Below are 461,373 nucleotides of genomic sequence, written 5' to 3' on the forward strand. Positions count from 1 at the left end.
TCGTTCTGCGCGTGCGGCAGCCACTTCAGCCAGTCCCAGTCCCGCTCGCGGCCGGGCGCGGCGAGACAGGCGATGAGCAGGTCACCGGGCGCGTGCGCGACGGCTAGTTGGGCGAGCATCGCGCGGGTGAGGCCGTGCACGGCAGCCGCGTCGCCGGTGAGCTGGAAGCGGGCGAACCCCCGGAGGTAGACCGCGACCGGCGCCTCGCGCAGGGTGGAGTAGGCACGGATGAACCGGCGCAGCGCGTGCGCGGCCATCGGTTCCAGCTCCTCGACGGGTTTGCTCTGCGGCGCGGTCAGGGTGGTCGTCGACCGGCGCGCTCCGATGCCGACCCGGACCTCGCCGAAGTCCTCGTGCGCGGTGCGGCGCTCCCACAGCCGCCGGCTCAGCGCGTGGGACCAGAGCGCCCGTGGATCGGGGTGCAGCCAGCGTGCGGCGTGGTACTGGTCGACGAGACTGGTGCGGGCGCTGCGGCGGATCTGGGTGAGGTAGCGCTGGTAGTCGCGCCGGTCCCCGTGCATGCGTTCCTTGTGCTCGCTGGCCGCCCGGAAGAACGGCACCACGACGCCGGCCAGCACCGACACGGCCATCAGACCCATGCCGATGTACGCGAGCACGCCCGCGTCCCGGCGTACGAAGACGAGCATCATCGCCATCGACGCGAGGCCCATCGGGATGTAGAGCCAGATCTGTCCCATGCCGCCCGCTGCCGGTTCGGGCACCGGCGGTGGCGGCTGGAGCTCGATCTCCCCGGGTGGCGCGACCGGGCCGGCGACGCGCGGACGGCGGACGAAGGGAACGGTGCCCACGTGCACTCCTGTCGTTCGTGGAGGTTTTCCCCCTACCTGCGACCGACCGTGCGACGGCGACGGCTGCGCACCGCTGTCGCCGCTAGCGTGACGGCCCTGATCTGGCGAGATCTGGTCGGCGTGGCAGCGGCAGGAGGGAACCGGGTCCGAACGATGGATGAGCTGATTCAGCATCGCACGGTAGCGCCGGTAAGGCTACGTTTTGTCCTGAAAGAACATGTCGTGGATCTGGCGATGCCGGTCGATACGCCGCTGGTCGACGTGCTGCCCGTCGTCCTTGCCGAACTCGATCCGCAGGCCGGCGACCACGGCGCCAGCCACGACGGCTGGGTCCTGCAACGGATCGGCGGTCCGCCGCTGGACGAGGAGCGCACCCCGGCCGCCCTCGACCTGCTCGACGGCGACACGGTCCACCTGCTGCCCCGTGCCGCCGCACTACCCCCGATCGGCTACGACGACCTCGTCGACGGGCTCGCCGAGCAGGTCGGGCGGCACCGTGGCACGTGGACGCCGGCCCGGCTGCGGGCACTGCTGCTGTCGTACGGCGGTCTCGCCGTCCTGACCGGGCTACCGGTGCTGGCGCTCGGCGGGCCGTCGGCGTACCAGGGAATCATCGCGGCGGTGGCGGCGATCGTGCTGGTCGGCGCGGCGGGCCTGGTGAGCCGGGCCGCCGCCGATCCGGTGGCCGGCACACTCCTGGCCGGCTGCGCCGCCGCGTACGCCGCCGAGGCCGGCTGGGCGGTGGCCCGGTGGGCCGCGCCGGACGCCGCGTGGACGGTCACCGTCGCCGCCGTGTGCCTCTGCGCGCTGGCGGCGGTCTGTGCCGGCTTCGCCGCCGTCGCGGACGGCGCGGTGCTGTTCACCGGCGCGATCACCGCCCTGCTGCTGACCGGCGTGCCGGCGGTGGTCGCCGCCGCCGGTGGGTTCGACACCCAACGGACCGCCGGTACCGCCCTGGTCACCACGCTGGCGGTGATGATGGTGCTGCCGCTGCTGGCGTTCCGCCTCGGCGGGTTGACGCTGCCGATGATGCCGCGCCGGCCGGAGCAGCTCTCCGACGACATCGACCCCGTTCCGTACCGGCTGGTGGTGGAGCGCGGCAACGCGGTGGTCGGCCACCAGTCCGCGCTGCTGATCGGTGTCGGCGCCGCGCAGCTCGCGCTGGCCGTGTTCCTCGCGCTGCCCGGCGGCCCGTGGCCCCGCACGCTGGCCCTGATCACGGCGGCCCTGCTCCTGCTGCGTGCCCGACACCTGAGCACCACCGTCCAGCGGTGGACGGTGGTGGTCCCGGCGACGGTCCTCATCGTCCTGGTGCTGCTCGGCTTCGGTGGCGAGCAGCCGTTCTATCTGCGCGTCGCGGCGCTGCCGGTGCTCGCCGCGGCCGGACTGGCCTTCCTCGCCGCGAGCACCGCCCTGCCGGGGCGGCGGCTGCGGCCGTACTGGGCGCGGGCCGCCGACATCCTGGAGCTGGTCGTCGCTCTCGCCGTCCTGCCGGTGCTCGGCGCCGTGCTCGGCGTGTACGCCGCCATCCGAGCCTGGGCGGGCTGACGTGCGCTCGCGCAGGGACCAGGTCCAGGCCTACCTCTTCGAGGCCGGCCGGTTGATCGGCGCGCTCATGAAGGGCCGCCCGGAGGGCGACGACCCACCACACCGACGGTTCACCATCGGAGTGGCCGTGGGGCTGCTGCTCAGCGTCCTCATCGCCGCTGGCTTCGGCATCTACGGACTGCTGCGCCCCGGCGGCAGCGACAGGTGGCGACAGCCCGGTTCGATCATCCTGGTCAAGGAGACCGGAGCGCGGTACCTGCTGCTCGGCGGTGAGCTCCGGCCGGTGCTCAACTACACGTCCGCGGCGCTGATCATGCAGAGCACCGCCCCGGTGCGATCGGTCTCCCGCAACTCGCTGACCGGGGTGCCCGTCGGCGCGCCGGTGGGGATCCCGGACGCGCCGGACGCCGTACCGACCGGCAAGCAGCTCTACCGGGGCGCGTGGACCGTCTGCGCCCGACGCCCGCTGGACCGCACCAGGACCGAACGCACCACCCTGGTGCTCGACGACGTCGAGGGCCGCGATCCGGGCGCGCTGCTGGTGTCCACGCCGGACAACGCGCTGCACCTGGTGTGGCAGGGTCGCCGCTACCGCCTCGCCGGCGACCAGGCGCGGTTCGCGCTGGGGTACGGCGGCGTCCCTCCGGTCCGGGTGACCGCCGCCTGGCTCAACCCACTCGACTCCGGGCGGGACCTGGTCGTGCCGGCGATCGCCGGGCGGGGCCGGCCGGGGCCGTCCGTCGCCGGCGGACCCTCGGTGGTCGGGCAGATCTTCGAGGTGGCGAATCCGGCGCTCGCCACCCGTGAGCTCTATATCGCACGCGCGGACGGGCTCGCGCCGATCAGCCGTACGGTCGGCGCGTTGCTGCTGGGCGACCCCGCCACCCGCCGCTCGTACCCCGGCTCGACACCACGACCGATCGCGATCGACGCGGACGCGCTGCACGGGACGCCCGTGCTCGACGGCGGTGAGTACCTCACCGGGTTCCCCGCCGAACCGCCGTCCACGGTCAACGACCTGCGAGGGGCGGTCGCGTGCGTACGGCACACGATCACCAGCGGCAGCGTACGGTCCGAGGCGCTCGCCGTCCCCGACGCGGCACTGGAGCGGGCCGTCAGCGCGTCCACCGAGGCGGACGCGGCCGGGCTGGCCGACGAGGTGGTGATGCGGACCGGCAGCGGGATGCTGCTGCGCGATCGACCGGCCCCCGCGGCGGTGCCCACGGGCGTCTACCTGGTGTCGGAGTTCGGGGTGAAGTTCCCGCTGCCCGACGACCAGGCCGTGGCGTCGCTCGGCTACTCCGGCGTGTCCCCCGTGGACGTGCCACGTGAGTTCCTCGCGCTGCTGCCGACCGGGCCGGTGCTCGGCCGCGACGCCGCGCTCGTCGGCCGCACCTGGGGTCGGTGAGCGCGCTCGGGCACACCGCCGCCCCCGAGCAACTCGTCGACCTCGACCGGCGCGAACGTCGTCCGCGCCCACTGCTGCGGGGTGAGCCGGGCGACGAGACCCGACAGCAGCGTCCGGACGCCGGGCGGCGGCGGTTGACCCGGAAGACCGACCAGGATGGTGAGCCGCGTGCCGTCGGTCGGACGCTGGCGCACGTCGTCGTGGTCCTTCCCGACGGACGGCGGGCGCACCCACAGGCCCCACGCCGTCGGCTCCACGACCCACCCGTCGCCGAGCCGGAAGGCGTCGCCGTCGGGGACCAGCCCGGCGACCACCGGTCCCGGGTCGATCGGCACCGGCGGCTGGCCGGGCGCACACCGCAGCCGCGACGTCGGCGGAATCCACCAACCCTGGCCGTCGGGGTCCACCGCCGCCGACACCAGGGCCCGGTCGTCCACGCTGGGCAGGCCGGTCGCGACCTCCACCGGGCGGCCCCACCGCCCGGCGAGCTCGCTCGCGAGATCCACGACCAGCGACAGCGGTACGCCGTACGGCGTCAACAGCAGCGAGGGATCGAGCGCGTCGAGGACGGTGCGGACCGCGCGCGGATCCGGCGGCGCGAGCCCGGGCCGGCCGACCACCACGACGGGGCGGCCGTCGTCCACCGGGATCGCGTACACCGGGTCGTCGTACGAGGCCGACGCCGACCGGGTGGTCTGCCGGTGCAGCCAGAGACCGGCCGGAATGGAACGTGCGCGCAGTGGACCCGAGGTGTGCCGGGCGACCGTGTCGACCTCGCGTTCCCAGTCCGGGCGCGGATGGCGCAGGACGGTGGGATCCGGTGGCCCGGGCTCACCGAACCGCCGCCAGCCATCCGGCGCGTACAGCGTCCCGCCGGGCACCAGCAGGACCGGGCCGTCCGGGGCGTACACATCGGTCGGTAACAGCCGGGAGAGGGCGGCGGCGGGCGAGACGTCGGACTCCGGCGTGGCGCCCGGCCCGAGGGCGGTGCCGGCGCCGGAGAGACCCAGCCGCACGGCCATGCCCGGCCGGACCAGCGCCGGGAGCGCCTCCGTGACGGCCTGCCAATCCTGGTGCCCGGCCACCTCGCCCACGACGGTCACCACACCGGGCTCCGCCGGAAGCTGGGCGGCGGCCACGGCGATGACGCCATCCGGATCCGGTCCGACGACGGCGAGGCCGTCGGCCAGCCAGCGTAGGGAGCCGGAGAGACGTCGACGCGGGCCGGTGGAGGAGGCTGCGGACGGTGGCATCAGGGGCGGGCCGCCGACCGGCTCGGCCATCGGGGCTGGTCGGGCATCATGCCGGCGGCGACGGTGGACGGGCGTGGCGCGCGCCGCCGGGGGTGGGCATTAGGCGATGGTAGGCGCTGGTTGTTTCCGGTGGGCAACTATCAACTGAGAGTTTGTTGAACCGCTATCCGGGCGGGGACGGCGCGTCGGTGTCCCGACGTACCACGGCCGCCACGACCAGCGCTCCGTCGGGGGCCGTCACGCTGAACCGGTCCACCCGGTCCATCGGGACCGGGCACGCCGTGGTGAGGTCCTGGGCCTGTTCCGTACCGGTCACCCCGGCCATGTCGTAGCTGTTGCCGTCCACGTCCGTGACGTAGAAGCGGTAGCTGCGGTTCGGCTCCAGACCGGACACGGTGGCCCGTACGGCGCTGTCGCCGCCGCCCGCCGACACCGTCACCGACAGGACGGCGCCGCTGGCACTGCCTCCCGAGTCGGCCACCAGCGCCGTCGGCGCGGGCGACGGCGGCCCGAACAGCGCGGCCTGACCGAGCACCCCGCCGACCGCGAGGAGGACCACCAGGACCAGCCCACCCGCGACCATGACGGGCCCGCGACGCAGCGGGCGACGCGGGCGCGAACCCGGCCGGGTCGTCCCGGGCGCCCGGGGGCGGGCCGCCGGTCCGCGTCGACCCGCGCCGGCGGCCCGGACGTCGTGGCCGTGCGCGCCGCCACGGGGGCGGTCGCCACACCGGCCGGTACGCCGAACTCGGCGATCAGCTCCTGCCGATCCGCGTCGCCGAGGAGCGTCAGGGCCAGCACGGCGTCGCCGAGGATCCGGCTCTCGTCCAGGCACTCGGGACAGCGGGCAAGGTGCTCCTCGACCGTCCACCGCTCGCTGCCCGAAATCTGGCCGACGACGTAGAGCGCGACCTTGCCGCGCACCTCCGGTTCGTCACATCCGTTGTCGCCCACTGGGCATCAAGTCCTCATGATCCTGGTCGCCCGCTCCGCACGTTCCGCTGCACCACCTGGAGAACGAATGTCGCCAGGTGGAGGTTCAGTCGTGGGGCGACTCATCGTCCGCCGCCCGACGTCGACGGCTCCGCGTCCGCGTTCCGTACCGGTTCGTCGCCGGCCGGCGGATCGTCGCGCTCGCCGCCGGCGGTACGACGTGTCGAGCGGCGCAGTCGGACGACCAGCAGGGCGCCGGCCACCAGCGCGGCCAGCAGGACCAGCAGGATGGCGACCTGCGTGATCGTGCTGGCGCCTCCGACCCCGCCGGCCGTGCCGGTCGACTCCGGTGGCAACGACTCGGTCTCGTCCGGCAGGTCCTCGACGACCGCGGCCTCGGGGTCGATCATGCCGTGGCCGTACGGACTCCCGGCCGGGGATCCGCCCATCTCGTCCGCGGTCACCACGATCCGGCGGGCGACCTGGACGGCCGACAGGCGCGGGTGGGCGGCCCGGACCAGCGCCGCCTCGCCGGCGACCAGTGCCACGGCGTACCGCGTACCGCTACCGACGAACCCCTTGGTGCCGGTGATGCCGAGGCTGGAGATGTTGACGCCCGGGGCCACGACGTCGACGGTGTCGGTCGCGTACTCCTCGGCCGCCTTGCCGTCGGCGCTGACCCCACCGACCGAGAGCAGGTACTCCGGCAGCAGCGCCGCCGCGCCGGCGTTCTCGGCGCCGGCCGGAGCGCCCGCGACGACCACGATGTCACGTGAGAGCGCCTGGTCGATCGCCTGTCGTACCTTCTCGTCGGTGACCGTGACGTGGTCGCCGAGGGCGATCACGGTGGCACCGGCGGAGGCGGCGACCTCGATCGCCGCGGCCTGGTCGGCCGGTCCCACCGGTCTGCCGTCGGTGGCGATCCGGACCGGCAGCACGACCGCCTCCGGCGCGACGCCGGCGAAACCGCCACCGGCCGGCGCGGCCGCGGCGATCAGACCCGCCATCGCGGTGCCGGTGCCCAGGCAGTCGGCATCACCGCGCCCGCGACCGGTGACCAGGTCGGCTCCCTGCGCGACCCGACCGGCCAACTGCGGCAGGCGGCCGTCCACTCCGGAGTCCACGACCGCGACCAGCTGTCCGGCACCCCTCGTGCGGGGCCAGACCCGGCTCGCCGCCAACCGGGTCAGGGCCCAGTTGGACGGGTCGCTGGCGACAGCCGCGGCCACGCACTTGCCGCCCGGACGCGACGTCGGCGCCGGCCCGGCCGCGCCGGGACCCACCGGTGGGCTCTCCGGACCGCCGGGGACGGACGACGACGTGGGAGCGGGAGACGCGGCCGGCGGCCGGGTCGGCAGGACGCCGTACTGGACACCGGGCCCGACGGCGTCCCAGGGCAGCACGATGTACCACCCGGCGGTGAGCCGGTCCGGGTCGGTCAGCGCGGCGCCGTCCGGCTGCTGGCGGCCACTGTTGATGTTGAACAACTCCTGCGCCCGCCCGCCGTCGCCCAGGTAACGCTCGGCGATGTCGGTCAGGGTGGGCGCCTTGGTCGCGCCGCCCGCCGTGACCGTGGCGTAGAGGACGTACTCGTCGGCCGCCGCCGCCGAGCCCGGCGTCAGCACGACGAGCAGCGCGGCCACCAGTCCGGCCGCCGCCCAGCGCCGGATCGATCGGACCGTCACCGGAACACGCCCCGGAGGTCGTTCCACAAGGGCGGCCGAACAGGCCCTAAAGCGTGAAGTCACGTTTCACCAGTTCCTCGTGCAGCGCCCGCAGCGCGTAGAAGGTCCGGGACTTGACCGTTCCCTCGGGAACGGACAGGTTACGGGCCGCCTCGGCGACCGAACTCTCCCGGAAGTAGATCTCGACGAGCGTTCCGCGCAGCCGCTCCGGCAGCGACGCCACCGCCTCCCGCACGGTCCGCGCGTTCAACAGCCGATCGAAGTCGTCGTCGGCCACCTGACGTTCCGCCACGCGCTCGTCGAGGACCTCGGTCGACCGGCCCTGCACCGACCGCATGTGGTCGATGGCGATGCGCCGGGCGACGGTCAGCAGCCAGCCTCGGCTCCACTGCCCGTCGGCCGTACGCGCCTGCGGATGGTTCCAGGCGCGGACCAGTGTCTCCTGGAGGATGTCCTCGGCCAGGGCACGGTTGCCCATGGTCATGCGCGACAGGTAGTTGAGCAGGATCGGACCATGGGTCCGATACGCAACCCGTAACGCCTCGTCATCCGCCGGAGGCTGTGACAACTCACCGGACGCCGCCTGCGCGGTGGCCTGATCCACGGAAACCATAACGATGCCACCGAATGCCGGGTTCACGGACGAGGGGACCCTACCGACACCTGTGGTGTCCATTGGGGATCGGGACCTGTGCAAACAGCGTTCAAACCCGCGTTGTGTCGTACGTCACACCGCCTTCTCCGGGTCCTCCACGACGTTCGCCGCCGCGACGACCGAACCCCCCACCTCCCACACGCTGAGGTACGCGAGGTCGTCGACCGGCACCGTCGCCGCGCCCGACCAGTCGGTGGACCCGCCGTCCCCGGGCAGCTCGCCGAGCAGCTCCAGGTCACCGTGCACCGTGCCGACGTACACCTGGTAGGTGGTGCCCGGGGCGAGCCCGACGACGGTCAGCTCCACGCGCACGCTGTCACCACCGCCGCGCAGCACGGCACGTAGGTCGACCTGCGCCGCGTCGCCGGAGGCGGCGGTCACCACGACCGGGGCCCGCCCGTCGGCCGACGGCCAGGGGCGAGGACCGCGCCGGCGGTGAGGGTCACGGTGAGCAGGACCAACGAGACGGGGAAACGGACCGACCTGCGGCGCGGCCGCCGGTGCGAGTGCGGGCCCCGGGAGAGGGGGCCGGTGGCGGGGCGAGGTGGCAGGTAACCGTCGGGACGGGACGCGAGGGCGGCGACGGGCGCGTACGGCAGGGCCGGTCGGTACGACAGGGCCGGTCGGTACGGCACGGCCGCGCGGTACGGCGGCGCGGGAACGCGGGACACCGGGCTGGCGGCCTCGACGGGTCGCGGCACCAGGCGCTCGGAGGCCCCCGGCGGGGACACCGGACGCCGCTGTGGCTCGAACCACGGTGGCGTCGCCACCACGGGCGCGGGACGGCCGGCCGGTTCGAGAGCCGGCCTCGACGGACCGCCGGGCGGGAGCGCCGTCCGCTCCGGGGCGCTGGGGGGCGGTGTGCCGGGGGCGCCGAAGAGTTGGGCCGGAGGGCGGGGTCGCGCCACGGCGGGGGACGCGAACGAGTCGTACGAAGAGACACCGGGAGCGGAACGCAGCACCTCGAGCAGCCCGACGACCCGGGCGATGTCGTCGCGCTCGGACCGGCACGACGAACATTCGGTCAGGTGGCGCGCCACCTCCGAGCGTTCCGCGTCGTCGACCCGACCGATGGTGAGAAGACCGACCTGCGCGCGCATGATGGCGTCCTCGCAGTACATCTCACTCACCCCGTCCCGCCACGTGGCCGGTGTCCCAGCCGGCGTCGCCGCCGACCGACCAGCCCGCGTCCAGCGCGCCGCCGATGAGGCTGAGAATGCCGGTACGCCCCAGCAGCCCGTCCACGGCTATCGCGCACTCGTGCGCCGGCGGCAACGCGACCAGGCCGGAAACCGGGGCGGCCGCGGTGGCGGGCTCCACGAGCTGCCGCAGCAGGGCCAACCGGTTGACGAGATCCGCCGCCAGCTCACCGATGGCGGAGCCCGGGTCGACCTCGTACGGTGTGCCGGTCATCGGTTCTCACCCGCGACCATCTCGAGGTCGCGACGCGCGGGCGCGGCGGGCGGCCTCAGCTCGGCGACGATGTCGTTCAGCGCGTCGTCGAGCATCCGAGCGTAGATGTCGAATCCGACGAGCAGTGCCTGGAACCGTAGGGGGGACATGCGCAGCCGCTCGGGGTCGAGCCGACCAAGATGGACACGCAGCCGATCGACCTGTTCACCGATTTCCAGGACGGCGGCACGGCATCGGTCAGCGACATTGCCCTCGCCGGACGAATACGGTGTAATTCCGCTCATAATGCCTCCACACTCAGGAGTTCACCATGGAAACGAAGGGCGGGGCTCCGCTGTTCACGATCCGCGCCACGGATCGCGGCAAAGTGCCCGCGGTCCTGGCCGCCGTGGTGATCGGGCTGCTCCTGACGTGGGGGCCGACCCGGGACGCGCAGGCCGCGCCGGCTCCCTCGGCCACGGCCACGGCCGACAAGTTCTATGTGGTCGGCGATCCGGTCGACGGCCGGCGTGAGTTCCTCTTCGCGATCGCCGCACAGACCCTCGGGGACGGCAAGCGCTACCGCGAGATCTTCGAGCTCAACCGCGGACGAGCGCAGCCGGACGGCCGCGTCATGGACGACCCGACGGTCCTCGAACCCGGCTGGATCCTGCTGCTGCCGGCCGACGCGCGCGGCCCCGGTGTGCGAACCGGACCACTGCCGTCCGTCGCGCCGGCGTCCACCCCGCCGTCGCCCGGGGCCCCGGACTCATCCGCCGACGCCGGGCCGCGCACCGACGAGGGCGGCACGTCCCCCACCCTGCTGGTCACCCTGACCGCTCTACTCCTGGCCGCGCTGGCCGTACCCCTGCTGGTCCTGCGCTCCCGCCGTGCCCCGACGCCGACCGGCCCGTCCCGCCGGGCCATTAGCGGACGCCGCGACCGCACCACGCGGACGCCTGCCGACACGACCACCGCCGTCGGCGTCGTCGCCGTGCCCATCCCCTCCATCGTGGACGCGCCGCCGGTAACCACCCGCCCCTCCGCCGCGCCAGTGGCGTCCACACCGCCGCCGCCCGAGGATGCCCGGCCGCCCGCCGCCACCCGGCTCGCGCCCGCCGCCACCCGGCTCGCGCCCGCCGACAACCCCGACGCGCCACTCGTCCCGAGGCTGTCCGACCCGACCCCTGGCGTGCCCTCGGGCACCATTGCGACCTCCGCCACGCCGGCGGCCTCCACGGCCGAACCCCACCGGCCGCCGCTGTCCGCCGCACCACCGGCACCGGCACCGGCAGCTCCTGCCCCGGCCCCGGCCCCGGCCCCAGCTCCAGCTCCGGCTCCGGCTCCGGCTCCACAGAGCATCGCCCGGCACTCCCCCGCATCCGATCCGGCCGGGCCTTCGCCGGTATTGCCACCCCGCACCTCGGCACCGACCGCCGGGCCATCGACCGCCCCGCCGCGAACCGTCGACCCGTCGACGACGGAGTCGACCTCGACCGGGCCGCGTACCACCGGGCCGCGTGCCACCGGTCCACGCGACGTCGAGCCATCGACGGTAAAACCGGAGGCCGCCGGATCAGGTGAGGCCGAGCCGAAGCCCAGCGCGCCGCCGCCCGCCGACTCGGCGCCCACCACGCCGCCACCCGCCGACTCGGCACCCACCGCGCCGAAGCCCGCCGCGCCGCCGCCCGCCGAGTCGGGGCCCACCGCGCCGGAGCCCATCGCGCCCCTGCCCGCCGAGCCGATGCCCACCGCGCCGCTGCCCGCCGAGTCGGAGCAGGCCGAGCCGCAGCCGGTCGTGCCGCCGGGCCCGAAGCCCGTGGCGTCACCGGCCGCCGCGACCCGGGTCGTCGCGCCGCGACCGCTCAGCCCGGCCCCGACCGCCGCGCCGCAGCCGGTCACACCACTGACGCCCGCCACGCCACCGACCCGCGTGTCGCCCCCGATCGCCGCGGCCCGCCCGACGCCCGTACCCGGGCCCCGGCAGCCGCCGGACGACGCCCCGCTCGTTGCGGCCGAGCCGTCCACAACGCCTGACGGACTCCCGTCGGTCGCCGACGAGGCGGCCACGGATCCGGCGACGCAGACGCCCGCGCCGGTGGTCGACGGACTGCGCCGTGCCATCGTGCTGCCGGCCGGTGACCTGCAACGTGTGGCGGGCATCGGATCGCTCGCGGCGACCATGCCCGGCTGGTTCCCACCCCTGGTCGCAGACCTGACCACCGGCACGGCCACCACGACCGTCCGGCTGGTCGGCGCACGGCCGGCACGCTGGGGCTCGGCCTACGGATGGCTCGAGGACGGCTGGAGCCCGCCGCCGTCGAGCATCCCCGTCGTGCTCGGCGCGCGCGACGGACGTCGCCTCTGGGTCGACCTGGCGGCCGCCCCGGACGTCCTCACCCTCGGCGGCGACCCGGACGCGAGCCGGGGGCTGGGCGTGCGACTGCTCACCCAGCTCGCGCCGGCCGTCGACGTCGTGGTGATCGGTGACGCGCTCGGCGCGGAGCCACTGCCGGAGCGGACCCGCCGGCTCGCGTCCCTGGCGGAGCTGGCGCGGCTGGACCCGGCACCGCTGCGGGTGGTGTTCTGCCCGGCGACGTCCGTGGGAACTCTGTGGCGGGAGCGCCGCTCGCTGACGCCGGTCGGGCACCGTACCGTGCCGGTGGTGATCGGTGCGGCCCCGGCGGCCCGATGGTCCGTGCGCGCGATGGCTGAAGGGCTCACGACATGATGCGACAGGCCGCGGAACCGGTGGTCGACGTGGTGACGCGGGGCCCGGACGATCGCCCCTCGCCCGTTCCCGGCCTCGCCGACCTGGCGCTGGTCCGCTGCGACGAGGGCGGGCTGGCCGCGCCGGAGGATCCGGTGACCGCGCTGTCCGTCGACGCCCTGGCCGATCTCGCCCGCGAGGCCGGCGCCGGGGAGCGGGACCTACGGGTGCTGATGGACGACGGCGCGCGGCAGGCGGCGGTGTTCGCCCGGCTGGCGGACGCCCTGGGCAGTGATGTGCTGGTGACCCCGACCGGGGCGACGGTCCAGCCGGTGGCCGCGGCCGGAGGCCGGACCGAGGCGGTACCGGTGAACCGGGCCAGCGGCGAGGTGGTCGACTGGGTGCTGGTGCAGCCGGCGTCGCTGCGTACGTCGCTGCCGGGCTGGTACGACCTGGCGGGCGGTCTCGTCCTGCAACGTGGCGGGCTCGTCACCCTGCCCCTGCCGAACGGCCTCGAATTCGCCGACCGGGAGAGCTACGTCGTACGACGGGCGGCGGCGGCCCGCCTGGGAGCGGCGCACCCGGATCTGGCGACGGTGGCCCTCGCCACCCGGGGCGGCGGGTTCGTGCTGTCCACCTATCGGGGACGCAGCGCGGTGCACGGTGCCGACGAGGTCGCCGCCGCGCTGTCGTCGATCCCGCTGCACGGTGGTGACCTGCGGCTGTGGCTGCGCTGGCCGGTGGACGAGGCGGAGCAGCGGCTGCTCGACGCCCAGGTGCACGCGCTGGCCGAGGCGACCGGCGCGACGGTGTGGACCCCTCCGGTGGGCGCGGAGGCGGTGCTGCTCAAGGGCTGCCGGGACCTGGCCGCGCGCGACCGGTCCGGGCAGCCGGTGCCGTGGCGGGCGGCCCGTCCCCCGTACGCCACGGGTGAGCCGGTGTTCGACACCGACCTGGACGGGCGGCTCACCCCGGCGGACGGCGTCACGACGGCCTCGGCCGGCGCGGTGGCGCTGATGAGCACGTCGCGGCAGCGCGAGGCGGCGACGCGCGACCGGTACCGGGGGTTGGGCACCGAGCCGGGTCTGACGTTCGTCGACCTGACGATCCTGGAGGACGGCCGGCTGGGGCTGCGGCACGGGGACGGCGGTGTCCTGGCCACCGGCACCGCCCAGTTGCGACGGTTGTTGGAGATGGCCGGCTGGGACGGCGGCGACCTGCTGGTGCTCACCCCGGTGCCGCCGGAGCGGGCGGACGGTCTGCACGAGCACCTGCGGGTGCTGGAGGAGGAGTTGGGCGTCGAGGTGTGGTCGCTCGCGCCGGGCGCCGTGGTGTCCGTACAGGAGGGACTGCCGCGGGCCGTCGACGAGCGGCGGCTTCCCGCGCGCTGGCAGCGCGCGGCCTCCGCCGGCCCGGACCCGGACGACAGCCGGTGGCGCAACGACGACGGCTGGTTGGTCTCCCTGCGGCGGCAGGTCCCGGAGCTGGCGCCCGCTGGCGGCGGCACGGTGGCGCCGGCCGCGACGGCCCCGGCGACGGCCGGTCCGCTGCCGCCGCCGAGTCCCCGGCCGTCGCTGACGGTGTCCGCCCGGGGCCGGCGGCCGCACGGCGTCCGCTGGCTGCCGGAGCGGCCCGAGGTCAACGCGACGCCGGTACGACTGTGGCTGTCGTCGCCGTGGCCGGCACAGCGCGTCGCGGTCGAGGGGGTGCCGTCGGCGAACCTCCATCTGGTCGGTCACCTTGCCGGCGACGGGCTGGCCCGGTCCGGTCCACACCAGCATCTGCTGGCGCTCCGGGTCGAGGCGGGTGGGGCGGTGCACCTGGGCGGGCCCGGTGTCGACCTGCCCGCCGACCTGCGCCACCAGGCGACCGACGGGACGTTCCTGCTGCCGGCGGGCTGGTTGGACCTGGCCCGTCTCGAACAGGGCTACCGGGTGGACGAGGCCGGGCAGCCGCGCGATCCGGTCGAGCTGCCCGCCAACCCGCTGACGCTGCGCTGCGCCGGTGCCCGGCACGGCGCGGACGGCCTGCCCAACGAGGTCGTCTTCGCGCCGCGCGGCGGACGGATGTGGGCGGTGGTGCCGGACCGACCGGACCCCTCGGGTACGGACGACGACCTCCTGGTGCTGCTGGCGCGGCGTCCCGAAGTCCGCGCCGGGCACCGGCTGGTCCGGTTGCGGGTCGCGCCGAACCGGGCGGTGGACGTACTGGCCAGCGCCGCCCTGTTGGCCGGCCTGACCTCGGTGCGGTCCCGGCTGCCGGAGCTGGTGGCGGACGGGGTGACGATGCTGCTGCCCAGCCGGTACTACGAGCGGACGACGGTGGACCAGGTGCTGCACGCGGAGAACGACCGCTGGCGGCCCCGGGCCAAGGGCATCGAGCTGCCGCTGTCCAGCCTCATCGCCCCGGAACGGCGCTGACGATGTCGACCTGCCCCGGAAACGTTCCGGCCAGCACGGCGGTGGCCAGCTCGACGCGGGAGCGATAGCCCGTCCGGGCGAACAGGCGGCTCAGCCGGCCCTCGACGCTCTTCTCGCTGCTCTGCGTCGCCGCGGCCAGCTCCCGGTTGGACAGTCCCTCGGCGACCAGGACGGCGAGCAGGAGATCACCCTCGGCGACGGTCTCGGCGCGGCCGGCGACCGGGGCGCCCCGGTGCCGGGCGAACTGCCGCAGGCGGGACCGGTGCAGCAGCGCCCCGAGCGCGCCGAGGATGTCGTACGCCTCGGCGAGCAGGCCCGGGTCCGCGCCCGCCCAGCGCACCGCGCGTTCCAGGGTGCGGGCCACCTCGTACGGTCGTTCCTGACGTCGCGTCCACTCCACGGCCTCGGCGGCCGCGCCGGCGTCCCCGTCGACGATCAGACGGACCACGGCCGCCGGGTACGCGGGCAGCGTCGCCGCTCGCGCCGCCCGGGCGGTGGCGGGGTCGCCGTGTTCGGTCGCCAGTTCGGCGGCGAGCACCCACAGTTCGCCGCCGGTCGACGGCTCCAGCGCGTCCCGTACCACCCCGGCGGCCGCCGCCGCATCACCGAGGGCCCGGTGCAGGTCGGCGCGGACCGGTGCCAGCAGGTGCGGCGGCTGGTCGGCGGCGGCGTCCAGCAGGGCTCGGGCCCGGGCCGGCCGGCCCTGGGCGAGCAGCACCTCGGCGGCCACGCGGGCGACCGGCACGTCCGTTCCGGGCTGTCCGGCCGCCTCGGCGAGCAGCGCCCCGTCGAGGGCGGCGGTCCAGCGACCCGCCCGGAAGTCCAGGAGGCACCGGTCGGCCAGCGAGAGCCGGGCGGGCCGATGACCGGCGCGTACGCGGGCGAGGGCCGCGACGGGCCGCCCGGGGTCGACCCACGTGCCGGCCTCGACGAGACGGTCGGGCAGGTCGTGTGGATCGGGTACGGCGAAGCTGTCGCCCCCGAGCGCCTCGGCCGCGACCTGGGCGGTGCGGTGTCGCTCGTAGGGACCGAGGTCGGCGGCGAGGGCGAGCGCCAGGGCCGGCGGGGTGACCGTCCAACCGCCCGGCCGGGCCCGGGTGACTCCTCGGTACGCGCGACGGCGAGTTGCCGGTCCACCTCGTCCGGGGTCAGTCCGAGGGCCTGTCCGATGAGGGCGGGCGCGGCCGAGCCGAACGGTTGCAGCACGGCGAGGGCACGCGCCACCGCGCGCGCCGACCGGTCGAGCCGACGTACCGGCCGCAGCAGTTGGTGTCCGGTCGGGATGACCGGGACCGCGCCGGGATCGCGGAGGCCCGCGCGACCGTCGGCCACGACGAGTTGCCCGGTGTCGCGGTAGCCGGCGATGACCGCGTCGATCGCGGCGGGCACGCCGGCGCCGTAGCGGCGCAGCGCGGCGGCCAGGTCCTCGTGCGGGGTGGCGCGCAGCAGCCGGGCGGCGAACGCCTCGGCCTCGGCCGCGCGTCGTGGGCGCAGCGCCACGACGCGGGCGCGCAGGCCGGGCCGGGGGCGCGGGACGGCCGGCCCACCGCCGGTACGGAGGGCCGCCACGCACCGCACCGCCGAGCCCGCCGGGTCGTCCAGCACGTCGCCGATCGCCTCCGCCGACTCCGGGTCGGCCCACTGGGCGTCGTCGAGGACGAGGAGCAGGCCGGGTCGTCGGCGCAGGGTGCCGGTGAGGGCGGCCGCCGGTGGCTCGGCCACCCGGCCGGATCCACGGGCCGGGCTGAGCGCGGCAAGGATGCGTCCGGCCAGGTACCACGGCTCGTGGCGGTCCTCCGGCGCCAGGCGCAGCGCCAGCACCCGCGCGCCGTCCCGGGCGGCGGCGTCGGCGGTGGCCCGCAGCGCATGGGTACGGCCGACGCCGGGCGGCCCGGTGACCAGGGTGAGCGCCGGCCCGCCGCGCAGGTCCACGGCCGTCACGCGTCACCGGCGAAGTCGGCGGCGGTGAGCAGGCGCATGTCGGCGTCGGTGAGCCGGTCGGAGGTGGCGAGCCGGGACGCCTGCCGGTCGGCCATCCGTTCGAACACCTTGCGGGCGGTGCGGCCGTTGCCGAACGTCCCGGTCCTGGGGATCGCCTCGAAGTGCGTCAGGAGCAGCTCGGCCGCCTCGGCGTCCAGGTGGTAGTCGTGCCGGCGGCACTGCTCCTCGACGATTGTCACCAGCTCGGCGGCGCTGTAGCTGAGGAACTCGATGGTCCGGCTGAACCGCGATTCGAGGCCCGGGTTGGTGTCGAGGAAACGCTGCATCTCGGCGGAGTAGCCGGCGGCGATCACCACGATGTCCTCGCGGTGGTCCTCCATGAGCTTCACCAGCGTGTCGATCGCCTCGCGACCGAAGTCGGGGCCGGTGCCGCCCCGGCCGGTGCTGAGCGTGTACGCCTCGTCGATGAACAGGACCCCGCCGAGGGCACGGTTGAACGCCTCGGTGGTCTTGATCGCGGTACCGCCGATGATCTGGGCGACCAGGTCGGCGCGGGCCACCTCGACGAGGTGACCGGAGCGCAGGACCCGCAGGTCGGCGAGGATCGCGCCGTAGAGCCGGGCGACGGTCGTCTTGCCGGTGCCGGGCGGCCCCGCGAAGACGAGGTGCCGGGCCATGGGCGGGGCGCTGAGCCCGGCCTCCTTGCGGCGTTGCGACATCTTGTTGAGGTTGACCAGCGACGACACCTCGTGCTTGACGCTCTGCAGGCCGACCAGGTCGTGCAGTTCGGCCAGCGGGTCACCGGCGCGGCGGATCTCGGCGCGGTCCGCCGGGGCCGTCGCGGCGTACGCGGTGGCGGTGGCGGCAGCGGTGGTGCCGTACGCGTCCGGCGCGCCGTTGCGGGCGCTGCTGAACCCGTCCACGGTCAGTTCACCCGGCACCAGCTGGCGCAGCCCGGATCCGCGGTTGTCGTGCGCCGCGCAGCCGGTCAGCCGCACCGGCTCGGCGGTGGCGACGGTGACCCCGTTGCCCGCGTTGCCGTGGAACTCCGACTCCGCGACGACGCCGGACGCGTCGGCGGCCACCGCGCACCCGTCGGCCCGGCCGTCGTGCACCCGGCAACGGGTCAGGGACAGCTCGGCCCCGGCGGCGGCCTCCACGCCGGGGCCGCCGGACCCGGCGATGTCCGCGTCGGTGCAGGTGAGTGTCGCCCCGGCGACCCGCAGGCCGACGGCCGTGGCACCGCGCAGGCTGAGCCCGCTGACCGTGGTACGCGCCCCGTCCTCGACGACCAGACCGTGGCCGCCCGGTGAGTCCACGGTGACGTTCTCCAGGGTGCCGCGCGCGGCGCCGGTGACCACGATGGCCGTACCGGGGCAGCCGGACACCTGGAGGCGGCGGAAGAACGGGTCGGCGCCGCCGTCGATGCGTACCGCCGAGTCGCCGCCGCCGTCGACCTCCAGTTCGGCGAACTCGGGTGTGGAGCGTTCGTCGACGCTGACCGCCGTGGCGCCGGCCCCGACGACCGCGCACCGCTCGACGACGCCCGCGGCCTGCCCGACGAAGCGGAGGCCGTGCCGACCGGGGGAACGCACCGCCAACCGCGTCATCCGTGGCGCACACCGGCCGCTGACGAACACGCCGTCGTGCGCGTTGCCGCTGATCACGCTGTCCTCGATGGACACCGCGCCGGTGGTCGCCAGGTACGCGCCGATGCTGTCGCCGCCGGTGACGGTCAGCCGACGGATCACCGCCGCGGCCTGCTGCTCCACGGCGAGGGCCGGTTTACCGGCGGCGATGATCTCGCAGTCCTCCAGGTCGAGGGACGCGCGCCCGTTGAGACACACCCCGTTGCCGCCCGCGCCCTGCACGGTGCTGGCCCGCATCCGCAGCACGCCGCTCTCGCCGACGACCACACCGGAGGTGCCCAGTTGGACGAGACGGCAGTCGTCGAGGACGGTGCCGGTCGCGGCGGTGACCACCACCCCCGCGCCGGTCTGGTTGGTGACGCGGCTGCCGCGCATGGTGAGCGAGGCCCGGCCGAGGACGAAGACGGTCGCCCAGGAGCCGGCGGACAGCTCGCACTCGGTGACGCCGAGCTGACCGGCCTCGAAGGCCACGGCGGGGCTGTCCGCGTCGAGCGCCTCGATGGTCAGCGCGTTGAGTGCCGCCGACTCGGCGGTCAGCACGACGGCCGGGCCGCTGGCAGCGGTGATCTTGACGGTGCCCGGCCCCTCCTCGGCGGTCACCGTGACCACCTTGTCCAGCAGCAGGTTCTCCGGGTAGTGGCCCGGCGCCACCATGATGAGCGCGCCCGGCTCCGCCTTCTGCAACGCCTCGCGGATGCTGCGGCTGGCCGCTGGGGCGGTCCGGGAGACGAGGATCCTCTTGCTTCTCACGCCGGGTGGTACCTCCGCGTCGACCGGTCAGGACACCGCACCGAGAACGTCCCTGTCCAGGCTCGCCGCGGCCAACTCCACGCGCGAACGCAGGCCGGTACGGGCGAACAGTCGGGTCAGGTGGTTCTCGACGGTCTTCTCGCTGAGGCGCAGGCGAGCGGCGATCTGCCGATTCGTACGCCCGCCGCGCAGCAGCTCGATGATCTGCAGCTCGATCGCGCTGAGCGCGGGCCGGGCGCCCCGGGTCTGCGGCGGCGGTACGCCCCGGCGGCGCATCGCCGTGGCGACCACCGTCCGGGTCGCCGCCGCGTCCAGCGTCCGGGCCACCTCGTACGCCTGGCGCAACCACGGTCCGGCATCCTCGGCGGTGTGGCCGAGGGCCAGGGTGGCGTGCCACAGGTCGAGGCGGTGACCACGCGCGCGGGTCTGCTCGACGCTCCGCTCGGCGGCCGCAGCGTCCCGCTCGACGAGGGCGTGGATCAACGACTCCGCCTCGGTGGTGAGCCGTGGACCACCCGTGCCGTCCGGCACCCGGAGGCTTGGCGTGCCGGGGGCGTACCGGGCACCCAGCTCGGCGAGCCGGACGAGCAACTGCTCCACGCCGAGCACGCTGCCGTACGACAGGTGCGCCTCGTAGGCCCGCCAGCCGGCGGCGAGCCGCTCCCGGACGTCCGCCGCGTCGCCTGGCTCCCACCCGGGGCCGTTGGAGACCCACCAGCGCAGGGCCGCGTACGGCGGATCGGCCGGCACCGAGCGCAGCCACTCGGCGGCGGCCTCGCGCTGCCCGCGCAGCGCCAACGCCTCGGCGGCCCACAGTCGGGCCAGCCGGGGCACGAGCCGGTCCGGCAGGTCGGTGAGGTTCGCCTCCCGGGCGGCGGAGAGCACGCCGGCGAGGTCGCCTCGTGCGCGGTGCTCGTGCAACCGGTGGTAGGCGGCGACCGCACCGTCGACGGGTACGCCGTACCGGCTGTCGCCGAGCACCAGGCGCAGCACCAGGGCCAGGTCGCCGAGGCTGCCGGCACGTACCAGCGGGTCGTCCCCCGCCCCGCCGGTGAGCGCCCGCCGGACCGTGGCGAACTCGTGCGCCGTCAGCAGCGACGCGTCCGCGACCGGCGGGTCGGTGACCGGGATCGGCGTACCGGCCGGCCAGGCGTCGCCGAACGCCACCATGGGGTCCGGCCCGGCCAGCGCCGCCCGTACGCGCGGTGACAGCGGCCGACCGGTGTGCAGGGTGGCGAGCAGGGCGGCGGCGGCCAGGTCGGCGTGGCCCGCGGTGGGGACGCCGCGGGCGGCGATCCGGTCGACCTCGGCGGTGAGCCGGGTGAACTGGCCGGTCCGCACCAGGAGCCGCAGCAGTCGCGCCTGGATGTCGCCGGCCGTGTCGTCGCCGTCGCAGTGCCGCAGCGCGGCGCTGAGCCAGTGCGCGGCGCGGTCCGGTTCCCGTTCGGTGGCCCGGGCGGCGGTGGACAGCAGCGTACGGGCGGTACGCCGATCGGGTGGCACCGCGGCGCCGGCCGAGGTGACGTGGTCGGCGAGCGTGGCCCGGTCCGCCCGGTCACCCGCGCCCGTACGGCGGAACAGCGCGGCGGCGCACGCCCGGTGCAGTCGGGCCACCGCCTGCGGTCCGGCGTCGTGGACGAGACGGGCGGCCAGCGCGCGGCTCTGCGGGCGGATGCCGCCGAGCCGGTCGGCGACCAGCACCCCGGCCTCCACCAGATCGTCGAGGATCGCGCCGTGACCGTCGGGGTCGCCGAGCGTGGCCGTGGCGAACAGTGGCAGGTCGGCGAGGCCGAACCGGGCCACCGACGCCATCGTGGCCAGACGTACGGCGTCGACGCCGTACGCGTGCAGCCGCACGGTCAGCGGATGACCCGACGGCAGGAGGATCGGCGCGGACGGGTCGCGCAGGCACAGGTGCCCACCGGCCTCGGTGAGCCGGCCGTCCCGGCGTAACGCGTCGACGGTCGCCACGACGGTCGCCGGATGCCCGGCCAGCGGGCCGAGCGCGTCACCCAGCGCCGAGGCGAACGCGTCGTCGACGGGGTGCGGTAGCGGCGACCGAGCAGCTCGCGTACCGCCGGGGCGGGCAGCGGCGGAAGGTCGACGACCACGTCGGCCAGCGCGTCGAGGCGACCGGCGGCGGGCGCGTCCGGCTCGGTGGCGGCGACGACCAGGACTCCCGGGCGGACGGCCGCGCCGAGCGCGAGGACCCCGGCCGGCTGGTCGCCGGCGTCGTCGGCCAGCAGGACGGTCGGGCCCCGACGGCCGATCAGGGCGAAGAGCGCGCCGGCCTCCGGGCCAGCACGGCGCTGCGGCCCGGCGACGGGTCGGCGGACGGCGGGCACAGCGCGCCGAGGGCGGCCACGGGTGCCGCCAGGGTCGGCTCGCCCAGCGACTCGTAGTGCTCCCGGACCGCGTCGAGCAGCCCTTCGAAGCCACTCGTGCCGCTTCGCGCCGGACCGGCCGGCGGCAACCGCAGCACCGCGACGCCCGTGGACTGCCAGGCGTCGGCGGCGGCGTCCAGCAGGGCCGTCCGCCCGCTACCCGCGACGCCACGGACCAGCGCGAAGCGGCCGCCGTCCCCGGCGTCGCGTCCGGCCGTGGCGAGGGCGTCGAGTTCCGCCTGCCGTCCCACCGCCGTACGCCGTCTCCGCATGCCCGGTTCCTATCAGCGCACGCGGACGGTCGGGTCGTCGTCACCGCTCGCCCCCGCGAAGTCGGGGGACATCCCTCGCGAATGCCCCTCCCCCACGGTCAGGAAGATCTCCCCGGCGGCGGCCAGCGAGCGCAGATAGCGCTCGTCGTCATCGGTGTCCAACCAGATCGTGGCGTCGTCGCGGTGCTGCCCGTCGCGGCGCACGTCGACGAGGACCGTCGGCGGTACGGCATCCGGGCCGAACCCGGCGAGCAACCGCTGCCGGATCCGAGTCAGTGAGCGCTCCGCGTGGGCGACCCGTGCGGCGCGGCGGTGCCGCGACGGCAACCGGGCGTACCCGTCGATCAGCTCGGCGAGCAGATCCGCGGGATGCTCCGCCATCACGTGGCGGCCACCGTCGGCCGCGATCATGCGGATCGTCATGACTGACCAACGGGGACCGCCGGCCCGTGGTTCACGTCGTCGGCGAGCAGGGCGAGGGCGACCAGGTCGGAGGGGTCCTCAGGCAGGACGGCGGCGACGGCGTCGAGGAGGCGGCGTGCCTCGTGCGACACGACCGCCGGCTCGTCGTCGTGCCACCAGTAGTGGTGGTTGCCCAGCCACACCGGCGCGGCCGCCCCACCGGCGTTTCGCAGCGCGTGCACCAGTCGGATCTGGGCCTGCAGGACACCGAGGTTGAGATTCGTCCAGTTGATCGAGGCGCGCAGCGCGTCGACGGTGGCCTCGGTGACACCGACCATTCGGGCGAGGGCCGCGTGGTGGGTGGACACGAACGCGGCGAGCGAGGTGTGCTCGTCGGGCCCGAGCACGGCGTCGACCGTGGCCGACCGGATCCGCGCACCGGATGCCCGGACGTGCCGGGCCACGGCCCGCAGGTCCGCCCAGGTGTCCCGGGTGTCGGACAGGCGCAGGGTCACGCCGTGGCCGTCCGGCCCGGTGGTCACCGCGCTCGGGTCGGCCAGCCGCCCGGAGAGTTCGGCGAGGTCCACCGGGCCGGCCGTGCGCAGGGTCAGGCTCAGGCCGGCGGCGTCCGCGCCGGTCAGGACCGGACCCGTCCGGTACGGGATCGGGTCGTCGCCGGCGGCCACTCTGTCGCGCAGGGTGGCGCGTACGGCCTGGACGTCGACCGCCACCCGCGCGGGCGGCTCGGCGTCGACGACGGGCGCTGGCCGCGCCACCGGCGTCTCACCGATCGACGGTGGCGCGGGGGCGGCCGGGGGCCGCGCGGTGGCCCGGGTGGGGACGCCACCGCGCACGTCGTGGCCGAGCGGCGCGTCCACCAGGGCGCGCGCGGTCGAGGCGGATTCCGGGCTGGCCCGGCCGGGCGCGACGGTCGCGTCCGCGCCGATGACGAGGGCTCGGGCGGCCACGGCCGACTCGAATCGGGCGTCCGCGAAGGGCCCGGGATTCGCGAAGACCCGTTCGCCGGACGGACGGCCCGGGTCGGCCCAGAGCACACGACCGTCCGCGAGGGTGTGTGCGAGGAACATGTGGTGCACGGTCTGGTTCGGTCGTTGCAGCAGTACGACGGCGGTCGTGCCGGGCCGGTCCCGCAGGTCCGCCTCGACCGTCTGCCAACCCGTCACGGGCGTCCAGTCGGTCTGATCGCTCAGCCAGGACGTCGCGGCGTCGGCCTCCCGGGTGCGGCTCGGGCGCAGGGCGTGCAGCTCCGGCGTGGCGGACGGGTAGAGCCGGGTGACCATCCGCTCGGCCAGCGCGAGGCACTCGGCGAGCGACAGCAGACCGGTGCGGACGAACGCCGCGTTACCGGCGTCGGCCACCTCGTCGACCGTCCGCCGGAACGCCGGCTCGTCCATCCTGGCCGGGGACGGCGCTGCCAGGCGGCTGGCGGGCGCGGTGTCGATGCGGCTGCCCAGCTCCATGCCCTGCACGGGGTCGACGACTGTCGGCGCGAACCGGGCCGGCGGCTGGTACGTGGTGTCCGGTCGCACGGTCGTCACCGCGAACAGCCCGCCATCCCGGTCGATCAGCAGCCGGTGGCCCGGATCACCCGGCGGATAGATCACCAGGGTCGCGTCGTAGCGCATGAGGTGGTACTGGGCCCGTCGTTCGCTGTTGCGTTCGCCGACGTTGCTGGTCTCGCCCTCGTATCCCCGACCGCCGCCGAAGCCGCCGTATCCGGAGCCGCCCGGGCCGGTGCGGATGTTGCCGGTGGTCCCCCGCAGCGTCGCTCCGCCGCCCACCGACGAGCTGGTGCTCTGAGAGACCTCGTAGCTGGGTCTGGTGTCCCGCTGCCGGTAGTTGCGGCCCTTGTGGGCGAAACCGCGGGGCCGCACGGTGCCGTCCGGGGCGCGGTCCACGTTGAACGACGAGCCTCGGAGGTCCAGACCGAGCCGGATGCCGGTGTCGCCCACCTGGTAGCGGTGTTCGAGCAGTTCCTCGAAGCGACGGTTGAGCTGGCGGTCCGAGGTGTGGTGGGCCACCGTGCGCTCCAGGGAGCTGAGGTGGCCCTTGCGGGCGATCTCGGGCGGGTTGTCCTCGTCGAAGACATCCGGCCAGGTCCGCAGCGGTTCGGTGACCAGCTTCGCCCACGCGTGGGCGGCCTGCGCGACGGCTCTCATCGACTGCGGGGTGAAGGTGGGGTCGGCCAGCACCGTCGCGTTGAGAGCAGGTGGCGCCGGGCGCGGACCCCGCTCGATCCGGACCGCCGGCAGCGCCGCCGGCCGGGACGGACCGGCCGGGGCCCAACTGCCGTTCACCGGGCCGGTGGAGCCCGACGGCGTGTCCTCGATCGTCAGGTACGCGGGAACGACGAGCCGCCCGCTGCCGGCGATGTCGGTGATCGTGGTGGTCCGCTCCCACCAGCCGGCCCGGCCCACCACGGGCGCGTCGGCCGACCAGCGGCTCCACGAGCCGGTGTCGCGCCGCACCAGCCCCTCGAGGGCGCGGTAGAGGTTCGCGCTGGTGGTGCTGAGGAACCGCAGGAGTTCCGGCAGTTCGGTGGTGAGGCCGATGTCGACACGGAAGGTGATGGGCTGGGTGAACTCGTGCGACTGCTTGATGCCGAGCCGCATGATGTCCTTGGTCTCGTCGGCCAGGCCGCTGCCCACGCCGGTGGTGCGCTGCCACTCGGCCCGGAACTCGCCGGCCAGGTCCGCCTTCGAGGCGATCTCGCCGCGGGCCCGGGTCCGGCCCCCCACGTGCAGGGTGCCCGAGTGCGCGGTGTCGGTCGAGTGTGCCGTCACCGCCTCGCTGCGTTCGGTCAGGGCGACGTCGTCGCGGGGCAGGTCCTCGGTCGGCGCCTGGAGGTCGCCGGTCACCTGCACCAGCAGGAACCGCATCTTCCCGCCGGTGACGACCGGCTGCCACACCCGTAGGCCCGCTCCGGTCAGGGTGGCGAACTGCCCTTCGAGGGCGGCGGGCCGCAACCGGGCGATGAGGGCGCGGACGAGGAGCGTGGGCGGCAGGTCGATCGGGTTGGCGCGGCGCGGCAGCAGCTTCCATACCGACAGCGCACGGGTGACGGCGGGCAGCACGGCACGGGCGGCGAGCCGCTCCGGGTGCGACCACGCGCGGACCGGCTCCGGATCGACCGGGCGGCGCGTCGGTGGGCTGGCTGGCGTGACGGTGGTGGCGCCGGGCAGCCCGAGGGCCGCCGCGAGCCGGTCCGGCGCAATGAACTCCTTGCCGAGGTTGACCCGCAGGTAGCGGACGGCTTGCGTGACCTCGCCCTGCTCACCGTCCCACCGCTCCGCACTGATCTTGAAGACGAGGTCGCTGCGGTAGTGCTGGGTGAGCCCGCCGTAGGTGGCCCGGGTGATGTCGATGTAGCCGGACTCGTCGGACACCCCGTCCTCGCGGGACCACCGGTAGCCACCGGACGGACCGAAGGCGAGGCGACCGAGACCACCCTCGCCCGCGGTGTCACCGCCGGGCAACGGTCCGCCGCCGCCGACGCCGCCGACCTGCCGACGGGTCGGGTCGGACGGGGCGACCCGGTCGGTCGGATCGTCGACCGTGCCGGAACCGCCGAGTGGAAGGACCGGACCGGTGGAAATGCTGATCCCGGCGCTTGTGCCGGTGTCGTGCGACCACTTGTGGCCGGCGCTGAACTGCTGGTAGTGCTCGATCTCGACGTCCGAGGGCGGCCGGGTCTGCTCGGGGTTGAACGCCCGCACCTGCACCCGTACCGCCTGGTGGTGTCCGCCCTCGTCGGGCAGATCGATGAGCCAGCCATAGCCGTCGGTCATCTCGGCGAGGCGCCCGGCGACCTGGCTGGCGATGCCCACGCTCCACAGCGGACGCGGCCAGTTCAGCGGTTCCGTGAACCACCGGCGATCCAGGTTGTTGATCTGCGCGTACGTGCGAGCGGCCTGAGCGGCGACCTCGGGCAGCCCGGGCAGGAAGGGAAACACCCCGGCCGCGGACTCGTCTTCGTACGGGATGGGGTCGGCCTGGTCCCACGCGCGGAAGGTCACCTCGGTGACCCGGCCGGCCTGATCCTGCTCGGCTGGCGTGACAGTCCGGTCCAACCGGTGCTCGTCGGGCAGCACGGTCCGCAGGGCGGTGACGTCCGGTTCATCGGGGTTGTTCGGATCGTTCGGGTCTCTCGGGTCGTCGCCGATGAGGTAGGTGACCCGTGGCTGCGTCCCCTGACGCAACACGACCTCGTAGATCACCCGATAGCGGAATTCGGTCACGCCCTGCGTCGTCTCGGTACGCCGGTAGTGCTTGACCGCGCCGTCGTACGCGTCGGAGCGGGACCACTCCCACTCGCCCTGCACCTCGGCCCGCCCGAGCTGAAGTTTCCACTCCTCGAGCGGCAGCGGGACGAGCAGACCACCGCCGAAGCCACCGCCCATGCCGTGGGAGGTGCCGACCGAGCCCTCCACCGAGCTGCCCTGCAGAGCGCGCAGGTTGACGTCCATCGGATAGGCGACCGTATCGCGCAACTCCTCCAGGTAGGCGATGACGAGCACGTCGTACGGAACGCCCTCGATGGTCACCTGGAACGGGTCTCCGGTCTGGAACCGGCTCGGGTCCGCCTCCATTGCGTCGCGCCCGATGTGGATTTCCAGGTCCTCGATGACGTCGACGGGCAGCTCCTCGCGGTGCGACAGGGCGAGCAGCCCGGCGGTGGCGGTGTCGAGCACCACCTCGGCGCCGGGCAGCGACAGGGGTGCGCTCGGGCCCAGGCCGCGCCGGGTGGCCAGGGCAAGGGGCTCGCCGGGCACCGCCGTTGCCGGATAACGGCCCCGCAGCTGCGGCGTCTCGACCCTCGGCATCAGCCGTCGGGTCTTCGGGTCGACGACCCGACCACCGGTGAGAACCTCGACGGCGCGGGGCCCGAGGCGGTCGCGGATCTCCTCTTCGTCGACCAGTCGGCCGATACGCCGAGGCGCCGGCGGCACCGCCACGATCGGACCGTCCATGGGGGCACCGAGCAACGCCTGCTCGTACTCGCCGCGCTGGTCCTGCCAGACGGCCACCTCCCCGGGCATGCCGAGCAGCACCACCGGCCGGACCTCGCCGGAACTCAGCTGGGTCACCAGCACCGTCTCGAACTGCTGGCGGTACCGGGTCTGCGCCCCGGTGCGCTTGAACACGGTGTGGTTGAGCACGCTCTCGCCGAGTTCGACGCCGGCATCGCGACCGACGCTGCCGCCCAGCTCGCCGCTGACGGTGCCCTGCAACCTGTTGTCCTTGGGCAGCTTCCCGCCCGGCGTGGGCAGCGCACGGGCGATGTGACTGATGCCGTACGACGCGACCTCGCCGGCGACGGCGACGCTCCGGCTGCCGTCGGCGCTGGTACCGGCCTCCGCGATGACGCCGAGGTCGTCGCGGACCGCGACGTCCGGCGTGTCACCGAGGTGTTGCAGGCTCATCGGCCGGAGCATGAGGTGCAGCGACATGGTCGTGCTGCCGTGGTGCAGGCCGGTGGCACGGTCCGAACCGTGCAGCAGGCGTCGGTTGCGGTTCAGCGCGGTCCGCTCGTTGAGCAGTTGCGCCACGCCCTGCCGGGCGAAGTCGGCGGCCGCGTCCGCGTCGAGGCTCTCCCGCAGGGCCCGGTGCCAGCCGGTGATGAGTTGTTCGGTGGCCAGGGCGTTGAACACCCGGTCGGCGTTCGAGGTGCGCGCCGGTGACGCGCCGGGCCGGGCCCCGGCGCGCGCCGGGTTCAACTGCCCGTTCGCGGGGTCGGTGTACGGCGTGGGGAACTGGATGAGCAGCAGGTTCTCGCGGGGGTCCAGGGTTCGCGTGGTGGCCCAGAGCCGGCCGTCGACGTACACCTTGAAGGCCAGTCCGGCCTGGAACGTGGTGGAGTCGGCGACGAACATCTGCCGGCCGGCGAGCACCTTGCGCCCCTCGGAGCTGCCGTGCTCGCGGTTGCTTCCGAAGGTGATGTCCGGCAGTTGAAAGATCACCCGGGTCACGTACTGGCTGATGCCGCCGAGCGCGGTGTCCGGGCTGAAGATGCCGCCGGTCGGCCGCTCGCTGTCCCTGGTCCAACCCCGGGACGTCGAGCCGAAGCTGACCTTGTAGACCTTGGCGTCCTGCTCGGGTGCGGGCGGCGCGGGACGGGCCGCCCGGGGCACCGGCAGGATCCACACCAGACGGTTGCCGACACTGAGGTGGATGCCGCTGGTGAGCCGCTCGTCCCAGTGTTCGAGGTACTGCTCGTAGGCGGCGTCGGCCGGGCCGGTGCCGCGCTCGGGCGCGGTCAGCGCCCGGGCGATCTCGCGCCGTACCTGTACGCGGATCGCCTCCGCGTGGTGGGTCGGCACGCCGGCAAGGACGGGCAGGCCGGCCGCGAGACCCTCGCGAGCTGCGCGGCGGAGCCGGCGCGGGTGGTGGCCGGTCGCCCGGCGGCCAGCACGGTGAACTGGCCGAGCGCGCCGTCCTCGAGATACCACGGCACGGTGGTCCCCTCAGCCGGCGCGGCGGGCGGCAGAGCGCCGGCCGGGCCCTGGCCGCCGGGCTGGCCGTCCGCGTCCAGCCCCAGGACGGTGACGCCGGGTGTGCGCAGCATCCGCTCCAGGACGCCGGGCGCGGGCCGGTCCAACAGCCCGGGATGGGTGGGATCGACGACCCGCAGGACCGGGGCGTCGCCGGTGTCGTCCGACCACAGCCAGAAGACGCGGTCGCGGTCGGGCACGTGCACCAGGGCCATCGCGCCGGGCGCGTCGCGCAGCGCGGTGAGCATGCCCGGTACGTCGCCCAGGGGCGCGCGGTGCCGCCGAGGAGTCGCTGGAGTTCGGGCAGGGTGAGCCGGACGACGTCCGGGGACCAGCGGCTGTCCACCACGTTCGCCGCCCGGCCGTGCAGCGCGACGAACGCCCCGTACGCGCGGGCCACGTCGTGCTGCAACACCAGCTGGGGGCGTTGCGCCTCGACCGTACGCACCCAGTCACGCAACCGGTCCGGGTCGCGGCCGGTGGCCCGACCGGGCAGGGTCAGGGCGGCGGCGACGGCGTCCGAGCCGGTGCCGTGGCGCGTACCCGACAGGCCCAGCACACCCGGCTCGGCGGGCGAGCGCGACGCCAGGGTGATGGCGTCCAGGTCGGACCGGTCCGGCACCGGCTGCGGCGACGGCAAACCGTCGGGCGTCGACTGCGTCGGTGGCCGGCCGGCACCGTCCGGCGTGGGCAGCGGCCGGGGCCGGCCGTCCGCGTCGAGCAACAGGGCGCGGACGCCGTACCCGGTCAGCGCCCGCTCCCACCGGGTACTCGGCGCGCCGGTGAACGCCTCGTCGGCGAGCAGGCCGGCGCGTTGCGTGTCGATCACCCGCAGCGTCGGTGTCCCGGTCCGGTCGTCGGACCACAGCCAGAAGACGTGGCCCCGGGCCGGACCGGCGTCCGGCGCGAGCACCAGGTCGTTCGCGGGCAGGTGGATGAGCGCCAGCGCTCCCGGGGCGCCGCGCAGCCCGGCCAGCAGGGCGGGCAAGTCCGTCAACCGGTTCAGCGACCCGTCCAGCAGATCCTGGAGGTCCCGGACGGTCATCGACTGCGGCGCGGCGGCGGCCCGGTTGTCGACCACGTTCGCGCTGCGGCCGTGCAGGGCGACGAACGCCGCGTACGCCCGTACGACACAGTCGGTCTCGCTCAGTGTCACCTCGTCGCCGGGCCGGTCCGGCTCCACCGCGGCCACCCACTGTCGCAGCCGCTCCGGGTCCCGGCCGCCGGCACGGCCCAGACCGGGCAGCGCTCGCCCGACGATCTCGCCGGCCGGCAGCCGGGGGCGTCCGGGGTGTCCGCGCCCCCGACCGATCCCGGTTCGGTGGGAGACCGGCGCGCGGGGGTCTGCGCATCGACGGTGCTGTCGGCGTCGGCGTCGGCGTCGGTCTCGGTGTCGGTATCGGACGAGTCGTCGGCGCGTTCGGTGGCCGTCTGCCCGTGCGCCGCCGCCTCCGCCTGCGCGGCGTCGGCGAAGTCGGTGACCTCGACGCCCGGGATGGCCCGCAGGAAATCCAGCAGACCGGGCGGGTCCGGGATCACGGTGCGCCGGACGCCGGCGTCCGCGGCGTTGAGGACCTCGTCGAGGTCGAGCGAGTTCGCCGGTGTGGTGATCGCCGAACGTCCCTGCCGGGCCGCGCGTTCCGCCCGCCACTGCGCCAGCAGGCCCGCCACCTGGGCGGCCGACCCGTCGTCGAGCACGGTGAGGGTGTGCCCCTCACCCCGGAGGAAGTGGAACAGCGAGGCGATCTCGTCCTCGGCCACCGACCAGCGCCGCTGGAGCCGGTCCGCCCACTCCACCGCCACGTCGCGTACCTGGGCGGCCCGGTCCACACGCGGCACGCGAGGCCCGGTCGAGGCCGCGTCGCGCTGCGGGCCCTCCGGCAGGGACTGCACCAGCGCCGACACCGTGCGCGGGTCCATCCTCAGGTCGGCGGCCAGGTCGGCGAGCACCGCCGGGTGCAGGTACGCGCTGTCGGCCAGCCGGAAGAGATCGCTGGGTACCCGACCGGTCATCCGGTAGATCTGCCACAGCGACTCGATCAGCGGCCGGGGCGGTCGGTCGCCGCCCGGCACCAAGCTGACCCGGGCACCGGGGCGGGTCCACGCCGTGGCGAGTCGCGGGCCGGTCACCGGGTCCGCCAGCAGGGCGTGCACCGGCGCGTAGCGGTCGTGCGGGGGTGCCGGGTCGTTGAGCGCCCGTAGCCCGTCGGCCGAGGTGAACACGGCGGGGTCGACGCCGAGTTCGGCGACCAGCGCGAAGAGCAGCAGCGGGTCCACCACCCCGAGTCGCGCCGCGTGCGCCGCGACATCCAGCGGTACCCGGCCGACCCGTGTGCCGACCATGGCCGCCCACATCGCCGGCACGCCGAGTTCGGCGCCCAGCCGGATGGACGGCTCCTGGACGTCCATCAGGCCGATCAGCGACACCTGGAGCTCGCCGAACTCGATCAGTGTCTCGGGTGGGACCGGGTCGCCGGTGCCCCAGGCGCGGGGCAGACCCATACTCAGCACCACGGCCGTCGGATCGTCGAACAGCAGGGTGTCCGCCGGCGGACCGGCGAACCGGCCCTGCGTCGCGCGGGCCAGCACGAACTGCCGGACGGCGCTGCCCCGGGCGTCCAGGTGCTCCTCGAGCTGTGTGGCGTACTCCGCGTGCCGGTCGTCGTCGGCCAGCGCCGCCCGGTCGAGCAGCCCGAAGACGGCCGGGTCGAGAAACCAGCGAGCGACGTAGTCCACCAGACGGCCGAGGGGGATGCCGTGCCGGTTGGCCGGGTCCAGCAGCTCGACCGGGGTCCGCTCGAGGTCGTCGGCCACCAGCTCGTAGATGGTCCAGGGCGGTTGACCGGCGGCCCGGGCGAGCGCCAGGACCGCCCGGTGGTCGAGCCACGGCCGCGCCTCGTGGTCGAGCAGAAAGTTGAGCGGATCGAACCGAGGATCGGCGAACCGCCGCGTCCAGTACGTCCCCAACCACGCCTCACCGGAGCGCTGCCCGGTCACGGCGCTGCCGTGCGTGTCCGGCAACGCGTTGGCGAGGCGATCGCCGAATTCCAGCGCGCTCAGGTCGTCCGGCCGTTGGAAGAACGGCTGGTCGTGCAGGACTTCCTCGAACGCCCTCGCCATCGCCTCCATCGCGCCGGCGAGCTCGGCGGCGGCCGGGTGCGGTGTGCCGTCCGGCTCCCGCAGCTCGGGGCGCTGCCGCAGGTTCGCCGCCACCGCCGCGGCCAGCAGCCGGGCGTACCGGGCGTCGGCGGTGAGCACCGCGAGATAGAGCCCGGGCAGGGTACGGGCGATCCGGTCCTGCGGCTCCAGGGTGAGGCTCCGCACCGCCTGGTCCCGGTCCGCCCACGCCGCGCGCAGCTCAGGCCCGGGCCACGTCGAGTCGTCCAGGAGTTGGATGATCGCGCGTTCCACCTGGTCGCGCGCCACCACGGCGTTGCGCAGCCGATCCCGGCTGCTGATGGCCGCCGCCGCGACGGCCGGATGCAAGCCGGTGAGCTGCCGCAACCCTCCCACCCAGCCGCCCAGCAGGTCACCCAGGTCACCGAGCCCGCCGATCCGGTCGGCGGGCAGGTCCGTGACGAAGCGCTGCATCGCCCCGCGCAGCCGGTTACCCCGGTCGCGCAACACGTCGGTGTCGGACCCGGGCACCTCCGCGTGCCTTAACCGACCCAGAGCCGTGGTCAGGACCGCCGGGGTCACCACCGCACCCCACGCGCCGACGGCGCCCCGCGCCGCCTGCCGGAACATCCACGGCACGCGCAACGCCTCGTCCTGCACCAGCGAGCGACGGGCCGCGAACGTCCGCAGCAGCGCGGCGACCTCCACCACGTTCTGGTAGTCCGGGTCGGACAGGGGCAGCTCACTGCGCAGCAGCGGCGCGGTGAACGGGTGCAGGTATCGCGGGTCGGTACCGATGACGCCGGCCGCGACCAGCACCGTGTCCGCCGACAGGTTCATCCGGTGCGCGATGCGGAGCAGGTCGATCGGCAGCCGGCCGCTGGCCACCGCGACCCGGGCGACGTCGACGAAGCGGTTCAGCGCCGACGATCCGACCCGGTAACCCAGCGCGGTCGCCCCGCGCAGATCCCCCCACGGCAGGTCGAGCAGCGCTCGGGCGGCAGTCCGCAGTTCCTGGGCGACGGCATCCAGGCCGGTCAGCGAACCCGCCCACGCGGTCAGCTCCGCGTCGCTGACCTCGGTGGTGCGCGGCAGACCGGTCAGCAGTGCCTCGGACGGACCGGTCAGGTCCTCGGCGAGCAGGCGCAGGGTGAGTTCGACCCGCTGCAACGGCACGTCGGCGAGGAACTCGTGGGCCAGCAGCACGATGTACGGCGACGGCAGCAGGAAGGAGAGCTGACCGGGGTGGAAGCCGAGCCGACCGGCAAGCATCAGTTGGCCAGTGAGGCCGGCGGCGTTGTCGTGCGGCAGGTAGCCGCTGCGGCGCAGATTCGCGCGAACGGCCTCGGCCCTCGCGGCCACGGGCGCCCGGCTCGAACCGGGCACGTCCAGGTCCGGCACGACGGCGTCGCGGACCTCCGGCGCGATCACCGCCAGGTGGCCGGGCAGCACACCCAACTCCATCGCCAGGTCCTCGACCTGGTCACGGTCGTCGAGCCCGAGCGCGTCGGCGACCCGGTCGGGCCGGGTGTCGATGTCGTGCCGCAGCCGGGCCACCGCCACCGCCTCGGCGAGCAGGGTGTCCGGCAGCGCGGTGAGCAGGTCGAGCGGCACCGCGTAGTGGACGAAATCGAGGAGCGCCGGCAGGGCGTCGGCGGCGAGGCCCAGCCGACCGGCGATGTCCGCGATCGCCACCACGTCGTCGTCGGTGATCCGGGCGTACGGGTCGAGACTGCGGCGCAGCTCCCGCACGGTGACCCCGTCGAGCCGCGCGAGGCGGCTGCCGAACACGGCCAACGCCCGCGGGTCGACGCCGAGGTCGACGGCGAGCGTCAGCAACGACCGGGGCGCGACGCCCATCCGGTCGGCGAGGGCGGTGAGGTCACCGGGCGCGCGACCGATCGCCCCGATCCAGCTGAGCAGGCGCACGGCGGACACGTCCGGGGCGAGCGCCGTGAGCGCGTCCCACCGGGGCCGGTCGAGGTCGACGGACGGATCGTCGCTCAGCGCGGCCCACCTGGCCGAGTCGACCCCCTCCGGCGTCGGACCGAGGCTGCGCGTCGGCTCCGTGTACCCCGGTGGACGCTCGTACGACGCGAGAGCGTCCAGACCCGGTCCGGCGAAGTGGTCCCGCAGCTCGGCGACGGCGGTGACGTCGAGCAGCAGCTCCACCGGACCCGCGCCGCCGACGGCCCGGGCCACCAGGCGGTACTGGTCGCCGAGTCGCACGAACCCCAGCGGTACGGCGTCGGTGAAGCCGCCCGTCCGGGCCCGGTCGGACGGGTTACGGGTCGCGCCGACCGTCACCGCGCCGCTGCGAAGCTGGTCGGGCGTGACCGGGAACGGGACACCCGTCGGCTCCGGCATCCCGGACGGCGGCAGCGGCAGCAGCGGGACGGTCCGCGTGAACTCCTGCGTGAGCGCTACCGTCCGCGGCCACTCGCGGGTGGTGCTGCCGCGTACCTGGCCGATGCGGCGCAGGGTCACGGTGACGTCGACCCGGCTGGTGAGGTGGTCGACGCCGAGGTCGTAACCGTCCCCGCGACGACCGGTCAGCCACAGCTCGTAGCGGTGCGCCCGGGGGCCGGTCCGGTCCGACCGCACCACCACGGGCCCGTCGTCGAGCAGCCGGGGCAGGTGACGGTGCACCGACGGCAGCGTCAGCAGCGCGTTCAGGTTCACCTGGTGACCGTCGAACGTCCAGCGGTACCGGTCGAGCCCGCCGTCGTGGGCGTCGAGCAGCTCGGACGCCACCGCCCGTACCGGCTCCGGGCCGTCCCGGCCGGTCAGGCCCCGTGGCTGTCCGATCGCCTCCACATCCTCGTCACCCGGCAACTCGGGCTCGCGGCCAGCGGTCGGAGTCAGCGCCAGGTAGCCGCCGCCGCTGCGCGCCACGAAGGCCTCGGGCCTCCCCGGATCGCCGTACGCCCGGAGCGCGCCGTCCTCGCCCACCACGACGAGCCGGAGCCGGAGGCCGTCGGCGAGGCGGCCGGGATCGGTCGTACCCCAGCGCTGCGCCACCGTCGCCGGATCCTGGTCGCGGCCCGCCGCCGCGAGCACGGCGGCGACGAGGTCGCGGGGCCGGCCGCCGACCGGTTGCAGGCCGAACAGCGCGGCATGGTCCGATCCGGCGAGGTCCGGCTCCGTCGCCGGTGCCGGATCCGCTGGTACGGCAGGTGTCGGCACGTCCGCCGTGGTGGCGACGAAGCGGACCCGCGACGGCACCGGCGGCACGGTCGCGGGCCCGTTCGTCTGGCCGTCCAGGAAGAACACCCCGTGCTCGTCACGAACCACGTTCACGGAGTGCGCCACCGAACCCGTCGCGTCGTTGACGACCAGGACGCCGCGCGAGCCCACTGGTGCGGCCCGCATCGCGTCGATGACCGCCTGGTAGCCGTCGACCTCCTGCAGGGGCCGTCCCGCGTAGAAGCCCAGCACCCCCACCTCGGTGACGACCGACGCGGGCGCCTCGAACCGGTCCCGCCCACCGACGCGCAACAGCAGATCGGTGACGATCGACGCGAACACGCAGTTCAGCAGCGACCGGAGCGGGTTGACCCGGTCCAGGTACGGATAGCGTTCCCGCATCTGGTCCACGGTGATCGGGTCGCCGACCGGGATCCAGCCGCTGCGATCGACCGGCACCGCGCCCGCCACGTCGGCGGCGGCCGGTGCGACGCTGCTCGACTCGTCGGACGTTGCTGGCGACGTCGGGGCCGGCTCGCCGTCGGCGCGGGGACGCTCGGCCGGACGCGGCACCGCGTACCCGAACACGACACCGCCCACGTCACCACCGCCGCTGTCCCGCCCGGGCGTCGTCGGGACGGGCCCGGTGACGTGCGGAGTCACGCTCAGACCCGTGGTGGCGGTGTGCGGGTGCTGACGGGAACCCGTCGCCGGATCAGCGTTCGAGACGACCGACACGGGCTTGCCCGCCGAGCCGTCCCCCACGACGGACGACGACGTGACCGCCGGGGACGGGGTCGCGGTGGGAGTCGGGGTGGAGACCGGCGTCGACGTTGACGTGGGGTTCGGCGTCACGGACGGGTTCGGCGACACGGACGGGTTCGGCGTCGTGGTCGACGTGGGGGGCGGCGGGGCGGTCGACGCGGGGGGCGGCGGCGCGGATGCGACGGGCGGAGCGGCCGAGGTTGCGGGCGGCGGGGCGGCCGAGGTTGCGGGCGCGCTCGGTGTCGCAGTGCCGGCCGTGGGCGACGGCGGCACGGTTCCGGGCGCGGACGTTGTCGTGGACGCGGTCGGTGGTGTGGGGGTGGGAGAAGTCCCCGTGGTGGGCGACGTGGGGGCGGAGGTCGCGGTGGAGGGCGACGTCGGGGCCGGCGCTGGAGTAGTCGGCGACGGCGAGCCGGCGGTCGACGTCGAGGTGGCGGCCTGTGCCGTCGGCGGGCTCGACGTGGTTGCCGGCGCGGATGCCGACGTCGACGGTGCAGCGACCGACACCGGTGGCGACTGTGGACTGGCCGACGTCGGCGTCGAGGCGGTGCTTGACGTCGGCGTCGACGCGGCGGCCGACGTACCGGAGGCGGATGTCGACGGCGAGCTGGCCGACGAGACTGGCGTGGGAGTCGCGGTGGCGGCCGACGAGGCCGGGGGCGAGGCGGTAGTCGAGCCGGATGTCGTCGTGGTAGCCGTCGGGCTGCCGCCGGTCGCCGGTGTGGAGTTGCCGGCGCCCGCCGACCCGCCCGCCGCGGCGGACGTACCGGTGGGTGACGACGAGGTGCTCATCGGCGTCGAACCGGTGGGTGTGGCAGCGCCGCCGGTCTGCCCGCCCGACGGTCCGCCGACGGTGACTACCGGTGTGGTGCCGGCGGTCGTCCCGGACGTGGGAGTCCCCGCCGCGCCGCTACCGGAGGTGCCGGCCACCTGAGCGGTACCCGCCGACGGTCCCACCGCAGCCCCCGCCCCGGAACTCCCGGTCGAGGAAGCTCCCGGCGCGGAGGCCGACGTCGAAGCGGACGTCGAGGCAGACGTGGCGGTGGAGCCGGTGCCGACGCCGACGGACGGGGTCGAACCGGCCGAGGCCGAGGCAGACGTCGCCGGAGCCGACACAGTCGCAGGACCCGACGCAGACGCTGGACCAAACGCAGACGCAGACGCAGGACCAGACGCAGAGGACGCGGAGGACGTAGACGCAGGATTCGACGCCGAAGACGGAGCCGAGGAGGGCGAAGCCGGAGCCGACGCTGAAGATGGCGGCGCGGAGGACGACGGGGTAGCCGGGGCCGGGGCGGCTCCGGTGGATGTGGCAGCCGAGTTGATCGAGGCCGTCCCGCCAGCACGGGCGGGGGTCGTCGGAGCGGCGGTGGACGTGCCCAGCGACCCCGCTCCGGCAACGGAGCCGGACTCATCCGCCTGGGGCGCGGCGTCCGAGGTGGACCGGTCGGCAGCAGGCTCTCCCGCCTTCTCCCCGCCGGTTCCGGCCGACGGGGCGTTCGCGTCGGGCTTCTCGTCGAAACCGGGCTTGTCCTCGACGCCGGGCTTGTCGTCGGCGTCGCCGACCACCTCGGCGTACGTGGGCAGGCCGTCCACGTCCGGTACGGCCACCTCGCCCACGCCGCCGCCGTGACTGCCGTTGGACGCTCCGCCCTCGGACGCGCCGCCGATCGTCGCGGCGGTCACCGAGCCCCAGTTGAACGCCTGCCCGAAGATCGCGCCGGTGCTGGCGTCCGCGATGGCCCCGCCGGCACCCTGGGCGGTCGCGGAGATGGCGGCGTACGCGCCCTTGAACTGGATGTCCCTGATCTCGCGCATCCCGTTCCCGGTGATGCTCTGGGTGGTGCTCGTCCACGCGTTGGCCAGGTGTCGGGCGGCCTCGCCGGCGACGAGGCGGCCCGCTCCGGCGGCGACGCCGCCGATCACGCTGCCGACGCCGGACACCAGCAACGACTGGGTGTCCAGGCCGCCGATGCGCAGGCCGCGGGCGATCTGGGCGAGCTGGGTGGCGAGGTCCACGCCGAAGCCGAGGGCGACCTCGGCGGCCAGTTCCGTGACCAGCGTACGCAGGATCGCGTAGAGGATGCCGCGCGCGGTGGCAACCACCACCGGGATGAAGAGCGCGCCGAAGAGGGTGGCCAGCAGCCAGGCGATCGACGCCGCCAGCACGATCAGCTGCACGATGATCGTGACCTTGGTCTTCTGGATGTCCGCGGCGGCGTTCATCGAGGTCTTGGCCAGTTCGTCGGTCACGCTGGCGAGGGCGTCGAGGACTCCGGGGAGGTCGGAGCGGACCAGATCGGTGTACGTGGTGGCGGCCGACCCCGTCATCGAGTCGCCGAGGGAACGGGCCAACCCGGGCATGTCCTCGCGCAGTGCGCGCAGGACGTCACCGTGGTCGCTCCACAGCCCGTGCATCCGCCGCAGCATCGCCTCGTTGCCCTCGGGCCACTCCATGCCGACCACGACCTTCAGCAGCCGTTGAAGGTCGGGGGGCAGGTCGACGACCCCGGGCCCGGAATCCTCCGCCATCGAATCCTCCGTGCCCTCTGCTACTCGCTGGTCAGCTCCAGCGAGCCGCCGCCCTGCGCGTCGAGTTGCTGGAACGCGTCGGCGATCACGTGCAGGTTGTCGGCGACCCCACCGAGGGTCGTGACCGTCGTGGCGATGTCGGCGAGCTGCTGTTCGGCGGTCCCGACGTAGTTGTTGGCGAACGACTTGCCCGCGTCGTCGTCGCCCCAGCACCCGTACACGGCATCGAGGTCCCGCTGCAACGCCCTGAGTGCCTCGCCGAGTCGGTCGCCGGTGGTTCCGAGCCGGTCGGCCACGCCGTGCACACCGGGAATGTCCGCGGAGGTGATCTCGGACATCAGTTGTCCCCCCGCAGCCGTGCCTGGTCGGCCGCGGACACCGCGCCGGGCGGCAGGACGTCCAGCGAGGCGCTGAGGAAGCTGCTCACCATGCGCTCCAGGTCGACCCGGCCGCCGGCCAGATCCTGAAACGAGATGCCGGGCAGCACCTCGTCGCCGGCGACGTCGGTGAGCTGGGTCAGGGACTCGGCGCGGGCCGCCGCGATCGTCTCGGTGACGAGCGCGGCCAGCTCGGCGGGGGCCATCTGGCGGTACCGGGTGTTGTGGAACGTCAGCTTGAGGATCTCGCCGCGGGCGTTCACGGCGACCGACAGCATCCGGTCCTTGGAGGTGGTCGTCGTGCCCTGGGCCATCCGCTCGTGCATGCGTCCCAGGCGTTCCCGTTCCTCGGCGAGGGTCTGCAGGGCGGCCTCGAAACCGGCGGTCGCGTCGCTTGGTGGTCGCTGGTCGGTCATGACGGGCTCCTCTCGGGACGTACGGGTGGCGAAGGCCGACCGCGTCCGGGGGTTCCCCAACCCTCAGACGATTCGGCCCAGGGGCCGGGGTCGACCGGTGCGGGAACGACCACCCGCCGCTCGCGCTGTTGCGCGCCGACCGCGCCCATGCCCATGCCCATTCCGCCCATCGGCATCATCGGCATCATGGGGGAGCCCGCGCCGGGGGACGCGGCACCGGGCGGGCTGGGCGGGACGTCCCGGTCGGGGTCGAGGTCGCCGGCGAACAACTCGACGCCGAGCGGCGCCGATCCGGCCAGCTCCCGCCCGGTAGCGGTGACCGGAGGCGGCGGCGGCAGGTCCAGCCCGGCCCGCAGGAGCGCCGCCCCGGTGGACGAGAGGACGACCTGGCCCTGCACGTCGTACCCGTCGGGTCGCGTCTGTGGATCCGCGGCCTGGCGGGCGACCAGCTCGGCCAGCCGGTCGCGGGCGTCGGCCAGCGAGTCGCCGGCCCGGCGCAGCGCGCTCGCGAAGTCGGTCGCGGCGAGCTGGTCGAGCACGGCCGCGACGTGGGCGGATGACGACGGCACCGAGGACGACGAGCCGGTGGTCCGGAAGGCCTCGTCGGCGTCGCGCAGGGCCCGACGGTACCGGTCGGCGAGTTCCGCGAAGGTCTGCCGACGCTCCTCGAAGCGGTCCGCGGCGGCGTAGAGCGTCGCGGGCGGCGTACGGCTCAGCCGGGCCGCCGCCTCCTGGAGCACCGCGACGGTCACGACGGCCGCCCGATCGCCTCGGCGGAAGCCCCGTCGCTGTTCTCCTGCCAGGCCTCGTCGTCGCCCTCCAGCCAGATGCTGCGTTCCCGGTCGCGGGGCGGTTGCTGCCCGTGGCCCTGACCCATCGGCGGCATCATCGGCATGCCCTGCCCGGCGGACGGGTCGACCACCCCCGGGCCCGCCGGGCCGGCCTGCGCCACCGGAACGGCGGGTCGGAGGTCGGTGAGCGGGCCACCGGCGGTACCGACACCGCCCGCGCTGCCCGCCGAGCCACCGCCACCGCCACCGCCACCGGCGGAGCCGATCCCGCCCGTCGAGCCCGTGCCGCCGCCCGAACCGGTCCCCCGCAGGAAGTCGGCGAGGCTGGTCGGCCGGCCGTCCCCGGTGTGGACGCCGTTCTCCTCGATCAGGTCGTCGAGAGCCTCGGTCGCGCTCTCGCGGGCGTCCTGGAGCGCCTCGATCCGGGTCTTCTCCTCGGCGCTCTCCCCCGGCTGCGCCTCGGCGTCCGCGACCAGGTCGTCGATCGCGGCGTCGACCGCCTCCCGGGCCTCGCGGACGGCGTCGTCGTGCAGGGCGTCCTGGGGATCCGTGGTGTCCGCCGACCGGGCCATCTCCTCGATGGAGTCGTCGAGCGCGTCCCGGGCGTCCTCGAGCGCCTCGCGACGCTGCTCCTTGGACTCGGGATCGGCGTCACTGGCCTCGTTCTCCTCCAACAGATCGTCGATGGCGTCGGTGGCCGCGTCCCGGGCATCCTGCAGGGCCTCACCGGGAGTGCTGGCATCGCCCTTGCCCAGCAGGTCCTCGATGGCCTTGTCCGCGGCCTGCCGGGCGTCGTCGAGCGCCTGCTGACGCTCGGCGCCACCCGCGCCGGACTTGCCCGACAGGTCCGCGATGGCGTCGTCGGCGGCCTTCTTGGCGTCGTTCAGTGCCTGCTGCCGGGCCGCCTCGGACGGCTGTCCACCGCCCGCGCCGGGCCCGGTGCCGCCGCCGGAGCCGCTGGACGGGCCGGACGACTCGGTCGGCAGGCCGCCTCCCGAGGAGCCGCCGCCCGGCATGCCACCGCCGGCCGACTGCAAACCCTCGATTGCGTCGTTTGCCGCCTTCTGCGCGTCGTCCAACGCCTTCTGCCGTGCCTGCTCGCCGCCGCCGGTGCTGCCCTTGCCGCCACCCGGACTGCTCGACCCGCCGCCAGGCATGCCGCCGCCGGGACTACCACCGCCACTGCCGGGGCTGCTGCCGCTGCTCGGACCCCCGCCACTACCGCTGCCCTTGCCGCCACCCGAGCTGCCGGACCCGGGGCTGCCACCGCTACCCATGCCCGGCATGCCACCGCCCGCACCCGCGCCGGAGGTCTCCCCGCTCGGCGCCCCACCGCTGCCGGAGGTACCGCCAGCCGGGTTCGAGAGGCTGTCGATGGCGTCGTTGGCCGCGTTCTGCGCGTCCTGCAGGGCGGCCTGCCGCTCGGCGGCACCGTCGCCGCCACCGGACCCGGAGCCGGAGCCGTCGCTGCCGCCGGCCCCGGAGCCGTCGCTGTTCAGCGTGCCGTCGCCGAGGCCCCCGCCGGACGCGCCGCCGGTCGACCCGCCCGTGCTGCCGTCCGGTGCGGCGTCCTGGAGGTTGTCGATCGCGTCGTTCGCCCGGTCCTCGGCCACGTCCCGGTCCGACGAGGAATCCAAGTCGGAGTCGTCCGACACCGAGGAGTCGTCATCATCCTGGTTGAACGCGGAGTCATCATCCTGGTTGGACGGGGAGTCGTCGTCCTGGTTCGACGAGGAGTCGTCGTCCCCGTTCGACGAGGACGGGTCGTTCGCCGCGCTGGTGAACACGTTGGGCGGGGTGATCTCCAGCGGGTCCAGCGCCTCGCCCTTGATGACGTACTTGTCGCTGAGCGTCATCAGCAGCTGCCGCATGTGCGGCATCATGATGTTCTGCTCGACCATCTGGTACGCCGCGTCGCGGGCCTTCTGCAACATGTCCGCCGGTGGGGACATCTCGACCTCGTTGTACGCGTTGTACACGGCCTGCTCGAACAGCTCCTCCTGCTGGTCGGTGAGCTGGTGGAACGTCTCGACCGCCTCCCAGAAGGCGGTGGCGAACACCTTGATGTCGTGCCCGACGTCGCCGACGAGTTGCCCGTACCCGTCCAACCGGTCGTGCACGGCCCTGCTGTGGTTGAGCAGTTCCGTCGTCCGTTCCTGGAACGCGTCGCCGGCCTGGCCGACGAAGCCCGGGTCGAGCGCCTTCTTGATCCGGTCGAACTCGTCGTTGATGCGGGCGAGTTCGGCCGCGGCCTTGTCGAAGGCGGCCCCGGCGTCGTGCCAGGCGTTGCCGGTCTCCGCCGTGTTGTCCACCAGTTCGCTGACGTACGGCTGGAGGTCCGTCCACACGTGCAGTGCGGCGAACGTCTGCCCACGGGGGGCGGGCGTCTGGAGTGAGCCGACGGAGTCCTCGGGCATGGCCTGCTACTCGTCGTCCTCGGGCGTGACGGTCGTGGTGAAGCTGGTGCTCTGCGGCACGGACTGGCTGTTCGCGCCGTCGGTGAAGAACCCGCCCTCGTAGTCGTAGTCGAGCACGTCGGTGTCGGTGAAGAGCACCTGCGGGGTGATGGAGGTGTCCGGGAAGACGGTGACGTTCAGGTCCTCCGGCGCCGGCAGGGTGACCTCGATGCTGCCGTCGTCGGCCTTCCTCGCCTCGCCCGTCATCGGGTCGACCTCGAAGCCGAGGCGCGCGCCGTCGCGGTTGACGTTGTCGCCGGTGTCGTACGTCTCCTCGCCGTCGGCGGGCGGGATGGTGAGGCCGCCAACCGAGCTGGTCCAGGTCTCGATCTCGTCGACGGCCTTGCCCTGGAGCGAGTCGCCGTTGGCCTGGTCCTGCTGCTCGAAGATGTCCGCGATGGTGCGCAGCCTGGTGCCGAGTGCCTCGAAGGACGCCTGGAGGTCGAGGGCGTGCTGGCGCAGGCCGGCCCCGCGGTCGGCGACCATGGCCTCGAGCCACTGGGCGGCGTCGAGCTTGCCGGCCTCCAGGGCGCTGGTGTCCGCCGCCGTCTCGAAGATCGTCATGCTGCCGTCGGTCATCAGGTCCTCGATCTGTCTCGCCGCGTCGCGCAACGCCGCGAGGTCGATCTCGGTGCTGTCCGAGCTGGCCATTGCTCACTGCTCCTTTCCGGGCCGAGGTGCGCGTCGCGCGGTGCGGGCGGCGGCGGAGGAACTCCCCGCCGCCCCTGCGGTCTACCGGGAGCCGAGCTTCTTGTCGGTCTGCTGGTAGTCGGCGAACTTCTCGGCCAGATCCTTGCTTCGCAGGAGGGTGGCGTCGTTCAACTCGGTGATCCCGTCCCTGACCTTCTGGGCCTTCAGGTCGTAGGCGTCGACGTAGTCACCGTTGAAGGCGAGAACCCTCTTCGCCTCCTGCTCGAGGACGTCCAACTGCGCGATCACGTTGTCGCTGATGCGCTTCATCTCGTCGTAGGCGACGTCCATGGAGGCGTAGTCGTACTTGATGTAATCCGAATCCGTCACGGAGGATGCTCCTTATTGGAATTGGCAGGGGGCAGCGATCAGGAGAGAGAGCCGCCCTGCTCCTGGTTCAGCCGTTCCAGTTCCGTCTTGCACTCACGCAGGAACTGCTCGCAGGCGTCGAGATCCTTGAGAATGGCGATCATGTCCGTACTCCAGGCGTCCTGGACTTCGTTCAGCTTCTGCATGAGAAAGCCGGCGTTGGTCGTGACGAGGACGTTGACCGTGTCGTCGAGACCCCTGCGCTGACTGTCGAGGTCCTCCTCGGCGGCTTGGTGGTTGTCGGCCGCCGTCTCGACGTCCTCCGGTCTGATATCGGTGATCGCCATAATGGCTGCCTCCTGTGGGCCGGTGATCGCTGGCACCGGTAGACAACCAGCCGGCGGGTCGGCACAGGGCCGACCGGAAGCGTCGCGGGCCGATCTCCGGGGATTTCCCTCACCCGGATCCAGAGGGCCGGATCAGGTGACCGGCCGCCAGGTCTGGTCCGGGTCGTAGTTGCAGGTCCAGATGGCCGTGGTCGCCAGGTCCCAGCCGATGTCCACGCACATACCGCCGTTGACCGGGCTGATCAGGGCGTCGTCGCGGAGGGTCCAGCGCTGGGTGGCGGCACCGTCGCAGGTGGCGGTCTGCACGAGGGTGCCGTCGGTGACGCCGCTGTCGTTGACCTCGAGGCAGAGACCGCTGCGAGCGGACCGGATCGTGCCGTCCGACCGCACGTTCCACCGCTGCGACACCTTGTCCGGGTCACACGGCTGGATCCGGGAGGCGAGCAGGTTGGTGGCGGCACCCGCGTCCAGGCACTGGCCGGACCGCTCGTGCGCGAACATCGTCCCCGAGGGCTTTCGGCTCGGACTGGGCTTGGGTGTCCCCGGCTTCGGCGACGCGGGAGGCGGCGCGCTCGCCCGCCTCGACGGGGTGGCCGCCGGGGACTTCGACGGGGCTACCGGGGCGGACGGCGACGGCGCGGCCACCGGCACGACGCCGAGCCGGGTGTCGAGGCGGTAGTAGTCGGTGTACCGGCGGACCTGGTCCAGGAAGGACAGTGTCATCGCGTCCGGTACGCCCCCGGCGCGTCGGACGGTGTCCTCGCCGGCCCGCCACGCGGCGAGCGCGAGCAGGTACGGGTCGCCCGGTAGTCCGGCCAGTTCCTTCGCCAGTCGGCACATCCCGAGAGCGAGCACGCCGACCGCGTCCTCGGCCTTCGACGGCGAGGCGTCGGCGGGCGCGTACCGCTGCCACAGCTCCGGTGGCACCCCGGCGACGCCGCCCGGCCCGTCCGCCCGGAACCCGGACACGGCCATCATCTGACCGGCGAGCGCGGCGGCGGGGACCTGCGGGCAACGCCGGCCGGCGGCGGCGATGACCGGCGCGAGCGCTTCGGGCAGGGGTACGGCGTCCGGGGCGGTCCCGGCCGTGAGGGTCAGCTCGCCGGCGTCCGCGAAGTGCGGCAGGCCCTGGTAGTAGGTGGCGTAGCCGGCGGCCCGGTCGACGTACTCGCTTGCCGAGTCGGGGACCCGGCCGGCCCTGGTCACCGCCGGGACGCCGGCTCGGAAGCCGGCCAGCGACAGCCGCCACGGGTCGCCCTTGACGCCGGCCTGCCGGAGCTCACCGCCGAGCTGGCACATGAGGTGCGACAGGGCGGCCACGGCGGCGGACGGGTCGGTGCGCCGCGCGCTCGGCCAGGGCACCCAGCGTCGCCACTGCTCGTCGTCGAGGCCGGTCAGGCCACTGCCGCCGGAGACCGTGCGGGTCGCGTTCGCGTCCACGCCGGACTCGGCCATGAGCTGCCCGGCGATCCGGGCCGAGGACAGCATCGGGCAGGCGTGCCCCGCCGACAGCACGGCGGACATCTGCTCGTCTGATAGCGACCGTCCGACCATCTCGTCCTGCCGCGCGTACGCGGTCACCCCGATGCCGATGGCGGCGGCGACACCGACCGCGACCAGGCCGGCGACCCAGCCACGACCGCGCAGAGACGTCCCACGAGCCCGCACGTTCCGTCCTCCCGACGACGACGCCACGCACCTGCAACGAGATCCGCGGACGCCAGGTTCACGCCGACGACCACCGCCTTCGCAGGGTAGCCAGGCCGGCGGGGGTGATCTCACCCAGGACACGCAGCCGGGCCATTCCACCGTCCGGGTACGCGTCGAGGCGTACCCAGGTGACGGCGTCCGCGTCGGCGACCAGGAAGCGGTGCCGGGTGTCGGGTTGCAGGCGGGTCACCGGCAGCAGGTCGAACCAGCCGTCCGGGTCGTCCGGGTCGGTGGCGCACCCGCGGACTGCCGCCGCCCCGGGCGCGTTGCCCTTGAAGTGGCTGGTGTCCAGCTCGACGAGGCGCACGACGCCGGTCGCGGCGAGGCGCAGCAGGACCCAGTCGTTGCCGTCGTCGCGTCGGCGGGCCGTCTCCCAGCCCTCCCCCATTGTGCGTGCCCGGCCGGGGGCGATCAGGTTGTGGGGCGTGCCGTAGAACATGTCGCTGCATCCCACGACGAGACCCCCGTGTTCCAGGGCCGCCAGGTCGACCAGGCCGCCGGTGAGGAACCGGGGGTCGGGGGTGGCCTCGCCGTGCACGCGCAACCGGGCGACACCGCCGTCCGGAAAGATCGACAGGCGTACGTGGGTGACCCGGTGACCCGGTTCGACGGAGAAGACGTTGCGGGTGTCACCGGCGAGCGCCACCCGGGGCACCAGGGGCGTCCAGGTCGCGTCGACGAGTTCCCCGGGTGCCGGATGCCCGTCCAGGCGGCAGGCGTCGACCGCCGCGTACGGCGGATAGTTGCCGGTGAAGTGGCTGGTGTCCACGACGACGGTGTGCACGATCCCGGGCACGCCGAGCCGCACGATGGCGTGATCGTGCCCGGGGGTACGCCGACGGCGGGTCTCCCACCCCTCGTACACCTGGCCCTTGGCCCCGAACGTGGCGGGGGTGAACGTCGGCGGCTTCGGGTCGACGAGGTGATCGGCGGGGGCGAAGAACTCGTCGTTGGCGTGGACGACGCCACCGGACAGCGCCCGGGAGGCGAGGTCGGGAAGTGTGCTCATCGGCTGCTCCGGGAGATGAGGCGTCCCCGTGGCGGTCCGTCCGGCGAGACCGGCTGGCCACGCAGCCACACGTCGCGTACGACGCCGTGCAGCGTCCGCCCGGCGTACGGGGTGACGGGGTGGCGGTGCCGCAGCGCGGTCGGGTCGACCACGAACCGCTCGTCCGGCGCGAAGGCGACGAGATCGGCGTCGGAACCGGCAGCGATGCGCCCCTTGGCGCCCAGTCCGGCGATCTCGGCGGGTCGCTGCGCCATCCAGCGGACGACGTCCACCAACCGGTACCCGCGCCGCCGGGCAGCGCTCCACACCGCCGGCAGCCCGATCTGCAACGACGAGATGCCACCCCACGCGGCGGCGAAGTCACCGCTCGGCGGTCTCTTCAGCGTCGGCGTGCTGGGCGAGTGGTCCGAGACCACACAGTCGATGACGCCGGCGACGAGGCCCGCCCAGAGCCGGTCCTGGTTGGCGCGGTCGCGGATCGGCGGGCAGCACTTGTACTCGGTGGCGCCGTCGGGCACCTCCTCGGCGGTCAGGCAGAGGTAGTGGGGGCAGGTCTCGACGGTCACGCTGACACCGGCGCCTCGCGCGGCGGCGATCAGCGGCAGGGCGTCGGCCGACGACAGGTGCAGGATGTGGACGCGCGCGGCGGCGCGACCGGCGGCGTCCAGCACCTGGGCGATGGCCTCCGTCTCGGCGGTCGGTGGTCGGGACGCCACGAAGTCGGCGTAGCGGCGCGACGGCGGTGCGGCGCGCACGGCGTCCGGGTCCTCGGCGTGCACGATGAACAGGGCGTCGACCGCGCGCAGGGCCTCGTCGAGCGCCGGCGGGTCCAGCGGTGGGAACTCCGGCACGCCCGAGTCGACGAGGAAGCACTTGAACCCGAGGACGCCCGCGCGGTGCAGCGCCGCGAGGTCTCCGGCGTTGCCGGGCACGGCCCCACCCCAGAATCCGACGTCCGCGTGCACCCTGCCGTCGGCGGCGCGGCGCTTCACGTCGAGGGCCGGCACCGACACGGTCGGCGGGAGGGAGTTGAGCGGCATGTCGACGATCGTCGTCACGCCGCCGGCTATCGCGGCGCGGGTGGCCGAGGCGAAGCCCTCCCATTCGGTACGCCCGGGTTCGTTCACGTGCACATGTGTGTCGACGAGGCCGGGCAGCAGGGCCAGGTCGCCGAGGTCGGTGACCGGCCCGTCGGGTACGGCGGAGTGGTCGGTCACCGCCTCGATGCGTCCGTCGGTGACGCAGACCGTCGCCGGCCGCTCACCCTGCGGGGTGACGACCCGCGTCGAGCGCAGGACGAGGTCGTAGCTCACAGCGCCTCCAGGGTGGCTCGGTCGACGACGACCTCGTCCGGGTCGAGCGCGCCGCAGTCGAGCCCACGGCGCAGGAACCCCGCGAGCGCGTGTGCGGTCGCCGGTTCGTCCAGCACGCCCCCGGCCCGGCGGTCCAGATACGCCGTGAGGCGTTCCACGGTGGCCGCGCGGCTCTCGCGGAAGAAGGCGTAGGTGGCGGCGTACCGGGTGGGCAACTGCGCGGGATGCAGGTCCCAGCCCTGGTAGAAACCCCGCGCGAGGGACCGCCGGACCAGGTTCGTGTGCAGCCGCCAGGCCCGGTGTACGGCCGTCGCGTCGCCGACCGGGAGCACGTTCGACGAGCCGTCGCTGAGGCGTACGCCGGTGCCGGCAGCCGCCGCCTGCATGACGGCCTTGGCGTGGTCGGCGACGGGATGGTCGAGCGACTGGTGGGCGGCCGCGACGCCGCAGGCGGCGCTGTAGTCGTAGGTGCCGTAGTGCAGCCCGACGCACCGGCCCTGGGCGGCGGTGATCATGCGGGCGACGGTGGCGGTGCCGTCCGCGCCCAGCACCGCCTCCGGGGTCTCGATCTGCAACTCGAAGCGCAGGCTCGCGGCAGGCAGCGCGTACGCGGCCTCCAGCGCCGCGCACAGCAGGGACATCGCCGCGACCTGCTCGACGGCCCGGACCTTCGGCAGGGTGACGACGAAACCGGGTGGGGGTGGACCGAGCGCGTCGAGGAACACGTCGAGGGTGCGGATCGCCCGGTCCCGGCTGTCGGCGTCGAGGCTCTTGCAGCGCAACCCGACGAACGCGGGGAGCGGGCCGTCCCGCAGCGCCGTCGCGGCGACGCGGGCGGTCTCGTCCTCCTCGTCGTCGTCGCGTACGCCGTAGCCGTCCTCGAAGTCGAGACGGAGATCTTCGATGGGCTCGGTGGACAGCTTCGCCAGCACGCGGTCGCGCAGCTCCACCGGGAACGGCAGGGGTGGGCACCCGTTCAACGTGTCGAGCGCCTGCTCGCCCCACCGCCGGCACAGGTCCGGGGTGTACCGGTCCGCCGGCACGTACACGGTGTGCACCGGCTGCCGGCCGGGGGCCGCACCCGGGTAGCGCCGCCGCAGCGCCTCGTCCACCGGCGCGAGCCGGCGGTCCAGTTCGAGGCCGGTCCGCTCGTGCAGTCGGCGGCCCATCAGTCGACGACCTCGTACGCGGGCACCGTGAGGAAGTCGACGAACTCGTCGTCCAGCGCGCCCCGCTCGACGAGGGCACGTGCGTCCGGCCACCGTCCGGCCGCGTAGGCGGTCTCCCCCACGGCGTGCCGGATTCCGGCCAGCTCCTCCCCCACGACGCGTCGGACGAGGTCCGCGGAGACCGTCTCGCCGGTGTCGGCCAGCGGGACACCCTGGTGCGCCCACTGCCAGACCTGGGCGCGGGAGATCTCGGCGGTGGCCGCGTCCTCCATGAGGTTGTTGATGGCGACGGCCCCGACGCCCCGGAGCCAGGCCTCCAGGTAGCGCAGCGCGACCGAGACGTTGGTCCGCAGTCCGGCCGAGGTGACCTCGCCGCCCGCGACCGTGAAGTCGAGCAGCCGGTCGGCGGGCACGCGCACGTCGTCGCGCGTGCGGTCCAGTTGGTTGTCCCGCTGCCCGAGGACGCCGTCGAAGACCTCGCGGCAGACCGGCACCAGCGCGGGGTGGGCCACCCAGGAGCCGTCGAAGCCGTCGCCCGCCTCGCGCTCCTTGTCCGCCCGGACCTGTGCGAACGCCGCCGCGTTCCGCTGCGCGTCACCGCCGGGCACGAAGGCCGACATGCCGCCGATCGCGACCGCGCCACGGCGGTGACAGGTCGCGACGAGCAGATCGGTGTACGCGCGCAGGAACGGCGCGGTCATCGTGATCGCGGCACGGTCGGGCAGGACGGTCCGCTCGCGGAAGTTCTTGATGATGGAGAACAGGTAGTCCCAGCGCCCCGCGTTGAGCCCGGCGGCGTGCGGTCCCAGCGCGTGCAGGATCTCGTCCATCTCGAATGCCGCCGTGATGGTCTCGATCAGCACGGTCGCGCGGATCGCGCCGCGTCCGATGCCGAGCGTGTCCTCGGCGTACGCGAACACGTCGTGCCAGAGCCGCGCCTCCCGGTGGCTCTCCAGCTTCGGCAGGTAGTAGTACGGGCCGACGCCCCGCGCGATCGACTCCCGCGCGTTGTGGAAGGCGTGCAGGCCGAAGTCGACGAGCGCGCCGGCGGCCGGCACCCCGTCGACCAGGACGTGACGCTCGTCGAGATGCCAGCCCCGTGGTCGTACGACGATGGTGGCGAGCGGCCCGTCGGCGCGCAGGGCGTAGTGCCGCCCGTCCGGCGCGTCGTAAGTGATCGTGGCGCGTACGGCGTCGTACAGGTTGATCTGCCCCGCCATGACGTTCGCCCAGTGGGGCGTGTTGGCGTCCTCCAGGTCGGCGAGCCAGACCTGCGCGCCGGAGTTGAGCGCGTTGATGGCCATCTTGCGGTCGGTGGGTCCGGTGATCTCCACGCGCCGGTCGACGAGACCGGGTGGCGGCGGAGGCACCCGCCACTCGGATTCGCGGATGTCCTTCGTCTCGCTCAGGAAGTCGAGTCGGCCGGTCCGGGCAATCTCCGCGCGTCGCCGGGCGCGACGGGCCAGCAGTTCCGCACGACGGGCGTCGAAGCGCCGGTGCAGCTCGCTGACGAACTCCAGCGCCTCGGGACTGAGGATTTCCCGTTCGGTCATCGTCGGCACGTGCACTCCTGTCCTCGCTGTCGGGTGGGCCGTCACCGGGTCGCGTCGCGCAGCCGACCCGCTGCCCGTCGGGCCCGCAGGAGCAGGTCCTGTTCGTCGACGGTGGTCAGCCGTCCGCCCTCGACGACGGGTCGCCCGCCGACGAGCAGCAGCTCCACCGGTGGCGGCGCGCCGAGGACGAGGGCCGCGACCGGATCGGCGATGTCGGCGTGGCCGAGCCCGTCGAGACGCCAGAGCGCGACGTCGGCCAGCTTGCCCACCTCCAGTGAGCCGATCTCGCCCGCGCGGCCGAGGCAGCGGGCGCCGCCCCGGGTGGCGAGGGTGAGCGCCTCGCGCGCGGTCAGGGCGGTCGGCCCACCCCGCAGACGGGCCACCAGCAGCGCCTGGCGTAGCTCCGCGACCAGCTGTCCGGCCTCCTGGGAGGCGGCGCCGTCGACGCCGAGTCCGACGGACGCGCCGGCGTCGAGCAGGTCCCGCACGGGAGCGATGCCCGCGCCGAGCCGGGCGTTCGAGCTGGGACAGTGCGCCAACGACGTGCCGCTCGCCGCGATCCGCCCGATGGCGTCGGCGTCCAGGTGCACGCCGTGCGCGAGCCAGACGTCGTCGCCGAGCCAGCCGAGCCGCTCGGCGTACTCGGCGGGCGCGCAGCCGTGCGTGGCCCGGCAGTAGTCCTCCTCGTCCACGGTCTCGGCCAGGTGGGTGTGCAGTCGGACGCCCCGGTCCCGCGCCAACGCGGCGGCGTCCCGCATCAGCCGTTCACTCGCGGAGAACGGGGAGCAGGGGCCGACCGCGACCCGGACCATCGCGTCCGGCGCCGGGTCGGAGAGGCGGTCGATCGCGTCGGCCGTCGCGGCCAGCGCGGCGTCGGTGTCCTCCACGAGGTGGTCCGGAGGCAGACCACCGGCGGACGCCCCGAGGTCCATGGAGCCGCGGACGGGGTGAAAGCGCAGCCCCACCCGGCCCGCCTCGGCCACCTCGGCGGCGAACAGGTCGCCGGCCCCCGCCGGGAAGACGTAGTGGTGGTCGGTGGTCGTGGTGCAGCCGGACAGCGCGAGCCAGCCCAGCCCCGCGCCAACGGCCGCCGAGACGTCCTCCTCGCCGATGCGCGCCCACACCGGATACAACTCGGTCAGCCAGCCGAACAGGTCGGCCTGCTGCGCGAGGCCACGGGTGACCCACTGGTACAGGTGGTGGTGGGTGTTGACCAGCCCCGGCGTGGCGAGGCAGCCGGTGCCGTCGACGCGCCGGACGGGCCCCGCCTCGTCCGTAACGGCCGCCGGACCGGGCCCGACGGCGACGATCCGTCCACCCTCGACGACCAGGTGACCCCGGTCGTACTCGCGGCCCGTGCCGTCGACGGTCGCGACCGCGCAGCCCTCGATGACGATGCGCTCCGGCCGGGGCGAGGTCACACGTCCCACCACGACTCGACCCACCGTGGCGCGTCGTCGCGACGCACGGCGCCCTCGATCAGCCCGTACGGGCGGTCGGGGGCGTGGAAGACCTCGTTGGGGTTGTCGAGCCCGAACGGCGCGAGGTCGACGAGGAAGTGGTGCTTGTTGGGCAGCGACATCCGTACCTCGGTGATCTCCGGCCGGTGTTCCAGCACCCGCTGCCCCATCGCGTGCAGGGTCTGTTGCAGGGACAGGCTGTGCGTGTCGACGAACGCCTCGACGAGGTGCCGCCGTACCTCATCGAACGAGACCGCCCAGTCGTCGCTCCCGCTCGTCGCGTGTCGCCAGCGGGCGTCCACCGCCGTGGCCAGGATCCGGTCGTGCGCCTCGGGCAACGTCGTGTACGCGTCCCGCACGAAGCCGAAGAACTCCGAGTCGGTCGTGTTCATCAGCACCATCCCGGTCAGCCCGGAGACGACGACGGCGTCCGACCCGTCGACGGTGACCGTCGCCGTCCGCGTCTCCGCCCCCGCGCGGGCGAACGAGTGCGGGCCCAGGCGTCCCCAGGCGTGCTCGTGGATGTCGACGGTCGCCCGGGTGACGGCGGGCTGCGACTCGACGAAGTGCCGTGCCAGGCGCAGCCCGAAGTCCTCGATCGCGCCGACGCCGTGTTGGCGGGCGAAGGCGTACACCGTGTTCTTCTGGCTGTCGGTCGGCAGGACCTTGCTGTTGTCGCCGGTCAGGTGGGTGTCGGCCAGGTCGCCGGCGAGCGCGACGCCGACCGTCAGGTCGGTCAGGTCGTGCCGTTCGCCGTGGCGGACGACGTGGACCAGCCGCACTTCGGCCTTGCCGTACTGGTGGGGGCCGAGAACAACGTCCAACGGGTCAACTCCCTCGATACGTCGAATAGCCGTACGGGCTCAGCAGCAGGGGCACGTGCACGTGCCGCCAGACATCCGTGACCACGAACACCACCGACACCTCCGGGAAGAACGCCCCGAGGCCGAGATAGCCAGCGGTGTCGAAGCAGAGTCGGTACGTCCCCCGGGCCCAGCGCCGCTTGGGCACCCAGTCGCGCAGCCGCCCGTCGGGGTCCGTACGCCCCGTGGCGACGTCGATCCACCGGTCGCCGGCCCAGCGGTACAGGTGCACGGCCACTCCCTGGGCCGGTTCCCCCCGGGCGGTGTCGAGGACGTGCGTGGAGAGGCTCACTCGTCCATCAGCCTCGTCAGTCGCAGCGCCGTGATCCGGGTCAGCTCGGCCCGGACCACCTCCCGCTCCGCCGCCGCGCCGTTGGCGAGCCGGGCGGTGGCGGCGGCGACGATCTCCGCGGGCGACCGTCCGTTCGCGAAGATCAGGAAGAGGTGTCCGAAGCGGGCCTCGTAGGCGCGGTTGACCTCGTGCAGGGCGCGTCGGGTCCCCTCGTCGCCGTCCGCGACGCCGGCCTGCTCGCGGCGGGACCAGGTCGCGTCGCGCCCGTCGCCGTCGGCCCGTTGCCCGATCCGGGGATGCGCCGCCAACGCCTCGGCGATGTCGGGCCAGGGCAGGGCGGCGAGCGTCGCGGATCCCGTGGTGACGAGCGCCGCCGGGGTGGCGTAGGGACGGGCGGCGGCCACGGCCCGCGCCCACGGCGGCGACGCGCAGCACGCCGACAGCTCCCGCTCGGCGTCGGCCGCCGGCAGCGCGTTGAACCACGTCAGACGCTCGTGCACCGGACCTCCCCTCCACCCTGCGGTGGCGGTAGTCAAACAGCGCCATCGACCCGGGTGCATTGGGCGAGCGAACCGAACTTGAAACATTGCCGCCCTACGGTCTCTGGAGCTTCCTCCAAGGCAAGGAGTTGTCGATGCGCCTCAACGACCTCCTGGGCCAGGCCGGCCTCAAACTGACGTTGCTCAGCGGCCACAGCCAGGGCGAGCGGGTGATCCAGCAGTTCTTCACCACCGACCTGCTCGACCCGAGCCGTTACCTGTCCGGCGGCGAGGTGGTGCTCACCGGTCTCATGTGGAGGCGCGGTCCGACGGACTCCGAGGTGTTCGCGGCGGCCGTCGCGCGGGCGGGCGTCAGCGCGGTCGGGGCCGGGGCGGCGGCGTTCGGCACCGTCCCGGCCGATGTCGTCGAGGCGTGCGCACGTCACGACGTCCCCGTCTTCGAGGTACCCGTCGAGGTGTCCTTCACCGTCGTCAGCGATGCCATCGGCACTGCCCTGCGGGCCGAGAGAGCCACCGGCCTGGCCGCGACCGTGCACCGGCACCAGGGTCTGATCGCGGCGCTCACCGAGGACGCGCACCTCGCCGACCTGCTGCCGTCGGCCGCCGCCGAGATCCCCTGCTGGGTCCTGTCGCCCACCGGCCGGCTCGTCGCGGGCACCGCCCCGATCGACGGCGACCTGTGCGCCCGTCTGGCGCGTACGTTCCTGACCGCCCCTCGGCTGCCCCACGTCCTCGGCGTCGGCCGGGACCGGCGCGTCTCGCTCTTCGGCGCGAGCGCCCACCCGGGCCGGCGGGTCGGCACGTGGTTCCTGGCCTGCGCGGGCGATGTGACCACCTGGCAGCCCGAGCGCCGCCAGGCCGTCGAAGGGCTGGTCACCCTGCTCACCCTCGAACGCGCCCACCTCGACCGGCACCTGCACGTCGAGCGTCGCCTCGGCGCGCTCCTGCTGCGACCGCTGGTCGGCGGAGCCGCGCCCGCCGAGATCGCGGCGCGTCTCGAAGCGTGTCGCCTGGACCCGGACGCCACCTTCCTCGCCCTCACCGCCGGCACCGCGACGGCGACGCCCGGCGACCTGCCGCTCAGCGTCGTCGAGGAGGTCGTGCGGCCGCTGGCGCCCACGTCGGCCATCGCGACCGTCGGCGACGAGGTCCACGCGCTCATCCCCGTCGACTCCCCCAGCGACGTCAGCCCGGCCGACCTCGTGCAGGGGATCCGCCAGGCGACGCGGGCACTGACACCGGCTCTGGGCGCAGCGCGGTTCGCCATCGGGATCAGCGCCGCGGCATCGGGGGTCGACGCGCTGGACACGGCGGTCGAGGAGGCCCGCCACGCCTACCGGTACGCCGTCACCGGGCAGGAGCGGGTGGCGGTGGTGTCCAGCGGAGACCTGTCCTCGCACGCGCTGCTGCTGGCCGGCGTCCCGACCGAGGCCCGACGGGCGTTCCACCGCCGGCTGTTGCGCCCCCTCGCCGAGTACGACCGCGCGCACGACGCCCGCCTCGTGCACACCCTCGACATGTTCCTGCGCTGCGACGGCTCGTGGACCCGCACGGCGAAGGAACTGCACGTGCACGTCAACACCCTGCGCTACCGCATCCAGCGCATCGAGCAGCTCACCGGCCGCAAGCTGCACCGCTTCGACGACCGCGTCGACCTGTACCTCGCGCTGCAACTGCAACGCCACTAGGCCGTGGTCCGGCCGGGTCGGAGCCGTCCGCTCCATTGAGAGTGATGCCTGTGGGTCATCAAGATGACTCACAGGCATCACTCTCAATGTGGTGTCCGCCGTCCGCCGTCCGCCCCTCGGCTCGACCTGTGCGAAAGCCCAACTCGCGGCGGCGACCACCCGGCAGCCTTCGTGCCCTGAGCCAATGGGCTGCGGCCTCCCGCACTGCTGAGATGGCTGTCAGGTGAGCCGACCGGGTTCGCGGGACGGGGTGTGCGGGGTGGATCTGAACTCGGTACGGACCGTGGTGCCGGCGGCGGCGGCCGGTCGCTGGCAGCCGGGCGACGCCTGGCTCGCCGGTGGCACGTACCTGTTCTCCGAACCTCAGCGGCACCTCCGCCGGCTCCGCGACCTGACCGGCGAGGACTGGCCGCCGGTGACCGCCACACCGCGCGGCCTGGACATCGCCGCGACGTGCACGATCGCGGAGCTGGCCCGGTCCACGACGGTGCGGCCGACGGCACTGCGGGACCTGGTCCGGCGCTGCTGCGAGGCGTTCCTCGCCTCGTTCAAGATCTGGAACACGGCGACCGTCGGCGGGAACCTGTGCACGGCGCTGCCGGCCGGCCCGATGATCTCGCTGGGCGCGGCCCTGGACGGCAACTGCCTGCTGCTGACCGCCGAGGGCGGCCGGCGTGAGCTGGCGGTCGCCGACTTCGTGACGGGCGAGGGCACGACCGCCCTCGTACCCGGGGAGTTCCTGCGGTCGATGACCCTGCCCGCCGCCACCCTGCGCAGCCCGACCGCGTTGCGCCGGGGATCCCTGTTCGTCGGCGGCCGGTCCGCCGCGCTGCTGGTCGGCCGCACCGACCCGGACGGGTCGTTCGTGCTCACCGTGACCGCGTCCACGGTACGACCGGTGCAGCTCCGGTTCGACGCCCTGCCCACGGCCGGGACCCTGCGGCAGGCCGTCACCGACGGCATCCCCGCCGAGCGGTACGTCGACGACGTGCACGGTCTGCCACGGTGGCGACGCCACCTCACCGTGCTGTTCGCCGAGCAGATCCGCGTCGAACTCGCCGAAAGGAGCACGCGGTGACCACCGACGGAATCGTGGTCGACGGGACGGCGTGCGCCCAGGCCCCCCGGCCCGGCCAGTGCCTGCGCACCTACCTGCGCGAACGCGGTCGCTTCGGGGTCAAGAAGGGCTGCGACACGGGCGACTGCGGCGCCTGCACGGTGCACGTCGACGGCCAACCCGTGCACAGCTGCGTCTACCCGGCGGTCCGGGCCCGGGGTCGTCAGGTCACCACCATCGGCGGCCTGGCCACGCCCGACGGCCTGCACCCCGTGCAGCAGCGCTTCCTGGACGCGCAGGGCTTCCAGTGCGGTTTCTGCACGGCCGGGTTCATCATGACGGCCGCCGCCCTCGACGAGCGCCAACTCGACGCGCTCCCGCAGGCGTTGAAGGGCAACCTGTGCCGCTGCACCGGCTACCGGGCGATCGAGGACGCCATTCGCGGTGACCGCCACGTCCACGAGCCGGCCTCGGGCGCGGCGGTCGGGGCGAACGTGCCGGCGCCGGCCGGCCGGGAGGTGGTCACCGGCGCGGCCCGGTACACGTTCGACGTCGACGTACCCGGCCTGCTGCACCTGAAGGTGCTGCGCTCGCCCCACCCGCACGCGCGGATCCTGGCCGTCGACACCAGCGCGGCGCTCGCCCTGCCGGGCGTGCACGCGGTGCTCACCCACGCGGACGCCCCCGACCGTCGCTACTCGACCGCGCAGCACGAGCACCCGAGCGACGACCCGGCCGACACCCGGCTCCTGGACGACGTGGTGCGCCACGTGGGCCAGCGGGTCGCCGCCGTCGTCGCGGACACCGAGGCCGCCGCCGAGGAGGGTTGCCGACGCGTCGTCGTGCGCTACGAGCTGCTACCGGCGGTCGTCGACCCCGAGGAGGCCATGGCGCCGGGAGCGCCGGTCCTGCACGGCGACCGGGGCGCCGAGGCCGGCATCGCCCGACCGGCCGACAACGTGGTCGGCGAGATCCACGCCGAGGTCGGGGACGTGGACGCCGGGCTCGCGGCCGCCGACCTCGTTCATCGGCAGACGTTCCGCACCCAACGTGTGCAGCACGCCAGCCTGGAGACGCACGGGGCCGTGGCCTGGGTCGACGCCGACGGACGGGTGACCGTACGCTCCAGCACCCAGACGCCGTTCCTCACCCGCCGCGCGCTGTGCCGGCTGTTCGACCTGCCGCTGGACCGGGTGCGGGTGCTCACCGGCCGGGTCGGTGGCGGGTTCGGCGGCAAGCAGGAGATGCTCGTCGAGGACCTCGTCGTCCTCGCCGCGCTGCGGACCGGCCGCCCGGTGAAACTCGAACACACCCGCGCGGAGCAGTTCACCGCCACCACCACCCGGCACCCCTTCACCGTCGAGGTGACCGCCGGCGCCCGTCGGGACGGCACCCTGACCGGCATCCGCCTGCGGGTTGTCTCCAACACCGGCGCGTACGGCAACCACGGGCCCGGTGTGCTGTTCCACGGCTGCCACGAATCCCTGTCGGTGTACCGGTGCCCGAACAAGAGGGTCGACGGGTACGCGGTCTACACCAACACCGTCCCCGCCGGCGCGTTCCGCGGCTACGGCCTCGGGCAGGTCAGCTTCGCCGTCGAGTCGGTCCTCGACGAGTTGGCGCGACGCCTCGACATCGATCCGGTCGCCCTGCGCGCCCGCAACGTCGTACGCCCCGGTGAACGACTCGTTCCTCCGGCCGGCCACGACGACGACCTGACCGTCGGCAGCTACGGGCTCGACCAGTGCCTGGACGTCGTCGCCGCCGCCGCGCGGGACGCGGCACCGCCCGCACCGCCCGGTTGGCTCACCGGGCACGGCATGGCCCTGTCGATGATCGCCACCGCGCCACCCGGTGGGCACCACGCGGACGCCCGGGTGACGCTGCTGCCCGACGGGTGTTTCGAGGTCGCCGTCGGCACCGCCGAGTTCGGCAACGGCAGCACCACCGTGCACCAGCAGCTCGCCGCCGAGACGCTGGGCACCACGCCCGACCTGATCGTCATCCGCCAGTCCGACACGGACCTGGTCGGGCACGACACCGGGGCGTTCGGCTCGACCGGCACGATCGTCGCGGGCACCGCCGTCCTGCGCGCCTGCCGGGCGCTGCGCGACCGCCTGCTCGCGTTCGCGTCCGCGCACACCGGCGTACCGGTCGCGCACTGCCGGCTCGACGCCGACGCCCTGGACTGTGCCGGCGACCGGCTGTCCCTGCCGGACCTGTGGGAACTCGCCCAGTCGGCCGGCGAGCAGACGACCGCCGACGGGCACTGCGCGGGCACGCCACGGTCGGTGGCCTTCAACACGCAGTGGTTCCGGGTCGCGGTCGACCCGGACACGGGCGAGATCCGCATCCTGCGCAGCGTCCACGCCGCCGACGCCGGCACGGTCGTGAACCCCATGCAGTGCCGGGGCCAGGTCGAGGGCGGGGTCGCGCAGGCCATCGGGGCCGCCCTGTGCGAGGAGGTACGCGTCGATGCGGGCGGTACCGTCACCACTGCCGCGTTCCGGCAGTACCACCTGCCGACCTTCGCCGACATTCCGCGCACGGAGGTCCACTTCGCCCGGACGCGCGACGCCGTCGGGCCGCTGGGCGCGAAGTCGATGAGTGAGAGCCCGTTCAATCCGGTCGCGGCGGCGCTGGCGAACGCCCTGCGCGACGCGACCGGCATCCGCTTCACCGATCTGCCTCTCACCGCCGACCGGGTCTGGCTCGCTCTGCACGAACATCGTTCAGCACCGAGAATTACCTGATGGTCACGTGAACGGGTACGTTACTCGCCATTCACACAGATGATTGACCATGAGCGCGAAGATCAAGCAATCTCCTTCGAGGGCGCCCGAACGGCGCTTCCACCGATGGTTCGATGAGGAGTATCCCTTGCGTTCCCTTCCTATGCGCGCGGCTCTGGCCACGGCCGCGGCGACACTCGTCGTGCTGGGCACCGCGCCGGCCCCGGCGCAGGCCGCGCCGACCGAGGTGCAGATCCTCGGCTTCAACGACTTCCACGGCCGCCTGGAGGCGCCCACGGCGGGGGTCGGTGGCGCCGCGCAGATGGCCGGCATGATCAAGCAGTTGCGCGCGGCCAACGACAACACGGTGGTCCTGTCCGCCGGTGACAGCATCGGCGCGTCCCCGTTCATCTCGCTCGTGCAGAAGGACGAGCCCACGATCGACTTCCTCAAGATGATCGGGGTCGACGCGTCGAGCATCGGCAACCACGAACTCGACCGCGGATTCGACGACCTCAACGACCGGGTCATCCCGCGCGCCGGCTTCCCGTACCTCGCCGCGAACGTGTACCGGGGCACCGAGGCCGCTCCCGGCCGCCTGGCGGAGTCCACCGTGCTGACGGTCGGTGGCGTCCGCATCGGCGTCGTCGGCGCGGTCACCCTGGAGACTCCGTCGCTGGTGTCACCGGCCGGAATCCCGGGTCTGACCTTCAAGGACCCGACCGCCGAGGCGAACCGCGTCGCGGCCAAGCTGAAGGCCGACGACGACGTGGACGCCGTCGTGCTCCTCGTGCACGAGGGCTCGGAGGCGAGCGGCACGGACGCCGCCGCCTGCGCCGCCGTGGCGGACCCGACCACTGCCTTCGGCAAGATCGTGACCGGCGCCAGCGCCGACATCAACGTCATCATCTCGGGTCACACCCACGTCCCGTACAACTGCTCGTACGACGTGCCGAATCTGGGGCACAAGCGGCCCGTCGTGCAGACCGGCCGGTACGGGGACGCGTTGGACCAGATTAAGCTCACCGTCGCGGACGGTAAGGTGACCGCCGCCCAAGGCGCCGTCCTCCCGATCAAGGGCTACCCGGCGGACCCGGCGGTCGCGCAGTTCGTCGCCGACACCAAGGCCGAGGCCGACGTGCAGGGCAAGGTGAAGATCGGCGAGATCACCGCCGACATCAAGCGCGCCGTCACCGCCGAGGGCGTCGAGGACCGTGGCAGCGAGTCGACCCTCGGCAACTTCATCGCGGACGTCCAGTTGGAGGGCACCCGCGCGGGCAACCGGGGCGGCGCGCAGATCGCTCTCATGAACCCGGGCGGCCTGCGCGCCGACTTCGTCAAGAGTCCCGACGGCACGGTCACCTTCGCCGACGCCGCCACCGTCCAGCCGTTCGCCAACGACGTGATCACCAAGACCTACACCGGTGCGGAGATCAAGGAGACGCTGGAGCAGCAGTGGCAACCGGCGGGCGCGTCGCGGCCCTTCCTGCATCTGGGCGTCTCGAAGGGCTTCAGCTACGTCTACGACCCCAACGGTCCGGCCGGCAACCGGGTCATCGCCGACCGTATCTTCCTCAACGGCACGGTCATCGACCCGAAGGGCACCTACCGGGTGACGGTCAACTCGTTCCTGGCCTCCGGCGGCGACAACTTCAAGGCGCTCGCCGGCGGCGTCGACCCGCTCGCGACCGGCGACAACGACCTCACCGTGCTCGTCGACTACTTCCGGGCGAAGTCCCCGGTCACCGCCGACACGGTGGAGCGCGCGTACACCGTGGACCAGCCGGGCGCCCCGGTCGGCGGCGGCCCCAGCGGTGAGCCCACCGGCAGCCCCACTGCCAGCCCCAGCGGCGGCACCGGCAACGGCGGCGGGGCCGGCGAACCCGGTCTGCCGATCACCGGCGTCAAGGCCCTCACGATCGCCGGCGCCGGCATCATCCTGCTGCTGGCCGGCGCCGTCGCGCTCGTCGCGGCCCGGCGGCGGCGCATCCGCCTGACCGTCGAGTGACACGGAGCTGAGACGGAACGGTCGTCTCCGGAAAGCCCGCGCGGCTTCCGGAGACGACCGTCGGCCTCTCAGACCGCCCGGGTCAACCGCAGCAACCGCCAGACGGTACGCAGTGACACGCTCGGGTAGAAGCCGACGTACTCGGGCGTCACCCGCGGCTGCCACTTCTCCTTGAACTCGGCCTGGCTGCGGGCCGGGTAGATCCAGTCCCCGTGCTCGGCGATGAACCCGACCAGCCGGTCCGTGCCCCGGTGGCTGCCACCGGCCGGCTGGTGCCCGGGCGACAGCTCCCGGAACGGCGTGAGGCCCAGGTGCAGCCACCGCGCGCCCTCGGCCTGGAAACGCTGCGACGCGACCACGAACGCCAGGTCGACCGCCCCGGGTGGCGCGTCGGGCTCACGGCGCGTGATGTCGTACAGCCAGCCGCTCTCCCGGCCGAACGCCGGGGAGTACGACACGTACGCCACCGGCTCCCCGTCGGACAACGCGAGGAACAGCCGGCGTACGGGATCGTCCTGGCGGGCACGTTCACCGACCAGGAACTCGATCTGCTTGACGTGCCGGCCCTTGTCCGCGAGCCAACGGGCGTCCAGGGCGTCCAGCCGCGCGGCGAGCGCCGCGTCGTACGGCACGTCCCGGCCGGCCTCGACCACGGTGACCCCGGCCCGCCGGGAGCGCGCCAACTTGTTGCGGACCTTCTCGAACTTGCGGCCGCGCAGGCTGAAGCTGTCCAGGTCGATCGAGTACGCCGCGCCGAGCTGACTGAGCTGGTAACCGAACTCGGCGTACAGGTCGAGGTCGTCCGGGGTGAGCTGGACCGCGCACAGCCGCCGGCCCTCCTGCTGCGCCCAGCCGTGGAACGCCCCGAGCAGCCGCTTGCGATCCTCCGGGTCGGCGTAGACGCTGCCCAGTTGCACGGCGTGCCGCCGCCCGGCCGGCCGGTAGGCGATGAACCCGTCGAGACCGGTCACGGTGAAGTGCCGCGTCTCCCTGTTCAGCGCCAGCGCGGCGCTGGAGTGCTGCGCGTGCCGGCGCAGGACGGCCAGGGCGGTCATCGTTTCCATGGCGGCGGCCTCCACCTGTCAGGGAGCGGACGGGTCGTGGCGGGTCGCCGCGCGCCGGCGTGCCCACGCGAGCTGGACAAGATCCACGGCCTCACGCCCGACGGCCGAGGCGGGTTCGCCGCCGGTCACCCGGTGGGCGACGGCACCCACCAGCCGGGGCAGGGTGAGCAGCCGGTCGGCGTCGAGCCGGTCACCCATCACGTCGTCGAGCCGGCCCACGGCCCGGGGGTTGCGCTGGAGGCCGGCGAGGAACGCGTGCTCCATCGCGGTGACCGTGCCGCCCCGGCCGATGTCCTGGCCGTACCAGTAGTTCGGCAACTCGGCCCGGTCCCGGTCCCGGGCCCACCGGGCCAGCCCGGACGACAGCGCCGCCGGCCGCTCCCAGTGCGCCGTGAGCACCGCCGCGAGTGCGCGGGCGTTGCGCAGCGCGTCGTTGATCCCGTGTCCCAGGGTGGCGTCCTTGGCGTGCCCGGCGTCGCCCACCAGGGCCCAGCCCGGCCCGAACGGCTGCCGGAAGAAGGACGGGTACCGCACCACCCGGTGCAGGTCCCCCACCGGCTCGCCGGCGGCGGCGAGGTGGCCCACCTCCGGGCTGACCGACTCGACGTGCCGCAGGAACCCGGCCACCTTCCGACCGGCCAGCTCGCCCTGTAGGCGTTCCGGAGGTTGCGCGATGACCACGAAATCCTCGGGACCGGTGGGCAGGATCGAGACGATGTGCACCCCGATGCGGTGCCACAGCAGCGCCGGCGGGATCCGTACGCCGGTGAAGTACCGCCAGAGCAGGGCCCGTTCGCTGCGCGCCGTCAGGTACTGTCGGGCACCCACCCACCGGGCCACCGACGAGTTACGGCCGTCCGCTCCCACCACCAGCCGCGCCGACACGTCCCGGACCGAACCGTCGGCACGCTGCACGGTCACACCAGTGGCCGCGCCGTCCGCTCCGCGCCGCAGACCGACGACGGCGGTGCCGGTGGAGGTCTTGGCGCCGGCGGCGACCGCCCGGTCCAGCAGGACCTGGTCGAGGACGTCCCGAGGCGGACACAGCCCCGGGTCGTCCGGGTGGCGGAAGTGCAGCTTCACGTCGTCCAGCCGGACCCACACGTCGTGCAGCGGCGGCACGCCCTGCGCGACGACGGTGTCGTACACGCCCTCGATCCGCAGGTCCTCGGTGCCGTGCAGAATGTGCGTGGACAGGGTCGGCGCGGGCAGGTCACCGCGGTCGAACACGGCCACCGACAGACCGGCCGCCGCGAGCCGGGCCGCCAGCGCCGAACCGGCCACCCGGGCTCCCACGATCACGACGTCGACCTGCTGCTCCAGCGCCCGACTCCCGGCCACGACCGAGCCGCCCGTCGCCGCCACCGGCAATTCGGTGGCCGGGCCCGTTGGTTGCGCGGCCGCACCGACCGGCGGCACCGTCGCGGTGGCCGCTGGCTCTGGGGCCGCGGCGGCCGGCAGGTCCGGCGTTGTGGCCGGCCCGGACGCCGCGGAGACCGGCTGCTCCGTTGCCACCGCGACCGGGGGCTGAGTTGGCTCGACGGCCGACGTCGGGTCGGTCGGCGCGACAGGGGTCACGAGGGCGGGTGGGGTTGGCGAGCGGCGGGCGGAGGTGAGCTTGTCGGCCGTGTCCAGCCCGCGCAGGTAGCCGGCCAGCAGCAGATTGCCGATCCGGCCGGTCGGCATCAGGCCCGCGGTGCCGCGCAGCCAGGGCAGCTCCGGCAGCGGCGCGGTCGGGTCGGCCGCCGTCGGATCCGAGCGGTCGGCCAGCCGGGGGGCGAGCAGCTCGGCCGTCAGCGCGGAGAGGGCCAGGCCGTGTCCACACCACGCCCCCGCGAACCACACACCCGGCCGGCCCGGAACCGGACCGACGATCGGCAGCCGGTCGAACGTGGACGCCGTGACGCCGGACCAGAAGTCGGTCACCGGCACGTCCGCCAGCGCCGGAAAGGTCGCGGCGAGTTCGCGGACCAGCCGCTCCCTAACGGCGGCGACACCGCGCTCGTCGACGCGCGGCTCCAGCAGGGCGGGTCCACCGCCGAACAGCAGCCGGCCGCGGGCGGTCATCCGCAGGTAGTTGAAGAACGACCGGCTGTCGATGGCCGCGCCGCGGCCGTCCCAACCGGTCCGCGCCAGCAGGTCGGCGGGTACGGGGCCGGTGCGCAGGACATGGGTACGGATCACCGCGACGTTCCGGGTGAACAGTCCCAGCCCGGTGGTGAAGCCGTCCGTGGTCAGGACCACCCGTCTGGCGCGTACCCGATGTCCCCCGGCCGTCACCGTGACCGGGTCGCCGCCGGTGATCGCGGTGACCGGCGTGTTCTCGGCGATGCGCACCCCGGCGGTGAGCAGCGCCGCCCGGAGGGCCTGGACCAGCAGCCACGGGTTGACCAGCGCCACGTCGGGGTAGCACAACGCGCCGTGGTAGCGGCCGCTGCCCAGGCGCTCGGTGGTGCCGTCGCGGTCCAGGTACGAGGCGTCGAAGCCGAGATCGCGCAGGGTCTGTGCCTGACGTCGGAGCGATCCGGCGTGTGCGGGCGCGGACGCGGCCACGAGTTGGAAACCGTCCGTCAGCTCACAGCCGTCGGGCAGGGCCCCGGCCAACCGCCGCAGCGCGGCGATCCCGTCGAGCGTGGCGGCGAACATGCTCCGGGCGCGGTCCCGCCCGTACCGTTTGACGAGAGTCGTGATCGGACCGCCGACCCCGGGGCCGACGATGCCCGTGCTGTGTCCGCTGGCGCCGGCGCCGACCTCGGTGGCCTCCAGGACCAGGATGTCGCGGGCGGGCAGGTGGTTCGTCAGCTGGTACGCCAGCGCGAGCCCGGCCAGCCCACCTCCGACGATGACGACGGACGCCTCCTCGTCGCCGGCGAGGGCGGGCAGTCGCGCGGCCCGTGGGTCGTCGCGTTGCCAACCGCTCGCCGCGGAGCCCGGCCGGCTCATCAGGCCACCGAGGTGGGTCTCGACGTGGCCGTCGGGACCGGTGCGTCGGCTCGCCCGGCAGGGGCCGACGACGGACGGCCGGTCACCTCGCGCAGCAGCGCGTCGAAGGCGGGCAGACGCTTCGGCTCGAACGGCACGCCGAAGGGCTTGAGCTGGTTGCCGAAGAGCGAGCGGTCACCGAAGAGGTGGATCGGAACCGCCAGCAGCGCCCATTCCGGCCCGATCAGCCAGGCCCAGAGCGCCACCACCAGTCCGGCGCTGAGCAGGCTGTGCATGCTGTTGTAGAGGACGTAGTACGCCTTCGGAATCCGCCCGTCCGGGCTGCGATGGTAGGCGATCGCCCCGGGGATGTAGCCGATCAGGTCGATGTAGAGGAACAGCCCGATCGCCGGCAGCCACCGGATCTCGTCCCAGTGCGCGATGAACAGGCCACTCGCCAGCGCGAGCCCGGCGAACCACTCGGCGCGATGCAGGCGGGCGGTGGTCGGCGTGTCGAACGTGTTCAGCTGGTCCATCGTCAGGCCTTCCCGCTGACGCCGGCCGACGCGGTCGCCAGGACGCCGTCCGGGATGGTCACCGCCGGGAAGAGTCCCCGGAGGACGTGGTGGATCGTCTCGGTGAGGACCCGCTCCGCGACCGGGTCGATGATGCTGGCGAGACTGGGCACACCGAAGTCGAAGCTCGCCACGAACGTCATCGCCACCCCGTCCGGGTCCTGGCGCAGCGTCCACGCGCCGGAGAACTCGTCGAAGTCGCCGTCGATCTGGTCGAACTCGATCGTGAGACGATCGCGGTCCAGGTCGTCGGCCTCGGTCCAGGCCAGGATCCCGTTGCGGAACAGGACCTCCCACGAGCTGACGACCCGTCGTGCGTCGGCCGGCGACTGTACGGTCACCGCCTGGACCACGTCGACCAGGTGCGGGTAGCGCTCGAAATCGACCAGTTGGTCGAACACCGTGCCGCCGTCCCCACCGGGAAGGAATGCCTGAATCTCGACCCGTCGCATGTCAGTGGACCCCCAGCCGGTCTGCTGTCGGATAGCGGTGGCCGAGCGTGCGCAGCGCGCCGTCGAACGCGTCGACCAGGAGGGCGACCTCGTCGCCGGAGAGCACCGCGGGTGGAGTGAGGCGCAGCACGGCGCTGGCGTTCAGCGAGTGGTTCACGATCACCCGGGCGTTGAGGAGTTCGAGGATCGCCTCGCCGGCCAGCCCCGGACCGGCGAACTCCACGCCGATCAGCAGCCCGACCCCGCGTACCTCACGAACCAGGTGCGGGTAGCCGGCGGCCACCGCCCGCAGGCGGGCCAACAACTCGTCGCCGAGCGTCGCCGCGCGCTCGATCAGCCCGTCCTCGGTGGCGGCCGTGATCGCCGCGCGGGTGGCGGCCATCGCGATCGGCGCGCCGGAGAACGTGGACGTGTGCAGGAACGGGTCCTTGTCGAAGGCCTGGAACGCCTCGGCGGTGGCGACTACGGCGGAGACCGGCACGATGCCGCCGGACAGGCTCTTGCCGGCCAGCAGAACGTCCGGTGTCACGCCCTCGCGGAGTGCGCCCCACCAGTGACCGAGGCGGCCGACTCCGGTGAGGATCTCGTCGAGCACCAGGAACGCGCCGTGCTCCCGGCACAGTCGGGACACCTCGCGCAGGTAGCCGGGCGGTGGGATGACCACCCCACCCTCGCCCTGCACCGGTTCCATGATCACGCAGGCCGGCGGCCCGGCGGCCAGCACGGCGCCCAGCGCCTCGGCATCTCCGTACGGAACGTGCGTGGTGTCCGGCAACAGCGGGCGGAACGGGCGCTGGTAGAGGTCCTGCCCGGTGACGGAGAGCGCGCCCATGGTCTTGCCGTGGTAGCCGTTGACGGTCGAGACGAGCCTGCGCCGGCCCTGGACACGGGCCATCTTGATGGCCGCCTCCACGGCCTCCGCGCCGGAGCCCGCGAAGTGCACCCTGGTCAGCCCGGGCGGCGCCACCGCGACGAGCGCGGCCGCGGCCTCGGCCACCGACGGCTCCAGCATCAGTCGGGTGGCTATCGGATGGCTCTGGATCTGCGCGACGACCGCGGCGACCACGGCCGGGTGCCGGGCGCCGTGCAGGAACACGCCGTAGCCGCCCACGTTGAGGAATCGGTCGCCGTCCGAGGTGTACACCCACGCGCCCTCGGAACCGACCTCGACGTGCCCGCCGAACATGTCGCCGAGCTTGGCGCGACCCCGGGACAGGAACCGACGGTAGTTGTTCCGGACCTGCTCCCGTACCTGGTGATCGGTCTCTACGCTGCTGGCTGTCACCACTCCTCCTAGCTGACCACGAGCGGCTGGCCGCCGAACCAGGCCGTCAGTTCCGCGGCGGTGCTCACGCGCGACGGTGGGTGGAAGGCGACCGCGTGCGACGTGGCGGCGAGATAGGCCACCTCGGGCGAGGAGATGAACGCCATCCCACCGAGCAGATCCACCGACCCGCGCACCGCCGTGGCGATCGCGTTCGCGGCGGCGAAGCGCACCACGAGCGCCCGGCCGAGGGCGTCGTTGCCGCCGTCGCCGTCGTCGAGGCTCCGTGCCGCGCCGTCCAACATGATCGCCGCGCCCTGCACGGCGGTCGCCACGTCCGCCCGCTCGGTGACCGGTCCCCGGCCGCTGGTGATGGCGCGCTCGACCAGCGCCGACGCCACCCCCAGGTAACACGCGGTCACCAGGAGCTGGAACCAGACGAACCCGATGGTCTGCAGGTCGTCGAGCTGGCCGTCGAGCGCGACCTCCGGGTAGACGAACAGGTCCGGATGCACCTCGACGTCGTTGAGCAGCACGGCGTCGGACTCGGCGCCGGTGAGCACCGGCGACGCCCAGAAGGGCTCGATCGTGATGCCCGGCGACTCCGCCGGGATGAGCGCCACACCCAGGCGGGTGCCGCCGTCCTCGGTGGGCACCGCGACGCTGGCGGTCAGCAGGTCCATCGAGGCGGAGAGGCTGCACGGGCGCTTCGCTCCGGTGACCCGCCAGTTCTTGCCGTCCCGCCGGGCGGTCATGGTGGGCGTCAGGATGCCGCGACCGGCGTGCCCCTCGGCGAAGCCGGACGCGACCAGCCGCCGATCGGTGGCCACCGCCTCCAGCAGCATCCACTCGAACCCGACGTTCGCCCCGGCCAGGGCCACCAGGCCGGCGACCGAGAACTGGTGCATCGTGGTGGCGACCGCCAGCGACGGCGCCTGGGCGGCCAGGGCGCGGGTGACCCGCACGGTCTGGAGGGCGGACGCGCCGAGCCCTTGGTAGGTCTTGGGCACCACCAGACCCGCGCCCCCCGCCTCCCGGAAGAGGGCGATGCCCGGCCCGCCCGGGCGTTCCAGTTCCATCAGGGGAACCTCGCCGAGCCTCTTGAGCAGGCCCGGAAGCAGCATCTCGCAGGTGTCCCGCTCGGTGTCGAGAAAACTCATGCGGCCAGGCCCTCCCGCTCGGCACGCAGCGGGGAGGCGAGGGCCGCCCGCCGGGGTTGGACGTCGCGGCCGATGCTGATGCCCTGCAGGTGCGACGTACGCAGCATGGGATAGTTGCTCTCGCCCCCCGGGCCGCCGGTCAGGCCGGCGCCACCGTGGGTGGACAGGTACGGGACGAACCCGATGTGCGAGTCGTTGATCTTGAGTAGGCCCCCGTTGTGCACCCGGGCCACGAACTGCTCGACCGTGGACTCGTCGCCGGTCCAGACCGAGTTGCGCAGGGCGTAATCATTGGCGTTGAGGAAGTCGATGACGTCGTCGAGCAGGCCGTCGCCGTGGTCCGGGTCGGGCACCACCACCGGCAGCAGCGGGAAGAAGGTCTCCCGGGCCACCGCCCACACCGCCCGGGCGTCGGCCAGGCCGTTGACCCGCAGAACGGTCGGCTCGACGAACACCCCGGTGGACGAGATCGAGCCGTCCAGCTCCATCCGGTTCCCACCGGCGAGCACCTCGGCGCCGCACTCGGTGGCCTGCTCGACGTACCGGGCGAACTGGTCACTCTTGAGCACCGGTGACAGCAGCACGTCCGGGTCCTCGGGATGACCGGGCCGGATCTTGCGGGCGTGGCTGATCAGGCGGGCCAGCAGACGGTCCGCGATCGCCGGGTGGGCCACCACGTAGTTGGGAACCATGCAGATCTGCCCGGACCCGAAGAAGCTCTCGGTGAGCGCCTCGGCGGCACGGTCGAGATCGGCGTCGTGCCACACCACGCAACCGTCGTTGCCGGCCAACTCCAGGATCGGCTTCTTGCCGCGACGTACCGCCTCCGCGCCGAGCGGGATGCCGAGTTCGCTGCTGCCGAAGTAGAAGATGTCGTCGACGAGCGGGCTGGCCAGGAACTGGTCGAGGATCCGCTTGGGCGGGCCGCAGACCACGTTCAGGGTGCCGGGTGGGGCACCCACCTCGTCGAGGATCGGCGCCACGATCTCGCGCAGCACGAACATCACGCCGTAGGGGCTCCCGCGCGGCGCCTTCACGACGAGCGCGTTGCCGGCGGCGAGCGCGGGCACGCCGAGCAGCGAGTTGACCGCCGCCGCGTTCTGCGGTGGGCTCAGCGCGACCACGCCGTCGGGCTTGCGTACCACCAGTAGACGCCGGTTCGCGTCGTCGTACTCCCGGTGCATCTGCTCCGCGCACAGCCCGATCGTCTCGGGGCTGGTGCCGTGCAGGCACCCGGCCAGCTCCCACTCGGCGAGCGCGCGGGGGTGCCCCTCCTGGACGAGGACCTCCACCACCTCGTCGTGCCGCCGGCGCAGCTCCTCGTGGAGTCGGTGCGCCACCTGGAGGCGTACCCGAAGGGGCATCGCGCCCCAGACGGGCGCCGCCGCCGCGGCGGCCTGGATGGCCTGCTCGACGACGGCATCGTCGGCCACCGCGCAGCGGGCCAGGACGCTGGCGTGGTCGTCGCCGTCGTGGCGACGGCCGCGGTCCAGGTCACGCTTCAGGGAGAGCTGGGGCAGCATGTCGTCGAGCACCGCCGAGGCGCGCAGGCAATGTACCCACTTGTCCGCTGGAACGTCCTGACCTGCGATGTAGGACCCGTACGATCGCAACGTCGCAGCCCCCTCCCATAAGCGAGTCTGTGCTACTAATTCATTAGTCGAGGAACGGTCGAACCATAGATGCCCTCGTTGAAGGGTGTCAACGAACCTTTGAGCAGAGGCAAGATGCCGACACACGACGCGCAAGCGCCCAGGAAGAACCCCATGCGGTGGATTCGGATCGGCTCGGCACTACTGGCGGCGCAGATGCTCGCCCTCGGCGTGCCGGCGTCCGTCGTGCCACGGTGGTTCTTCGACTGGTTCCCGTTCGGCGCGGGTTGGGTGGCCGCCGGTGGCCCGTACAACGAGCACCTGCTGTCCGATCTGGGCTACGCCTACCTGGCGTTTGCGGTCGTCCTCGGGTGGGCGGCCGCGCGGCCGGTGCGGGAGCTGTGTCTCGCCGCAGCGGCCGCGTCGGTTGTCGCGAACACGCCCCACCTGCTGTTCCACCTGGCCCACGCGGGGGCGCTGCCAACCGTCGACAGCGTCGCGGAGAACGCGCTGCTGGCGCTCACCGTCGTGGTGGGACTGGCGGTCTTCTTCGCCGGTTACCGTCTCCCGGCCGGCAACGCCGCCGGGCAGACAATCGCCGATCTCCCGCGCGAGCGGCCGTAGCCCCCACACCGACCGCCCGGACGGGAGTCGTCCGACGGTCAGGATCGGCTGGTCGGCCAGATGCGGCGGGCCGGCCGGCCGTCGGCCGCGGGAAGCGGACGCGTCGACTCCCACAACCGCCGCCACTCGGCGGCCTGCGGCCCGGTGGTGGACGCGATCGCGGCGGCCGGCGCGGTCCGCAGTGAGCGGTACCAGCCGACCTCCTCCTCCACCCACAACCGGCCGATCGCGGCGGACATCCGCTCGTGGAACGCCCGCGCGCCCTCGCCCTCGCGGGGCCACAGTGGTCGGCCGTAGCGCACCACGACCGTGCGCCGGCCGGGCACCGGCCAGTTCCGGCCGCGCGGCATGGCGCCGAACGTGCCCCGCAGCGCGACCGGCACCGCCGGCACGTTGTGCGTGCAGCACAGGTGCGCGGCGCCCAACCGCATGCCGCTCATCCAGCCGTCGGTAGACCTGCTGCTCTCCGGAAAGAGCAGCAGGCTCCAACCGTCGCCGAGCAGCTTGGTGGCGAGGCTGCGTAGCCGCCGGTCACCCTGCCGCTCGATCGGGAAGGCGTTGAACACCAGCGACGTCACGACGGCGCGCCAGCGCGCGTCGAAGAAGTAGTCGGCGGCGGCCCCGACCGCCAGCCGCCGCGCGAACCGACGGGGCACCGAGCCGAGAATCAACGGCGTGTCCAGATGACTCGCGTGGTTGGAGACGAAGACGGCGGGCCCCTGCAAACCGTCGAGGTACTCCGTGCCCCGGACGACCGGATGGGTCTGGGTCCAGGCCACCGACTTGAGCACGCCCCGCTGCAGGCCGAAACGGACCGCCCCCGCCGCCCGGGTGCGGGCCCAGGCGGTGGGGAACTCGGAGCGTTCACGGCGGATCTCGTACGGCTCGGCGGAGCGAGGGGTCGTCGCCCGGCCACGCCAATCGCGGCGGCCGCGCAGCAGCCTCACCTCGTCGATCAGGCGCACGTCGCCTCCCGGGTCATCGGACGTCCGCCAGCGTCACGGGCGGGGCGTGCAGGTAGGTGATGCTCGGGCTCGACCCGACGGTGTCGCGCGCCATCTCCAGCGCGTCGGCGAGCGAGGACGCCGCCCGGAAGCCCATCACCGCCGCCGTCTTCCGGTCGGCGCCCACGAAGATCACGTCGCCGAGGTGCTCCATCGCGTGCGCCCCCCAGTACCACATGTAGAACGGGTGCACGCCGTGGTACGCGTAGCTGGTCCGGTACAGGTGCCGGTACCAGGGGTCCTGCGCGTACTGCTGCTCGTACTTCGCCTCGATCGCCGCCGGGTCGGTGGTCTGCGGCAGGACCTCCTCGAAGAAGTCGATGTAGCTGGGGTGGTGCACGGGGTGGAATTCCTTGGGCATCGGGTGGTAGAAGATGCCGACCCCGCCGCGCCGCACGATGGGCTGGTTGCGGTAGAGGTTGAAGAAGTACCCCAGGCCCAACGACATCACCAGGATCGGGTTCATGATCGAGTTGACGTTGTACGGGCAGATGAAGGGCAGGCCCCACACGCCGATGTCACTCTGACCCTGTACCTCGGTGAGCTGCTGACGGTGCACGTTGGCGAGCGTGAGCGGGTGGACCGAGTCCGGACGGCCCGCGTTGACCCCGGTCACCCCGTACGGCGCGTCGTTGTTCTGCCAGACGCGTCGGCGCAGCTTGGGCGGCGTCAGGTCGTTGGCCCGCTTGGCGGCCAGGTAGGAGAGCTGGTCGCCGATCCCCCACTCCCATTCGCGCTTGTTGAGGAAGCCGACCTGGTTGGGGAACGAGTCGAGGTTGAGGGTGGTCTCGACCGTGAAGACCTTGACCGCCTCGCCCAGCACCTCGGCCATCCGGTCGTACGAGTGGTGCATGGCCGAGTTCGGCGGATCGTTGAAGGAGCGCGAGTGGCGCAGCGTGTGGACGTTGTGGTGGTGGCGCAGACTCCGGTAGGAGCCGAGCCCCACGGTCACCGACTTGCTGCCGCCGCTCATCGCGGTGAGGTTGATGTTGGCGTACACGATGAGATCGCTCTCGGCCGCCCGCCGGTTGATCTCCACGTCCTCGCCGTGCGGGGTGGTGCCGAGGTGCACCAGACCGTCCGGATCCTCGGCGTCATGATTCTTCAGGTGCTTGGGGAAGAACGCCCGGAAGACCCGCTCGCCGACGATCCGCTTCAGCTCGGCCGGCGTCATCCGCCGGTGCAGCGAGTTCGCCGCGATCAGCTCGACGTCGTCCACACCGGCCTCGGCGGCGAGCTCCAGCACGTTCTCGATCACCCGCTGCCGGATGTCCGGTGGGCGCATCTGCGGCAACGGGAGCGACAGGTCGTCGAAGACGATCGTCAGTCGCATCCCGGGGCGGAGCAGGTCGGGCAGCGGCGGCGAGTCCACCGGGTGCAGCAGCGCGCGCTGGATGGCGGCGTCGACGTTGGCGATGGGCGGAAGCGAGTCCGGCGGGTACACCACCCGCGTGCCGAGCGGGAACCGCTCGAGGAGGAAACCCTCCCCCTGGTGGACGAGCAGCGGCGGCGTACGCTCGTCGACCTCGAGCACGAAGCCAGGTCTGCTCATGAATTGTCCTTTCGTCGTTCCGGCTCGTGCGTGTGCGTCGGGCTGCTGGGTCAGTTGCGGCTGGGGTCGAAGGCGACCTTGACGGCGCCCAACTGCCCAGCCTTGGCGGCGTGGCCGAGCGCCTCGCGCCACCGCGACAGCGGGTAGATCGCGTCGACGTAGCCGTCCAGGGGCGCCTCGGCGGCCAGCGCCATGGCCTCGGCGAACGTGCCGCCGACGGGCTCGTCGGCCTCCTGCGCGTCGCCGTCGGGCTCGGCGTTCGGGCTCGCCGCCGCGCTGCCGCTGGAGGCGTACGACCCGACGAGGTTCAGCTCCCGGAACCAGACGGGTGTCAGGTCCACCCCGCCGGAAGGCATCCCGGACAGCAGCACCGTGCCACCGGCCCGGACCAGCCGCAGCGCCATGTCCAGGCCGGCACCGGCCCCGGTGCACTCGAAGGCCACGTCCGCCCCGCCGAGGAGGAAGTCGCCGCCGATCATGGGTTGTTCCAGCGTGCCGCCACAGGCCCGCCGTACCGCGCGGGCCGCACGGGACGGCTGGAACACCTCGGTGGCCCCGAGCTCGCGGGCCCGGGCGTGCTGGTGCGCGTGCTTGGCCACCACGTAGATGGGGCCGGCCTTGGTCAGGGCACGCAGCGCCAGCAGGGTCAGCAGGCCGACCGTGCCGGCACCGACGATCAGCACGGCCGCCCCGGCCGGCACCTGCGCCCGATGGACCGAGTGCACCGCGCAGGCCAGCGGCTCCACGAGCACCGCCCGGCGGTCGTCCATCGTGTCGGGTACGGGATGCAACTGGGCCGCGTGCGCGACCATCTGCCGACCCCAGCCTCCGCCGGTGTCCGTGCAGTAGCCGGTCTGCAGGCCAGCGGAGACACGACCGGCGGTGACCCGGTCGCACCGGCTGTGCTGCCCCGCGACACACCACCGGCAGGGCTCCCCGCCGCGTACGGCGCAGGACAGCACCGGGTCGACCACGACGCGGCTGCCCTTGGGCAGGTTGGGTAGGTCGTCCAGGGTCTCCGCGACCACCTCGTGCCCGGGCACGAAGGGCATCGACACGACCGCTCCGAAGTACGGCGACGAGCGGCCCGTCAGCAGGCTGACGTCCGAGCCGCAGATGCCGGAGAGCAGCGGTCGCAGCCGGGCCCAGTCGCCCGACGGCAGGCTGGGCTCGGCCCGGTGCACCAGGCGCAGGGGCGCCACGTTGCTGGCGAGCACGCCGGACATCCGGCCACCGAGTTTGGTGGAGCTGGCGCCCCGGGCGGCGAGGAAGCGGGGAGTCGACTGGCGGTATTCCAGGGCCGGCATCATCGGGCCGCTCCCCGCGCGCCGGGGCCGGCGGCCGAGGTGGTCAGCTCGACCATGTTCTCGACCGCGCCGACCGTGTGCCCGCCCCACTCCTCGATGCGCCAGTTCTGGCGCTTCGCGTGGCGGTACAGCTTGGGATCGGGGTTGACGGCCACCGGGTTGCCCACCCCCTCGAGAAGTGATCGGTCGGAGAAGCTGTCGCCGTACGCGTACGAGCTGCGCAGGTCCGCGCCGATGTCGTCGGCGTGGTGGCGGAGCCAGGCCAGGCGGGCCTCGCCCACCAACGGCGGTGAGGCCAGGAAGCCGGTCAGGACGCCGTCGCGCACGTGCAACCGGCTCGCGACCACGTCGTCGAAGAGCGGTCGCAGCGATTCGATGAGGATGTCCGCGGTGCCGGTGATCAGGATGGTGCGGTGGCCGGCCGCACGGTGGGCGCGGATCTGCCGGATCGCCTCCGGCAGCGCCCGCCGCAGCAGCGCGTCACCCATCCGCTCACGGATCAGCTCGCGCAGCGCCTCCTCGGAGGCGCCCGCGTACCGCCGCATGAAGGTCCGGATGAATTCGCCCCGGCTGCGCTGCTCGGCGCGCAGGTAGCGCGGCGCGGCGCCGGCGAGCGCGGCGAACTCCTTGGCCCAGCCGCCCCTCGGCCGGTCGGACAGGCGGGCCCACAGGAAGGTCTCGATGAGGTTGGACGCCACCACCGTGCCCTCCAGGTCGAATACCGCCACCGTGTCGCGCCCCTCGGGCAGCGGCCCGCGCCCGCCGGAGCGGGGACGCCGGGTCACCGACTGCCGCAGCAGCGCGGTGATGGCCGGGCAGTGCACCTCCTGGAGGTAGTGCGGCCAGTCCACCTCGGCCACGTCGAAGCTGCCCCGGCTGACCATCTCCTCGGGCACCTGGCGGTGCAGCGCCAGCACGTTGCCGTCGGTGTAGATGGCCTCGACTTCGGTGTAGACCCCGTAGAGGTCGGACAGTCGGCGCAGCGACTCGATCCGCTTGGTCTCCTTGTGCACCTTCGTCATCCAGTCGCGGGTGCGCGGCGAGGCCGGCAGCCGCAGCAGCGCCCGTTCGGCGAGCGAGACGGCACGCTCGCCGGCGCGCAGCCGGCGCTCGATCTGGCTCGCGCCCGGAAAGCGCCAGGTCGGCACCGCGATGTGACCCCGACCTGCCTCCGGCAACGGATGACGACGGAAGTAGTTGCGAATGTTCTCGTCGAGCTGGCGTTGGGTGAGCGGGTTCCGCGCGCCGGTGCCGACGTGGTAGTAGACCGGCGCGGCGGGCTCCGGCTCGACGGCCGCGACCGCCAGCAGGGCGTTGGTGACCAGGTCGATGGGGATGATGTCCACCACCGCGTCGGGCAGGCCGGGAAAGTCCGGAAGCGTGCCGCGCCCGTACGACAGGATGATCGGGTCCACCATCTTGAAGGAGTCGAACCACCCGGGGAACGGATGACGCAGCGCGCTCTGCACGATCGCCGGGCGCACCACGGACAGGCGCAGCCCCTCGTCGCGCGCGTACTGCTCGGCGACCCGCTCCCCCAACGCCTTGGTGAACGTGTAGACGTCCGGCCAGCCGACGCTGTGCGCGCGCAGCCGGCCGTAGTCGACAAGTCGCTCGGTCACCTTGCGGCGCCGCGCCTCCTCAGCGGCCCGCGCCGTCGCCTGCGGGCCGGCCTTGCCGTGCTCGGCGCGGGCCTCGGCCAACAACGCGCGCAGCGCCTCGGGGCGACGGGAAGCGCGCTCCACCTCGGCGCGGGCGGCCCGCGCGGCGGTCAGCTCGGCCTGCCAGTCGACGTCGTGGTCCAGCGGAGCCTCCGGTACCACGCCCTTGCGGGCGCCGGCCACGTACGCCGTGGAGACGTGGACCACGTGCGGACGTCGCGGCAGCGCGACGACCGCGTCGTAGAGGTTGACCAGACCGCCGACGTTGACCTCGAACGCCTCGTCGATCGGCGGATCGAAGGACACGGTGGACGCGCAGTGCAGGACGGCGGTCAGGTCGTCCGGCAGCGCCGGGACCGAGCCGGTGAGATCGCCCTCGAGAACGCTGACCCGCTCGGCCAGCAGCTGCGTGAGCGCCGGCCCGCCGATCCGGCGGCGCAGCGTGCGGAACACCGGCTTGCGCCCCAGCCCGGCGACGCGGTCGGCGCCCGACGTCGCGCCGCGCCCACGCACCAGCACCGTCACCCGGGTGTTGGGGTGGTCGGCGAGCAGCCGCTCCAGCGCTGCCTGCCCGAGGAACCCGGTCACCCCGGTGAGCAGGACGTGGGCACCATCGAGAGACCAGTTCGGCGTGGCGGGTCGGTCACCCGGGTTGTAATTCACCAGATGAGGATAGCGTCAAACGGGCCGCGCGTCAGCCCACCGATTCGCGGAAAAAACGACGCCGCCGGTCAGCGCCAGCGGTCCGGATCGTCGAGCAGCTCGTTCATCGATCCGGACCGGAACGCCTCGACGGTGAGCGGCACGTCGGGGAATCCCGCCGCGCGGATGGCCGCCGCGAGCCCCTTGTCGGCGCGGGCCCGCTCCACGATGGGCGCGTCGACCTCGAGGCGGACGCCGTCGCCCAGGTCACGGACCCGCAGGTCGACCACCCCGTGCGGGTCCAACAGGCGACGGGCGGCCAGCTCGGCCAGTTCCACCCGGGCCAGCCGGGCCGGCGAGATGGGCACCCCGAACGCGATCCGACTGGCCAGGCACGCGGCGGCCGGCTTGGCGGCCGTGTCGAGCCCCAGAGCCCCGCTATCGCGCGTACCGCCGGCTTGTCGAGCCCGAGGTCCGCGAGCGGCGTGCGGGCCGCGCGCTCGGCCGCGGCGGCGATCCCGGGCCGGAAGCCGGCGGCCAGGTCCGAGGCGTTGGTACCCGTCACCACTGTCGTGAATCCGAGCCGGTCGGCCAGCTCGCGCACGGTGTCGATGAGCGTGCTCTTGCAGAAGTAGCACCGGCGCGGGCCGTTCTCGCGGTAGCCCTCGACCTCCAACTCGCGGGTGCCGAGCACGTGGTGCGCCACGCCGAGCCGGGCGCAGAAGTCGCGGGCGGCGGCGACCTCGGCCGCGGGGACAGCGGCCGAAACCGCCGTCACCGCAGCGACATCGGCCGGTTCCAGAGCCCGCGCCGCCGCCGCCACGGCGACGCTGGAGTCCACGCCACCGGAGAATGCGACGAGCGTTTTGCCGTATCGTGTGAATTCCGCGACGAGCTGATCCGCGGCCCCCCAGGCCCATCCATCAGGTCTCACAGCTCGACAGTACTGGAAGGAGCGTGAGGTGTCCGCACCGGAATTCATCGACCTAGGATTCGCACGGATGGACGTGGACCGTCTGTCGCGCACCGGCGACCCCGAAGTGGTGTACGGCGCGGGCAAAACTCCTGAACAGGTGACGGGAGCGATGCGCGCGTTACGCGTCGCCCACCCGGACACCCCGATCCTCGCCACCCGGCTCACCGACGCCGCCATGGCCCGGTGCGCCGACGAGTTCGGCGCCGACGTGGTGGATCCGGTGTCCCGGACCGCGGTGGTGGGCCCCGAGCGCACGCCCGTGGGCACGGTCGCCATCGCCTGCGGCGGCACGAGTGACCTGCCGGTCGCCCGCGAGTGCGCGGCCACCGTGGCCGTCTTCGGGTCCCGGGCGGACCTCGTGGTGGACGTCGGGGTGGCCGGCCTGCACCGGTTGCTCGCCGAGCGGGACCGGATCGCCCGCGCCGACGTGGTGGTGGCCATCGCCGGGATGGAGGCCGCGCTGCCGTCCGTCCTCGGTGGACTGGTCGGCAGCCCGCTGATCGCGGTGCCCACCAGCGTCGGGTACGGCTGGCACCTGGACGGCCTGACGGCCTGGCTCGGCATGCTCAACTCGTGCGCCCCGGGCGTGCTCACCGTCAACGTGGACAACGGCTTCGGCGCGGGCGTCGCCGCCGCCAGGATCGCCCGCCGCACCCCGAGCTGCGCAGACGCGAATGGCTGAGCCGCAGGCGGTTCAGGCAGCACGGACCGCTCTCTGGGTCGACCCCAGCAACGGCGCCGCCGGCGACATGCTGCTGGCGGCGTTGCTCGACGCGGGCGCGAGCCTGTCCGTCGTCGAGCAGGGCGTGGCGCGACTCGCCGTGGAGCCGGTGACACTGAAACTGGAGAGCGTACGCCGACACGGCCTGCGCGCCGCCCATCTGGTCGTCACGGCACCCGACAGCGGCACCCACCGCGACCTGGCCGCGGTGACCGCGATCATCGCCCGGGCGGCACTCCCGTCGGCGGTGCACGACTTCGCGGTCGCCGCCTTCAGCATCCTCGCGCGGGCCGAGGCGCGGGTGCACGGCGTACCCCTGTCGGACATCCACTTCCACGAGGTCGGCGCCCTGGACGCGGTGGTCGACCTGGTCGGATGCGCGCTCGCGCTCGCCGACCTGGGGCTGCTCGATGCTCCGATCCGGATGGTCGGCCCGGTCGCGGTCGGCTCCGGCGTGGTCCGCACCGAGCACGGCCCGATGCCGGTACCCGTGCCCGCCGTCCTGGAGATCCTCTCCGGCGCGGGGGCACCGATCGCCGCCCATCCGGCCGCGATGGAGCTGTGCACGCCGTCGGGCGCCGCCCTGCTCGCCACGCTGGCCACCGGCTGGGGGCCGCCACCGGCGTTGGTGCCCCACGCGGTCGGGGTCGGCGCCGGCACCCGGGACCCGGCCGGCCACCCGAACATCCTGCGGGTGCTGGTGGGCGCCTCGGCGGCCCCGGACTCCGACGCCACGCCCTGGGAGGGCGAACCGCTGCACCGGGTCGACACCACCATCGACGACGTGGACCCGCGGATCTGGCCGGATCTGCTGGAACAGTTGCGGGCCGTGGGCGCGGCGGACGCCTGGTGCACGCCGGTGTTGATGCGCAAGGGCCGACCCGGGCAACTGCTCAGCGTGCTGGCCGCACCGGCGCAGCTCGACCTGGTCTGCCGGCTGGTCTTCACCTACACGGGCACGCTCGGCGTACGGGTGTCCACCGTGCAGCGCCGCCGGCTGCGCCGCGACCAGATCGCCATGCCGTACGGCGACACCGCCGTACGGGTCAAACGCGGCTACCTTGGTGACCGTCTGGTCAGCGTGCAACCCGAGTACGACGACGCCCTGGCGGTCGCCCAGCGCGCCGACGTGCCGGTCGCCCGGGTGCTGGACGAGGTACGCGCGGTGGCCCGCGGCGTCGGCCCGTCGCCGGAGCCCGGTCCGCTCTCGGAGGGCGGTCCGCTCCCGGAGGCCGACCCGCTCCCGAAGGCGACGACCGCGTGATCTGTCTGATGCCGCACTGCGGCTTCCTCTCCGCCACCTCGCGCATGCTGGAGATCTACCGCGCGCTGCGCCAGCGCGGGGTGGCCGCCCGCATCGCCACGCACGGCGGCACCTACGAGCACGTGCTTCGCGACGTCGGCGTCCCGTACGACATCGTCGGTGAGCGGATGACGCCGCAGCGGTGCGAGCGGTTCATCCGCGACGAGATCGGCATGGGATACGTCGGTCAGAGCATGTACACCGACCGGGAGATGCGCGACTACGTCACCGCCGAGACCGAGTACTTCCGCCAACACGACATCCGTACGGTCGTCACCGGCTTCACGCTGACCACCCTGCTGTCGACCCGGCTGGCCGGCGCCCGGCTGGTCACCGAGCACGCCGGCAGTTGGGTACCGCCGCTGTTCGAGCGCGGGATGCTGCCGGCGCCGAGCCAGGCGCACTTCGGCCTGCTGCCGTCGCCGCTGCTGCGGTGGTTGTCCAACTCCCTGCCGTCCCGGGTCGGCTTCTACTGCGGCGGGTTCAACCGGCTGGCGGCCGACCTGGGCGTACCGCGCGTACCCAGCCTCGCCGCGCTCGTCCTCGGCGACCTGGCGCTCATCCCGGAGGTGCCGGAGGTGCTGGGCGTGTCCGCCACGGAGGTGGCCGACTGGCGGCCGGACGGTCGGTCCGGCTATCGGGCGGGCACCCGGCTGCGCTGCGTCGGGCCGCTCTACGCCCGGCTCGACCTGCCGTTGCCGGAGCGGGTCGCCCGTTTCCTCGCCGAGCCGGGGCCGGTCGTCTACGTGGCGGTCAACTCGGCCGAGGTCGGCTTCGTGCGGCGGGTGGTGACGACCATCGCCGCCCTCCCGGTGCGCGTGCTGGTCGCCGGCACCCACCACGACCTGCACGACATGGCCGGCGACCGGGTCATGGTCGGCGGCGTGCTGCCGAGCCACCTGATCATGCCGGAGGTGGACCTGGCGATCACCGCGGGCGGGCAGGGCAGCGTGCAGACCGCGATGGCCGGCGGCACGCCGGTGCTTGGTTTTCCGCTCCAACCGGAGCAGGACCTGAACCTCGCGCTGCTGGAACGGATCGGCGCGGCACGCCTGCTGGCGCCGAGGCACGTGGGCGCGAGGCTGGCGACGCTCGCCGCGGAGATGCTGGCCGACCCGTCCTATCGCGAGGCGGCCAAGCGGGTCCAGCGCTGGTACGCGGCCACCGACGGGCCCGCGAACGCGGCCGAGGCCATCCTCGCCCTGCACGATGCCGGCGAGGCCGACCCCATCGGCCCCGCCGGCGTCCTCGGTTGATCCGTAGGGCCTGTTTCATAAGAACTGGCCGGCCTGCGGCGGGCCCGGACGACGACCGGCGGCGTTGCGGTTTCGTCCGGATACAACACCGGTATCCGGACGAAACCGCGCCTTGCCGGATCGCCGCCCGGACTCCGCCTCGGCTCGACCGCCCTTATGAAACAGGCCCTAGGCGGCCGGTGGGGCGCCCGTGCCCGCCGGTCGAACGGCCGGTCCGGTCGACCACTGCTCCTCGTGGTCGGCCTTGCGCAGGAGTTCGTCGGCGCTGTGCGCGACCCGGGACATCGCCAGGCGCAGCAGCGGGGGCGCCATCATCGACGTGACGATGGCGACGAGGGCGATGATCGTGAAGGTGGCGATGTCCAGGACGCCGAGGCGCAGCCCCACCATGGCGACGACGATCTCGACGACTCCCCGGGCGTTCATGCCGGCGCCGACGGCCAGGGACTCCCAGTGGCCGAGCCGGCTGGATCGCGCACCGAGGTACGCGCCCGTGAACTTGCCGAGGATCGCCGCCGCGAGGACCACGAAGGCGGCGATCGCCACGTCGCGGTCGAGCAGCACGCCGAGGTCCATCCGCAGGCCGGCGGAGGCCAGGAAGATCGGTGCCAGCACGGTGAGCACGACGGTCCGCAGGGGGGCCAGCACCGCCCGCCGATCCCGGATCGCCTGCCCGACGAGGATGCCGGCGACGAACGCGCCGAACACCGCCTCCATGTGCAGTGACTGGGTGATCGCCGCGCCGGCGAGGACGATGATCACGGCCGTGACGATTGTCGGCCCGCTTTCGGTGGACCGGCCGGCGAGCCGCAACGCTCCACTCACCAGCGGCCGGCCGACGACGATCGCGGCGACCACGAACGCCACCAGCAGCAGCAGGGACAGCGCGACCTGACCCGCGCGCACGCCGACGGTCGCCATGGCCGACACGACCGACAACAGGAACCAGCCCACGGCGTCGTCGACCATGCCGGAGGTCATGATCAGCTGCCCGACGTCGCGGTGGATGAGCTTCATGTCCGCCAGCGTCTTGGCGATGACGGGGATCGCCGTCACGCACATGGCGACGGCGAGGAACAGCGCGAACACCGGGCGTTCGGTGGTGTCCGGCACGAGGACGGCCGGTGCCAGGTAACCGATCAGGATGCCGAAGCCGATCGGGATGAGCAGACCGCCCAGGCTGATCCGGAGAGCCGAGGTGCCACGGCGGCGCACGATCCGGGTGTCCAACTCGATGCCGGCCACCCCCACCAGCAGCAGGACGCCGATCTGGGCGACCGCGTCCAGCAGGTGCATCTGCGCCGGGTCGGCGGGGAACAGCCAGTCGTGCACCGCCGGAGCGGCGTGGCCGAGCAGTGACGGCCCGAGCACCACGCCGGCCATCAGCTCGCCGACGATCGGGGGCAGGCCGAACCGCGCCACCAGCCGGCCCAGACCGAGGCCGAGCAGGAGCAGGGACGCGATCTGGACGAGCAGGATCACGACCTGTCCGCCAGCCAGCGGCATGATGGGTGCGTTCATACCGGCCTCATCTCCGTGATCAGGGCCGCCAGTCGATCGAGCCCCTGCTCGATCTGCGGTGGCTCCAGCAGGCTGACCGACAGACGGAGCTGGTGACGTCCACCTCCGTCGGCGTAGAAGTGGTGCATCGGCGTCCACAACACACCGAAGTCGCGGGCGGAGCGCTCCAGCATCGCGTCGTCCACCGCGAACGGCACCGTCACCACGAGGAAGAAGCCCCCACCGGGGGTGTTCCAGGAAACGCCGGCACCCGGCCCGAAGCGCGCGGCCAGGCCGTCCAGCACGTGCCGCAGATTGCGCCGGTACGCGCCAGCCTCGCGCTCGTTCGCGCGGACGAGACTGCAGTCGTGCTCCAGCAACTTGCCGGCGATGATCGCCTGCGCCAGCGGTGAGGTGTTGACGGTCACCATGCTTTTGATCTTGGAAAGCTCGTCGGCCAGCAGGCCCGTTCCCCCGGGGCCGACCACCGGCTGGTCGGCGACCACGTAACCCACCCGGGCGCCGGGCATCCCGGTCTTGGCGAACGAGCCGAGATAGACGACCCGCCGCTCGTCGTCCATGGCCTTGAGCGTGGCCGGGCGGTCGCCACCGGCGTGGAACAGCCCGTACGGGTTGTCCTCGATGATCAGCAGGTCGTGTTCGGCGGCCGCGCGCAGCACCGCCACCCGGGTCTCGGTGTCCAGGCTTGCCCCGGCCGGGTTGGCGAAGTCGGGCACGAGGTACAGCGCGCGGGGGCGCTGCCCCGCCGCCCGGGCGTCGCGCACGACCCGGGCGAGGTCGGCCAGGTCGATGCCGCGCGAGCCGTCCCGCACCGGCAGCGTGGTCATGTCGACGAGCGACGCGGCCCCGCGAATGCCCACGTAGTTCGGCGAGACGGCCAGCAGCACGTCGCGGGGGTCGGTCCGCAACGCCCGCAACACGAGGAACATGCCCTCCTGCGCGCCCACCGTCACCACGACGGACTCCGGGTCGACATCCATCCCCTCGTCGACGGACAGGTTGCGGGCCACCAGGTCGTGCACGATGCCCTTGGTCCGCCCGTACTGCAACAGCGTGCGGTTCACCTGACGTTCGCTCAACCCGTGCTCGTCACGCAGGTGGTCGCAGTAGCGGCGTAGGTACCGATGCACCGCCTCGATCTCGAAGAACTCCTCGTAGGGCCGGCCGGCCGCGAACGACACCGCGTCCGGGAAGCGACCGGCGATCTCGTTGAGGAAGGTCATCGAGTCGAGCACCGGGTCGGCCAGCGAACCGTGCAGGTCGGCCAGCGCGATCGGCGCTCGGGCGCCCACCGTGGTCGTCCCCGACCGGCCGGTCACGGGGACCATCCCGCGAGGGCGTCACCGGACGCCCGGCCCCGCCTCGCCGACACCGGCCCGCCACCGGCCACGGTGGTGCCGTTGCCCAGCGCCCGCAGGTCGGCGCAGCCCATCATCGCCATCGCATCCTCCAACTCGGCCCGCAGCAACGAGAGCACCCGGCGGGCCCCGGCCCGGCCACCCACCGCCAACCCCCAGAGAGCGGGCCGGCCCACCAGCACCGCGGACGCGCCGAGGGCCAGCGCCCGCGCCACGTCCACGCCGCTGCGGACGCCGCTGTCCAGGAGCACCGCGCACCGGTCGGCCACGGCCGCGACCACCGGCTCCAGCGCCGCGATGCTGGGCACCGCGCCGTCGAGCTGGCGGCCGCCGTGGTTGGACACCACGACCGCGTCCGCTCCGAGGTCCGTCGCGCGCACCGCGTCGTCCGGGTGCAGGACGCCCTTCACGACGATCGGCAGACGCGTCCGTCGCCGCAGCCAGTCCAGATCCCGCCAGGACAGCCTCGGGTCGAACGCGAGACCGGTGTGCACCATCAGCGCCGAACTGTGCAGACCGCCGGAGTGCGCGGGCGCGCCGACCTCCGGCGGCAGGTTGGCGGCCACCACGTCGTCGGGCAGCGTGAACCCGGACCGCATGTCCCGCAGCCGACGACCCATTCGGGGCACGTCGACCGTCAACATGAGAGCCCGGCAGCCAGCGGCCTCGGCGCGGGCCACCAGATCGGCGACCAGCCCTCGGTCGCGCAGCCAGTAGAGCTGCATCCAGACCTCCGCCTGCGTGGCGGCGATCCGCTCGACCGGCTCGCTGCTGAGCATGCTGGCGACGAAGACCGCGCCCTCGTCCCGAGCCGCCTCGGCGAGCGCCACCTCACCGTCCGGATGCAGGAGCCGCTGGTAGGCCATCGGCGCCACCCCGACGGGCAGACCCATCGGCGTGCCCAGCAACTCCGTGCCGAGGTCGCAGGTCTCCGTACCCACCAGCACCCGTGGGACCAGGTGCACCCGGTCGAACGCGTCCCGGTTGTCGCGCAGCGTCGACTCGGTGCCGCTGCCCCCGGCCACGTAGTCCCAGACGGGCTCGGTCAGCACCCGCCGCGCCGCCGACGCCACGTCGTCGAGGCAGAGCAGGCCGGCGAGGTCGGTTCCCTGGGCCGCGATGGTGGTCACAGGACGTCGTGGGTCTTGGTCCGCTCCGCCTCGACCGCCTCGTACAGCGCCCGGATGTTCCCGCTGCCGAAGGTGCGCGCACCCAGCCGCTCGATGACCTCGAAGAAGAACGTCCGGCGCGGATGGGTGGACCTGGCGAAGATCTGGAACAGCTGGCCGTCGTGGTCCTCGTCGACGAGGATGTTGCGGGACCGCAGCTGGTCCACGTCGTAGCGGGCGAGGTCGAGTCGCTGGCCGAGCAGGTCGTAGTAGGTCTCCGGCGTGCGCAGGAACTCCACGCCCCGATCGGTCAACGCCGAGATCGCCGACACGATGTCCGGCGAGCACAGCGCCACGTGCTGCACACCGGGGCCACCGTGCCCCTTGAGGAAGTCGTCAATCTGCCCGGCGGCGGCCGAGGAGTCGGGCTCGATGAGCGTGAGCGTGACCAACCGCGACGGGCTCTGCACCACCTTGGAGAACATCGCCTGGCTGCCGACGAGGATGTGCTCCTCGAACGTCATGTCGAAATCCAGCACCGTGCGGTAGAAGTCGACGGTCGGATCGAGCGTGCCCGCCTCGAGACAGACGGCGAGGTGGTCGACCACACCCAGCCCCAGAGCCGGCCCCGCCTCCGGCAGGTGCCCGTCCGGAAGACCGGGCGTCAGGCCGGGCAGCACCGGGCCGGCCGACCCCTCGGGTGGCTGGACGAACGTGTGCGTCACGTCGCCGAAGCCGCCGACCGTGGCCGTGACGAACCCGTCGCGGACGGTGGGTTCCACCACCGCCCGCGCGCCGCGGGACACCGCGACCTCGAACGCCGCCGTCGCGTCCGCGGTACGCATCGCCAGGTCGGCCACGCCGTCGCCGTGCTGCTGCACGTACAGGCTGGCCGGGTGCTCGTCGGTGAGCCCTTCGGTGACCACGAGAACTGTCGAGCCCTGCCGCAGTGCCACCGACACGTGGTCCTCGTCGCGGCGCGAACCGACGACGGCGAAGCCGTACTGGGCGGCGAGCTCGCGTGCGGCCCAGACCGCGTCGGTCACGTGGAATTCGACGTGGTGCACAGCCAGGTCGCTGAACACACTGCTGCCCACGCTCACTGATGTCCCCCCTACCGGGGCCGCACGGCCCCCTTGTGGTCAGAAGATGGGAGCCGCCGTCGGAGCGGACAGCTCACCGAGATACGGATGCCAGAGGTGTTCGGGGTCCTGCTCAACGGCCCGGATGACGTTCCGCATCTCGACGAGCGCCTTGGGCTCGGCCTCGTCGTACATGTTGCCCTGCAACATCTTCAGCACGTCGAGGCGATACCGCGGGTCCTGGACGAACGCGGTGAACAGGATGTTGAGCCGGTAGTAGGCCGAGATGAACTCGTACCAGTTGCGGACGCCGCGCCGCAGCAGCATCTCGTAGGTGGCGAACCGCTCGCGCTTGAAGTCGCCCGCCTCGGCGGCGGCGATGATGTCGTTACAGGCCAGCCGGGCGCTGTTGAGCGCGATGCTGACGCCGGTGGAGAAGATGGGATCCACGAAGCGGGCGGCGTCCCCGATCATGACGAAGTTGTCGCCGCAGATCTGCTTCATCGCGTAGCTGTAGTCGCCCTCGGCCTTGAACGGCCGCACCTGCTTCGAGCTGCGCAGGGCAGCCTCCAGCTCGGGCCGGCTGCCCACGCACTCCCAGAAGAACCCTTCGAGATCCTCCCGGGCCGCCTCGGCGAACCGGCTCTTCTGGGTGACGACGCCGATCGACGTGACCGTCTCGGTGATGGGGATCTGCCACACCCAACTGTCGGTTAGCGGCAGGAAGTGGATGAAGATGAAGTCCGACTTCGCCTGCTCGGCCGAGAGCGCCTGTCGATCGAAGCCGTCGAACCAGGTGTGGATCGCGTACTGGTTGAAGACCGAGTCGGCCACCTTCACCTTGAGCTGGCTGCCCAACGTGGTGTTCCGGCCACTGGCGTCGATCACCATGCGCACCGGCACCTCGCGTTGCCCGTCCGCGGACCGGGTGTGCAGCACGGGGTGTTCACCCTCGAAGTCGACGCGGTTGACCCGCACGCCGTGGTGGACCTCCGCGCCGAGACTCGCCGCGTTCTCCAGCAGGATCTGGTCGAATTTGCCCCGGTCGACGTGGAACGTGTAATCGCGGTCGACGCCGGCCTGATCCCGCTCGTTGAACATGACCTCGGCGAGCCGGAAGTCGTGGGTGAGGTTGGAGAAGCCCATGTGGCTCACCGGTCGCGACTCGGCCGACGTCCACGCCGCGCCGAACTTGCGCGGGAAGCCGGCCGCCTCGACGGCTTCCATCGCCCCGGTCTCCAACAGCACCGGTGTGGTGGCCGGGACCAACGACTCGCCCACGTGCTCGCGGGGGAAGTGCGCGCTCTCGAAGACCACGACGGACAGCCCCGCCTTGGCCAGGTAGGCGGCGGCCGTGGACCCGGCGGGCCCGCCTCCGATGATGCCGATGTCCCACTCTGCTGGCTTGGTGTTCATGGCGCCTCCTCGGCGGGCCTGTCAGGCGCGCGGCAACGACAGGATCAGGTCGGTGATGGTGTCGAGACTGCGGAAGTGCCGGCCCGTGATGTGCGAGGGCGGCACGTCGACGTCGAGCTCCGCCCGGACGAACGCGATGAGCCGAGCCGTGTTCAACGAGTTCAGAACGCCCCACTCCAGCAGTGGCGAGTCGGGCCGCAGGTCGACTCCGGTGACCGCCTCGTCCTGGTCGCCAATCAGCTCGTGGCGCACGTACACCATCAGTTGGCCGAGTATCTCGTCGCGTTGGTCTGTCGGCACAAACCCCTCCCAGGTCGCCGGACGTGGTCTCCCCCGTGGGGCGTCACCCGGGAGGCCGGGAAACTCACCGGCTCTTCCCCCTCTGATGACATCCCTGTTCGATGAATTCTAGAAGCCCACGCGGGTTCGTCAAGGGGATGCCGTGCAGGGATCGACGTCGGCCACTGGCGCGACGACGGTGGAGCCCGCCCGCCGAGGGCGGACCGATCAGGCCAGGACGCCCGTGAGGTAGGTCTGGATGGCCTTGCCCGTGCCCGCGGCCAGAGCGGCGGCGCTGAGCTCGGCGATCGCCGGGACGCGGAAGACGTACCGGGTGGTGGCGAGACCGATCAGGTGCGAGCCGACCATGGCGGCGCGCAGCTCCGGCTGGGAGTGGCCCAGGGCCCGGGTCAGCGGGAGGATCACCTGGTCGCCGAGGAAGTTCCGGACGGCGTCCGCCGCCATGTCGTTGGCCGTCATCGACCGGAGGATGCCGCCGAGCCGCGCCGCCGTGTCGGGCTCGTCCCAGTGACTGAAGAACAGTTCGACAGCACGTCGGCCGACCTGGCCACGCGGGCCCTTCATCGCCCGCTCCACCAGATCCGGCGGCTGCAGGGCGCCACGCACCGCCGCCTCGAACAGGCCTTCCTTGGTGAGGAAGAAGTGATGCACCAGCGCGCTGTCGACGCCCGCCTCCTGGGCGATGGTGCGCACCGTGGTGCCCTCGTAGCCCCGCTCGGCGAACTGGCCACGAGCGATCTCGAGGATGAGCTGATGGCTCACCGTCGGCCCGACACGTCGCCCCGTCCGTCGTCGTGGAGCACCGTTCGGGGAGCCCTCCGCGCCCACAGATTCACCTTTCCCAGTTCATCGCATGCCCTATTCATCGTATGGGGGCAAACGCCATAGTATCGCCTTCCTACGTGCGGAAATACGGAGGTTCCACAGGCAGGCAACGACAACAGTACGTAACGATGCCTTGACATGGTGCCCCGCACGCGCCGTAGCATGGCGCAGTGCTACGAACACGGGCCGTCGTCGGAAGTCTCGTCTTCTTTTGCGCCGCGCCGGGCGTGGTTGCCGGTCTCGGTCCATGGTGGATTTCCGACTGGGAGGTCGAAACGCCGTTCGCCTACTACCAGCCGGTTCGAGTCCTCGGCGCGCTGATGCTGGTCGCCGCGGTTGCGTTTCTCCTACAGTCGTTCGTGCGCTTCGTCGTGGAGGGTCTGGGCACTCCGGCCCCGGTGGCGCCGACCGAACACCTGGTGATCGGCGGGCCCTACCGGTACGTTCGCAACCCGATGTACGTCGCGGTGGTGACGGCCATCCTCGGCCAGGCACTGATCTTCGGCCAGGCCGCGCTCCTGTGGTACGGGTTGGCCATCGCCCTCATCCAGGCCGCGTTCGTGCGCTTCTACGAGGAACCCGGCCTGCGCCGACGATACGGCGCCGCGTACGACGCCTACCGCGCCGCGGTTCCGGCGTGGATTCCCCGCCTACGGCCGTGGCAGCAGGGGGCCAGCTCACCGCAGGCGTGACCCGATAACCCGCCTCACCAGCCGTGCGGCCGATCGAACGAGCCGCTGACCCGCGAAGGGGCTGCCATGTCGCCTACCCCCGAGGGCTGGCTGCCCTCCGCCCACGACGGAGGGCAGCCAGCCGTCTAGGCGACCCGCTGCCGGGTGGGCAGTTCCGCCTGCGTCACCGATGCCTGGCAACTGGCCGTCAACACCGGCAGCCGCCCGGAGACCTCGGCGATCAACTCCCCGCGCAACAGGTCCTCGCCGGCGGGTTCCCCCCAGATGATGAGCCGGCAGTTCACCTGCTCCGCGCGCACCGATGCCGAGGCCGTCCAGATAATGGGCATACGGTGTCGTGCCGCTCCCAGCAATTCCACCGTGACGAACTCGGGAGCCGTCTTGTCGGTGCCGTCGCACTGTTGGAAGCCGACGTGCGCCGTAATCTCACCACTGCCTAGGTAACTCAATTGAAACATTACGCGGAACTCGTGCCCACCTACATCCGCCGGCAATAGTCCCGCTGTCAATAACAGCCCTTCCGGCTCGTAGAAGAGTACCTGGACATCCGTAACCGCCAGTGCTGATGACTTCATATCCCTGGTGGCCCCATCCCCCATTAGCGTACCGCCAGTTCATCGATGGATGTTATCCTGCCGACGGCCGCGCTGTCCCCCCCTAAATGGGTGGGCGATCACGCGGCACCGGTCGGGTTGCGGACCGTTACGGCCCGAATAGGTCTCATCGGGCATCAGGCGCCGGGCAGAGATGTCGCACACGAATGCGAGCACGGCAATCGGCCGCCACCGGCCAACCCGGTTGACGTGCGCCAATGCCGATGTAGCCCTCCACGACCCTGCGGTCCGCGCCGTGACGTCCCGGACCGGGCACGTCGAGCCGGCGCCCGCCGCCTCCGCGACGCAACCAGCTCCCACCATCGCGCCTGCCGGCATTGCGACACGAGCTACCGGTGGTCAGCCACCTCACCATCGATGGATTCGATCGCGCCAAGCCCCCCTGGCGCGATCGAGGCCCCGACCGCAGGGCCGGGGCCTCGATTCCCGTGGACCTCTCAGGTCGGGGCGCCCGCCGTGAGGACCTCCTCCTCCTCTTCCTCGACCGCGTGGCCGTGACCCTGTGTGCGCAGGTGCGGAATGAACAGGGCGATGACCGCGCCCGCGGCGAGCGCGCAGGCGGCCACCAGGTGGGCCTCCTCCAGGCCGTTGACGAACGTGGCCACGGACTCGTAGCCGCCGTTCGCGCCGAGGATCGCGCCGCCCACCGACACGCCCATCACCGTGCCGGTCTGCCGGATCGCGTTGGACACACCGGACGCCACACCCTCCAACTCGGCGGGTGCGAACCCGAAGGCCAGGCGGCCGATCGGCGCGAGGAAGATGCCCAGGCCGAGCCCGGTGATCACGAACGGCACCACCAGCTTCGAGTACGTCAGGTCGCCGACCACCGAGCCGATCCAGAACACGCCGATCGCCTGCATCGTCAGGCCCAGGATCACCAGCGGCTTGCCACCGATCTTGTCGGTCAGGATGCCCGAGATCGGTGCCGCGATCATCGGCATGGCCGTCCACGGCAGCGTGCGAACGCCAGCCTCCAGTGGGGAGTAGCCGAGAACGCTCTGCAGGTACTGGGTGCCGAGGAAGACGGCGCCGAAGACGCCGAACGGCATGATGATGGTCGCCACCATGGTGAGACTGAAGCCCCGGCTGCGGAACAACGACAGCGGCACCATCGGCGTGCGTGCCCGCGACTGCCAGAAGATGAACACGAGGACGAGGAGACCGCCGACGATGAACCCCGCCAGGATGGAGGGGCTGTCCCAGCCGGCGCTGTTGCCCCGCACCAGGCTGGACACGATGCCGAGCATGCCGGCGGTGACCAGGACGACGCCCACCGGGTCCAGGCGACCGTAGCCGCCACGGCTCTCGCGGACCCGCGTCATCACCGGCAGCAGCAGCAGACCGATGGGCACGTTGACCCAGAAGATCCACTGCCAGGACCAGGTTTCGGTCACCGCGCCGCCGATGACCGGTCCGAGGGCGATACCGAGACCCACCATCGCGCCCCACAATCCGAACGCGTGGCCGCGCTGACGTGCCGGCACCACACTGGCCAACAGCGTGAGGGTCAGCGGGAGGACGACCGCGGCACCCAGGCCCTGCACCGCGCGTGCGGCGATCAGGAATTCGATGTTGTCGGCGAGGCCCGCCAGCCCGGACGCAATGGTGAAGACCAGCAGCGCGATGGTGAAGACCTTGCGCCGGCCGAAGCGGTCACCGAGCGCCGCGCCGGTCAACAGAAAGACGGCGAAGGTGAGCGTGTACGCGTTGACGATCCATTCAAGATCTTCAAGGCTCGCGCCGAGCTCGGTACGGATGACCGGTAGCGTCGTCGTGACGACGAGGGTGTCGATTGCGACCATGAACACCGCGACCAGGGCCGCGACCCAGGTCCATGCGGCGCTGTGGGTCGCTGGTTGGTTCTTGTCCACTCTGTTTCCCTACTCGAGATGGATTGACTGGGAAGGATCGCTGGGACGCTGCCCGTTGCGCTCCTCTCGTCGGTAATGGGGGCGAGAGACCCGGACATATGTCCCGCGCCAATACCCCAGCGGGAATCGGTCCGGCGCCGTCGCCCCGCCGACGAGACGGCCGAGCACGATGGCGTGATCACCAGCGGTGATCACGTCATGCAGCGCGCACTCGGTGAAGGCGACGGTCGGTTCCAGCCGTGGCATGCCGGCCACGTCGCCGGGACGCCAGGCCACATTGGCGAACTTGTCGCTGCTGTAGCTGGCGAACAGTTCGGAGACCTCGTGGCCGTCGGCGTCGAGGAAGTTGACGGCGAATCCGCCGGTCTCCCGGATGGCGTCCAGGGTCGAACTCACCTGCCGCACGCAGAACAGCAGCAGTGGCGGGTCCTTGGAGACGCTGCAGACCGACGACGAGGTCAGGCCGTGCGGCCGACCGGACGCGTCGATCGCGGTCACCACGCTGACGCCGCTGGCCAGCGAGCCCATGATCGCCAGGAACGTACTCGGTTCCACGTTGACTAGTTCGGTGCCAGTAATGGTCCACCTCCTTCGATCGCCGCCAGCAGCGCGGCTCGATCGGTCTTTCCGTTCGGGGTGAGCGGTAGGCTCGTGGCCGCCTGGACGGAGTCGACGATCATGTAGGTCGGCAGCTGCCCGGCGCACCAGCGCTTGATCTCCAGCAGGCCGGGCCGGCGATCGCCCGCCGGCACCACGACCGCGTGCAGCCGCGCGGCGAGCCCAACGCCGGCGACGACCACCGCGGCCGCCGCTACGTCCGGATGCGCGGCGAGGACGGCCTCGATCTCGCCGGGCTCCACCCGGTTGCCGCGCACCTTGGCCATGTCGTCGCGGCGGCCCAGGTATTCCAGCGTGCCCTCGGGCGACATCCGCCCGAGATCACCCGTTCGGTACGGTCCACGCTGCGGCTCCCGCCCCCAGTAGCCGAGCATCACCGTGGGCCCGTCCGCCACGATCTCGCCCTCCGGGCAGTCGCCACCACCAGCGGCACCTGCCCCGTCGAGGCTCGGCGGGGCCAGGGTCAGCACCGCGCCGCTGGCCGGTCGGCCGATCGGCAACGGGCGGTCGCGCCCCTCGTCGGCGTCGGTCACCTCGTACGACGCGCAGACGTTGGTCTCGGTGGGCCCGTACCAGTTGAGCAGCCGTACGCCCGGCCAGGCGGTACGGAGTTCGTGCACGTACCGGATCGGCATCACCTCACCGGCGAAGACGCAGGCCCGCAGGGCCGGCGGCGGCGGGCCGTCCAGCAACCCGCCGTCCCGGATCATCAGGGTCAGCGCGGACGGCACGGAGTACCAGATGGTGATGCCCTCGTCGCGCACGAACCGCGCCAGCTGCACCGGCGCGTAGGCCAGCTCGGCCGGGACCAGGTGCACCGACGCGCCCGCGCGGAAAGCCGCGTAGAGGTCGAAGACCGACAGGTCGAAGTTGAACGGCGCGTGGTTGGCCAGCCGGTCCCGTGGCGACACGCCGAGCAGGTCACCGGCCCACTCGACGAACGCCGCCGCGTTGCGGTGGCTCAGGCAGACACCCTTCGGGGCTCCCGTCGACCCGGAGGTGTAGAGGATGTACGCGGGTTCGTCCGGGGCCGGTCGGTGCACCGGCGGTAGGTCACCCTCGGCTCCCAACCGCTGCAACTCGTCCAACGACACGAGCGGTGGCCCGTCCGGAACGCCGCCCTCGCGGGCGACCCGGTCCGCGGACGGACCGTCCGCCACGACGACGGTCGCCGCGCAGTCGGCCGCGATGCGCCACACCCGGGCGGGTGGGTTCGCCGCGGACACCGGAACGTACGGCGCCCCCAACGACAGCGCCGCCTGCATGACGGCCACCGCGTCGGCCCGCTTGTCGGACCAGAGCACCACCCGGTCGCCCGGGGACACCCCCGCGCGCGCCAGCCCCGCCGCCAGGCGCCGCGCTGCCGTCGCCAGCTCCGCGTACGAGAGCTGACCGTCGTCCGCGATCACCGCCGGCGCGTCCGGTGTACGCCGGGCCCACTCGGCCACGTAGCCGTGGATTCCCGCGCCACCCGGCACGTCGGACTGGTCCACGTCCCGCACGGTCGACACCTCCCTGGTCAAGCCGCGGCCCTCACAGGCCCAGTTCGCGGGCGATGAGCAGCCGTTGGACGTCCGACGTGCCGGAGAAGATCGTGCTGGGGACGGCGTCGCGCAGCATGGTCTCGATCCCGGTGTCGCGCAGGTATCCGAGTCCACCGAACAGGCGCACCGCGTCGAGCGCCCCGGCGACCGCCGCCTCCGAGACGGCCAGCTTCGACAACGCCACGTTGAGTTCCGAGCCGCCGCCGTTGTCCATCTCCCAGCAGCAGCGATAGAGCAACAGCCGCGCCGACTCGGTCCGCAGCTTCATCTCGACGATCCGGTTCGCGACCGCCTGGAAGTCGCTGATGCGCCGGCCGAACTGACGGCGCGTCCTCGCGTGCTCGACGCAGCGTTCCACCAGGCGGTCCAGCAGGCCGACGTATCCGGCGAACAGGCAGGCCCGCTCCCAGCGCATCGAGTGCTGGAAGATCGCGGCGCCCTGGCCCGGCTCGCCGAGCACCCGCTGCGCCGGCACGAGGCAGTCCTGAAAGGACACCCGACCGGCCGGCGCCGACACGAGGCCCATCTTGTCGAACGGCTCGCTGACCGTCAGGCCGGGAGTGTCCCGGTCCAGCACGAACGCGGTGACACCGAGATGGGCGGCCGCCGGATCGGTGGTCGCGTAGGTCACCAGCACGTCGGCCACCGGTCCGTTGGTCACGAACGTCTTCTCACCGTTGAGCAGGTAGCCGTCCGCCGTCTCCGTCGCGCTGACGGCGAGCCGCGAGACGTCGGACCCCGCGCCCGCCTCGGTCATCGCGTTGCCGGCCACCACCTCGCCCGAGCAGATTCGCGGTAGGAGGCCCTTCTTCACCTCCGGTGTGCCGAACCCGGCGATCGGCACCGCGCACGCGAACTGGTGCGCACTGGCCGCGAACACCAGACCCGTGTCCACGCACCCCCGACCGAACGCCTCGACACGCAGCGCGGTGTCCAGGGCGCCCAGCCCGCCGCCGCCGTACTCCGTGGGAATGCACAGGCCGAGCAGCCCGAGCCGACCGAGACGCCGCCAGGCCTCGCGGTCGTGCAGCCGGCTGGCGTCGGCGGTGGGCGGGAACGCCCGCTCGGCGCTCGCGCGCACCTCGTCGTAAGCGTCCCGCTGTTCAGGCGTCCAGGCGAAGTCCACGGTGCCCCCTCGGCCGCGCCGTGAACCGGCGTGACGGAATGACCGGCTTGCAGGAGCAACCCGGACCGGACTGACATATCATCAAAGGTCTAGACTCAGGCATTTGATCGGGCCGTGCGCTCGGGCGTACGGGAACTCGTAAGAGGTTGCCTTGACGACGCAGCAGGGATTCGACGGTGGCAGCGGCATCCGGCAGGCGATCCTCGACGTCACCCGGCGGGAGATCTCCGAGTGCGGCCTGACCGGGGTGAGCATCCGCAGCGTCGCTCGACGCGTGGGTGTCGACCCGCGGCTGGTGCGGCACTACTACGGCTCCAAGGAGCAGCTCCTGCGGCACGCGGTGCAGGTCGACGGCAACCCCGTCGAGCTGGCCGAACAGCTGCTGGCCGGCAGCCGTCGCCGGCTGGGTCGGGCCACCGCGACCGCCCTGCTCACCCACTGGGACAGCCCTCGTACGACGATCTCCTACCGGGCCCGGCTGTCGGCCTCGCTGACCAGCGACGAGATCGCCGAGCTGATGCGCGACGAGTTCGTCCGGGCCTTCTTCGGCACGTTGGCCGAGGGCGTCAGCCCCGACCGACACGAGCTGCGGGCGGCGCTCGCCGCGTCCCAGGTGATCGGCCTGGCCCTGTGCCGCTACCTGATCGACGGCACCGAGCTGTCCCGGCACGACCGCGACGATCTGGCCCGGATGATGGGTCGCACGATCCAGCACTACCTCACCGCCGACCTGGCTGAGTGACGCCGGGCGCGTCGGCGGCCGAGCCGTCCGCGCGTTCGACGTCGTGGGCCGCCAGCCGTCCGTCGTCGACCGACGCCCGCCCCCGGGTCGGCGGCGGCGCGTCATCCCGCCGGCCGGTCACGTTGTCCTTGGTGAGCAGCCGCTTGAAGTCCGCGGGCGCCACCGTCATGACCCAGGCCACCATGAGGAGCCGACGGGGCATCGTGAAGTGGTAGTACCGCGCGTTCGGGTCGCCGAACCGGTACAGCGGCGGCACGAACCGCGCCCGGCGCAGCTCGCGGAAGATCATGTCCGCCGCCTCGGCCGGCCGCAGCCCACCGGCCCGGACCCGGGCGAACACCTCGAAGAACCAGTCCAACATCTGGCGCAGACCGTCCGGGGTGCGGAACCACAGTCCGCCGTCGGCGAACCGCTCGACCGGATCCCACGTCCCGGCGGCCAGGGCATCGTTGGTGGCCCGCTTCAACGACAGGTGGCCCAGGATCTGCCAGAGCAGCCAGACCCGGCTGTACGCGTTCCACAACGCGAAGCTCCCGGCGGCCGTGCGGGCAGCGGCCAGGATCTGGTCGTTGAACTCGATCAGGGCGTCCTGGAAGGCCGCCGCCTCGGCCAGCACGACGCCCGTCGCCGGATCGTCGCGCAGCGCTCGCGGCAGCGCGGCCCCGAGCGCGTGGACCATCTCCGCCGTCATCGTCACGTCCCGGGACAGGAACTCGTCGGTACGGCAGGCCGACCGCTCCATCGCGAACCACCGTGGCCCGTGGGTCACCGCCGCACGGCGCTGCCAGTGGGGCGAGGTGGTCCAGCCGCCCTCTGCCGTGGCGGACGCGAACTGCTCCGCCAGGCTCGGGAAGGGCGCGACCAGGGCCCGGAACGCGGCGTCCGGGTCCGCCGGCAGGTCGTCGAACCGGTCGTGGTCCAGCCCCACCGTCACGCTGCACAGGTCGCTGGCCGCGTCGTCGTGGTTGCGGAAGTCCACCACCTGGATCCAGCCGCCGTCGAAGAGGTGGTGCACGGTCCCCCGCGACCAGGTCGTCGCCCGGTGGTAGTCGGCGAGCCGGGTGCACTCCTCGAACGGCCGGACGCCGCGCAGGTGGGCGTGCATCATCTTCGACCGCAGCAACAGCGGCTTCGGATCACCCTCGGCGGTCGCCGCCCGCAGTGGTGTCTCCTGGTCGCGGGCGTCCACCACGAACCGCGCGGTCACCGTCCGTCCGGAGCCGAAGGTCAGGTGTACGGCCTCCGGGGCCAGCCGGACCTCGGTGGTGGACGCCCGTTCCGGCAGCACCGTCGCGCCGTACCGCACGGCCAGCTCCCGGGCGTACCCGTCGACGACCGGCCGGTAGAGGTGCCACTCGCTGTGCTCGCCCGGCACGTGGAACTGCACGGCGTGCGCCGGGTCGTGCCGGCGGCCCGCCGTGTGGTGCAGGAAGGCGAGGCTCTTCTTGATCCCGCTGGTCTTGCGCACCGCGTCCGGCAGGTCCTCGAAGTGCGCGAAGGAGGCGATCTCCGGCACGTCGAACCGCTCGGCCAGCAGGTGCAGCACAGCGGTCGTGTACGGCACGGTGCTGTCGCCCGACGGCAGCACCGTGTCGTCGGGCGAGCCGACGAGCAGGACCCGCAGGTCCTGCCTGGCCAGTACCGTGGCGAGCAGGCCGGTCGCCAGATGGCTGCCCAGGATCACGACGTCGTACGACACCGGGGCGTCGGGTTCGATGGTGGTCATCCGGTCTCCTAGAAGATCTTCCGGCCCATGAGCTGCTCCTTGCCGGCCTCGCGCAGGAAGCCGAGCATCAGCCGCCGCACGTCCGGCGGCGCCTTGGTCGCGGCCCAGAGCATCGTCCGGCCGATCTTGAGCGGGGTCGGGTTGATGAACCGCAGGTGGCGGTCCTTCCAGCCCCAGTGGTCCGGCACGAAGGGCGCCCGGTTGAGGTGGTCGTAGAGGGCGTCCGCCGCCTCGTCGCCGGTGATCTTGCCGGCCTCGAAGTCACCGCACTGCTTGACCATGTCCTCGAACAGCTCGCCGTAGCCCTCGTGGTCGGACCAGTGCAGACCCGGGTTCTTCACCTCTTCCAGCTCGTTCAGATGCCGCTCGTCGCCGGTGGAGCGCCACCGGCGGTACGCCTCGTGGGCGCGGAAGGTGCCGGCGTTCGAGCCCCACGCCCAGATCCGGAACACGGCCGTCCACAGCGAGTAGTGCTCGAACGAGGCGTACGCGGCGTTGACCAGCTTGTCGTTGCCGTCGAACAGCGCCTGCTGGCGGGTGTTCACCCCCTCGAACCGGTCGGCCGAGAAGTCGTCGTCCCCCACCGCCCGCAGGATCCGCCAGGCCAGCACGTTGACCGCCTCGCAGGTGTTGGACAGACCGCGGGAGAACAGCGGGTCGATGAACGCCGCGGCGTGGGCAAGCAGCACCCAGCGGTCACCGACGGTGGTCTTGGACGAGTACTGCACCCGGTCCGTGCCCACCCACTCCCGCATCGGTCGGGCGCCCTCGAACTGCGCCGCCATGCCGGGGAACCGCTGCATGTGCTTCCAGAAGTCCTCCTCCGGCGACATGCCGGGCGTCTTCGGGTACATCCGCGGGTCCATCGTGAGGCCCACGCTGCACAGCGGGTTCTTCGAGTCCTTGTGGTTGTTGAACGCGATCACCCACGACCAGCCGCGCGGGAACAGGTGGTGGACGGTGCCCTCGTAGAACGGCACCGGCGGCTTGTCCGCGCCGGTGCGCTGGAACACCTCGTCCGTGGTCTTGAGGTCGATCATGTGGTTCCAGACGGCCCGCGAGTGGTGCTTGTACCGGCACGGGTCCTCGCGCAGCCCGAACTTCTCGGCCAGCGGCGACCGGTAACCGCTGGCGTCCACCACGTACCGGCTGCGGAACTGCTCGCCCCGGGTCGAGCTGACCGTGACGCCGGAGTCGTCGAAGTCGACGTCGGCGATCGTGAAGTTCACCCGCGCCGTGCAGCCGTACTTGATCGCCGCGTGGAACAGGTACGCGTCGGTGTCCTGCCGGTACATGTGCGGCGTCTCGTGCAGCAGGCTCGGGAAGTTGAACATCGTGACCTGCTTCGGGTCCTGCGGCTTGCCCTCCTGGTGGTTGAGGAAGGCGAAGTGGTCCTTCTTGCCGTGCCAGGGCGAAATGATCTTCTGGCAGGCGGTAAGCGTCGCCAGGGTCATCAACTCCGGCACCTTGTACCGCTCGGACATGGTCCGCAGCGACACCAGCATGTTGGGGATGGTCGACTCCCCGATGGCGAACTTCGGGTGCGCCTTGGCATCGACCAGCAGCACCTTCGCCCCGTTGCGGGCCAGGATCGCGCCGAGCATCGAGCCGGCGAAACCCGCGCCGAGGATGGCGACGTCATAGGTGGCCTTCTCGGCCTCGATCAATTCACTCACCGTGTACTCCAATTTCCTCGGGTTACTTCGGCTCGGGGACGCGCAGCCGGGAGCCGAGCACCGGCCAGCCAGCGAGTTTCTGCTTGATCTCCTCGACCGGCTCGAACTCGCCCCGGGCGAAGCGCTTGCGCATGAAGAGGGTCAGACCCTCGTAGGTGAGCTCACCGATCGCCGGCGGCGCGTCCCGCTTCGCCCAGCGCAGGGTGCCGAGCACCTTGGCCGCGGACGCGCCGGTGATCCGGATCGCCGGGTCGGCCAGCCCGAACGCCGGCGGCACGAACCGCGCGCTGGCGAGCTGGTCGCGGATCTGCTTGGCGACGTCCTTCGGCTCCGCCTCCCCCGCGTCGACGGCACGCATCATCCGGCTGACGCCGGCCAGGAACTCGAGCACCTCGGCGTGGTCCGGGTCGTCGACCTTCGACCGGTCGAACTCGCGCAGCTCCACCCGCCACCACGGCCGTTCCATCCGCCGCAGCACGGCGGGATCACGGGTCTTGGAGTAGAGCGCGTAACCGCGGTTGATCTCGAAGGTGGAGAGGATCTGGGTCAGCGCCCACACCCGGAACCAGGCATCCCACAGGTCCCAGTCCCGGAACGCGATGTACGCGTTGTTGACCAGATCGTCGTTGAAGTCGAGCTGGCCCTGCTCGAGCTCCTGCACGTACTCGAACCGCTCGACGGCGAAGTCGTCGTCCTTGAGCGCGTCCAGCAGCCGCTGGGTCAGCGCGTTGATGATCTCCATGGTGTTCGACAGGCCACGCGAGAACAGCGCGTCGACGAAGCCCGCCGCGTGCGACATGAGGCACCAGCGGTAGCCGACCGTCTTCTTCGGCGAGTACTGCAGGCGGCCCGTGCGCACCCACTCGCGCACCGGGGTGGCGTTGGTGAACTGCTGCGCGATGCCCGGGTACCGGTCAAGGAACTGGCGGAACTCCTCCTCCGGCGAACAGTCCGGCACCGGGTACCGGCGCGGGTCGAACTGCACGCCGACGCTGCACAGGTCATTGGTCGACCGGGGGTGGTTGTCGAACGGGATCACCCACATCCAGCCGCCCTCGAAGATGTGGTGCAGCGTCCCCTCGTGCCAGCGGGTCGGGTTGCCGTACGTGCCGCGCGGGGCGAAGTCGTCGAACGGCCGCACACCGACCATGTGCGTGAACAGCGAGCGGGAGTGGTGTTCCAGCCGGGTCGGCTCCTCCCGCAGGTCGAACTGCTCGGCCAGCGCCGAACGGAATCCGCTGGCGTCCACCAGGTAGCGGGCCCGCACGGGCGCGCCGGGGCCGACGTCGAGCGTCACGCCGTCCTCGTCGACCTGCACGCCCGCGATGCGCGTCTGCTGCCGGATCACGGCGCCGTACTTCGCCGCGACCGTGAGCATGAAGTTGTCGATGTCCTGCCGGAAGAAGTGGTTCTCGGTGTTCAGGATCTTCGGGATCTGGAACATGTTCGCTTCTTCGGGCCGCTGCTGCTCGCCCGGGCGCTGGTAGACGAAGCCGAAGTTCCTCTTCACCCCACCGGTGGTGTTGATGTGCGCGTACACCGACTCGAAGGTGCTCAGGTACTTGATCTCCGGCACGCCGTACCGCTCGCTGATCAGCCGCATCGCCATCGACGTGTACGGGATCGTCGACTCGCCGACGGCGAAGCGGGGGTGCGTGCCGGCGTCGATCACCAGCGTGTACGCGCCGTTGGCGGCCAGGCACGCCGCCAGGGTGGAGCCCGCCAGCCCGGAGCCGATCACCACCACGTCGAACATCCCGTTGTGCGCGGCCGCACCTTCCATCATGGACTCCTTATCCATTGGATTCACTTCGGCGTCGGGACGCGGAGTCGCTTGCCGACCACGGGCCAGCGCGCGATGAGGTGCTTGAGTTCCTCGCCGACGGCGAACTCGCCGGGCGAGAAGCGCTTCTTCATGAAGAGCGTCAGGCCGTCGTAGGTGAGGTCGCCGACGGCCTTCGGCGCCTTCTTGCGGGCCCAGCGCAGGGTCTTGCCGATCTCGAAGAAGTTGGCGTCGGTCCACTGGTTGTCCGGGTCGGCCAGGCCCCACGCGGGCGGCACGAAGTCCGCCTCACGCAGCAGCCGCAGCAGTTCGGCGGCCGTCTCCCCGGAGTCCGCCCGCCCCTCCTGCACGGCCCGGGTCATGTCGTTGACCTGCTGCAACAGGACCATGACCGCCCCGTACGGCGAGTCCTGCGGGATGACCCGACCCCGCCACCACGGCCGCTCCAAGGGGGCCAGCACCGCCGGGTCGCGGGTGTCCAGGAAGCGGGCGTACGCCCGGTTCACCTCGAAGGTGGCGATGAACTGCCCGAGGGACCAGATGCGGAACCAGGCGTCCCACAGCCGCCAGTCACCGAACGAGGTGTACGCGTTGGCGACCAGGTCGTCGTTGAAGTCGAGCAGACCCTGCTCGAACTCCTGCATGTACTCGAACCGCTCGACCGAGAAGTCGTCGTCCTCGATCGCGGAGAGCAGCCGGTGCACCAACGCGTGCATCGTCTCCAGCGAGTTCGACAGCCCCCGGGAGAACAGCGGGTCCAGGAAGCCGGCGGCGTGCGAGGTGAGGCACCAGCGGTAGCCGACCGTCTGCCGCGACGAGTACTGCAGCCGGCCGGTGCGCGTCCAGTCCCGCACCGAGCGGGCGTCGGCGAACTGCGGTTCGATGTCCGGGTACTGCGCGATGAACCGGCGGAACTCCTCCTCCGGCGAGCAGTCCGGCACCGGGTGGATCCGCGGGTCGAGCTGGAGGCCGACGCTGCACAGGTCGTTGGTGCCGCGCAGGTGGTTGTCGAACGGGATCACCCACATCCAGCCGCCCCGGAACAGGTGGTGCAGCGTGCCGTCGTGCCACGGGCTCGGGTGCCCGTAGCGGGACTTGGGGGCCAGCTCGTCGTACGGCCGGATGCCGACCATGTGGGTGAACAGCGACCGCGACTGGTGTCGGAACCGGGTCGGATCCTCCCGCAGGCCGAACTGCTCGGCCAGAACCGAGCGGAAGCCGCTGGCGTCGACCACGAACTTGGCCCGGAAGTGGCCGCCGGTGTGCTTCAGCGTCGCGCCGTCGTCGTCGATCTCCACGCCGGTGATCCGCACCTGCTGGCGGACCGTGGTGCCGTACTTGGCGGCGACCGTGAGCATCCAGTTGTCGATGTCCTGGCGGTAGAAGTGGCTCTCGGTGTGGGTGACCTTGGGGATCGGGAACATGTGGGTCTCGCGCGGGTCCTGGCGCTCCCCCGGCCGGTGGTAGACGAACCCGAAGTTGCGCTTGACCCCCGACGTCGTGTTGATCTTGGACTGGACGCCCTCGAAGGTGGACAGCCACTTGATCTCGGGAACCCCGTACCGCTCGCTGACCAGCCGCATCATCATCGACGTCGCTGGAATGGTCGACTCGCCGATGGCGAACCGCGGATGGGTCGTACCGTCGACGATCAGCACCTTCGCGCCGTTGCGGGCCAGGCACGCGGCCAGCATGGTCCCGGACAGGCCGGACCCGATGATCGCAACGTCGTACTCCGGCGTGCTGCGCGGATGATCAGTCATGTCGCTCAAGCTCCTTCATCGGCCGCTGTGGGAGCGGGCAGGTAGCCGGTCCGCACCATCCAGCGCAGGTAGGTGTCGAGTAGGTGGTCGTCCAGCGGCGGGCACCGGACGTCGGTGCCCCGCAGTTGTTCCTCGGTGTTGCCGACGGCGTAGTGGACGGCCTCCTCGCCGCCGACCACGAACTCCTGGACCACCGGCATGACCGGGTGCAGTTCGTTCGTGCCGACGGCGTAGGTCGCCTTGAGCGCCTGCCACCACTCCTCGACGGGTACGACCTCGACCGCGAAGCCGTGCCGACGCAGCGCGCGCACCACGTCCGCGAAGAGCGCCTTGTACGGGCTGACCAGGTGGTACGTGCCACCCAGGGCCGGGCCGTACCGGGAGATGTGCACCAGCGCGCCTGCCACGTAGTCGACGGGCGTCATCTCCACCTTGATGTCGATGTCCGGCGCCAACCCGAGCTGCACGCAGCCCTTCATGACCCGGGTGGTGAAGTGGGTGGTCAGGCTCGCTCCGGTGCGGGAGTCGCCCAGCACCCGGCCCGGCCGGTAGATGTCGGCCGGCACGCCGCGCGCGCGGGCCAGCTCGACCAGCCGCTCCGCGGCCCACTTGGTCTGCACGTAACCGGTCACCAACCGACCGGCCGAGGTGATGTCGTCGTCCTCGCCGACCACGTCGCGGCCGGGGGCCGGCAGGCCCCAGATGCCGTACGTCGAGACGTGGTGGACCGCGGTCGGCCGCCCACGCGCGGCCAGCCGCAGGATTTCCTCGGTGCCCGTGACGTTGTCCGGCCGGAGCTGCTGGTAGTTGTAGCCGAAGTGCACCCGGGCGCCACAGTGGAAGATGCCGTCCAGCAGGTGGGCGAGTTCGTCGAACCGTTCGGCGGACAGGCCCAACCCGGGTCGGGCCAGGTCACCCGGCAGCACCGTGATCCGGTCGACGGCGGTGGCCGGCAGAGGAAGGTAACGCTCCATGTTGTCCAGCAGCCGCCGCAGGCCGGTCTCCTCGTCGGCGCACCGCACCAGGCACCACACCCGGGCCGTGGTCGATTCGAGCAGGGTGTGCAGCAGGTAGCCGCCCACGAAGCCGGTCGCACCGGTCAGCAGGACGTGCCGGGGATCGCGCACCCGGGCCGGCGGATCACCGACCACCCGGATGTCCGGCGCGAGGGTCACGTCGCGCGCGATCCACGCCGGATCACTGGCCGGGTCATCCGCCAGGTCGCCGCCGTTCCGGTCTCCGGCGGGCTGGCCGTCGGCGGTGGTGGACGCGTCGCCGGACCGCTCGGTCAGCAGCCCGGCGAACAGGTCGGCCCACTGTGCCGGGGTGGCGAGGGTGAGCAGGTCACCGGCGCGCACAGTGAGGCCGAGATCCCGCCGGCAACGCCGGACGGCGTCCATGACCATGAGCGAGTCCATGCCGCTGGCCAGCACGTCGCTCTCCTCGTCGAGAGCCCCCGAACCGGCGCCCAGGACGTCCGTCGCCAACTCGACCGCGTACGCCCCGAGCATCGCCCGCACCCGACGCGGGTCGCGCTCGGCGCGCAGGCCGGCCAGCAGTGGCGCCTCCGCGACGTCGTCCTCGGCCGGTTCGTCGGCGGTGATGCCGCGCAGCATCGGCCGCTCCGTGCGGGCCTGCATGACCGGCTTGAACACCGACCAGTCGACCGCGCACACCACCCGCTGCGTGGCGTCGCCGGCCGCGAGCGCCGTGAGCAACCGGATGCTCTGCTCGGCCGGTAATGGCCGCAACCCGGTGGCCTTCAGGAACGCCATCACCTCCTCGCCGAAGAGAGCGGAGGGCAGGTCCCACGGGCCCCACGCGACGGACAGGGCCGGCAGGCCGGCGGCGTCGCGGTGCCCCGCCAGCGCGTCGAGGAACGCGTTGCCGGCCGCGTAACTGGCCAGGTGCTGCGAGCCCCAGGTCGCGGCGATCGACGAGAAGCCGACGAAGAAGTCCAGCTCCGCGTCGCGCGTGAGCTGGTGCAGCAGCCAGCCACCGATCACCTTCGGTCGCCACACCCGCCGGTACGCCGCGTCGGTGGCCGAACGGGCGAACTCGGGCTCGGACACGCCGGCCGCGTGGACGACACCACGCAGCGGCCGGGGATCGCCCGCCAACGCGGCGAACACGTCGGTCATCGCCGCCTCGTCGACCACGTCGGCGGCGACCACGTCGACGGTGGTCCCCAACCGCTCCAGCCGCCGCACCGCGTCGATCCGCCGCGCGGCCTCCCCGGTCGAGTCGGCCCAACCGTCCCGCTCGGGCAGCGGGGTGCGGGCGAGCAGCACCAGGCGGCCGGCGCCGGCGCGGGCCAGCCATTCGGCGACGGTCAGGCCGATTCCGCCGAACGCCCCGGTGATCAGGTACGTGGCCTCGCCGTGCACCGGCGGCCGACGGCGCAGCGCCTCGGGTGGCAGTGGTGGCGCGGGGGTCAGGCGCAGCGCGTACCGACGGTCGGCGCGAAGCGCCTGCTGGTCGTCGTAGCCGTCCTGCGCGTCGGCCGGGCCGACGCCGGACGGGTCGGCGGGGATCAGCCCGCCCGTGGTCAACGCGGCCAGCAGCAGTCGGTCCTCGTCGGGTCGGCGCTGCGGGTCCAGGTCGATCGCGCCGCCCCACCGGTCCGGGTGCTCCAGCGCCAGCACCCGGCCCAGGCCCCACAGCGTGCCGGCGACCGGGGCGACCGCATCCGGGACGGCGGTCTCCGTGCTCACCCGCAGGGCGGCGCGGGTGACGAGGCTGAGCCGGGCGTCGGCGCACGCCGGGTCGTCGAGCATCGCGCGCAGGAGGGCGAGGGTCGTCAGGTCCGCGCGCCCGGCGTACTCCTGCAGGCTCGCGGCGTCGCAGTCCTTGGACACGGGCGCGTCGAGCCCGGTCAGGACCACCGCGAGCCGGGGACGACCCGGGCCGGCGGACCAGGTGGCGACCAGCTCCCGGACGGCGTCGGGGTCCGGCCGGCAGTCCGGCCCCTGGCCCACCACCGGCGGCGCCGCCACCGTCACGGCGGCGTCACGCTCCCGCAGCAGCGCGGCCAGCCCGGTCACCAGGGCGGCATCCGAACCCGTCGGGTCGGCCACCAGCAGGTAGCTCTGTCCGGCCAGGTCGGCCGGCGGCTGCGGGGACGGCCCGGGCAGGGGCACCCAGGTCTGCTCGTAGAGCAGGTCGGCCGGGTCCTCCCAGTGGGCCGGCGCGGGCACCGGCGCGACGGTCACGTCCTGCGCGGACCCGATCGGGACGCGGCCGGCGTCGAGCAGGTCGACGGTCCCGGTCAGCGCGTCGCCGACCGCCCGCAGGGACCCGACGCGGACCCGGACCGCTCGTACGCCGCCCGGCGGCACGACGTCACTCGACGTCGCGGGCGTGCCAGCGAGCGCGCCGCAGCCGGCCAGCGTCGACCCGACGTCCGGATCGACCGCGCCCGCCGCCGTCACCGCGACCCGCGCGGCGTCGAGCACCTCGTGCCAGCCCGCGCCGTCCGGCACCGGGATCTCCGGCGCGGTCTCGACGTCGGTGTCCTCGTCGGGGTACGGGCGGTCGGCCGGCCACCGGCGCCGCAGCACCCCGCTGGCGTGGCGGATCCACGGCGCGGCCAGCGCCTCGCGGGCCGCGGTGGCCCCGACCAGCTCCCAGTCGGCCGAGCCGTCGTCCCGCGCCGTGACGGTGAGCCGCAGCTGACCCCGGTCGCCGGTCGGGACCATCGCGTGGACGCGCAGATCCTCGGCGCACCGCCACGCGCCACTGAGGCAGTCGGTGGCGGCCCGGACCGCCACGTCCAGCACCGCGCCGAGACCCGGCGACTCGCCGGACAGCGCCTCGGGCGTCACCTCGTACGCCGGCACGGGTCCGGGCAGGCGGCGGCCGACACCCGGGATGTCGCCGGCCACGACGGCGGCCCCGGTCTCCTCGGCGGCGGTCGCGACCGGCGCGGCGACCGGCCCGACCTCGCGGAACCAGTAGTGCGCGCCGCGCCACGGTGTCGACGGCAGCGGTACCGCGCGCACGTCCTCGCCCTCGTGGAAGGCCCGCCAGTCGGGGCGCGCACCCCGCAGGCTCACGCTGCCGACCGCGCCGAGCACCTCACGCAGGTCCTCACCGCCCCGCCGCAGAGTGGGCACGAACGCGCAATCCGGCTCGTCGGCGAGCGAGCGGGCCGCGAGGGCGGTCAGCACGGGCGCGGGCCCGAGTTCCACGAAGGTGCGTACGCCCGCGTCGTGCAGCGCGCGCACCCCGTCGCGGAAGCGGACCGCGCCGGCCGCGTGCCGCAGCCAGTAGTCCGGACCGAGGTCGTCCTCGCCGAGCAGTCGACCGGTGACGTTCGACGCCAACGGAATGCGCGGCGGGCGGAACGACAGCCCGGCCAGCACCGACCGGAACGGCTCCAGCATGGGTCGGATCAGCGGCGAGTGGAACGCGTGCGACACGGCCAGCCGCCGGGTGCGGACGCCGTCGGTCGCCAGCCGTTCCAGGACGGTGGCCAGATGCGCGGCGTGACCCGAGATCGTGACGTCGCCCGGCCCGTTGACCGCGGCGACGGCGACCGTGTCCGCGTACCCGTCGATCGCCGCGACGGCGACCTCCTCCGCGCAGCCCGCGGCGGCCATCGCGCCGCCCGCCGGCAGCTCGGACATCAACCGCGCCCGCGCGGCCACCAGCGTCGCGGCGGCGGGCAGGTCCAGCACACCGGCGACGCAGGCGGCGACCAGCTCGCCGACGCTGTGGCCGGCCACCGCGGACGGTCGCAGGCCCCAGGAGAGCCACATCTGGGCCAGGGCGTACTCGACGGCGAACAGCGCCGGCTGTGTGTACCGGGTGTCGTCGAGCGGCGTCGGACCGTCGGCCCACAGCACGTCCGCCAACCGGCGGGGCAGCTCGGTGTCGAAGAGCGCCGCGGCCTCCTCGAAGGCGGCGCGGAAGGCGGCGTTCCCCAGCAGGCCCCGGGCCATGCCCGGGTACTGGGCGCCCTGGCCGGTGAACAGCCAGGCGACCTTGCGATCGCGGCGGCGGGGCAGCGCGGCGACCGTCAGCCCGCGCGGGTGGCGGCCCTGCGCGTACGCCGACAGGACGTCCGCCAGCTCGTCGGTGTCGGCGGCGGTGACCGCGAGGCCGTGCGTCTGGACCGCGCGGCCGACGTGCATGGTGTAGCAGGCGTCGCCGAGGGACACCGCGTGCGGACCGCGGAGCCACCGCGCGTGCCGGTCGGCCATCTCGCGCAGCGCCTCCTCGGTACGCGCGGAGGCCAGGAACAACCCGTACGGCGGTTGGGCACCGGCCCGAACGGCACCGGCCGGCGGCGCCGCCAGCACGACGTGCGCGTTCGTCCCGCTCGCCCCGAAGCTGCTCACCCCGCCGGTGCGCGGGTGGCCCCGATCCGGCCACGGCGTGCAGGTCACGGGCACCCGCACGTGCAGGCCGGACCAGTCCAGGTTCGGGTTGGGCTCGCTCAGGTGCAGGTGCGGTGGGATCTCGCCGTTCGACATGGCGAGCACGACCTTGAACAGGCCGGCCATGCCGGCGGCCGGCTCCAGGTGCCCGATGTTCGTCTTCACCGAGCCCACCAGCAGCGGATCGTCGGGTCGGCGGTGCCGACCGATCACGGCTTCCAGCGAACGCAACTCGATGGGATCGCCAAGCGAGGTGCCCGTCCCGTGCGCCTCGACGTAGTCCACGCCGTCCGGCCCGACACCGGCCTGGCTCATGGCCGCGCCGACCACATCCTGCTGCGCGAGCGGGTTCGGCACGGTGAGGCCGCTGGAGCGACCGTCGTGGTTGACCGCCGAGCCACGGACGACCGCGACGATGGGGTCGTTGTCGGCCAGCGCGGCGGAGAGCCGCTTGAGCACCACGACACCGGCGCCCTCCCCGCGGGCGTAGCCGTCGGCCGACGCGTCGAAGGTCTTGCACCGCCCGTCGGCGGACAGCCCGCGGAACTTGCTCATCATCACGAAGCCGTACGGGGACAGCAGCAGGTTCACCCCGCCCGCCAGCGCCATGTCGCACTCCCGCAGCCGCAGCGCCTGGCACGCCTCGTGGAGCGCGACCAGTGACGACGAGCAGGAGGTGTCGACGACCTTGCTCGGCCCCCGCAGTCCGAGCAGGTACGAGATGCGGCCGGCCAGGAAGCTGGGCTCGCCGGTGAGCTGGTAGAAGTCCACGTCGTCGATGTCGCCGACGCTCTGCCGGGCGCGTACGTAGTCGGTCGTGCTCAGTCCGAAGTAGACGCCCGTGCGTGAGCCGTCGAGCCGGTCGGGCGCGTAGCCGGCGCGCTCCAGCCCCTCCCAGCAGATCTCCAGCGCGATGCGGTGCTGCGGGTCCATGCCCAGCGCCTCGCGCGGGGAGATCCCGAACGCCTCCGGCTCGAACCGGTCGACCTGGTCGAGGAAGGCCCCCCGGATCGTGTACGCCTTACCCGGCGCCTCCGGGTCCGGGTCGTGGTACGCGCGGGCGTCGGCGCGCTCCGCCGGGAACTCCGAGGTCGTGTCCACCCCGTTGCGCAGCAGGGTCCAGAACTCCTCCGGCGAGTGCGCGCCGCCGGGGAACCGGCAGGCCATCCCGACGATGGCGATCGGTTCGTCCAACCAACCATCACGGCTGTCGGCGAGGCGGCGGCGCAGGTCCTCGATGGTGCGCAGCGCGTCGGCCATGAGCCGGCGGCTGTCCGGTGTACGCGAAGCAGTCGTCGACATCTCAGCCCCCCTCCGCGAGCGCGGCCGACAGCCGCGCGATCAGTTCGTCCTCGGACATCGCCGCCAGGTCATCGTCGGCGTCGTCGGGCACGCCGGTCGCCGTGGTGGCGGGCGTGGTGGCCGGCGTGCTCGACCGGGCCGGGTCGGCGGCCGGATCGAGCAGCGTCAGCAGGTGGTCGGTGAGCGCCGCCGCATTGGGAAACTCGAACGTCAGCGTCGCCGGCAGGTCCACTCCCAGCGCGCGTTCCAACCAGCCGCGCAGGCTCAGCGACATCACCGAGTCCATGCCGAGGTCGAAGAATCCCTGGTGGGCCAGCACGTCCACTCCGGACGCCTCGCCCAGCACCTCGGCCACCGCGTCGAGCACCGCCTCCAACAGGCGCTCGGCCCGCTGCTCGGCCGGCAGCGCCAGCACGACGGCGGCCAGCGGCGCGACCGGCGGCCCCGCCTCCTGGGATCTGCCGTCGCGCGCCACGGACTCGACGCCCACCTCGGCCAGGAACGCGCGGTCGGCCCGCTCCCGGCACACCCGCGCGTACCGGGGCGCGTCCACGTCCGCCACCGTGACCTGGGTCAGGCCCGCCCGGAGCGCCACCTCGAAGGCCTCGCCCACCTCCGCGCCGGCCAGCGGCCGCAGACCGCTGTCGACCATCACCATCCGATCCCGGCGGGACAGCTCGGCCGGGTCGTCGACGGGCATGAACCGCACCACCTGGACGGGTAGACCGGCCTGCTCCCGCGCCGTGGTCACCGCGTCGACCGCGCCCTCGGCGGCGGCCCGCGCGGCCATCCCGGTGGCCCCCAGACCGCGGCCGCCGCGCCGGTCACGCAGAACAGCGGCGGCGCGAGGTCACGGGTCGCCAGGTCCAGCCGGTGTACGACCTCAGCCCAGCGCACGCCCGACGCCACCGCGCCCTCGTCGAGGGTGTCGAGCGGGGCGGCCGGCGCGGGCATCCCGACGAGCAGCACGCCACCGAGCGGGGCGCCCAACGCGTCCGGCGTCAGGTCGGCCGCGAGATCGGCCGCGCGGTCCGCCGCCGATCGTTCGTCCGCCCTACGGTCCGCCGCAGCGAGGTCGATCCGTCGCACCTCCACGCCGGCCGCTGCCAGCTCGGTGAGCCGTACGTTCCCCGGGGACGCGCCGTCGGACGGCGTGGCGTCGAGCGGGGTCGCGTCGAGCGGAGTGGCTTCCCCGACGATCAGCCGACGCAGGCCACGGCGTACCAGCACGTCCACGAACGGTCGGCTGGCCGGGTGCAGCGCGTCGGTCACCAGGTACCAGGCGTCCGGATCACAGTCGAACTCGGGCAGCGCGGTCGGCAGCGGGTCTGCCGTCGACAACCGTCCGGCGTACCAGGCTCCTTCGCGCAGGAGCAGCTCGTCCTCGGCCGGGTCGGTCGCGGGCCGACGCGGCGCCGTCAGCGCACCGGCGAGTCCGGCAGCGTCGCCGGGAGTCCAGCCGGCGTCCCGCTGGCCCGGCTCGTCGTCTGCCTGGTCCGCCTCGTCGTCCGCCGGAGGCGGCGCGGTGCCGAGCAGGCGCGGGTCGACGTCGACCAGACCGCCCCACCCGGGCGCGGCCTCCATGGCGAGCACCCGCCCGGCCGCCCACACCGCCGCCTGCGCCGGGTCCGCCTCGCCGGCACCGGTCGGCTGGTACGCCCCGGCGGTGACGACGCGCAACCGCCCGGGCGGCACGTCGAGTCCGGAGCGAAGCTGACGGGCTGCCCGCACGACATCCGCTACCAGGACCTCGACCGGCACGCTGCCGGGTGCGGCCGCCGCGACCAGCACGATCCCGTGGTCCGGCGGAACATCGGCCCACGGCGGCAGGTCGCCCTGCCCCACGCCGGCGGTCGGACTACCGGCCCGGTCGTCGTCGGGGCCCGAGCCGGCGGACGGTGGCCGCCAGGTCACCTCGACGCCGGCCAGCCGCAGGCCGTCGGCCACCCGCTGACCCGCCTCGACGGACGCGGCCGTAAGCGGGACGACGAGCCACCGCCCGGCCGCCGCCTCCGGGGCGGGCGGCAGGACGCGACGCCAGCGGACGGTGAACGTGCGCGCGGCGCAGCGTTCCCGGACATCGGCGGGCAGGGTGGCGGCGGGGAGAGCCGGAGTGGTCGGGACGGCCGGCGTCGTGGTCGCGGAGGCCGACCGCTGGGCGACGGCCGCCGAACCGGTCGCCGGGTCCGACGTGTCCGCCCAGTGCCGGCGTCGCTGCCACGGGTAGCGCGGCAGCACCGCCCGGTACGGTCGACGGCCGAACAGCCTCTCCCAGTGGATGCCGACGCCGACCACGTGGAGCTGGGCGACGACGTCGAGGAATCCCTCCGGACGGCCCAGATCCGCTCCGACCGCCAGGAGGCTCGCCTCCCCGCCCGCGGCGACGGCCGCGGCGTCCGGCCCGCCGTCGACCGCGAGCCACACCCGCTCCCCGCCGCCGCGAGCGACGCGGCCAGCGCGTCCCAGCCCGACGCCGGTGACCGCGCGGGCACCGGGTGCGGCCCGGACACCGGCCCGCCCGCCGAGGCCAGCCACAGCACGGGCGCCGAGGAGTTGTCGGTGGGTGCCGCCACGGTGACGGTCGTGCCGTCGAGCGCCGCGCCGATCGCCCGCGCCCGGTCGAGCGCACCCGCCGCGCACGCCGCCGCCAACTCACCGACGCCACGTCCGACGACCGCGTCGGGCCGTACCCCGTATGCCTCCCAGACGGCGGTGAGCGCGAGTTGGACGGCCAGCACGGCGGCCGGCTCGCCGCGATCCGCGTCGCCGGCGGTCAGCGCCGTACGCAGCGCGCCGCTGTCGTCGAGCGCGTCCAACGTGGCCCGGAAGGCGGGCTCGTCGCGATCGAGGGCACGCCAGTCGACCGGCGCGCGGTCCCCGTAGACGAGGACCAGGCGCTCGGCCTCGTCAGACGCCGCGCCCTGGTGCGCGCCGTCGCCACCGGACAGCCCGGCGGCGAGGTCGGCGATCCCGCGACCGACCACCGCCAGCCGGTGCTCCAGGTGAGCGCGGCGGGTCGCCGCGGTGTGGCAGATGTCGGCGATGTCCCCGCCGGCCCGCGCGGACAGCACGTCGGCGAAGCTCTCCCGCGCGGCGGCCAGGGCGCCGTCTCCGGCGGCCGACAGGACCAGGAGGTGAGCCCGGCCGGAGATGATCGCGCCGGCCCCGGACGACGCGGCGACGCCCGGTGTCCGGTGCCCGTTCTGCGACGCCGGGCTCGCTGGCCCGCTGAGCACCACGTGGGCGTTGGTCCCGGTGAATCCGAACGCGCTCACCCCGGCGACCCGAGGCCGCCCGCCGGTGGCCGGCCACGCCGTCGTGGACGTGGTGATCCGGACCGGCAGCCGCGCCCAGTCCACCTGCGGAGTGGGACGGGTGACGTGCAGGTGTGCGGGCAGTTCGCCGTGTCGCAGCGCCAGCGCGGTCTTGATCAGCCCGGCGATACCGGCGGCCGCCTCCAGGTGGCCGATGTTGGTCTTGACGGACCCGACCAGCAGCGGCCGGTCCGGCTGCCGCCCGCCGCCGAGCGCACGCGCCATCGCCCGCAGCTCCACGGCGTCGCCGAGCACCGTGCCGGTGCCGTGCGCCTCCAGGTAGTCCACGTCCGACGCGGCGACGCCACCGGCGGCGAGCGCCGTGCGGATCAGCTCCTCCTGTGCCTCGCCGCCGGGCACGGTCAGGCCGCCACTCGCGCCGTTGTGGTTGACCGCGCTGCCCCTGATCACGGCGTAGACCCGGTCACCGTCGCGCTCGGCCTGCGCGAGTGTCTTGAGCACCACCACGCCGGCGCCCTCACCGCGCCCGTAGCCGTCGGCGCTGGCGTCGAACGTCTTGCAGCGACCGTCGGTGGACAGCGCGCCCGCGGCCGACATGGCCAGGTGCACGGTGGGCCGGACCATCACGTTCACCCCGCCGGCGAGCGCGACGTCGGCCTCCCCGGCGCGCAGGCTCTGCACGGCCAGGTGCACCGCGACCAGCGACGACGAGCAGGCCGTGTCGATCGCCAGGCTGGGGCCGCGAACGTCCAGGAAGTACGACAACCGGCCGGCCGTGCCGCTGAAGGAGTTACCCGTGCCGTAGTAGAGGTCGACGTCGCGGGCTCGCCGGGTGAGCAGTTGCTGGTAGTCGGTGGTGTTCATGCCGACGAAGACGCCGACCCGGGCGGATCGCCGGTGCTCCCGCGTGACCCCGGCGTCCTCGAGCGCTTCCCAGGCCACCTCCAGGAAGAGGCGCTGCTGCGGGTCCATGGCCCGGGCCTCCCGGGCCGAGATCCGGAAGAACGCGTTGTCGAACAGGTCGACCCGGTCCAGGAAGCCGCCACGGCGGGTGACCACGGTGCCGGGGGCGCCGGGCCCGGCACCGAGCAGCGCCTCGGCGTCCCACCGGTCCGCCGGCACGTCGCCGGTGGCGTCGACCCCGTCGGACAGCAGCCGCCAGAACTGCTCGGGACCGTCGGCCCGCGGCAGCCGGCAACCGATGCCCACGATGGCCACCGGCTCGGCCGGCCCGCGTACGACCGGCGCGACCGGAACAGCCACCGCCGGGGCGGTCGGCGGTGGCGCAGCCGGGCGGGGCGGCTCCGTTGGTTCGGCGGGAGGTGGCGGCCCTGCCGGGAGCGCCTCGGCGACGAGGTGGTCGGTGAGGGCGTCGATGGTCGGGTGCTCGATGCCGACGGCAGCCCCGAGGGCGGTGCCCAGCTCGCGTTCGAGCCGGCTGACGAGCGCGACCAGGGCGAGCGAGTCCATGCCCAGCTCGAAGAAGCCACGCCCGCGTGCCAGACGGCGGCCGGGTTCGTACCCGAGGGCCTCGGCGACGGCATCGTTGACCAGGGCGGCCATCCGCTCCCGCTCCCCGGGAATGCGAGCGCGGGCGCCGGCCCCGTTGGTGGCTGCGCGGCCGCCGATGCCGCTCCCGCCACCGCCGGCACCCGCGCCCGCGGCATCCGTACCGCCGACGGTCGCGCCGTTGGCCGCCGCACCGCCGACCGCCTCGCCACCCTGGCCACCGCCGCCGTTGGGCGCGGTGGTCGTCGGCACGCCGACCCCGGCCAGCGTCTGCACGACGGTGCCGTCCGGCGCGATGAGGCGTACCTCGGCCCGCAGCTCGCCCAGCGCCACGCCCGCGACGCCAGGGGCACCCTGCGCCGAGCCGACGGAGCCTCCCCGCACCGCCGGCGGCGACGCCGGGGCCACGGACTCGGGGGTCGGCAGCCAGTACCGCTCCTCGGAGAGCCGGACCGGCGGCAGCGGCAGGTACCGCCGCCCCTCGCCGTGCACCGCCGCCCAGTCCACCGCGACGCCGGCGGTGTACGCCTCGGCGAGGGCCCGGGTCAGGGTCTCCACCGGCGGACGGCCCCGCACCAGGCTGCCGATCGCCGCCCCCCGACGGGAGCGGGCCACGAGTGACGCCGCCAGCGGCCCGGTCAGGACCGGATGCGGACCCAGCTCCACGAAGACCGCCGGCCGCCGGGACAGCAGCCGGTCGATCGCCGGCCAGAACAGCACGGGTTCGCGCACGTTACGGCCCCAGTAGGCCGGCCCGAACTCCGGTACGACGCCGGTCGGGTCGACGCTGGACAGCATCGGCACGCGCGGCTCGGCGAAGGTCAGCCCGTCGAGTCGGCGCTCCAACTCGTCGCCGTACGCCGAGACCGCCGGGCTGTGGAACGCGTAGTCGCCGGCCAGCGGCACGCACCGCACCCCGGCGGCGGTCAGGTCGGCCAGCAGCCGGTCCACGGCGGCCGCCGGGCCGGCGACCACGACCGAGCGAGGCCCGTTGACCGCGGCGATCACCACCTCGGCGTACCTCTCGATGGCGGCGGTGACCTCGTCGGCGGACAGCGCGATGGCGGCCATCCGTCCGCTGCCGGACGCCGGCTGCAACAGCTCTCCCCGCAGCACGATGACCCGCAGCGCGTCCTCCAGCGACAGCGCGCCGGCCGCGCAGGCCGCGGCGACCTCCCCCATGCTGTGGCCGACCACCGAGTCCGGCGGAACACCCCACCGGGCCCAGAGCCGGGAGAGCCCGATCTGGATGGCGAAGATCGCCGGTTGGGCGAACCGGGTCTCGGACAACCGGCTGCCGGTGCGGCGACCCAGCTCCTCCAGCAGCGACCACCCGGCGATCCGCCGGGTCAACGCGTCGCACTCGTCGAGCGTGTCGCGCATCGTCGGGTCGGCGCGGTAGAGGTCGAGACCCATGCCGGGGTACTGCGAGCCCTGGCCGGAGAACACCTGCACCACGTACGCCGGACCGTCGTGCAGCAGTTCGCCGCTGACCGCGCTGGCGGACCTCTCGCCGGCCTGGTGAGCGGCCAACGCGCCGCGCAGGTCGGCGGCGCTCGCGCCGGTCACGGCGAGCCGGTGCGTGTGGTGACTGCGCCGGGCGCCGGTGCTGAACAACAGGTCGCCGAGCTGATCGGGCTCCGCCGTCGTGAGGTCGTCGAGCAGTGCCGCGTGCCGGGTGACCTGGTCGGCCAGGGCCGACTCGGAGGGGCCGGACAGCACCAGCACCGGCCACGACACGGGCGGCGACGGCTGCGCGGCGCGCTCCTTCGCGGGCGCGGCGAGCACGACGTGCACGTTGCTGCCGGACAGACCGAACGCGCTGACGCCGGTGAGGCGGTGGGGTGCGTGGGGCAACGCCGTGCGGGTGGTGGGGACCGCCAACCCGGAACCGGACCAGCCGAACCGTGGCGTCGGCTGCGCCAGCTTGATCTGCGGCGGCACCACCCCGGTACGCGCGACGAGCAGGCCCTTGAGCAGGCCGAGGATGCCAGCGGCGGAGTCGAGGTGGCCGAAGTTGGCCTTGTGCGAGCCGACGAGCAGCGGGCGCTCCGGAGCACGTTCGGGACCGAAGACCGCCGCCAAAGCGCTGAGCTCGATCGGGTCACCCAGCGGTGTGCCGGTGCTGTGGGCCTCGACGTACCCGATGTCGGCGGGCGAGACGTCGGCGTCGCGGAGCGCGTCGCGCAGCAACTGCTCCTGGGCCAGGGCGTTGGGCGCGGTCAGGCCGGCGCTGCGGCCGTCGTGGTTCGTCGCGCTTCCCTTGATCACGCCCCAGATCCGGTCGCCGTCGGCGACCGCGTCCGCGTACCTCTTGAGGACGACGACCGCGCCGCCCTCGCCGCGCACCACGCCGTCGGCGTCCGCGTCGAACGGGCGGCACAGCCCCTGCGGTGACAGCGCCTGGATGCGTCGCATGTAGAGGGTCAGCTCCGGACCGACCATCAGGTTGACCCCACCGGCCAGCGCGGTGTCGCAGTCGCCCGCCGCCAGGGCACGCGCGGCGAGGTGCACCGCCAGCAGCGACGACGCGCAGGCGGCGGTCAGGGTCATGCACGGCCCGTTCAGACCGAACGTGTACGCCACCCGGCCGGACCCGAAGCTGAACTCCTTGCCGCTGGCGTAGTGCGCGCCCACGTGGTCGACGCCGAGGGTGCGGGCGTGCAGGACGGCGTAGTCCATCGCCAGGATGCCGAAGTAGACCCCGGTGTTGCTGCCCTCCCAGGCGGACAGCGGCACGCCGCTGTGCTCCATGGCACGCCAGGCGAGCGTCAGCAGAAGCCGCTGCTGCGGGTCCATCTCGCGTGCCTCGTGGGGCGAGACACCGAAGAACTCGGCGTCGAACAGGTCGATGTCGGGCAGGAACCCGCCGGTGCCGACCGCTTCGAGCGAGGCGGCGCCGGGCCGCCCGGCCGGTACGCGGCCGGTGACGTCGCGCCCCTCGTCCAGGACGCGCCACAGCGAGTCGAGGTCGTCCACTCCACCGGGGAACCGGCAACCGACGCCTACCACCGCGATGTCGGTGGCACCTGCCCTGGCGGCTGAGCGACGGTCGCGGCGCATCCCCACGGCACCCCCCACGCGCATCCGTTCGGTGAACTGTAGCGGCCATTCCCCGCCTGATGATTTCCCTGTACGTTGAAGTACATCGGACGAGAAGCGAGATGTCAATGCTGATAGATCACGTCCTGGTCGCCGAAGAAACACGGGAGAACGGCCGTTCGGGCCCGCCGTCATTGACGGTGTTCGGCTTCCCGGCCGCGGGCGGCTCGGCGTCGCATTTCACCAGGTGGAGCCGGTGGCTGCCGACCGGGGTGGTCGTCGAGCCGGTGGAGCTGCCCGGCCACGGCACCCGCCGACAGGAGCCGGCCATCGACGACTGGCCCCGGCTGGTGACCGCCGCGTGCGACGCGGTGCGCGACCGCCTGTCGGGTCCGTACGCCCTGGCCGGGCAGAGCTTCGGCGCGCTGCTGGCGTACGAGGTGGCGGCGACGCTGCCGCGCACCGGCCCGGGCCCCGAACTGGTGATCGTCGCGGGACGCAACGGACCCGCCGCCGGTCTCGCCCACCGCCCCCTGCACGCGTTGGACGACGACCGGCTGATCGAGTCGCTGGGACGTCTCGGCGGCACCCCGGCCGAGGTCCTCGCCGAACCGGCGCTGATGCGGCTCGCCCTGCCGGTGCTGCGGACCGACCTGCGGCTGGCGGAGACCTACGCCCGCCCACCCCGGGCGGCGTTGGGGTGTCCGATCGCCGCCCTGGTGGGCCGCCACGATCGGATGGCCGACGCGGCGGGGGCGCTGGCCTGGCAGCAGGAGACGACGCAACGCTTCGACCTGACCGTCGTGGACGGCGGGCACTTCATCCTCGACCATCCGCAGGTCGTCGACGTGGTCACGGGGCGAATCACCGAGCTGGTTCGGCGGGTGGATCGATCCGGGGCCGGTACCACCAGCGGTTGACCCGCCCGGCCACCACCACGGCCAGCACCGCGAGAGCTGTCCCGGCCAGCAGATCGACGGCGTAGTGCTTGCGCAGGTACAGCGTGGACAGCACCAGACCCAGGCCGATCGGCAGGTACCACCAGAACAGCCGCCGGGCGTCGCGCCACAGGTACACCATCAGCACCACCGTCATGGCGGTGTGCAGGCTGGGAAAGAGATCCCGCGCCGGACCCTGGACGGCGGTGATGGCGTCCAGCGCGCCGCCGATCGATCCCTCGTGGCCGGGGAGCGGGTCGGCGTAGACGTCGGTCTGGTAGATGTGCGGACCCACCCCCGGCACCAGCACGTAGCCGGCGTAGCCGACCACCGCGGTGATCGAGATCGCGAGCGCGAAGTCGTGGTACTCGCGCGCATGACCCCGCACGTACGAGGAGATGGCGTACGCCGCCTGGGACAGGCCGTAGCTCAGGTAGCAGATCGCCATGAACAGCGTCAACGCGGGTGAGCCGAGGGTGTCGTTGAGCCAACGGCTGACGTCGCCGCCGAAGACCGCGCGGTCGAACTCGATCAACGCGGGGTCGACGAGGGGGAAGTCGAGTTCCGGGGTGATGTCGCGCAGACTCGAGTAGATCACCAGGCAGGACAGGAACGGCACCGCCGTCCTGGCCACCCCGCCGGCGAGCCGGGCCAGCCTCGCCGGACCGCCCGCCGGTACCGCCGCGCCGGACGCGGCGGTACGCCTGCGCCGCGACAGCGCGAACCCGGCGATCGACGCGCCGACCAGCACGGCCGACGCGGCGATCAGCGCCCAGGAGACCGCGCCGGTGACGAGGGCGAGCCCGGCGACGAGCGTGAGGGCCACCGCGAAGAGGCACTCCTCGGGCCACAGCAGCGGATCGCGCCGGCTGTCGCCCCGGTCCCGTGCGACTGCCACGGGCCGGGGCGTGCCAACGGTCATGCCGTCTCGCTCTGGGGGGTCGAGGAGCGCCACAGAACCGGACAGAACTGCGGGTCGCTGTAGTCGGGCAGACCCGCCTCGTCACGGCGTACCAGGGAATCGTGGTTGTAGACGACGAGGTCGCCGTCGGAGCGGTGGAACCGCCGGTAGCGGTTGTCGCCGTCCTGCAGGTGCAGGGAGATGGCGCGCCGGGGGCGCGGACTCCGGTTGGCCCCACTGCCGTGGTACGTACGGCAGTGGTGGAAGCTCATGTGGCCCTTGGGGATGTGCATCGGGATCTTGTTGACCTGCGCGCCGTTGTACTCGGCGTTGTTGACGAGCAGATCCTCCAGCTCGGAACGGTCGCGCTCGGCGAAGTGCCTCGTGGTCTTGTCGTCGCCGCCGACCTCCTTCCAGGTGTGGCTGCCGTCGACCATCGTGATCGTGCCCATCTCCTCGGTGCACTCGTGCATCGGGATGAAGGCGGTCAGCATCCGCTCGGAGGTGCAGGTCTGCCAGTAGTGACGGTCGAAGTGCCAGGGCACGATGTTGGTCGGCTCGCCGGGGCTCGGCGGCTTGAGGATCAGGGTGCTCTGGAACACCCGGATCTCGGCCGCCTCCGCCAGCCGCGCCGCGACCGCGCCGATGATCGGCTTGCGCAGGATCGCGGCGACCTCGTCGCTCTCGTAGTGCACGTAGTCGTTGTGTCGCTGCACGTCGCCGTGTTCCGGCTCCCAGTAGGCCAGCTTTGCCGGCCGCCGGGGCAACCGCCGGTCGCGGTGACCCGCGTAGAACCGCTCGCTGGCCTCGACGAGCGTGTCCACCTCGTCGTCGGTGAGCAGCTTCTGGCTGAGGTACCAGCCCCGCTCGGCGTACGACCGGACGTCCTCGTCGGTGGGCAGCGCGGCCCGCTCCTCGTCGGTCAGCGTGAATTCCGTCGTTGTCATCGCGCTCCTCTCATCGTTGATCCGTGGTGGTGACCGCCGCCGCCGGGTCCGCCTCCCGGACCCGCGCCGTGGAGGGCGGGCCGAACATCAGGCTGACGTTGTGTCCGCCGAACGCGAAGGAGTTGGACAGGACCGCGCGGGGCCGGACCGGACGCGCCTGACCCCGCACGTGGTCGAGGTCGCAGGCCGGGTCCGGATCGTCCAGGTTGTTGGTCGGCGGCAACATCCCGTAGGTGACCGCCAGGGCCGTCGCCGCCGCCTCGACGGCTCCGGCGCTGCCCAGCAGGTGCCCGGTCACACCCTTGGTGGAGCTGACCGCCGGGGCGTGCGTACCGAATGCGCTGTGGACGGCGCGGGTCTCGGCCAGGTCGCCCCGCTTGGTGCTCGTGCCGTGGGCGTTGATGTAGTCGACGTCGGTGGGCGCGACGCCGGCGTCGGCGACCGCCCGGCGCATGCTCTGCGCGGCGCCGGCGCCGTCCGCCCGCGGCGACGTGGGGTGGAAGGCGTCGGTGGTGGCGCCCCATCCGATGATGTCGGCGTAGCCGGCAACCCCGCGCGCGTCCGCGTGTTCGGCGCGCTCGACGACCAGGATCCCGGCGCCCTCGCCGAGCACGAAGCCGTTGCGTCGCCGGTCGAACGGACGGCTCGCCTGCGTCGGGTCGGACCAACCGGTGGCGAGTGCCCGCGCGTTGGCGAAACCGGCGGTGCCGGTCGGCCCGAGCGGCGACTCCGCCCCGCCGCACACGACCACGTCCGCGTCGCCGGCCCGGATGAGTCGCAGCGCCTCCGCCACGGCGTGCGCGCTGGCCGCGCAGGCGGTCGCGATGCACGAGCTGTAGCCCTGGATGCCGTACCTGATGGCGATGCGGGCGGCGGCCATGTTGGGAAGGAAACCCGGATAGAGGTACGCGCTCACGGCGGTGCGGCCGCGTTCCTCGCGGGCCTTGGCCTGCGCCTCGTACGTGGTGAGACCACCCGCGCCGCTGGAGACGACCACGGCGATTCGCAGTGGGTCGACGTCGCGGCCGACCTCCAGGCCGGCATCGCGCATGGCGTCGTCGGCGGCGGCCAGACCCATGATCAGGAACCGGTCGGCGGCCAGCACCTCGTTGGGCGGCAGCACGGTGGTGGGGTCGATGTCCGGGGCGATCCCGACCACCTCCGTCGCGGCGGCCGCGCCGTGCCCCTCGGGCGGGCGCACCAGCCCGGAACGCCCGTTGCAGATCGCCGCGAAGAAGTCCGTCACCCCCCGCCCGACGGGCGTCACCAGCCCCATACCGGTGATGGTGGCCGAGGGTCGGGTCGATCCGGTCATGTCAACCGCCTTGTCCGCCGCCGGTCGGCGGCCTGGTCATCTCGTGGTCCGGCGCGAGCAGCAGGGCCGTCGCGCCGGAGGGCTGGGCCGGGTCGGTGTCGTGCTCGACGACGATCACCAGCGCCTCCGCCGCGTCCCCGTCGGCGAACAGGCCCTCCGCCACCGCGCGGCCCTCGCTGAAGGGATCGCCGCTCGGGCTGAGCGACACGACCGGTCCGGTCAGGGCCCACTCGGTGGCGACGTGGCCGAGGACCGAGTTCGGCACCGATTGGAAGAAGTACATCGGCGACACCCGCCGGCCCCCGTCCACCTCGCCGGCGATGGCCGCCGCGGTGGCCTGGTCGGCGTACGCGCTGACCAGGACGACGGCGGTCGGCCCGACGGCACCAGCGCCGGCACGCCGTCGCAGGCAGCGGCCGGCGACGGCCACGACGAGCAGGGGGAACGGCGAGGCGACGAACCCCCGGACCGCGGGTGGCCGGCCGGCGTCGCCGGGCTCGGGCCACGCCGCGCGGGCCAGCTCACGGACCGCGCCTCCGGCGGTGTCGAGGCCCGTCACACCGCCCCCAGCACCAGAGCGGTATTGGCGCCACCGAAGGCGAAGTTGCAGCTCAGGGCGTACCGGCCCACCATCGGGCCGGGCTCGCGCACCACCCGTACCGGGCACTGCGGGTCCGCCTCGGTGAAGCCGGCGTTGACCGGCAGCCGGCCGGCGTCGAGAGCCAGCGCGGTGACCGCGAACTCCAGCAGGCCGGACGCCTCCAGGGCGTGCCCGTGCACGGACTTGGTCGAGCTCACCGCCACCGACTCGGCCGCCGCGCCGAGGCCGACGCGCAACGCGCTGCTCTCGGACGCATCGGCACGTGTCGTGCCGGTGCCGTTGGCGTTGACGTACGCCAACTCCTGCGGCGTCACGCCGGCCCGGGCCAGGCCGGCACGGATGGCCGACGTCATCCCGGCGCCACCCGGATCGGGCTGGCAGACGTGGTAGGCGTCGCCGGCTCGGGCCCAGCCGGCCAGCCGGGACCGCACCCGACCGCCCCGCCCCTGGGCGGCGGCCGCCGACTCCAGCACCACGGCGACGACCGCGTCACCCAGCAGCATGCCGCGCCGGCCATTGCTGAACGGGCGGACGGCGCCGTCGTCGGACAGGGCCCGACCGGCGTCGAAGAGGGCCTGGTGGTCGGCGTCGACGAGGAAGCCCCGGCGACCACGGCCCGCTCGCACCGACCCCGGGCGATCATCGAGGCGGCCTCGGCCAGCGCGGTGCTGCCCGCCACACACGCCGACGTGTAGACCCGCGCGACGCCGCCGAGCCCGCTTCGCCGAGCCACGGTGGCGGCCAGCGCGGCCGGCCCGTTGCCCGATCCTCCGGCGCGGACGACGCTGGTGCCCGTGCCGGTGGCGAAGTACAGCGGGCACTCGCCGCGCCGGTGAGCCAACCCGGCGTCGTCGCAGGCGTCCGCCACGACGGCGACCACCTCGGCGGCCAGGTCGCCGGTGTCGGCGAGGGTGGCCGCCGCTCGTACCCGGCTACGGCCCGGGTCGAAGCGACGGACCTCGCCGAACGCGGGCTTCCCGGCCAGCACCGCTGCCAGCAGCGGCGCGGGGCCGCGGCCGTGGGCCGTCAGGAGGCCCAGTCCGGTGACCACGACAGTCGAGCGGGTCACTCCGACTCCGCCGCCGACAGGGTAAGACGACTGAGGATCTCCGCCGCACCGGTCACCGTGGACATGGCCGCCAGCTCGTCGTCGTCCAGGTCGAGGTCGAGGCCGTAGCGCCGCTCTATCTCGTAGACCAGCCGGGCGAGCTCCAGCGAGTCGATGCGCTCACGCGAGGCGTCGACGCTCCGGTAGCCCACGTCGGCGAGGATCGACAGGATCTCGTCGCGGCGATCGCTGTCGCCCACCGTCACTCCGCCGAGGTGGCCGGTGCGCCGGGGGCGCTCCGCGCCGGTTCCGCGCGCCCGGCCACCTCGGCGGCGAACCGGTCGAGCGAGTAGTCGGCCAGCTTCTCCAACTCCTCGTCGGTGAACTTGACACCGAAGGTGTCCTCGACGCGGACGGCGAGTTCGGCGACGGCCAGCGACTCCAGGTCGAGCCCGGCGGGACCGAGCACCGTGTCGCCGGTGACGTCATCGACGTCGTAGTTCATCTGGGCCAGGGCATCGACGATGGACTGGCGAACCTCATCTGACATTGCTTGACTCCTCCCATGGAATGGGTCGTGGTGCGGATTGCGACGATCACCGGCGACCCCAGGGGCCGGGCGTCGGAGCATCTGGTCAGCACCGCTGCCGACCTGCTCGGCGTGCCGGCCGCCGACGTTGGCGTGGCACGGGACCAGACCGGCCGGCCGAGGCTCACCGGCGCGGCGCGCGGGCTGCACGCGAGCATCAGCCACGGGCGCGGCGTGGTGGCGGTGGCCGTCTCCGCGGTGACTCCGGTCGGTGTGGACGTCGAGCGCGAACGCGCGCTACCCGGCGCGGCGTTGGCCCGGCGCTGGATGGCGCCGGCCGACGCCGACTGGCTGACCGACCAGCCGGGGTCGCTGCACACCAGCGCGTTCCTCTGGCTGTGGACCCAGAAGGAGGCCATCGGCAAGGCCCGCGGCACCGGCCTGCGCGGCGGCGGCCTGCGGCAGCCGCTGGTGCTGCCGACCGTCTGGCCGGACCCGCCGGGGTCGCTGCCGTTGCGCCCCGTGCCCGGCAGCCGGGCGGGTGTGGCCTGCGGCACCCTCCCGGGGGCCTGGTGCTGGCCGTCGCCGGGCAGGACCGACCGGGCCACTGCGACACCGGCGGCGGCATCCGGCTGCTCATCGGCCCACCGGAGGCGTCCGTGTCATGACGGCCGGTCGGCGTCCGCGCCACCCACGTCCCGTCCCGGGGCATCATGACGACGTCGGCTCGGCCGACGCGCGGCGCAGCACGGCCACGTCGCGCACCAGCTTGCCGCTGGACGTACGCGGCAGCCGTTCCAGGATCTGCCACCGCAACGGCCGCTTGTACGGGGCCAGGACGTCCTCCAACGCGGCGTCCAGCTCACGGCCGGTCAACGGCTGGTCGACGGCCGTGTACGCCTCGATGGCGCCGCCGTCGAACGTCACGACCGCCTCGGTGACGCCGGGCAGGTCGAGAATGGCCTGTTCGACTTCGGTGAGGTCGACCTTGAGACCCCCGATGGACACTTGCGAGTCGAGGCGACCGCGGATGGTGACGAGCCCCGTGGCGGGGTCGAGTGTGGCGGCGTCACGGGTGCGCAGCCAGCCGTCGGACCAGCGGCTCTCGTCGACGAGCCCCACGTACGGCGTGACGGGCCGACGGACCTGGAGCTCACCGTCGACGACCCGGACGTCGATTCCGGGCGCCGGGCGCACCCCGGGCCGGTGCGCGCCGAACAGGTCGGTGGCGATGACGCCGACCTCGGTCATCCCGTACATGTTGCCCAACACGGTGTCGTAGCACTCCGCGAAGCGCTCGGGAACGCCGGGCCGGACCAGCTCGCCCGCCGTGGTCATCCGTACGAACTGCGGCAACGGCCCGGCGGGACGGCCGGCCATCAGCATCTCGAGGTGGACGGGCACGCCGATCACCGTGGTCGGCGTGGAGTCACCCGCGATGACGCCCAGCACGCCGCCCACCGTCATCCGCTCGGGCAGCGTGAGCGTGACGCGGGCGTGCAGGGCGTAGAGCAGGCCGCCGACCAGGCCGAGCACGTGCGCCATCGACGCGAGCAGCACGAGCCGCTCGCCAGGCTGGGGCACGCCGTCGGTAAGCGTGTAGCGCTCGATCTCGGCGACGAGGTCGTCGACGGTGCGGCCGATGACCTTCGACGGGCCGGTGGACCCGGAGCTCAGCTGGATGAGGGCGTGCGGCGTCGATGCCGGCCGGCCGGCCGGGCGCGCGATGACCGTCTCGTCGACGGTCACGAAGCCGCGCAGGGGCGGGAGCACGGCGTCGGCGGGTTGGACGAGGAACTGCGCGCCGACGCGTTCGAGCGCCCGCTCGACCTCGCCGCGCGACAGTCGGTGGTCGAGCAGCGTCACCTGGGCCCCGATCCGCCAGGCGGCGAGCAGGTTGGCCACGTACGCCAGCGAGGAGGGCAGTCGCAGCGCTATCGCGCCGCCCGGACGCAGCCCGGCGTCGGTGAGCCGGGCCTGCCGGGAGGCCACCTCGGCGCGCAGCTGCGCCCGCGTGATCGGCATGCCGAGGACGAGGCAGATCTCGTTGCCCGGCCCGGCGAGCAGGACGTCGTCGACCCAGCCCGTGCCGTGCGCGGGCAGATCGTGCCGGACAGCCGCCAGCGGCGAATCTATAGTGGACACAAGGCCTCCACGCTGCTCGAACGGCGGGCCGGCTCGACTCGACGGGTATGTACGCGCCGAACGGAGGAGTTTCCTCATCTGATGACATCCCGGTTCGATGAATTATATCGGCGCGGTCTCCACCGTCAAGCGCCCGCCGGACGGTGGCCCCGACGGTGACGCCCGAGGTGTCGCCGTCCCGGGCCTGGGCCGTCCTCGTCACGCTCTCCCTGGCCGCGTTCGCGTTCGTCACGACCGAGCTGCTGCCGGTCGGCCTGCTCACCCACATCGCGGTCGATCTCGACCGGTCCCGTTCGCGGGTGGGTCTGCTGGTCAGCGGGTACGCCGTCGTGGTCGTGCTGGCGTCCGTCCCGCTGGCCCGGCTGACCCGACGGATCCCCCGCCGTCACCTGCTCGGCGTCACGATGTTCCTGTTCGCCGCCGCGAACGGCACCGCCGCGCTCGCGCACACGTACGCCATGCTGGCCGGCGCCCGGCTCGTGACCGGTGTCGCCCAGGCGCTGTTCTGGTCCATCGCCACGGCGACGGCGATCGGGCCCTTCCCTCTCGCGGTGCGGGGCCGGGTGGTGGCGCTGTTCGGGGCCGGAGTGACGCTCGCACCGGTGCTCGGCGTACCCCTGGGCACCTGGATCGGTCAGCAGGCAGGTTGGCGCGCGTCGTTCGCGGCGCTGGCCGGGATCGGCCTGGTGATCGCCACCGCGGTGCTCGTCCTGGTGCCCACCTATCCCCCGGAGGCTGGCGGCGCGGCCCGGGGCACCGCACCGGACGGGCGGCGCTTCGCCGTGCTGCTGACCGCCACCGCCCTGGGCGTCGGCGGCTTCCTGACCCTGCAGACCTACATCGCACCGTTCCTGCTGGACGTCAGCGGCTTCACCGACGCGACCCTGACGCCGCTGCTGTTCACCGCCGGTGTCGCGGCCGTCGTCGGCACCCTGCTCTCGGCCCGGACCCTGGATGCCCGGCCGATCGCCTCGCTGCTGACGCCGCTGAGCATCGGTACGGCCGCGCTGTTCGGCATGTACGGACTCGGCGTGTTCCGACCCGGCGCGGTCGCGTTCCTCGCCGGGCTCGGCCTCGCCTACGCGGCGTTCGCCTCCGCCGTGCAGAACCGGATGCTGCACCTGGCCCCCGGCAGCACCGACATCGCGTCGGCCGGCGTCAGCACCGCCTTCAACGTCGGCATCGCCGGCGGTTCGCTGCTCGGCGGCGCCCTCCTGCCCACGTCGGGGGCGCGCCTGCTCGCGCTCGTCGGTGGACTGCTGACGCTGGCCGCGCTCCTGCTGCTCACCCGGGACGCGAGAACGGCCGCCCGGTCCGACAAACTTCAGAAGGTGTCAACTGGCTGACGCCAGGATGTCCGCGCACGGCATTCCACCGCGAGGACAAGGCTCCATGACCACGTCAGACAACAGCACCCGGCTCCAGTCGGCGCATCCCGCCGTCCACGGCGGTCCGGACGAAACCCAGCAGAACGCTCCAACGCTGCGGGCTGCCGCCGCTCGGCCCGGTCCCCGCCCGGCACTGACCCTCCTCGCGCTGGCGCTGGGCACCTTCGCCATCGGCACGGGCGAGTTCGGCAGCAACGGGATCCTGCAACTCTTCGCCGCCGACCTGGGCGCGTCCATCCCGGTCGCGACGTACGCGATCAGCGCCTACGCCTTCGGCGTCATGATCGGCTCACCGGCGATCACGCTTCTCGCGGCGCGCGCCAACCGCCGTACCCTCCTGCTGGGTCTGATCGTGTTGTTCCTGGTCGGCAACGTCCTGTCCGGTCTGGCCCCGAACATCGCGACCCTCGTCGTCTTCCGCTTCATCACGGGAAGCGTGCAGGGCGCGTTCTTCGGCGCGGGGGCGGTCGTCGCCGCGTACGTGTACGGTCCCGGCAAGGGTGGCCGGGCCTTCGCCACCGTGATGGGCGGCCTGACGGTGGCCACCATCCTTGGGTCGCCGCTCGGCACCCTCGTCGGCCAGCAGGCCGGGTGGCGGGCGACCTACTGGAGCGTGGTCGGACTGGGTCTGCTGGCCGGCGCGGCGCTCCTGGTGTGTCTGCCGCGCACCGACGACCTGCACGGCAGTTCGGTGGCGCACGAACTCGCCGCCCTCCGGCGACGCGAGGTCTGGCTCATGGTCGCGGTCGCGGCGCTCGGCATCTCCAGCATCTTCGCCGTCTACACCTTCATCGGTCCGTTCGTCACCGACGCGGCGCGGGAGAGCGCGTCGCTCATTCCGGTCGCCCTGGCCGTCTTCGGCCTCGGCATGGCGTTCGGCAACTACTTCGGTGGCCGCGCCGCCGACCAGGACGGCAGCCGGCCGCTGATCTACGGCTTCAGCTACGTCCTGGTGCTGCTCGTGGCCATCGCATTCGCCGGCCGGGAGATCCTGATCCTCATGCCGGCGCTGTTCGGCGTCGGGGCGACCATGATGTTCGCCATTCCGGCCATCCAGGTACGGCTGACCCAGTTCGCACCCGACGCGCCGACCCTCATGGGCGCGCTCAACCTGGCCGCCCTCAACCTCGCCAACTCGCTCGGCGCGATCGGCGGCGCCGTCGCCCTCGGCGTCGGCTGGGGAACCCTCTCCACGGTGTGGGCGGGATTCGTCCTCACCAGCGCCGGCCTGGTCCTCTACCTCACCACCGTCGGTCGACCCCGGCGAACCGTCGCGTCCGCGACGCCCCGGCCATGAACACGGCCCGATGTGAGTGACACGACGCGGCGAACTCAGCGCCGATCCACTCCTCGTCAACTCGGGGCACCTACCGTTCGACTGTGAGCACCGGAGACGCCGACGGTCCTGTCCTCGACGCGGAGCAGTTCGACCGCCTCGCCAGCTACGGCACCGAGGAGGAGGTCCGCCAGGGCCAACACCTGTACGCCGCCGGCGACAGCACCTATGACTTCTTCCTGCTGCGGACGGCGACTGCCGAGGCGGTCCGCAACGCGACGGCGCTGGAGCCCGAACGGCTGATCTACCGGCGTGGACCGGGCGAGTTCCTCGGCGAACTGAGCCTGCTGACCGGGCAGCAGGTGTTCCTCACGGTCCGCGTCGTGACGGCCGGGACGGTCGTCCGGATCACCGCCCCCGAGCTGCGCCGCGTGCTCGCCGACCAGGTCGACATCGCCGACGTGCTGATCGAGACCTTCCGGGCCCGGCGCGAGCTCATGCGCGGCGCGGCCGGCAACGCCCTGGAGATCGTCGGCCGGCCGCACGTGGCCGAGTCGCTGGAGCTGCGGACGTACGTGAACCAGATGCTCCTCCCGCACACCTGGCTCGACGCGGCGTCGCTGCCCGGGCGGGCGCTCCTGCGGGCCGAGGATGTCGGCGAGGACGACCTTCCGGTCGCGGTCACCAGCAACCGCGTACTGCGTCGCGCCACTCCCGGCACGGTCGCGGAGGCCCTCGGTCTGACCTACGTCGCCACGGCGCGCGACCCCGACCTGGTCGTGGTCGGCGCCGGGCCGGCCGGCCTGGCCGCGGCGGTGTACGGCGCGTCCGAGGGGCTCATCACGGTACTGCTGGACGGTACCGGCCTGGGCGGTCAGGCGGCCAAGAGCGCGCGCATCGAGAACTACCTCGGCTTCCCCGAGGGCGTCAGCGGTGAACAGTTGGCCCGGCTGGCGATGCTCCAGGCGCTGAAGTTCGGCGTCCAGATCTACGCGCCGTGCGCGGTGGTCGGCCTCGACGTCTCCGACCAGAGGCGTCCTGTCGTGGAGTTGGCGGACGGCACCCGGATCGGGACGTCCGCGGTCATCGCGGCCACCGGAGCGCGGTACCGCCGCCTCGACATCGAGCGGTGGGCGGAGTTCGAGCAGAGCGGCTGCGTCCGGTACGCGGCCACCGAGCTGGACGTGCGTGGGTACGAGTCCCAGCCGGTCGCCGTGCTGGGCGGCGCCAACTCGGCCGGGCAGGCCGCGCTCTCCCTGGCCGCGCGCGGCTGCTCCGTACACCTGGTGGTGCGCGCGGCCGACCTCGGGGCCAAGATGTCGGCGTACCTGACCGATCGGATCCGGGCCGATCCCAGGATCACCGTCCATACCGGCAGCACCCTTCGGGAGCTGCACGGAGAAGACAGCCTGACGGCGATCGTCGTGGCGAAGGAGGGTGATCCCACGCGGTTGGACTGTCGGGGGCTGTTCTGCTTCATCGGCGCCGAACCGGAGTCCGGGTGGATGAAGGGCATCGCGACGGACGACAGCGGTTTCGTGCTGACCGACGGCCGACTGCCTCCCGGCACGCACGACGCGCCGCTGCCGTTCCAGACCAGCGCCGCACGCGTCTTCGCGGTGGGCGACATCCGCTCCGGCTCCACCAAGCGGGTCGCGACCGCCGTCGGCGAGGGGGCCGGCGCGGTCTCCGCGGTGCACACCGTGCGGTCCCGCTGAGGCCGCCGGACGGCGTCGCCACCTGACGGTGCCGTCCGGCGGGTGATCACACCCGCCGGACGGAGGTCACGGCCGCTACCCGTCGCTACGGCCCACCAGGGACATCAACCGATCCGCAGCCGGCCCTGAGGACGCCGGGTTCTGGCCCGTGACGAGCAACCCGTCGCTCACCACGTACGGCTCGAAGTTGCCCGCCTTGGAGAAGTCGGCGCCCTTCGCGACCAGCTCGTCCTCGACGAGGAAGGGCACGACCTTCGTCAGGCCCATGTACTCCTCCTCGCTGTCGGTGAAGCCGGTGACCCGCCGGCCGGCCACCAGCGGCTCTCCGTCGGGCGTCACGCAGTGCCGCAACACCCCCGGGGCGTGGCACACCAGCGCGATCGGCTTGCCCGCCGCGACGACCTGCTCGATCAGCCTGATCGACGTCTCGTCCTCGGCGAGGTCCCACAGGGGCCCGTGGCCGCCCGGGTAGAAGACGGTGTCGTAGTCCGCGACGGCGACCGAGTCGAGCCGTACCGTCGTCGCGAGCTGGCGTTCCGCCTCGGCGTCCGCCGTGAAGCGGCGGGTCTGGTCGGTCTGGAAGTCCGGCTCGTCGCTCTTCGGGTCCAGGGGCGCCCGTCCGCCCTGCGGCGAGGCGAGCGTCACCTGCCATCCGGCGTCCCGGAAGCGGTAGTAGGGCGTGGCCAGTTCCTCCAGCCAGAACCCGGTCTTGCGGCCGGTGTCACCCAGCTGGTCGTGCGAGGTCAACACCATCAGAACCTTGGTCATGTCCCACTCCTTGAATCATCGGGCCGGCACCGCCGTCCGTCGCGTCGGCGGTCATACCCACGGTCCGGCGGCTCAGACGCCGAAGGCGACGACTTCGAGCTGGATGTTGTCGATGTCCCGGAAGACGACGGTCGAGTAGAGGAACGGCTCCCGCGCGGTCTGGATACCGGAGTGCGCGACACCCAGGCTGTCGAGCCAGGCGGACCAGGCCTCGAGCCCCGCACGCGTCTCGACGTTGAGGGAGAAGTGGTCGAGGCCGGTACGGACCTCGTTGAACTCCTCGCCCTGGTTGCCCTCGTTGTGGTGCAGACCGATGGAGAAGCCGGTACGCGGATCGATGACCAGCTCGGCGTACCCGGTCCACTCCCGCCCGTAGTGCGGAAGCCTGCCGTCCGCGAGCGTGGCCTGGAAGACCTTCTGGTACCAGGCCACGCTGGCTTCGAGGTTGCGAACGGTGAAGGCGACGTGGTGCACGGCGGTGCGGTGACCTCGGCCATGACAACTCCTTCGTGCTAGGTGATGACCCCGTGCACCTGGAGTTGTAGGCAACGCGAGTTGAGGAGCACTGGACAGGAGATGCATTGACAGTGAGCGATTGACTGAGCGTCCAGGATGCCTCTATAACCGATGTCCACCGCCCGCGCGCTGCGGGCTCAGCTGCACGGCCCGCGGCGACCCGCCCCTCGGAGACGGCATGACACGTCAGGCCCCCGCCCGCCCCGCCCTGCCCCTACTGCTGATCCTCACCCTCGTCGTCGGCGTGTTCGCCGCACCGGCCCGACCGACGCAGGCCGCCCCGGCCAGGACGCCGCCACTGACCACCCCGTGGACCAGCCAGGCGCTGGTCGGAACGCCCCTGCCGGAGTACCCGCGACCACAGATGACGCGTCCGGACTGGCTCAACCTCAACGGGGAATGGCAGCTACGGCAGTCCGGCACCGACGATGCCCCGCAGTTCAACACCGACCTGCCCGAGCGGGTCAACGTGCCGTTTCCCGTGGAGAGCGCCCTCTCCGGTGTCCAGCGGGCCGCCAACGACAACCGCAACTACCTGTTCTACCGACGCACCGTCACCGTCCCACCGAACTGGTCGGGCCGGCGGACCCTGCTGCACTTCGGCGCCGTGGACTGGCAGAGCACGGTCTGGGTCAACGGCGTACGGGTCGGCGCGCACACCGGCGGCTACGACGCCTTCACCTTCGACGTGACCGCGCAGCTCAACGGCGGCGCGAACGAGATCGTGGTGAAGGTGTGGGATCCGACCGACACCCGGCAGAACGGCAGCCTGCCCCCGATCGGCAAGCAGACCAAGCAGCCCGGCGGGATCTTCTACACGCCCAGCTCGGGCATCTGGCAGACGGTGTGGATGGAGCCGGTGCCCGCGGCGTCGATCAGCAGCGTGGACGTCTATCCGAACCTGAGCGCCAACACCCTGCGGGTCCGGGTCTTCACCCGGGGCGACGTGAGCGGGCACAGCGTGCTCGCCGAGGCGTTGAACGGAAGCACCGTCGTCGGCTCGGCCACCGGCGGCTTCACCGACTTCAGCGTCCCGGTGCCCAACGCCCGCCGCTGGTCGCCCGACGACCCGTTCCTCTACAACCTGCGAATTCGCCTGCGCAACGCCAGCGGCGCGACGGTCGACCAGACCACCCACTACTTCGGGATGCGGGAGATCACCACCGGCGTGGTCAACGGGGTACTACGACCCAAGCTCAACGGCCAGTTCGTCTTCCAGGTCGGCACCCTCGACCAGGGCTTCTGGCCGGACGGCCTGTACACCGCGCCGACCGACGCCGCCCTCGCCTTCGACCTGCAGAAGCACAAGGACCTGGGCTTCAACATGGTGCGCAAGCACATCAAGGTCGAACCGCAGCGCTGGTTCTACCACGCCGACCGGCTCGGCCTGCTTGTCTGGCAGGACATCCCGTCGCTCACCGCGCAGAACATCGACCCCACCGACGCCCAACAGGCGCAGTTCGAGACCGAGGCTCGCGAGATCGTCGACGAACACCGCAGCTCCCCCGCGGTCGTCGCCTACACCCCCTACAACGAGGGCTGGGGCGAGCGCTCCCTGACCGACACCCGCCGCGTGGCGCAGAACATCAAGAATCAGGACCCGACCCGGCTGGTCAACCCGCACAGCGGCTACAACTGCTGTCAGTCCCTCGGCAACCCCGGCAACGGCGACATCGACGACTGGCACGTCTACCTCGGTCCGGACTCACCCTCGCCGTCGAGCAGCCGGATCGCGGTGCTCGGCGAGTTCGGCGGCCTGGGCCTGCGGGCACCCGGCCACGAGTACAGCCCGAACGGGCAGTTCTTCGCGTACGAGTGGCAGCCGACCTCCGGTGCGCTCACCGACCGGTACGTGGGGCTGGTCGAGGGCGCGCGGAACCTGATGCTCGGCAAGGGTCTCAGCGCCTCGATCTACACCGAGATCGCTGACCAGGAGGGGGAGTTGAACGGCTTCCTCACCTACGACCGACAGATGGTCAAGATGGACCAGTCCCGGGTCCGCGCGGCCAACACCGCCCTCGTCGACGCGTCCAGGGCGATCGGCAGTTCCTCCCCCGTCGCCCTGCCGGTCGACACCCGACGGTCGTTGCAGGTGACCACCCCCGGCTACACGAACCGGTACCTGCGCCACCAGAACAGCCTGGCGTACACCGAGGTCGTCGACGCGGGCAGTTCGGCGCTGCTCAAGAACGACGCGACGTACACGATCCGGCCCGGCCTGGCCGACGGCGCCTGCTACTCCTTCGAGTCGGTCAACTATCCCGGTCAGTACCTGCGGCACCAGGATTCCCGGGTCCGCAACTCGCCGAACGACGGGTCGGCGCTCCTGCGGGCCGACGCCACCTGGTGCGCCCGCGTGGGGCTGACCGGAAGTGGCGTGTCGCTGGAGTCGTACAACTTCCGCGGAAAGTACCTCCGGCACTACAACTCGGAGGTCTGGCTCAGCAACGGCACGGGCGGTGAGGCCTACAACAGCCCCACCCTCTGGGCAGCCGACAGCACCTGGAACATCGCCGCCCCCTGGGCCCCCTGACCGCGACGGACCGCGCTCCGATGATCGGTGCGGGCCGGCGCTCAGCCGCCGGCCCGCACCGGGTCACTTGTCGGCCTGCGCGTCGCACAGCACGTCGATGTGCACGATCCGCGACCTACCCTCCCGCACCGCCCGCTGCTGGCTGCCGTTCAGGTCGTCGTCGAGGTAGTCCACCGCCTTGGCCCGGTCCCGGATCTCGTACACGGTCACCTGGCAGGCGCCCGTATCCGGGTCCGTGCCCTGGCCGGTGGCCAGATGGTCGTAGAACAGGTAGGACGTGTCCGTGCCGCCCGAGGTCAGGGTGAGCCCGGGGGCGGTGACCGTGGGCACCCCTTCGCCGGCCGGCCCGAGGTAGGACCGACCTTCGCCGTTCGAGTACGCCGCCTTGACCAACGTGAATCCCTCCACCCGTACGCGGTCGGCGTACCGCTGGGTCTCGTTGCCGTCACCGCAGCCGGCCATGATGGCGGCCAGCAGCGTGGCCGTCACCGTGAGCAGGGTCGTGCGGGGCACCGAGGTCAGGAACACGTGGACACTCCGGAGTAACAGAAGGGCCGATCGCCGGACGTTATCCGATCTTGCGTCTGACGCGGCTCACGCCCTGACGTCCTGTCTCGCAACAGCCCCGAAACTACCGGTTGATAAAGCCGGAATTTTCTGCGAGCCTGAGACATCGATCAGTGTGATCGTTAACATGATCATTTTCCGCACCGGAGGCGCCTCACCCGATCCGCCAGGCCCAGTCACGAGCCATCCGACCGCGTCCACCACCGCCCCCACCGCCATCCTTCCGCCGCAGGTCAGGCGGACCACAGTCGCCCGGACAACGCGCGCGACCGTCGGCCCGCCCGAGCGACCCCAGCATCGCGACCACGGCGAGCACAGCGGAGCCACCCACCCGAACAGCGACCGAGTTCTCGCTACCCACCACCGGAGGATCAGTATGGTTTCCCGGCCCCGTCCCCCCGGGCGTATCCGACTACGCGCGTTCACTCTTTCCGGAACTGCCGCGATAATTGCGGCCCTGGTCGTATCGATGCTGCCCAACCTGGCGCAGGCCGCCGAGACGACTCTCGGCGCGGCAGCGGCCCAGTCCGGCCGGTACTTCGGTGCCGCCGTGGCCGCCAACAAGCTCGGCGACAGCGCGTACACGACGATCCTGAACCGCGAGTTCAACGCCGTCACACCCGAGAACGAGATGAAGATCGACGCGACCGAACCGCAGCAGAACAACTTCACGTTCGGCAACGCGGACCGCATCGTCAACCACGCCCTCTCCCGGGGCTGGAAGGTGCGCGGTCACACCCTGGCCTGGTACTCGCAGCAGCCCGGCTGGATGCAGGGCATGGAGGGCAGCGCGCTGCGTAGCGCCATGCTCAACCACATCAACCGGGTGGCCGGCTACTACAAGGGCAAGATCTACTCCTGGGACGTGGTGAACGAGGCGTTCGAGGACGGCAACAGCGGCGCCCGCCGCAACTCGAACCTCCAGCGCACCGGCAACGACTGGATCGAGGCGGCGTTCCGCGCCGCCGACTCGGCCGACCCGGACGCGAAGCTCTGCTACAACGACTACAACACCGACAACTGGACCTGGGCCAAGACCCAGGCCGTGTACAACATGGTGCGCGACTTCAAGTCCCGTGGAGTGCCGATCGACTGCGTCGGGTTCCAGTCGCACTTCAACGCCAACTCGCCGTACAACAGCAACTACCGCACGACGCTGTCCAGCTTCGCCGCCCTCGGGGTGGACGTGCAGATCACCGAGCTGGACATCGAGGGCTCCGGCACGACGCAGGCCAACACCTACCGCAGCGTGGTCAACGACTGCCTCGCCGTGGCGCGCTGCAACGGGCTCACCGTGTGGGGAGTGCGGGACTGCGACTCGTGGCGCTCCGGCGGCACCCCGCTGCTCTTCGACTGCAGCGGCAACAAGAAGGCCGCGTACACGGCCACCCTGGAGGCGCTGAACAGCGCCGGCCCCGGCACCACCCCCACGCCCACGACGCCGGGTCCGACCCCCACCGTCACGCCCACCGCCCCACCCGGCTCGGCCGGTGCGATCGTCGGCACGCAGTCCGGCCGGTGCGTCGACGTGCCCAACGCCTCGACCACCAACGGCACCCGGGTACAGCTCTACGACTGCAACCGGCAGGCCAACCAGTCGTGGACGTACACGTCGGGCAAGCAACTCCAGGTGTACGGCACCATGTGCCTCGACGCGGCCGGCTCCGGCAACGGCGCGGCGGTCCAGATCTACAGCTGCCACGGTCAGACCAACCAGCAGTGGAACATCAACTCCAACGGCACCATCAGCAGCGTCCAGTCCGGACGTTGCCTGGACGTCTGGAGCACCGCCAACGGCGCGCAGATCCAGCTCTACGACTGCCACGGCCAGACCAACCAGCAGTTCCGGCTCTCGTCCTGACGATCCGCCGGGGCGGGCGGGCTCACCGCAGGACGAGTCCGCCCGCCCCGTCTTTCCACCACCACCCCCAGGAGGTACCCACAGTGCGAGGACCCGCAGACCACCCACCGCCCCCGGCGGACACCCCGGTCGACCGCAGGTCGTCGGGCATCCGGGGACGGCTGCTCACGATTGCCGCCGCCGGGATGGCCGCCGCGGTCGGGCTGCTCACCATCACCCTGGCGACCGGGTCGGCGTCCGCGGCCGACAACCCGTACCAGCGGGGCCCGGACCCCACCCGGACCAGCGTCACCGCCGTGAACGGCCCCTTCGCCAACACGTCGGTCGCCGTCCCGACCGGGTACGGCTTCAACGGCGGCCGGATCTACTACCCGACCGACACCAGCCAGGGCACCTTCGGGGCCATCGCGATCTCACCGGGTTACACGGCGTTGTTCTCCGCCGAACTGGCCTGGATGGGACCGTGGCTGGCCTCGCACGGCTTCGTCGTGATCGGCATCGAGACCAACAGTCGCAACGACTTCGACACGGCGCGCGGCACCCAACTTCTCGCCGCGCTGGACTACCTGACGCAGCAGAGCCCGGTACGCGACCGCGTCGACCCGAACCGGTTGGCCGTCGCGGGCCACTCCATGGGCGGCGGTGGGGCGCTGAGCGCCGCCATGCGGCGTCCGTCGCTGAAGGCCGTGGTCGGCATCGCGCCGTACTCGCCGTCGTCGAACCTGGCCAACGACCGGGTGCCCACCATGATCTTCGCTGGCCAGGCGGACACGGTGGTCACCCCGTCCTACGCCACCGGTCTCTACAACAGCATCCCGAGCACGACCGAGAGCGTCTACCTGGAGGTCGCCGGCGCGGACCACGGCTTCATGGTGGGACGGTCGAACCCGGTGATGGTCCGGACCATGTTGCCGTTCGTCAAGATGTTCATCGACAACGACGCCCGGTACAGCCAGTTCCTCTGCCCGCTGCTGGACAACAGCGGTGTGGTGACCTACCGCAGCACCTGTCCGCTACTGCCGTCGACGCCGACCACCCCGACGCCGACCACCACCCCGACGAGCAGCCCGACACCCACCCCGACCACCTCGCCCACCACTGGGCCGCCGAGCTCGGCGAGCCAGATCATCGGCGCGCAGTCGGGCCGGTGCGTCGACGTACCGAACGCGTCGCGCACCAACGGCACCCGGGTCACCCTCTACGACTGCAACCGGCAGATCAACCAGTCCTGGACCTACACCTCGGGCAAACAACTACAGGTGTACGGCAACATGTGTCTCGACGCCGCAGGCAGCGGCAACGGCGCGGCCGTGCAGATCTACAGCTGCCACGGTCAGACCAACCAGCAGTGGAACATCAACTCCAACGGCACCATCAGCAGCGTCCAGTCCGGACGCTGCCTGGACGTCTGGAGCACCGCCAACGGCGCCCAGATCCAGCTCTACGACTGCCACGGCCAGACCAACCAACAGTTCCGGCTCGCGGCCCTGACGTAGGCGCACCGGGCGGGCTCGGCATCACGCCGGGCCCGCCCCGCCGTGCGGCGGCGCCGTGCTCTCGCGCACCACGAGCGAGGGTACGACCAACGGCAGGGGCTGCGGCACCGTGTCGTCGATGGCCTGGGTGACCGCCGTGATGGCCCGTCGACCGACCGCCCCGAAATCCTGCTGGATCGTGGTCAACGGCGGAATCAGGTACGCCGCCTCGGGCACATCGTCGAACCCGATGACCGAGACGTCCTGCGGCACGCGCCGACCACGCTCGTGCAGCGCGCGCAGCACGCCGATGGCCATCTGGTCGTTGGCGGCGAAGACCGCGGTGGTGCCGCGCATCTCGCAGATCCGCAGCCCGGCGAGGTAGCCGCTGTGGGCCATCCAGTCACCCTCGACGGGCTCAGGTGGGCGTACGCCCGCGGCCACCATCGCCGTACGCCAGCCGTCGCGGCGGGCGCGGGCCTCGGCCCAGTTGAGCGGACCGGACACGTGCACGATCTCGGTGTGTCCGAGGCCGAGCAGGTGTTCGGTCGCCATCCGGGCGCCGAGCACCTGGTCGACGCCGACGGTGACGCTCGCCCTGGACAGGTCGCCCTCCACCACCACGAAGGGCACCCCGGACCGGGTCATCCGCACCACCTCGAGCGCCTCGTCGTTGCCGGCGATCATCACGACGCCCTCCACGCCGACGCGCATGAGATGTTCGGTGGCGTCGCTGAGCGCCCGTACCGTCACCTCCTCCAGGCTCACCGAGGTGGCGAAGTAGCCGGCGGCCCGGGCCGCGTCCTCGACGCTGCGGTGGATACTCGTCGGACCGAACAGCGTCCGGGCCGTCCCGATGATGCCGATCATCCCCGAGCGTCCCCGGACCAGCGCCCGGGCGGCGGTGTTGGGGCGGTAGTCGAGTCGCCGGATCGCCTCGAGGACCCGCTCCCGCGTCTCGCGCCGGATCGCGGGCGCTCCGTTGATGACCCGGGACACCGTCTGGTGGGACACGCCCGCCAGGCGGGCGACGTCCGCCATGACCGGCGGCCGGTGCGCGGTCGTCACCGCTTTCTCCGCGTGAACTCGCACTGGCGGGCCGTCCGTTCTTCCATGAGTCGTTTCCTCGTCCGTCAGTGTGAGTGACGGGGCACGTCACTGCCGCTGCCACCGACCAGGAAGTCGAGGTCGGCCCCACTGTCGGCCTGGAGGACGTGCTCGCTGTACAGCCGTACCCAACCCCGGTCGGCCACCGGCGGCGGCGGCTTCCAGGCGGAGCGACGCTCGGCGAGTTCCGCCTCGTCGACCAGGAGGCCGAGGCGGCGGGTGGCGACGTCGAGCTGGACCAGGTCGCCGGTGCGCACCAGCGCGAGGGGACCGCCCACGGACGCCTCCGGCGCCACATGCAGGACGCACGTGCCGTAGCCGGTGCCGCTCATGCGCGCGTCCGAGATCCGCACCATGTCGGTGATGCCCTCGGTGAGCAGCCGGCGGGGCATGGGCACGTTGCCCACCTCCGGGAAGCCGGGGTAGCCACGCGGGCCGGCGTTGCGAACGACGATCACCGTGTCCGGTGTGACGTCGAGGTCCGGGTCGTCGGCGGCGACGACGTACTCCTCGATCCGGTCGAAGACGAGCGCCGGACCGGTGTGCGTGAGGAGGTGGGGGGTGGCGGCGGAGACCTTCAGCACCGCTCCGGACGGCGCCAGCGACCCGCGCAGCACCACGGTGCCCGAGCCGGCGGCCTGGAACGGCTCCTTCATGGTGGCGATGACCTCGGAGTTCCAGCACTGCGCGCCGTCGACGTTCTCGGCCACGCTCCTGCCACTGACCGTGACGTGCTCGGTGTGCAGCAGCGGCGCGAGCTCCTTCATCACCACCGGAAGGCCGCCCGCGTAGGCGAAGTCCTCCATCAGGTACGCCCCGGACGGCATGAGGTTGACCAGCAGCGGAACGTCGGCGGTGAGGGTGTCGAAGTCCTCCAGCGACAGGGGCACGCCGAGGCGTCCGGCGATCGCGAGCAGGTGCACGACGGCGTTCGTGGAGCCACCGATCGCGGCGTTGACCCGGATGGCGTTCTCGAACGCCTCACGGGTGAGCACCGAGGACAGCCGCTGGTCCTCGCCCACCATGGCGACGATCCGCCGCCCGGCGGCCTGCGCGAGCGCGTACCGCCGGGAGTCGACGGCGGGTACGGCGGCGGCCCCCGGTAGCTGCACGCCCAGCGCCTCGGTCACGCAGGCCATGGTGGAGGCGGTCCCCATGGTCATGCAGTGGCCCCGGCTGCGGGACATGCCGACCTCCGCCTCGGCGCAGTCGGCGGCGCTCATCCGGCCGGCCCGCATCTCCTCGGTGAAACGCCAGACGACCGTGCCCGAGCCGATGTCCTGGCCCCGGAACTTGCCGTTGAGCATCGGCCCGCCGGTCAGCATGAGCGTCGGCAGGTCGACGCTCGCCGCCCCCATCAGTAGGCCCGGAGTGGTCTTGTCACAGCCGGAGAGCAGGACCACCCCGTCGAGGGGGTTGGCGCGGACGGACTCCTCCAGCTCCATCGCGAGCAGGTTGCGGTAGAGCATGGTCGTGGGACGCATGAGGGGCTCGCCCAGGCTCATGGCCGGGAACTCCAGCGGCAGGCCGCCGCTCTCCCACACGCCGCGCTTCACCGACTCGGCCAGGTCGCGCAGGTGGGCGTTGCAGGGGGTCAGCTCCGACCAGGTGGTGGCGATGCCGATCACCGGGCGACCGTCGAAGACGTCGTCCGCGAATCCCTGGTTGCGCATCCAGGACCGGTGGATGAACCCGTTGCGGCCCTCGGCGCCGAACCACTGCGCGCTGCGCAGCGGTCGATCTGTCGTCGACATCAGCACACCTTTCTGTCATGCCTCAAGATCGCTCGGCGCGATCTAGCGAAGGCCCCCGACGGAGAGGCCGCCGCGCCAGTGCCGTTGGAGGCTGAAGAACGCGATGACCAGTGGGATCACGGACACCAGTGAGCCCAGGATGATGAGGCTCCACAGCGAGGTGCCGCCCGAGTTGTTCGCCGAGGCGATCCCCTGCCAGAGGCCGAGACCGACGGTCACCGGGAACAGCCGGTTGTCCGAGAGCATGGCCAGCGGCAGGAAGTAGTTGTTCCAGGACGCCACGGCGGACAGGAGCAGCACGGTGACCACCGCGGGACGCATCAGCGGAAGCGCGATCTGTAGGAACGTGCGTACCTCCCCCGCGCCGTCGACCCGCGCCGCGTCGAGCAGCTCGTCCGGTACCGCGTCGCGCGCGTACACGTGCATCAGGTAGACGCCGAACGGGTTGAGCAGCGACGGCAGGATCACCGCCCAGACCGTGTTCGTCAGGCCGAGCCGGGAGAACATGATGAAGGTCGGGATGACCAGGGCCGTGGCCGGCACCATGAGCGCGCCCAGCACGACGGCGAAGCTGAAACGCCGCGCGGCGAACCGGTACTTGGCGAATCCGTAGCCGGCCATCACCGCCAGGACCGTCGCGCCGACTCCGCCGGCGATGGCGTACAGCGTGGAGTTGAGGATCCACCGCAGATAGATGCCACCGTCGTAGGTGAAGAGCTGCCGGAGGTTGCCGACGTAGTCGATCTGGTCGGAGAACCACAGGGTGTTGCCGCCCCCGAACAGGCCCGGCGCGTCCTTGGAGCTGTTGACGACGACCCACCAGAACGGGATCAGGAAGTAGATCACCATGAAGCCGAGGAGGATCTGCAGGGGAAGGTAGCGCTGCGGCCGGCGGACGCCGGCGCGGACGCTGGTGTGGTCGGCCATCTAGAGGAAGCTCCTCCGCTTGCGGGTGAAGAACAGGAAGGCGTACACGCAGATGAAGACGATGCCGCCGAGCGCGAACGAGATCGCCGACCCGTAGTTGAAGTTGGCGAGCGAGAACGCCTGCTGGTATGCGTACATGTTGGGGGTGAAGTCGGCCCCGATCGTGCCCGCGGCGAGGTAACGCAGGATCTGCGGCTCGTTGAAGAACTGCAGGGTGCCGATGAGCGAGAAGACCAGGATCAGGATCAGCGCGGGCGCGATCAGCGGGATCTTGATACGCGTCGCGGTCTGCCACCGTCCGGCGCCGTCCATCCGGGCGGCCTCGTAGAGCGTCGGGTCGATGCCCTGCAACGCCGCGTACAGGATGATCATGTAGTAGCCGGCCCACTGCCAGGTGACGACGTTGAGCAGGCCGTAGAAGATCAGGTCGCTGCCCAGGAAGTCGGGCGCGGTGGCACCGAACAGCCCGAAGATGTCGGTGAGCGGGCCGAAGCCCTTGCTGTAGAGGAACCCCCACATCACGGCCCCGATGACGGTGGGGATCGCGTACGGAAGAAAGATCATGAGGCGGGAGAAACGCGCGAACAGCGTCGTCACGGCGTCCAGGATGAGAGCCATCACGAGCGCCAGGACGATCTGCAACGGGATGGAGACGAGCGAGAAGCGGATGACGAACCAGGCTCCGGACAGGAAGCTCGGGTCGGTGAACGCCTTCACGTAGTTGTCGAAGAGGACGAAGCTGGTGCCGCCGATCAGCTTCTTCTGAAAAAGGCTGAGGTACAGCGCGTACACCAGGGGCGCGATGAGGAACGCCAGGAAGACGATCGCGAAGGGCCCGACGAAGAGCCACCCCATCAGGTGCTCGCGGAGGTGCACCTTGCCACGGATCTTGCGCGTCTCGCTCGGCGGACGCGGTGTGCGCTTCTCGGTCAGTACTGTCATCTGTGGTCTCCGAAGGGCGTGGACGCGGTAGGTCGTGGGTGGGCCGGCCGGCCACCGCCGGCACGACCCACCCGGAGCGGTCACTGAACGGTGAAGCCCTGCTCCTTGGCGTACTTCGCCACGTCGTCCTGGAGCTTGTCGGCCGCCTGCGAGCCGCTGATCGAGCCCTTGATGACCTCGCTGATCTGCTTCGTCATGGCGTCCAGGTAGTACTGGCCGAAGGGCGCGTAGGACATACCCTTGTAGGCCTCGGCGGCGGGCAGGTAGACCTCCTTGTTCGCCTGCTGCCCGCTGAAGAACGCCACCTTCAGGTCGACGAACGCGGGATCCTTGAGCGCCGTGAGGTTCAGCGGGAAGATGATCTGGTTGGTCCAGCCGTCGGTGAGCGACTCCTTGTCGGCGTAAAGCCCGTAGGCGGCCTTCGCCGCCAGCTCCGGCTTCTTCGCCTGCTTGGTCACCGAGAAGGCCGACCCACCCCAGTTCACCTGCACCGGGTTGGTCGGATCCCACTGCGGCAGTGGAGCGACCGCGAACTTGCCGGTGTCCTGGCCCTTACCGACGCCCGCCCCGGTGAGGTAACCCGGTGCCCACGCCGCCGAGATGTACGTCGCGTAGTTCCCGTTGATCACACCGGAGATGTACTCCGGGGTGAACTGGTCCTGCGTACCGACCAGGCCCTTCTTGGCGAGGCCACCCCAGTAGTCCAGCACGTCCTTGGACGCCTGGTCGTTGAGCTTCACGCCGATCGACTTCGGCTGGGCCGGATCGAAGGTGAAGGGCGACGCGCCCTTCTGGATCTGGAGCGACATCATCACGGCCGGGACGTTCGCGCCGAGGTCCCCGAACAACGGGCCGCCCGCGTCCTTCACCTTCTGCGCGGCCTGCTCGTACTCGGCCCACGTCTTCGGCGGGGTGATCTTGTACTTGTCGAAGATGTCCTTGCGGTAGATCATGCCCATCGGGCCGCCGTCGACCGGGACGCCGTAGACCGCGTCGCCCACCGACACGTCCTTCCAGGCGCCCTCGCCGTAGTTGGCCTTGACCGCGTCGTAGCCGTACTGCTTGATGTCGACGAGCGCGCCCTGGATCTGGAAGGTCGGGATCCGGTCCGCCTCGACCATGATCACGTCGGGAGCCCCGGTGCCCGCCGAGATGGCCGTCTGGAACTTGTCGTACTCGTCGCCGCCCTGACCGACGTTGGTCCAGCAGACCTGCACGTCGTCGTGCAGCTTGTTGAAGTTGTCGACGACGAGCTGGGTGTTGGGGTACCAGCCCCACATCGTCACGACCGGCACGTTCTGCTTGGTGATGGTGTTCGTGCAGTTGCTCGCGTCGCTGCCGCCGTCATCCGAGGAGCAGGCGACCAGGCCGCTCCCGGCCGCGAGCATGGCCACCGTGGCGAGTATGCGTCTTCTCTTCATTGAGATGGTTCCCTTCGGATGGTGGCGGTGCACGGACATCCATGCGCCGGCGGCGCCACCGGAGGCGGCGGGACCCCGCTCCCGGTGGCGTCGCCTGGGCAGGCTCCTAGCGCTTGAACAGACGGGGCGCCAGGTCGATGAGGTTCTTCTGCCACACGTCCCAGCCGTGTGGTCCGGGGGTGACCCCGTCGAACTCGTAGCGAATACCGAGGGCGTCCATCGTGGTCAGCGAGGCCATGAAGCTCGGGTACACGAAGTCGGTCTGGTCACCGACGTACAGCCGGAGCATCTTGGTGCCGCTGTTGACGGCCGCGACGTCGACGCCGGTGCCGCTGCCGAAGCCGGCCGAGAAGGCCGCGACGTAGGCGAACTGGCCCGGGTAGGCCTTCAGCACACCGAACGCCTGCCCACCGCCCATCGACAACCCCGCGAGGGCCTGCTGGGAGGGGTCGCTGGAGACGTGGTACCGGGACCGGGCCGTCGGCACGATGTTCTCCAACAGCTCCCGGTTGAAGTTCGACGAGTTGCCGTTGCCCATCACGACGACCATGGGCGTGAGGTCACCGTCGAGGAACTGGTGGTCGAGGATCTGCTTGGCCCGGCCCATCTCGACCCAGTCCGTGTAGTTCTGCCCGCCACCGTGTTGGAGGTACAGGACGGGATAGGGCTGAGCCCGCTGCGGGTCGTACCCGGGCGGGGTCCAGACCAGCGCGGTGCGGTCCTGGCCGGCCACCGTGCTGGTGTAGGTCATGCTCTCGACCTTGCCGCCCTGGCCGGCCGGCACGTCGGTCAGCAGTCGGGCCGCAGGGCCCGGGACGAGGAAGGTGCTCCACATCGGCTCCGTGGTCACCTTCGTCGGGTTCGAGACGTCCTTGAACGGCACCCGGTCGACGATCAGCCGGTAGTAGTAGAACCAGGGCTTCAGCGGCCCCACGGTCGCCCGCCACCGGTCGCCGTCCCGCGTCAGCGGCACGCGCAACCAACTGCCGCCCGGCGCGATGTTGGCCCACACCGTGACGTGCTGGGCATCCGCGAAGTCGGTGGTGGTCTCGAAGGTGACGAACCCGTCCCCGGTGACGAAGGGCGTCGGGGTGGTGCCGGCCGGCGGAGGCGTGAACTCGCCCGTGAACCGGCCGTGGCCCGGGCTCGGCCCGTGGTCCGCCACGTGCCCGAACAGGCGTGGCACGAAGTCGACGAGGTTCTCCTGCCAGGTGGTCCAGTTCCCGCCGCCGTCCGGGTTGACCCCGTCGAACTCGTACCGGACGCCGGCCCGGTCCAACGCCTTCGTCAGCCGGTAGGTGGTGTTGTACGCCGGGTCGGTCACGTTCCCCGTGTAGAGGCGCAGCAGCTTGAGGTGGTTGAGCGCCGTGGCGTCCCGGCGGTCGAGCGTCGGGGCCGATGTGCCCGAGAACCAGCCGACGGAGCCGAACTGACCGGGCGTGGCGACGGCCGCGCGGACCGCCCGGGCCGCGCCGTCGGCGACACCGGCGATCCCCTGGTGCGACGGATCGCGGAGAACCCGGTAGTTGTCGGCGACCGCCTTGCGGAGATCCTTCAACTCCCGGTCGTCCGTGCCGTCGGCGATCACCACGACCATCGGCTGCATCGCGCCCGCCGCCGAGAGGTTGTCGAGGATCTGCTTCGTGCGACCGAGGTCGAGCCAGTCGGTGGTGGCCACGCCGCCCCCCGACTCCAGGAACAGCGTGGGGTAGCCCTTCGGCTTTCTGGCCGCGTACCCGGGTGGCGTCCAGACCAGGGCCGAGCGCTGCTCGGCGCGGACCCGGTAGGTCAACGTCCCGACCGTGCCGCCGCTGCCGGCGGGCGCGTCGGCCAGCCAGCGCGCCGACTCGCCGGCGACCAGGAAGGTGCTCAGGAGCGGGTCGGACGCCACTCCCGCGTTGTTGGTCGGGTCCTTGATGGTCTTGGTGTCGTCGGCGGTCACCTGGTAGCGGTACAGCCCGGGCGTCAGCGCGCCGAGCACACCGGACCACACGTCGCCGCGGCGGGTCAGACCGAATTCCGCCCAGGTGGCGGACGGGCCGAAGTTGCCCTCGACGACCACCTGCGAGACGGTGCCGAGGTGCTCCTGGACGTACGCGGCCGGGACGGTGAACGAGGCGTACCGGTCCGGGGAGACGTCCAGCCAGGGCGCGTCCGCCGCCACTGCCGGTTGCGGCGCGATCAGGGCCGCCGCCATGGCGACGACTCCGGCGCTGAACACCGCCGAGAGCCGGCGTACGCCGAGCCGGCGTAGGCGCCCGTGATAATGTTCGGTTGTCACGCTCCACTCCTTTCCTGTGCCGGCAGCGGATGCGACCCGCTGACCAGCTCAACCCATCGGTGGATCTCGCCGTGCGGTGTCTTCACCTCCTTCAGTCCCTCGCCGGTGCTGCGGTCGAGCCACGGACCACGAGGTTGGTCGGCAGGACTATCTGGTGCGGCTCGTCCCACTCGCCGGTCACCAGTGACTTGAGCATCCGCGCGGCTTCGTACCCGAGCTGGTACATCGACTGGTCCACCGTCGTCAGACCCGGATCGGTCGACGCCGACTCGGGAATGTTGTCGAAGCCGACGACGGACAGGTCCCGTGGGACGGAGAGCCCCAGCTCCCTGGCGACCTCCAGGACCTTGAGGGCCATCCCGTCGCTCGCCGCGAAGATCGCCGACGGGCGGTCCGCCCGTTGCAACAGGGCGCGCGCCAACGGAACGGCCGACTCGGGATTGAAGTCCCCCCGGCCGATCAACGTCGGGTCGACCGCGACACCGGCGGCGGCGAGAGCCGCCCGGTAGCCCTCCTCCCGGGACCACGCCGAGGCGAGGCTGTCCCGCCCGGCGATGAACCCGACGCGTCGGTGGCCCAGGTCGAGCAGATGCGCGACCGCGGTGGTGGCGCCGGCGAGGTTGTCGGCCATGACCGAGGGCCCCGTCGAGCCCCGCACCGGGTCGATGGCCACGATCGGCGTACGGCTGCGCATCTCACCCCAGGGCGTGACGACGATGCATCCGTCGGTGAGGGTGCCCGACAGGCGGGTCAGGTGCCGCTGCTCCCAGCCCTCCGAGTAGGACCCGTAGAGGTCGCTGTTGGCGTAGATGATGAGGTCGAAGCCGGAGCGGCTGAGCGCCTTCATGACCCCCTTGAGCACCTCTGCCGTGTACGACTGGAAGCTGTGCGCCACGAGGCCGAGGACGTTGGTGCGGCTGCGCCGCAGGCTCGAGGCCACCAGGCTCGACTCGTAGCCGAGCTGTTCGATCGCGGTGCGGACCTGAGCGATCGTGCGGGCGCTGACGCCGTAGTGCCCGTTGACGACGCGCGAAACGGTGGCGGTGGAAACGCCGGCGATCCGGGCGACATCACTCATTGTTACCGGCGCATTCGCTTCGATCATGCCGCTCTCTCTGGACTGCAATCGTTATCGGTTACGTTTCCAGGATGTTGCCAACGTAACCGACCGAGATTGCGAACACAAGACCCATTCATTCCCGCGCGAGCACCGGGAAGCGGGTCCTGACGGGATTGTGCAAGGTGGACTTCCCGGGGTGCAAAGCCGCGCCAATTCGCGCACGGGATCTACCCGTTGACAACGGGACGGCACTCTCCGTCAGGCGCCATTCCGGAACGCGGTGTTCCCTCCGGGGAGCATGATCGGTAACGTTTACATCGATCGCGAACGTAATCGATGATCATGGCGATGTCCAGAGCTCGCACCGACCCACCACCCCCCGGGTCCCCGGCGCCGCGACACGGATCCCGACGTCGGAGGCCTCCTCCGAGAGGAGCCCGCCCTGAACACCCACCTCGACGCAGCGCCGCCCCCACTCCCCCACCGCGCCGCCTCGCCCGTCCGGCCTCGTCCGATCCAGCCGGGAGGGCAGTCGTGAACACCGCACGCCTGCTCCTGGACCCGCGGCGACGTGTCGCACCGGTGCCGCGCCGGATCTTCGGCTCGTTCGTGGAGCACCTGGGCCGCTGTGTCTACGGCGGAATCTACGAGCCCGACCACCCGAGCGCCGACGCGGACGGCTTCCGGGGCGACGTCCTCGCGCTCGTCCGCGAGCTGGGCGTCACGACGGTCCGCTACCCGGGCGGCAACTTCGTGTCCTCCTACCGCTGGGAGGACGGCGTCGGCCCGGTCGAGAAACGACCGGCCCGTCTCGACCTCGCCTGGCACAGCCTGGAGACCAACGCCTTCGGGCTGGACGAGTTCATGCGCTGGGTCGGCAAGGCGGACGTCGATCCCATCATGGCGGTGAACCTCGGCACCCGCGGCACCGCCGAGGCCGTCGACCTGCTGGAATACGCCAACCACCGCGCGGGGAGCCACCTCGCCGACCAGCGCCGCGACAACGGCGCCGCCGACCCCTACGGGATCCGGCTGTGGTGCCTGGGCAACGAGATGGACGGCCCCTGGCAGGTGGGCCAGCGGAGCGCGACCGAGTACGGGCGACTCGCGGCGCAGACCGCGAAGGCGATGCGACGCTTCGATCCCGACCTCGAACTGGTCGCCTGCGGCTCGTCCCATCTCGGCATGCCGACCTTCGGGAGCTGGGAGCGCGACGTGCTGACCGAGGCGTACGACGACGTCGACCTGATCTCGCTGCACGCCTACTACCAGCCGGTCGACGACGACCTGCCCAGCTTCCTCGCCTCGGCCGAGGACATGGACAGGTACATCGACGCCGTCACGGCCATCGCGGACTCGGTGGGCGCGATCCGCCGGTCCACCCGGAAGATCATGATCGCGTTCGACGAGTGGAACGTGTGGTACCAGTCGGCGGCGCCGTCCACGCCGCCCAGCGGCGAGGACTGGCCGGTCGCGCCGCCGCTGCTGGAGGACCACTACAGCGTGGCCGACGCCGTCGTCGTCGGTGGCCTGCTCATCAGCCTGCTGCGGCACAGCGACCGGGTGACCGCGGCGTGCCAGGCCCAACTGGTAAACGTCATCGCGCCGATCATGACCGAGCCGGGAGGCCCGGCCTGGCGGCAGACCATCTTCCACCCGTTCGCCCGCACGGCCCGGCACGCCCGGGGCGTCGTGCTTGACGTACTGCGGGACGGCAGCACCACGACCACCGACCGCTACGGCGTCATCGACGCGGTCGACGCGGTCTCCACCTGGGACGACAGCGCCGCGGAGATGACCGTGTTCCTCGTCAACCGGGTCGTCGACACCCCGGCCGAGGTGACCGTCGACCTCGCCGGCGCCCAGGTGGGCGAGATCGTCGAGTGCGTCACCGTGGGTGGCGTCGACCTCGATGCCAAGAACACCGCCGACGGCCCGGACCACGCCGAACCGCGCCCCAACGACACGGTCCAGGCGAGCGACCTCGGCGTCCGCCTGACTCTCGCGCCCGCGTCGTGGACCATGCTGCGGCTGCGCGTCACCGACGTGACCCCGTAGGACACCCCGGCCGCGCACCCCCGGCTTCACCCCGGGGGCGCGCGGCCGGGGATTCCCCACCACAGGGAGTACGGAGAATCGCGTCGACGGTCCGGCCAGGACCGACACAATTGCGCCCGAGGAAAACGCGGTGATCGCCGGTCGAATTGGCGCGCGGGTTCCCGGTCCGCTCATTTCCGCAAAAGAATCCACGCGTCAGCAGCGGGTGCCGCCAGAATGCACCCGAGAGACCGTCGACGCAATTATTCGACCGCTGCCGTCAACCTCCCGTCGATGCGCCGCACAATCGCGGTGTACTCGTCGCGCAACTCCTCGGGAAGCACCCAGACCGGCGCGTCCTGCCATGCCAGCGGCCGGAGAAACCGTCGGATCGACGTCGCGCCCACCGACGTGTGCACGGCGTTCGTCGACGGCCAGGGCCCACCGTGGTGCTGGGCCCAGGACACCCGGACACCGGTGGGATAGCCGTCGAAGACGATGCGACCCGCGCGGGCGGAGAGCACGTCGACCAACCCACGGACCACGTCGGCGTCGTCCTGCGGGCCACGGTGGACGGAGCCGGTCAGCGACGGTGGGACGGCGTGCAGCGCGGCGTCGAGGTCGGCGGTGTCGTCGTACCGGACCACGATCATGAGCGGCCCGAAACACTCGTCGGCGATCTCGGCGGTCAGCTTCGGCAGGTCGACCTCCAGGAGCCTCGGCGCGACGGCGAAGCCCGCGCCGGGCTGGACCCGCGGCTGCGCCGAGACCCGGGCCCCGGCCCGCTCGAACTCGGCCGCCCGGATCTCGTACGCGTCCCGGATGCGCTCGTTGAGCAGGATCGCGCCGCCCGAGCCGGCGACCCTCTCGCGCAGACCGTCGACGAGCTGGTCACCGCCCCGACCGGCGGGCACGAACGCGAGGCCCGGCTTGGTGCAGAGCTGGCCACCGGAGGCGGTGAAGGAGGCGAACAGGCCCTCGGCGATCCCCTCGGCCCGGTCGGCGGCCGCGCCAGGCAGCACGACGATCGGGTTCACGCTGCTCAGTTCGGCGTACAGGGGAATGGGATCGGGTCGCTCGTCGATGGCCGCCTGGATGGCACGGGCGGCGTTGACCGAGCCCGTGAGGGCGGCCGCACGGATCGCGGTGTGCCGCACCAGCCAGCGGCCAGCCTGCTCCCCGTACACGACCCCGATGACGCCATCGGGCCCGCCGAGGTCGCGGACGGCCGCCTCGATCGCGGCGGCGGACGCGTGCGAGGTCAGCGGATGGGACGGGTGGGCCTTCAGGACGGTGGGGCAGCCGGCGGCGAGCGCGGCGGCCGTGTCACCGCCCGCGACCGAGAAGGCGAACGGGAAGTTGCTGGCACCGAAGACGGCGACCGGCCCGAGGGGTACGAGCATCCGCCGCACGTCCGGGCCGGGCCCGAGCGGCGTGTCGGCGGCGTGGTCGATGGCGGCCTCGACGTACGCCCCGTCGCGGAGCACGTCGCCGAACATCTGGAATTGAACCGCGGCCCGGGTGAGTTCCGAGTCCAGCCGCGCGTGGGCCAGCCCGGTCTCCGCCTCGGCGGCCGCGACCAGGTCGGCCCGGCGGGCCTGGAGGGAGGCGGCGATCGCGTCCAGCAGTTCCGCCCGGCCGCGCCTCCCCAGGTCGGCCAACCAGCGCGCCGCCCGGGACGCCTGGCCGGCGATCACGTCCACCCTCGACTCGTCGGTCTCGGTGAGATCCGTCGCGCGGCGCTGGCCGTCGCGCGGATCGACCGTGCTGACCATGTTCACAGCAGTCCTCTCCTTGCCAGGTTGCCCATGAGGTCACGGATGCCGAAGTTCCAGGGCTCGCACTCCTGGGCGTGCCGCACCCGGTTGACCAGGGTGCCGAGTGCCGGGCAGCTGATCCGTACCACGTCGTCGACCTTGTGGGTGAAGCCCTCACCGGGGCTGCCCCGGTCCTGGATGGGCGCGAACATGGTGCCGAGCATCAGGGCGGCACCGTCGGGGTAGTGGTGGTGCGGGCCGATGAGCTGCCGCACCAGGTCCTCCGGGTCGCGCGACATGTGCGTCATCTCCGACACCGCCTCCAGCCCGAAGCCATCCACGCCGCGGACTTCCAGGCGGACCGCGAGTTCGCGCACCCGTTCCATGCCGAACCGGTCGTCGAAGAGCCGGATCAGGGGGCCGAGGGCGCAGGAGGCGTTGTTGTCCTTCGCCAGGGGAAGCAACAGCGCGGACCGGCCCTCGATGTCGCGCAGGTTCACGTCGTTGCCCAGGGTCGCGCCGACGATCCGGCCGCTGGACTGGACGATGAGCGTGATCTCGGGTTCCGGGTTGTTCCAGGTGGACGCGGCGAGCACGCCGACGTCGACGGCGGTGCCGACGGCGGAGAGGATCTGCCCCTTGGTGAAGATCTCGGCGTCCGGACCGATCCCCACCTCCAGGTACTGGCTCCACATGCCCTCGGCGACCAGCAGGTCCTTGAGCCGGTCCGCCTCGGCCGAGCCGGGTTCCAGGTGGTGCAGGTCGACGCCGATGTCGGCGAACATCCGTTGCCGGATGTCCGCCGCGAGCGCCAGGTCGCCGCGGGCCCGCTCCTCGATGACCCGTTCGATCATCGAGATGGGGAAGGTCACCCCGGCGGCCTTGAGCGCGTGGAGGTCGACCGGGGCCAGCAGCCAGGGCCGGTCGCGGTCGCGGGTCGTGACCGCCGTGTTGGCCAGGATCTCCCCGAAGTCCCCCACCCGCGCGCCGTCGAGCCCGACCACGGTCGCGGCGGGGTCGGGCAGCTCGCAGATGTCCCGGACGGTCGCGAACCGGTGGCTCAGGTCGATGACCTCACCGTCGCGGACGACCACGGGTGTGGGGCCGCCGACGGACGGATCCCAGATCCGGCCGATCAGGACGCTGCCCGCGTCGTCGGGCAACGCCTCGGCGGCGGTGCCGACCCAGTCCTCGCGTCGGGGTTCGCCGGTCATCCCGGAACGCGAGGGCACGTCGGTCGCCGTCAATTCGTCGCCCCGGCGAGGCCGATCCGAGCGCACCGCTTACCCATCGTCGCTCCACCGTTACAAGTCGGAGTCAAGCTCATAAATTGCAACGATCGTAGCGACATGTGCAACGTTGTCAAGTGGCGATTGCGCATCGCGTCATCTACATTGCACATGATGCAACGCGGCGATGCCGCGCCGTGCGAGGGGAGACAGAGCCGTGGCGCAATCGATCCGCCGCGCGATCGACCTCATCCGTCGATCGGCCGAACGTCCACTGTCCCTGACGGAGGCCGCGGACGTGCTCGGCGTGCACAAGTCGACCGCCCTACGGATACTGCACACCCTGGAGTCCGCGCGCTTCGTCCGCCGTACCGGCGCGGGCGCCTACGTGCTCGGCAGCGGGCTGATCGAGCTGGCGGACCTCGCGCTCGGCTCGATGGACCTGCGCCAGCCGGCCGCCGCGCACCTGCGTGCGCTGCAACGCGAGACCGGCCACACCGTGCACCTCGCGCAGCTGACCGGTGACGAGATCATCTATATCGACAAGGTGGACAGCCCGGCGTTCGACGCCGTCAAGCTCCCGTCCCGGGTCGGGCGCGCGGTGTCGATCTACGCGAGCGCCGTGGGCAAGACGATCCTGGCGTACCTGCCCCTCGATGATCGCGAGCGGCTGCTGTCGCACGTCGTCTTCGAGAGGTTCACCGACACCACCTTCGCCGACCGCGGCGCGCTCGACGCCGAACTCGCCGACATCCAGGAACGCGGCTGGGCCGTGGACAACGGTGAGCACGACACCTACGTGATGTGCGTGGCCGCACCGATCAGGGATTCCCGAGGGCAGGTCATCGCCGCCGCCTCGATCACGGCGATCGAGGTCATCGCGAGCCTCGACGAGCTGAAGGGCAATCTGCCGCTGCTCCTGGAGACCGCCAACCAGATCTCGTACGAGATCGGCTACCCACGGCCCTCCGCGACCTGACCGCGCCCCCGCCGTCCGGTGTCGCCCCTGCGGAGGCGGCGGCCCACCTCAGGGTAGGTCGCCGAGGGTGGACCGGACCTCCGCGGCGAAGAGGCCCGCCGGGTCGAACGGCATGCCGGTGAAGTGTCCGGCGACCTCCAGGCTGATCACCCCGTGCACGCGGGTCCAGAAGGTCAGCGATCGGTGCATCGACTGATCGTCGCCCCCGTGCGAGAAGGCATCTCGGACGGGGGCGAAGATGCGGCGGGCGAGTTCGGTGGCCTCGGCCGGAGCGGCGTAGCCCGGCACCGGCGTCCCGTACAGCAGCAGGTAGCGGTGCGGATCGCGCCGGGCCCAGTCACGGATCACCGTCGCGATCGCGGTCAGCCGGTCGCGTGGGGCCCCGCCGGTGCCGGCGGCGACCTCGACCACCTGTGCCAGGTCGCGGTAGGCGGCAAGGATCAGCTCGGTGAGCAGGTCGTCGCGACTGGCGAAGTACCGGTAGAGAGCCGGTGCGGTGATCCCCATCTGCTTGGCGATGGCCTTGAGCGACAGCCCTGCCGCGCCAGCCTCGGCGAGCTGCTTCCACGCGTGTGCGCGTACCTCGTCCTGGACCTGCCGCCGATAGCGCTCGCGCGGCCCGACGAGCGACTCCGCCGACTGCCCACCGGCCGTACGGGCCTGGTCCGCCATGCCATACCTCCCCTTCGCGTTGACATCAGATTACTTCAGTTATATGGTGTAACGGAAGCGAACGAGTGTTACCCACCTGAGGAGTCATCGTGAAGCATCTCCGCGCAGCCACCATCGCCACCCTTCTGATCGGCGGTTCCGCGCTCGCCAGCGCCGTACCCGCTTCGGCTGGCGGCAAGGCCTTCGCCCACCAGCAGCCCGACCAGCACGGCAGCGCCGGTCAGGCGCAGCAGGTAACCCGCGCCTGGGTTCAGCTCTGGAACGGCGACTACACGCTGGCCGAGCGCATCATCTCCCCGGACGTCCGGGTCCGGGCCGCGCTGCTCGACGGCGGCGACGGCAGCGCCGTCAAGGGTCCGCGCGGCATGGCCGACCTGGTCGGCCAGATCCGGTCCGCCTTCCCCGACCTGCACTTCACCGTCGAGGTCGGCCCGATCATCGACGGTGACCACGTGGTCGTGCGATGGGTCGCCAACGGCACGTACGGCGGAGGCTTCCCGGGCGCGACCGCCGCGCCCGGCACCCCGGTCCGCTTCACCGGCACGGACACGCTGCGCATCAGGCGTGGCCTCATCACCGACTACTGGCTCAACGCCGACACTCTGCTGCTCGTCACGCAACTCAAGGTCACGGCGTCCACCGAGCAGTAGGCCACCGGTGCTCATGCGTTCGGCGGAACGGGCACGGTGCGCGCTGCGATCAACCGCAGCGCGCACCGTGGCGTCAGGGCAGGCGGCGGAGGTGGTCCAACTCGGCGAGGTACATCGCCTGCATCCGGTCGTAGTGCCGGACCAGCAGCGTGACCTCCTCGACGCTGTAGCCCTCGACGAGCCGTTCGGCCCCCTCGGCGAACCGCTCGTACGGCCGCGTCAGCTCGGCCATCCGCTCCGGGCGCAGGGTGACGATCACCCGCCGTCGATCCGCCGGGTCACGCTCGGCCGTCACGTAACCCGCCTGCTGGAGCCGGCGCAGCATGCTGGTCACCGCCCCGGTGGTGAGGTTGGTCCGCTCGGCGACCTGCCCCGCGGTAGCCGACCCGACGTCCGCCAGGTGGTCCAGACACTCCAGGTCACTCACGGTCAGGCCCAGCCGATCCGCGATGGCGTATCGGAACACCATGGAGAGTCGGGACATCTCCCGCCCGGCGCGCATGAGGTCGGCGATCGCGGACGCACGGGCCGGCACCTGGGACATGCCCGCAATCATGCCTCCGGCACGGTCACCCGGTGCAGCCGAGGTAACAGGCGGGTCAACACCCAGTGTGGTGCGGTCGCGCCCCCGGTGAGACGGCGCATCAGCCGGCCGGCGCTGTCGACGGCGCGGAAGGCGTAGGGCACCATCTCGTCCTGATAGGCGGCGATCGCCTCCTCCACCGCCCGACCGGTCGCCCGGGCCTCGAGCAGCCTGCGGCCGAGCAGGGCCGCGTCGCGGAGCGCGGTGTTGCCGCCGTGGGCGCCGAACGGCGGCATGACGTGTACGGCGTCGCCCATCATCGTCGCCCGGGGCACCGCCCACCGCTGCGGGCGTCGGCCGGTGGCGAAGAGGTTGAGCACAGTGGCATCCAACTCGGCCGTGGCGACCAGCCGTCGGATGAGCGGGTGGAAGCCCGTGCTCATTCCGGCGGCCAGTCGCCAGAGCGCCAGCAGGTCGCCGCGGACGCCGACGGGCACCTCCTCCCGGGGTAGCAGCAGTCCCCACATCACGTAGTCGTCGCCGGTGGGCGCGTAGCTGCCCGGGGCCAGCCGCGCGAACGCCTCCCGTGGCCGCTCGCCGAACCGCATGGAGGTGAAGAAGAAGGCGAGGCCGGGTCGATCGGCGATGGCCAGGACGCCGCTGTCGCGCAGCGCGTCCGGGATCATGCTCTCCCCGTTGCGGCGCAGGGGTGACCGGCCGTAGATGCCCGCCATCGGCGCGCTCGCCGGGGCCGCGTCGGGCATGAGCTGCGCCCGCAGCGCCGAGCCCACGCCGTCCGCGCCCACGACGACCGTCGCCGCGACGGCCCCGCCGTCGGAGAACCGCAGGCGCAGCCCAGCCGGGCCGCCGCTGTCCACCGCGACGGCCTCCTTGCCGTAGTGGATCCGCCCGTCGAGCCCGGTCTGCAGGATCGAGCGCAGCGTCAACCGATCGACCTGGCGGGTCGCGTACGGCTCGTCCTTGAAGGCGATGGCGAACGCGTCCCGGAGTCGGCTGTCGGTGAAGCGGAGGTGTCCGCCGGGCTCGTCGCCGGTGGCCAGCGCCAGGTTGTACAGCGGACGGGGCAGGCTCTCGCGCAACGCCGCCAACCCATACCGGTCGAGGATGATCCGGTAGCCCTGTCGCCGGACGAAGGGGCCGGGGTCCCGCTCGTAGACGTGCGCGTCGATGCCCGCTCGCGTCAGGTACTGGGCGAGGCAGAGACCGGAGAGGCCGCCGCCGGCGATAGCTACCGAGAAGTCCGTCGATATGCCCATGCGGTTATCTTAATGACTAAGATGATTTCCGCAAGGTCGCCCGGGACCACCGGCGGTGACGGTCTTGTGTCCACGCACCGAAAAGCGAGATCATCACGCATGCTCGACCCCGCAAACGAGGACGACGGGACCGCACCAACCGTCTCCACCCCGCGCTTCGTGGGTCGTGACCGGGAGCTGGCGGCACTCCGGGGCGCCCTGGCCCGGCCACCGGCGATCGTGCTGGTGGAGGGCGAGGCGGGCATCGGCAAGAGCCGGCTGCTACGCGAGTGGCACTCCGCCCCGGCCCGGCGCACCGCGCTGGTGTCGGTGTGCCCACCGCTGCGCGAGTCGCTCACGTTGGGGCCGATCGTCGACGCGTTCCGGGGGATCGACAGTCCGGTGTCGCAACTGCGGCTCACCGCGCTCGCGGGCGCGCTCCGGCCCCTGTTCCCCGAATGGTCCGCGAGCCTGCCGCCCGCGCTGCCGCCCCTGGAGGACGCGAAGGCGGCCCGGCATCGACTGTTCCGTGCCCTGGACGAGCTGCTGCGGGCGCTGCGGGTCGACGTCCTCGTCCTCGAGGACGCGCACTGGGCCGACGAGGTGACGCTGGAGTTCCTGCTCTTCGTCATCTCCCGACAGCACTCGGACGGTCCGAGCCTCGTCATCTCCTACCGGCCCGAGGAGGTCGGCGACGGATCGCTGCTGCTGCGGCTGACGTCCCGCCTGCCCGCTGGCGTGACGCAGCTGAGGATCGCCCTCGCGCCCATGCGACCCGACGACACGGCGGCGCTGGTGTCCTCCATGCTGGACGGCAATCCGATCTCGCAGGAGTTCGCGACGTTCATGCACGAACGGACCGGCGGCGTCCCGCTGGCGCTGGAAGAGTCGGTACGTCTCATGTGCGATCGGGCCGATCTCGTCTTCCGTGACGGCCAGTGGGTCCGGCTGAAGTTGCGCGAGCTACAGGTGCCACCGACGGTGCGCGACTCCACCCGGGAGCGGGTGAGCCGCCTGTCGCCCACGGCGCAGCAGGCGTTGCGCGCCGCGGCGACGTTGGCGGAACGTTCCTCCGCCGCGACGATCGCGATGACCGCGGGCCTGTCGCCGATCGAGTGCCGGGCCGCCATCGCGGAGGCGGCCAGCGCCGGTGTCCTGGACGGAGACGACCGCGGCAGATGGCGCTTCCGGCACGTGCTGGCCGCCACCGCGGTCTACGAGTCGATCCCGCTGACCGACCGCAGACACGTCCACCTGCTGGCCGGGCGCGCCCTGGAGCACCTCCACCCGCCGCCCGTGGCGCGCCTCGCCCACCACTTCCGAGAGGCCGGCGAGACCTCCTCCTGGGCGCGGTACGCCGAACAGGGCGCCGAGTTGGCGATCGCCTCCGGCGACCACACCAAGGCGGTCGACATGCTTGTCGACCTGCTGTCGTGGGCCGTGCTGCCGCCGGTGGACCGGGCGCGGGTCGCCCGCATCGCCGGAGTCGCCGCCCTGGGCCGCCGGGAAGAGGTCGACCAGGTCCACCACCGGGTGATCCGTACCCTGCGCTCGGTGCTGGAGACCCCCGGCCTCTCCGCACGGCAACAGGCCGAGATCCGTAACCCCCTGGGTCGCCTTCTCATCACCGGGGGTGAGGCGCAGGCGGCCCTTCGCGAGCTGGAGCAGGCGGTCGCCAACCTCGACCACGACCCGGTCGAGGCGGCCCGGGCGATGACCTATCTCGGCTGGGCCTACGCGGGACCGTGGCCGGCGTCCACCCACCGGCGATGGCTCGATCGCGCCGCCGACCTCACCGCCCAGATCGACTCCCCCGCCGAGAGGCTGAACCTGGCCGGGAACCGCGCCGCGGCGTTGCTCATGCTGGGCGAGGAGGAGGCCTGGGAGGTCGTCGCCGACCTGCCCCTCGGTGGCACGACCTCGGCAGAGCGTCTCGACGTGGCCCGCATCCACACGAATGTCGGCACCGGCGCGCTGATCTGGGGTCGGTACGCCGACGCCGAGGAACACCTCGACGTGGCCATGAGCCTCGCCGAGGTCGAGCAGGCGTCCCGGTTGCAGCACAACGTCCGACTCGAACAGGCCAACCTGGCGTGGCTCACCGGTCGGTGGGACGGCCTCACGGAGGCGAGCGCGGCACTCGCCGACGCCGACCGGGACCGGCCGGCACACTACCTGGGCAGCATTCGCCTCGCCGCCCGCCTGGCGGCCGCAGCCGGACGGCGGCGGGTCGCGGAGGAGCAGTTCCGGCTCGTCCTCGAGGAGTCGGCCCGTCTCGGCGCGGCCGACGACACGATGGAGGCCGCCGCGGCGTTGGCCAGGCTGTGGCTGACGGACGGCAACAGCGGCCGGGCCCTGCGGATCACGAACGAGCCGATGGAGACCGTCCGGCGAAAGGGCGTCTGGGTCTGGGCGACGGACCTCGTCCCCGCCCGGATCGAGGCGCACCTCGCCGCCGGTGACCTGACGGCCGCGACACGCCTGGCCGACCAGTTCGCCAGAGGACTGCGGGGCCGTACGGCGCCCGCGCCGCGCGCCGCGCTCGCCGTGTGTCGTGCCCTGCTGCTCGCCGCGACCGGGGACCACGCCCGCGCGGCGACGGCGTACGACCGCGCGGCGCGTGCCTGGAGCGCGTTGCCACGCCCCTACGACGCGATGCGCGCCCGCGAGCGCCAAGCCGAGGCGATCATCGCGCAGGGCCGGACCGAGCAGGGCGGCGAGCTGCTGGCGGCACAGTACGAGCGGCTGTTCCGGCTCGGCGCCCGCGGCGACGCGGACCGTGTCGCGCAGCGGCTTCGCGAACACGGCGCCGAGGTCCCGCGACTGTGGCGCGGCGGCCGACGCGGGTACGGGGACCAGCTCTCCCCCCGCGAGCTCGACGTGGTCCAACTGGTCGTCGCCGGCAAGACGAACCGGGAGATCAGCCGGATCCTGGCCAAGTCGCCGGCCACGGTGGACCAGCAGCTACGCGCGGCGATGCGCAAGCTGAAGGTGAGCAGCCGGACCGCGCTCGCGGTCAAGGCGGTGGAGGCCGGTGTGTTCGCCGAGGACGAATCCCTCGACAACGCATCGTGAATTTTGACGTATCCGCCGGATAGCTAAGGCCACCCGGCTCACCGAGCATGAGTCCATGATCCATAGCCCATGGGCGATGAATGCCTGAGCGTCCCGTCGTGCCTGACGACTCCGCCCTCGAACACCAGCCGCCACCCGAGCGGCCCGGCGAATCGCGCGTCACCCCGCGCGACGCCTCCGACGTACGCGACGCCGACGGTGCCGTCGACCACGAGAGCCACGACCCCTACCAACCCCTGTAGGTGGAGGACCCCGATGAGATTCAAAGCCCTCGCGGCAACGCTTGCCGCAGCGGTCGGCCTGAGCATGCTCCAGCCGATACCGGCGTCCGCCGCCGAGCCGGATCCCGGCACGGCGGCCAGGAAGATCGCGCCAACCCTGAAGGACCGCTTCCGCACGCAGCCGGCATCGGACTTCTGGATCACGTTCGACACGAAGCCCGACCTCGGGCCGGCGAAGAAGATCGCCGACTGGACGGCCCGTGGCCAGTTCGTCTACGACGCGCTGACCGCGGCGTCGAAGAACTCCCTGGCCTCCGTCTCCACCGAACTCGACCGGGCCGGGGTCAAGTACACCCCCTACCCGATCGCCAACGCCGTGCTCGTCAAGGGCGGCACCGAGAAGCTCGCCCTCGACGTGGCGGCGCGGGCGCAGGTCGCCGAGATCCACGCCACGCCGCAGGTCGCCCTGGTACAGCCGGTGGAGAAGAAGCTCCCCGCTGACCAGGCGGCCCGACCCGCTGCCCCGAAGGCCGGCGCGGACGACGTCGTCACGTGGGGTCTCGAGGCCATCCACGCCCCGCAGGCGTGGGCCATGGGCGCCACCGGCGCGGGTATCACCGTCTCCAACCTCGACTCGGGCGTCCAGTTCGACCACCCCGCCCTGTCGCGTCAGTACCGCGGCGCGAAGCCGGACGGCACCGTCGACCACAACTACAACTGGATGGCCACCCGGGGGTCGTGCTCGGCCGCGCCGTGCGACGACAACGGACACGGCACGCACACCATGGGCACCATGGTCGGCGTCGACGGCACCGACCACGTCGGCGTCGCCCCGGACGCGCAGTGGATCGCGACGAACGGCTGCTGCGAGAGCACCGGTGTCGAGTCGCTGTTGCGCTCCGGCTGGTGGCTGCTCGCCCCGACCGACCTCCAGGGCAACAACCCCGACCCGTCCAAGCGCCCACACGTCGTCAACAACTCGTGGGGCCAGACCGTCGAACACGACTTCGACGACTTCTTCCAGGCCGTCGACGAGGCCTGGACCGCCGCGGGCATCTTCAGCACCTGGTCGTCGGGAAACACCTCGCCGTACGCGGCCTGTGACACGGTCTCCTCGCCGGGCTCCGCGGCGAGCGCCTACTCCGTCGGCGCCTACTCGGAGGACGGCACGATCGCGTCGTTCTCCCGCAAGGGCGAGGGTGAGGGCGATCGGATCAAGCCCGAGATCTCCGCGCCGGGCGTCAACGTCCGCTCGTCCTACCCGAACGACAACTACGTCGAGATGGCCGGTACGTCGATGGCGGCACCGCACGTCGCCGGCGCGGTCGCGGCGCTCTGGAGCTACGACCCGACCCTGATCGGACAGGTCGACGAGACCCGTCGCCTGCTCGCCGAGTCGGCCACCGACGTCGACGACACCGAGTGCGGCGGCACCGCCGAGCTCAACAACAAGTACGGCGAGGGCCGGCTCGACCTCGTGCGCCTGCTCGAGCTCGCGCCCCGCAAGGGCGGCACCCTCACCGGTGTCGTGACCGCCAACGGCGCCCCGGTCCCCGCCGCGGAGGTGACGATCAGCGGTCCGTTCAGCCGGTCGATCGGCACCGACAAGGACGGCCGCTTCACGACGAACCTGCCGGTCGGCGACTACCAGCTCACCACCAAGGTGTTCGGCTACCTGACCGCGACCGCCAAGGCCACGATCACCCTCGGCCAGGACACCCCCGTCACGCTGCCACTCACGGCCGCCGCGAGGCCCGACATCAGCGGCCGGGTCGTCGACGACAAGAAGCGGCCCGTGCCGAACGCGGACGTCGCGGTCCAGGACACGCCGCTGAAGCCGGTACGCACGGACGCCAACGGCGCGTTCGCGATCGCCGCTGTCCCCGAGGGCGCGTACAAGCTGACCGTCACGCCCAACTCCTGCTTCTCACCGAAGACGCTCCCGCTGACCGTGGGAGCACAGAACGAGTCGCCGGAGATCCCGGTCGGGCTCGTCGTCGACAAGGGCGGCTACAGCTGCGCCGTCACCGAGGGCGAGTACCTGCGCGGCACCGAGCAGGTCACGTTCGGCAGCGGTGTGTGGGCGACGGTGAAGCTGCCGTTCCCGATCGCGCTCTACAACGGCAGCCACGACATCCTCGGCGTCGGCCTGCGTGGCGTGATCGCCCCGGACGGCAGCACCGGTCCCGGCTACGGCGGCGCGGGCGCCTTCCCGTTCTACATGGAGAGCCCCGCCGAGTTCGCCCCCGGCGGCGGTGTCTTCACGGCCGCCACCAAGGTCAACGGTGAGGACGCGTTCGTCGTCGAGTACCGCAACACCAGAATCTGGGCCTACCCGACCCGGTCGGAGTACACCGAACCGGTCAACTTCTCGGCCACCTTCACCCGCTCGGGCACGATGATCTTCGGGTACGGCGACGGGGTCGGAACCGACGACCCGGTGACCGCCGGCGCGAACGCCGTCACCGGCATCCAGGGCTGGGCCGGCGTCGACGGCATCCGGTTCTCCGATCACGCCCCGGTGCTGCGCGACGGGATGGTCGTCACCTACGACATGCCGGACTTCGGGTACCTCGACGCGACCGTCGTGGACAAGAACGACGGGTTGCCGGTGGCCGGCGCCAAGGTCTCCTTCAGCACCAGGGACGGGCTCGTCGAGGCCGTCACGACCAACGGGACCGGCCTCGTGCACCGCCAGCTTCCGACGGGCGACTACACCATGACGGTCGAGGCGCCGAACTACACGACCGGGTCGTACCCGTTCTCGCTCGACAAGCTCTACGCGCAGGCGAAGATCGACGCGCGTCTGACCACGGGTGTCGCCGGCCTGAAGGCCGACGGCCTCGAGACGCTGCTGGGCACCGACCAGAACGGCGTGGGTTCGCTGACGCTGACCAACACCGGCTCCGCCCCACTCACGTACGACCTGGGCGAAGCCGCGCGGCACCCCGAGCTCGACGCCACCGGCGCGACCGCGCGTACCGGCACGGGTGCGGCCAGCACGATCGACCTGGCCGGCTGGAAGGCCAGCACGAGCGGCATGACGCCGTCCAGCAGCGACAGCAAGGCCGCCATGTCGAGCACCGCGGAGGCCCAGGCGGCAGCGAAGGTCGGCGCGACCTCCGGCGGAGACGTCATCACCCGGATCAAGATCCCCGGCAAGGTCGGGGAGAAGGTGCCCACCGGCGTCGGCTACGACGGCGACGTCTGGGTCCACGACTACGAGGCGCGCACCAACACCGCCTACACGGTGACCGGCAAGAAGACCGGCAAGGTCTTCGACGCGGCGTGGAACCCCGCTTACCGGGCGTTCGACATGGCGCTGGACACCAAGACCGGTGACATGTGCCAGATGGAGGACAGCCCGGCCAGCTTCATCCACTGCTTCAACCGGGACACCGGCAAGGAGACGAGGCAGATCAAGGGCGACTTCGTCACGTCGCAGCTGACCGGTCTCGCCTACAACCCGGCCAAGGACGTCTTCTACGTCGGTGGCCGGCGGAACGGCAAGATCGGAACCGTGGCCGGTACGTCGCACGACAACCCGGGCGCGCTCCTGTCCTTCTGCACCCCGCCGCTGCCCGAGATCATCGGCCTGGCCTACAACCAGGCGTCGGACACCATCTGGTACACCGACCTCACCTCGAACCGGCCCACCCGCCTGCTGCAGGTCGACCCCGACGACTGCTCGCTGGTGAACGCGTGGTGGTTCCCGGGCCAGAAGGCGAACCAGGGTGGCGGCCTCGAGACCGACTCGTCCGGAGCGCTGTGGGCGGTCGATCAGATCGCCGACGACGTCGTCCTCGTCGACGTTGAGGACGATCTGCTCACCGACCTGCCGTGGCTGTCGCTCTCCTCGACCGGCGGCACCCTCGCCCCCGGCCAGTCGACGACCGTCCAGGTCTCGATCTCCTCGAAGGGCGCCAAGCCCGGCGTCCAGGGCGCGAACATCGTGGTCCGGTCCGACTCCGGACGCCAGTCCAAGACGTACGTGCCGGTGACGCTCACGACCACGAAGTACCAGGTCGGCGTCAACGCCGGCGGCGCGAAGCTCACCGACGGCACCGGCTACACCTGGTCCGCCGACCAGCCGGCGAGCAAGAAGTCGTGGGGCTACGAGGGCAAGACGAAGGTCACCTCCACGAAGACCGGGATCGCCGGTACGACGGACGACCTGCTGTTCCAGTCGCAGCGCAGCACGCCGGAGAAGCAGTTGTTCTACCGCTTCCCGGACGCGCCCAAGGGCACCTACGCGATCGACTTCGGGTTCGCCGAGATCGAGAAGGCGCCGAAGGGCAAGCGGGTGTTCGACGTCCTCGTGGACGGGACGCTGCGGGACTACGCGTACGACCCGGCCGCAGCCGTGGGGCCGAACGCCGCCGACTGGCGTAGGGCGGTCGTGCAGCACGAGGGCGGTCCACTGACCGTGGAGCTGCGGGGCTCGAAGGGCCTCAAGGCCCCGAGCATCGCCGCGCTGCGGGTGACGCTCGACCCGCGGGCGGACGCGGTGGAGCCGGATCCGGAGCCCGAGCAGCCGGACCCGGGGCCGGTGCCGGTGGCCCCCGCCGGTCGCTCGTACTCGATGAAGGTGACCGAGGGGCTCTACCGTCAGGGCACCCAGGAGTCCGGGTGGCTGGGCGACGAGCTGTGCGGGCCGCTGTTCTTCGACGCCAACTACCTCCAGCCGTTCTACGACACGGCCTGGGACGGCGTGTGCGTCACGACGAACGGCTCGCTCTCCTTCGACCGCGCCGCCGTGTGGTCCACCAACACGGAGCTGCCGTCGTCGGACAACCCGGTCGACGCGATCTACCCGTTCTGGGATGACCTCGTCGTCGACGACGAGGCGGGCATCTACCTCGGCACGACCGAGGTGGACGGGGTGCCGGCGCAGGTCATCGAGTGGCGCAACGTCACCTTCTACAGCGACCAGACGGCCCGGGTGAGCTTCTCGGTCACCCTGATCGCCGACGGTCGGATCCAGATCGGCTACGGCGACGGCGTCGGCGGCGACAACCCCCTCACCAAGGGTTCGTCGGCGACGGTCGGCGTGGAGAGCCTGAACCGCAACCCCGCGAGCCAGTACTCCTTCGACCAGCCCGTCCTGAAGGCCGGCCTGGGTCTGGAGTACACCCTCCCGTCGGCGGGCACGATCGAGGGCACGGTCACCGACAAGAACGACGGCAAGCCGATCGAGGGCGCGGCCGTCACCCTCAAGGGGCCGAACGGGGAGCGGGTCATCACGACCGATGTCAAGGGCCGGTGGAAGGCCCAGGCGCTGATCGGCGGGACCACCGTGCAGGTCGACGCGCCGAACTACGTCACCGCCAGCCACCCGGTGACCATCGCCCGCAAGGATCAGGCCGAGGTGGTTGACACCGCGCTGGCCACGGGCGTCGCCACCGTGACCGGAGAGGACATCGACTGGCTGCTCGACAAGGGTCAGAAGGCGACGGCCGCCGTGACCGTCACCAACACCGGTTCCGCACCGCTTCAGGTGCGGGTCAGCGAGCAGAAGCGCACCGACGACGGTGGGCACGAGGCCGCCGACCTGCCGTGGCTGGCCCTCACGGGCCCGGCCGCGACCGGACCGGTCACGCTCGCGGTCGGCACGTCGACCACGGTCACGGTGACGGCCGACAACGCCGGCATCAAGCCCGGCGTACTCGTCGGGGACGTGCTCGTGGCGTCCACCACCGGTAAGGGTGAGAGCCAGCTCAAGCCGGTCCGCCTGGCGACGTCGGCCTACTGGAAGGGCGTCGACGCGGGCGGGTCCGGGTACGTCGACGCCTCGGGCTTCTTCTGGGCGCCCGACCAGGCGCTCGGCTCGCGGCAGTGGGGCTACGTGAGCGGTAAGGCGCTCACCACCAAGGCCGACATCGCCGGTACGACGGACGACGCGCTGTTCCGCACCCAGCGGACCGGCGACACGTTCAGCTACGTGTTCAAGAACGCCCCGGCCGGCACGTACCGGATCGGCCTCGACTTCGCCGAGCTCGAAAAGGTCAAGGCCGGCAAGCGCGCCTTCGACGTGCTCGCCGACGGCAAGGTCGTGCTGTACGACCATGACGTGCAGGCGAAGGTGGGCGCGTTGACCGTCGACACGAACACGGTCACGGTCGAGCACACCGGTGGCGATCTGACGATCCAGTTCACCCGGGAGAAGGGCGAGGGCGATCCGATCCTCAACGCCCTGAAGGTGCAGGAGGACCCGCGCCTGAAGAGATAGCCGCTCACTGGTCAGAGCCTCCCCGGCGACGTCGCCGGGGAGGCTCTGGCGTTTCCCGCACGCGCTGCGCCGATCCCTACGCCCTTGACGGGAAGCCGACCTTCTGCTGAAGTTTTATCTATGCAGATAACACCGGAGGTCGATCGAAAGACGCAGATTCTGGAGGCGTTCGTCGAGTTGCTGGCCGAACACGGCTACGCCGGGGCGACGTTCGCGCGGATCGTCGAGGCGGCGCGACTCAGCAGCACGCGGCTAATCACGTACCACTACGACACCAAGCAGGAGTTGGTCGCCGCGGCGTTGCGCCACATCGTCGACCGGGCGCAACAGGTCATGGTCCCGGCGATCGAGGCTGAGTCGACGGCACGCGGCAAGCTCGCCGCGTACCTACGCTCGAACTTCCGCTTCCTGGGCGAACGACCGGCGTACGCCCGCGCGGCCGTCGAGATCGTCCGCAACCTGCCCCGGGACACGGCGGATGCGGATGTTCGCGAGGACGTACCGGTGATGCTGCTGGCGCACCTGTTCGTCGCCGGCCAGGAGTCCGGGGAACTGCGCACGTTCGACCCGGTGGTGATGGCGGTGACGGTCCGTGCCGCCGTCGACGCCGCCGTCGAGCGGTTCGCCAGCGGTGGAGGGTTGGACCTGGCCGCCTACGCGGAGGAGTTGTGCGCGCTCTTCGACCGAGCGATCGCCGCCGAGCCGGCCACGAGGGATCGTGGGGAGGTGCTTCGGTGAGGCCGGTCAGGAACGACACCCAGCCGACGCCGACTGCCGCCGGGCGTCCGGGACAGGACGCGCGCCGCGCTCTGGTCGGACGAATCCTCGTCGACGTGGTCCTGCCCCTGCTGGTCTACTACGCGCTTCGCGCCCTGGGCGCCGACGTGCTGGCCGCCACCCTCGCCGCCGGGGCGGTCCCCGCGGCCAACGCCGCCCTGGTCGCCGCCCGCAGCCGGCGGATCGACGTCGCGGGCCTCGTCGTCGTCAGCCTCTTCCTGGCGGGCGGCGCGCTGAGCGTGGTCACCGGGGACGCGCGGTTGCTGTACGTCAAGGACGGCTGGCTCACCGGTCTGCTCGGCGCGTGGGTGCTGCTGTCGCTGGCCATGAAGCGTCCGTTCATGCTCCACCTCGGCACGGCCATCGCCACGGCGAAGGTCGGTGATGCTGGCGCTGCGGCGTGGCAGCGGCGCTGGACCGACGATCCCGTCTTCCGGCGCCGACTGCGCCTGGTGAGTGTGGTGGTCGGCGTCGTGCTGATGCTGGACGCCGTGGTCCGCGTCGCCATCGCGTCAGTGATCGACCTGGACGCGGTCGCGACGGTCACCAACGTGCAGTACGTCGTCATGCTCGCCGGCCTGCTGTCCTGGTTCTTCTGGTACACCGCCCGGCACGGGCTGCGCGCATGAGCACGAAGGCCGGTGCGCACGTCGCCGTCCTCGCCGTCGGTGCCACTGGTCACCTGTTGCCCGTCCTCGACGTCATCGAGGAGTTGCGGGCCCGCGGGCACCGGGTCACCTGTCTCGCCCCGGACGTCGCGGCACCCGCCGCGCGACGTGCCGGCGCGGACGTCGTCACGTACGAGTCCACGCTTGTCACGCGCCCGTCGTCGGCGGTGCCGCCGACCGATTTCGCGGTGTGGCTCCCGTTCGTGCTCGTGGCGGAAGCAGCCGCCGTCGTCCCCCAGATCATCACCGTCCTGCGCGGCGACGTCCCCGACGTCCTGCTCTACGATCGGGCCGCGCATCCGGCCGGCCGTGCGCTGGCGCAGTTGCTGAATCGGCCGGCGGTGGCGATGTTTCCGTCCTTCGCGCAGGGGCCGGCGTGGTCGTTGGCTGCCGCCACCGGGCAGACGAGCGTCCTCGACCCCGCACATCCCGCCTTCACCCCTTTGCAGGACCAGCTCGACCAGTTCTCCGCGCGCTGGGGACTGGAGCGCGGCACCGTACGCGACCTGGCCGAGGCACGCGAGCTGCGATCGATCGCGTTCCTTCCACGGTGGTTTCAGTGGAACGGAGACGAATTCGGCTCGGACCACCACTTCGTCGGGCCGTGCCTGCGCTCGCGGCTCGGCACCGGCCCGGCAGCGTACGAGCGCCTCGTGTACGTGAGCGCGGGCACCGCGGCGGCCGAGCCCGAGGCGCTACGGCCACTGATCCGAGCGGCGGCCGCCGCGGCGCCCAACCGCCGGGTGCTCGTGTCCACCGGCGGGCTCCCGATCGCCGCTCTCGGGACGCTGCCCGACCGGGTCGAAGCCCACGAGCACGTCGACCAGCTTGCCGCGTTGGCGCAGGCCGACCTGTTCGTCACGCACGCCGGGATGGGCAGCGTCATGGAGTCCCTCTGGTTCGGCGTTCCGATGGTGTGCGCGCCGCGTACCAGCGAACAGCACGTCGTCGCGGCACGGGTCGAGGCTCTCGGTCTCGGGGTGAACCTGTCGAACGGTGCTGGTCCGAGCAGCGACATCGCGACCGGCATCCGCGACCTCACATACGATCCGACGATCCGCGAGCGTCTGCGTACCGCATCCGCGACGGTGCGGGCGGCGGGCGGGCGTCGAGCGGCAGCGGACGCGGTGCAGGGGGCCATCGCCTCCGACGGGAATCAGGCCAGCGCGTGACCGGAGACGGCTCCTACGTTGAGCTTGCTCCGCTGCCAGGGCTGGTCGACCACCTTCGGACCGTGTGGGTGCAGACCACCGGGACGACGCCCTACCTGCAGCGGCACCTGCCCACCGGTGGCGCGGAGCTGCACTGGCCGCTCGGCGGAGAGCCGCGCCTGCTCGGCCCGTTGACCGGACCCCGGGTCGAGGTGATCCCCGCGTCGACGACCCTGCTGGGCGTCCGATTCCAGCCGGGGGCACCCGTTCCGATACCTGGTGGCGTCGGGGACCTGCTGGACCGGCAGGTCGCGCTGGACGACCTCGGTCACCGGTGGGTGGACCGGCTCGGCGAGGCCATCGCCACCGCCGTCACACCTCGGGCGGGGCTGCTCGTCTTGCAGGAATTCCTGCTGCGCCGCACGTGGACCGCCGGCAGGGATCCCCTCGTTCGCGCGGCGGTGCGCATGCTCATGCCCTGGGCGCCGCGCGAGGTCGGCGTCGTCGCCGACCACCTCGGACTGTCGGTCAGCCAGTTCCGTCGCCGCTGCGTGTGGGCGGTGGGAACGGGTCCGAAGTCGTTGCAGCGGACGCTGCGGTTCCAGGGTTTCCTGGCGTTGGCGCAGTCGGGCACCACGGCGGCCGGACGGCGCGGGGCCGACGGGATGGTGGGACTCGCCGTCGATGCGGGGTACGCGGATCAGGCCCACCTGAGTCGGGAGGTACGGCGTCTCAGCGGACTGACGCCGACCGGACTGCTCGGCGCAGAGGTCGGCCGGTGCTCGTGCGGGCACGACCACACCGCGTCGTACGCGCCGTTCCTCGCGGCCCGATCGCCCGAGAGAGTGCATGTCGGTGGACACGCAGACCACGTGACGGTGCGCGATTCGTTCAAGACCGGCAAGCGCGTCGCTCGATAACGTCCCCCGTGGCAGGCCGGCACCTACCTGGTCCCGCGACGAGTGAGAGGCAATACATGAGCAAGGTCCTCGCAGCCCTGTCGGTCTCGGTCGACGGATACATCACCGGCCGGGACCCGGGACCCCGACGAGGCCTCGGCGACGGCGGCATGCTGTTCGACTGGTATTTCGACGGCGACACACCGAGCGCGGTGTTCGACGGTTTCCGGCTGAGCGCTCCCAGCGCTCGCGTCTTCGACACGGCCGCGGCCCGGGTGGGAGCGAGCCTGGCCGGGCGCAACACCTACGACGACTCCGGCTGGGACAGCGGCGGCACCCCTCACCCCGACGCGCCGCTCGTGGTGCTCAGCCACCGATCGCTGCCCGCCGAGCATCCCCGCCAGACTCTGGTGACCAGTGGCATCGAGGAGGCCGTCGACACGGCCCGCCGCCTGGCCGGCGACATGGACGTGGCCCTCATGGGGGGCGGAGTGACCACCGCCGCGCTGGCCGCGGGTCTGGTCGACGAGCTGATCCTGCACCAGCGGCCGGTGCTGCTGGGCGCCGGCCGGCCGTACTTCCAGACCCTGTCCGCACCCGTCGAACTCCGCCTGATCGAGGCCGTCGCCGCGCCGGGCGTGACCCACCTGCACTACGAGGTGGTCCGGTGATCCTCGTGACGGGCGGCCTCGGCATGATCGGCGCCCAGACCGCGCGCGCCCTGACCGACCTCGGGCAGACCGTCGTCGCGACCGCCCACCGGCGAACCGAGCGCCCGTCGTTCCTGCCCCACGACGTCATCGTCGAACAACTCGACGTCACCGACGCCGCCGCGGTGTCCGCCCTCGGCGACCGGTACCGGATCACCGACATCATCCACCTGGCCGGGAGCATCCCCGGCGAGGATCGAGTGGCGTACTTCCGGGCCGACACCGCCGGGCTGCTCACCATGCTCGACGCCGCACTCAGCTGGCGCGTGCGCCGTTTCGCCGTCGCCGGCAGTCTCGGCTCCTACCTGGGCAGCAGTGAGATCACCTGGCACGAAGGCCTGCCCCTACCTGCGGTGGCCGCGCCGCACCCGATCATCGCCTTCAAGAAGGCTGTCGAACCGCTCACCACGAATGCGCTGCGGGACACCGGGATTCAGGCGCTCGTGCTCCGCATCGGCAGCACCTGGGGACCGCTCATGGACCCGGCCACTCCCTTCAACGCGGTCCCGCCCTACCTCAGCTCCGTGCTACGCGGGGAACGCCCCAGCGCCCTGCACGCCCACGACGGGGGCGACTTCTGCTACGCCCCTGACGCCGGACGCGCGATCGCCCTGCTCGTCACGGCCGACGCCCTCGGCCACGACGTCTACAACATCTCAAGCGGACAGCCCTTCACCAACGGGCAGCTGATCGACGCCGTGCGCGCGGCCATTCCGGACGCGCAGCTCGACGTGCTCGACGGTCGCAGTGGCGGACCGGGGCGCGATCCCCACCTCGACATCTCCCGCCTCACCACCGACACCGGCTTCGCGCCGGCGTTCGACCTCACGGCCGCCGTCGCCGACTACGTCACGTGGCGTGCCTACCACGCCCGATGACCACCACCGGAAGGACCACCGTGCTGCGTCCCGACGTCCGCCGCGTGCTGGACGGATCACCGATCGCCCACCTCGCCACCGTCCTGCCGGACGGCGCACCACACGCCACCCCCGTGTACGTCGGAACCCACGGCGAACACGTCGTCATATTCACCGGGCCCGGCAAGCGCAAAGCGCGCAACCTGCGCCGCGACCCGCGCCTGGCGTTGTCCATCGCGCCGGCCGACGATCCGTTCACTCCGATCGTCGTACGCGGCCGGGTGGTCAACTGGCTCGACGGCGACGCCGCGTGGTCGATCGTCGACCGCATCGTCGCCAAGTACACCGACGGGACGTACCCGCGCGACGAGGAACGCGTCGTCGCCGTCATCGAACCCGAGTACCAGAGCATCGGCATCCGCTGACGCGACGCCCGTCCCCGCACGTTGGTAGCGGTCGCCGAGTCTCGGTCGTCGCCGCCCATGACATTGACACCCCTGATTGCGTGATCTAGCGTCGAGTCGAATCGGTTCGACCTCGGATCTGGTGCTCCGGCATCTTCCGACGGTCGGTCGCGTGGTGTTCGGGCGAACGTTGTGGGCCACCGACGATTCGACGACCATCGGTGTCTCGCACGGGCCGCAGGACCGGTGGCGTTGAGCCGGCCCTTGTCACGGCACACCCCGCGCCGCGCATGGATCCCGTGCCCAGCAGCCGGGGTGTCGCACGGCAGACGGATGTTCATCCACCCGAACAAGGAGATCCAGCTGTGCCACTTCGCAGACTGTCCGCCCCCTGGATCGGGGCAGCCATGGCGGTCCTGGTTCTGATCGCCATCGGAGCCTACGTCGTCACGACTGTCACTCCGGCAGCCGCGGCCAGCACCGCCGGTTGCGGTAAGGCGCCGGGGTTGACCAGCGGCACCCACACCATCCAGAGCGGCGGGAAGAGCCGGAGCTTCATCCTTCGGCTACCCGACAGCTACAACAACACCTACGCCCACCGGCTGGCCTTCGGCTTCCACTGGTTGGGCGGCACTGCCAGCCAGGTCGCGTCGGGCGGAACCGACGGCGCGCCGTGGGCCTACTACGGCATGCTCTCCCAGGCGAACAACACCACGATCTTCGTCGCCCCGCAGGGCCTCAACAACGGCTGGGGCAACGCCAACGGCGAGGACGTCACCTTCACCGACGACATGGTCCGCGTGATCGAGAACGCCCTCTGCGTCGACACGACGCAACTCTTCTCCGTCGGGTTCAGCTACGGCGGAGCGATGAGCTACTCGCTGGCGTGTTCCCGGCCGACGGTGTTCCGCGCGGTCGCGGCCATCGCGGCCCCGGGACCGATCAGCGGATGCAGCGGCGGCACCCAGCCCGTGGCGTACCTGGGGATCCACGGCATCAACGACAACATCGCGAACGGGCGGGCACTACGCGACCGGTTCGTCCGGAACAACGGATGCGCCGCGCAGAACCCACCCGAGCCCGCGGCCGGCAGCCGGACCCACATCACCACCGCCTACTCCTGCCAGCCCGGATATCCGGTGCTCTGGGCCGCGTTCGACGGCGGCCACCAGCAGGGCCCGGTGGACGGGTGCGCGGGCTGTGAGAGCGGCGCGCGGAGCTGGGTCAAGCAGGAGGTGTGGAACTTCTTCGCGCAGTTCGGGGGCGGCGCGCCGCCCACCACTCCCCCGCCGTCGACGCCCCCGCCGTCGACCCCGCCGCCCAGCCAGCAGAGCGTGCTGATCGTGGGCAGCCAGTCGGGCCGATGCGTCGACATTCCCAACTCGAGCACGACCAACGGCGCCCGCGCACAGCTGTACGACTGCCACGGTGGCGCCAACCAGCGTTGGACCCGGACCGCCAACCGCACCCTGACCGTCTACGGCAACAAGTGCCTGGACGCCAGCGGAGGCGGCAGCAGCAACGGCACCGCGGTCATCATCTGGGACTGCAACGGTCAGTCGAACCAGCAGTGGAACGTCAACTCCAACGGCACCATCACCTCCGCGCAGTCGGGGCTCTGCCTCGACGCCGTCAGCTCCGGCACGGCCAACGGGACGCAGCTGCACCTCTGGGCCTGCCACGGCGGCGCCAACCAGCAGTGGAGCACGCGTACCTAGGGCATCACCCACCACCTTTCGGAGACGCGCCGCCTCGGATTCTGTCCCGGGCGGCGCGTGTCGTTCGGGGTCCGATCGCGCGGCCGAACGAAGGGCCGCCGGATGCTCGTACACCGGGTTCCGCGCTTGTGACGCCCGTTGCAGAATGCGCTGCATGGCGGACACCGACCCACGACGGCGCTGGCGCGAGCAGCGGCGGGCGGAGCTGCACCGACGGTTCCATCCGGATCTCGCCCAGGGTGACCTCGAGGGATTCGCGTTGGTGCGCCCGGACGGCACGCTGACGGCCGAGGTCGTCCACGTGCAATGGCTGGACGACCACCCGGCCGGGCCCGACACCCACGTCACGGTCTCCTTCGCGGACGGGACCAACGTGCGGTTCACCTTCGACCTTCCGGTGGTGAAGGTCCGAACGGCCGACCTGCGGACGACAAGCCGGGACGACGTAGGTGAGGCAGCGCCGCCCGGGTGGGGAGCGGACGCCGGACGCTGGGACGTCGGCTGACCCGAACGCGCACCCGGAACTTTCCTGCTGCGGCGACCGACCAACGAGCAGCAGCAACCATCGGAGGACGAATCCATGCGCACCACCAGCCCTTTCGGCTCACATCGACACTCGGCCGTCGCTCTCGCCGTCGCCGCCGCGCTCCTGGCGACCGGTGCCACCGGATGCGGATCGTCCGACTCCTCATCGGCCGCGCCGCCGAGCCCGTCGATGTCCGCCAACGCCCCCGCAGGCGTGGTCACGGTCCGTGACCCGTGGGTGAAGGCGGCCGACAAGGGCATGACGGCGGCCTTCGGGACCCTCGTCAACGACGGGGACACCGAAGTCACGCTGACCGGCGTCGCGACCTCCGCCTCCCCCATGGAACTGCACGAGATGACCATGAAGGACGGCAAGATGGTCATGCAGCAGAAGCAGGGCGGCATCGTCATCAAGGCCAAGGGCAGCCATGCGTTGGAACCCGGCGGCGACCACCTGATGCTCATGAACCTCGCCCGACCCGTCCGGGCTGGGGATCAACTGACCGTCACCCTCACCTTCGCGGACGGCAGGACCCAGGAGTTCACCGCCGTGGCCAAGCCCTTCACCGGCGCTCAGGAGAGCTACGCGCCGGGGCACGGCGAGCCCATGCCGGGCATGAGCGCCACGCCGGAGATGAGCATGAGCCCGGCATCGTGACCGGCACGTCGCCGGTCCGCCCGGTGAGCAGGCGCGGTCTGCTCACCGGTGGGACACTGGCCGCCGGAGGAGCACTCACGGGGGCCGCCGCCTTCGCCACGACCCGTACCGGACGAGGTGGGCGGCAGGCGGCCGACGCGACGCCGGTGGCGAGCGTCGGAAGCCTGGTCGAGCCCTTCTACGGGCCCCGACAGGCCGGGGTGGCGACCGAACCGCAGGCCCACGCGTCGTTCGTGGCCCTCACCCTGCAAGCCGGCGTCGACCGGGCCGCGTTGGGCCGGATGCTGCGGCTGCTCACCGACGACGCGGCCCGACTCACCCAGGGGCAACCGGCCCTGGCCGACACCGAGGCCGAACTCGGACTCCTTCCCGCCCGCCTCACCGTGACGTTCGGCTTCGGACCGGGCCTCTACCGCGCCGCAGGTGTCGACGACCGGCGACCGGCCTCGGTCACCGACCTGCCCGCGTTCCGCGTCGACCGGCTCCAACCGGCCTGGTCCGGCGGCGACCTGCTCCTCCAGCTCTGCGCCGACGACGCGATCACGGTCGCGCACGCCCAGCGGGTGCTGCTCAAGGACAGCCGGCCGTTCGCCACCGTCCGATGGGTCCAGCAGGGCTTTCGCCGTAGTCCGGGAGTCGAGCCGAGCGGCCACACCCAACGCAACCTCTTCGGCCAACTCGACGGCACCGCCAACCCCCGCCCCGGCACGCCGATGGACTCGGCGGTCTTCGTACCCGACGGCCCGGCTTGGCTGCGCGACAGCACCACCCTCGTCGTCCGACGCATCAGCATGAACCTGGAGACCTGGGACCTGCTGGGCCGCGCCGACCGCGAACTCGCCGTCGGTCGACGCCTCGACACCGGCGCCCCGCTCACCGGCAGCGCCGAACACGACGAACCCGACTTCGCGGCGACCGGCCCCGACGGGCTCACCGTCATCCCCGACTTCTCCCATGTGACCCGCGCGCACGTCACGGACGACCGGCTCAAGATCCTGCGCAGGCCCTACAACTACGACGGCCTCCCCAACGCCGACGGCCACGCCGACGCCGGGCTGATCTTCACCTCGTACCAGGCCGACATCGCCCGGCAGTTCCTGCCGATCCAACGCCGGCTGGCGGACCGGGACCTGCTCAACGAATGGACCACGCCGATCGGATCCGCCGTCTTCGCCGTCCCCCCGGGCTGCCCGCCGGGCGGCTGGATCGGCGAGCAGGTGCTGGGATGAGCCGCGTCGACCGGAGTCCTGCCATCACCGCAGCGCGATCGGGGCCCATCGCCGTACGGCTCGTCGCGGCGGTGCTCGCCGTCGTCGTGGCAACGCTCGTCCCGGCCACCCCGGCATGGGCGCACAACACCCTGCGGTCGGCGGCACCGGTGCAGGAGTCGACCCTGTCCAGCGCGCCCACCGAGATCGTGCTCGAATTCGGCCAGCGGCTCGACCCCGCGTTCGCCACCATCGTGCTGACCGACGCCGCCCGGCGGAAGGTCCCCACCGGCGACGCGGTGGTCAGCGGGGCGAAGGGATCGATCCAGGTCACCGAGGCGCTGCCCAACGGGACGTACACCGTCGCCTACCGGGTCGTCTCCACCGACGGGCACCCGGCGCAGGGTTCGTACCCGTTCACGGTCGCCGACCCCGACTCCAGCGCCGCGCCGATCGTCAGCGCGGTGACCGACGCCGCGTCCGCGCAGGACGAGCGCGGACCCGACGCCGCCGTCCTCGGGGCCGGGGCGGCGCTCGCCGTCCTCGTCGTGGTGGGCGCCGGGCTGCTGTGGCGACGGAGGAGGCATCGCTGATTCGGACCGCTCCCACCTGCTCGCGTCAGAGACGAGGGCGATCGGCCAGTTCTCGGCGTGAGGTGATGTCGAGCTTCCGGAAGATCTTGCGGAGGTGATAGTCCACCGTGCTCGGGCTGATGAACAGTTGTGCCGCCACCTCCCGGTTGGACGCGCCGTCCGAGACCCGTCGTGCGATGTCGCGCTCCTGAGTGGTCAGGCGACGGCTCTGGGCGAAGCGATCGGTCGTGCGGCGGTGGCTCAGCCGGTTGCGCAGTTCGCGGCGGGACGCGACGTTCAGCCGGTGGAACACTCCGCGCAGATGGTGTTTGACGGTGTGGGGGCTGATGACCAGGTGTCTCGCGATCTCGATGTTGGTGGACCCGGCCGCCACCAGCAGGGCGATCTGTGCCTGTCGGGGGGTCAGTGCCGGTCGGGGGGCCAGTGCCGCATCTGGAAGAACGCGGGCAGATTCGGCTACGGGGCAGTGCATCGTGCTCCTCGGGCGCGGGGTTCGGGGTCTCGACGACCATCCGAACGCACCGCTGTGCGCGACGAGTGCAGACTGAGTGCTCGCGCCCTACCCGCTCACGACGCGTCGCTCATCAGACTCAGCCGGGCCCGGACGTACGCGACCATGGTTCGGTACGTCTCGGCGTCCTCGATGCCGGCGAACTCGATGAGTTCCCGGAAGCCGTTGTCGGCGATCAGGCCCTCGAACCGCTGGCAGCCCTGTTCCGCGCGGGCCCGGTCGTCGAGGTCGAACGCGGCACGCGCGAGGATCGCCGCGACGGCGCAGCGGGGGCCGTTCGACTCACTGACGCCTTCGGCCAATCCCCACTCCGAGATCGTCACCGCCCGCTCAAGCTGGCCGAGTTTCCAGGACGATTCGGCGAGGAGCTGCGCGTAGCGGACGTTCAGGTGATCGAGGTGCTGCACCATCGCGATGGCCAACCCCTCGTCCGCGATCCGTAGGCCCTCGTCGAACCGACCCGAACCGAGGCGCGCTCGCGCGAGTGTCAGCAGCGAGACGGCGAGCAGTTCCTGACGCTCCGTCCGCCGGGCGAGAGCCACCGAGCGTTCGCCGTACGCGTTTGCGGCGTCGTGGTCGCCACGCGACGACGAGAGCACGGCCAGGTTTCGCAGGACGTCGGCCTGACCGGCGAGGTCTCCGGCGCCTTCGAAGATGGCCAGGGCTCGACGGAGGTATTCGTCGGCCGGTGGCAGCGGGGCGAAGACCTCACCGACGGTACGAAGAAGCTCGGCCTCCATCAGCGGCTCGCCGAGTGCACCGGCCAGTTCGAGGATCGCGAGTACGGTCGGTGTCCGGCCGGCGGGGATGGAGTTGCTGCCCGGCGCCGAGGCCGCGAGGACCATTGCCGCCGCGTCGCTCGCCAGACCGTGCGCGAGGGCCAGATCGATCGTCGCCCACAGCGCTGGCCGTTCGCGGGCGTACCAGGCGGCAGCCTGGGACACGCTGTCGAACGACTCGGGCGTCACGTCCGGTGGCGTCCCGGTGGCGGCGCCGACCGGCTGCCGGTGGTGCCTCGCGTAGGCGGCCCGGGCCGAGTGCAGGTAGTGCATGACGAGACGTCGCTCGTACTCTCCTCGCTCCCGATCCTCGTCGAGAAGCTCACCCGCGTAGGCCCGCAGCAGGTCGTGCAGGAAATACCGCCCGGACTGCGCCTCGTCGAGCAGGTTCGCGGTCACCAGTTCAGTGAGCAGCGTGCGGGCCCTGGCCCGACTGACCCCGGCGACGCTCGCCATCGACTCCAGCGAGACGCCCGGACCCGGATGGACGGCGAGAGCACGGAACACCTGCGCTGCCGATGGATCGAGAGCGCGGTACGACCACGAGAACACCGACCGGACGTCGTCTGACGGGTCCGCGCTGGACAACGCGTCGAGTCTGGCTGACGGGGCCGACACGGCGTTGACGACAGCGCTCATGGGCAGGGTCGGGTTGAGCGCCACGCGGGCGGCGACGATCGCCAGTGCGAGCGGCAGCCCGGCACAGAGGCTGATGACCTTGTCGAGCGAAGCCGGGTCCATGGTGGCGCGGCGGGTGCCGAGACGATTGATCAGAAGCTGCCGGGACTCGGCCCCGGTCAGCCGGTCGACCTGCAGGTAACGTGCCCCCTCCCGGGTGACCAGGCTCGTCATCCGGTGGCGGCTGGTCACGATGACCAGACAGCCTCGGGAGGCCGGCAGCAGGGGACGGACCTGATCGGAGTCGCGGGCGTTGTCGAGGAGGATCAGAACGCGACGACCGGCGAGGCTACTGCGATAACGAGCGGCCTGAGCGTCGACGTTCTCCTGCGGTGACGAGACCGCCGGCTCGCCCAGTGACGCGAGCAGCGTGGCGAGCGCCTCCTGCGATGACATGACCCGTCCGTCCGGGTCCAGGCCCCGCAGGTCGAGGAACAACTGGCCATCGGGAAACTCGTTGGCGATCTGGTGGGCCCAGTGCACGGCGAGGGCGGTCTTGCCGATGCCACCCATGCCGCCGAGCACGGTGATCACGATCGTCGCGTCGCTGAACGCGTCGGAGAGCAGGGCGTCGAGCACTGCGGCCAGGTCGTTCCGTCGGACGAAGCCCGCCACCGGCGGCGGCAGCTGCGCGGGTCGGGGAGCCTCCAGCGGACGCAGCTCGTCCGGCGAGCCCCCGCCGCTGGCGAGCAGTTCCCGATACGCCTCCCGCAGTTCGGGCCCCGCATCCACCCCCAGTTCGTCGGCGAGACGTTGACGGGTCCGCTCGAAGACCTGCACCGCCTCCGCCCGGTGGCCGGTGGCCACGTACGCGCGCATCAGGCACGCCTGCAGCGCCTCGTCCAGCGGCGCCGCGGCGGCCACGCTCACCAGCGGGGTCAGCGCGGCGTCGGCCATGCCATGGGCCATCGCGGCGTCGCTGGCCGCGAGCGCCACCGCGACGCGCTCCCGTTCGAGGGCCACGAACTCCGGCGAACGCAACGCCCCGGTCGGAAGGTCGGTGAACGCGGGGCTGCGGCCGAGTTCCAGGGCGGTCAGGTAAGCCCGCACGCCGGATACGGCATCCCCGTTCGCCAGCGCCTCGCGGGCCCGCCGGACCAGCTCGCGATACATGGCCAGATCGGATGCCTCGGTCGCGAGGATCAGCCGGTAGCCCGTACCGGCCGGTAGGAGGTAACGACCGGTCTCGCGGACGTCCAGGTCCGGTTCCAGAATCCGGCGGAGGTTCCCGACGTGCCGGTGGATCTGGTTGGCGGCGCTGGCCGGAGGTCGGTCGTCCCAGACGCTGTCGACGATGCTGTCGAGGCTGACCGCGTCACCGCCGGCCGCGAGGAGCTTGGCGAGGACGACCCGCTGGCGGACCGGGCCGAGATCGACGTCCGAGCCATCCCGCCGGCAGCCCATACCGCCGAAGACCTTGAACTCGCAGTGGGACGGCGGCCCGTCCGAGAGCCTGCGGTCGGGCATGGTCACGATTGTCATCCTAGAGACGAAAGGGTGGCGGCTTCGCTTTTCGGCCCAAGCCTGCGACCCCTCCCGGGCCCGCCGCATCGCCCATCGCTCGTTGTCTTTTGGGCGGCCGACGACGCCGGAGACTACGTGATTCGGGTGATTCCGGAACGCCGCCACATCCGTACCTTCGGCAGGGTTCCCAGCGCGGAACGCAAGCCCAAGGAGTGTGCATGCCCCATGTCAGCGTTGGCTCAGAGGGAGCCGACTCGATCGACATCCATTACGAGGACCACGGCGCCGGCACGCCGGTCGTGCTCAGCCACGGCTACCCGCTCAGCGGGCAGGCCTGGGAGAAGCAGGTCGCCGCACTGCTCGCCGCCGGGTACCGCGTCATCACGTACGACCGGCGCGGTTGGGGCGACTCCAGCCAGCCCGCCGGTGGATACGACTACGACACGTTCGCCAGCGACCTGAACGTGCTCCTCACGACACTGGACGTCCGCGACGCCATTCTCGTGGGTCACTCGATGGGGACCGGTGACGTCGCGCGGTACCTGGGTCGCTACGGCGCCGAACGCGTCGCGAAGGCCGTGCTGATGTCGCCGATTCCGCCGTTCCTTCTGAAGACGGACGACAATCCCGAGGGCGCGCCGCAGGCGTTGTTCGATGGGTTCATCGAGGCCGCGCGGGCGGACCGGAACGGGTGGCTCAAGCAGTTCCTGCAGAACTTCTACAACTTCGACGTGTACGGCGGATCACTGGTCAGCGACGAGGCGTTCCAGGCCAGTCTGGCCGTGGCCGAGGCCGGGTCCCCGGTCGCCGCGGTGGCGTGTATCCCCACCTGGCTCACCGACTTCCGCGACGACCTGGCCAAGGTCGCCGTGCCGGTACTCGTGATCCAGGGCGACCAGGACCGCGTGCTGCCCATCGGGGTGACCGGCCAGCGGGTCCCCGCCTTCGTCGGGGATGCCCGGTTGCTCGTCATCGAGGGCGGGCCGCACGCCATTGCCTGGACCCACGCCGACCAGGTCAACGCCGCCCTGCTCGATTTCGTTCAGTAGTAAGGAGAAACCATGAAATTGTCATTCCGGCGCCGCCTCGTCGCCGTAGGCGTGGCCATCGGCGCCCTCACCCTGACCGGTGTCGGTGTCGGCACCGCGCAGGCCTCGGCGACTCACGTCACGCAGTCGCGCCCCGCAGCGGCCAAGCCGACGGTCGTGCTCGTGCACGGCGCGTGGGCGGACGGGTCGAGCTGGGACAAGGTGACCACCAAGCTCCAGCGCGACGGCTACCGGGTGGTCGTACCGCCGAATCCGCTCACGGGTGTGGCGAGCGACGCCGCGAGCCTCCGCGCGTACCTGGACACCATCACCGGGCCGATCGTCCTCGTCGGGCACTCGTACGGCGGCATGGTGATCACGAACGCCGCCCTGGGCAACGAGCGGGTCAAGGCCCTGGTGTACGTCGACGCGTACATCCCGGACCAGCACGACACCGTCTTTTCGCTGACCTCGGCCGTGCCGGGCTCGGTCTTCGGGGGCGACACGTCCGCCGTCTTCGACCAGGTCGCGATCCCCGGTGAGCCCGGCAACGTCAACCTGTACGTGAAGCCGTCGGTCTTCGGTACGGCGTTCGCCGGCAAGAGCATTCCCGCCAAGGACGTGGCGGTGCTGGCCGCCCGGCAGCGTCCGCTGGCCTTCAGCGCTCTGGTCGAGGAGTCCGGCGAGCCGGCGTGGAAGACGATCCCCTCGTGGTCGGTGATCGGCAAGCAGGACGCCGTCCTCCCCGCCGCCGAGCAGGTCTTCATGTCCGAGCGGGCCAAGGCGCACAGCATCCAGATCAACGCCCCCCACCTGTCCATGGTCACCGACCCGGGTGCGGTCACCAACCAGATCGAGGCGGCCGCCAAGGCGACCAACTGACCCGCCGGCCGGCCGTGGCACCGCACCGCGCGATGCCACGGCCGGTCGGGAAGTGGCCGCGTGGGCCGGTCCGGCCCACGCGGCCACTGCTGCTGCCGATGTCACGAGACCTCGTCAGGCGGTCGTCCGGGCCGCCTCCAGAATGACCCTGGTGACCTGGTCGGGATGCGAGATCAGGCCCAGGTGACCGGCGTCGATCCGGGTGATGTCGGCCCCCGCCCGCTTCATCATCTCCTCCTGGCGGGCCGGCGGAATGACCAGATCCTCGGTGCCGACCACCGCCCAGGCCGGGATCGTCTTCCACGCCGGCTCCGTGGCCGGCTCGCCCAGGGCGTTGGTGGCCAGGGCGGTCTGGGTCACGGCGAGCACCTCCGCCTGCCGCCGGGGCAGACCGTTGGCGAAGCCCTTGATGAACACCTTCGGCAGGACGTACGCGTCGGCCGCGCCCTCCGGGGCACCGGGGAACGGCACGAGCCGGAAGACGCTCGTGGGGTCGGTCAGGGCCGGCTCGAGGATCGAGCCGGACCCCGCGGTGAGTTCCTCCACGGTCTCCCCCTTGTCCGGCGCGAAGGCGTCCACGAACACGAGGGCCTTGACGTTCCTGTTGCCGGTGGCGGCATCGCTGATCACGAAGCCACCGTACGAGTGGCCGGCGAGCACGATGGGACCTTCGATGGTGGACAGGAAGTCCTTCAGGTAGCCGCTGTCGACCGACGGCCCTCGGCCGGGTTGCGGCGCGACCTGGACGTCGAAACCGCGCGCCTGGAGTCTGCGGATCTCCCCATTCCAGCTTGAGCCGTCGGCCCAGGCACCGTGCACGAGGACGATCGTCGGTCTGGTGCGGTGCCCCTCGTCGGGGGTTGGTTGCACGCCGCCGTCCGCGAACACGCTTGGGGTGCTCGATCCGAGCACCGTCACCAGAGTTGCGGCGGCGAGCGCTGCGGCGATGACCTTCGGCCGACGTAGCGAGATTCTGAGCATGTCTGTTCTCCCTCGTTGGTCAGTGGATGCCGAACGCGGGCAGATGTGCGTGGCTGCCGACGCGACCCAGCCGAGGCCGCAACCCGTCGGGAGCACCGCCGAGCGGCACGTGACTGATGACGGCCCGCCTCGACCGCTGCGGCATGCTGCATGATCGCCCGACCTCACCGTACTCACAGTGAGGCGGATTCCTGGGCAAAACAGGAGAGTCGCTCAGATTTAGCAATCAAGACGGAGACGGCATCAAAAGGGCAGCCTTTCCCACCCCTCGGGTGGTCGGTCGAGATTCCACGGCGCGAGATTCGGGCCTTCGGTAGCGAAGGGACCGTCCATAGCCCTATTCTGCTAGGCAACTAGTGGAATGGGGTGGCGAGGTGATCGAGTTTCACCTGGACTCGCGGTCCGGGGTTGCGCCGTACATGCAGCTCATCCGACAGGTGCGGCACGCGCTCCGGCTCGGGGTCCTGAACGAGGGCGACAAGTTGCCCACCGTCAAGGAGGTGGTGGCCCGGGTCGCGATCAACCCGAACACGGTGTCCAAGGCGTACCGCGAGTTGGAGTACGAGGGCCTGGTCGTGGCCCGACCCGGGCTGGGCACGTTCGTCACCCGCACGCTGGGCGCCGACTCGCTGGACAAGCACGAGCCGCTGCGGCAGGACCTGACGCGCTGGCTGAACGAGGCCCGGGATGCGGGCCTGGACGACGAGAGCATCGAGGCGCTCTTCCTCAGCAGCTTTCGGGTCTTTTCGGAGGCCCGAGCATGACTAGTGCGCTGATCGCGGAAGGTCTGAGCAAGCGGTACGGCCGGCGTTTCGCGTTGAAGGACTGCACTCTGGACATTCCGTCCGGTCACGTCGTGGGTCTGGTCGGACCCAACGGCGCAGGCAAGTCCACTCTGCTGCAACTGGCCTGTGGGTTGCTTGGTCCGACCACGGGCCGGATCGAGGTGCTCGGTACGCGGCCGGTCAGCGGGTCGGCGCAGGTCGGGTTCGTCGCCCAGGACACCCCGGTCTATGCCAACCTGTCCGTCGCGGATCACCTCCGGATGGGCGCCCATCTCAACCCGTCCTGGGACGGTGGGCTCGCCGGGCGGCGGATCGCCCAGATCGGCCTGGACCCGGCGCAGAAGGCGGGCAAACTGTCCGGCGGCCAGCGCGCCCAGTTGGCCCTGACCATCGCCGCGGCGAAGCGGCCCCGTCTGCTGCTGCTCGACGAGCCGGTGGCGGCACTCGATCCGCTCGCCCGGCGCACTTTCCTGCGGGGGTTGATGGAGTTGGCCGCCGACGAGGACATGAGCATCGTGATGTCCTCGCATCTGGTCGCCGACCTGGAGCGGGTCTGCGACCACCTGATCGTGCTGGTCGCCTCGCGGGTCCAGGTGGCGGGCGACGTGGACGACCTGCTCGCCACCCACCACCGCCTGGTCGGGCAACGGCGTGCGACCACCGACCTGGGCGCGGGGCACGCCTTGATCGAGCAGAGCCACACCGAGGCGCAGTCGACCCTGGTGGTACGCAGCACCGCGCCGATCGTTGATCCGTCGTGGCAGGTCGATCGGCTGGACCTGGAGGACATCGTGCTGGCGTACCTGAGCGGAGCCACCGGCAGCCGGCCCGATCGGGTCCTGGAGGGACAGCGATGATCTGGATGACGTGGCGGCAGTTCCGGACGCCGGCCCTGGCCACCGGCACCCTGTTGCTGGTGCTCCTGGGCACTCTGGCGCTGACCTGGGCGGAGGTGCGAGAGCTGGCCACGCAGACCGGGTACACCGGCTGCCAGGGTGACGGCTGCCTGGCCGCCGGCGAAGCCTTCCTCCGGGCGCTACAACCGGGATGGGCGAGCGAGTTCCACATCGCCGCCATCGGGGCGCTCTACCTGCTACCCGCCCTGGTGGGCATCTTCTGGGGCGCGCCGCTGGTGGCCCGGGAGCTGGAGTCCGGCACGTACCGCATGGTGTTCAGCCAGTCCGTCAGCCGGGGTCGCTGGTTGCTGGTCAAGCTTGCGGTCGGCGGTGGCGCCGCCGCTCTCGGAGCCGGCCTGCTCAGCCTGACGCTGACCGAGTGGGCGCAGCCGATCGACGGGGCCTCGGCCGACCGGATGAATCCGCTGGTGTTCGCGGCCCGGGGAATCGTGCCGATCGGCTACGCGACGCTGGCCTTCGTGATCGGTGTCGCCGCCGGGCTGCTGCTACGGCGAACCCTCGGCGCGATGGCGGTGACCCTGCTGCTGGTGGTCGGCCTCCAGGTCGCCGCGCCGTTCGTGGTACGCCCCTGGCTGGCTCAGCCGGTCACCACGGTCAGCCCTCTGGAGGTGGACGGTGAGTACGGAATCTCGATGAGCCCCGACACGGGGCGGATGACGCTCCACGTCGAGCCCGATCGCAGGGGCGACTGGATCGTGTCGAGCACCACGATCACCTCGACCGGGGCGGAGTTCAGTGGTCCGGCCGACACGACCCAGTGCGGCCCGAAGGCCCCCCACGACCGCGAGACGTGCCCGAGGTGGCTGGAGAGACAGAACCTCAGCCTGAGGGTGAGCTACGTGCCCGGGTCGAAGTTCTGGAACCTGCAATGGCGGGAGTTCGGCCTCCTGATCGCGTTGACCGTCGCGCTGTCCCTGCTGTCGCTCTGGTGGGTGCGTCGCCGACTGGTGTGACGGCGCGGCGAGGCGTCCCTTAGGTTTCGGCAATGCAGATCATCGAAGGGGCGGGCCGGTGGACCACAGCCGGCGGAGCCGTCAACGACTGGGTCGAACACCTGAGGGTTCCGGACCTGTCGGTGGGAACGTACTGCATCCCGGCGGGCGGTCTCGACGATCAGAGCCCGCACACCGAGGACGAGATCTATGTGGTCACCGCCGGGCGGGCCCGGATCGTGACCCCGGACGGCGCGGCCGAGGTGGCCCCGGGTTCGGTGATCTTCGTGCCGGCCGGCGAGGAGCACCATTTCGACGAGGTGACCGAGGACCTGGCGCTGCTGGTGGTGTTCGGTCCGGCGTACGGCTCGCGCGCTCCAGATCGGCGAGCCGACTAGTTCAGCCGGGGTGCGGCAGCAGAGCCGCACCCCGGCCGGGACGTCGATCGCGACTGTCATCACGACCACCGGCGTCGAGAGCCCCCGCGCACCTGCGGGGGCGTCAGCTCAGCAGCCGAGCCGCTTGGTCGACAGGGCGATGTCGTCGATCCAGAGGTCGAACTCACCCGGCGTCGTGCCGCCCTGGTAGAGCTGCCAGCCGATCTTCACCGTGTCGACGGTCGGCAGCACGAAGGGAACGTCGTTACCGCCGTGGTCGTTCGTGGAGGCGGTCAGCTCCGGGTTCGCCAAGCCGTCGATCCACACGGCGACGCGGTTGTCCGCCGCGTCGATCTGCCATTCGAAACACTGCCAGGTGTCCTCGACGACTGGGGCGGACTCCCGCCAGTTGGTCCAGTCGCCGGTGGGACCGCCGTCGGCGCCGATGCCCCAGAACGTTCCGGGCACGGTGGGCGCGTACTGGCCACCGACCGGACGCACGACCTCCGCGCTACCGCTACCGGTCGCCTCGACCAGCGTGAAGTGCGCCCAGTCCGGGGCGGTGGGGAAGGCGTCGACGCGCAGGCGCATCCGGCCGTAGAAGCGGTTGCCCGGCGCGGCGAAGTCGTCGACGCGCAGGAAGGCACGTCCGTTGTCGACCGTGTGGACGTGCAGCACCTGGTTGCCCCGGCGAGCACGTTCGACGGTGAGCGTGCCGTGGCGGGTGTCGACGCCCCAGTTCACCGTGCTGGCCCCGCCGGTCGGCAGTCGCTCGAAGTCCTCACAGAAGAGCAGGCCACGGGGGCACGAGGGCCGGGACGCACCCGATGCCCCGGCCGGAGCGCTGCCGACTGTGGTGCCGAGGATCAGGGCGGCGCTGAACACCGCGAGAAGTCTGCGCATGGTCGTTCTCCCTATCGACGAGGTGCGGTACGCGAGGACTGTCACTTCGGTCGCGTACCGGTCCGACCACGACGGCGCCCGGGCCCGGAGCGGGTGGCTCCGGGCCCGGTCAGCGTCCCGACGCGGAGGGACCGGTACGCGTCGTGGGTCATCAACTGGCGCAGGAGAGACCGCTGGGTGCGGTGTTGCTGCTGCCGTTGACCAGGAAACCGAAGGTGGTCGAGGCGTTCGCGCCGAGAGACCCGTTGTAGTCGGCGTTACGGACGCTGACCGTTCCGCTGGTGCCGGTGTTGATGCCATTCCAGACATTGGCGATGCTCTGCCCGCCGGCCAGCGTCAGCCGTACGGTCCAGCCGCTGAGGGTGGCGGAGCCGTTGTTGGCCACCGTGACCTCGCCCTGGAAGCCACCGTTCCAGCTGTTGACCATCCGGTACGTCGCGCTACAGGCACCCGGCGGCGGCGTGGTCGGCGGAGCAGTCGTCGGCGGAGCAGTCGTCGGCGGAGCAGTGGTCGGCGGAGCGGTCGTCGGCGGAGCGGTCGTCGGCGGCGTGCCCGGCACGGTGGTGGAGGCGGCGTTGAGCGCGTTGAGGACGGCGGTGTACGCCGCCTTGGGGTTGCTGTTGCGGTCGAAGAGCAGCGGGTTCTCGCTGCCGCGCCACGAGTCGCTGTCCCGGATGCCCCACGTCGTGATGCCGACGCAACGGGGGACGTTCATGCAGGCCTGGGTGAGGCCCTGGTACTGGCTGGTCGAGGCGTTGGTGACGTCGGCCTCGGTCAACGCCACGTCGACCCCGAGGGCGGCGAAGCTGGACAGGGTCTGCTGGAAGTTGCCGGGCAGCGAACTGCCGCCGGTGAAGTGGGTCTGCAGGCCCACGCAGTCGACCGGCACGCCCCGGGACTTGAAGTCCCTGATCATGTTGTAGACGCCCTGCGTCTTGGCGTACGTCCAGTTCTCGATGTTGTAGTCGTTGTAGCACAGCTTCACGCTCGGGTCGGCGGCGCGTGCGGTCCGGAACGCGACCTCGATCCAGTCGTTCCCGGTGGACTGCAGGTTCGACGACCGCCGACTGCCGTTCTCGGCGAACGCCTCGTTCACCACGTCCCAGTACGCGAACTTGCCCTTGTAGTGGGCCATGACCCCGTTGATGTGGCTGATCATCGCGTTCCGCAGGGCGCTGCCGCTCAGGCTCCCCCAGAACCTCGGCTGCTGGGCGTGCCACGCCAGGGTGTGACCACGGAACCGCATGCCGCGCTGGGTGGCCCAGTTGTAGATCGCGTCACCGCGATCGAAGTTGAACTGGCCCGGGTTGGGCTCGGTCGCGTCGGGCTTCATCTCGTTGACGGCCGTCATCATGTCGAACTCACGGCTCGCGATGGTCAGGAAGCCCGAGTCGTTGAGACGGTCCGCCCCCATGGCGGCGCCGAAGTACCGGCCGCTGCGCTCGGCGGCGGCCTTCAGGGTGGTCCCGGGCGATCCGGGGAGGTCGGCGCGGGCGAAGGTCGCCACGGCCATTGAGGACACGGTGATCGCCAGGGCGCAGGCACCACCCAGGAGCAGCCTCGTGGCGCCTCTGGTCCGGTGCTTCGGTCGAGCGGGTACGTCGTTCATCTGTGCACTTCTCCTCGGTGTTTCGGCTGGTCCGTTGCCGACTCGAGGCACGGGACCGAGGAGGACCGCACGGCCGACGACCGGAGCACCGCGCTCGCCACTGGACCAGCACGCCGCAGGTGACGCCGAGCCGGCGTCAACCCCGCCGCGCCCGAAATCGGTGGCCACCGCCGGCTGCCCGGCCCGCCCGGTGGATGGCGAAAAACTCCGCGCCGCACGCCCCTGCGGAGTAACACTGCCCTGCCGCGATGCTATATCGAATCGGCTCGATCTGGACAGCCGGCGACCGACGACGGTGGCGCGCAGGACAGACGACCAGCGGGTTTGGCATCGACCTAGGTCGATGTAGTGTGGAAACGCTCCCACACCACCTCCACCCACCTGATCGAGGAGCCGAACATGCAGCGACGGCGACATCGTCCGGCCACCATGCTGGCCGGCCTGCTCATCCTGGCCCTGTCCGTGCTTCTGTCACCACCCGCGTCGGTGGCCGGCAGCGCGGCCACCGGCGCGTCCCATGCCCGCGCGACGCCACTCACCGAGCTGACCGTGGTGTCCGAGCGGGTGGCGTTCGGACTGCAGCGCCCGATCGCGATCACCGGCCTGCCGGACGGTCGAATGCTGATCGCGGAGAAGAACGGCACCGTCCGCGCGTACCACCCCGCCACCGGCCTGGCGGCCGATCCGGTGCTCGACCTGACCGCCCGGATCGACACGTCGGACAACGAGCGCGGCCTTCTCGGCATCACGCCGGCACCGAACTTCGCGCGCACCGGGATCCTCTACGTGGCCTACACGAGCCTGCCGGCCGGCGCGCTGACCCTGGCGCGGGTGCCGCTCGGCGCTCCCGACCGGCTACAGGTGCTGCTCACCCAGGAGCACGCCGAGTTCGGCAACCACAACGGCGGACAGGTGGCCTTCGGCCGCGACGGCTACCTGTACTGGTCCACCGGCGACGGCGGAAACGCGAACGACCCGTTCAAGAGCGGCCAGAACCTCGGCACCCTGCTCGGCAAGATCGTACGGATCGACGTCAACCGCAGCTGCGGGGGCAAGCCCTACTGCGTACCCGTGGACAACCCCTTCGTCCGCACGGCGGGCGCGCGGCCGGAGATCTGGGTCTACGGGCTGCGTAACCCGTGGAAGTTCTCCATCGACCCGGTCGACAACTCGCTCTGGATCGGCGACGTCGGCCAGGGCCTGATCGAGGAGATCAACCACATCCGCCCGTCGCAGCGTGGCGCGAACCTCGGCTGGTCCTGCAAGGAGGGCACGCCGGTCTTCGACCAGACGCAGTGCCGGCCGGGCGTACGGCTCACCGACCCGGTCGTCGAGTACGAGCACTACCTGACGGAGAACTGCTCCATCATCGGCGGCCTGGTGTACCGGGGGTCCGTCACCCCGGAGGCACGGGGGACCTACATCGCGAGCGACTACTGCTCGACCCGAGCGTTCGCCGTGCGTCCCAACCCGACGGGTGGCTACGAGTCCGCCGAGATCGGCACCTTCCCCACCCAGCCGACGGCGTTCGGCGCGGACGTGAACGGCGAACTGTACGTGCTCAGCGACCTCCCGGGCTGGCTGAGCAAGGTGCGGTTCGAGCGGGTCCAGCCCACCCCGACCGCCGGGGTGGCCAACCGCTGAGCCTCGGCGGAAACCGGCACCGGTGACACCGCGGTGGACTGCCACGCACCCGTGGCGGTCCACCGCGGCACGGGGAGAACCGCGTCGTCGGTCCTGGTTGGCCGCCGCCGGCTCACGGGCCGGGGAGGACGACGCGTTCCCGGCCGGGGAGCCCGTGCAGTCGGGTACGCACCACCAGGTCGTGCAGGGCCTCCACGGCCGCCGGGTCCGCGCGCTCGGGCAGCATCGAGGCCTCCCGGGCCGTCTCCAGTTCGGCGCGCAGTCGCGGCACGTCGACGGCGAGCCGCGCGGCGGCGTCCGCGGGGAGCGGGCCGTGCTCGGCCTCCCGTTTGGCGGCGATGAGATCCGGTACGTACGCCAGTTCCGTGCCGAGCACCCCGAGGTCCGTCTCCACCCGGCCGGTGCGCATGAGGTGGATCCCGGTGAGCAGGACCCGCAGCGTGTACAACGCCGGCTTGAGCTGCCCGGTCCTGGCGTACAACCTCTCCTGGGTGGCCGCGAACCCGAGATAGTGGTGCGCGTGGTGACGGGTGACCAGGCGCGGCGCCAGAGCGACGAGCTCGGCGTGCACCGCCGTGGTCACGACCACCAGCGGCGACAGCAGTTGCTCCAGAACATAGCCGTTGCGGCCGGTCAACAGCTTGGCGAACTTCAACAGATCGTGGCTGACCACGTCCAACTCGACACCGTCGCGCACGCCCATCTGCTGCAGCGTCTGCGGGCCGGTACGCAACCCGACGACCTCCTCGGACGCGAGCAGGTGCACGGCCCGCAGATCCAGATCGGAGTCGACCGACGCGAATCCGTACAGATGCGCACCGCTGACGGTGGCGAACACCAGCGGACGGGGCAGAGCGCGGGCTGTGTCGGCGGCCCACGGCGGCACCTCGATGGTCACGACAGGTTTCCTTCCCGTACCGCGGTGAGAAGCCGGTCCACCTCGACCCGGTCGGGCTGATCGGGCAGCGCGGTACTGGCCGCCGCTTCGCCGAGCTCCCGAAACAGGTCCGCCGCCCAGGCGTCGATCTCCTCCCACGGCACCTCGCCGCGCCGCACCGCGAGCAGCCGGTCGCGCAGGTGCCGAACGTCGACCAGCACCTCCCCGGTACGCAGCACGTGGACGCCGGCGACCAGCAGACGGATCATGTGCATGGCCTGCTTGTGGTTCGTCTCGCCGGTGCGCTCGCGGCGGGCCGCCACCCGGTTGAGTTGATCCCGCGCGTAGTTGCCGTAGGTCTCGGCCACCCGCCTCGACAGGAACGCCTGCCGGACCGCCAGCAGGCGTTTCCCGTCGTCGGTGATCCGCTCCACCAGCGGGGACCAGAGCACCTCCAGAACCGTCGGGTTGCCCTGTAGGGCCAGGACGCAGAAGCGTTCGAACTCCCAGGAGAACTGCTCCGCAGCCGGACCGTCGAGGTGGGTGGGCGGCTTGTCGAGGTGCCAGAACGCCCGCGTGGGCGCCACGTACACCCCACGCCGGTCGCGGTCGGAACCCGGGCCGTGTAGCCCGTACGCCCGCGACCCGACCACGACGGCCAGAACCGTGTGCCGCTCGACAAACTCGATCATGCCCTGGGACGCTACCCAACCACCGACCCGCACGCGCCACCGTTTCCCGGCGGACCGGTCCGAGGGCCGTCCCGACCAGCGGCTGCCGTGCCCGCCTCGGCACGGCAGCCACGCCACCCGTCAGCCGTTCTGCTTCGCCTGGCAGGACACGCAGAACTGGGCGTGCGGAAGGATTTCGAGCCGCTCGGCCGGGATGTTCTGGCGGCACTTCGCGCAGGTCCCGTAGGTGCCGGCGTTGATGCGGCTCAGCGCACCGGTGATCTGCTCGATGTTGCGCCGGGTGGCCACCAGCAGCGCGGCCCGGTTGTGGGCCTCGCTCGGGTCGCCGGTGTCCGCGTTGAGCTCGGTCAGTTCCCGCAGCCGAGCCGTCTGCGTGGCGAAGTCTTCCGCCAGCGAGGCTCGCAGATCAGCCAGCCAACGCTGGTCGACAGCTCGTTGATCGACGCTCATGGTCCTACCTCTGCCTTCGAAGGGTAAAAAGAAAAGGGCCGAAGCTGGATAGCTTCGCCCTGGCGGTCGTTCCGTGATGCAACGGTTCCGCGGGGGGCCTCGGCCGGTTCGCGCCGGGCTCGTCAGCCACGACATGGGCGCGATGCGCGGCACGCGGACAACCGGCACCCGCATATCGACCGTCCGGCACGCCGCCATCGCCACGTGGGCAGCCCCGATCGCCGCCACACCGGTGACGGCAGGAGAGCGGAACGTAACCGAGGACATGTCTCCACCATAGGCGGCGTCCGCGGCGATGCCAACGCCGGACGAACGGCCGTCCTCACGCACGGTGTGGGTGACGGGTCACTCCTCCGGCGCGATCAGCCGGTCGTCCGTGACGTCCCGGACGATGATCGCCTCCACCGGGCACGAGTTGGCCGCGTCGAGGACGACCTCGGCCGGGGAGACGACGTCGGCCAGCGGCGCGGACACGCCGTCGACAAGGCGAAAGTGCTCGGGCGCGGTGCCGGCGCAGATGCTCGTGCCGATGCAACGACCCGGGTCCACCCCGACCCGCCAGGCGCTGCTCACCAGGCCACCGGCATGCTGAGCAGGCCCCGTACCAACATGCCGCGCTTCCACTTCAGCTCCGCCTCCGGTACGGCGAGCCGCAGGCCGGGCAGACGGGTGACGAAGGTGCTGACGGCTACCTGCAACTCCATGCGGGCCAACTGCGCGCCGACGCAGTGGTGTACCCCGTGCCCGAAGCCCAGGTGCGGTTTCTGCTCGCGATCGAAGTCCAGCCGGTCCGGGTCGGCGAAGACCGTACCGTCCCGATTCGCCGACGACAGTGACCCGAGAACCGGTTCCCCGGCCCGGACCAGCACCCCGCCGACCTCGACGTCCTCCTTGGCGTACCGGGCGAAGGAGGAACCGACGCCGAGCGGCACGTACCGCAGAAGTTCCTCGACCGCGGCCGGCACCAGCGACGGATCGGACCGCAGCCGCGCGAGCTGGTCCGGATTGTGCAGCAGGACGTAGACGAAGTTGGGGATCTGGGTCACCGTCGTCTCGTGACCGGCCGCGAGCAGCCCTGCGGCCAGCTCCACCAGTTCGGTCTCGCTGAGCCGGTCCTGGTTCTCGTCGCGGGCCCGCACCAGCGCGCCGAGCAGGTCGTCGATCCCCGGGTCGCGGCGGCGCTCGGCAACCAGGCCACCGATGTAGCCCCAGAGATTGTTCAGGTACTCCTGGATCGTCTCCAGAGGCAGTGAGGTGGTCGAGACGATCGCCTCGGACCAGACGTGGAAACGGTCGCGGTCGGCGTACGGGACGCCGAGCAGCTCACAGATCACCTGGATCGGCAGCGGCGTGGCGACGTGCTCCACCAGGTCGGCCGGCGGACCGAGCCGGAGCATGTCGTCGACCAGCGTGTCGGCGATCTCCTGGGTGCGAGGTCGCAGCGCTTCCACCCGACGTGCCGTGAACGCCTTGGCCACCAGCCGACGCAGCCGGGTGTGATCGGGCGGATCCATGGTCAGCATGCCGCTGTACTGCTGGCGCGGGGTGAGCCGGGGCTCGTCACGGTCGACGGCTGGCGCGCGGCCGAACCGCACGTCGCCGAGGACCGTGCGGACGTCCTCGTAACGGGTGGCGAGCCACGCCTCCTCCCCGTACGGGAGCTGCACCCGGGTCATCGGCTCGTGCTCGCGCAGCTCCCCGTAGGTCGGATCGACGACGAGGCGGTCGGGCACGCTGAACGGGTACGACCGCGCGGGCGGAACGGTTCGGCTCTCGGTGCTCTGCGCGCTCTCGGTCATCCGGCTTCCCTTCGTCGAGACGGCGTGATCCGCATGTCGGCGCCACATTCACAGCGGCTTCAGATCGCCTACGTCCAGGGCGTGGATCAGCACACCCCTACGCATCGTGACGTTTCAATGTCGGATCGTAGCGAGGGACGTCGATGATCGCCATGGAGACCAATCCGCGTCCGTACACGACAGCCGTACTCGCAGCGGATCGCTCGCGGCAGGATTGGGCTTCCTGCGCGGACTGCGGACGGTAGCGGTGACCGGGGCGTGGGTCAGTGACCTCGGTCCTGGCCGAGAAAGCACGACAGCAGTCGCCGGAACTCGTGCGGGTGTTCGACCGCCGGCACGTGCCCGCATCGGCCGAACACGTGCAGACGCACGTCGGCCAGATGTTCGAGCAGGGGGCGGGTGGCTGCCTCGATCGGGGTGACGCGGTCCTGGGCGCCGTGCACGAGCAGCACGGGCGCGTGGATCGCTGCCAGCGTCTGCGTGGTGAGGGTGAGGTCGTCGACCCATCGTGCCCTCGGTGGAGGGAACAACGACGCGTACGCGGACGCCCCGTCCCGCATCGCCGCCGCCCGGGCCTCGACGGCCGCGTCGGTCACGAGAGCCTGGTCGAGGAGGAGGCGGCCCAGCATGTCCCGTGCCCCGAGCGGGCCGGCGGGGGCGGCCCAGACCGCGTCGAGATCGGCGGACAGCGGCGCCCCCGGAGCGCCCATCGTGGAGACCGCCACGACCCGGGTCACCCGCTCAGGGTGTGCCGCCGCCAGTGCCAGCGCCACCGCGCCGCCCATGGAGTGGCCCACCACGGCGTAGGACTCGACACCGAGAGCATCCATCAGGCCCGCGGCCTGCTCGGTCCAGAGCCGGAGTCCGCTCGGCGAGCCGGCCGGCACGGGCGTACGGCCGAACCCCGCCTGGTCGGGAGCCACCAGGTGCCAGGACGTGCTCAGCGCCTGCGCCGTCGATGCCCAGGCGCCGGACCCGGTCGTGCCGGGTCCGGAGCCGTGCAGCATCAACACCGCGGGCCCGGCGCCGCTCTCCAGAACGTGGACCGGTGAACCGTCGACCGTGACGGTCCGAAGTGCGGTCACCGGGGCAGGCCAGGTGTGCTCACGCCGAGGCGGAGCTGACGGACTTCGAGAAGACCTCCATCATCGCCCTGCCGAACTGCGGCATGTCGGGCCATCCCCGGCAGGAGACGAGGTTGCCGTCCACGACGTCGGGTGCGTCGATGACCGTCGCGCCCGCGTTCTCCATGTCACCGGTGATGGGCGGGAAGCACGCCGTCTTCCGGCCCTTCAGGAGCCCGTACACCGCTGGCACCTGCGCGCCGTGGCACACCAGAGCGATGGGGAGGTTGCGCGCGAAGAAGTGCTCGGTGATGCGCCTGACGTCGGCGTCAACCCGGATCCACTCGGGGGCGCGTCCGCCGGGGATGATGAGGGCGTCGTAGCGCTCGACGTCGACCTCGGCCCAGGGCACGTCGACCGGCAGCTTCCGACCGTTCTTCTCCACATAGGCGTCGGAGTTGGGGTCGAACTCGTGGATGACCAACTGCACGTCACGCAGCGTTCGTGACGAGACGTCGACGTCCCAGCCGCCCTCCTGCACGCGGTAGTAGGGATACATGGTGTCGAGTTCCTCGGCGGCGTCGCCGGTCAGGAGCAGCGCTCTGGGCACCTGCTTCTCCTCGCGTCTGGTGGCGGGTGGTGGAGATCCAATCCGATCCGATCCGGTGGCGATAGCATTCCTCGACCCAGCCCACCCGTCAAGCCTCTACCGCCATCGATTCCGCGTCCGTGACCTCGTCGAACAATCGTCGGAAACGGTCGCCGGAGCGCAGGATGTGCCGACGCATCGCGTAGGCGGCGGCGTCGGGGTCACGCGCGGCGATCGCGGCCACGACGTCCTCGTGCTCGGCCATGGCCAGGTGGGTGACCTGGGCGTCGTGGTGCAGCCGGAAGAGGTGCACGTGACTGTGCAGACGGGCGAGCGCCTCCCGGATCACCTGGTTCTCCGCGCTGAGGGCGACCAGGTCGTGGAACGCGGCGTCGCGGAGCCCGAAGGCGCCGTACGCCGCAGGCCCCTTGCCCCCCTCCAGCTCGGCCATCTCCTCCAGCATCCGTCGCAGGCCGGCCACCTGTTCCACCGAGGCGCGTTCGGCGGACCTGCGCGCCGCCGCGGGCTCGAGCAGCAGGCGGACCTCGATCATGTCCTCGAATCGGTGGCGGGTGATCTGGGGAGGGATGCGGTAGCCGGCGTGCGGCACCCGCACGACCAGCCCCTCGGCCTCCATGCGGTTCAGGGCGTCCCGGATCGGTGTCTGGGAGACTCCCAGCTCTCGCGCCAGAACGTCGATCGTGACGCGGGAGCCGGGCTCGATCCGTAGCGACATCAGCTGCCCGAGCAGCGTGTCGTACACCTCGTCGGCGAGCCGGCCGCCCGATCTTCCCACCGGCATTCCTCCCGTCACGGCCTTGCGGCCCCGCGCGATCATCGCTCCGTCGTCCATCGTGACGTGAGGTCCCTTCTTGCGCCGTTGCGACCTGTTGACATCAGTCACAGCGCTGCGGCATGCTGACGCCCCCACCAGATCGTATAGGAAAAGTGGCGGATGATCTTCATTCTCCACCCCGCGGCGCAGTTCTGACGCCGGCCCTCACGACGGCCCGGCGCCACGCCCAGAAAACCCAGCAACCGCTTGGCGAAGCACATAGCGAGGCCCTAGAAGTCCCCATCCAGAAAGCAGGCATAACATGCGCGCTCAGAAGCGAATAGGACGAATGCCCGCTCCCGGTCGCAAGGCACGGCTGGCGACGGCGGCCATGCTGCTGGTGGCCACGACCCTGGCGGCGTGCGGCGGCGACAAGGACGACGACGCGAAGGCGAGCGCCCCCAAGGCGCCGGCGGCCGTCCCGGAGCTCAGCAAGGACCCGCTGACCCTCAGCTTCATCTGGTTCGACTGGCCGCCCGCCCAAGCGCTGGAAGCCTTCGCCAACGCGGAGTACAAGAAAGAGCGGCCGAACGCGACCATCAAGGTCAACACCGTGCCGAACGCGAACTGGCACGACGCGATGTTCACCCAGTTCGCCGCGCGCAAGACCGACTTCGACATCGCGATCCTGGACTCGCAGCACATCGGCGAGGCCGTGACGAACGGCAACATCCTCGACCTCACGGACTTCGTCAAGAACAACATCGAGGTGCAGGCCTACGACCCGTACCTCCTGGCGGCCTACGGTCAGTTCCCGCAGGCGGAGACCGGCAAACGCGACGAGAACGCCAGCCTGTACGGGCTGCCGCTGCTCGGCGACACCTGGACGATGATCTACCGCAAGGACCTGATCGGCGACAAGCCGCCGCAGACCTGGGACGAGATGATCTCGGTCGCCGGGAAGTGCCAGGCGGAGCACCCCGGTGTGAGCGGACTGGCCTTCCACCAGGCCAACGGCTCCGACGCCGCGGCCGTCACCTACAACACCGTCAACGGCGTCTACGGCGGCAACCTCTGGGACCCGAAGGCACGCAAGATCCAGGGCGTCCTCAACGACGCGGCGGGCCAGGAGGCGATGGACGTCCTGGTCAACAAGATGAAGCCGCTGACCGCCAAGGGCTCCGGCAACTGGTTCATCGACGAGACGAACGCGGCCGTCGCCCAGGGCAAGGCGTGCATCGCGTTCAACTGGATCGCGGCGAGCGGCGGCCTGCTCGATCCGAAGCAGTCGACGCTCGGCAGCACGCGGGAGCAGATCCTCGACAAGTTGGGCTTCGCCACCCTGCCGACCCAGAAGACGAACCTCGTCCCGCTCGGCGGCATGGGCATGCACGTCTCGGCCTACTCCGGCGCGGCGAACCAGGCGGAAGCCCTGAACTTCATGAAGTGGTTCGAGCGGGCTGACATCCAGAAGAAGTGGGCCGCCGCCGGTGGCGTGCCATCACGTACCGACGCGATCCAGTCACCCGAGTTCCTCAACGCCGGGCCGTTCAACAAGGTGTACGCCGACTCGGTCCCCCGCATGCGGGACATGTGGAACGTGCCCGAGTACGCGCGCCTCGTCGACATCGAGAACACCAACGTGAACGCGGCCCTCAACGGCGCGAAGAGCCCGAAGGACGCGCTCGACGACATCGCCAAGGAGCAGCAGAGCGTGCTCGACTCGAGCAACCGCAAGGGCGGCGGCGGGCTGTGAGCGACGCCCCTCTGACGACCGAACACCCCGGGCAGGTGGCGTCCGCGACGCCACCTGCGCCGGGTCGGTCCCGCCGGCTGAGCGACCGAGGGCTCGCCGTGGCCTTCATCTCCCCCTCGCTCCTGCTGTTGCTCGCCATGTCGGTCTTCCCGTTGCTGTGGTCGTTGTACCTGTCCTTCACCGACTACTCGGCCACGCGCGGAGGTCCCGCCGAGTTCGTCGGGTTCGGGAACTACACCGCCATCCTGACGTCGGCCCAGGTCCACACGAGGGCCCTGACGACTCTGGTCTACGTGATCGGCGCGGTCTCCCTGCAGACCGTGCTCGGTTTCGGCATCGCCTACCTGATCTCTCGGCGCACCCGCGGGCGCGGAGCGCTGACCACCCTGTTCCTGGTCCCGATGATGCTGTCGCCGGTCGTGGTCGGGTTGTTCTGGCGCTTCATGCTCGACGCGCAGTTCGGCGTGGTCAACAGCATGCTCGGCTCGGTCGGCCTCGGGCAGGTGGAGTGGCTCACCCGGCAGCGGACGGCCCTGATCTCGCTGATCGTGGTCGACACCTGGCAGTGGACGCCGTTCATCATGCTCATCGCGCTCGCGGGCCTCAGCGCGGTGCCCAAGTACCTCTACGAGGCCGCCTCGATCGACCGCGCGTCCGAGTGGTTCAAGTTCCGCACCATCACTCTTCCGCTGGTGTGGCCACTGCTGCTCATCGCCGTGATGTTCCGGGCCATCGAGGCGTTCCGGCTGTTCGACCTCGTCTACATCCTCACCAACGGAGGCCCGGGGGTCTCCACGGAGACGTTGTCGTTCCACATCTACAAGGTCGCGTTCCTGGGCTTCAACACCGGAACCGCGTCGGCGTACGGAATCCTCATGGTCCTCGTCGTCATCGTCCTCACGCAGCTCTACCTGCGTTATCTGAACAAGCTCAAGGAGGACTGATGGCCGTCTCCGTCGACGAGGCCGTGTCCACCGGTCCGGCCGGGGACCACACACCTCCCGCGCGCCGCCCCGGCGGCCGGGGCCGCTCCGCGGTGGAGGTCGTGCTGCTGACCGTGCTGGCCGCCGTGATGCTCTTTCCGGTGCTGTGGATGATCGAGACGTCGATCAAGGAGAACCGGGACGTCTACGCCATCCCGGCCAAGTTCTTCGACTTCGCCGTCACGTTGCAGCATTACAAGGACGTGTTCGTCGCCCAGGGCGACGGCCGCACGCCCGTGTCCGTCAGCTTCCTCAACTCCTTCGTGGTCGCCGGCGCCTCCACGGTGCTGGCCACCGTGCTGGGAGTCCCGGCGGCCTGGGCCTACTCACGCTTCGCCGTGAAGGCCAAGAAGGACCAACTGTTCTTCATCCTGTCCACCCGCTTCATGCCGCCCGTGGTGGTGGTGATCCCGATCTTCCTCATGTACCGCCAGGTCGGACTCATCGACAACAAGATCGGCCTGATCCTCATCTACGCCGCGTTCAACGTGCCGTTCACGATCTGGATGATGAAGGGGTTCGTCGACGAGGTGCCCGCGGAGTACGAGGACGCCGCCATGCTCGACGGTTACACCCGGCTACAGGCGTTCTGGCGATACACGCTTCCCCAGCTCCTACCCGGCATCGCCGCGACGGCGGTCTTCGCGCTCATCTTCTCGTGGAACGAGTTCGTGTTCGCCATCTTCCTCACGTCCAGCGACAGCGTCCGGACGGCCCCACCCGCCATCGCCGGCCTGATCGGCGGAACCACCACCGACTGGGGTCTCGTGGCAGCGGCCTCCGTGGTGTTCGCCCTGCCGGTGCTCATCTTCGCCTACCTGGTGCGCAGGCACCTCATCGCCGGCGTGACGCTCGGGGCGGTGCGACGCTGATGGCGGGTATCGAGGTAACCGCGCTGCACAAGCGCTACCCGGACGGCACGGTCGCGGTCGAACAGGTGGACCTGTCCATCGGCCACGGCGAGCTGTTCGTGATGCTCGGCCCCTCGGGCTGCGGCAAGACGACCACGCTGCGGGCCATCGCCGGCCTGGAGCGGCAGACGTCCGGCGACATCCGCATCGGTGACACGCTGGTCAACGACCTTCCGCCCGCCGAGCGCGACATCGCCATGGTGTTCCAGTTCTACGCCCTCTACCCGCATCTGCGCACCCGCGACAACCTGGCGTTCCCCCTGCGGGCCGAGGGACTGCCCAAGCAGGAGGTGCACGCCCGGGTCGAGGAGGCCGCCCGGCTGATGCGGCTCGGTCCCCTGCTGGACCGGCGACCGCGCCAACTGTCCGGTGGGGAGCAGCAGCGCGTCGCGCTCGCGCGCGCCCTGGTGCGACGACCGCGCGCATTCCTCATGGACGAGCCTCTCACCAATCTGGACGCCGAGCTGAGGGCGGACATGCGCACGGAGATCAAGCACCTGCAGGGGGAGCTGGGGGCGACGATGGTCTACGTCACCCACGACCAGGTCGAGGCGATGTCACTCGGTCACCGGATCGCCATCCTCAACAAGGGCCGCGTGGAGCAGATCGGCACGCCGCTGGAGGTCTACGACCGCCCGGCGAGTCTCTTCTGCGCCGCGTTCATCGGCTCCCCGCCGATGAACCTGATCGACGTGGAGGTGGTCGACGGCATGCTGCACGGTCAGGGCGGTCTGGTCCTCACACCACCGTCCGGCCTGCCGCGCGACCGTCGCCTGGTCGCCGGCGTCCGGCCGGAGGCGCTGGAAGTCACCGCGCCAGGGACGGAAGGCACGATCCCGGCCCGAGTGGTCTCGGCGGAGTGGCTGGGCGACGAGATCATCTACGTGGTCGACCACGGCGGCGAGCGCGACGTACGGGTTCGGATGCCACCGACCATCCGTTTCGCCCCGGACGCGAAGGTCGGGCTGCGGCACACCGGCGGAACCCCGGCGGTCTACGACGTGCGCACGGAAGAGCTGGTGGCCTGATGGGAACCGTGGCAGCGCACGGGCTGCGCAAGTCCTTCGGCAAGGTCCAGGCCCTGGACGGGGTGACGCTCGACGTGCCGGACGGCTCGTTCTTCGTCGTGCTCGGGCCCTCCGGGGCGGGTAAGACGACGACCCTGCGGGCGATCGCCGGCCTCGAGAAGCTCGACGCGGGGTCGGTGCACCTGGACGGTAGAGACGCGACCGGTGACGCGCCGGCCGAGCGGGACCTGGCCATGGTCTTCCAGAACTACGCCCTCTACCCGCGACACACGGCGTACGAGAACATCGCCTCACCGCTGCGGGCACGCCGCCGTTCGTCGAGCGAGATCGCCGCCGCCGTCGAGCAGATGTCGAAGCTGCTGCACATCGAACGTCTGCTGAAGCGTCGTCCCGCCCAGTTGTCCGGCGGTGAGATGCAGCGGGTCGCGCTGGCTCGGGCGCTGGTCCGCAGCCCCCGGGCGTTCCTCATGGACGAGCCGCTGACGAACCTCGACCTCAAGCTCCGCGTCGAGATGCGCACCGAGCTCACACGTATCCACCGGAGCCTCGGCGCGACCTTCGTCTACGTGACCAACGACCAGGTCGAGGCCCTGTCCATGGCCGATGCGGTCGCGGTCCTCAAGGAGGGGAAGGTGCAGCAGGTCGGGACACCGACCGAGGTGTACGAGCGTCCCGCCAACCAGTGGGTGGCGGGGTTCGTCGGGAGCCCGCCGATCAGTCTGCTCGCCTGCCGCGCCGAGGGGGATCGTCTGGTCGGCGCGGACGGCTGGACGCTGCCGCGCCCCCGCTGGACCACTGCGGAGGACGGTCGTGCGCTGCTGCTGGGCGTACGCGCGGAGGACCTGTCCGTCGAGCAGCGCGGGGACGCGTCGTTGTCGGGAGAGCTCTACGGGCTCGAGCCGCTCGGCGACCGCACGGTGGTCGACGTCCGGGTGGGGACCGAGATCCTCAAGGTCAAGGCACGACCCACCATCACCGGTACGCCGGGCGAACGACTGTCGGTCACGGTCGACCTGGACCGTGCGCACCTGTTCGACGCGGACACCGGGCTGTCGCTGTCCGAGGCGGGGCGGTAACGCGCCGAACAGACCGAGACACCTTCGCCCCCGCCCCGACGAGGGCGGGTGACCCGTCCGTCCACACGAACGGGCGATCACTGGGGCACTCCGCACAGCACCACGAAGATCACAGGAGGCGACGCAATGAGTGACCCGATGACCGTCCTGGCCCCCGAGCACCGGCGGCTCCGGATCGGCGACGCCTGGCGCGACGCCACGAACGGGGCCACCTTCGCCGTCGAGGACCCCGCCACCGGCAAGACCATCGCCGAGGTGGCGGACGCCGACGTCGTCGACGGGCTCGCCGCCCTGGAGGCGGCGAGCACGGCGATGCCGGGGTGGGCGGCGACCCCACCACGGAAACGGTCGGAGTTGTTGACCGCGACGTACCGGGCACTGGTCGAGCGGTCCGAGGAGGTCGCCCGGCTGATCACGCTGGAGATGGGTAAGCCACTCGCCGAGGCTCGGGCCGAGGTGTCCTACGGCGCGGAGTTCTTCCGGTGGTTCGCCGAGGAGGCGGTCCGCGTCGAGGGTCGCTACAGCGCCGCCCCCGCCGGCGGATACCGCATCCTCACCGTGCCGAAGCCGGTCGGACCGTGTGTCTTCGTGACGCCCTGGAACTTCCCGCTGGCCATGGGCGCCCGCAAGATCGCTCCTGCGCTGGCCGCCGGCTGTACGACGATCACCAAGCCCGCGGGCCAGACGCCGCTCACCATGCTGTTCCTGGCCCGCCTCATGGAAGAGGTGGGCGTACCGCCGGGCGTCGTCAACGTGGTGACCACCAAGCGTTCCGGCGCGGTGGTCTCGGCGCTGCTGGCCGACAACCGGACCCGCAAGCTGTCGTTCACCGGGTCGACCGAGGTCGGACGCGTGCTGCTCCGGCAGGCTGCGGACAACGTGCTGCGTACCTCGATGGAACTTGGCGGCAACGCGGCGCTGATCGTGTGTGCGGACGCCGACCTGGACGTCGCCGTCGGCGGCGCCATGGTGGCCAAGATGCGCAACATCGGGGAGTCCTGCATCGCGGCCAACCGGATCTACGTCGAGGAGCCGGTGCGCGAGGAGTTCACGGCGCGCTTCGTCGAGCGGATGGGCGCGCTGTCGGTGGGTCATGGCCTGGACGACGGCGTGGATGTCGGGGCGTTGATCGACGAGGCCTCGGTCACCGCGATCGACGAGCTCGTCGTCGACGCGGTGGATCGGGGCGCCCGGGTGCTGGTGGGCGGCAAGCGTCCGGATGGGCCGGGCCACTTCTACCCGCCCACCGTCGTCGTCGACGTGCCCGACGACGCGCGGATGCTGAAGGCGGAGATCTTCGGTCCGGTTGCGCCGATCATCTCGTTCACGTCCGACGACGAGGTGCTGGCGAAGGCCAACGACACCGAGCACGGCCTGGTCGGGTACGTCTTCACCCGTGACCTGCGGCGGGCGCTGCGGTTCACCGAGGGGCTGGAGACGGGAATGGTCGGCATCAACCGTGGTCTGATCTCGGACCCGTCAGCTCCGTTCGGGGGCGTGAAGCAGTCCGGCATCGGCAAGGAGGGGTCGCACGAGGGCATCCTCGAGTACCTCGACCTCACCTACGCGGCGATCGACCTGCCGTGACCGGCGCGCCGCCCCGAGCTTGCGCCCCGCACATCAGCGACGTTCTGGAGAGGCACCGACATGCTTGAGACCGTCCGCGGACCACGCCAGCTCATCGTGGGCGAAGGGGTCGCGCAGAACATCCCCCGGGTGGTGGCCGAGAGTGGATCGCGGGTCCTCGTGGTGACCGACCAGGTTCTCCTGGGCCAGCCGGGCGTCGCCGAGATCGTGGCCGCCGTGCGGGAGCGGGTCGACGTCGTCGAGGTGTTCTCGGACGCGACGTCGGACGTGCCACTCGCCGACGTCGCCGTGGCCGTCGCGGTCGCCAACGAGGTGGAGGCCGACGTGATCCTCGCCATCGGGGGTGGCACGGTGATCGACCTCGCCAAGATCGTCGGCGTCATCCGACGCCACGGTGGGACGCCGCGCGACTTCTACGGCGAGTCGCGGGTACCGGGGCCGACCCTCCCTCTCATCGCGGTCCCGACCACGTCCGGGACCGGCTCCGAGCTCACCCCCGTCTCGGTGTTGACCGACCCGGACCGCGAGCTGAAGGTGGGGGTCTCCAGCGTCCACATCGTGCCCGACTTCGCCATCGTGGACCCCGAGCTCACCTACTCCTGCCCGGCGACCGTCACCGCCCACTCCGGCATCGACGCGTTCTGCCACGCCGTGGAGAGCTACACCGCGCGACCCCGGCCCCACGGACCACGCGACCCGGTGGAGCAGGTGTTCCTCGGCCGCAACCCGATCACCGACCACTACGCGCTGCTGGCCGCGGAGCGGATCGCCCGGAGCCTGCGTCGTGCCGTCCGCAACGGCGGCGACCGGGACGCGCGCGCGGACATGTCGTACGGGTCGATGCTCGCCGGGCTCGCCTTCTCCCACGCGGGCAACGCGGCCCCGCACGCCCTCCAGTACCCCATCGGCGCGGCCACGCACACCCCGCACGGCCTGGGCGTCGGACTGCTCCTGCCCTACGCGTTGGACGCGGCCCGGGATGCCGTCGAAGACCGGTTGGCCATCCTCGCCGGGGTGTGCGGGCTCGACGTGGCCGACGCCTCCGATGCCGAGGCCGCGGACGCGTTCCTCACCTGGCTCGACGGTCTCCTCGCCGACATCGGCATCCCACGCACCCTGGCGGACATCGGCGTGGCCCGCGCCGACCTGCCACGCTTCGCGGAGATGGCCAGTGGCGTCACCCGCCTCATCCAGAACCACCCGGGCCCGACCGACACCGCCAGCCTGACCGCGATCCTCGAAGCGGCCTGGACCGGGGACCGGACCCGACACGTCCTGACTCCGAGCGGAGATGGTGCCGGTAACGGGTAGCCGACGACGCTCGCCGCCGGCTTCCGCGCGTCGAGGACGAAGGCCGGTGCGACCACTACCATGCGAGCGTGGCTCACGTTGCCCCGGCCCGCAGGCCGTACCCGCTGCTCATCGCCGTGGCGATCGTGCTGGCGCTCGGAGCGGCCACGGCCTGGGCGGTCGGTGACACGCTGGGGCTGAGCCACTCCCCCGCCGCCGTGCCGCGCGAGGAGGCTGTCGCGGCACCGGCGCGGACGCCCGCGCCGGTGCCGCCGTTGGCGTCCCTCGTCGTACCCGACGATCCCCGGCTCACCAAGGCCGCGACCGCCGTCGCCGACGCGGTCGTCTTCCGCGGCCGGCCCCGGCCGGTGCTCGCCCCGGGCGGGTCCGCGACCACCGCCTCGGGCACCGGTACGGCGGGCGGCGGGCCGCCCGACCTGTCGGCGGTACGCACGCTGCGGGCGGGCGTGCTGGCCACTCTCCGTGGGACGCCCGAGTCGTACCGGCTCGACGTGCGCGGCACCGAGTTGGCCGTCCAGGGTGGTGACGTGGCGGGCGTGGCAGCCGGGATGTACCAGCTGGCCGACCGGATCCGCTCCGGCGTCGAGGCGCTCTCCCCGGGGGACACGGGTCGGGTGGTCGCACCCCGGCTCGGCCTGCGACTGACCGATGCCGGTTCGGTGGGCCGCGAGCCCGACCCGGCCGCCTTCGCCGCCGGCGACGACTACGGCCTGAACACCGACGTGGTCGCCTCGGCGGTGCTGCCCCGCGCGCCGTGGGTGGACGCCGCCGCGGTGGCCCGCATCGACGCGCAGTTTCGGCAGCTCGTCGACCACTCGGTGGCGCAGGGATACAACGGGATCGTCGTGCCCGGCTTCCTGGAGTACGTCACGTTCGCCACGGTCGGCGACGGACGCGCGGTCTATCCGCCCGGCGACCCGCACGTCGACCGGGCGCGGGCGATGGTCACGGCGTTCGGGCCCGTCTTCCGGTACGCCGAGGACATGGGGATGAAGGTCTTCCTGCTGACCGACATGCTCGCGGTGTCGCCCCCGTTGGAGGCGTACCTGACGCGGACCGTGGGCGGCCTCGACGTGGCCGACCCCCGGCTGTGGGCGGTCTACCAGGCCGGCCTGGCCGAACTGTTCGAGGGCATGCCGTTCGTCGACGGCCTGATGGTCCGCATCGGCGAGGGCGGCGAGGTGTACGCCGGAACCGGGTGGGACTTCTCGTCCCGGCTCGCGGTCACCACGGAGGCGTCCGTACGCGCGATGCTGCGGGCGCTGCTGGACACGGCGGGCCCGGCCGGGAAGGAGATCATCTTCCGCAGCTGGACGGTGGGCGTCGGCGCGGTCGGCGACCTGCACACCAACCCGGAGTCGTACGCGCAGGTCCTCGGCGGGCTCGACGACCCGCACCTGATCGTGTCCACGAAGTACACCCTCGGCGACTTCTACAGCCACCTGCCGCTGAACACCACCCTGCTGGGCGGCGGGCACCGCCGCATCGTGGAGTTCCAGGCCCGGCGCGAGTTCGAGGCGTTCGGTTCGCTGCCCAACGACCTCGGCCCGCTGCACCGCGAGGCGCTGCGCGCGTTCCTCGCCGCCAACGCAAACGTCGAGGGCGTCTGGAACTGGACCCAGGACGGCGGACCGCTGCGCGCCGGGCCCATGTCGCTGTACCTGCGCGCCGGCTTCTGGCAGCTCTACGACCTCAACACGTACGCCGTCGGCCGCCTGGCCTGGGACCCGCAGGTCGACCCGGCGCAGGTGACGGCGGACTGGGCGTACCGCACGTTCTCCGCCGACCCGGGCACCGTCGCCGCGATCGGGCAGGCCATGGCGCTGTCCCGGCAGGCGGTCACCAAGGGCCTCTACATCGGTCCGTACGCCGACCGCTCGGTACGGGCGCTCGGGCTCGAACCGCCGCCCATGATGTGGATTTTCGAGTGGGACATCCCGACCGGCGACTCCGCAGCTCTGGACAGCATCTACGCGGTGACCGGCGGCCGCGTCGACGAGGCGATCCAAGAGGGTACGCAGGCCGTCGCGCTGGCCCGGCGCATGCGCGACCTGGTGGCCGCGACCGACCCGGCGACCTGGCGGGACGCCGAACTGCGCGGACGCTTCACCGCGACGCTCGACTACCAGGTCGACCTGTTCGAGACGCTTGGCGCGTACCGGACCATGGTGCTGCGGCACGCGCAGTGGCTGGACACGGGCGCACCGGCCGCCCTCCGCGAGTGGCGGCGGGCAGCGGCGGCGTACCAGCATGCGCGCGACGCACACCGGCAGCGCTACGACGCCGACCTGGACCTGCCGGCGTACAACTTCACCGCCGCCGACCTCGGGGCGCGGCGTGCCGACCGGGACCCGGCGATGGCCTGGGCGGCCCGGGCGCTGCTCGCGTCGATCCTGCTGGTCCTGCTGCTCGGCCTGCGCGGTCGCGGGTTCGGCGCGGCCGCCTCGCGCGGACTGCTGCTCGGCGCGCTCCGGCCGTGGCGGATCGCCGCGCTGCCGACACCCCGCACCCGGGCGGACCGGCTGATGGTGTGGCTGGTCCCGGCCGTGGTCCTGGTGGCCAGCCGGCTCGTGTCGACCTGGTTCGCCGCGCCGGCACACCTGCTGGTCACCCTCGGTGGATGGGCGCTGTTCGCCCTCGTCGTACGCCTCGTCGTCGGCCGCCGGGATCCGTTCCACCTGTGGGCCGCGCTCGGCGGCGTCGCGCTGCTACGCAGCGTACTTCTCCTGGCGGCGCTCGCCCTGCGCGGACCCGGCGGCTACTGGTTCGCCTTCTGGACCGCGCCGGGCCTGCGCGCGGCGTACGTCACCGTCGCGTTCGCGGCGTTCTGCTGGCTGTTCGTGGTCACGGCGGTGGTCCTGCGGGACCGCTACGGCCTGCGTCGCGCAAGTGCGGTCGGGCTGACCCTGACCGCCGTGGGCGTGCCGCTGGGCGCACTGTCCACCCTGGTCTGGGCGGTGGGTCTGGAACGCGCGCTGACGGTGTGGAACGACCAACTCGCGCTGCTGCCCTGGGGCCTGTCCCGCATCCTCGGCATCACCGTCTATCTCGGCATCCCCACCCAGCTCCCGGCATACGCCGCCACCGCCGGGATCGCCCTGGCCGTCGCCGGTCTGCTCCTGTCCCTCGGCCGCGAGTGACCCTCGGATGAGCCTGGTGTCGGCGTTCGTACCGATCTGGATCCTCACCGCGGTCGGCTACGGGGCCTGTCGCCGGGGCCTGCTGGGCGAGGCGGTGGCGACGGTGCTCGGCCGGTTCGTGTTCCACCTCGCGATGCCGTCCGCCCTGTTCCTGGCCCTGTCCCGAATGCCACTCTCCGGGTTCGCCGGCCGCTCGCTGCTCGCCTTCGGGATGAGCACTGCCGCGGTCGTCGGGTTCGGCTGGGTCGGCGCGAGTCGGCTGTTCGGTCGCACGCCCGGCGAACGGCCGATCTGGGGCATGGCCGCCGGTTACGTGAACTCGGCGAACCTCGGCATTCCGATCGCGACACAGGTGCTCGGCAACGTGTCGTTCCTGGCGGAGGTGGTACTGCTACAGGTGCTGGTGGTGACGCCCGTGGTCCTGATCGCCCTGGACCGGCACAGCGACCCGGCCGGGCGGGTACGGGTCCGCCGTATCGCCTCCCTACCGGTCCGCAACCCGGTGATCCTGGCATCGCTGCTCGGCGTGGCGTGCTCGGCTGCCGACCTGCGCCTGCCGTCGACAGCCGACGCGTCGCTCACCCTGCTGGCGGGCGCCGCGGTTCCGGCCGCCCTGGTCGCGCTCGGCGCGTCGCTGCACCGCCCGGCGGGGGCGCGGGCAGAGCCGGCCGACCTGGCCGAACTGGCCGTGCTCGCCACGCTGAAGCTCGTCGCGCAGCCGGTCATCGCGTACGTGGCCGGGCTGGCCCTGCACCTGTCCGCGCCGCAGTTGCTCGCCGTGGTGGTGTGCGCGGGCCTGCCGACAGCGCAGAACACGTTCATCTTCGGCCAGGAGTACGGCGTCGGCGAGACCATCGCCAACCGGGCGGTGGTCGTGACCACGACGCTGTCGCTGGGCACCCTGGCCGCGACGGCGGCGCTGCTCGGATAGGCCTGGGGGGGGTACGTGTACCCAGGAGGGGCTGAGTATGCGTGCCGATCCATCGCTCGCCGACGATGCGCAGGATGGTTCGCATGCGAAGGACACTGATGGTGATGACGGCCATGATCCTAGGGCTGGTCTCGGTGAGCGGGCCGGCGGCGGCGCAGCAGCGGCCACGGGGAATCCCTGACCGGGTCATGTTGCAACCGGACGATCTCGGCGGAGCCGTGCCGGGGCCGGTGGAGGACGGGCTGGTGTGGTCGCTGCTACCGCAGCCGTGCGCGGATACGCCCGTGCCCGGGCCCGTCGTGAGCCGCACCCAGGCGGCCGATCTGGGTACCCGCTTCCGGATCTACGAGAACGTCGCCCGGTACCGCGGCGATGGGGCACACGCGTACCTCACCGAACTGAAGGCGCAGCTCGCCCGGTGCGGGGTGGGTGGCGACGAGGAGGGCTTCGACCCGGTCGCCGAGGACCACCTCGGGCCGGACTCGGTGCTGTTCCTCGGCACCTGCGACGAAGGCGACCGCTACGTCGGCTATGTCGCCGCCGCGGTTGGCCACTACGTGGTGGTGGTCATGATGTCGGACTCGTACCTGGGTGCGGCTGACCTGACCACGTTGAACGGCCTGGCGAACGCCGCGCGGAACCGGGTGGCCGCGGCTTGACGCGATCGGAGGCCGGCTCTCTTGGGAAGGGTCGGCCTCCGGTCGGTACACAGGTCGCGGCGGCGACCATGTCAGCAGTCGGTCCAGCGCGCCGGGAGCAGTCGGGTGCCGCCGTTGACGTACCCGACGACGAGGCCGTCGTCGGCGATTCCCCCGCTGATGACGATTTGGACGTCCGGGATGGCGCCGGGCAGGGTGACGAGCCGGTCGCCGTGGTCGACAACTCGGGTGCCGAGCACTACGCCCTGACTGTTGACGGCCTGCGGAAACCCCAGCGCCGGGTGCAGGGCGGTGGCCACGCCGGTGCGCAGATCCCAGCGCACCGGGGTGCTGTCCTCGTCCTCGCTGCCGATGCCGAAGCGGCCGACCGCCCAGTTCCCCCGGGCACCGTAGACGTACACCCACCGGGCACCGGGGACGGTGAACCGGTCGGTCGTCCCGTCGGGATGGCGTACCCAGCCGGATACGCCGGTGCCGCCGACGATGGTGCCGTCGTCGAAGATCTCCACCGCGCCATAGTGGGGCGGGATGTCGATCACCTCGACGGTGCCCGGCCGGTCGGCGGGCCAGAGCAGCGGCAGAGCCGTCTCGGTCTCCTCGACGGCGCCGCTGCCGACGATGTCACCGCGAGCGTTGATGCTGTGCACCGAGACGTTGGCGACCACCGGCGGGACGGGCAGCCACTCCAGCCGCCCCTGCGTGTAGCGCCAGGGACGGTGGACGTCACCGACATAGGCAGTGCCGATGGCGACGCCATACCTGTTGATGCTGTCGACCTGCGGCTCCGTTTGAAATTCGACGACGGTGAGGCGGGGTTGGTTCCACACCCCGGGCCGGGTGGCCCAGAGCAGCAGCAGCGGCTGCCGATCCTCGCCATCGACCCGGTAGCCGGGACCAGCGATGAACCGACCGGTCGGGTCGACCGCCCGAGCTTGACCATTGAGGTCCGCGGGCAGAGGCAGTGGTCGTAGTGTGCAGGCCGAGCCGGTTCGCGCCTGCGGCACAGCCGTGGCGACTCCGGGCAGGCCCAGCGTCACGACGAGGACGCCGGCGGTCAGACCGGCCAGGAAAGTGTTCCGAGAGATCCGGGTCATCTCTGCCTCCAGTGACGCGCCGTGGTGATGTGCTCACCCAAGCATGTCGGCCCCGCCACCGGAAGTGCTCTGCGGTCGTTCGTTGAGGTTGCTGTGCCGCTGACGTCCACGGTGGAACGCCGCGCGGGCCAGGTCGCGGCCCGGTCCGGATCGACCGGGCCGCGACGCTGATTCCGGCTGTTGCACCAGTCTCGCGGTCAGGGCAGCGCCTTGAGGAACGGGCCGTGGTTCAGCCGGAATTCCCAGGAGTAGTAGCGGTCCCAGTTGATCGACCAGGTCATGAGCCCTCGGAAGTTGGGATTGGTTCCGCTGCGCGGGGTGTACGTGCCGCAGTTCTGGCCTCGGACCAGGCAGGTCACCGCCTGCTGCACGCCCGCTGGGGCGAGGTAGCCGTTGCCGGCGCTGGTGGAGGAGGGCGCGCCGAACGCGACCTGGTCCTCGCGCAGTGCGGGGAAGACCGCGTTGGCGTTCCCGGCCACGGGGAAGCCGGCCAGCAGCATGTCGGTCATCGCGATGTGGAAGTCGGCGCTGCCCATGGTGTGGTACTGACCATCGAGCCCGACGATGGGGCCGGAGTTGTAGTCCTGGACGTGCAGGACGGTGAGGATGTCCCGCAGCGCGTAGATCACCGGCAGGTACGACCCGGCCCTGGGATCCTGGCCACCCCAGGGGCCGGAGCCGTAGAACTGGTAGCCGAGCTGCACGAAGAACGTCTCCGGGGCCATCGTGAGCACGAAGCCGCTTCCGTAGCGCTGTTTGAGCTCGCGGATCGCCGAGATCAGGTTCACCACGACCGGGGTGGTCGGGTTGCGGAAGTCGGTGTCGCCGGTGTTGAGGTAGAGGGAGTGGCCCTCGAAGTCGATGTCCAGGCCGTTGAGGCCGTACCGGTCGATGATCGCCGACACCGAGCGGACGAACGTGTCACGGGCTGCGGTCGTGGTGAGCTGCACCTGCCCGTTCTGACCGCCGATGGACAGCAGCACCTTCTTGCCCTGCTGCTGCTTGGCGCGGATCGCCGCCGTGAACTGGGCCTCGGTCTCCACAGTGGGGCACTCGGCCACCGGGCAGAGTTGGAAGCGGATGTCGCCGGAGGTGACGGAGGTGGGTTCGCCGAAGGCGAGGTTGACGATGTCCCAGTCGTCGGGCACGTCGGCCATGCGCAGGTATCCGGCGCCGTTGGCGAAGCTGGCGTGCAGGTAGCCGATCAGCGCGTGCTTCGGCAACCCCGTGTTCGGCGGCGGGCTCGTGGGCGGTGTGGTGGTCGGCGGCGGTGTCGTGGGAGGCGCGGTGGTCGGTGGTGTCGTGGTGGGTGGCGCGGTGGTCGGTGGCGTCGTGGTGGGGGGTGCGCCGCCACCACCGCACGCCGCGCCGTTGAGTGTGCAGTCGACGGGCGAGCCGGAGCCGGTGGCCAGGAAGCCGAACGACGCCGACGCGCCGGGGGCCAGGGTGCCGTTCCACGAGCGGTTGGTGAAGGTGTGCCGCTGCCCGGCGCTGCTGACGGTGGCGTCCCAGTACGAGCCGAGGGTGGTGCCGCTCGGCAGGGTGAAGGCCACCTGCCAGCCGGTCATCGTGCTCGACCCGCCGTTGGTGATGGTGTAGCGACCCTCCCAGCCGGTACCCCAGTCGGACGTCTTGGTGAAGACCGCCGTCGGGCCGGCGGCCAGGGCCGGGTAAGCGAAGGTCAGGGTCGCCGCGGCGGCGGAGACCAGGGCTGCCAGGGCAGCCAGCAACGGTGTTCGTAATCTGCGCGCCATCCGGTCCTCCCGAGGGGTGCCCGGCCGAGGGATATCGACGGGAGGCTAATTATTAGGTTTGTTAACTGAAGATGTCCAGAGCGTCGGTCACCCACTCCCCCCGCTGACGGCCGCCGTCATGATCAGGGTGCGCCGCCGCCGTCGACTCATCAGTGCGAAACACGCGGTGAGCACCACCAGCTCCACCTCGGCCCACTCACCCGTGACGTCGACGCGGATCGGCCCGCCCAGTGGGCCGGGGAGGCGCACCACGACGCGGTTGCCGTCGCGGACCAGCTCCCCTCCGCCATGACCGGCCTTCCAGCGGGTCACCCCGCCGGGCCCCGGCACGTGCGACCGGCCCGGGTCGAGCCGCACCGCCACACCGTGCTGACCCTGGGCCGTGAAACCGATGCGTCGGCGGCCGGTCGGTTCGACCGTCCAGCGGCCGGCGCCGGTGCGGATCTCGCCGCACCGCCAGGTCCAGCCGGTACGCAGCGAGGCCTGCGGCCCGGTCGCACCGGAGTCGAGGACGAAGTGCCCGCCCTGTTTGCGTACGGTCAACGCGGTCATCGCGTCGCCCCTTGCGGACGCGGCCGGGACAGGCCGAGGATGAGGATGAGGCCGACGCTCAGGTGCAGCAGCGCGAGGGTCGCCTTCGCTCCCCCGCCGACACCACTGGGTGGGCCGACCACGAGCGAGAGCAGCAGGACCACGACCGCGACCGAGGTCCACCAGACGTGGGCGCGGTCGGTGAAGCGGTGCAGCGCCGCGAGCAGCGCCCAGCCCGCCAGTGCCGCGACCGTGGTCGCCCCGATGACCGCGCCCATCGTGACCGGCCGGGTAGAGCCTCCGGAGCGGACCGCCAGGTCGACGCCGGCCACCGAGCGCAGGAGCGCGAACTCGGCAACCGCCACTACGACCGCACCGGCCGCCACCGCGGCTCGTCGAAGGAGAGGGTTGTTCGTCATGGCCTGAGTCTGCGGACCGGGCCGGGCCGGACACGTCGGTCCAGACGCCACGACGGGTACGTCCTCCGGTGACCCGGGGTACTACCAAAGGAGGTGGTCCGGCGCGTGGCGAGCCCAGTAGCCTGCGCGATGTGGATGCCGCGGCGTGCGAGGTCGGGCGGCCGAGGACGTGGCGTTCCGTCCCGGCCGGCGTGACGACCCTGGCGGTCGGCGTCCTCGTCGCGACCATGCTCTGGTCCGCATCCCGATCCAGCTCGGACGGTCTGGCCGTCCTCGACGTCGCGCTGGCGGTGACCGCCCTGGCCCTCGTTCCGGTGGTCCTGCGCCACCCGCGGGTCGGTGGCGTGCTGGCCGGTCTGCTCGTCGCGCTGTCTGCGGTAGCCACGCCGGTGGCCAGCTTCGCGGTGCTCTTCACCGCCCGCAACCGACCGTTTCGGCAGGCGGCGGTGGTGGCGGCGGTCGGCGTGGCGGGCGAGGCGGTGCAGGCGTTCTGGCGGCCGGCGCCCAGCCTGCCGTACGGCTGGCGGCTGGTGCTGATGTCGGTCGCGTACGCCGCCCTGCTCGGCTGGGGCACCTGGGCGCAGGCCCGGCACGCGTTGCTGGCGGCGCTGCGGGAGCGGGCCCGGCGGGCCGAGCAGGAGCAGGAACGGCGGGTTGGCGAGGCACGCGCGGCGGAGCGCAGCCGAATCGCGCGGGAGATGCACGATGTGCTGGCCCACCGGTTGTCCCTGCTGGCGGCTGCCGCCGGTGCGATGGAGTACCGGCCGGACGCGCCGCCCGAGCGGCTCAGCGCCGCCGCGGGGGTGATCCGAGCGAGCGCGCACCACGCCCTCGACGAGCTACGCGAGGTCATCACCCTGCTGCGCAACGACGACACCGAGGCGCCGACCGACGCGCCACCCGGACAGACCCTCGCCGACCTGCCCCGCCTGGTCGACGAGGCGCGGGCCGCCGGGCAACAGATCGAGGTCCACGACCCGCTCGGCCCACCGGCCGAGATTCCGCCGCCGGTGGGCCGCACCGCCTACCGCATCGCGCAGGAGGCACTGACGAACGCCCGCAAGCACGCCGCCGGGCAGCCGGTCCGGCTGGTGCTCGGTGGGGCGCCCGGCTCCGGGCTGAGCATCGCCGTGAGCAACCCGACCACTCCGGACTGCGGTGCCACCGACAGTGCCGGCACCGGCCTGATCGGCCTCGCCGAACGGGCCGCGCTCACCGGCGGTCGCGTCGCCCACCACGTCGACGCCGCAGGCCGGTTCCACCTCACCGCGTGGCTGCCATGGCCGACGTGACCCCGCCGATCCGGGTCGTCATCGTCGACGACGACCCTCTCGTACGGGGAATGCTCACGCTGATGCTCGACGGCGCCGACGGGATCGCCGTCGTGGGCGAGGCCTCCGACGGCGCCACGGCGATCACCGCGGTGGACCGGCACCTGCCCGACGTGGTGCTGATGGACATCAGGATGCCCGGCGTCAACGGCATCACCGCCACCGAGCGCCTGCGCCGCCGTCACCGACCACCAGAGATCATCGTGCTCACCACGTTCGACACCGACGAGCACGTGCTACGAGCCCTGCGCGCGGGCGCGAGCGGCTTCCTCCTCAAGGACACCCCGCCCGAGCAGATCAGCCAAGCGGTACGCGCGGTGGCCGCCGGCAACCCGATGCTGTCTCCGGGCGTGACGCGCCGTCTCATGCAGCGGGTTGCCTCCGACGCCGAGTCGTACGATCGGGCGAACAACCGATTGGCCCTGCTCACACCCCGGGAACGCGACGTGGTGCTGGCCATCGCGCGAGGCCGCTCCAACGCCGAGATCGCCGGCGAGCTGCTGATGAGCGTGACGACGGTGAAGGCCCACGTCTCGCACATCCTGACCAAGCTGGATCTTGAGAGCCGTACCCAGATCGCCCTGCTCGCCCACGACGGCCGGCTCCTGTGACCCACCTCGTCGGCGGAGGCAGGGTGGCGGCCGGCTTCGGGACGACTCAACCCAGCGAATCCGCTGCACCCTTCGGCATGGTCTTCTAGGCTGCGTGGGCGGGCCGTCCGGTTCGAGCAGGCGTCGCGTCGGCGCGGTACGAATCGTCGGGGCGCCGCCCTCGGCGGCCTGGCTCCACCACCATGTCAGTCGGCAAGGGATCTGCCGTGACGACGCCTCAACGCCCCCGGTACTCGCCGTCGGCGCCGAGCCCGACCACCGGTGAGGAGCAGCGGTGACCCAGAGCGAACGACAGGGCCCGGAGATCGTCGTGGGACTGGTAGCAACCCCACCGGATCACCCCGCCCGGGTCGCCGCGCGGCTCACTTCGGAGCTGGCCAGAGGGCTCACCGAGCGGGTGAGCGCGGACGTGCGGTGGACCGTCCGGGAGGGTTGGGGGGAGGTGGTGCCGCGCCGCGACGGCGGCGCCGAAGCGTTGCTCGATGATCTTGCTAGGCGGCGCGCGGACGACCAGTGGGACGTCGCCATCTGCCTGACCGACCTGCCACTGCATGCCGAGCGGGCGCCCCTGGTCGCGCAGACGTCCGGCCAACGTCACATCGGGGTCATCTCCCTGCCCGCGCTGGGACTGCGTCAGATGCACTCGGTCCGCGCAGCCGTTCCGGATCTCGTGGGCCGGCTGCTGGCCGACGCCTCCGACCACCGGATACCGCCGGCCGAGCGGGCACCGGCAGAGACGAAACGGCGTGTTCCCGCCGTCCATCGAGTGATCGGCGGGGCCGACTCCGGCGAGCGGCGTTACCTCGCCTCGGGGCTGATCGGCCGAGTTCGCCTGTTGACCGGCATGGTCCGAGCCAACCGACCTGGACGTGCACTGCTGGGCCTGTCCAAATTGCTGGTCGGCGCGTTCGGCACGGCTGCGTTCGCGCTCACCACGGACACCATCTGGCAGATGGGCGATGCCCTCGGCGGACTCCGGCTCACAGTGATCATGGTGCTCGGGTTGACCGCGTTGGTCGCCTGGTTGATCGTTGCGCACGACCTGTGGGAGAAACCGAGCCGCGAGACGCCGGTTGAGCTGGCACGGCTCTTCAACCTGGGTACGGTCCTCACTCTCACTCTGGCCACCACGGTGTCCTACGTGGTGCTGTTCGTGGGTACGGTGCTCGTCGGGGCGCTGTTGATCGACACATCCGTGCTGGAACAGGTTCTGCAGCGCCCGGTGAATGCCGGTGATTATCTGGCGCTCGCCTGGATCACCAGCTCACTGGCCACTGTCGGCGGCGCCATCGGCTCGGGGCTGGAGAACGAGCAGACAGTACGAGCTGCCGCCTACGGCTATCACCCCCAACCCGGCGGCTGGCGGGACGAGAAGGTCGGGGAGCGGTCCCACACCGGAAGATAGTCGCGCCGGCAGAATCAGCCGACCGGCCCTACAACATCTCCAACGGCTGCGGGCCAGCAGGTGGCGGGAACGCCACGTCGAGTGCCCTGATGTCTTCCTCGGTCAGGTGCAGGTCGCGCGCTTCCGCATTCTCCCGGGTGTGTTCCGAGTTGGACGATCGGGGAATGGCCGCGACCATCTCCTGCCTCAGCACCCAGGCCAACGCGACCTGGGCGGGCGTCGCCCCGTGCCGGGCGGCGACCTCCGCGACCTGGTCGTGGCCGAGTACCCGCCCCTGCTCGATCGGGGAGTACGCCATCACCGGGATCCGGTGTTCACGTAGCCACGGCAGCAGGTCGTACTCAGGACCTCGCCGGGTCAGGTTGTAGAGGATCTGGTTGGTCGCGCAGTCGTTCCCACCCGCGTCGAGTAGCTCGGTCATGTCGGAGAGGTCGAAGTTACTCACGCCCCACTGCCCGATGTCGCCGGCTTCGACGAGTTCGGCGAACGCTTCGATCGTCTCGGTGAGTGGATGGCTGCCGCGCCAGTGCAGCAGATAGAGGTCGATGTGGTCGACGCCGAGTCGCTGCAGGCTGCGGCGGCAGGCCTGCACGGTCCCCTGCCGGCTCGCGTTCGACGGCAGCACCTTGTCGACCAGGAACACGTCATCGCGTCGTCCGACAACGGCCTCGCCGACAAGCTCCTCGGAAGCACCGTCGCCGTACATCTCCGCGGTGTCGATCAAGGTCATGCCCAGGTCCAGGCCAGTGCGCAGTGCGGATATCTCCGCCCCGCGTCGCTCCGGGCGTTCACCCAGGTACCACGTGCCCTGGCCGAGCACGGGCATGGTCTGGCCCGACGGCAGTGGGAGGGAGGCGGTAGGGAGAGTCATGTCGGCCTTTCCGGGTCCTCGGCGCCAGTGGTTCAGTCCGTTACCCGCATCGGCAGGAAGCAGTCCCGCCCTTCGTCCGCGCTCTGTGCGTCCGCTCTCGATCGGCGATCGGCGCTGTTTCCCGGTTCCCACACCGGGAAGGCGACCGCGAGCGCAACGATGCGCCGCCGACGGGGCGGCGCCACGAGGGAGAGGCCACCCAAGATGGCGCAGAGCCAGCAGCCACTGACCGGCAAACGAGTCGCTTGCCTCGCCGCCGACGGGGTGGAGGACGTGGAGTACACCCAGTCCCGGGCCGCCGCCGAGCAGGCGGGTGCCGAGGTCCACCTGATCTCCTTGAACTCCGGCGAGATCCAGTCGATGAACCAGGACATCGACCCGGCCAACCGCTATCGGGTGGACCGGACCGTCAACGACGCCAATGCGGCCGACTACGACGCCCTGCTGCTGCCGGGCGGGACGGTCAACCCCGACCGGCTCCGGATGAACCCGCAGGCCATGGACTTCGTCCGGGCGTTCTTCCAGCAACAGAAGCCGGTGGCGGCGATCTGCCACGGCCCCTGGTCGTTGGTCGAGACCGGCATGGTCAACGGTCGGACCGTCACCTCCTTCCCCAGTCTGCGAACCGACATCCGCAACGCGGGCGGAAACTGGGTCGACCAACAGGTACAGGTCGACAACGGCCTGGTCACCAGCCGCAACCCCAATGACCTGCCGGCCTTCTGCGCCAAGATGGTCGAGGTGTTCGCCCAGGGCGAGAACGTCCGCAAGATGGCGACGGCCTGACCCGGCGAGCTCGGAGTCCGGAGGATCAGGACCCGACCTGAGCCCGCACCGCGGCGGCGCTTCGCCGGTCGAAGCGCCGCCGCGGTGAAGGGACCCCCATCCGGATACGGGCGCTTGACAGGGGTCGACGACGTGGCCGTACCGCTGCTGGCGGTCGCGGCCTGCACGCCGTCCTGAGCAGCGGGACAGGGATCACCTCCGTTCCGCGACCGATGCACGGATTGAGGTGGTTTCCGAGGGGTATTCGGGCCTCTACGGGTCTCGTCCCGGACTTGCATGAGCCGGAATGGCTCGGCCGGGCTGCGACCGGATACGGAGGCTACCCGTGACTCAACTAGCAACCCGAGAGGCTGCGCAGGCCAGGCAGGAAGACGTGCGACGGCGAGGACGCCGGCTCGGCTGGATGAGTCTCGGTCTGGGTGTGGCACAGCTCGCGGCACCGGACACGGTGCGCCGGATCAGCGGGGTGGACGACTCCTCGACATCCCGGGCGGTGGTGCCGCTTGTCGGGGCGCGGGAGTTGGTCCACGCGGCCGGCCTCCTGGCGAGCCGGCGCAAGGGCATCTGGGCGTGGACCCGGGTCGCGGGCGACGCGATGGACCTGGCGTCTCTCGGGGTGGCCATCGCCCACCGCAGCGGGCACCGCCGGCGTCGCCTCGTCGGTGTCACTGGCGCCATCGTCGGGATCACTGTGGTGGACCTGCTGACCGCAGTGCAGGCCACCCGTGCCAGGAAGACCGGTTCGGCGCCAGCGGTACGAGGCTCACGCGAAGGAGGATCCATGGAGCTGACAGCCACGACAACCATCCGCAAACCTGCGCCCACGGTCTACGCGTTCTGGCGTGACCTGGACAACCTCCCGACGTTCATGGCACACCTCGAGAAGATCCAGGCCACCGGCGACCGTACGAGCCACTGGTCCGCCAGCGCTCCCTTCGGCAAGAACGTCGAGTGGGACGCGGAGATCACCGACGAGACGCCCGGTGAGAAGATCGCGTGGCGTTCCACCGGCAACGCCGACGTGCCGAACGCCGGCACGGTCCGGTTCGTGCCCGCCCCGGATGGTTCCAGCACCGAGGTGCACGTCGTCATGTCGTACGACGTCCCGGGCGGCGCGGTCGGCAAGGCGGTCGCCAGGTACTTCGGTGAGGAACCGCACCAGCAGCTCGACGACGACCTGCGCCGGCTCAAGCAGGTGCTGGAGACCGGGCAGGTGGTCCGGTCCGAGGGTGCCCCGTGGGGCAAGCGGGCCCGCAAGGAGTTCCCGCAGCGTCCGGCGCAGCCGCTGTCGGATTCCGAGTTCGCGAAGGGGGCAGGCGAGTGAGGGCGAACACCTGGGCCGGCCGCAACAAGGTCAAGGTCCGTGACGTGCCAGACCCGAAGATCCTGAACGACCGGGACGCCATCGTACGGATCACCTCCACCGCCATCTGCGGCTCGGACCTGCACCTGCTCGATGGGTACGTGCCCACGATGCAGGACGGCGACGTCATGGGTCACGAGTTCATGGGCGAGGTGATCGAGGTCGGCCGGGGCGTCGACCCAGGTCGGCTGCGCGTCGGCGATCGGGTCGTGGTGCCGTTCCCGATCGCGTGCGGCGCGTGCGGCGCCTGCGCCGCCGAGCTGTACTCCTGCTGCGAGAACTCCAACCCCAACGCCGGGATCGCCGAGAAGATGTTCGGCCACCCGGTCGCCGGGATCTTCGGCTACTCCCATTTGACCGGCGGGTTCGCCGGCGGTCAGGCGCAGTACGCGAGGGTGCCGTTCGCCGACGTCGGCCCCCTGAAGATCGAGTCCGACCTCACCGACGAACAGGTGCTGTTCCTGTCCGACATCCTGCCCACCGGCTACATGGGCGCCGACATGTGCGACATTCAGCCCACCGACGTCGTCGCCGTGTGGGGCGCCGGCCCGGTCGGGCAGTTCGCGATGGACAGCGCCCGTGCGCTCGGCGCCGCGAAGGTCATCGCCATCGACAAGGAGCCGTACCGGCTGCAGATGGCCGAGCGGGCAGGCCACACGCCGGTGAACTTCGAGGAGGTGGACGTGCGGTCCCGGCTGTTGGAGCTGACCGGCGGACGTGGGCCGGACAAGTGCATCGACGCGGTCGGCATGGAATCCACCCACGGTGCCACGCACGTGAACGCGTACGACCGGGTGAAGCAGGCGGTCCGGTCGGAGACCGAACGCCCGCACGCGCTGCGCCAGGCGATCCTGTCCTGCCGCAGCGGCGGCATCGTGTCGGTCATCGGCGTGTACGGCGGCTTCCTCGACAAGTTCCCGGCTGGGGCGTGGATGAATCGGGCGCTGACCCTGCGTACCGGTCAATGCCACGTGCAGCGCTACATGAAACCGCTGCTGCAGCGCATCGAACGGGGGGAGATCGACCCCACCCGGGTCATCACCCACACCCTGCCGCTCGACCAGGCAGAACGCGGCTTCGAGATCTTCAAGAACAAGCAGGACAACTGCGAGAAGGTCGTCCTCAAACCCTGACGACCACCCGCATCCGGCCACCGCGACGCGCCCGGTGGCCGGATGCGACGTCCGGATGTCCGGCCGTTTGCCCCCAAGGACCGCGGGTAGCCGCAGTTGGTGAGTGGGCCAGACGCAGACCTAGGCACCCGGTCAGACACCAGCCGCGCGGTGGCGTTCAGCGACGCCATATTCGCCATCATCATCACGTTGTTGGTCCTGGACCTTCGGGTACCGGACGTTCCCCCTGGCCGCCTCCTGCGTGGCCTGCTCGACCAGTGGCCCTCGTACGTCGCGTACCTGGCGTCCTACTCCTATGTGGCCGTTGTCTGGCTCAACCACAAGGCGGCGTTCAACCGCATTCAACAGGCCGATCGCGGCCTGCACTTCGTGAACCTGTTCGTGCTGTTCAGCACGGCGCTGCTGCCATTCCCGACCATCGTCGTGTCAGATGCGCTGCAGGAACACAACAACGCCGACCAGCGCGTGGCTGTCGCCTTCTACGCGCTGATCGGCGCGTTGCTGTGCGCGACGTGGCTGGCGTTCTACCACTACCTGGCCCGGAACCCCGACCTGCTGAAGGATCAGGTCAAGGACGACTTCTTTCGCGTCGAGCGAGTCCGTGCCCTCACCGGGGTCGTCCTGTACGTCCTCGCGGGACTGGTCGGCTACCTGGTCGCTCCCCTGATCGGCCTGGCCGTCTTTGTCCTTCTGCCCGTCTTCTACGCCATCACCAGCGCCGGCCTGTACCAGTCGCGCCTGACCCGGGGTATGACCCGCCGTCCTCGGCCACCGACCTGAGGGCGGACGGACGAGCCGCCGTTTCACCCCGACAGCGGCGGGTACTCGCCGAGGACCTACGCGGCCTGGTGTCCGGGCCCACAAGACCGCAACGCCGCCGGTCGTCACAGCCCGAGGAGTGCGGCAGCCCGGGGATGGGTACGACGAGCGAAGGTGAGGAGGCCGGCCACCTGGGCAGGCAGCGGCGTCATGCCCTCCGCCGCCTCAGGGACTCTCGCCGAAACGTTCCCGCGTGAGCCGGTTGGCTGTCTCCGGATCGAGACCGCTGGCGCGGAGCAGGTCACTCGCCACGACCCGCGTCTGGGTGACCAGGGTCTGACTGAACCGGCCGGTGGCACCATCGACGGCCCGGCGGGCGCTGTGCATGGCCGCCAGGGCCGTCGCTCGCGCCAGCCGCGGCTCACGTCCCGACACGCGTTCGGCCCGCAGGCGCTCGTTGGCGTCGGCGAGTTGCCTGAGTGTCGTGGTCAGCTCGGACGGAACCGCCTCGTCGTACTGCAAGACGGTCGCCGAGGTACGCGCCAGATCCTGCGCGTCGCCGATCACCCGCTGGGCATGCTCGGCGAAGTGGGCAAACTGTTCCACGTCGTCTCGCCGGTGCCATCTCACCGGTGCCAGACTCACCACCTCCCTCGCCCCGTCGAGCGCCTGTGACAAGCGCGCGAGATCCGGTCCCGAGGCCCGCAGGCGCTGCAGGGACGCGATGGCCTGCTCAGCGTCACGTTCGTTCAACGCGGTCGCGATGGTCCGTAGTTCCGCGCTGGTCAGCTGGACGATCGGCGTGGCCGCCCGGTCGAGAACGCGCATCGGGTTGACGGGGAACAGCAGTGTGACCACCAGCAGCCCCACCGCCCCACCGATGAGGGCATCCAGGATTCTGGGCCACTCGAGATTGGGATCCACCGGAGACAGGGTCGTGACCACGACGGCGGAAGCACCGGCCTGCGCCACGGTCGCACCGCTGCCACCGGAGAGCACCAGCGCGATCGCGATCGCGATACCCACCGCTAAACCGATCTGCACCGGTCCCGGACCGACGGTATAGAGCAGACCGTCCCCGATGAGGATTCCGAGTAGCACGCCGACCAGCGACTGGACGGTTCGTCGGACCCGCTGGCCGATCGCCGCGACGATCGTTCCGACCGCCGCGGACGGAGCGAACACCGGCGCAGGAATACCCAACAGGTCGTGTCCGATGAACCAGGACAACGCTGCGGCCAACGCCGCCTGGACCGTGATCACCAGGATGACGTGCGTCAGGTGCAGCCGCACCCGCCACCCCCGACGCCCACGCTGGCGAGCCTGCTCTGCCGCCTGCCGCACCTCGCTCGCCACGGCGTCGACACCGGAGTGCGGATCGGGCGAACGCTCCTGGGCACCACTCATGCGGGTAACTACCCGAAGCAGCGACAAACAAGTCAGCGACAAGTGCCAGCTGGCTCGCTCGTGTCCCGTACCGCAGCTCCAGTCGACCGAACGGGCCACGGGCCCAGTGCGGAGTTAGACACCACCTGTAAAGCATCCTAGGAGGATGTGTCGGGCCCCTCCAACCACATGCCGTTCGCCAAGGGTTTCGGTGCGGGATCACCAACGAGACTGTGGCCTCTGCTCGTACTCGACGCTGACCGCGATGACGACCCGTTCTGCGTCGACGCCGAGTACGACCAGATCAGCACCGCCGAGCAGCACGACAGCGACGCGTTCCTCGCCGAGTGCTGGCGGGCGGGTGACCGCCGAACACTTCGCCTTCTGCCCGGACAACATCTGGCAGAGCAACACCGACACCTTCCGCACGTACGCCGAATCAGTCATGGGCGTGAACTGCTGGAGTTTCTGGTGGGACTGATGGCGAAGGCTGCTGCCCGCACGTGCCGGCCTTCATCGCGCGGCCGGCATGGCACCGGACCACCGTCCTGTCGTCGTCACTTCGGGCGGACGGCGGGCTTCCTGCACTTGTGAGCGCGCACCACCATCGATACATAATGGGCTGTGTACTGAGCGCCGCTTCAACGACCAATGTGATCCGCCGACCCGATGGAGGCCCGTCCATGGCGTTGACCCCGGCGACTGGGGGCGGTTGCGGCGAGTCGACGCCACGTTCACCGATTCAGTCGCCGAGGCCGGTCAATTCCGACGTCGAGTGGGACAGCTTCGACCCGCAGGCGTATGTCCGGCACAACTACGCGGATCTGCGGCCTGACGATCGGGAGATCCTGTGCCGCATCCGAGACTTCTTCGGCGAGGCGAAGCTCTCCGACGCGCGGTGCGTCGACGTGGGGTCGGGGGCGAACCTGTACCCGGCGCTGTCGCTCCTCCCGTTCGCGAAGGCCGTCGACCTGTGTGAATGGTCGACGGCGAACGTGAACTGGCTGCGTACGCAGGTCGACAGCTACGACGAGCTCTGGGACCCGTACTGGCAGGTGTGCACGGAGCACCCGGCGTACGCGGCCCTGACGGATCCGCGTCGACGACTGGCACAGGTTGGCCGGGTGGTGCGGGCCAGCGTCTTCACCCTGCCGAGGCACGCCTGGAGCGCCGGGACGATGTTCTTCGTGGCCTGCTCCATCTCGGCGGACCAGGCCGAGGCCGAGCACGCGATCGGTCGGTTTCTGGACGCGCTGCGACCCAGGTCGCCCTTCGCCGTGACGGTCATGCTCGGATCGGTCGGATACGACGTCGGTCGGCGGAGGTTCCCGGCCGTGGCCCTGCAGCGCGCCGACGTGGTTGCCACCATCGCGGCCGGCGCGGACGACCTGGACGTCCACGAGGTACGGCCCAAGCCGCCGCTGCGGGACGGATATGTGGGCATGCTGCTGGCCACCGGCCGGACCCGCGGATAGCGCCCATGCGTACCGGCGGAATGCGCCGACCTCGTGCTGTCGGCGCAGCGGGGCGGCGGGGCATTCCCTCCGCGTCCGATTGGCCGGATTGCCGACACGCGGCCATCGAAGCCTTTCAAGTGCCACTCGACTGGCCCGCTACCATGACGTTGTACGGCACCGTGGATCATCGTGGGCACGGCTATAGCAGCGGTTTCAAGTCGACGACTACAACAGACGGCGGTGGATCATGCGGATGCAGCCTCGCCAGGAGATCCTCGACATCTGGCGGGCTACGGTTCGCAGTTGCTGGGCGAACGGTGAATGGCACTGGGGCGGCCGAAGTGGTACCAACTCGATCAGCGACGCGGAGCAACTACTGACCCTGTTGCTCCCCGCGGCCAAGGTCCCCGTGCTGTCACTTGACGACCCGGACCGCGCCGACGAAGAGGTGATCGAGGCGCTCAGCCCGCTCGGCGGCGCGATCGAGATTCCCCGCCGGCTGGTCAGCGTGATGATCGACTATTTCCGGCGGTACACCGACGACGCCGGCACTCCGATCTTCGGCGGCGGCAGTTACCTCACCCCGCTGGAGGGTGGTCCGGAGCTCACCGAGGAGCAGCGTTCCCAGGACATCGTCGACTCGTTCGCGGTGTCGGTCACCCTCACGTTGGCGACGATCGGTTTCGTCAAGGTCTACCGGGGGTCCACCCAGCGGCGCGACCTGTTGGCGCAACTGGACGAACTGGAGGCCATGGCGAGCGCGCGCCTCACGGCGGCGATGGTCGGCCTGCTCCGCAGCTTCAGCACCTTCGTCTTCACCTCCACCGACGAGTACGGCATTCGCCTGTGCGACATGGTCAATCAGGACGAGCTACCTCGCCGCGAACTGGTGGCCGCGCTGCGCGAGCAGTTGCGGGACACCATGGCGAGCCTGCGTAGCGTGGTCATCGGTTCGGGTCGGGTGACGGAGGACCTGGACAACAGCGAGATGCTGTTCGAGTGCGGCTGGTCGTGGGGGCTCATCTCCGGGACCGAGGAGGTCCCGACCACCGAGCCGATCGGCCGACAGCGTGCGGGCTCCGCGGAGAACGCCCCCTACCTCTACTTCACCGTGATCGCGATGGACGCCATCGAGGACCTGAACTCCGAACGCACCCGGCTGCTCGGATTGCTCAACGAGGAGCAACAGCGGCTGTCCCGGGCGCTGCAACTTCGCTGGGAGCTCACCCGGACGTACTGGGCGACGGTGGCGACCTTCGGCAACCGACGACGGTGGCCCATCGAGGACATTCCCTGGCGGACGACCGATGGTGACCGGACCGACTATTACACGCTCCAGACGACGTCGCTCGCCGTGAAGGGTCTGCTCGCCGTCGGGCGCGGCGGTGACGAGGAGCTCGGGCGGATCGCCTCGGTACTGGTGGAGCTGGCGCAGCGCGCGCGGATCACCCGGCGGGCGTCACCCGGCGAGCCGGCGCTGTTCGTGCACGCGCCCGGCAAGCAGGTGACCCTGAACGACGACACGTCGAAGCCGATCATGACGTGGAACGTCAACGAGTTCTCCGTGGTGCTGCTACAGCGGGCGGCCGCCGTCGCAGGTCTGCTGAGCAACGCCCGTCAGCGCAGTGAACTACTCGAGCTGGCCGACGAGGTGTGGGATCACCTGCTGCTGCGGCGCATCCCGGACGGCCGGCACCAGGGGCTGTGGGACCACGCCAGTGGCGCCTTCCCCGGCCTGGCGCCGAAGCCGGAGGCACCCTCCTGGTATCTGACCGTGCGGGTGGCGCAGGCGCTGGTCACCTCCGGTCAGCTGCTGTGGGAGCGACCGTTCCCACGAGCCGGCCGGCTGGCCGACTACGCACAGGATCTCATCGACGAGGCCGAATACCTGTTCGACCGGGAGTTGATGCGCGGCACCTTCGACGGTGAGGCGATGCAGCGCAGCATGCGCAGCATCCGAGCCAGCCTCGGCCGGGCACAGTTGCTGGTCGACGAGCGGCCCGGCACGGCGGCGGCGCTGGTGAACACGCTTCTGCTGCTCCTCAACGACGTCGCCACCGGGCAGCAGAAGGCCAGCGAGGGGATCTGAATGCTGGTCTTCGTCACGTCGCACAAGGGCGGCACCGGCCGGTCGGTGACCGCGGCGAACATCGCCTATCGCAGCGCGTTGTCCGGTCACCCCACCTGCTACCTGGATTACGACTTCGGCTCGCCGACCGCCGGCATCACGTTCCAGATACCCCAGGCCGTCAACGGTGTGGAGGGCGCCGGGCCCAACGGTGGCGGCCTGCACCGATATCTGCGCGGGGAGATCCCGTCTCCGGAGCAGTTGGACGTGTGGGGCACCTCCGAACGTGCCAGCCTGCGTCAGCGGCCCATCGGGTCCGGTCCGCTGGTGCTCCTGCCGGGGCAACGCAACGGTAGCGAGTTCGGTTTCACCAACGACATCGCCAAGCGCTGCGCCGAGCTCTTCCTCCGACTGGAGGAGGAGTTCGACCTGACCCTGGTGGACCTCAGCGCCGGCCGGTCGTACGCCAGTCAGATCGCGCTGGCCGCGACCGCGACCTCGACCCTGCGCAAGGTCGCCGTACGCTGGCTGGTCTTCCACCGGTGGACTCCCCAGCACGTCACCGCGGCGGCGGACCTGGCCTTCGAGGCGGGTGGGATCGTGGCCATGGGCAAGGAGTACGGCCACGAGCCGGAGAGGCTACGGGAGTCGCTGCGCTTCATCCGGACGGCGGTGATCGACTCACGTGGCCCCGAAGTCGGCCATCTCGGCCTCGCCCAGCAGGCCTTCCTGCGCAAGTGCGACGCGGAGCTGTCGGAGCTGGCCCGCCGACGGGGTGTCGGACGTACGACACTTCTCGGCGTGGTGCCGCTGGATCCTCTGCTGCAGTGGCGGGAGCAGCTGATCTCCGACCACGACGTGCAATCCAAAATTGCCAACGTCAAGACGGTGGACGCCTTCGTTGACCTGACTGAGAAGCTTTTCGACGAGACGGCATGGGACACCGCGTGATCGGCATGGATGTCAGGTTCCAGGAGGCAGCTGCGGTGCGTCGTACAGAGAGCGTGGCGTACTCGCATCTGTCCGTGGAGCTGGGGCATTTCTACGCGGAGGACTTCGGCGACGGGTGTGAGGAGCTGAGGCGCAAGTTCGAGCGGATCGCGGACTGGTCGGCCGCGATCCCGGCGCTGGCCCGACGCGGGCTACCCGCATCCCGGGAGCCGCGGATCAGCACCTGCTTCATGTTGGACGACTACTTCCACCGCTTCGGCACCCCCCGCGAGGTGATTCCGCAGGTGCAGAGCGCCGCGGCGGAGCATGGCCTGACCTTGGACTACGTGGCCCGGGAGTCCAGTTTCGCCCGGCACGACGGCGCCGAGCTGGCCCGGTTGGTGGTCGACACACTGGTGGTGGAACCCCCTCGGGGCACCACCGGGAGTCGCCCCCCGTTGAGCGAGTCGGGCTGGCTGTCCAACGGTAAGCGGTCCCCCGGGCACGTCGACGCGCCGGCGATGACCCTGCCGCGTCCGTGGTCTCCGCCGTTGCAGTCCGGCGATCCCCGGCACTCCATCTTCGTCGACATCGAACTCTGGTCCGACGAGCCGGACGCCCGGGTGTGGGCCTGCGCCCTGCTCGCCTCGGTCTGGCAGATGACCCGGCTCGGTGTGCTACGGCATCGAGGCGAGACGATGACCCAGCCGCGCCAGCTCGTCGGCGAGCTACCGACGGACTGGGACCAGCTGCCGGCGATCGTCCAGCTCAACCCGGCGGCCGCGCCGTTCTGCGCGTATCGCACGCTGACCCTCATGGGCACCGAGTACCTGCCGGTGGAGCTGGCCGTACGGACCATCCTCGGCCAGGTGGCGGTGCCGCCGACGGTCGCGCAGCAGGTCGCCAAACGGGCCGGCGGCGAGGGCCTGCAGCTACCCAGTGAGCTGGTCGACCGGCTGAGCTACGTGTTCATCAGCGACTGAGTGTGCTCAGCGCCCGCACGGCTCGTCGACGGCCATCCGGCCGGCCAGGTCGCGAAGCAGAGCCATGTTGCTCACGCTGATCTGGTCCCGGATCCAGTTGACCGAAGAGTTCCACTGACGGCTGAAGCCGGGTACCTGCTCCAACTGGTCCCAGATCGGCCGCAGTCGCGGGTGCACCCGCGCGCCCGGCAGCCACAGGTGCAGCAGGTGCTCCAGCACCGGCCGCAGCCGCTCGACATGCTCCTGCCCGGAGGCCGATCGGGTGACCGCGGACTCCACCAGCGAGGACAGGATGGTCAGCAGCCAGTCGTGCAACGCGAGGTCTTCGCAGAGCCCCGCCACGGCCGCCGGCACGTCCTGCGGGGCGAGCACGAGTTCGACCGTACGCAGGGTGGGTGAGTCCACGGTGACCACCGCCGAGACGTCCCGGTTGGGACGCTCGTCCGTCTGCGCGGTCCAGCGCAACCGTGTGCGGGCGGTGCGCAGGGGCGGGCGCCGGTCCAGCAGGTCGGACATCTGCACACCGTCGAGCACCCTGCCGGTGATCGCCTCCAGGTTCAGCACGTCGGCGTTGTTGCCGTGCAGGAAGCCCGCGCTCAGGTCGGCGACGTCCAGCTTGCCGACCGTCTCGAGGACGCCGGGGTTGGCCAGGTAGTGCGACCACGGCCGACGGCGTTGCCCGGCGACGACGTGGATGACCGAGGAGGCCTGCACGATCCGGCCGCCGGTGATGATGGCCCGGGTGAGAACCGCGCCCACCCCACGTAACTGGCGCTTTCTGGCGCTCGGGAGCCAGCAGTCGACACCGGTGCGAACATCGGGTGACACCGCGTACAGCGATGGACGCCGGGAGGTCAGCACGGCCTCGCCCTCGATCAGGCTGAGCACGTCGGCGCTCTGCTCCTGGGCCAACGCCGTGCTGTGCTGCAGAAGACTGGTGTGCACCTCACCGACCGTGAGCATGGCTTCCTCCGCGACGCTGCCACCGACCCGCGTTCGTCCCGCGTACGCGGCTCATGCTGATTGACGTACACCCCTCGCGACCGGCACTGACCCGGATCCGCATCGGACAACCGCAACTCCACGAGTACGCGATTCGACCGCCGGATCCGTTTCCGTTGGTGGCCATCATAGGCCCGGGGTCGGCGGGAATCCCATGCACGGCGGGCGTTCGGAGTGTTCGCGGGTCGGACGGACGTGACAACGACTGATATTTTCGATGATGCGGTCGCCAGCCACCCCCTGGAGTTTGCCGTTCATGAAGGTCTACATTTCGGCCACCCAAAAGGACTTGCTGGAATACCGCGCTGCCGTGCACGCCGTGGCTCGCCGTCTGGAGATCGACGACGTGGCCATGGAGGCGTACGGCGCCGACATCCGGCCGCCGCTGGAACGCTGCCTCGCCGACGTGCGCCGGTGCGACCTCTACGTGGGGCTGTTCGCCTGGCGGTACGGGTTCCGACCGCCGGGCCAGGAGTCCTCCATCACCGAGTTGGAGTACCGGGAGGCGCTCGCGGCGGGAAAGCCGTGCCTGGTCTTCCTGCTCGCGGAGGACACACCCTGGCCGGTCGACATGATCGACCGCGATGCCGACTGGCAGCAGATCGTCGCGTTGCGCCGTGAGCTCAAGGAGCGCCACCTCTGCGCCTTCTTCTCCGGCGTGGACGACCTCACCGCCAAGGTGACCGCCGCACTGGCCGACGTACGCAGTGGGAGATCCCCGGCGCGCGAGCCGGCCGACCCGGACACTCATCTGCCGACGGTGGTGCGCAACCAGTACTACAAGCAGTTGTCGCTGCGATACCACGCCGTCTCGGTGGACGCCGTCTCACCGCGTCCCACCATCGGCTACCTCACCGTCGGGCTACCCAACGTGTTCGTGGAGCCCCGCGTCCACGAGGACGCGCGACCCGAGATGCCGCTGGCGTGGTGGCGTTGGGCCGGGTCCACGCCGGGCGGCGACGTCGGCGGGCTGCCCGGGGTGGTGAACCCGGAGGAGGTGGAGCGGCTCTGGGAGGAGTACGCGGCGAAGGACGAGCTGTCGTTGTTCGACGTGGTGTCCGACCCGGGGCGGCGCACGATCGTGCTGCTGGGCGATCCCGGCTCCGGCAAGTCCGCGGCCGCGCGGTACCTGGCGCTGACGCTGGCCGGGGTCTGCGTCGAACCTCGACTGAGTGCGCTGGACCGGTACCTACCCGTCCTGGTCGAGTTGCGCTCCTACGCCACGCATCACGGGGACGGCCGGTGCGACGGTTTGCTCGACTACGTCGGCCACCGCCACCAGCAGGGGCTGGCCGGTATCGACCAGGACGTGCTGGAGGCGTACCTGCGCCAGGGCGGCCAGGCGCTGTTCCTCTTCGACGGCCTGGACGAGGTCTTCGACCCGGCGCAGCGGGAAGAGGTGGCTGCGCAGATCGCCACGTTCGCCAACGAATACCCCGGGGTGCTGACCGTGGTCACGTCGCGGGCGGCCGGCTACCAGCGGCACACGTTCGCCAACGCGGGCTTCGACCACTTCACTCTGGAGGATCTCGACGACGAGCAGATCGCGAGGTTTCTGGACAACTGGTACCGCTACGTGATGCCCACGTCGGCTGCGGAGGCGGAGCGGCAGCGGCGGCAGATCCTCGACGTGGTGAGCAGTTCCCGGGCGATGCGCGAGATCGCCGGTAACCCCCTGCTGCTGATGCTCATGGCGATCGTCGGGCGGGGTCACCCGCTGCCGCGCAACCGACGCCGGCTCTACGCGCACGTGACCGACGTACTGATCTCGGAATGGGATGTGACCAAGCAACTGCGCGAGAGCCACGGCGACGTGCCGTCGCTCGACCTACAGGCGAAGCGTCGGCTGCTGCGTCGCCTGGCGTACTGGATGCAGTTCCGCGAGTCCGGCCCCGCCGGCAACTACATTGAGTCCGACGAATTGGCGCGCATCTTCCGCGACAACCTCGTCGAGTTATACGGTTTCGAGAATGAGCGGGCGCTCGCCATGGCCTACTCGATGATCGAAAAATTGCGGCAGCGAAGCTTCATCCTGGAGCGTTACGGCCTACGACTGTTCGGGTTCGTGCACCGCGCGTTCCTGGAGTTCTTCTGTGCCGAAGAGATCGTGGACAGATACGAGCGCGATCCGTCCGCCGCGGGCCTCGATCATCTGCGTTCGTTGTTTCGCGGGCGCTGGGCCGAGCCGTCGTGGCGGGAGGTGCTTCGACTGGTCGCCGGCGCCCTGCCCGCCCGGGTCGCCAACGAGCTGGTCACCCTACTCGCCACCGAGGCCACCCAACTGTGGCCGCCGCTGAACCTGACCGGGCCGCCGTGGAACCTGGTGCTGGCGGCGCAGTGCGTGGCCGAGGCGCCGCAGCCCGCCGAACTGGCCGGTGCGGGCGACGCCCTGCTGCGCCAGGTCGTGCGTCTCATCGAGCATGGCATCTCCGCCGACGACCCGAACCTGGTGGATCTCACCGAGCAGGATCTGCTGTCCTCCATCCGGACTCTCGGCCCGGGTTGGCCCGGCCGGGAGGTCTTCCTGCACTGGTACCGCCGCCGCGGGGTCCGGACCAGTTGGCGATCCGGCTCTCCCTTCGCCACCAGGATCGCGGCGGTGCTGTCCACCGCCGACGAGCAGATGGAGGACCTGCTCGTCCGGGAGCTGGGGCAGGGCCGCGAACGGCAGGCGCGCCTCACGTTGGTCGCCGGGCTGGCCGAGGCCGCCGGCCGCATCGAGGCCACCGGCGGTAACAGTGGCCGATGCCGGGACATCCTGCTCGCCCAGGCGCAGGCCGAGGTCTCCACCGCGGTACGGCAGGCCGCCGTACGCGCACTGGTCGCCCACCTCGGCGCCGGCCCCGATTTCGTGGACGTGCTGGGCGACCTCGCCAACTCTCCCGATCTCGCGGTGCGGGCGCTGGCCGTGCAGTCGCTCGGCACCCGGTCCGAACTCTCCGACGACGTGCGTCAGGTGTTGGCCAGGGCCACCGGGGACCCGGCCGTCGCGGTACGGCGAGCCGCCGCGGGCGTGCTCAGCACGCGCTGCGCCGACCTGCCGGACGCACCCGAGACGATGCAGCACCTGCTGGCGACCGACACCGATCCCGGCGTGGTGCAGCGCGTGCTGAAGCGTCTGCTGGCTCTGCCGGAGTACGCCGAGACCGCACGAGCCACGGCGTTGCGGCGGATCACCGGCGACTCCCCGGACGAGGTCCGACGCTGCATGCTGACCGGGCTGCTGCCGGAGCGACCCGGTCCAGAGGACACCGAGCTGTTGCTGAAGCTGGCCTGCTCGGACGCGTCCGCCCGGGTCCGCGCGGTCGCCGTACAGCGGTTGGCGCTCGTACCCGATCCGGAGGGGCGCTGCCGGGCCCGGCTGATCGACCAGATCGAGCAGGACGAGGAGTCCTCCGTACGGGCCGCCGCGGTCTCCGCTCTGATCGACCGGGACCGCGCCGACGACACCGGGTGGACGGTGGTGGCCCGCTCGGCTCACGTCGACGAGGACGCGACGGTACGCCTCGCCGCGGTGCGCGCACTGGCCGAGGCCTTCCCCGACCACCGCACCGGGGAGCTGCTGCTGGAGAGCGCTCGACGCGATCCGACCGCGAGCGTCCGGCTCGCCGCGGTCGAACTGCTCACCGGGCGACCGCTGTTCGGCCACGCGACCCGGGATCTGCTCATCAGCCGCGCCTCCCAGGAGCGGGACCCGATCGTCCGGCTACGGGTCACCCGTAGCCTGGCCCGCCTCGCCGACCCACCCGACCTCGAGGTGCGGGAGTGCCTTGCCGAGCAGGTCAGTCGGGACCCCGACCCGAACGTGCTGTGCGCCGCCGCCCAGGCGCTCGCCCGCCACGGCGACGCCCCGGGTCTCATCGAGACACTGTGCCGGCGGGCCCGCCGAGACAGCTACGTCGGCATCCGGTTGGCCGCCGTACAAACCCTCTGTGCGTACGGAAGCCCGGAACTGGTGACCGACGTGCTGCTGGAATGCGTCGAATCCGACACCGACCCGACCGTGTTCGACGCGGCCGTACGCTGTCTGACCCAGCAGGGCTCGGCATCCATGGCGGTGACGCTGCGGCTCATGCGCCGCCTGTCGGACCAGGACCCGGCGATCCGCGCCCGCATCGCCGCCGCCCTCGGCGAGCACTTCGGCACCGACCCGGAGGTCCAGGTGCTGCTGGTCGGGCTGGTCCGCGACGATCCGGCCCTGGAGGTTCGCCGCCGCGCCGTGGAGCAGTTGGGTGCCAGCCTCGCCGGCCGCACGGGGGTACGGGACCTGTTGCTGCGGCTGGCCGACGACGATGACTGGGAGATCCGCCGGACCGCGCTGCTCGCGTTGACCCGTCACTACGACGGGGACACCCGGACCCGGGAGGTGCTCGTTCGGCTCGCGCATCAGGAGGATGACGGCGCGGTGCGGCGGCTGGCCGGGCAGCTGCTGGCCACGCTGCCCGACACCCGACCCGACGACTTTCCGTAACCGCACCGGAGCCATCGGCGCACACCCTCGTGCGCGTCGAGCGACAGCCCGATCGACCTCGTCAAATACCATGAGCTCATGACGGATCCGGTCGCCGGCTCGTCCCGCCCGACCGGCTGGAGTCTGCGAGTCCTCTTCGGCCTGATCGGGCTGGCTGCCCTCGTCCTCGGCTACGTCGGCTTCGAGCGCCTGCTCCAGGCCCGCCCGGACGTCGCCCACGATCCGTACGACGTGCTCTACTACGACCTGCAACTCTTCGTCTTCGGCGCCGAACCCTTCCAGAACGCCGGCCCCTACCCGTGGCAGCTGCAGGTCGCCCGGTTCGCCGCCCCGCTGTTCACGCTCCTCGCCGTGGCCGAGGCCAGCCGGCTGCTGTTGGCCGCCGAGAGTCGCCGCCTGCGCGCCCGGCGGGCACGTGGTCACGTCCTGGTCTGCGGCGACTCCCAGTTCGCCCACATGCTCGCCGACCGGCTCTTCGCCGACGGTGAACGTGTGGTGGTGGTGCGCTCCGAGCCGTTCGGGCCGCTGGAGTACCGGCGGCGCCGGTACCTCGGCGTGGTCGGTGACCCGACCAGACCCGAGGTGCTGCGCGGCGCCGGGCTGCCCCGAGCCCACACCATCTACGCCTGCAGCGAGGACGACGACCGCAATCACGCGATCGCCAACACCGCCAATCGCCTCATCCAGGACCGACGGCAACCACCGCGGGTCTACATCCTGGTTCACGACTCGGAGATGTGTCTGTCCCTGCAGGCCCGACGGCTCGGCGCCGCCGGGTCCAGCCGACTGCGGCTGGACTACTTCCACGTCGACGACGTCGCCGCACGCGCGCTGCACCGGCACCACCCGCTGCCCGGAGCGGGAGTCCGACCAACGAGGATCCTCATCGCGGGCACCGGCAGCTTCCGCCGGGCTCTCCTGCTGGAGACCGCCCGGCACTGGCGTGCGTTCCGCGCCGACACCCCCGGGGGCCACGCAGTGCCACCCCTGCGGGTGGACGTCGTGGCACCGGACGCCGGTGCCGAGATCGCGCTGGCGTCCTCGCGTTACCCGTTCCTGGCCACCGTCTGCCAGTTGACCGCGTACGACCTGGACCTCGACGGCGTCGTCGATCTCGGCCACGACCGCTACGACCGCATCTACGTGTGTGCGCCGGACGAGATCAACGGCCTGCGGTTCGTGCTGGACACGCCCGCCCTGTGGCAGGGCGCCGAGAGTGCCGTGTTCGTGCCGGTCTACCGACAGGCGGCGCTCGCCGCGGCCTTTCACGGCGACTCCCGCCACGACCTGCTCGACGAGGTGCACGGCAAGCTCCGCCTCTATCCGGTGCTCGCCCACGCCTGCGACGCCCGGCTGATCGCCGAGGATCTCACCGAGCGGCTGGCCCGGCTGATCCACGAACGGTATGTCCAGGCCCAACAGCGCGCCGGGGTACGACTCGGCGACGCCCCGGCGATGGTGGACTGGGCGCGACTACCCGAGTCGTTGCGGCGGGCCAACCGGGCCCACGTCCAGGACATCGCTGCCAAGCTGTTGGATCTCGGTTGTGTCGTGGCGCCCCGGCACGGTGACACCGTTGACGCCTCGGCCGCCGGGCAGGCCATCGACGACGGGATCGAGGAACTCGCCCGCCTGGAGCACGAGCGGTGGTGCCGGGAACGGCGCGGGGACGGCTGGACGTACGGCGACCCGCGCGATGACGCCCAGCGGCGGCACCCCGCCCTACGACCGTGGGAGGAGCTGCCGTCCAAGGTGCGGGAGCAGAACCGCGAGGGGGTCCGGGCACTGCCCGACGTGCTGTCCGACAGCGGGTTCGAGCTGATCCGTCTGGCACCCCCGGTGCCCGCGCAGCGGACGGGCCCGACGGATGCCGCCTGACCTCGGTCCGGTCCGCGTCGGCGTGACCGGGCACATCAACCTGACCCGCGACACCGAACTGCTCGTCGCCGACGCGCTCCGCGTCGAACTGGGCCGGATCAGCGACCGTCCCGTACACGGCGTCACCTGCCTGGCGGCCGGCGCGGACCAGGTCTTCGCGCGCACGATCCTCGATCTGGGGGGCACCTACGAGGTGATCCTGCCGGCCCTGGACTACCGGGTCGCGGTCATCAGGCCGGAGAATCGGCTGACCTTCGACGAGCTGCTCGACCGGGCGGTGGCGGTCGTCCACACCGGATACGACCGCTCGGACACCGACGCGTACGTGGTCGCCAACCGGGAGCTGGTCCGACGGGTCCAACGACTCGTGGCGGTGTGGGACGGCAATCCTGGCCTGCACCCCGCGTCGACGGACCGGACCATCGACTGGGCGCGGCGCCACGGCGTCCCGACCACGATTCTCTGGCCCCTCGGTGCCCGTCGAACGCCCACCGAGGGTTGACGAACCGCTCCTGCTGTCGATCGACGAAACCGCCGTTGGCCCGATAACTGGTCCCACCCGATCGACTGCCACTGGTAGCGTGCGCCGAACATGAAGATCACGGGGGAAACATCGATGAACCGAACTCGACTCGTCCTGACCGGCCTGGCCGTCGCGGCGGCGATCGCGATGTCGGGCTGCGATCCGCAGCCCGAATCCGAGAGCACCGCGACCGCGCCATCCCCGGCGGCCGCAAGTGCCGCCCCGACCGGCAGTCCGGCCACCACCGCAGCCAGCGCTCCGGCCAACGACGCGGCCACGGTGAAGGCCTGCGCCGACATCAAGAAGGACATCAAGGACAACGCCACCAAGATCGCCAAGGCCGAGAAGATCGGCCCGCCGGCCGGGCATTTCGCGGTCAGTGCACAGTGGGCCGCCGGCTCGGTCGCGATCCTGGCGCACACGATAGGCGCCAACGACGCGGTCACCACCGCCTCCGAGAAGATCCAGAACGAGATGATGAGCCTGAGCGACGCGTACAACAAGTCCGCCGACGCCAAGCCCAGCAAGAAGGCCCTGGAAGCAGCCACCAAGGAGTTGGACACCGCCTGCTCCGCCGCCTGACCGTTTCGAGCACCAATCGGCGGTGACCCCCACCCGGACGGTCACCGCCGATTCGCATGTCAGGCGGTCGTCGGCACCCGCGTCAGCGGCCTCTGAACAACCCACGGACACACCCGCGACGAGTAGCGGGCCCCAACCGACTGCCCTCGCAGTGCCGGGTCTGTCTCCGAACAGCGGTCGAGGCGGCACGGATTCCGGCCAGTCGTTCGGGATTTCCCGCAGTGCTATGGCGGGACCGTGGATCGGAACGGCAGTTGGGGGGTAAGTCCCAGCAGATGGCGCAGCGGGAGGAGCGACGGTGACCCGAGGGGAGATGACGCTCACCGATGCCGGCGCGGACCAGCGCGACGCCGACGGCGAGCGCAGGAATCTGGTCCGATATTCGGTGCTCGCCTCACTTGCCCGGCTGGCCGACGAGGGTGCCCGCGTGGGGCTCGTCCTGCTCGCGGTCGAGACCACGCGGAGTGCCGGGTTCGGCGGCCTGCTGGTCGCCGCGATCATGGTCCCGCACGTGGTCGCGGCGCCGCTCGTCGGCACGGTGGCCGACGCCACCTCCCGGCGCAAGGTGTTCTACAGCGGCGCGCTTCTGATGTACGCCACAGCGCTCGCACTGACCGCGGTGGCCACCGGCTCGTCTCCGCGATGGGTGGCCGTCGCCGCCGCACTGGCTGCCGGTTGCGTCGGCCCGTTACTCAGCGGCGGGCTCACCAGCCTGCTCAACGAGCTCGTCCCCGGGCGCCTGCGCAGCGCGTACGGCATCGATTCGACCCTGTACGGCCTGGCGGGCATCATCGGACCGTCGGCGGCGGCCCTGTTGGCCGGCGCGTTCGGCGGCCGGGTCGCGGTGTTCTGCCTCGCCGGCTCGGCCGCCGCCGCCTCGTTGCTGCTGTGGTCGCTTCCGTTGGCGCGACGCGAGCGCTCGGAGAGGTATCACCTGCGCGGCGCCGACTTCCTCGGTGCCGCCAAGGTCATCATCAAACGGCCGGCCCTCGGCTCGGTCACGCTGGGCAGCTGCCTCGGGCAGTTGGGCGCCGGCGCGCTGCCGGTGACCGCCGCGCTGATGGCGCAGCGGATCCACAGCACCTCGCTGACCGGTGTCATCCTGTCCCTCATCGCGCTGGGCGCGCTGGCCGGATCGCTGCTGTATGTGTATTTCCCACTGCGCTCGTGGCTACCCGAGAACGTCATCCTCGTCTGTCTGCTCGCGACTGCCGTCCCGTTCGCCGCAGCCGCCGCGTTCCACACCACCCCTGCCGTCTACCTGCCTGCCTTCGCGGTCGGCGGCCTGATCAACGGCCTGATGTTCTGTTCCCTGTTGGTGGTTCGTGGCCGCGAGGCGCCGCCCGAGCTGCACACCCAGGTGTTCACCGTCGGCGCCGGCCTGAAGAGCGCGTCCGGCGCCATCGGATCCGCGTTGGCCGGTGGGGCGGCCGGTGCCGGCGTGGCTGTCCTGCTGGGCGGGGTGGGCCTCTGCCACGCGCTCGGCGGGCTCCTGGGCGCCGCGGTACTCCGCGCGCCGCGTCGACGCCCGATGGACCCGGAAAGCCAGTGATGGAACGCCAGCGTCGTTGGGAGCACCCTTGCTCGGCTCGCTGCCCTGAAGCGGAACGGCTTCGCATCGCCACCCAATTGGTGGCCACAGCGCACGACGGGCCTTCGAACTGACGCGGGCGAGAAGCGGCGGTACGGGCAGCCAGCAAATTTCTACACGTCTATCGTGAGATGCACGCGCCCGACCGTCTAAGTGTCGGGTCTGGATGGCCGCGAGATGAGACTGAGGCCGTGGGCGTTGCTGACGAAGCGGAGAACCGCAGGGTCGCGCTGATCCGGGAGCTGGTCGCGGGCGGGCTCGGTGTCGTAGTGACATCGTTCCTCGCGGTGGTGCTCTTTCCCGCCGAGGAGCCGGTCGGGCGGGTGCTCGTGATGGCAACGGCCTGCGGTCTGCTGGCCGCGTCGCTGAGCAATTGGCGCGCAACGCTGGCCACGGCGGCGATCGCCGAGGGCGTGTTCGTCACTGTGCTCGCTGATGGCGCTCCACCGACTCCCGCCCCAGTGGGTTTCACGCCAGTTTTTGTCGTGGCCGTGGTGTTGGGTGTGGGGAACAGGCGCCTACGACTGCTCATGCGCAGTGATGAGGTGCGCGGCCGGCGGTAGTCAGCGCCGTCCGTCCGCGCTCTGGAGTGCCGGTAGAATGACTATCGGTGCGCCGGGAAGTCTGGTCGGCAGATGGATCCAACCCGTCTCCCGAAAGCTGGCCGCCTGTGACGTCGAACCCTCAACCGCCCCCTCGTGTCCTCGGCCGCGCTTCCTGGGCCGAAGCACGCCGCATCGCCGACGTGCTCCGTAAGGAGACGATCGGCGGCGCCCTGCTGCTGATCGGTGCCGTCGTTGCGCTGATCTGGGCGAACTCGCCATGGGCACATCGCTATCAGGCAATGACGGATCTTGTCATCGGGCCTCACGCGCTGCACCTTGATCTGTCGCTGGCGACGTGGGCCTCCGACGGGCTGCTGGCGATCTTCTTCTTCGTCGCTGGTCTCGAACTCAAGCGCGAGTTCGTCGCCGGTGATCTGCGTGATCCCCGCCGGGCTGCGGTTCCTGTCGCCGCGGCGCTCGGCGGCGTACTCGTGCCCGCCTTGCTCTATGTGGTGGTGAACTCAGGTGGCGCGGTGGACGGTTGGGCGGTTCCGACCGCCACCGACATCGCCTTCGCTCTCGCCGTGCTGGCAGTGATCGGCCGGCACCTGCCGAGCGCGCTGCGCACCTTCCTGCTGACCCTGGCGGTGGTGGACGACCTGCTGGCGATCGTCATCATCGCGGTCTTCTACACGACCCATCTGTCGGTGCTGCCGCTGTTCGTCGCCGCAGTGCCGCTGGGCCTGTTCATGCTGCTGGTGCAGCGTCGGGTGCGATCGTGGTGGCTGTTACTGCCGTTGGCGTTCGCAACCTGGGCGCTGGTGCACGCCTCCGGCGTACACGCCACCGTCGCCGGGGTGTTGCTCGCCTTCGCCGTTCCGGTGCTGCGCTCCGAGGGCGGCGGCACCGGGCTCGGCTTGGCCGAGCACTTCGAGCACCGATTCCGCCCTATTTCCGCAGGTTTCGCGGTGCCGGTGTTCGCGCTGATGTCCGCCGGGGTGGCTGTCGGCGGGCTCGCTGGTCTGGCCCAGGCGGTCAGCGACCCCATCGCCATCGGCATCATGCTCGGCCTGGTAGTCGGCAAGCCGCTGGGCATCCTGCTGGCGACCTGGCTCGTCGCCCGGTTCACCCGGGCCGAGCTGGACACCGGGTTGGCCTGGATCGACGTGGCCGGCCTGGCCGTGCTGTCCGGCATCGGATTCACCGTCTCGCTGCTCATCGGCGAACTCGCCTTCGGTATCGGCAGCGACGCCGACGGCCGGGTCAAAATCGCCGTGCTGGCAGGCTCCCTGATCGCTGCGGCGCTCGCCACGATCATCCTGCGGATGCGCAATCGCGTGTACCGGCAGATTTCCGAGACCGAGCAGATCGACCGTGACCGTAACGACGTGCCCGACGTCTACGAGCAGCACGACACCTACCAGAAGTAGACCGGTCGCGGACGGGGCTACCGGCGGCATCAACCAGATCGACGTGGCCCGCCGGGCGTATCGTCGGGGCATGCGCGCGAGCGATGTGGCGACCTCCATCGAGACCGTTACCGAGGATATGCCGGCCCGGGAGGCCGCGCGGATCCTGGCCGCGCAGGATCTACCCGGCCTCATCGTGGTGGATTCTGCGGGCCGCCCGTCAACGGTGCTGGCCGGTACGCAGGTGCTGCGGATGGCGCTGCCGTCCTACTGCCAGGATGATCCGGCGTTGGCTCGGGTGATCGACGAGGCCGCCGCCGACGTGATCTTGAAGGGTATCGGCAACCGTACCGTCGCGGACCTGCTGCCCCGCAACCGGCTGGACCTCCCGGCGGTCAGCGCCGATGCCACCCTGCTCGAGGTCGCTTCGGTGATGGCTCGATCGAACGTGCCGCTGGTCGCGGTCGTCAACCGCGACCGGGTGATGACCGGCGCGATCACCCTGGACGGGTTGCTCGACCGGATGCTCGGCACCTGAGCGTCAGAAGAACCGCAGCCACAGATACGGAACCGCGATCGCTACCGAGATCACGGTGACGATCAGACCATACTTGGTGAATCCCCAAAATGTGATCTTGTGCCCGGCACGTTCGGCGATTCCGAGCACCACCACGTTCGCCGACGCGCCGACGGCAGTGGCGTTCCCGCCGAAGTCAGCACCGATGGCGAGCGCCCACCACAGCACCTGAGCCTTGTCGAGGCCGCCTTCGGCGTTCACCAACTCGCTCACGATCGGACTCATCGTCGCCACGTACGGGATGTTGTCCACGATCGCCGACAACCCCGCCGACGCCCACAACAACAACATGGTGGCCGGCCACAGCTTGCCCTCGACAGCCCCGGTGGCCGACCGGGCGATGCTGTCGATCACGCCGGTGGCGACCAGGGCGCCGACCATGATGAACAGGCCGGCGAAGAACACGAGCGTCGGCCACTCGACATCCTTGGCAACGTCCTGCGCGTCCAGCCGGGACAGCGCCAACAGCAGCAGGCCGCCGAGGATGGCCACCACCGACGGTTCCAGGTGCAGCACCGTGTGCAGGCTGAACGCGAGCAGCACCGCGCCCAGCACCACCAGGCTGATCACGACGAGCCGGCGGTCGCGAATCGCGTCCGCCTCCCGAAGCGCCATCACCCGGGCGGCACGCTCGGCGTCGTAGCGGAACGCCTTGCGGAACATGATCCGGCACAGAGCGATGAACACGACGATCACGATCAGTACCAGCGGGGCCATCACGTTCAGGAAGTCGGTGAAACTCAACCCCGAACGACTGGCAATGATGATGTTCGGGGGGTCGCCGACCAGGGTGGCCGCACCGCCGATGTTGGACGCGAGGACCTCGGCGATCAGAAAGGGGATCGGCGGCACGTCGAGCCGCTCACAGACCAGCAACGTCACCGGCGCCACCAGCAGAACCGTGGTGACGTTGTCCAATGCCGCCGACACCACGGCGGTCACCACGACCAGGATGACCATGATCGGAAACGGGCGGCCCCGGGCCTTCTTGGCGCTCCAGATCGCCAGGTACTCGAACAGGCCGGTGCGCTTCAACACGCCGACGATCAACATCATCCCCAGCAGCAGGAAGATGACGTTCCAGTCGATGCCGGCCTCTTCGGAGAAGAACGCGTGCTCGGCGTCGGTCGCTCCGACCGCCAGCATGATCGACGCACCGCCCAGGGCCACCGTCACCCGGTTGATCTTTTCGGTGGCGATCAGGATGTAGGCGGCGACGAACACGACCACCGCGATCCAGGCCAGGGTGCTCATGAGGCGGTTCTCCTGTTCTGGTCAGCCGTCGTCGCAACGCCGACCAGGCTTCCCGGCACACCTGAGATCAACCTATCAGCCTCGAAGGTCGACAGGCCGAGCCAAGTCACTCGCCGCATCCGCTGGCACAGATCCTTCCCGCCGATCCTCAGAGTGGGCGGTCGCCGCAGCGATGACCGCCGCATGAGGGACGGCAGGGAACGGTTGTCGCACGGAACCCGACTCCCGTTGCCGTCGGGCTCTGCCTAGGTGTTCTGTCCATGGACAGAACACCTAGTCGTCGTCGGCGGCGTCACCCCGCGTTTGTCCGACCGTCCCGGCCTCGCCGTCGCCCTTGTGGGTGGCAGCCGCGGTGGGCTCGCCGCCGGACCGACCCCGGACCGCTGGCCGTCGACGCATCCGACGCAACGCGTTGTGCCAGTTGGGCGTGTCGGCGGTGTCGTCGAAGGCCCGCGCGATCACGACGTCGGTCGACGAGTGCGCCAGAATCGAGATGACGATCGTCAACGCGACCAGATGGAAGATCTCGTCTGCCGCGGTAATGCCAGACTCGATCACCAGCAGGCCGTAGACGACCGAGGCGAAGCCCTTGGGTCCGAACCACATCGCCGCTGCCTGCTCCCGCAGGGCCAGCCCAGAGCGCAGGAACGAGATCCACAGCGCGATCGGCCGGGCGACCACGATGGCCAGAACGGCGAAGACCCAACCGGCCAACGAGATGTCGCTGAGGAAGTCGACCGAGATCAGGGCTCCGAAGACCAGCAGTGCGGCCAGCTTGAGCAATTCGGCGACATTCTCTCCGAAGTGCTCGAACGCCGCGCGCTCCCGGGGACCGAAGGTTGCCACGGTGATGCCGGCGGCGAACGCGGCGAGGAACAGATTGCCGTGGGTGGCCTTGCCGAGCGCCAGCACCAACAGCCCGATCGCCACTCCGTTCAGTGGCGCGTACGCCGCCGACGCGGCGAAGAAACGAGTACGCTCCAAAGCGAGCGCCGCCAGCGGCACCAGCACCCCGATCGCCAGGCCGACGGCCAATTCAGTGGTCAGATCACCGAGGTGCAGGTCATCGGAGCCGGCCGCGACCGCGAGCAGTACCACCACGAACGGCAACGCGAGTCCGTCGTTCACCCCGGACTCGACATTGAGAAGATGCCGCAACCGCGCAGGCACCTTGTCGTTGCCGACCAACGCGGCCGCGAAAACCGGATCCGTGGGCGCCAGAATCGCCCCTATCAGGAGGGCCTCCGCCCAGCCCAGCCCGGCCACATAGTGGCCCAGCGTCGCCGTCACCAGCAACGTCAGGGGCAGACCCCAGCCCAACGCTCTGCCGGGCAGTCTCCACGCGCTGCGCAGGTCAGCCCAGCCCACGCGCATCCCATCGGTGAACAGCACCGCGAACAGGGCCAGCTCGGCCAGCTGCGCCACGATCGGCGAGTCGGCCTGTAGGTGCAACACACCGGTGGTGCCATCACCAAGGACGAAGCCGGCGACCAGGAACAGCGCCGCCGTGGACAGGATCGTGCGGTGCGCGAGCGCCGACACGAGCACGGCGGCGAGCAGGACAGCCGCGAAGCAGAGGAGCAGCACGGAAACCTCCGGGGCGCAGGGTTCAACACGGTGCCGACCAGACTTCCCGGCGCTCCAGAAACCTCGCAGATCATAACGGCCCCACCGACCACGCCGCTCCTGTCCTGGGGAGCCACCCATGGCACGCAGCGCGCCGCGCCGACCGTGGCAGGGCTCCCAACCGGTGCGGACGGGGAGTACGGTGAGCCACAGGTGTGCCGGGAAGCCTGGTCGGCGGTCATTGATCCATGCCGACCGAAGGGCTTCCTGCGATGACCGATTTCGCGCTGCGCGCTGTCGACCTCACGAAACGGTACGGCCACCTGACCGCTCTCGACACCTTGAACCTGGACATCATCCCCGGTGAGGTGTTCGGCTTCCTCGGTCCCAATGGTGCCGGCAAGTCGACCACCATCCGCCTCCTGCTCGGCCTCGCCCGGCCCACCGCCGGCCGGGCCGAGGTGTTCGGCGTCGACGCCGCCGATGTCGCCCACGCGCACCGGCACCTTGCCTACGTGCCGGCTGATGTGGCGTTGTGGCCGCAACTGACCGGTGCCGAGATCCTGCACCTGCAAGCCCGAACCGGTCCCGGCACTGACCTGGCCTACCGCGATGAGCTCGTCGAACGCTTCGCTCTCGACCCGTCGAGAAGGGCCCGCACCTACTCGACGGGTAACCGGCAGAAGGTCGCCTTGATCGCCGCCTTCGCCACCCGGGCCCGGCTGCTGGTGCTCGACGAGCCGACCAGCGGCCTGGACCCGTTGATGGAACGTGAGTTCCGCACCGCGGTCCGGCAGGCCCGCGACCGCGGGCAGACCGTCTTCCTGAGCTCCCACCAACTCGGCGAGGTAGAAGCGGTCTGCGATCGGGTGGCCATCCTGCGCGCCGGCCGGCTCGCCGAGGTCTCCAGAATCAGTGACCTGCGGGATCTGCATCGCGCCGAAGTGACGATCGCCTACACCGGCACGGCACCTGACCTGAGCGTGATCCCCGGCGTCGAGGCGGTGGAACCGGCCGGCGAGCGACGACTGCGGTTCACCCTCAGTGGCGAGCCCGGCCCCGCTCTGCGAGCGCTCGCCGCGGCGGAGGTCACCGCTCTGAACATGCGGGAGCCGAGTCTGGAGGAGATCTTCCTCGACTACTACGGAGCGGAGGCCGCCCGATGAGCCTCGACACCATTTCCGCCCCGGCCAACCGGCAACAGACAGCGGATCCCGCGCCGGGCCGGGCTGTCGCGTGGCTGGCCATCCGTCAGGTTCGACGCGCTGCACTCATCCTTGTCGGACTGGCCGCCGGGATGACCACGCTGGTCGCCGCCACGTACGCGCAGGTGATGGCCGACCCGGCGGCGGCCGGCAGCCTACGGGCCCTAGCCGGCAACCCGGCGATCCGGACGCTGTTCGGTGCCCCGGTCGGCCTCGACACCGCCGGTGGGTTCACCGTGTGGAGGGTCGGCACCGTCATCGCGGTCCTGCTCGGCGCCTGGTCGGTCCTGGCGACCACCCGGATCACCCGCGGTGAGGAGGATGCCGGTCGCTGGGACCTGCTGCTGTCCGGCCGTCTTCCGGCACCAGCCGTTCTCCTGCGCCATCTAGGACCCGTGATGGCGGTCAACGCGGCCACCGCCACCGCCATCACGGCTGCCCTGCTACTGTCCGGCACCGAACCGGCCGGCGCCCTCCTCCACGGTGCCGGCACCGGCCTGCTCGGGATGTTCTTCACCGCGGTCGCCGGACTTGCCGCCCAGATCTTTTCCGCCCGACCGGCGGCCACCGGCGCGGCCGTGGCGGTACTGGCCTGCGGCCTGCTGATTCGGATGATCGGCGACGGCGTCACGGCACTCGGCTGGCTGCACTGGCTCTCACCGTTCGGGCTGCTGTCCCTCAGCGGCCCGTACGTCCACAACCGTGTGCTGCCGCTGCTCCTGCTCGCCGCCGCCACCGCCCTGATCATCGCGCTGGCCCTGACCGCAGTCCGCCGCCGCGACGTGCGTGACGGTCTGATTCCCGCAGCGCCCGGACGGCGCCCACGAACCCTGCTACTGGCCAGCACGGAGACGTTCGCGGCACGCCGAGTGTTGCGACCGCTGACCGGCTGGCTGATCGGTGTCGGCGCCTACTACCTGCTGATCGGGATGACCGCGGTCTCAATCACCGACTTCCTGCGCGACAACCCGGCCTTGGCCGACGAGGCCACCCAGGCAGGCTTCGAAGGGTTGGGCAGCATCACCGGATTCACCGCGACCCTGTTCGCTATCCTGTCCATGCCCGTCGGTGGATTCGTCGCCGTCCGGATGACCGCGTTCGTGACCGCCGAGACCGACCGGCGGCTGACCCTGCTCACGAGTCAACCGATCACCCGGACCCGGCTGATCGGCACCGAACTAGCGGTCACCGCCGTGGCGGCGGCGGTCCTGGCCACCTGCGCCGGTCTGGCGACCTGGCTCGGGGTGACGGCCATCGACGGTGAGCTGGCCGCAGGCGCCGCACTGCGCGGCGCCTGGAACATTCTGCCGCTCGTGCTGCTCAGCCTCGGCGCAGCGGCGTTCGCGGTCGGCTGGATCCCACGCTGGACGATGCTCCTCGGCGGCCTTCCTACCACCGGCGGGTTCCTGCTGCTCGTCATCGCCGAGAGCGTCGCGGCGCCGGATTGGGTACGCGACATCTCGCCGTTCGCTCACCTGGCGCCCGTACCGCTCACCAAGGCCAGCATGACGGCCGTAACAGTCATGCTGGCCATTGCGACGCTCCTGGCCGTGCTCGGCGTCGCCGGCTACCGTCGCCGGGATCTGCGTTCCTGAACGAGCTCCCGCGCGCCGGCACCCTGCCCCGCAGATGGATCTTGCTCACGGCGTCGGCGCGCGGGAGTTCGGGTCGCCCCCCGCAGCCTCGACGCCTGCCGGTCAGCCTGCGGGTGCGCTACCCGCCAGCGCCCTCTTTCGCGCCGTCAGGGGTGATGGCGCCACCGCCCTCCAGGCCGGACGCAGCCCAACCTTGCCATTCGATGCCAGTCGATACCCAGCGTGGGTTGCGCGTCGGTGCCCGCGACACGGCACCGGCCGAGGAGACCGGCGGCCCGGCAACACGGCTTCCCGGCGGCGACGATGACGCCGGTCAGGCTATCCGGACCCAGCGGAGGCAACCACGTCCTGGCCGTCAAGAGATGGACGGTACGTGTGGAGCGCGGCGATCCGTAGCAGGTACGCGAGCCCGGGATCCACCGGCTCGGGCTGCGGGTCCCACGGGGGTGGGGCCAGATGGCCCGCCAGCCGGAACAGATGGGCCTTCTCGGTCTCGGTCAGCCGCAGCGCCGCCGCGATTCCGGTCAGCACGCCCACCGACGGCCGAGGTCCTCTCGCCTGCTCGAGCCGCTCATAGTAGGCAGCCGAAACGTTCGCCAGCGCCGCCACCTCTTCACGCCGCAGCCCCGGTGTCCGCCGCCGGCGCAGCGAGGGCAACCCCGCTTCCATCGGTGAGAGGGCCTCGCGCCGGCGGCGTAGGAATTCACCCAGCCAGTCGCGGTTTTCCACCGCGCCATAGTACGTACGCTGCGCTCCTGCGACCCATGCGCTGTTCGTCACCCGGGCGCCGGGCGGCCGTGATTAACCTCGCAGCATTTGCCTCTGACGTCAGCGTGAGGTTCTAGCGTGTTGGTATGCGAATCAACGGCTCAACAGCTCTCGTGACCGGCGCCAACCGGGGCCTCGGCAAGGCCTTCGCCGAGGCACTCCTCGCCCGCGGCGCCACCGTCTATGCGACCGCACGACGCGTGGATAGCATCGACATCCCCGGTGCCATCGCCCTTCAGATGGACATCACGGATCCCACGTCCATCGAGGCCGCGGCGGCCCAGGTTGGTGACCTCAACATCCTCATCAACAACGCCGGCACCTCCACGGACGCCCCGCTGCTCGGCCCTTCCACGGAGAACATCCGCAAAGACCTCGACACCAACTTCTGGGGAACCCTCAACGTCACCCGTGCGTTCGCGCCCAGGCTGGCCGGTGGCGCCATCCTCAACGTCATCTCGGCGTTGAGCTGGTACACCTTCTCCCCCGGCAGCAACGGGTACGCCGCCTCGAAGGCCGCCGAGTGGTCCCTGACAAACGGCATCCGACTCGAGTTGGCCGATCAGAAGACTCTGGTCACCGCCCTGGCGCTGGCGATCGCCGACACGGACATGATGGCCGGCGTCGACATCCCCAAGCTCGCGCCCCACGAGGTGGTCAGCCAGGCCCTCGACGGACTGGAGGCGGGCAAGATCGAAGTCATCGCGGACAAGCCCACCGCCAACGTCAAGGCCTCTCTCTCCCGTGACCCCGCCCTCTTCTACGCCGACCTCGCCGGCAACCTCTTCGCGTGACTCTGCCAGCGTTGGGTCGTCCGGAGTGGACGACCTGGTCAAGGGCGTACGCCCGACGCGGGGCCGGCTTCCGGTGGAGCCGGCCCCGGCTGCGTCCGCAGCCTCGCAACGGCCCACGCCTTCGGCCGGATCGTCCGGCGTCGTAAGCAATCGGTAATCCGGCCCCGCCTGGCCAGGATGAGATCCGGCGGCTTGACTTGAACCGTGACTCGCCGTCTTCTTCGCACTCCGGTCACCTGGATCGTCGCCGCCGCGCTCGGCGTCGGTGCCGCAGGAGCGCTCTACTGGTTCCAGCCTTGGCGGTTGTTCACCGACACGGTCGTGGCGGAGCCCCTCTCCACCACCGTCCCGCAGCCGTCTCAATCCTCATCCGAAGCTGCGGATGTTCCGGTCTCGGCGATCGTCCTCGCGGAGGGCACCTTCGTCACACACGAGCACGACACCAGCGGCACGGTCCGAATGGTCCGCAACCCGGACGGCAGTCACCAGCTGGAGATCGACGGGCTGGACACCAGCGACGGCCCCGACCTACGGGTGTGGTTGTCCGATCAACGGGTTCGCACCGGCACCGCCGGCTGGCGGGTGTTCGACGACGGCCGGTACGCGGAACTGGGCAAGCTCAAAGGCAACCACGGTGATCAGGTGTACCGGCTGGCTGCGGGAGTCGACCCGGCGGCGTTCCGCAGCGTCAGCATCTGGTGCAAACGATTCGCTGTCTCGTTCGGCGCCGCGGAACTCGCCGCCGTCCCCTCGTAGTCGGCGCGTTCGTCCGCTTCGGCAGTCCAGGCGAGACGGGTCGGTTATCCCCGTACAAGCAGTACGAGGTTGCCGGCGGAAACGGTTCGTATCGTCGACGCCATGCGAACTGTTGTCCTTGTACACGGCCTCTGGCACGGCAGCTGGTGCTGGAGCCCGGTGGCCATGCGGCTGGCCACCCGCGGCATTCCGTCCGTCGCTGTCGATCTCGACGGTCACGGGCTGAAGAGTGCCGCGACGGCGGGCGTCACCGCGACGTCGGCGGCGGCGACCCTCATCGAACAGATCCGCCGGATCGGGGGCGGCGAGCCCTGCCTCGTGGTGGCGCACAGCATGGGTGGCGCGGTCGTCACCGCGGCCGCCGAGCAGGCTCCGGAGCTGTTCGACCGGGTGTTCATGGTCGCCGCGCACGCACCGGTGAGCGGCCGTCCTGCGGTCTTCTACCTCAGCGAGCCGGAGAGCGCGGGCGACCAGGTCCTTCCCCTGCTGGTCGGCGATCCGGCACGGACCGGGGTGCTGCAACTCGGGCTCACCGATCGGGCAGCCGTACGGGAGGCGTTCTACGGCGACGTCGACGCGACCACCGCCGACTCCGCCATCAACCTGCTCACCTCGGCCGCGCCGGTCGGTATCGCGGCCGACGTCCCGGGCGTGACCCGCGAGCGCTACGGCTCGGTGCCCAAGACGTACGTGGTCTGCACCAAGGACAACGCCGTTCCGCCGGCGCTGCAGCGACGGCTGATCGGCGAGATCGACGCCGTCTCGGCGTCACCGACCCAGGTGATCGAGCTGGGCTCGTCGCATTCGCCGATGCTCGCGCACCCGGACGACCTCACCGCCGCCATCGAATCGGCCTGGCTGGGCTGATGACGGTCTGACCCCACCTCAGGCCGCGGTGAGCTCCCGGATCGACGGAGAACCACCGCGGCCTGCGGTGGGAAGGCGTCGGGAGCACGCGAGGCTCGAATCGCGGCCAGACGGCGTCCAAGGAGTGACGCCATGTCCAGCATATATCGGGCCCGGACTGATGTCAGTCGGGCGAAAAGGCCTGTTGAGCTGTGGTTTCGCGGCTATAGCCTCACTCGTCGTGATCAACGACAGCTGTTGGACGACACTCCGGACGGCCACCGATTCCGCTATGGCCGACGACCACCTTGGTACCTCCAGGGTTGCCTACATCCGCGGCGACCTCTGGTTGGACGGTCCGGCCGGAGACCCGGTCGCACGGGGCCTTGCGGGTAATCCGGCGGCGCCGGTCGACGTGCTCCTGCGGCTGCTCGACAACCACGCCGAGGCCGTCCCGGCAGCATTCCGGCGACGAGCGGACCTACCGCCCGCGGTCGTCGCAGCGGCGATCCGGCACCCCGTTGCCCGAGTACGCGGCGCGCTCGCGGCCAACCCCCACGTCGACCCGGTGATCCGGCTCCGACTCCTGGACGACCCCGAGCGTCGCGTCTTCGAACTCGTTCGTGAGGATCCGGACCTGGCGTTGCCGGATCGCGCCTTCCTGCGGTCCCTGGACCGGCTCGTGGAACAGTTCCGACAGGGCATCATGACGTCGGACGAACTGCGCGGCGAGGCATTCGAGTTCGGGATTCGCGACCGGCGTGCGGTGCCGGTCGTCGCCACCCACCCGGAACCCCTTGTCCGTGCCGCCGCGGTCGACCTGCTCGGCAACGTGCCCGAGACGTCCCGGGAGCAGTTGCGCGAAACCCTGCTGCACGACGACGTGCCGGAGATCCGGGCGGCGACCGCCCACTTCTACGCCGAGCGGGAACGGGTACAGGAGCCTGCGGACCTGCCCGGCAACGGGTACGCGTACCGGGACATGCTGAGCAGCCTGCGGCTGTCGCCCACGCTGATCGAGCACGTACTGTCCGGTCGGGACCGCGGGCGGGGCGTCGACGCGATGGCGGCCAACCCGAACCTGCCGCCGGAGGTGGTCGAGGCGTTGTTCGACCACCCGTCGGCAGACGTCCGGTGCGGCCTCGCCCAGCGCGACGATCTGACGAGAGCGCAGCTGGCGCGGCTCGCCGCCGATCCGGACGTGTCGGTACGCACCGCCATCTCCGTCCATCCGGCGCTCAGCGAGATGGACCGTGCGGCGATCGACATCGACGTGACCACGGCACCGTACGACCGCCGGACCGCCCTGTTCTGGCACAACCGGGCGGAGTTGCCGTCTCCGCCACTGCCACCACTGGCGGAATCGGTGCGCCTCGCCGTGTCGGTCAACCCGCTGCTGCGCCGGCGGGCCGCCGTCGATCCACGGCTGCCCGCCGACGTCGCCGCCGTGCTATCGGACGACCCCGATTCCGGCGTACGCACCCTCCTCGCCCACCACCATCCGTCCGCACCACCCGACCTGCTGTTGCGGGTGTACCGCGAGTACGAGCACTGCCAGTGTCGTGGCAGTCGACTGCTGGCCCTGCCGAACTTCCCGACGGCAGCGCTGGCCCGGTTCGCCGAGGACCAGGCGCCAGCGGTCCGACGGCTCGTCGCCCGCGACCCACAGGCGGATCCGACGCTCGTCGACCGACTCACCCACGACCCCGACGCCGCAGTACGCGAGGCGATGGCGGCATGCCCCCAACTACCGGCAGACCGGATCATCGAGCTGCTCGACCACGCCGAGCTGGCCGAGTCGGCGGCGGCGAACCCGTCCCTGCCCGTGCAGGTGATGCGAGAGCGAGTCGCCTCGTCCGCCCCCTGACGGTGCTGACGGGTAGCCGACCGTCGGCGGCAGGGGCGGATGTCGCGGCATCTGGTGGTGATGCCGGTAGCGGGCAACAATGACCCGATCGGTTCAGGCACTGCGGACAGGAGCAACCGGTGGAGCACTTCGCGGTCGTGGTCGGCGCCGGCTCGTTCAGATCAGATGACGGCGGCGCGATCCGGTTCCCCCACCGCTGGACATCCGAGGGCGTGACGGTCGAGGCGGACTTCACCGGGGCGCACCTGTTGCACCTCGCTACGGCTGGCTGCGTCCTGAACGACATATATCGGGAGGCAGGCGAACTCGGCATCCGGATCGACGGGGTACGTGTATCGGCCGAGGGAGGTTTCGACACGCAGGCGTGGATATCGAGCGGCATCACCTACCAGGTCGAGTTGAGCTCACCCGCGTCCGGCGAGGAACTTGCCATGTTGTTGGATCGTGTCGACGATGTCGCCGAGATACCGCGGGCGATTCGCGCCGGGGCCACGGTACGAAGAAGCTGACTCGCCTCCGCCCCCGCGAACAACTCGTGCTGGACCTGCGCGGCGACCCCGCCCCGGTACTCCTGGCCGACATCACCAGCAGTGGCTGGGACAGCGCGGTCCGGCAGGCCGACGATGTCCGCCAGCTCATCTCCCGCATCGAGGCCGGCACGTTCGGGTTCCACTGGGAGGACCAGGTGGCGTCGCTGAGGCGTACCTCTGGGGTCAGATCAGGCCATGGTGCAGCGCCGTGGTGACGGCGGCCGTGCGGTCGGCGACGTCCAGCTTGCCGAAGACGCGTAGTAGGTAGGTCTTCACGGTGGCCTCGCTGAGGTAGAGCTCCCGCCCGATGTCGGCGTTCGTGAGCCCTCGCGCGACCAGGCGCAGAACCTCGGTCTCGCGGGCCGAGAGGGCGGGCGGCGCGGGGTGCCGCACCTGCCGCACGAGCGTGGAGGCGACGCTCGGCGCGAGCACGGTCTCGCCCCGGGCCGCGGCCCGGACCGCCTCCGCCAGCTCCGCCGGTGTGGCGTCCTTGAGGAGATAACCGCTGGCGCCGGCCTCGATCGCCCGCAGGATGTCCCGGTCCGATTCGTACGTCGTGAGCACCACCACGCGGACGCCCGGAACGCGCGTCCGGATCCGCCCGGTCGCCTCGACACCGTCACCGCCCGGCATGCGCAGGTCCATGAGCACGATGTCGGGGTGCTGCTCAGCGGTGAGCTGCACGCCCTCCGGCCCCGACGACGCCTCGCCGACCACCGTCAGGTCATCCTCGGCGTCGAGCATTCCGCGCAACCCCATCCGTACGACCGGGTGATCGTCCACGAGCACGATGCGGATCACGCGGGCACCTCCAGCTCGACGACCGTGCCGCCCGCAGGTCCACCGTGGATGGTGAGTGTGCCGCGCACCTGCTCGGCGCGCGAGCGCATGCCGGCGAGCCCGAACCCATCGAGGCCGTCGGACGCGAACCCGCGTCCGTCATCCCGCACGACCAGGCGTACGCCCCGGTCGTCGTACGCCAGCACGACCTGCGCCTCGGTGGCGTGCGCGTGCCGGCGTACGTTGGTCAGTGCCTCCTGGGCGGCCCGCAGGAGTACCACCTCGACCGGTGTGGGCAGCTCCCGGGGCGCCCCGATCACCTGGACGGTGGCGGTCACCCCGGTTTCTTCGCTGAAATAGGCGGCCCGACGGCGTACTGCGTCGGGCAGCGACCCCGACGCGAGCGCGACGGGCGAGAGCGCCGCCACCAGGGCTCTCGCCTCGGCCAGGTTCTCCTTCGCGGTACGCACCGCCAACGCCAGACGCTCGTCGCGCAACTCCGGGTCATACGCCTGAAGCAGCGTGACGATGCTCGTGAAGCCCTGCGCGAGCGTGTCGTGGATCTCGCTGGCGAGACGAGCCCGCTCGGCGGAGATCCCCGCGTCGTGCGAGAGGCGGGCCACTTCGGCGCGACTCGCCTCGAGCTCACCGATGAGGAGCCCGCGTTCCACGTTCTGCCGGATCACGCGCATGATCCAGAAGCTGACCCAGATGCTCGCCGTCCCCGTGATGACCGCGATCAGCAGGTCGGCGGGCACCGCGTGCGGCTCCTCGACGAGGTTGACCGCCGGGGTGACCAGGTTCGCGATGACCTCAATGGCTGTCATACGTCGACGGTGCCGCTCGCGGCCCTTTCCGCGGAACGACCGCTCGACCGTCAGCGACTGTCCATCGAACGGTGGACAGCGCGGGGACCGGGACCTCGTCGGTGTGCGCTCGTGCCGATGGGCGTGGGGATGAGTCGTTGCCCCAGGTCCGCCGTCGCCTGGGCTGAGATGCGCCTCGCCATGGTCACGGTCCCCGCGTCGCCGCGAGAGCGCACCACTGTGGTGGACGACCAGCCGGCGTCGAGCTGCTGATTCACCCGGCCAGCTTGCGCGTCACTCCCTTGAACCCGCGGCGCGGACCGGCGGGGTCCGCAGCAACCGCCGAACCGGCAGGATCGTGGTTACCAGGGCCAGCGCGGTCGCGCCGCCCAGCACCGCGGCCCAGCCCAGCGGTGGGACGTACGGGATCAGCGTGCCGGTGAGCGCATGGACGACCGCGATCAGCGTCATCCCGGCGATCGCCACACCGAGCGTCAGCGCCGTCCCGAGCAGGCCCACCTGTTCGGCTTCGACCATCCGCCGCACCTGCCGCCGGGTCACCCCGGCCAGGCGGAGCACCGCGAGTTCCCGGCTGCGGGCCAGCGCGGCCATGACCATGGTGTTGCCGGCGGCCAGGGCCGAATAGCCGACCAGCACGGTGATGAGCAGCTTGTTGAGCCAGGCCGAGATGGCCAGGTCGCGGTTCAACTGCCCGGTCACGGTGCCGGCGTCGGTCACCGTACCGAAGGCGGCCAGCCGTTGGTCGACGTCGCCGGTGGTACGCACGAGCATCTCGTCGTAGACACCGCGTTCCTGGGGCAGCAGTACGTCGCCGAAGCCGAGCCCACGGTCGTAGGTCGCCACGACGCGGGGATGGACCGGTGTGCCGTCGGCCAGCCAGATCTCGGCCGTCTCGCCGACCTTCCAGCCGGAGGACGAGGCCTGCAGGGTCGAGGCGGCAATGGTTCCGTCGGTGAGCTCGGCCAAGCTGCCCTCGCGCACCTTCACGTCGATCGTCGACGTGAGCCCGTTCGGGTCGACCGCCCGGGCGACGACCGGCTCAGCGATATCGAGGACCCGGACCACCACCGACGTGTTCCGGACGCCGGTCGCCGCCTCGACTCCCGGGACCTGGCGTACCTTGGCCACGTCCGTCGACGAGATGCCCTGCGGCGTGGTCAGCACCCGGTCGGCCAGCATGCCGTCGCGGCTCTGCGTGACGGTCTGCCGCTGGAGGTTGTCCTGAAGGAACCAGATCGAACCGCCGAAGCCGATCGCCAGCACGAGCGCGCTCAGCACGACCGACATCCCGCGTGCGTTGACCCGCAGGTTGGCCGCCGCCAGTTCCCCCGGCGCCCGCCACACCGCTCGCAGCACCGGCGACATGAGCCGGGCGGCGAACCCGTTGATCCAGGGCGCGAGCAGCGCGACCGCGAGCACGAGAAGGTAGAGCATGCCGGCCGCCGTGGCCAGCGCGGCCGTGCCGGACAGCCCGGCTGCGAAGAACAGTGAGGCCACGCCGCCGGCCATCGTGACCAGGCCGAAGACGAGCCGGATCCGGCCACCGCGAGCCGGTTCGACCGCGGCCTCGCCGAGCGCCTCGGCCGGGCGGATGCGGGCGATGCGGCGCGACGCGATCCAGGCCCCGGAGGCCGCCACCAGGACGGTTATCGCGACGGCGGCCGCAGCGGCGACCCCGGCGTTGACGATCGGAAAGTCAGCGGGCAGGAAGCCGCGGGTGACCAGCTGGTGGTGCACCCACCGGGTGGACCAGAGACCGGCGGGCACACCGAGCACGGCGGACGCCAGAGCCACGACGACCCCCTCGGCCACGACCAGCAGACGCGCCTGGCGCGGGGTGGCGGCTACCGCCCGCAGCAGCGCCAGATCCCGGCGACGATGCCGGACCGACAGGCCGATCGTGCCGGCCGCCACCACGACGATCAGCAGGACCACGTAGCCGCCGAACGCCGAACCGGCCTCAAGCAGGAACGAGCGAGCCTCGATCGAGTCCGACTGCTCGGCCCAGCCGCGGTCCATCCCGGTGTACGACTCCACGCCGGCCTGCCGGGCGAGCCGGTCGATAGCCCCATACGCGTCCGTGGGGGCCTGAACCTCGACAGCCGACGCGACGCCACCCTCGGCCCCCACCAACCGGACGTCGGTGACGCCGGGGACCGCGCGGATCTCATCGGCCAGCCCGACCGGGACGGTGCCCTCGGGCAGCGGCACCCGCGTGGTGGTCGTGTCGCCGAACTCCTTGGTGATCACGGTCAGCTCCCGATGGGCGACCACCACGTCGGCCGCCGCGAACTGCACCGGTGAGGGCCGGAACACCAGCGCGGACTGTACGAAGACCGCCAGGGTCATCAGGATCATCACCCCACCGGCCAGGGCCACCAGGGTGGCGATGGCGGAGGCGGGACGCTGCCGGAGCAGACGCAACGCGAGACCGGTCATCGGGTGGCTCCCGTCATGCGCGTCGTGGCCAGCACCTCGGCGATCTTCTCAGCGCCCAGGGGCGGCAGGTCCCGGACGATGCGACCGTCGGCCAGCACGAGCACGCGGTCGGCGTAGGCGGCGGCGACCGGGTCGTGGGTCACCATCACCACGGTCTGGTGGAAGTCGTCGACCGCCGAGCGCAGCAGGGCCAGAACGTCGGCGGCCGACTCGGTGTCGAGGGCCCCCGTCGGCTCGTCGGCGAAGATCACGTCGGGCCGGACCGACAGTGCCCGGGCGATCGCGACCCGCTGCTGCTGGCCACCGGAGAGCTGCGACGGCCGGCGCGACCGACGATCCGCCAGCCCGACGCGTTCGATGACCTCCGCCAACCATCGCGGATCGGGCCGCCTGCCCGAGAGCTTCGAGGGCAACTGGATGTTCTCATCGACGGTGAGCGCGCCGATCAGGTTGAAGGCCTGGAAGACGAAGCCGATGCGATCCCGCCGCAGTTCGGTCAGCTTGGTCTCGGAGAGCGTGGACAGCTCGGTGTCGCCGATCCAGACGTGGCCCGACGTCGGTCGGTCGAGGCCGGCGGCGGTCTGCAGCAGCGTGCTCTTGCCGGAGCCGGACGGACCCATGACCGCCGTGAACGTGCCGCGGGCGAAGCTCGCGTCAACGCCGGCGAGCGCCACGACCGGCTCCCCGTCGGTGGCGTAGGTTCGGCTGACTCCGTCGACCCGGACCGCGACCATGTCGATCATCACTAGGCCTCTCGGTGTGCGCTTTTCGCTGACACCCGAACGCTAGGTCGCCCGGCGGCCAAGATCGCTGAAGCCAGCGGGCGTCTTTCCGGTAGCGCAGGCTGTACCTCCAGCGGCGTCCGCCCCGAGCGGTGCAGCCACCCGGGGGCAGGGCGACGGCCGCGAGGTGGGGAATGCCGCGCTGAGCGCCCGCAGTGGGAGCGAGGTCGGAAATTGCCCGCCCGGTCGCCACCAGAGCCGGCCGGACGCCGGGCCGGCTCTGGTGCTTCTTCGCGGGCGTGGCGATCGCCAAGCCGGTTGCCGCCGTGCCGCCCTGGACTGCGGAGGGCCCGGACAGCGGGGCGGCGTCAGGCGGTGGGCGGAAGGATGATCGTCTTACCCGGCAGCTCCCCCGCACCGGCCTGGGCATGCAGGGCGGGCAGGTCGGCCAGCGCCACTCGCTGCGCGACCTGGATCCGCAGCTCGCCGGTGCTGACACGTGCGGCCAGGTCAGCGAGCTGGTCGGCATCGCTGCGGACGAACAGGTCGATGCCGCGTACCCCGCGCTTCTCGTCGGAAGGGGCGGGCATCCAGACGGTGGTGTTGACCAGGACGCCGCCGTCCCGGATCAGTGGCACGAGTTCCTCCCGCCGCAGCCCTTGCACCCGCCGACGTCCGACCGGCAGCCCGACCGCGGTCGGCGCCGTAAGCTCCCGTAGCTGGCGCACCGCGGCGCCGAACTCGTCCCGTTCCACGACCCCAGTCTGCCCGTCCGATCCAGCGCACCCTTTCGCCCTCGCCTCCCGTGCAACCTTTCCGGCCCGGCCGCGCCGGCATCAGCGGCCTCACCGCCCAGCTCTGCGTGCCGATCCGGGTCAGCGGCGGGGCACCCGATCGTCACCGGGTCGCCGACCCCCCGGCCGGCATGCGACGCTCAAGCTCCGCAACCAACGGGCCACGCCGGGGGGCCGCCGACACTACCGCCACAGCCACACAGTCCCTGGCATGACAGCACTGCACCCCCAACCCCACACCCCTTGTGCCCGGAGGAACGCAGACCATGGACCACGCATCCCCGCTCATCCAGGAGCGGAGTGCCCCGCCGGCCACGCTGGTGATCTTCGGTGCCTCCGGTGACCTGACCCGGCGCAAGCTGCTGCCCGCGGTAGAGAGCCTGGCCCGGCACGAGCGGCTCCCGGACCAGTTCGCGCTCGTCGGTGTCGCGCGCACGTCGATGACCGACGAGCAGTTCGCCGAGAGCGCACTCGGCGAACACACCGTCGCCAGCAAACGCCAACTCCAGGGCGGCGTGCGGTACGTGGCCGGCGGCTACGACGACCCGGATACCTACAAGCGGCTCGTGGAGACCCTCGACGAGCTCGACGCACAGCGGGGCACGTCCGGCAACCGGCTCTTCTACCTGTCCACCCCGGCCGGAGCCTTCGAGCCGGTGATCAACGGGCTGGCCCGAGTCGGGCTCAACCAGCCACGCGAGGGCTCATTCTCCCGCCTGGTTATCGAGAAGCCGTACGGGCGAGACCTGGTCACGGCCCGCGAACTCGATGGCGTCGTGCACAGCGCATTCGACGAACACCAGGTCTTCCGTATCGATCACTACCTGGGCAAGGACACCGTCCAGAACGTCCTGGCGCTGCGCTTCGCGAACTCGATCTTCCAGCCCATCTGGGATCGCTCCTGGGTCGACCACGTGCAGATCACCGTCGCCGAGACCCTCGGCGTCGGCAGCCGCGGCGGCTTCTACGAGGACGCCGGCGCGATGCGGGACATCGTGCAGAACCACGTGCTCCAGGTCCTCGCGCTGGCACTGATGGAGCCGCCGGCCTCATTCGAGGCTGAGGGCCTGCGCAACGAGAAGGTCAAGCTGCTGCAGGCGATCCGCCTCCCCACCGACCGGGACATCGCCGACGCCGCGGTCCGGGGTCAGTACACCCGGGGCGGCACCCGCGAGGAGCTGATGGCCGGCTACCGCGAGGAGGCCGGCGTCGATCCCCTGTCGCGGACCGAGACCTACGCCGCCATGCGGCTCAACGTGGACAACTGGCGCTGGGCCGGGGTGCCGTTCTACGTACGCACCGGCAAGCGGCTGCCGGCCCGGCTCACCGAGGTGGCACTGCAGTTTCAACGGCCGCCGCACCTGCCGATCCCCACCGATCAGCTCACCGGCCTCGATGCTGACGCGCTGATCCTGCGGATCCAGCCGAACGAGGGCATCTCGTTGCGCTTCGGTGCCAAAGTGCCGGGCCACTCCTTCCGGGTCCGCACCGCCACCATGGAGTTCTCGTACGACCAGACGTTCGTCGAGGAGTCCCCGGAGGCGTACGAGCGGCTACTCCTGGACGCGCTGATCGGTGACGCGTCGCTGTTCATCCGCAGCGACGAGGTGCAGCAGTGCTGGAGGATCGTCGACCCGATCATCGACAACTGGGCAAAGGACAAGTCGCCGATACCCACCTACGAGGCCGCCTCCTGGGGCCCGACCGACGCCGACCGGCTCATCGGCCGAAATGGTCGCAAGTGGCGCAACTCCGCGTGATCCTGCCACGAGAGGATGGACGGATCGGTCGGTCGCGGCGTGCCCGGACTCCGCCGGAGGCCCGTTCGTCCTCGGCACGACGCGAAGCGCCGGTCGCGCCCGGAGGGCGACGACCGGCGGCGTCGATCAGGGGTGGCGGGCTCCTCAGGGGATGAGTACGACCTTGCCGAGCTGCGTACGGGCCTCCATCAGCTCGTGCGCCTTGACCACCTCGTCGAGGGGCAGTCGCGTGTGCACGATCGGACGGACCCGGCCGGAGGTGACCAGGTCGAGCAGTTCCCGCTGGCCGGCGGCGATCGTCTCAGGCCGGTTGTAGATCATCGCGTAGAGCGCGAAACCGGCGACCGTCTTCATCCGGCTCAGCGTCAGCGGGTGGATCGGCTGGACGTTGCCGCTCGCCGAGCCGTAGAAGACCAGCCGGCCGAACTGGGCGGTGAGCTGGACGCTCTTGGTCAGGATGTCACCGCCGACCGTCTCCAGGACGACGTCCGCGCCGCGGCCGTCGGTGGCCGCGAGAACCTGCTGGTCCCAGTCATCGTCGGTGTAGTTGATGGTGACGTCGGCGCCGAGGTCGCGGACGAAGTCGAGCTTCGCCTGGGTGCTGGCGGTGGCGATGACCTTGCCCGCGCCCATCGCCTTGGCGATCTGCACGGCGAGGTGTCCGACACCGCCGGACGCCGCGTCGATCAGGATCGTCTCACCGGGCTTGAGCTGCCCCGACTCCTTGATCGCGTGGTACGCGGTCTGCGCCGGACTGGGCAGCAGGGTGGCCTCGGCGGCGTCCAGTTCCGCCGGGATCCGAATCAGCCAGGACGCGTCCGCGACGACGTGGTCCGCGTACGCCCCGCGATGGACGTCGACCACGACCCGGTCGCCGGTCCGGGCGTTGGTGACACCCTCGCCGAGCGCCTCGACGACGCCGGCGACGTCACCGCCCGGACTGCCCGGAAGGTCGGCGTGACCGCCGATGCGGATGCCCTGCCGCCGCTGGACCTCCGCGAACGTGACACCGATGGCCTCGGCCCGGATCAGCACCTCACCGGGCCCGGGCCGGGGCGTGTCCGTCTCTTCGATCCGAAGCACCGAGGGCGCCCCGTGCTCGTGGTGGCGGACGATGCGCATGATTTCTCCCCTACTGGAGGCGATGGGCGCACGCCGGACGGCGTCACCAGCTCTGGACTGAGATCCAACATATGCATGTAGTCATGCATTTAATTGACAGCTTACACACGTCATCGGGCGATGCGGTACGGTCGGATCCGATCTTTCCGTCGTCGCTCACCGAGGAATCGCGCATGGGAACTGGCCCGCAGCAGGATGAGACACAGGCGTCCGGCCTGCTCGATGCGGTGGGGCCAGCCTTCTCCCGGCTCCGCAGGGGAGCCGCGCTCAACGCCGAGAAGCCGATCGCCCGCAAGGACCTCAGCCGCAGCCTCGTGCTGGGCGTCACCGAGGAGGGTTCGACCCGGGAGGGCGAAGAGGTCACGGTCGGCGTGATCGCGGAGCGCCTGAGCATCGACCCGTCCGCCGCCAGCCGGCTGGTGTCGGACTGCATCATTGAGGGATACCTGCTCCGAACCGCCTCCCAGGTCGACGGGCGGCGAACCATCCTCCAGCTCACCGCCGCCGGCCGGCAGATGCTGACCGACTTCCGGCGCCACCAGCGATCGGCCTACGAGCACATCACGCGGGACTGGCCGGACCACGAGCGTCTGGAGTTCGCCCGGCTGCTCATCAAGTACGTGGACAGCCTGGCCCGACTACAGACCCGCCCGGACGAGCACTGACCCGTCCAGCGCCGGCACACCCAGCACAAATATCCGCCTGGCGATTCAGCTCCAGCCATGATCGAGGGCCAGCGCCAGCCGCCTGGCCCACTGGTCGGCGGTGCCCGTGATGCCGGGACACCCGTCGGTGAAGTTGGTCCAGTCGACCTGCCAGGACAAGGCGGTTTCGGCAGTGAAGTTGTCCGCCTCGGCACCGAGTTCGGGGTGCATGAGCTGGCGGACGAGGGCTCGGTCGACGGTGGTGTGTTCGGCGAGTAGGACCGCGTCGTAGAGGTCCTTGCCTTGCGGGTACCTGTCGGTGGCCAGCCACAACAGCTTCCACGCCAGCGCCAGCGAGGCGGGCGCGGCCAGTACCGGCTGATCGAGGTCCGGCAGTGTCAGCGCCTCCGGTGGGAGGGGAAGCTCTTCACCGAAGACGACGTCGACCTGTACGTGGCCGTCCGGCGCCCCCGGGGCGCTGAACGGGATCACGAGGCGGCGTCCGTCAGCTCGTTCGTACGTCCAGATGGCGGCCTCGGTTGTCCGGTCTGGTTGCAGGCCGGCGCCGGGCACGGTTCGCACGGCGGTCTTGATGTCATCGAGCAGCGCGCGGGCGTCGGTGCTGTCGCTGGCGATGGTGTGCGGAGTGACGACGAAGTCGAGGTCGCCCGGCTCGCGGGCGGCGTCGCCGACCCAGGTCGCCATGGTGACGCTGCCCCGCAGGACCAGGTGCCGAGCCCAGGTTGTGGTGGCGATGGCCGCCAGGACGTGATTCATGGCGGCACGCCGGGCGGTGGTCCACAGCTGGCCGGTGGCCTCCACGACGAAGTCGGGCTCTCCGGCGTGGTAGGCGTTCGGGTACTGCCGGAGAGCGGGGTCGAACGCCGCCTTCTGACGCACGGCCGGGCTGACGGGTAGCGGCCGGTAGGTCGGGGGGTAGTCCGGCGAGCCAGCCGGCGCCGACCTCATCCGGTTCTCACGCTCCCGCGCCCAACCGCTCGCCCTCGGCGTGGGCGAGTCCAGCCAACCGTGGTCGTGGTGCAGGTCGCTGTCGGAGACGACGTACTCCTGCTCTACGGCCATAGGCTCGTGGCCGGCGGCCCGGAGGGTCGCGACGAGCTCGTCCAGCCGCCGCCCGGCCGTGGCGAGCCCGACACCGTGACATCGCTGGTTGACGAACCGTTCCTGCGCGCCGTCCACCAGCTCCCGGCGAGCGTTACGTGACAACCGTGCCCCGTGCGGAGCGACCAGGTCGGTGAGAGCCATCAGATCCGCCACCGTCGTACTGGGGAGCAGCAGTTTGACGTGGTGCTCGAAGTACCGGTCAGTGGGTTCGGCTGCCGCCTGCTCATCCGACTGCGGTACGCCGACGCACCACGGCGCCGCCTCGATCTTCGAACGGCACGGGTGGATCCCTGCCTCGCGCAGTTCGCGTCGCCAGTGCCGCACCGCGGCAACCTGATCGGTCAGGGTGCCTCGGCCGGTCAGGGTGAGCATCGGTTGAGAGACGTTGGCACCACGATCGAGCACGATATGGACGAACTTCAAGCCGTGTTTGGCGGCGAACGTCGACAGCTTCTCGGCGTGATGAGCGAACGCCGTGATGTGGATCTCGAAGTCCCCCGACACCGCAAGCACCGGCGGAGTCTATGGCACGGCCAGCAGGCCGGGAAACGCGTTTCCCGCGCGGCGCGGGTGGGGCGTCGAGAACTTTTCGCATCCCCTACCGTCCGTACCTATGACCCACCCGTACCAGATGCCCCAACCGCCGAAGCGGCGGACGTTGCGAACCGTGTTGATCGTCGTTGGCGTGGTCGTCGTGCTGTGCTGCGGTGGCGCCGGCATCGGCGGCTTCTTCCTCTACAAGGGGGTCAAGGGGGCAACGGATCCGGCGCGGCAGACCGCCGAGTCGTTCGTCAGCGATCTGGAGGCGGACGATGCGGACGCGGCGTACGGACTGTTGTGCGGCGACACGCGCGTCAGGTACACGAGAGAGGCCTTCGTCCAGGGCGTCGCCAAGCAGCCGAAAATCCGCGGCCACAAGGTCAACGGCGTGAATGTGTCGAGCATCAACGGCCGTACGTCCGCGACGGTGAGCATGGCCCTGACCCTGGACAGCGGCTTCACCGACCGGCATCTGTTCGCGTTGGTGAAGGAGGATGGCGCCTGGGAGGTGTGCGGCCAGCCATATTGAGCCCGCGCGGACGTAGGTTCCGCGGCGAAAACCCGTTGTCGCACACCGTGGGGTCGCCGAGCATGGGCGACGTGAGTCGAAGTCTGCGTACAGATCCCCGGGCGCGCCAGGCGCTCCGTCGCGCTCCGGGGTTGGACCGGATCCGGATCCACGTACACGCAGCTCGACCGGGATACGCGCATCCGGCAAGCGGACGTGACGTTCGTGAGGTGCTGGAGGTCGTCGGGCCCGCCGCCTGGTACGGGCTACGCGTCATCGAGTTGCGGCAGACCGAGGACTTCGACCGCCGATCAGTCCTCTACGGCAGGACCAGAGCACCGGGCGAGATCCTTCTCTACGAACAACCGGCACGCGAAGCGGTTCGGCTGCGGGACTTCATGCGATTTGACGTACTGCTGCACGAACTTGGCCATCATCTGCTTCAACACCGTGCTCGGAAGCTGAGCAACGTCCAGCGACGTTCGGACCACGAGCGATTCGCGGACACCTTTGCTGCCCGGTGCAAACCCACTGTCCAGGCTGCACTGAACGTCTCACGAGAGCAGCTCTACCCGCCCGGCTCCACCACCACAATCACCGCCGGCCCCACACCCCTACCGCCGGCAAACCGCCCATCACCAGGTTGACCAACGTCCCTGGGCAGAAAGTACACCTAGCCGGTGGTCGCCTCGCGCTGGATCTGGTCGAATTCGGCAGCCATCGCGGCGGCCAGGGCCTGCGCGGCGGACAGCGGACGAACCATGACCGTGAACTCGTCGACCAGGCCGCTCGCATCCAGGTGCAGGAAGTCACAGCCCTCGACAGCGACGTCACCCATCCGCGCCTCGAACACCAGCGCGTGATCCCGACCGCCCTCGCCGCTCAACTCGCGGACATACCGGAAGTCCTCGAACACCCGCAACACACCCCGCAGGATTGCGCCAGTAATCGCCCTGCCCTCATACGGCTTGAACGCGACCGGGCTGCGGAACACGACGTTGTCGGCCAGCGCCGCCTCAATGGCGTCGAGATCGCCCGCTTCGACCGCCGCACGAAAGTCGATCACCCCTCCAGCGTACGGGCTCTGCCACTGTCGCTCTGCTCGGCGCTTGATTGACGCTGTCCCGACCCGGGTCCGAAGACTGCCGGGCCGGGACAGGAGGGGTTCGCGGGCAAGCTGTCCAGCGGTGTGCGGCGTCGATCTCAGGCGGCGCTGCGGGCCACCGCTTCCCGCACGGCATTCAGTCCGTCCGCCTGCGTGACGATCGGGCGGTATCCGAGTTCGGCAACGGCCTTGTCCGTACGTAGCGTGCAGGTCTGCTCCAGGAACCAGCGCGCGGGTACGGGGATCACCTTGGCCGCGGTGGCGGCGTCGATGTCCGGGATCGTGGCGTCCACGCCATAGATCGCGAAGGTGCTCTCAAGGAAGTCGCGGAGGGTCACGCGGTGCTGATCGGTGATGAAATAGGCGTGACCCGGACGGCCGCTCAGCCAACCTCGGACCAGGCCCTCGACCGCGTTGTCGACGAACGTGACGTCGGTGCTCTGGCGGCCGCCCTCGATCCAGGCGAATTCGCCGTTGCGGGCCGACCGCACGAGACCTTCGACGAGAGAGCTGTCGGGCCCCCAGACGAACCGCGGCCGGATCGACACAGTTGCAAAGCTCGGCGCGTTCGCACCCAGAACCAGTGCCTCGGCTTCCGCTTTCGTCGCGCTGTACGCGGCTTCCGAGTCCGGTCGCAGTGGCGCGCTCTCGTCGATGTCGACGAGCGGCTGACCGGCCATGAGTGCGGCTTCGCTCCCGGCGTGCACGAAGCGGGCGACCCCGGCCTGCTGAGCCGCTTGCAGGGCGGCCCGAGTGCCGCCCACCGTCACCAGTTCCTGACGCTCCCGAGCAGCGGTGATGTCCGTCTCCGCCGCCAGGTGGAACAGCACCTCGCTGCCGTCGACGCCGGCGCGCCAGGTGTCGGGACCGGTCAGCTCGCCGCGCACCGGCTCGGCGCCCAGCGCGGCCACCACGTTGGCAGCCGTCGCACTGCGGACCAGGGCTTTGACCGCCTGTCCGTCGGCCACGAGCCGCCTGATCAGACTCCGGCCGATGAAACCGGAACCGCCTGTCACGAAGGTCTGTGCCATGTCGTTCTCCTTGGAGGTCGTGGTCCTTGCTCGATTCAGCAACCGGCAACTCGCCCCGCTTCCCTCAGCGTCATTTATCTTTCGACGGTCTGCGATAAGATTTCCGAATGGCAACGCTGCGTGCCCTGGAGTGTCTGGTCGCGGTCGCGGACACCGGGTCGATCACCGAGGCGGCCCGGTTGCTGCACTCCTCGCAGCCCGCGGTGTCCCAGCAGATCACCGTGCTGGAGCGCGAGACCCGTACGCCTCTGCTGCAACGGGGGGCACGTGGCACCTCGCTCACGCCGGCCGGGCGCGCCGCCGTCGCGGACGCCCGGCGAGCGATTGACGCGGCCGCGTCGGCGATCCGTTCGGCCCGGGCCAGGGGCGAGGCGAAGGGAGGGTCGCTGCGCCTGGTCTGTGCCCAGAGCTTGACCGTGCCGCTGCTCGCGCCGGTGATCCGCGCCTGGCACCGGCACCATGCCCAGGTGGCGATCGACCTCCGGGAGGCGGTCGTGTCGGACGGCCTGTTCGACGCCATCAGCGGCGGGGATGTCGACGTACTGGTGCTGGCCGGCCCGGTGGACGGCCGTTTCGCGTCCACGGTTCTCGGCGCGGAGGAGATCGTACTGACGGCCCCTCGTCATCATCCGCTGGGAGAGCGGGGATCAGTGCGGCTTTCCGACCTCGACGGTGAGGAGTTGGTGCACTTCGCGCCGGAGAACGGCTTGAGCGGCTGGCTCGACCGGTCACTCGCCGCAGCCGGGATCCGCCTGAAGCCGGCACTGAGAACGGCCGTCACCTCTGCGGCACCCCAGCTGGCGGCGGCCGGACTGGGCATCGCGATAACCCCCGTCAGCGCCGTCAGCGCGGGCTTTCCGGGCGTGGTCCGCTCATTTTCGCCCCGGTGGACCCGGGAGTTGGTCGCGGTGACGCCGGGAGAGCCCGACCCACTCGCGGCCCGCTTCATCGCCGATCTGCGTGCTCGCGGGGTGCGGGTGCCCCGCGACGTAAAGAGTCAACTCGAACCTTCACCGCAACGCGCCGGGACCATCGAGTGAGAGCCTGACGAATACAACGACGAAACATGAGCACCATCGGGGCAGTTCTCACTGGGCATCGGGCAGATGCGAGGGTAGCCACGACGCGCAGCCGCCGCGCCACCTGCCGGCCCGGATCGCCGATGTTACCCGGCTACGCCGTCCACAAGGACCCTTCTCAAACGCGCTCTCACGGGACCTCACCAGTTACGCGCCCGGAACCTACCTGGTCGCGGTAGCTTGACCTCAGGCGCGCCAGGACTGGTCGATCATGGCCGATATGGCGGATCGTGGCGGCGACAGCTCTGCGCCGTCCGGAAACAACCCGGGGAGGAGCTATTGAAAAGTGGCTCACAACAGGCTGCTTGAGCGGCTTCGGTCAGCGGCCCGCGCTCGCTGAGGCACAGCGAGATCAGCCCATCGCGCCGGCCCGCGAGGTCAGGCCGATCGAGGACATGGCCGCGCCTTTCGATAGCCGCACGATCACCTTGCCGCTGGACGTGAGCGATGCGGCGGCAGCCAAGGCAGCGGGCGCAGCGGCGGTCGAGACCTTCGGTGGATTTGACGTGGCAGTCGACGCCGACGACGCCCTGCTTCGCTCGGCCCGATCACGGACTTGATCGCTGAACGAAGGCCGACTGCCTTTCGCAGCGTAATCCACGCCTGGCGGAACACACGATCGCCATCGATCTCGACCAGCCCTGAGCGCTGGCCGCGGGCCCTGTCTGAACGTCGATCTCTGACTGGAGGGCGCTCATGATCGCAACTTTGAAGGGGTTCACCCAGCAACTGGTGCCGGTGAATGGCATCAAGATCAACGCTGTCACGGGAGGTTCGGGTCCGCCGATCCTTCTGCTTCACGGGTGGCCGGAGACCTGGTGGGGATGGCACAGTGCGATGCCGCTGCTGGCCGAGCACTTCAGCGTGGTGGCCATCGATCTGCGCGGCGCGGGCTTCTCCGACTGCCCGCTCGACGGCTACGACAAGGCGACGATGGCACGCGACGCGCACGAAGTCATGGTTGCCCTTGGGCACGAACACTACGCAGTGTGCGGACATGACATCGGCGGGATGGTCGCCCTGCCGCAGGCCACCACCTATCGGGAGGCGGTCACCCACCTGGCCGTCCTCGACGTTCCGCTTCCCGGCTGGACCGATTGGGAGGCGTCGACCGCGAAGCTCTGGCACTTCAGCTTCCACATGAACCGGGACCTACCCGAGCGCCTGATCCACGGCCGTGAGTATGAGTACATTTCGACCTTCATGGCTGAGCGGTTCTACGATCACAGCACCTTCAATCCCTCGGACATCGACATCTACGCAAAGGCGATGGCGCTTCCCGGTCGCACTCGCGCCGGCATGGAGTGGTATCGGACCCTCCCCGTCGACCATACGGCCGCACTCGAGTACAAGAAGCAACCGATCGAGATACCGGTGCTGGGTCTCGGCGGGGATCAGCGCTTCGGTGGGCAGATGGTGCCGATGCTCAAGGAGTTCGCCAGCAATGTGACGGGCGGCCCGATCGCGCGGTCCAGCCACTATCTCGCGGAGGAACGGCCGGATGAGGTCGCGGCCGCTCTGATCGAGTTCCTCAGGGCCACGTGAAATTCTGCGAGCGTGCCATCGCGGGCTGGGCGGATCGCGACACTGCCGGCAGGTTGCGCCCACACCCATGCCGGTCGATCGGTTGAACAAGGAAGGGAAACCGTCATGACCCCACCTGTCATTCGCGGCGTCAATCATATCGGCATCACGGTGCCCGACATCGAAGCCGCGAAAACGTTCTTCGTGGAAGCTTTCGGCGCCCAGGTGATCTACCAGTCCTTCGGACCGGAGGATCCTCCCCGACAGGGACCCGAATTCGAGCGGGCCGTTGGCGCTCACCCCGGGACGGCCGTGCGCGCGCAGGCGATGGTCAAGATCGGAACCGGACCCGATTTCGAGCTCTTCGAAATGCACGGCCCCGAACAGGCCCAGCCGGTCCGACCGAGTGACTTCGGCATCACCCACTTCGGCCTCTACACCGACGACATCGACGCATCGGTCGAGCGCCTCAGAAGGGCCGGAGGCACCCCCCTCACGGAGCCTCGCGCAATTCCCTATACAACCGAACAAGGGCCTGGGAACAAGGTCTGCTACTGCCGCACGCCCTGGGGCACGACGATGGAATTCATCACCACGCCGGACCGCATGCCCTATCACGACCAGACGGATCTGCGCAGATGGCAGGACGAGGACTGAGCGATGTCTCGTCACCCGGTGACAGTCCGCTCGGACGTGCCCGACTCCCCGCACCCCCGTCCGTTCGCCGCCACCTCACGCGGTGGCGGACGGGCGTTCGCTGACCCTCTCGGCGATCGCCCGGCCCAGCTCCGCCGTCGTGCCGGTGCCGTGCAGGTCGGGGGTCAGTGGCGCCTGTCCGGGCCCGTACGCCAGGACGTCCTCGACCGCGCCGAGCAGGTGGGCGGCGGCCTCGGGGTGGCCGAGGTGCTCCAGCATCATCGAGCCGCACCAGATCTGGCCGATCGGGTTGGCGATGCCTTTGCCGGCGATGTCGGGTGCGGAGCCGTGCACGGGCTCGAACAGACTCGGGTGCTCACGCTCAGGGTTGATGTTGGCGCTCGGGGCGATGCCGAGGGTGCCGGTGCAGGCCGGGCCGAGGTCGGAGAGGATGTCGCCGAACAGGTTGCTGGCCACGACCACGTCGAACCACTCCGGATGGAGCACGAACTGCGCCGCGAGCGCGTCGATGTGGAACTTGTCGAGGTGAACGTCGGGGAACCGCTCGCCCATCGCGGCCACCCGCTCGTCCCAGTACGGCATGGAGATGGAGATGCCGTTGCTCTTGGTGGCGGACGTCAGGTGCCGCTTCGGGCGACGGTCGGCCTGCTCGAAGGCGAAGCGCAGGACGCGGTCGACGCCGACGCGCGTCATGATCGTCTCCTGTAGGACGGTTTCCCGGTCGGTGCCCTCGAAGATCCGCCCACCGACGCTGGAGTACTCGCCCTCGGTGTTCTCCCGGACGACGACGAAGTCGATGTCGCCCGGGAGCCGGCCGGCCAGGGGGCTGCGGACGCCGGGCATGAGCCGGCAGGGGCGCAGGTTCACGTACTGGTCGAAGACCCGCCGGAACTGCAGGAGGCTGCCCCAGAGCGAGACATGGTCGGGTACGGCCTCCGGCCAGCCCACCGCGCCGAAGTAGATGGCGTCGTAGCCCCGCAGCGTCTGTTCCCAGTCGGGCGGCAGCATTGCGCCGTGCCGCTGCCAGTAGTCGGCGCTGGCGAAATCGAAACTGTCGAAGGTGAGCGTCAGGTCGAAACGACGTGCGGTGGCGTGCAGCGCGTCGAGGCCGGCCGGGACGACCTCCTTGCCGATGCCGTCACCGGGGATGACGGCGATCCGGTGGGTGGTCACGGCGCCTCCCGAAGCGCGGCGAGGCCGCCCTGCGAGTCCTCGAGCGCGATGCGCTCCGCGGCGGCGGAGTCACCCGCACGCAGCGCCCGGACCAAAGCACGGTGGCTGCTGTATCGCTCCAGGCCGAACGTGTCGTCCTCCGCCACCCGTTGCAGAAGCAGCTCCCGGCGCTGCGGGCGGGAGAACACGCGGCTCTGCTCGAGCATCCGGACCAGCACCGGGTTGTGCGCGCAGGCGCTGACCGTGTCGTTGAACTGCTGCATGGTGTCGAGCAGCTCGGTGAGGTGCCGCTCGACCGGCGCGCCCTGGGCGGACCGCTCCTTGAGAAGGATCAGCAGGTCGTCGGCGCGGTCGAGGATGCCTTCCAGCGCGTCGAGCTGCTCGGCGGTGGCGTGTCGGGCGGCGAAGCGGGCGACGAGGCCACGCAGGCCGACCTCCACCTCCGCGAGGTCGTCGATGGCGGCGTCGCGGATGGCGGCGACCAGCACGGTACGCGGCCCGATCCGCTCGATCAGACCATCGAGCTCCAGCCGGCGCAGGGCCTCACGCACCGGTGTCGGGCTGACCGCGAGCCGCTCGGCCATGCCGCGCTCGGTGACCTTCTCCCCCGGCGCGAGTTCGCCGGTGGCGATCGCGGTGCGAACTTGTCGGTACGCCTGATCGGCGAGCGTGCCGGCTGTCGTCATGACCGCACTCTAGCGCATGACATAGCAAGTTTGTTTGCAACTGTTGACGAGTTTGCTACAGCAACTTACCGTGACCCGGGACACAAGGAGGTGGACGTGTGTCCAACCGGCGGATCACGTTCTTCATAGCCCTCGCACTCTTCGCTCAGGAATCAACCTGGAACTTCTACGACAACCAGGTGCCCGTGCTGCTGCGCGAGCACGTGACGAGCGCGGCGCTCGTGGGCGCGCTGATGGGGATGGACAACCTGCTGGGAATCTTCATCCAGCCCTGGATCGGCAACCGGTCCGACAACACCCGGACCCGGTGGGGGCGGCGGATTCCGTACCTCGCGGTGGGCATGCCCCTGGCCGCGCTGGTCTTCGTACTGCTGCCGTGGACCACGTCGCTGGCCACGCTGGTCGTGGTGATGTTCTGCTACGCGCTGATCGCCAACACCACACGACCGCTGGCGGAGTCGTTGGTGCCGGACTTCCTACCCCCGCAACGGCGCAGCCGGGCGAACGCCGTCGTGAAGATCGCGACCGCGCTGACCATCATCGTCGCGTCACTGATCAGCCTGCTCGTGGTGGACGAGCATCCGAGGGCAGCCTTCGTCATCCCGTCGGTGATCATGCTGGCCGCCACGTTCGTACTGCTGGCCAACGTGCGCGACAGCCAGTCTGCGGCCTACCAGGCCGCAGTGGCCGAGGAGGCCTCCGCCGGCCCCGCCCCGGTCGGCCAACCGCTGCGGCAGATCGTCTCCGGCCTCTTCACCGACCAGGATCGCCGCCGACTCCTGCTGCTGCTGACCGTCCTGCTCTTCGGCGGGGCATGGTTCGCCTCCCGGTCGCTGATCACCCCGTACGGCATGGAGGCACTGGGCCTGAGCCGCGGCGACGCGGGCGGGCTCACCCTGCCCAGCGGCATCGTCTACGTGGCTGCCGCCTATCCGGCCGCGCTGCTGGCCGAGCGCTTCGGACGGCTACGGATCATCGCCGTGGGCATCACCGTCTTCGCCGTCGCGCTGGCGGCGGGCGCCATCGTGCAGACTGCCACCGGTACGGTCGTCGCGTTCTGCGTGGCCTCGGCCGGCGCGGCCGCCTTCACGATCAACGCGGCGGTGGCGCTGTGGAACCTGGCGCCGTCCAGCCGGGTGTTCGGCGCCTACACCGGCCTGTACGCGGTCACCTGGTACCTGGGCGGCTTCGGCGGACCCGCCCTGATCGGCGCGGTGATCGACCTGGTCGGCTGGGACGGGATGCTGCTCTACATCGCCGTGCTCGCCGTACTCGCCATGCTCGTCGTCGTACGCCTCGAACGCCTGCAGCGTGTGCACCGGGCCAACCGGGCCGACACCCTCATGGGAAGCGAATGATGTCGACCATCCTCATCACCACCGACTATCTCGCCCCCGGTGACGAGGTGGACACCTACCTGACCGGGCTCGGCTTCACGACGCGGCACGACCCGATGCGGGGACCACGCCGGCCGGAGCAGTTGATCGCGGCCCTGGCCGGCGTCGAGGGGGCGCTGATCGCCAACGAGCCGATGACCGCGGAGGTGCTGCGCCAGGCAGCCGACCTGCGCGCCGTCGTGCGTACCGGAGTCGGGTACGACTCCGTCGACGTGGCCGCCGCCGGCCGGCTCGGGATCAGCGTGAGCAACCTGCCCGGGATCAACGCCAACGCGGTGGCCGAGTACACCATGGGGTTGCTGCTCGCCCAGGCCCGGTGCCTGGTGCCGATGGCCGCCGGGGTGGCCGCCGGGGCTGGCCCCGCGCCGACGGCCACGAGCTGCGCGGCCGGACGCTCGGCCTGATCGGGCGGGGCGCGGTGGCCCAGCGGGTGGCGCCGCTGGCCGCCGCCTTCGGCATGACCGTGCTGTGCACCGGCAGCCTTCCCGCGCCGGTCACCCGGGTCACGCTCGACGAGTTGCTGCGCGACGCCGACTTCGTGTCGGTCCACACCGCACTGACCCCGCTCACGCGCCACCTCATCGACAGCGCGGCGTTCGCTCGGATGAAGCCGGGCGCGCACCTGATCAACACCGCACGTGGGCCGCTCGTCGACGAGGTTGCCCTGGTCGAGGCGGTCCGGTCCGGCCGGCTGGCGGGCGCAGCCCTGGACGTGGTGGACGTGGAGCCGCTGCCCGCCGACAGCATCCTGCGCGGCGTGGCCGGCATCACTGTCTTCTCGCACATGGCCGGGCAGACTGCCGAGGCCCGGCTGGCCGCGGGGATGGAGGGTGCCAAGGAACTCGTCGCCGCCCTCGACGGCCGGCCCGCCCACTCGCTCACCGAACCGAAGGAGCCGGCATGACCACCAAGACAGCGGACGCGGACGTGATGGTGATCGGCGCGGGCCTGGCCGGACTGGTGGCCACCGCCGAACTCGTCGCCGCCGGCCGATCGGTCCTGCTGCTCGACCAGGAGCCCGAGCAGAGCCTCGGCGGCCAGGCGTTCTGGTCGTTCGGCGGGCTGTTCCTGGTCGATTCGCCCGAGCAGCGCCGGATGGGCATCCGCGACTCGACCGAACTCGCCTGGCAGGACTGGCAGGGCAGCGCCGGTTTCGACCGCCCCGAGGACGCCTGGCCACGGCGCTGGGCCGAGGCGTACGTCGACTTCGCCGCCGGCGAGAAACGCGCGTGGCTGCGGGGCCTCGGCGTCAAGATGTTCCCCATCGTCGGCTGGGCCGAACGCGGGGGCTACGACGCCACGGGACACGGCAACTCGGTACCCCGGTTCCACGTCACCTGGGGTACCGGACCGGGCCTGCTCGAACCCTTCATCGCGATCGTGCGGGAGGCGGCCCGACGCGGCCTCGTCCGGTTCGCCTTCCGGCACCGGGTCGACGCGCTGACCGTCAGCGACGGCGCGGTGGTGGGTGCCACCGGCCGGGTCCTGGAGCCCAGCGAGGCCGCCCGCGGCAGCGCCAGCTCGCGGGAGGAGATCGGCGACTTCGCCTACACGGCGCAGGCCGTCATCGTCACTTCCGGCGGTATCGGCGGCAACCACGACCTGGTCCGCCGCAACTGGCCGGCACGGCTCGGTACGCCGCCCACCCACATGATCAGCGGCGTTCCCGCCCATGTGGACGGCCGCATGCTGACCATCACGCAGGACGCTGGCGGCGCCGTGATCAACCCGGATCGGATGTGGCACTACGTCGAGGGCATCCAGAACTGGAACCCGATCTGGGACAAGCACGGCATCCGGATCCTGCCCGGGCCGTCCTCCGTCTGGCTCGACGCGCGCGGACGACGGCTGCCGGTGCCGCTCTACCCCGGATTCGACACCCTCGGCACGCTCGCCCACCTGCGCACCACCGGCCACGACCACAGCTGGTTCATTCTCACCCAGAAGATCATCGAGAAGGAGTTCGCGCTCTCCGGCTCCGAGCAGAACCCGGACCTGACCGGTCGCAGCGTCAAACAGGTACTCGGCCGCCTCCGTGCCGGCGCGCCGGCGCCGGTGGAGGCATTCAAACAGCGGGGCGCCGACTTCGTCGTGGCCGACCGGCTGGACGAGCTGGTGAAGGGCATGAACGCGCTCACCGACGAGCCTCTGCTGGACCCGCTCGACATCCAGCGCACGATCGAGGCACGCGACCGGGAGCTGGCCAACAGCTTCACCAAGGACATGCAGATCGCCGCCATCCGCAACTTCCGAAACTACCGGGGCGACCGGCTCATGCGGACCGCGGCGCCGCACCGACTCCTCGACCCGAAGGCCGGGCCGCTGATCGCCGTACGCCTGCATGTGCTCACCCGCAAGACCCTGGGCGGCCTGCACACCGACCTCGATGGTCGGGTGCTGGACGGCGCCGGCCAGCCGGTGCCCGGGCTCTACGCCGCCGGCGAGGCCAGTGGGTTCGGTGGTGGCGGCATGCACGGCTACCGCGCGCTGGAAGGCACCTTCCTGGGCGGCTGTCTCTTCTCCGGCCGCCAGGCCGGCCGCGCCGTGGCCGCCACCGTCGGATGACCGGCTCGTACCCGCGAAATGAGGAAACCGTGACCCGCGACCGCGTACGCATTCTCGTGCCCTCCGGCATGCTCGGCTCGGGATTCCCGCCCGAGATCGTCGATCGTGGGCTGGAACTCGGTGCCGACGTCATCGCCGTGGACGGAGGGTCGACCGACTCCGGCCCGTACTATCTGGGCACCGGCACGGCCAAGACCACCGCGGCGGCCGTGGCCCGCGACCTGCGCCTGCTGCTCCGGGCGGCGGCGAAGGCGCGTATTCCGCTGATCGTCGGCTCGTGCGGTACCAGCGGGACCGACTCCGGCGTGGACTGGGTCGCCGGCATCGCGCGCGGCATCCTGGCTGCGGAAGGGCTGGACCTGCGGGTCGCCACCATCTACAGCGAGCAGCGGGCCACCGACCTCAAGGACCATCTCGACCGGGGACGGATCCACCCGCTCCCGCCGGCCGGCGACCTCGATCCGGCGATGTTGGACAGCTGCCAGCACATCGTCGCGATGATGGGCCATGAGCCGATCGCCGAGGCGCTGGCGGGCGGAGCCGACGTGGTACTGGCCGGGCGTGCCACCGACACCGCCGTGGCCGCCGCCTTCCCGCTGATGGCCGGCATGCCGGCCGGCCCGACCTGGCACGCCGCCAAGATCATCGAGTGCGGCGCGCAGTGCACCACGAACCCGCGCTCCAGCGGGGTCTTCGCCACCATCGACGCCACCGGCTTCACCATCGAGCCACTCGACCCGGCCGTCGCCTGCACGCCCACCTCGGTCGCGGCGCACATGCTCTACGAGACCGCCGACCCGTTCTCGATGCGGGAACCGGCCGGCACGCTGATGGTCGCCGACGCCACCTACCGGGCCCTGGACGAGCGGCGGGTACGGGTGGAGGGCTCCCGGTTCGAGCCGGCCCCCTACACCAACAAGCTTGAAGGGGCCCGGATCACCGGGTACGAGACAATGTCGTTCACCGCCATCCGCGACCCGCACATCCTCGGCCAGATCACCACCTGGGCGCAGCTGCTGCGCCGGGTCACCACGGATCGGGTCGCCCAGACGCTCGGGCTCAGTGCCGACGACTACGCCTTCGACGTCCGCATGTACGGCTACGACGCCGTGCTGGAGGCGAAGGACCCGGACACCCGGACACCCCGCGAGGTCGGCGTGATGCTCCTGGTCCGCGCCGTGGATCAGCAGACGGCCACCGCCGTCGCGAAGATCGCCAATCCGCTCATGCTGCACCTGCCCACGCCCGACATGGACTACCTGCCCAGCCTCGCGTTCCCCTACTCCCCCGCGGAGACCGAGCGCGGCGCAGCGTACGAGTTCGTCCTCAACCACGTCGTGGACGTGGACTCGCCCACCAGCCTCTTCCGCATCCACCTCCCGGAGGACAGCGTTGTCCGATAACGCCCACCCCCACACCGTCGCCGACCTCGCGCTGGAGGTTCGGTCGAAGAACGCCGGCCCGTTCTGGGTGACGATGGAGCTGTTCATGCGCGACACTGCCGGGTACGCCCTGGTAGCCGACCCGGGCTTCCTGGACGCGCCGCTGGTCGCCCGCCTCTACGGCGTACCGGCCGAGGCCATCCGCATCTTCCGGATACCGGCGCTGAACGTCGTCAAGATTTCGTTCCCGCGCCCGGTGGCGCAGGGCAGCCTGCGCGACCGCGACATCCACGCCGGGCAGCACCATGTGCCCCTGGCCATGCTCTCGCTGCCGGAGCCGCACTGACGTCGAGAAGCTCTCTCTGATCCCGCTTCACGGGCTGGGCTCAGGCACCGGACGGACTCTGCGAGCGCTGGCCGTGAGCCGGTCGGCGAGCGCGGTGACGAGCCCGCGGAGTTCGTCCGGCCGCTCGATGACGAACGGCCGGTCGAGCGACGCGAGCACCGGGGGCAGCCAGTCGAGCCGCTCCGCCCGCAGTTCAACGCGAAGCCAGCCCTCATTGTTGAGATCTGCGTCTGCCGGCGACGGCAACTCCTCCACGATCGCGACGCTGGCGGGAAGTCGGGTACGGAGCTGCTCCACCGTCGCCTGGATCCGCAGGGTCACCTCATACCGGTACGGCGCCGTGGCGAGCGCCGAAAGAACGCGCTGCGCCGGATCGAGTCCGGCCGGTGGCTCGAAAGAGCCGGGAAGGGTCCGCGCGTCACTGATCCGATCAAGCCGCAACGTCCGGTCCTCGGCGATCTCCGGGTCCACACCGGTGACGTACCACCGGCCCGAATGGGCGACGAGCCCGTACGGGTGCAGCGTCCGTGCACTGCGCCGGCCGTCGGCAGTGGTGTATCTGATCGACAACGGCTGGTGATGGCGCACCGCATCGGCGACAGCGAGAAGAACCCCCGTCTGCGGGGCGCGGAATTCGCCGGGCGGAGCCGTGAAGGCGAGGGCCTCGAGCACGGTGCCAAGTCGGCGGGCGAGGCGCTCGGGCAGTACGCGCCGGATCTTGGCCGCTGCCGTCTCGATCGCCGTGTCGGACGTCGTCGCCAACCCTGTTCGGGGACCGGCGACCAGGCCGAGCAGCACGGCCAGAGCTTCGTCGTCGCTGAGCATGAGCGGCGGCATGCGGTACCCCGGAGCGAGTCGGTACCCGCCGTGACGACCGCGTACCGACTCGACGGGCACGTCGAGGTCAATCAGGTGACCCACGTACCGCCGCACGGTGCGCCCTTCGACGCCCAGGCGGTGGGCGAGTTCGGCCACCGTCCGGATGCCGCCCGACTGCAGGAGCTCCAACAGGGTAAGGACCTGAGCGGTAGGTCGAGCCACCTGCCGAATTTACCGCGAATACTGGACCGATTCTGTCCGGTATTGGTTCTAGCGTGGCCGTGCCACCTGGCTCCACCCGATCTAGGAGATCACCATGAACCTCGTCTCAGTCCGGATCATCACTGGTGATGTCGCACGCCTCGTCAACTTCTACGAACGGGTCACGGGAGTGCGGGCGGACTGGGCCACCGAGGACTTCGCTGAGCTGCGGACCACGTCCGGAACTCTCGCGATCGGCAGCACTCGCACCGTCTCACTGTTCGCGCCCGGGTCCGCTCAACCGGCGGACAACCGCAGCCTGATCATCGAGTTCCTCGTCGACGACGTGGACAGCGTGCATCAGAACCTGACCGGCGTCGTCGAAGACTTCGTCAACGAGCCCACGACGCTGCCCTGGGGCAACCGGTCGCTGCTGTTCCGTGACCCCGACGGCAACCTCGTCAACTTCTTCACTCCGGTCACCCCGGCCGCCATCGAGAAATTCGCGAGCTGAGGCCTCGCCCCACTCCTGCCACGCGCAGCACACCGACAACGGCTCAGATGTTCACGACCTGGTAGGAGCCGGAGCGCACGTCCTCCGGCAGGGCAGGACCGCTGGTGCTCCAGCCGAACGTGTCGCGTGCCTTGTGGGAGGTGATGCGCGCCGAGGATCGGAGCAACGCGGCCATCGGCCCCATGGCGCTCTCAGCCTGTTCGGCGGTGATCGAGGTCGCGGTGGCTCCGGTCAGGTCCGCGATCGCCTCGGCAAGTTCGCGGAAGGTGAACTGTCGCGGTCCGGCCGCGTTGTAGGTGCCCGCTACCGGGCGCTCCAGGGCCGTCAGGTACAGGCGGGCGAGATCGTCCACATGCACCGGGGTCCACTCGTTGTCGCCGGCGTCGATGTAGGTGGCCGCGCCCGAGCGGGTCGCGGCGTCGATCAGACTGGTCAACAGCAGCGAGCCGCCCCGACCGTAGACCAGACCCGCGCGGATGATGATGCTGTTCAGGCCCGCCGCCTCGCGCACCAGTCGCTCGCCGACGAGCTTGAAGGGCTGCGGGCCCGGCTCCGGCAGTTCCGCGTCCTCGTCGCGGGGATGGTCGGGGTCGAGCCCGTAGACCAGGTTCGTGCTGGTGTAGAGGAACGGCTTGCCAGTGCCCGCCTTGCCCGCCCCACGGGTCAGCGCCTCCACGGCGGTGGCCTCCACCCTGATCGCGTCCTCGCCACCGAAATAGTCGACCGCGGTGTGCACCACCGCATCGGCTTCCGCGGAAGCCCTCTCAAGGAGCGCGGTGTCGGTCAGATCGCCGAGCAGCGGAGACGCGCCCGCCTCTGCCGCCTTGGCTGCTGATTCCGGGGACCGGGTCAGCGCTACTACCTCGTGGCCCGCCGCGACGAAGTGTTCGACGAGCACCGAGCCCAGGTAGCCGGTGCCGCCGGTGATGAGGATCTGCGTGTTCTCTCCAGAGCCGAGCGAACGATGAAACGGATGGATCATCCGTTTGCCAACTGTAGCACGAACCGGATGGACCATCCGTTTCACCGGCCTGAGCCGCCTGTTCAGGGCCATGGCTCCAAGTGGGAGCAAGTGGAGCTGTTATCCGCTTATGCTGGAGGAGTGACCGCTCCGCCGCCTCGTAAGGACGCAGTACGCAACCGCCAGCGGATCATCGAGATTGGCCGGACGATGGTCGCGGACGGCACCCCGATTCAGCTGAACGAGGTGGCCCGCGTGGCCGGCGTTGGCGTCGCCACGGTGTACCGGCACTTCCCGACGCCTCAGGCGCTGATCGAGGCGGTGTCGGTGGACGGACTTGAGACGCTGATCCAGGCCGGCGAACGGGCCGTGCAGCAGGACGACCCCTGGACGGCTTTCCGTGATCTCCTGGTCCGGGTCGTGGACGCGCAACTACTCGACGCTGCCCTGTCCTCGGTCCTGTCCACGCCCATGGCCACGCTGCCGGGCACCGCGCACCTGCTCGATCAGTTGTCCTCGCTGTTCAACAAACTGTTCGTACGGGTCAGGGACGCAGGGCTGCTGGCGCCGGGCGTCACGCTCGCCGACATGACGCCACTGATGTGTGGAGTCGCCTTCTCTGCCCGGATGCATGCAGCCACCGACGCGCAGGAGCAAGCCGCCGCCGGCCGCCACTACCTCGACATCGTGCTGAACGGGATCCGGGCCCGCTGAGCGCCGCAGGGACCGAAACGCAACCCCGTCGCCTCTACTCCGGCGGCCCCTGGTCGACGGAGAGACCGAGATGCGTCCCACCGGAGGCGTCGATCACCTGGCCGGTCACCCATCGCCCGCCCGGTGAGGCAAGGAAAGCGACCACGTCCGCGATATCCGCCGGCTCTCCGACCCGACGGAGAGCCGAGAGCCCGGTCACGACCTCCCGTAGCGCCGGTTGGGCGTCGAACCAGGCCACGTTGTTCTCGGTGGCGGTGGTCCCGGGCATCACCGCGTTCACCGTGATTCCCCGACCGCCCAGTTCCTGTGCCAGCGTGACGCTCAACGTGTTGATCGCGCCCTTCGTCATGGCGTACGCGAGAGTGCCGGGTATCGCGACCCGGGTGGCGACGGACGAGACATTGACGATCCGGCCACCGTCGCGGAGCAGGTCCAGGCCACGCTGGATCACGAAGAACGGCGCTTTCACGTTGATCGCGAACAACTCGTCGAAGTCATCCGGCCGTGCGGTGGCCAGCGTCGGCGTGGCCCCGCCGATCGCCGCGTTGTTCACCAGCACGTCGATGCCGCGCGGCGCGCCGCGTTCGGCCAACCCGGCCTCCACCCCGGCCCAGAGCCGATCGGCATCACCCGCCACGCCGAGCTGCGCGCCGACCGCGAACGCGGCGCCACCCGCCTCGGTGATCTGCGCGACGGTCTCCTGCGCGGCTGACTCGCTCGTGCCGTAGTGCACCACCACCAGTGACCCAGCCGCAGCGAGCCGCTTGGCAATCGCGCGGCCGATGCCCCGGCTCGCGCCGGTGACGAGGCTTGTCGTGCCGTCCATCGTTTCCATGGTCTCCCCTTCGTGTCGCGTATCGAAGCAGGTCCCACGGTCCGACCCTCGTCGTACGCCCGGCAACGGACTGAGGTGTCGCGGCGTACGGATGTTGCACTTCCTCATGCGGAGAAACGTCCGCGCGTACGCTCGTTTGATGCGCTGGGACGCCGAGGAGAAGCGACGCCGAATCCTGGCCGCGGCACGGCGCGCCTTCGCCGAGAAGGGCGAGGACGTCACGGTGGCTCGGATCGCTCGCAGCGCCGGCGTGTCCGTCGCCACCGTCTACCGGCGCTTTCCCACCCGGGACAGCCTTATCACGGACGCCTACGGCGATCAGTGGAACGATTGCGCGGCCATGCACGCCGAAGCCCTCCGCGACCCGGACCCGGCGCGGGCGCTGCGGGAACTGATTCGCACGCTCTGCGCATACCAGTTACACGACAGAGGTTTCACCAGGGCCTACGTCGAGGCGGTGGTCACCGGACGCGGGCTCGACCACGAGCGGCAGGAGACCGAACGGGTCATCGCCCGGCTGCTGCGGCAGGCACAGGCGATGGGCACCGTCCGCGCCGACCTGACCGTCGCCGATTTCCGGCTGCTGATCGCCGCCCATCACGGCGTCGTCGTGGCCGCTGGGCCCGACGCCGCCACGGCTTCCCAGCGCTATCTCGCACTGATGCTGCGCACGCTCCAACCCTGAAATATCGCCGCCCGAAGCTCGAGGTCGACCAGGTGTTTCGTCGGCCGCGGCGGAAGCGGTCCCCGAGACCGCCGCAGCGCACGAACCGGGCGCAGGCGTCCTTTCCGCCTACGCCCGGGAAGCGCTGATCGTCAAGCCTGTTCGATGTCCGAGAACAGGCCCTTGAACGGGACCTGCGTCCCCGCGAGGGTGCCGAAGACATCAGCGGCAACGGTTGTCGCGACTGCGGCGGAGGCGTCTTCGTAGCTGTCGAAGTAGAGGTCGAGCGTCCGGTACGCGGGGGTAGCGGTGCCATCCTCCTTCGGCCACACCTTCGCGGACTCGAGTCGCCGCAGCTTCGGGAACTTCGCCGCGGCAGCCTTGACGTCCGCGTAGGCCCGCTCGAAGTCGTCGGGGCTCGCCGGGTTGTCGATGATAATCGTGATCTTGGTGGGCACGGGACTCTCCTCGAAGTGGAAGAATGATTGTTCTATTTCGGACAAAACTAACGACGCAGACCTGAACTCAGCGGCCGTAGGTCTCCAACAGCCGCAGCCACACCTCACTGACGGTCGGGTAGGCCGGAACCGCGTGCCACAGCCGGTCCAGCGGGACCTCGCCGACGATGGCGATGGTCGCGGCGTGGATCAGTTCCGCGACGTCCGGGCCGGCGAGAGTGAGGCCGACGATCACCTTGCGGTCCTCGTCGACGACCATCCGGGCGTGTCCCCGGTAGCCGTCGGCGTGCAGGGAAGCTCCGGCGACGGCGCCAAGGTCGTAGTCCACGACCCGGATCCGCAGCCCAGCCGCCTCGGCCGCAGCCGCGGTCAAGCCCACCGACGCGATCTCCGGGTCGGTGAAGACCACCTGCGGCACCGCACGCTCGTCAGCCGTCGCCACGTGCCGGCCCCACCGGCCGTCCTCGACCTTCGCACCCTTCGCCCGGGCCACGATCACGTCGCCCACCGCCCGCGCCTGGTACTTGCCCTGATGGGTCAGCAGCACCCGCCGGTTCACATCGCCCGCCGCATAGAGCCACTCGCCGCCGCCGACGACACGCAAGGTGTCGTCGACCGCCAGCCAGGCGCCCGGCGCCAGCCCGACCCGGTCGAGGCCGATGTCCTGGGTGTTCGGCGTACGACCGACCGCCACCAGCACCTCGTCAGCCTCGATCCGCTCGCCGGAGGCGGTCTCAATGTGGACGACTCCACTGTCGTCGCGGTCGACGGCGACGGCCTCCGCGCCGGGGCGTACGGACACGCCGGCCTCGCGCAACGACTCGGTGACCAGCTCACTGGCGAACGGCTCCGCCGACGGCAACAGTCCGTCGCGGGCCAGCACCGTCACCGCGGACCCCAGGGCGGCGAAGGCGGTCGCCATCTCGGCTGCCACGACGCCGCCACCGATGATGGCGAGCCGACGGGGAACCGAACTGGCCGAAGCGGCCTCGCGGCTGGACCACGGCGTCGCCTCGCGCAGCCCCGGGATGTCCGGCAACAGGGCGCTGCTGCCGGTCGCGACGACCACGGCGTGCCGCGCGGTCAGCGTCGTCGTGACACCGTCGACGCCGGTCACCTCGACAACGCGGGCGGAGCTGATCCGCCCCTGACCGCGGTGCAGCGCGATGCCCGCCGACGCCAGCCAGGAGACCTGACCGTCGTCCTGCCAATGCGATGCGAAGGAGTCCCGCCGGCTCAGCACCGCAGCCGCGTCCAGGTCTCCCGTCACCGCCTCCCGCGCGCCCGGCAGTTGGCGGGCCGCGCGCAAAGCGGACGCGCTGCGCAGCAACGCCTTGGTCGGCATGCAGGCCCAGTACGAGCACTCACCCCCGACCAACTCCCGCTCGACGATCGCGGCGGTCAGCCCGCCCTGCACGACCCGATCGGCCACGTTCTCCCCGACCGGACCGGCACCGATCACAATGACGTCGTACTCGATGGTGGTCATGTCAGTTGCCCTTCGCGGCGCGGCCGAGACGGATGGCCGCGATGAGGAAGAAGATGGCACCGGGAATGGCGTAGCCGGCGGCGTTGGTCAGCGACGGGTTGTCCGCGGCGGCGCCGGCGATGAAGGACCCACCGGCCAGGACCGAGATGCCGCCGCTGATGATCATCGGCCACTGGCCGCCCATCTTGCGACGGGTGACACCGACGATCAACTGCACCAGACCGGCGACGATCGCCCAGGCGCCCCACACCCGCAGAACGGCGGGGATACCGGACGCGCCTGCGACCCCCAGACCGACGGCCGTGATCAGGCTTACCGCGATGTTCACGTACAGCAGGGTCGGCGAGCCGGTGGTCCGCGACGAACGGAGGTCGTAGATGGCGGCGCCCACGTCGAACAGCGGGTAGATCACGAAGAGCGTCACCGCGAGCGGACCGATCTCCTTGGCGGTGGCGATCGTCACGAGGGCCCACACGATGGCGAACGCGAAGCGGACGAAGTACAGCCGCCGCAACGCGGAAGCCGTCTGGGAAATGCCGGGCGAAGCAGCAATGGTGGTCACGGGTGACCCTTTCAGCGGAGGGGTTTGGGAGACCGATCGTTCTGTCTCGTCCAGCATGACAGGCTCAAGCCACATCGTCAAGACCGAACGTTCTATCCACTCCTCTGACCCTGCGCTACCCACCGCCAGCTAGCACTGTCGAGACCCTTAGACCGAACGTTCTATCCGCTATCATGGCGCTATGACGCCCACCGCATCCGGTGCCCGGCCCTCCGAGGCGCGCCAACGGCTCCTTGCCACGGCCACCAGGATCTTCTACTCGGAGGGCATCCATTCCGTCGGCGTAGATCGGATCATCGCCGAGGCGAAGGTGACCCGGGCCACCTTCTACCGGCACTTCCCCAGCAAGGACGATCTCATCCTCGCCTACCTGCGCGAGATCCATGAGATGGATCGCGGCGGGGTCGACACGGTCATCACCGCCGACGCACGACCGGTCGCACCACTCCTGGCCATCGCCAACTCGATCGCCGAGAGCATCCAGTCCCCGGGGTTCCGTGGATGCGCGTTTCTGAACGCCGCGGCGGAGTATCCGGACACGGAACATCCCGTACGCCAGGAGATCATCGCCCACCGGCAATGGTTCCTGGACACGCTCACCGCGCTGATGGCGCAGGTCCAGGAGGAGACGGCAGAGTCCGCCGCGCGTCATTTCGTCATGCTCCGCGACGGTGCCATGGCAGCCGGATGCCTCTTCGACCCCGCGTTGGTGTCCGAGACCTTCCTTCGCGGCATCGAAGGACTCCTCCGGATCACCGCCGAGCGCCAGTCGACCGAATCCGCCGGCTAGTCCGCCGGCAGGGCGGCTGCTCTGGTTCGTAGCGACCGGCGCTCCCGGCGGTGGGCGACCAGACCAGCCACCGGGCACAACGAGCGGCAGGGTACGACCAACCCAACGACGATCGCCCAGCCGGTGCCGTCGCCCAACTCGGCGAATCGTTGCGAGGGCTCATCCTCGGGTGCGCCCACGATCCCTGAACCGCTCCTGGCACTCCCCGTTGCGCTGACGCGCAGACGACCAGGCGGAACGTTGCCCTCAGTTGCAACCTCACGACCGATTTGCCTATAGGTATTAGGCAGGAGCACAATAGTTGTAGGCAGATAGGGGAGGCGTGATGGACAGACCAGGACTGACGCCGGAGCGGCTGACCCGAGCAGGGGCGGAACTGGCCGACGAGGTCGGCTTCGACCAGGTCACCGTCTCGGCGCTCGCTCGGCGGTTCGACGTCAAGGTCCCGAGCCTGTACTCGCACCTGAAGAACTCACAGGACCTCAGAATCCGCATCGCGCTGTTCGCGCTCAAGGAACTCGCTGACCGCGTCGCCGATGCCGTCGCCGGTCGGGCCGGCAGGGACGCGCTGGCCGCGTTCGCTGACGCCTACCGCGACTACGCCAGGGAACACCCGGGCCGCTATGCCGCCACCCGGCTCCGGCTCGATCGGGAAACGGCGGCCGCTAGTGCCGGTGTCCAGCACGCGCAGATGGCTCGGGCGATCTTGCGGGGTTACGGGTTGGACGAGCCGGACGCGACCCACGCGGTCCGGATGCTGGGCAGCGTGTTCCACGGCTACGTCAGCTTGGAGCTGGCCGGCGGTTTCGAACACAGCGCTCCCGGCGCGCTGGAATCCTGGGAATGGATCGTGGATTCGCTCGACGCGGTGTTACGCACCCGCGGCACTCGCTGACCCGACGACGGCCGCACCACCGCAAGCGGTTCGCGGCGCGGCGCGCCGATGAACATCGAGATCTCGATCGAGAGGCTTGAGGCAATGCCCACCGAACACCAGTGGATCACCACCCCGGTCACCGCGGGCCTGGTGCGCGGGTCTGTCGATCTGGAGGCGACCGCGCGCGGTCTACTGCCGCACCGACTGACCGCCCGGGCCCGCCAGCAGATCCCCGACGACCAACTGGCCATGGCCGAGGCCCAGCCGTCCGGCGTGCGGCTGGCCTTCCGTACCCGGGCCACCACCATCGAACTGGACACGCTGCCCACCAAGCGGGTCTACCAGGGCTTCCCGGCCCCGCCGGACGGCGTCTACGACCTGCTGATCAACGGGCGCCTGGCCGCGCAGGCCTCGGTGCCCGAAGGCAACGTCCGGACGGTCACCGACATGTTCACCCAGACCTCCGTGCTGGCCGAAGGGCCGTCCGGCACCGCCCGCTTCGCGGGTCTGCCGGAGGGTGCGAAGGACATCGAGATCTGGCTTCCACACACGGAGATCACCGAGTTGATCGCGCTGCGCACCGACGCGCCCGTTGAGCGGACCCCGCCCACCGGAAGCAGGACGTGGCTGCACCACGGCAGTTCCATCAGCCACGGCTCGAACGCCACTCATCCGACCGCCATCTGGCCAGCCCTGGCCGCGGCCGAGGGCGGCGTGGAGTTGGTCAACCTGGGATTCGGCGGGAGCGCGCTGCTCGACCCGTTCACCGCCCGCACCATGCGGGACATTCCTGCGGACCTGATCAGCATCAAGATCGGCATCAACATCGTCAACAGCGACGTGATGCGTCTACGCGCCTTCACCCCTGCGGTCCACGGCTTCCTCGACACGGTCCGCGAAGGGCACCCGACCACGCCACTGCTGGTCGTGTCCGCCCTCCTGTGCCCCGTTCAGGAGGACACGCCCGGTCCCCTGGTGCCGGACTTCGGGGGCGGGACCCTGCGCTTCAAGGCCACCGGCGATCCGGCCGAGCGCAGCGCTGGGCGGCTGACCCTCAACGTCATCCGTGCCGAACTCGCCCGGATCGTCGAACAGCGCTCGGCCGATGACCCGAACCTGCACTACCTAGACGGACGTGACCTCTACGGCGAGGCGGACTACGCCGAACTCCCACTTCCCGACGGGGTGCACCCCGACCCTGCCGGACATCGCCGTATCGCCGAGAACTTCGCGCGGCTGGCGTTCGGCGACGGAGGCCCCTTCGCCACCAGGACCGGCTGACCACCTGCCGCGCGCCGGGCAGCGCCGGACGAGCCGGTGCTTCCCGGCGCAGCGCCTGCGGTGTCCGGTGGCTCGCGGGTCCCGTCCGTCGCGGCCCGACCCGCCTACCGCCTGATCGCCCCACCGGTTGGTCAGGCAGCGACCCGTCTACCAGGCGCGCAAGACCCACTGCTGGGCGGTGGTGTTGTTACAGGGCCACTGCCACACGGCGTTGCCTGCGACGGGGTCGCCCCAGGGGACATCGACGCACTGCCCGGTCTGGAGGTTCCGTAGCGCGTACCCGTTCACTCCGGGGACCTGCGTAACGGACCAGAGCTGCCGCGCGACGCCCAGGCAGTCCCACAGTTGTAGCGTCTGGCCCGCTGCCGGGTTGCCCCAGGGCACGTCGAGACACTTGGGGCCCTCTGCCGACCAGAGCGAGCTGACAAGCTGGTAGTAGACGACGCCGTTCCACCTTCCCTCGTAGACCATCGTCCATTTCTGGGCCGGGCCGTCGTAGCAGGGCCACTGCTTGATCGCCGTGCCGTTGGCAGTACTGGCGTACGACACGTCGATGCACAGGCTGCCGAAGGGGTACTCGCTGGTAGCGGAGCTCTGGGATCTGAATGAGTATTCGGCGGCGGCGCTCGCAGGTGAGACGGCCGCCAGGTTGGCGGCTACGAGTCCGACGCACACCGCGAGCACCGTGGACGTCCGGCTGAGGATGTTCATGAGCATTCCTCTCGGTTGGAGTGGGACGACATCGATGAAGGGGTGGCCGGTTGGCATCAGATACGTCCGCTACGGCGCGGGCGAGGACCGGCCTCAGGGGTGGCCGGAGTGCCGATCGGCAGGGTTACAGGCGCCCACTGCTGTAGAGGTAGTCCAGCAACCGGCCGTCGACCCGGTCCTGGAAGGTGTCGGCCACCGCCGGCTCCGGTTGCTCGTACTCGTAACCGCAGCGCACCCAGCGTTCCGGGACGCTGGCCACGTCCAGGTACCCCTCGTCGATGCTGCCCACCTCGAAGCCGGGCTTTCCGGCCGACTGCCAGCAGCTGAAGAGTCGACCGTCGGCGTTGACCACGGCGCCGTACCGACCTCCGGGCGCCGAGCAGATGTGGCAGGTGGTTCTCATGCTGGGTCGGACCACCCGGAACCCCGCCTCCAAGGCGGCGATACTCCAACTCGCGAACGCGTCGCTCACGGTGTCGATGTGCCGCATGGTGTTGTGGTATCCGAAGCCCGCGTCGCCCACCCAGGCGAACGTCACCGTGCACCGGCCGGGGGTCAGGCCGGCGGCCAGTTCCCCGACGAGGTCGGCGATCCGGTCGAAATTGTGGTGCGACACGTTCACCCGCAGATTCCAGTTCAGGCCGGTGACCTCTGTCGCACGCGCGACGTTGCGAACGATGGTGTCGAAGGTGGGCGCGCCGGACCGCTTGACCCGGATCTGATCATGATCCGCCCGGCTGCCGTCGAACGTCACCTGCACGCCGCCGAGACCCGCCGCGTACAGGTCACGGGCCAACCTCGGGGTCAGCAGAACGCCGTTCGTGGTCATCGCGCACCGGTCGAGCCCGATCACGCGTGCTCGGTCCAGCAGGGTGAGACAGCCCCGGGGGTTGAGCAGCGGCTCACCCCCGAACAGCAGCAGGTACAGACGATCCAGCTCGCACTGACGCATTCGGTCCCGGGCGAAGGTGATGATGCGATCGACGGTGTCAGTGTCCAGCCAGGCCCGCCGGATCCGCGGCGGTCGTGCGCCGCCCGTGTCGTCCACCCCGGTGTTCTGGAAGCAGTAGGCGCAGCCGAGGTTGCAGGTGGTCGTGGTGAGCACGGTCAGCGAGAACGAGACCGGCACGCGCGGCTCGAACGCCCCCGTGCGGCGGAGAAAGCCCGTGGTGGCATCGTCCACGGTGCCGTCCGGCCCCACACAGTCGGGGCGCAGCAGGGTCCAGGTCTGGTTGCCGATGAACCACCAGCCGTGTTCGCTGCGGATCAGGCGCGGCGCGTCGATGTCATCCAGGCGGGTACCGATCATGGCTCTTCCTTCCAGCGTTGGTCCGGATCGTCGGGTCGGCGGGGCCTGTCGGCCGTTCACAGCCGCCAACAGGCCCCGCGGTGCTGCCCGCGGCTAGGCGTTCGGGCCGGCGTCGCGCTGCAACGTGGCGTTCTCCGGCGCGCCGATCTGGATCCCGCAGGCGGCGTCCGCGATCTGCGCGGCGCTGCGGTTGGCGAGAACCCGGCTCACCTCCGGCGCCCCGATCTGGACGCCGCAGGCGGCGGCCTCCTCAACGGAGACGTCCGGCCCTCGGTTGACGAGAATGCTCTCCAGCTCCTCGGCACCGATCTGAATACCGCACATCTGGCCTGCTCCCTTCTCCGGCCGGAACGGCTTCCCGCCGGTCTTGGTGAATACGGGGCGGCAGGGCCGGTAGCAGATACCGATCCGTCGGACTCTCTCCCGACCGAGTGCCGCCGGTCAGCGACGGTGTCCGCGATGGAGGTCTGCGGACCTGCGGCGCAGGCGTCCCCGCCGGCCCCCGTGGGACCGCGCACCGGGCCGCCTCAGTTGTCCGGGCACAACCCGGTAGCCCGGACCGGCTGAGCGCTGTCCAGGTAGGCCGCCGCTATCCAGCCGGTGTCGCCGAGGACGGTCGTCCGGGCCCACGCGTCGTCGCCCTTGACGGCTGCCCCGGTGCGGTAGCAGGTGACCCGGCCCAGCGTGCCGTCGGGCACCTTGCGCAGCACCCGGTCACCCGTGGACGGGCCGGCGCGCAGCGACGCGTCGGGGCGGGCCTTCACCGCGACGAGCCGCCCCTCGCCGGGAACCAGGCCGTCCTGGAGTCCGCGGCAGGTGAGCGCCGACGAGCCGATCCACATGATGGTGTAGTCCTCGCTGGCACGTCGCTGGTGGCTGGTGTCGAAGCAGTACGCGGGGCTGTCCTGATCCGGTCCGATGCCCTGGGTGGCCAGACTCAGGAGCGGAATCTGATTGATCAGGAAACAGGCGGCGGTGTCGGCGACCGCGCCGAGGCGGCCACGGACGACCGCCACCACGCCGACCGCCCACGAGTCGCGCCGGCTCTGATAGATCCGCACCGCCAGCCGGTCGGTCTGGTAGGCGCATTGGACGGCGTCGTTGACCTGCCCGAGCCGGTCGGCGAAGCGGCCGAGGTTGTCGAGGAACTGGTCGACCCGGGGCCGCTGCCCCGGCACGATCCGTTGGGTCACCTCGCTGACCAGGTCGACGTACGGCAGGCAGGGGTTTTCGACCGAGGCGTAGCTTCCCTCGTCCAACTTCGGAAGCAGTCCGCCGCTGCGGGTGCCAGCCGGCGGGCAGCCGCCGCCTCCGGCGATCTTCGCGAGGCCGTCGGCCGTACCCGGGCGGTTCTCGGCACCGCTGCTCGCCGCGCCGCCGTTCGTGCGGCATGCCGTCAGGAGACCGGCCGCCAGAGCGAGCACGGTGAGGCCGGCGACGAGACGCGCCCGGCGTCGGAGCTTCTTTCCAGTGTGGTCAGTCATGCCTGGATTGGGGGGCGGGACGGCATCCTGGATACCTGCCGTCGGTGCGACTCTGGCGAGGTTGGTTCAGCCGGCACCGAAACAGACGAAGCTCGAGGGCTGATTGCCGCCGCGTACGGCCTCAGCCAGTGCTGCCGCCGGCAGTCGGCCCGCGACGACCGCCCGATGATAGGCCGCCATGATCTCCATGGCCGCCTCGTCGGCGACCCGGCTGACGCTCGCGACGACCGTGGCGGTGCCCGCGGCGAGCAGGGCGGTCGGCATGCCGAGCGCCTCGTCGCCGTGCCGCACGTCGGTCAGGCCCAGGTCGCAGCAGGACAGGACCACGGTACGCGGCGCGGTCCGCAGTTCCTGCACGTCATATCCCAGCAACGGGCCGCCGGCCAGCTCCAGCGTGGAGAACAGCGGGTTCTCGGTCTGGTGCTGCCCATGCGCCGCCACGTGGGCGAGGCCGCCGCCGGCCATCGCCGCGAGTGTCGCCGCCGGGGTCGCCTCCGCCCCGGTCAGTACGACGGCGCCTGGGTGCAGCGACGCCACGGCCCGGGCCTCCGCCTGACCCCGGGGATTCCCGGTCCCGCCACCACCGTCACCGCCGCCGACCCGGCCGTGGGTCCGCCGTCCTTCAGGCGGCGCCGGGCGGCCAGCCAGACCCCGACCGACGGCGCCACCGTGACCGGCCGGGACACGCACGCTGGCAGGGCATGCCACGGAGTGGTCAGCAACAGCCCGGTCGGGACCAGCACCAGGTCCCGGTCGCCGACCAGCGGAAGCACCGGGTCGAGCACCATCGACTCCACGTGGTCGGCGTCCTGCCGCGTCGAGGCGCGGACCACCGCCGCCAGCCGGGCGGGCATGGAGCGGCCCGCCTGCGCGTCCAGGTCGGCGCGTAGTCGTCGTACCGCCTCCTCGGCCGTGCGGCGGTCGCCAAGCACCACCACGGAGGTCGCCCGGTCAGTGACCACCAGCGCGCGCAGGATGTCCCCGGCGGCCACGTAGACGACGAGCGCCGCGCCGGCCAGCTCCGCCGTCACGGCGCTCAGCGGCGCCGGCGTCGTCGGCGTCGCGTCCCGGGGGCCCGGCGTCGCCCAGGCGCGCTCCCGGATCATCCGCTGGAGCGCCTCCAACCGACTGTGGAAGGCCAGGGTCGGACGCCCCGCCAGTTCCGCCTGCCGGACGCGGTGCTGTAGCTGGCGCAGCTCTTCCAGCGCCTCGGCGGCGACCGGGTCGTCGGGCGGCCGCACCGGCGGCAGCAGCAGCGCCTGGGCCCGGGCCCGCTCGGACCACCGGTAGACGGCGGCGGCGGAGCCCTCCGCCAACGCTGCGGCGAGCCCCGCCCGGGCCAGGTCGCGGCCGTGCACCGCGGCCCCGGTCTGCAGGTCGGCGCAGCCGAACCGGGCGCGGTGCCGGTGCAGAGCAGCCATTCCGGCCAGCAGACTCCGCCGCGCCTCGGCCGACCGGCCGACCGAGGCCGCCACCTCCGCACGGGCCATGTGCCAGAGCAGGCGCGTGTCGAGCCGATCGGTCCGCCGCGGTCCGGACTGTCGCCCGATCAGCTCCGCCGCCCGGCGAGGTCGACCCGCGGCCACCAGCGCCCGGGCCTTGACCAGAACGGCGACCCGGGCATCCTCGGGCAGCCCGAGCCGGGCCAACCGGCCGGCCAGCACCCCGGCGCGCCGGGCCACCGTCGCCTGGTCGACCTCGCCGACCGCCTGGTCGGCGCGGAGCTCGAACAGGGCAGCCAGGGCCGCCCGGCGGACGTTCGTACGGCCGAGGAACGCGACACGGGCACGTCGGGCCCAGCGCGCGGCAGCGACCGGTTCGCCGGCAAGCAGGGCCGCCTCCGCACGAACCTGAAGGGCATCGGCGTACGTGTGTCCGAGCTGCTGCTGCGCCGCCCGCTCCACCGCGCTGGCGAGTTGCCGTTCGGCCTCGCGGTACAGCCCGGCCGCGACCAGCGCGCGGGCCCGTTCCACGGCCAGGTTGGCGAGCCGGCCCGGCGCGAGCACCCGGTAGTCGGCGTCGGACTGGGCAAAGGCCCGCAGCGCGGCGGGCAGGTCACCGGCGATCACGTCCAGACAACCCAGGTTCGTCCGCGCCATGGCCACGTGCAGACCGAGCCCGTACCGGGCCGCGATCTCCGCGCAACGCCGCAGGTCGGCGCGGGCGAGCCGGACGTTGCCCGCCTCCACGTGCACGAGGCCGCGATTGTTGAGCGCCTTGACCAGATCAAGTGGGTAGGTGAGGTCGCTCAACAGGTCGATGGACTCGTCGTACTGGCGCAGCGCCTCCGCGTTACGGCCGCTGCGCTTGAGGAGCAGGGCCCGCTGGCCGAGCAGGATCGGCCGCTGCGGCGCAGCCACGAGTGCCTCGGCCTCGTCCAGCAGCCGGAAGCCCAGCTCCACCCGACCTCGCTCGGACTCGGCCCAGGCGAGGCTGATCAGCAGACGGACGTGGATGTCGCGCAGGGCCGGGTGGCGCTTGGCCAGCCGCAGGCCCGCCCGCAGTTCGCGGGCAGCCCGCCCCGGCTGACCGGCGTCGCTCGACGCCAGGCCCGCCGCGTGCCAGCGGGTGGCCCGCCGAGCGAGTGTGGCCGGGCGCATGTCACAGGGTGAGGGCCGGCGTGACCACCTGTGGCGCGTGCTCACCCCGCGCCGGGTGCACCACCACCTGCGCCAGACCGTGCGGCACGCCGTCCAGCACAAACCGGCCCGACGCGTCGGACTCCACCGTTCGAGGCGGGTCGGGCGCGGGGTACCGCAGCTCGACCCGTACGGCGGCGCCCGGCGCGAGCCAACCGTCGATCCGGACCATGCCGTCGGACCGGTCCACGATCGTGATCATCACGGTTCGGCTCTGCGCGTCGAACGTCAGGGTGCGGGTCCGTTCCGTGCCCCGCACCGCGCCGACCAGCTGCTCCTCGCGCAGCCGAGCAACCTCCCGGTCGACGTCGTCGAGGGCCAGCACGAGGCGTACCCGGTCGTCGAGGTCGGGCGGCGGCGGGTCGAGCCGGGTGAGCACCGCGGCGAGCTGGTCCAGAATCGCCTGGTCCAGGTCGTCGAGCGGCTGGCCGGCGGGGTCCGGGGCGGTCATGTCGGGCTCCACGTCGAGTCGGCGGCCAGCATCTCCCGCAGCTTCGCCAGGCACCGGCCGCGGGTCGGCCCGATGCTGCCGCGCGGCATACCCAACGCCTCGGCTACCGCCGTGTAGTCCGGGCGATCAACGTGCGCGACGATCCGCAGCAGCGCCCGGCACCGCTGCGGCAGCCGCGCGACGTGCCGCCACAGCGCCCGGTCACGTTCCTCGGACAGCAACAGGTCCGCCGGGCCGGGATCCGGGTCGGGCGACGACTCCAGCCTCGCCGCGTCGTGCGGCGTCTGCCGCTGGGCGAGCCCACGTACCCGCCAGGACTCCCGGCGGGTGGTGGTCACCAGCCACGCGGTGAGCGCGTTCGAAGACCGTATGGTGTGCAGTCCGCGTACCAACTCGAGCCAGGTCGTCTGCACGACGTCGGCGGCCTCCTCGGCGTCGAGGCCCTGTGCCCGGGCGACGTGCCACAGCAGCGGGTTGAGTTCCCGGACCACCTCGTCGAGGGCGTTCCGGTCGCCCGCCCTGGCGCGGTCGAGGCGCTCGCCGAGGCGTGCCGCCCGGTCGGGCGATGCGCCCGCGTGCTCCACCGGGGTCTCCGACACGTTGGACATGGCGTCAGTCCAGCGCCACGGGTGCCGGTGCCAGCCTCTGGGCGAGCTGACCCGCGTACCGGGCCGCCGCGAACGACGTACCGCTCCAGTAGGCGTACGCGCCCAGCGCGGTGACCGGTGCCGTGGACAGGGGCATGAGGCTCACCGTGTTGGTGCCCTCGCGCCACTGGCGCACCCACACCCCGTGGTTGCTGTACGGCGCCCGGGTGGTCGGCGAGGCGTGGGCCCCGACGCTGATCACCGTCAGAGTCGGGTCGACCGCGAAGGCAGCCGGATAGACCGGGCTGTCCGTACCGTCGTTGCCGGCCGAGGCGACGACCGGAACGCCCCGGTCCGCCAACCGTCCGAGCGCCTGGCGGACCGGCTTCATCTCTTCGTCCTCACCGGCAGCCGGACGGCCGAACGCGGTCAGCACGACGTCGACCCGCTGACCGTCGTCGACCCGGTCCGCCAGCCAGTTCATCGCGTGCGCCGCGTTCAGGTCGCTGACCCGACCCGCGTCGCTCATCACCCGCAACGAGAGGATCCGCGCGTCGGGCGCCTCAAGGCGGATCAGTCCGGCGAGGAAGGTCCCGTGCCCCCAATGACTACCGAAGTCCGGCTGCTCTGTTTCCTCGCCGCGGCTCTCCTGCCCGGCAAACGCCGGGATGGCGCGCGGCGGCGTCCATCCCTGCGCCTCCTCCCAGTACGGCTCGCCGCTGGCCTCCACCAGCCAGTCGTGCTCGCGTACCCCGGTGTCGAGCAGCGCCACCACGGGTCGCCCGGCCGGAAACTGGCTGGCCGGGCGCCGGAGGGGCTTCGGCAGCATCACGTGGTCGGGCGCCGCCAGCCAGGCGACGGTCCCATGCCCGCTCTTGCAGCCGCTGGCCCGGAAGTACGGGTAGAGATTCACCTCCACCCGGGCGTCGTCCTCCACGGTGGCGGCCGTGCACTCGTAGTCGGGCAGACACTCCGGCACGTCGGCGTCGGATCGGCCGGCCAGTCGGCGGCTGGCCCGGGCCACGGCCACCGGGTCACCCTGGACGGGCAGTTCGACCAGTTCGACGGCGGGCGGCGTGGGGGCAGCCGGCGGGGACAGCGGCCGGCCGAGACCGGCTTCGGCCAGCAGCCCGTTGAGTCGCTCGACCGTCTCCGGACGCTCCACCACCCACGCGGGGACGAGCACGACGTCAGGACGGTAAGGGGGGCGCGACACCTGTCCTCCCGGTACTACAGCCGACTCGATCAGGGCCGCCCCGCGCGACGCGGGTCGGTGGTCACCAGCCCCAGTTGAGCACGTTCCGCTGCCGCAGCCAATGGCCCGGCCGGCGCGTCGACGATAGCCATCCGACGTGTATCTCGGGGATCAACCCGCTCCCCTTACCACGGATGGGCCGGCGCCTGCGGCGTCGGCGCGGGATGCACCCGCCGGGCTGAAATCCGACCCTGAGGTGTCCCCCCACCTGCCAACCGAATGCGGCAGGACCCGATCCCCGCTAGGCGACGCCAGGGGTGGGGACCCCGGTCCGAACCGCCTCGATGAAGCCACCAGGTGGCAGGTAGCGATGCTCTTCGACATAGTGGCCGATCAGGGCCGGTGCGGCGAAGGTCGTCCCGTCCACTCCGGTGAGCCAGATCTCGCCGTTCCCGCGCGCAACATCGGGAGCTTCATAGAGGCGGATGTCCGCCCGAACCACGCGCGGCGGCTCGGCAGCTGCCGGGCAGAACTGGCAGTAGTGGTACCCCCGCATGAGCCGTACCGGTTCAGCGCCGAGCCGCGCCAAGCGATCTCGAACGTCTCGCGGGCACGCGCCTTCAGTGAAGGGCATGCTCGAATCCAGCCAACCAACGGCAATGGCGTCCGGGGCGCCCGGGTAGTAGTCGTAGGGCACCAGATCCGGGATGTGGGTCACGCGCCGATCATCGCAGTCCGGCGCGGGCCGTGCGAACGACAGAACGACGGTGCGGGCCGCCTGGAGGCGGCCCGCACCGTCGACCGAACGCCGGGCGCGTCACGCCCGTCTGCCGCAATGCTGGTGGGTTTAGGTTCCCGGCCTACAGGCGGGCCTTCGTCACGCGGGAGGATTCGTACGTCGTGGAGGCCCGGGGTAGGCCCGGCACGGTGGATACGTCCTTGACCAGCATGCCGGTCGTGGCGTCGACGATCAGCACCTCGCTGCCCTCGCCGCCGAACACCTCGGGGCCGGCGGTGATCGTCAACGTGGCCCTGCCCTGGGTGGTCGAGTTCTCGACGCTGACCGCGGGGATGGTGGACAGCAGACGCAGCACACCGGCCCGGACCTGGGTGTTGCCGTCGCCAGCGGACAGCGCCTGGGTGCTGTACGTCCACAGGGCGTTGTCGAAGTGCCGCTGAACGGCCTGAGGGCTGTACGGCTTCGGCTTGGCGTGGCCGCCCTTCTGCTTGATGATCACCTGGGCGTCCGCCTGCTGCTTGTCCCACACCGCCTTCTGCGCCGCGGGGTCGAGGCCCACCAGCGGATCCTCGGCTGCCTTGAGCATCTGGGTCCGGCCGTCGGTCGGGCTGCTGTCCGCCGCGGCGACGGCCGCCTTGAGCAGCGGTGCGTAGCCGCCGTCCGTCATCTGGTCCTGGTTGCGGGCGATCGCACGCTTGATGTCCTTCATGCTGTTGCCCGTATAGATCTCGTGACCGTCGGTGTACAGCGTGTAGACGACCTGCATGGTCTTGGTGCCGTGGACCTGCGTCGCCTTCACCAGCCACGCGTCGCCGGCCGACGGGGTGACCGTCTTGATGGAACCGGCCAGGGTCATCAGCGGCGCGCGCTCAGCGGACCCGTCGACGCTGGTCGAGCCCGAGGTGGCGGCCGACGGATCCTGGCTGGCCTCCGTGCCCCCGGTCGCCGACGAGCTCAGCACCACAGCGACGACGGCCGCCGCGGCGGCAACCCCTACCCCGGCGCCGATACCCAGGCGGGCCGCGATACCGATCCGTCGGCGGCGTTGGAGCGCCGGGCTGGATGCGTGGTCCCGCGTGGTTGTCGTCGATTCCATGGTTGTAGCTGCCTCCACAGTCGTGTCGTCCGCTGATATCGCGCCCAGCCGCACGGCTCCGGGGTCGGCCATCGCCGCCCGCAGCACCGCCCGCGCCCGCTGATACGCCTCCGGGCGTAGTGGTTCCGCGCTGCCCAACGCACCGACCAGATCGAGCTCGTCGGTCATCGGTGTCTCTCCTTCGCGCTGTTGCGGTCCTTCAGAAGCGCGGACACCCCCGGCGCGTCGCGCAGCGCCGTCCTGGCCTGGCTCAGCAGCCGCCGCGCGGTGCCGGCCGGTATGCCGAGTGCCCGGGCGGCGTCGGCTGCCGTCAGGTCCTCCCAGGCGACGAGCCTCAGGACCTCCCGCTCTTCGGGTTTGAGCCGCGTCAGTGCGGACCGGAGCACCGCCCGGGCGTCCACCCCGAGGTCCACGGCCGACCACGGATCCCAGCCAGTAGCCACATCCGGCACGTCCGCGACCAGGTCCTCGGCCGGCAGGGACCGCCAGTAGCGCCGCAAGCGATTCAACGCGACCCCGTACAGCCACGGCCGCGCATCGTTGTACGACCGGTCGTACGACCGCCGCGACTCGAACGCCGCAACCCACACCTCGCCCAGGAGGTCCTCAGCCGCATCCCGCCCCGCCCGGCGAACGAGGTACGAACCGACGGCGGCCTCATGGCGCTCGACCACCTCGACGAAGGCGTCGACATCGCCATCCAGCGACCGGCCTATCAAATCCGCATCCGAAGCCATGGCCCTCCTCGGCACAGTCCGCGCTCCACCCTGACATTGCCGATCCGGCCGGAAAGTGTTCAGGCGCCGAGATCCGAGAGCAAGCGGCCGTCTCGTGGTTGTCGGCGCGGATCAGGTGGCGGACGGCGGGCCACCCCGAGGGTCGCTGAGCGTTACGGCCCCGGTATGGATCGGAAACAGTGCCGGGCAAGCATCGGACGGGTGAGCGCATCGTCCATGATCGATACGCACTGCCCCTACTGCGCCATGCAGTGCGGGGTGTCCCTGACGATCGGCGACGGACCGCCTCTGCTCGCGCCCACCGATTTTCCGGTCAACAGGGGCGGGCTGTGCGCCAAGGGATGGACGGCCGCCGAGCTTCTCGACCACGGTGACCGGCTGCTGAGCCCTCTCGTCCGTAAGGATCCCGGCGATCGCACCAGCCCCTTGCGACCGGCAGACTGGGACGAGGCCCTCGACCGTGTCGTCGACGCCATCCGTACCAGCCAACACCGGTACGGCCCCGACAGCGTCGGTGCCTTCGGTGGCGGCGGGCTGACCAACGAGAAGGCGTACGCGCTGGGCAAGTTCGTCCGGGTGGCGCTGCGGTCGGCGTCGATCGACTACAACGGCCGGTTCTGCATGTCGTCCGCGGCGACCGCTTCGAACCGCTCGCTCGGGATCGACCGGGGCCTTCCGTTCCCCCTGGCCGACATCGCCCAGGCGCAGGCTGTGCTGCTGGTCGGCGCCAACCCGGCCGACGCGCTGCCGCCGTCGATGCAGTACTTCGACGCCGGACGGGCCGCCGGCGCACGGCACATCGTCGTCGACCCCCGCCGCACGACCACCGCGGGCGGCGCTCATCTCCACCTGCAACCACTGCCGGGCACGGACCTCGCACTGGCGAACGGGCTGCTGCACGTCGCGATTCGCGAGGGCCTGGTCGACGAGACGTACGTGCGCGACCGCACGAGCGGCTTCGACGCGGTCCGGGCCACCGTCGCGGCGTACTGGCCGGACCGGGTGGAGCGGATGACCGGCGTACCGGAACGGGACCTGCGGGAGACGGTACGGCTGCTGGCGGCGGCCACCTCGGCGATGGTGCTCACCGCTCGCGGCGCCGAGCAGCACAGCAACGGCACCGACACGGCGCAGGCGTACCTCAATCTGGCCCTCGCCCTGGGACTGCCCGGACGGCCCTTCTCCGGCTACGGCACGATCACCGGGCAGGGCAATGGGCAGGGCGGGCGCGAGCATGGGCAGAAGGCCGACCAACTGCCCGGCTACCGGCGCCTGGACGACCCGGCGGCGCGCGCACACGTCGCGGCCGTCTGGGGCATCGACCCGGACGAGCTGCCCCGGCCGGGCCGGTCGGCCTGGGAGATGCTCGACCGGCTCGGGACCGACGACGGAGTACGCGTGCTGCTCGTGCTCGCCAGCAACATCGCCGTGTCGGCGCCGCACGCCAACCGGGTGATGGACCGGCTGCGGGCGCTGGACCTGCTCGTCGTCTCCGACATCTTCCTCTCCGAGACCGCGGCCATGGCCGACGTGGTGCTGCCCACGGCTCAGTGGGCGGAGGAGGACGGCACGATGACGAATCTGGAGGGGCGCGTCATCCGCCGCAAGCGGGTCATGTCACCGCCGCCGCAGGTCCGCACCGACCTGCGAATGCTCGCCGACCTCGCCGGCCGGCTAGGCCGCGGGCGCTACTTCGACGACGATCCGCGCCGCGTCTTCGACGAGTTGCGCCGAGCCAGCGCCGGCGGGACAGCCGACTACGCCGGGATCACCTACGAACGCATCGAGGCTGAGCAGGGGGTCTTCTGGCCATGCCCGAGCGAGGACCACCCGGGTACGCCGCGGCTGTTCACCGACCGGTTTCCGACCGCCGACGGGCGGGCGAGGTTCTTCCGGGTGGAGCACCGCGATCCGGCGGAACTGCCCGACGCCGACTACCCGTACGTGCTGACCACCGGCCGCAACATGCAGCAGTACCAGAGCGGCAACCAGACCCGCCGGGTCGGTGCCCTGACCATGGCGCTGCCCGACGCCCGGGCGGAGCTGCACCCGGACCTCGCCCGCCGGCACGGCATCGCCGACAACGACGTGGTGGAACTGCGCAGCCGACGCGGGCGGGCCTTCTTCCGGGCGCGCCTCACCGACGGCATCCGCCGCGACACCATCTTCGCACCGTTCCACTGGGGCGGCAGCTCCGCCGTGAACGCGCTGACCAACCCGGCGCTGGACCGCCATTCGCGGATGCCGGCCTTCAAGGCCTGCGCGGTGTCGATCGCGCGCGCAGGCGGCCCGGACGACACCGACCTGCTGACCACCCGAGCGCCCAACCCAGCGTCTCAATGATCAAGGGAGCATCGCTGTGCACACCACTCCCCGTTTCCTGCAAGGCGTCTACAGCTTCGAGGGCAAGGGTCTCGACCGGCCCGGCCTCGTCGACGGCACGCTCAGCTACGTGGTGCCGGGCGGCGTCGTGGCCCAGCCGGTCTACTTCCGCGGCGGCAATGCCAGCGCCGAGCTGATCTGTGTCCTGCTCATGCGCGACGGCCAGCCGATGCGGTACTTCCCGATCGGCGCCAAGTCCGACGTCCACGTGCCCCTGCGGGTGGTCGAGGACCTCGATTCCGGCACCAGTATCGAGGTGCACGTGGCGGCGCCCGCCGGGGTGTCCGGCACCGTGATCGTCGACCTGGGTCTGGTCGAGGTCTGATGGACGTCGTCGACCAGCGCCGACGCCTCGTCGTGGTGGGCAACGGGATGGCCGGCGCCCGCACGGTCGAGGAGATCCTCGAACGCGGCGGGGGCGACCAGTTCGCCATCACGATGTTCGGCGAGGAGCCGTACGGCAACTACAACCGCATCATGCTCTCCAACGTGCTCGCCGGGGCCGACGACGAGGCGGGCATCTTCCTCAACGACTTTTCCTGGTACGCCGAGAACGGCATCACCCTGCACGCCGGCACCCGGGTCACCCGCATCGACCGCTTCGCCCGACGGATCTACGCGGACGACGGCACCGAGACGCCGTACGACAAGCTGATCATCGCCACCGGCAGCCGGGCGTTCGTCCCGCCGATTACCGGCATCCACCGCCCTGGGCGCGGCTACCACCAGGGCGTGTTCGCGTTTCGCACCATCGACGACACCCGCAACATGATCCGGTACGCCCGCGAGCACGAGCGCGCGGTGGTGATCGGCGGTGGCCTGCTCGGTCTGGAGGCCGCGCGCGGCCTGCAGAACCACCTGCCCCACGTGACCCTGGTGCATGCCGGCGGCCATCTGATGAACGCCCAGTTGGACGCTCAGGCCGGCGCGATCCTGCGGCGCAGCATCGAGCGCCTCGGCATCGAGGTCGTCCTCGGCGCGCACACCACCGAGGTGCTCGGCAAGCACGCCGTGACCGGGGTCAAACTCAAGGATGGCCGCACCATCGCCTGCGACGTCGTCGTCGTGGCCGCCGGCATCCGGGCGAACGCCGAGATGGCCGCGACCAGCGGGCTGCCGGTGGAGCGGGGCATCGTGGTGGACGACCAGATGCGCGTGCAGGACGAGGCCGACATCTACTCGGTCGGCGAGTGCGCCCAGCACCGCGGCGAGACGTACGGCCTGGTGGCTCCGCTGTGGGAGCAGGCTCGGGTGCTCGCCGACCACATCACCGGAACGAACCCGCACGCGGCGTACCACGGCTCTCGACTGGCCACGAAGCTCAAGGTGGCGGGCGTGGACGTCGCGTCGATGGGCCTGAGGGAGGCGGAGCGGGACGACGACGAGACGGTCGTCTTCGCCGAGCCGCGCAAGGGCGTCTACAAGAGCATCATCATCCGCGACGACCGGCTGGTCGGCGCGACGCTCCTCGGCGACGTGCGGAAGGTCGCGTTCCTCGTGCAGGCCTTCGACCGTGGGCTCCCCCTGCCGACGGAGCGGGTCGAGATGTTGTTCGACCTGGGCGCCCCGTCGGCCGACGTGAGTGCCGCGGAACTCGGCGACGACGTGCAGGTGTGCAACTGCAACGGCGTCACCAAGCGGGCGCTGGTCGGCACCGTGCAGGGCGGCGTGAAGACGCTCACCGGTGTCATGGACGCCACCCGTGCCGGCAAGGGCTGCGGGTCGTGCAAGGGTCTGGTGGCCCAGATCGTCGAGTGGGCCGCCGGCGGCAAGGTCGAGGACGACCCGGCCGCGAGCTGGTACGTCCCCGGTGTGCCGATGCCCAAGGCGGAGCTGATGGCGGTGATCCGCGAACACGGCCTGAAATCCGTCTCCGCGGTGTTCGCCACCCTCGTGCCCGGCGGCGCGGAGGACGCGAAGAGCAAGATGGGCCTGGCCTCGCTGTTGAAGATGATGTGGGGCGACGAGTACGTCGACGAACGCGACGCCCGCTTCATCAACGACCGGGTGCACGCCAACATCCAGCGCGACGGCACCTTCTCGGTCGTCCCCCAGATCAAGGGCGGCGTGACCACACCGGCGCAGCTCAAGCGGATCGCCGAGGTGGCCGAGAAGTACTCCGTACCACTGGTCAAGATCACCGGCGGTCAGCGCCTCGACCTGCTCGGCATCCGCAAGGAGGACCTGCCGGGGGTGTGGGCGGACCTCGACATGCCGTCCGGGTACGCCTACGGCAAGAGCTTCCGGACGGTGAAGACCTGCGTCGGCTCCGACTTCTGCCGCTTCGGCGTCGGCGACTCCACCGCTCTCGGCATCGCGATCGAGGACCGGTTCAAGGGCATCGAGGGCCCCGGCAAGATGAAGCTCGCCGTCACCGGCTGCCCCCGCAACTGCGCCGAGGCGTACGTCAAGGATCTCGGTGTTGTCGCCATCGACGGCGGCCGGTGGGAGATCTACGTCGGCGGGGCCGCCGGTGCCCACGTACGCAAGGGAGACCTGCTCGCCGTCGTCGACTCGCCCGCCGAGGTCATCACGCTGACCGGCCGGTTCCTGCAGTACTACCGGGAGAGCGCGAACTGGTTGGAACGCACGTACGCGTGGGTGCCCCGGCTCGGCATCGAGCACATCCGGGCCGTGGTCGTCGACGACAGCGACGGCATCGCGGCGCGGCTCGACGCGACCATGGACGCCTCCGTGGCCGCCTACCGCGACCCGTGGCTGGAACGGAGCGACCCCGTCACTCCAGGGCAGTTCCGTACCTCCCTGCCGCTGACGGTCCTGCCCCAGGTGCCGGTCAACGGCGCCGGTCCGGCAGCCGCGAGGCGGGCGTGATGGCCAGGCTCGTCGCCGTGGAACACCGGCTCGGGCCGGTGGACGAGATCCCCCACGGGGAGGGGCGCGCCTACGCCGTTGGTACCGACATGATCGCCGTCTTCCGGCTGCGTGACGGCAGCCTCCGCGCGGTCTCGGCGGTCTGCCCACACGCCGGCGGGCCGCTCGCGGACGGCCTGGTGGACATGAAGGTCGTCGTCTGCCCTCTGCACCAGAACACCTTCGACCTGGCGACCGGCTGTTCGACCACCGGACAGTCCCCGCTCACCGTGTACCCGGTCCGTGCCGACGCCGACGGGCGCCTGGTGGTGGGCCTGCCGCCCACCTGACGAGCAGATCGATCAAGGTGTCGAGCCGACCGACGACTTTCACCGGGAGGAACCATGACAACGGCCTTGCCCGGCAGCATCGAGCAGGACCGGCGCAGCCTGACCCTTCGCGGCCACTGGATCGACGACTGGCGGCCCGAGGACCCCGTCTTCTGGGAACGCCGGGGATCCCGCATCGCCCGACGCAACCTGATCTTCTCCATCTACTCCGAACACATCGGCTTCTCCATCTGGACGATGTGGTCGGTACTGGTGCTGTTCCTCGGGCCGCAGTACGGCATCGATCCGGCCGGGAAATTCCTGCTCACCGCCGTGCCCGCACTGGTCGGGTCGGTACTGCGGATCCCGTACACCCTTGCCGTGGCCCGGTTCGGCGGCCGCAACTGGACGATCATCAGCGCGTCGCTGCTGCTGATCCCGAGCCTGCTCGGCGCCCTCCTGATCCAGCCCGGCGTCTCGTACTCGACGCTGCTGCTCATCGCCGCGCTGGCCGGCGTCGGCGGCGGGAACTTCGCCTCCTCGATGGCGAACATCAACGCCTACTACCCGGACCGGCTCAAGGGCTGGGCGCTCGGCATCAACGCCGGCGGCGGCAACCTCGGCGTCGCCGCGGTCCAACTCGTCGGCCTGTTCGTGCTGGCAGTCCTGGGGGCGGGTAGGCCCGGCATCGTCGCCGGCATCTACCTTCCGGCGATCGTGCTGGCCGCACTCGGGTCCGCGATGTTCATGGACAACCTCAGCCATGCCCGCAACGAGAAACGGGCCATGCGCGACGTCACCCGCGAACCGCACACCTGGATCATGTCGCTGCTCTACATCGGCACGTTCGGGTCGTTCATCGGCTTCGGGTTCGCTTTCGGGCAGGTGCTCCAGGTGCAGTTCGCCGATACCTTCGACACCCCGGTGAAGGCCGCATACCTGACGTTCCTCGGACCGCTGCTCGGCTCGCTCATCCGTCCCGTGGGCGGTGTCCTGGCCGACCGGCTCGGCGGGGCCCGGGTCACCTTCGTGAACTTCGTGGCGATGGCGGTCTGCGCGTCGATCGTACTGCTCGCCTCCCAGCAACGCTCGCTGCCGTTGTACCTGGTCGGCTTCATCGCACTCTTCGTGTTCAGCGGCGTCGGCAACGGCTCGACGTACAAGATGATCCCGGCGATCTTCCGGGCCAGGTGTGGTGTGCAGCCGACCGCCGCCGGCGCGGGCGACCCGCACGACCGGGCGGCGGAGCACGAGGCACGGCGCCTCTCCGGCGCGCTCATCGGCGTCGCCGGTGCCATCGGCGCGTTCGGCGGAGTCCTCGTCAATCTTGCCTTCCGGCAGTCGTTCCTGACCTACCAGACCGCGGATGCGGCCTACATCGCCTTCATCGCCTTCTACGCGATCTGCTTCGTCATCACCTGGTTCGTGTACCTGCGCCCGTCGTCCGCTCGGCTCGAGGGCGTCTGACAACGACGACCTGGGCGATCACGCCGCGGCGACGCCGACCCCGGTACGTAGGGTGATGCGCAGTGTTCACCGTCAGATGAGGTGACAGCCGAGATGGCGTGGAGGAGTTCGAATGCTCGTTGGCGTCGTCGTACACCCGACCAGGCCGCAGGCCGCTGAGACGGCGGAGATGGTGTCGCGGATCTGCGCCGAGCACGGTGCCGCTTCGCAGACCCTGAACGTCTGGCAGGACGAGCAGAGCCCCGCCGAGGTGCTGGCCGACCTGGCGCAGCGACCTCAGCTCGTCGTGACGATCGGCGGCGACGGAACTCTCCTGCGCGGATTGGCCGTCGCCGTCGAGGCCGACGCACCCGTTCTCGGCGTGAAGGCCGGCCGGGTCGGCTTCCTCACCCCGTTCGCCGCGACGGATCTGCCGAGGGTGCTCGGCGCCGCCCTGGCCGGACGCGCACCCATCCAGGAGCGCATGCTGCTCACCCTGCGGGCGTCGCGACCGCTGCAGGTCCCATCGGAGCTCCGGACTCTGCTGCGCTACGGCCGCGGTCCCGATGCCGTCCCACCTCTTCCCCGGCCGAGCACGCCCGACGAGGTGGGCTGGGGTGTCCCGTTGGGCCTGAGCGCCCTCAACGACGTCGTGTTCGAGAAACTCGGCCGGGACCGGCAGACCAGCGTCGCGGTGTACCTGTCCGGGCGGCTCTTCGCCACCTACTCCGCCGACGGCGTCATGGTCGCCTCACCGACGGGTTCCACCGCCTACTCCTTCGCCGCAGGCGGACCGGTCCTGTCGCCGCGCCTCAACGCTCTCGTCTTCACCCCGGTCGCCCCGCACATGGCGTTCAACCGCAGCATGGTCACCGCCCCGGACGAACCAGTGGGCGTGCAGGTGCTGCCTCGCTCGGGTCAGGTCACCGTCGTCGTCGACGGACGCGTACACGGAATCCTCGACCCCGGTGACTGGGTCGCCGTCTACCCCGCCCGACGCCGCGCGAAGCTCATCGTCGCCGACGTCGACGACTTCTTCGGTCGACTCCGAGACCAGTTCTCCCTCGCCGACGCTCCCGCCGCCCGCGCCGACACCGACAGCCAGCCGCCGATGCTGATCTACCGACCGGACCTGCCGATACCCGAGGACCTGAAGCACCTGCACCTGCCGACCTAGAGACCCCGCCTGGCGCTGCCGGTGTCCGGGTTACCGGTTCATCCGCTGACTCATCCCGACGTCGGCACCTCCCGAACAGCGGGCCGGGAGGTGCCGACGTTCCTGGTCGCTTGGATCGAGGCCGGTCAGCCGTTACTGACCGTGACGCTTTGTTGCTGCTCCCTCCGGTGCTCACGGATCGAGTACGTCACGGCGGCCGCCCAGATCGCGCAGACGACCGCGTAACAGCCATAACGCAGGGTGGCCGGGGCGTTGAACCAGTCACTGCGGAGCAGGGTCCGGCTGTTGGTCAGCACGATCACGCCGCCGACCGCGGAGCCGAGCACCCGGGGCGGGACCAGGCGTACGAGCCAGGCCGCCACCGGCGCGGCGACCACCCCGCCGATGAGCAGCGCGACGACCCAGCCGACGTTGACGTTCTCCGCACCGATACCGACGAGGAAGCCGAGGCTCGCCGCGACGGCGACCAGGAACTCGCTGGTGTCGATCGATCCGATGACCTTGCGTGGTTCGAGCCTGCCGCTGGCCAGGATCGCCGGGGTGCCGATGGGTCCCCAGCCGCCGCCACCGGTGGCGTCGACGAAGCCGGCGAGCAGGCCCAGTGGACCGAGGAATCGCTTGCGCAGCGGCTTGCCCATGTTGCCCTTCGCCAACCCGAAGGTGGTGAAGCGGATCAGGAGGTAGCTACCGAGGGTGAGCAGGATCAGCGACATGATCGGTGCCGCCGCATCGGTGGAGAGGCTGGACAGGAAGGTCGCGCCGGCGAAGGCGCCGACCGCCCCCGGAATGCCGATCCGCGCGACGACCTTCGCGTCGACGTTGCCGAATCGCCAGTGGGCGGCACCCGAGGCGAGGGTCGTGCCGATCTCGGCGAGGTGCACGGTGGCGGAGGCGGCGGCGGCATGGACGCCGACGGCGAGCAGCAGGGTCGTCGAGGTCACGCCGTAGGCCATGCCGAGACTGCCGTCGACCAGTTGGGCGCCGAGACCGACCAGGGCGAGCAGGAGAATCTTGCGCATGAGGGACCACCAGTTCGTTGGGGGCAGGTGGAAGGGGATGCGGACCGCTCGGTTGGACGGGCGGGTGGGCTGGCCCGTCGGTGAGGTCCTGGCGGTCTGGTGATGGCCGACGGGCATCCGGCGGTACCGCCGGGCACGCGGGCGTGGCGACCAATCGACCCCGAGGGTGTCGAGGAACGGACGTACGGAGGGATGGCGTGGAGCCACCGCCATGAAGGGCTCGCGAAGCACGCCGCGTCCGGCGCGGAGCCGGCGCGACCGGTGGAGCCGACCGGGGCCCCTCCGGCGGTGGTCGGTTGAGCGACGAGCGGGTCGCCCCGCTCGATGACATGGCATTTTGCCGGTCGATTCTCCCCCTCTCCGATAGGCATTCGGCCCATCCAACGAGGGCCGACCGGGACCAATTCCATACTCAGGAGATAGGAATGGTTCCGGCCCCACCAAACCGACCAGATAAGAGTGCTTTTATAAGCCGGATCTGCAAGATGATAGTGATAGACGTCACTTTTCTTGCTGGCCTAGTAACATTTCTGAATTCAAAGTACGTCGATAGTTAACACCACGCTTCGTGACCGGGGTGCGCCCACCGACCGGCCCCCGAGGTCAGGCCGCCATGGCCGACGGACGGAAGATGTCCCGCGTCTCATCGATGCGATCGGAAGAACCGCAGGCCAGCCGGCTATTTTGGGAAAGTTAACTGAGCCGTAACTAAGGTGGCCTAACTTAATCGGAGCCCGAGATCGACAGACGACAATTCTCTGCGGGCAGCAACCCCGATTGATCATCTGATTCATTCGGTCGCGTCCGAGACCCGGCGCCCAATGAAGTGGGAGTCCGATGAGCCCTGCACCGAACACGCGCGATCTCGTAATCGTGATCAGCGCCGGTAGCCTCCTCGAACCCAGTCCCGGGATCGTGACCGCCGCCCGCCACGGCGGCGGTCACGGCGTCCTGGACCTCGCCTCCGGCGACAGCTGGACACTCACCGCCCTGGCCCAGGCCGCCGCCGGGTCGGGCGGACCGATCGGCGTACGCGTACCGGCCGGCTGCACCGCCACGCCGGCCGACGTGGAACGGGCGGGCCACGGCCGGGTCGATCTCCTGGTCCTACCGCCGGATGCGCCCTGGCCACTGGCCGACGTGGTCGACAGGTACCGAGTGCTCGTCGAGGTGACCAGCCTCGACGACGCCCGGTACGCCGCCGCCGCCGGAGCGCACGGGCTCATCGCGCGGGGCATGGAGGGTGGCGGCACGGTCAGCGAGCTCAGCTCGTTCGTCCTGCTCCAGCAACTGGCCGCGGCCGACGACCTCGACCTGCCGATCTGGGTGGCCGGCGGCGTCGGCCCCCGCACCGCCGTCGCCTGTGTCATCGGCGGGGCGGCCGGCGTCGTCCTGGACAGCCAGCTCACCCTCATGCCGGAGTCGGAACTCCCGGCGGACGTGCGGGGCGCGATCCGTCGGCTGGACGGGTCCGAGACGGTCCTGGTCGACGGAGTACGCGGGATCCGCCGGGGCGGTCCGCACGACAGCGCCTCACAACTGCTGCCGATCGGCCAGGACGGTTGGCTCGCCGCCGTCTTCGCCCGGCGCTGGCCCGACACCGCCGCCGCCGTACGCGGAATCCGTGCCACCCTTCTCGAAGCGCTCGCCGAATCGTCCATCGGGGACGCCCTGGCGCCGGGCGCCGCTCTCGCCGACGCCCTCAACGTCCGGATACCGGTGGTGCAGGGCCCGATGACCAGGGTCAGCGACGAGGCACCGTTCGCGGCCGCGGTCGCCGCCGACGGCGCGCTGCCCTTTGTCGCGCTCGCGCTGGCCGGCGCGGAACAGTCCCGCCGGGTGCTCCGGGAGACCGCCGATCGACTGGGCGAGCGGCCCTGGGGCGTCGGGGTGCTCGGCTTCGCGCCCGACGAGCTGCGCGCGGCACAACTCGAGGCGATCCGGGAGATCAGACCGCAGTGCGCGATCATCGCGGGCGGGCGGCCGTCCCAGGCCACGGCGTTGGAACAGGACGGGATCACCACCTTCCTGCACGTACCGTCACCGGGGTTGCTGCGGCAGTTCCTGCGGGCGGGCGCGCGCAAGTTCGTCTTCGAGGGCGCGGAGTGCGGCGGGCACGTGGGGCCACGGGCCAGCTTCCCCCTGTGGGAGGCGCAGCTGCTGGTGCTCGAAGAGTTCCTGGCGGAGACGCCGGACGAAGCCGGGCGGCTGCAACTGCTGTTCGCGGGCGGCATCCACGACGCCCGATCGGCCGCGATGGTCGCCGCGATGGCGGCCCCGCTGACCGGCCGCGGGGCGCAGATCGGGCTGCTGATGGGGACCGCCTACCTCTTCACCAGCGAGGCGGTCTCCGAGGGCGCCATCCAGCCCCTGTTCCACCGTACGGCCATCGCCGCCACCGGCACATCGCTGCTGGAGACCGCACCCGGACACGCGACCCGCTGCCTGCCCAGCCCGTTCGTGGACGACTTCCACAGCGTACGGGAGGAGCTGGAGTCGGCCGGGGTGGAGAACCGCCAGGTCTGGGAGCAACTGGAGCTGTTGAACGTCGGTCGGCTGCGGATCGCCAGCAAGGGCGTACGCCGGGAGGACGACGGCCTGGTGGAGGTCGACGAGGCGGTGCAGGCCGACGAGGGGATGTTCATGGCCGGCCAGGTCGCGGTGCTGCGCCACGCACCGACCACGGTCGCGGAGCTGCACGCGCAGGTCACCACCGAGGCACAGGAGTTCCTCGCGGCACGGACCGCCGCGCTGCGCGCCGAACTCGTCCCGCCGACCGCGCCGGTGGACGAGCCGGTCGCGCCGCTGGACATCGCGATCGTCGGCATGTCCTGCGTCCTGCCCGGCTCCCCCGACCTGCACAGTTTCTGGCAGACCGTACTCAGCGGCACCGATGCGGTCACCGAGGTGCCCCCTGACCGGTGGGACGTCGACACGTACTACGCGCCCGAGGTGGAGCCGGGCAAGGCCGGCCGGATCAGCGTCTCCCGGTGGGGTGGGTTCATCGAACCGGTCCCGTTCGACGCGATCCGGTACGGGATACCCCCGGCGGCGCTGAGCAGCATCGACCCGACCCAGTTGCTCGCGCTCGAGGTGGCACATCGGGCGCTCGTCGACGCCGGATACCCGTACGACGCGGCCGGCGCGGACCACCGTTCGACCGGGGTGGTGTTCGGGGCCGAGGCCGGCAGCGACATGGGTCACGCCCAGACGCTGCGGACCATGCTCCCGGCCTACCTCGGGGACGTGCCGCCCGAGTTGGAGGACCAACTCCCCACGGTCACCGAGGACAGCTTCCCCGGTGTGTTGGCCAATGTCATCGCCGGCCGGATCGCCAACCGTCTCGACCTCGGCGGTCCCAACTACACCATCGACGCCGCCTGCGCCTCGTCGCTCGCGGCGATGGACGCCGCCTGCAAGGAACTCAGCGCCGGCAGCAGCGACCTGATGATCTGCGGCGGCGCCGATCTGCACAACGGCATCAACGACTACCTGATGTTCACCTCCGCGCACGCCCTCTCCCCCACCGGACGGTGCCGCACGTTCGACAGCACCGGCGACGGTATCGCCCTCGGCGAGGGGGTGGCGTGCGTCGTACTGAAGCGGTTGGCCGACGCCGAGCGCGACGGCGACCGGATCTACGCCGTGATCAAGGGCATCGGAAGCTCCAGTGACGGACGTGCGCTCGGGCTCACCGCCCCCAGGGCGAGCGGGCAGCGACGCGCCCTCGACCGGGCGTACCACCGCACCGGGGTCTCGCCCCGACAGGTCGGTCTGGTCGAGGCACACGGCACCGGCACGGTGGTGGGCGACCGTACCGAACTGGAGACCCTGACCCGGTTCTTCGACGAGGCCGGCGCGGAGCCCGGCAGTTGCACGCTGGGCTCGGTGAAATCGCAGATCGGGCACACCAAGTGCGCGGCCGGCCTGGCCGGCGTGATCAAGGCGAGCCTCGCGCTCTACACCGGAGTCAAGCCACCCACGATCCACCTGACCCGCCCCAACCCCGCGTGGAATCCGGCCCGCAGCCCCTTCGCGTTCTACACCGGCGTCCGCCCGTGGATCGCGCCGGCGGCCGAGCGGCTGGCCGGGGTGAGCGCCTTCGGGTTCGGCGGGACGAATTTCCACACCGTGCTCGGCGCGTATGCGAACAGCCCCGAGCCACGGCACACCCGGCAGTCCTGGCCGGCGGAACTGTTCTGCTTCCGCGGCGCCGATCGGCCCGCCGCACAGCTACGGGTACGCCGGCTGCTGGAGATGCTGTCGAACCGCGACGAGTTGGGCCGACCGTGGTCGTTGCGGGACCTGGCCGCGTCGCTGTCCGACGAGGCCGACCACCGGGCCGGCGCGGTCCAGATTGCCATCGTCGCCCGTGACCGGGACGAACTCGCCGAGCTGTTGGGCCGGGCCGTCGCCGGCGAGCACGACCCGGCGCGCGGGCTGGTCCAACCGCCGGACGACCCGGAGCCGGGCAAGGTGGCCTTCCTCTTCCCCGGTCAGGGCAGCCAGCGCCCGGGCGCGCTCGCCGAGCTGTTCGTCGCGTTCCCCGAGTTGCGGCACTACCTGCGCCTCGGCGCCGAGTGGGCGGACCTCCTCTTCCCGCCGTCGGCGTTCGACCCGGAGACGGCCCGCGAGCAGGAGGACCGGGTACGCGACACCCGGGTCGCCCAACCCGTCCTGGGCATCGGCGGCCTCGCGGTCGACCACCTGCTACGTCGGCTGGGCATCCGGCCGGACCTGACCGGCGGGCACAGCTACGGGGAGCTCGTCGCGCTCTGCGTAGCCGACGCGTTCGACCCCGAGACCCTGCTCGCGTTGAGCCGGCAACGGGCCGATGCGATCCTCGCCGCCACCGGCGACGACCCGGGCACCATGGCGGCGGTCACCGGCACCGCCGAGCAGGTGAGCCAGGTGCTCACCGCAGCGGGACTGGCTGACGACATCGTGCTGGCCAACCGGAACACCCCCACGCAGGTCGTGATCTCCGGGCCGACTCCCGCGGTCGGGTCGGCGGTGGCGGCGCTGCGCGAGGGCGGGCTGTCGGCCCGCCAGCTCTCCGTCGCGTGCGCGTTCCACAGCCCGGTGGTGGCCGGCGGCACCACACGTTTCGCCCAGGCGCTGGCGTCCAGCACGGTACGGGAGCCGGTCATCCAGGTCTGGTCGAACCACACGGCCGCCCCGTACGACGGGGACGCCGACCGGGTACGCGAACGGCTCGCCGCGCAGATCGGCGCGCCCGTGCGTTTCGTCGAACAGATCGAGGCGATGTACGCCAGCGGCGCGCGGACCTTCGTGGAGGCCGGCCCCGGTCAGGTCCTCACCAAGCTGGTCCGGGCCATCCTCGGCGACCGGCCGCACCTCGCGGTCGCCACCGAGCCCCGCCCCGACGAGGGCCTGCGCGGCTTCCTCGTCACTGTCGCGCAACTGGCCTGTGCCGGCGTCCCGGTTCGGACCGGCTGGTTGTTCCAGGGCCGCGACACGGCGGACCTCGGGGCGGCCAGGACGGGCCAGCGTCCGTTCTGGACCGTGGACGGCCAGCTCGTACGAGATCAGTCCGGGAACAGCCTGCCCGGCGGAATGACGCCCCCACGACGGATCAAGGAGTTGTCAATGACCGCTTCGAACGGGACCGCCTTCAGTGGTCGGGACGGCCGCGACGAGTTGCTGAGCGAGTTCCTCCGCACCAGCCGGGACATGATCGCCTCACAGCGGGACGTGATGCTCGCGTACTTCGGCGACGGCGCGGGTGGGCGACTCGTGTGGCAGCCCTCGCAGGCGTACCCGCCGATGGTGCTGCCGGGTCACGGGACCGAGATCGCCCCGGTCGCGACGACGACGGCGGTGGTGGCCGCTCCCCCGGCCGCACCGACGGGCGGGGTCGAGGTGGCCGCTGTGGCGGTCGCCGCGACCGGTCCCGACTTCCAGACCGCGATCCTCGACGTGATCAGCGAGCGCACCGGCTACCCGGTGGACCTGATCGAACTCGACCTCGATCTAGAAGCCGACCTCAGCATCGACTCCATCAAACGCGCCGAAGTCGCCGGCGAGGTCGCCGCACGACTCGGCCTCGCCGTCGACGGCGACGAAGCCGAACTCGAAGACCTCGTCAAGGCCCGCACCGTACGCACCATGGTCGACTGGCTCAACCAGAAGATCCGGTCGACGACGGGTACGACCGTGATCCACGCGACCTCCGTACTCGGCCCGCCGAACGGGACGGCGCACTCCACCGCTCTGGTCGCGACCGGCACCGCCGTATTGACCCGTCCCGACTTCCAGACCGCGATCCTCGACGTGATCAGCGAACGCACCGGCTACCCCGTGGACCTGATCGAACTCGACCTCGACCTCGAAGCCGACCTCAGCATCGACTCCATCAAACGCGCCGAAGTCGCCGGCGAGGTCGCCGCACGACTCGGCCTCGCCGTCGACGGCGACGAAGCCGAACTCGAAGACCTCGTCAAGGCCCGCACCGTACGCACCATGGTCGACTGGCTCAACCACAAGACGCAGGAGGTGGCCGTCTCGGCGCCGTCGCCGAGTAACGGCACACCGGCCCCGCCGCCCGCGCCACTCGCCCTCACCGCACCCACACCCGCCGGAGCGCCCTCGGCCCTGGCCACCATGAGCCCGGCCATCGCACCCGCGCCGGTCCCCACCGTGCCGGTCACCGCCAACGGTCGGGCCGGGATCACACCGAAGCGGCTTCTGCCCCTGGCGACGGTGGTCGCGGGACCTCCCGACGCGGACACCGGCGCCTCGCCGGCCGGGCAGCCGGCCGACGTGCTCGCCGGAACGCGTTTCCTCATCACCGGCGCCAGCCCGGCGCTGCCGTACCTCGCCGAACTGCTCCAGGAGCAGGGCGCGGCCGGGCAGACGGGTGTGGTGGACGAGAGGCAGGCCGACCAGCTCGCCGGCTTCGACGGGCTGATCCTGCTGGACGGTCTGGACGGCGCCGGAGCACCCCTGCTGCCCGACATCTTCCCGTTCCTCAAGCAGGCGCTCGCGGCCGGTCCCCGCTGGCTGCTCGCGGCAGGGCCGGTCGGCGGTACCGAACGTAGCGACGGTCTGGCCGGCCTGTTCCGGACCATTTCCCGGGAATACCCGCAGGTCGCGGCCAGGTACGTCCAGGTGGACGGTGCTGCCGACCCGCAGCAGATCGCGCGACACCTGATCGACGAGCTGCTGCTCCCCGGGGAGACCCCGGCCGTCGTGCGGCGCGAGACCGAGCGGACAACCGTCTCCCTCACCCCGGTGGCGCTGGGCGCGGTGGCGACCAGCGGTGCCGGACCGGCCGGTGACGGTGCCTCCGAGGCCGCGGCGATCGGCCTCGACCGGGATTCGGTGGTGGTGCTGGTCGGCGGGGCTCGCGGGATCACGCCGTGGTTCGCCCGCGCGGTGGCCATGGCGAGCCGCTGCCGGATCGAGCTGGTCGGCCGCACACCGCTGCCGACCGGGCCGGAGGATCCGGACCTGGTGTCGGCCCGGGACAAGGCGTCGTTGCGCGCCGCGCTCGCCGGCCGGGGCCTGCGATCACCGGCGCAGATCGAACAGAGCGCGCAGGCGATCCTGGCCGCCCGGGAGGTCGAGACGACCCTCGCCGAACTGCGGGAACTGGGCAGCGAGGTGCGCTACCACGCCCTCGACGTGCGGGACGCGTCGGCGATCGGCCGCCTACTGCTGGACATCGAGCGTACGCACGGTCGGGTCGACGGCGTGGTGTACGCGGCCGGCGTGATCGAGGACAAGCTGATCGCGCAGAAGGACCCACAGTCGTTCGCCCGGGTATTCGGCACCAAGGTCGACGGTGCCCGTTCGGTCCTCGCCGGCCTGGACGAGCTGAACTCGCCGCCTCGGTTCGTGGTGCTGTTCGGCAGCATCGCCGCGGCATACGGCAATCGAGGTCAGAGCGACTACGCCGCGGCGAACGACGCGGTCGACGCGATCGGTACCCGCTGGGCGGCCAGCACCGGCAACCGCTGCCTGACCGTGCACTGGGGCCCGTGGGCACCTGGTGCCGGGCACGGCGGGATGGTCAGCGACGAGCTGAGTCGGGAGTACGCGCGCCGCGGCATCGATCTGATCGACCCCGAAGCGGGTGCGTTCAGCCTGCTGAGCGAGTTGGCGTGGGGCGACCCGAAGATCAATTCCGTGGTCTACACCGCCTCCGGCTGGTGATCGTCCAGCGGATGCGGCGGCACCCGCGCCGCACACCCGGTACGCCCGTCGACGGTGGAGCGAGAGGCCGAAAATGAACACGAGTACCGATCGGAGCGACCCGATCGCGATCGTCGGGATGGCGGCGGTGATGCCCGGCGCCGGCAACCTGGAGAGCTACTGGCGGAATCTGGTCGACGGGGTGGACGCGATCACCGACGTGCCGGCGCACCGGTGGGACGAGGAGTTCTACGACCCGGAGCAGGCCCACCGGCCGGACCGGATGTACTGCCGGCGCGGCGGGTTCGTCGACGAGTTCGCGACCTTCGAGCCGCTGCGGTTCGGCATCATGCCCGCCTCGGTTTCGGAGATCGAACCGGACCAGCTCATCGCTCTGAACGTGGCCGCGGCCGCGATCGACGATGCCGGCGGCGCGGACCGACTGCCCGGCGGCGACCGGGTCGGTGTGATCCTCGGGCGGGGCGGCATCCTCAGTCCGGCTCAGGCCCGCTACGCCCAACGGGTGCGGATGTCGAGCCAGGTCATCCAGGTGCTGCGGGAGCTGATTCCGGAGCTGGACCAGAGCCGGCTCGACCTGGTACGCGAGAAGTTCGACGAGCGGCTCGGCCCGTACCAGCCGGAGGGCACGATCGGTCTGGTGCCGAACCTGGCCGCGTCCCGGGTGGCCAACCGGCTCAACCTGCGCGGTCCGGCGTACACCCTGGACGCGGCCTGTGCCTCGTCGCTGATCGCGATCGACCAGGCGATCACCGAGCTGACCAGCGGACGGTTGGACGCCGTCCTGGCCGGTGGTGTGCACCACGTGCACGACATCAGCTTCTGGTCGGTGTTCAACCAGTTGCGGGCGCTGTCCAGGCGCGGTGAGAGCCGGCCGTTCCACCGGGAGTCCGACGGCCTGCTGATCGGCGAGGGCACGGGTGTCGTCGTACTCAAGCGGTGGTCCGACGCTGTCCGGGACGGCGACCGGGTGTACGCCGTCATCCGGGGCAGCGGGATGTCCAGCGACGGCCGCTCGGCGAGCATGTTCAACCCGGCCTCCTCCGGACAGGTGCTGGCCATCCGGCGGGCCTGGGAAGCGGCGGGGCTGGACCCGACCGCGCCGGACGCGCTGGGGTTGCTGGAGGCGCACGGCACCGGCACACCCACCGGCGACGCGGCCGAACTGGTCTCGGTGGCCGAGGTCTTCGGACCGCACTCTGGCGACGGGCCACGCCCGGTGATCGGATCGGTCAAGTCGATGATCGGGCACACCATGCCGGCCGCCGGCATCGCTGGCCTGATCAAGGCGACGCTCGCGGTGTACCGGGGAGTGCTGCCGCCCACGCTGCACTGCGACGATCCACGCGCGGAGATGGCCGCGACCCGGTTCGCCCCGATCCCCACCGCCCGCCCGTGGGAGAGCGACGGGCCGCGTCGCGCCGGGGTGAACGCCTTCGGCTTCGGCGGCATCAACGCACACGTCATCATCGAGCAGGCGCCCGAGCCCGCCGGTGTACGGCAGCGGCCGACCGGCGGGCAGTTGGCGGTGGGTGGAGCGGGTGTCGGAGGAGGCGCCGCCCCGACCGTGGCCAACTCGACGGTTGCGGTGACCGAGCCGGACCAGGTGCTCTGGCTCGCCGCGCCGGACCCCGCCCGGTTGGCCGGCCTGCTGTCCCGCAGCGACCACGAGGTACGGGCCCTCGGCGTCGAACGGGCCCGGAGCAACCGGCCCGCCACCGGAGCCGAAGCGTGCCGGCTCGGCATCGTCAGCCCGACCGACAAGCTGCTGGCCGTCGCCCGCAAGACGGTGGCCCGCGGTCAGGCCTGGCGGGGCGGACGGGACATCTGGTTCAGCCCGTCACCGCTGCTGGCCTCCGGCACCGGGCGCCTCGCCTTCGTCTTCCCCGGCCTGGAGGCGGAGTTCGCGCCCCGTACCGCGGACATCGCCGCGCACCTCGGACTGCCGGACCGGCAGTGGTCCGCCTCGGACCTGGGCCGGCACGGCGCCGGGCTGATCGAGGTCGGCAAACTCCTCGACAAGGCGCTGCGCCACATCGGCGTGCTACCGGACGCGGTCGCCGGACACAGCATCGGCGAGTGGACCGCCGCGGCGACCAGTGGGCAGATCAGCACGGCGGCGATGGACGAGTTCCTGGAACTGTTCAACGCCGACTCGGTCGAGGTCTCCGGATACGTCTTCGCCGCCGTGGGAGCTGGCGCGGACCGTGTCACCCCGATGCTCGGAGATTTTCCGGGGGTGGTGCTCTCGCACGACAACGCCCCGGCGCAGTCGGTGGTGAACGGGCCCGAGCCCCAGGTGGACCGGCTCGTGGAGGCCCTGCGTACGGAGAACGTGCTGTGTCAGAAGTTGCCGTTCCGGTCGGCCTTCCACACTCCCGTGTTCGTCGACGGCCTACAGTCGATCGGCGCGGCGCTGCGCCAATGGGAGGTGCACCCGACCCGGATACCGGTCTGGTCGGCGACCCTGGCGGCACCGTTCCCCGCTGACGAGGCGCAGGTCAATGCCCTTTTCGTCAGGCACATGATGGAGCCGGTCTGGTTCCGTCAGACCGTCGCGGCCATGTACGACGCCGGAGTACGGGTCTTCCTCCAGGTCGGTGCGGGGCAGCTCGCCTCGCTGATCAGCGACAACCTGCGTGGGCGTGAGCATCTCGCGATGCCGGTCAACGTGAAGCACCGCAGCGGACTGGACCAGCTCCGCCGGGTCGCCACCGCGATCTGGGTGGAGGGCGGCAGCCCGAACCTGACCGCGCTCGATCCACCGTTGGCGAAGGCACCCGCGAAACCGGTACGCCGCGGCCCGTCGATCTCGCTGGATCTCGGTGGCCCACTGGTCCGGCTCGGGGCGGATGCCGCCGGCCTGCTCGGCGTGTCAGCCGGTGGCGGCGCCCAGCCGAGCCACCTGTCGGCGGGTCCGCCGAATTCCGGTGCGGCCGTTCCGGTCGGCGCCTCGCCGGCGGTCGGGGCGGGGCGCCAGCCGGAGCCGGCGCTCGGCGGCACCAACCCGGCGGCGGCGCTTGCCGCCCTGCACAGGCTGACCGGACGGTCCAGCGCCGCCGCGGAACTCGCCGCGCTGTTGCAGGACACGGCTCGGGACGCGGTGAACGTTCTGGACGCGGCCGCCCGACCGGCGCCGCCGGTAGCGCCGCGCCCGGGTGTCGAACGCCCCCCGGTCGCCCCGCCGGCCGAATCCTCCCGAGCCGTCGCGCCCGGTGGCCATGGCAACGGCAACGCGGGCAACGGCGTCGGTTCGGCCAACGGGATCGGCACCGGCAGGGCGGTCAGCGCCAGCGCCAGCAACGGCGACCCGGGTACGGTTCGGCGGATCACGTTGCGGGTCTCCGTCGAGAACATGCCGTACCTGAAAGATCACTGCTTCTTCGTCCAGCCACCGGACTGGCCGAAGATGGAGGACCGCTGGCCGGTGGTGCCGGCCACCACCCTGGTCCAGCACATGGTCGACGCGGCGGAGCAGGCCATGCCGGGCCTGCGGGCGGTGGCCGTACGCGACGCCCGGTTCAACCGTTGGCTGATAGCCGAGCCGGGTCAGGACGTCGAGATCGCGGTGAAGCCGACCGGTGACGGCCTGGTCTCGGTCACCTTCGGCCCGTACGCCCGGTCGACCGTGGAACTCGCCGCGGACTATCCGGCGGACCCGCCCGAGGTGTGGCGGCACGATCCCGCCACCGAGCGGCCGCCACGGATCAGCGCCGAGGAGATGTACGCCGAGCGGCTGATGTTCCACGGCCCCCAGTTCCAGGGCATCACCGCCGTGCACGCCCTCGGTGACATGCACGTACGGGGGGTGGTCAGCGCACCCGTGCCGCCGGGCGCACTGCTGGACAACGCGCTACAGCTGATCGGCAACTGGCTCATCACGACACAGCCGTTCCGTACCGTCGCGTTGCCCGTGGGCCTTCGCCACATCCGCTACTTCGGCCCCCCGCCGGCACCCGGTACGGCCTTCGAGTGTGTCGCCCGGGTGCGCTCGATCGATGACGCGCAACTCGTCGCGGACACCCAACTGGTGGTCGACGACCGGGTGTGGGCACAGATCGAGGGCGCGGTGGACCGGCGCTTCGACAGCCATCCGCAGGCGCGGCCGGCGGAACGGTTCCCCGAGCGGCATCCGATGTCGCTGATCCAACCCGAGGGCTGGACGATGGCCTTCGACTGCTGGACCGACCTGGTCACCCAGGGTATGGCCGCCCGGGGCATCCTGGGCTCGGCCGCGTACGAGGACTACGAGCGGCAGCCCGCCAGATCCCGCAAACAGTGGCTGTTGGGTCGGATCGCGGTGAAGGACGCCGTCCGGTTCCGGCTGTGGGAGGACGGGCACCGCGACATCTACCCCATCGAGCTGACGGTCGGCAACGATCCGGACGGGCGACCCCGGGTGCACGGACGTCCGGGCCGGGACCTGCGCGAGTGCGATGTCTCGCTGGCGCACTGCGCGGAGATCGGCGTCGCGATCGCGAAGCCCCGCGGGCCGGCGTCGCAGCCCGACGTGCCCGGCGTCGGCATCGACGTCGCCGAGATCACCGACCATCCCGAGAGCACCCTGCGCTTCGCCCTGACCGACGGGGAGAGGGCCTTGTTGGACTCGCTCGGCGGCGACGCCGAGGACCGGCGGCGGTGGTTCACCCGGTTCTGGGCCGCCAAGGAGGCCGTCGGCAAGGCGGAGGGCACCGGACTCGACGGCCGCCCGCGCCGGTTCGTCGTGACAAGCGCCACGGACACGGTGCTGACGGTCCACGTCGACGACCGGAGCTACCCGGTCCAGCACCGCGAGGTCGGAAATCCCGAAGACCTACCACCTCGACGGTACGTGGTCGCCTGGACCTGGGGCCCGCGGACCGGGACCGATCAGCCGTGACCGGTATCCACTCCCGACCATTCGAAGGAGTACCTCCCATGGCCGCCTCGCACGCCGACATCCTCGCCGAGCTCACCGGGATCATCCATGCGGTCCTCGGCGACTTCGCCGCCGATGAACCCATCACCATGGACACCACCTTCCGCGACGACCTCGGCATGGAGAGCATCGACGTCGTCTCCCTCGCCGGCCGGCTGCAGGCCCGGTACGGCAACACCGTCAACTTCGCGCACTTCGTCGCCAAACTGGATCTGGAGACCGTGGGCGAGCTGCGGGTCGGGCAACTGGTCGAGCACATCGCACGCTCCCTCGACGCGAGCCCCACCGCCGTCGAGGCGGTCCACTCGTGACGATGATCCGGGCCAACGGGATCGACGTGCACGTCGAACACCTCGAACCACCGGCCGGAGAGCCGGGCGGGGTCGACAACGGCCGGAGTACGGCGCCGGCCACCCTCGTGATGATCCACGGTATGGCCTCCGACAGCCTCGCGAGCTGGTACTTCACCCTCGCCAAACCGTTGGCCGACGCCGGGCTACGGGTGGTGATGTACGACCTGCGGGGGCACGGCCACAGCGAGCGCCCACCCACCGGCTACACCCTCGACGACCTCGTCGACGACCTGTCGGCGATGCTGACCACACTCGACGTCACCGCTCCGGTGCACCTGCTCGGCAACTCGTTCGGCGGCACTATCGCGTTCGCCTACGCGGCCCGCCACCCCGACCGGGTCGCCTCCGTCGCGGCGGTCGAATCCTCGCCGCCGACCCCGGCGTGGATGGCCCGGGTCGCGCGCCGGCTGGGCCGGGCCGCCGACCTCCTGCCCCGACCGGAGGCGCTGGCGCAGATCGTCGCCGGCCGGGGGGCACGGGTGGCCCGCCGGGCCCGGGATACCGGCGAGCTGCTCGTGGCGACCACGCTGGCCCGGGACCTACCGGCGAGTGCCCTGCCCAGTGCCGCGCAGATCAGCGCGATCGACGTACCGGTGCTCTGCGTGTACGGCGCGGACTCCGCGGTCGTCGAGCTGGCACCGGCGGTCGTCCGGCTGCTACCGCAGACGCGGACCGTGGTCCTGCCCGGCGAGAAACACACAGTCCTGGTCGACCGGCCGGAGGCGGTCCGCCGGCTCGTCCTGGCGTGGCTCCGCGAGGAGTGCTCCGTCGAGGTGGCCGAGGTGGCCACCGCCCCGTGACAACCCAACGTGCAGGAGGTCCTCGGATGGACACCCCGGTCACCGGCAGGTCGATCATCATCAGCAACGGCCGGTGCGGCTCGACGCTGCTCTCGGATCTGATCGCGGAGCAGCCCGAGACTCTCTCGGCGCAGGAGTTCTTCATGTCCGTCGCACCCTGGGCGCGCAGTTCCGAGGTGCTGACCGGGGCCGCGTACTGGGCGGTGCTGAGCAGCCCCAAGGCCGAGCTCGCCACTCTCTTCCGGATCGGGTTGCCGCCGAAGGAGGTGCGCTACCCCGCGACCGGGAGGTGGGCCGACCGGATGACCGAGCTGCCGCGGATCCTCGCCATCACCCTGTCGAAGCTGACCCCCGACCCGGACCGCCTCTTCGACCAGCTCGCCGAGCGGGTGCCGGACTTCCCGACGCAGTCGGTCGGCGGCCACCACCGGATGTTCCTCGACCTGCTGGCCGTGATGACCGGCAAGCGGCGCTGGGTCGAGCGTTCCGGCGGTTCCAGCCATGTCGCTCCGTACCTTCTGCGGGCATTTCCCGAGGCGAAGGTGGTGTATCTGACCCGCGACCGGGAGGCGACCGCCCGCTCGATGAGTCGGCACTCGTCGTTCCAGCTGATTCAGCTGCGGGTGGAGTTCCTCGGCCGGTGCGGGCTGGACCCGTTCCGGATCGAGCCCGGCCAGTCGGTGCCCGAGGACCTGGAGCGTTACCTGCCGGACCGGCTGAGCGCCGACCTGCTCCGGGATCGGGGCCAGGACCTGCGCCGCTACCTCGGTCTGAGCGCGTTCCTGACCAGCCAGGCCGAGCAGGCGCTCACCGACCTGCCTCCGCGACACCTGCACCGGATGAGCTACGAGGACCTGGTCGCCGACCCGATCGGGCAGCTCGGCCTGCTGGCCCGGTTCCTGGAGTTCGAGGACTGGGAGGACTGGGCACGGCGGGTCGCCCCACGGGTGGTCAGTCCCGCCCGGTCCCGCGAGGTCGCCGCGGCCTGACCCGCGATCGTGCCCCACCGACCGTCAGGACTCCGTCGAACGAGAGGAACCATTCGTGAAACCACTCCGGATGTCGGGCCGGCGACCGCTCGCCGCGGCCGCCGTACTGGGACTGCTGTACGTCCTCGCGGCGCCGGCGTCAGCCGCCGCCGCGCCGATCGGGGCGGATGCGCCGGGTACGGCCGGACATCAGCCAAAATACGATCGGAAACTGCTCGGGAAGGGCACCCCGGACGAGTGCTTCGCCGGTGTCGGTGTGGCCTATCCACCCGGTCCTCCGTGCGCTACCGGCCAGCCGAAGGTGAACCAGTCCTACCTGTGGGGCATGACCCAGACCGCGCAAAGCCTGTGGTTCGGCACCGGAGCGAACGTCAACTGCATGACCAGCGGGCGCAACCTGCGCAACACGACACCGAACCTGAACGACGACTGGGTGTGCGAGTACGGCGAGAGCCAGATCGCGAAACGTAACCCGACTCTGCCCCCCACCCTGGGCGACCATCGCCCGCCCCGCCTGTACACGTACGACAAACGTTCGGGGCGGTTGACGGAGAAGACCGACGCGGTGAAGAACGCCTCCACCACCGACGCCAACCGGCTGAGCACGACCGCCGGTATCCGGGCCGCCGGCACCCATCAGGGGGTGGCGTTCCTGGGTGGGCCCGCCCTGGGCGAGAGCATCAACCTGTTCGCCTTCGACACCGGCACCGGCGCCTTCCTCGGCTCGGTCAACCTGCCGGCGTACGGCAACATCCGCCACTTCGTGGTGGCCGACGGCGCGCTCTACGCGGGTGTCGGGGTGGGCGCGAACGGCGGCAACCGGGGGCACGTGCTGCGCTGGACCGGCTCCAAGAGCAATCCGTTCAGTTTCGTCGAGGTCGCGAACCTGCCGGCCCAGGCGGCGGATCTCACCGTGCACGACGGGCGGATCTTCGTGACGACCTGGACGGGTTCCGGTGACGACGCCCTGGCAGCCGCCGTGCCCGGCACGACCGACGAGCCGCTGTCCGGGGTCGCCGGGGTGTGGATGAGCCCGAAGCTGTCGCAGGGGGAACGCGGCCTCACGCCGGCCGACGCCGACAACTGGACCCAGGTCTGGTCGGTCGACGGGTACGAGCCCGATCCGGTCGTCGCCCGCACCTACGCCCTGGGTGGGCTCGCCTCCTTCAACGGCTACCTCTACTGGGGCACGATGCACGTGCCGATGAAGGCGACCACCGTGCACATCGCGACCTACCCACCGGCGGACGAGGCCGCGCTGCGGACCACGGTCCGCAGCACGCAGCGGGCCATCAGCATCTTCCGAGGTAAGAGCTTCGGCGACCGTCACCAGCGGGTGGACCTGTTGTACGGCGCATCCCAGTTGCCCGCCTACGACCCGGCGGGCAACGGCGGAGCGGGCCTCTGGGCCGCCGCCTCGACCGGATACACCCCGTTGTACGGGCCGTCGGGCATGGGCAACCCCTACAACAACTACACCTGGAAGATGGCGGTGGCGGGCGGGAAGCTCTACGTGGGCACCATGGACTGGAGCTACATCTCCAAGGACCTGGGCCAGGACACCGCCCGGCTGTTGGGTGTCACCGGCCCCGCCGCGGCCGAGTTCGGCAAGGCCTCGGTATTGGCCGACGACCCTCCACCGGCCCCGGTCTACGGCGGCGACCTGTTCGTCTTCGACTCGACCAGCAGGCCGGCCACGGTGGTGGACAACAGTGGGCTCGGCAACTACCTGAACTACGGGATCCGCAACATGATCGCCGACGGGTCGACCCTCTACCTGGGCATGGCCAATCCGATGAACCTGCGTACGGACCCGGACGATGACGTTCCCGAGGGCGGCTGGGAACTGATCCGACTCAGCGTGCAGCACTGTTAGCCGGTTGGCTCCGCTCGGGCACGGGCGGAGCCATCCCCGCCAAACACAAATCGGTGCAGGTCTTTACAAAACCTGAACATTGACATGTCAGGGTACGATTATGGTGAAAATTGGTGCATATTGGATGCGTCGCGTGGTGCCGTGCGGTCGGCGGCGACACCTGCTCACGGTCCTGTCGCTCGTCGGAGCGCTCACCCTGCTGGCCGGCTGTGGACTGTTCCGGGACGATCCGGAGCGGCACGAGGTGGGACCGGTGTCCACCACCGTGCCCACCGGCTCCTCGACGCACACCCTCGTGGTCGACGGGCAGGAGCGCCGCTACCGCCTCTACCGGCCGACCAACCTCGCCGGGTCGAACCCGGCGCCGCTGGTGGTCATGCTGCACGGCGCGCTCGGCACCGGCACCCAGGCGGAAACCTCCTACGGCTGGAATGCCCAGGCCGACCGGGAGGGCTTTGTCGTGGCCTACCCGGACGGGATGAGCCGCTCCTGGGCGGTCAGCCCGGACTGCTGCGGCCCACCGGCCCGGGACGGCGTGGACGACGTGGCCTTCATCCAGCAAATGGTGGCCACCGTGGCCGACCAGCTTCCGGTGGACCGGACCCGGATCTACGCCACCGGGATCTCCAACGGCGGGATGCTCGCATACCGCCTGGCGTGCGACACGACGCTGTTCGCCGCGATCGGGCCGGTGGCGGCGACCCAACTCGGCCCGTGCCCGTCCCCAGCACCGACCTCCGTGATCCACATTCACGGGATGGCGGACCAGACAGTGCCGTTGAGCGGTGGTCCGGGCAAGCGGGACAACGACGGGACCGGACGCAATCCGGTCAAGATCGATGGCCCGCCCATCCCCGATCTGCTCGGCAATTGGCGTACCACCGACGGATGCCCGGCGCCGGCGACGACCGCCTCGGGCCCGGTCCGGACCTCGGTCGCCACCTGCCCCGGGGGACGGGCGGTCGAGTTGGTCACCGTCGAGGGCGCCGGCCACCAGTGGCCCGGTGCCGCCGGGCCCGGACCGCAGGCGCAACGCCTGCTCGGCCTGGACCCACCCGCGACCGCGCTGGACGCGACCGAGACCATCTGGCGTTTCTTCGACGCACACCCCCGAACCGGCGGCTGACCCGCACCGGCGGCCACTGATCCGACAGCTCACGAGAGGGAGCAGCAGATGCCCAGTAGTGGTGGCAGCCCGGCCGCGGTCGAGGTCGCCGACCTCGTCAAACGCTATCCCGGGAGCACGAACGCAGCCGTGGACGGGCTGTCCTTCACAGTGGCCCCCGGCGAGATCTTCGGGCTGCTCGGACCCAACGGCGCCGGCAAGTCGACCACCATCGGCATCCTCACCACCCGTTTGCGGGCGTCCGGGGGCCGGGCGCTAGTCAACGGGGTCGACGTGGTCGGCGATCCGGTCGCGGCCCGCGCCCAGTTGGCCGTCGTACCCCAGCACAACAATCTGGACCGGTCGCTGACACCACGACAGAACCTGCTGTACCACGCCGCGTACCACGGGGTCGGCCGCGCCGTACGGAACGCGCGGGCCGATGCGCTCCTGGACCGCTTCGGCCTGAAGGATCGGGCGGACAAGCGGATCGAGGCGTACTCGGGCGGCATGGTGCAACGGCTGATGATCGCCCGCGCGCTGATCCACGAACCGGCGGTGCTCTTCCTCGACGAGCCCACCAACGGTCTGGACCCGCAGTCCCGCCGACTCATCTGGAGCCGGATCCGCGAGATGCGCGAGCGGGGTGTGACGGTCGTACTGACCACTCACCAGATGAACGCGGCCGCCGCTCTGGTCGACCGGGTCGGCATCGTCGACCACGGTCGGCTGCTCACCGTGGACACGCCGGGCAACCTGGTCGGAGGGCTCGCCGGACGATCGATCCTCGACCTGACGGTCACCCTGGCCGCGCTCGACGAACCGGACGAGCTGCTGAGTGCGCTTTCCGAGGTCTCCGGCGTACGCAAGGGTGAACGGCTCGCCGACCCGCCGCCGCCCGGCGCCGGGGCCGGGGCCGGCAATCTCCGTTCCATCCTCGGCCGCGGCGGCGGCGCGGCGTTCGGGGCGGGCATGCCCGCCGCATTGACCGCGCTGGCCCGGCAGCGGGCGGTCGCCACGCTCGCCCCCGACCCGGGCGGGCGTAAGCGCGTCCGGATCCGGCTGCATCTCGCCGCCGATCCCGCCACCGTGCTCGGGCCGGCACTCACCGTCCTGACCACACGATCGGCGACCCTCACCGATGTACGCATCGGCGAGCCGAGCCTCGAGGACGTCTTCATCGGACTGACCGGAAGGGACCCACGGTGACCGACCTCGACGCCCCGCCGGTTGCCGCAACGAGCGCCACGGCGGCAGCTGCGCGACCCAGCGCCCGTCGGGCCTTCCTGGCCATTCTGCGCCGGGACCTGTTGGTGACGGCCAAGGAACTCTGGGTCATCCTGGTCCAGGTCGGCCTCACCCCGTTGTTCATGCTCTTCGTCTTCGTCAAGGTGCTCGGCGGGCAGGGCATCGTCGCCCGGAACTTCGCCGACCTGTTCCTGCCCGGCATCGTCGCGCTCGCCGCGCTCACCACCGCGCTGCAGAGCGTCGCGCTGCCACTGGTCAAGGAGTTCGGCTTCACCCGGGAGATCGAGGACCGGCTACTCGCCCCGCTGTCGACGAACCTGGTAGCGGTCGGCAAGCTCGTGGTCGCGATGCTGCGCGGGCTCGTCGCCGCGGCCCTCATCTACCCACTGGGCGCACTGATGGTCGGCTCGGCCCCCTGGCAGCCCGGGCGGTTACCGATGGTCCTGCTGACGATCCTGCTCGGCGGATGGATCGGCGGCGGCATCGGCATGACGCTGGCGATGATCCTGCCCATCCAACGGATCAACATCACGTTCTCGCTGGTCGTGACCCCGATCATCTGGACCGGATGCATCCACTACCCGTGGCCGCGGCTCTCCTCGATGCCATGGTTCCAGACGGTCACCGCCCTCAACCCGATGACCTACGTCTCCGAGGGCGTGCGCGGGGCCATGTTGCCCGGCGTCGCGCACATACCGGCGTGGGTCTGTCTGCTGGTCCTGACCGGGGTGGCCGCAATGGTCACGGTCACCAGCGTCCGAAGTTTCAGTCGGCGTGCCGTCCAGTGAACGGCACGGTCACCGCGTCTATCGGAGGTGTTCGTCGATGAACGTGCTGGAACCCCCCAGCTCAGCGGCCCCCGCGTCGGATGGCGCGTTCGCCGCCTGGTTGGCCGATCGGGCCGGCCGGCTGCTGCTGCAGGTCCGCGCAACGCACGGTCACCACGACCCGGCAGCGTTGAAGCGCGCGGGTGATCGGGCGTCGCACCAACTGCTGCGCGTTGAACTGGCGCGGCACAGAAGCGCCGACGCCGTGCTCTCGGAAGAGGACGACGGCGCCCGGCAGGCCTGGGCAACGGCTACGGCAGGCCCGCTGCCGGAGCGGCTGGGCGCCGACCGGGTGTGGATCGTCGACCCGTTGGATGGGACCCGTGAGTTCTCCGAGCCGGGCCGGACGGACTGGGCGGTGCATGTCGCACTCTGGCAACGGAACGCGCCGACGGAGCACCGGCTCGTGGCGGGCGCCATCGCCCTGCCGGCCCAGCTCCGTACCCTCGGCACCGAGACACCCCCGACCCGGCCACCGACGGTCAGCGGTCGGACCATCCGGTTGGCGGCGAGTCGGAGTCGCCCGCCGGCTTTCTTGACGGGATTGGCGGACGAGGTCGGTGCCGAGTTGGTGCCGATGGGGTCGGCCGGGGCGAAGATCGCCGCGGTGATCACCGGTGAGGTCGACGCGTACGTGCACGCGGGCGGTCAGTACGAGTGGGACTCGGCGGCACCGGTGGCGGTGGCGACGGCCACGGGTCTGCACGCTTCCCGCATCGATGGTTCCGCGTTGAGCTACAACGAGGCTGATCCCCGGCTGCCGGACCTGGTGGTCTGCCGGCCGGAGCTGGCCGCCCCACTCCTCGCCGCGCTGCGGCAACACCTGACCCCGGTGCCGGCACCGGCCACGGCAGCCGGCTGATCCGCGATGACGACAAACGACACGACGCCCGCGGCGGCGTACCGGGTGTCGCACCTGGACGCGATCGAGGCGGAGAGCATCTTCGTCATGCGCGAGGTGGTGGCCGAACTGGAACGCCCGGTCCTGCTCTTCTCCGGCGGCAAGGATTCGATCGTGATGCTCCGGTTGGCCCAGAAGGCGTTCGCGCCAGCCCGGATCCCGTTCCCGGTGATGCACGTCGACACCGGGCACAACTTCGACGAGGTGTTGGAATACCGGAACCAGCGGGTCGCCGAACTCGGCCTGCAGTTGGTGGTGGCGAGCGTACCCGAGGCGTTGGAGGCAGGTCTGGTCCGCGAATCCGCCGACGGGACGCGGAACCGGATCCAGACCCCGGTCCTGTTGGCGGCGGTGGAGAAGTACCGGTTCGACGCGTTGTTCGGCGGGGCGCGGCGGGACGAGGAGAAGGCGCGGGCCAAGGAGCGGATGTTCAGCTTCCGGGACGACTTCGGTCAGTGGGATCCGAAGAACCAGCGGCCGGAGCTGTGGTCGCTGTACAACGGGCGGCATCACCCGGGCGAGTCGATCCGGGTGTTCCCGTTGTCGAACTGGACCGAGCTGGACGTCTGGCACTACATCGCCCAGGAACGGCTGGCGTTGCCGTCGATCTACTACGCCCACGAACGTACGGTGATCGAACGCGACGGAATGCTCTATGCGGTGAACGAGTTCATCGTGCCCCGAGGCTCGGAGGAGCCGTTCAAGGCGCGGGTGCGGTATCGGACCGTCGGCGACGCCTCCTGCACCGCGGCGGTGCTGTCCGAGGCGGACACGGTGGACCTGGTGATCGAGGAGGTCGCGGCGACCCGGATCACCGAGCGGGGGGCGACCCGGGGTGACGACCGGGTGAGTGAGACCGCGATGGAGGACCGCAAGAGGGAAGGCTACTTCTGATGACTACGACCGGGGTCGCGGTGGTCGAGGGCGCAGCGCCCGAGGGCCGGGCGATGGACCTGTTGCGGTTCACGACGGCGGGCAGCGTCGACGACGGCAAGTCGACGCTGATCGGTCGGTTGCTCTACGACACCAAGTCGTTGTTCACGGACCAGTTGGCAGCCGTGGAGGCGGCCAGCGCGGCCAACGGCGACGAGTACACGAATCTGGCGTTGCTGACCGATGGCCTGCGGGCGGAGCGGGAGCAGGGCATCACGATCGACGTGGCGTACCGCTACTTCGCCACGCCCCGGCGCAAGTTCATCGTCGCCGACACCCCGGGGCACATCCAGTACACCCGGAACATGGTCACCGGCGCCTCCACCGCCGACCTGGCGCTGATCCTGGTCGACGCCCGTAAGGGCCTGGTCGAGCAGTCCCGCCGGCACGCGTTCCTCTGCTCGCTGCTGCGGGTGCCCCACCTCGTCCTGTGCGTCAACAAGATGGACCTGGTCGACTGGTCGCAGGAGGTCTACGAGCGGATCGCCGACGAGTTCACCGCGTTCGCGGCGAAGTTGGAGGTGCCGGACCTCGCCGTCGTCCCGGTCTCGGCGTTGCACGGCGACAACATCGTGACCCGCTCGGAGCACACCCCGTGGTACGAGGGCCCGTCACTGCTGCACCACCTGGAGCGGGTGCACATCGCCAGTGACCGCAACCTGGTCGACGTCCGGTTCCCGGTGCAGTACGTGATCTGTCCGCAGTCGACCACGGTCACCGACTACCGGGGCTACGCCGGCCAGGTCGCTTCGGGTGTGCTGAAGCCGGGAGACGAGGTTCTGGTTCTCCCCTCCGGGTTCACCTCCCGGATCGCGGGGATCGAGACCGCGGACGGACCGGTCGCCGAGGCGTACCCGCCGATGTCGGTCACGGTCCGGTTGACCGACGAGATCGACATCTCCCGGGGCGACCTGATCTGCCGGCCCCACAACGGCCCGGCGGTCGCGCAGGACATCGAGGCGATGATCTGCTGGATGGACGAGGCCACCCCGCTGCGTCCCGGCGCGAAGTACGCCATCAAGCACACCACCCGTACCGCCCGGGCCGTGATCCGCGAGCTGCACTACCGACTCGATGTGAACTCGCTGCATCGTGACGAGGCTGCCACCGAACTCGGACTCAACGAAATCGGCCGGGTCCGCATGCGTACGACCATCCCGCTCCTCGCCGACGAATACCGGCGAAACCGCACCACCGGTGGTTTCATCCTGATCGACGAAACCACCAACCGCACCATCGCTGCCGGAATGATCGTCGACACCAATTGACTTACGGCAAGGACCCTTCCCGCTACCGGAAATCGGAGCGGGAAGGGCCCTTCGTCACGTCTCAGACGGTAAGGGTCCAGGAGTTGATATAGCCGGTGTCACCGGAGAAGACGTCGCGCACCCGGAGCAGCCAGGTGCCGTTCGCCGGCTCGGTGGAGAGATTCGCGGTATAGGTGGCGTTGACGTTGTCGGCACCGTCCAGGAAGCTCTGGTTCTTCAGCCGATAGGCCGTACCGTCCGGCGCCACCAGATCGATGATCAGGTCGCCCCGGAAGGTGTGCACGATATCGACCGCCACGGTGGACGCCGAGGAGGCGTTACGGTTACAGCCGGTGATGACGATGCCGCTGGTCACCGCCGTGTTGGTGTCGGGAATCGCGACATCGGCGCCGTTGGTGCCCGAGCAGCCGCCGCCACCCGAGCCGGTCACGGTCAACGAGTACGTGGCGCTACGCGCACCCGCGGTGCCGGTACCGGTGACCGTGACGCCGTAGGTGCCGGCAGGGGTGCTCGCCGAGGTGGCGATGGTGAGCGTGGACGAGCCGCCCGAGGTCACCGTGGCGGGGCTGAACGAGGCGGTGGCGCCACTCGGCAGCCCGCTCGCCGACAGGCTCACCGACTGCGCCGAGCCGCTGGTGGTCGCGGTACTCACGGTGGGGCTGACCGAGCCGCCCGGCGCGGTCGAACCGGCCGTCGGCGACACCCCGACGGAGAAGTCGTCGGCCGGTGGCGTGCCGCCGCCGCCCACGTAGAGCAACTGGTTCGGGGTCCCGGTGCCGACGTTTGTCACCACGTTCGGGGTGGAGTTGCCGACCAGGTAGTCGCGGACCTGCTGCGGGGTCCAGGACGGGTTCGCCGACAGCGCCAGCGCCGCCGCGCCGGCGACGTGCGGCGAGGCCATCGAGGTGCCGCTGATGGTGTTGGTCGCGGTGTTGCCGTTGTACCAGGCCGAGGTGATGTTGACGCCCGGAGCCAGGATGTCGACACAGGTGCCGAAGTTGGAGAAGCTCGCGGCCGCGTCGTTGTTCTGCGTCGCACCCACGGTGATCGCGGAGGCCACCCGCGCCGGGGAGTAGTTGCAGGCGTTCTGCCGGACGCCGAGGGCGTTGCCGTTGCCGGCCGCGACCGCGTACGTGACGCCGGAGTTGATCGAGTTGTTGATGGCCGTGTCGAGCGAGGAGTTGGCGCTACCACCGAGGCTCATGTTCGCCACAGCCGGCTTGATCGCGTTCGCGGTGACCCAGTCGATGCCACCGATCACACCGGCGTTGGTGCCGCTGCCCGAGCAGTTCAGCACCCGTACGCCGACCAACTGGACGCCCTTGGCCAGGCCGTACGACGAGCCGCCGACGGTGCCGGCGACGTGCGTGCCGTGCCCGTTGCAATCGTCCGCCGAGCCGCCGTCGACAGCGTCGTAGCCGGACGTGGCGCGGCCACCGAAGTCGTTGTGGGCGAAGTTGATGCCGGTGTCGACGATGTACGCGTGCACGTTGGTCGCCGTGTTCGGATAGGTGTACGAGCTGTCGAGCGGCAGGTTGCGCTGGTCAACGCGGTCCAGGCCCCAGGACGGGGGGTTCGGCTGTGTCCCGGAGATGCGGACCGTGTGGTTCTGCTCGACGTACGCGACATCGGGGTGCGCGGCGATCCTGGCCGCCGCCTTGGCGCCGGCCGTGATCTCGAAGCCGCGCAGAGCCGTGGAGTAGGTCCGGGCGACCGCTCCGCCGTGCTGACCCGCCAGCCTGCTGGCCGTGGCGCCGACCTGCGCCCGACCCACCGCGCTCTCCTTGAACACCACGATGTAGCTGTCGGTGACAGCCGTGGCGCCGCCGGCACTACGGATGGTGCCTTCCGGTTCGGCCGCCACGGCCGGCGAGGCGGCGGTGAGTGCCAGCACCGCGACGGCGCCCACCACAAATGATCTTTTCGGGAGACTCATTCTCCCCTCCCTCCGATTCGGCACACTTCGTCCGCTCGCCCACGACGAGGAATCGATGTTGGCCGATTGAGAAGAGATTACTAAATGATGGCGGCAGAAGACAGATCCAGGACCCTCGATACCGCCCATAAGATGGAGGTCAAGGTATGGCAATTCATTCCAGATCACGGGCTTAGTGGTCATTCCGAGACGTGCCATCGATTCTTCGCCTGCCTATGTGACGATGTCGTGGTCGACGGCGCGCTCGGTTACGGCCTCAAGTCCACCGAGGGATTCGAGCACACTCACCTCGGCCGGATCGGGAAGGCTCGGCACACCGGGACAGATCAATGATCGCTGTGGGGCGCGGCGCTCAGGAGAGCGGCCGAGGGGCTGCGCCGGTATCGCGCCCGCCCGCCCTTGCCCGTCCGGAGGGCCGAAAGTCGAGTGCCCGCCGCGCCGGGGGCGGTTGGCTCGGGTTGTCACTCGACCTGAAACGTCGCGGTCGATGCGAGTCGCAGGGTGGCCCCAGGTCGAAGCGGGTGGCGTATGCCGGGTTCAAGCCGCTGTTGGTCCAGCCAGGTACCGTTCGTGGAGTACAGGTCGGTCACCGTCGCGGCCCCGTCCAGCGCCGTCGTGACAGCCGCGTGTCGTCGCGAGACAGCGTCGTGGCCGGACAGCGCGGCCGCCGCCGGTGAGCCGGGGTCCCGACCGAGGATCAGGGTTGCTCCGGTCTCGAGCACTGTCTGCCACGGCGGGTCGAGCAACGCGATCGTCAGGACGGTTTCGAGCACAGTCAGGCAGTGCGGGCACATCCGGCTCCCCGGCGGACACGCCGTTCCGCACGACGGACAGGCGATGTCCACGGCGACCGGGTCGATCGGCTGCGGGGTGACGGGGTTGTCGGCCTCGATGACCGCCGAGACGGCGGTGAGGTTCGCATAGCAGTCCGGGTTCCCGCACACGATGTCGCCGGAGCCGACCGGTGCGCCGCAGGCGCGGCAGATCAGCCGCTCCATGTCGATTCCCCGACGCCGATGCCGCGGGCCCTCAGATGATCGGCGATCTGGTCGAGTTCGCCGGGCCGTGGGATCCCGACCAGCCACAGCCGGCCGTCGAGTACGCCGGTCTGCAAGCCTGCCCGGACGAGCTGAGCGGCCTCGCCGTATCGCTGGTCGCCAAGCGGGCTGAGGGTGATGACGCGTTGGTTCGCCGAGCCACGCAGTGGGGTGTCACCGTTGTTACGCCGCTCGACGTACCTACCCGCGACCACCGCGTCGCAGCTCGCGCGTAGCTCTGGCAGCCGTGCGGCACGCGACCAGCCGTATCCCGTGTAGAGCAGGATGTCGATCGGCCTGGTGTGCCGCCAGGTGGTTATCCCTCGCAGCAGCGCGGTGAGCGCGACCGGCTGCTGGAGCGGTTCGCCGCCGGAGATCGTCACACCGTCGATCGGTTGGGGAAGCGATGCGAGCCAGTCGAGCACCTCCTCGACGGGGACCGACCGGTCGGGGCGGCGAGACCAGGTGTCCCGGGCGAGGCAGCCGGGGCAGGCGAGGGTGCAGCCTTGCAGCCAAATTCCGGCCCTCCTGCCGTATCCCAGGGTGGTGACCGGGTGGTGGAGGCGACTGATCTCGATGGTTGTCATGACAGCTCCACGGTGATGACGTCGGCCTGACGCCGCCAGGCCGTCACGACGAGCGACGTCGTGTCGCCGGACGCCGGCGCGTCGCTCACCGGTGCTGCCAGCCGGTCGAACAGGGCGCGGGCCAGCGGGTTGACGAGCGCGGTCTCCAGGGCCGAGCCGATCCCCCGGCCGCCTCGGGCCAGGTCGCGCGTGCACTCCCTGAGCACGCGCGCATGGACCGGCTGGTCAAGCGTGACCGACACGTGGTGTTCTTCGCTGAGGCGCCGGAGCACGTTGCCGAGTTGGAGTTCGAAGATCTGTTCGGCCGCCGCCGGCCCGATGAAATCGAACACCACGACATTGTCGCCGAGGCGGTTGAGCAGCTCGGGCCGACCGAGGACCCGGGTGAAGTGATCCTCGATCGCTGCCCGCACGGTCGCCTCGACCTGGTCGTAGGGAGTGCCCGGCGTAGCCGTCTGCGTCAACTGGCCCGTGCCGTCGTCGACGTACATGCCGAGGTTGCTGGTGAAAATCAGGATGCATTCGGAGAAGTGGGCAGTACCGCCGCGGCCGTCGGTGAGCCGGCCGTCCTCGAGGATCTGCAGGAACTTGTCGAGGATGCGCGGATGGCTCTTCTCGATCTCGTCGAACAGGATGACCCGAAAGGGTTGCTGACGCACGGCGTTGGTGAGTTCTCCGCCGGCTTCGAAACCGACGTAGCCCGGCGGAGCGCCGATCAGCCGATCGCCGGCGTGCTCGGCGGAGAACTCGCTCATGTCGAACCGCAGGTAGGCCGCCTCGTCGCCGAACACCACATGGGCCACTGCCTTGGCCAACTCGGTCTTGCCCACCCCGGTCGGACCGGCGAAGAACAGAACTCCGCGCGGGCGTGCCGAAGCCCGTGCCGCATGGGCGCCGGACAGGCCGAGAGCGGCGCGTTTGAGGATGTCCAAGGTCTTGGTCACGGCTTGGCGCTGGCCGATGATCCGCTGGGGCAGGGACCGTTCCCCGTCTCGGATCCGGGTGTGCAGGTAGTCGCGGCGCCAGGGATTGTCCAATACCCCGAGCTTGAACGTTCGGGTCGCGTCGGGCCACTGCTCCGGGCTCAGCCCACGATCGCGCGCCAGCCTGGTCACTTCGATCATGCCCTGCAGGGTGAGTCCTTCGGACTGCTCGGCAAACGAGCGAGCCCGCTCGGGCAACGTCGCGTCGGGGATCTGGCCCTGCAACAGCCGGCGGGCGCAGCGTTCCCGATCGCCGTAGTCCGGTCGGGGCAGGCTGATCACGCGGATCCGGTCCTTGCCCGCGGTCAACCAGGCCGGCAGGTCACTCTCGTTCTCCACCAACCAGATCATCGGGTTGTACAGGCTCTGCGTCCGACCGGATTCGGCCGCGACCGGCCGCGCCGAACGGGCCAGCTTCTCCATGCGGCGCAGGAACTGCCGCTCGGCGTCGTCCGGATCGCTCGGATGCCGCAGCAGATGCGCCGCTCGGACGATGGCTGCCGCCCGCACATTGGTGCGGGGCTGGGCGATCGCGGCGAGCTGGACGAACAGCGCGCCCAGGTCGGGCGTCGGGCCGCCGGGACGATACCCGTCGTCGAGGAGGGCGCGGGTGGCAGTCGTCACGTCGCTTCTGCCGACCTGGTGCACGACACCGGCATCGATCAGATCATGATCGAGTACGAACGTGTAGCCGCTCCGGTCCAGCAGCTCACGTATCACGTCGGTGAGGGACAGCAGCCGCACTCCGGTGGGCGTGTCGATGAGGTACGAATCGTGGGCGTTGCCCCACAACACGTACTGCGACTGGGTCGGCAGTGTCGCGTGCAGTTCGCGGGCGAACGCCGGCCAGCCCGCGAGGTCGTCGATCACCGTACGTCTCCCTCCGCCTCGCGGCTTCTGAGCCGGCGCCGGGGCTCGGTGCGCCGCTGCGGAGCCGTGCGGGGCGTGGGTTCGGCGCCCGGGGGACGCAGCTCGGTGTGCGCGCACGGCAGGCCGGCCTCCCGGAGACTGTTCAGCGCCTGTTCCAGGTCGGCGCACCAGCGGTGCTCGGCTGCCGCATCGGCGTGGGGGTTCTCGCCGGGTCCGGTCCGGTAGACCATCGACTGGATCCTGCGCGCCCTTGCGTCGACCTTCATACGCACCAGGTGGTCCGCGTCGTCGGGTCGGCTCACCGCGAGCCTGCCCGTACTGGGTTGCCCGACGCTGAACTCGGTGCCCACGCTGTAGCCCAGCTCGGTCAGCGCGTCCGCCACAGCGTCCTGGACCGCGATCGCCAACGCTCGCTCCTCCATCTCCGACCGCAGTTGTTCAACCTCGTACAACAATTCGTCGTTGAGCTCCGCCCGGCCGGACACCACGTCGACGAGGCCCGCACTGACCCGGTCTAGGGCGCCGGTGTCAAGATCCTGCTGCGCCGCGTACGGTTCCATCGCGTCCAGCAGTTCCGCCGCGACGACGGCATCCGCGCGACGGACCCGCGCCAGTTTGTTGGCCTCCTGCACCCGCAGTTGCACCTGCCGCAGGCGGGGCCGTCGCTCGTCGGGCCGGCGCCAGACATCAGCGGCGGCGGCCTCGGCTCTGGCGCGGCCCTCAGCGGTGGCCATCGCGTCCAGGCCCGCGAGGATGCGCACCACCGCGGCAGAAGGGTCCGAACCACCGCCGGGCAACGGCTCCGGCTGGCCAATCTCGTCCGCCGCAGTCCGCAACGCCGCGGCCGACACCGGTGGCAGCAGGTCCGCGAGACTCCGTGCCGCGGTGGCCGCCCGGGCGGCGGAGACGCGCCTGAACACTCCCTCCAGGACCCGGCCGACGTCGTCGCACCAGGCGTCCCAGACCGAATCGGGCGCCGAGACGGCGGGCTGGGCCAGCGCGGGCTCCGCCGGCAGTCCTTGCTGTGCGAGGGCGGACGCCGCGTACGCCGCGTCGACCCGGGCGGCCGCCCGGCGTTCAAGTCGCAGTTCCCAGGCGTGGACAGCCTGGTCCCGCTGCGACTCCTGGGCGGCGACGGCTTGCCGCCGTGCGGTGGTGTGTGCCCGGATCCGCGCGTTGCGGGCGGCTGCCTCGGCTGGGCTCACCTGGAGTAGCTCGCCGAGTGCCGCCGTGGCGCGGATTCCGACGACGGTCGCGGTGCCGATCACGGCCGCCACCGGGAACACCACCACGCTGCCAGCGCTCATTCCGCTTCGCCCCCGTCTCGCCGCTCAGTGGGTTCGCTGCCGAGCAAGTCACGGCTTCGTTGTCGCCGGAACCGACCGAAACGCCATATCCGGGTGCCGGTCCAGCCGAGATGCACCACCGGCCCGATGAGCGCGACCATGGCGACGGCCAGCAGCGCTGCCGACCAGAGGAACGGGCTGCCGCAGCAGCAGGCCAACGCCAGCACACCGAGCAGCAACGGCGGAGCGCCGCCCCGGACCCGGTTGGCGCCCCTGCGAAGCGCCGCCCAGCCGGTGGGCACGCGACGAACCAGCCACCGCATTCGGTCGAGCGCGGACCAACGCGGATGGTAGAAGGATCCAGCCCGCACCGCGAAGCCCACCTCGGCCAGGGTGGGTACCAGCCATTCCGCGACGGGGATCGACATGTCTGTGATCACGAGACGTGGGTCGGGAGAGAAATGGGGCAGGAACACGGGAGCGGCGACGACCAGCGCCCAGATCATGGAGGCCGCCGCGGCGAGCAACAGGGCCTTCGGCCGCCCGGCCTTGAGCTGCTTCAGTTCCTCGTCGAGAACGCGCTGTCCCCGGGTACGGGCCTCGACGATGCCGGCGCACTCCTGCACGGCGGCGGGGACGACCGTCAACACACACAGCGCGCTGGCCACGTCGGTCACCGGAGGCAGTCCCTCGAACCAGTCCAGGTGCTCGGTGACTTCTCCGCGATCCCGAACCGCGCTGTCCAGCAGCGGTCGCAACCGATCCGGATCGGCGGCGACGCTGAGCAGGACGGCCCGGTGCTCGGTTCGGCGTGCCGCCAGCATCGACGAAGCCTGTGGCGGCAGATCGACCCGGGTGCCGAGCGCGTCGAGGTCCTGTGCCGAGCTCCGCCAGCGTGTGTCCACCTGCACGAGGGCCTGGCCGTCGTCGAAGTCGGCGAGCACCGGCAGGAGCGAGTACCGCCACAGGTCACGGACCGCCGTGGCCGCGCGGCCGTCCGGCTCCCTCACCGCCACAGCCGCTACATCGGCAAGGTGCTCCGACCCCACGCGCAGTCCCAGGTAGGTCGCCGGTTGCCCCCGGTCCAGCCAGCGCAGCAGATGCACCATTCGCACATCGGGGGTGTGATCCGGGTGGGTCAACGCCTGGTCGATCAGCCGGATCCGTTCGTCGACATCGTCGTCGAACTGCTCCAGCCAGGCGCGCAGCACGCGCCACCCCTCGCCGGGGTCTCTTCGCGTGCCGACGCGTCGCAGGAACGTGTCCACCGCGTCGCTCCAGTGGGCCGCCATCGCGCGTGCGACCTGCGAGCGGGTGCGGTAGGGCACCCCTTTCAGGATCAGCGGCGTGGCCCGTCGCGTCGACGCCGGACGGTGCACCTCGGGCGATCCGCCGGACAGCCACCGCCGGACCTGCGCCTCGCCCCACCGGTGGTCTGGGTCGCTGACCAGAAGCCCTTCGCAGAGAAGCCGCAGCCGGTGGTCCGCGACGCTGTCGACGGAAGCGCCCCGGATTGTCACCTCGTGCTGGATGATTCGCTCGTCGAGACCCTCGAACGGGGCTTGGCCGGTGGCGAGTTGTCGGACCACCACACCGACGGCCCACCAGTCGCCCGCCGGGGAGTAGGCGCCGGCGAAACTCTCCGGCGCCGCATAGGCGAACGTCACGCCGCGGCTGGTGAATCGCACCGATGCTGGACCGAGGTACCTGCTCAGTCCGAAGTCGGCCAGCGCCAGCCGGAGGTCCGGGGGAAGGCTCCGAACCATGATGTTCGACGGTTTGAGGTCGCCGTGCACGATGGTCGCCGAGTGCAGTTCGCCGAGTGCCTCGGTCAGCTCGGCGACCACGTGCCGCAGCAGTTCCGGTGGCACCGGGCGGGGATCCTGGTCGATGAAGTCCGCCAGGGTGCCAGCCGGTAGATACTCGCTCAGCTCCCAGCGCCGGCCCTCAGCGACACCGAAGTCGATGGGCGTCACCAACCTCTCGCTGCGCAGCCCGACAAGCCGGTCGACCGCGTCCTCGTCGATGACGATCCCCGGCCGGTAGATCTTCAACACCCGGTCGTCGCCCGCCGCGTCGCGCAGTAGAAAGACGTCGGCCTCCGCGCCCGCCGGCAACGCCGCGATCACCGACCAGCCCGACACCCGGTCGGGCAGCCGCAGCAGACCGGCGGTCACCGGTACGGCCACACCGGACTCGACCGGGTGCTCCCGGCGTGTGGCGGGAACCTGTGGCCGGGGGTCGACGGTCCGATCGGCCTCGCGGCGCGTCGGCGGCACGTCACCCTCGGCAGGCGGTCGCGGGTTCACCTGCCGCCTACCGTCCGCTAGATCGCGTCGTGGCGTGCTGACCCGTCGCGCTGGCCCCAGCTCTACTCATAGTTGATCCCTTGGGGACAGCGGGTGCGAACCCACGGCCACCGACTGATGGCCGGCGGCCAGCGTGGTCTCAAGCTCGCGCAGAAACGAGTCGATCTCCTCCACGATCCGGTCGGTCCTCAGTCGTTTTATGCGCACGTACAACACCCACGCCAACGGCCCGAGGATGGGGACAACAAGAGCCACCGCGACACCGCCCAGGATCCAAACCGGGCCCGCACCCTGACGACTGAGTCCCCACGGAAGCAACAGGGCAGGGAGAGTGACGGTCGGAAGTTGAAGCGAGATGAGAAGGATGAAGAAGATCTCCATCGACTTGATCTGATCGACCCAGCCTCGCCGAGTCTCCTCGCGCAGACCGTTCATCGCCTCCTCGAGGCGCCCGTGCACCCACGCGGTCTGATCGCGCTCCAGGCGGGACAACGGCAAGGATCGGGAGGCCGAACGTTGCCGGTACTGCGCCATCACCCGGAGGGCGCGGCCGCCGGCGGTCTCACCGCGGGCCGGGACAGCCGGCGGCCACTGCCGTGCAGCCTGCTCAAGGATGAGGTAATAGCCACCAACAATCGGCATGGCCATGAACACCAGGACAAATGAGACGAGGAAGCTGAGGCTTTCCCCGGTCGCATCGGGGGCCACCACCACACCAAGAATCAATCCCAGAACGAAGGTCATCGCCATGCCCTGCCCCAGCAGCAGGGCTGCCGGGTTCGCTACCACGAGGGCGCGTTCGAACCTGTTCAAGGATTCCGCCAGATGCAACGCCGCAGCCAAGAAGACAACAGGCAGCAGGGCGACGAAGAAGACCACCAGTGCGTAGGTCTGCAAAATCTCGCCAAGCGGGTCTGACTCTGACTCTTTCGCTTGTGAGTAGTAGTACGGAAGGGCGGCGAGGATCGCTGGTCCGACCGCACCGGCGAGAACCCTCGTCAGCCGTCCGGAGACTCCGGCCGTCTTCGCGGGCTCCTCGGGCGGAATCCAGGTCGGGTGGACGTGCGCCTCCAGCGCCTCGATCAACCGGGTGACGTCGAGGCGGAACGTGCCGTGCCGGATACGCTGCGACTGGCGTGCCGGAAGGTCACGCATGTCCGCCGGAAGGTCATCCGCCACCGGGACAGGGGTCTCGCCCAGCAGGACCGGGACGACAACCGTGCTCGGCAGCCGCAACGCCTCCGCGATCTCCCAGCGGACCCAGTCCTTCGCCGGCCAGGTCGCCCGATGTCGGGTCTCCGCCAGCCAGCCGGGACCGATGATGGCGATCAGCACCTCGGCGTCGCTCAGCCGGGCCCGGAGCTGGTTGGGGTACCGCTCGCCGACGGGGATGGACTCCACATCCAGGAACACCTCGGTGTCCCCGAAGTGCCGCCGGAGCCGGTCGGCGAGCGCCTCGACCAGAGCGGGTTCGCTGCCGTCGCCGCCCTCGCGGAAGTGGCGACGGTAGTTCACGAAGATGCCGCTCATGCTCACCCGATCCGTCGGCTGGAATCGTCGGCCGGTCCAAGGCCGTACGCGTCGGCTCGTGCCGCCGGCGTCAGGACCTCGGTGAGCCGGGCGGTCAATGGTGCGGCCGTGGGGTCCTGGTACCAGCGGGCCAGCAGCCGACGCAGTCGGCGCAGGTCGGTGCGGATGGTCGCCGAGTCGATCAGTTCGATGCCGTCCAGCACGTCCGGAGCGAGTTCCAGGGCCGCATCGAGGTGGCCGGCGCCGACGTGGGCGAGCAGTCGGCGAACGCCATAACGGGCTCGGGCCCGGCTCGCCGCCGGGCTGATCCTGAGCACCTCCCGATCGAGGATGTGCGCAGCCTCCCGGTACGACCCGAGATCGACCAGCCCCCAGCCCTGCACGATCGCCGCCGGGTCCGGCATGTTGCCCGACCCGAACACGGGCATCCCACCGGCCAACTGTCGGTGCGCCCGACCCACCTCCACCAGCGCCGCGTGGAAGTCGTCCGACCTGCCGATGAGGGCGGAGCCCTGAGCCACCCGTTCCAACGCCAGCCGCCGGAGTTGCGGCGGAGCGTCCGCGTCCCTGACCACTGGTGCGACAGCGGTCAACGTGCGCGCCGGATCGTCGTCGTAGAGGGCGATGTCAGCCTGACGGATTGCGAACAACCGGCCAAAATCCCCGTCGCCGGCAGCCTCGGCAAGAGCGACTGCGGTGCGGGTCCATTGCAGACAGGCGGCGTCATCGCCGGCCTCCTGTGCCATCCAACCGGTGAACTCGGCGTACCGGGCGGCCAGGTGAAGAAGCTCCACGCGCTCGGCCAGCATGCTGACCTCGGCGAGCCCTCGCAGAGTCCGCACCTGCGCGGCGAGGGTCGGTAGCAACACCCGAGGGCTGGTCGTCTGCGCCGCCTGACGCATACGGCGCAGCAGTTCTTCGAACGGTGACGCACCGTCAACCGAGCGGTCCGGCAGCGTCGATGGAAGCCACACCGCGGGCAGTGGGGCCGGATTCGGGCCCGCTCCCCGGGACGGCGCCACGGCAGACCGGGCTCGCGGATGCCCCGGCGACTGGGAGCTGATCTCCAGGGCCGCGTCGTTGCGGAGGATCATCACCTGCAGCTGTCCCAGGTGCGGGTTGGGAGTCAGCCCCAGCTCGGCGAGGCGGTGGGCCAGCTGCTGGTATTCCCGGAGGGCGTCCGCCTGCCTGCCGCCGCGATACAGCGCGACCATCAGTTGCCCGACGAGTCGTTCCCGCAGTGGATGTTCGGCGACCAGCCCCGTCAGTTCGGAGGCCATCGCCTGGTGGTGACTCAGTCGCAGGTGGACCTCCACCCGCTCCTCCAGGCCGCAGATCCGGCGCTCGTCAAGCTTGGCCGCCCAAGCCTCGATCCAGGAGGTCCGCACCCCGTCGAGCGCCACCGCTCCCCGCCACAGGCTGAGCGCCTCGTCGTACGCGTCGATCGCCTCCTGGTCCTGGTGGCGCCCGCGGAGCCGACGAGCCTCGTCGAGGAGCCTGTCGAACACCAGCGCGTCGAGGTCGGTCCGGTCGACGTTGATCTGGTAGCCCTCAGGGGCTCCACTGATCCGCTCTCCTTCGACCTCATCGTGGAGTTGACGCCGCAACTGCCAGACGCAGTTCTGCAGTTGTCGTCGCGCCGTCGCGGGAGGGTCGTCCCACACCACCCGGACCAGCCGATCGTGCGTCACCAGCCCGTTCGGCCTGGTCAGCAGCCCCGCCAGAATCCTCCGCTCCCGATGACCACGCAGGACGACAGGGCGGCCGTCCCGGAGAGCCCGCAGCGGACCGAGCACCGAAAACCTCACTGGAGCCTCCACCCATGGGAGGACTCGAATATACGGGGTCATCGCTCCGACCACCTCGGCAATTCGGGCCGCCCAGACCACCGTGCTCGTTGGCAGAAGGCACATCTGCGGTAGCGGCATGGTGCCCTCACTCCCCCCACCGCACGTCGACTCTTCCACCTCGACTGAAGCAGAGTCGGGCGCGGTATGGGAGCGCCGCATACCAGAACGGTGAACACGTCGATGCCGGAGGAATTCGACTCTCGCTTCTGATGGGAGCATGCGGCGGAAGAGGGGCGAACGGATGAGCGACGACGTCGGGACCTGCGTGTTCTGCCAGATCGGTGACGGCACGGCAACGGCCCTGCGGATTTATGAAACCCCGCAGACGGTGGCTTTCGTCCCGCTACTGCCCGCAGCCGCCGGGCACACTCTGGTGATACCGCGAAGGCACGTGACCGACCTGTGGGCCTTGGCCTCGGAGGACGTCCAGCCGCTGATGGACACCGTTCTCGACGTGTCCCATGCCATCCGAGAGGCACTCGCGTCGGATGGTCTCAACCTGATCATTTCGGCCGGCCAGGCTGCCTCACAGACGATTCCCCACCTTCACGTACACCTGGTTCCCCGCTGGCACGGGGATCCGATCCAGACCATCTGGCCGGCGCGGGCACCCACAATCGACACCACCCGGCTCGAGCGGACCGCTGAACGGATCCATGCCGCCATGCCGCCCTGTTCCCGGGCGCACCGGCCCGCAGCAGGGGGACGACATGTCGGCCAGGTCTGACACCCGGACCATGACGGTCAACCGAGCCTCGCCACGCGGTTAGGCCACCGACCGCGTACGGACAATGCGGCGGGTGGCCAGTCCATTCAGTGTCTCCGCGGATTCCAAACGTTTGCCCTGTGCGCTGGCAGGTCACCGACGATCGCCAGCGGAAAGGTATAGGACCGGACCAATGTGCGAATGCCTGGCCGTATGACCAGGCACCAAGGGAGGAACCCGTGAAAATCAACCGCAAAGTCCTGCACGGACTCGTCACTGCGGCCGCCGCCTGCAGCACCACGCTGATCGCCTTCCCCGAATCGGCGTCGGCCGGGGTCGAAACCAACTGCACCGTCCGCTCGGGCGGTCCGGTTGTCCTCTACTACGGGCAACAGCAGCAGGGGGCCTCCATCTGCCTCAACGGCTTGATCAACGACATGAAGAGCCCGGCTCTCTACTTCGGGCCGTCCGGCTCCGGCCACGGCACCCGGGTCTGGAACAACGCCGGCTCGGCATCGAACTACGACACGACGTGGCGGCCGGTGATCTGGTCCGAGCCCGGCATGACTGGCCCGTCGTACGCGCTGGGCGTCTGCTGCGATGCGGGCAGTGCGCCGTACAACCTCGCCGGTCTCACCAACGACAACCGGTCGCTCTCCTGGTCCCCCAACTAGCCAACATCCAGACACGTCAGACCCTCGTGGCACGTGACGCCGCCGGCCCTGCCGCCGCGGCGTCATGTGCCACCGACAACAGCCGGGGGCAGCGAACATGGCATCGCACGGACGAAGAACCGCCCGGTGGGGCGCACTCATGCTGCTGCTCGCAACCGCGGCGGCTTGCTCCCCCGACCCGGACGACACAGGTGACCGTGACGGCGTGGGCGGGATCACCATCACCAGTCCGCCCGCCGTCACCGAGATGCGCGGCGCCGACGGTGTCGCCGGACTGGTCCTGCCCATCGAGGCGTACCGGCTCGACGGCGAGCAGCGCCTCACCCTGGACCGGGCTCGATCCATCCTTATCGACGACTGCATGCGACGCTTCGGGATCGATCGCCGACAGCCCGCCGCAGCCACCGGCCGCGCGGGCCCTGAACCGATGTCGCGCCGGTACGGCGTCACCGACCCGGCCGTCGCCGCCAGGTGGGGCTACCACCTCGCACCGGGTGAAGGCACCGTCGCCCGCACAAAGCCGGGTGCCGCCGTGCCGCCCGCCGAAATGCTCGTCTGGACCGGCAGCGAGGACGGCCGCCCGGCGCCAGCCGGGCAGCCCACCCGCACCTACCAGGGGCACGAGGTGCCCGCGGGCGGCTGCGCGGGCGAGGCGGGCCGCAAACTGCAGCTCACGAGCCCCGAGGACATCGCCGAGCACCTCGCCACCTCGATCGACTTCAACGCTTTCGACCAGGCGCGGACGGACCACCGGGTGCGCCAGGTGTTCGGCAGATGGTCCGCGTGCATGCACGAACAGGGCTACAACTACCTCGACCCGTTGACTGCTGCGGCAGCTGCAGATCTGCGCCCGGCCACGCCCTCAACCGCCGAGAAGCGGACCGCGACCGCGGACGTCGCGTGCAAGACCCGTAACAACGTCGTGGGCGTCTGGTTCTCGGTCGAGTCCGCGTACCAGACCGCGATGATCCAGGCGCACGCCCAGGATCTACGCGCCGCCCAGCAGAGGATCGAGGTCGTGGTCCGGAACGCGCAAGCCGTGCTCGACCGCGTCGGCGGGTGATCGGGCGCGGAATACCAGAAACCGGTCTGATCTCCGCAGCACCCGGACGGCGGCCGGCCCGTCCCCTGGCCCCGCTCGGGAGACGTCAACGACGGCGTCAGTGACTCGAAAGTGCCGGTAGTACCGGGGTACCACGGGCAACCGCGAAGTGTCGACCGCGGTACCACGATCATGGCGCTGCGCGGACCTAGCGTTGCGCGCATGATTCAGATACGCGAGGTAACCAAGCGGTACGGCGCGAAGACAGTCGTCGACCGCCTGTCGTTCACCGCGAAGCCCGGACAGGTCACCGGCTTTCTCGGTCCCAACGGCGCCGGCAAGTCGACGACCATGCGGATGATCGTCGGCCTCGACGTGCCGACCTCCGGTGACGTGCTGGTCAACGGCAAGCCCTACACATCGTCGAAGGCACCGCTACACGAGATCGGCGTTCTGCTCGAGGCCAAGGCGGTACACCCCGGCCGCACGGCGGTCAGCCACCTTCTCGCCATGGCCCGCACCAACGGCATCCCGCGCTCCCGCGTCGACGAGGTGCTCGACCTTGCCGGCCTCTCGGCCGTCGCCCACAAGCGGGTCGGCGCATTCTCCCTCGGCATGGGCCAGCGGCTCGGCATCGCCGCCGCCCTGCTCGGCGACCCGGCCGTGGTGATGCTCGACGAGCCGGTCAACGGCCTGGACCCCGAAGGTGTCCTCTGGGTGCGCAACCTGCTCACCGGCCTGGCCGCCGAAGGCCGCACCGTGATGCTGTCCTCGCACCTGATGAGCGAGGTCTCGCTGATCGCGGACCACCTGGTCATCATCGGCCGGGGCAAACTGCTGGCCGACACCACCGTGGCCGATCTCGTGACCGCCGAAGGCGTCCGGGTCGTCACTCCCGCCCCGGACGCGTTGCGCACGACGATTGCCGGCCCGGGCATCACGGTGACCTCGACAGGTGCCGAGGAACTGCTCGTCGCCGGGGCCTCCGCCCGCGTAATCGGGCTGGCCGCGGCATCCCGCGGCATCCCGCTGTTCGAACTCACCCCACAGAACGCCTCACTGGAGGAAGCGTTCATGAACCTGACCCGCGACGCTGTCGAATACGAGGCCGCCCGATGAAGATCACCCCGGGCGGCGTCGTCGCCGCCGAATGGACCAAGTTCTCCTCCCTGCGCTCCACCTGGATCACGACCGGCATCTCCGTCTTCCTCCTGATCGCCTTCGGCATGATCGCCTCGGCCTCGTTCTCGGGCGACAACATGAGCTCGGTGGGCCTGGTCCTGTCCGGCAGCGTCCTGGCCGCCCTGGCCGTCGGTGTGCTCGGCGCGCTGCTGGGCGCGAGCGAATACACCACCGGCATGATCCGGGCGACCCTCGCCGCGGTGCCGCGCCGGTTGCCGGTGCTGTGGTCGAAGAGCCTCGTGGCCGGCTCGGCCGCCTTCGTCACGATGACCGCCGGCGCCTTCGCCGCTTTCGCGGCGGGAACGGCCGTGCTCAACGACAATGTCGACGCCTTGGGCCTCGATGACGACGGTGTGCTGCGGGCCCTGGTCGGCGCCGGCCTCTATCTCGGCCTGGTCGCGGTGCTCGGCGTCGCCCTCGGCATGCTCGTCCGCTCCAGCGCCGGCGCCATCGCGATCCTGGCGGGCCTGCTGCTGATCGTGCCCGGTCTGGTGGCGCTGCTGCCGAACTCGATCTCCGAGGCCATCGCTCCCTACCTGCCGAGTAGCGCCGGCGACGCCATGATGGCGCTGAACCAGGCGGACGGCACCCTGGCCCCCTGGGCCGGCCTCGCGGTCTTCGCCGGGTACGTGGCCGTGACGCTCGCCGCGGCGGCGTACCGGTTGAAGACGACCGACGCGTGAGCGCGTAGAGGGGAGAATCCGGGGATGAGTACCCAGGGATGGCTGGTGGACCGGCAGGCCCGGCTACGAGCCTTCGACCGGCACCGCCCGTGGGTCACGGACACCCTGGTGGCCGTACCGATCGTGCTCTTCAGCATCCCCAACATCATCGAAGATCCACTGCCGGCGACGATCGCGACCCTGGTCCTGTTACCGCCGCTGTACTGGCGGCGGCGGTACCCGTTCCCGGCGTTCCTGGTCACCGCGGCCACCGAGTTGGTGCAGGGACTGCTGGACGTCCGTGTGGGCGCCGGCGTGATCCTGCTCGTGATGTTGTTCGCAGTGGCCTCGCGCGCTTCGTGGTGGGCGCTGACCTGGGCCACCGGGATCACCCTCGCGCTGCTGATCGCCGAGATCTACCTGATCGAACCGGTGACGGAGAACCGCACCACCACGCTGCTTCTGGTGATCGGCACATCGGGGGCCGCATTCGCGTTCGGCGTCGCCGTGCGCACCCGCCGGGCATACCTCATCGCCCTCGAGGACCGCGCCGCCCGCCTGGAGGTCGAGCGGGACCAACGGGCCCGCCTCGCCGTCGCCGACGAGCGGGCCCGGGTGGCCCGCGAGATGCACGACATCGTCGGCCATCACGTCTCGGTGATCGTCGGCCTGGCCGACGGTGGCGCCGCGCTCGCGACCGCACGGGCCGAGCAGACCGCCGAACCACTGCGGTTGATCGGTGACACCGGCCGGCAGGCGCTGTCCGAGTTGCGGCGGGTACTGGGCGTGCTGCGCGAGGGAGACGCCGATCCACAGCTGAGCCCGCAGCCCGGCATCGACGATCTCGACCGGCTGCTGCCGAGCGTGCGGGCGGCCGGGCTGCCGGTCACCTACTCCACCTCGGGCGAGCTGCACACCCTCAACCGGGGTGTGCAGCTCGCGGTCTACCGCATAGTTCAGGAAGCTCTCACCAACACCCTCAAACACGCGGGGCCCGGCGCGTCCGCGACCGTCACACTCGCTGCCAGCGATCAAGAGATCCGGGTACGCGTCCGCGACAACGGCCGGGGCACTCCGGCCCTCCCAAGCCACGGCCTGCTCGGCCTACGCGAACGCGCCGCCATGTACGGCGGAGTGGTGACCGCCGGCCCCACGGAGAACGGCTGGCTCGTCGATGTCGTCCTCAAGGAGCCCTCGTGACCACCGTCCTGATCGCCGACGACCAACAGTTGCAGCGGATGGGCTTCAAGATGCTCCTCGACGGCACACCCGGCATCACCGTGGTGGGCGAGGCCGCCACCGGCGCCGAGGCAGTGCGAAAGGTCGATCAGACCCGGCCCGACGTGGTGCTGATGGACGTACGCATGCCCGGCATGGACGGCATCGAAGCCACCCGCCGCCTCACCGCGGCCGGCACCCGCACCCGGGTGCTGATCCTGACCACGTTCGACCTGGACGAATACGTCTACGCCGGCCTGCGAGCCGGAGCGAGCGGGTTCCTGCTCAAGGACGCCCGCCCCGAGGAACTGATCGCCGGGATCCGTGCCGTCGCCAGCGGAGACTCGGTGGTAGCACCCAGCCTGACCCGAAAGCTGATGGACGCCTACCTCCAGGATCCAGCGCCGACCGCAGCCCCAGACCCCCGCCTGACCACCCTGAGCGAACGCGAACGGGAGGTCCTCGAAGCGATCGGCCAGGGCGCCACCAACACCGAGATCGCCGAACGCTTCACCCTCACCGAATCCACCGTCAAGAAGCACGTCGGACGCGTCCTGGCCAAGATCGAAGCGCGAGATCGAATCCAGGCGGTCATCTTCGCGTACGACAACGGCCTGGTTCAACCACGAGCCTGAACACCTGTCGTCACGTCCCCGGGTCGGATCTCCATCGCGTGCGTCCGCCGCCGATGGGATGCCCTCTCGGATGTGGACCCACCGCACGGGTCACGCTGGGCTCGCCCGACCGACGGTCCGACCGACGTCGGTCATCCTGCCTTCAGGGCACTGAGCACGGCCGCAACCTCGGGGCGTGACGCCGCCGGTCGCCGGGCCCCGGCGGTGATGCGCCGGGTCAGCGGCGGGTTCAGGGGTCGGGTCACCACCCGGTACCGCGGGTCCACCGCCAGTTTCGGCAGCAGGGTGATCGAGCGGCCGTTCTCCACATGCTGGAGCGCCAGCATGTAGTTGTTGAAGCGACAGACCACCACGGGCTCGAAGCCGGCCTCCCGGCACAGTCGGGTGGACAGCTCGGACATGTACGAGCCGGTGACGTCGAACGTCCAGCGCTGCTGCGCACACGCCTCCAGGGTGACCGACTCGCCGCTGGCCAGCGGATGCTCCGGGGGCAGCACGAGCACGATCGGATCGGTGGCGAGCGGCACCAGGTGGATCTCCGGGGAGAGCTCGGCACCGGCGAAGTCGGCCGTCGTGATGATCAGGTCGACGTCGCCGCGACGCAGCGCCGGCATGCTCTCGTGCGGCTCCAACTCCAGCAACACCACGCTTACGTCCGCGTGTCGGGCCGCGAGACGGGCAAGCGCTGGTTCGGCGAGGGCTTGCACGGCACTCTGGAACGCGGCCACGGTGACGGTGCCGGCGGGTTCGTCGGCGAGGCGGCGCAGCTCCGCCTCGGCCGCATCCATGGCCGCGAGGATTTCCCGAGCCCGGCCGGCGAGCAACATTCCGGCGGCGGTGAGCCGCACCCGGCGCCCGGTGCGTTCCAGCAGCGCGGTCCGGGTTTCCCGTTCCAGCGTGATCAGCTGCTGCGACACCGCCGACGGGCTCAGGTTGCCGCGCTGGGCGACGGCCCGGACGGTGCCGTAGGTTGCCAGGTCGGCGAGCAGGCGCAGCCGCCACGGATTCAGCGTCATGACCCCGGACTGTACGGCTCTGCTTAACAGCGACAGCGGAAATGTGCGATGGACGTGTCTGTCCGGGCTGCCTAGCGTCGGTCCATGGTTGATTCGTTCTGGTCCGATGCCGATCGTCACCTGGTCCGCTACATCGGTGCGGGCAGCTTCGTACGTGAGATCATCGAGCGGGCCGAGGGCAGTTTCGTCTTCACCGCCGACGGCCGCCGCCTGCTCGACTTCACGTCGGGACAGATGAGCGCGATCCTCGGCCACTCCCACCCGGCCGTCGTGGCCACGATCCACCGGCAGGCAGCCACTCTCGACCACCTGTTCAGTGGCATGCTGAGCCGGCCCGTGGTCGAGCTGGCACGCCGCCTCGCCGGCTCGCTGCCCGCGCCGCTGGACAAGGTGCTGCTGCTCACCACCGGCGCGGAATCCAACGAGGCGGCGATCCGGATGGCCAAGCTGGTCACCGGCCGGCACGAGATCATCTCATTCGCCCGGTCCTGGCACGGGATGACGCAGGCGGCGGCGAGTGCCACCTACAGCTCGGGGCGCAAGGGGTACGGGCCGGCGGCGCCCGGCAACTTCGCGATCCCCACGCCGAACGCGTACCGGCCCGACTTCACCCTTGCCAGCGGCGAGCTGGACTGGCGGCGTCAACTGGAGTTCGCGTTCGAGCTGTTCGACGCCCAGTCGGTGGGCAGCCTGGCGGCGTGCGTCGTCGAGCCGATCCTCAGCTCCGGCGGGGTGATCGACCTGCCGCCGGGATACCTCGCGGCCCTGCGCGACAAGGTGCACGAGCGGGGCGGGCTGTTGATCCTCGACGAAGCGCAGACCGGTCTGTGCCGCACCGGTGAGTGGTACGCGTTCCAGCGTGACGGCGTGGTGCCGGACATCCTGACCCTGTCCAAGACGCTCGGCGCCGGCCTGCCGCTGGCCGCCGTGGTGACCAGCCCGGAGATCGAGCAGACGGCGCACGAGCGCGGCTTCCTCTTCTTCACCACACACGTCTCGGACCCGCTGGTGGCCGCGGTCGGCAACACGGTCCTGGACGTACTGGAGGCCGACCGGCTCGACGAACAGGCGGCGCAGCTGGGCTCGTACCTGCGAAAGGGTCTTCAGGAAATCAGCCAACGGCACCCGGTGGTCGGCGACGTGCGTGGGCGCGGGCTGCTGGTCGGGCTCGAGCTGGTCAGCGACCGGGAGTCGAAACGACCGGCCGACGCGCTGGGCGCCGCGGTGACAGGGCGTTGCCTGGAGCTGGGCCTGCACATGAACGTGGTCCAGTTGCCCGGCATGGGCGGCGTCTTCCGCATCGCGCCAGCGCTCACCTCGACCCACGCCGAGCTGGACCTGGGCCTGGAAATCCTCGACCGTGCGCTCGCCGACACGGCGCCGCGATTCGTGCCCTGAACTGGGCGGACGATTCAGGCCAGGGGTAGCCATTCGAGCGATGTCGTCATCTCGGCGAGGATCTCCGGCACCGGAGCCACGCCGATTCCGAAGCCGTTGGGCACGGTGAGGTGTCCGTCGTCCAGGACGAACGGCTCGGTCAGATCCGTTCGGTAGTAACGGCCGGAGGCGGAGGTGTCCCCCGGCAAGGTGAAGTTCGGCAATGCCGCGAGCGCCACGTTGGCCGCTCGACCGATGCCGGTCTCGAGCATGCCGCCGCACCACACCGGTACACCATGGGCCGCGCAGACATCGTGGATGCGCCTGGCCTCGAGATAGCCACCGACCCGACCCGGCTTGACGTTGACGATCTGGCACGCGCCGAGGCGGATCGCATCCGCAGCGGCACGCGCCGAGATGATCGACTCATCGAGGCAGATGGGAGTGCGCACCTGCCGCGCCAGCGCCGCATGACCCAGGACGTCCTCCTCGTCGAGCGGCTGCTCGATCAGCAGCAGCCCGAACGGGTCAAGCGCGGCCAACAGCGCGACATCCCCGAGCGTGTACGCGGTGTTCGCGTCGACCTGCAGGAGTACGTCGTCGCCGAAGCGTTCCCGCACCGCGCGGACGGGCTCGACGTCCCAGCCGGGCTGAATCTTCAGCTTGATCCGAAGATAACCCTCATCGAGGTAACCCTCCACATCGGAGAGCAGTCTGTCGACCGAGTCCATGATGCCGACCGAAACGCCGGCCGGCACCCTGTCCCGCACCGCACCGAGCTCACGCGCCAGGCTCCGGCGACCGGCCCGCAATTCCGCGTCGAGCACCGCTGTCTCCAACGCCGCCTTCGCCATCCGGTGTCCCTTGAACCGATGCAGCGTCGGGCCGACAGCGGTCGCGTCGGCAGGTGGCCGGGCACCAAGGGCGGGGATCAGATACCGACGCAGGACGTCCGCGGCGGCCTCGACGTACTCACTGGAGTAGAGCGGGTCGGCCATCGCCACGCACTCGCCCCAGCCTTCCGCCTCGTCCGTGACCGCGCGAACCAGCAGGATGTCCCGGTCGTGTTCGACCCCGAACGAGGTCCGGAACGGTGCCACCAAAGGCATGCGGACACGGCGTAACTCGATGCCGGTGAGTTTCATCCATCTCTCCTCGTCGCACTGTCACGCCTCAGCAGGTACCACCCTGCCCGGTCGAATCCGAGGACCGTCGCGCCTTCGGCCAGCAATGAGCCCAGCACCTCCCGCAGTGCCCGGCGCCACTGGCGGGCGGCTGCCGGGTCAACCACGCGTAGCTTCTCGATGTCCGCAGGGGTGGCCACGAGCAGGTCGTCGCCAGCGGTGCTGCCGATCACCGGCGCACCGTCGGCATCCCGGTCGAGCGCCACCGCCGCACCCGCCCGCCGCCGTGCGGCGGCGTCCCATCGGCGTACGCTGCCAGTCGACGCCCGCCGTACCTCAGGGTCCGCGAGATTCCAATGCAGGAGCAGGCGATCGGTGTCGTCGTCGCCGTTGATCCGGTCGTGCATGCTGCCGTAGAAGTTCGTCAGGTAACGCGTCGGCGTCGCCGCCAGCTTCACCAGATTGAAGTACGCGTTCCGGCCGACGAGCGGATCGAACGTCCACGCGATCGTGGTCGCGCCCTGCCGCAGCGCCCAGGCCCGCTGGTGCAGCTTCAGGGCGTGTCCCACCCCGCGGCCCATCACGGTGGCCGAGACTCCGGCGATGTGACTGTGCAGTTCGCGGCGCTCAGGGGCGGCGAAGAAGCCCACGCACGCCCCGACGAGCGCACCGCCGTCGAACGCCCCGGCCACATAGTTGCCCGCCAGGCTGAACGCACGCAACAGCTCGGGCGTCATCGGTGGATTGTCCGGAGCCCGTTGCCAGATGCTGATCAGCAACCGGTGCACGGCCCGCAGGTCGTCGAGCTCGGTCAGTGCCGCGACGCGGACCCGGGCCGCCGCCGCGGAGGCCGAAGCGTCATCCTCGGGGGTGCTGGTCACCACAAAGGCCTCACTCACGGCTGCTCCAGTAAGGCCCTGGTGAGCGCGGCCACCAATGCCGCCCGGTCCGCGATCTCCGCGACCACGACATGCTCGGAGTCGGCGTGCGCCCCGCCGCCGACCGCCCCGAGCCCGTCCAGGGTGGGTGTGCCCACGCCAGCGGTGAGGTTTCCGTCCGACGCGCCTCCGACGGCAGCCCGCCCGGGGACCGGCAGACCGATGTCTCGCGCCACTTCTGCGGCCCGTTCGTACAGCGCCTCGGACGCCGAAGGCGGCAGCGGCGGCCGGTTCGGCCCGCCCTCGACGCTCAGCCGGGTGCCCGGAACGGCCGGCCGCAGCTCCCGCAGGGCGAGATCGACCCGTCGCTGCTCGTCGATGTCACGCACGCGCACGTCCACGACGAAGGTGCCGTTCGCCGGAACGGTGTTGCCCGTGCTGCCGGCGGACATCGCGGTCGGCACCACGCTCGTACCTCGGCTCGGATCGGCCAGGGCGAGAACGGCCAGGACCTGGTGGGCGACCTCGACCCCGGCGTTGATCCCACGCTCGGGTTCCAGGCCGGCGTGCGCGGCGAGTCCCTCGACGTGCACGACGTAGCGGGACATGCCCTTGCGGGCCGTCTTGAGAGCGCCCCGCGCGGCGGAAGCCTCCAACACCAGAGCTGCCGCGGCTCCCGCCGCCTCCTGTTCGATGAGTGATCGGGAACTGGGCGATCCCAGCTCCTCGTCGCCGGTCACGAGGAGCGTCACGCCGTTCCGGTCGTTCAGCTCGGCAACCGCGTGCAGTGCCTGGACGATGCCGACCTTCATGTCGAAGCACCCCGGTCCGCGCAGGATCCCGTCCGACACCTCGTACGGCCGGTCGCGGAGGGAACCGATCGGCCAGACGGTGTCGTGGTGACCCAGCAGCAGTACCGTCGGCGGCCCGGAACCGAAGCGCCACCGCAGGTGGGTATGCCCGTCGAGAACGATCTTCTCTGGTGGCACGCCGAGCCGCCGCTGCCCGACGGCCGCCAGGACGTCGGCGCTTCGGGCCACGGCGGCGAGGTCGGCCGATGGCGACTCGCACCCGACCAACTCGGCGATGTCCTCCAGCATGTCCGGCAGACGACGGGCGAGGCGTTCCCGCAGGCTCATCTCACGTCACCTTCGGCGTGGCGCGAACGCCGAGGTGCAGGTACTGCTCCCCCGTGGGCAGCCGGTAGAACGTCACCGGCATCCACGAGTCCCGGTCCGGCAGACGGATCGCGAACAGATCCGTGCCGACCGCGACCAGAGCCAGTTCCTTGACGGGATCGGGCGTCAGCTCGGCGAGCGGGCCGGTCACGGTCATCCGCAGCACCGGGCCGTCCGCGCCGTCGAGAATCTCCAACCGGGTGCTCGCTCGCTCGTACGTGCCCAGGTGCGGTGTCACGTCCACCGACACCGGATCGGCGGGCGGCGTGAACGGCGGTGGCATCGTCACGCCGGCGAGGTCGGCGAAGATCTCCCGGTACAGATCGCGGTAGAGGTCCCCGGCGCTGCCACCATTGGTCAGCAGCGCCACCGCCATGTTCTGCTCCGGCAGCAACCGCAGAAAGGCCGCCTGCCCGATGGTGTTGCCGTCGTGGCCGATGAGCCGCCGCCCGTCCCAGCCGAAGCGGATCCAGCCCAGACCCCACGAGTCGCCGAGGGTGTACCGGTCGGGCAGGTCCACCTCGTGTGCCGCCATCGCCGCGGTGCTGCGCTCGCTGAGCACGCGGGTGCCGTCCTCCGCCACACCCCCGGTGAGGTGCATCCGGGCGAAGCGCAGCAGATCCGCGACACTGGCGTTGATGAGGCCGGCCGGCCCGAGCGCACGCGGGAGCATCCACTGCGGGACCCGTTCCGGGCCCTCGGCGCTGTCGGTATGCCCGCACGCGGTCCGTTCCAGCAGAGCCTCCTCGGGCAGCGTGCTGGTACGCGCCAACCCGAGCGGCTCGGTCAGCCGGGCCCGGACCGCGGCGTCCCAGGTCATCCCGGTCAGCTTCTCGATGACGAGCCCGGCCAGCGCGAAGCCCGAGTTGCAGTACGACCAGGTGGCGCCGAGCGGATGGTTCTGCGCCTCGTCGCGCAGCGTCGCCGCGTACTTCTCCAGACAATCGTCACCGCGGCCGGTGTCGGTGAAGACGTCGCCGTCGATGCCGCTGGTGTGGACGAGCAGGTGCCGCATCGTCACCCGCGCGGCCACCGTCGGGTCCGACAGGGCGAGTTCCGGCAGCACCCGGACCACCGGATCGTCGAGATCGAGTAGCCCCTCATCCACCAACTGCATCGCCAGGGTCGCGGTCCACACCTTGCTGATGGAGCCGATCTGGAACACCGAATCGGTGGTCGTCTCGACCCCGGTGTTCACATTGAGAACGCCGTACGCGGCCTCGACGAGTTCGTCCGGTCCGTCCGGGCGCAGTCGCAGGATGCCGAGCGTGGCGCCGGGAACACGGTGCTGTTCGGCAAGCGCGGCCAGGCGACGCTGCCAGAGTTCAACGTTGATGTCCGTCGACCTTCCTTCCGGGTGGCTCCTGGCGTGGGGGACTCTGGTACGAAGCTTGCCGGTCACCGCGATCGCTGTCTTGGTGCAGCGGCACGAGACGGGCACGCCGCTCTCGTCCGGACGACCAAGATCGGCTGTCAGAGTCCGAACACGCGCAGCTGGAGCATCACGCCGAAGCGCGCGTGCGGATCGGTCAGATCCAGGCCGCCCAGCTCGGCGAGGCGCCGCAACCGGTACCGGAACGTGTTGGGATGCACGTGCAACGCCGCAGCCGCCGCGACCACGTCACCGAACGCGTCCAGCCAGGCCGACAGCGTTTCGACGAGGCTTGACTGGTGTTCCGCGTCGTACGCGATCAGCCGCGCCACCACGCCGCTGGGTGCGTCCCCGCGAGCCGCGATGGCATCGGCCATGTCGAGCAGCAACGCCTCGGTGTACACGTCGGCGAGGTGAGCGACCCGGCGCGAACCGCCCCGCCCGGCGCACAGCACGCGAAGCGCCCGGTCGGCGCTGGTGCGGGCGGCGGGCAGGTCGGTGGGTGTGTTCGCCACCGGGCTCACACCGGCCATCGCCGGCAGTCGGGTGCCGATCCGATCGAGGAACCCGGCGGTCACCCGGGCCGCCTGCTTCTCCGGCGCGTCGCGGCCGACCGGCAACAGCCCGTACGTCACATCGCCGAGCAGGGCGACCGCGCTGGCCGGATGCACCGTGCCCAGATGCATCGCCAGCGCGTCTCCGAGGCGCTGGCGTTGCGCGGCGACCCCGGATCGGTCGTCGACGCCCGGGGTGATCCGCTCGGTCGGCGCGAGCGCGAGCACCACCAGCGGCTGTTCGGTGAGCCCCAGCCGGGCCAGCGCCTCCCGAGCGCCCGAGCCTCCCTCCAGCGCTGTGCTGACCAGGTCGGTCCGCAACCGCCGTGCGACGTCCGCGCCGGCCCGTAACCGCAGCAGGTGCAGGGCGACCAGTTTCGCCGCGTCGCTGAAGGCACGGGACCGGTCCGGGCTCAGAGGCTTGCGTACGGCTGCCCAGATGGAGCCGAGGAACTCGTCGCCGGCGCGGACCGCCACGGCGACGCGCGGCACCAGGAAGGTGGCCATGCTGGGCAGCGGTGCCACGAACACCGGCTGCTCGCTGTGGTGCACGTCGTGGATGACGCCGGATTCGGCCAACAGTCGGGCGTACCGTTCCGGCACCTGCCGACCGAGGATCGTCTCCACCCGGGACTCGTCGGCCTCCTCCTGACGCCCGGAGAACGCCAGCACCCGTGAGTCCGGGTCCTCGATGGTGACCGGCGCGTCGACCAGGGCCGCGACCGCGTTGGCCACCGCGAACAGATCCCCACTGGGCATCCCGCCGAGAGTCTCCGGTCCGGCGTCGCCGACGTCGCCCTGACCGAGCATGGAGCGCAGCAGGGCGGCGAGCTGCGCCCAGGATGCGCCGCGGGTCAGGGCGAGCAGCGCCACCCCGGACTCCTGGGAGGCACTTCGCAGAGTGTCGGAGTCGGCGAGGGGACCCCGGACCACGAGACCGGCGGCGCCGTGCGTGCCGAGCGCACGCAGCAGATCGGCGATCTCGTGGACTTCCCGCAGGCCGACGCCGAGCACCAGGGCGTGCGGCGGCAGAACGAGCTCGTCCAACGGGTCGTGGATCGAGACACCGCCGATCGGCGCGCCGGTGTGCGAGTCGCCGTGGACCAGATCGAGCAACGTGGCGCCGAGGTCGTCGAGGATCCGGCCCAGACTCGCACGAGGCTGCATCGAGTGACTGCCGTCCTGTCTCGGCCGGGGCCTACGCCCCGGCGTGCGGAATCGCGGCGAGCAGGTCGCGGGTGTAGGGGTCCCGCGGATCCATCAGCACGTCGTCCACCGGGCCGTACTCCACGATCCGGCCCTGGTGCATGACCGCCACGAGGTCGCTGACGTAGCGCACCACCGCGAGGTTGTGCGAGATGAACAGCATTGTCAACCGCATCCGCCGCTGCAGATCCCGGACCATGTTTAGCACGGCACCCTGAATGGAGACGTCCAGCGCGGAGGTGATCTCGTCGGCAACCAGGACCTCGGGTTGCCCGGCGAGCGCCCGCGCGAGCGCGACCCGCTGCCGTTGACCGCCGGACAGTTGATCCGGGCTGGCGGTGGACAGTTCGGGCGGCAGATCGACGAGGCCGAGCAGCCGCGCGACCTCGGCGCGGCGCTGCGCCGTGGTGCTGCCGCGGGGCACGGCCTCGGCGATCGACGCGCCGATCCCCATCCGGGGATCGAGTGCGGAGTACGGGTCCTGGAAGACCATCTGCAGCGGACGTCGTCCGCCCGCCCGAACCGCGTCCAGCGGTTGTCCGCCGAGCAGGATCCGGCCGCCGGTGACGGGCGTCAGCCCGGCTGCGGCGCGGGCCAGTGTCGACTTGCCCGACCCGGACTCGCCAACCAGGCCGACGACCGCCCCGGCCGGCACCGTCAGGTTCACCCTGTCGACCGCCACGGTCCCGCGCCGGCGGGCACCGAACCGCACGGTGACGTCCTCGAAGACAAGCTCGGGCATGTCGGCCTCACCCGATCCGGGGTGTGGCGCGGGCTCCGAAGTGAACGTAGCGCTCCCCGCTCTCGATCTGGTAGAACGTGGCGGCCATCCAGTTGCCGGTCGTCGGGTCCTGGCAGACGAACAGGTCCGGAGCGACCGCGACCATGCGGTAGTCGACGTTCTGGTCCTTGAGCACCTCCGCGAGCGGCCCGGTCACGGACACCCGCAGGATCGGGCCGTCCTCGCCGGTGAGCACCTCCTGCCGGATACTGGCCCGCTCGTAGAGCCCCTCGTACGGGGCCACGTCGATCGCCACCGGTTCGTCCGGTGGTCCGAGTGGGTGCGGCACGGCCACATCGGCGATCTCGGCGAAGATCTCCCGGTACAACTCCTCGTACAGCTTTGCGGCGTTACCGCCGTTGGTGAGCAGTGCCACGGCGATGTTCCGCTCGGGCAGCAGGCGCAGGAACGCGGCCTGGCCGATGGTGTTGCCGTCATGACCGATGAGCCGGTGGCCGTCCCAGCCCATCCGCTCCCAGCCGAGCCCCCAGGAATCACCGACAGTGTGCTTGTCGGGCAGTTCCACCTGGTGGGCGGCCATCGCGGTGATCGCGGCGGCGCTGAGCACCGCTGCGCCGTCGGCGGATCTGCCACCGTCCAGGTGCATGCGGGCGAAGCGGAGCACGTCGGCGACGGTGGCGGTGACGCCGCCGGCCGGGCCGGCGGATCGGGGGATGCCCCACTGCGGCGCCGGTTCCGGCTCGCCGTCGGCGCCGGGTAGATGGCCGACCGCCGTACGGAACAGCAGCGCCTCCTCCGGCAACGTGACGGTGTGGGTCAGCCCGAGCGGTTGGAACAGCAACTCCCGCAGTGCCGCGTCCCAGGTGTCGCCGGTCAGCTTCTCGATCACCCTGCCGGCCAGCGAGTACCCCGAGTTCGAGTACGACCAGGTAGCGCCGAGCGGGTGGGTCAGGGCGGCGTCGCCCAGCAGTGCGACGTACTTCTTGAGGCAGTCGTCGCCGCGGCCGGTGTCGGTGAAGATGTCACCGTCGATGCCGCTGGTGTGCGTCAGCAGATGGCGCATGGTCAGCTTCCTGGTCACGTCGGCGTCGCGGAGCAGCAGCTCCGGGAGCACGTCGACCAGCGGCGCCTCGAGATCCAGCAGCCCGTCGTCGACCAGCCGCATGACCACGGTCGCGGTCCACACCTTGGTGATCGACCCGATCTGGAACAGCGAGTCGGTGGTGGCCGCCACGCCGGTCGCCCGGTTCAGGACTCCGTAGGCGGCTTCGGTGACGGTGTCACCGTGCAGGATGCCCACGGCGGCGCCGGGGACGCCGTGACGTTCTGCGATCGTGGCGAGCCGGTGCTCGAGGTTCATCTCAGGTCTCCTTCCGAAACGGTGACGGGTGCCACCGCCAGCGGTGCGAGATCGGCGTGCCAGCACGCGACGCGGTGCGCGCCGCCGTACGTGGCAAGTGGCGGGTTCTGCTCGTGGCACTGTTCGGTGGCCAGCGGGCAGCGGGGGGCGAACGGGCAGCCGGCGGGTGGTCGGCGCGGATCAGCCGGGCGGCCGGGAATCACGGCGAGTGGTTGGTCCCGGTCGGTTTCCATCGTGGGCACGGCGGCGGCCAGCGCCCGGGTGTACGGGTGCCGCGCGTCGTGTAGCAGCGCCGAGCTGGGCAGATCCTCGACGATGTGACCGGCGTACATGACCAGCACCCGCACGCACACCTCGGCGACGACGGTGATGTCGTGGCTGATGAACAGGAGAGCGGCCTGGTTGCCGCCGCGCACCTCGGCCAGGAGTTCCAGCACCTGCCGTTGCACTGTCACGTCGAGCGCCGTGGTCGGCTCGTCGGCGATGATCAACGAAGGCTGGGCCATGATGCCCATGCCGATCATCGCCCGTTGGCGCATGCCGCCGGACAACTCGTGCGGCAGTTGCCGGGCGCGCCGGGCGGCAGCGGGGATGCGTACGGCATCGAGCCGTTCCACCGCCCGGTCCCAGGCCCTGCGCCGGTTCATCCGCTGATGCCGTTCGGCCACCTCGGCGAGCTGACGGCCGATCCGCTGGATCGGGTTCAACGACGTCATCGGGTCCTGGAAGACCATCGCGAGCGAGGTGCCGAGCAGGCCGCGCACCGCGCGGGAGTCTGCGGACCGCAGGTCGGTGCCGAGGAAGTCGAGCCGGTCGGCCCGCACCAGGCCCGGACTCTCCACGAGCCGGGCGATCGCCAGCGCGGTCAGGCTCTTGCCGGAACCGGACTCGCCGACGATGCCGACCGACTCACCCCGTCGCAGCGTCATGCTGACTCCGCGTACCGGAGTGACGGACCCCTTGTCGGCCGGGAAGGAGACGCTGAGGTTCTCGACGGCCAGCACCGTCGGTTCTCCCACTGGTACGACGGACGCCAGGTCCGATGCGGGTGGGCGCCGGAGACCGTGCCGGGCGTCATGCGAGCTGAGGGCCCGAGCCGCGACCTCCCCGGCGAGGTTGAACGCCAACGCCGCGACGACGACAGCGAGCCCTGCCGCGAGTGCCCCCGCGGGATGGATGTAGATCTGTGTCAGGCCCTCGCCGAGCAGCCGCCCCCAGTCGTAGGACGGCGCCTGCACACCCAGCCCGAGGAACGACAGGCCGGCGAACGCCAGCAGCGCGCTGCCGGCGGCCGAGGTGGCGGTGACCACGAGGGGCTCGGCGATGTTGGGCAGCACGTGCCGAAAGAGGATCCGGACGCGGCCCACTCCGGCGATGCGGGCGGCGGCGATGAAGTCGCGGCCGGAGACGGCCGCGGCGAGCGTCTGGGTGAGCCGGGCGAAGCCTGGTGCGGTCGCGAACCCGATGGCCAGTACCGCGCCCTTGGCCCCGACCCCGAAGATCACCGCGAAGAACAGCGCCAGCAACAGATTCGGGAACGCCACCGCGATGTTGACGAGCGTGCCGATCCAGCGCCCGACCCGCTTCCCGGCCAGCGCTGTGGCCGCGCCGAGCAGCAGGCCGGTGGCCACGCCGATGCCGGTGGCGGCGAGCGCCAGGCCGACCGACAGCCGGGTCGCCACCAGCACCCGGGCCAGGATGTCCCGGCCGAGCAGGTCGGTGCCGGCCGGGTGCCGGGCGGACGAACCCTGCAGGATCTCCGCCGGCACCACCGTGTGCGCGCGGGCGTGCCACAGCGGGTACGCCAGCACGGTGAGGCCGAGCACCACCGCCAACAGCACCACGGCGAGGATGCCCAGCGGACTGCGCAGCACCGCGACCCACCGTCGCGCCGTCGCTCCCGCCATGGTTCAGCCCTCCCGGATCGCGGAGCGCGGGTCGAGCACGGCGAGGACCACGTCGACGGCGAGGTTGACCAGCAGCACGCCGGCCCCGTAGACGAGGACCACGCCCTGCACGGTCGGATAGTCCTTGGCGAGGATGGACTGGACGATCGTGCCACCCAGTCCCGGCCACGCGAAGATGTTCTCCACCAGCACGGTCCCGGCCACCAGTGAACCCAACAGGAGGCCGCCGATGGTCAGGGCGGCGGTCAGCGCATTCGGCAGCGCGTGCCGCAGGTAGAGCAGCCACGGTGGCAACCGCTTCGCCCGGGCCGTGCGGATGTAGTCGGCGTGCAGCACTGTCAGCAGTTCCACGCGGACGATGCGGGCCAGCATGAACGCCGGCCCGACGGCCAGTGCCACCACGGGCAGCACGTAGGAGCCGGCCCCGGATCGTCCGGCCACCGGCGCCCAGCCGAGCTGCACGCCGAACACGAACACCAGGCCGACCGCCAGGAGGAACTCCGGGATGGTGGCGGCCACGATGCTGGCCGACGTGAAGACCCCGTCGGCTACGTGACGCCCACTTCGGGCCAGCACCGCCATCACCAGTCCCAGCGGTACGGCGACGAGCAGAGCCACGGCGAACGCCAGCGCCGCCATCGTGACGGTGGAGCCGATCCGGTCCCCGATGACGTCGGCGACCGGCAGGCCCGAGGTCATCGACGTACCCAGGTCCCCGGTGAGCAGACGGCCGAGAAAGTGCGCGTACTGCAGGGCGAGCGGGTCGTCCAGGCCCATCTGCGCACGCCGCTGCTCGACCAGTGCGCTCGAAGCGGTGGGGCCCAACGCGGCCCGGACCGGGTCGCCGGGCAGCGCATGGATCATGAGGAACGCGGCGCTCACCAGGACCCACAGTGACAGCAGCAGTCTTCCCGAGCGGCGCAGCGCGAACCGGATCCACTGGTTCTCGGCCAGGGCGGTCACGGTCGTCGCGGTCACGCTGGTGATCCTCAGCCGAGCATCCGGATGGACGCCGGGTCGACGTCGCCCGTGGAGAGGTCCAACTGCGATCCCCTGGCGTACACCGGCACGTTGGAGTTCGCGAACGGCACCAGGTCGAGGTGCTGCAGCAGGGCCTTCTCCGCCGCGGCCCACTGATCGCATCCCCCGTCACCGGGGGTCCTGGCGGCGGCGGTCACCGCGGCCACGTAGGCGTCGTTGCGGACGCTGGCGAAGTTGCTGCCGTTCGGGGGCGTGGGCCCGGAGAAGAACGGCACCAGCTGACTGGGCAGTGACACGCCGATCGGGAACATCGCCACGTCCCAGGCGAACTGGCCGGACGCGATCTGACCGATCTGCGTCTCGGTCACCGACTTCAGTTCCACCTGTACGCCGGCGGCGGCCCACTGTTGCTGCACGAGTTCGGCGGCGGCCTGCGCACCCGGACCGGACGACGTGTCGAACGCGACGGTCAGCTTGACGGGCTTGCCGTTCGAGGCCGCGGCCACGGCCGTCTTCGCGCCCGCGGCATCGAAGTCCGGAAGGTTACCGGTGACGGTGTCCTGCCTGCAGGGGCTGGTGGCGGGGACGACCAGCCCGGTCGGTGGGCCGCCGCGCCCGCTCGCGAACACCTGCCGAAGCTGGGCGAGGTCGAGGGCCTGCACCAGCGCTCGGCGCAGGTCCAGTGCCTCGGTGGGCAGGCCGGGCTTCTGGTTGAACCACATCTCGCCGGTCGGCGCCATGATGTCGCGCTTGAGGTACGCGGCGCCCTGCAACCGCTGGCCGTCCGGCCCGGTGAAGCGGGCCGCGTTCACCTCGCCGGAGAGCATCAGGTTGGCGGTGGTGGCCTCGTTCGCGACGACCCGCAGGACCACCTTGTCGGGCAGTCCGGCCTGGTCCGCCGTGAAGTCGCCGGGCCCCCACGCGTATTCCTTGCGCCGGGTCAGCGTGTAGTGGTCGTCGGGAACCACCTCGGTGAGCGTGAACATGCCGGAGCCCAGGGCGTTCTGCTTCAGCTTGGCGCGGTCCTTGAGCCCGCTGTCGCAGACGATCGGAAGGCCGCCCAGATTGCGGTCCAGGAACGCGTCCGGGGCGGGCACCGTCACGGCGACGGTTCCGGCGCTGTCGTCCGCCGTGGCCTTGGCGCCGGCCGGGACGTATGTGCCGATCCGCGTCGAGGCGTTCTTGACATCGCCGACGAAGTTGATGTTCGCGGCCACGGTGCTCGCGGTCAGCGCGCTGCCGTCGGAGCAGGTGACGTTCCTGCGCAGCGTGAACGTCGCCGTGGTGCCCGCCGACTCCCACGACGCGGCGAGACCGGGAAGCAACCGCCCGTCCGGAGCGAACCCGAGCAGCGAGTCGTACAGGAATCGGCCGACCTGGCCGGTGACCGACAGGGAGGTGAAATGTGGATCCAGGTTGCCGGGGTCGCCCGGCAGCGCCATGACGAAGGTCTTGCCGTTGACCAGGTTGGTTCCGCCGCTGTCGCCGGAACCGCCACCACACGCACTCATCGTCAGAACGGCCGCGCCGAGCACCGCCGTCAACCCAAGAGCCTTCATCGCGCCGCCTCCACCCACCTACGTGTCCGGCAAGACTGCCGAGCGCCGCGCCCGGTTGTCTTCGGTGCCCCCGACAACACGACGCCTGCCGATTCGTCGTCGGCGACGACAGCGGCCGCTACCCGAGAGGTGGTGGAAGGGTGGACAGGAATCCGGGCCCGGTCTCGTCGCACCGCACGAAGACACCTGTGGCTTCCGGCAGCACGATGGTTGCTGGCACGCGAGCCACCGGGGTCAGCCGTGACCCGGTCGACGTCGCCGAACAGCCAACGGTGAGGAGCTGATCAGATGTCCGTGGTCGACGCCGCTCTGCGTGCCATGCCGGTGATCGACGGGCACAACGACCTGCCGCTGGCTCTGCGGGCCCGGACCGGCTATCGCGTGACCGGCCTGCATGAGCGGCCCGAGTTGCAGACCGACCTGAGCCGGCTGCGCGCCGGTGGGGTGGGTGGGCAGTTCTGGTCCGTGTACGTGCCGTCGGACCTCAGCGAACCGGACGCGGTCGTGGCGACGATGGAGCAGGTCGACGCCGTGCACCGCCTGACCGCCGAGTATCCGCAAGAGCTGGCGATCGCGTACTCGGCCCGTGACGTGGAGCACGCTCTGAGTGCCGGCAGGATCGCCTCCCTGATCGGCATCGAGGGCGGACACAGCCTGGCCTCCTCGCTCGGGGTGCTGCGCTCTTTCGCCCGACTGGGTGTGCGCTACGTGACCCTGACCCACAACCACAACACCTCCTGGGCCGACTCGGCGACCGACCGGCCCGGCGTCGGTGGCCTGAACGACGAGGGCCGTGCGATCGTCGCCGAGATGCAGCGCATCGGGGTGCTCGTCGACCTGTCGCACGTGGCGGAAACGACGATGCGCGCGGCCCTGGCCGTCGCCACCGCTCCGGTGATCTTCAGCCACTCGTCGGCCAAGCAGCTCACCGAGCACAGCCGCAACGTGTCCGACGACGTCCTTGTCCGACTACGGGACAACGGCGGCGTGTGCATGGTCGCGTTCGCGCCGCCGTTCGTCTCCGGTCAGGTCGCCGAGTGGCTCGCGGCGGCGACCGAGCAGTGGCAACGGCTGGGCCTGCCGCCGGCCAAGGACGAATGGACGCGCGCGCCGCGCCCCGGCGAACACCTGCCCTCGTCCCTTCCCGCCGTACCCGCGTCGTCTGCCTTCGGACTGCCCGGCGTTCCGGCCGACGCCCCCGAACCCTTCCGGGCCTGGCTGACGGCGCATCCCCGGCCGGAGGCCACCATCGCCCAGGTCGCCGACCACGTCGAGCACGTTCGCGCGGTCACCGGGATCGACCACGTCGGGCTCGGGGGCGACTACGACGGTTGCGATCGCCAGCCGATCGGCCTCGAGGACGTGTCCGGCTACCCGCGGCTGCTGGATGAACTCGGGCAGCGCGGCTGGTCACAGGCCGACCTGGAGAAACTGACCGGCCGGAACATCCTCCGGGTCCTTCAGGCGGCCGAGGACGCCGCTGACGAAATCCTCTGGCCCCGCTCCCCCGCCCGCTGAGGCCGCCGAGGGCCGGAACGGGGAAACAATCAGGGCGTGTAGACGATCGCCATGCGGGTGATGACGCCGAGCTCGGTGGCGACCGCGACCATGGCCCGCTTGTTGAGCGCGAACCACGCGGCGAACTGTTTGCCCGTCATGGGACACGTGCCCCCCTTCTCCGGGGCGTCCATACACACGTCCCCCTGGGCGTCCTCCCACGTGAAGTAGGCGACGTCGTCGGCGAGCGGGACGGTGACCTTCGTATGGCTCTCCTCCGTGATGTACGCCAGGTGCGTACACCGGCCGTCCGATCGATCGATCTTGAATGCCCGGCAGTACGCGTCGCTGGTCATGAAGAGGATCGGTTCCACGACGGCGGATGCGTTCGCCGGGTCGTAGGAGTGCAGCGTCACCACCGACGTGGTGCTGCCCTGGGTGAGGTCGGCGAATCGGGGCTGCGGCGCGGTCGCCCCGCTCGACGGCGTACCCGTGGGGGTTCCCGGCGGGTCGCTCGCGGGCCCGCCGGGGCGCGCGACGGCCGACGGTGACGCGGTGGTCGCGGAGGAGGCGTCCGGCGAGCCGGTGCCGCATCCGCCGACCACCACGACCAACAGCAACGCGGCGAGCAGCTTGCGTCTCACAGCTTCGTGACCTCTACCCGGGCGAACGCGGCGCGGGCGTCGCCGCTGATCACGTCATCGATGACACCGAATGTCACCCGTCCGGCCGTCAGGGACGGCGGCCCGAGCGCGGTGGTGATCAGTGGCGCATCGTCGACCTCGACGGTCGCCTTGTCGCCCTGCACGACGACTCCCACCCGGCGTGCATGCCCCAGGACGGCTCCGGCGACTGCGGCCCGCGCCTCCTGGGTGACACCGTCGTCGGTGTCCACGCCCAGTCGGACCTCGGTCTCGCAGAGCGACACCAGGTAGGCGTTCGCACCGGCCGCCCGGAACCAGATCGCCGCACACGCTCCCGGGGTGAGGACCGTCGCGTCGACGGTGACGGTCTGATCCTTGAAGGAGTCCTGCGGACCGTGGCAGCGGTACACCGGCGACATCCCGGTCCGGGCCTCGAGCCGCCCGTCGCCGAAGACGCACCGGCCCTCGGCCTCGTTGCGGCTGTCCGTCCACTGGCCGGGCCGGTCCAGCCGGTCGATGATCGCCGGGCGTCCCACAACCCGGCTCGACGACGAGGTCGGCCCCGAGGTGTCCGCGCCAACCGTCGAGTGGGGAGCGCCGCTCTGCCCATCCCTCAGCCCGGGCAGCAGGTTGGCGGCGATGACCCCGGTCACGCCCAGCGCCAGTACTGCCACACCGGCCAGGACCGTTCGCCGTACCCGATCCGGCCGCCGGCCGCCGAAGCCGAACCTGCTGGTCCGCCGGGCCGCCGTCGCTGCTTGGAGCAACTCCGGGCGGATCAGCTTGGTCTTCACGTCGGTATCGAGGTCCAGCAGCAGGTCGAGCAGTTCGTGCGCGGTGGGCCGCTCCGTCGGATCCTTGGCCAGCGTGCGGGCCACCACCTCGCGCAGCCGGTCCGGCAACCCGGACAGCTCCGGCGGCTGGGTCAGGATCCGGGCCGCGGTCGCCGCGGGCGAATCGGCCCGGAACGGGGTACGCCCGGTGCCGGCGTAGGTGACGACCGCGCCCCAGGCGAACAAAGCCCGCGCCCGGCCGGAAACGATTAATCTTCACCGATACCTTCGGACTTCTGGTCACCGTCTGGGTCTTGGTAGGACCGCGACGGCGCCAAGGGCGCCCTGCTCGCCACTTACGCGGCGACGCCGATCTGGCATGTCTTTGCCGACTCCGGCTTCGCGACTACGAAACCCACCGCGCAACGTCAGAGGCCATGATCCGATGGGCCGCCATCGGTGGCATGCTCCGCCGTCTCGCCCGAGGCGAACCCGCCACCCGTCAACAACACCTCACACTTCAACACACCCGACTGACGGCGATGTGAAACGCGCTCTTACACCAACGCCAGCGGCACAGCCTGCCCGGTTTGGACGGCGTGAGCCGACAAGACCCTTGCTGAAGACAGTAAGCCTTGAGCCGACTCCTCAAGAATCATGATCTTGCATTCGGCAAAGCTTCCGAATCAGTCAGGGTTTGACGGGTATCAGACAGTATTCGGTGACGATCTGTTAGGACGTCCCCCCGCAGTGTATAAATAAGCCTGCTATCGCTTACGCGCCTAACCGTACGCGCTGCACATGTTTTAGATACTCCACCATTTGCGATCACACTGCGCCTTGCCACCTCCACTAACCCATACCTAAGATTTAGTGTCGCGATGAAGGGGCGTTCCGCTCGTGGTATCCGATAAGGACAACTTGGGCACTGAAGGCTTACAGGTGGAAGAGAAGTCGCCTAGCATTAGCAGAACGACCCCGAGCGACCGACCGAATGACGGTCATTTTTGGCGTCGTCAGGCCTTATGGCTCGTGCCCGCCCTGGTCGCATGCATTGCTGGCACCGTCGCACTTGCAGCAACTAAGAATGGCGTAAACCTGGCCACCATACTTGCTGTACCGATCGGCGCCTCGGGCGTAATGGTCGGTATCTTGGCTCTCAACTTATCCTCGCGCCAAAGGAAGGCAACGGCCGAAACGGCGGATCCGTATCCCGATCAGCCTAGGCAACGACGATACGCATGGGAGAAATGGGCGTCGGCAGCTCTCTCAATTGTGCTTATCTGTAGCGGCGCAGTGATGGCAATCGTCTTTACGGACGAAGATCCGGATTTGGCGGGACCCAATGCCGAAGAATACCTCACTGGAATAGTAGAAGTCGGCATCAACGGCGAGTATCCCGGCTGGAGCTACGGCGATGATCCCTCAGGGTACAACGGATTTGACGTAGCGCTAGCAAGATGGCTCGGAGACAAGTTCGACTTCGAACCGAAGTTCAGAAAGGTAGATCCCGCCAGTAGACTGCCCATGATCGAGCAAGGCGCGGTGAAGCTAGTCGTTTCAAATTTCTCCATCAATTCCAATGCATTAGCTAAGATTGACATGGCCGGTCCGTACTATCAGGACGAGTCCGCGATCTGGATGAACTTCGAGAAGCGGTACCTTATTGGAAACACCCCACACCGTGCCTGCGTAGCCAGGAACACGACCAATGCAGACAAGCTGGCGAATTCGAAGTTTTACGATCCCGACGAGCGGAGTTCGCTTGCCGACTGCCTAAGTGACTTCTTCAACCCCAGCAACGATGTTGCGTTGATGGTGTCCGACAAATCAATTCTCGAAGCCTACCGAGGCAGCACCAGTGTTCCTGTGACCGTCTTCGACGGTACAGGGGCGGACGTGATGCTGGGAGGAACGGAAAATTATGGAATCGGCTTTCCGAACGGATACGTCGAGTTGTGCAAAGACCTGAGTGACGCCATCGACGAATTCATTGAAACTCAGTGGAGTTCCGTCTTCGACGAGAATTTACGGTCCCGTGGAGTCTCGACCCAAGGGCATCGGCCGTCAGGAACAAGCTCCGCTAATTGCAAGAGCTAATGTGATTTTAGAGTCAGCCTGGTTCACCGACGACGAGTTACTCACGACCATGCCGCGTGGCGGACACTTCGCCGCCCACGAGCAGCCGGAACTCCTCGCCAACGACCTCACCGAGTTCTTCCGCGAACTGCGCTGACCGAGCGGTTGCGCTGGGCTTGGTGCCGCAGCGGCAGCACGGCGGCCGGGGGCGTGGCGTCGGCGACGTAGGAAACGAGACCCGCGGACCGAGGAACGCAACCAGCCACCGCTGACCACACGCCTGACGGGCCGCTCCCAGATAGAGTTTCGACCGCGCAGCTCATCGATCGCTGTTAACCGATCTGTCGCTCTCGGTGCATCCACTTCCACATCTCCCTCGTACCATTGACCGGGCACGCCCGACTGTCAGCTTAAGAACTGTCGATCTCCGACAACCCACAGGCTTGCCGGACTGATCTCGGCAGTCTCACCTGGGCTTGGTCGGCCCCGCGTTGTCCTCGCGCAATGGCACAGCGGCTGCGTACTAGGCTTCCCGTGTCGCCGATGACGGACCCTGCCAGGGTGCGTTACAGGCCGAGTGCCGCCCTGGTGAGCACCAGGGGTTCGGTCACGCTCCGGAGATCAGACCGTGCGAACCGAATTCCAAGGCGCCCGCAACCTCGCCGGCCCCTGTCAGCCCGAACCGGTCTAGTCGACAAGCGCTGGCAGCATCTCCAGCCTCCCGCCGGGTTTCGATCAGGTGCCATAACGCGTTGGTGATGCCGCGGTCGATGGCCTGCCGGTACACGGCCTCGGCACCGGCCGTATCCCCGTCCTTTTCCCGCAGATAGGCCAGGTCCCGCATCGCCTCGGTGTTGCCACGGTCGATGGCCTGCCGGTACAGAGCCTCGGCACCGGCCGTGTCCCCGTCCTTCCTCCGCAGCTTGGCCAGGTCCCGCATCGCCTCGGTGTTGCCGCGGTCGATGGCCTGCCGGTACAGAGCCTCGGCACCGGCCGTATCCCCGTCCTTCCTCCGCAGCTTGGCCAGGCCCCGCAACGCCTCGGTGTTGCCACGGTCGATGGCCTGCCGGTACAGAGCCTCGACATCGGCGGTGTCCCCGTCCTTCCTCCGCAGCTTGGCCAGGTCCCGCAACGCGTCGGTGTCGCCGCGGTCGGCGGCCTGCCGCAGCAGGGCGTCCTCGCCGGCGGTGTCCCCGTTCTCCCTCCGGAGCTTGGCCAGGTCCCGCATCGCCTCGGTGTTGCCACGGTCGATGGCCTGCCGGTACAGGGCCTCGACATCGGGGGTAGCCGGAGTCCACATCACCCACCGCAGGTCGGCCAGCCGTCGCAACACGTCTGGGTCTCCGCGGTCGGCGGCCTGCCGGTACACGGCCTGGACGCCTGGGGCGTCTCCTGCCGAACACCGCAGGTAGGCCAGTTCCTCCGGCGCGAATCGGTCGCCGCGGTCGACGGCCTGTTGCAGCAGGGCGTCGGCGCCGGCCACATCCCAGGCCCGCCGGCGTAGTTCGGCCAGACGGCGTAGCCCGGTGGTTTCTCCGCGTTCGGCAGCCCGCTCGTACAGGGCCTTGGCGCCAGCCTCATCCCCCGCCAGATACCGCTCTTCGGCCATCTGCCGCAGCTGGAATGGGTCGCCGCGGTCAGCGGCCTGTTGCAGCAGAGCATCGGCTCCGGCCTCGTCCCCGACCCGCCTCCGCATCCTGGCCAGGTTAGACAACGCAGTGATGTTGCCGTGGTCGGCGGCTCGGCTGTACAGCCAGATCGCGTGCTGGTACCGGCCCCGGGCCCTAGCCTGCTCGCCAAGTTGCCACAAAAGACCGGGATCGATGACGGTGGTAGTGAACGCGGTCCACAAACTGTCGGGTGGGTAGACTCCGACGCGTTCGCTGCGGCCCACCTGTTCGAGGTAATCGGCGAGCCGGTAGCACGGCTGCCCACCGCCAGGGAGCGGTTCACCTGGGCGGGCGCGGATGCGGGTCAGGGGCCCGCGGGCGCCCCTGCACGGCTGGGCGGTGTAGGCAAGGGCCTGTTCCAGCCAGTCCTCGCCAAGCGTGTCCCAGCCGTGATCGTCGAGATAACCCGGTGCGGCCTGCTCTAGTAGCGCGTGCGGCAGGGCGAGGGGGTGGCCGAGCCGGCGGGCGTCCATCGCCACCTGGATGACCGCCCGGGCGGCCGGCGGTGCCATGCGGTACCGGTCTTCCAGCTCGGGCGCGCCGGCCAGGTATTGGGTGATCCGGCCGTCCTCGGCGTGGGCGGCAGCCTGCCGCAACCGGGGATCCGCCTCCGATCCGTCCAGTCCGGCGAACTCGTCGGGGGTGAACACATCCGGGACGGTGATCGCGGTACCGGCCAACAGGTCCCGGGCCGGCGCATAGGGGTCCCGTTCACCAGCATCAGGCCGAGTGGTCAATGCCGTCCAGTCCTGCGGCCACAGGGTGGCCAGCACCAGCACCGGCCGCCGATCCGGGTCCTGGTGCAACAGGGTGCGCAGCCCTGCGGCGATCCGCTCGCCCAGGTGCACATCGGCAGGCGCGAGGTAGAACTGGGCCTCGTTCAGCCACACGATCGTGTGCGGGCCGGCCTGGCCGATCGCGGCCGCTGCCGCCTCCGGCGGGGTCGGATCATACGGGTGCCACAACCGCCACCGACCGGGCTGCGCGCGCTCAATATGCCTGACGAGTTCCCAGCAGGCGCGGGTCTTTCCGGTGGACGACCCGCCTACCAGCGTCACCAGCCGAGATCGTCCGTCGCCGAACATCCGGTCCGCAGTCTCCCGCAACCGCCTGTCGTGGGGACGCAGCACATATCCGGGCAACGCGGTGACCGGGCCCGTGCCGGGCACCTGGATCGCCGGGTGCACCCCCAGCACGAGGGGGTCGCAGTCGTCGATCGGGCGGCCCAGCCGGTGCCGCGACCGGGGGATCGCGACACTCTGCCCGCTGTCGTCGCGATTGGCCTGGCGCTGCTGCACGGCGTTGTGGTGAAGGTCCAGCCACCACGACAGCGGATGCTGCTGGTGGCCGCTGGTGCGGGTGGCGCGGGGCTGGAGGTAGCCGACCAGGAAACGCACGACGGCGGGATCCGCTGGCACCGCCTTGCCGCCAAACCAGTCACTCAGCCGCTGGCGGCTGATCTGTATCGGCGGCTGCTGCGCGGCGGCCTGCCGCACCAGCGTGGCGTAGGAGACGGCGTCGGCGGTCGCTTGCCGCAACGCTGCCAGCGCGGCGAACAACTGCTCGGCGGCCGGTGACAGATTCTCGGTCATCGCCTGCCACCGTCCGGGTCCGGGCGGTATCCGGACCCGGACCGGACCGGACACTTCGTTACCGATGGTGAGCTGGCCACGGTCAGACCGTAGCCGACACCGGCTCGGCGGACACCCACCGGACATCCGAGAACCGAAGGACACCACCCGCCCAACCCGGCCAGGGAGTCCTCAATGTCCACCGCGCTCGCACTGATCCACGACGGAGCTCTCGCCGCCGGCATCGGCACCGTGCTTTACACGGCCACCGTCACCACCGCGGCCCTCACCGCACTGCTCGCCCCCACCCCGCAACGACGACGCGACGCCCGCACCGTCCTCACCATCCTGCTCCGCAACCGCCGCACCGACGACGACCGGTCCCGCTGAGCAGTGCCGGGCGATGCGCTGGAACGCTCGCGACAACGCGGCCCACCAATCGCACGTCGACGCGGTCCGGGGCATGCAGCCACAGCCCTCGGAGCACGCCGACGCCCTCCATGACGATCAAACCGAGATCGACCTCCGCTGGGCGCAGGCCGGGAGGCACGTGTACGAAGGCCCAGCCGTCGTCGGGAGACACCGGCTCGAGGCGTACGCCGCGCAGCACGGTCGGCGGCAGTGGCGCGTTGAGCAGGTTGATCCCCAGGCGCACCCGGTCCCGGGCAGCCGACATTCCGCGCCTCAGCGGCTGCATCGGGACGGCATGGTGGGCCTGCGCCTCAAGCATTCCTTCCCGCACCGCACGGTCAACTCCCGGAAGCTCGGGTCGCCGCCGAGGTCGGTGCGCACCACGGCGAACGCGTCGTACGCCACCGCCAGCTCACCCAGCAGCGCCCCGTACGACCAGTTGTCGGTGACGGCGTGATGGATGGCGAGCACGAAGACCCGGTCCCGGTCGTCCACCGTGATCAGCAGGGCCCGGACCAGAGGGCCGTCGGCCAGCGGAAACGGCCGAGCCGCCTCCTCGTCCGGCACGCCGCGAAGCGATCAGGACTTTGGTCCCGTGCGAGTCGGGTGGTTCGACCCGGGCGGCAAAGCGGCGACCGGAGCAGAGTCAGAGGCGGAAGAAGCAGCTGAGGAGGAACGATGACCACCATCGACCGGAGTCGCGCAGCGCACCTCGAGCACGTCGAGGCACCCGGGGCCATGCTCACCAAGACCGCGGCCCGGGCTCTCGCCGTGCTGCGAATCTCCACCGGGTTCGTCTTTCTGTGGGCGTTCCTGGACAAGACCTTCGGTCTCGGCTACGCGACACCTGCCGCGAAGTCGTGGATCAACGGCGGGTCACCGACCAAGGGCTTCCTGGCCAATGTCGAGGTGGGCCCGTTGCAGGGCTTCTTCCACAGCATCGCCGGCGACGCCTGGGCCAACTGGGCATTCATGCTCGGCCTGCTCGGTATCGGCCTCGCGCTCATCCTCGGCATTGGTATGCGCCTGGCCGCAACGGCGGCCGGCGTCATGATGGCCATGATGTGGGCAGCCGAATGGCCCCTCGCCCAGCACACCAGCGCGGGCAAGCCGAGCGGCTCCACCAACCCGGTCACCGACTACCACTTCGTCTACGCGATCGGCGCCCTCGTGCTCGCCCTGACCTACGCCGGGCACACCTGGGGCCTGGGCCGGCAGTGGGCCAAGCTGCCCTTCGTGCAGAAGAACCGCTGGCTGATCTGACCGAGGCGATCCCGTCTGCCCGACCGGTGCACCGGTCGGGCATGGTCGTGTCCACAGCACCGGCAGTCCGTGCGCCGCTTCACTCTTGTCGGCGCAAGCTGGTGTCGCGATCGCCGAACAGATCGTGGCCCTCGTCGTGATTCAGAGGCTGATCGCCAGCGGACTGCAGGTGCAGAGCAGCCCGCCGCTGATCGCCCGACCCCGCCGCGCTGCCTGGCGGGTACCCACGAAGCCTTGTTCCCTGCGGTACGCGCTGCCGCGGTCGGCCGCTCCGCCCCTCGGGCATGGACACCAATGCCACAACGAGGTGCTTAACGTTGATAAAGCCTAGAGCCCACAAACCGGACGCCTCGAAAGTGGCGAATATCATAAGGTGTTGTCCGAATTAATTATTGCATCTAGCATCGACGGGCAGCGCAGACATTCACACGGGGAGGTTTTTGAATGTCTATCGACGCCGCCATTGTTGATCTATGGCGGGAATTTCTTGGTTCTGAAGCCAATCTTAATTCGAGCTTTATCGCCAATGGCGGAGATTCGCTGAAGGCCGTCCTGTTAACGATCAAACTGCTTGAGGCGACCAGGGTCGAAGTAGACTATCTGACCGTTCTACAGGCCCAGAGCGCAGAGGATTTGCGGACGCGGGTCACGGCGTGATGCGGCCGCTCACGCATCACGAACGCGACCTCTATCTAGCCGATCGTGCGCTCAGCGAACACGGCAGGACCGGCGCCTACAATGTGACCGCCGTGTGGCGACTGACTGGGAACATCAACGAGAACGCACTGCTCGACCGCTGGTCGCAACTGCTGGAGGCCGTGCCCCTCCTGGCTTCTTGTGTGATCGAGGACGAATCGTCTGTCGTCTTCGCTCCCGCGCGCCATCAGCCGAATCTTTGGGTGGAACGAATATTCGGGATAGACGCTGACGGGGAAGCGAGCCGCCGACGGGTCGCGCGCGAATGCGGGCGGGCATTCGACCTTGGTCGGGGGCCGCTCATTCGTGGCCACTTGTTGCGCTGGTCCCTCGATCAGGCCGACCTCATTATTGCGGCGCACCATCTCGTCATTGACGAATGGTCGCTCCGGGTGACCGCCGATTGGTTGTTCGGGGCCGCGACCGGGGCGCCGGTGGCAAGCGATGGCGGATGGATATCCGGGGCAACGACGCCGGCAGTGGCCGGGCACACCGTCTCCCCCGTTGACTGGGGCTGTGGTGACTCGCGGGTAATTGGACCGCAGGGCGGGCGCGCGCACTTCACTTTTCCCGCCGACACGGTGAGTTCGCTGACCGCCGTCGCGGCCGCCGCGGGGGCGACCCGGCACACCGCTGTGCTGGCCGCGGTTGGCCTCGCCTTCGGCCGCAACAGCGCTCAGGACAGTGTTCTCGTAGGCACGACCGTTTCGCTTCGCCCGGCGAGCGCGGCCAACGCCGTCGGCTACTCCAACGCCATGGCTCCGGTCCGGTTGGACATCGACGAGGCGATGTCGATCTCTGACTACCTTCGCCGGTCGCAGCAGAACGGTCTCGCCGCCTATGGGCAGGCCCGTCGCGGTGAGCCGGGCGCTGCTCCGTCGGTGATGGTGGTGCCGTGTGCCGATCTTCCAGCCTATTCAGGGGACATCGCTGCTCAGCCGTATCCAGACCGCCACCTCGGGACGGCCCAGTTCCCGATGACGTGGTACGTGCACGCGACACCGGGCGGCGGCCTTCATGGTTTCGTCGACTTCCAGGAAGCACATTTCGCGCTCGAGGTTGTCTCCCGATTCATCGCGCAGGTGCGGATCGCGGTGGGGGCGTTCGCGGCCGGCGGGGAGGCGTCGCTCAGCACGGTGCCGACGTTGGCCACCGCGGATCTCGCCGATGTTCTGCAGCGGTCTGCCGGACCGGAGTTGCCTCCCGCTGATCCGGGCACGACCATCGTCTCCAGAGTCGCGATGCGAGCGGCGACGACGCCGGAGCACGTGGCCGTGGTTGACGACCACGAACAGCTCACCTACGCCGAGCTGGAGCGGCGGTCGGGGCGTCTCGCCGCGGTCCTCGTCGAGGCCGGCGTGCGGCCCGGGAATCGCGTCGGCGTCCAGCTGCAGCGGTCCGTCGATCTCATGGTCGCCCTGCTGGCGGTGCTGAAATCCGGGGCCATGTATGTGCCGTTGGACCCGCACTACCCGAACGCCCGCCGCGCCATGATCATCGCCGACGCCGGCATCGAGGTCGTCGTCACCGATGAGGACATCGACATCGTCCGTACGGTGCGCCCGCAGGCGGAGCCACCGGCCGCTGAGGTCGAGTTGCCGGCCGTGCGTGCGACGGACGGGGCCTACGTCATCTACACCTCCGGCTCGACCGGAACACCCAAGGGTGTACTGGTGTGCCACGCGCAGGTGGTGTCGCTCCTGGACGCCACTCGCGAAGGCTTCGGGCTCGGGCCGAACGATGTCTGGACGTTCTTCCACTCGTATGCCTTCGACTTCTCGGTCTGGGAGATCTGGGGATGCCTCACCACCGGGGGCACGCTGGTCGTCGTGCCGTACTGGACCGCACGGGACCCCGGTGCTTTTCACCAGCTGCTGGTCGAGCGGCAGGTCACGGTCCTCAACCAGACACCCTCGGCGTTCACACATCTGGTGCAGGTGGACCGCACGGCGGCTGACCGGCTGCAGGTGCGGCTGCTCGTCTTTGGCGGCGAACAGCTGGACCCCCGGGTCCTGCTGCCGTGGTTCGACCGGTACCCGGAGACGGCGTGCCGGGTGGAGAACATGTACGGCATCACCGAGACCACGGTGCATTGCACGTGGCACACCGTGACTCGGGCGGACGCCCTGGCCGGCAGCCGGTCGGTGGGACGCCCGTTGCCGGGGTGGCAGCTCTACGTGCTGGATCCGATGGGCCGGCCGGTGGCACCGGGCGTCGCCGGTGAGATCTACGTCGGTGGCGCCGGAGTGAGTTCCGGCTACCTGGGTCGTGACGAGTTGACGCGCGAACGGTTCCCGGCCGACAACGCATACGTGCCGGGCCGTCTGTACCGCAGTGGCGATCGCGGTCGCTACCGGCTCGACGGCCAGCTGGAACACCTCGGGCGCCTTGATGACCAGGTGAAGGTCAGAGGGCATCGCATCGAATTGGGTGAGATCGTGCACGCCCTCCTGTCGGCCCCGCGGGTCGAGGCCGCAACTGTGGTGTGCGGCGGGCCCACCGGTCGCGCCGAGGGGGACCCGGCGTCCTGGGGCCTGCATGCGTACGTGGTGCCGCACGGCGATCTGGACCTGTCGCAGGTGCGGAGCTGGCTGCAAGGCAGGTTGCCGGAGTACATGGTGCCGGCCACGATCACACCGGTGTCGGGCCTGCCACTGACCACGAACGGCAAGCTCGACCGCGATCTGCTGCCCGCTCCCCTCTCGCCGGTCGAACAGACGCCGGTCGAGGCTGTGCCGGCGGCGGAGGACAGCGACCTGGAAACCAGACTCGCCGCGATCTGGCAGAGCGTGCTCGGCGTGCCGGTGGGGCGCGCGGACAACTTCTTCCACCTCGGTGGCAACTCGTTGTTGGCGGTGCGGCTCAACACCGCCCTCCGCGAGAACGGTTACTCCACCATCCGACTACGCGACGTGTTCCGACACTCGACCGTATCGGCCATGGCAACGCTAATCGGAGCGACGAAGCCTTGATCTCCCCGGCAACGCCGGGCCAACTCCGCTTCTACCTGCTTGACCAGCAGGAGGGCGGGAGTGCCCGCACACTCGTCAAACACCTGACCATCACCGGAACTGTGGACCAGGATCGCCTGGTCCGCGCGATTCGCTCCGTGCTCGCCGCTCAGCCGGCGCTGCGTACCAGCCTCGTCCTCGGACCGGAAGGACTGGCCCAGCGCATCGACGCGCCGGAGGCCGTGGCGATCGAATTGGACGCCACGGTGCCGGTCGCCGACCGTGTCCGGCAGGTGGCCGAGATGTCGTTCAAGCATGGTGCCGGACCGCTGTCCCGATGGTGGGTCTACCGGAGCGACCGGCGGACCGACGTCGTGCTCGCCGTGCATCATGCGGTCTTCGATGAGGACTCCTCGGCCATCCTTGTCGACGCACTGTCGGCGGCCTACGCATCGGACGCGGGACTGACCGGCGCGGTCGTGCCGGCGCCTGTCGCGGACAACCAGCTCGTCGAGTTCTGGCGTGGCTATTTCGCCGGGTTCGGCGAGCCCACCCGGTTGCCGCAGATCTCGGCGGCGGACCCAGGTGATCGCCGGCGCGGCGAGTACGAGGTCGTCGTCCCGGCAGAACTCGCCGTTGCGATGCGTCGGGCGGCGCAGGCCGGTGCCACACCGTTCGCCCAGACCCTTGCCGCGCTGACCCTGACGCTGGGGTGGTACCGGTCGGACCCGGACGTGGTGGTCGCGGTCGTCGCCGGTGGCCGCCGCTCGGGCGAGGACCGCACGATCGGCTGCCTCCAGAACACCGTGCCAGTTCGGGTGCGCACGGCCGCCACCACTGACGCGCAGCTGGACAACGCCATCGAATCGCTCTACGACGCCCTGGAGCATGCGGCGCTGCCGGTGGAGCAGATCATCAGTCTCGTGCCGGTGGCCCGGGAGCCCGGCCGGAAACCGCTGACGGACGTCATCTGCACCGAGTCGCGTCCGTCCACGCCGGTTGTCGCCGCGGGCCTGCAGTGGCAGCTCGCCGAGATCACGCCGACCACTGTCGAGTACGACCTCGGCGTCACGCTGTGCCACGACGGGACGGGCGGATTCCGCCTGGCGGTGGAGTACCGGATCGCTGCTCTCGGCGACGCCGTGGCCCGGCGGTTCGCCCACCACCTGCTACGAGCGCTGGCCGCTCTCGCCGGTGACCCGGCCGATTGTCACCAGGTTCGTCTGCTTGACGACGACGAGACGGCCGGCTCGCCGGTCGACGACGTGCGGCCGGCAACGGCCACGGTCGCCGTCATGATCCTGGACCGATGCCGACGTGATCCGGACGCGGTTGCCGTCGTCAGCCACGAGGGTTCGATGACCTACGGTGCGCTGGACCATGCCTCCGGTGTGATCGCCGCGTCGTTGCGGCAGGCCGGGGTTGGCCCGGGTGACCGGGTGGGTGTGCAGTTGTCGCGCGACCTCAGCCTGCTGCCGGCCCTTCTCGGTATCTGGCGGGTGGGCGCCGGCTACGTCCCGTTGGATCCGGACTATCCGGCCGCCCGACTCGCCATGATCGTCGAGGACGCCGAACTCTCCCTGGTCATCGGGGTGGACGATCTGCCCCCGGCGGTCGCTCCCGAGGCCGAGCCGGTGGGTACGCCGGAGGACGTCGCCTACATCATCCACACCTCTGGGTCGACCGGCCGTCCCAAGGGCGTCGTCATCCGTCACCGCAACCTCGTCGAGTTCTTCGCCGCCTGCGATCAGGTCTTCGGGCCGTTGCCGGCAGCGGTGGTGTCCGGTACGAGCCTGTCCTTCGACATCAGCGTTCTGGAACTGTTCTGGCCCCTGAGCCGCGGCAGCACCGTTCATCTGACCAGTCACCGCACCGTGTCGTCCGCGCAGGTGCCCCCGGGTGCACTGTTCCAGTGCACGCCCACGGTGGCGAGGTTGCTGGCCTCGTCACCGGACGGCCAGGCGCTGCTCAAGCGGGTGGGCACTCTGCTCGTCGGCGGGGAGCCGCTGCCGGCCGATCTCGCCGCGGAACTCGTCGAGCTCACCGGCGGGCAGGTCTACAACTGCTACGGCCCGACCGAGACCACGATCTGGTCCACGTGGTGGCGGGTCACGCCGGGGCAGAGCGTCTCGATCGGCACGCCGTTCCCCGGTGAGCGCTGCTGGGTCGTCAACGCCTCCGACCAGCTGGTGCCCACTGGGAGCCCGGGCCGGCTGATGATCGCTGGCCACGGCGTGGGCGCCGGCTACTGGCGCCGCGACGACCTCACCGCACAACGGTTCCGGCCGCTGCACGCCGCCGGCGAGAGCCTGGTCTACGACACCGGTGACATCGTGGTGCGGACCGAGGAGGGACTGCGCTTCGAGGGCCGCGCCGACGCCCAGGTCAAGATCCTGGGACAGCGGATCGAACTCGGCGAGATCGAAGCGGTGATCCGCACCGACGGCCGAGTCGCTCAGGTCGCGGTGACGCCCGGTGCGGACCGCACCAGCCTCGTCGCCTTCGTGGTCCCAGCGGCCGCCGCCGATCCGCAGCCGACGCCGCTGGAGACGACGCTCGCCCGTCATCTGCACGATCACGCGGCCACACAGTTGACGGCCACCATGGTGCCGACCGTGTGGTTCGCCGTCGCGGCCCTGCCACAACTGCCCAACGGCAAGCTCGATCGGGCACGCATCGTCGACTGGGGACGGTCCTGCGCTGCCCCGGTGCGGCCGGCGGCGACGTTGACCGTTGCTGACGGTATGGCCAGCCTGATCCATCAGGTATGGGCCGACGTGCTCGGCGTCGCTCCGGCCTCCCCCGACCAGACCTTCTTCGAGCTCGGCGGCACCTCCAGCGGAGTGCTCCGCGTACTCGTCGTGCTGCGTGAGAGATTCCCGCAGCTCACCGCAGGCGATCTGTTCCGACACACCACCGTCCGCGCCTTGGCCGCCTTTCTTGACCGACCGGTTGCGACACCGGACCGCGCCGATGCCCGCGGAACTCACCGGGCGCGAACACTGGCCGGCTGGCAGCGCCCCCGACGCATGCGTGAGGAAACGCAGTGAGCAATTCGACCCCTACCATCGCGGTCACCGGCGTAGCCATTCGGGTGCCCGGGGCCAATGACCCCACGACGTTCTGGCGCAACCTGCTGAACGGCACTGTCGAGATGCCTCGAACCGACGGCGACGGAAAGCCTCGGATCCGCCAGATCAGCCGGTACGCCGAATTCGATGCGGAGCTGTTCGGGATGACCGATGCGGTCGCGGCGATCACCGACCCGCAGCATCGGATCTTCGCGGAGCTGGCCTGGGAGGCATTGGAAGACGCGCAGATCGACCCCGCACGCTTCGACGGCCGCATCGGCGTCTACGCGGGATGCGGCGCCGATGACTACCGGCACCTCCAGGTGCTGCCCAACCCCGCGGTGGTGCGGGCGGTGGGACGCCAGCAGATCGCGGTCGGCAACGACCCGGACTTTCTCACCACCGCCCTCTCCTACCGGCTGGGCCTGACCGGTCCGAGTATCACGGTACGTACGGCGTGCTCTACCTCTCTGGTAGCGGTACACCTGGCGGCACGGAGTCTGCTCACGTACGAATGTGACGTCGCCATCGCCGGGGGTGTCACGATCCAACTGCCCGAAGACGGCAGCTACGAGTACTCCGACGGCGACATCGTGTCGCCCGACGGCCGGTGCCGGCCCTTCACCACCGGTGCCGGCGGCACCGTGCCGGCCAGCGGCGCCGGCGTTGTGGTGCTGCGCCGCAGTGCGGACACCCGCGGCGCACGGGCGATCATCCTGGGCACTGCGGTCAACAACGACGGCGCCGACCGCATGAGCCTGGTGGCGCCGAGCCCGGCGGGGCAGATCGAGGTGATCCGAGAGGCCCTGGAGGTGGCCGGGCTCGCTCCCGCCGACGTCGGCTACGTGGAGACGCACGGGACCGCGACAGCGCTCGGCGACCAGGTGGAGCTCACCGGGCTCAACGCCACGTACGGCAAGGCGGGCGGCGGTGCCTGTGCCCTCGGCGCCGTCAAGGCCAACATCGGGCACACCGACACCGCCGCCGGAGTGGTCGGGCTGGTCAAGACAGTGCTCGCGGTGCAACATGGTGTCATCCCGCCGACTCCCGCCCAACCCGGCGACGGCGAGGACGTCGACCTCGGGTCGCCGCGCTTCCACATCGCGCGCCAGGCGCAGCCGTTCGAGCAGCCGAGGCACGCGGCCGTGAGTTCCTTCGGCCTTGGCGGAACCAACGCGCACGTCATCGTCGCGGCTGCCGACTCCGAGCCGGCAGCACCGCCGCATTGGCCCGGGCAGGCTCTGTTCGCCCTGTCGGCGGCCAGTGACGCGGCCCTGGCACGCCGCGCTCACGAGCTGGCCGATGCCGTCGAGGCCGGTGTCGTACCTGTCTCGGAACATCTCGCCGCGGTGCTGTGGCATGGGCGTCGCGCGTTGCGGCACCGCTGGGCACAGGGCATTACCGCCCCCACGGCGGCGGAGGCAACCGGTGCCATCGTGAGAGCGCTGCGCAAGGTCAGCGCGGGACAGCGCGCCACGCCAGATCCAAGGGTGGTGTTGCTTCTGCCGGGGCAGGGTGGCGCAGCGACCGTACCGGGTCACATCGACCCCCTCTTCGCCAAGCACCGCGAGTGTCTCATCGATGCTGTCCGAGCCGCCGGCGGGCCGGAACTCTCCGGCGCCGAGGAATGGCCCGCCGACGAACCACGCCTTCGCGACACGTCGGTCGTGCAACCTTTGTTGTTCGTCAATGACCTGGCGCTGGTACAAACCCTTCACGACCGCGGCATCCGGCCGGCCGCCTACCTGGGTCACAGCATCGGCGAGCTGGTCGCGGCCACGGCGGCCGGCGTGTTCCCGGTCGAGGACGCCGCGACGGCGGTGGTACACCGCGGCCGCCTGATGGCGGCATCGGCACCCGGGGCGATGCTCGCGGTCCGGGCCACCCCTGAGCAGGCTCTCGAGCTGGTGGGCGACCTACCGGTCGAGGTCAGCGCGGTCAACGGACCGCAGGACCTCGTCCTGGGCGGCTCTGCCGACAGTGTCGCCCAGCTACAGCAGCGGTGCTCTGCCCACGGGGTCAACTCCGTCCTGCTTCGCACCGGACACGCCTTCCACACCTCCGCCATGGCGGACGCGGCCGAGCAGTTCGCGGCCGTCGTGGCCACGCTGGACCTGCGTGCTCCCGAGTCCGATGTGGTCTCGAACGTCGACGGTCAGCTCCTGGACGCGGCTCGTGCCACCGACCCCCGGTACTGGGCTCGGCACCTGCGCAGCACTGTCCGGTTCGGTGCGGCACTCGACACCGTGGTGGCCGGCGCACCGGACCTGATGATCGAGGCCGGTCCCGGCTCGGCTCTGACCGCGATGGCCCGCCGTGCCGCCCGCCGCGCGGGACGGTCATGCGCGGCGACGGCGGCCGGGGCGTCGTACCTGACCGCGCTCGGGGTCGCCTGGGCGGTCGGCTGCCCCGTCGATGTACCGCTCGCGGCAACCGAGCGCCGCGTCGCCCTGCCGGCATACCCGTTCGCTGGGGTGCGGCACTGGGTGGAGGCGCCGACGCCGGCCACTGACGCGGCCCCGCCGGCGCCTGCGATGAACGCCGAGCCGCACGGCGACGACTTCGACACGGCCATGGTCGCGATCTGGCAGGAGTCGTTCGGCGGGCCGGCGGTCACACCCGACGACAACTTCTTCGAGCTCGGTGGCACCTCCCTGCAAGCAGCACAGTTGATCGCTGTGGTCAACGACCGCTTCATGATCGAGGCGCGACTCCACGACCTCTACGAGCGATCCACCCTCCACGATTTCACCGAGCACGCCCGAGAGTTGTTCACCGCCCGCGAGGCCGAGCTCGCCGCTCTGCTCGCGGAACTGGATCTGGACGGAGACGTGGCATGACCCCGGAGATCGCCGAACAGCTCGGCCGCCTGACTCCCGAGCAGCGCGCCGCCCTGCGCAAGCGGCTGAGGAACAACCAGGCCCCGCCGGAGTCGCCCGTCTCGACCATCGACCGTCTCAGCCTGTATTTTTTCCCGGCCGCGGGGGACAACGCCGCCGACTACTACGACATGATCCTTCGTGCGGCCGAGCGAGCCGACGAAGCGGGCTTCGCCGCAGTCTGGCTGCCCGAACGCCATTTCGTACGATTCGGCGGCTTCTCGCCCAACCCGGCCGTGCTGGCCGCCGCCGTCGCCGCCCGGACCGACCGCATCGGCATCCGCGCCGGTAGCGTGGCGGCACCGCTGCACCACCCCGTACGCATCGCCGAGGAATGGTCTGTGGTGGACAACCTGTCGCGGGGCCGCGTTGGGGTGTCGTTCGCCAGCGGCTGGCATCCGGACGACTTCGTCCTTGCCCGGACCGACCACGCCACCCGCCGCGACGACACGCTCGCCGCGATCACGCAGGTCCGGTCCCTGTGGTCCGGCGCCGCCGAGTCGTACCCGTCGACCGCCGGCGGCGAGCGGGCGGTACGCATCCGCCCGCGCCCGATCCAGCAGCGGCTACCGGTGTGGTTGACCGCTGCCGGGAGCCCTGACACGTTCGTCGCCGCCGGCTCCGCCGGCTGCGGGGTGATGACCGCGTTGCTCGGGCAGACCCTCGGACAGCTCCGCGAGAACGTGGAGCGCTACCGCGCGGCATGGCGTGCCGCGGGCCATCCGGGTAGCGGAGACGTGGTCGTCATGACGCACGCGTACGTGAGTGACCGGCCCGACCTGGAGGCGGTGCTGCGTCCGGCCATGCACGACTACCTGGAAGGTTTCCTGGCGCAGACCGCCGAGACCGGCGGCGCGGACCGTCAGACCCTGCTGGAGCAGGCCTACCAGAGCTACCTGCATGGCACGTCGCTGCTCGGCACGCCGGCGAAGGCCCGCCGGGCGCTCGCCGAACTGAGCGACGCCGGCGCTGACGAGGTGGGCTGCCTCGTCGACTTCGGTCTGCCGGCCGACACCGTCCTGGACGGCCTGTCGGCGCTGGCCGCGCTTATCGAGCGGGTCGAGGTTTCGGCATGAGCAGCGATGCCATGACCGCCAAGCTGGCCCGCCTGACCCCGGAACAGCGGGCTCGCCTGCTGCAACGCTTGACGCCACCGGCTCCGGCACTGGCCCCTCGACCCGGCCCGCGCGACCTGTTCCCACTCGGCATGGATCAGGAACGGCTCTGGGTGCTCGACCAGCTCAATCCGCGGTCCAACACCTACAACATCAGCTTCGGCCTGCAGTTCAACGGCCGGCTCGACGTCGGCGTCCTGCGCCGTGCGGTGCACGACACCGCCGCCCGGCACGAGTCGCTGCGCAGCACCGTAACGATCATCGAAGAGCAGCCGATGCAGCGTGTGCACACCGAGGCGGGCATTCCGGTCACCGTTGCCGACCTTCGCCAGTTGCCTGCCGAGTTGCGGGCACGCCGGGCGGCCGAGGAGATCCGCCGGCACGTCCGCGAGCCTTTCGACCTCACGACCGGGCCGGTACTCCGCATCCTCGTCGTGCGCCTGAGCGACGAGGTCCACCAGGTCATCGAGACGATGCACCACTCCGCGACCGACCAATGGTCCTACATCCGGCTCAATCGGGAAATCCTGGAGCGCTACCGCGCGGAGCTGGAAGGCCGGAGCCCGGTGCTGCCACCCCTGCCCGTGCAGTTCGGCGACTTTGCGGCGTGGCAACGCGGCTACTTCTCCGGTGAGCGGCGCGAGCGGCACCGCGCGTTCTGGCGCAAGAATCTCGCGGGTGCGCCCGACCGGTTGGCGCTGCCCTACGACGCCTCACCCGACACCACCGACCACGAAGGAGCCCACTTGTACTTCCGGCTCGACGACGAAGTGGCAGCCGCTTTCATCGAGCACAGCCGCGGCCGTCGTGCCACCCTGGCCACCGCCCTGCTGGCCGTCTACGTCGGCCTGTTGTTCGCACACACCGGTGAGCGCGACATCGTCGTAGGGCTGCCGAGCGTGACGCGGGCGGAGCCGGCCAGTCACAACCTGGTCGGATTCCTGCTGACAAGCGTGCCCATCCGCGTCCAACTGCCCGAGCACCCGTCGCCGGACGACATCCTCGCCGCCACGACCAAGGCCGCCATGGCGGTCGCGGAGCAACGAGAGGTGCCCTTCGGGGAGATCGTCGACGCCGTCGCCCCCGAACGTTCGGCGAACCGGCTGCCCCTGGTCCAGACTATGCATCTGGTGCTGGACTTCAACGAGACGGTGTTCGAGGTGCCCGGCGCGGACGTCCACGGCGTCGAGGTCGAGGACGGCGTCTCCCCGATGGATCTGACCCTCGGCTGGTGGCGAGCCGACGACCGGCTCTACGGCCGCTTCGAGTACCGGACGGCGCTCTTCACCCGGGGAAGCATCGACCGCCTTGCCAGTCGCCTGCTGCAACTGGTCAAGGTGTTCGTCGCCGCGCCCAACGAGCCGTTGCGGCCGGAACCGGTCAGCGCCGCAGTCCCCCGCACCGTCGCGGCGGCCCCGGCCGGGTCGCGTACTCCCGAGGTCGGGTCCACGCGGGCCGAGGTCTCCCATGCCTGGTGCCAGGTGCTCGGCGTGTCCGAGGTCGGCGACACCGACCAGTTCTTCACCTCCGGCGGCACGTCACTACTCGCGGTCAAGCTCTCCCGCCGGCTTCGTGAACTCGGGCTCACCGCCTCGGTGCGAGACATCTTCACGGCGCCCACGTTCGCTGCTCTGGTAGCGACAGTCGGGGCTACGGCCGCGCCCGAAAACGTGGAGAACTCCGCCGCGCTCGCACCCACGCAGGAGGACCTCCTGTCGCTCGGCCGACAGACCGCACGGGGGTGGTCGCACACTCTGGTGCTCGACCTCGGTGAACCGGTCGATGCCGGCCGCATGCGCGAGGCACTGGACCGCGTGGTGCGTGCCCATCCCACCCTGACCTCGGTCTTCGCCCCCGACGGCACCGTTGCGGTGGGCGGCGAGTGGCTCTGGGACCACGCACCCGACGAACCGGACGCCGCCGTGGTCGCGATGCGTCAGCGCGCCGCGTTCGACCTGGAACACGGGCCACTCTTCGCGGCCGCGCTGACGTCCCGTCGGCTGGCGATCAGCGCGAACCACCTCGTCGTGGACGGTTTCTCCTGGCAGGTCCTGATCGCCGACCTGGCCGCCGCGTATGCCGGCGCCGACGTGGCTGCCGAAACGGTTCCTCAGCACGCCTACGCGGCAGCGCTGCGCGCCGTCGACTTCCGGGACGAGGTGAGCTTCTGGCGTGACCAACTGACCAGCACTGGCCTGCCGGACAGCACCGGCGTGCCGGACGTCATCGGGGACGAGACCGAACACGTGGTCACGGTTCCACTGCCGCCCGACGCCCGACCGAGCCAGGCCGTCGCGCTGGCAGCACTCGGTCGGGCCATACCCGAGCTCGCCGCGGTCGACATCGTGGGCCTGGGCCGGGAACCGGTCGGACAACCGGCCGCATGGGACGAACTGCGGGCGGTCGGCTACTACGCCACCGCCTATCCGATCGCGCTTCCCACCGCGAAGGATCTTCCTGGGTACGCGCGACAGGTGGCTTCCCGCCTTCTTGCCGTACCGCATGGTGGGGTGGGGTATGCAGCGCTGCGCTGGTCACCTGATCCCCGGACGCGGCGGCAGCTCGAGGCGTTGCCGACACCCGCGGTGAGCTTCAACTACCAGGGCGAGATCGGCGAACCGCAGGCGGTCGCCGGCTCTTTGTTCAACGGGTGCACGCAGGTGAGCATCCAGGTCGACCCCGCCACCCCCCGCCACCACCTCGTGGACGTCATTGTCGAGATCACCGGATCGGAGGCGGTGTTCCGATGGCGGCACGGTCAGGGCGTACGGCGCGACACGATCGAACGCTTCGCGGCACGAGCCGCTGAGGTGTTCACCGACCTCGTCGAGCCCACTGCCGACGCGACCGTCCCGGGCCGCACCGGTATCACCCGCGCAGCCATCGACGACATGTTCGCCGAACTGAGCCAGAACCGCCGGAGCATGCGATGACCACCGTGCAGACGCCGGCGCGACGCGCCCCCCTGGCCGCCCTGGTCATGTCCAACTACGTGGCCTGGTTCGGCAACGCGATCACCCTGGTCGCCGTACCGCTGTACGTGCTGGAACGTACCGGCAGCCCGTTGTGGACGGGCCTGGCCGGCTTCGCCAACGCACTGCCGATGGCGGTCGCGGGGCTGGTCGGCGGCGTCTTCGTGGACCGTTTCGGTGCCCGTCGCATCAGCATTGCCGCGGACGCGCTCGCCGGATTGGTGCTGTTGGGCGTACCTCTGCTGGACGCCGCGGGGGCACTGCCCCTGCCCGTACTGATGGCACTGCTCCTGGTGCGCACTCTCGTCGACACTCCGGGCTCGGCGGCACGCCAGGCGCTGCTGCCGGCCGCGATCGCCGCTGCGCGTACCCGGCCGGAGGCCGCCAACAGCTGGTTCCAGTCCGGTCCCCGGCTCGCCCTCATCATCGGGCCGCCGCTGGGTGCCCTCCTCGTCGAACGCCTCGGTGGCACCGCCGCCCTGTACGTCAACACGGCCACGTTCCTGCTCTCGGCGGCGCTCGTGGCAGCACTGGTGACGCGTCCGGAGCCGCAGGGATCAGCTCGGCCGGCGACCCGGTTCCGCGCTGACTTCGTGGAGGGGTGGACCTTCCTGACCAGCCATCCTCTCCTGCTGGCCATCCTGGGTGTAGTGGTGATCACGAACTTTATCGACGATGCGTTCACCCCTGTGCTGCTGCCCCTGTACGCCGAGCGCGTCCTGGGCGATCCGCAGTTGCTCGGCTGGCTGATCGCGGCAACCGGTGTCGGCGCGGTGCTGGGCACCTTCCTCTACGCGCCGGCCAGCCGCACCTTGCTCAAGGACCGGTACGTCACCTTCGTGGGCTGCTTCGCCGTGGTGGCCGCCGCGCGTATCGCCATGACCTTCCTGCCCAACCTGTGGATCATGATCGTGCTGATGTTCGTTGTGGGTCTCGCGAGCGGGCCGCTCAATCCGCTGATCACGACCGTGATCCAGGAGCGGACGCCGGAACAGGTGCTGGGGCGGGTGTTCGGGGCGGTCATGGCGCTCGCCTTCGTCGCCGCACCGGTCGGGATCCTCTTCGCGGGATGGCTGGCCGAACTCGCCGGGATCCGATGGGTTCTCATCGTCTTCGCTGTCGCCTATGTCGCGCTGATCGTGGCCGCGCTGCGTAGCGCCACCCTGCGAACGGTGCGTGACCACGCATGACAGCGCCTCCATTGGCCCCGTGGGCCGATCAACTGTCCTGCTACACCGCGGCGCTGGGCAGCTGGCTCGCGATCCGTCGCCCCGACTGGTGGCGGCCGTTGCTGGCCGGCGGCCCCGTCCTTCGGGTAACTCCGGTGCCCGGTGATCTGCTCCGCTTCGACCACCACACCCGACCCCCCGCGCCCACGCTCGGTCTCCGGTTGCGCACAGCCGCCGACTGGAACACGGCACGGCACCTGATCGCCGACGAGGCGTCGCGGCAACGTGCGGTCATCGTGGCCGGTGACACGTTCCGTCTGCCCTGGCAGCGCACATATGGCACCGCTCACGCGCCGCACTGGTTCCTCCTCCGCCCGGACGTTGGCGGCCGATGGACCGTGGAGGACCCGTTGCGGATGATGACGACCAGCGGACGCCAGGAGCCGGTGCTGGTCGAGGTCGAGGAACGGGACCTCGCTGGCATCTGCCGGGCGTTGCCCGCGGGCAACCCGGTGGCCGAGCTCCGTGAGCAGGCGGCGCTCGGCGTGACGGACGTCCGGTTGGGCAGCGCCTACCGATGGCTGACCTACGACGCCGACGGCACCTCCGAGGTGCCGCAAACCCCCGTCGCCGGCAGCGACGCCGGCGCCGCACTGCGTCTGCTGGCCAGGATGTTCCGCGAGCACGGCGCACAGGCGACCGCCTACCGGCAGGCCGACGACCTCTGGCAGGCGTCGCGGCAACGTGAGCTCGCCGCCCGCATGCTGGGCGGGCGCTGGACGGGCATCGCCGAGATCTGGCGTCGCCTGCCACCGCTGCTGCTGCACGGCCGTCTGGCCGCCGAGCACACAGCCGGTCTCCGGGCACCAGGCCATCTCGCCGACGTGCTGGAGCAACTCGCCCAGGCAGAGGCGACCACCGAGCCCGACATCCGGGGAGGAGTCGTTCATGCGCTTACGTGACAAGGTGGCCGTCATCACCGGAGCTGCTCGCGGTGTCGGCCGGGCGTGCGCTCTGGCGTACGCGAAGGAAGGCGCTGATGTCGTGCTCATGGACATCGGCGCGGGCATCGCCGAGGTGCCGTATCCGCTGGGTACGGTGAGCCAACTCGCTCACACCGCCGCCACGTGCCGCACCTTCGGAGTCGGTGTCGCAGAGCTCACCGCGGACCTACGCGACCCGGCGTCGCTGGAACGGCTCCGCGATCTCGCCCTGCAACGGTTCGGCGCCGTGGACGTCGTCATCAACAACGCTGGTCTCGCCGCTCCGTCAGGCCGCCCGGTGCATCAGATCACCGAGGACGAATGGGACGTCATGCTCGACGTCGACCTGACCGGCGCCTGGCGCATGACAAAGGTCTTCGCGCCCCTGATGGTGGAGGCGCGCAGCGGCAGCATCATCAACGTGGCGTCCACCGCGGGCCTGGTCGGGTACCGGCACTTCGCCGGATATGTCGCGGCCAAGCACGGTCTCGTCGGCCTCACCAAGGCGGCAGCGCTGGACTATGCGCCGATGGGCGTACGGGTCAACGCGATCTGTCCGGGAAACATCCGCGATGACGCCGACGTGGAGGGCCGCATGCTCGCCGAGGTGGCCCGCAGCCTGGGTGTGCCAGCCGACGAACACGAAACGCTGTTCCTCCGCGACCAGCCCATGAATGCCCTCGTCGAACCGCAGGACGTGGCCGCGACGGCGGTCTGGCTCGGCTCCGACGAGACACGCCGGGTCACCGGCACCACCGTGACCGTCGACGCCGGATTCAGCAGCCGATGAGCTCCACCCTCGTCCATGCTCAGGCGCTGGCTCGGCCGTACGCGCCCGCACTGCGTCACGACGGTGTCGACAGGGACTACGCGTGGCTCGACGAACAGGCGCGCCGGGTCGCCGCGGGCCTCCCCGACCTGGTACCCGGCGAGATCGTCGTGATCAGCAAAGCGGCCACCCCGGACTTCATCGCCGCGGTCATCGGCGTCGGTTTCGCCGGCGGCGCCTTCACCGTCGTCGACCCGGCCTGGCCGCACGCCACCATCGCCCGGGTCGTCGCCACGTGCGGTGCCCGCTACCTGGCCGCGCATCACGTCGGTGACAAGGCGTTCGCGGCCGAACTGGGCCTCATCCCCGGTCACCCGCACAGCAACCCCGCCGCGGACCCGGCACCTGTCGAGATGAGCCAGACGTCCGCCGTGTTCCACACCTCGGGCAGCACCGGCACACCCAAGGCGGTAGCCGTGCCGCACGCTGCCTTCGTTCGCACCTTCGCCGAACCGGACTACCTGATGGCGGGCCCGGGGACAGCCATACCCCATCTGGCTCCGCCGCACTGGGACGCCGGAGCGTTGGAGATCTTCGGAGCATTGTGCACCGGGAGCGTGCTGGTGCTGCCGGACCGGCCCGGCGCCAACAGCCCGGCAGAAATCCGCCGGCTCGTCCGCGACAGAGGCGTGACCACCATGTGGTTGACGGCGTCCCTGTTCAACATGGCCGTGGATGAAGACCTCGACTGCTTCGCCGGACTGTGCCAACTGCTCATCGGTGGTGAGCGGCTGTCCGTCCGCCAGGTGCGGGCGCTCTTGACGGCGTATCCCGGCATCCGTCTCACCAACGGGTACGGGCCGGTCGAGTCGATGGTCTTCGCCACCACCCACGACATCACCATCGACGATGTCACTGATCCACTCGGCATTCCGCTCGGGCGCGCCATGCCGGGCACCGGCTTGCACCTGGTCGGTGCCGACGGCGGCCCGGTCTGCGCTCAAGAGGCCGGCGAACTGTGGCTCACCGGATCCGGCCTCGCCACCGGATACCTGGGCGAACACGCGTCCAGCCCGGCGTTCACGAGGATGCCTGACGGAACGCGGGCCTACCGCACCGGCGACCGGGTGAGCCTGGGCGCGGACGGCCTCCTGCGTTATCACGGGCGTATCGATCGTCAGTTCAAGCGTCGTGGCGTACGCATCGAACCGGCTGAGATCGAAGCGGTTGCGCTGGGCCTTCCGGAAGTGACCTCGGCCCACCTGCTGCCGACCATGGTCGACGGGACAGTGGTCGAGGCGGTGCTGTACTACGCCACGACCACCGGGAAGCCCGCCGCCGAGATGGACGCGCTCGTCGTACGTGAGCTACCGGCACACCTGCGACCCGACTCGGTGCAGCACGTGCCGGAGATGCCGTTGACCCCCACCGGCAAGACCGACACCCATGCGCTACGCGCCATGTCCCCGCGCCGCCACGCAGCCACAGTCGAGGAAATCGTCGCTGCGGTCGTCAGCGGCGCATCGACGCTTCCGTTCACCGACCTCGGACTCAACAGTCTCGATGCCATCCGCATCGCCAACCGCCTCACCCTGCATACCGGTGCCGCCATCACCACCAGCGACGTTCTCACCTGCGCGGACGCACGAAGCCTGCACGAGTACCTCGAGCGTGCCCCGCGAGTGCCGAGCCCCGAGGTGCTCGACGAGCGGGCCTCCGCCGCCGAGGCCCGGTTCTGGTTCGCGGAACGGATCGCGCCGGCCCAGCTCGCGAACCTGTCGCTGATGAGGTTGCGACTGACCGGTTACACCGACCCTGCCCGATGGCGCGCTGCGTTGGAGGAGGTGCGGCAGCTCCATCCCGCACTGCGGACGGCGTTCGTCGCCCAGGGCAGCGCGGTCGTCCGCCATGTGGTCGAGCATCCGACGCCCGCCCCGTTCAGCGTGCTGGTTCCCGGCGCCGACCACCGGTCAGTGATGCGGGAGCTCACCACCACACGTTTCGACCTTGCCAGCGGCAAGCTGCTCAGCGCCGCGCTGGTGCCGTCCTCCAGCGGCGCGGACCTGTGGGTGCTGGTGCATCACATCGCCTTCGACGGCTGGTCGCAGAGTATCTTCGCCCGTGACCTCGCCGCGGCCTACCGCTTCGGCCGTACCGCCGTGCAGCGCCGCAGCCCCGCCCCGCGGCTGTCGCCGGCCCGTCGTGCCCAGCTCACCGCCCATTGGCAGCACGCGCTGCGCGGGGTCAGCGACCTGCCGGCCGGCTCCGAGCAAGGTCCCCTCGAGCTGGCGCGCGACACGGTGGTGACCCGAACCTTCCGCACCGACGCACGCCTGCCGCGGCGCGCCTCCACGGTGGTGCTGGCCGCCTTCGCCCGCACGCTCGCCACATCGTCCGGTGGGGACGACTTCTGCGTCGGGACCGCCCTCGCCGCTCGTCCGGCCGGCACCGAGGATGAGGTCGGATGCCACATCACGCTCCTTCCGCTCCGACTGCATCGGTCAGTGACCCCCACCGAGGTCGACTCGGTCCTGACCGACGCCATGCGACACGCGGACCTTCCCTTCGACGAGATCGTCTCCGCGGTACTGGATCGCCGTAGCCGGCGCATGCCGTTGTTCCAGGCTCTGTTCCTGCTACAGGACGACGACGGGTCAGGGTTCGACGCGGGAGATGTGACGGTCCATGTCGACCACATGCCGCCCCTCGGCCCGCAAGCCGAGATCCTGCTCGAGCTGCGGCCGCACAGTGGCGGCCACGAAGGCGTCCTGCAAGCGCCCAGCACCGGCCACTGGGCCGCACGCCTGGACGAGATCGCCGAGGAGCTGCATCGGCAGCTGGCCACCCTCTCACCCGGAGGTGCGCGATGACTGGATGGCCGGACGCGCTCGCCGCACTGCGTGTCCCGTTGACGGACGCGGCCGCCTGGCGTCGTGCGGCACGACGCCTCAGCGCCGAACCTCAGGCCCGCGAGCGAGCCCGTCGGCGCGTGCGGGTCGCCGTACTCGCCTCGCACACCACCGACTTCTACGTCGAACTGCTGCCGGTCGCGGCGCTGGCGGCCGACATCGACCTGGCCGTGCACCAGATGCCGTTCGGCATGCTGGAGCAGTCGTTACTGCCGTGCGCTGCCGAGCTGATCGCGTTCGCCCCGGACTACGTCGTTCTTGCGGGCACCGCAGAGGACCTGCGCGGTGTGCGCCAGAACCAGCCGGCCGAGGAGGTCGTGCAGAACGCCGTCGAGCGATGGACCGGTCTCTGGACCCTGGTACGGGAGCAGCTGCATGCCAAAGTCGTGCAGCACACGTTCGTGCCCACCGGGGAAGACCCGTACGGCAACGCCGCGGCAGGCGTACCCGAAGCGCCGGACAGCGTCGTCGCCGCGGTCAACGCGCAGCTGTGGCGCCGGGGGGCCGGCGAAGTGCTCTTCGTCGACTGTTCCCGGCTCGCCGCGCGATTCGGCATCGATCGATGGCGCGACCCCCGCTTCTGGGGGACGCTGCGGCAACCGGTCACCCTCAACGCGGTGGGGATGATCGCTCAAGCAACCGCCGGAGTGATCGCAGCGGACCTCGGCCTGACCAAACGGTGCGTGGTGGTCGACCTCGACAACACGCTCTGGGACGGCGTGATCGGCGAGGACGGGTTCGCGGGGGTGGCCATCGGCACCGGGCATCGTGGTGAGGCGTTCGCGGCCTTCCAGGACTACCTGTCCGGGTTGCGCAGCCGCGGCATGGCTCTCGCCGTCGCCAGCAAGAACGATTTCACCCTGGTGAAGGAGGCCTTCACCAGGGTCCCCGGTATGCGGCTGCACCTGGACGACTTCGCCGTGGTCGTGGCGGACTGGCGCCCGAAGTCACAGCAGCTCGCCGACATCGCGGCGCGAATGCGGCTGGGCGTGGAAAGCCTGGCCTTCGTCGACGACAACCCGGCCGAGTGCGCCGAAGTCAGCGCCGCCCTGCCACAGGTCGACGTTGTCGCCCTGCCCGCCGACCCGGCCACGTACGTGTCGATGCTGCGTGACCGTCCGACCCTGGCCGCCGGTGTGCTGACGCTCGACGACCACAAGCGGGCCGCTTCGTATCAGGCGCTGGAGCAGGCCCAAGAGCTGCGCCGGCAAGGTGGTTCGCTGACCGAGTTCCTCGACGGGCTTCAGATGCGCTCCCGCGTTCGGCGGCTCGATGAAGCGGCCCTGGCTCGTGCGGTTCAACTGCTGCAGAAGACGAACCAGTTCAACCTCACCACCCGCCGGCACAGCCTCGAAGAACTGACCAGGATGGCCCGTGACCCGGGATGGGGCTGCTACACACTCTCGCTGTCGGACCGTTTCGCCGACCACGGCATCGTTGGTCTGCTCCTGTTGGAGATCGACGGCGCCGTGGGCAGGATCGACACCCTGCTGTTGAGCTGCCGGGTCATCGGCCGCACGGCGGAACGTCGCCTGTTGGCGCTGGGGGCCGCCGATGCCGGCTGCGACCGGTTGGTCGGCTGGCATATACCGACCGAACGCAATGGCCTGGTCCGTGAGCTCTACCCGCAATTGGGCTTCGTCGACGCGACGGACAACGGGCGCCAGGCGTGGATCCGCGACGGGCTAGCTGATCTCGACAGCCCGCACATCTTCGAGGAGCGAGAATGACTGACATCGCCGCTGTGGTGACTGATGTGTTCACCGAGGTCATCGGCGAGCCTCCGGGCAAGGGTGGTGCGACCACACCCGCCGATGTCGACGGCTGGGACTCTTTGACCCATGTCTACCTGGTTCATTCGGTTGAGTCCCGGTTGGGCGTGACCCTGGACGCGACCGTCCTGGTCGACTGCGACCGGCTGGACCGCATCATCGAGGCGGCCCGCTCGGCCCGCGGGATGGGCTGATGCAGCTCGCCCAGTCCGACGTCGTCGAGTTCGCCCGGGCCAGCGGGGATCACAATCCGCTGCATGCCGACGAGAGCTTTGCCCGGTGCACCAGCTTCGGCAGAACCATCGTCCACGGGGCGTTGGTCACGGTCGCGGCCCTCGCCGCGCTGCCGCCTGAGCGTCTGCGCCTGATGGTCGGGCTGACGGTCTCCTTCATCCAGCCGGTGTTTCCCGGCGCCCCGTTCACGGTCGAACGCGAACCTGATGATCGACTCACGATCTCGGCGCAGGGCAGCCGACTGGTGAAGATCACACCGCACTTCGAGGAGGGCGGCACACCGCCGGCGCAACCCTTCGGCCAGTCGGAGCACCTCGATCAGCACCCGCTCGACGAGGGGCGACTACGGCGTCTCGCCGAGCGGCTGGGAGCCGCTGCCGTTCCCATGCCGCTGCTGTCCGGCATGGCGTGGGTCAGCTGGCTGGTCGGTATGCGTAATCCCGGGCGCGATGCACTGCTGGCCGGGTTCACCGTACGCACCGCCCGCGACGCCGCGGCAGTGCCCTGGGCCCGCGTGGACGCCGCTGACGAACGTACCGGTGCGTTGACCCTCGTCGGCGGCAACCCTGCCGTCACTGCCATCGTGCGAGCGTTTCGACGCCAACCGGTTCCCGAGCCCACCCCGGCCTCGTTGGCCGAATTCCTGTCGCCCAGCGACTCGCTGACCGGGCGTCATGTCATGGTCGTCGGCGCCAGCCGCGGCTGGGGCGCTGCCATGGCCGCCGCCCTCGCCAGTCAACAGGCGACGGTGTTCGCGCTCTACGCGCACAGCCAGGATCGTGTCGCACGGCTCGCGGAGCGATTTCCGGGCGTGATTCCCCTGCGCGCCGACGCGACCGACCAGGACGCGCTACTCGCTGTCCGCGACCGGATCCGGCAGGTCTGCCCCACCTTGGACGGGCTTGTGCTGTCGGCCGCCCCGCCACTGCGCTCCATCGCTCCGCACCCGGATGCTGCCGACGACCAGTTGGCCTTCGTACAGACCAGTCTGAACCTCGCCGTGCGCCCTCTACTCGCCCTGGACGCGCTGTTGACAGCGCAGAGTTGGACGCTCGTCGCTTCGTCGACAGCGGTCGCCGCGCCGCGGCGAAACTGGGCACACTACGTCGCGGCCAAATCTGGCATCGAAGGCTATGTGCGCGCGTGGGCCGGTCAGCGCGACGTCCGCACGGTGCTGGTGCGCGCCCCCAAATTGCTGACCGACATGATGAACAGCCCGCTCGGACGCATCGGTGCGATGCCCGCCGAGCAGGCCGCCGCTGCCGCAGTGCAAGCCGTCCTCAAGCCGGCCAGTTCCCTTGTCACCGTGCTTGACGATCTCTAAGGAACCAGCAATGAGCTTCACTCTCGTCTGTTTTCCCTTCGCCGGAGCCGGGGCCAGCATCTACCGCCCCTGGCAATCCGAGGCTTCGAGCCGATTCCAGTTGCTGCCGGTGCAATTGCCGGGCCGCGAGGAGCGCTTCCTCGACGAACCGTTCAGGACCATGTCCGAGGCGGCGGCAGCCTGCGCGGACATGATCGGATCGGAGTTGAACGGCCAGTCCTACGCCGTTTTCGGGCACAGCTTCGGTGCCATACTCGCCTACGAAACGGTGCGCCTCCTGAGCGCCGACCGCCTCCTCCCGCCGACCCGCCTCATCGTCAGCGGTGCCGCCTGCCCACAGCGACGGCCCAACCACGGAGTCAGCCAGTTAGGTGACGACGAGTTGGTCAGCCAACTGGAGTCGATCGTCGGATACCGTCACGACGCCTTCGCGGACCCCGACCTTCGTGAGGTATTGCTCCCGGCGTTGCGCGCAGACCTTACCGTCACCGAGTCCTACCGCCACAGCTTCGACGTGCCGCTGTCCGTTCCGGTCACGGTTCTCCGCGGCGTCGACGACACGATGGTGCCGAGGGACGACATAGCAGGCTGGGCCGATATCACCATCGCCGATTGCGAGGTGCGAGAACTTCCCGGCGGGCACATGTACCTGGTCGACGACTGGACACTGCTGTGGAAGACGATCGACGACGCGCTCTCCGATGCTGGCTGAGTATCGCAAGGCGATGGGACGATATCCCACCGGGGTTTCCGTCATCAGCACACTGCATCAGGGCCTCCCCCACGGAATGACCGTCAACTCCTTCACCTCGGTGTCTCTTGATCCGCTGATGCTGTTGTTCTGCGCGTCGCCGCGATCGCGGACCCTGTCTCTGGTTCTCGCGGAGAACCGATTCGCCGTCAGTGTGCTCGCCGCCGACCAGGAGAACATCGCACGCCGGTTCAGCAACTCGCCAGTGGAGGACCGCTTCGCCGGCCTCCCCTGGCGGAAAAGCCCCGGTGAGCAGCCACTACTGGACCAGGCGGTCGCCTGGTTCGACTGCGTTGTCACCGATGTGGTGCCTGGCGGCGACCATCGCATCGTGATAGCGACGGTGACCGGATTCTGGGAGGCGCGCGAGGAGTGCAGCCCGCTGATATTTCACCGAGGTCGCTTTGTCAGCCTCGGCGCTGCTCACGTCGGCCACGTCAGCTGATCGGGGCGACGACCTGCCGCCACCTCATGCGGTGCCGGACGGGCGTTCGCTGACCCTCTCGGCGATCGCCCGGCCCAGCTCCGCCGTCGTGCCGGTGCCCGGCAGGCCGGCTGGCAGAGGCGCCTGTCCGGGCCGGCGCGGCCTGCTGGGCGGCTCTCCGGTCCAGGCCGCATGGCCACGGATGAGGAAGATCGTCGACAGCAGCCAGCCCCTGAGGCAGGTCACGACGTGGCTGGCAGGACCACAGGGCCAGCAGCCGCAGAGTTGACTCGATCGACACCGGAACCACAGGGCATGAATTCCCGTCAATTCACGGAATCAGCGTCCCGTCTGTCGGCGCGTACCCGAAGGTCCAACTCCCGAAGGTAGGCCAGGTTGTCCCGGGTCCGCTGAGCCAGCGGCGCGGCGGTGGAGAAGTCCTCGACCGTCACCCACCCGTCGTAGCCGACCCGGCGCAGCGCCCCGAGATAGGCCGCCAGGTCAGCCTGCCCCTCCCGCAACGGCGCCCACTCGGCCGACCAGCGCGGTCCCCCGTCATCCCGGGTGCCGCTCACCCGCCACGCGACGTTCTTCACGTGCACGTGCGCCAGGTACGGGCCGAGCAGCTGGAAACCGGCCAGCGGATCCTCGAACCCCTCGATGGTCAGATTGCCGATGTCGTGGATGACCCCGGCATGCTCCGGCGGTAGGCCGTCGAGCAGCCGCATCGCCGCCGACGCTGAGGCGACGATGGTGCCGTGGTGCAGCTCGACCAGCGCGGTCACCCCGTGCTCCGCCGCCCGCGCGGCGATCCACGCCAGGTCCCGGCGGGTGCCGGCCATCAGCTCGCGATAGTCGCCGCTGCCCAGTTGCGGCATGGTCACCCGGACCCGTTCCGCGCCCAGCGCGGCGGCCGCAGCCAACACCCGCTCGACGTTGCCGTGGTCGGCCGCCGGCACGTACGCCCCGAGCCCGGACACCGCCAGTCCGGCTTCGCGGGTGATCGTGGCGATCCGGGGTAGCTCACCCTCCAGCCCGGTCAACGGGACGGTCGCCCGGTTGCCGGCCCAGAACCCGGGCGGTCGGGCCGGTTCCTGATCGGTGACCCGCCACTCGACACCGTCCCAGCCCTGCGCGGCCAACTGCCCGACCGTCTCCTCCGGCGTCCAGTCCGGCGTGGACGCCGTGAACACCGACCACCTCATCACGCCACCCCCACCCGCAGGACGGACGACACCGTGGCCGCGGAGCCCTCGACGGCGGCGAGCTCGTCGTCGAAGTCGCCGGCCAGCACCGCCGGCACCGACACCGGCCGCCGCAGGTGCGCCGAGAGGTAGACCGCCTTGACCACGGCGACGTCGAGCAGCGCCTCGACCGCCGTGACCCCCGGTCGCCGGCCGCCGAGGATCGCCTCGACCGTGTCGTGGTACTGCCGCAGGTGCCCGGTCACGAAGGCGTCGTCGGGCTTGGTCGCCCCCCGCAGCTGCGACGGTGGCACGGCGTCGCCGGACCGGTCGGGGCCGTCGGCGTACGCGGAAGCGTCCGGGCCGTCGGCGGTGTGCAGGTATTCCAGCTGGTCGTCGTGGATCACTGCGGACCCCTGCGAGCCGTGCACCTGCAACCGGACGCCGAGGCCCGGGTACGCCGCGGTGGTGGCGTGCAGCACGGCGAGCGCCCCGTCGGCGAACCGGATCGCCGCCACGGCGACATCCTCCACCTCGACCCGCTCGTGGGCGAGGACGCCGGTGTAGGCGAACACCTCCTCGGGCCGGCCGAACAGCCACAGCAGCAGGTCCACGGTGTGCACGCCCTGGTTGATGGTGGCGCCGCCGCCGTCCTGATCCCAGGTGCCGCGCCAGCCCGCCGAGTCGTAGTACCGCTGGCCCCGCCACCACGGCACGCTGGCCACCGCCGAGGTGAGCCGCCCCAGGTCGCCGGCGCGCACCCGGGCGGCGACCGCGACGCTCGCCGGGTCGAACCGGTGCTGGCAGACCACCGCGCAGACCTGACCGGCCGCCTCGGCGTCCGTGGCGGCCCGGGCGATGCGGCGGGCCGCCGGCAGGGAGGCATCGAGGGGCTTCTCGACGAGCACGTGCACGCCGGCCGCGAGGGCCTCCTCGGCGAGGTCGGCGTGCGTACCGCTGGGCGTGCAGACCACCACCAGGTCCGCCGCCTCGACCGCGAGGGCCTCGCCCAGCGAGGCGTACCGGGCCGGCGGCGGACCACCCTGCTCGCCGATCCACCCGGCGAGCCGGTCGTTGGCCTGCGGGTCCGGGTCGGCGAGCGCGGTGAGGCGCAGTCCGGGGTGCCGCAGGATCGCCCCGGCGTGGGTGCGGGCGATGACCCCGCTGCCCGTGATCACGACGTTGAGAACGGTCATCGAAGATGCACTCCTATCGAGGCGGTGAGGTTCACGAACGCGCGCGCCGCCCGGCCGAACTCGGCCGGGCCGGAGAATCCGCCGAGGTCGTGCTGGCTGGCGAGGTGCGGTTCGAGGGAGGCGAAGCCGGCATAGCCGTCGTCGCGCAGCGCGGTGAGCGTCCGCAGCAGCTGGCCGTCGCCGTGGCCGGCGGGCACGACCTCGGCGGTGGCCGCGATCGCGTCCTTGACCTGCAGGTACTCCAGGTGCGGGCGCAACAGCGCGTACCCGTCGTCGTAGGGCCGCACCCCGACCTGCACGAAGTTCGCGTTGTCCCAGGCGACGCGCAGCGCGGGCGAGTCCACCGACTCGACAAGGTCGGCGACCCGCCGCGGCACATCGCCGTAGATGTCCTTCTCGTTCTCGTGCAGCAGCACGACGCCGGAGTCCTCGGCGAGGGCCGCGAAGGCCCGCATCCGCGCGAGCACCGCCGCGCGGATCTCGGCCGGGGAGACCCCGGCCGGGCGGTAGAACGAGAAGATCCGGACGTACCGGCTGCCCAGCCGGTGCGCGGCCGCCACGGCTGCGCGCAGCCGGTGGAGCTCACCGCCGTCATCGGTGGTCACGTCGACCTTCCCGACGGGCGACGCGACCGCCGAAACCGCCATGCCGCGCGCGTCGACCGCCTCCGCCAGGGCGTCCAGTTGGGCGTCGCCGAGCTCCACCACGTTGGTGCCCCACGCGCTGCGCACCTCGATGTGCCGGGCGCCGAGGGCATTGAGCACCGCGAGCTGCACCGCCGGGTCGGGATCGATCTCGTCGCCGAAGCCGGACAGCGTCCACGCCGTCACTTCACACCTCCTGCGGTCAACCCACTGACGATGTAGCGCTGGAAGGCGAGGTAGAGGGCGACCACCGGGGCCGCGCAGACGAGGGCGGCGGCCATCATCTGCCCGTACGGCGGGATCGCCCCGCCCTCCTGCGACGCGCCGAAGACCTGCAGCACGACCGCCGCGGTACGGGTGTCCACATCGGTCATGACCGAGGCGAACAGCACGTCGTTCCAGCCGAGCAGGAACGCGAAGATCGCCGCGACGACCAGGCCCGGCCAGCTCAGCGGGATGACGACACGCAGCAGGATCTGCCAGCTCCCGGCACCGTCCACGCGGGCGGCCTCGATCAGCTCGCCGGGCAGCTCACGCAGGTAGGTCACCATGATCCAGGTGGAGAACGGCAGCCCGAACGTGAGGTAGGTGACGACCAGCGACCACCGGGTGCCGATCGTCGGCACGCCGAGGCTGCTGCCGATCGTCGCGAAGAGCACGAACACCGGCAGGAGCAGCAGCGTGCCGGGGATCGACTGCATGCCCAGCAGCGCGCGCAGCACGGTGCGCCGGCCCCGGAACCGGTGCCGGACCAGGACGTACGCCGAGAAGACCGCGATCGCCGCGCAGGTCACCGCCACCGTGCCGGCGACGAGCAGGCTGTTCGCGAGCCCCCGGCCGAGCGGAACGGTCGACCAGATCCGGACGTAGTTGTCGACGCTGATCCGCTCCGGCCAGAAGTTACCGGCGGCCACGGCCAGGTCGGTGTTGACCGAGGCGAGAAAGACGTAGCCGACCGGCGCGCCGACGATGGTCAGCAGGATCACCGTCAGGCCGATCTGCAGTGGTCGGGGCAGCAGGCGATGCACCGAGTTCATGCGGCAGCCTCCGGCGCGTCGAGTTTGACGGTGCGTAGATAGACCAGCAGCGGGACCAGGATCAGCACCAGCGAGATCACGGCCATCGCGGCGCTCAGCCCGAACCTCAGGTTCTGGAAGCTCTCCACGTACGTCAGCACCGGCAGCACCTCCACGTCGTGCGGACTCGGAACGCCGAACAGCACGAACGGCAGGGTGAAGCTGTTCACCATGTGCAGCAGCGAGATGATCGCGGCGAGCGCGACCGGCGGGCGCAGCAGCGGGAGGATGATGTGGCGCAGCTTCGCCCACCACTGCGCGCCGTCGAGTGCGGCGGCCTCGTGCAGGCTGTCGTCGATGCCCTGCAGGCCAGCCAGGGCGAGCAGGTAGACCAGCGGCCAGCCCGACCAGGCCTGCACGACGATCAGGGCGAAGTAGCTCTTCGGCCCGTTCAGCCACAGGCCGCCGGCGATGCCCAGGCTCGCCAGGCCCTGGTTGGCGACCCCGTCGGGTTGCAGGATGATCCGCCAGATGGTGCCGACGACGAAGGCGGGCAGCACGTACGGGATGAGGTAGAGGGACCGGATCAGCGACCGCCCACGGAACGGCAGGTGGGTGGTCAGCGCGGCGGCGACCCCCAGCGGCAACGCGAGCAACGTCGCGATCACCGCCGCGGACCCGCTGACCCAGATGGCGTGCGGCAGGCTGGTGCGGCTCACCGCCTCCACGTAGTTGCCGGCGCCGACGAAGGGTGCCGACAGCCACTGCCGGAAGGTGTACTGGTCGAGGTCGAGCAGCGACATCACCAGCGCGACGACGAACGGCACGACGATGACGGTCAGGGTGAGCAGGCCGCCGGGCGCGAGCAGCCACAACGCGGCACCGCCGGCGGGCGCGCCGCGACGGCGGCGCGGCGGAGACGGACGGGCCACCTCGACCCGGCGCGCATCGCCGGTGTCCGGAGCGTCCGCCGTCGCTGGGTCGGTGACGGTCATCTACTTCGCCTTGTCCAGCGCGGCCTGCGCCTCGGACTGGGCCCGGGTGAGCAGGGCGTTGAGGGCCGTGTCGTCGACCTTGCCGGCGGCGAGGTTCGGCACCGACTGGACAACCACGTTGACCAGCGCAAGCTGCACCTTGCTCCACCCGCCGTGGAACGGGGTGCTGTGCGATTTCGACGCGGAGTCCACGATGGCCGCAAGCGCAGGGTCGGCGACCAGCCGGTTCGCCAGCTCCGCGTTCGTCGGCAACTCGCCGAAGGTCCGGTAGTAGGTTTCCTGCGACTCGGCGGTGGTCAGCATGTTGACCAGGCGCAGCGCCAGGTCCTGGTTCTTGCTGTACTTGGCGATCACCAGGTTGTCACCGGAGAGGATGCTGGTGGCGCCGACGCCGCCCGACGCCAGGCTGGTGGCGCCCGGCGGGACGGTCGGCATGATCGCGTAGCCGTACTTGCCGGCGACCGCGGACTTGTCCAGCGTGACCTTCGAGGTCGCCGAGACCATCGGCAGGAAGGCGGCCTTGCCGGCGCCGAACGCGGCGATGGCCTGCGCGTTCTTCCAGCCGGTCGCCGCCGGGTCGACGATCTTGTCGGTGGCGAGCCAGCCGAGGTACGTCTGGTAGGCCTTGACCGTGACCGGATCGGTCAGCCGCGCCTTGCCGTCGGCGACCAGGGGGTTGCCGGCCTGGATGCTCATCGCCCAGATGAACTTCCACGGGTCGAAGCCGTCGCCGTAAGCCACGGCCATGCCGTACCTGCCGGCCCCGGTCAGCTGTCTGGCCTGCTGCCGCAGGCCATCCCAGGTGCTGGCCGGCTTGTCGATGCCCGCCGCGGCCAGCAGTTCCTTGTTGTACGCCATGACGAACGGACGACTGGCGAAGGGGATGCCGACCTCGTGCGCGGCGTCCGGGCCGGAGATGCCGAGGGTGGCCGGCAGGAACCGGTCCCGGCCGCCGACCTTCGTCCACTGGTCGGCCGTGAGGTCGACGAAGGCGCCGGTGGAGTATGCCGTCGGGGTGAAGGTCGTGCCGAGGGCATAGATGTCCGGCCCCTGCCCGGAGAGCATCGATGTCTGGATCTTGGTGAGTTCGTCGGTAGGGCTGGCGAAGGTCTCGAACGTGACCTTCGCCCCGGCCTGCTCCTGGAACTTCGCCGAGACGTCGGCGAACCACTGCTTCTGCTCCTCGGGATAGATCGAGTTCGCCGCGACGAGCACGTTGAGCGTCCCGGCGTCCTCGGCGGAGCTACCGGAATCGCAGGCGGCGACGGGTACGGCGACCGTGACGGCCAGAGCCGCCGCGAGAAGTGCGCGGATAGCGTTCATCTCTGCTCCTTGGGTGGTGGCTGTCCGGAGAGCAATGGCGTGGAAAACACATAGCCAGACGCCCGGGAATCTTCCCGGTTCGATGAAACGTGTGAGCGAACGTAACAACCATGGAAACCGGATGGCAATCGGTTGCCATTAATTGCCATCAATGCTCTGCTGATGTGCATGAACCCCGAAGGCGCGTCCTCTCCCCGTGCGGCGGTACGCCGGGAGGGCCGCGTGACCATCAATGACATCGCTGCCCTCACCGGCGTTGCCGCCTCCACCGTGTCCCGGGCGCTGAGCCGGCCCGAGCGGGTCAACCGGGTCACCCGGGAACGCATCCAGGCCGCCGCCCGCGAGCTGAACTACGTCCCCAACACCCAGGCGCGGGCGCTGTCGTCGGGGCGTACCGAAACGGTCGCCCTGCTCGTCTCGGACGCGACGAACCCGTTCTTCTTCGGACTGATCCGCGGCGCGCAACAACAACTGCGCGCCGCCGGCCACGCCCTGCTGCTGATCGACACCGAGGACTCGGCCGAGCTGGAGAACCATCTGCTGCACAAGGTGCGCCGGTCGGTCGACGGGGTGATCCTCGCCGCCTCCCGGCTGCCCGAGCGGACCCTCTCCGTCATCGCCGCCGAACTGCCGGTCGTCACTGTCAACCGCAACGTCCCCCGGGTGCGCAGCGTCGTCATCGACAGCCCGGACGGGGTGATGCAGGCCGTCGAGCACCTGGTCTCGCTGGGCCACCGGGCGATCGCGTACGTCGCCGGACCGCCGTCCTCCTGGGCCAACGCGGCCCGGTGGCGGGCGATGCGGACCGCGATGGCCCGACACGGCCTCACCGCGGCCCGCGTCGGACCGTTCGGCGTGTCCCGCAACTCCGGGTCGGTCGCCGCGGACGCGCTGCTGAACACCGGCGCCACCGCCGGCGTCACCTTCAACGATCTGCTGGCGATCGGCATACTGCGGCGGCTGGCCGAACGCGGCGTCGACGTTCCCGGCGAGATCAGCGTGGTGGGCTGCGACGACATCTTCGGCGCCGACTTCTGCAGCCCTCCGCTGACCACCCTCACCGCGCCGATCGAACAAGCCGGCCGGGTGGCGGTGTCGATGCTGCTGAATCATCTTGAGCACCTGGGGGCAACGGCGTCCCGTGAGACCGTGCTGCTGCCCACGCACCTGACCATCCGGCAGTCCAGCGGGCCGGCCCCGCGCCGGTGACCACTCGCCGGGCCGTCTCCTCCGACTGGTCATGCGCTCGGTTGACGGTGAGGCTGTGGATGTGTGCCGTCGCGGCTCCGCGCCGGGCTGACACGCGCCAGGCGCCGTCGTCCGATGCGGCCTGCGCTCGCGTTGCTCTCACGGCCCCTCGAAGAGTTGAGCTTCCCCGCTATCGGTGCGCTACCTCAGGAAGTCCAGGAGCTGCCGTGTGGTCTCCTCGGGCGCCTCCTCAGGAATGAAGTGGCCGACCGGCACCGGCTCGCCGCGTACGTCGTCGGCCCATTCGCGCCAGATCGCGAGCGGGTCGTCGTAGAGCTTCGCGACCTGACCCTGTTGACTCCAGAGGAACAGCACCGGGCAGGCGATCTTTCGGTTTCCGCGGTCCGCCTCGTCCTGCTGGTAGTCCAGCGACGCGGCCGCGCGAAACTCCTCGCAGATCGCGTGGACGGTGGCGGGGTCGCTGAACTGCTTGACGTACGCGGCGCGCACCTCGGCCGGAAACGCGTCCTTCACCGTCGGCCACGTGTCGAGCATGAAGTCGACGAGCACCGCGGGCGCCGCCGCGATGAACTGCTCGGGCACCGGTGCCGGAGCTGCCAGGAAGGACCACACCCAGTAGGAGAGACTGAACGCCCTGTCGGCATGGTCGTAGACGTCGCCGATGGGCACGATGTCCATGACGGTCAGCCGGGTGACGACGTCGGGTGCGTCGAGCGCGAGGCGGTAGGCGCAGCGAGCACCCCGGTCGTGCCCGACGAGGCGGAACTGCTCGTAGCCCAGGCTCCGCATCACCTCGATCTGGTCGCGGGCGATCGCTCGCATGCTGTACGGCTCGTGCGTCGCACTGCTTTCTGGTTTGCCGCTGTCACCCCAGCCGCGCAGGTCCGTGGCGACCACCGTGTAGTTCTCGGCGAGCCGCGGCGCTACCCGGTGCCACATGAGGTGCGTCTCGGGAATTCCGTGCAAGAGCAGCACCGGAGGCCCACTGCCGCCGCGGCGACCGTGGATCGTCGATCCCGACGTCGGGATATCGAACTCGTCAAAGCCGTCGAACATGCCGGAACCTCCTGCGGATGACTCGGGCTGCCGGTGCCGGTGGCCTGAACCGTTGATCGAAGGTCCTCCGCACTTCCCGGATTTGATCCGGGCAAACAGGGCAAGTCAGAATATTCGGATTGAGATCATCTGATGTCGGGCCACGGCTCAGGACGAGCCTGTGGCAAGTCCGAACTCTTCGGCGACGAGGGCAAACGAGCGTGTGCGGTTGGCGGTGTCGTCGATCAACGAGGTGAGCAGAAGGTGCTCGTGAGGGCGTCGAGGACCGCGCGGACGACGTCGTCCGGGTGGCCCACCCGACCGGCCGGGTTGCGGGCCGCCCGACTCGCGAAGAGGTCGGCCTTCTGCTGCTCGCCGAGCGCGTCGTAGGCACCGCTGTCGATGGTGCCCGGCGAGACTGAGTTCACCCGCAGCGGCGCGAGTTGCACGGCCAGGGCCCGGGTGACCGCGTCGACGCCGCCGTTGGTGGCCGCGACCGCCAGCATGCCCGGCGCCGGCTTGTGCGCGGTCGCGCCGGAGAAGAAGACGAAGCCGCCGTCCTGCGGCATGCGAGGCGCGAGGTGTTGGGCCAGCAGGATCGGGCCGAGCACCTTGGTCGACAGGGACTGCGGTACGGCGGCCGGCTGCAGGTCGCTCAGACGTCCGCGAGCGCGGGCCGACGCTGTCGACACGACATCGTCGACGCGACCCAACCGTTCCGCGACCGCCGCCACGCTCGCCTCAACCGTGACGTCGACGGATTCGATGGTCAGCTCCTCGCCGTACGCGTCGGCCAGGGCATCGCGGTTGCGGGATGCGACGACCACTGTGGCGCCGGACGCGCGTACGGCGGAGACGATCGCGCCGGCGATGCCGCCGCTCCGGCCGATCACCAGCACTGTTCGGTTTTCCAGTCCAGTGTGCACAACTCAATTCCTCTTCGGGGATTCAGGCGCGCGCCATCGAGGGTCGCCAGGCAGAGTTGATCAACGGTGCACGACGGTGGCCTGGGCCCGTGGCTCCTCGATCACGCGATTGAGGGTGGCGAGGTTCTGGGGTCCCTCGTGACGCTGACCGTTGATGAAGAACGTGGGGGCGCCGGCCGCGCCGCTGCGGTCGGCTGAATCGACATCCCGCTGAACCCGGGCCTCGTGCCGGTGGCGGGCCAGGTCGTCACGGAACCTGTCGAGGTCGAGGCCGAGTTGCTCGGCGTACCCGGTCAGGTCGTCGGGGGCCAGCCCGGCCAAGTCCACGAACCTCGACCAGCGTCGACACGGGTAGGCAGGAGTGCCGGAGAGCAGGACCGCGCCCGGGCGCGGGCGTGCTCGTGCGGGTGTTTCGGCGAGGTCGGGGGTGATCGGTTGCCACCGTCCGGTGGCACCTTTCTCAGTCAGGCGGACGAGTCCGTTGACGGCGTCCAGGTCGACCAGGCGCAGGGCCAGGGCGCCGCCGCCACGGCAGGCGGTTCCGGTGTGCGGGCGCAGGAGCAGTGCGTCGGGGATGACGTCGTTGCTGCACCACATGCGCCGCGCCCCTCACACGCTTGTCGGCCGGGTACCGCGGATCGCCCAGGCACGTGCGGTCAGTCGGATCGACCCGTCGGGACCGGTTGGCAGGCGGGCGGCGAGCAGGTCCCGCAGCGCGACCCGCTGGGGCTCGGCTAACGAGGACAGGTAAGCGGGGGCAGAGCCCTGCCCCCCGAGGAACGGTGTCCAGTAGTCGGCGAAGCCGGTGAAGACGGTCGGTACGACGACCGCCTCCACCGACACATCGGTCAGCCCAGCCTCGCGCCACAGCGTCTGAAGCGCCTCCGGCCGGCAAAGTGCGAAGCGGCGGCCGTCGTCCCGCGCTGCCGCGGCGGAGTCGAGCTCGTTGGCAGCGTCCCAGAACTGTCGCATCATCTCCATCCCCTCGGCGTAGTCCCAGACATAGGCGGCCACCACCCCACCGGGGACCGCCACTCGCGCGAATTCCGCCACCGCCCGGGCCGGCTCAGGTACGAAGTTCAACACCAGACCACTCACGACCACGTCGACGGCGCTGTCCGGCAGGGGCAGCACCCGGGCGTCGCCGACCGTGAAGACGGTCCGCGGGTCAGTGGCCTGAGCACGGGCCTGCGTGACGAAACCCTCGGAGGAATCCACGCCGGTGACCTGCCGTGGGTGCGCGGTCGCCAGCACCGTCGAGGTCAGTACGCCGGTGCCGCTACCCACATCGAGCCAGCGCAGCCCTCCCGGGAGGCCGAGCCAGCGTACGAACGCCGCCGCGACGAGACGGCTCCACCGACCCACATATGCCTCGTACGCCGTTCCGTCGACCCATACCGGGGATGCCATGGCCGCACCCTACGACGGCCACACGTTCCGGCAGGTCGATACACGCGGCACGACCATCCCGAGCGCAGCGCCAGCCGATCGGGCTTGCGCCGGCCTCGACGTTGATGAAGGGACGCCCTGCTGCTCGGTCCACCGGCCCCAGGTTGACGCGGGCCCGATCGGCCATCCGCCGTACGGGACGCTCGTACGTGTCGCTCATCGAGCGGACGCGGGGTGGCGTCAGACGCGCGCAGCGGGCGCCGGCAGGTCAGTCGGGCGGCTCGGCGAGCCGTTCCATCCGGTTCCAACCGGACCAGCCGCGCTCGCGTAGCAGCTCCCGCAGCCGCCGTACCCGTGGGTCGGACTCGACGGCGAGCGCGTCGATCAGGTCGTGCGGCAGATCGTCGTCGACCTCCTCACCGGAAACTACCTGGCCGGCCGCGTGGGCCTGCTCTGCCAGGCAGGCCATGATGTCGGCTGCCTCCGCCAGCCGCGGGTCGTCCTCCTCGTCCCCGTCGAAGATCTCCGAGAGCACGCGATAGAGCCGGACGACCTGCGGATCGTCCAGAGAGGCGATCTTGCCGGGCATCCACTCGACGACGCCGTCGGGCCAGCGCGCCGCGACCAGGATCCACCCGTCCCGTTCGGCCTCCACCATCCGCGGGGACGCCCCGATGTCGCGCAGCCGGTCGAGATAGGCCGCGACCTCGGGTGGGAGCGCCAGGCTGTCCCCGGCGGTGAGCTGCGCGATGTGGGTGCGGCTGGTCTCCAGCCGTTGGATCTCGTCGCGCAACTTCTTGTCGATGGTCCGGATCGCCTCGGCGAAGGCTGCCGCGTCGGCTTCCAGCATCCGACTGATCTGCGACAGCGGCACGCCGGCGTCAGCGAGAGTGCGGATCTTGATGAGCGACACGACTGCCGTCGCCCCGTACCGCCGATAGCCCGACGCGTCCCGCTCCGGCTCGGGCAGCAGGCCGATCTGGTGGTAGTGGCGCACCGCCCGCACCGTGACGCCCGCGTACGCGGCCAGTTGACTGATCGTCAGCATCCTCTGATCCTGCCCGCAGGTGGTGCGGCAGTGGTCGGCACCGTCAGGAGATCCTGCGACGATAGGTGAGGTTGGCGAGCAGGTAGGCGAGGACGAGGATGCCGACGCACCAGGCGAGGGCGATCCAGATGTCGGTGCCGACCGGCTGCCGGGTGAACAGGTCCCGGATCGCGTTGACGATGGAGGTCACCGGCTGGTGCTCGGCGAAGGCGCGCACGGGGCCGGGCATGGACTGGGTGGGCACGAAGGCCGAGCTGACGAACGGCAGGAAGACGATCGGGTAGGAGAACGCGCTCGCGCCGTCGACGGTCTTCGCGGTGAGGCCGGGGATCACGGCTATCCAGGTCAGCGCCAGGGTGAACAGCACCAGGATGCCGGCCACCGCGAGCCACCCCAGCACGCTCGTGCCGGTGCGGAAGCCCATGAGCAGGGCAACGAGGACGACGACGACCAACGAGATCAAATTGGCGACCAGCGAGGTCAGCACGTGCGCCCACAGCACCGCGGATCGTGCGATCGGCATGGACTGGAAGCGTTCGAAGATGCCGCCCTGCATGTCCTGGAACAGCCGGTAGGCGGTATAGGAGATGCCCGAGGCGATCGTGATGAGCAGGATGCCGGGCAGCAGGTAGTTCACGTACGAGTCGGTCCCGGTCTCGATCGCGCCGCCGAAGACGTACACGAACAGCAGCATGAAGGCAATCGGCATGACCGCTGTGGTGATGATGGTGTCCGGGCTGCGGGCGATGTGGCGCAGCGAGCGTCCCAGCAGAACCGTGGTGTCGCCGACGAAGTGCTTGTTCATCACTGTTCCTTGTCCGTTCGGGCACCGACGAGGGTGAGGAAGACGTCCTCGAGGCTGGGCTGCTTCTCGACGTACTCGATCTTCGCGGGTGGGAGGAGTTGCTTGAGCTCGTCGAGGGTGCCGTTCACGATGATCCGACCCTCGTGCAGGATCGCGATCCGGTCGGCGAGATGCTCCGCCTCGTCGAGGTACTGAGTGGTGAGTAGCACCGTGGTCCCGCCCGTGGCGAGTTCCTTGACGGCCTGCCACACCTCGATGCGTGCCTGCGGGTCCAGCCCGGTCGTCGGCTCGTCAAGGAAGATCATCGGCGGGCTACCGATGAGACTCATGGCGATGTCCAGGCGGCGGCGCATGCCACCGGAGTACGTCGCCACCCTCCGGCTGCCCGCCTCGGTCAGCGAGAAACGGCGCAGCAGGTCGTCCGCGATCGCACCCGGGCCTTTGAGGTGCCGGAGCTTGGCGACCAGGACAAGGTTCTCCCGCCCGCTGAGGATCTCGTCGACCGCCGCGAACTGCCCGGTGAGGCTGATCGACTCCCGTACCTCAGCAGGCTGCGCCGCCACATCGAAGCCGTTGACCCGGGCGGTCCCCGCGTCGGCCCTGAGCAGCGTGGAGAGGATCTTCACCACGGTGGTCTTACCGGCCCCGTTCGAGCCGAGCAGAGCGAAGATGCTGCCCGGCGCCACGTCAATGTCCACGCCGCGCAGGACCTTGAGATCCTTGAACGACTTCTCCAGGCCGTGCACGCGGATCGCGGACTGCTCGGCCTGAGCTCTTGTTGGCGAATTGCTCATGGCGCCCAGCGTGAAGGGTTGACGCAGCGTCAGGGTCAAGCCCCGGGCGCGGATTTGAATGTTCACCGAGTCACAGTTGTCACCGACGAGCGTGGCTGCCCATTTGGAACGGCATGGCTGCGTGAGCTCGAAGCTATGCGACTGCTCGAGTGTCAACGCCGCTCCAGTTTTCAGGCGGAGCCGACATTACTGCAGCTCTCGAAGTACCCCTCCCAGCTCGTTGAACGAGGAGGCTGTCCCGAATCTCATGCCCAGCCGGCCCATGAGTCCCAGTGAAACTCTCAGGTAGCGCGCCGCGATGCGAGACGGTCGGGTTACGCGGACCGTCCGGCAGCGGAAAGTCGACACTGGTCCGGGTCCTGGCACTCCTGCACCGCCCCGACCATGGCCAGGTCAGCATTGACGGCACCCCGGTCACCGCCGTTCGCTACGCCGTACCAATCGCCCTCCGGACCCGCGTCGCCGCCCTCTTTCAGAGCCCGCGCGACAACCGTCGGCGGGAGCGGGTCGGCCGCCGGTTCACGATCCCTGGGCTGGTCACCGTGGCGCCGATGCGGCTGAGATCAACTGCCGCCATAGCGGACTTAGTAGACGATTCAGCGCTTAGCGCCGGTTTCACTGCCGTTGGTCCTCAAGGGCCGAAGCCATCGAAGAAGATTTGACTCGACCAAGGAAACGCCGTTAACCTCAAGGAAGCGCCGTTAACCAATTCTGTGGAGGTCGTCATGACCGAGTCCTTGAGCATCGCCGGTAACAACCTCACTTATGAGGTGTCCGGGCACGGTCCTCTCGTGGTCCTGGCGCACGGTATCGGCGACAGCCGGCACTCGTATCGTTTCCTGGCTCCGGCCTTGGCCGACGCCGGGTACCGGGTCGCCAACGTCGACATCCGCGGCTGTGGCGACTCGAGCCTGGGCTGGGACGGGTACAGCCGCACCGACATCGCCGGCGACCTCGTCGCCGTCGTGCGTCACCTCGGCGGCCCGGCCGTGATCATCGGGCAGTCGATCAGCGGCGGCGCGGCGACCATCGCGGCGGCTACCGCGCCCGATCTGATCAACGGCGTCATCGAGCTGGCGCCGTTCACCCGCGTACAACCCTTCGATCTTGGCGGGCTGCTGCGGGTGAAGCGCTTCCGGACCGGTTACAGCCAGATGGGGCAGGTCATGGTGCTGGGAAGGCTGGCGAGCTGGAAGAAGTACCTCGACGCGGCGTATCCGGTCAAGCCCGCCGACTGGGACGCCGAACTGAGGCGCATCGAGGCGAAGCTGACGGAGCCCGGCCGGATGAAGGTTCTGCAGGCCATGTGCAAGACCAGCCCGAGCGACGCCGGCGCGCAGCTGGCCAACGTCACCTGCCCGGTCCTGGTCATCGAGGGCAGCCTCGACCCCGACTGGGCCGACCCCCGCGCCGAGGGCGAGAAGATCATCGCCGACCTGCCCCCGGGCCTCGGCGAGCTGGCCGTCATCGAGGGTGCCGGTCACTATCCGCACGCCCAGACACCGGATCAGGTCCTCGCGCTGGCCCGGCCTTTCCTGAACAAGACGCTGGCGAATGCCTAGGGCTCGGCTCACCGCGCTGTCGGTCACCGAGGCTGCGGCCACCCTGGTCGACGAGGTCGGTTTCGAGAACTTCAGCATGGGCCTGGTCGCGGAACGGCTCGGGGTAAAGACCCCGGCGCTCTACAAACACGTCGCCAGCCAGGCCGATCTGGTCCACCGTGTCGCTGTCCAGGCCATGGCCGAGTTCGCCGACGCCATTCGTGACGCCATCCAGGGCCGGGCCGGCAGTGAGGCCCTCGCCGCCGGCGCGCAGGCGATGCGGACCTACGTGCTGGAGCACCCCGGCCGGTACGCGGCCGGCGATGCCGCTTCTTCCCGCGCGACCGGGCCCGACGACCCGATCATCCCCGCCGTGCAACGGGTTGTCGCCTCCTGGGCGGCGATGCTGCGCGGCTACCACCTGGACTCCAGCCAGGAGATTCACGCCCTGCGGATGCTCCGCAGCGTCCTGCACGGGTTCTCGACCCTGGAAGCAGCCGGCGGGTTCCGGTTCGACGCATCTGTCGACGACAGCTTCACCTGGATGGTCGATTTTCTCGACCGCGGCCTACACGCCATCACTACCACGACCAGCGGCACCCTCGTCCGCTGACGGATCGTCGACGACCCGACCCGACCACCTCATCCCGGAGGACCGACATCAGCATCACCCGGGCACCCACGATCACCGCGACACCACCACCCGGCAGCAACTCATGGTGACCATCGACGAAGAGCCCCAAGACTCCAGGATCGAGCGGCACGCGAGCTGGGCCGAGCTGTTCTTCGACCTCGTGGCGGTGGCCGGCGTGGCCGCCCTGGCACACGTGCTCGGGCCGGAACTGGACGCCGCGGCGCTCGGTCTCTACGCCCTGTTGTTCCTGGCTCTGTGGCTGTCCTGGACGACGTTCATGTTGTACGGCAACGTAGCCGCCGGCCAGACCCGGGTGCTGCGGCTGATGGTCGGCATGTTCGGCCTCGGGACCATGGCCGCGTCCGTGCCCGGCGTGGCGCACGCCGTGCTCGAGCACGGCGACGACCTCCGTCCGCTCAACGTCTTCGCGATCGCTTACATCACCACGCGCGTCTACGGGTCCAAGTCGTGGCAACGCGGCGCCGTATTGCTGGACTTCCCGGTCGTGCAGTACTCGGCCGGACTGCTGCCCTGGTTCGCGTCGCTCTGGGCCGACGAACACTGGAAGCTCGCGCTCTGGGCCGCCGGAGTCAGCCTCGACCTGCTGCTGATCCTGGTCGTGTCCGGCAGCAGGATCCTGCAGCGGGTCCAGTCGTACCTCACCGCGCCAGAACGTACTCGACGTCGCCCTCGATCGGGAGGCCGTCCCGACCGCACGGGACCGGTCATCCATGGGGTATCGGTCGATCCGGGCCACCTGGCCGAGCGGCTGGGACTCTTCGTGATCATCGTTCTGGGCGAATCGGTGGTCCAGATCGTCGCCGCCGCCAGCGAGACGCGGTACGACCCCGGCCTGCTGGCCACCGCGATCGCGTCCTTCATCCTGCTGGCCGGCATGTTCGGCCTGTCAGTCGTCTTCGGATACGCCGGCCTGCCGCACCTGCGCGCCGGCCGGATCCCCACCCGCGCCGCCCTCGGCCTGCACTGCCTGGTCACCGGCGTCGTCGCCACCATCGCCGTACCGCTGTCCCTGGCGGTCAGCCACGGCTCCGACCCACTGCCCGGCCAAGGTCGCTGGCTGCTGTGCGGCGCGGTTGCGGCCTACTTCACCCTCGGGGTGGTCACCGGCGTCGCCAGCCACAGCTCCGATCTGCAAAGGACGATCTCACGGGTCACCACCGGCATCGCGGCCCCACTGCTGCTCGGCCTGCTCGCCACCGCCGTCAGCGCCCGAACACTCGTGGTCTACGTGGCTCTGATAGTCCTGGCCCACCTCTGGTTCGAACGACGACTGAAGCCCATTCAGCCCGCTCCCACCAACGAAGCGCCCGACCGCGCGGGCGGCTCATGAACCCTTCCAGTGAGCCAGCCATCGCACCCGAAGTGCCCGTACCGGCACAACCCGATCATTCGGCAGGTCAACTCGTCGGGCTGAAGTCCAGCGCCGGTTCCCGGCACCGTGCACCGCTTCGTCCACGCGGGGCTGTACGAGTTCGACACCTCCTGGGCACACACCCCCTCACCCACGGCACCCGCCACCTCTGAAACCGCCGTGACTCGGCCACGAACACCCCTCTCCCCTCGAATCTGACCGACCAATTAGTTACTTAGACCGAAATGGACCACATCATGAACAAGCTCCGCCCCCTCGCGGCTGCCACCTTCCTTCTGGGCCCGGTGATCTATCTCGCCGCCGAAGCGATCGCGGCCGCGGCGTGGAAATCGCCTACCTACAGCTACGCCGACAACTGGATCAGCGACCTCGGATCCGCAACCGCCGGGGTGTTCCAAGGCCGCGAACTCAACTCCCCGCTGCACGTGGTCATGAACACCGGATTCATCGTTCAGGGCATCCTCTTCGGGATCGCCGCGGTGCTGCTATCGCGGACGCTCAGCGGACGGCGCACCTTCACCGCCGTGATGGGGGTCGTAACCATGATCGGGTACATCCTGGTCGGAACCTTCCACGGTTCCCTACAGGCCCAGCAGAACGGCACGCTTCCCCTGCACTTCACCGGAGCAACGCTGGCCATCGTCGGCGGGAACGTGCTCGCCCTCGTCCTGGGCATCCACTGGCGAAAGATTCCCGAGACGCGGCTGATCGGTCTGGTCAGCATTATCGTCGCGGCGTTCGGCCTGGTCTCCGTGACCGCTCTCTTCCTCACCTTCGATGCCGGCCTGCCCTCAGGTGCGATCGAACGCGGCTCCGTCTACACCATCGTCATCTGGCAACTCGCCGTCGCCGTCGCACTCCTGCGCAGCCGGGCCGACTCCCGCGTACCCCACGTCACCGCGACCATTTAGTCCATGAGCACGGCATCCACAAGCAGCTGACCCGCCAGCTCCACAACCCCGATCGACGACCGGGAACAAGCCCCAGGTCCAAAACCACCATCACTTCCAGTGAGTCGACCCCGGTTCCCCGACGCGAGGAATCGCGTCGGGGAACCCGGAAAAACGGCGACAGCGCCTCGCATGACCGCCGCGAACAGGCGCTGGAGCGGTTGCGCCTAATGCACAGCACACCGCCCCGCTGCATGCGGGTTGCCACGAATGCGACCGCGCGCTGGAGCTTCCGCGCAGGACTCGCCGGTCACACCCGTCGGCAAGGCCGTCCAACCCGCACGCCGGCGTCTTACCCCACGGTCGCGGTATCGCGACCGAGTCGGCTGCGACGCCTGCCGCGGCGACGTTGTCGCCCCGTAGGGCTCAACTCATATTCAAGGAGGCGCCATCGTGAGCATAAACAGCATCGACGAGCAAGCACCCGTCATCTCCAGGCACAGGATCGTGATCGCCGCCCCCATCGGAACCCTGTGGCGGCTGCACACCGATGTCAACGCGTGGCCGAACTGGCAGAAGGCCATCGATCGGTCGCACCTGGAAGACGACTTCCGGCCCGGCGCGACCTTTACGTGGGAGACCTACAACCTCACCATCTCCTCCACCATCTACCAGGTCGAGCCGCAACGACACACGTTGTGGGGCGGACCCGCCGAAGGCATCACGGGAATCCACTCCTGGACATTCACCCTCGTCGACGGCGGGGTACAGGTTGACACCGAGGAGTCCTGGAGCGGCGCCCCAGTGACCGCCGACGTTGCGGGCATGCAGACCGCACTGGATGGATCACTCAAGGCCTGGCTCGATCATCTCCGCGTCGCCGCGGAGTGACCTTCACCAGCCGCAGCAACTCGGCGTGACAGCTCGGACAAGTCGCGGCCCTCGCAGGCAAGGCCGCGCGGTCGGCCGCTCGGCGTTTGACCGGTGCGCCGGTGGCGTGCGTCACGACCGGATGCGAACTCGGTCAAGGCCATCGTGCTGGCCGGTGAAATACCGGCCACCCCGGCCGGTGGTTGACTATCCGCTCTGGACGGTCCGACCGCAGGCGGCCGGACCCAGCTCGAACAGCGGCATCCGGGCATGGTCGGGGTGTGCCAACTGGGCCACCAGCACGGCGGTAGGGACATCGCCCTTGTACAGGCTGTCCCGGCTCATCGTCCACCGGCGTACCCCGGCCACCGCCTCGCCGGTAAGCGCCCGGGCCCGGTTCAGCCAGGCCGGCTCACCGCGGTGCCGGTACTGGCACAGCAGCGCGTATGCCCGGCCGGCCGAACCGCAGCACAGGTCCCCGGCCCTTCCCCCTGTCGCGTCGAACGTGCTCCACGCGGCCTGCCGGGCCAGCCGGGCCTTGCTCAACCACCACCGCAGCCGACTCGACCACGTGAACCTCCTGTCCTGGACCAGCACCACCACCGATGCCCAGAACATGCACATCCGCCACGGCTACACACCACAACCGACCATTACCCGGCCCGAAGGCCCGACCCTGAGCACCATGCGCCGAAACCCGCGCCATCACACCCCTGGCCAACCAAAGCCAGTCCCACCACAACCCAACGAATCCGCGCCATTCCATCCAGTCCTTTGAGCATGCGATCCGCAGGCCATCTGTCGACAGAAAGGACGACGACTCCCTCGCCGGGACCGCAGGCCGGACGGCCCCTCGCCTGCGCCTGTCATCCCCCTGGACCTTCCGGTAACGCCAACGGCACCGCGATGTACCCGACGTGCTCATCCCACTGTCGGACCGCTCAGAAGCTGTGCCCGACTCCATACGCGCCATTCCCGTCACGAGTTGGCGCGGCCCGGCCGGCGCCCGTCCGCGCGGATCGTGGTGATGACAGCCGCAGCCGCACCGACCGACAGTGCAATGGCGAAGCCGATCATCGTGGGTGCGAGCGGTACGTGCCGGATTATCACGCTGAACGCGATCGAGGGCAGTCCCATGCCGAGATACGCGATGACGAAGAAGACGGCGAGTACGCCAGCGCGCGACGCCGGCTCGGCTGCGATGGCCGTTTGCGTCACAGCGCCCTTGAACAACAGTCCCGCGCCACCGCCCGCCAGAATGGCTGCTACGAAAAAGAGCGATAGAGCCGGGTGGTAGAGCGAGACCGCGGTAAGGGCGAGCCCTACCGGGAACATAACAGTTCCGGTCACGAGCAGCGGTCGCTGAGAGAGTCGGCCGAGGGCAATCTGGGTCACGGCGGAGGAGCCGAACGAGGCGAACAGCGCCAGCCCGACCACGAACTGCGACGTGATGCCCAGTTGTCCTCGGACGAGGATCGCGCCGAGCGAGGAGAACAGGCCCATGACCGCGAAGGCGAAGAAGCCGATCACACCTGCGGTTCCGAACGCTACGCGCTGGCCGGCACGCAAGCGGAATCGATCGGGGCGGTCCTGGGTGCGCATCGTCCTGTCCACGGTCTCAGGGCTCAGCAGCACCAGGAAGAGCAGCACCGTCATCGCGACCGCGAATACCAGGTACGAGGTGGAAAGGGGACCGCGAACCCACTGAGTTAGAGCGCCGGCGACGACCGGGCCGAGAGCGAGACCACCGAGATTCGCCACCGATGCAACCAGCGCCGGGGTGGGCGATGCTGGCCGGTCTGGATGGGCCTGGCGGTACAGGTCACTCAGGTAGGCGGTGGAAGTGGCAGCCATCAGGCCCACCGCGACGCCGGTCAACAGGCGCCCGATGATCAGGCCGGTCAGCGACGGCGAGGCCGCGAGGACCACTGCCGCCACAATGCCGACCACGAGGGCCGGTGCGATGATGCGGCGACGGCCCATCCGGTCGGAGAGGTGACCCAGCGCCAGGAAGCTTGCGGCCGCGCCGACGACCATCACTGCGAAGGCTACCGTGACGGTCGTGGCGCCAAAGTGGTCACGCGCCTGGTAGAGCGGCCAGAGCGGAGTGGGTACCGTGCCAAATGCCATCAGCGTTAGGAAAGCGACAGCCACGGACCAGAAGCCGGAGATGTGCGAGAGCTGAGCCGTACGTGTTCGCGACGGCTGGGTCGCGGCCACTTGGTCCGCGACGGAAGGGGTGGTGCTCATGCGTCAGATGCCTTTCGGAAATCGACTTCGAGGCGTCCCTATGGATGCCCACGAATAACAACGCTGTCTGTTCCAGATCGTATGCCGAATACGCCGCGGCCGCCGCAGATGGATTCCATCGCAAATACAGATGATCGGCCGGGGGTGGTGAAGCACGACTGCGCCTCAGATCGAGACCATCTCCGTCGCAGGTCGTCGCGACGCCCGTACAAGTGTCAGGCTGTGGGTTCAGCAGGACAGGAGCGTCGCTTCACTCAAGGAGAACCAGTGACTGAACCGTGGACGAAAAGCCGCCGACATCCCGGTCGCACGTGTTGTCGCCGCATCAATCGCAGCAGGCCGCACGATGAGTGAGGTGCATCTCGGACTATTCGTGCCGCTGACCCCCGCCGATCGGTCGGCCATCCACGACCGGGTGCTATCCGCCGAAGCGGCCGGTTTCGACTGGGTCGCATTGATGGACCATCCTTACGTGCCGGACAGCCTGGAAATCGTGGCACTCCTCGGCTACCTTGCATCCGCGACGACTCGCATCAATTTCGTGTCGAATGTCTTTAACCTGCCGCTACGGCCGGCAGCGATGCTCGCCAAATCCGCCGCGACGCTCGACATCCTGTCCGGCGGCAGGCTCGCAGTAGGACTCGGCGCGGGAACCCAGTGGGATCGAATCGAGAGCCTTGGCGGGCCGCAACTCAGTCCCGCAGAGGCATTCCAGGCCGTCGTCGAGGCGGTCGAGGTAATGCGGGCAGTCTGGGGCACTGCCGCGACGGTCACGGCTGGCGGCAGATTTCACCGGCTGCAGAACGCCGTCCCCGGGCCGCGTCCGACTCACCCTATCAAGCTGTTGATCGGTGGTGCGGGCAACCGGATGCTCGACCTCACAGGGCGGCGGGCCGATGGGTGGATCGCGCCAATCGGCACGCCGTTCGAGAGCAAGCCGGCTGCTCAGGATCGAATCAGCGCCGCGGCAGTCGCATCTGGGCGCGATCCCCGAGACGTGCAGCGGATCATCCAAGTGGTCGGATCGATTGTGGACCGCAGCTCCACCACCGCCGCTCCTCGCAGCGGACCGGGCAACCAACCCGTCCGCGCGACCGCCGACGGTTGGATTGCAATCATTGTGGAGTTCGTCCGAGAGCATGGATACGACGGAGTGAACCTGATTCTGGAAACGCACACCGATGAACAGGTACGACGGTTCGAAACCGACGTGCTGCCCGCCGCGCGCGCCGTCCTCAAAGGCTGACTTGGATGAAGTCGCTCCGATTCCGCGTACCCGGCTCCTGATGGTATGGCAACAACTTCGATCTATGACCTGCAGCCGCAACTCGCCGCAAACCGCCGGTACTGGACTGGCTGGGATGGCAGCGAGCCCGACACCGACCTGCCGATCTATCGCACGGGCCTCCCGCAAGGCCTGCTCAACGGAGTCCTACGGGTCCGCAACCGGCCACTCGACGACGCGGTCGAAGAGGCCATGGGGCAGCTCGCTGGGTCGCGATGGAGCTGGTGGGTCGGCGCCGACAGCGACGTGGGCACAGCCGAGGGACTGTTCGCGCTTGGTGCCACGCAGAGCAGTGACATGCCGGTCATGGCGATCGACGTCACCAAAGTCGCCACCTACGACACACCGCGCAACCTGAGAATCCGCCCGGTGACCAGCAAAAAAGAGATGCAGGAGTACGTACGGGCGTATGCCGGGCCGCTCGGCTTCCCGGACGGCCCCCTCGACGCACGCGTCGACCGAGAGCTGGATTTCACCTATCCCGACGTGGTCCGACTCGCCGCGGTCATTGACGGCAAGACCGTCGGCACCTGCACTCTCTCACTCGGCACCGGCGTGGGTGCCCTCTACAGCACCACCACCGACGCCGACTACCGACGCCGGGGAATCGCGACAGCCCTCATCCTGGAGTCGCTGCGGATCGTCCGTGAGTCCGGGCGACGCATCGTTACTTTGCAGGCGAGCAGCGACGGTGAGCCGGTGTACCGGCGCATCGGCTTCGAGACCGTGACGCGCTACCGTCTATTCCAGTTTCCTCAGTAGCTGCTGGGCAGCCGTCAACGATCCAGCGACGCACCGGTCAAGGGCGTTTCTCAGGGAACAGCTCGGAACGGGGCTCGCCGAGATCTTCGCGCTCAATCATGAGGAGCTCGCGGCCGCCAAGAGGTCGGGCACCCTCTCGGCGGCCGCGAGTTGCTCGAGGCCCTTAATGAACAGCCTGGTCAGCGCGCAGCCGGATACCAGGTGCCTGGGTTTGCCAGGGCGGCGAACTGGACGCCATCGGCAATCCGGCGGATCTCCGCGGCGGACAGGGTTCCGGAGGGGTCGAAGACTTGGGCGTAGTACTTGCTGTCAATCTTGATGTCACAAGACTGCCGACCGCACGGCGGATCGAGGGGATGCCGGTACGGTCCCTCGGTGCCATTTGGTTCCACCGTGACCCAGATCGCTGGGACCTTGCCCGTCTCGAGGTCAATCGGCTCGGTCAGGGAGTCGAAGGCGACATCCTTCTTCGCGTACCAGCTCTCGGCCACTACTTCGCCTTCCAGCAACGCCCGGCCGCGGCCTGCGGCGGCCAGCTGCCAGCCGTTGGGGAGGTACGTCAGCCGGAAGGGAAGCGTCACCGGTGCCGGCCCGCTGGTGGTGAACCGCTCCGCCAGCTGTCGCAGGATCTCGGCGGGTACTCCCCGATCTTCGTTATCGCTGGACTCAAGGGTGGCCCAGGCGCCGTCGGTGTACTGCCAGGCGAGGGCCGGCAGGTGGACGGTCATCGCCTTCGGATTCGTGTGCGATTCGATGTCCGGCCCCCCGACGTGAATCGTGGCCGCCAGCGTGGTTTCGTAGCCGTCCCGGCCACCGATCCGGACCGTCGTTCCGGCGCGGTAGCGATCCGGCTGGAACACGCCAGGCTGGTAGACGGTAAGGGCGCCGGCATCAACGGTGATCCGTTGCCCGTCCCCCACGTCGATGTTGGAGCGCCGGATCACCGACCGCTGATAGCCGAGGGTGACCTGCTGCGGCGCGGTCACCTCGAAGTCGCCAAACTTGTACCCGCTGACAGTCGCGGTGAACTCGGGGGACCTGGCAGACGCCGTGCTGCTCGCCTCAGCCACCGCTGCCGGTCCGCCCACGGTGGCCGCACTGTCCGGCTGCGGCGCACTCGATGTGACGATCAGTGCGGCGCTGACAACGGCTGCCACGCCTCCCGCCACGCCGGTAGACCGGATGACGAACCTGCGCCGGGCACGCTGCCGACCGGCGGTGACGACGTTGTCCACGGTCATTCGCGTCGGCGGCGGATCCGACTTCGCCAGTTCCAGTAGGCGACGAATATCGCTCATTGTTGTATCGCTCCGTTCTACCTGATCGTGACTTCCAACTGGTCTGCCGACAGCGCGGTCCGCAGTGCACCAAGGCCCTTGGCGGTCTGACTCTTGACCGTGCCTCTGCGGCGTCCCAGCACCTCGGCCGTCTCATCCACGCTGAGTCCCTCGTAGAACCGCAACACCAGTACCGCGCGCTGGCCCGGCGGCACCTCCCGCAGCGCGTCCCGTACGTGCGTCAGCTCGTCCGCTCGGCCCTGCTCGCCGGGTGTCGGCCCATCGAGCAGTTCGGGACTGGTCGAGCGCTCCCGCCGCCAGGGGCGCCGCGTCTCGTCGATCGCGGCGTTGACGACCATCCGCCGGGCGTAGGAGTAGAGCATTACGACCCGCGACCAGCGCGTATAGAGCTTGGCCAACACGGTCGAGACCGCGTCCTCCGCAAGCTGCCAGTCACCGCAGGTGAGGTAGGCCAAGCCGCGTAACGACTCCATCCGGGAAGTGACGAACTCGCGGAATTCTTCCTCGTCGTCCTTGTGCACTCGCGTGGCTCCTTCCGTCCGCGCTACAGACGGCAGCAGTGGCCGTCCAGGTTGCCCGTTCGCCCGGAAATCTTTTTTGCACTCACCGGCCGGCACCGGCGCTGCGATATGCCGCCAGACGGGATGCAACGGTTGTTGCGGACTCGCCTATCAAGGGTTCAGCGTGGTCAAGCACCGATGGGCCGTCGAGCGCACATTGGGCCGGCTCATATGCCACCGCCGGCTCCTGCGCGACTACGGAGCCCGCCCGACAACTCAGCCGGCGTGATCACCATGAACTGGCCCTAGGCGCCTACGACCGGATGATCGGCCTGGATTTGGCCGACGTCAGCGCCGACGGCACGATCACCAAGGCGCCGTGCTGCGGCGACCGGGCCGGCCGCTCACCGGTCGACCGCGCCAAGGCAGCATGAAACGCTCCACCGGCGTTGACGGCTACGGCATCCCGCTCGGCGTCACCGGCGCCCCGGCCAACCGGCACGACTCGCCGCTGCTGCGCGACACCTTCGAAGTGTGCGGCACCCGGCTGCGCCATCATTGGCCTGAGCAGGTCACAGCCCACCTCGACCGCAGCTACAACAGCAAGCACACCCGCCTGCTCGACGAGATCGGCTTCGACGCGCAGATCGCTCGCAAGGGCATGCCCACACCCATCCAAGTTGGCAAACGCTGGATGGTAGAGCGGACAAACTCGTGGATGAACGAATTCGGCAAGATCCGCCGCTGCACCGACCGCAACGCTGCGATCATTGACTCTTACCCCTACCTGGCACCGCAGCGATCATCACCGTACGTCATCTCATCCAACGGGCACGAACCCTCTACCGCTGGGACACCAGGTCCACCACCCGCCGACTCAAGTGACACCTATTGCCGGTCGCTCTTATCCGACAACGGCCGGCGATCGCCGCTGAGGATGCGGGATCGCCGGCCGAGGTCGGTCAGCGCTGCTTTCGGTCCATCGTGGTCGTCATCTGCTGATATGTACGGCCACTGCGCTCCGATTAGGCAGTTACGCCACCGCGACGACGGCGTCAGGTTGAGACATGAGAAGAGGGCTGTCGGTTACCGGGCGGGCTTGGTAGGCAGGTCAGTCCCCGGGGCAGGCTTGGTAGGCAGGTCAGTCCCCGGGGCAGGCTTGGTAGGCAGGTCAGTCCCCGGGGCAGGCTTGGTAGGCAGGTCAGTCCCCGGGGCAGGCTTGGTAGGCAGGTCAGTCTCGGGGAGCCGTCCGCTTGGCGCGGACGGCTGCGGGGTGGTGTGTTGGGTCGCTGCTACGGCGATCGGCGCGCCGAGCAGGATCGCGGCCAGCACGCCCGCCCCGCTAAGCATGATCGCGCTGCGTCGGCGGTGTCGGAGCCGTTGCTCGGCACGAGGCAGATGGTTGTTCATGATGAGTGCCTCCTCGGCGAGATCGGAGAGGGTGGTGCGGATGAGATGTTCGAGATGCGTGCTCATCGCCGTACCTCCAGGAGTTCGACGTCCGGCAGGAGCTCGCGCAGCCGCGTGACCGCGCGGTGGGTCCGGCTGCGTACCGTCCCAGTGGAGCAGCCCAGCGCCTCGGCTACCTGGGTCTCGGTCAGGTCCTCGTAGTAGCGCAGGACCAGCACCGTGCGCTGCGCCGGCGGCAGCAGCCGCAGCGCCGCGCGCATCGCCAGGCGGACGTCGGTGCCGCCGTTCGGATCGGGCTCGACTGGCTCTACCGCGCCGCTGAGCATGGACTCCCGACGATGGCGCAGCCGCCGCCACCAGCTGACCTGCTCCCGGTACATCACCGCTCGTAGGTAGCCCTCCGGGTCGGCGTTGCGTAGCGTCTGCCACTTCGGGATGGTCTTGGCCAGCGCTGACTGGAACAGGTCTTCGGCCGCGTGTCGATCGCCCGTGAGCAGATACGCGACCCGTATCAGCGCCGGTGTCCGGCTGGTCACGAACTCAGCCAGCTGCGCCCGGTCGTCCTCGTTCACCAACCCCCCCAGTCAATTGTTGTCACGTATAAAGACGCCGGAGACCGGTTCAGCTATCCACCCGCCGGGCACAATCTCTTGCCACGCCGCGTACGGTCGAGCATCGGCTGGTGCAGCGGACGCAGGTGCTGCTGCGCGCCGCGGGGGCCCATCCGCTGGGCTGTTACCGTCGACGGATCCCGGACCGGGTCGTGTTCGAGCACGTCGTAGCCGCTTTGGTGCATGTGATCCGGCTATGGACGCGTCGCGTCGGCTGACTGTTCGGACCGGACGATCCGGCGGTCGACCGCAGCAAGGGCGGCATGAGGCGCTGAACCGGCGCTGCGGCCAACCGGCACGACCCGCCACCGCTGCGCGACACCGTCGAAGCGTGCGGCGCCAACTCCGCCATCACTGGCCCGAGCAGGTCACGGCCCACCTAGATCGCGCTTACGACAGCAACCGCACCCGTGAGCTGCTCTACGAGATAGGCTTCGACGCCGACACCGCCCACGAGGGCGTGCCCGCCCCGATCCAAATCGGCAAGCGGTGGGTAGTCGAGCGCACGAACTCGTGGATGAACGACGTCCGTCGCCGATCGGCCCGGGTCACCGGCGTGTGATTACTAGCCGACCGGGAATCCGCGCTGCTCGGCGGTGGCCTCCTGAAGGTGTTCGGCGAAGGCCCGAGCTGCCGCCGATAGCTCCTCGCCGCGAGGCAACGCCAGCTGTAAGTTCCTGGACGGATGGTGATCACGAACTTCACGACGGAGCAGAACGCCGTCCGGGCGGGAAAGTGCGGAGAGAGCGACGCCCACCGGCGCAAACCCAATGCCCAACCCTGCTGCCACCAACTCGATGAGAAGCACCCACTCATTGACCTCGCAGCGAATCCGCCGTTGCAGGCCCTGGGCGGCGAACGCGGCGTCGTTCACAAGGCGTGCGGACCATCCCTCGTGAACTTCTACGAACCACTCCTCAGTCAGATCCCGCAGACTGATCTCGCCCATTGCGGCAAGGGGATGGTCGTTCCGGCAAATCAGCATCAGCGGCTCAGCGACGAGATCGATCAGCCGCACAGAGGTCTCCCTTCCCGGCAGGGATGGGACCACCGCACAATTCAATCGACCCTCCTCGACCTGCCGCACCATGTTGAGCGCGGAGTCCTGGGTGACGCGCACGTCGACGCCGGGATACATATGAGCGAAACCTGCCAACGAAGCCGCCAGCGGAACCAGGTATTCGGCAGACTGCATCGCGCCAACTCGCAAGGATCCGGTCAGCACCGCGCTCGTGTCCCGGACAAGGGCGCGAGCGTCGTGAGCCGCCGACAAAATCCGTCGTGCCGGCCCGAGCAGCGCCGCGCCTGCGTCAGTAAGACGGACCGGGCGCGTACCCCGTACGTACAGCAGCGAGCCCACGCTGCGTTCAAGAGCATGGATGGAGTTCGACAGGCCGGACTGGACGATCCTTTCCCGAACGGCAGCCTGGGTGACAGCGCCCTCCTCGGCCAATGCTACGAAGTGGCGCAGTTGACGCAACTCCATGCACCCAACCCCCGATCTGCGATGACTGTACGAGCATCCCGTCCATGGAGCGCGGAGATGCAATCGACGACGAATCTACCCGCAGACCCGTCTCGATTCAGTGATCCGTCCAACACGTTTGGCACCCACATGCTAGATACACGAATGCGTGAAGACGGTTACTCCGAGAGTCTGAAGAGACGGTAACGCGTCACCGTCTCGAAGCCGATCTTCCGGTACACCCGCTCGCCCTCTTTGCTCGCCTGAAGTGTGGCGATGCGCCGGCCGGAGCCGCGGGTGATCCGCAGCGCCTCCTGGGTGAGAGCGGTCGCGATGCCGCGACGGCGGAAGCCAGGGTCGGTCGCAACGCAGTAGAGGGCCCCGACATCGGTGCCGAGCGATAGCGTGCACGTGCCGACGGTCTTGCCGTCGACGATGCCAGCAAGCCGGACCACGTCCAGGAATGCGAAATCCAACTCCCGGTCGACGACGACACCAAGGTCGCCGGAGAAGCCGAGCGGTCCCGCGTATGCCTCGACGTACTCCTGCATCTCCGCCCGGTCGACGACGGTCCGGATCTCCAGGCCGGCCGGAGCCTCGGTCTGCGCTACGGTCGTCACGTCCACCGCCATGACCGGCATGTCGCCGATCTGCTCGGCGCCGCGGGCAATCAGTCCCTCGGCCGTGCCCTCATCGCTGTCCGCCCCCACCCACCAACCCCACCTCGAGCCGGTCAAGTGCTGCTTCGCCCCAGCGATCGCGGCGTCGAGCGGCTGATTTCGGGTGCGTAGCACTCCGTTGAGCAGGACGTGCTGAATGTCCGTGCGATAGGTCGGCAGGTCGGTGTCAGATGGCGCACCCGCCCAACCGCACCAGTACCGGCGGTTGGCGGCGAGCTGCGGCTCCAAGTCGTGAATCGATTGGGTTGTCATGCCCTCAAGACTCGATCCGGCTGCCACAAGTTCGATTGCTGGGCCAGGAATCTTGAAGTGCTGGCTGCACGATGTGCATTACAGCCGCACCTCAGTCACCTGGCCTTTCTTCTCGCCAACCAGCAAGGTTCGTCCAGGTTGTTGGCCTCACTGATCTGCGGGACGCGCCCCGACCTGACGGACGGCACCCTTTCGGAGCCGCCACCAGACTCCGCGATTTGTGATCTTTACGCCGGGTGCGCCGCTGCTGACTGGGTAGTGGACTACCGCGCCCAGGTCGACGTGCCCGCCGACCCCATCGAGGACTGGGAGACACTCAAGCGCGTGGCACCCAACCCCTTGGTCCCCACGTACGGCGAAGCGACCGCCGCGGCCCTGACCGACGACGAACGCGAACGTCTCGACACGTACATGACCGCCCTGGCCGCGGCCGGCACGCCGCACGATGGCCACCGCGTTCCTTCGCGCACGGCGTCCGCACAGCAGCAACGCCGTTTAGCGGAGCGGTGTTCGCTCCAGGTCTGCTGATCGAAACCTGCGACACCTCGCACGTTCAGCTTGCTAGACCATCCGACCGCCGGCGTTTCCGCGTCGAATGTGGCCTGCCACCCTCACGGAGCCGGGTGGCCTCGCGCAGCGCCACTTCGCGGCCGGTACGGGCGAAGTCGGTCAGCAGGCACAGTTGGTCGTCGGTGAACCCGGCGATGCGCTCGGTCAGGTACGCGGCCATCGGCTGGTAGAGCGCGGACAGCTCGTCGGTCCGGTCGGGCCTGGCGTGCACGGTGATCCGGCGGCGGTCGTGCGGATCATGCTTGCGGCGGACCAGGCGCTGCGCCTCCATCCGGTCGAGCATCTTGCTCACCGCGCCGGTGGTCATGCCCATCCGTTCGGCGAGCTGAGTGGGTGTGACGGCAAGACCCGCGCTGACGAGGTTGAGGCAGTGCAGGTCGTTGACCGGTACGCCGAGCTGGTCGGCGACCGCCGACTGGAACAGCGCGGTGGCGCTGACGAACTGCGGGATCTCCACCCAGGCAGCCGCAACGAGCGCCTCGTGCCCCGTTGACATGCTCACCTCCTTCAGGATAGCTTCCTCAGGAAGTTACTTCTTGAAGAAGCTACTTGCTGAGTGGGATGACACCCGTCGAAAGCCTAGAACAGGAACGAGATGGCATGGCTCACGCACTGATCATCGGCGGCGGTGTCGCGGGTCCCACCGCCGCCATCGCACTCCAAAAAGTCGGAGTCGACGCCAGCGTCTACGAGGCGTATGCCACCACGGCTCACGACGTGGGTGCCAGCATGGGCATCTCCCTCAACGGTCTCGACGCGCTACGCACCCTCGACGCGCACACAGTCGTCCGCGACGCCGGATTTCCCGTACCCCGCGGCGTCATGTGGCTCGGCAACGGCAGATGCCTTGGCGAAGGACACACCGGCACTCCACTGCCCGACGGGACACTCCCCATCGTCATCGGCCGCTACGACCTGTACGCCGCGCTGCGTCAGGAGGCCCTCCGCCGTGGCGTGCCCATCCACCACGGCAAGCGCCTGGCCCACATCGGACAACGCGGTGACCGGGTCGCCGCAGTTTTCACCGACGGCACGGAAGCTGTCGGCGACCTGCTCATCGGCGCCGACGGCATCGGCTCGACGACCCGGCACTTTGTCGACCCGCACGCACCACAACCCCGATACGTCGGGCTCGTCGGCACGGGCGGGATCGCCCGCATCGCCACACCGCAGTCCGATCCCGGTGTGATGAATATGGTCTTCGGCAGGCGGGCGTTCTTCGCCTCCATGGCCAGTCCGGACGGCAGCGTCTGGTGGTTCGCCAATCTGCCCCGGGCCGACGAACCCACCGCAGCCGACCTTGCCGCGACTTCCGGCGCGCAATGGCAACAGCGATTGCTGCAAGTCTTCGCCGGGGACAGGTCGCCGGCCGCGCAGCTCATCCGCGCGACACCGCCGGACTACACGTGGTTTCCCATGCACGACATGGATGCCCCGAAGCGGTGGCACCGCGGACGCGTCGTCCTGATCGGTGACGCCGCACACGTGAGCTCACCCAGCTCCGGCCAAGGCGCGTCGATGGCCTTCGAGGACGCCGTGCAACTGGCCCGCTGTCTGCGAGATCGAGACGATCCGCCTGCGGCGTTCCACGCGTACCAACGGTTGCGCGCCAACCGAGTCAGCAAGGTGCTGGCGGGAGCCAAGCAGGTCAACCGCAGCAAGGCGGCCACCGGCGTGAGTCGAGTCCTGCGCGACGTGACGTTCCCCCTGTTCGTGAGGAAATTCAGCACCCCTGAGGCGTTTGCCTGGCTGTACGACCACCGCATCGACTTCGACCGACCGATAGACGATCAGCAGCGTCCATAAGGCGTTTGATGCGAGGTCAGACGGTCTGCTGACGCGCGTCTCGGGCCGGTTCGGCTGGCACGGTTGCTGCACTTGCTAGGCAAAGAGCCAGCGGTATCGGAGCGTCGTCGAACTCGGTTCGCAGCTCGCGCTGCCGTGTGGGGCCAGGGTGCATCGCAGCCGCCGCAGCTCCAGATCGGCAGCACCGGGCCGCGCATCGCCATGCGCGGCCTCCGAGCAGCGCCGCCGTCATCGACCGCGCCGGCCGCTCGCCCAGTCCACCTGCCAGCGTGGGTACGGCGTAAGCCGCGACCACCACGCCCGACAGCCAGTGCAAGGGCCGGCAGGCCGTGGGGTCGCGCCGCCTCTGCTCACCGACGCTGGGATGAGTGCCCTGGCTGACTCCGTCGACCTCAGCATGATCGCGTCCTGACCACGTTCCCCATAGCCTTGCTCGGACGAAACGAAAGAGCCGCCCGCCCCTACCACCGAGACCAGACGACCGGCCACCACGAAAATCAGCTAGTCGAGCTTCACGATGTACCCCTCGTCAGCACACGCCGTCTGCAACCCCGACACGTGCGTCCCCATCGGCCCGATCAGCGCCAACGCACCCCCGCCGTCCTCCATGCCCTGCACTTGCCACAGAATGTCGATCAGCGCCGTCCCGTGCTCCCGGATCTTCGGCTTCCGCGAATCCTCGAAAATCTTCCGCGCTTCCCGGTACTCGGCCTCCGTCAACTTGTCGTCATCCGCCGACTTCGGTTTGCCGTCCATCTGCTTGCCGTCGGCCATCGCCTTGCAGGCGGCGATCCCCGAGTCCTCGCGAATGAGCCCGTCGTAGACGACGTAGCCGCCGACGCCGAGCACGAGAACGGCGGCGAACGCGAGCGCGGCGACGATGAGCGGCTTACGGCTCGACTTGGCCGGCTGCGGCGGCACGGCCTGCCCGGGATAGCCGATCCCGGGATCATGGGCGCCGACCTGGCCGGGCTGGTACTGCTGCGGCGGGTAGCCGGTGCCCTCCGGCTGGTTGGAATGCTGCGGCTGCTGGGTGTGGTACGGGTCGGTCAAGGCCTACTCCCCACGTGGTTGCTAACTTGTTGATGTTGGTTGGATCTTGTTCGCCGGGCTACAAACTGTCGGGTTGGTGACTGCGGTTGTGGCTGGTCAGGTGCGGACGTCTGCGGTTCGGCCCGCAAGGCTCGGGCCAACGGCCGAAGGGGGCGATCCGCCGGCCCAACCCCCGGCAGACCGAGCAGCTGCGTACCGGCGCAACCGGCGGCGACGATCGTTCCGATCTTTGACCCCCGGAACGGCGTCAGGTCGCCCGGGTCGACGCGGCTCCTTCGATGACCCGGTAGTCCTGGAACGACTTCCAACCCTTCTCGCCGTAATCGTCCAGGGTCTGACGACTGAGCGCGTCTCCGAGGCCGCGGCCGAGCTGGCCGACACGCTGGGCCTGGAACGCCTCACGGTCGCGGCCGTCGCCCGTCATTTCGGGGTTGCCGACGCCAGCCTCTACGGGCACGTTCGCAGCCGCGAGGCGTTGCTGCACAAGGTCGCGGTGCTGGCCGCGGCGGCGTTCGGCGACCGTCTCGCGCTCGCCGTAGCCGGCCGCTCCGGGCGTCAGGCCCTGACCCCGCAACGCGCAGATCTGCGCTCGCACCGCCAGGGCGAGGGTCTGATCCGGATGAGTCGCCGGACCGCCTTGTCGGAGCTGGGGTAGACAGTCCTGGCGACGGCATAGGCCCTGACGAGCAGGCTGGCATACCAGGCAGGGGCAGGCCTCGAGGTCACCCCGCACCTGCTTCACGCAGAGCATCACCCCACTTGACCCTGCGCAATCTAATCGACACTTTCCATACATGACTCAACATGCGTTGTCCCTGAGTAGAGGGGACCTCGATCGGGCCTCGGGCAGCATCCGCTCATGGTTCCCCCGCGCATCAGCCCTGAAGCGTTACAGCGAATGCCGTGGCAAATCCCGTCTGAACGCGGATCGGTGCCGAGAGCGTCCGACACGGGAGGTCGCCACCCTTGGCTCACTGTGACGTCTGTTGTCTGCGCCTGAAGCTCACGAAAATCAAGATTTTGCCGAAACATTACGGTGAAGAGACGTACGGCTTGATCCTCGAAGGAGACCTGCGCGCCGCCGCTGGGCTATCTCCTCCGGGGCCTGGCACTGGATTACCTGCCCGACGAAAGTCGCGAGGAGTTGGGGCACCTTGCCTGCGGCCGAGCGGGGGCGCAGGTGGTGAGCGCCACGGATGCGGCCGGCGGGGACCGGGGCGCACCAGCGATTCAAAGCCCGCCGCCGGCTGTCACCGCAGGCGGGTGACCGTCTTGTGCTCGATGTAGCCGGTCAGGCCGACCTGGCCGTACTCGCGACCGAGGCCGCTGGCCTTGTAGCCGCCGAACGGGCCATCGAAGCTAATCGGCGAGCCGTTCAATGTGACAGTGCCGGTGCGCAGTCGGCGGGCCATGTCCAGTGCCCGCTCGGGGCTCGTCGTCCAGATTCCGCCGGAGAGACCGTAGTCGGAGTCGTTGGCTATCCGCACTGCCTCGTCCTCGTCGTCGTAGGCGATCACGGCCAGGACCGGGCCGAAAATCTCCTCCTGCGCGATGCGCATGTTGTTGGTGACATCGGCGAAGACGGTCGGGGTGACGTAGTTGCCCTGCTCCAGGCCCTGGGGCACCTCGGGGCCACCGGTCACCAGGCGGGCGCCTTCCGCGATACCCAGCTTGATGTAGTCGATCACGCGGTGCTGCTGGTCCGGCCGGATCATCGGGCCGACGAAGGTGTCCGGCTCTGACGGATCTCCGACCTTCAGCGACTCCACCATTTCCTTCAGCGCCGCGACGACCTCGTCGTAGCGGCTGCGCGGCGCCAGGATCCGGGTCTGCAGGATGCAGGCCTCGCCGTTGTTGCCCAGGGAACCGAAGCGCAGCCCCTGCATCACGGCGGGCAGGTCGGCGTCGGCCAGGATGATGGCGGCGGACTTGCCGCCCAACTCCAGGCCAACCCGCTTGAGGTGCTCCCCGGCGATCGAGGCGATACGACGGCCGGCCCGGGTCGACCCAGTGAACGAGATCTTGTCAACGTCCGGGTGCGAGACGAGGTATTCGCTGGTCTCCCGGTCCGCCGGGAGAATGCTGAGCACGCCATCGGGGAGGCCGGCCTCGTGCCAGAGGTCGGCAAGCAGCATCATGCTCAGCGAGTTCTCCGGGGAGACTTTCAGTACCACGGTGTTGCCGGCCAGCAGCGCGGGGACCAGCTTGGCGGTGGCGGCGGAGAACGGCGAGTTCCACGGGATGACCGCGGCGACCACGCCGATCGCCTCGCGCCGAACGATGGTGTCGAAAGCCACCGTGGGGTCGGAGGGCTCGACGACCTCTTCCCAGCCGAACTCCTCGGCCGCCTTGAGGTAGGCGTTGACCTGCCGGGTCAGGAAAGGCTGGCCGGCCTTCGTGAACCAGCCGGCCGATCCGTTCTCGGCCGAGATCGCTGCCGCAATCTCGTCGGCCCGCGCGGCGCGCAACGCGTCGTAGCGGCGGATGACCTCTTGGCGCTCCTCCGGGATCGTATGCGGCCACGGCCCGTTGTCGAACGCCGTGCGGGCGGCGGCGACAGCCGCGTCCACATCGGCGTTGGCGGCCTGGGCCACCTGGCCGAGCACGGACTGGTCGTGCGGGGAGCGGATCTCCAGCAGCTTCGAACTGCTGGGCGTCATCCAGGTACCGCCGATGTAGAGCTTGTCGCGAACAATCATCGGTCACGTCTTTCTAGTGAGGGGAGGGAAATCGGGCGTCAGGCGCGGTGGGGCGTGCGCCCTAGCTGATTGGGAAAGTTGGGGGGCGGACCATCTTGGCGACCGAGGTCTCGGTGAAGTCGCCGAGACCGTCGAGATCCGTGGATTGGCTCACCTCGCGCCACGCGGCGTCCTCCGTGGCCCGGGCCTCGGCGATCAATGGCGCGAGCCACGCCGCGTCCGAGCCCAGGAGGAGCCGCGCCGGCGGCTGCGGCTCCTCCGTGATCCGCAGGATCACCCGCGCCATTTTTGCTGGATCGCCGCGCCGCACGTCCGGATTGTCACGGTACGTCCGTACGAAGGTGCCAACTGTCTCGTCGTACTCGTCCTGCATGGGCGGCACGGACATCGGGGCAGCCGCCCACGGCGTCCGAATGCCGCCCGGCTCGACCAGGGTGGCGTGGATGCCGATCGTCTCCACCTCGCGTGCGAGGATCTCCGTGAAACCGCCCAGCGCCCACTTGGCCGCCTGATATGCCGCCAGGCCGGCCTGGGCGCGTCGGCCGCCAATCGTCGAGACGTTCACGATGCTGCCGGAGCGCTGTGGGCGTAACACCGGTAGGGCGGCCCGCACCATGTTGACCGCACCGAAGAAATTGATCTCGACGATCCGGCGAAACTCGTCCTCCGGCATGTCTTCAATCGAGCCGACGCTGCGGTATCCGGCGCTGTTCACCAGCACGTCGAGGCGGCCGAACTCGCTGACCGCGTACTGAACCGCCGTCTGTGCGTCAGCGCTGGAGGTCACGTCGACGGCGAGTACGCGCAACCGGTCCTGCTGTTGGTCGGGCACCGGCAGGACGTCGGTGGTCAAATCCGTCGCAAGCACGTTGTGCCCGGCCTGCAGCCCGGCATCGACCAGGTGCCGACCGAGGCCTCCGCCCGCTCCGGTCACCAAGAGTGTCTTTGTCATTGCGTCTCACCCACACTTTCACGGAATTTCGGGGCACGGCTGCGCCCTCCACACCGAGCCGCGACAAGCGGCCTGAGCGCATGCTCGGCCACGAACAGTCCGTAGGTCGCCGGGCTCCGGCGGTCAGGACTTGACCGGGTGGTCCGTGGAACGACTGACCTCGGCCCACGTCCGGGCCTCCGTGTTGCGCTCGTCGCCCGATTTCAACGCGATCTCCAGGGCGTCACTGCCGAGCAGCAGTCGGCGCGGGGGCTCCGGCACGTCGAGGATGTCGACGATCGCCTTTGCCATCCGGGCCGGGTCACCAGGCTCGTTGCCGGCGTAGGTCGCGAACCGTTCCAACCACGCGCCGACGGTCTGCTCGTAGCCCTCGCTGAGCTGGCCGGAGGCGGTCGCGGCCCCGGCGGCCCAACCGGTACGGATGCCGCCCGGCTCGACGATCGTCACCTTGATGCCCAGCGGGGCGACCTCGTTCGCCAGCACCTCGGAGAAGCCCTCGACGCCGAATTTGGCCGTCTGGTAGGCGCTGAGGCCTGGGGTGCCGCCGACCCGCCCGCCGATAGACGAGATCTGCACGATGTGTCCGGCGCGCTGGCGGCGCAGGACGGGCAGCGCCGCCCGGGTCACGTTGACGGTTCCGTACAGGTTTGCGTCGACCTGTGCCCGGAACTCATCCTCCGGGAAGTCCTCCACCGAACTGCTGGCGGCGTAACCGGCATTGTTGATCACCACGTCGAGGGAGCCGAATCGGTCGACGGCCGCCGCGACCGCTTTGCGGCACGCCTCAGGCGAGGTGACGTCCAGCAGCAGGGTCAGGAGTCGCTCCGGGTGCTCCCGAGTCAGGTCCGTCAGCGAATGTGGGTTGCGCGAGGTCACCGCAACTCGATCGCCTGCCCCGAGTGCCGCCAGGGTCAGGGCCTTCCCGAGACCCTGGGAACCGCCGGTGATCAGCCATGTCCGTGCCATGGCACCTCCTTCTGTCTAGAACTGAACCCACTCGGATTCAGCCTGCCTATGCCACGAGATGCGCGTAGCAGATTCTCACTTAACCGCGACTTGACTGTAGCACTAACTGACCAGAGCAGCTCCTCGGTGAGGATGATCGTGAGGTTATCTACTACCACTGTTACGCTTGGAGCTATCATGAGAGCTGACGCCGCCCGCAACCTCGCTGCCGTCCTGCGCACCGGGGCCCGCCTGCTGGCGGAGGACCCGAGCACCTCGATCTCCGCCATAGCCAGCGCGGCGGGAGTGGACCGCACCACCGTTCACCGCCGCTTCGCCAATCGCGAAGCCCTGCTCAGCGCCGTCTTCCAGGCCAAGCTCGACTCTGCGGAGCGAGTCCTCGACGACTCGCGGCTTACGGAGGCGCCGGTAGCGGTCGCATTGCACCGCTACGTGGAAGGGATCATTCCGGTCAGCCGTGACTGGCCCGTCGACACGCGCCGCATGATGCGCGCGGATCCCGCCGCCGACAGTCGACGTCAGCAGCAGAGTCAGCGACTGGATGACTTCCTCCAACGCGCTTCCGATGAGGGCTACCTTCGCCCCGACACCTCTCCCGCCTGGGCGCGGGCGGTCCTCGACCAGCTGGTGGAGACCGCCGCCCATCACTTCCCCGAAACGGCTCCCCCACGGGCGGCCGACCTGGTCGTGGAGACCTTCCTCAACGGCCTCGGCCCGTAGTGACAACCGGGATCCGCCACCGAAGTTCGGCCTCGGTCCGGGATCCCGCTTCTCCGTCACCAGGGGTCGGCGGTGTCACATTGACGGCTGATCTTGGTTGTTGCGGTGGGCCGCTTCCTCAATCGCCAGCGCCGCACCTGCGGCGGCGACACGACCTGGGATCGCGCCGAAGGCGACGGCGCAGCCGCAGCCGCAGCCGCAGCTCGATGCCATCACTGTGACCCGCGAGAGCTCCACCGGCCCGGTGCACCGGCTTCGTCGGGAGCGTTTGCGTGTAGTTCGACCCGCGCTTCGAGCCGCATCCACGACCACGCCGGTCCTGCTCACCGGGGACTTCAACGCCCCGTCACACCTGGACTGGACGGCGACGAACTCCCGCTGCGGCTACGGCGCCGTCGCCTGGCCCACCTCCACGGCGCCCGCCAACGCCGGCATGGTCGACTCCTACCGCCAGGCCCGACCCGACCCGGCCCGGGATCCGGGCAACACCTGGTCCCCGGTCTACAAGACCTTCACCGGCGGATACGGCTACGACTCCCACCGCGGCGATCCGGAGCCGCAGGACCGCATCGACTTCATCCACTACCGAGGTCCGCTCACCGTCCTGTCCTCCGATGCCCTATGGACGGGTAACCCGTCCCAGTCCAACCCGTCCGCCAACGCCTGGTCCTCCGACCACGCCGCAGTGCTCACCACGTTCCGCGTCAACTGAGCACCCACCTGCCGGATCGCCTCCATCTTGGCGGCAGCGACGGCTGCTGGCAGTCCCACGTTTGAACCAGCGCCCGGGGCATGAGAACGATCCGCGGAGGCAACGATGTAGAACGGACAAGGCATCCCCGCTGGCCACTCTGGTTGATACCGATTCGCGTCATCCCCGACGCACCCAGGAGGCATGAGCGCAGACGCGTCGAGCACCGCAGTGACGTCGAATGTGCCTAGTCGTGGCCGGTGCCGATGTGCCGCAGGCGATGGATGGGTACGCCCGCGGCCACCAGCTGTCTGGCGATGGCGCTCGACGGGTAGTCCAGGAAGACGGCGACGTGCTGGTCATCGCCGAGATCACAGGCGGCGGCGAACGTGCCGATGTTGATGGGGTCCAGTCCGCAGACCTCGCGCAGGTCGACGACCAATCGCATCGGCCGCTCATGCCGGATGGCCCGCACGACAGTGTGGCGCAGGTCGACCGCGTCGTCGGCGTCGAGCAGGCCGCGTGGCCGTATGACAAGGGTGCCGTCCGAGCTGGTGTCGACGTCGACCGTGGCGCCGGCCATCGCGCTACCTTCCGTCACCTGATGTTTCCGGGGTTGTCAGGTTAAGGGCTGGAAGACAGGCAGTCGATCCGCTGGCCGAATGTTCACCCGGTCACGGCTGGATCACGACCACGGCCGTGATCAACGCGGCGGCCACCGTCAGGCTCAGCCGCAACACTGTCGACGCGCACTTGGTCGCCATGACCGAGAAACAGGTCACAGAGGATTTACGCGTAGACGGCAAGACGGTTCACATCCGCAACGACGATGTCTGCAAGGCTGACGGTGGGACCGTTGAGCGCTCCCTGAAGGCTTCCCTGCGTGATAGCCCCAGGGCGAGCTGGGTCAGCGAGATCGCACAAGCCTTCGACGAGTCGATCAGACCGGCGCGCGCCTGGTATCGGATCGACTCACGCCTCTTCCCAGGCCCGGGCCGCGCATCGCGCCAGTGGTAGAGCGTCAGCAGGTTCGACGGCTTCACCGACGTGACGGACCCGGCCGACGAGGCGTTCGTGCTACGTAACGTCCGGCGCGACGTGCCGTCCGAGCTGGTGTCGACGTGGACCGTGGCGCCGGCCATCGCAACCCCTTGCGTCAGCTGATGTTTCCCGAGTCGTCAGGTTAGGGCTGTGCGGCTGTCGGTTGATCCGTAGGCGCGAATGTTCGTCCGGGCACGGTCAGGCCACGAACCCGGCCACAACCAGCCCCGCGACTGCCGTCAGGCTCAGCGCCAGAAGCACCCCGGTTAGCCGGTGGTGGAACGTGGGATTACGGGCCAGTGGTTGCTGCAGCGCCGTCCACGTTGTCCCGCCAAGCAGCGCCAGCGTGAGGACCACCATAAGGATCATGGGCACCAAACCGGACGTTGGCTAATTGATTCTTATCAACGTCACAGCAGTAGCGCGCTGGGGCAGGTGCGCGATGGTGAACGTTGCGCGAACAACCGAATGTCGCGTCGACGTCCGGAGCACCGCCCGCAGAGACACCTGACGACATGCGAGGTGCGCGATGACCAGACCCGCAAGCCAGTGGCGGCATGTCGTCCCGGAGGTCGCCCTGCAACGCCAGATCGGGACGCGTCGACAGCGGCCTGCGGACGTGGACCAGCGAAGCTTTCGCTTGCGTCCATGACGCCTGTGTCTACCTAGCGACGGCGAGGCGGTTCACGTCCGCAGCGACGACGCGGCGTAACACGAACCCTTTCAGCCGCCATCTCGTGGTGCGGGCGCGAGCAGACGCAGGGGCGATACGTCGGCCAATGGTTTGGCGTCGGGGCTGGGTACGGTGCGAGGCAGCAGCGCGGCGAGACCGGCGCGCGTGGCCAGCACGATCAACCGGTCGGTGCGGACCAGTGGCCGGCGTTCCGGCAACGACCAGATGGTCTGCCCCGCTCGCCCGGTCCGCATCGCGATCACCCACACTCCGCCGGGCCGGGTGACATCGCCGTAGTACCGGCCCTCAAGTTCGGACCCGGCGCCGACCGGAAGTTCGGCCACCAGCAGCACCCGGCGCCCGACCGAGATGGTGTCGATGACCTGCCGGCCCATCATGGCGGCCGCGAACGCCGGTGCCGCCAAGGACGATACGCTGCGTGACTCGTTGATACCCAGAATGCGCTGCGTGCGCTTCGCAAAGCCGTCGTCGAACAGCCGCAGCACCACCCGCAACGGGGCTCTGGTTGCTTCCGACCGGGCCTGGTCCACCTCGTGTACCGACCGCCCGGACAGGGCGGTCTCCAGGTTGGTGACGTCGTCGGCGGTCAGTACCACCAAGGCCCGGCAGGTGTGTACGGAGGCGGCTCGTAATGTCTCGAGGCGGGTCGCGTCGCCGACGATCACCGGTAGGCCCAGTTCACGGGCGACACCGATGCCGCGCGCGGACTCCGTCCGGTCGACGGCGACGACGGGGATGCCGAAGGCGTGCAGTTCCTCGAGCACCCGGGTGCCGATGTTGCCGAGCCCCACGAGGACGACGTGGTCATCTATCGACTCGATCATGCCGCCGGCGGCGACCGCGAGCCGGGCACGCACCAGCGAGTCCACCACCAGGGCGGTGACGGTCGGAAGGAGCGCCACCCCGGTAGTCACCAGCACCACCGCGGTCACCTTTTCGGTGAGCGGTGCGGCCGAGTCCGCCTCGGCGCCTCCCATCGTGGTCAACAGCGCCAGGTAGAAGGCCTCCGCGAGGTTCACACCGCGGGTGTACGCCAGCAGGGCGCTGGCGGCGGTGAGCAACGCGGCCGTGCCGGCCAACGCCAGCCGCAGATTGCGGCTGAACACCAGTCCGAGGGCCCGGAACAGGCGCGGCCGGCGTCGCGGAGGCTGCACGCGGGGCCGCCCGTAGGCGCGAATCAATACCAGGTCGGCCGAATCCTGATCCGCCGGAAGGACAACCGGCTCAGGGTCGGTCGTGCGGGCCAGGCCGCACACCACATCCGCCTCGGCCGGGTCGACGTCACTGCGCATCGCGGTACGCAGAAGCTCGCCCTCGGGCAGCCGCAGATACGTCGGCGTGGCGTCTCCGAGCGTGGCGGCGACGAACGCCGGTGCGGCAATCTCCGATCCGGAGAGCACGGCGCAATCCCCGAGCATCGCGGCAACGCCCTCGCCGAGCACGGGGTTGAAGAGTCGCACCACGAGCCGGACCTCCGGAGCCAACTCCCGGGTGATCATGGCGGCATCCACGTTTACCACATCGTCGACACCGACGAACGCTACGGCGGCGGCCTCCCGGACCCCAGCCTGATCGAGCACCTCCCCCGTCAGGCGCCGGGCAGTCATGATCTCCGGCTGTCCCTCCGCCGTTGTGAACTCCGCGGCGACGTCGGCAAGGTCAGGTGCGTGGTTGTCGCTCACCGGTAGTACCACAGTGACCGCGACACCGTAGCGGTCTGCCAGCTCGGTGGTCAGACGACGAGCCACCGCGCCGTCCCCGCACACCACGAACCGCTGCCGTGCCGGCTCGGCGGTGGCCCTCTGCCTGGTGTCTTCGGACACAGTCAAAGGGTAAACCGGAGTCCCACGTGGACCGGGTTCCCCAGCCTCAGCCCTCGATTCCTTCTCAGCCCAAGTAGCAACTCCTTCCCCAGGCAACATGATCGCCGGGCAGTGCGGCTCGAGATGCCAACAGCGCCAGCCGTGATGCGGGCAGCGACACACGACCACGGTGGTCACGCACTACAGGAGGAATCGCATGATCACCTTGAGCGCTGGTCTGCCTGCTTCCGAAGGTGAACTTTGGGCAAACGGATGAATGTCGAGTGGATGCTCAGGGCATCACTCGCGCAGCCGCTGAAAACGATGTGCGAGGTGTGTGATGACCGAACCCGCAGCCAGTGACGGTCTCGTTGATCCGGAGATCGCGTTGGAACGCCAAGTCGAGACGCTGAAACAACGATTCCCGGATGCTGACGAGAGCGAGATCTCCACCCTCGTTCACGAGACGCACCAGCGCCTCAAGGACGGGGCGAGCATCGACTCGCACCTGGTAGCCCTGACCGAGAAGCAGGTGACGGAGAAGCTGCGCGCCGGCAAGGCGACCGTGCACATCCGTAGCGACACCACGGCTTGAGCAGAGACACGAGCGTGATCGGCCGGCGGCGGGTCGCACCATCCGACGTTTCCGCAACGGATTCCTGTGGTGGTGGACACGAAGTGGCTGCTGACCCGTCCCTACGGCGGCATGCAACGTAGCGTTGAGGGCTGCCCAGGGCCGGTCCGTATACCGCACGCGTGGGCGACGCCGATCCGCACGACGAAAATGGTGAACGCCGGGTGCCCGTGACGAGTGAACCGCAGGTGGTCGCGCTACCGCCGACAGCCAGCGCATCGGCGATTCCTGCCGTCTTCCGATCCACCCCGGCCGCGGCCCGCCGCACGCTTGTCGACATTTTCGACGACACCGTGCGCATCCACGCCGACGCATGGGCGCTCGACAGCGGCGCCACGGCGCTCACGTACCGCGACTTGGCCGATGAGGTCGTGGCCATCCGGACGTCACTCACCGAGCACGGCATCGGTGTCGGCGACCGTGTGGGCATCCGGATCTCATCCGGTACGACGGAGCTGTACCTGGCGATCCTCGGTGTCCTCGCGGCCGGCGCGGCCTACGTGCCGGTCGACGCGGACGATCCCGACGAACGCGCCGAACTCGTCTTCACCGAGGCCGGGGTCGTCGCGGTGCTCGGTGACGGTTTGACCGTGTCGCTGCGCCACACCCCTGCGGGCCGGATCGCCCGGCCCGCCCCGGACGACGACGCCTGGATCATCTTCACCTCCGGCTCGACAGGCACCCCGAAGGGTGTGGCAGTCAGCCACGGCGCGGCGGCGGCTTTCGTAGACGCCGAGGCGCGGCTGTTCCTCACCGACGAGGCCAGTGAGTCGATCGGTCCGCAGGATCGGGTTTTGGCCGGGCTGTCGGTGGCGTTCGACGCGTCGTGCGAGGAGATGTGGCTGGCGTGGCGGCACGGCGCGTGTCTGGTACCGGCCGCGCGGTCGCTCGTGCGCAGCGGCGTCGACCTCGGTCCGTGGTTGGCCGAGCAGCGCATCTCGGTGGTGTCGACGGTGCCGACGCTCGCGGCACTGTGGCCGGTCGAGGCGCTGGAGGAGGTCCGGCTGCTGATCTTCGGTGGGGAGGCCTGCCCACCGGAGCTCGCGCAGCGCCTGGCCGTCGAGGGACGAGAGGTCTGGAACACGTACGGACCGACCGAGGCGACGGTGGTCGCCTGCGCCGCGCGGATGACCGGAGAGGGGCCGGTACGCATCGGGTTGCCGCTGGCCGGCTGGCAGCTTGCCGTTGTCGACGCCTCCGGCGCTCCGGTCGCGATGGGTGAGAGCGGCGAGTTGGTGATCGGCGGGGTGGGGCTCGCCCGCTATCTGGACGCGGGCAAGGACGCCGAGAAGTTCGCGCCGCTGCCCGCGCTCGGCTGGCAGCGGGCGTACCGCAGCGGTGACATCGTCCGGGCGGAGCCCGAAGGGCTCCTGTTCGTCGGCCGGGGTGACGAGCAGGTCAAGCTCGGCGGACGCCGGATCGAGCTGGGTGAGATCGACGCGGCACTACAGTCACTGCCCGACGTGGCCGGCGCCGCGGCGGCGGTGCAGCGCACCGCCGCGGGCAACCAGCTGCTGGTGGGGTACGTGGTACCGCACGACGAGGCGACGTTCGATGCCGCGTCGGCGGCACTGCGGATCCGCGAGCAACTGCCGGCCGCGCTCGTGCCGCTGCTGGCCGTGGTGGACGCCTTGCCGACCCGGACGTCCGGCAAGGTGGATCGGGCCGCACTGCCCTGGCCGTTGGCAACCCCGCAGGAAACCGCGGGTGAGCTGACCGCGACGGAGGAATGGCTCGCTGACGGTTGGGCGGAGATCCTGGGCGTACGCCCCACCGAGGCGGACGCGGACTTCTTCACCCACGGCGGAGGCAGCCTGAACGCGGCGCAGCTGGTGGCGTGGATCCGGCGTCGACACCCGCACGTCTCGGTGGCCGACATCTACCTTCGCCCGAAACTGTCGCGGCTCGCGGCCGTACTCGACGCGCTCGACACCACGGCGGCGATGCGCCGGGACGTTCGGCCAACGCCGAGGCGCGCCGGGCTGATCCAGGCCGCGTTGATGGTGCCGATGCTGGCCCTGGTCGGGTTGCGCTGGCTGACCGTCCTGGCCGCCCTCGGCAACGTGCTCACCCTGCTCGCACCGGCGCCCTGGGCACCCGTCGTGTCCTGGTGGTGGGTGGCGCTGGGCTGGCTTCTGCTGTTCAGCCCTCTCGGCCGGATCGCTGTGGCCGCCGCAGGAGCGCGGCTGCTGCTGCGCGGGGTACGTCCCGGCAGCTACCCGCGCGGCGGCGGCGTGCACCTGCGGCTGTGGGCCGCCGAACGCCTCGCCGACCTGAGCGGCGCCACCAGCGTCGCCGGAGCGTCCTGGATGATCACCTACGCCAGGGCACTCGGCGCGCGGATCGGCGACGACGTCGACCTGCACTCCGCGCCGCCGGTGACCGGTCTGCTGAAGCTCGGCCGCGGTGCGGCGATCGAGCCGGAGGTCGATCTGTCCGGCCACTGGGTCGACGGCGACGTCGTTCGCATCGGCAGGGTTCGCGTCGGCGCCGCCGCCCGGGTCGGATCCCGCAGCACCCTGATGCCCGGCGCGCGAATCGGTAAGGGCGCCCGGGTCGCCGCGGGGTCGACGGTGGCCGGCGCCGTACCGGCGAACCAACACTGGGCCGGCTCACCGGCCACCGCCGCTGCCGCTGGCGAGGATTCGGACGGGTGGCCCGGGCAACGTGCCCCTCGATCGTGGATGAGGGCACGCCTCTGGCCGTTCGCCTACGGGATCACCGCCCAGTTGCTGGGGCTGGTTCCGGTCGTGGCAGCCCTGCCCGCGCTTGCCCTGCTCGGTTGGACGCTCGCCGTCCGACCGACGGTCGGCACGGTGCTGGCCGCCGTCGCGCTCGCTTCCGTCGCCTACGTCGCGGGCTATGCGCTGCTGGTACTCGGGGCCGTCCGGGCACTCAGTATCGGTGTTCGCGCCGGGCATCACCCCGTACAGGGGCGGGTGGCGTGGCAGGTCTGGGCAACCGAGCGGCTGATGGGGATGGCCCGGGTCGGCTTGTTCCCGCTCTATGCCAGCCTCTTCACGCCTGTGTGGTTGCGGCTGCTGGGCGCGAAAGTGGGGCGCGGGGTGGAGGCATCCACCGTGCTCGCGGTGCCGGCGATGACCACCGTCGCCGACGGGGCCTTCCTGGCCGACGACACCATGGTCGCCACCTACGAGCTGAGCCACGGGTGGCTGCGGATCGCCCCGGCCCGCATCGGTAAGCAGGCATTCCTCGGCAACTCCGGAATGGCGGCTCCCGGGCGTTCGGTGCCCAAGCGCGGGCTTGTCGGGGTGCTGTCGTCGGCGCCGATCAAGGCGAAGAAGGGCTCGTCGTGGCTCGGCGCGCCGCCGATGCCGCTACGCCGCACCGTCGAGGCCGCCGACACCAGCCGCACCGTCGACCCGCCGGTCCGGCTGAAGCTGGCCCGGGCTGCGATCGAGCTGTGCCGGATCGTTCCGGTGATGTGCGCTGGCACCCTTGCGATCGGCGTCCTGGCCGTCCTCGCCTTCGTGTGGCGGGCCGCCGGTTGGTGGGCTGCGGCGGCTGCCGCCGGGCCGGTGCTGCTGGCCGCGGCGGTTGTCGCCGCTGCCATCGCGACGGCCGCGAAGTGGCTGCTGGTCGGGCGATTCCGAGTCGCCGACCGCGCGCTGTGGACCTCCTTCGTGTGGCGCAACGAGCTCGCCGACACGTTCGTCGAGGTCCTTGCCGCGCCGTGGCTGGTCCGTTTTGCCACCGGCACGCCACTGTTGACGGCGTGGCTGCGTACGCTCGGTGCGCAGATCGGCCGGGGCGTCTGGCTGGAGACCTACTGGCTGCCCGAGTACGACCTGGTCCGCCTCGGCGACGGCGCGACGGTGAACCGCGGTTGTGTCGTGCAGACCCACCTGTTCCATGATCGTGTAATGAGTATGGACGAGGTGGCACTGGGCGCGGGAGCCACGCTGGGTCCGCACGGCATCGTTCTGCCAGGTGCGAGCATCGGGGCGCGGACCACCGTCGGGCCCGGCTCGCTGGTGACCCGCGGCGACGCCGTGCCCTGCGACAGTCGGTGGTGGGGTAACCCGATCATGACCTGGCCTGCGCCCGCTTCGCGGCCGGCATGAACCCGAAGGCGTCGACGTCGCGCGGTGCCACGCCCGGCGCCGACAGCTCCCACGACTCGTACCTGCCCGAGCACGGCAACGGCGGCTACCGGGTACGGCACTACGACCTCGACCTCGACTACCGGGTCGTGTCGAACCGTCTCGCGGGCCGGGCCGACATCACCGCGGTGGCCCTGCAGTCGCTCTCGCGGTTCACTCTCGACCTCGGTCGATTCCGCGTCCACGACGTCCAGGTGAACGGGCGCCCGGCCAAGTACCTGCACCGTCCGGACAAACTACAGATCAAACCCGAGCGGCCGATCGACGCCGGGGACACCTTCCGGGTGGAGATACGGTACGCGGGAAAGCCGGTGCCCATCTCCGGCCGGTGGGGCGAACTCGGGTGGGAGGAACTCACCGACGGGGCGCTCGTGGCCAGCCAACCGAACGGCTCGCCGTCGTGGTTCCCGTGCGACGACCAGCCCGCCGCCAAGGCCACCTTCCGGGTGGCCGTCACGGCACCCTCTCCGTACAGGGTGCTGGTGACCGGTGATCTCGTGCTCCAGCAACGGGGCGCGAGCGGCACGACCTGCGTCTACGAGCGGCGCGAGCCCACCTCGCCGTACCTGATGAGCGTCCAGATCGGACGCTACGAGGTGGTAGACCTGGCTGCCGGCGAGGTGGTGCAGCGCGCCGCGATCCCACCCGCGCTGCGCGGGAACGTGGCGCACGACTTCGGCCGACACGGTGAGATCATGTCGGCGCTGCAGCGGCTCTTCGGGCCGTACCCCTTCCGGGAGTACGTCGTCGTCGTTGCCGACGACGACCTCGACGATCCGGTCGAAGCGCAGGGCATGGCCGTCTTCGGCCGAAACCACGTCGACGGGCGGCGCACGCACGAGCGCCTCGTCGTGCACGAGCTGGCCCACCAGTGGTTCGGCAACAGCCTCACAGTGGCGGACTGGCGGCACATCTGGCTCAACGAAGGTTTCGCCACGTACGCCGAATGGCTGTGGTCCGGTGTCTGCGGTGACCTGTCGACAGACGCCCTCGCCGCACAGTGGTACGCGTGGGTCGCGGCCCGCCCGCGCAACGTCGTCGTCGCGGACCCCGGCGTCGACCGGATGTTCGACCCGCTGGTCTACAAACGTGGCGCGCTCACGGTGCACGCCCTGCGAAAGAGCGTCGGCGACGAATCGTTCTTCACGCTCCTACGAGCCTGGGTCGCCGAGTACGCACACGCAACGGTGACGACCGAACAGTTCCGGTTGCACGCCCAGCGCTTCGCCCGCGAGCCCTTGGACAACCTGTTCGCCGCCTGGCTCGACAGCCCGGCGCTGCCTCCAGCACCTCGCTGACCACGCCGGATGGGACCGCCTCCTGCAACCGGGTGTCGGTCCCGGTCGACCGAGACGGCCGCCTGCGGCCGCCCACCGGCGCCGGGACCGGCACCTCGCCGGTCAGGGTCGAAGCCACCAAGGGCTGGTGTAGGCAACGGCGAAGTCGTTACACGGGTGACCGGCTGGGCCGGGGGTGCCGTTGGGCTGAGACGGGTCGGAGATCCTGAGAACCACCCAGTCGCCGTCGGACACGTTGAGCGGGACGGTGAAATCGGTGACCTGACCGTTGACGGTGTCGACGATGTCGACGACGGTCGGCGCCGAGGTGCCGGGACGGAGAACCTGAACCCGCAGGGGCTTGCCGTCCCAAGCCGAGCCGCGGTCCAGATCCAGCAGGAACCGGACGTCACCCGAGGCCACGTTGAGCACCCCACCCATACGTACACCGTTAGCCGTGGCGTCTACCCGTAGCCCCGAAACGCGCGTGGCGAAGGAACGGCGGGCCGCCATCGCCTCGAACACCGCGGCGCGGGTGTTCTCCGCGACCCACAGACCGCTGCGACCCTTGCCCTCGTGAAAGCCCCAGGTGGTGCCGTGCTCATCAGTGACGCCGGTCAGAGCCGGCCGCCAACCGGCGTTCAGGCACGCCACCAGCGGTGACGTCATGCCCGACGACCAGCCTTCGAAGAGGAAGTCGTCGGTGCGGTTGAACATCTCCAACCCCACGAGCTGCTCACGGACCGAGGCATTGAAGGAGAAATTGTTGAACCGGCCCGCCTCGCGACCAGGGTGGTTGAAGCTGGCCAGACCCCCTGGCCGGCCGGCAAGCCAGTTGTACAGGCTGCCAGGGCTGCCGGCCCGCAACAGGTCAGCGAAGTCAGAGGTGTTCCAGACGTTGATGTGCCCCTGCAGCGGATGCGACCACTCGAACCCGCGGATCGCGGTGAACTGACCCGGGTCGTTGGCCGCATTGGCCAGGTCACCGGTGGCCCGCCACTCGGACGAGCTGAGGCCGTCAATGGAGAAAAGCGTCGTATGATCGGTCAGCGCGGCCACGTCGAGACCGGCCTCGCGCATCGACGCGAACGCGGCCTCGGCGCTACCGTCACCGTCCGACATGACCGTGTGGTTGTGCATGTCCGCATGGACCAACGTCGTGCCCTGGGTGATCAGGGACGACCGGCCTGCGCCAGCCGCCGCGGTCGGGGCGCCGGCCACCCTCGTGCCGGCCGCCCGCGCCGCGCTCGGCAGCGCGGCCAGCATCAGAGTTCCGCCGGCACCGGCCAGAAGCGCCCGTCGGCCGAAGCCTGCGGGGACGACCTCCACCTGGCCGTACGGCACCACCTCGTCGTCGGATCCATGGTCGTGATGGCAGTGCTGTGGGTGATATCCAGTCATGGGTATATAGGCGTTGATAGACCTAGCTGAGACGTCACACGAAGCCCTCGGTCAGACGAACAATGCAAGGCGTCTCGTGCCGCGCCCGCCTCACCATCGATGGGACCTGGCCCAGCCGGTGTGCGTGTGCGTCGTATGGCAGCCAGCCGTACGGGGGCGGGCCGGGAACAAGGAGCCGAATCGCCGCCCGCCGCCAGGCTGTCCTCCGCCACCGCCGCCTTCGCGACCGGAAGCATCCGCCGGCTGCGAGGCAATTCGCCCCCCTCGGGTGGCCACCTTCATGAGGCCGTTTCGGTGGTGCAGACGCAGCAGCGGGGCGTCGAGCACGATGTCGATGCCGCCGCTGCGCGCGGCGGCGTTGATGTCGGACAGCTCGTCCGGGGTGAGGGCACGGCGGGTGTTGGGCATCCGGCGGGGTTTGCGAACCTTGTGGGCGAGGCTGTCCACGACGGTCAGGTAGCCGTCGATAGTGGCGCGGTCGAGAATTCGACACTACAGCCCCTGCGTCAGCGCCACCCGCTGCTGTGCGACCAGTATCCAGGCAGAGTCGCGGGCTACCTGCGGCTCCACAACATGATCATCGTGTGCGACCACGCCTGGACATCGAAACTGACACGGCGGTCTTCCCACTCATCGCCCCGACGAGCGTCCTGACCCGCATAGCAAAATCCCCGCCCAACGGGACGGGGATCGCTCGAACCATGAAGAGAAATAATTAGAGATGTGGTATTTCCGGGGGTGACTCCAGAGCTTCCGGACTTGATCCCCTTCTTCAGGAAGCCGGTCTCGTCGACGATCAGCACTCCGTCTTCGTGACCAAAGTGCTCGGACACGTAGGCGAACAAGTCATCGCGCACCGCGTCCGGGTCCCACACTGACCGGTTGAGCAGCCGCTGCAACCGATCCGGCGTCGCATCGCCAGCGGCCTCGGCCAAGGTCCAGCCATTCTAGTTTCGGCGAGGGCGGGCGCCGGCGGCGGCCTGTCGCATGAGGGCTTCGATGTCGCTGGCCCGTACCGCGTCGATGCGCCGATCGCCGAGGGCGGCGGCCATGCGCCGCCAGGAGCTGCCGTAGGTGCGTCGGGTTCCCGGGCTCGCCGCGGCGACCACAGCAGGAAGGTACTCGGCGACTGTCGGCACGGCAGGCCGATTACTGCCGGTGAGGCCGGCAGCAGTAACGCCCAGGTGCTCGAGCATCGCTCGGGCGGTGGCGACACGATCGGGATCGGTGGTCATGAGGGCTCTGCGAGGATGCGGGCGTGCAGGTCGGCCAGGACCGCCGCGATGGTGTGTGAGGGGTGCACGACAATGCGGTTCTGGCGGGGCAGGGCGGCCATGAGGACGGGTTCGCCGGTGGCGATACCGCACAGGTGTCGGGCGGCCGCCGGTAGGGCAGTTCCTCGCGAGGACCCACGACGTGCGCGCCATCGACGGCCGGGGTGATCAGGATTGCGCCGGTCACCACGTCGATGTGCAGCGTGAGGCCCGGTGTCCAGCCCAACGCCCGCAGCAGCGCCCGAGCGGTGACCCGGCCGGCGGCGTCGGGTCGGCCCACGTCGAACAGCACGCCATCACCCGTGCGGGCGGCGGGCGCGGGCAGTGTCGGCAGCGGCGCCGGCTCCAGCGATGCGACCGGCAGTGGGGTGGGAACGAGCGCCTCGACGAGCTGCTCATCGGGCCAGCGAGGGCGCAGGCGGCCGAGATTCACCTAGTCCCCCGCCAGCACGAGGGCAAGGGTGTCAGTGCAGGTGACACCGACTCGATGGGTTCGGTGGGCACATATGAGTCGCCGCGGCTCGCGTCTCCCACGCGAGAGAGAGTTGATCTCGCGTGGATATCCACGAAATTTGGTGTCCGAGGGGGGACTTGAACCCCCACGCCCTATACGGGCACTAGCACCTCAAGCTAGCGCGTCTGCCATTCCGCCACCCGGACTTGCTCGTTCAGCCTACCGCGCCGACCCAGATGATCTTGCATCCGAAGGCCGGCCCAGCGGGCCGCACGGGGAGTTACTGTACACGGCGCCCGTGGATCATGCACATCACCCTCCCGTCGCTGCTCACAGCGCCACCCAGGGTCACGAGAGTTGGCGTGTAGCGCGACCCCGGCTAGCGTCGGCGGCCCTGTGACGGCAGCATTGCCCTGTGTCCCATCCCTCTCCTCTGGCCGCCGTACAGCAACGGGCCCTCGCGCTGCGCGCGGCGGGCGACCACGACGCCGCCCGGACGTTGCTCGCGGACGCCGTCGGGTCCGCCCGTCCGCCGTACGGCGAGGATCATCCCGAGACGTTGCACACCGCTCACCTGTTGGCCCGCCTGCATCGCGAGGCCGACGACCCGCTCGCCGCCCGCCGGGTGCTCGAGGAGGCCTTCGCGGCGGGCGAGCGGCGCTGGGACCATTCCGAACCGACGATGCTCGCGCTCGCCTTCGAGCTGGCGGAGGTCGCCGAGGAGTTGGGTAACCGGCACGAGGCCCGCCGCAACTACACCAGGGTCGCCAGCGCCGGCCCCGCGGCGCTCGGGGAGAACCACCCGGTCGTACGCGCCGCCCGTAACTACCTCGGCGCGGGCAGCCCTGCCGCCGAGCAGCCGTACGTCGGGCCGCCGACCTCCGCCACCTCGTCCGACTCCGGGGCCCGGTCGGCGCTCTCCGGCCCGACGCTGTCCCTGGCGACCCTGGCCGCGATGCGCCCGACAACGGACGGTCCGCCACCGCCCGCGTCGCCCTGGGCGCCGCAGCCTTCGCCGACCCCTGCCGGTCCGACGCGGCCCGCGTCGGCCGTCCCCCGGTGCCGGCCGCACGGCCGATGCCGCCCCGCCAGCGGGTCGAGCAGCAGGCGGTCGCACCCCGGCCAGCGGCCGGCCCACCACCTGGGGTGGCCGCCCAGCCCACGCCACACCCGCGGCAGCAGCCTCCACCCGCGCCGCCGCGCCAGCGCACGAACGACGCGCCGATCCGCCCGACCTCCGGCGGGCCGCAGACACCGCCCACGGCCGGACCGCCCGCCACCGCGCAGCGGCCCACCGCGCCGACCTCCGCCGGGCCGCACCCCAGCCCCTGCCAGCGCCGCGGTGGGATGACCCCACGATTCAGGTACGGCAGATCGAGCCCCTGCTGGCCGAGGAGGCGGCTCGGCTCACGGCGGCAGGGCCGAGCGGCGCGACCGGCACGGCAGCAGGTCCGGCACCGTCCGGAGCGATCCCGACGACGAACAGTCCGGCGGGCACGCCCACGCGCCACGCACCCGCGACGCCCGCCACACCGCCGCTGCCGGTCCCCGGGCCGCCCCTGCCCGTGGCGCCGGCCCGCGGACCAGCCGCGCCACCCGGCCGCCCGGTGTCCGCTCCGCCCGGGTACGACCATCCCGTCTCCGGGCCGCCCCACCCGGTGTCCGGGCTGCCCGCCAACCCGGTGTCCGGGCTGCCCGCCAACCCGGTGTCCGGGCTGCCCGCCAACCCGGTGTCCGGACCTCCCGGCCACGCCTACCCCGTGTCCGGTCCCCCGGCCTCGGCGTTCCCGACGTCCGGACCCCCTCACCCGGTGTCCGGCCCTCGGGCCCAGGCGTTCCCGGTCTCTGCACCACCGCACCCCGTGTCCAGTCCCCCGGCCCAGACGTTCCCGACGTCCGCACCACCGCACCCTGTGTCCGGGCCCCCAGACCCGGCGTTCCCGACGTCCGCACCACCGCACCCCGTCTCCGGCCCCCCGGCCCAGACGTTCCCGATGTCCGCACCGCCGTACCCCGTGTCCAGTCCCCCGGCCCAGACGTTGCCGACGTCCGCACCGCCGTACCCCGTGTCCAGTCCCCCGGCCCAGACGTTGCCGACGTCCGCACCGCCGTACCCCGTCTCCGGCCCTCCGGGCTCGGCGTTCCCGGTGTCCGGGCCGCCCGGTCTCCCCGTGTCGGCACCACCTGGGCAGAGCCAGCCCGTCTCCGGGCCGCCTGGCCAGCACTACCCTGTGTCCGCACCACCCGGCCACGGCCAGCCGGTGTCGGCGCCTCCGGTGAGCGCGCCGCCGTGGGGACTGACCGCCCCGCCGTGGAGCAGCAGCGCGCCTCCGCAACCGCTACCCGCGTCGAATGCCGACGCCCCTGGGTTGGCGGACGTCCAGCCCACACCGGTCGCTGAGGACACGCCGGGCTCACCGGCCACCGGTGACGGCCAGGCGGGCGCGCCCGAGCGGCCCGGACCGGGCGCGCTGTCGGCCCGACCCGGCGAAGCGTCAGGTTTCGCGTCCGCGTCGACGGAGGTGTTTCCGGCCGTCGGGCCGTCGACCCCTCAGCTGGGCAGGCCCGACGTCGGAGATCTGGCGACCCCACCCGACTGGGCACCGAACCTCGAACCGGCCCCGACGACGCCTGTCGCCCCGATCCCGACCGAGCACAGCGGACCGGGACCCGTCCCGGGTGGACACGGCGGCCCGGCGTACTTCACCGGCGGGCCTGGCGGCTCGGCGTCGACTCCGGTGGACGATCTGGTGCCGGGCCTGGCCGCGCCCTACGACCCGCCGGTCCCGCCCGCCTACCCGGCCACCGAGCAGTACCCGGCCACCGAGCAGTACCCGGCCGGCCCGCGGTACCCGGCGCAGCACGTCCCGGCCAGCCACGAGGTGTACCCGGGGCAGTACTACCCGCAGGAGGCGTACGCGCCGTCGTACCCCGATGGGACCGGCTCGACGGGCCGCAACCGGGCGACGGTGATCGGCGCGGCGGTGGCCGCCGGGGTTGCCCTGGTGGCGGTCGCGGGCCTGGGCGCGGTGGTGTTGAGCCGTGACGACGCGCCGCCGCCGTCCGGGACACCGGTGACGGTGGCACCGGCGACGACCGGTCCCCCTCCCGGCGACCTGAAGCTGAGCGACGACGCGGTGACGATAACGCTGAGCTGGACGGATCCGTCCGGGGGCACGGTGCCGTTCATGGTCGCGGGTGGGCGGGCCGGGTCGGCGCTCGGGGTGATGGCGACAGTGGAGCCGGGGCGGACCCGCCACACGGTCAACGGGCTCAGCTCCCGGGTGGACTACTGCTTCACGGTGCTGGCCGTCTACTCGACGGACAGCTTCGCCACCTCGGGTCAGGTGTGCACGGATCGTGAGCGGTCGACACCGCCGAGCTGAGCACGCGCCGGCGAGCTGGTCATCGTCGGATTGACGATTGTGGAGCTGAGCTGGGCGTCCGCCGCGCACGCTCGGTATCCACAGGGGTGACGGTGCGGGTTCCCCCGTTCCCGGCCGGGCCATATGATGGCACCCGGCTCAGGGGAGGGGTCGCCGCGAGGCGTACGCCACCTGCCACGACTCAGGGAAGGCAGCCGGCTGTGGCCAGCATCGACGACGCCGAGCGGACCGACGCCCCCCGTTCCCGGTCCCGACTGCGAGGCGGGCTCGTGACGGTGGGCACGGTCACCGCGCTGCTGGCCGCCATGGGGCTGACCGTCCTGGGGTTGGGCGCGGCGGACAACGCGGTGGCCAATTACGACGCGAGTTCCTGGCTGTGGAGCGGGGTGCGCAGCGAACTGGCCCGGGTCAACGGGGTGACGGCCCGGGTGGACACCCGCACCGAGATTCCGGGCGCCCGTCGGCACCCGATGCAGGTCGCCCAGACCGACCGGCTGCTGATCCTGCGGGACCTGCAGACCGGGCAGATCAGTTCACTGGACCTGGCCACGTTGCAGCTCACGGCGACCACGCCGACCACGCCCGGCCTGGGTGTGAGCGTCGCCCTGCACGAGGACGCGGCGTTCGTCGTCGACGCGGTGCAGGGCATCGTGCGGCAGCTCGACCCCCGCTCGTTGAGCCCGGTGGGTGAGCCGGTGCGCTATCCGCCGGGCATCACCGGTGGCGCGTTCGATGGCGAGGGCCGGCTCTGGATCGCGGTGCCCAGCGAGGGCACGGTCTCGGCGGTCACCGCCGCGAAGCTGCCGTCCGCGCCGGCTTCGGCCGCGCCGGCCGGCGGAGGGCTCAGCCCGGAGCGGGTCGAGACGTACGACGTCGCCGACCCCAGCCACGATCTGGTGGTCTCCACGCTGGACGACGGTGTGGCGGTGCTGGACCGGACGGCCGGCCGGCTGCTGCGGGTGCAGCGCGGCGAGGTGCGCCCGACGCCGTTGACGCTGCCCGGCCCCGCGGCGTTGCCGGCCCGCACGTCGGGGCCGCGGGTGCCGGTGACGGTGCCGGCCGAGCGGCAGGTGCTGGTGGTGGGCGACGTCGGTGAGGAGCGGACGTTCACGGTGCCGGGTAGCGGCGACCGGCTGAGCCCGGCGGTGGCGTGGGCCGATCGGTTCTACTGCGCCGACGAGGCCACCGGCACCATCTACTCCTTCGACGCGGGCGGCCAGCTGGTCGACACCATCAAGGGCAAGGCGACCGGGCCGTTGGAGATGGAGGTCCGGGAGAACCACCTGTTCATCAACTCCCCCGACTCGGCGACGGCCCGGGTGGTGGACGACAAGCACCAGGTGCGCGAGGTCGACAAGTACGCCAACGACGTGTTGGGCGGTGACCCGCCGCCCGCCCCCCCGCCGCCGCCTCCGCCGAAGAAGCCCCGGGTGAGCAAGCCGAGCGCGCCGCGCAGCGTCACGGCCGCCGCCGGCAACGCCCAGGCCCGGGTGAGTTGGCGGCCGGCCGCCGCGAACGGCGCGGAGATCATCAAGTACGTCGTGCAGGGCGCCGGTCAGCGCCTGGAGGTGGGCGCCAACCAGCGCGCGGTCGAGGTGAAGGGGTTGACCAACGGCGAGACGTACCGGTTCGCGGTGCACGCCGTGAACGCCAAGGGTGACGGCCCGCCGCGCAGCAGCAACCCGGTCACTCCGACCGCCGCGGTGCCCGATCCGCCGGCCAGCATCACGGCGCAGGAGCGGCCGGACGGCACGGTGGTGGTGAAGTGGCCGGCCGCGAACGCCCAGGGCAACAAGATCGCCAAGTACGCGGTAACGGCCACGTCGGCGGGGACGAACGCGCCGGCCGGCGAGTCGACCAAGACCGAGCTGGTGGTTCCGGCCGGTGAGCTGGAGTACGGGACGCAGTACGCGTTCACCGTCGTGGCGGTCAACGACAAGGGTGCCGGCTCGGGGGCCTCGCCGGTCAGCAACACGGTGGTGCCGTTCGCGGCGCCGGGTCGTCCGCTGGATCTCCAGGCCGGTACGGTCGCCGACCAGCCGGGCGCGGTCACGGTGCAGTGGTCGCCGGCCGAGGCGAACGGCCGGCCGGTGACGAAGTACCAGGTGGACGTCGGTGGCAAGACCACCGAGGTGACCGAGACCCGCACCACCGTGACCGGTCTGGGCAACGGCCAGAACGTCACGGTGAAGGTGAAGGCGGTCAACGAGGCCGGGCCGGGCCCGGAGGCCACCGCCACGGCCCGCACGGTCGCGGCGCCCCGGGTGACGGTGACCGGCTCGTCGGCGACGGCGACGGGAGCGACCGTCACGTTCACCGTGGACGCGGGCGGCGGCCGGGCCACCTGTTCGCTGAGCACGTCGGGTGAGCCGGCGAAGGCCGGGGCGTGTTCCAGCATCACGATGACGGGTCTGACGCCGGGCACGGCGTACTCGTTCACGGTGACGGCGACCAACGCGGCCGGCAAGAACACCGCGACGAGGGCGCAGACGACCCAGCCGCTGTACGGGATCGCGACGTGCAACAACGGCCCGGACGGCGACCAGCGGACCTACTGCAACGCGGAGGTCAACGGCCGCAACGGCAACGAGATCTTCTCGGTGACCCGGCAGGACAACGACAAGCAGGTGGGCTGGGCCAAGCCCGGTCGCCGGCTCCAGGCGTACTGCAAGAAGTCCGGCGAGGACGTCGACTCGTGGATCTACAACGACCAGAAGCGCAGCACCTGGTGGGTGCAGGTCAACTTCGAGGGGAAGAACTACATTCCCTGGGCCTGGCTCAACCTGGAAGGCGGCGACAACATCAACGTCCTGCCCACCTGCTGAACCACCAGGCGAGGAGCACCACCGACCGTGAACACCCACGAGCCGCTCACCCAACCGGAGGTCCAGGGCTTCGCCGCCCTGGCCGCCCGGCTGGCCGAGAACGTCAACGCGGTGGTGCTCGGCAAGCCGCAGGTGGTCCGGCTGGCGCTGACGGCGCTGTTCGCCCAGGGGCACGTGCTGCTGGAGGACGTGCCGGGGGTCGGTAAGACGACGCTGGCACGGGCCATCGCCGCGACGGTGCAGGGTCAGTGGCGGCGCATCCAGTTCACCCCGGACCTGCTCCCGTCGGACGTATCCGGCGTGACGATCTTCAACCAGGCGAGCCGGGAGTTCGAGTTCCACCCGGGGCCGGTGTTCGCCAACATCGTCATCGCCGACGAGATCAACCGGGCGTCGCCGAAGACGCAGTCGGCGCTGCTGGAGGTGATGGAGGAGCACACCGTCACCGTGGACGGGGTCCGACACCCGGTGCCGGCGCCGTTCCTGGTGGTCGCCACCCAGAACCCGGTGGAGATGGACGGCACGTACCGGCTGCCGGAGGCGCAGCTCGACCGTTTCCTCGTGAAGCTGTCCGTCGGCTACCCGGACGAGGCGGTCGAGGTGGAGGTGCTGCGCGGCGCGACGGTCCGCTCCCCCGAGGCGCTCGTCCCGGTCACCGACACGGCGACCGTCGGGGAGATGGTCCGGATGGCGCGCCGGGTGCACATCGCCGAGCCGCTGTACGCGTATGCGGTCCGGCTGGCCGCCGCGACCCGCACCCATCCGCAGGTACGCGTCGGGGTCAGCCCTCGGGGTGTGATCGCGTTGACGCGGGCGGCGTGCTCGTACGCGCTGATCGACGGACGGGGCTGGATCATGCCGGAGGACCTGAAGGCGCTCGCCGAGCCGGTGTTCGCACACCGGCTGCTGCTGACCCCCGACGCGCAGGTGCGCGGGATGACCGCCGCGGAGGTGCTGCGTCAGGCCGTCGCGTCGGTGCCGGTGCCGCTGCCGTCGGGGCAGCCGGCCCCGGTGCAGGGCTGACCGGCAGCAGCGCCATGGGGATCACCGCCCGAGGGGTCGGGCTGCTCGTCGCCGCCGTCGTGTTGCTGGGGACCGGTTTCCGGTTCGCGTACCCCGAGTTGACGTTGCTGGGCGCGGCGGCCGGCGCGGCCGTCGGCTACGCGGCGCTGACGGCGGCCTGGCGGCCCCGGCTGGTGGTCGCGCGCCGGGCCGACCCGGACCGGGTGGCACGCGGCGAGCCGGCGAGCATGACGCTGACGGTCCGCAACGCGGGCCGGCTGCGCTCGGCGAACCTGCTGGCCGAGGACCGGTGCGGGAGCCGCGCGGTGCCGGTGCCGCTGCTGCGCCTACGTCCCGGTCGGGACACCGAGGTCCGCTACGACGTGCCGACCGACCGCCGTGGGGTGGTGGCGGTCGGTCCGCTGCGGGTGACCCGGCGGGACCCGCTGGGGCTGGTGGCGCTCGCCCGACCGTACGGGGAGACGGCACCGGTCTGGGTGCACCCTCGGATCCACCCGCTGTCGGCGGTGCCGACCGGCGCGGGGCGCAGCCTCGACGGCCGGGTGGACGGGGTGCCGCACGGGTCGATCACGTTCGACTCGCTGCGGGAGTACGTGGTCGGCGACGAGCTGCGGCGGGTGCACTGGCGCACGAGCGCCCGGGTCGGCGAGCTGATGGTGCGGGAGAACGTGGACACCAGCCTGCCGAGTCTGGTGGTCCTGCTGGACAATCGGGCGGCCGCGCATTCGCACCGCGCGGGCGGGGTGGCGGAGTCGTTCGAGTCCGCGTGCGAGGCGGCGGCGTCGGTCGTCGTCGCCGCGCACCGCGCGGACCTGCCGGTGCTGTTGCTGCTGGTCGGCCCAGAGTCGATCGAGGGTGGGCCGGCCGGGGTGGGGCCGCTGGACCGGCTCGCCGCCGCCGAGCTGTCCGACTCCGACGACGCCCTGCGCGCCGTCACCACCCGGCTGCGTCAGGACCGGCTCGGCGACACGCTGATCTTCCTGACCGGCCCCGGTGGGCGGGACGGACTGGGCCACGTCGGCGCGCTGCGTGGCGCGTACCCGTCGGTGGTGGTCGGGATGTTCGGCGCGGCGGAGCCGACGCCGGCGGGCGCGGGCGGCCTGGTGGTGGTCGACGCGGTGGACGGCGCGCAGTTCGCCGCCGAGTGGGACGGGGTACGTCGGTGGTGACGGACATCGCGCCGCCGCGCGAGGCGCCGGAGGCGACGGCGGGCGGACCGGGCGCGGCGGGGCGGGTGGTACGCGCGCTGCGGACGGCCGTCGTGCCACTGACGCTCATCGCGCTCATCGCGCTCGCCGGGGTGGTGCTCGGCCGGGTGTACGCGGGCGACCTGCTGACCCGGCTGGTGATCGGCGCGGCGGTGGGTTCGGTGCTGGTCAGCGTGGCCGCCCGGCGCCTGCCGTCGTGGCTGGTGGCGCCGGTGTCGATGGCGGCGTTGGCCGGGTGGACACTGTGGTCGCTGCGCCTGGCCGCCGCCCGCGCCGACCTGCCGGGCAACCTGTTGGACGTGAGCGCGGACGCGGCGCGCAACGGCATTCCCCGCCTGCTCACCGCGATGATCCCGGTGGAGCCCACTCCGGACACGGTGCTGGTGCCGGTGGTGGCGGCCTGGCTCGCCGGTCTGGCCGGGGCGGAGGTGGCGTTGCGCACCGGCCGGGTGTTGCTCGGCTACCTGCCGGCGGCGGGGCTCTACGCGGCGGCCCTCTACGTGGTCGGCCCGAACGCCGAACCGGCGATCGGCGCGACGGTGGCGTTCGTCGCGGTCGCGGCAATCGGGCTGGCCGCGCCGAACGGGTCGCCGTCGGCCGGCGGCGACCCGGCGGCCGGTCTCGCCCCGGGGTACGGGCGGCCGTGCGACTTCGGCTGGCCGTAACGGCGGCGCTCGGCGTCGTCCTGGTGATCGGGCTGGTGGCGCTGCTCGGCCCGGTGGTCGCCGGTCAGGTCGACGGGCGGCCGGTCGACCCGCGCCGCTACGTGGAGCCGCCGCAGGTCGAGACGCTCGACGAGAACCCGCTGATCCGGATCTCGGGGTGGGCGCTGCACCCGGAACAGAAGCTCCTCGACGTGAGCACGTCGGGAACCACCGCTCCGGCCGGCGACGCGGACGACCCGAAGGCGGCCGGGGTGCGGATCCGGTTGGCGGTGCTCAGTGACTACGACGGGATCACCTGGCGGGTCGGCGCGACGTACCGCAACGCGGGGCGGATCCTGCCGGCCACCGCGCCGGCCCGGGACAGCACCGTGCAGACCGTCCGGCAGCAGATCACCGTGGCGGAGCTGACCGGGCGGCTGCTACCGGCCGTGGCGACGCCTCGCGAGGTCAGCGGCGCGCGGGTGGCGTACGACCCGGCGACGGGGACGCTGATCCGGCCGGAGGGGCTGACGCCGGGTCTGCGGTACGAGGTGACGTCGGTCCGGGAGCGCCCGGACAACAACCTGCTGGCGACCGCGAACGTGCCGGCCGGCGAGGAGGTGGCCCGGGTGCTGCGGGTCGCCGACGGTGTGCCGGATCCGCTGCGTCGGCTGGCGACCCAGCTCGCCGAGGAGAACGGCGCCCCGTACGAGCGGGCGGCGGCGATCGAGCAGTTCCTGGCCGAGCACTACCGGGTGGTGGCGGACGCGCCGAGCGGGCACGCGTACCCGAACCTGGCCTTCTTCCTCTTCGGCCCGCGCAACGGTGGCGGGCAGCGGGGAACGTCGGAGCAGTTCGCGGCGGCGTTCGCGGTGCTCGGCCGGCTCTCCGGGCTGCCGACGCGGGTGGTGGTCGGTTTCTCCTCCGGTGGTCAGGGTCCGGTGCGGGCGGGTGACGCGTACGCCTGGCCGGAGGTGCTGTTCGACGGGCTGGGGTGGGTGGCGTTCAACCCGCTGCCCCAACCGGAGAACGAGCCGCGGCCGGTGGAGGAGGATTTCCGCCCCACCCCCGAGGATCCGCCACCGTCGGAGGTGCCCGCGCCCACCGCGGAGCCGAGCGCGTCGCCGGAGCCGGTGGCCGCTGGTGACGGGCCGCCGTCGCGCGGTGGTGTGTCGACGCCGGTGCTGGTTGCGGGCGGCGGCGGGTCGTTGCTGCTGGTGGTGGGGGCGCTGCTGCTCACCCTGCTGGCGATGCGCCGCTCGCTGAGTCGCGGCCGGTTGGTGCGGGGTGACCCCGGCCAGCGCATCGCGGGCGCCTGGCGGGAGGTGACCGACGCGCTGCGGCTGGCCGGTCGGCCGGTCGGCGACGACCTGGCGGCCACCGAGGTGGCCGGACGCGCCCGGCAGGCTCTCACGGACGCCCGTCGCACGGCTGGTTCGCCACCGGAGGTGACGACCGATCCGCCCGTCGACGAACTGGCGACGCTGCTCAACCAGGTGGGGTTCGCCCCGGCACCGCGACGGCCGACCAGGCGGCCCGTGCCGCCGCGGTGGCCACCGCCTACGTGACGACGCTACGGGCGGCCCGCCCCTGGTGGCGTCGCCTGCTCTGGTCCGTCCACCCCGATCCGCTCCGCCGCGCCCGCCGCCTCCGGCGCTGATCAAGAGGTTCGCGTCATCGGTGGACGTCTTTCTGACGCCAACCTCTTGGTCAACTCGGAGACTGTCAGTCGGGGACTGTCAGGTGGTCAGGCGGCGGATGAGTTTGCGCATGCCGGCCTGCCAGCCGTCGGGGTCCTCGGCGCGACGGCGGGCGTAGTCGGCGACCTCCGGGTGCGGAAGGATCAGGAACCGCTCCTCGGCGAGCCCGGCGATCGCCGCGTCGGCGACCTGGTCCGGGGTGAGCACCGCGCCGGAGGCGGTGATCACCCGGGCGCCGAGGTGCCCCTCGGCGATCCCGTCGGCGAGCATCGGGGTGTCCACCCCCTGCGGGCACAGGGCGCTGACCCGGATGCCCCGGTCCCGGTAGGTGATGGCCAGCCACTCGGCGAAGCCCACCGAGGCGTGTTTCGTGGCGGTGTACGCGGCGTCGCCCACCGCGGTCAGCACCCCCGCCGCGGAGCAGGTGTGCAGCAGGTGCCCGCCACCGCGGGCGAGCATGCCGGGCAGCACGGCACGGGCCGAGTAGACGTGGGCGAGCACGTTGACGCGCCACGCCCGGTCCCAGCCCGCGTCGTCGACCTCCACTCCCCCGCCGGTGGTGACTCCGGCGTTGGCGCAGAACAGGTCGATGCGGCCGAACCGCCGTTCGGTGTCGTCGACGAGCGCCCGTACCTGAGCCTCGTCGGTGACGTCGACGGTGGCGGCGTGCGCCACCGGGCCGATGCCCTCGGCCACGGCGCGCGCGGCCTCGGCGTCCAGGTCGGCGACGACCACGGCGGCGGCGCCCTCGGCGGCGAAGCGGCGCGCGAGGGCCGCTCCGATGCCACCGGCCCCGCCGGTGACGACCACGATTCGGTCGGTCAGGTTCACGCGGACGCTCCCGCCGGCTCGGCGCCGAGTTGGGCGATGAGGGTCGTCAGCGCGGCGAGACCCCCGGCGGTCACCTCCGGGGTGGGCAGCAGCGCGAGGATCGGCACGTCCACGCCGGCTTCGGCGTAGCGCCGCGCCTGGGCCCGACACCGCTCGGGTGAGCCGTGCAGCACCAGGGCGTCGACCACCTCGTCGGGCACGGCCGCGCTGGCCGCGCGGCGGTCACCGGCCGCCCACGCCTCCCACATCGGCCCGAGCGTCCCGTCGCGGCCGAGCCAGCGGTGGAACTCGGCGTACGCCGGGACCGTCAGGTAGCTGGTGATCATCCGGCGGCCGAGGGTACGGGCGTACGCGGCGTCCTCGGTGGGGCAGACGAAGATCCGCGCGGCGACCTCGAAGCCGGCCCGGCGCTCGCCCAGCTCGGCCAGGGTTCGCGGCACGTCGTCGGCGCTGAGCCAGTTGAGGATGACTCCGTCGGCCTCGGCGCCGGCCAGCCGGAGCATCCCCGGGCGCAGCGCGGCGAGCAGGATCGGCGGCGGCGCCGTGGGCGGGCGTTCGAGGGTGAACCGGCGCACGGTGAAGGTGTCGTAGACCTCGTCCACCGTCTCACCGCGCAGGGCGGCCCGCAGGAACCGCAGCAC

General features: G+C 70.9%; 376 protein-coding genes, 1 tRNA gene and 8 pseudogenes (2 of these 385 cut by a window edge). 180 read left to right on the forward strand and 205 right to left on the reverse strand.

Features of this window, described 5'->3' with window-relative positions; genetic code table 11:
* Nucleotides 1-809, reverse strand: partial view of a type VII secretion protein EccCa gene (gene eccCa / locus ACQP0N_RS20275; protein WP_433113007.1) — the 5' portion only. Its footprint begins 3,133 nt before the window's first position; only the first 809 of its 3,942 coding nucleotides appear in the window; the start codon lies at nt 807-809; its stop codon lies off the left edge, out of view.
* Between the two features lie 234 nt (nt 810-1,043).
* Here eccCa and eccD point away from each other — a divergent pair, with 234 nt between their 5' ends.
* Both eccD and eccB read left to right on the forward strand, forming a co-directional pair.
* On the forward strand, nt 1,044-2,357 hold the full coding sequence (gene eccD / locus ACQP0N_RS20280) for a type VII secretion integral membrane protein EccD (RefSeq protein WP_433113010.1): 1,314 nt from the start codon (nt 1,044-1,046) through the stop codon (nt 2,355-2,357).
* Between the two features lies 1 nt (nt 2,358).
* On the forward strand, nt 2,359-3,765 hold the full coding sequence (gene eccB / locus ACQP0N_RS20285; RefSeq protein WP_433113013.1) for a type VII secretion protein EccB: 1,407 nt from the start codon (nt 2,359-2,361) through the stop codon (nt 3,763-3,765).
* Here eccB and ACQP0N_RS20290 read toward each other — a convergent pair.
* From ACQP0N_RS20290 to ACQP0N_RS20330, 9 genes and pseudogenes are all read right to left on the reverse strand, one after another.
* Entirely contained in the window at nt 3,654-5,048 is a 1,395-nt protein-coding gene (locus ACQP0N_RS20290; RefSeq protein ID WP_433113016.1) for a hypothetical protein, read from the reverse strand. The two genes, eccB and ACQP0N_RS20290, sit on opposite strands and share 112 nt — an antisense overlap.
* A 133-nt stretch (nt 5,049-5,181) precedes the next feature.
* Entirely contained in the window at nt 5,182-5,601 is a 420-nt protein-coding gene (locus tag ACQP0N_RS20295; protein ID WP_433121909.1) for a hypothetical protein, read from the reverse strand.
* Nucleotides 5,602-5,894: 293 nt separating this feature from the next.
* Nucleotides 5,895-5,972, reverse strand: a pseudogene (locus tag ACQP0N_RS20300) (hypothetical protein); the annotation flags it as partial.
* Between the two features lie 101 nt (nt 5,973-6,073).
* Complete coding sequence (locus ACQP0N_RS20305) at nt 6,074-7,636, reverse strand: S8 family serine peptidase (RefSeq protein ID WP_433113019.1); 1,563 nt, start codon at nt 7,634-7,636, stop codon at nt 6,074-6,076.
* A 46-nt stretch (nt 7,637-7,682) separates the two neighbouring features.
* Entirely contained in the window at nt 7,683-8,240 is a 558-nt protein-coding gene (locus ACQP0N_RS20310) for a sigma-70 family RNA polymerase sigma factor (RefSeq protein ID WP_433113022.1), read from the reverse strand.
* Between the two features lie 123 nt (nt 8,241-8,363).
* Nucleotides 8,364-8,672, reverse strand: a complete 309-nt coding sequence (locus tag ACQP0N_RS20315; protein ID WP_433113025.1) for a hypothetical protein — start codon at nt 8,670-8,672, stop codon at nt 8,364-8,366.
* Complete coding sequence (locus ACQP0N_RS20320) at nt 8,669-9,421, reverse strand: hypothetical protein (RefSeq protein WP_433113028.1); 753 nt, start codon at nt 9,419-9,421, stop codon at nt 8,669-8,671. The genes ACQP0N_RS20315 and ACQP0N_RS20320 overlap by 4 nt, the downstream gene beginning before the upstream one ends.
* Nucleotides 9,414-9,704, reverse strand: a complete 291-nt coding sequence (locus tag ACQP0N_RS20325) for a hypothetical protein (RefSeq protein ID WP_355047989.1) — start codon at nt 9,702-9,704, stop codon at nt 9,414-9,416. Before ACQP0N_RS20325 ends, ACQP0N_RS20320 begins: the two co-directional genes overlap by 8 nt.
* Nucleotides 9,701-9,988 (reverse strand): hypothetical protein, encoded by a 288-nt coding sequence (locus ACQP0N_RS20330; protein WP_433113031.1) that lies wholly within the window; start codon nt 9,986-9,988, stop codon nt 9,701-9,703. Before ACQP0N_RS20330 ends, ACQP0N_RS20325 begins: the two co-directional genes overlap by 4 nt.
* Nucleotides 9,989-10,014: 26 nt before the next feature.
* Here ACQP0N_RS20330 and ACQP0N_RS20335 point away from each other — a divergent pair, with 26 nt between their 5' ends.
* Nucleotides 10,015-12,414 carry a hypothetical protein gene (locus tag ACQP0N_RS20335; RefSeq protein WP_433113034.1) on the forward strand — a complete coding sequence of 800 codons (2,400 nt, stop codon included), beginning with the start codon at nt 10,015-10,017 and terminating at the stop codon, nt 12,412-12,414.
* A complete protein-coding gene (locus ACQP0N_RS20340) occupies nt 12,411-14,813 on the forward strand; it encodes a hypothetical protein (RefSeq protein ID WP_433113037.1) in 2,403 nt (800 codons plus the stop codon). The genes ACQP0N_RS20335 and ACQP0N_RS20340 overlap by 4 nt, the downstream gene beginning before the upstream one ends.
* On the opposite strand, the gene ACQP0N_RS20345 is transcribed toward ACQP0N_RS20340, so the two are convergent.
* The 10 genes from ACQP0N_RS20345 to ACQP0N_RS20390 all read right to left on the reverse strand — a co-directional run bounded on the left by ACQP0N_RS20345 (nt 14,791) and on the right by ACQP0N_RS20390 (nt 35,689).
* Nucleotides 14,791-15,261 carry a hypothetical protein gene (locus ACQP0N_RS20345; RefSeq protein ID WP_433113039.1) on the reverse strand — a complete coding sequence of 157 codons (471 nt, stop codon included), beginning with the start codon at nt 15,259-15,261 and terminating at the stop codon, nt 14,791-14,793. The two genes, ACQP0N_RS20340 and ACQP0N_RS20345, sit on opposite strands and share 23 nt — an antisense overlap.
* Complete coding sequence (locus ACQP0N_RS20350; RefSeq protein WP_433113042.1) at nt 15,249-16,754, reverse strand: AAA family ATPase; 1,506 nt, start codon at nt 16,752-16,754, stop codon at nt 15,249-15,251. Before ACQP0N_RS20350 ends, ACQP0N_RS20345 begins: the two co-directional genes overlap by 13 nt.
* The gene (locus tag ACQP0N_RS20355; RefSeq protein ID WP_433113045.1) at nt 16,751-19,153 is read right to left on the reverse strand and encodes a right-handed parallel beta-helix repeat-containing protein; all 2,403 of its coding nucleotides are present in this window, start codon (nt 19,151-19,153) and stop codon (nt 16,751-16,753) included. Before ACQP0N_RS20355 ends, ACQP0N_RS20350 begins: the two co-directional genes overlap by 4 nt.
* A 27-nt stretch (nt 19,154-19,180) precedes the next feature.
* Nucleotides 19,181-21,124 carry a helix-turn-helix transcriptional regulator gene (locus ACQP0N_RS20360; RefSeq protein ID WP_433113048.1) on the reverse strand — a complete coding sequence of 648 codons (1,944 nt, stop codon included), beginning with the start codon at nt 21,122-21,124 and terminating at the stop codon, nt 19,181-19,183.
* Nucleotides 21,013-21,498: a hypothetical protein gene (locus tag ACQP0N_RS20365; protein ID WP_433113051.1), complete on the reverse strand. Its 486-nt coding sequence runs from the start codon at nt 21,496-21,498 to the stop codon at nt 21,013-21,015. Before ACQP0N_RS20365 ends, ACQP0N_RS20360 begins: the two co-directional genes overlap by 112 nt.
* The gene (locus tag ACQP0N_RS20370) at nt 21,423-21,809 is read right to left on the reverse strand and encodes a hypothetical protein (RefSeq protein ID WP_433113054.1); all 387 of its coding nucleotides are present in this window, start codon (nt 21,807-21,809) and stop codon (nt 21,423-21,425) included. The genes ACQP0N_RS20365 and ACQP0N_RS20370 overlap by 76 nt, the downstream gene beginning before the upstream one ends.
* Before the next feature lie 12 nt (nt 21,810-21,821).
* Nucleotides 21,822-22,232, reverse strand: a complete 411-nt coding sequence (locus ACQP0N_RS20375) for a hypothetical protein (RefSeq protein WP_433113057.1) — start codon at nt 22,230-22,232, stop codon at nt 21,822-21,824.
* Complete coding sequence (locus tag ACQP0N_RS20380; protein WP_433113060.1) at nt 22,229-28,552, reverse strand: hypothetical protein; 6,324 nt, start codon at nt 28,550-28,552, stop codon at nt 22,229-22,231. Before ACQP0N_RS20380 ends, ACQP0N_RS20375 begins: the two co-directional genes overlap by 4 nt.
* A complete protein-coding gene (locus ACQP0N_RS20385) occupies nt 28,489-28,971 on the reverse strand; it encodes a hypothetical protein (protein ID WP_433113062.1) in 483 nt (160 codons plus the stop codon). The genes ACQP0N_RS20380 and ACQP0N_RS20385 overlap by 64 nt, the downstream gene beginning before the upstream one ends.
* Before the next feature lie 904 nt (nt 28,972-29,875).
* Nucleotides 29,876-35,689 (reverse strand): toxin glutamine deamidase domain-containing protein, encoded by a 5,814-nt coding sequence (locus ACQP0N_RS20390; RefSeq protein WP_433113065.1) that lies wholly within the window; start codon nt 35,687-35,689, stop codon nt 29,876-29,878.
* A 115-nt stretch (nt 35,690-35,804) separates the two neighbouring features.
* Between ACQP0N_RS20390 and ACQP0N_RS20395 the strand changes: the two genes are divergently transcribed.
* The 3 genes from ACQP0N_RS20395 (at nt 35,805) to ACQP0N_RS20405 (ending at nt 38,276) form a co-directional block, all read left to right on the forward strand.
* Complete coding sequence (locus ACQP0N_RS20395) at nt 35,805-36,725, forward strand: hypothetical protein (protein ID WP_433113068.1); 921 nt, start codon at nt 35,805-35,807, stop codon at nt 36,723-36,725.
* Nucleotides 36,726-37,430: 705 nt separating this feature from the next.
* Nucleotides 37,431-37,871, forward strand: a complete 441-nt coding sequence (locus ACQP0N_RS20400) for a hypothetical protein (RefSeq protein ID WP_433113071.1) — start codon at nt 37,431-37,433, stop codon at nt 37,869-37,871.
* Nucleotides 37,872-37,886: 15 nt separating this feature from the next.
* On the forward strand, nt 37,887-38,276 hold the full coding sequence (locus ACQP0N_RS20405) for a hypothetical protein (protein ID WP_433113074.1): 390 nt from the start codon (nt 37,887-37,889) through the stop codon (nt 38,274-38,276).
* Between the two features lie 67 nt (nt 38,277-38,343).
* Here the strand turns inward: ACQP0N_RS20405 and ACQP0N_RS20410 are convergent, their stop codons facing one another.
* The 16 genes from ACQP0N_RS20410 to uraD form a co-directional block, all read right to left on the reverse strand.
* Complete coding sequence (locus ACQP0N_RS20410) at nt 38,344-38,661, reverse strand: hypothetical protein (RefSeq protein WP_433113076.1); 318 nt, start codon at nt 38,659-38,661, stop codon at nt 38,344-38,346.
* Nucleotides 38,661-39,116 carry a YbaB/EbfC family nucleoid-associated protein gene (locus ACQP0N_RS20415; protein WP_433113079.1) on the reverse strand — a complete coding sequence of 152 codons (456 nt, stop codon included), beginning with the start codon at nt 39,114-39,116 and terminating at the stop codon, nt 38,661-38,663. Before ACQP0N_RS20415 ends, ACQP0N_RS20410 begins: the two co-directional genes overlap by 1 nt.
* Nucleotides 39,113-39,868 (reverse strand): hypothetical protein, encoded by a 756-nt coding sequence (locus tag ACQP0N_RS20420; protein ID WP_433113082.1) that lies wholly within the window; start codon nt 39,866-39,868, stop codon nt 39,113-39,115. Before ACQP0N_RS20420 ends, ACQP0N_RS20415 begins: the two co-directional genes overlap by 4 nt.
* Nucleotides 39,865-42,324: a hypothetical protein gene (locus ACQP0N_RS20425; RefSeq protein ID WP_433113085.1), complete on the reverse strand. Its 2,460-nt coding sequence runs from the start codon at nt 42,322-42,324 to the stop codon at nt 39,865-39,867. The genes ACQP0N_RS20420 and ACQP0N_RS20425 overlap by 4 nt, the downstream gene beginning before the upstream one ends.
* Before the next feature lie 6 nt (nt 42,325-42,330).
* Nucleotides 42,331-43,014 (reverse strand): hypothetical protein, encoded by a 684-nt coding sequence (locus ACQP0N_RS20430; RefSeq protein ID WP_433113088.1) that lies wholly within the window; start codon nt 43,012-43,014, stop codon nt 42,331-42,333.
* Nucleotides 43,015-43,095: 81 nt separating this feature from the next.
* The gene (locus ACQP0N_RS20435) at nt 43,096-43,383 is read right to left on the reverse strand and encodes a hypothetical protein (protein WP_433113091.1); all 288 of its coding nucleotides are present in this window, start codon (nt 43,381-43,383) and stop codon (nt 43,096-43,098) included.
* A 38-nt stretch (nt 43,384-43,421) separates the two neighbouring features.
* Nucleotides 43,422-43,709: a hypothetical protein gene (locus ACQP0N_RS20440; protein WP_433113094.1), complete on the reverse strand. Its 288-nt coding sequence runs from the start codon at nt 43,707-43,709 to the stop codon at nt 43,422-43,424.
* A gap of 132 nt (nt 43,710-43,841) precedes the next feature.
* Nucleotides 43,842-45,377, reverse strand: a complete 1,536-nt coding sequence (locus ACQP0N_RS20445) for a ricin-type beta-trefoil lectin domain protein (RefSeq protein ID WP_433113097.1) — start codon at nt 45,375-45,377, stop codon at nt 43,842-43,844.
* A gap of 58 nt (nt 45,378-45,435) precedes the next feature.
* On the reverse strand, nt 45,436-46,428 hold the full coding sequence (gene alc, locus ACQP0N_RS20450; RefSeq protein ID WP_433113100.1) for an allantoicase: 993 nt from the start codon (nt 46,426-46,428) through the stop codon (nt 45,436-45,438).
* Nucleotides 46,425-47,741, reverse strand: a complete 1,317-nt coding sequence (allB, locus tag ACQP0N_RS20455) for an allantoinase AllB (protein ID WP_433113103.1) — start codon at nt 47,739-47,741, stop codon at nt 46,425-46,427. Before allB ends, alc begins: the two co-directional genes overlap by 4 nt.
* A complete protein-coding gene (locus ACQP0N_RS20460; protein WP_433113106.1) occupies nt 47,738-48,910 on the reverse strand; it encodes a DUF6986 family protein in 1,173 nt (390 codons plus the stop codon). The genes allB and ACQP0N_RS20460 overlap by 4 nt, the downstream gene beginning before the upstream one ends.
* Nucleotides 48,910-50,463 carry a malate synthase A gene (aceB, locus tag ACQP0N_RS20465; RefSeq protein WP_433121718.1) on the reverse strand — a complete coding sequence of 518 codons (1,554 nt, stop codon included), beginning with the start codon at nt 50,461-50,463 and terminating at the stop codon, nt 48,910-48,912. The genes ACQP0N_RS20460 and aceB overlap by 1 nt, the downstream gene beginning before the upstream one ends.
* Before the next feature lie 41 nt (nt 50,464-50,504).
* Nucleotides 50,505-51,884 (reverse strand): 8-oxoguanine deaminase, encoded by a 1,380-nt coding sequence (locus tag ACQP0N_RS20470; protein WP_433113109.1) that lies wholly within the window; start codon nt 51,882-51,884, stop codon nt 50,505-50,507.
* Nucleotides 51,881-52,747: a factor-independent urate hydroxylase gene (pucL, locus tag ACQP0N_RS20475; RefSeq protein ID WP_433113112.1), complete on the reverse strand. Its 867-nt coding sequence runs from the start codon at nt 52,745-52,747 to the stop codon at nt 51,881-51,883. Before pucL ends, ACQP0N_RS20470 begins: the two co-directional genes overlap by 4 nt.
* Nucleotides 52,748-52,751: 4 nt before the next feature.
* Complete coding sequence (gene uraH, locus ACQP0N_RS20480) at nt 52,752-53,078, reverse strand: hydroxyisourate hydrolase (RefSeq protein WP_355047963.1); 327 nt, start codon at nt 53,076-53,078, stop codon at nt 52,752-52,754.
* Nucleotides 53,075-53,578, reverse strand: a complete 504-nt coding sequence (gene uraD / locus ACQP0N_RS20485; RefSeq protein WP_433113116.1) for a 2-oxo-4-hydroxy-4-carboxy-5-ureidoimidazoline decarboxylase — start codon at nt 53,576-53,578, stop codon at nt 53,075-53,077. Before uraD ends, uraH begins: the two co-directional genes overlap by 4 nt.
* Nucleotides 53,579-53,712: 134 nt before the next feature.
* Here uraD and ACQP0N_RS20490 point away from each other — a divergent pair, with 134 nt between their 5' ends.
* From ACQP0N_RS20490 to ACQP0N_RS20505, 4 genes are all read left to right on the forward strand, one after another.
* Nucleotides 53,713-55,266 (forward strand): helix-turn-helix domain-containing protein, encoded by a 1,554-nt coding sequence (locus tag ACQP0N_RS20490; protein ID WP_433113119.1) that lies wholly within the window; start codon nt 53,713-53,715, stop codon nt 55,264-55,266.
* 259 nt (nt 55,267-55,525) lie between these two features.
* On the forward strand, nt 55,526-56,344 hold the full coding sequence (locus tag ACQP0N_RS20495; protein WP_433113122.1) for an FAD binding domain-containing protein: 819 nt from the start codon (nt 55,526-55,528) through the stop codon (nt 56,342-56,344).
* Nucleotides 56,341-59,076 (forward strand): molybdopterin-dependent oxidoreductase, encoded by a 2,736-nt coding sequence (locus ACQP0N_RS20500; RefSeq protein WP_433113124.1) that lies wholly within the window; start codon nt 56,341-56,343, stop codon nt 59,074-59,076. The genes ACQP0N_RS20495 and ACQP0N_RS20500 overlap by 4 nt, the downstream gene beginning before the upstream one ends.
* Nucleotides 59,077-59,203: 127 nt before the next feature.
* On the forward strand, nt 59,204-61,063 hold the full coding sequence (locus ACQP0N_RS20505) for a bifunctional metallophosphatase/5'-nucleotidase (protein WP_433113127.1): 1,860 nt from the start codon (nt 59,204-59,206) through the stop codon (nt 61,061-61,063).
* A 68-nt stretch (nt 61,064-61,131) separates the two neighbouring features.
* Here ACQP0N_RS20505 and ACQP0N_RS20510 read toward each other — a convergent pair whose 3' ends face one another.
* From ACQP0N_RS20510 to ACQP0N_RS20540, 7 genes are read right to left on the reverse strand one after another with little or no spacing between them, the layout of a single operon-like run.
* Complete coding sequence (locus tag ACQP0N_RS20510; RefSeq protein ID WP_433113130.1) at nt 61,132-62,127, reverse strand: phosphatidylglycerol lysyltransferase domain-containing protein; 996 nt, start codon at nt 62,125-62,127, stop codon at nt 61,132-61,134.
* An 18-nt stretch (nt 62,128-62,145) separates the two neighbouring features.
* Nucleotides 62,146-65,070, reverse strand: coding sequence for an FAD-dependent oxidoreductase (locus tag ACQP0N_RS20515; RefSeq protein ID WP_433113133.1), 2,925 nt, complete (start codon nt 65,068-65,070; stop codon nt 62,146-62,148).
* Nucleotides 65,070-65,585 (reverse strand): hypothetical protein, encoded by a 516-nt coding sequence (locus ACQP0N_RS20520; protein ID WP_433113136.1) that lies wholly within the window; start codon nt 65,583-65,585, stop codon nt 65,070-65,072. Before ACQP0N_RS20520 ends, ACQP0N_RS20515 begins: the two co-directional genes overlap by 1 nt.
* Nucleotides 65,586-65,587: 2 nt before the next feature.
* Entirely contained in the window at nt 65,588-66,076 is a 489-nt protein-coding gene (locus tag ACQP0N_RS20525; protein WP_433113139.1) for a type II toxin-antitoxin system RatA family toxin, read from the reverse strand.
* A 1-nt stretch (nt 66,077) separates the two neighbouring features.
* Complete coding sequence (locus ACQP0N_RS20530; RefSeq protein WP_433113142.1) at nt 66,078-67,361, reverse strand: aspartate aminotransferase family protein; 1,284 nt, start codon at nt 67,359-67,361, stop codon at nt 66,078-66,080.
* Nucleotides 67,362-67,369: 8 nt separating this feature from the next.
* Nucleotides 67,370-68,500, reverse strand: coding sequence for an acyl-CoA dehydrogenase family protein (locus ACQP0N_RS20535; protein WP_433113145.1), 1,131 nt, complete (start codon nt 68,498-68,500; stop codon nt 67,370-67,372).
* Nucleotides 68,497-70,035, reverse strand: a complete 1,539-nt coding sequence (locus tag ACQP0N_RS20540) for an aldehyde dehydrogenase family protein (protein WP_433113148.1) — start codon at nt 70,033-70,035, stop codon at nt 68,497-68,499. The genes ACQP0N_RS20535 and ACQP0N_RS20540 overlap by 4 nt, the downstream gene beginning before the upstream one ends.
* A 231-nt stretch (nt 70,036-70,266) precedes the next feature.
* On the opposite strand from ACQP0N_RS20540, the gene ACQP0N_RS20545 reads away from it, so the two are divergent.
* Nucleotides 70,267-70,716 (forward strand): hypothetical protein, encoded by a 450-nt coding sequence (locus ACQP0N_RS20545; RefSeq protein ID WP_433113151.1) that lies wholly within the window; start codon nt 70,267-70,269, stop codon nt 70,714-70,716.
* A 38-nt stretch (nt 70,717-70,754) separates the two neighbouring features.
* Here ACQP0N_RS20545 and ACQP0N_RS20550 read toward each other — a convergent pair whose 3' ends face one another.
* The 6 genes and pseudogenes from ACQP0N_RS20550 to ACQP0N_RS20575 all read right to left on the reverse strand — a co-directional run.
* Nucleotides 70,755-71,681, reverse strand: a complete 927-nt coding sequence (locus ACQP0N_RS20550) for a lysophospholipid acyltransferase family protein (protein WP_433113154.1) — start codon at nt 71,679-71,681, stop codon at nt 70,755-70,757.
* Between the two features lie 13 nt (nt 71,682-71,694).
* Nucleotides 71,695-73,272 (reverse strand): lactate racemase domain-containing protein, encoded by a 1,578-nt coding sequence (locus tag ACQP0N_RS20555; protein ID WP_433113157.1) that lies wholly within the window; start codon nt 73,270-73,272, stop codon nt 71,695-71,697.
* A 50-nt stretch (nt 73,273-73,322) separates the two neighbouring features.
* The gene (locus ACQP0N_RS20560) at nt 73,323-74,582 is read right to left on the reverse strand and encodes a zinc-dependent alcohol dehydrogenase (protein ID WP_433113160.1); all 1,260 of its coding nucleotides are present in this window, start codon (nt 74,580-74,582) and stop codon (nt 73,323-73,325) included.
* Nucleotides 74,579-76,903: an HAD-IB family hydrolase gene (locus tag ACQP0N_RS20565; RefSeq protein WP_433113163.1), complete on the reverse strand. Its 2,325-nt coding sequence runs from the start codon at nt 76,901-76,903 to the stop codon at nt 74,579-74,581. Before ACQP0N_RS20565 ends, ACQP0N_RS20560 begins: the two co-directional genes overlap by 4 nt.
* A gap of 68 nt (nt 76,904-76,971) precedes the next feature.
* Nucleotides 76,972-77,250 (reverse strand): hypothetical protein, encoded by a 279-nt coding sequence (locus tag ACQP0N_RS20570; RefSeq protein ID WP_433121910.1) that lies wholly within the window; start codon nt 77,248-77,250, stop codon nt 76,972-76,974.
* Nucleotides 77,251-77,618: 368 nt separating this feature from the next.
* Nucleotides 77,619-77,864, reverse strand: a pseudogene (locus tag ACQP0N_RS20575) (hypothetical protein); the annotation flags it as partial.
* On the opposite strand from ACQP0N_RS20575, the gene larB reads away from it, so the two are divergent.
* Genes larB through ACQP0N_RS20590 form a run of 3 tightly spaced genes read left to right on the forward strand, consistent with a single transcriptional unit; the run spans nt 77,845 to nt 81,138 of the window.
* Nucleotides 77,845-78,540 carry a nickel pincer cofactor biosynthesis protein LarB gene (larB, locus tag ACQP0N_RS20580; protein ID WP_433113166.1) on the forward strand — a complete coding sequence of 232 codons (696 nt, stop codon included), beginning with the start codon at nt 77,845-77,847 and terminating at the stop codon, nt 78,538-78,540. The pseudogene ACQP0N_RS20575 and the gene larB overlap by 20 nt on opposite strands.
* Nucleotides 78,533-79,843, forward strand: a complete 1,311-nt coding sequence (gene larC / locus ACQP0N_RS20585; protein ID WP_433113169.1) for a nickel pincer cofactor biosynthesis protein LarC — start codon at nt 78,533-78,535, stop codon at nt 79,841-79,843. Before larB ends, larC begins: the two co-directional genes overlap by 8 nt.
* Nucleotides 79,840-81,138 carry a glycosyltransferase gene (locus ACQP0N_RS20590; protein ID WP_433113172.1) on the forward strand — a complete coding sequence of 433 codons (1,299 nt, stop codon included), beginning with the start codon at nt 79,840-79,842 and terminating at the stop codon, nt 81,136-81,138. The genes larC and ACQP0N_RS20590 overlap by 4 nt, the downstream gene beginning before the upstream one ends.
* A 168-nt stretch (nt 81,139-81,306) precedes the next feature.
* Here the strand turns inward: ACQP0N_RS20590 and ACQP0N_RS20595 are convergent, their stop codons facing one another.
* The 7 genes and pseudogenes from ACQP0N_RS20595 to ACQP0N_RS20625 form a co-directional block, all read right to left on the reverse strand.
* On the reverse strand, nt 81,307-82,659 hold the full coding sequence (locus ACQP0N_RS20595; RefSeq protein WP_433113175.1) for a cation:proton antiporter: 1,353 nt from the start codon (nt 82,657-82,659) through the stop codon (nt 81,307-81,309).
* Nucleotides 82,656-83,978, reverse strand: a complete 1,323-nt coding sequence (locus tag ACQP0N_RS20600; RefSeq protein ID WP_433113178.1) for a PLP-dependent aminotransferase family protein — start codon at nt 83,976-83,978, stop codon at nt 82,656-82,658. The genes ACQP0N_RS20595 and ACQP0N_RS20600 overlap by 4 nt, the downstream gene beginning before the upstream one ends.
* A gap of 89 nt (nt 83,979-84,067) precedes the next feature.
* A pseudogene (locus ACQP0N_RS20605) lies at nt 84,068-85,138 on the reverse strand (alpha-hydroxy acid oxidase); the annotation flags it as partial.
* Nucleotides 85,139-85,143: 5 nt separating this feature from the next.
* Nucleotides 85,144-86,223, reverse strand: coding sequence for a 4-hydroxyphenylpyruvate dioxygenase (hppD, locus tag ACQP0N_RS20610; RefSeq protein ID WP_433113181.1), 1,080 nt, complete (start codon nt 86,221-86,223; stop codon nt 85,144-85,146).
* Nucleotides 86,224-86,268: 45 nt separating this feature from the next.
* On the reverse strand, nt 86,269-87,624 hold the full coding sequence (locus ACQP0N_RS20615; protein ID WP_433113184.1) for an NAD(P)/FAD-dependent oxidoreductase: 1,356 nt from the start codon (nt 87,622-87,624) through the stop codon (nt 86,269-86,271).
* A 21-nt stretch (nt 87,625-87,645) separates the two neighbouring features.
* Entirely contained in the window at nt 87,646-87,924 is a 279-nt protein-coding gene (locus tag ACQP0N_RS20620; RefSeq protein WP_355047938.1) for a phosphopantetheine-binding protein, read from the reverse strand.
* Between the two features lie 207 nt (nt 87,925-88,131).
* The gene (locus tag ACQP0N_RS20625) at nt 88,132-88,686 is read right to left on the reverse strand and encodes a TetR family transcriptional regulator (protein ID WP_433113187.1); all 555 of its coding nucleotides are present in this window, start codon (nt 88,684-88,686) and stop codon (nt 88,132-88,134) included.
* A 233-nt stretch (nt 88,687-88,919) separates the two neighbouring features.
* Here ACQP0N_RS20625 and ACQP0N_RS20630 point away from each other — a divergent pair, with 233 nt between their 5' ends.
* Nucleotides 88,920-89,441, forward strand: a complete 522-nt coding sequence (locus ACQP0N_RS20630; RefSeq protein WP_433113190.1) for a methyltransferase family protein — start codon at nt 88,920-88,922, stop codon at nt 89,439-89,441.
* 125 nt (nt 89,442-89,566) lie between these two features.
* Here the strand turns inward: ACQP0N_RS20630 and ACQP0N_RS20635 are convergent, their stop codons facing one another.
* From ACQP0N_RS20635 to ACQP0N_RS20655, 5 genes are all read right to left on the reverse strand, one after another.
* Entirely contained in the window at nt 89,567-89,770 is a 204-nt protein-coding gene (locus tag ACQP0N_RS20635; protein ID WP_355047935.1) for a hypothetical protein, read from the reverse strand.
* A 722-nt stretch (nt 89,771-90,492) separates the two neighbouring features.
* Nucleotides 90,493-91,929 carry a DHA2 family efflux MFS transporter permease subunit gene (locus ACQP0N_RS20640; protein WP_433113193.1) on the reverse strand — a complete coding sequence of 479 codons (1,437 nt, stop codon included), beginning with the start codon at nt 91,927-91,929 and terminating at the stop codon, nt 90,493-90,495.
* 9 nt (nt 91,930-91,938) lie between these two features.
* Complete coding sequence (locus ACQP0N_RS20645; protein WP_355047933.1) at nt 91,939-92,484, reverse strand: flavin reductase family protein; 546 nt, start codon at nt 92,482-92,484, stop codon at nt 91,939-91,941.
* 5 nt (nt 92,485-92,489) lie between these two features.
* Nucleotides 92,490-94,049 carry an AMP-binding protein gene (locus tag ACQP0N_RS20650; protein WP_433113197.1) on the reverse strand — a complete coding sequence of 520 codons (1,560 nt, stop codon included), beginning with the start codon at nt 94,047-94,049 and terminating at the stop codon, nt 92,490-92,492.
* 31 nt (nt 94,050-94,080) lie between these two features.
* Nucleotides 94,081-95,217, reverse strand: coding sequence for an acyl-CoA dehydrogenase family protein (locus ACQP0N_RS20655; protein WP_433113200.1), 1,137 nt, complete (start codon nt 95,215-95,217; stop codon nt 94,081-94,083).
* A 151-nt stretch (nt 95,218-95,368) separates the two neighbouring features.
* Here ACQP0N_RS20655 and ACQP0N_RS20660 point away from each other — a divergent pair, with 151 nt between their 5' ends.
* The gene (locus ACQP0N_RS20660; protein ID WP_355047930.1) at nt 95,369-95,959 is read left to right on the forward strand and encodes a TetR family transcriptional regulator; all 591 of its coding nucleotides are present in this window, start codon (nt 95,369-95,371) and stop codon (nt 95,957-95,959) included.
* Here ACQP0N_RS20660 and ACQP0N_RS20665 read toward each other — a convergent pair.
* From ACQP0N_RS20665 to ACQP0N_RS20700, 8 genes are read right to left on the reverse strand one after another with little or no spacing between them, the layout of a single operon-like run.
* A complete protein-coding gene (locus tag ACQP0N_RS20665; protein ID WP_433113204.1) occupies nt 95,937-97,685 on the reverse strand; it encodes a hypothetical protein in 1,749 nt (582 codons plus the stop codon). The genes ACQP0N_RS20660 and ACQP0N_RS20665 overlap by 23 nt on opposite strands.
* 8 nt (nt 97,686-97,693) lie before the next feature.
* Nucleotides 97,694-99,361 carry an NAD(P)/FAD-dependent oxidoreductase gene (locus ACQP0N_RS20670; protein ID WP_355047928.1) on the reverse strand — a complete coding sequence of 556 codons (1,668 nt, stop codon included), beginning with the start codon at nt 99,359-99,361 and terminating at the stop codon, nt 97,694-97,696.
* 22 nt (nt 99,362-99,383) lie between these two features.
* Nucleotides 99,384-101,147: an NAD(P)/FAD-dependent oxidoreductase gene (locus ACQP0N_RS20675; RefSeq protein WP_433113207.1), complete on the reverse strand. Its 1,764-nt coding sequence runs from the start codon at nt 101,145-101,147 to the stop codon at nt 99,384-99,386.
* A gap of 20 nt (nt 101,148-101,167) precedes the next feature.
* A complete protein-coding gene (locus ACQP0N_RS20680; RefSeq protein ID WP_355047926.1) occupies nt 101,168-102,907 on the reverse strand; it encodes an NAD(P)/FAD-dependent oxidoreductase in 1,740 nt (579 codons plus the stop codon).
* 5 nt (nt 102,908-102,912) lie between these two features.
* The gene (locus tag ACQP0N_RS20685; RefSeq protein WP_433113211.1) at nt 102,913-109,590 is read right to left on the reverse strand and encodes a thioester reductase domain-containing protein; all 6,678 of its coding nucleotides are present in this window, start codon (nt 109,588-109,590) and stop codon (nt 102,913-102,915) included.
* A gap of 1 nt (nt 109,591) precedes the next feature.
* The gene (locus tag ACQP0N_RS20690; RefSeq protein ID WP_433113214.1) at nt 109,592-110,380 is read right to left on the reverse strand and encodes an acyl carrier protein; all 789 of its coding nucleotides are present in this window, start codon (nt 110,378-110,380) and stop codon (nt 109,592-109,594) included.
* Complete coding sequence (locus ACQP0N_RS20695; protein WP_433113217.1) at nt 110,338-111,537, reverse strand: hypothetical protein; 1,200 nt, start codon at nt 111,535-111,537, stop codon at nt 110,338-110,340. Before ACQP0N_RS20695 ends, ACQP0N_RS20690 begins: the two co-directional genes overlap by 43 nt.
* Nucleotides 111,501-117,437: a type I polyketide synthase gene (locus tag ACQP0N_RS20700; protein ID WP_433113220.1), complete on the reverse strand. Its 5,937-nt coding sequence runs from the start codon at nt 117,435-117,437 to the stop codon at nt 111,501-111,503. The genes ACQP0N_RS20695 and ACQP0N_RS20700 overlap by 37 nt, the downstream gene beginning before the upstream one ends.
* A gap of 101 nt (nt 117,438-117,538) precedes the next feature.
* Here ACQP0N_RS20700 and ACQP0N_RS20705 point away from each other — a divergent pair, with 101 nt between their 5' ends.
* The gene (locus ACQP0N_RS20705; protein WP_433113223.1) at nt 117,539-118,336 is read left to right on the forward strand and encodes a thioesterase II family protein; all 798 of its coding nucleotides are present in this window, start codon (nt 117,539-117,541) and stop codon (nt 118,334-118,336) included.
* Here ACQP0N_RS20705 and ACQP0N_RS20710 read toward each other — a convergent pair.
* The 7 genes and pseudogenes from ACQP0N_RS20710 to ACQP0N_RS20740 form a co-directional block, all read right to left on the reverse strand.
* Nucleotides 118,281-119,252 (reverse strand): phosphatase PAP2 family protein, encoded by a 972-nt coding sequence (locus ACQP0N_RS20710; protein ID WP_433113226.1) that lies wholly within the window; start codon nt 119,250-119,252, stop codon nt 118,281-118,283. The two genes, ACQP0N_RS20705 and ACQP0N_RS20710, sit on opposite strands and share 56 nt — an antisense overlap.
* Nucleotides 119,253-119,272: 20 nt before the next feature.
* Nucleotides 119,273-120,202: a phytanoyl-CoA dioxygenase family protein gene (locus ACQP0N_RS20715; protein ID WP_433113229.1), complete on the reverse strand. Its 930-nt coding sequence runs from the start codon at nt 120,200-120,202 to the stop codon at nt 119,273-119,275.
* Nucleotides 120,203-120,212: 10 nt separating this feature from the next.
* Nucleotides 120,213-121,517 (reverse strand): beta-ketoacyl-[acyl-carrier-protein] synthase family protein, encoded by a 1,305-nt coding sequence (locus ACQP0N_RS20720; protein WP_433113232.1) that lies wholly within the window; start codon nt 121,515-121,517, stop codon nt 120,213-120,215.
* 1 nt (nt 121,518) lies between these two features.
* Nucleotides 121,519-122,076, reverse strand: coding sequence for a beta-ketoacyl synthase chain length factor (locus tag ACQP0N_RS20725; RefSeq protein WP_433113234.1), 558 nt, complete (start codon nt 122,074-122,076; stop codon nt 121,519-121,521).
* A pseudogene (locus ACQP0N_RS20730) lies at nt 122,073-123,187 on the reverse strand (beta-ketoacyl synthase N-terminal-like domain-containing protein). Before ACQP0N_RS20730 ends, ACQP0N_RS20725 begins: the two are co-directional and overlap by 4 nt.
* The gene (locus ACQP0N_RS20735; RefSeq protein ID WP_355047917.1) at nt 123,184-123,426 is read right to left on the reverse strand and encodes a hypothetical protein; all 243 of its coding nucleotides are present in this window, start codon (nt 123,424-123,426) and stop codon (nt 123,184-123,186) included. The pseudogene ACQP0N_RS20730 and the gene ACQP0N_RS20735 overlap by 4 nt, the downstream one beginning before the upstream one ends.
* Nucleotides 123,427-123,428: 2 nt before the next feature.
* Entirely contained in the window at nt 123,429-123,716 is a 288-nt protein-coding gene (locus ACQP0N_RS20740) for an acyl carrier protein (protein ID WP_433113237.1), read from the reverse strand.
* Between the two features lie 27 nt (nt 123,717-123,743).
* Here ACQP0N_RS20740 and ACQP0N_RS20745 point away from each other — a divergent pair, with 27 nt between their 5' ends.
* Complete coding sequence (locus ACQP0N_RS20745; protein ID WP_433113240.1) at nt 123,744-124,412, forward strand: 4'-phosphopantetheinyl transferase family protein; 669 nt, start codon at nt 123,744-123,746, stop codon at nt 124,410-124,412.
* Here the strand turns inward: ACQP0N_RS20745 and ACQP0N_RS20750 are convergent.
* Nucleotides 124,407-125,720, reverse strand: a complete 1,314-nt coding sequence (locus ACQP0N_RS20750) for a class I adenylate-forming enzyme family protein (RefSeq protein WP_433121720.1) — start codon at nt 125,718-125,720, stop codon at nt 124,407-124,409. The two genes, ACQP0N_RS20745 and ACQP0N_RS20750, sit on opposite strands and share 6 nt — an antisense overlap.
* Before the next feature lie 275 nt (nt 125,721-125,995).
* Here ACQP0N_RS20750 and ACQP0N_RS20755 point away from each other — a divergent pair, with 275 nt between their 5' ends.
* The 3 genes from ACQP0N_RS20755 to ACQP0N_RS20765 all read left to right on the forward strand — a co-directional run bounded on the left by ACQP0N_RS20755 (nt 125,996) and on the right by ACQP0N_RS20765 (nt 130,222).
* A complete protein-coding gene (locus tag ACQP0N_RS20755; RefSeq protein ID WP_355047914.1) occupies nt 125,996-127,186 on the forward strand; it encodes an MFS transporter in 1,191 nt (396 codons plus the stop codon).
* 46 nt (nt 127,187-127,232) lie between these two features.
* On the forward strand, nt 127,233-128,525 hold the full coding sequence (locus ACQP0N_RS20760; RefSeq protein WP_433113243.1) for an MFS transporter: 1,293 nt from the start codon (nt 127,233-127,235) through the stop codon (nt 128,523-128,525).
* An 83-nt stretch (nt 128,526-128,608) separates the two neighbouring features.
* Nucleotides 128,609-130,222: an FAD-dependent oxidoreductase gene (locus ACQP0N_RS20765; RefSeq protein ID WP_433113245.1), complete on the forward strand. Its 1,614-nt coding sequence runs from the start codon at nt 128,609-128,611 to the stop codon at nt 130,220-130,222.
* Between the two features lie 75 nt (nt 130,223-130,297).
* Here the strand turns inward: ACQP0N_RS20765 and ACQP0N_RS20770 are convergent, their stop codons facing one another.
* Nucleotides 130,298-130,990, reverse strand: a complete 693-nt coding sequence (locus tag ACQP0N_RS20770; protein ID WP_433113248.1) for a type 1 glutamine amidotransferase domain-containing protein — start codon at nt 130,988-130,990, stop codon at nt 130,298-130,300.
* 72 nt (nt 130,991-131,062) lie between these two features.
* Nucleotides 131,063-131,464 (reverse strand): VOC family protein, encoded by a 402-nt coding sequence (locus tag ACQP0N_RS20775; RefSeq protein ID WP_433113251.1) that lies wholly within the window; start codon nt 131,462-131,464, stop codon nt 131,063-131,065.
* Nucleotides 131,465-131,684: 220 nt separating this feature from the next.
* On the opposite strand from ACQP0N_RS20775, the gene ACQP0N_RS20780 reads away from it, so the two are divergent.
* Nucleotides 131,685-134,039, forward strand: a complete 2,355-nt coding sequence (locus ACQP0N_RS20780; RefSeq protein ID WP_433113253.1) for an AbfB domain-containing protein — start codon at nt 131,685-131,687, stop codon at nt 134,037-134,039.
* A gap of 63 nt (nt 134,040-134,102) precedes the next feature.
* Here the strand turns inward: ACQP0N_RS20780 and ACQP0N_RS20785 are convergent, their stop codons facing one another.
* Nucleotides 134,103-134,567 (reverse strand): hypothetical protein, encoded by a 465-nt coding sequence (locus ACQP0N_RS20785; protein WP_433113256.1) that lies wholly within the window; start codon nt 134,565-134,567, stop codon nt 134,103-134,105.
* Nucleotides 134,568-135,075: 508 nt separating this feature from the next.
* On the opposite strand from ACQP0N_RS20785, the gene ACQP0N_RS20790 reads away from it, so the two are divergent.
* Together ACQP0N_RS20790 and ACQP0N_RS20795 are read left to right on the forward strand one after the other, a co-directional pair.
* A complete protein-coding gene (locus tag ACQP0N_RS20790) occupies nt 135,076-136,467 on the forward strand; it encodes an endo-1,4-beta-xylanase (RefSeq protein WP_433113259.1) in 1,392 nt (463 codons plus the stop codon).
* An 83-nt stretch (nt 136,468-136,550) separates the two neighbouring features.
* Nucleotides 136,551-137,963, forward strand: coding sequence for a ricin-type beta-trefoil lectin domain protein (locus ACQP0N_RS20795; RefSeq protein WP_433113261.1), 1,413 nt, complete (start codon nt 136,551-136,553; stop codon nt 137,961-137,963).
* Between the two features lie 21 nt (nt 137,964-137,984).
* Here the strand turns inward: ACQP0N_RS20795 and ACQP0N_RS20800 are convergent, their stop codons facing one another.
* From ACQP0N_RS20800 to ACQP0N_RS20830, 7 genes are all read right to left on the reverse strand, one after another.
* Nucleotides 137,985-139,010: a LacI family DNA-binding transcriptional regulator gene (locus ACQP0N_RS20800; RefSeq protein ID WP_433113264.1), complete on the reverse strand. Its 1,026-nt coding sequence runs from the start codon at nt 139,008-139,010 to the stop codon at nt 137,985-137,987.
* 65 nt (nt 139,011-139,075) lie between these two features.
* Nucleotides 139,076-140,803, reverse strand: coding sequence for an IlvD/Edd family dehydratase (locus ACQP0N_RS20805; RefSeq protein WP_433113267.1), 1,728 nt, complete (start codon nt 140,801-140,803; stop codon nt 139,076-139,078).
* 42 nt (nt 140,804-140,845) lie between these two features.
* Entirely contained in the window at nt 140,846-141,730 is an 885-nt protein-coding gene (locus tag ACQP0N_RS20810; protein WP_433113270.1) for a carbohydrate ABC transporter permease, read from the reverse strand.
* On the reverse strand, nt 141,731-142,672 hold the full coding sequence (locus ACQP0N_RS20815) for a carbohydrate ABC transporter permease (RefSeq protein WP_433113273.1): 942 nt from the start codon (nt 142,670-142,672) through the stop codon (nt 141,731-141,733). It abuts the gene before it with no gap.
* Between the two features lie 80 nt (nt 142,673-142,752).
* Nucleotides 142,753-144,093, reverse strand: a complete 1,341-nt coding sequence (locus ACQP0N_RS20820; RefSeq protein ID WP_433113276.1) for an ABC transporter substrate-binding protein — start codon at nt 144,091-144,093, stop codon at nt 142,753-142,755.
* 106 nt (nt 144,094-144,199) lie between these two features.
* Entirely contained in the window at nt 144,200-146,374 is a 2,175-nt protein-coding gene (locus ACQP0N_RS20825) for an alpha/beta hydrolase (protein WP_433113278.1), read from the reverse strand.
* Between the two features lie 91 nt (nt 146,375-146,465).
* Entirely contained in the window at nt 146,466-147,479 is a 1,014-nt protein-coding gene (locus tag ACQP0N_RS20830; protein ID WP_355047898.1) for a LacI family DNA-binding transcriptional regulator, read from the reverse strand.
* 489 nt (nt 147,480-147,968) lie between these two features.
* Here ACQP0N_RS20830 and ACQP0N_RS20835 point away from each other — a divergent pair, with 489 nt between their 5' ends.
* The gene (locus tag ACQP0N_RS20835) at nt 147,969-149,492 is read left to right on the forward strand and encodes an alpha-N-arabinofuranosidase (RefSeq protein ID WP_433113281.1); all 1,524 of its coding nucleotides are present in this window, start codon (nt 147,969-147,971) and stop codon (nt 149,490-149,492) included.
* 242 nt (nt 149,493-149,734) lie between these two features.
* Here ACQP0N_RS20835 and ACQP0N_RS20840 read toward each other — a convergent pair whose 3' ends face one another.
* Together ACQP0N_RS20840 and ACQP0N_RS20845 are read right to left on the reverse strand one after the other, a co-directional pair.
* Complete coding sequence (locus ACQP0N_RS20840) at nt 149,735-151,246, reverse strand: aldehyde dehydrogenase family protein (RefSeq protein ID WP_433121722.1); 1,512 nt, start codon at nt 151,244-151,246, stop codon at nt 149,735-149,737.
* Between the two features lie 2 nt (nt 151,247-151,248).
* The gene (locus ACQP0N_RS20845) at nt 151,249-152,442 is read right to left on the reverse strand and encodes a fumarylacetoacetate hydrolase family protein (protein WP_433113284.1); all 1,194 of its coding nucleotides are present in this window, start codon (nt 152,440-152,442) and stop codon (nt 151,249-151,251) included.
* Nucleotides 152,443-152,674: 232 nt separating this feature from the next.
* Here ACQP0N_RS20845 and ACQP0N_RS20850 point away from each other — a divergent pair, with 232 nt between their 5' ends.
* Nucleotides 152,675-153,436, forward strand: coding sequence for an IclR family transcriptional regulator (locus ACQP0N_RS20850; protein WP_433113287.1), 762 nt, complete (start codon nt 152,675-152,677; stop codon nt 153,434-153,436).
* 48 nt (nt 153,437-153,484) lie between these two features.
* Here the strand turns inward: ACQP0N_RS20850 and ACQP0N_RS20855 are convergent, their stop codons facing one another.
* Nucleotides 153,485-154,108, reverse strand: coding sequence for a TetR/AcrR family transcriptional regulator (locus tag ACQP0N_RS20855; RefSeq protein ID WP_433113290.1), 624 nt, complete (start codon nt 154,106-154,108; stop codon nt 153,485-153,487).
* An 89-nt stretch (nt 154,109-154,197) separates the two neighbouring features.
* Between ACQP0N_RS20855 and ACQP0N_RS20860 the strand changes: the two genes are divergently transcribed.
* A complete protein-coding gene (locus ACQP0N_RS20860; RefSeq protein WP_433113293.1) occupies nt 154,198-154,758 on the forward strand; it encodes an ester cyclase in 561 nt (186 codons plus the stop codon).
* Nucleotides 154,759-154,831: 73 nt separating this feature from the next.
* Here ACQP0N_RS20860 and ACQP0N_RS20865 read toward each other — a convergent pair whose 3' ends face one another.
* Both ACQP0N_RS20865 and ACQP0N_RS20870 read right to left on the reverse strand, forming a co-directional pair.
* Nucleotides 154,832-155,302 carry a MarR family winged helix-turn-helix transcriptional regulator gene (locus ACQP0N_RS20865; RefSeq protein ID WP_433113296.1) on the reverse strand — a complete coding sequence of 157 codons (471 nt, stop codon included), beginning with the start codon at nt 155,300-155,302 and terminating at the stop codon, nt 154,832-154,834.
* Between the two features lie 8 nt (nt 155,303-155,310).
* Nucleotides 155,311-156,558 carry an FAD-dependent oxidoreductase gene (locus ACQP0N_RS20870; protein WP_433113299.1) on the reverse strand — a complete coding sequence of 416 codons (1,248 nt, stop codon included), beginning with the start codon at nt 156,556-156,558 and terminating at the stop codon, nt 155,311-155,313.
* A 99-nt stretch (nt 156,559-156,657) separates the two neighbouring features.
* Between ACQP0N_RS20870 and ACQP0N_RS20875 the strand changes: the two genes are divergently transcribed.
* The 15 genes from ACQP0N_RS20875 to ACQP0N_RS20945 all read left to right on the forward strand — a co-directional run bounded on the left by ACQP0N_RS20875 (nt 156,658) and on the right by ACQP0N_RS20945 (nt 176,230).
* A complete protein-coding gene (locus ACQP0N_RS20875; RefSeq protein WP_433113302.1) occupies nt 156,658-159,612 on the forward strand; it encodes a helix-turn-helix transcriptional regulator in 2,955 nt (984 codons plus the stop codon).
* A 98-nt stretch (nt 159,613-159,710) separates the two neighbouring features.
* Nucleotides 159,711-159,854, forward strand: coding sequence for a hypothetical protein (locus ACQP0N_RS20880; protein ID WP_355047888.1), 144 nt, complete (start codon nt 159,711-159,713; stop codon nt 159,852-159,854).
* Between the two features lie 13 nt (nt 159,855-159,867).
* Nucleotides 159,868-166,062, forward strand: coding sequence for a S8 family serine peptidase (locus tag ACQP0N_RS20885; protein ID WP_433113305.1), 6,195 nt, complete (start codon nt 159,868-159,870; stop codon nt 166,060-166,062).
* A 120-nt stretch (nt 166,063-166,182) separates the two neighbouring features.
* The gene (locus ACQP0N_RS20890) at nt 166,183-166,800 is read left to right on the forward strand and encodes a TetR/AcrR family transcriptional regulator (protein WP_433113308.1); all 618 of its coding nucleotides are present in this window, start codon (nt 166,183-166,185) and stop codon (nt 166,798-166,800) included.
* A complete protein-coding gene (locus tag ACQP0N_RS20895) occupies nt 166,797-167,468 on the forward strand; it encodes a VC0807 family protein (RefSeq protein WP_433113311.1) in 672 nt (223 codons plus the stop codon). Before ACQP0N_RS20890 ends, ACQP0N_RS20895 begins: the two co-directional genes overlap by 4 nt.
* Nucleotides 167,465-168,679 (forward strand): nucleotide disphospho-sugar-binding domain-containing protein, encoded by a 1,215-nt coding sequence (locus ACQP0N_RS20900; RefSeq protein WP_433113314.1) that lies wholly within the window; start codon nt 167,465-167,467, stop codon nt 168,677-168,679. Before ACQP0N_RS20895 ends, ACQP0N_RS20900 begins: the two co-directional genes overlap by 4 nt.
* 62 nt (nt 168,680-168,741) lie before the next feature.
* Complete coding sequence (locus tag ACQP0N_RS20905) at nt 168,742-169,578, forward strand: helix-turn-helix domain-containing protein (protein ID WP_433113317.1); 837 nt, start codon at nt 168,742-168,744, stop codon at nt 169,576-169,578.
* A gap of 56 nt (nt 169,579-169,634) precedes the next feature.
* The gene (locus tag ACQP0N_RS20910; RefSeq protein ID WP_433113320.1) at nt 169,635-170,228 is read left to right on the forward strand and encodes a dihydrofolate reductase family protein; all 594 of its coding nucleotides are present in this window, start codon (nt 169,635-169,637) and stop codon (nt 170,226-170,228) included.
* Nucleotides 170,225-171,145 carry an NAD-dependent epimerase/dehydratase family protein gene (locus ACQP0N_RS20915; RefSeq protein WP_433113323.1) on the forward strand — a complete coding sequence of 307 codons (921 nt, stop codon included), beginning with the start codon at nt 170,225-170,227 and terminating at the stop codon, nt 171,143-171,145. Before ACQP0N_RS20910 ends, ACQP0N_RS20915 begins: the two co-directional genes overlap by 4 nt.
* The gene (locus ACQP0N_RS20920) at nt 171,142-171,549 is read left to right on the forward strand and encodes a PPOX class F420-dependent oxidoreductase (RefSeq protein ID WP_433113326.1); all 408 of its coding nucleotides are present in this window, start codon (nt 171,142-171,144) and stop codon (nt 171,547-171,549) included. Before ACQP0N_RS20915 ends, ACQP0N_RS20920 begins: the two co-directional genes overlap by 4 nt.
* 344 nt (nt 171,550-171,893) lie before the next feature.
* Nucleotides 171,894-173,246 (forward strand): ricin-type beta-trefoil lectin domain protein, encoded by a 1,353-nt coding sequence (locus tag ACQP0N_RS20925; RefSeq protein ID WP_433113329.1) that lies wholly within the window; start codon nt 171,894-171,896, stop codon nt 173,244-173,246.
* 154 nt (nt 173,247-173,400) lie between these two features.
* Nucleotides 173,401-173,751, forward strand: a complete 351-nt coding sequence (locus ACQP0N_RS20930) for a hypothetical protein (RefSeq protein ID WP_433113332.1) — start codon at nt 173,401-173,403, stop codon at nt 173,749-173,751.
* 75 nt (nt 173,752-173,826) lie between these two features.
* Nucleotides 173,827-174,429, forward strand: a complete 603-nt coding sequence (locus ACQP0N_RS20935) for a copper chaperone PCu(A)C (RefSeq protein WP_433113335.1) — start codon at nt 173,827-173,829, stop codon at nt 174,427-174,429.
* A complete protein-coding gene (locus tag ACQP0N_RS20940; protein ID WP_433113338.1) occupies nt 174,426-175,658 on the forward strand; it encodes a Dyp-type peroxidase in 1,233 nt (410 codons plus the stop codon). The genes ACQP0N_RS20935 and ACQP0N_RS20940 overlap by 4 nt, the downstream gene beginning before the upstream one ends.
* Complete coding sequence (locus ACQP0N_RS20945) at nt 175,655-176,230, forward strand: copper resistance CopC family protein (protein WP_433113341.1); 576 nt, start codon at nt 175,655-175,657, stop codon at nt 176,228-176,230. The genes ACQP0N_RS20940 and ACQP0N_RS20945 overlap by 4 nt, the downstream gene beginning before the upstream one ends.
* Before the next feature lie 25 nt (nt 176,231-176,255).
* Here the strand turns inward: ACQP0N_RS20945 and ACQP0N_RS20950 are convergent, their stop codons facing one another.
* On the reverse strand, nt 176,256-176,702 hold the full coding sequence (locus ACQP0N_RS20950) for a response regulator transcription factor (protein WP_433113344.1): 447 nt from the start codon (nt 176,700-176,702) through the stop codon (nt 176,256-176,258).
* A 95-nt stretch (nt 176,703-176,797) separates the two neighbouring features.
* The gene (locus ACQP0N_RS20955; RefSeq protein ID WP_433121724.1) at nt 176,798-179,665 is read right to left on the reverse strand and encodes a BTAD domain-containing putative transcriptional regulator; all 2,868 of its coding nucleotides are present in this window, start codon (nt 179,663-179,665) and stop codon (nt 176,798-176,800) included.
* Nucleotides 179,666-179,880: 215 nt separating this feature from the next.
* Between ACQP0N_RS20955 and ACQP0N_RS20960 the strand changes: the two genes are divergently transcribed.
* Entirely contained in the window at nt 179,881-180,711 is an 831-nt protein-coding gene (locus tag ACQP0N_RS20960; protein ID WP_433113347.1) for an alpha/beta fold hydrolase, read from the forward strand.
* Nucleotides 180,712-180,723: 12 nt separating this feature from the next.
* A complete protein-coding gene (locus tag ACQP0N_RS20965) occupies nt 180,724-181,572 on the forward strand; it encodes an alpha/beta fold hydrolase (protein ID WP_433113350.1) in 849 nt (282 codons plus the stop codon).
* 114 nt (nt 181,573-181,686) lie between these two features.
* Here ACQP0N_RS20965 and ACQP0N_RS20970 read toward each other — a convergent pair whose 3' ends face one another.
* Entirely contained in the window at nt 181,687-182,553 is an 867-nt protein-coding gene (locus ACQP0N_RS20970) for an alpha/beta fold hydrolase (RefSeq protein ID WP_433113353.1), read from the reverse strand.
* 374 nt (nt 182,554-182,927) lie between these two features.
* Between ACQP0N_RS20970 and ACQP0N_RS20975 the strand changes: the two genes are divergently transcribed.
* Genes ACQP0N_RS20975 through ACQP0N_RS20990 form a run of 4 tightly spaced genes read left to right on the forward strand, consistent with a single transcriptional unit; the run spans nt 182,928 to nt 185,585 of the window.
* Nucleotides 182,928-183,317: a GntR family transcriptional regulator gene (locus tag ACQP0N_RS20975; protein ID WP_355047873.1), complete on the forward strand. Its 390-nt coding sequence runs from the start codon at nt 182,928-182,930 to the stop codon at nt 183,315-183,317.
* Entirely contained in the window at nt 183,314-184,195 is an 882-nt protein-coding gene (locus ACQP0N_RS20980) for an ABC transporter ATP-binding protein (RefSeq protein WP_433113356.1), read from the forward strand. The genes ACQP0N_RS20975 and ACQP0N_RS20980 overlap by 4 nt, the downstream gene beginning before the upstream one ends.
* Nucleotides 184,192-185,208 (forward strand): hypothetical protein, encoded by a 1,017-nt coding sequence (locus tag ACQP0N_RS20985; protein WP_357125039.1) that lies wholly within the window; start codon nt 184,192-184,194, stop codon nt 185,206-185,208. Before ACQP0N_RS20980 ends, ACQP0N_RS20985 begins: the two co-directional genes overlap by 4 nt.
* Nucleotides 185,209-185,240: 32 nt before the next feature.
* A complete protein-coding gene (locus ACQP0N_RS20990) occupies nt 185,241-185,585 on the forward strand; it encodes a cupin domain-containing protein (RefSeq protein WP_355047870.1) in 345 nt (114 codons plus the stop codon).
* A gap of 108 nt (nt 185,586-185,693) precedes the next feature.
* Here the strand turns inward: ACQP0N_RS20990 and ACQP0N_RS20995 are convergent, their stop codons facing one another.
* On the reverse strand, nt 185,694-186,467 hold the full coding sequence (locus ACQP0N_RS20995) for a hypothetical protein (protein ID WP_433113360.1): 774 nt from the start codon (nt 186,465-186,467) through the stop codon (nt 185,694-185,696).
* Nucleotides 186,468-186,618: 151 nt separating this feature from the next.
* The gene (locus tag ACQP0N_RS21000; RefSeq protein ID WP_433113363.1) at nt 186,619-188,076 is read right to left on the reverse strand and encodes an endo-1,4-beta-xylanase; all 1,458 of its coding nucleotides are present in this window, start codon (nt 188,074-188,076) and stop codon (nt 186,619-186,621) included.
* 348 nt (nt 188,077-188,424) lie between these two features.
* Between ACQP0N_RS21000 and ACQP0N_RS21005 the strand changes: the two genes are divergently transcribed.
* A complete protein-coding gene (locus ACQP0N_RS21005) occupies nt 188,425-189,720 on the forward strand; it encodes a PQQ-dependent sugar dehydrogenase (RefSeq protein ID WP_433113366.1) in 1,296 nt (431 codons plus the stop codon).
* Nucleotides 189,721-189,832: 112 nt separating this feature from the next.
* Here the strand turns inward: ACQP0N_RS21005 and ACQP0N_RS21010 are convergent, their stop codons facing one another.
* From ACQP0N_RS21010 to ACQP0N_RS21045, 8 genes are all read right to left on the reverse strand, one after another.
* Nucleotides 189,833-190,618: a nucleotidyltransferase domain-containing protein gene (locus ACQP0N_RS21010; protein ID WP_433113369.1), complete on the reverse strand. Its 786-nt coding sequence runs from the start codon at nt 190,616-190,618 to the stop codon at nt 189,833-189,835.
* Nucleotides 190,615-191,289: a nucleotidyltransferase domain-containing protein gene (locus ACQP0N_RS21015; protein WP_433113372.1), complete on the reverse strand. Its 675-nt coding sequence runs from the start codon at nt 191,287-191,289 to the stop codon at nt 190,615-190,617. The genes ACQP0N_RS21010 and ACQP0N_RS21015 overlap by 4 nt, the downstream gene beginning before the upstream one ends.
* 120 nt (nt 191,290-191,409) lie before the next feature.
* Entirely contained in the window at nt 191,410-191,739 is a 330-nt protein-coding gene (locus ACQP0N_RS21020) for a TraR/DksA family transcriptional regulator (RefSeq protein WP_433113375.1), read from the reverse strand.
* A gap of 345 nt (nt 191,740-192,084) precedes the next feature.
* Nucleotides 192,085-192,312, reverse strand: a complete 228-nt coding sequence (locus ACQP0N_RS21025; RefSeq protein WP_433113378.1) for a ferredoxin — start codon at nt 192,310-192,312, stop codon at nt 192,085-192,087.
* Complete coding sequence (locus ACQP0N_RS21030) at nt 192,309-193,538, reverse strand: cytochrome P450 (protein WP_433113381.1); 1,230 nt, start codon at nt 193,536-193,538, stop codon at nt 192,309-192,311. Before ACQP0N_RS21030 ends, ACQP0N_RS21025 begins: the two co-directional genes overlap by 4 nt.
* Before the next feature lie 263 nt (nt 193,539-193,801).
* Nucleotides 193,802-194,623 carry an alpha/beta fold hydrolase gene (locus ACQP0N_RS21035; RefSeq protein WP_433113384.1) on the reverse strand — a complete coding sequence of 274 codons (822 nt, stop codon included), beginning with the start codon at nt 194,621-194,623 and terminating at the stop codon, nt 193,802-193,804.
* A gap of 19 nt (nt 194,624-194,642) precedes the next feature.
* Nucleotides 194,643-195,212: a DJ-1/PfpI family protein gene (locus ACQP0N_RS21040; protein ID WP_355047859.1), complete on the reverse strand. Its 570-nt coding sequence runs from the start codon at nt 195,210-195,212 to the stop codon at nt 194,643-194,645.
* Nucleotides 195,213-195,300: 88 nt separating this feature from the next.
* Nucleotides 195,301-195,993 (reverse strand): GntR family transcriptional regulator, encoded by a 693-nt coding sequence (locus ACQP0N_RS21045; protein WP_433121726.1) that lies wholly within the window; start codon nt 195,991-195,993, stop codon nt 195,301-195,303.
* Nucleotides 195,994-196,315: 322 nt separating this feature from the next.
* On the opposite strand from ACQP0N_RS21045, the gene ACQP0N_RS21050 reads away from it, so the two are divergent.
* From ACQP0N_RS21050 to ACQP0N_RS21095, 10 genes are all read left to right on the forward strand, one after another.
* Nucleotides 196,316-197,722, forward strand: coding sequence for a sugar ABC transporter substrate-binding protein (locus ACQP0N_RS21050; RefSeq protein ID WP_433113386.1), 1,407 nt, complete (start codon nt 196,316-196,318; stop codon nt 197,720-197,722).
* Nucleotides 197,719-198,666, forward strand: a complete 948-nt coding sequence (locus ACQP0N_RS21055) for a carbohydrate ABC transporter permease (protein WP_357125004.1) — start codon at nt 197,719-197,721, stop codon at nt 198,664-198,666. The genes ACQP0N_RS21050 and ACQP0N_RS21055 overlap by 4 nt, the downstream gene beginning before the upstream one ends.
* Complete coding sequence (locus ACQP0N_RS21060; RefSeq protein WP_396804815.1) at nt 198,666-199,577, forward strand: carbohydrate ABC transporter permease; 912 nt, start codon at nt 198,666-198,668, stop codon at nt 199,575-199,577. Before ACQP0N_RS21055 ends, ACQP0N_RS21060 begins: the two co-directional genes overlap by 1 nt.
* Nucleotides 199,577-200,644 (forward strand): ABC transporter ATP-binding protein, encoded by a 1,068-nt coding sequence (locus ACQP0N_RS21065; protein ID WP_433113389.1) that lies wholly within the window; start codon nt 199,577-199,579, stop codon nt 200,642-200,644. Before ACQP0N_RS21060 ends, ACQP0N_RS21065 begins: the two co-directional genes overlap by 1 nt.
* Nucleotides 200,644-201,720 (forward strand): ABC transporter ATP-binding protein, encoded by a 1,077-nt coding sequence (locus ACQP0N_RS21070; RefSeq protein ID WP_433113391.1) that lies wholly within the window; start codon nt 200,644-200,646, stop codon nt 201,718-201,720. The genes ACQP0N_RS21065 and ACQP0N_RS21070 overlap by 1 nt, the downstream gene beginning before the upstream one ends.
* A gap of 126 nt (nt 201,721-201,846) precedes the next feature.
* Entirely contained in the window at nt 201,847-203,307 is a 1,461-nt protein-coding gene (locus tag ACQP0N_RS21075) for an NAD-dependent succinate-semialdehyde dehydrogenase (protein ID WP_433113393.1), read from the forward strand.
* A gap of 60 nt (nt 203,308-203,367) precedes the next feature.
* On the forward strand, nt 203,368-204,618 hold the full coding sequence (locus ACQP0N_RS21080; protein ID WP_433113395.1) for an iron-containing alcohol dehydrogenase: 1,251 nt from the start codon (nt 203,368-203,370) through the stop codon (nt 204,616-204,618).
* Between the two features lie 68 nt (nt 204,619-204,686).
* Nucleotides 204,687-207,758 carry a hypothetical protein gene (locus ACQP0N_RS21085; protein WP_433113397.1) on the forward strand — a complete coding sequence of 1,024 codons (3,072 nt, stop codon included), beginning with the start codon at nt 204,687-204,689 and terminating at the stop codon, nt 207,756-207,758.
* A gap of 7 nt (nt 207,759-207,765) precedes the next feature.
* Nucleotides 207,766-208,689, forward strand: a complete 924-nt coding sequence (locus ACQP0N_RS21090) for an AEC family transporter (RefSeq protein ID WP_433113399.1) — start codon at nt 207,766-207,768, stop codon at nt 208,687-208,689.
* Between the two features lie 104 nt (nt 208,690-208,793).
* Nucleotides 208,794-209,348, forward strand: coding sequence for a hypothetical protein (locus tag ACQP0N_RS21095; RefSeq protein WP_433113401.1), 555 nt, complete (start codon nt 208,794-208,796; stop codon nt 209,346-209,348).
* A 71-nt stretch (nt 209,349-209,419) separates the two neighbouring features.
* On the opposite strand, the gene ACQP0N_RS21100 is transcribed toward ACQP0N_RS21095, so the two are convergent.
* From ACQP0N_RS21100 to ACQP0N_RS21115, 4 genes are all read right to left on the reverse strand, one after another.
* Nucleotides 209,420-210,442, reverse strand: a complete 1,023-nt coding sequence (locus ACQP0N_RS21100; protein ID WP_433113403.1) for a hypothetical protein — start codon at nt 210,440-210,442, stop codon at nt 209,420-209,422.
* A gap of 197 nt (nt 210,443-210,639) precedes the next feature.
* Nucleotides 210,640-212,196 carry a chitinase gene (locus tag ACQP0N_RS21105; RefSeq protein WP_433113405.1) on the reverse strand — a complete coding sequence of 519 codons (1,557 nt, stop codon included), beginning with the start codon at nt 212,194-212,196 and terminating at the stop codon, nt 210,640-210,642.
* A gap of 87 nt (nt 212,197-212,283) precedes the next feature.
* Nucleotides 212,284-212,748, reverse strand: coding sequence for a hypothetical protein (locus ACQP0N_RS21110; RefSeq protein WP_433113407.1), 465 nt, complete (start codon nt 212,746-212,748; stop codon nt 212,284-212,286).
* Entirely contained in the window at nt 212,745-213,146 is a 402-nt protein-coding gene (locus tag ACQP0N_RS21115; protein ID WP_433113409.1) for a DUF6069 family protein, read from the reverse strand. The genes ACQP0N_RS21110 and ACQP0N_RS21115 overlap by 4 nt, the downstream gene beginning before the upstream one ends.
* A gap of 191 nt (nt 213,147-213,337) precedes the next feature.
* On the opposite strand from ACQP0N_RS21115, the gene ACQP0N_RS21120 reads away from it, so the two are divergent.
* From ACQP0N_RS21120 to ACQP0N_RS21130, 3 genes are all read left to right on the forward strand, one after another.
* Nucleotides 213,338-214,438: a sensor histidine kinase gene (locus ACQP0N_RS21120; protein ID WP_433113410.1), complete on the forward strand. Its 1,101-nt coding sequence runs from the start codon at nt 213,338-213,340 to the stop codon at nt 214,436-214,438.
* Nucleotides 214,426-215,088: a response regulator gene (locus ACQP0N_RS21125; protein ID WP_433113412.1), complete on the forward strand. Its 663-nt coding sequence runs from the start codon at nt 214,426-214,428 to the stop codon at nt 215,086-215,088. Before ACQP0N_RS21120 ends, ACQP0N_RS21125 begins: the two co-directional genes overlap by 13 nt.
* Before the next feature lie 442 nt (nt 215,089-215,530).
* On the forward strand, nt 215,531-216,493 hold the full coding sequence (locus tag ACQP0N_RS21130) for a hypothetical protein (protein WP_433113414.1): 963 nt from the start codon (nt 215,531-215,533) through the stop codon (nt 216,491-216,493).
* Between the two features lie 28 nt (nt 216,494-216,521).
* On the opposite strand, the gene ACQP0N_RS21135 is transcribed toward ACQP0N_RS21130, so the two are convergent.
* The gene (locus ACQP0N_RS21135; RefSeq protein WP_433113416.1) at nt 216,522-217,364 is read right to left on the reverse strand and encodes an aldo/keto reductase; all 843 of its coding nucleotides are present in this window, start codon (nt 217,362-217,364) and stop codon (nt 216,522-216,524) included.
* Nucleotides 217,365-217,568: 204 nt separating this feature from the next.
* Here ACQP0N_RS21135 and ACQP0N_RS21140 point away from each other — a divergent pair, with 204 nt between their 5' ends.
* From ACQP0N_RS21140 to ACQP0N_RS21155, 4 genes are all read left to right on the forward strand, one after another.
* Nucleotides 217,569-218,150 carry a type 1 glutamine amidotransferase domain-containing protein gene (locus ACQP0N_RS21140; protein ID WP_433113418.1) on the forward strand — a complete coding sequence of 194 codons (582 nt, stop codon included), beginning with the start codon at nt 217,569-217,571 and terminating at the stop codon, nt 218,148-218,150.
* 403 nt (nt 218,151-218,553) lie between these two features.
* A complete protein-coding gene (locus ACQP0N_RS21145) occupies nt 218,554-219,474 on the forward strand; it encodes an SRPBCC family protein (protein WP_433113420.1) in 921 nt (306 codons plus the stop codon).
* Nucleotides 219,471-220,646 carry a zinc-dependent alcohol dehydrogenase gene (locus ACQP0N_RS21150; protein ID WP_396832358.1) on the forward strand — a complete coding sequence of 392 codons (1,176 nt, stop codon included), beginning with the start codon at nt 219,471-219,473 and terminating at the stop codon, nt 220,644-220,646. The genes ACQP0N_RS21145 and ACQP0N_RS21150 overlap by 4 nt, the downstream gene beginning before the upstream one ends.
* Before the next feature lie 150 nt (nt 220,647-220,796).
* The gene (locus ACQP0N_RS21155) at nt 220,797-221,426 is read left to right on the forward strand and encodes a TMEM175 family protein (protein WP_433113423.1); all 630 of its coding nucleotides are present in this window, start codon (nt 220,797-220,799) and stop codon (nt 221,424-221,426) included.
* A 204-nt stretch (nt 221,427-221,630) separates the two neighbouring features.
* On the opposite strand, the gene ACQP0N_RS21160 is transcribed toward ACQP0N_RS21155, so the two are convergent.
* Nucleotides 221,631-222,812, reverse strand: a complete 1,182-nt coding sequence (locus ACQP0N_RS21160; protein WP_433113425.1) for an FUSC family protein — start codon at nt 222,810-222,812, stop codon at nt 221,631-221,633.
* A 244-nt stretch (nt 222,813-223,056) separates the two neighbouring features.
* Here ACQP0N_RS21160 and ACQP0N_RS21165 point away from each other — a divergent pair, with 244 nt between their 5' ends.
* From ACQP0N_RS21165 to ACQP0N_RS21185, 5 genes are all read left to right on the forward strand, one after another.
* A complete protein-coding gene (locus tag ACQP0N_RS21165; RefSeq protein ID WP_363660547.1) occupies nt 223,057-223,272 on the forward strand; it encodes a DUF4253 domain-containing protein in 216 nt (71 codons plus the stop codon).
* A gap of 202 nt (nt 223,273-223,474) precedes the next feature.
* Nucleotides 223,475-224,266, forward strand: a complete 792-nt coding sequence (locus ACQP0N_RS21170; protein WP_357392462.1) for an SCO2525 family SAM-dependent methyltransferase — start codon at nt 223,475-223,477, stop codon at nt 224,264-224,266.
* Nucleotides 224,267-224,501: 235 nt separating this feature from the next.
* Nucleotides 224,502-226,337, forward strand: coding sequence for an SCO2524 family protein (locus ACQP0N_RS21175; protein ID WP_357124950.1), 1,836 nt, complete (start codon nt 224,502-224,504; stop codon nt 226,335-226,337).
* Entirely contained in the window at nt 226,338-227,267 is a 930-nt protein-coding gene (locus ACQP0N_RS21180) for an SCO2523 family variant P-loop protein (RefSeq protein ID WP_355047832.1), read from the forward strand.
* 35 nt (nt 227,268-227,302) lie between these two features.
* Nucleotides 227,303-228,229, forward strand: coding sequence for an SCO2522 family protein (locus ACQP0N_RS21185; protein WP_433113428.1), 927 nt, complete (start codon nt 227,303-227,305; stop codon nt 228,227-228,229).
* A 6-nt stretch (nt 228,230-228,235) separates the two neighbouring features.
* On the opposite strand, the gene ACQP0N_RS21190 is transcribed toward ACQP0N_RS21185, so the two are convergent.
* A complete protein-coding gene (locus ACQP0N_RS21190) occupies nt 228,236-229,192 on the reverse strand; it encodes an SCO2521 family protein (RefSeq protein ID WP_355047830.1) in 957 nt (318 codons plus the stop codon).
* Nucleotides 229,193-229,487: 295 nt separating this feature from the next.
* On the opposite strand from ACQP0N_RS21190, the gene ACQP0N_RS21195 reads away from it, so the two are divergent.
* The 8 genes from ACQP0N_RS21195 (at nt 229,488) to ACQP0N_RS21230 (ending at nt 240,768) form a co-directional block, all read left to right on the forward strand.
* Nucleotides 229,488-233,702 (forward strand): HEAT repeat domain-containing protein, encoded by a 4,215-nt coding sequence (locus tag ACQP0N_RS21195; RefSeq protein WP_433113430.1) that lies wholly within the window; start codon nt 229,488-229,490, stop codon nt 233,700-233,702.
* 78 nt (nt 233,703-233,780) lie between these two features.
* The gene (locus ACQP0N_RS21200; protein WP_433113432.1) at nt 233,781-235,580 is read left to right on the forward strand and encodes a RyR domain-containing protein; all 1,800 of its coding nucleotides are present in this window, start codon (nt 233,781-233,783) and stop codon (nt 235,578-235,580) included.
* Nucleotides 235,570-236,082: a hypothetical protein gene (locus tag ACQP0N_RS21205; RefSeq protein ID WP_433113434.1), complete on the forward strand. Its 513-nt coding sequence runs from the start codon at nt 235,570-235,572 to the stop codon at nt 236,080-236,082. Before ACQP0N_RS21200 ends, ACQP0N_RS21205 begins: the two co-directional genes overlap by 11 nt.
* Nucleotides 236,083-236,196: 114 nt before the next feature.
* A complete protein-coding gene (locus tag ACQP0N_RS21210; protein WP_433113436.1) occupies nt 236,197-236,685 on the forward strand; it encodes a hypothetical protein in 489 nt (162 codons plus the stop codon).
* A 298-nt stretch (nt 236,686-236,983) separates the two neighbouring features.
* A complete protein-coding gene (locus ACQP0N_RS21215) occupies nt 236,984-238,237 on the forward strand; it encodes an MFS transporter (RefSeq protein WP_433113438.1) in 1,254 nt (417 codons plus the stop codon).
* A 230-nt stretch (nt 238,238-238,467) separates the two neighbouring features.
* Nucleotides 238,468-238,839 (forward strand): hypothetical protein, encoded by a 372-nt coding sequence (locus ACQP0N_RS21220; RefSeq protein ID WP_433113440.1) that lies wholly within the window; start codon nt 238,468-238,470, stop codon nt 238,837-238,839.
* Nucleotides 238,840-238,946: 107 nt separating this feature from the next.
* Entirely contained in the window at nt 238,947-240,251 is a 1,305-nt protein-coding gene (gene nhaA / locus ACQP0N_RS21225; protein ID WP_433121728.1) for a Na+/H+ antiporter NhaA, read from the forward strand.
* Nucleotides 240,196-240,768, forward strand: a complete 573-nt coding sequence (locus ACQP0N_RS21230; protein ID WP_433113442.1) for a CBS domain-containing protein — start codon at nt 240,196-240,198, stop codon at nt 240,766-240,768. Before nhaA ends, ACQP0N_RS21230 begins: the two co-directional genes overlap by 56 nt.
* 3 nt (nt 240,769-240,771) lie before the next feature.
* Here the strand turns inward: ACQP0N_RS21230 and ACQP0N_RS21235 are convergent, their stop codons facing one another.
* A complete protein-coding gene (locus ACQP0N_RS21235) occupies nt 240,772-242,061 on the reverse strand; it encodes an SLC13 family permease (protein ID WP_433113443.1) in 1,290 nt (429 codons plus the stop codon).
* Between the two features lie 273 nt (nt 242,062-242,334).
* Entirely contained in the window at nt 242,335-243,648 is a 1,314-nt protein-coding gene (locus ACQP0N_RS21240; RefSeq protein ID WP_433113445.1) for a cation:proton antiporter, read from the reverse strand.
* A 251-nt stretch (nt 243,649-243,899) separates the two neighbouring features.
* Between ACQP0N_RS21240 and ACQP0N_RS21245 the strand changes: the two genes are divergently transcribed.
* Both ACQP0N_RS21245 and ACQP0N_RS21250 read left to right on the forward strand, forming a co-directional pair.
* Nucleotides 243,900-244,793: an ABC transporter ATP-binding protein gene (locus ACQP0N_RS21245; RefSeq protein ID WP_433113447.1), complete on the forward strand. Its 894-nt coding sequence runs from the start codon at nt 243,900-243,902 to the stop codon at nt 244,791-244,793.
* The gene (locus ACQP0N_RS21250; protein ID WP_433113450.1) at nt 244,790-246,427 is read left to right on the forward strand and encodes an ABC transporter permease; all 1,638 of its coding nucleotides are present in this window, start codon (nt 244,790-244,792) and stop codon (nt 246,425-246,427) included. Before ACQP0N_RS21245 ends, ACQP0N_RS21250 begins: the two co-directional genes overlap by 4 nt.
* Nucleotides 246,428-246,745: 318 nt before the next feature.
* On the opposite strand, the gene ACQP0N_RS21255 is transcribed toward ACQP0N_RS21250, so the two are convergent.
* On the reverse strand, nt 246,746-247,156 hold the full coding sequence (locus ACQP0N_RS21255) for a helix-turn-helix domain-containing protein (RefSeq protein WP_433113453.1): 411 nt from the start codon (nt 247,154-247,156) through the stop codon (nt 246,746-246,748).
* Between the two features lie 125 nt (nt 247,157-247,281).
* Here ACQP0N_RS21255 and ACQP0N_RS21260 point away from each other — a divergent pair, with 125 nt between their 5' ends.
* The 6 genes from ACQP0N_RS21260 (at nt 247,282) to ACQP0N_RS21285 (ending at nt 252,203) form a co-directional block, all read left to right on the forward strand.
* On the forward strand, nt 247,282-247,989 hold the full coding sequence (locus ACQP0N_RS21260) for an SDR family oxidoreductase (RefSeq protein WP_433113456.1): 708 nt from the start codon (nt 247,282-247,284) through the stop codon (nt 247,987-247,989).
* Between the two features lie 204 nt (nt 247,990-248,193).
* The gene (locus ACQP0N_RS21265) at nt 248,194-248,745 is read left to right on the forward strand and encodes a DM13 domain-containing protein (protein ID WP_433113459.1); all 552 of its coding nucleotides are present in this window, start codon (nt 248,194-248,196) and stop codon (nt 248,743-248,745) included.
* Nucleotides 248,746-248,847: 102 nt separating this feature from the next.
* Nucleotides 248,848-249,612: an alpha/beta fold hydrolase gene (locus ACQP0N_RS21270; RefSeq protein ID WP_433113462.1), complete on the forward strand. Its 765-nt coding sequence runs from the start codon at nt 248,848-248,850 to the stop codon at nt 249,610-249,612.
* Between the two features lie 271 nt (nt 249,613-249,883).
* Nucleotides 249,884-251,458 carry a hypothetical protein gene (locus ACQP0N_RS21275; protein ID WP_433113464.1) on the forward strand — a complete coding sequence of 525 codons (1,575 nt, stop codon included), beginning with the start codon at nt 249,884-249,886 and terminating at the stop codon, nt 251,456-251,458.
* A 119-nt stretch (nt 251,459-251,577) separates the two neighbouring features.
* Nucleotides 251,578-251,967 (forward strand): OsmC family protein, encoded by a 390-nt coding sequence (locus tag ACQP0N_RS21280; protein ID WP_433113467.1) that lies wholly within the window; start codon nt 251,578-251,580, stop codon nt 251,965-251,967.
* A gap of 26 nt (nt 251,968-251,993) precedes the next feature.
* Nucleotides 251,994-252,203: a hypothetical protein gene (locus ACQP0N_RS21285; protein WP_433113470.1), complete on the forward strand. Its 210-nt coding sequence runs from the start codon at nt 251,994-251,996 to the stop codon at nt 252,201-252,203.
* Here the strand turns inward: ACQP0N_RS21285 and ACQP0N_RS21290 are convergent.
* The 5 genes from ACQP0N_RS21290 to ACQP0N_RS21310 form a co-directional block, all read right to left on the reverse strand.
* A complete protein-coding gene (locus tag ACQP0N_RS21290) occupies nt 252,172-252,789 on the reverse strand; it encodes a response regulator (protein WP_433113473.1) in 618 nt (205 codons plus the stop codon). The two genes, ACQP0N_RS21285 and ACQP0N_RS21290, sit on opposite strands and share 32 nt — an antisense overlap.
* Nucleotides 252,786-253,595 carry a sensor histidine kinase gene (locus tag ACQP0N_RS21295; RefSeq protein ID WP_433113476.1) on the reverse strand — a complete coding sequence of 270 codons (810 nt, stop codon included), beginning with the start codon at nt 253,593-253,595 and terminating at the stop codon, nt 252,786-252,788. Before ACQP0N_RS21295 ends, ACQP0N_RS21290 begins: the two co-directional genes overlap by 4 nt.
* Before the next feature lie 273 nt (nt 253,596-253,868).
* Nucleotides 253,869-256,034, reverse strand: coding sequence for an FtsX-like permease family protein (locus ACQP0N_RS21300; RefSeq protein WP_433113479.1), 2,166 nt, complete (start codon nt 256,032-256,034; stop codon nt 253,869-253,871).
* Complete coding sequence (locus tag ACQP0N_RS21305; protein ID WP_433121730.1) at nt 256,031-256,768, reverse strand: ABC transporter ATP-binding protein; 738 nt, start codon at nt 256,766-256,768, stop codon at nt 256,031-256,033. Before ACQP0N_RS21305 ends, ACQP0N_RS21300 begins: the two co-directional genes overlap by 4 nt.
* 356 nt (nt 256,769-257,124) lie before the next feature.
* Entirely contained in the window at nt 257,125-257,511 is a 387-nt protein-coding gene (locus tag ACQP0N_RS21310; protein ID WP_433113482.1) for a zinc-binding dehydrogenase, read from the reverse strand.
* A gap of 305 nt (nt 257,512-257,816) precedes the next feature.
* Here ACQP0N_RS21310 and zwf point away from each other — a divergent pair, with 305 nt between their 5' ends.
* On the forward strand, nt 257,817-259,310 hold the full coding sequence (zwf, locus tag ACQP0N_RS21315) for a glucose-6-phosphate dehydrogenase (RefSeq protein ID WP_433113485.1): 1,494 nt from the start codon (nt 257,817-257,819) through the stop codon (nt 259,308-259,310).
* A 144-nt stretch (nt 259,311-259,454) separates the two neighbouring features.
* On the opposite strand, the gene ACQP0N_RS21320 is transcribed toward zwf, so the two are convergent.
* Nucleotides 259,455-260,432, reverse strand: a complete 978-nt coding sequence (locus ACQP0N_RS21320; RefSeq protein ID WP_433113488.1) for a quinone oxidoreductase family protein — start codon at nt 260,430-260,432, stop codon at nt 259,455-259,457.
* A gap of 173 nt (nt 260,433-260,605) precedes the next feature.
* Between ACQP0N_RS21320 and ACQP0N_RS21325 the strand changes: the two genes are divergently transcribed.
* Nucleotides 260,606-261,097 carry a MarR family winged helix-turn-helix transcriptional regulator gene (locus ACQP0N_RS21325; protein WP_433113491.1) on the forward strand — a complete coding sequence of 164 codons (492 nt, stop codon included), beginning with the start codon at nt 260,606-260,608 and terminating at the stop codon, nt 261,095-261,097.
* A 45-nt stretch (nt 261,098-261,142) separates the two neighbouring features.
* On the opposite strand, the gene ACQP0N_RS21330 is transcribed toward ACQP0N_RS21325, so the two are convergent.
* Nucleotides 261,143-262,714: a nucleotidyl transferase AbiEii/AbiGii toxin family protein gene (locus ACQP0N_RS21330; RefSeq protein ID WP_433113494.1), complete on the reverse strand. Its 1,572-nt coding sequence runs from the start codon at nt 262,712-262,714 to the stop codon at nt 261,143-261,145.
* 100 nt (nt 262,715-262,814) lie between these two features.
* Between ACQP0N_RS21330 and ACQP0N_RS21335 the strand changes: the two genes are divergently transcribed.
* Nucleotides 262,815-263,270 carry an Rv0361 family membrane protein gene (locus tag ACQP0N_RS21335; protein WP_433113497.1) on the forward strand — a complete coding sequence of 152 codons (456 nt, stop codon included), beginning with the start codon at nt 262,815-262,817 and terminating at the stop codon, nt 263,268-263,270.
* A gap of 209 nt (nt 263,271-263,479) precedes the next feature.
* On the forward strand, nt 263,480-263,896 hold the full coding sequence (locus tag ACQP0N_RS21340; protein ID WP_433113500.1) for a hypothetical protein: 417 nt from the start codon (nt 263,480-263,482) through the stop codon (nt 263,894-263,896).
* A 26-nt stretch (nt 263,897-263,922) separates the two neighbouring features.
* On the opposite strand, the gene ACQP0N_RS21345 is transcribed toward ACQP0N_RS21340, so the two are convergent.
* Nucleotides 263,923-264,315, reverse strand: coding sequence for a nuclear transport factor 2 family protein (locus ACQP0N_RS21345; protein ID WP_433113503.1), 393 nt, complete (start codon nt 264,313-264,315; stop codon nt 263,923-263,925).
* A gap of 137 nt (nt 264,316-264,452) precedes the next feature.
* Nucleotides 264,453-265,385, reverse strand: a complete 933-nt coding sequence (locus tag ACQP0N_RS21350; protein ID WP_433113506.1) for an NAD-dependent epimerase/dehydratase family protein — start codon at nt 265,383-265,385, stop codon at nt 264,453-264,455.
* Between the two features lie 107 nt (nt 265,386-265,492).
* Between ACQP0N_RS21350 and ACQP0N_RS21355 the strand changes: the two genes are divergently transcribed.
* From ACQP0N_RS21355 to ACQP0N_RS21370, 4 genes are all read left to right on the forward strand, one after another.
* The gene (locus tag ACQP0N_RS21355; RefSeq protein ID WP_433113509.1) at nt 265,493-266,425 is read left to right on the forward strand and encodes a LysR family transcriptional regulator; all 933 of its coding nucleotides are present in this window, start codon (nt 265,493-265,495) and stop codon (nt 266,423-266,425) included.
* Between the two features lie 344 nt (nt 266,426-266,769).
* The gene (locus ACQP0N_RS21360) at nt 266,770-267,024 is read left to right on the forward strand and encodes a hypothetical protein (RefSeq protein WP_433113512.1); all 255 of its coding nucleotides are present in this window, start codon (nt 266,770-266,772) and stop codon (nt 267,022-267,024) included.
* Between the two features lie 136 nt (nt 267,025-267,160).
* Nucleotides 267,161-268,009 carry an alpha/beta fold hydrolase gene (locus ACQP0N_RS21365; protein WP_433113515.1) on the forward strand — a complete coding sequence of 283 codons (849 nt, stop codon included), beginning with the start codon at nt 267,161-267,163 and terminating at the stop codon, nt 268,007-268,009.
* A 105-nt stretch (nt 268,010-268,114) separates the two neighbouring features.
* Nucleotides 268,115-268,645 carry a VOC family protein gene (locus tag ACQP0N_RS21370; RefSeq protein ID WP_355047774.1) on the forward strand — a complete coding sequence of 177 codons (531 nt, stop codon included), beginning with the start codon at nt 268,115-268,117 and terminating at the stop codon, nt 268,643-268,645.
* Between the two features lie 75 nt (nt 268,646-268,720).
* Here ACQP0N_RS21370 and ACQP0N_RS21375 read toward each other — a convergent pair whose 3' ends face one another.
* Nucleotides 268,721-269,818: a tartrate dehydrogenase gene (locus ACQP0N_RS21375; RefSeq protein WP_433113519.1), complete on the reverse strand. Its 1,098-nt coding sequence runs from the start codon at nt 269,816-269,818 to the stop codon at nt 268,721-268,723.
* Entirely contained in the window at nt 269,815-270,504 is a 690-nt protein-coding gene (locus ACQP0N_RS21380) for a GntR family transcriptional regulator (protein ID WP_433113522.1), read from the reverse strand. The genes ACQP0N_RS21375 and ACQP0N_RS21380 overlap by 4 nt, the downstream gene beginning before the upstream one ends.
* A 98-nt stretch (nt 270,505-270,602) precedes the next feature.
* Between ACQP0N_RS21380 and ACQP0N_RS21385 the strand changes: the two genes are divergently transcribed.
* Genes ACQP0N_RS21385 through ACQP0N_RS21410 form a run of 6 tightly spaced genes read left to right on the forward strand, consistent with a single transcriptional unit; the run spans nt 270,603 to nt 276,194 of the window.
* Nucleotides 270,603-271,862, forward strand: a complete 1,260-nt coding sequence (locus ACQP0N_RS21385) for an MFS transporter (protein ID WP_433113525.1) — start codon at nt 270,603-270,605, stop codon at nt 271,860-271,862.
* Complete coding sequence (locus tag ACQP0N_RS21390; RefSeq protein WP_433113528.1) at nt 271,859-272,305, forward strand: hypothetical protein; 447 nt, start codon at nt 271,859-271,861, stop codon at nt 272,303-272,305. Before ACQP0N_RS21385 ends, ACQP0N_RS21390 begins: the two co-directional genes overlap by 4 nt.
* The gene (locus tag ACQP0N_RS21395) at nt 272,218-272,805 is read left to right on the forward strand and encodes an NAD(P)-dependent oxidoreductase (RefSeq protein WP_433113531.1); all 588 of its coding nucleotides are present in this window, start codon (nt 272,218-272,220) and stop codon (nt 272,803-272,805) included. Before ACQP0N_RS21390 ends, ACQP0N_RS21395 begins: the two co-directional genes overlap by 88 nt.
* Entirely contained in the window at nt 272,802-274,466 is a 1,665-nt protein-coding gene (locus ACQP0N_RS21400; RefSeq protein ID WP_433113534.1) for an FAD-binding dehydrogenase, read from the forward strand. Before ACQP0N_RS21395 ends, ACQP0N_RS21400 begins: the two co-directional genes overlap by 4 nt.
* A 29-nt stretch (nt 274,467-274,495) precedes the next feature.
* Complete coding sequence (locus tag ACQP0N_RS21405; RefSeq protein ID WP_433113537.1) at nt 274,496-275,869, forward strand: acyclic terpene utilization AtuA family protein; 1,374 nt, start codon at nt 274,496-274,498, stop codon at nt 275,867-275,869.
* Nucleotides 275,859-276,194, forward strand: coding sequence for a DUF4387 domain-containing protein (locus ACQP0N_RS21410; RefSeq protein WP_433113540.1), 336 nt, complete (start codon nt 275,859-275,861; stop codon nt 276,192-276,194). Before ACQP0N_RS21405 ends, ACQP0N_RS21410 begins: the two co-directional genes overlap by 11 nt.
* A gap of 27 nt (nt 276,195-276,221) precedes the next feature.
* Here ACQP0N_RS21410 and ACQP0N_RS21415 read toward each other — a convergent pair whose 3' ends face one another.
* Both ACQP0N_RS21415 and ACQP0N_RS21420 read right to left on the reverse strand, forming a co-directional pair.
* Nucleotides 276,222-276,992, reverse strand: coding sequence for a helix-turn-helix transcriptional regulator (locus tag ACQP0N_RS21415; protein WP_433121732.1), 771 nt, complete (start codon nt 276,990-276,992; stop codon nt 276,222-276,224).
* 117 nt (nt 276,993-277,109) lie between these two features.
* Nucleotides 277,110-277,235, reverse strand: a pseudogene (locus ACQP0N_RS21420) (transcriptional regulator); the annotation flags it as partial.
* A gap of 94 nt (nt 277,236-277,329) precedes the next feature.
* Here ACQP0N_RS21420 and ACQP0N_RS21425 point away from each other — a divergent pair.
* On the forward strand, nt 277,330-277,728 hold the full coding sequence (locus ACQP0N_RS21425; protein ID WP_355047765.1) for a VOC family protein: 399 nt from the start codon (nt 277,330-277,332) through the stop codon (nt 277,726-277,728).
* A 43-nt stretch (nt 277,729-277,771) separates the two neighbouring features.
* Here ACQP0N_RS21425 and ACQP0N_RS21430 read toward each other — a convergent pair whose 3' ends face one another.
* Entirely contained in the window at nt 277,772-278,710 is a 939-nt protein-coding gene (locus tag ACQP0N_RS21430) for an NAD-dependent epimerase/dehydratase family protein (RefSeq protein ID WP_433113543.1), read from the reverse strand.
* A gap of 120 nt (nt 278,711-278,830) precedes the next feature.
* On the opposite strand from ACQP0N_RS21430, the gene ACQP0N_RS21435 reads away from it, so the two are divergent.
* On the forward strand, nt 278,831-279,403 hold the full coding sequence (locus tag ACQP0N_RS21435; protein WP_433113546.1) for a TetR/AcrR family transcriptional regulator: 573 nt from the start codon (nt 278,831-278,833) through the stop codon (nt 279,401-279,403).
* A 34-nt stretch (nt 279,404-279,437) separates the two neighbouring features.
* Here the strand turns inward: ACQP0N_RS21435 and ACQP0N_RS21440 are convergent, their stop codons facing one another.
* The gene (locus ACQP0N_RS21440; protein ID WP_433113549.1) at nt 279,438-280,238 is read right to left on the reverse strand and encodes an SDR family NAD(P)-dependent oxidoreductase; all 801 of its coding nucleotides are present in this window, start codon (nt 280,236-280,238) and stop codon (nt 279,438-279,440) included.
* A gap of 139 nt (nt 280,239-280,377) precedes the next feature.
* Here ACQP0N_RS21440 and ACQP0N_RS21445 point away from each other — a divergent pair, with 139 nt between their 5' ends.
* Complete coding sequence (locus ACQP0N_RS21445; protein WP_433113552.1) at nt 280,378-280,923, forward strand: TetR/AcrR family transcriptional regulator; 546 nt, start codon at nt 280,378-280,380, stop codon at nt 280,921-280,923.
* A 131-nt stretch (nt 280,924-281,054) separates the two neighbouring features.
* On the opposite strand, the gene ACQP0N_RS21450 is transcribed toward ACQP0N_RS21445, so the two are convergent.
* From ACQP0N_RS21450 to ACQP0N_RS21460, 3 genes are all read right to left on the reverse strand, one after another.
* Nucleotides 281,055-281,360: a hypothetical protein gene (locus ACQP0N_RS21450; protein ID WP_363661138.1), complete on the reverse strand. Its 306-nt coding sequence runs from the start codon at nt 281,358-281,360 to the stop codon at nt 281,055-281,057.
* Between the two features lie 67 nt (nt 281,361-281,427).
* Nucleotides 281,428-282,849: a dihydrolipoyl dehydrogenase family protein gene (locus tag ACQP0N_RS21455; RefSeq protein ID WP_433113556.1), complete on the reverse strand. Its 1,422-nt coding sequence runs from the start codon at nt 282,847-282,849 to the stop codon at nt 281,428-281,430.
* A 1-nt stretch (nt 282,850) separates the two neighbouring features.
* The gene (locus ACQP0N_RS21460; protein WP_433121734.1) at nt 282,851-283,486 is read right to left on the reverse strand and encodes a hypothetical protein; all 636 of its coding nucleotides are present in this window, start codon (nt 283,484-283,486) and stop codon (nt 282,851-282,853) included.
* A gap of 106 nt (nt 283,487-283,592) precedes the next feature.
* On the opposite strand from ACQP0N_RS21460, the gene ACQP0N_RS21465 reads away from it, so the two are divergent.
* From ACQP0N_RS21465 to ACQP0N_RS21475, 3 genes are all read left to right on the forward strand, one after another.
* Nucleotides 283,593-284,201 carry a TetR/AcrR family transcriptional regulator gene (locus ACQP0N_RS21465; RefSeq protein ID WP_433113558.1) on the forward strand — a complete coding sequence of 203 codons (609 nt, stop codon included), beginning with the start codon at nt 283,593-283,595 and terminating at the stop codon, nt 284,199-284,201.
* 325 nt (nt 284,202-284,526) lie between these two features.
* On the forward strand, nt 284,527-285,096 hold the full coding sequence (locus ACQP0N_RS21470; protein WP_433113560.1) for a TetR/AcrR family transcriptional regulator: 570 nt from the start codon (nt 284,527-284,529) through the stop codon (nt 285,094-285,096).
* An 84-nt stretch (nt 285,097-285,180) separates the two neighbouring features.
* Nucleotides 285,181-286,359, forward strand: coding sequence for a GDSL-type esterase/lipase family protein (locus tag ACQP0N_RS21475; protein ID WP_433113562.1), 1,179 nt, complete (start codon nt 285,181-285,183; stop codon nt 286,357-286,359).
* Nucleotides 286,360-286,506: 147 nt separating this feature from the next.
* Here the strand turns inward: ACQP0N_RS21475 and ACQP0N_RS21480 are convergent, their stop codons facing one another.
* The 12 genes from ACQP0N_RS21480 to ACQP0N_RS21535 form a co-directional block, all read right to left on the reverse strand.
* Nucleotides 286,507-287,070 carry an RICIN domain-containing protein gene (locus tag ACQP0N_RS21480; protein ID WP_433113564.1) on the reverse strand — a complete coding sequence of 188 codons (564 nt, stop codon included), beginning with the start codon at nt 287,068-287,070 and terminating at the stop codon, nt 286,507-286,509.
* A 124-nt stretch (nt 287,071-287,194) separates the two neighbouring features.
* Nucleotides 287,195-288,379: a radical SAM protein gene (locus ACQP0N_RS21485; protein WP_433113566.1), complete on the reverse strand. Its 1,185-nt coding sequence runs from the start codon at nt 288,377-288,379 to the stop codon at nt 287,195-287,197.
* A gap of 93 nt (nt 288,380-288,472) precedes the next feature.
* On the reverse strand, nt 288,473-288,703 hold the full coding sequence (locus tag ACQP0N_RS21490; protein WP_433113568.1) for a hypothetical protein: 231 nt from the start codon (nt 288,701-288,703) through the stop codon (nt 288,473-288,475).
* Nucleotides 288,704-288,906: 203 nt separating this feature from the next.
* A complete protein-coding gene (locus ACQP0N_RS21495) occupies nt 288,907-289,863 on the reverse strand; it encodes a hypothetical protein (RefSeq protein WP_433113569.1) in 957 nt (318 codons plus the stop codon).
* 66 nt (nt 289,864-289,929) lie between these two features.
* Nucleotides 289,930-290,400: a CHAT domain-containing protein gene (locus ACQP0N_RS21500; protein WP_433113571.1), complete on the reverse strand. Its 471-nt coding sequence runs from the start codon at nt 290,398-290,400 to the stop codon at nt 289,930-289,932.
* Nucleotides 290,367-292,463, reverse strand: coding sequence for a hypothetical protein (locus ACQP0N_RS21505; protein ID WP_433113573.1), 2,097 nt, complete (start codon nt 292,461-292,463; stop codon nt 290,367-290,369). The genes ACQP0N_RS21500 and ACQP0N_RS21505 overlap by 34 nt, the downstream gene beginning before the upstream one ends.
* 1 nt (nt 292,464) lies before the next feature.
* Nucleotides 292,465-292,953 carry a hypothetical protein gene (locus ACQP0N_RS21510; protein WP_433113575.1) on the reverse strand — a complete coding sequence of 163 codons (489 nt, stop codon included), beginning with the start codon at nt 292,951-292,953 and terminating at the stop codon, nt 292,465-292,467.
* Nucleotides 292,950-293,561, reverse strand: coding sequence for an RNA polymerase sigma factor (locus ACQP0N_RS21515; protein WP_433113577.1), 612 nt, complete (start codon nt 293,559-293,561; stop codon nt 292,950-292,952). Before ACQP0N_RS21515 ends, ACQP0N_RS21510 begins: the two co-directional genes overlap by 4 nt.
* A gap of 4 nt (nt 293,562-293,565) precedes the next feature.
* Entirely contained in the window at nt 293,566-294,726 is a 1,161-nt protein-coding gene (locus ACQP0N_RS21520; protein WP_433113579.1) for a S8 family peptidase, read from the reverse strand.
* A 310-nt stretch (nt 294,727-295,036) separates the two neighbouring features.
* Nucleotides 295,037-295,453, reverse strand: coding sequence for a hypothetical protein (locus ACQP0N_RS21525; RefSeq protein ID WP_433113581.1), 417 nt, complete (start codon nt 295,451-295,453; stop codon nt 295,037-295,039).
* 142 nt (nt 295,454-295,595) lie between these two features.
* Nucleotides 295,596-296,738 (reverse strand): hypothetical protein, encoded by a 1,143-nt coding sequence (locus tag ACQP0N_RS21530; protein ID WP_433113583.1) that lies wholly within the window; start codon nt 296,736-296,738, stop codon nt 295,596-295,598.
* The gene (locus ACQP0N_RS21535) at nt 296,735-297,307 is read right to left on the reverse strand and encodes an RNA polymerase sigma factor (protein WP_433113585.1); all 573 of its coding nucleotides are present in this window, start codon (nt 297,305-297,307) and stop codon (nt 296,735-296,737) included. Before ACQP0N_RS21535 ends, ACQP0N_RS21530 begins: the two co-directional genes overlap by 4 nt.
* Before the next feature lie 165 nt (nt 297,308-297,472).
* Here ACQP0N_RS21535 and ACQP0N_RS21540 point away from each other — a divergent pair, with 165 nt between their 5' ends.
* The 6 genes from ACQP0N_RS21540 (at nt 297,473) to ACQP0N_RS21565 (ending at nt 305,452) form a co-directional block, all read left to right on the forward strand.
* On the forward strand, nt 297,473-299,650 hold the full coding sequence (locus tag ACQP0N_RS21540; RefSeq protein WP_433113586.1) for a molybdopterin oxidoreductase family protein: 2,178 nt from the start codon (nt 297,473-297,475) through the stop codon (nt 299,648-299,650).
* A gap of 16 nt (nt 299,651-299,666) precedes the next feature.
* Complete coding sequence (locus ACQP0N_RS21545; protein ID WP_357134558.1) at nt 299,667-300,014, forward strand: molybdopterin oxidoreductase; 348 nt, start codon at nt 299,667-299,669, stop codon at nt 300,012-300,014.
* Complete coding sequence (gene nirB / locus ACQP0N_RS21550) at nt 300,014-302,521, forward strand: nitrite reductase large subunit NirB (RefSeq protein WP_433113588.1); 2,508 nt, start codon at nt 300,014-300,016, stop codon at nt 302,519-302,521. The genes ACQP0N_RS21545 and nirB overlap by 1 nt, the downstream gene beginning before the upstream one ends.
* Nucleotides 302,521-302,850, forward strand: coding sequence for a Rieske (2Fe-2S) protein (locus tag ACQP0N_RS21555; RefSeq protein WP_433113590.1), 330 nt, complete (start codon nt 302,521-302,523; stop codon nt 302,848-302,850). Before nirB ends, ACQP0N_RS21555 begins: the two co-directional genes overlap by 1 nt.
* A gap of 54 nt (nt 302,851-302,904) precedes the next feature.
* Nucleotides 302,905-304,296, forward strand: coding sequence for a nitrate/nitrite transporter (locus ACQP0N_RS21560; protein ID WP_433113592.1), 1,392 nt, complete (start codon nt 302,905-302,907; stop codon nt 304,294-304,296).
* A gap of 112 nt (nt 304,297-304,408) precedes the next feature.
* The gene (locus ACQP0N_RS21565) at nt 304,409-305,452 is read left to right on the forward strand and encodes an NAD(+)/NADH kinase (protein WP_433113594.1); all 1,044 of its coding nucleotides are present in this window, start codon (nt 304,409-304,411) and stop codon (nt 305,450-305,452) included.
* Nucleotides 305,453-305,577: 125 nt separating this feature from the next.
* On the opposite strand, the gene ACQP0N_RS21570 is transcribed toward ACQP0N_RS21565, so the two are convergent.
* Nucleotides 305,578-306,471, reverse strand: coding sequence for a sulfite exporter TauE/SafE family protein (locus tag ACQP0N_RS21570; RefSeq protein ID WP_433113596.1), 894 nt, complete (start codon nt 306,469-306,471; stop codon nt 305,578-305,580).
* Between the two features lie 915 nt (nt 306,472-307,386).
* Here ACQP0N_RS21570 and ACQP0N_RS21575 point away from each other — a divergent pair.
* The 12 genes from ACQP0N_RS21575 to ACQP0N_RS21630 all read left to right on the forward strand — a co-directional run bounded on the left by ACQP0N_RS21575 (nt 307,387) and on the right by ACQP0N_RS21630 (nt 329,864).
* Nucleotides 307,387-314,649, forward strand: coding sequence for an SDR family NAD(P)-dependent oxidoreductase (locus ACQP0N_RS21575; protein WP_433113598.1), 7,263 nt, complete (start codon nt 307,387-307,389; stop codon nt 314,647-314,649).
* 73 nt (nt 314,650-314,722) lie between these two features.
* Nucleotides 314,723-319,525 carry a beta-ketoacyl synthase N-terminal-like domain-containing protein gene (locus ACQP0N_RS21580; protein WP_433113600.1) on the forward strand — a complete coding sequence of 1,601 codons (4,803 nt, stop codon included), beginning with the start codon at nt 314,723-314,725 and terminating at the stop codon, nt 319,523-319,525.
* Between the two features lie 38 nt (nt 319,526-319,563).
* On the forward strand, nt 319,564-319,875 hold the full coding sequence (locus ACQP0N_RS21585; RefSeq protein WP_433113602.1) for an acyl carrier protein: 312 nt from the start codon (nt 319,564-319,566) through the stop codon (nt 319,873-319,875).
* Nucleotides 319,876-319,877: 2 nt separating this feature from the next.
* Nucleotides 319,878-320,717: an alpha/beta fold hydrolase gene (locus ACQP0N_RS21590; RefSeq protein ID WP_433113604.1), complete on the forward strand. Its 840-nt coding sequence runs from the start codon at nt 319,878-319,880 to the stop codon at nt 320,715-320,717.
* A 26-nt stretch (nt 320,718-320,743) separates the two neighbouring features.
* Complete coding sequence (locus ACQP0N_RS21595) at nt 320,744-321,706, forward strand: hypothetical protein (RefSeq protein ID WP_433113606.1); 963 nt, start codon at nt 320,744-320,746, stop codon at nt 321,704-321,706.
* 55 nt (nt 321,707-321,761) lie between these two features.
* Complete coding sequence (locus ACQP0N_RS21600; RefSeq protein ID WP_433113608.1) at nt 321,762-323,582, forward strand: hypothetical protein; 1,821 nt, start codon at nt 321,762-321,764, stop codon at nt 323,580-323,582.
* A gap of 124 nt (nt 323,583-323,706) precedes the next feature.
* A complete protein-coding gene (locus ACQP0N_RS21605) occupies nt 323,707-324,708 on the forward strand; it encodes an extracellular catalytic domain type 1 short-chain-length polyhydroxyalkanoate depolymerase (RefSeq protein ID WP_433113610.1) in 1,002 nt (333 codons plus the stop codon).
* Between the two features lie 48 nt (nt 324,709-324,756).
* Nucleotides 324,757-325,896, forward strand: a complete 1,140-nt coding sequence (locus ACQP0N_RS21610) for an ABC transporter ATP-binding protein (protein WP_433113612.1) — start codon at nt 324,757-324,759, stop codon at nt 325,894-325,896.
* A complete protein-coding gene (locus ACQP0N_RS21615; RefSeq protein ID WP_433113614.1) occupies nt 325,893-326,723 on the forward strand; it encodes an ABC transporter permease in 831 nt (276 codons plus the stop codon). The genes ACQP0N_RS21610 and ACQP0N_RS21615 overlap by 4 nt, the downstream gene beginning before the upstream one ends.
* A gap of 37 nt (nt 326,724-326,760) precedes the next feature.
* The gene (locus ACQP0N_RS21620; RefSeq protein ID WP_433113616.1) at nt 326,761-327,624 is read left to right on the forward strand and encodes a 3'(2'),5'-bisphosphate nucleotidase CysQ; all 864 of its coding nucleotides are present in this window, start codon (nt 326,761-326,763) and stop codon (nt 327,622-327,624) included.
* A 6-nt stretch (nt 327,625-327,630) separates the two neighbouring features.
* Nucleotides 327,631-328,557: a sulfate adenylyltransferase subunit CysD gene (gene cysD, locus ACQP0N_RS21625; protein ID WP_433113618.1), complete on the forward strand. Its 927-nt coding sequence runs from the start codon at nt 327,631-327,633 to the stop codon at nt 328,555-328,557.
* Nucleotides 328,557-329,864, forward strand: coding sequence for a sulfate adenylyltransferase subunit 1 (locus ACQP0N_RS21630; RefSeq protein ID WP_433113620.1), 1,308 nt, complete (start codon nt 328,557-328,559; stop codon nt 329,862-329,864). The genes cysD and ACQP0N_RS21630 overlap by 1 nt, the downstream gene beginning before the upstream one ends.
* A 61-nt stretch (nt 329,865-329,925) precedes the next feature.
* Here the strand turns inward: ACQP0N_RS21630 and ACQP0N_RS21635 are convergent, their stop codons facing one another.
* Entirely contained in the window at nt 329,926-331,800 is a 1,875-nt protein-coding gene (locus ACQP0N_RS21635) for a S8 family peptidase (RefSeq protein ID WP_433113622.1), read from the reverse strand.
* 132 nt (nt 331,801-331,932) lie between these two features.
* Here ACQP0N_RS21635 and ACQP0N_RS21640 point away from each other — a divergent pair, with 132 nt between their 5' ends.
* Nucleotides 331,933-332,133: a DUF4260 family protein gene (locus ACQP0N_RS21640; RefSeq protein ID WP_433113623.1), complete on the forward strand. Its 201-nt coding sequence runs from the start codon at nt 331,933-331,935 to the stop codon at nt 332,131-332,133.
* A 128-nt stretch (nt 332,134-332,261) separates the two neighbouring features.
* Here the strand turns inward: ACQP0N_RS21640 and ACQP0N_RS21645 are convergent, their stop codons facing one another.
* The 7 genes from ACQP0N_RS21645 to ACQP0N_RS21675 all read right to left on the reverse strand — a co-directional run bounded on the left by ACQP0N_RS21645 (nt 332,262) and on the right by ACQP0N_RS21675 (nt 342,210).
* Nucleotides 332,262-332,798: an FHA domain-containing protein gene (locus tag ACQP0N_RS21645; protein ID WP_433113625.1), complete on the reverse strand. Its 537-nt coding sequence runs from the start codon at nt 332,796-332,798 to the stop codon at nt 332,262-332,264.
* Nucleotides 332,786-333,424 (reverse strand): 4Fe-4S cluster-binding domain-containing protein, encoded by a 639-nt coding sequence (locus ACQP0N_RS21650; RefSeq protein WP_433113627.1) that lies wholly within the window; start codon nt 333,422-333,424, stop codon nt 332,786-332,788. The genes ACQP0N_RS21645 and ACQP0N_RS21650 overlap by 13 nt, the downstream gene beginning before the upstream one ends.
* Entirely contained in the window at nt 333,421-335,277 is a 1,857-nt protein-coding gene (locus tag ACQP0N_RS21655) for an AAA family ATPase (protein ID WP_433113629.1), read from the reverse strand. The genes ACQP0N_RS21650 and ACQP0N_RS21655 overlap by 4 nt, the downstream gene beginning before the upstream one ends.
* Complete coding sequence (locus tag ACQP0N_RS21660) at nt 335,274-336,584, reverse strand: hypothetical protein (RefSeq protein ID WP_433113631.1); 1,311 nt, start codon at nt 336,582-336,584, stop codon at nt 335,274-335,276. The genes ACQP0N_RS21655 and ACQP0N_RS21660 overlap by 4 nt, the downstream gene beginning before the upstream one ends.
* Complete coding sequence (locus ACQP0N_RS21665; RefSeq protein ID WP_433113632.1) at nt 336,581-338,872, reverse strand: serine/threonine protein kinase; 2,292 nt, start codon at nt 338,870-338,872, stop codon at nt 336,581-336,583. The genes ACQP0N_RS21660 and ACQP0N_RS21665 overlap by 4 nt, the downstream gene beginning before the upstream one ends.
* 66 nt (nt 338,873-338,938) lie before the next feature.
* Nucleotides 338,939-340,402 carry a TIR domain-containing protein gene (locus ACQP0N_RS21670; RefSeq protein ID WP_433113634.1) on the reverse strand — a complete coding sequence of 488 codons (1,464 nt, stop codon included), beginning with the start codon at nt 340,400-340,402 and terminating at the stop codon, nt 338,939-338,941.
* Nucleotides 340,403-340,404: 2 nt separating this feature from the next.
* Nucleotides 340,405-342,210: a BTAD domain-containing putative transcriptional regulator gene (locus tag ACQP0N_RS21675; protein ID WP_433113636.1), complete on the reverse strand. Its 1,806-nt coding sequence runs from the start codon at nt 342,208-342,210 to the stop codon at nt 340,405-340,407.
* A 283-nt stretch (nt 342,211-342,493) separates the two neighbouring features.
* Here ACQP0N_RS21675 and ACQP0N_RS21680 point away from each other — a divergent pair, with 283 nt between their 5' ends.
* The 7 genes from ACQP0N_RS21680 to ACQP0N_RS21710 all read left to right on the forward strand — a co-directional run bounded on the left by ACQP0N_RS21680 (nt 342,494) and on the right by ACQP0N_RS21710 (nt 348,371).
* Nucleotides 342,494-342,979, forward strand: a complete 486-nt coding sequence (locus tag ACQP0N_RS21680; protein ID WP_433113638.1) for an HIT family protein — start codon at nt 342,494-342,496, stop codon at nt 342,977-342,979.
* A gap of 218 nt (nt 342,980-343,197) precedes the next feature.
* Nucleotides 343,198-343,632: a hypothetical protein gene (locus ACQP0N_RS21685; RefSeq protein ID WP_433113640.1), complete on the forward strand. Its 435-nt coding sequence runs from the start codon at nt 343,198-343,200 to the stop codon at nt 343,630-343,632.
* Between the two features lie 205 nt (nt 343,633-343,837).
* Entirely contained in the window at nt 343,838-344,695 is an 858-nt protein-coding gene (locus ACQP0N_RS21690; RefSeq protein ID WP_433113641.1) for a hypothetical protein, read from the forward strand.
* A gap of 201 nt (nt 344,696-344,896) precedes the next feature.
* Nucleotides 344,897-345,793 carry an ABC transporter ATP-binding protein gene (locus tag ACQP0N_RS21695; RefSeq protein ID WP_433121736.1) on the forward strand — a complete coding sequence of 299 codons (897 nt, stop codon included), beginning with the start codon at nt 344,897-344,899 and terminating at the stop codon, nt 345,791-345,793.
* Nucleotides 345,790-346,539, forward strand: a complete 750-nt coding sequence (locus ACQP0N_RS21700) for an ABC transporter permease (protein ID WP_433113643.1) — start codon at nt 345,790-345,792, stop codon at nt 346,537-346,539. Before ACQP0N_RS21695 ends, ACQP0N_RS21700 begins: the two co-directional genes overlap by 4 nt.
* A 24-nt stretch (nt 346,540-346,563) precedes the next feature.
* Nucleotides 346,564-347,718 (forward strand): sensor histidine kinase, encoded by a 1,155-nt coding sequence (locus ACQP0N_RS21705; RefSeq protein ID WP_355047717.1) that lies wholly within the window; start codon nt 346,564-346,566, stop codon nt 347,716-347,718.
* Complete coding sequence (locus tag ACQP0N_RS21710) at nt 347,715-348,371, forward strand: response regulator (protein ID WP_433113645.1); 657 nt, start codon at nt 347,715-347,717, stop codon at nt 348,369-348,371. Before ACQP0N_RS21705 ends, ACQP0N_RS21710 begins: the two co-directional genes overlap by 4 nt.
* 131 nt (nt 348,372-348,502) lie before the next feature.
* On the opposite strand, the gene ACQP0N_RS21715 is transcribed toward ACQP0N_RS21710, so the two are convergent.
* Entirely contained in the window at nt 348,503-349,387 is an 885-nt protein-coding gene (locus ACQP0N_RS21715) for a LysR family transcriptional regulator (RefSeq protein WP_433113647.1), read from the reverse strand.
* Nucleotides 349,388-349,471: 84 nt separating this feature from the next.
* Between ACQP0N_RS21715 and ACQP0N_RS21720 the strand changes: the two genes are divergently transcribed.
* Nucleotides 349,472-350,785 (forward strand): aspartate aminotransferase family protein, encoded by a 1,314-nt coding sequence (locus ACQP0N_RS21720; protein WP_433113649.1) that lies wholly within the window; start codon nt 349,472-349,474, stop codon nt 350,783-350,785.
* Between the two features lie 14 nt (nt 350,786-350,799).
* Here the strand turns inward: ACQP0N_RS21720 and menC are convergent, their stop codons facing one another.
* Genes menC through ACQP0N_RS21770 form a run of 10 tightly spaced genes read right to left on the reverse strand, consistent with a single transcriptional unit; the run spans nt 350,800 to nt 363,625 of the window.
* The gene (gene menC, locus ACQP0N_RS21725; RefSeq protein WP_433113651.1) at nt 350,800-351,909 is read right to left on the reverse strand and encodes an o-succinylbenzoate synthase; all 1,110 of its coding nucleotides are present in this window, start codon (nt 351,907-351,909) and stop codon (nt 350,800-350,802) included.
* Nucleotides 351,906-352,787 (reverse strand): GNAT family N-acetyltransferase, encoded by an 882-nt coding sequence (locus ACQP0N_RS21730; protein WP_433113653.1) that lies wholly within the window; start codon nt 352,785-352,787, stop codon nt 351,906-351,908. Before ACQP0N_RS21730 ends, menC begins: the two co-directional genes overlap by 4 nt.
* Nucleotides 352,784-353,905 (reverse strand): M20 family metallopeptidase, encoded by a 1,122-nt coding sequence (locus tag ACQP0N_RS21735; protein WP_433113654.1) that lies wholly within the window; start codon nt 353,903-353,905, stop codon nt 352,784-352,786. The genes ACQP0N_RS21730 and ACQP0N_RS21735 overlap by 4 nt, the downstream gene beginning before the upstream one ends.
* 1 nt (nt 353,906) lies before the next feature.
* Nucleotides 353,907-355,385 (reverse strand): serine hydrolase domain-containing protein, encoded by a 1,479-nt coding sequence (locus tag ACQP0N_RS21740; RefSeq protein ID WP_433113656.1) that lies wholly within the window; start codon nt 355,383-355,385, stop codon nt 353,907-353,909.
* A gap of 32 nt (nt 355,386-355,417) precedes the next feature.
* The gene (locus ACQP0N_RS21745) at nt 355,418-357,037 is read right to left on the reverse strand and encodes a PucR family transcriptional regulator (RefSeq protein WP_433113658.1); all 1,620 of its coding nucleotides are present in this window, start codon (nt 357,035-357,037) and stop codon (nt 355,418-355,420) included.
* Nucleotides 357,038-357,068: 31 nt separating this feature from the next.
* Nucleotides 357,069-357,818 (reverse strand): ABC transporter ATP-binding protein, encoded by a 750-nt coding sequence (locus ACQP0N_RS21750; protein ID WP_355047709.1) that lies wholly within the window; start codon nt 357,816-357,818, stop codon nt 357,069-357,071.
* A gap of 7 nt (nt 357,819-357,825) precedes the next feature.
* Nucleotides 357,826-359,178: a serine hydrolase domain-containing protein gene (locus ACQP0N_RS21755; RefSeq protein ID WP_433113660.1), complete on the reverse strand. Its 1,353-nt coding sequence runs from the start codon at nt 359,176-359,178 to the stop codon at nt 357,826-357,828.
* Nucleotides 359,175-361,085 carry a dipeptide/oligopeptide/nickel ABC transporter permease/ATP-binding protein gene (locus ACQP0N_RS21760; protein WP_433113662.1) on the reverse strand — a complete coding sequence of 637 codons (1,911 nt, stop codon included), beginning with the start codon at nt 361,083-361,085 and terminating at the stop codon, nt 359,175-359,177. The genes ACQP0N_RS21755 and ACQP0N_RS21760 overlap by 4 nt, the downstream gene beginning before the upstream one ends.
* 3 nt (nt 361,086-361,088) lie before the next feature.
* Nucleotides 361,089-362,063, reverse strand: a complete 975-nt coding sequence (locus tag ACQP0N_RS21765; protein ID WP_433113664.1) for an ABC transporter permease — start codon at nt 362,061-362,063, stop codon at nt 361,089-361,091.
* Nucleotides 362,064-362,074: 11 nt separating this feature from the next.
* The gene (locus tag ACQP0N_RS21770) at nt 362,075-363,625 is read right to left on the reverse strand and encodes an ABC transporter substrate-binding protein (RefSeq protein ID WP_433113666.1); all 1,551 of its coding nucleotides are present in this window, start codon (nt 363,623-363,625) and stop codon (nt 362,075-362,077) included.
* A 288-nt stretch (nt 363,626-363,913) separates the two neighbouring features.
* Here ACQP0N_RS21770 and ACQP0N_RS21775 point away from each other — a divergent pair, with 288 nt between their 5' ends.
* Nucleotides 363,914-365,143 carry a dipeptidase gene (locus tag ACQP0N_RS21775; protein ID WP_433113668.1) on the forward strand — a complete coding sequence of 410 codons (1,230 nt, stop codon included), beginning with the start codon at nt 363,914-363,916 and terminating at the stop codon, nt 365,141-365,143.
* Nucleotides 365,144-365,172: 29 nt separating this feature from the next.
* On the opposite strand, the gene ACQP0N_RS21780 is transcribed toward ACQP0N_RS21775, so the two are convergent.
* Both ACQP0N_RS21780 and ACQP0N_RS21785 read right to left on the reverse strand, forming a co-directional pair.
* Nucleotides 365,173-365,766 carry a hypothetical protein gene (locus tag ACQP0N_RS21780; RefSeq protein WP_433113670.1) on the reverse strand — a complete coding sequence of 198 codons (594 nt, stop codon included), beginning with the start codon at nt 365,764-365,766 and terminating at the stop codon, nt 365,173-365,175.
* Complete coding sequence (locus ACQP0N_RS21785) at nt 365,763-366,785, reverse strand: hypothetical protein (protein ID WP_433113672.1); 1,023 nt, start codon at nt 366,783-366,785, stop codon at nt 365,763-365,765. Before ACQP0N_RS21785 ends, ACQP0N_RS21780 begins: the two co-directional genes overlap by 4 nt.
* 696 nt (nt 366,786-367,481) lie before the next feature.
* On the opposite strand from ACQP0N_RS21785, the gene ACQP0N_RS21790 reads away from it, so the two are divergent.
* Together ACQP0N_RS21790 and ACQP0N_RS21795 are read left to right on the forward strand one after the other, a co-directional pair.
* Nucleotides 367,482-368,639 (forward strand): transporter substrate-binding domain-containing protein, encoded by a 1,158-nt coding sequence (locus tag ACQP0N_RS21790; RefSeq protein ID WP_433113674.1) that lies wholly within the window; start codon nt 367,482-367,484, stop codon nt 368,637-368,639.
* A gap of 1 nt (nt 368,640) precedes the next feature.
* Nucleotides 368,641-368,775, forward strand: coding sequence for a hypothetical protein (locus ACQP0N_RS21795; RefSeq protein ID WP_433113676.1), 135 nt, complete (start codon nt 368,641-368,643; stop codon nt 368,773-368,775).
* Between the two features lie 450 nt (nt 368,776-369,225).
* On the opposite strand, the gene ACQP0N_RS21800 is transcribed toward ACQP0N_RS21795, so the two are convergent.
* On the reverse strand, nt 369,226-371,880 hold the full coding sequence (locus tag ACQP0N_RS21800) for a hypothetical protein (RefSeq protein ID WP_433113677.1): 2,655 nt from the start codon (nt 371,878-371,880) through the stop codon (nt 369,226-369,228).
* A gap of 174 nt (nt 371,881-372,054) precedes the next feature.
* Here ACQP0N_RS21800 and ACQP0N_RS21805 point away from each other — a divergent pair, with 174 nt between their 5' ends.
* Nucleotides 372,055-372,249, forward strand: a complete 195-nt coding sequence (locus tag ACQP0N_RS21805; RefSeq protein WP_433113679.1) for a hypothetical protein — start codon at nt 372,055-372,057, stop codon at nt 372,247-372,249.
* 294 nt (nt 372,250-372,543) lie between these two features.
* Here ACQP0N_RS21805 and ACQP0N_RS21810 read toward each other — a convergent pair whose 3' ends face one another.
* The gene (locus ACQP0N_RS21810) at nt 372,544-372,837 is read right to left on the reverse strand and encodes a condensation domain-containing protein (protein WP_433113681.1); all 294 of its coding nucleotides are present in this window, start codon (nt 372,835-372,837) and stop codon (nt 372,544-372,546) included.
* Nucleotides 372,838-372,948: 111 nt separating this feature from the next.
* Here ACQP0N_RS21810 and ACQP0N_RS21815 point away from each other — a divergent pair, with 111 nt between their 5' ends.
* From ACQP0N_RS21815 to ACQP0N_RS21890, 16 genes are all read left to right on the forward strand, one after another.
* A complete protein-coding gene (locus tag ACQP0N_RS21815; RefSeq protein WP_433113683.1) occupies nt 372,949-373,533 on the forward strand; it encodes a hypothetical protein in 585 nt (194 codons plus the stop codon).
* A 444-nt stretch (nt 373,534-373,977) separates the two neighbouring features.
* Nucleotides 373,978-374,190 carry a phosphopantetheine-binding protein gene (locus tag ACQP0N_RS21820; protein ID WP_433113685.1) on the forward strand — a complete coding sequence of 71 codons (213 nt, stop codon included), beginning with the start codon at nt 373,978-373,980 and terminating at the stop codon, nt 374,188-374,190.
* Nucleotides 374,190-377,201, forward strand: coding sequence for a non-ribosomal peptide synthetase (locus ACQP0N_RS21825; protein ID WP_433121738.1), 3,012 nt, complete (start codon nt 374,190-374,192; stop codon nt 377,199-377,201). Before ACQP0N_RS21820 ends, ACQP0N_RS21825 begins: the two co-directional genes overlap by 1 nt.
* Nucleotides 377,198-380,230, forward strand: coding sequence for an amino acid adenylation domain-containing protein (locus ACQP0N_RS21830; RefSeq protein WP_433113686.1), 3,033 nt, complete (start codon nt 377,198-377,200; stop codon nt 380,228-380,230). The genes ACQP0N_RS21825 and ACQP0N_RS21830 overlap by 4 nt, the downstream gene beginning before the upstream one ends.
* A complete protein-coding gene (locus ACQP0N_RS21835) occupies nt 380,227-383,091 on the forward strand; it encodes a beta-ketoacyl synthase N-terminal-like domain-containing protein (protein ID WP_433113688.1) in 2,865 nt (954 codons plus the stop codon). Before ACQP0N_RS21830 ends, ACQP0N_RS21835 begins: the two co-directional genes overlap by 4 nt.
* Nucleotides 383,088-384,206 carry a MupA/Atu3671 family FMN-dependent luciferase-like monooxygenase gene (locus ACQP0N_RS21840; RefSeq protein WP_433113689.1) on the forward strand — a complete coding sequence of 373 codons (1,119 nt, stop codon included), beginning with the start codon at nt 383,088-383,090 and terminating at the stop codon, nt 384,204-384,206. Before ACQP0N_RS21835 ends, ACQP0N_RS21840 begins: the two co-directional genes overlap by 4 nt.
* Entirely contained in the window at nt 384,203-387,178 is a 2,976-nt protein-coding gene (locus ACQP0N_RS21845) for a condensation domain-containing protein (RefSeq protein ID WP_433113691.1), read from the forward strand. Before ACQP0N_RS21840 ends, ACQP0N_RS21845 begins: the two co-directional genes overlap by 4 nt.
* A complete protein-coding gene (locus ACQP0N_RS21850) occupies nt 387,175-388,407 on the forward strand; it encodes an MFS transporter (protein ID WP_433113693.1) in 1,233 nt (410 codons plus the stop codon). Before ACQP0N_RS21845 ends, ACQP0N_RS21850 begins: the two co-directional genes overlap by 4 nt.
* The gene (locus tag ACQP0N_RS21855; protein WP_433113695.1) at nt 388,404-389,348 is read left to right on the forward strand and encodes a hypothetical protein; all 945 of its coding nucleotides are present in this window, start codon (nt 388,404-388,406) and stop codon (nt 389,346-389,348) included. The genes ACQP0N_RS21850 and ACQP0N_RS21855 overlap by 4 nt, the downstream gene beginning before the upstream one ends.
* Nucleotides 389,335-390,159 carry an SDR family oxidoreductase gene (locus tag ACQP0N_RS21860; RefSeq protein ID WP_433113697.1) on the forward strand — a complete coding sequence of 275 codons (825 nt, stop codon included), beginning with the start codon at nt 389,335-389,337 and terminating at the stop codon, nt 390,157-390,159. Before ACQP0N_RS21855 ends, ACQP0N_RS21860 begins: the two co-directional genes overlap by 14 nt.
* The gene (locus ACQP0N_RS21865) at nt 390,156-393,008 is read left to right on the forward strand and encodes an AMP-binding protein (RefSeq protein ID WP_433113698.1); all 2,853 of its coding nucleotides are present in this window, start codon (nt 390,156-390,158) and stop codon (nt 393,006-393,008) included. Before ACQP0N_RS21860 ends, ACQP0N_RS21865 begins: the two co-directional genes overlap by 4 nt.
* 119 nt (nt 393,009-393,127) lie before the next feature.
* Nucleotides 393,128-394,777: an HAD-IIIC family phosphatase gene (locus tag ACQP0N_RS21870; protein WP_433113700.1), complete on the forward strand. Its 1,650-nt coding sequence runs from the start codon at nt 393,128-393,130 to the stop codon at nt 394,775-394,777.
* Complete coding sequence (locus tag ACQP0N_RS21875) at nt 394,774-395,013, forward strand: acyl carrier protein (protein ID WP_433113702.1); 240 nt, start codon at nt 394,774-394,776, stop codon at nt 395,011-395,013. Before ACQP0N_RS21870 ends, ACQP0N_RS21875 begins: the two co-directional genes overlap by 4 nt.
* On the forward strand, nt 395,013-396,377 hold the full coding sequence (locus ACQP0N_RS21880; protein ID WP_433113704.1) for an SDR family NAD(P)-dependent oxidoreductase: 1,365 nt from the start codon (nt 395,013-395,015) through the stop codon (nt 396,375-396,377). Before ACQP0N_RS21875 ends, ACQP0N_RS21880 begins: the two co-directional genes overlap by 1 nt.
* Nucleotides 396,378-396,387: 10 nt before the next feature.
* Nucleotides 396,388-397,089, forward strand: coding sequence for a thioesterase II family protein (locus ACQP0N_RS21885; RefSeq protein WP_433113706.1), 702 nt, complete (start codon nt 396,388-396,390; stop codon nt 397,087-397,089).
* Complete coding sequence (locus ACQP0N_RS21890) at nt 397,079-397,573, forward strand: flavin reductase family protein (RefSeq protein ID WP_433113708.1); 495 nt, start codon at nt 397,079-397,081, stop codon at nt 397,571-397,573. The genes ACQP0N_RS21885 and ACQP0N_RS21890 overlap by 11 nt, the downstream gene beginning before the upstream one ends.
* A 305-nt stretch (nt 397,574-397,878) precedes the next feature.
* On the opposite strand, the gene ACQP0N_RS21895 is transcribed toward ACQP0N_RS21890, so the two are convergent.
* Genes ACQP0N_RS21895 through ACQP0N_RS21920 form a run of 6 tightly spaced genes read right to left on the reverse strand, consistent with a single transcriptional unit; the run spans nt 397,879 to nt 403,910 of the window.
* Nucleotides 397,879-398,757 carry a sugar phosphate isomerase/epimerase family protein gene (locus tag ACQP0N_RS21895; protein ID WP_433113712.1) on the reverse strand — a complete coding sequence of 293 codons (879 nt, stop codon included), beginning with the start codon at nt 398,755-398,757 and terminating at the stop codon, nt 397,879-397,881.
* Nucleotides 398,757-399,932, reverse strand: coding sequence for a Gfo/Idh/MocA family protein (locus ACQP0N_RS21900; RefSeq protein WP_433113714.1), 1,176 nt, complete (start codon nt 399,930-399,932; stop codon nt 398,757-398,759). The genes ACQP0N_RS21895 and ACQP0N_RS21900 overlap by 1 nt, the downstream gene beginning before the upstream one ends.
* Nucleotides 399,929-400,762, reverse strand: a complete 834-nt coding sequence (locus ACQP0N_RS21905; protein ID WP_433113716.1) for a sugar phosphate isomerase/epimerase family protein — start codon at nt 400,760-400,762, stop codon at nt 399,929-399,931. The genes ACQP0N_RS21900 and ACQP0N_RS21905 overlap by 4 nt, the downstream gene beginning before the upstream one ends.
* Entirely contained in the window at nt 400,759-401,613 is an 855-nt protein-coding gene (locus ACQP0N_RS21910; RefSeq protein WP_433113718.1) for a carbohydrate ABC transporter permease, read from the reverse strand. Before ACQP0N_RS21910 ends, ACQP0N_RS21905 begins: the two co-directional genes overlap by 4 nt.
* Entirely contained in the window at nt 401,610-402,587 is a 978-nt protein-coding gene (locus ACQP0N_RS21915; RefSeq protein WP_433113719.1) for a carbohydrate ABC transporter permease, read from the reverse strand. The genes ACQP0N_RS21910 and ACQP0N_RS21915 overlap by 4 nt, the downstream gene beginning before the upstream one ends.
* The gene (locus tag ACQP0N_RS21920; RefSeq protein WP_433113721.1) at nt 402,588-403,910 is read right to left on the reverse strand and encodes an ABC transporter substrate-binding protein; all 1,323 of its coding nucleotides are present in this window, start codon (nt 403,908-403,910) and stop codon (nt 402,588-402,590) included.
* A 222-nt stretch (nt 403,911-404,132) separates the two neighbouring features.
* On the opposite strand from ACQP0N_RS21920, the gene ACQP0N_RS21925 reads away from it, so the two are divergent.
* Nucleotides 404,133-405,119, forward strand: a complete 987-nt coding sequence (locus tag ACQP0N_RS21925; RefSeq protein WP_433113723.1) for a LacI family DNA-binding transcriptional regulator — start codon at nt 404,133-404,135, stop codon at nt 405,117-405,119.
* A 180-nt stretch (nt 405,120-405,299) separates the two neighbouring features.
* Here ACQP0N_RS21925 and ACQP0N_RS21930 read toward each other — a convergent pair whose 3' ends face one another.
* The 7 genes from ACQP0N_RS21930 to ACQP0N_RS21960 all read right to left on the reverse strand — a co-directional run bounded on the left by ACQP0N_RS21930 (nt 405,300) and on the right by ACQP0N_RS21960 (nt 411,116).
* A complete protein-coding gene (locus tag ACQP0N_RS21930; protein ID WP_433113725.1) occupies nt 405,300-406,175 on the reverse strand; it encodes an alpha/beta fold hydrolase in 876 nt (291 codons plus the stop codon).
* Nucleotides 406,176-406,399: 224 nt separating this feature from the next.
* On the reverse strand, nt 406,400-407,047 hold the full coding sequence (locus tag ACQP0N_RS21935; RefSeq protein ID WP_433113727.1) for an SDR family oxidoreductase: 648 nt from the start codon (nt 407,045-407,047) through the stop codon (nt 406,400-406,402).
* Between the two features lie 93 nt (nt 407,048-407,140).
* Nucleotides 407,141-407,677: a DsbA family protein gene (locus tag ACQP0N_RS21940; RefSeq protein ID WP_433113729.1), complete on the reverse strand. Its 537-nt coding sequence runs from the start codon at nt 407,675-407,677 to the stop codon at nt 407,141-407,143.
* 12 nt (nt 407,678-407,689) lie between these two features.
* On the reverse strand, nt 407,690-408,490 hold the full coding sequence (locus ACQP0N_RS21945) for a class I SAM-dependent methyltransferase (protein ID WP_433113731.1): 801 nt from the start codon (nt 408,488-408,490) through the stop codon (nt 407,690-407,692).
* 247 nt (nt 408,491-408,737) lie between these two features.
* Entirely contained in the window at nt 408,738-409,517 is a 780-nt protein-coding gene (locus tag ACQP0N_RS21950) for a MerR family transcriptional regulator (RefSeq protein ID WP_433113733.1), read from the reverse strand.
* A gap of 43 nt (nt 409,518-409,560) precedes the next feature.
* Nucleotides 409,561-410,322, reverse strand: coding sequence for an ABC transporter permease (locus ACQP0N_RS21955; RefSeq protein WP_433113735.1), 762 nt, complete (start codon nt 410,320-410,322; stop codon nt 409,561-409,563).
* Nucleotides 410,322-411,116: an ABC transporter ATP-binding protein gene (locus ACQP0N_RS21960; RefSeq protein ID WP_433113737.1), complete on the reverse strand. Its 795-nt coding sequence runs from the start codon at nt 411,114-411,116 to the stop codon at nt 410,322-410,324. Before ACQP0N_RS21960 ends, ACQP0N_RS21955 begins: the two co-directional genes overlap by 1 nt.
* Before the next feature lie 272 nt (nt 411,117-411,388).
* Here ACQP0N_RS21960 and ACQP0N_RS21965 point away from each other — a divergent pair, with 272 nt between their 5' ends.
* The 6 genes from ACQP0N_RS21965 (at nt 411,389) to ACQP0N_RS21990 (ending at nt 416,465) form a co-directional block, all read left to right on the forward strand.
* Nucleotides 411,389-411,778: an ATP-binding cassette domain-containing protein gene (locus ACQP0N_RS21965; protein ID WP_433113739.1), complete on the forward strand. Its 390-nt coding sequence runs from the start codon at nt 411,389-411,391 to the stop codon at nt 411,776-411,778.
* 63 nt (nt 411,779-411,841) lie between these two features.
* Complete coding sequence (locus tag ACQP0N_RS21970; RefSeq protein WP_363660467.1) at nt 411,842-412,678, forward strand: alpha/beta fold hydrolase; 837 nt, start codon at nt 411,842-411,844, stop codon at nt 412,676-412,678.
* Nucleotides 412,671-413,270 carry a TetR/AcrR family transcriptional regulator gene (locus ACQP0N_RS21975; protein WP_433113741.1) on the forward strand — a complete coding sequence of 200 codons (600 nt, stop codon included), beginning with the start codon at nt 412,671-412,673 and terminating at the stop codon, nt 413,268-413,270. The genes ACQP0N_RS21970 and ACQP0N_RS21975 overlap by 8 nt, the downstream gene beginning before the upstream one ends.
* A 103-nt stretch (nt 413,271-413,373) precedes the next feature.
* The gene (locus tag ACQP0N_RS21980) at nt 413,374-414,642 is read left to right on the forward strand and encodes a low temperature requirement protein A (RefSeq protein ID WP_433113743.1); all 1,269 of its coding nucleotides are present in this window, start codon (nt 413,374-413,376) and stop codon (nt 414,640-414,642) included.
* Between the two features lie 278 nt (nt 414,643-414,920).
* Nucleotides 414,921-415,595 (forward strand): DUF998 domain-containing protein, encoded by a 675-nt coding sequence (locus ACQP0N_RS21985; protein WP_433113745.1) that lies wholly within the window; start codon nt 414,921-414,923, stop codon nt 415,593-415,595.
* Between the two features lie 432 nt (nt 415,596-416,027).
* Nucleotides 416,028-416,465, forward strand: a complete 438-nt coding sequence (locus ACQP0N_RS21990; RefSeq protein ID WP_433113747.1) for an SRPBCC family protein — start codon at nt 416,028-416,030, stop codon at nt 416,463-416,465.
* 186 nt (nt 416,466-416,651) lie between these two features.
* Here the strand turns inward: ACQP0N_RS21990 and ACQP0N_RS21995 are convergent, their stop codons facing one another.
* Both ACQP0N_RS21995 and ACQP0N_RS22000 read right to left on the reverse strand, forming a co-directional pair.
* Complete coding sequence (locus ACQP0N_RS21995; protein WP_433113749.1) at nt 416,652-417,062, reverse strand: hypothetical protein; 411 nt, start codon at nt 417,060-417,062, stop codon at nt 416,652-416,654.
* Between the two features lie 360 nt (nt 417,063-417,422).
* Nucleotides 417,423-418,694, reverse strand: coding sequence for an MFS transporter (locus ACQP0N_RS22000; protein ID WP_433113751.1), 1,272 nt, complete (start codon nt 418,692-418,694; stop codon nt 417,423-417,425).
* A gap of 346 nt (nt 418,695-419,040) precedes the next feature.
* On the opposite strand from ACQP0N_RS22000, the gene ACQP0N_RS22005 reads away from it, so the two are divergent.
* Nucleotides 419,041-419,940, forward strand: a complete 900-nt coding sequence (locus ACQP0N_RS22005; RefSeq protein WP_433113753.1) for an LLM class flavin-dependent oxidoreductase — start codon at nt 419,041-419,043, stop codon at nt 419,938-419,940.
* A gap of 45 nt (nt 419,941-419,985) precedes the next feature.
* On the forward strand, nt 419,986-420,741 hold the full coding sequence (locus ACQP0N_RS22010) for a GNAT family N-acetyltransferase (protein ID WP_433113755.1): 756 nt from the start codon (nt 419,986-419,988) through the stop codon (nt 420,739-420,741).
* 179 nt (nt 420,742-420,920) lie between these two features.
* Here ACQP0N_RS22010 and ACQP0N_RS22015 read toward each other — a convergent pair whose 3' ends face one another.
* The 3 genes from ACQP0N_RS22015 to ACQP0N_RS22025 all read right to left on the reverse strand — a co-directional run bounded on the left by ACQP0N_RS22015 (nt 420,921) and on the right by ACQP0N_RS22025 (nt 424,521).
* Entirely contained in the window at nt 420,921-422,039 is a 1,119-nt protein-coding gene (locus tag ACQP0N_RS22015; RefSeq protein ID WP_433113757.1) for a hypothetical protein, read from the reverse strand.
* Nucleotides 422,040-422,056: 17 nt separating this feature from the next.
* Entirely contained in the window at nt 422,057-422,560 is a 504-nt protein-coding gene (locus ACQP0N_RS22020) for a SigE family RNA polymerase sigma factor (RefSeq protein ID WP_433113759.1), read from the reverse strand.
* 1,451 nt (nt 422,561-424,011) lie between these two features.
* Nucleotides 424,012-424,521 (reverse strand): SigE family RNA polymerase sigma factor, encoded by a 510-nt coding sequence (locus ACQP0N_RS22025; RefSeq protein WP_357128550.1) that lies wholly within the window; start codon nt 424,519-424,521, stop codon nt 424,012-424,014.
* A 149-nt stretch (nt 424,522-424,670) separates the two neighbouring features.
* On the opposite strand from ACQP0N_RS22025, the pseudogene ACQP0N_RS22030 reads away from it, so the two are divergent.
* A pseudogene (locus ACQP0N_RS22030) lies at nt 424,671-425,083 on the forward strand (hypothetical protein); the annotation flags it as partial.
* A gap of 42 nt (nt 425,084-425,125) precedes the next feature.
* Here ACQP0N_RS22030 and ACQP0N_RS22035 read toward each other — a convergent pair.
* Together ACQP0N_RS22035 and ACQP0N_RS22040 are read right to left on the reverse strand one after the other, a co-directional pair.
* The gene (locus ACQP0N_RS22035) at nt 425,126-426,046 is read right to left on the reverse strand and encodes a LysR family transcriptional regulator (RefSeq protein WP_357128547.1); all 921 of its coding nucleotides are present in this window, start codon (nt 426,044-426,046) and stop codon (nt 425,126-425,128) included.
* Between the two features lie 158 nt (nt 426,047-426,204).
* Nucleotides 426,205-426,957, reverse strand: coding sequence for a GNAT family N-acetyltransferase (locus ACQP0N_RS22040; protein ID WP_433113762.1), 753 nt, complete (start codon nt 426,955-426,957; stop codon nt 426,205-426,207).
* Nucleotides 426,958-427,014: 57 nt separating this feature from the next.
* On the opposite strand from ACQP0N_RS22040, the gene ACQP0N_RS22045 reads away from it, so the two are divergent.
* Nucleotides 427,015-427,485, forward strand: a complete 471-nt coding sequence (locus ACQP0N_RS22045) for a hypothetical protein (protein ID WP_433113763.1) — start codon at nt 427,015-427,017, stop codon at nt 427,483-427,485.
* A 25-nt stretch (nt 427,486-427,510) separates the two neighbouring features.
* Here the strand turns inward: ACQP0N_RS22045 and ACQP0N_RS22050 are convergent, their stop codons facing one another.
* Nucleotides 427,511-428,023 carry a MarR family winged helix-turn-helix transcriptional regulator gene (locus ACQP0N_RS22050; RefSeq protein ID WP_433113765.1) on the reverse strand — a complete coding sequence of 171 codons (513 nt, stop codon included), beginning with the start codon at nt 428,021-428,023 and terminating at the stop codon, nt 427,511-427,513.
* Nucleotides 428,024-428,127: 104 nt separating this feature from the next.
* Between ACQP0N_RS22050 and ACQP0N_RS22055 the strand changes: the two genes are divergently transcribed.
* On the forward strand, nt 428,128-429,333 hold the full coding sequence (locus ACQP0N_RS22055) for an FAD-dependent monooxygenase (protein ID WP_433113767.1): 1,206 nt from the start codon (nt 428,128-428,130) through the stop codon (nt 429,331-429,333).
* Nucleotides 429,334-429,834: 501 nt separating this feature from the next.
* Here the strand turns inward: ACQP0N_RS22055 and ACQP0N_RS22060 are convergent.
* Nucleotides 429,835-430,386, reverse strand: a complete 552-nt coding sequence (locus ACQP0N_RS22060; RefSeq protein ID WP_433113769.1) for a hypothetical protein — start codon at nt 430,384-430,386, stop codon at nt 429,835-429,837.
* 100 nt (nt 430,387-430,486) lie between these two features.
* Between ACQP0N_RS22060 and ACQP0N_RS22065 the strand changes: the two genes are divergently transcribed.
* Entirely contained in the window at nt 430,487-431,041 is a 555-nt protein-coding gene (locus ACQP0N_RS22065; RefSeq protein ID WP_433121740.1) for a TetR/AcrR family transcriptional regulator, read from the forward strand.
* A gap of 595 nt (nt 431,042-431,636) precedes the next feature.
* Here the strand turns inward: ACQP0N_RS22065 and ACQP0N_RS22070 are convergent.
* The 3 genes from ACQP0N_RS22070 to ACQP0N_RS22080 all read right to left on the reverse strand — a co-directional run bounded on the left by ACQP0N_RS22070 (nt 431,637) and on the right by ACQP0N_RS22080 (nt 435,003).
* Complete coding sequence (locus ACQP0N_RS22070) at nt 431,637-432,992, reverse strand: aldehyde dehydrogenase (protein ID WP_433113771.1); 1,356 nt, start codon at nt 432,990-432,992, stop codon at nt 431,637-431,639.
* Between the two features lie 154 nt (nt 432,993-433,146).
* On the reverse strand, nt 433,147-434,019 hold the full coding sequence (locus ACQP0N_RS22075; protein ID WP_433113773.1) for an SDR family oxidoreductase: 873 nt from the start codon (nt 434,017-434,019) through the stop codon (nt 433,147-433,149).
* Between the two features lie 141 nt (nt 434,020-434,160).
* The gene (locus ACQP0N_RS22080) at nt 434,161-435,003 is read right to left on the reverse strand and encodes an oxidoreductase (protein ID WP_433113775.1); all 843 of its coding nucleotides are present in this window, start codon (nt 435,001-435,003) and stop codon (nt 434,161-434,163) included.
* A gap of 177 nt (nt 435,004-435,180) precedes the next feature.
* Between ACQP0N_RS22080 and ACQP0N_RS22085 the strand changes: the two genes are divergently transcribed.
* Entirely contained in the window at nt 435,181-435,723 is a 543-nt protein-coding gene (locus ACQP0N_RS22085; RefSeq protein WP_433113777.1) for a TetR/AcrR family transcriptional regulator, read from the forward strand.
* Nucleotides 435,724-435,991: 268 nt separating this feature from the next.
* Nucleotides 435,992-436,435, forward strand: coding sequence for an endonuclease/exonuclease/phosphatase family protein (locus tag ACQP0N_RS22090; RefSeq protein WP_433113778.1), 444 nt, complete (start codon nt 435,992-435,994; stop codon nt 436,433-436,435).
* A gap of 226 nt (nt 436,436-436,661) precedes the next feature.
* Here the strand turns inward: ACQP0N_RS22090 and ACQP0N_RS22095 are convergent, their stop codons facing one another.
* Nucleotides 436,662-436,997 (reverse strand): STAS domain-containing protein, encoded by a 336-nt coding sequence (locus ACQP0N_RS22095; RefSeq protein WP_433113780.1) that lies wholly within the window; start codon nt 436,995-436,997, stop codon nt 436,662-436,664.
* A gap of 116 nt (nt 436,998-437,113) precedes the next feature.
* On the opposite strand from ACQP0N_RS22095, the gene ACQP0N_RS22100 reads away from it, so the two are divergent.
* Nucleotides 437,114-437,431, forward strand: a complete 318-nt coding sequence (locus tag ACQP0N_RS22100; RefSeq protein ID WP_433113782.1) for a hypothetical protein — start codon at nt 437,114-437,116, stop codon at nt 437,429-437,431.
* Between the two features lie 222 nt (nt 437,432-437,653).
* Here the strand turns inward: ACQP0N_RS22100 and ACQP0N_RS22105 are convergent, their stop codons facing one another.
* Together ACQP0N_RS22105 and ACQP0N_RS22110 are read right to left on the reverse strand one after the other, a co-directional pair.
* Nucleotides 437,654-437,830: a hypothetical protein gene (locus ACQP0N_RS22105; RefSeq protein ID WP_433113784.1), complete on the reverse strand. Its 177-nt coding sequence runs from the start codon at nt 437,828-437,830 to the stop codon at nt 437,654-437,656.
* 348 nt (nt 437,831-438,178) lie between these two features.
* Complete coding sequence (locus tag ACQP0N_RS22110; protein ID WP_433113786.1) at nt 438,179-440,149, reverse strand: NAD-binding protein; 1,971 nt, start codon at nt 440,147-440,149, stop codon at nt 438,179-438,181.
* A 142-nt stretch (nt 440,150-440,291) separates the two neighbouring features.
* Here ACQP0N_RS22110 and ACQP0N_RS22115 point away from each other — a divergent pair, with 142 nt between their 5' ends.
* The 3 genes from ACQP0N_RS22115 (at nt 440,292) to ACQP0N_RS22125 (ending at nt 446,007) form a co-directional block, all read left to right on the forward strand.
* A complete protein-coding gene (locus ACQP0N_RS22115) occupies nt 440,292-440,546 on the forward strand; it encodes a three-helix bundle dimerization domain-containing protein (protein WP_433113788.1) in 255 nt (84 codons plus the stop codon).
* Nucleotides 440,547-440,755: 209 nt separating this feature from the next.
* Nucleotides 440,756-444,670 carry a Pls/PosA family non-ribosomal peptide synthetase gene (locus tag ACQP0N_RS22120; protein WP_433113790.1) on the forward strand — a complete coding sequence of 1,305 codons (3,915 nt, stop codon included), beginning with the start codon at nt 440,756-440,758 and terminating at the stop codon, nt 444,668-444,670.
* Complete coding sequence (locus ACQP0N_RS22125) at nt 444,667-446,007, forward strand: M1 family metallopeptidase (protein WP_433113792.1); 1,341 nt, start codon at nt 444,667-444,669, stop codon at nt 446,005-446,007. The genes ACQP0N_RS22120 and ACQP0N_RS22125 overlap by 4 nt, the downstream gene beginning before the upstream one ends.
* Nucleotides 446,008-446,109: 102 nt before the next feature.
* Here the strand turns inward: ACQP0N_RS22125 and ACQP0N_RS22130 are convergent, their stop codons facing one another.
* From ACQP0N_RS22130 to ACQP0N_RS22150, 5 genes and pseudogenes are all read right to left on the reverse strand, one after another.
* Nucleotides 446,110-447,252: a CehA/McbA family metallohydrolase gene (locus ACQP0N_RS22130; protein ID WP_433113794.1), complete on the reverse strand. Its 1,143-nt coding sequence runs from the start codon at nt 447,250-447,252 to the stop codon at nt 446,110-446,112.
* A gap of 225 nt (nt 447,253-447,477) precedes the next feature.
* A complete protein-coding gene (locus ACQP0N_RS22135) occupies nt 447,478-447,834 on the reverse strand; it encodes a hypothetical protein (RefSeq protein ID WP_433113796.1) in 357 nt (118 codons plus the stop codon).
* Nucleotides 447,835-448,142: 308 nt separating this feature from the next.
* Nucleotides 448,143-448,334, reverse strand: a pseudogene (locus tag ACQP0N_RS22140) (transposase); the annotation flags it as partial.
* Nucleotides 448,335-448,622, reverse strand: coding sequence for a hypothetical protein (locus ACQP0N_RS22145; protein ID WP_433113797.1), 288 nt, complete (start codon nt 448,620-448,622; stop codon nt 448,335-448,337).
* 612 nt (nt 448,623-449,234) lie between these two features.
* A tRNA-Leu gene (locus ACQP0N_RS22150) sits at nt 449,235-449,321 on the reverse strand.
* A 209-nt stretch (nt 449,322-449,530) separates the two neighbouring features.
* On the opposite strand from ACQP0N_RS22150, the gene ACQP0N_RS22155 reads away from it, so the two are divergent.
* Nucleotides 449,531-450,466: a tetratricopeptide repeat protein gene (locus tag ACQP0N_RS22155; RefSeq protein WP_433113799.1), complete on the forward strand. Its 936-nt coding sequence runs from the start codon at nt 449,531-449,533 to the stop codon at nt 450,464-450,466.
* Between the two features lie 9 nt (nt 450,467-450,475).
* Here the strand turns inward: ACQP0N_RS22155 and ACQP0N_RS22160 are convergent, their stop codons facing one another.
* Entirely contained in the window at nt 450,476-450,841 is a 366-nt protein-coding gene (locus ACQP0N_RS22160) for a hypothetical protein (RefSeq protein ID WP_433113801.1), read from the reverse strand.
* A gap of 1,012 nt (nt 450,842-451,853) precedes the next feature.
* Between ACQP0N_RS22160 and ACQP0N_RS22165 the strand changes: the two genes are divergently transcribed.
* The 5 genes and pseudogenes from ACQP0N_RS22165 to ACQP0N_RS22185 all read left to right on the forward strand — a co-directional run bounded on the left by ACQP0N_RS22165 (nt 451,854) and on the right by ACQP0N_RS22185 (nt 459,861).
* A complete protein-coding gene (locus tag ACQP0N_RS22165; protein WP_433113803.1) occupies nt 451,854-452,501 on the forward strand; it encodes a fibronectin type III domain-containing protein in 648 nt (215 codons plus the stop codon).
* A 200-nt stretch (nt 452,502-452,701) separates the two neighbouring features.
* Nucleotides 452,702-455,326, forward strand: coding sequence for a fibronectin type III domain-containing protein (locus ACQP0N_RS22170; protein ID WP_433113805.1), 2,625 nt, complete (start codon nt 452,702-452,704; stop codon nt 455,324-455,326).
* 27 nt (nt 455,327-455,353) lie between these two features.
* A complete protein-coding gene (locus ACQP0N_RS22175) occupies nt 455,354-456,349 on the forward strand; it encodes an AAA family ATPase (protein ID WP_355047659.1) in 996 nt (331 codons plus the stop codon).
* A gap of 14 nt (nt 456,350-456,363) precedes the next feature.
* A complete protein-coding gene (locus ACQP0N_RS22180) occupies nt 456,364-457,518 on the forward strand; it encodes a DUF58 domain-containing protein (RefSeq protein ID WP_433113807.1) in 1,155 nt (384 codons plus the stop codon).
* Nucleotides 457,494-459,861, forward strand: a pseudogene (locus ACQP0N_RS22185) (DUF3488 and transglutaminase-like domain-containing protein). Before ACQP0N_RS22180 ends, ACQP0N_RS22185 begins: the two are co-directional and overlap by 25 nt.
* Nucleotides 459,862-459,940: 79 nt before the next feature.
* Here ACQP0N_RS22185 and ACQP0N_RS22190 read toward each other — a convergent pair.
* Both ACQP0N_RS22190 and ACQP0N_RS22195 read right to left on the reverse strand, forming a co-directional pair.
* Complete coding sequence (locus tag ACQP0N_RS22190) at nt 459,941-460,732, reverse strand: SDR family oxidoreductase (protein ID WP_433113809.1); 792 nt, start codon at nt 460,730-460,732, stop codon at nt 459,941-459,943.
* Nucleotides 460,729-461,373, reverse strand: partial view of an LLM class F420-dependent oxidoreductase gene (locus ACQP0N_RS22195; RefSeq protein ID WP_433121742.1) — the 3' portion only. Its footprint extends 339 nt past the window's final position; only the last 645 of its 984 coding nucleotides appear in the window; its start codon lies off the right edge, out of view; its stop codon occupies nt 460,729-460,731. Before ACQP0N_RS22195 ends, ACQP0N_RS22190 begins: the two co-directional genes overlap by 4 nt.

The organism is Micromonospora sp. CA-246542 (assembly GCF_050942905.1).
Taxonomy (GTDB): Bacteria; Actinomycetota; Actinomycetes; order Mycobacteriales; family Micromonosporaceae; genus Micromonospora.

Coding starts and splice junctions, on each gene's coding strand:
- ACQP0N_RS20945 (WP_433113341.1), top strand. CDS start 175,655: ATGAGCCGCGTCGACCGGAGTCCTGCCATCACCGCAGCGCGATCGGGG.
- ACQP0N_RS20910 (WP_433113320.1), top strand. CDS start 169,635: ATGAGCAAGGTCCTCGCAGCCCTGTCGGTCTCGGTCGACGGATACATC.
- ACQP0N_RS21700 (WP_433113643.1), top strand. CDS start 345,790: ATGAAGATCACCCCGGGCGGCGTCGTCGCCGCCGAATGGACCAAGTTC.
- ACQP0N_RS21430 (WP_433113543.1), bottom strand. CDS start 278,710: ATGATCCATCCGTTTCATCGTTCGCTCGGCTCTGGAGAGAACACGCAG.
- ACQP0N_RS21735 (WP_433113654.1), bottom strand. CDS start 353,905: ATGAGCCTGCGGGAACGCCTCGCCCGTCGTCTGCCGGACATGCTGGAG.
- ACQP0N_RS21825 (WP_433121738.1), top strand. CDS start 374,190: ATGCGGCCGCTCACGCATCACGAACGCGACCTCTATCTAGCCGATCGT.
- ACQP0N_RS20490 (WP_433113119.1), top strand. CDS start 53,713: ATGCGCCTCAACGACCTCCTGGGCCAGGCCGGCCTCAAACTGACGTTG.
- ACQP0N_RS20955 (WP_433121724.1), bottom strand. CDS start 179,665: ATGCCCGACCGCAGGCTCTCGGACGGGCCGCCGTCCCACTGCGAGTTC.
- ACQP0N_RS21885 (WP_433113706.1), top strand. CDS start 396,388: ATGAGCTTCACTCTCGTCTGTTTTCCCTTCGCCGGAGCCGGGGCCAGC.
- ACQP0N_RS20830 (WP_355047898.1), bottom strand. CDS start 147,479: ATGATCGAAGCGAATGCGCCGGTAACAATGAGTGATGTCGCCCGGATC.
- ACQP0N_RS21390 (WP_433113528.1), top strand. CDS start 271,859: ATGATGTCGACCATCCTCATCACCACCGACTATCTCGCCCCCGGTGAC.
- ACQP0N_RS21845 (WP_433113691.1), top strand. CDS start 384,203: ATGAGCAGCGATGCCATGACCGCCAAGCTGGCCCGCCTGACCCCGGAA.
- ACQP0N_RS21000 (WP_433113363.1), bottom strand. CDS start 188,076: ATGAACGACGTACCCGCTCGACCGAAGCACCGGACCAGAGGCGCCACG.
- ACQP0N_RS21980 (WP_433113743.1), top strand. CDS start 413,374: ATGGTGACCATCGACGAAGAGCCCCAAGACTCCAGGATCGAGCGGCAC.
- ACQP0N_RS20425 (WP_433113085.1), bottom strand. CDS start 42,324: ATGCCCGAGGACTCCGTCGGCTCACTCCAGACGCCCGCCCCCCGTGGG.
- ACQP0N_RS21335 (WP_433113497.1), top strand. CDS start 262,815: ATGACCCACCCGTACCAGATGCCCCAACCGCCGAAGCGGCGGACGTTG.
- ACQP0N_RS21975 (WP_433113741.1), top strand. CDS start 412,671: ATGCCTAGGGCTCGGCTCACCGCGCTGTCGGTCACCGAGGCTGCGGCC.
- ACQP0N_RS21380 (WP_433113522.1), bottom strand. CDS start 270,504: ATGACGACAGCCGGCACGCTCGCCGATCAGGCGTACCGACAAGTTCGC.
- ACQP0N_RS20970 (WP_433113353.1), bottom strand. CDS start 182,553: ATGCTCAGAATCTCGCTACGTCGGCCGAAGGTCATCGCCGCAGCGCTC.
- ACQP0N_RS21535 (WP_433113585.1), bottom strand. CDS start 297,307: ATGGCTTCGGATGCGGATTTGATAGGCCGGTCGCTGGATGGCGATGTC.
- ACQP0N_RS21050 (WP_433113386.1), top strand. CDS start 196,316: ATGCCCGCTCCCGGTCGCAAGGCACGGCTGGCGACGGCGGCCATGCTG.
- ACQP0N_RS21660 (WP_433113631.1), bottom strand. CDS start 336,584: ATGAGCGCTGGCAGCGTGGTGGTGTTCCCGGTGGCGGCCGTGATCGGC.
- ACQP0N_RS21460 (WP_433121734.1), bottom strand. CDS start 283,486: ATGTGGCTTGAGCCTGTCATGCTGGACGAGACAGAACGATCGGTCTCC.
- ACQP0N_RS21760 (WP_433113662.1), bottom strand. CDS start 361,085: ATGGCGGGAGCGACGGCGCGACGGTGGGTCGCGGTGCTGCGCAGTCCG.
- ACQP0N_RS20370 (WP_433113054.1), bottom strand. CDS start 21,809: ATGCGGAGACGGCGTACGGCGGTGGGACGGCAGGCGGAACTCGACGCC.
- ACQP0N_RS20980 (WP_433113356.1), top strand. CDS start 183,314: ATGACTAGTGCGCTGATCGCGGAAGGTCTGAGCAAGCGGTACGGCCGG.
- ACQP0N_RS20385 (WP_433113062.1), bottom strand. CDS start 28,971: ATGCTCACCGCGCTGCGCGACGCGCCCGGCGCGATGGCCCTGGTGCAC.
- ACQP0N_RS20685 (WP_433113211.1), bottom strand. CDS start 109,590: ATGTCGACGACTGCTTCGCGTACACCGGACAGCCGCCGGCTCATGGCC.
- ACQP0N_RS21950 (WP_433113733.1), bottom strand. CDS start 409,517: ATGCTGACGATCAGTCAACTGGCCGCGTACGCGGGCGTCACGGTGCGG.
- ACQP0N_RS21105 (WP_433113405.1), bottom strand. CDS start 212,196: ATGGCGCGCAGATTACGAACACCGTTGCTGGCTGCCCTGGCAGCCCTG.
- ACQP0N_RS22145 (WP_433113797.1), bottom strand. CDS start 448,622: ATGACCACCGATCCCGATCGTGTCGCCACCGCCCGAGCGATGCTCGAG.
- ACQP0N_RS21805 (WP_433113679.1), top strand. CDS start 372,055: ATGTCCACCGCGCTCGCACTGATCCACGACGGAGCTCTCGCCGCCGGC.
- ACQP0N_RS21840 (WP_433113689.1), top strand. CDS start 383,088: ATGACCCCGGAGATCGCCGAACAGCTCGGCCGCCTGACTCCCGAGCAG.
- ACQP0N_RS21400 (WP_433113534.1), top strand. CDS start 272,802: ATGACCACCAAGACAGCGGACGCGGACGTGATGGTGATCGGCGCGGGC.
- ACQP0N_RS21075 (WP_433113393.1), top strand. CDS start 201,847: ATGAGTGACCCGATGACCGTCCTGGCCCCCGAGCACCGGCGGCTCCGG.
- ACQP0N_RS21480 (WP_433113564.1), bottom strand. CDS start 287,070: ATGAACATCCTCAGCCGGACGTCCACGGTGCTCGCGGTGTGCGTCGGA.
- ACQP0N_RS21235 (WP_433113443.1), bottom strand. CDS start 242,061: ATGAGCACCCTGGCCTGGATCGCGGTGGTCGTGTTCGTCGCCGCCTAC.
- ACQP0N_RS22115 (WP_433113788.1), top strand. CDS start 440,292: ATGACCGAACCCGCAGCCAGTGACGGTCTCGTTGATCCGGAGATCGCG.
- ACQP0N_RS21110 (WP_433113407.1), bottom strand. CDS start 212,748: ATGACCGCGTTGACCGTACGCAAACAGGGCGGGCACTTCGTCCTCGAC.
- ACQP0N_RS22035 (WP_357128547.1), bottom strand. CDS start 426,046: ATGGAGTTGCGTCAACTGCGCCACTTCGTAGCATTGGCCGAGGAGGGC.
- ACQP0N_RS20290 (WP_433113016.1), bottom strand. CDS start 5,048: ATGGCCGAGCCGGTCGGCGGCCCGCCCCTGATGCCACCGTCCGCAGCC.
- ACQP0N_RS20930 (WP_433113332.1), top strand. CDS start 173,401: ATGGCGGACACCGACCCACGACGGCGCTGGCGCGAGCAGCGGCGGGCG.
- ACQP0N_RS21250 (WP_433113450.1), top strand. CDS start 244,790: ATGAGCCTCGACACCATTTCCGCCCCGGCCAACCGGCAACAGACAGCG.
- ACQP0N_RS21970 (WP_363660467.1), top strand. CDS start 411,842: ATGACCGAGTCCTTGAGCATCGCCGGTAACAACCTCACTTATGAGGTG.
- ACQP0N_RS20460 (WP_433113106.1), bottom strand. CDS start 48,910: ATGGGCCGCCGACTGCACGAGCGGACCGGCCTCGAACTGGACCGCCGG.
- ACQP0N_RS20920 (WP_433113326.1), top strand. CDS start 171,142: ATGACCACCACCGGAAGGACCACCGTGCTGCGTCCCGACGTCCGCCGC.
- nirB (WP_433113588.1), top strand. CDS start 300,014: ATGGACGTCGTCGACCAGCGCCGACGCCTCGTCGTGGTGGGCAACGGG.
- ACQP0N_RS21865 (WP_433113698.1), top strand. CDS start 390,156: ATGAGCTCCACCCTCGTCCATGCTCAGGCGCTGGCTCGGCCGTACGCG.
- ACQP0N_RS22005 (WP_433113753.1), top strand. CDS start 419,041: ATGAGTGAGGTGCATCTCGGACTATTCGTGCCGCTGACCCCCGCCGAT.
- ACQP0N_RS20535 (WP_433113145.1), bottom strand. CDS start 68,500: ATGAGTTTTCTCGACACCGAGCGGGACACCTGCGAGATGCTGCTTCCG.
- ACQP0N_RS21045 (WP_433121726.1), bottom strand. CDS start 195,993: ATGCCGGTGGGAAGATCGGGCGGCCGGCTCGCCGACGAGGTGTACGAC.
- ACQP0N_RS20375 (WP_433113057.1), bottom strand. CDS start 22,232: ATGACGATCCGCATGATCGCGGCCGACGGTGGCCGCCACGTGATGGCG.
- ACQP0N_RS21850 (WP_433113693.1), top strand. CDS start 387,175: ATGACCACCGTGCAGACGCCGGCGCGACGCGCCCCCCTGGCCGCCCTG.
- ACQP0N_RS21470 (WP_433113560.1), top strand. CDS start 284,527: ATGGACAGACCAGGACTGACGCCGGAGCGGCTGACCCGAGCAGGGGCG.
- ACQP0N_RS21915 (WP_433113719.1), bottom strand. CDS start 402,587: ATGACCGTCACCGACCCAGCGACGGCGGACGCTCCGGACACCGGCGAT.
- ACQP0N_RS20510 (WP_433113130.1), bottom strand. CDS start 62,127: ATGGAAACGATGACCGCCCTGGCCGTCCTGCGCCGGCACGCGCAGCAC.
- ACQP0N_RS21985 (WP_433113745.1), top strand. CDS start 414,921: ATGAACAAGCTCCGCCCCCTCGCGGCTGCCACCTTCCTTCTGGGCCCG.
- ACQP0N_RS20440 (WP_433113094.1), bottom strand. CDS start 43,709: ATGGCGATCACCGATATCAGACCGGAGGACGTCGAGACGGCGGCCGAC.
- ACQP0N_RS20960 (WP_433113347.1), top strand. CDS start 179,881: ATGCCCCATGTCAGCGTTGGCTCAGAGGGAGCCGACTCGATCGACATC.
- ACQP0N_RS21205 (WP_433113434.1), top strand. CDS start 235,570: ATGCCGCCTGACCTCGGTCCGGTCCGCGTCGGCGTGACCGGGCACATC.
- ACQP0N_RS20900 (WP_433113314.1), top strand. CDS start 167,465: ATGAGCACGAAGGCCGGTGCGCACGTCGCCGTCCTCGCCGTCGGTGCC.
- ACQP0N_RS21160 (WP_433113425.1), bottom strand. CDS start 222,812: ATGAGTGGTGCCCAGGAGCGTTCGCCCGATCCGCACTCCGGTGTCGAC.
- ACQP0N_RS20675 (WP_433113207.1), bottom strand. CDS start 101,147: ATGATGGAAGGTGCGGCCGCGCACAACGGGATGTTCGACGTGGTGGTG.
- ACQP0N_RS20865 (WP_433113296.1), bottom strand. CDS start 155,302: ATGTCCCAGGTGCCGGCCCGTGCGTCCGCGATCGCCGACCTCATGCGC.
- ACQP0N_RS21115 (WP_433113409.1), bottom strand. CDS start 213,146: ATGACGAACAACCCTCTCCTTCGACGAGCCGCGGTGGCGGCCGGTGCG.
- ACQP0N_RS22050 (WP_433113765.1), bottom strand. CDS start 428,023: ATGTCAACGGGGCACGAGGCGCTCGTTGCGGCTGCCTGGGTGGAGATC.
- ACQP0N_RS21720 (WP_433113649.1), top strand. CDS start 349,472: ATGGTTGATTCGTTCTGGTCCGATGCCGATCGTCACCTGGTCCGCTAC.
- ACQP0N_RS20840 (WP_433121722.1), bottom strand. CDS start 151,246: ATGGTCAGCACGGTCGATCCGCGCGACGGCCAGCGCCGCGCGACGGAT.
- ACQP0N_RS20330 (WP_433113031.1), bottom strand. CDS start 9,988: ATGAGCGGAATTACACCGTATTCGTCCGGCGAGGGCAATGTCGCTGAC.
- ACQP0N_RS20525 (WP_433113139.1), bottom strand. CDS start 66,076: ATGCGACGGGTCGAGATTCAGGCATTCCTTCCCGGTGGGGACGGCGGC.
- ACQP0N_RS22010 (WP_433113755.1), top strand. CDS start 419,986: ATGGCAACAACTTCGATCTATGACCTGCAGCCGCAACTCGCCGCAAAC.
- ACQP0N_RS21320 (WP_433113488.1), bottom strand. CDS start 260,432: ATGCGCATCGTCCGCCACCACGAGCACGGGGCGCCCTCGGTGCTTCGG.
- ACQP0N_RS21355 (WP_433113509.1), top strand. CDS start 265,493: ATGGCAACGCTGCGTGCCCTGGAGTGTCTGGTCGCGGTCGCGGACACC.
- ACQP0N_RS21940 (WP_433113729.1), bottom strand. CDS start 407,677: ATGTGGTGCAGCAACGACGTCATCCCCGACGCACTGCTCCTGCGCCCG.
- ACQP0N_RS20410 (WP_433113076.1), bottom strand. CDS start 38,661: ATGTCCGAGATCACCTCCGCGGACATTCCCGGTGTGCACGGCGTGGCC.
- zwf (WP_433113485.1), top strand. CDS start 257,817: ATGGACCACGCATCCCCGCTCATCCAGGAGCGGAGTGCCCCGCCGGCC.
- ACQP0N_RS21195 (WP_433113430.1), top strand. CDS start 229,488: ATGAAGGTCTACATTTCGGCCACCCAAAAGGACTTGCTGGAATACCGC.
- ACQP0N_RS21930 (WP_433113725.1), bottom strand. CDS start 406,175: ATGTTCGACGGCTTTGACGAGTTCGATATCCCGACGTCGGGATCGACG.
- ACQP0N_RS21770 (WP_433113666.1), bottom strand. CDS start 363,625: ATGAAGGCTCTTGGGTTGACGGCGGTGCTCGGCGCGGCCGTTCTGACG.
- ACQP0N_RS21065 (WP_433113389.1), top strand. CDS start 199,577: ATGGCGGGTATCGAGGTAACCGCGCTGCACAAGCGCTACCCGGACGGC.
- ACQP0N_RS20815 (WP_433113273.1), bottom strand. CDS start 142,672: ATGACAGTACTGACCGAGAAGCGCACACCGCGTCCGCCGAGCGAGACG.
- ACQP0N_RS21640 (WP_433113623.1), top strand. CDS start 331,933: ATGGAGGTCAAGGTATGGCAATTCATTCCAGATCACGGGCTTAGTGGT.
- ACQP0N_RS21880 (WP_433113704.1), top strand. CDS start 395,013: ATGCAGCTCGCCCAGTCCGACGTCGTCGAGTTCGCCCGGGCCAGCGGG.
- ACQP0N_RS20885 (WP_433113305.1), top strand. CDS start 159,868: ATGAGATTCAAAGCCCTCGCGGCAACGCTTGCCGCAGCGGTCGGCCTG.
- ACQP0N_RS20615 (WP_433113184.1), bottom strand. CDS start 87,624: ATGAACACCAAGCCAGCAGAGTGGGACATCGGCATCATCGGAGGCGGG.
- ACQP0N_RS22015 (WP_433113757.1), bottom strand. CDS start 422,039: ATGAGCGATATTCGTCGCCTACTGGAACTGGCGAAGTCGGATCCGCCG.
- ACQP0N_RS20810 (WP_433113270.1), bottom strand. CDS start 141,730: ATGGCCGACCACACCAGCGTCCGCGCCGGCGTCCGCCGGCCGCAGCGC.
- ACQP0N_RS20335 (WP_433113034.1), top strand. CDS start 10,015: ATGGAAACGAAGGGCGGGGCTCCGCTGTTCACGATCCGCGCCACGGAT.
- ACQP0N_RS20635 (WP_355047935.1), bottom strand. CDS start 89,770: ATGCCCATTATCTGGACGGCCTCGGCATCGGTGCGCGCGGAGCAGGTG.
- ACQP0N_RS21275 (WP_433113464.1), top strand. CDS start 249,884: ATGGCCGACGACCACCTTGGTACCTCCAGGGTTGCCTACATCCGCGGC.
- ACQP0N_RS21140 (WP_433113418.1), top strand. CDS start 217,569: ATGGCGCAGAGCCAGCAGCCACTGACCGGCAAACGAGTCGCTTGCCTC.
- ACQP0N_RS21015 (WP_433113372.1), bottom strand. CDS start 191,289: ATGATCGAGTTTGTCGAGCGGCACACGGTTCTGGCCGTCGTGGTCGGG.
- ACQP0N_RS21325 (WP_433113491.1), top strand. CDS start 260,606: ATGGGAACTGGCCCGCAGCAGGATGAGACACAGGCGTCCGGCCTGCTC.
- ACQP0N_RS20870 (WP_433113299.1), bottom strand. CDS start 156,558: ATGGGCATATCGACGGACTTCTCGGTAGCTATCGCCGGCGGCGGCCTC.
- ACQP0N_RS21610 (WP_433113612.1), top strand. CDS start 324,757: ATGCCCAGTAGTGGTGGCAGCCCGGCCGCGGTCGAGGTCGCCGACCTC.
- ACQP0N_RS21370 (WP_355047774.1), top strand. CDS start 268,115: ATGACCCCACCTGTCATTCGCGGCGTCAATCATATCGGCATCACGGTG.
- ACQP0N_RS21635 (WP_433113622.1), bottom strand. CDS start 331,800: ATGAGTCTCCCGAAAAGATCATTTGTGGTGGGCGCCGTCGCGGTGCTG.
- ACQP0N_RS21910 (WP_433113718.1), bottom strand. CDS start 401,613: ATGAACTCGGTGCATCGCCTGCTGCCCCGACCACTGCAGATCGGCCTG.
- ACQP0N_RS21585 (WP_433113602.1), top strand. CDS start 319,564: ATGGCCGCCTCGCACGCCGACATCCTCGCCGAGCTCACCGGGATCATC.
- ACQP0N_RS21755 (WP_433113660.1), bottom strand. CDS start 359,178: ATGAACCTCGAGCACCGGCTCGCCACGATCGCAGAACGTCACGGCGTC.
- ACQP0N_RS22085 (WP_433113777.1), top strand. CDS start 435,181: ATGAGAGCTGACGCCGCCCGCAACCTCGCTGCCGTCCTGCGCACCGGG.
- ACQP0N_RS21875 (WP_433113702.1), top strand. CDS start 394,774: ATGACTGACATCGCCGCTGTGGTGACTGATGTGTTCACCGAGGTCATC.
- ACQP0N_RS21165 (WP_363660547.1), top strand. CDS start 223,057: ATGACGACCCGTTCTGCGTCGACGCCGAGTACGACCAGATCAGCACCG.
- ACQP0N_RS21305 (WP_433121730.1), bottom strand. CDS start 256,768: ATGGTCGCGGTCCGGGTCGACGGAGTCAGCCGAACCTACGCCACCGAC.
- ACQP0N_RS21605 (WP_433113610.1), top strand. CDS start 323,707: ATGCGTCGCGTGGTGCCGTGCGGTCGGCGGCGACACCTGCTCACGGTC.
- ACQP0N_RS21020 (WP_433113375.1), bottom strand. CDS start 191,739: ATGAGCGTCGATCAACGAGCTGTCGACCAGCGTTGGCTGGCTGATCTG.
- ACQP0N_RS21695 (WP_433121736.1), top strand. CDS start 344,897: ATGATTCAGATACGCGAGGTAACCAAGCGGTACGGCGCGAAGACAGTC.
- ACQP0N_RS20805 (WP_433113267.1), bottom strand. CDS start 140,803: ATGTCGACGACAGATCGACCGCTGCGCAGCGCGCAGTGGTTCGGCGCC.
- ACQP0N_RS21465 (WP_433113558.1), top strand. CDS start 283,593: ATGACGCCCACCGCATCCGGTGCCCGGCCCTCCGAGGCGCGCCAACGG.
- ACQP0N_RS21175 (WP_357124950.1), top strand. CDS start 224,502: ATGCAGCCTCGCCAGGAGATCCTCGACATCTGGCGGGCTACGGTTCGC.
- ACQP0N_RS21145 (WP_433113420.1), top strand. CDS start 218,554: ATGAGTCTCGGTCTGGGTGTGGCACAGCTCGCGGCACCGGACACGGTG.
- ACQP0N_RS20715 (WP_433113229.1), bottom strand. CDS start 120,202: ATGACAACGACGGAATTCACGCTGACCGACGAGGAGCGGGCCGCGCTG.
- ACQP0N_RS21425 (WP_355047765.1), top strand. CDS start 277,330: ATGAACCTCGTCTCAGTCCGGATCATCACTGGTGATGTCGCACGCCTC.
- ACQP0N_RS21745 (WP_433113658.1), bottom strand. CDS start 357,037: ATGCAGCCTCGTGCGAGTCTGGGCCGGATCCTCGACGACCTCGGCGCC.
- ACQP0N_RS20760 (WP_433113243.1), top strand. CDS start 127,233: ATGACCACGTCAGACAACAGCACCCGGCTCCAGTCGGCGCATCCCGCC.
- ACQP0N_RS20935 (WP_433113335.1), top strand. CDS start 173,827: ATGCGCACCACCAGCCCTTTCGGCTCACATCGACACTCGGCCGTCGCT.
- ACQP0N_RS21170 (WP_357392462.1), top strand. CDS start 223,475: ATGGCGTTGACCCCGGCGACTGGGGGCGGTTGCGGCGAGTCGACGCCA.
- ACQP0N_RS21180 (WP_355047832.1), top strand. CDS start 226,338: ATGCTGGTCTTCGTCACGTCGCACAAGGGCGGCACCGGCCGGTCGGTG.
- ACQP0N_RS20560 (WP_433113160.1), bottom strand. CDS start 74,582: ATGATGCCGGCCCTGGAATACCGCCAGTCGACTCCCCGCTTCCTCGCC.
- ACQP0N_RS22055 (WP_433113767.1), top strand. CDS start 428,128: ATGGCTCACGCACTGATCATCGGCGGCGGTGTCGCGGGTCCCACCGCC.
- ACQP0N_RS21100 (WP_433113403.1), bottom strand. CDS start 210,442: ATGACCCGGATCTCTCGGAACACTTTCCTGGCCGGTCTGACCGCCGGC.
- ACQP0N_RS20555 (WP_433113157.1), bottom strand. CDS start 73,272: ATGAGCAGACCTGGCTTCGTGCTCGAGGTCGACGAGCGTACGCCGCCG.
- ACQP0N_RS21955 (WP_433113735.1), bottom strand. CDS start 410,322: ATGAACAAGCACTTCGTCGGCGACACCACGGTTCTGCTGGGACGCTCG.
- larC (WP_433113169.1), top strand. CDS start 78,533: ATGGCTGAGCCGCAGGCGGTTCAGGCAGCACGGACCGCTCTCTGGGTC.
- ACQP0N_RS21515 (WP_433113577.1), bottom strand. CDS start 293,561: ATGTCCAACGTGTCGGAGACCCCGGTGGAGCACGCGGGCGCATCGCCC.
- ACQP0N_RS21945 (WP_433113731.1), bottom strand. CDS start 408,490: ATGGCATCCCCGGTATGGGTCGACGGAACGGCGTACGAGGCATATGTG.
- eccD (WP_433113010.1), top strand. CDS start 1,044: ATGCCGGTCGATACGCCGCTGGTCGACGTGCTGCCCGTCGTCCTTGCC.
- ACQP0N_RS21135 (WP_433113416.1), bottom strand. CDS start 217,364: ATGACTCTCCCTACCGCCTCCCTCCCACTGCCGTCGGGCCAGACCATG.
- ACQP0N_RS21705 (WP_355047717.1), top strand. CDS start 346,564: ATGAGTACCCAGGGATGGCTGGTGGACCGGCAGGCCCGGCTACGAGCC.
- ACQP0N_RS20750 (WP_433121720.1), bottom strand. CDS start 125,720: ATGCCGATCACGCGGGCGCAGCTGCGCGCCGAGGTGGCCTCCCGGCAG.
- ACQP0N_RS21555 (WP_433113590.1), top strand. CDS start 302,521: ATGGCCAGGCTCGTCGCCGTGGAACACCGGCTCGGGCCGGTGGACGAG.
- ACQP0N_RS21300 (WP_433113479.1), bottom strand. CDS start 256,034: ATGACCGGTCTCGCGTTGCGTCTGCTCCGGCAGCGTCCCGCCTCCGCC.
- ACQP0N_RS21800 (WP_433113677.1), bottom strand. CDS start 371,880: ATGACCGAGAATCTGTCACCGGCCGCCGAGCAGTTGTTCGCCGCGCTG.
- ACQP0N_RS20700 (WP_433113220.1), bottom strand. CDS start 117,437: ATGCGCCGCGACCGTCGCTCAGCCGCCAGGGCAGGTGCCACCGACATC.
- ACQP0N_RS21580 (WP_433113600.1), top strand. CDS start 314,723: ATGAACACGAGTACCGATCGGAGCGACCCGATCGCGATCGTCGGGATG.
- ACQP0N_RS20545 (WP_433113151.1), top strand. CDS start 70,267: ATGCGGTGGATTCGGATCGGCTCGGCACTACTGGCGGCGCAGATGCTC.
- ACQP0N_RS21350 (WP_433113506.1), bottom strand. CDS start 265,385: ATGGCACAGACCTTCGTGACAGGCGGTTCCGGTTTCATCGGCCGGAGT.
- ACQP0N_RS21560 (WP_433113592.1), top strand. CDS start 302,905: ATGACAACGGCCTTGCCCGGCAGCATCGAGCAGGACCGGCGCAGCCTG.
- ACQP0N_RS21210 (WP_433113436.1), top strand. CDS start 236,197: ATGAACCGAACTCGACTCGTCCTGACCGGCCTGGCCGTCGCGGCGGCG.
- ACQP0N_RS21125 (WP_433113412.1), top strand. CDS start 214,426: ATGGCCGACGTGACCCCGCCGATCCGGGTCGTCATCGTCGACGACGAC.
- ACQP0N_RS21570 (WP_433113596.1), bottom strand. CDS start 306,471: ATGCGCAAGATTCTCCTGCTCGCCCTGGTCGGTCTCGGCGCCCAACTG.
- ACQP0N_RS21650 (WP_433113627.1), bottom strand. CDS start 333,424: ATGACAACCATCGAGATCAGTCGCCTCCACCACCCGGTCACCACCCTG.
- ACQP0N_RS20720 (WP_433113232.1), bottom strand. CDS start 121,517: ATGACCGGATCGACCCGACCCTCGGCCACCATCACCGGTATGGGGCTG.
- ACQP0N_RS21620 (WP_433113616.1), top strand. CDS start 326,761: ATGAACGTGCTGGAACCCCCCAGCTCAGCGGCCCCCGCGTCGGATGGC.
- cysD (WP_433113618.1), top strand. CDS start 327,631: ATGACGACAAACGACACGACGCCCGCGGCGGCGTACCGGGTGTCGCAC.
- ACQP0N_RS21645 (WP_433113625.1), bottom strand. CDS start 332,798: ATGGAGCGGCTGATCTGCCGCGCCTGCGGCGCACCGGTCGGCTCCGGC.
- ACQP0N_RS22180 (WP_433113807.1), top strand. CDS start 456,364: ATGGGGATCACCGCCCGAGGGGTCGGGCTGCTCGTCGCCGCCGTCGTG.
- ACQP0N_RS20295 (WP_433121909.1), bottom strand. CDS start 5,601: ATGGTCGCGGGTGGGCTGGTCCTGGTGGTCCTCCTCGCGGTCGGCGGG.
- ACQP0N_RS21860 (WP_433113697.1), top strand. CDS start 389,335: ATGCGCTTACGTGACAAGGTGGCCGTCATCACCGGAGCTGCTCGCGGT.
- ACQP0N_RS20965 (WP_433113350.1), top strand. CDS start 180,724: ATGAAATTGTCATTCCGGCGCCGCCTCGTCGCCGTAGGCGTGGCCATC.
- ACQP0N_RS21820 (WP_433113685.1), top strand. CDS start 373,978: ATGTCTATCGACGCCGCCATTGTTGATCTATGGCGGGAATTTCTTGGT.
- ACQP0N_RS21750 (WP_355047709.1), bottom strand. CDS start 357,818: ATGCCCGAGCTTGTCTTCGAGGACGTCACCGTGCGGTTCGGTGCCCGC.
- ACQP0N_RS21530 (WP_433113583.1), bottom strand. CDS start 296,738: ATGACCGACGAGCTCGATCTGGTCGGTGCGTTGGGCAGCGCGGAACCA.
- ACQP0N_RS21455 (WP_433113556.1), bottom strand. CDS start 282,849: ATGACCACCATCGAGTACGACGTCATTGTGATCGGTGCCGGTCCGGTC.
- ACQP0N_RS22130 (WP_433113794.1), bottom strand. CDS start 447,252: ATGCTGGCCGCGCTGCCGAGCGCGGCGCGGGCGGCCGGCACGAGGGTG.
- ACQP0N_RS21485 (WP_433113566.1), bottom strand. CDS start 288,379: ATGATCGGTACCCGCCTGGATGACATCGACGCGCCGCGCCTGATCCGC.
- ACQP0N_RS21070 (WP_433113391.1), top strand. CDS start 200,644: ATGGGAACCGTGGCAGCGCACGGGCTGCGCAAGTCCTTCGGCAAGGTC.
- ACQP0N_RS20595 (WP_433113175.1), bottom strand. CDS start 82,659: ATGAACGCACCCATCATGCCGCTGGCTGGCGGACAGGTCGTGATCCTG.
- ACQP0N_RS20340 (WP_433113037.1), top strand. CDS start 12,411: ATGATGCGACAGGCCGCGGAACCGGTGGTCGACGTGGTGACGCGGGGC.
- ACQP0N_RS21095 (WP_433113401.1), top strand. CDS start 208,794: ATGACGGCCATGATCCTAGGGCTGGTCTCGGTGAGCGGGCCGGCGGCG.
- ACQP0N_RS20690 (WP_433113214.1), bottom strand. CDS start 110,380: ATGGCCGCGCGGGCCGCCGCCGAGGGCGCGGTCGACGCGGTGACCACG.
- ACQP0N_RS21365 (WP_433113515.1), top strand. CDS start 267,161: ATGATCGCAACTTTGAAGGGGTTCACCCAGCAACTGGTGCCGGTGAAT.
- ACQP0N_RS20990 (WP_355047870.1), top strand. CDS start 185,241: ATGCAGATCATCGAAGGGGCGGGCCGGTGGACCACAGCCGGCGGAGCC.
- ACQP0N_RS21775 (WP_433113668.1), top strand. CDS start 363,914: ATGTCCGTGGTCGACGCCGCTCTGCGTGCCATGCCGGTGATCGACGGG.
- ACQP0N_RS21920 (WP_433113721.1), bottom strand. CDS start 403,910: ATGAACGCTATCCGCGCACTTCTCGCGGCGGCTCTGGCCGTCACGGTC.
- ACQP0N_RS21505 (WP_433113573.1), bottom strand. CDS start 292,463: ATGCGCCCGGCCACACTCGCTCGGCGGGCCACCCGCTGGCACGCGGCG.
- ACQP0N_RS21495 (WP_433113569.1), bottom strand. CDS start 289,863: ATGACTGACCACACTGGAAAGAAGCTCCGACGCCGGGCGCGTCTCGTC.
- ACQP0N_RS21260 (WP_433113456.1), top strand. CDS start 247,282: ATGCGAATCAACGGCTCAACAGCTCTCGTGACCGGCGCCAACCGGGGC.
- ACQP0N_RS20845 (WP_433113284.1), bottom strand. CDS start 152,442: ATGACCGGCGAACCCCGACGCGAGGACTGGGTCGGCACCGCCGCCGAG.
- ACQP0N_RS21855 (WP_433113695.1), top strand. CDS start 388,404: ATGACAGCGCCTCCATTGGCCCCGTGGGCCGATCAACTGTCCTGCTAC.
- ACQP0N_RS21670 (WP_433113634.1), bottom strand. CDS start 340,402: ATGAGCGGCATCTTCGTGAACTACCGTCGCCACTTCCGCGAGGGCGGC.
- ACQP0N_RS21245 (WP_433113447.1), top strand. CDS start 243,900: ATGACCGATTTCGCGCTGCGCGCTGTCGACCTCACGAAACGGTACGGC.
- ACQP0N_RS20995 (WP_433113360.1), bottom strand. CDS start 186,467: ATGCGCAGACTTCTCGCGGTGTTCAGCGCCGCCCTGATCCTCGGCACC.
- ACQP0N_RS22095 (WP_433113780.1), bottom strand. CDS start 436,997: ATGGCCGGCGCCACGGTCGACGTCGACACCAGCTCGGACGGCACCCTT.
- ACQP0N_RS22040 (WP_433113762.1), bottom strand. CDS start 426,957: ATGACAACCCAATCGATTCACGACTTGGAGCCGCAGCTCGCCGCCAAC.
- ACQP0N_RS20665 (WP_433113204.1), bottom strand. CDS start 97,685: ATGACCACCATCGAACCCGACGCCCCGGTGTCGTACGACGTCGTGATC.
- ACQP0N_RS20705 (WP_433113223.1), top strand. CDS start 117,539: ATGTCAATGCTGATAGATCACGTCCTGGTCGCCGAAGAAACACGGGAG.
- ACQP0N_RS21510 (WP_433113575.1), bottom strand. CDS start 292,953: ATGACCGCCCCGGACCCCGCCGGCCAGCCGCTCGACGACCTGGACCAG.
- ACQP0N_RS22000 (WP_433113751.1), bottom strand. CDS start 418,694: ATGAGCACCACCCCTTCCGTCGCGGACCAAGTGGCCGCGACCCAGCCG.
- ACQP0N_RS21490 (WP_433113568.1), bottom strand. CDS start 288,703: ATGTGCGGTATTCAGATCGGTGCCGAGGAGCTGGAGAGCATTCTCGTC.
- ACQP0N_RS21595 (WP_433113606.1), top strand. CDS start 320,744: ATGGACACCCCGGTCACCGGCAGGTCGATCATCATCAGCAACGGCCGG.
- ACQP0N_RS20780 (WP_433113253.1), top strand. CDS start 131,685: ATGACACGTCAGGCCCCCGCCCGCCCCGCCCTGCCCCTACTGCTGATC.
- ACQP0N_RS22080 (WP_433113775.1), bottom strand. CDS start 435,003: ATGGCACGGACATGGCTGATCACCGGCGGTTCCCAGGGTCTCGGGAAG.
- alc (WP_433113100.1), bottom strand. CDS start 46,428: ATGAGCACACTTCCCGACCTCGCCTCCCGGGCGCTGTCCGGTGGCGTC.
- ACQP0N_RS20770 (WP_433113248.1), bottom strand. CDS start 130,990: ATGACCAAGGTTCTGATGGTGTTGACCTCGCACGACCAGCTGGGTGAC.
- ACQP0N_RS21475 (WP_433113562.1), top strand. CDS start 285,181: ATGCCCACCGAACACCAGTGGATCACCACCCCGGTCACCGCGGGCCTG.
- ACQP0N_RS21715 (WP_433113647.1), bottom strand. CDS start 349,387: ATGACGCTGAATCCGTGGCGGCTGCGCCTGCTCGCCGACCTGGCAACC.
- ACQP0N_RS21030 (WP_433113381.1), bottom strand. CDS start 193,538: ATGACCGAGAGCGCGCAGAGCACCGAGAGCCGAACCGTTCCGCCCGCG.
- ACQP0N_RS21890 (WP_433113708.1), top strand. CDS start 397,079: ATGCTGGCTGAGTATCGCAAGGCGATGGGACGATATCCCACCGGGGTT.
- ACQP0N_RS21090 (WP_433113399.1), top strand. CDS start 207,766: ATGAGCCTGGTGTCGGCGTTCGTACCGATCTGGATCCTCACCGCGGTC.
- ACQP0N_RS21200 (WP_433113432.1), top strand. CDS start 233,781: ATGACGGATCCGGTCGCCGGCTCGTCCCGCCCGACCGGCTGGAGTCTG.
- ACQP0N_RS21565 (WP_433113594.1), top strand. CDS start 304,409: ATGCTCGTTGGCGTCGTCGTACACCCGACCAGGCCGCAGGCCGCTGAG.
- ACQP0N_RS21900 (WP_433113714.1), bottom strand. CDS start 399,932: ATGACCGTTCTCAACGTCGTGATCACGGGCAGCGGGGTCATCGCCCGC.
- ACQP0N_RS21540 (WP_433113586.1), top strand. CDS start 297,473: ATGGATCGGAAACAGTGCCGGGCAAGCATCGGACGGGTGAGCGCATCG.
- ACQP0N_RS20415 (WP_433113079.1), bottom strand. CDS start 39,116: ATGACCGACCAGCGACCACCAAGCGACGCGACCGCCGGTTTCGAGGCC.
- ACQP0N_RS21445 (WP_433113552.1), top strand. CDS start 280,378: ATGCGCTGGGACGCCGAGGAGAAGCGACGCCGAATCCTGGCCGCGGCA.
- ACQP0N_RS20790 (WP_433113259.1), top strand. CDS start 135,076: ATGCTGCCCAACCTGGCGCAGGCCGCCGAGACGACTCTCGGCGCGGCA.
- ACQP0N_RS21295 (WP_433113476.1), bottom strand. CDS start 253,595: ATGACAGCCATTGAGGTCATCGCGAACCTGGTCACCCCGGCGGTCAAC.
- ACQP0N_RS22125 (WP_433113792.1), top strand. CDS start 444,667: ATGAACCCGAAGGCGTCGACGTCGCGCGGTGCCACGCCCGGCGCCGAC.
- ACQP0N_RS21680 (WP_433113638.1), top strand. CDS start 342,494: ATGAGCGACGACGTCGGGACCTGCGTGTTCTGCCAGATCGGTGACGGC.
- ACQP0N_RS21895 (WP_433113712.1), bottom strand. CDS start 398,757: ATGAGGTGGTCGGTGTTCACGGCGTCCACGCCGGACTGGACGCCGGAG.
- ACQP0N_RS20325 (WP_355047989.1), bottom strand. CDS start 9,704: ATGACCGGCACACCGTACGAGGTCGACCCGGGCTCCGCCATCGGTGAG.
- ACQP0N_RS21440 (WP_433113549.1), bottom strand. CDS start 280,238: ATGGAAACGATGGACGGCACGACAAGCCTCGTCACCGGCGCGAGCCGG.
- ACQP0N_RS20985 (WP_357125039.1), top strand. CDS start 184,192: ATGATCTGGATGACGTGGCGGCAGTTCCGGACGCCGGCCCTGGCCACC.
- ACQP0N_RS20875 (WP_433113302.1), top strand. CDS start 156,658: ATGCTCGACCCCGCAAACGAGGACGACGGGACCGCACCAACCGTCTCC.
- ACQP0N_RS21190 (WP_355047830.1), bottom strand. CDS start 229,192: ATGCTCACGGTCGGTGAGGTGCACACCAGTCTTCTGCAGCACAGCACG.
- ACQP0N_RS20740 (WP_433113237.1), bottom strand. CDS start 123,716: ATGTCAGATGAGGTTCGCCAGTCCATCGTCGATGCCCTGGCCCAGATG.
- ACQP0N_RS20520 (WP_433113136.1), bottom strand. CDS start 65,585: ATGGACCAGCTGAACACGTTCGACACGCCGACCACCGCCCGCCTGCAT.
- ACQP0N_RS21815 (WP_433113683.1), top strand. CDS start 372,949: ATGACCACCATCGACCGGAGTCGCGCAGCGCACCTCGAGCACGTCGAG.
- ACQP0N_RS21080 (WP_433113395.1), top strand. CDS start 203,368: ATGCTTGAGACCGTCCGCGGACCACGCCAGCTCATCGTGGGCGAAGGG.
- menC (WP_433113651.1), bottom strand. CDS start 351,909: ATGAAACTCACCGGCATCGAGTTACGCCGTGTCCGCATGCCTTTGGTG.
- aceB (WP_433121718.1), bottom strand. CDS start 50,463: ATGACCGAACGGGAAATCCTCAGTCCCGAGGCGCTGGAGTTCGTCAGC.
- ACQP0N_RS20855 (WP_433113290.1), bottom strand. CDS start 154,108: ATGGCGGACCAGGCCCGTACGGCCGGTGGGCAGTCGGCGGAGTCGCTC.
- ACQP0N_RS21060 (WP_396804815.1), top strand. CDS start 198,666: ATGGCCGTCTCCGTCGACGAGGCCGTGTCCACCGGTCCGGCCGGGGAC.
- ACQP0N_RS20890 (WP_433113308.1), top strand. CDS start 166,183: ATGCAGATAACACCGGAGGTCGATCGAAAGACGCAGATTCTGGAGGCG.
- ACQP0N_RS20680 (WP_355047926.1), bottom strand. CDS start 102,907: ATGACTGATCATCCGCGCAGCACGCCGGAGTACGACGTTGCGATCATC.
- ACQP0N_RS21960 (WP_433113737.1), bottom strand. CDS start 411,116: ATGAGCAATTCGCCAACAAGAGCTCAGGCCGAGCAGTCCGCGATCCGC.
- ACQP0N_RS20515 (WP_433113133.1), bottom strand. CDS start 65,070: ATGAGCCGGCCGGGCTCCGCGGCGAGCGGTTGGCAACGCGACGACCCA.
- ACQP0N_RS21590 (WP_433113604.1), top strand. CDS start 319,878: ATGATCCGGGCCAACGGGATCGACGTGCACGTCGAACACCTCGAACCA.
- ACQP0N_RS21630 (WP_433113620.1), top strand. CDS start 328,557: ATGACTACGACCGGGGTCGCGGTGGTCGAGGGCGCAGCGCCCGAGGGC.
- ACQP0N_RS20820 (WP_433113276.1), bottom strand. CDS start 144,093: ATGAAGAGAAGACGCATACTCGCCACGGTGGCCATGCTCGCGGCCGGG.
- ACQP0N_RS20430 (WP_433113088.1), bottom strand. CDS start 43,014: ATGGCCAGCTCGGACAGCACCGAGATCGACCTCGCGGCGTTGCGCGAC.
- ACQP0N_RS21995 (WP_433113749.1), bottom strand. CDS start 417,062: ATGTTCTGGGCATCGGTGGTGGTGCTGGTCCAGGACAGGAGGTTCACG.
- ACQP0N_RS20950 (WP_433113344.1), bottom strand. CDS start 176,702: ATGCACTGCCCCGTAGCCGAATCTGCCCGCGTTCTTCCAGATGCGGCA.
- ACQP0N_RS21270 (WP_433113462.1), top strand. CDS start 248,848: ATGCGAACTGTTGTCCTTGTACACGGCCTCTGGCACGGCAGCTGGTGC.